Genomic DNA, 327995 nt, shown 5'->3' with positions numbered 1-327995 from the left:
ATGGACGATCTTGTCCACGCCCACGCCGCGCTTGCGCATTTCCATCAGGGCACATGCGCCGATATCGTTATCGGGCAGACGGGTCACGAAATCCACCGGTACCCCATAGTTGGCCAGGGACACGGCGACATTGGACTCCCCGCCGCCGTAGACCACATCGAACGAACTCGCCTGGGAGAATCTCAGGAATCCCGGAGGGGACAAACGGAGCATGATCTCTCCGAAGGTTACTACTTTTTTCATCTTAACTCTTACTATTATAATTATTGTTCTCTATAAGCTCGGTTGCTCGGTTTTAAATACCTAATGCCTGTCCACCTCCAATTTGGATGGTTTCTGCCGTAATGAACGCAGCGTCTTTACTTGCCAAGAAAGAAATCACGCCAGCAACATCTTCCGGTTGGCCCAATCGTCCTAGCATAATATTATTTGCCCAAGAAGCAAAAACTTCTGGTTTCGTTGCTTTGATTTGTGCGTGGAACGGGGTATCAATTGTACCTGGAGATACTGCATTAGCCCTAATACCATATTCTGCCAAGTCTTTCGCCAAAGCTCGTGTTATTGCATGAACACCAGCTTTAGAGGTACCGTAGATTCCCGCTCCGGGCCCACCAGCAGTCCATCCCGCATTAGAAGTATAGTTGATGATAGAAGGGTGCTCTCCTTTTTTAAGATAAGGGATAGCGGCCCTTGAAGCGAAAAAAACGGAATCAAGGTTTAATGCCATTACAAACCTATAGAAATCAGTTGTCATTTCTTCAAATCTAGAACGACCACCAAGCCCACCGGCATTGTTAACCAGTACATCTATTTTACCGTATTTAGTACCTATGGCCTTAATGTTTGAAGTTACTGCATCATCGCTGGTAACATCAAAACCCAAATATTCGGCAGTAATTCCTTCCGCAGTAAGTTCTTCAACTCTCTTAGCACCTTTGTCGTCTTCAATACCATTTAGAACTACGGTATAACCATCTTGCCCTAATCTCTTTGCTACTGCAAATCCAATACCACCAGTTGCTCCGGTAACTACTGCTACTTTTCCTTTATTACTCATGTTATATTAATTTTAATCTATTTTATTTTTATCAAATCTTGCCTTTAAGAGGCTCTATTTTACCACATAGTATCCAAATACTTGCCAAGGCGATCACTGCCATGGTTGCACCTATGACAAATGCCGGTGTATAATTGCCTCCCGAGGTAAGCCAAGGAACTAAATAAATTAATCCCGCAGCGGTCAACTTAGCTGCCATTCCTGCGATACCGGATAATGTTCCAACAGTTTTTCCTCCGAAAAAGTCGCTAGGTAAGGTTTGTACATTTCCAATAGAAGTTTGAAAACCGAATAAAATGACCGCCATAATAATTACTGCTGTCGTCGGCCCTCCCGGATTTGCCATTGCCAATAGACTAGGCAACATAATTAGGCATCCAATAGTGATAATAATCTTTCTTGTTCTATCTACGGTCCAACCGGCTTGCAAACGATTCTGCGCAAACAGTCCACCAAACCAGGCTCCTAACATAGCCCCTACATAAGGTACCCATCCATAAATGCCTATGGTCTTAACATCCATACCATAAACTTCATTGAGGTAAATAGGAATCCATACTACAAACAACCACCAAATAGGGTCAATGGCCGCGGAGGCAATGATAACGCCCCAGCTCTGTTTGTGAGCTAACAGCTTTCCCGTATCCGGGTTATACCCTTCATCATGAGTACCATTTTTATCGGTATCTTGATTTTGCTGACCACTCAAGATGTACTTACGTTCATCTTCTGATAGCCACGGATGTTTTTTTGGTGGAGATTTAACTAGAATCATCCAAGGAATTAGCCATAGTAAACCTATTAGCCCCACCAGCACAAAAATCATTTGCCAGCTAAAATAGATGGTCAGAAAGGCAATCACCGGAATTGCAACTATTCCGCCAATAGCGGCACCTGAGTTAAAAAGACCTTGTGCAAAAGCGCGCTCTTTGGTTGGAAACCACTCTGCATTTGCCTTAGCTGCTCCTGGCCAGTTACCCGCCTCCGCTATTCCTAAGATTGAACGAAATAAACCAAAACTTAAGACTCCTTTGGCCAACGCATGAAGGGCAGTTGCAATGGACCAAACAAAAATGGATATGGCAAAACCGATACGAGTGCCCAACCAATCAAGAATCTTTCCAAAAATAGCTTGGCCAAAGGCATAGGAGAACATGAAAATCACCGAGATCGTTGCAAAAATTCCTTTGCGTTCATCGGTGGTACTATCGGGAAATAAATCTGCTGCAATATCTGGCCAAAGCACACCAATGGACTGACGATCAATATAGTTTATAACTGTGGCGAGGGCAATCAATGCAATAACCCACCAGCGTAATCCTTTGATTTTCATACTATTATTATTTGGTTTTTCAATGTTTATTGTCTGAATTTGACAACAGTGAGTACCCAAGCGATGTGCCTGTTTAAATACTTATGATTTAGCTAAAAATTTCTGAAAGTAATTTAAACGATTGTTCAATTACTACGGAATTCGTATAGTTAAGCTCTAAGTATCACTTCCCTTCAATCAATTTTATTAGAGAGACAAAAGCGTGCAATTTTATCTTTCTTATATTTCTTCACCTATATGTTGTAACAGTATTGATAAAGTGCTTTAAAATGTATCTTCATTTTCTCTTTGGCCAGCTGTGGGTCTTGATTCTTGATAGCCTCAAAAATATCTTGGTGCTCTTGAATTCCCTTAAAGGCCATTCCCTTGTCACAGACGTGATATTCTTCGAATTTGGTGATAATCTCTGGTGTTATGATCAACATGAAGGTATTCATTGTGCTATTGCCACTTGCCTTTGCAATGGCCAAATGAAAGAGTAAATCTTCCTGCACGGCGTCCATCCCATTCTCAACTTTTACGCTATAGGCATCCAAAGCCTCTTTCATATTGGTTAGGTCTTGTTCGGTTCTCCTGGTCGCAGCTAATCTTACCGTTTTTAACTCCAATAAGATTCTTGTTTCAACCAATGATTTAAAATCAGGATCCTCCAATCGAAGAATGTCCTCTATCATGCCGTTCATGGCTACTTGACCAATATCCGCAATGAAAGTTCCACTCTGTGGTTTTGACTTTAATAATCCATAAAACTCAAGTTTCTGAATCGCTTCCCTCACATTGGTTCTGCTTACTTCAAACTTTTCAGATAACATTCTTTCCGAAGGAAGCTTATCTCCTGGCTCAAGGTTTTTATAATTAATTAAATCCCGAATTTTTGAAATGATGCCATTTTGAATTTCTTGATTTTCGTTTTTAGTAAGAATTTCTAATTTCATATCTGTCGCTAATAAGAATTGGTTAACCAGATTGGTTTGTTAAATTTATGAAAATAACTTCAACCAAAAAACACCTTTCCAACGTAGTTAAGCGCAAATAGAACGCTATTCAACCAATAGTTGGTGTTTGAGTAGTTTCACTGGCCTCGTGAAAGGCCAGTGAAACAAAGTTGAACTAACTCAAACAATCATAGAGTACACCAAGGGAAAACTAACAACCTTCGATTCACTCCAAATTTTTAATGCGTAACTTCTAGATTATAGTATTTAACAATTGCTGACGAACCCACATCCGTGGTTTGTAAATAGTTTCCAGCTTTAAAATAATTCTCAAAAGCACCCCATTTCTGAATGTGAATATCATCATATACGACGGACTCCTCTTCATTAAGAATTACCTCAAGTCTCCGATCTGATGCTATTATCTCAAGTGTGAATTTATCCGAATCCACTCTTTGGGAAAAGGTATGCCCTTCATCATTGTCCCAAGCATCAGCAGATAAAATACTGTCTCCTGATGTGCTCGAATCCTTTAACTCTTTGGTCAGCACCCTAATATTTCCTTTTTGCCAATAGATTTTCAGAATAGGAGGGGCGTTGTTGTCATTTTCTCCGATACGATCTCTTTGTTCATTGGTCAGCCTGCCATGAATTTGCATTACAATGGTACGGTGGAATTCGTTATTCGAATCTTTTGAAATAAAAGGGACGGACAAGGTACCTTTCATTCTGCCCCCTTCGGAGAATGTCCAATTTGTCGAATTGCTTCCCGCCACCATCTGTTCTCTAAGCTCTGTTCTTGAATAGGATGAATTTGCTGTTGAAGCATCTGGATAGGTGTAAAAAACCAAAGAACCATCTTCCGTATCCTCGTACATAAACTCTTTCAACATTTCATTATTTGTATAATCCAAAATTTCAGGCGGCTCAACTTCAATTGTTTTACCGTTCTCCGCAATTGGTAAAGTAACTTTCCAGTGACTTAAATCAATAGTAGGAACTATAGAATGGTCGGTGTCTTCGTCATTTTCCTGATCAACTTGGGTCGAATCGGTATCATCTGCCAAAACCTCATCTTGAGGTGCTGACTGTTCATCGTCTACTATTGGAGCATCATCATTCTGGCATGCTAACATCAACACAACCAGTAAAAGGCAGTATAGATTTCCATTCCATTTATTTATGTTGAATTTCATAAGTCTAATGCTTAACTTCAAGCTCATAAAAATTTACTTTAGCAAATGCTCCTTCGTCTCTTGTTTGAAAGTAATTACCGGCCTTAAAGTAGTTTTCAAAAATCCCCCATCTTTTTAGACTTTGATTTTCAAATACTTTGAACTCGCTTTTATTGAGGGAGACGACTATCTTACCATTAGAAACTTTCACTTCAATGGCAAATTTTCTGAATCCTACTTCATCTTCAAAGTTAAATCCTTCATCATCTGTCCAAGCTTCTTTATGCAATATTCCAGTTGCATCTACTCCGGCAAATTTAAGTTTCTTAGTCTTGACTCTAATTTTACCGTTCTGCCAATAAATCTTCAATACAGGAGGCGCGTTATTATCTTTCTGTCCGATTAAATCCCGTTGTTCATCTGTTAATCTCCCATGGATTTGGAGGATAATAACTTTGTGGTATTTACCATTTTTATCTCTCGATACCTCATTCATTGCAAGCTTTGCCTTCAATGTCCCTCCTTGTTTAAAGGTCCAATTTACCTTGTCATTACCCGGGACCATTTGCTCTCTAAGCTCTGACCTGGAATATTTGGTATTTGCGGTAGTCGCTGAGGATGGATAAGCATAAAATACGAGCGCCCCTTTTGTGGAATCGTTATACATATAAGGTTTTAGAATCTCATTTGTAGCGTACTCCAGAATTTCAGGGGGTTCAACATTAATGGCCCCTCCTTTTCCTTCACCTTCAGGTATGGTAACCTTCCAATTACTCAAATCGATTTCAGGAAGTTTTGCCTTCTTTTTTCCTTTTTTACGCTTTTCAACCTTAGCTTCCGAAACCGTAACGCTACTATCGGTATTTTGGGCAGTAGCGCTGACAGATAGAACCATCAATACCATACATGTCAAGAATTCTTTTCGGAGGTTTTTCATAAAAATTGAAACTATTGGGCAATCACCTTTACATTATCTATATAGGCATCTTTTGGGCTAACAGCATAGAACATTACTCCCACTTCACCACTACTATTAGCGGTAAAAGGAATTTGCACCAGTGTTCCAAAATCATTGTCCGTATCTGAGAATTTGCCTTCGGCGACAAAGCCTTCATCAAACCCTAAATTATTACCGAGATTATCAACTGCATCTGCTCCATCATCATAATGCTGATCTAAAATTAAGCCTACTACTCTTCGACCTCCAATAGGGTCTGTTCCACTATCATCTTTTATGGCATATTGATATTCTAGGACATAATTCGCACCGGGAGTTAAAACAAGTTCTTGATACGCATATCTAGAACTCGATGTTCTAAATTCACCACCAGATTGACTTGCAGACCATTTAGCACCTCTTGTTTTACCTCCAGTATCATTGCCATCAATATCGAAATCGGAACCATCGGAACTTGAACCAAAAGGGTTGGTTTCCCCGTCTGTAAATGTTCCCCATTTCCAGAAGTCTTGACCATCTTCAAAGTCACCATTTATAATGGTGGACCCGGTCATTCTGGGCATATAGATATTATCAACATAAATGGTTGCATGATCTTTTGCAGTGCCACTAGTAGCCGTTTCAAATACAATTTCAGTAAACTGGGTAACCGGTGATGAGAAATCTGTAGCTAAATTGAAATCAAAACCAGTCCACTCACCGTCCGTTAGATCTAAATCATCGATGACATGGCTAACGTCATTGGTAGAATCAACTAAGGTTATTTTCAATTTATCAATTCCCTCGGGAAAATTAGAGTAAACGTCAAAATGAATTTCAGAAGAACCTACTCCTGTGGCAAATGCATCTGCTATAATAACTTCATCGCTTAATGATACCACCCCCGAATCACTGTGAAGTCGAGAAAATTCAAGTATTTCGTCTCCAGAATCGGTTACTATGACTGCGCCTCCAGAGCCAGCAGATCCTACAGGAAAACTAGAACTGGTAAAGATATTGAACAAGTTATACCTCTTTCCTTCAGGTGTTGAAGGTGCGATACTAATAGGTTGTATCGTATGATTCACCGTAATATCCTCTGTTTTGGTTACGCCGCCAGCAGTTACGGTTATCGTATAATCTTCGGAAGCATTTGTATTTGGATAGTCATAAGAAGCTGTTTCACCTTGTGCAGCGGTAACCGGACCGCCATCTCCAAAATCTACCACATAAGAATCGACCCCTACGGTAATTGGTGTTACGGTAACCACGGTGCCATCGCCGCTTATAGCTGTTGAAAAACTAGAGAACACTGCAGCTGTCTGACCTTTAAATGAATCATCTGGAGCAATACGGACAAATTCATCATCATCACATGAAATTACGAGGCCTATTAATAGCAAGGCACTCGTGGCTTTTTTTATTAAATTCATAATTATATTTTGTTTGTTTGTTTGTTTCTCTATTCAAAGTAAAGTGAACAATAAAATTTCAACGTACTTTATCAGAGGCCTATTAGTATAGAAATTATCAACTCGGTACTACTTAATCAATTCTATCTATACTAATCTTAGAATACCTACATTCAGTACCATCGTACTCTATATTGAATCTCATATTCTCCGTAGTATCACCTGTTGCGAATCTCACTGAATATTCTACGTATGCTGTAGATTGACTGGTCAACGGAACATCTTCATTTAAGAAGTCATCCCCGGTATCCGCGTCTTCAATTAACAGTTGTCCTGCTGAATTGCCTGTAGTTTTACTAACATACCAGAACTTTATCTCATATTGGGCACCAGCAACCACACGGATAGTCTGATCAAGAAATTGCGAAGAACTACTTATTTTAGCCGCGCCATTTCCTTCTGGTGGTGTTGGAGAACTGCTTCCGGAAAAAGTGCTTGTGCCTCTACCACCGCCCCAAGGCGTTCTTGGGTCACATAAAAAGTCCGGACATTCAAAAGCCGCAACTAATTCATCAACAACAATAACATCTAAAGTGATAGTAGATGTCTCTCCATTTGCATCTGAAGCAGTTAGGGTAACGGCATACGTGCCTTCTCCGGCAAATGTATGCTGAGGATCTCGATCTGTTGAGGTAGCTCCACCCCCAAAGTCCCAAGAATATGAATTGGCTTCGGTAGAAAGATCAGTGAAATATATTACTGTAAAATCATCTTGATCTGCAGTATAGTCAAAATTTGCTTCTGGGAATACAGTATCTTCTTTAGAACCTGTATCTGGCAAATCATCTCTAAAAACATCGGTACCGACACAGCTTACAGCAAAAATGGCTGTGAAGAGCAACAAGGTCGTTTTACGGAAAAATTTTACTTTAGTTTTCATAGTTTGAATTTTCGAATATTAGTATCCAGGATTTTGTGTTAGTAGGCCTCCACTGAGGTTAATTTCACTTGCCGGTATGGGCAATAATAATTTTCTCGCGTCAAAGACGTACTCCATTTCGATAGCATGAGCACCTAAAACAGACTCTGCGACGCCAAATCTCAGTAAATCGAACCAGCGTTGATTTTCAAAAGCCAATTCGACTCTTCTTTCTAATAAAAGATCATCTTGTGTTATGGAAGAAACAGTGGCCGTTATGCCAGCTCTATCCCTTACCGCTTGAAAAGAAGCTAATGCTGCAGCATCATTTGTAGAGGCTCCCCCAGCCATAATTGCCTCAACATGCAGTAACAATACATCAGCATAGCGCAAAGCGATGTAGTCGTTACCGGCATCACGCCCGGCGCCATAGCTTGGGGGCGTCGTGGTAATATCGGATCCTTCCGGTAAAAATTTGATCACCTCATTGGAAAGTCCAAAAGTAGTATAGGAGAGATCTGTTCTATCTCCACCGGCCAAGGCAAAATCAGCGATAAGGTTGTCATTGACAATATTCTGTCCATCTTCCGCACCAATACGGGTAGAAGAAGTAAATTCAGCAGAAAAACCTTGACTTTCCAGCTGATTACCTGAAATGTATTGAATTGCAAATATCACTTCACTATTTGCCGAAGCATCGACTTCATCTGTATCGAAACCTGAATAAAATACATCATAAAAATCAGCCTCTAGAGAATAATTCCCACTATTTATTATGTCTTCACACAATTGTCGTGCGCCAGTGTAGTTGGGGCTATCCTGAGTTAGATACACCTTGGCCAAAATACCTTGGGCCGCTGCTTTGGATGCTCTTACCACGTTTGAATTATCCAAAATGCTGATAGCCTCTTGTAAATCTGCAATAATTTGAGCATAAATCTCTGCTTCGGGAGTACGGGTAAAAGGTGTTTCCGTGTCATCTGGAGCAACTATTTCGGTCACCAAGGGCACATCACTGTATAAGCGAACAAGTTTAAAGTAAGCATAGGCCCTTAAAAATTTGGCTTCTGCAGTATACCTTGATTGATTAGCCTCATCTGCAATGTCAATGAAGTTCAAGATATTGTTCGCTCTGAAAATCACTTCGTACATAGATGCATAGTAATCCTCGGACTCTACATTGTTTGCATTCACGAGGTACCTGTGAAAATCGGCTTTTGAGCCTTCTGTTGTCGCATTTCTTGTATTATCGGTTCTATGCTCTGTCAAGAGGTGCTCAAATTGTACACCTCTATTTGTTGTGGCCTCATTTGAATTTGTAGCATCATTAACCCCTTGAAGCGCATCGTAAATTCCCATGATTCCAGAAAATACGTCCGCATCCGTTTGAAAGAATGAATCTACGGTCACCACAGAGTCTGGTACCGGATTTAAAAACTCTTCCGTATCACAGGAGAGGAAAAGAGATCCTGCAGCGAAAATTAGATATTTTATATGTTTCATAATTTTTTTCTTTACTAAGATTAAAAGTCAATGTTCATACCAATGGTAAACGTCTTAAATATTGGCGTACCTGCTCTTTGTGAGCCAAATGCCCTTACATTACCGTTATCGTCGTGCTCTGGGTTGAAACCGTGATAATCATCAGCGGTTACATATACCAGATTCTGGGCAGTGGCATACAGTCTTAATCCATCTAAACCTATACGAGAAGTCAGATCATTTGAAAAATTATATCCAAGATTTACATTACGCAAGGAAAAATAATCGGAACTGGCAATTACTTCGCTCGTTACAACCTTTCTTTGAATAAAAGAGACATCGGGCACGAGACCGGCAGCTACAGCTTCTTCGGCACCTGTACTTCTTGTAGTATTGCCGAACCAGTTATAGAAGTACTCATCGCCAATATTGTTTACTTGGCCACCAAGACTTCCTTGCACCATGAAGGAAAGATCAAAGTCCCCTAGTTTGAATTCATTTGTAAAGCTATATATCAAATCCGGATAAGGATCTCCCAAAATGGTTTTGTCCTCGTCGGTAATTAAACCGTCACCATTTAAATCCTTTACAATAGTCGCTCTAGATTGCCCGTTTATTCTATTCCATGGGCTATCGACATATGTTGTTCTAAAAGAAGTTTCATCAAAAAGCTCCTCATCAACAACAAAACCCCAGTAAGACGAAATAGGCTCACCTATGCGATTAATCCACTGAGAATTTCTGCCGTAAGTATCAGATATTAAGGCATTATTGGAATCCCCAAAACTCAATAATTCATTTTGGTTGGTAGAGGCTATTAATGTGGAGTTCCAACTAAAATTTTCATTACTAATGTTTTTAGTTCTAAGTTCAAATTCGAAACCTCTGTTCTGTACCTCTCCTAGGTTTACAATACCTTGATTAAACCCAGTCAGGTAGGATACAGGGTTGTTTAAAAGTAATTCATCACTATTTCTCTGATAATAATCAATGGAACCGGATATTCTATTGCCTGCAAAGCCATAGTCTAAACCTATAGTCAATTCTTTGGAAGCCTCCCATTGCAAACCAGGATTAGCAATATTTAGAGGAGCAGCACCTTGCGTGATGCCATAGTTCGTATTTTGACTTAACGCGAGGTATGGCCATGCATTTGTTAGCGCATTTCCTACATTGAAGTTTTCTGAACCCGTAAGACCATAACTGGCCCTAAACTTTAGATTGCTTATTATATCACTATTGCTTAAGAAATTTTCTTTGGCAACATTCCAACCCACCGATACAGCAGGGAAGTTACCCCATTTGGAGTCAACACCAAATACAGAGCTACCATCTCGTCTGAAAGAGGCATTGAACAAGTATTTCCCTAAATAGGCATAATTAACTCTGGCGAAATAACCTATTTTGCTGCGGTTTGTGTTAAATTCAGTTACAATAGTGTTTTCAGGATCAGCCCCATTCATGTTTTTAAGGCGGTCATCGGTGAACCCACTACCAATTATTGTACTGAACTCAGCTCTTCTTTTTTGAATGGTCAAACCAGCCAAAACATTTAGGTCATGGTCTCCAAAAGTCTTCGTATAATTAAGAGTGTTATCGTTAATTAATCTTGTGCGAAATCTATTGTTCAATGTGTACTGAGACCTACTAGCGCCGGAAGCATGGTAATTGGTGCCGTCCCACCTTGTTTGTTTTCTCTGGTCTATAGTTACACCCAAAGATGCTTTTGCCGTAAGGCCATCGGCAATTTCATAACTCAAATAGGTTGAACCGTATAATTTGGTATTAAAATCGTAGTGTTCTCTCTCAACATATTGTTGGTACGGATTTGAATCACCGGACGTACGAGGTCTCGAATCACTACCGTCTCCATCCAAATCCAATTCGACTAAATGGTTTTCCCAGAAATAATCCCCAACACCGACATCTGGATATACATCACGATTAATAAACTGCAGCGATTCTTCGGTATGATAAATTGGCAACCAAGGTGATTGACGAATTGGGTTATGAATTGAAGTTGGTAAACGTCGCTGTTTGGTGTAAGAGGGAGTAGCACTAAGGCCAAACTTCAATTTTTTACCAATTTTCGAATTAACCTTTAAATTAGCGGTATATAATTTATAATCATCTGTTATTACCACTCCTTGATCGTGAAGGTATCTTAGAGATGTACTGAACTTCGTATCTTCAGTACCCCCTCTAGCAGAAAGTGAATGACTTGTTACGTTACCTCCATCAAAGAAAACATCTTGCCAATCTCTATTTACTCCTGTTGTCCCTACTAAAAGTTTAATGTACTGCGATTCTTCAGATAGTGTGCCAGCAACTGATTGCTCCAATGCAAACCACTCATCGATATCTTTTTTGTAATCATCGCTACCATGTGCCTGCTTGTATCCGGTGTAGGTCTGGTAACTGAATTTTGTTTTTCCCGCCTTACCACTTTTAGTCGTTATCAAAATAACCCCATTTGCACCTTCACTACCATAAATTGCGGCCGAAGCAGCATCCTTCAAAACTTCAAAAGATTCTACATCGTTCATGTCAAGGTTTCCAAGAAAATCTGAGCTTACCACAATTCCGTCAACCACTAACGCAGGTCCTGAGTCCGCTGCTATGGAGCCAACACCTCTAATTGTGATTGTAGGTGCACCACCCGCTTCAGCATTTGTTGCTTGTATATTAACACCGGAAACCTGACCAATAAGAGCATCATCAACCCTCGATACGGCAATTTGATCTAAAGTCTCATTGGTTACTTTTGATATGGAACCGGTTATTGTAGATTTTTTCTGAGTGCCGTAACCGACCACCACGACTTCATCAAGTTGACTAGCATCTTCTGCTAGGATAACATTTATAGTTCCTTGACCGTTTACCGCAATTTCCTGTGTGGAATAGCCGATGTAGCTAAATACCAAAGTAGCGGAGCTGTCAACGTTGTCTATAGTGAAATTTCCATCGAAATCGGTTTGTGTGCCATTTGTGGTTCCCTTAACCACAACACTTGCTCCAGGCAATGGGCCACTAGAATCAGTGACCGTACCTGATACTGTCTGAGCCGATACCGCGGAGAAACAAATGAATGCTCCGAACAACAACAGCCTTTTTAGTAACGTAATCTTCATAAAATTTAGTTTAAGTTAAAATGTTAGTCAATTTTGAGTTTTGACACTTAATAGGTCTACACCTGTTAAATGAAATTTACCGAAGACACGCATTCTAAAAAATCAAATGTTTATTGTAATTTTGTAGAATATGATATCATTGGTATCATGTAAGTATTACTTCCCTTCAAAATGAAGTAATTTGAATTAAAAGGATGGGCGTGCACCCGTCCTTTTTTCATTTCTTAGATTTATTTTCCCATTTCGTAAGTTATAGCTCGTTAGTAGTTAGGCTTTTAGATGCTTTTTAATTGGTTTTCCATACTGGTTAACCAATTTGGTTTACCAAATATATGTTATTACTTTGTTAAATAAAAATTAAATCCAAATTTTATGATTTGATTTTTTGTGACCTTAACAACTGAGCGGTCACCGGATTGCGAAATCCACAATACGTTTGGTATTTGGCTACGAAAATGCCAGCCCCCCGTTGATATCCACATTCGCTCCTGTCATGAAAGATGTTTCCGAGGAAGCCAAGCATGCCACGGTGTTCGCGATTTCTTGTGCAGAACCTTGTCTGCGAAGGGGTGTCATACCTTCCACCTTTTTACGCACCTCATCTTTGGTAAAGTCATCATGAAATTTAGTTGCGATCATACCTGGGCATAAGGAATTTACCCGAATGCCTTTCGGCCCTACTTCTTTTGCTAAACCTCTTGTAAAGGTCATAACAGCACCCTTCGATGTGGCATAAGCCAAAGATCCACCGCCGCCACCATCCCTTCCCGCTTGGGAGGCAATGTTTACTATTGAGCCGCCAGAATCCATATATGGCAATGCTGCTTTTGAAACTAAAAATGTAGAGTTGAGGTTTAAAAACATAACTTTATTGAAAAAGGCCTCGTCCATTTCGGCTATGGTTTTTCTAGCTACCAAACCTCCTGCATTGTTGACTACTATATCAATGTTGCCTCCGAAAGCGCCAATTGTTTCTCTTACCAAATTGGCGACATCTCCCTTTTGGGTCATATCGCCTTTGACGATAATAGCAGTTCCTCCCAAAGCTTCAATCTCCTTAAGTGTTTCTTTTGCGTTGTCTTCGTTATTAAAATAATTGGCGACAACTTTTACCCCTTCCTTTGCCAATCTTAGCGATATGGCTTTTCCTATATCCCTGGTACCGCCGGTTACAATTGCAATCTTTCCCTTTAAATCCATAATTGTCTGTTTTATTCTTTTAAATCTCCCCGATAGGGACTAACTTTTTATATTATGACTATTTATCTCCAAAATAGGATACCTCACCACCACTTAGGAAGTCTTCCCGTACAGGGCTAAATGTGTCAATTAGCATCCCTTCTTCTAAACAAACGGCACTATGTAACAAATTAGGTTCTATGTAAACTCCGTCTCCGGCTTCTACGATTTTCTTTTCTCCATTAATTTCAAATTCAAATTTACCTGAAACACAATAGGTAGCTTGGGTATGAAAATGTTGATGTGGTGAACCCAGTGCTCCTTTTTCAAATTTCACTTTTACCATCATGATTTGGTTGTCGTAACCCAAAAACTTTCTTGATACTCCTCCTCCAAGTTCTTCCCATTCCATTTTTTTTGCGATGATGTATTTCTCACTAAATCGTTTCATAATCTTAATTTTCTTATCAAATAATATGGACCTGACTGCTGGTAATCATGCCAATTTGCGTTTAATTTGTATGTGCTTGTTTCAATTTAATCTGTATTGTTATTCGAATATTTCTGGTCGCCGGGGCTTACTAGTTTTCCATATTGCCCAACGCACTATTGTGAATGGTAACATTGACTCACCGACGACCAGCTGCATGTTAATGGTATTATTATCTTTAAAAATATTTTATTTCAACTTCATAAAGTGAACTGTAGATTAAGAACTTGTCATGAGTTAATTTGTGTTCGGAATTGTGCCCGGACCTACTGTAGCTTCCCTAAACCATACTTCGGTATAGCAACCATTTTCATACTGCTTTGCGATATCACCGCCATAGGTTTCCGCACCTGCGCCCCAAACCATACTTGTTTCTGGACTTTTGCCATTGGTTTGGTTATAGGCCCCTTGTTTAAAATAATTCAGCTCTCCGCTGTAGGCGGTAGCTCGTTCGGTTCCATCTTGCCCTATAGGCACGAATAGTTTTCTGGTTTGAGCCGGTAGGTCCGATTTTTTTACATATTCAGATGAGATGAGACTTTTGGTAAATGTTTTTGTTTCATGGCCATCACTTTTAAAGGTGAGGTACATGATGCCTTGATAAACATTAATTTCATAACTGAATTCTTCCCCTAATTCTATACCATCTACAGGTTCAGTAGGGGGCTCATTCTTGTTTTTCCCAATAACAGACATATCATAACCCCATACTGCCGTGGAATAATCCCATCGCCCGGAATTATCATCACCTGCCGTATTGATCTCATAATTCCAGAATACAGACCCCTTGGTATGGCCTGGGAATTTTTTGTAAAATATTTTTATAGGTTCATTTTCATGACCCTCCCCACTATGAATTTGCCCAATTACGGTTGCATAAGATGCTGCAACTCTTGCATCACCGGAAGTTGAAACTTGCATGACCTTACAGGTGCCAGTTAGTTTACCACCCTGTTCAGGAGTCCATTCCCTTTTTTCGTGCAACTCTGTTCTGGTATTGCTGGAATTTTTTGAAGTGACACCGGAATTTGGGGTTTTGTAAACTACCCAACGCCTTGTGCCATCGATGACCGTGTAGAAGAAATCTTTATGTTCGAACTTCGTGATGTCCCCTACATTGGTTCCATCGCCCAGCAGTATTTTAAATTTATCCATAAAGGGAATTACCTCATTCGGATACACTGTTTTTGTACTTAGGCCGTCATTGGCCTCAAAATATCGGGCATTTGATATGGCATCATCGCTGATCGTAATATTTGCCGATTTAAACCAAACTTCAGCGTAATTGCCATATGCATATTGTTTTTGAAGGTCCCCGCCATGTGTTTCCGCACCAGAACACCAAATTTTGTTCACTTTAGGGTCTTTTCCATTCGTCTGGTTGTAGGTTCCCAATTTAAAAAAGAGGCCTTCACCAGAATACGCATTTTTACGCTCTAGACCATCTTGACCTATGGGCACGAATAAATCTTTGACTTGTTCCGGTATATTCGAGCGTACCGTGTATTCCGATGAAATAAGGCTTTTTGTAAATGTTTTGGTTTTGTGCCCTTCGCTAGTGAATGTTAGATGCATGATTCCATCCTTAACATCCACTTCATAACTGAACTCCTCGCCTAAGGCAATACCATCTTCCGGTTCTGGTGGGTAGGTGTCTTTATCGGTTCCCACAACAGAAAAGTCATAGCCCCAAATGGGATAGGAATAATCCCATCTACGCGAATTGTCATCACCGGCTGTATTGATTTCATAATGCCAAAAGACCGAACCTTTGGTATGACCTGGAAATTTTTTGTAAAATATTTTTAGCGGTTCGTTCTCATGGCCGTCCGCACTATGAATTTGACCGACAACTACAGAGTAGGTAGCTGCAACACGAGCATCTCCGGTAGTTGAGACGTTCATAACCTTTAGTGTAGCGTTCATTTTGGCTTCCGTCATCGGGGTCCATTTTTTTAATTGGGCCAATTCGCTTCTTGTATTGTTCGAAGTACCATGGGTATTGCCTGCATTAGGGGACTTAAATACCACCCAATCGCCATTGTCGTCACGCTCCGTATAAAAGAAATCTTTGTTATCGTAGTCCGTTGCTTGGCCTACATTGGAACCATCACCTAAGATCAGGTTCCAATGTTGGAAAAAGGGTATAATATCGTTTGCAGTAGTCTCTGAAGTTAAATTCGTATTCTCCTTTGCGAGGTCTTGCTTTTTATTGGTATTCCCGCAACCATGTAGCAGTAAAACGACAGTAGCCATTAACGGATAATGGGCCAAAGTTGATTTTATTATTTTAAAGTTCATCTTATTTTTTTGTGCGGTGTTACAATTAAAGCAATAACAGTAATCGGATAGGCTCGTTCAAATCTCACTTGATTCTTACTGTTTGAAATAGAATCTAATTGTATTCAAAATACAGTCCTATCAAAAGAGCATACTTAAGAGTTCATAATTGGTTAACCAGTTTGGTTGACCAAAAATAAGAATATTTGTAAGACTAACAAATATTTAACATAAAATCGGTCGGTTAAGTAAATCCTACTATAACGGGTATTTTCCCAATGACGTTTTAACCTGGCCTACGAATGCTTGTTGAAATCAAACTTCGGTCTTGTTTCCGTGCCACCTCATATTGCAATACCAATGCATCTATGAAACTACATGAGGTAGCATGTTAAAAGGGGGCTTGGCATTGTGTTTTTCTGTTATGGTGCAAATGATTAGTACATCAGCTTCAACGGAAGGTTTTCTTCAACAACCAACTTCCCCGAGCGACTTATTTCGTTATCCGAATAGGTGTTATTTTTTGCACCCCACAAACGAGCAACTAGTTTCACTTGATTATCTGTAAAGCTATTTCCAGAAAGGTCTACATTAATGATGCCGTAGGTGTTGATCAAAATTCCGTTTTCCTCTTTAGCACCACATGCTGCAAAACTACTATTGGTGACTATGAGGTTGCCTCCAACGGTAGACTCATCATACCCGCCCCTGTAGTAATCGATAACGTTTTTATCGATACCTTCAAAAGTGCAATTATCAATAAAAACATTTTCGGCATTGTAATCACCGCGGTCATCGTCTTCTGCGGACAGCTCCAAACCGTTTGCACAGTTTCTAATAGAGGAGGAAGTGAATTTAATGTACTCTGAAAAAGAATACTTGTACCCTTTTAGCACATAATCGAAATCCGATAGTTCGCATTCGGCAACGCTCAAATTGTACAAGCTGGACATATTGCTATGCAAACTTGCGAATGCGTAGTTATCTCTATTTCCCCTTAGGATTACCGATTCTAAAAAAAGCTTTCCCTTGGGATTCATTTCAAACGTAGGGGTTGCTGCCAGACCATCATACTGAATTGTCACCTTATTGCGGGTGTCAGCTGACTTTATGGTTAGCTTTTTATCAATTTTTAATGAGGATTTCAACTCATATCGGTTAGCAGTCAAAATTATCGTGTCGCCACTTTTTGCTTCTTGAACTGCCGTGTTCAATTCGACTACGGAACCTGCGGTATAGGTTTTAGCGATTGTATCTTTGACCGAGTTTCGCATATACCAACCCGGGCCGTATTGTGACAAGTCCATCAGATTTGGTTTCTCGACGGGTGCACTGGATATGGCCCCGACCTTATTATTGTTTGTACGGGAATTACGGAACACGTCTTCCTTAATTTGGTCAAATTCAAAACCATTATAAAGTTCTAGGTCAGGTAGGTCATTTGAGGGAATTACAATGTTTTCCTCCAGTTCGGAAAGAGAAAAGTCTTCTTGATGAAACCCTGAATCATGATCGAATGCTGTGCCTTGATTATTTATCAAATTACTCTTGAAATTGATTCCATCTAATGAATCGTGAGCCACTACGGGTTGCTTATCGCTGGTGGTATTGTAAATGAGATTGTTTGCCACAATAGTGCGAATAGGTCTTTCAGATCTGATTTCCGAAGCTGGCAGTACATCTTTTTGTTCGACATTTGAACCCACTCCAAATTGTAGAGGCGACGTACAATTGATCCAGGAGTTGTGGGCTACTACCACATCGGTAACCTGTATGTATCGATTGAGGGGTGATTTTGGAATACCGTTCATAACGGCAAGTGGACTTCGGAAAACCTTTCCTTTGAGGTTGTAAAAATAATTGTTGGTTACCCAATGCCCAGTACCTATCAATCGTACACCCCCAATTTGTTCAGAACTCGTATCCCCAATAAAATAATTACCATCAACGATGCAATAGTTTCCGTGTCTTGTTACTAATGAACCTTGGCTTTTGTAGAAGACATTATTTCGAAATTCATTGAAATTGGTTTTACTAGAAATAACTTCTACTTCGCCATTACATCGATCAAAAAAATTATTTGCGACTAGCGTATAACTTGGTGCCATTGACGTAAAACTATTTCCAAGCTGTATGGTCTCTGCACTAGGACCCCCTTTGGGAGGTCGTGGCCCGAAATAGTTATTCGTGATTTTATGGTAATTCTTTATACTTCTATTTCCTGCAAGGTCAACCCTGATGGTAGGACCTCGATTTGATTTTCCTGCCAGATAGCAATAATCGAGTTGGTTGTAGCGTCCCTTGAAAAGCACCCACAGGTCTTGCTTATTCCTTTGGGATTTATTAAAATCCAGAATTGCGCAGTTCGTGACCTTAGAATGATTGGCGAGCGTATCCTGGTCGATGGCATATTCAATTACCGCTCCTGAAGGAGATGAGCCCTCTAAAAAAAACAAACCATCTACTACTAAATATTCGCCTCCGAGTTTTAAATCGGATTTTCCTTTGATCAATACCTCACCAGCAGTTTCTGCTTTAAGTGTTATGGGCCGCTTCTCCGAGCCGTAGCCTACAAATCGGATTTCGACATCGGTCCATTCTCCATTGGCCATGATGATTTCGTCTCCAGGAGTTGCTTTTGCTATCGCGGCATTCAATGCGCCGATATCTTTTACATAGATGCCTCTTTTAGGAGTATTTGCTCCACAGGAAAGCAGCAACAGCGTCACAATTATGGGTAATAAACCTTTTATTTTCATTTTTTGGAAGATATAGATGAATGAAATTACTAGACCAGGTGTCACCCGTATTTACGGGCCAAGTATTTTAGGATGGTATCCACAATTTCTTGTTCAGAATAGGTCATATCTATGGTCAAAGCTCGTTTTGGAGGTTCGAGGATGTCGAAGTCCGATCTCAATAATGACATAGGCCGGCCGGGAAGCTCAATTTTTTTGATACGCTGGGCGACATTTTCAAAGGAGTCGTTCATAAATACCCAATCCAATGGATGACTGCTAGTGGTTGTCAGTCTTTTGCGATGTTCTTTTTTCAATATCGAACAAGAAAGAACACAACCTCGCTGGCTTGATTGAGTCAAAATCAACTCCTCAATGGAGGTCAGCCATTTGTCCATGTTTATTTTTTGCGGTAGCGTGTCTTTGGTCCGGTCTTTAGAATTATTGAATTTGTCCATATCAAAGAATGGAACTTGTAATCTTTTGGCCAGTTGCTGACCTACAGCCCCCTTACCGGTACCGCAAACTCCAACCAGAATAACGATGGGATTATCATTTTCCATATTTTTAAATTGGTTTACCAGTTTGGTTTACCAAAAATACATATATTTGTGAAACCCACAACTTTTTAACAGTATTTCGGCAATTGAACCACAAATCTCTATCTGACTATGAAAGAACCTAAAAAAGTGATTACAAGGAGAAGCTTTACCAAAATATCGGCTGCAGCTATCGGAAGTATGCCATTGATGGGATTTAGTAGCTCTCTTTTCAATGGGCTTACAAAACCAAAAGATAGCCTTAGCATCAGTTTGTTTTCGAAACACTTGCAATTTCTTGATTATAACGAAATGGCGGCCGCAGCTGCGGAAATAGGGTTCGACGGATTGGATTTGACGGTCAGACCCAAAGGACATGTTTTACCGGAAAGAGTAGCTGATGATTTACCGAGGGCGGTTGCCGCAATGAAGAAGTACGGATTGAATGCCGGAATGATGACCACCAATGTGTGGGATGTGAGCAACCCTGAACAGAAAAAGGTTTTGGAAACTGCTGGTGGTTTAGGTTTTACTCATTACAGAACAGGATGGCTTACCTACCCTGAAGATAGAACGATAACCAAAAGTCAGGCTATTTTCGGACAACAGGCTCTAGAATTGGAAGTGCTCAATAAAGATCTAGGATTGATAGGTTGCTATCAGAACCATGCCGGTAACCATGTCGGTGCGCCTATTTGGGATTTACCTCCCATACTATCCGCCACTGAAAACGAGTACATGGGTTGTCAATATGATATCAGGCATGCCGTGGTAGAAGGCGGTAATAGCTGGGAGTTAGGTCTGAGGCAAATACGGCCTTTTATCAAATCAATAGTCATTAAGGACTTTAAATGGGGAAAAGTCAATGGAAAATGGAAACCCATAAATACCCCATTGGGAGAGGGAATGGTCGATTTTAAGCGCTACTTTGTTTTGCTTAAGAAATACAAGATCGACGTACCCATCTCCTTGCACTTGGAATATGATTTGGGTGGGGCGGAGCATGGGGCAACAAAAATCGCTATCGATAAAAAGGAAGTTTTCAAACAGATGAAAAAAGACCTCGTGTTCCTAAAAACTACTTGGCAAGAAGTCGGGTAAAAAATAAATAAGTCCACTTTCAATACAATGAGCGAAACACATACTACAAAAGAAAAGCTTAGAACGGTAAGCACTGCGACCATTGCCACGGCCCTGTTCAAAAGAGGCCTTAAAAATCAGTTCCTTCAAGGGGTAAGTCCGCTGAGAAAAGAAAAACCGACCATGGTAGGTGAGGCCTATACACTACGCTATATACCTGCTCGAGAAGATTTGAATTCAATCGAAGTGTTCAAAGACCCTAAGCACTTGCAACGGGTCGCTGTAGAAGAATGCCCCAAGGGTGCAGTTTTGGTAATCGATAGTAGAAAAGATGCGCGAGCCGCTTCAGCGGGCTCGATATTAGCTACAAGACTTATGGTACGGGGAGTCGCTGGTATGGTGACCGATGGAGGTTTTCGCGATTCGGCCGAGATAGCCGAATTGGAATTGCCTGCCTATCATCATAGACCTTCGGCTCCGACCAATTTGACCTTGCATCAGGCCATTGCCATCAATGAGCCCATAGGTTGCGGTGATGTCGCTGTGTTTCCTGGAGATATGCTGGTCGGTGATGACGACGGAGTTATCGTCATTCCAAGCGATATTGTCGATGCCATCGCCAATGAATGTATACAAATGACCTTATATGAAGCGTTCGTTACGGAAAATGTTCAACAAGGAAAAGGTATAATCGGGCTATACCCACTTACAGATTCAAAAGTAAAGGCCGAATTCGAATCTTGGCGAGCTAACTTAAAGACCTAGAACCTTTATAAGTATCCAGAAAAGGACTAATTTGTAGCGTTTAAAGCAATATACTACGCTATGAACAATTCGGCTTTTCGCCCTTTTTCGACTTGTTTGCCATCATCGATACTACAACAGGTCAGAATTCTTTTAATGTATGCCCTTCTCATCTTGTCACTTTCCAATTGCAATCAATCGAAAAAGAACGATAAGGAAGGAGAGGTTGTTGTACCGGACGATTATGATACTGCCGAGCTTACTATTCAACGCGGCATGGCACTTTTTAATCAGCATTGTGCCAGTTGTCATAACTTCAATGAAGCCGCCATCGGCCCAAATTTGGCCGGTGTCACGACTAATGTTTCCAAAGATTGGTTGATTCAGTTTATACGGAATCCTCAGGAACGTATCGAAAGTGGGGATGACAGAGCTAATGAACTGTATGCCAAATACAAGACCTATATGCCTTCTTTTGAGGTGCTCAAAAACAATGAATTGGAAGATATATTGGGTTTTGTTCACAAGTTTTCGGAGGCAGAGCGGAAAAGTAGGAAAAAAAGGCCGGGTGGAATCATCGATCCGATTCCGGAGAAGATACCTGAGCCCGAGTTGGCCTTGGTCATTGAAGAGTTTTGCACGGTTCCCCCGAGTTCCGATACGACGCCTAAGGCGCGAATCAATAAACTTGTCGCGCGTGCAGGGCAGCAGGGCGAACGTCTTTTTATTGCCGATTTGCGAGGTACCTTATATGAACTTGTTAATGGGCAGGCGACGGTGTTTTTTGATATCGATAAAGCTCTTACCGATTTTATCAACCATCCGGGATGGGGTACCGGATTGGGGAGTTTTGATTTTCATCCCGAATTTGAAAAAAATGGACTGTTTTATACGACCCATACCGAACCTTCACGAACGGTCATTGCGGACTTCCCGATTCCTGATAGCATTCCCACGAAACTCCAATGGGTCTTGACGGAATGGGAGATGAAGAACCCCGTCACGTCTAAATTCACGGGTAAAAAAAGGGAAGTGCTTCGAGCCGATATGGTGAGTGGAGCCCATGGTTTTCAAGAGCTCACATTTAATCCTTTGGCCCAAAAAGGAGATGCCGATTATGGGCTACTGTATCTCGGTGTTGGTGATGGAGCAGCTGCTCTGGCCGGATATCCATTTCTCTGCGATAACGCAGGGGTTATTTGGGGAAGTGTCGTCAGAATAGATCCTTTAGGCCGTAACAGCGCAAATGGAAAATACGGCATTCCTCAAGATAATCCCTTTGTTGATGATCCGGATAAGCTAGATGAAATTTGGAGCTATGGATTTCGAAATCCCCACCGTATTTCTTGGGATACAAACGGCTCTAAAAAGGTATTTGTCACGAATATAGGGCAACACAGTGTGGAAGAGGTCAATCTTTTAAAAAAGGGAGCGAACTACGGGTGGCCCTTTCGAGAAGGCACCTTTTTGTTCGATACCGAGGCAAACACGGAAATCGTTTATCCATTACCGGAAGAAGAGGACGATTTTGAGTATCCTGTTATTCAGTTTGATCATGATGAGGGCAATGCGGTGTCCGGCGGATTCGTCTATGCCGGCAACCTCACAATGCTTAAGAATAAGTATGTTTTTGGGGATATTCCGGGAGGGACCTTGTTTTATGCGGACGTTTCGGAAGTTGTGGAAGGCGCGCAGGCTCGCATATATAAACTGGGCCTCGAACTCGATGGAAAATCGACAACTCTAAATGCGCTTTCATCAGGCCAACGGGTTGATTTAAGGTTGGGTATAGATACTTCGGGTGAACTGTTCTTGTTTACGAAAAGCAACGGCGCTGTTTACAAAGTGGTGGGTTGCAAACCTGTGGGTTCCGCGCTTTAAGAATTATCAACGCTGATGGTATAGATCGAACCGTAGCGTTTTTCTATCTTTGCCAGATGGTCAAAGAGGAGGTGATGTCATTGGTTGATAAAGGGGAAATGCTTCCCCTAATGGAAGAGTTTTATACCATTCAGGGCGAAGGTTTTCATAAGGGTACAGCTGCCTATTTCATTCGTGTTGGGGGTTGCGATGTAGGTTGCCATTGGTGTGATGTCAAAGAAAGTTGGAATGCCGAGATACATCCCCCGACCAGTATAACGCATATTGTTGAAAACGCCTCAAAGTATTCTGATACGATTGTGGTCACAGGAGGGGAGCCTTTAACATGGAATATGTATCCCTTGACCCGCGCATTGAAATCCAAAAATTTACAAACCCATATCGAGACTTCGGGAGCTTATGAATTGACCGGAGATTGGGACTGGATCTGCCTTTCCCCGAAAAAGAATAAACTTCCTTTTGGTAAGATATACGAGGAGGCCCATGAACTTAAGGTTATTGTCTATAATAAGCACGATATTGTTTTTGCCGAAGAGCAGGCCGCAAAGATCAATTCGAATTGTATATTGTATCTACAGCCTGAATGGAGCGTTCGTGAAAAAGTGACCCCTTTAATTGTGGATTATGTCATGCAAAACCCCAAGTGGAAGGTTTCTTTACAGACACATAAGTATTTGAATATTCCTTGATTTAGCGCCCTCCATTAGCTTGAAGGTCTAGAATACATTCTGGATCCAAATTAGGAGCTGCTGCTAATCCCTTTGAAGCTCTTGATTCCAATAGATGTAGTACACTAAAGCCGCTAAGGTCACAAGCCGATTTTAGACCTGTGCCATCTGTTGCGGCCAGAACGGGAGACTTGCTTGAGCTTCCGAATTGAAGTTCGGCTCTCATGAGACAACCGTTAACGTTACAGTGATTGACCGCTTCGGTATCCTCGTGGTCATTAACAGATGGTGAACCTATATTAACCAATCCGAAAAGGTGACCGAATTCATGATTTACGGTAGCCCCTTCCACATCCGAATTGGTGATTAATGGACTCAAACCCGCCAATCGACGCACAGTTACCTCATGAATGACCATTGAGGTGTTGCGATAGACGGCTCCCAAGGTCACTAGTCCTTCCTCTTCATCGTCGTTGTCATCAGGTGCGTCTGCGAAATATATATAAATACCTAGGGTTTCACCTTCGTTATACACAGTTCGATTATCGGATTCAAGTTTTGCGATTTCTTGAAGCGATAGCACCTCCTTATCGGGTGATTCAAGTTCGGTATAGATGAGTTCGATATCTTGCTTAAAAGTGTGCTGCCGAATAAAATCAACAAAATCGTTCATCGCGGCTACAGTAGGTCGAAAACCGGTCACATAGGCGATTTCGATTTTGAGTTTGGTGAACTTATCGTTTGACAATAGGTCATTCGCGGAATCGCCAGTACCCTGTAAATTAGCGGTTTTATCTATTGGGGTGGGTTCTGGTTCGGGCGTGGTCGATGAATTCTTTGAACATGAGAGGATCAAAAAAAAACAGCTCAATCCGAAAAGTATACTTGTCTTTATCATAGGGAATACATAAAGGGCTTATCAAGATAACGCAAAAAACAGGCCAACTCGTGTTATTTTAATGTAATTCTTGCTAAATAGTCGTAATGATCCCCTTCACTTACAAGCTCACAGCTAAAGTTATTGGCATTGGCGACCGTCTGTAGGGTATTGAAATCAAGATAAAGCCACTCAAAGGGGGTGCTCTGTTTTCCTTTATACTCCATTTGAAACTGCACTTCGCCGTAATATGCTTCTTGGGCGGGAATCCAGTGCCCGCCATCTTCATCTGAATGGAATAGGTATATGATATCCGAGGAATCTACAAGAATTTGTGCATTGGGGTGCAGCAAACTGCTAAGATGGTGCAATAACAACTCTAGTTTTTCGATGGTTCCGGCAATACCCAATCCGTTCATTAGCAGTAATAGGGTATCAAAACGGTGACCAGTAAAATTCATGATGTCCGTTCGCACACAGTTTACGATTCCACGTGTTTTGCAAGTCTCAATAGCCCCTTTGGAGTAATCTAAAGCGGTGACGGATACCCCTTTCTTTTGAAGGTATAGGCTGTGACTGCCCGCCCCACATCCGATATCAAGAACAGTTCCATGGCATAGTTTCAAGGCTTTCTTTTCGAGTTTTGGCATCTCGTTGAACGGGCGGAATAAGTAAGGTAGTGGTAAGTCATCTTGAACTACTTCCAATTGCGGATGTATACTGAGGTAGGTCATAATATCCTCCGTATAATGGCCAGTTTGATAATCGATCATTGCTTCCCCTAAGATATCCATTGCCTTTTCATTTGTTCGTTGGATGCAAAAGTGGCATTTTTGGGCGTATCAAAGAAATGACATGTACAAAAGTTGAAGAAGGCACATCATGGAAGAAATCCTTAAAAATCTGCCCAAAAAGGCCCAGGAACAACATCAGACCAACAAGAAGTTTTTTGTCAAGCTGAAAAAACGGCCTCCGAAAAACTTGGACTATATCATGCAAGAATTACATGAAGCCGAGTTTGAAAATACCGACTGCCTACAATGTGCCAATTGTTGTAAGACTACGGGACCCTTATTCACCAACGCTGATATCGAACGCATTGCAAAACACTTTCGGCTGAAACCACAACAATTCATCAATCAATACTTACGTCTCGATGAAGACCATGATTATGTGCTTCAAAAAGTACCCTGTGCCTTTCTGGGAGCCGATAATTACTGTAGTATTTATGAGGTGCGACCAAAAGCATGTAGAGCGTTTCCACATACTGACCGAAAAAAGTTTCATCAGATTTCGGCATTGACTTTAAAAAATGTGGCTATTTGCCCGGCTGCCTTTTCCATCGTTGAAGAAATGAAGAAAAGACTGAAGAAGGAGTTTAATTTTTAATTAGCAGTTGGCAATGAACCATAAGCTGTTATCAATTTACAATGAATAACAGGGGGCGGTGGTGTAGGTTGGACCAGAAGCCATAAACGCGAAGCCTGAAGCAAAAACCCGAACCCCCTATTTTTCCGAATTCATTATCTTTAAGTCATGGAAACCATTATCACTTATTTTGAGACCATACCCTCGCTCCATCGTTCCCTGATTTTAGTGGGTGGTATTACTTTTTTCTGGTTGCTTGAAGGTGCCGTACCCCTTTTTAGGTTCAACTATCGAAAATGGAAGCATGCTTTACCCAATTTCTTTTTTACCCTAACGACGATTATCGTCAACTTTGCCTTGGCCTTTTTATTGCTGAAAACTGCGGACTGGACCGCGGCCAATGATTTTGGAATCATTAATTGGTTGCCAACCATGCCACTTTGGGCCTATGTCATCTTAGGGGTACTGCTCATGGATTTCGTAGGTGCCTATTTGGCACACTATGTGGAGCACAAGGTCAAACCGCTATGGATGATTCATCTTGTGCATCATACGGATCACAATGTAGATACCACAACGGCCAACAGACATCATCCATTGGAAAGCGTCATTCGTTTCTCCTTCACCTTGTTCGGGGTGTTATTGATAGGAACGCCTATCGGAATCGTAATGCTGTATCAGTCGCTCTCCCTAGTGGCAACACAGTTCAGTCATGCCAACATCAAATTGCCCAAAAAGGTTGACGAAGCAATAAGCTATGTATTGGTATCCCCCGATATGCATAAAGTACACCATCATTATATGCTACCCTATACTGATAGTAACTACGGCAATATCTTTTCGATTTGGGATCGGTTGTTTGGCACCTATATGAAGTTCGATCGAGAATCGATCGTATATGGGGTGGATACTTTTCCAGATGAGGTGGAAAATGCTAGTATCAAAGGACTTTTAAAGCAGCCATTCCACAAGTATAGAAAGCCAACTACCGTTGTCCATACTAAGTAATTGACTATTCTGAATATAGCAGGTATTTGGTCCTGATTTTTTTGAATTTCTCCAAATCCTCTTGCCACGTTTCCTTGATTTCTTCTTCTGTCATTCCCGATTCGATTTGCTGCTGTAGTGTTTCGGTACCGGCATGATTCGTAAATCCGTTGGTAAGGAAGACCTTGCTCTTATCCGTGGCATTGCGATAGGCGTCGAGAAGCCATTGTAATGAAACCGCTTTCATGCGGGGTATGTCCGTTAAATCCTTTCCATAACAGCGCAACCCTTTTTCCTTAGGGTTTTTAGATCCGAAATTCGGTTGAGGAGTATAGTTAAAACTGTATTGCGTACTATCTAAAAAAGAAGCGCCGTAGCGTTGAAACTGAAATTCCGTACCCCGACCGGCATTGATATTCGTACCCTCGAAAAGACCGAGACTAGGATAAAGGTGTATCGCCACGTCGGAAGGCAGGTTGGGTGACGGTCGTATGGGTAGACTATATTCCGTTTGGTGGGTCCAGTTGTTAAGCTTAATCACCGTTAAGGCGGCTTTTTTGCCTCCCTCAAGCCACCCTTCCGCATTGATCATTGTGGCATATTCCCCTATGGTCATTCCGTAGACCAACGGTATTTCGGTCATTCCTAAAAATCCGGTATGGGCCGCTTCCATCGTAGGGCCGTCGACATAGTGGGCGTTAGGGTTAGGGCGATCTAAAACAAGAATCGGAAGATCATTTTCGGCACAGGCTTCCATGACTAGTTGAAGGGTGGCGATATAGGTGTAAAAACGTACGCCAACATCTTGTATATCGAAAAGAAGGATATCCAAATCTTGCAATTGTTCCGCGCTGGGTTTTCTGGTTTTGCCGTGTAATGAAATCAGCGATAGGCCAGTTCGGGTATCCACATCGTCTTTCACTTTTTCACCGGCATCGGCCTTTCCCCTGAAGCCGTGTTCTGGAGCGAATACCTTCTTGATGTCAATGTTCAGTGAAAGGAGAGAATCCACTAAATGTGTGAATCCATCTTTTTTGAAAATAACACTGGTTTGATTGGCGACGACCCCTACCCGTTTATTTTTCAACTCAGGGAGGTAACGCTCCATTCGGTTCGCTGAGACAATAACCGGCTTGGGTTGAAACGTTTCTTCGGAAACCTGGGCATTTACTTCTTGGGTCTTCTCCGTTTTGGCCTCGCTTCCGCAAGAGGTCAACGTCAAAAACCAAATGAAAACTGTACTTTTGAAACTAGATAAAAAGGGCATCGATTGAATTTTGAATATTTTATAGCTAAGCGACTCGTTCAAGGTGCGGAACATAAAATTAGCATTTCCGCTCCGATAATAAAAATTGCGATTGCCGCGATAGCTTTGGGTATTATCATGATGTTGATCGCCATAGCAACAGCAGCGGGGTTGCAAAATAAGATTCGGGAAAAAATAACCGCTTTCAACGGCCATATTCAAATCTACAATTATGATAACAATAATTCGGAGGTCTCTGTGGTTCCGGTTTCTACGGAACAGGAGTTCTATCCGAATTTCGATATTGTCGAGGGTATTGCACATGTTCAGGCGGTAGCCATGAAGGCGGGTGTAATTAGAACCGAAGAGACTTTTGAAGGTGTCATTACCAAGGGGGTAGGAACCGATTATAATTGGGAGGTTTTTCAAGAGTACCTTGAGGATGGTAAACTACCTGACTATACCGGAAACCTCAATGATGAGGTTTTGATGTCGCGTCGTATGGCCAGTCGATTGCGGCTTGACGTTGGAAGCTCCTTCTCTACCATCTTCTTAAAGGAGGAGAATCCGGATCAGATTCCAAACCAGCGGAAGTTTACGGTTGTTGGAATTTATGATAGCGGCTATGAAGATTTTGACGAGCTCTATTTGTTCGTCGATATCAGACATATTCAGCGAATGAATAAATGGGAAGCGAATGAAGTAGGCAATTTTGAAGTGTTCCTAAACGATTTTGATGAAATCGATCAGAAAAGCAATGCTATTTATGGCAAGACCCTATCAACTCTTGATACACAGAATATCAAGGGGAAATATGGGAAAATCTTTGAATGGATAAGTCTTTTTGATTTCAATGTAGCTGGTATCATCGGTATCATGGTCATTGTAGGGGGGATCAATATGATTACCGCTCTTTTGGTGTTGATTTTAGAACGTACTCAAATGATAGGGGTGCTAAAGGCTTTAGGTGCAGCTGATTGGAGTATTCGAAAGGTCTTTCTGTATAACGCTGCCTACCTTATCTGTATCGGACTGTTTTGGGGCAATATCATCGGATTGGGTATCATTTGGTTTCAACATCGATTCCGTTTTTTTAAGTTTCCGAATTCCGAAGAATATTACATTGATTATATACCGGTGCAAATTAGCGGACTTTCCATTATAGCGGTCAATATCGGAGTACTTCTCTTATGTTTGCTCATGTTGTTGCTTCCTTCTTATATCATTACTAAAATTACGCCGGTAAAAGCGATTAAATTTGAGTAGCACATCGCTACCGATGTGCTTACCTTTGTATTCTTATGGATTACGCTGAAAATATTCTGGAAACTATCGGGAATACCCCTTTAGTGAAGTTGAACAAACTTACTGCCGAACTACCCTGTATAGTGCTGGCCAAATACGAAACTTTTAACCCCGGTAATTCGGTCAAAGACCGAATGGCCATTCAAATGATCGAGGATGCGGAAGCGGCGGGGGTCCTCAAACCTGGCGGGACCATTATAGAAGGAACTTCCGGAAATACCGGAATGGGGCTGGCTTTGGGTGCGGTGGTCAAAGGGTATAAGATGATCTGTGTGATCAGCGACAAGCAGTCAAAGGAAAAGGTGGATATTCTAAAGGCGGTAGGAAGTGAAGTATATGTTTGTCCGACCGATGTAGCTCCTGATGACCCGCGAAGCTATTATTCTACGGCGAGGAGGTTATCGAAGGAAATTCCGAATTCATGGTATGTGAATCAATACGATAATCCATCGAATTGCAAGGCCCATTTTAAGAGTACCGGACCAGAAATATGGGAGCAGACCGAAGGGAAGGTCACCCACTTTGTGGTCGGTGTAGGTACTGGAGGAACGATTTCCGGTGTAGGTTCTTACTTGAAAATGAAAAACCCGAATGTCAAAATTTGGGGTATCGATACCTATGGGTCAGTATTCAAAAAGTACCACGAAACCGGGATTTTTGATGAAAATGAGATCTATCCGTATATCACCGAAGGGATAGGCGAAGATATTCTACCTAAAAATGTCAATTTTGATATTATTGACGGCTTTACCAAGGTAACGGATAAGGATGCCGCCATATATACCCAACGTTTGGCAAAAGAAGAAGGTATGTTCTTAGGAAATTCTGCCGGGGCGGCCATCAAGGGGTTACTCCAATTAAAAGAGCATTTTACTGAAGATGATGTGGTTGTGGTATTATTTCATGATCATGGAAGTCGTTATGTGGGGAAAATGTTCAATGACGATTGGATGCGTGACCGTGGTTTTTTGGAACATGAGGTGACCAAGGCGATCGACCTGATCCGAAATCATATCGATGAGCCCTTAGTAGCAATCAAGAAAGAAGAGCTTGTTATGCACGCGATCGATCGGATGAAGCAAAACAATATATCGCAAATGCCAGTGGAAGATGTCGATGGCTTTGTCGGTTCCGTTGATGACACGGCCTTGTTTCGCGCCATTATGGAAGATGCTTCAGTGACATCGCGGCCAATAAAGGAATTTATGCAAAAACCGTTTCCTGTAGTGGATAAGAACACTTCCATTGACAAGGTGGCCAGCTTGATTGAAAAGGATGTTCAGGCCGTGTTATTGGATCTGGGAGATGGAAAGCACCATATCATCACAAAATATGATATCATCAATGGCATACGTTAGCGGATAACACCCTTTTTCCGATAGTTTCTTATCTTAGAATAAAATTGTATTGTTTTGAAAAAGAAAGTCTTTCCCTTTAGCGGGCGAACGGTAGTCAGCATAGTACTGTTTTTGGGCCTGCTCGTCTCTTGTAGTAGTGACGATTCTCCGGTTGATGTGCCTGACGGTGAAGGTCAACCCAATGCTCCCGAAGAAATAGTTGAAGACCCATTGCCCCTCGTTTCGGTGAATACCAATGGTAAGGAAATCGTCGATGAGCCAAAAATAAGCGCTGACTTTACGATTACGGATGGTGATCAAACCCTGTATTCGGGCAAAATGGGAATTGAGATCAGAGGGTCTTCGTCTCAGGCCTTTCCTAAGAAATCATACGGATTCGAAACCTGGGACGCCGAAGATAATGATATGGACGCGACACTTCTCGGAATGCCCGAGGAAGAAGATTGGATTCTATATGCCCCTTATAGTGATAAATCGTTGGTCCGAAATGTATTGATCTATGATCTGGCACGTGACATGGGTCAGTACGCGAGCCGAACACAGTTCGTTGAGGTTAATCTTAACGGCCAGTATAACGGGGTTTATGTTTTTATGGAGAAATTAAAGCGCGATAAAGGCAGGATCGATATCAGTAAACTGAACGAAGATGAAAATGAGGGAGAGGATTTAACGGGAGGATACATCATCAAAATAGATAAAAGTGACAAGGAGGGTTATACCGATTTCAATTCCTTTAACTCCGATTATGCGGCCGATGGAGCAAACTCAGGGAGTCCGATTCGTTTTTTGTACGACTACCCCAAGGCCGATGACATTACCGATGCACAGAGATCTTACATCACCACCTATATCGCTGGGTTTGAAGATGCATTAGCCGCTGATACTTTTATGGACCCCGATTCGGGCTATGCATCCTACATTGATGTGAATAGTTTTATCGATTTTTTTATACTCAATGAAATTTCCAATAATGTAGATGGCTACCGCATCAGTACCTTTATGCACAAAGACAAGAACGAGAAGCTGAAAATGGGACCTATTTGGGATTTCAATCTCGCCTGGGGAAATGCCGATTATTGCAGTGGTGGCGAAACCGATGTCTGGGCTTACGAGTTTAATGAAAGGTGTCCGGGTGATTTTTGGTTCGTACCCTTTTGGTGGGATAGACTTTTGCAGGACCCGGCCTTTGTGGACCGTTTAAAAAATCGATGGACGGAATTGCGCGGAAATCTGCTGTCAGATACGGCTATTTCAGGCAAGGTAGATGGGTATCTGAGCATTCTGAACGAGGGCGCCGCAGTGGGGCCGAATTTTGACAAATGGCCCGTTTTAGGTACGTATGTCTGGCCGAATAATTTTGTTGGAAGTAGTTACGATGAGGAAATCGGATACTTGAAGCAATGGATTTCCGATCGCACGACTTGGCTTGATGACGCGATTATGGCCCTCTAAAATTCAAATACTTGATCAATTATGAAATCCAATCACCTCATACTATTCTTTATTTTAGGATGTTTTTGTTGTACGATTCAAGCGCAAAAATTATCAGGGGTCGAGAAAAAAATCGTTAAATCGATTGAAAGGAACAATACGGAAGCGCGGATGTTCTTAGAGAAAGTGGTCAATATCAATAGTGGCACACTCAACAAGAAAGGAGTGAAAGAAGTCGGAATGGTGTTCAAGGACGCCTTTGATGCCCTCGATTTTCAGACCAGCTGGATCGACATGCCCGACCAGATGAACCGAGCTGGTCATTTCTTTGCCGAGACTACAGGTGAAAAGGGGAAGAAGTTATTACTTATCGGGCACTTGGATACCGTTTTTGAAGAAGATAGTCCTTTTCAGGCCTTTACAATGGTCAATGACAGTACGGCCCATGCTCCCGGTGGCAATGATATGAAGGGGGGTGATGTCATCGTGTTATATGCCCTGAAGGCGCTTCACGAAAATGGTCTTCTAGGGGATGCGCAGATTATCGTTGCCTTTACCGGAGATGAAGAAAGTACGGGAAAACCTTTGGATGTCAGTCGCAAAGATTTGATCGAAGCGGCCAAGCGAAGTGAGATTGCATTGGGTTTTGAAACCTCTACAGGTTTTAATTATGCTACTGTCGCGCGCCGAGGAGCCTCAGGTTGGGAACTAGAAGTAGAAGGAAAAAGAGCGCATTCTTCAGGTGTTTTTAGCGAACGGACGGGGGCTGGGGCTATTTTTGAAATGTCACGCATCCTGAATGGCTTTTATGAAGAGGTGAAGGGAGAGCAATTCTTGACCTTCAACCCCGGTGTACTCTTAGGGGGGACGTTTCTTGATTATGATCCTAAAACCGGAAAAGGAAGTGCTTTTGGGAAGAGTAATGTAGTAGCGCAGACGGCCCTTGTCAAAGGCGGGCTACGCTTTATTTCAGAAGAACAAAAAGAAGTTGCACGAAACAAGATGCGAAGCATCGTCGAGAACAACTTGCCCCATACTTCTGCGAAGATCAACTTTACAGATAGCTATCCCGCGATGGGCCCAAAACCTGAGAATCTAGAATTATTGAAGCAATTGAATCAGGTAAGTCTGGCTTTGGACCAAGGCGAGGTTTTGGCCTATGATCCCGGCAAAAGGGGAGCTGCCGACACTTCTTTTGTTGCAGAATATGTGGCTTGTTTAGATGGTTTGGGCACTATGGGTTCTGGCGCGCATACTCCGAACGAAACGGTCAACCTAAATACTATTGAAGCGCTTACCAAACGGGCGGCTATCTTGATTTATCGGTTAATCAACCCATAAGGGTATTGAATAGGGATATGAAACCTCCCATATTTTTAATGTATGATTGAATTACACTTTGAACAACAATCCGTGAAAATCGATGCGGGCGAATTAGTAGGCTATCAGGTAAACGGTCATGAATACATCCATCAAAAGGGCAAGCCCGGATGGCGAAATTCGGATACGGAGATGTTTCCGATTATCGGCCCTACCGCTGAAGCTGGCTTTCAGGTGCAAACCCCTAGGGATGTTGCCGTTCAAGACCAACATGGTCTGTTACGTGAACTTGACTATGAACTGGTATACCACGTTGAACATATTACGGTCTTTAAAAAAAACTATAAGGCGAATACGCCCGTTCCAAATTCAAAATATCCAGAAAAATCGAATAAAAGTCAGTTGTTCTGGACCTATGATTTCGAATTTGAAAAGAAGTTCGTCTTAGGTGAAAACGGACTCGAAATCCGATTTACGGTCAGGGGAGCACGAGATACGCCATTCATGCTAGGATACCATCCGGCGTTTAACTTGGTCACCGCCAACCCGATCATCATCGCGGAGGAAAATGCGATTACCTTGCCCCAGGTCTTGGCAGTCGGCAATAGGGCTTTTAAAGTAATCGGATATGAAGAAGTTATTCTAAAGGATAAAAACGAACTACGCATTACAACGCAAGGTTTCGGGAATTTTATGTTGTGGACCGAAGTACCCAATATGGTCTGTATTGAACCCATTACCTTTTATCCGTATGATGTGGCCCAAAAGAACCTACATGATGGTTTTCAATTCTTGGAGACCGGAGAGAAAGAATTCAAGGTTACCCTAACAGTAGTTGATTGAGTTGCTTATGAAGGAAAAATTGCAACAACAATATGGTTTTCTTTTCGAGAAAGACCTTTTGGATGCTATTGAAAGAACGGCGATCTATAAAGAGATACCGAAAGGAAAGATCATTATAGATATCGGGCAGTCTATTACGCATATGCCCCTATTGCTCTCCGGAGCGATCAAGATACTGAGAGAGGACTCTGATGGTGATGAGTTGCTCCTATACTTTTTGGAAAAGGGTGACACCTGCGCGATGACGTTTTCATGTTGCCTCGGAACCTCTAAAAGCGAAATTAGGGCGGTCGCGGAAAGCGATACGGAGCTTTTAATGATTCCCGTTGCCCAGATGGATGTCTGGATGGGCCGTCACAAATCGTGGCAAAAATTCATTTTGGAAAGTTACCACACCAGAATGATGGAGCTACTGGAAACGGTAGATACGCTTGCCTTTATGAAAATGGACGAGCGACTTTTAAAACACCTTCAAGACAAAGCAAAAGTAACACATGATGCTATCATTCAGACCACCCATCATGAAGTGGCACTAGATCTTCATACCTCTCGGGTAGTAGTTTCAAGAGTACTAAAACGTCTGGAGAAAGATGGTAAAATCAAGTTGCACCGTAACCGAATCCAAGTATTGGATGTATAATTGCCCCGTTCAATACTGCGGAATAACTAGCATTGTCCTTTAAAAATCCTTATAATTTTACACTGAATATGAAAGCTGCTTTCACCTCTTTTTTTACGTTCTTAATGGTATCTATTCAAGCACAAACGACAATGAATGAAGACTTGCCCTATTCCATAATACCCAAAGCTCCTACGACATATACGGCCGGTTCCGTAGTCGCAAGAATGATCGATGGACTCGGTTTTCGATACTATTGGGCTACCGATGGCCTGACCGAAACCGATTTGCAGTATGACCCAGGAAACGAGGGCCGAAGCATCCGCCAGACGATGACACATCTTTATGGGCTTTCTGAGATGATCGTAAACTCGGCACGAAAACGACCTACAGATCGTACGGTAGAACTACCCGAACTGACCTCTGAAGAATTACGTAAGGCCACCTTGGCGAATTTAGCGGAGGCGAGTGCAATTTTTTTGAAGGCTGAAGATTTGAAAGAACACCCGATCATTTTTAAACGAGGGGATCGAGAGAGTGAATTTCCATTCTGGAACAATATCAATGGCCCTATAGCGGATGCGATATGGCATGCGGGTCAAATTGTCGTGCTTCGTCGTTCCGCGGGTAACCCGATAAATTCCAAGGTGAATGTGTTTTTGGGAAAATTGAATGATTGAAAAACCTGATAAATCTCATAAAATTCCTAGCTTGTAATTTCTAGATTTGGTACACTGTAGGTTTCGGCACATGAAAAAAAGGCATTTACTGGAAGTACTGTCACTAATCGCGCCCATTTTTCTAGGTAGTTGTAAGGACACTTCTTATGAGAAAATATCCATGACCGAAACACCGCGTGTGTCAACGGGTATAACTGCTCTTCCGAAAACGGTCAAAGCGCCACTTGACAATGCGTCTTCCAAAGAAAAAGAAGCGCTCGGAAGAGTACTATTTTTCGACCCGATATTATCTGGAGGAAAAGATGTGGCTTGCGCCACCTGTCACCATCCTCAAAATGGATACGCCGAATTTAGAGATCTATCCATCGGTCCGAACGCTAGGGGTTTGGGAAGTAAACGCAAATTCAACCGAGAGAACGATATTCCCTTCGTAAAGCGAAACTCGCAGACCATTATCAATTCAGCGTTCAATGGTATCGACACCTATAAAAGATATGACCCGGAGAAGGCCCCTATGTTTTGGGATGACCGTGTCAAGAGTTTGGAGAATCAGGCTTTGGAGCCTATTAAGGCCTTTGAGGAAATGCGTGGCCATGGTTTTACGGAGACCGAAATTCTAGAGGTGGTTGTTGGGCGGTTACGGCGGATTCCTGAATATCGAACACTGTTTGAAGCGGCTTTTCAAGAAGAAAATCCTATCACCATAGAAAATCTGGGGAAAGCCATTGCCAGTTTTGAGCGTACACTAGTCACCAATAACTCTCGTTTTGATCGCTATATGCGGGGCGAGTCCGATGCGATTTTACTATCTGAAAAAGAGGGTTTTGAGCTGTTCAAATCGGTGGGTTGTGTCAATTGTCACAATGGTCCGATGTTCTCTGACTACCAACCCCATGTGCTTGGGGTGCCGCAAAATGGAAAACTTCCGACGCCCGACACCGGCATTCAGGATAGTTTTCAATTTCGGACGCCCACACTCCGAAATTTGAGGTTTACCGCGCCCTATATGCACAATGGAAGTTTACCAACATTACGACAGGTATTGGAATTTTATGAAGACATTGCAAATGGAAAAGAACGAAACCCGTTGGTGCCGAAAGAACAGTACGACCCTTTTGTGCGGGAGTTAAACTTGAGCGTTAAGGAAATGTCGCTTATTATCTCTTTCCTGAATACCTTGAATGATGATGACTTTTCTAAGGTCTTGCCGGAAGCTGTGCCCAGTGGACTAGCTGTTGGTGGGAATATTCACTGAGAAAATTCGATTTTTACCGTGTTCTATCTCTTTTTATGTTTTCGAGCAGGGGGAAAGACTCCGTCTTGAGGCGAGGTCAAGGTAACACGAGTTACATCCATTTCCCTATTTAAACGTAAATTTGGTCAATGCAAAATTTTTTACCATTTCTGCAATGGTTGTCCGACTATAAAAAGGCCGATTTTTCAAGAGACCTGTTAGCCGGTCTTACGGCGGGGGTTATTTTGATTCCTCAAGCTATGGCCTATGCCATGATTGCTGGTTTGCCACCGGTCTATGGGTTATATGCCGCTATTTTCCCTGTTTTGGTTTATGCGTTTTTGGGAACTTCAAAGAATTTGGGGATTGGTCCTGTAGCGATGGATTCGCTTTTGGTGGCCGCAGGTTTGGGTACGCTGGTCATTTCTACAGTCGAGAATTACATTGTTCTGGCAATTTTACTGGCTTTTTTGGTTGGAGCGATGCAATTTATTCTAGGCCTTTTCCGAATGGGATTTTTGGTGAACTTTTTATCAAAACCTGTTATCAGTGGGTTTACCTCTGCTGCTGCACTGATTATTATTTTTAGCCAGATGAAGCACCTTTTTGGAGTGGATATCGCCAGAAGCAATATATTTCATGAAATGGTCTTGAACGCCATCGCCAAAATTTCGGAGATCAATATGTACGATTTTGGTATCGGTATACTGGGGATCCTTAGTATTGTGCTATTAAAAAAATGGAATAAAAAAATTCCAGCCATACTCGTTGTAGTGGTACTTGGCATAGTCGCCGTCCGTGTTTTTGGTCTGGAGCGATTTGGAGTGAACATAGTGGGGGAGATTCCAAGTGGCCTGCCATCTTTTGGGATACCTGAGTTTAGAGTAGACTATCTGGTAGATTTATTGCCCATAGCCTTTACCTTGGCTTTGGTAGGATATCTTGAAATTATTTCAATCGGTAAGTCGTTGGAAGAAAAAGAGGAAAAAGCGACCATTGATCCCAATCAAGAATTGATTGCCATTGGCTCAGCGAATATGATCGGGTCGTTGTTTCGATCTTATCCCGTTTCCGCTAGCTTCTCACGTTCGGCAATTCTATCCGAGACCGGGGTTAGAACCAATATGGCAGGATTGTTTTCCGTGTTGCTGGTATTACTGACCCTACTTTTCTTCACTCCGGTATTTTATTATTTACCCAATTCAGTTCTGGCCAGTGTCATTATGGTATCGGTATTCGGATTGATCGATATGGGCTATCCAAAAAAACTATGGCAGAATAACAAGGACGAGCTTGTCGTACTGCTTCTAACCTTTTTTATCACCTTATTCATCGGTATCCCACAGGGAATCTTGACCGGCGTATTGTTTTCGTTATTACTAATGGTATATCGTACGAGCAATCCGCACTTTGCCATCTTGGGAAATATTAAGAATTCCGACTATTACCGAAACGTGAACCGGTTCAACAACGATACGCTGGAACGTAGTGACCTGCTCATCGTTCGTTTTGATGCACAGCTCTATTTCGGTAACTCATCCTATTTTAAAAAACGCCTGTATCGGGAAATCCAGCGGAAAGGAACCGAACTGCGGGGTATTATTTTGAATGCCGAAGCGATTAATTACATCGATTCAAGTGCAGCGGTCATGCTGGCAAAAGTAATCCGTGAAGTACAGGGTAAGGGGCTTGAGTTTTACATTGCAGGGGCAATAGGCCCGACACGTGATATCATTTTTAATAGCGAAATCATAACCGAACTGAGGCGAGAACACCTTTTTATAAAGACCAGTGAGGCCGTGGCTTATTTTGATAACCCTAGTTCGGTATCAGTGGTAGGCTCGAAGGTGGCCTATCAAAACAGGAACGGATTGTAACAAAGGTTACTTCATGAAGTTTTAATTTGACCTATTTTTGAATAATATAAGTAGCGTAAAGATGAATATAGAACAGATTTATACAGGATGTTTGGCCCAAGGGGCATATTACATAGAAAGTAAAGGAGAGGTGGCGATTATCGACCCCCTTCGTGAGGTACAACCTTATATAGACAGGGCAAAGAATGATAATGCCCATATCAAATACATTTTTGAAACGCATTTTCATGCTGATTTTGTAAGTGGCCACGTCACCTTATCAAAACAGACCGATGCTCCGATCGTATATGGGCCAAATGCGAACCCTTCGTTTGAAGCTATCATTGCCTCCGATGGACAGGAATTTCAGGTGGGCGAGTTGACCTTGAAAGTATTGCACACCCCAGGGCATACTATGGAGAGCACGACATATCTGTTACGAGATGCCTCTGGAAAAGACCATGCGATTTTCTCTGGAGACACCCTTTTTCTCGGAGATGTAGGCCGGCCTGATTTAGCACAGAAAGCCGCCGATTTGACGATGGAAGATCTCGCTGGTATTTTATATGACAGTCTGCGCAAGAAGATAATGCCTTTAAGTGACGACGTAATCGTATACCCGGCCCACGGTGCAGGTTCGGCATGTGGAAAGAACATGATGAAGGAAACCGTTGACACTTTGGGCAATCAGAAAAAGATGAACTATGCGCTCCGCGCTGATATGACCAAAGACGAATTTATTAAAGAAGTGACCGACGGATTGTTACCGCCGCCTAAGTACTTTCCCCTGAACGTGAAAATGAATAAAGAGGGTTATGATGATATCGAAGAAGTCATAGGTCGGGGTACTAGGGCCTTAGCTCCTGAAGAATTTGAGATTGCGGCGAATGAAACCGGAGCTTTGGTTCTTGACGTGCGGCATCAAAACGAGTTCATTCAAGGACATATTCCAAGGTCCATTTTCATTGGGTTGAATGGTGATTTTGCCCCTTGGGTAGGTACGCTGGTCGCTGATACCAAACAACCTATTTTATTGGTGGTGCCCGAAGGTCTTGAAGAAGAGACCATTACACGACTTTCACGAGTCGGTTTTGACGGTTCGATCGGATATTTGGCAGGTGGTTTTGAAGCTTGGAAAAAGGCGGATAAAGAATATGATACGATAACCTCGTTACCTGCAGAACGCGTTAAAGAAGATATTAACACGAAAAAGGTTCCGGTTTTTGATGTGCGCAAAGTTGGTGAATATCAATCCGAACACATCATTGATGCGCATCATACACCCTTAAGTATGTTAAACGACCATTTGGCGGAATTTCCGAAAGAAGCACCTTTTTATATACACTGTGCAGGTGGATATCGTTCGGTAATCGCCGCTTCTATTTTAAAAAGTCGAGGCTTCCATAACCTGATCGATCTTGCTGGGGGTTATGCCGCTTTGAAAAAGGCAGGGGCCGAAGTGACCGATTACGTTTGTCCTTCGACCCTATAGTATTTGAGGGCGACTTTAGATCGGTAAAAAATGGCAATAAAGCTGAAGAAGTATGTGAAACTGATTCTCGTGTGCCTCATTTGTCTGGGAATTGTTTCTAGTATCGTATTAGGAATTGAATTGATAAACCAATAAATAGAACTCATGAAGAAAAATATGGGAAAAACCGATAAGGCCGTACGTATCGTGGTGGCCTTGATAGCAGCGCTATTAGTATATTTTCAAATAGTTACGGGCACTTTGGCCTATGTTTTGATTGCCGTCGCAGCAATTTTTGTGTTGACCAGTTTGGTCAGTTTCTGTCCACTTTACCGTTTGTTCGGACTACAGACCTGTGCTACGGGTCAAAAATCATAGCTACAACCAAAGATGAATTGGCCTATTTGATTTATTCTCCCTAACAGCTTTTGGCCTGGCGCCTGGCATTTTTAGGGAAGTTGGCCAATATGGGTGCTATTTCATTATTCAACTACTTGTTTTTTAGGTGACTAATTGGCTTTTTTTGGTCAAAAAGTCGTTTGCGTGCCGTATTTTTATGAATATGTTAGAATAGTAGAAGATTTTCTAACTTTTTGACAAAATGTTAAATATTTCTTAATTATTTTTAAGAATAGTATCAAATTTTAACTATCTTTAATAAGAATCACTTTACTGGAATGATTAAAAATTTTATTGAACGTGTAGGAGCGATGAATTGTGTAATGCTTCTAGTAGTTTTTTCGATAATTGTTTTTTCTGAATACCTATATCTGAGTGGTAGACAATTAGACGCCATTTTTGTAGCATTTTGGGCTCCGACCATTTTGGGTTTCATGAATTACCTTAAATACAAAAAGTAATGGATTTCATTCTAGGCTATTCCATCTTTGTCGGCATTGTTTTTATGATGTGGTTACTTTTTGTAATCCGGATGTATAAAAAGCTAAACGACTGAGGCCGTTACAGAGTGGTCTCGGTAAAAGCCATCTTTGATTTCTCTGGATTCTTTATCAGATATGATTGGACGATACGTTGGGTTTCCAAAGTGTTTTTTTGTCGAACCAAGAAAGCGTCAAAGTCCTCAAAGGAAGAAACGGAATGTTCTTTCTCTATAAAACCGTATCCCGCGTATTTACCGTTTTCAATATAGACAAATGCCTGCTCTGAATTGTATCTTCCTTTCTCTTGAAAGACAAAGCTTTCATCAGCCGTCTCCATATGTGCAATTGCCGCTGTCACTTTACGGTTGTAGGTTTCGGTAGACTCGTTCCCACGGCAAACTCCGCCACAAGTAGTGATACTGTAATGTGAACAATGGGCTACACCTTCTTGCAAATGACAGTACTTCGGGCATAGCGAAAAAGTGTTGCATAGCCCTTCTAAATACGATCGACAATCCGAGGGCCTATAAAGCGTAAGTATAGGGCGTGGTACGAGCTTCAGCTTATTATAGGCAAGATGAACTATACCATTGCGATCTTGATATGAGAATATGGCATAAGGCTGTATCGTTCTTTTTTGGGCCCTATTATACTCCGGATAGTGCTTCTTGATAGCGTCCGATTCCATAAGAAGTGCCAGAAGGTCGCTACCCGATAGCTCAAAATCGATATCCGCTGTTTCGTGGCACATGGTGATTTCTTTGCTTGACTTGTCATAAAAATGGCTCAAGACCCTTTTCTTGATGTTAATGGCTTTGCCAACATAGATAATCTTCCCACTTGTATTCTTGAAATAATATACTCCAGGTTTGTTTGGCAATTTTTCGTAGACTTCCTTATGGAGGGCCGGGGGTAAGGTGGCCTCCTGTGATCTAGCGTTTAAAAACTTCTTGAATACTTCAGCAGCTCCATCAACGCGAAGCAATCGTTGAAAAAGTAAGGTAGTGGCGTGGGCATCCCCTCGAGCGCGATGTCGATCCGTGAGCGGTATCTGCAAGGAAGAACATAATTTGCCTAGACTGTAGGAGTGGTATCCGGGAATTAATTTTCTAGATAATCGAACGGTACACAGCTTTTTACGGATGAATTCTTTGTTCAAAGCTTTGAATTCCTCCTTAATGACATTGTAGTCAAAATTGACAGAATGCGCTACAAAAATACAATCGTTGGTAAAATTCAAGATGGTATCCGAAATTTCAGCTATAGTAGGGGCATTACGTACCATATCATTATCGATGCCGGTGAGGCCGGTAATAAAATATGGAATCTCACATTCCGGATTGACCAATGAGGTGTATTCATCCACTATCTGATAACCGTCATATTTGAAAATGGCGATTTCAGTAATTCTGTTACCCTTAATACCGTTACCGGTGGTCTCTATATCAACAATACAATACAAATGGTGGTTTTCAAGTGATGCTAAAGTTACATAAAAAGTGGTTTTTACAGTGTCTGTTAGATTGTGGATTTATTTTCGCATGATGTAAAAGATTCAGTATTTTTAGGGAAAACCGATATAAATGTTGTCCAAGCTGACCTTATGGAGATTAACTGTCTTCCTTTCCTTTTTTCTTTATGTGGCGTGCGGCGAAAAACCGTCGGTGGAAGAGCCTAGTGAAAAGCGACCGAATATCATTTACATACTAGCTGATGACTTGGGCTACGGAGATATTGGGGCGTTTAATCCCGATGGAAAAATCAAAACTCCATTTATTGATCAAATGGCCAAGGACGGACTACTATTTACGGATGCCCACAGTCCTTCCGCCGTATGCACTCCCACGCGATACGGAATACTCACTGGTCGTTATAGTTGGCGAAGCCCATTAAAACAAGGCGTGCTAACCGGAAAGTCAAAGGCGCTGATTCCAGAAACAAGAACCACCGTTGCTTCACTGATGAAAAATGCAGGATACCAAACGGCCTTTATTGGAAAATGGCACTTGGGTTGGGATTGGGCCCAAAAAGACAGTACATTAAATGCGGGCGAAGGTTGGAATCCGTCGGACTTTGACAATCTGGATTTTACCAAAGCGGTGACGAACACCCCCAACGATTTAGGATTTGATTATGCCTATGGCCACTCAGGTTCTTTGGATATGGCCCCTTATGCCTATGTTGAAAATGGAACGATTACTGCCAATGTTGACCATGTTACTGAAGATAAAGGTAAATATACTTGGTGGCGCAAAGGTCCCACAGCGGCGGATTTTAAGCATGATGAGGTTACACCTAACTTTTTTAATAAAGCAACGGAGTACATCAAGGAAAATGGAAAAGGAGAAAAGCCGTTTTTTATGTATTTGGCTTTACCGTCGCCTCATACCCCAATATTGCCGACCGAAGAATGGTTGGGAAAGAGCGGATTGAATCCCTACTCCGATTTTGTAATGATGATCGACGCGTATGTGGGAAGACTTGTTCAAGAAATTGACAATCAGGGACTAACCGATAATACTCTTATAATTTTTACCAGTGACAATGGTTGTTCACCCCAAGCCGATTTTGACGTTTTAGGTGAGAAAGGACATCATCCTAGCGGCATTTTTAGAGGACACAAAGCTGACATTTATGAGGGAGGTCATAGAGTACCGTTTATTATGAAATGGCCCGCTCGAATTCAGAAAAACTCCATATCGAAGACATTAGTTTGCCAAACCGACCTTATGGCCACTTTAGCAGACCTTGTAGCAGTCAAACTCCGCGCAAACGAAGGAGAGGATAGCTTTTCAATGCTGCCTATCATGCAAAATACCGATGAAAAATTTGGTAGAGCGGCCGTTGTACATCATTCCATAAATGGAAGTTTTGCCATTAGGAAAGACAACTATAAATTGATTTTTTGCCCGGGTTCCGGGGGGTGGAGTGCCCCTAAGCCCGATAGTGATGAGCTGTCAGGTCTTCCCAAATTCCAATTATACGATTTGGAGAAAGACCCAGCGGAAGAAGAGAATCTATATGCCACGCAACCAGAAACGGTAGATGAATTGGCAGCGCTGATGGTTACTTATATTGAAAAGGGAAGAAGTACGCAAGGCCCAAAACAATCAAACGCCTCTCTTAGCTTGAATGGCGGGAAGTGGCACCAGATAGATGCCATTATGGCTCATTAAAAGTAGGTTTAGCTTATGAGAAGGTACGCGTTATTGTTGATTTTCATGATGTTGGTAATGAATTCGTGTCAACCCGATGAATTGCCGAAACGTCCTCCTAATATTGTCTTGTTTCTAGTAGATGACATGGGTTGGCAAGATACCTCTGTTCCTTTTTGGACTTCTGGCACGCCTTTTAACGACCGCTATCACACACCGAATATGGAACGTTTGGCAAAAGAAGGAATGAAATTCACACAGGCCTACGCCACCCCGGTATGCTCGCCAACAAGAATCAGCTTGATGACCGGTATGAACGCCGCAAGACATCGGGTCACGAATTGGACGCTTGAGAAGGATTCGATGAAGCAAATGGAAAAAGACCACCCTATCCTTGAATTTCCTATGTGGAATGTTAATGGCATGAGTCCTTTCGGCGGTGACACGCTCGCCGTTCATGCGATGCCCTTGCCCCAGGCCCTTCATGATGCCGGGTATTTCACCATCCATTCGGGAAAAGCACATCTCGGGGCAATTGGAACGCCAGGCGAAAATCCACTGAATTTGGGTTTTGATATCAATATTGCTGGTCATGCGGCCGGTGCTCCAGAAAGTTTTTTGGGAACGCAAAACTTTGGAAATGGAAAGGAAGGAAAAGAAATTTGGGCCGTTCCCGGTTTGGAAGAATACCATGGAAAGGATATTTTTTTAACGGAAGCCATTACACAAGAAGCTTTGAAAGCCGTTGATTCGGCCGTAACAGCTCAGCAACCATTTTTTCTTTACATGTCGCATTATGCCGTTCATACGCCTATCATGGAAGATCAACGCTTCGTTGAAAAATACCTCGAAAAAGGATTAGATTCGATCGAGTCGCGGTACGCTAGTATGGTTGAAGGAATGGATAAGAGCCTAGGTGATATTATGGATTACCTAGAACGGAATAACAGCGAAGAAAACACGGTCATTCTGTTCATGTCTGATAACGGAGGCCTTAGTGCGCATGCGAGGGGAGGTGAGCCTCATACACATAATGCGCCTCTTTCCAGTGGAAAGGGGTCTATGCATGAGGGTGGGATCCGAGAACCGATGCTGGTCAAATGGCCCAATGAAGTAGAAGCTGAAACGGTTTCTGACTATCAACTCATCATTGAAGATTTTTATCCTTCCATTCTAGAGATTGCCGGAATCGACAGTTTGCAGACCCTACAGAAGATAGATGGTGAAAGTTTTGTGTCGATATTAAAAGGGGAAAAGGAATACAACGGAATTCGTCCGCTATTTTGGCATTACCCCAACGAATGGGGCCCATCTGGACCAGGAATCGGTGCGGCCAGTGCTGTACGCAAAGGGAATTTTAAACTAATATACTACCATGCGGATAGGAGTATGGAGCTTTTCAACATTCAAGAAGACATCGGTGAAACCGAAAATCTAATAGAAAGCAACCCTGAAATGGCAAGGGAAATGGCCGCTATTTTAAGTGATTATTTGATGGATGTCAAAGCGCAAATGCCTAAGGACAAGAGTACCGGGAAAAAAATACCCTATCCCATCGAAGTACTTGGTGGGTTTTGAAAAGAGTTAGCCTGATTTTACTTTAGAAATTACTTGAAAAATTCATATTCACAGCATGTTCTCTAGCGCTATTTCACTTATTCCAGAGCGTGAATAGAACGTTGAAAATGTATCCGGACTTCCTTAACGGCCTAGAAGAAATACCAATAGTCAAGTTGAACCGCATTCTGTCGTTCGTCGATTACCCCTTTTAAATAGGGCAATGTGCAAGTCGTCGATTAAGATTGCCGAATAACGAGATATATTTTTCGATTCCCCAAAGCCCCATAGTTTTACCAATACAAACCATTAACGAACAATAATCTTTCGCCAGAAACTTTTTGGTATAGATACAGGAGCGTCCTGTTGGCCATCACCTTAATCGTGTACCACTCGTTTTGACAAGAAAGATTAGGTCTCGATACTATTTCAGGCTGAAGTCGGCATGTGAAGATAGCGCTTAAGACCAATACCAAAATAACCAAGTAATGACCATTTTAAGGGAGTTGATCGCTGACATACATTTGCTGGGGCTTTTTGCCTTAGTGGCCGCCTTTATCATATCCACCAGATTTTATTTGTATCCCAATATCATTAGCATTTCAAAGATCAAAGGGTTAATGGATGCACCGGGAGAGCGTAAAATGCATAGTACCCAGACACCAACTTTGGGTGGCTTGGGGGTTTTTATCGCTTTTTCTTTGACCATCATCATCTTTGGAGCGATGGCAAACCTTGTTCAGGCCGACCTGATTAAATTGCTGTCACTCTTCGGTTCTTTGATTATTTTGGTCTTTTTAGGAATCAAAGACGACCTCATTTCGGTTTCGCCCAAGGGTAAGTTTTTAGGGCAGTTAGTTGCTGTCATGAATGTGGTAGTTCTGACCGACATCCGAATAGAGAACTTCGAGGGATTGCTGGGCCTCGGTGAGTTGCCCTATCTTGTTTCGGTGGTGTATTCCGTATTTGTTTTTGTTTTGGTTATCAATGCGCTTAATCTGATCGACGGCATTGACGGTTTGGCCGCATCTATCGCCATTCTTTCAAGTACATCCTTCGGTGTATTATTTCTTATAAACGAGAATTATTTGATGAGCTTGGTGTCTGCCATCTTGGTTGGGGCGCTGATAGGCTTCCTACGATATAACCTGTCTAGCAATAAGAAAATCTTCATGGGTGATTGCGGTTCAATGCTCACCGGTTTCTTATTGGCCTATCAAGGCATCGGTTTCTTGACCGTCAATGAAATTGCCCAACCACTTAATAAAGTACCCAATGCCCCGGTTTTACTCCTAGCCATACTTTCATACCCATTATTCGATCTTTTAAGGGTTTTCGCCATTCGAATAAAACAGAAAAGAAGTCCGTTCAGTGCTGATTCAAACCATATCCACCATCGGTTACTCCGCTTAGGTTTAGATCATAAGAAAGCTACCTTGGTGCTGTGTCTATGTAATGCTGCTGTGATAATTTTTGCCATACTATCAATCAGTTTGAATATCCATCTTGCCTTATTGGCTACCGTTGTGATGGGGGCGACACTCTATCTTTTACCGTTTTTAAAGGTTTTTGAACTGGCTGGCGTAGAGAAATTGGCCGAAAAAGTGGAAGTAGTGGTTGAAGACTCAGTCACAAAGGATACGTTCGAGTTCAACATGAAACCATTGAACTATTTACAAGAAGGAATAAAAGTGGACAAAAAAGGAGCCGCTGAAAAGGAAAATGTTACTTCAACGACTGGCGATACGATTCAAGACCAAAGAAGGGAAGAGATCCGCAAGAAAAGGATCTCGAATAAAAGATCGGCAGCATTCAGAAAGCTTGCACAAAAAAGGTAGTCTGATACTAGGGCACTTCCACAAGAAATCAAATAACATAAGTGAATGTCATAGCACTCAGGCAAACAGGCCACTTATCCAATTCGGCTATACTTTTTTAATGAAATTGATTTCGGTCCCACAACACATTTGGCTTTAGCCAACAATATAAACAGGTAGTTTAAGTTTTAATTCATTAGTTGTGTCCATCGAAGAGCAAAATCAAAAAAGCAGTAGCTACCGTCAGATAATGAAGGCTACTTCGATATTCGGCGGGGTTCAGGTCTTCAATATCATCATCTCTATCTTAAGATCAAAGATCATGGCCTTACTATTAGGCCCTGCTGGCATAGGTGTTTTGGGTCTGTTCAATTCTACTATCTTATTGATAAGCTCCTTGACCAATTTTGGATTAGGGATAAGTGGGGTTAAGGATATCGCAACCGCCAAAGAGAGCAAAAATCAGCAACGCATCGCGAAAGTAAGTACTGTGGTGAGGCGATTAGTCTGGATTACCGGAGTCTTTGGGGCCGTTGTTACTTTGGCTCTTTCATCTTGGCTTAGTGAGATCGCTTTCGGCAATTCAGACTATACACTGGCTTTTATCTGGTTGTCATCGACCGTGCTTTTGAAGCAGCTTGCGAGCGGTCAGTTTGTTATTTTGCAAGGCCTTCGCAGACTTAAAGACTTAGCCAAGGCCAATATGATAGGTTCGGCCTTGGGTCTGGTGGTTTCGGTTCCATTGTATTATTACTTGAGACTTGATGGTATAGTACCCGGTCTCATCGTTACCGCAGTCTTTACCTATGCGGTTTCCCTGTATTTTGGCAAAAAAGTCAGAACCGAAAAGGTGAAGGTGACCCCTAGGGAAGTAAAAATTGAAGGTAAAGGAATGATGATGATGGGTTTGATGTTGAGTTTAAGTGGTATTATGGTGCTTGGGGAATCCTATGCGATTCGAATATTTATCAATTCAATTGGCGGGGTCGAACAAGTAGGACTATACAATGCAGGTATTGCCCTGATATCAACCTATGTAGGACTTCTTTTTACGGCAATGGAAACCGATTATTATCCACGACTTTCCGCTGTGGCCGAGAATAATAAGAAATCCAATGAGTTGGTCAATCAACAGACCGAGATTGCTCTTTTGATTTTAGCGCCGGTATTGGTGGCTTTTTTGATTTTTATCGATTGGGTAATCATCATACTCTATTCAAGTGAATTCGTAGCAGTGAATGTAATGATTTATTGGGCATTTTTAGGAATGTTCTTTAAGGTGCCCGCGTGGGTCGTCGGGTTTATTTTTATTGCCAAAGGGAAGAGTAAACTTTTCTTTTGGAGTGAACTCGTATCTAATCTTTATCTATTAGGATTGAACTTATTGGGCTACTATTATTGGGGTTTGACCGGCTTGGGGTTCTCCTTCTTAATTGCTTATATGGTGTATTTGATACAGGTGTACTGGATTGCCAGCGTCAAGTACGACTTTAGATTTCATCGTGAGTTTGTAAAGATATTTGCGCTACAATTCGCGCTTGCCTTGGTCTGTTTTGCCCTAATTAAATTTATCACGATACCCTGGATGTACATTATTGGGGTTCTGATCATACTTATTTCGGTTTGGTATTCGTTTAAAGAGCTAGATAAACGCTTGGGGTTGAAAGAAATATTGAAAAACCTCAAAAAGTAAAAACGCAGTACCCGAATCGGGTAGACAATTATAAGATGAAAGAGATTAAACTGGTCTTCATATATAGTATTCTTTTCCTCTTGATCTACTTAGGTCCGGTTCAAATAGGGCCGATTACATTTTCGCAGGTTTGGAAAATACCGTTGTTCGTTTTCTTAGTCTGGCAAGTCATCATTATCAGAAACAGAAAAAAACCTGGATTCATCAAATGGTCATACGCTAGGGCCGTAAAGAATCTGGTTACAGGGGGCTTTTCAGTGAGTTATTTTGCAGGGATAATCGATTTTATTCGATATATGATGTTTCCGCTAATGTATGAGTTTGCCTCCCTAAAGATCCGAAGTTTGAAAGCTCTTGATAAGATGCTTCTAGGGTTTGCGCAGTTCATTATAATTTCCGGTATTCCCTTTACTTTGAATCTCCTAAAAAGTAAGGCCCATGATACGGTACTTTATCAAGATTTCGATAGTTACGCCGGAATGTTCCAGAATTCGCACGGTGCGGCCATCACGACGACGACCGCCGTTTTGATTTTGTTGGCCTATCTCAAAATGAAAGTAGAAGTGATACGCTTTCCGAAGTTAAATTACGCCCTGTTACTGTTCGGAATTTATCTGATCTATCTCACTTTCATTAGAACCGGGTATGCCATGTTCTGTATTGGAGCCCTGTTTCTTTTCATGCCGAAGAAATTTTCGGTAAAACAAATAATCACGGCGAGTTTGGCCTTGTCGGTCTTGGTTTTTGGTTTTTTCTATTTGTTGGAAACCAACGAAGCCTTTTATAATCGGATTTTTGACATTCGCAACGGTAAACAGACCGCCGCTGGTTCTGGAAGGTTTCTATTTTGGAAAGCCGCATTCGACCTATGGTTCAATGGAAACATTTTTGAACTGTTCTTTGGTTTCGGTTTTGACGGTCTTGTCGATCATATTTATAAAGCGGTCGGATTACGAGTATATGCCCATAATGAGTTTTTTACACAATTGGGTCAGAACGGACTTCTCGGTGTCATATTCTTTATTGGGTATCTGGTGTCCTTATTTAAGTTTATCTGGGAACGACGCAAGCGCCCATCGTACAGACTGGGAATGGCCATCTTCTTTTTGTATGTTTCCTTGATGATGACCCAGGGGGGGATGTGGTTCGAACTTGATGTTTTCATGGTCCTGGTATTTGTGAAACTCGAATTTGAAAACAAAATGTATAAAAAAGCTAGAGAGCAATGGTACTATGCGCATTCGGAGGTGCAAACCACTGAAAACAAAAGTTGAAATTACAGTAAGATCAATTGCTCGCAAATTAGAACACCCATTAAACCATATTGATATAAAAAAGATAGAATTTAGAGTACACGATTATCTGCTATAATGACACGAAAAATCATCACTACCGTACCTAAGTTATCAACCGCAGGAGGTGTAAGCGCCTTTTGGAACGCGTTGCTTCCAAAGCTTACCCAATATGAGGATATTACAATCAACACGCTAGAGGTAGGAGGGCATGGAAAGAACATTCTAGGGCCGGTGTCGGACCAAATGAAATTCAAAAAAACTATTGATTCGACAACTGATTTGGTGGTTTTAAACCCTTCCCTTGGTGCGAGAAGTTTTTTTCGAGACGGTCTTTTTGCCCGACGATTGGCCAAAAAGAACGTGGATTTCGTTGTTTTCTTCCACGGGTGGGATTTGGCATTTGAAGAAAAAGTGTCCAAAAAATACGTGAAGTTCTTTCAAAACTCATTTGGCAAGGCCAAACGAATATTTGTACTGTCGCAGGAGTTCAAAAGTAGTGTGGAAGAGTGGGGTTTCGAAGGGGAGGTCTTTGTAGAAACGACGACCGTAGATAGCACGCTGCTCAATGATTTCTCTATTGAAGAAAAGCTGACGGCCTCAACGGAAACGGCCCATATTAATGTCTTATTTTTATCGCGATTGCTTCGGGAAAAGGGAATATATGAGGTTATAGACGCCTTTAAAAATCTACAAACTCGCTTTTCAAACCTCAGATTGATCATTGCCGGAGATGGAGTAGAGTTCAAGACTGTAAGCCATTATATAAGATCACTATCGGGCATTGAAATGAAAGGTCATGTTGAAGGAGAGTGTAAAGTGGACCTATTTAAAGAATGTCATATTTATTGTATGCCCAGTTATAGTGAAGGCCTACCGACTTCCGTTCTGGAGGCTATGGCATTTGCCTTGCCAGTCGTAACAACCCCTGTTGGGGGATTGAAGTATTTTTTTGAAGATAAAAAGATGGGGTATTTTGTTGACTTGGAGAAACGGGAAGATCTAGAGCAAAAACTTGAAAAATTGATCGTCGATGGCAAACTAAGAGCTCAAATCGGAAAGTACAATCATGATGTTGCCGCTGAAAGACTTGTCAGTACAGTCGTTGCAAAAAGACTGCACAATCACTTCTTGCACTGCATGAGCGCCCCCTTAAATTCATAGTGGTCCAGAACATATGGAAGATAAAAGTATATACCGATTAATAGAAACCTTCTGTTTGAGCGATAGTCTTGAGTGTTATGATCCCTATGACGTGTGGATGACCGATTTTGGTATTCGTGTAAAGCAACTATATAATACTAATGCCCTACTTGGCCTTATACCTGCGGCAGTAGTGACCATTTGGGATCAATTTTTTAACAATACCCTTAGAATAGGGTATAAGAAACAAGAATACCCTACAGCTCGGGCTACGGCTGCATTGGCATTACTCAACTTATATGAAAAGAACCAAAAGGAAGAGTACTTGGTCTTTGCCCGAAAACATATCAATTGGTTGCTTGATCATAGTTGTAAGGGATACTCAGGCCTGTGTTGGGGATTAGGGTTTAAATGGGCTGCCGGTGATGGATTGGACTATGATGAAAACACGCCTTTCAGTACCCATACCCCCTACGTATTGGAAGCTCTTCACAAGTATGTTGAAGTTACGGGCGATGTAACATATATATCTCAGATCAAGAGCGTTTTCGAATTTTATGAAAATGATATACAAACGATGTACGAAGATGACGAATCACTAGCTACCTCCTACGGACCTGAAAAGGACCGACTGGTGACCAACGCGGTTTCCTATACGCTCTATGCCTATACTATTTTTTTACACTATTTTCCTGAAAAGGAGGCTGAGCTAAGCCATAAAATCCGGAAGCTTTTTACGTTCATTCGAAATAAGCAACGTTCAGACGGCTCTTGGTTGTATGAACCCGAAAACCCGGATTCCTTCATTGATTGCTTTCACTCATGCTTCATTTTAAAGAACCTATACAAGGCCAATCGTGCAGTTGCATTGTCGGGTTGTTCAGATCTTGTGAACCTGGGTTATCAGTATATAAAGGCGAATTTCTACACCTCAAATCACCAACTTTTCAAGCGATTTACTTTGAGTAATAAACCTTCGATTATCAAATTCGACCTTTACGACAATGCCGAGATGCTCCATTTGGCGATACTTCTTGACGATGCGACAATGGTATCCAACCTACATTCAACTATCGGTAGAAAATTCGTCGTAAAAAATGGGGTATACTCTGCTATCGATATCCTCAATTCAAGAGGAAATAAAAACACATTACGCTGGGCGGTCATGCCGTACCTCCATGCGCTCTCGGCAATGAACACGTATTGAATTTATGTTGTTAACTGCTGTTAGTATGCATTCTATCGATGAACTACATAGGTCATTCCGCCTTGTTATTTGTCGCAGAAAAGTGAAGTGTGTCTAGAAAATGGATTCTCACTTATATCGTGCTGTACCTAACCGATAGATACTGTGTTTGGTCGTTATTATTCGGTTTGGATTACCGCAAATATCTACTTTTGACTACTGTTCTGGTCAGTGTATCAACTGAAAGAACCTAAATGAACAATCAATTTGTATGTGTGGTATACTCGGATCGATTAATCGGCACTTTGACGAGAAGGCGCTTGACCTAATGAAGCATCGTGGCCCTGATGATTTCGGTATAGACGCATTTGAGCTCAATGGGCATCACATATATTTGGGACAAAGAAGACTTTCAATTATCGATTTGTCCGAAGCAGGGCATCAACCAATGGTTTCAGACTGTAAAAAGTTTGCGATCGTATTCAATGGTGAGATTTATAACCATTTGGAATTACGAAAAAAACTTCCTGAAAAGATGGCTTTCAGAGGACATTCCGATACCGAAACCATTCTTGAATATTTAATTCACTTTGGTACTAAAGGTATAAAGGATCTCAACGGGATTTTCGGCTTAGCCTTTCTGAATATAGAACAAAAGCGGTTGACCTTGGCGAGAGACCCGTTTGGTGTCAAACCTTTGTACTATGCCACTGCTGGACGAGAGTTGATTTTCGCCTCGGAGATTCGGCCCATAAAATCAATACTGAAACCGACGCAATTGAATGAGGATGCTTTGGCAAGTTTACTAAGGCTGCGTTACAATGCTTCCCCGAATACCCTATTTGAGGGTATACATAAACTCGCTCCCGGTCATATTTATGTGGTAGACCTACAGGGAGATTCCCTAGAATCAAAAACCGAATATTTTGCTGGGCAACTACCAACTGTAATGGAAGGCCCAAAGGATACCATTGTTCAGACCTACGGAGTAGAACTTGAGAAGGCCGTACAACGACAACTTCTATCGGATGTAGAAGTAGGTATATTGCTTAGTGGAGGTATTGATTCCGCTGTAATCGCCGCATTGGCAAAAAAGCACTACAAAGGTAAATTGAAAGCGTTTACCATTGGTTTTGAGGGAGATTTTGAAGAAGATGAAATAGCGGATGCAGAAGAGACCGCCCAACTTTTGGGATTAGACCATTACATAAAAAAAATATCGTTTACAGATTTCTTGGATCTCATAAAAGAGTGCTCTCGAATAGTTGAAGAACCTCTGGCCACCACCTCAATGATTCCGATGTATTATTTGGCACAGTTGGCATCAGAAAAAGTGAAGGTAGTATTGACCGGTCAAGGAGCTGATGAACCCTTGGGGGGCTATACTAGGTATCGATCGGAAGTCATTCGAAAAAAAATTCCCGCAGCATTACGGGTAGCCGCCAAACCGATTGCCCAGCTCATGGGAAGTAAGAATGAGCAACTATTAAGAGGGGCGAACGCTATTGGTATATCGGATGAAATGGAGCGATTTCTATCTATTTATGAAATATTCTCCGTAGAAGAAGTAGGCAAGCTTATTTCAACGAGGGATACCTTGAGTGTTCAAGAGGTTGCTAATTTTTACAAATTATTAGGTTGTAATTCTCGAGGACACGCTGCGGAAAAAATGATGGCAATCGATACCCGGATGAACCTGTCAGACGATCTTTTAAATTATACCGATAAAATAACGATGAATTTCTCCTTGGAATGCCGGGTTCCCATGTTGGATCTTGAGTTGGTGCGTTTCATGGAAGCCCTTCCCTTAGATTTGAAATTAAATAGTAAGGGGGGAAAGATCATACATAAAGCTTATGCCCAAACCCTCTTGCCAGAGCGCATCATCAACCGTCGTAAAAAGGGATTTCAATCACCCACGAATCGATGGTTTAGAGAGGAAATGGATGTGGTGGAACAAATATTGTTGACCGGAGATTCTGAATTTTCAAAAGTATTTGATCAAGGATATATTTCCGAAATTTTAGCACAGCACAGGGCCGGGTATAACAAAGAGAAACAGATTTTTCTCTTGCTCAGTATCTACTACTGGTTTGAATCAAACAAAATCGAAGCATAATGGTTTCAGAATTGTTCAATGGCGTCAAAACCTATGTGCCGAAAACCCGTCAAGAGTTGATGGAATATGTTTTTCAACACAAGAGTATTTTGATAGCCGTAAATGGGGAAAAAATTTACCACGCTACTGATGTAACCCGCAGTATCATCAACAGAAATGTGGGCTATCCCGATGGGATGGGGGCAGTCTGGGCCCTTCAAAAAAGAGGACATGCAGAGGTCGACCGTATTCCGGGTTGCGAGTTGTGGCTCGACATTATTGAACAATACCAAACTAAAAAGTCGTTCTATTTGGTTGGCGGTACCGATGAGGTTATCGAAAAAACGATTGCTAATCTAAAATCGGACTATTCCGGAATCAATATTTTGGGCTATCGAAATGGTTATTTGAACAATGAGGCTGAACGTACTGCGCTATTGGCCGATATTACGGAAAAGAAACCAGATGTGGTTTTTGTTGCTATGGGGTCGCCCCAACAAGAACTGCTTATGGAGGAAATGTACCAGAAACACCCTGCCGTTTATCAAGGCTTGGGAGGAAGTTTCGACGTGTATACCGGACTTGTCCAAAGAGCGCCGCAATGGTGGATAGATCATAAACTAGAAGGTGTATACCGCACCATGATGGAACCCCGAAAACGTATTATGCGCGACATTCGACTTATTCCATATTTTGTAAAACTGATATTCAATAAGTTATGATGCAACTTTCTACTTGTGAAGACTTTGATGCATGGAATAAATTTTTGGAAGGGGAAAGGAATGATCAAATGATCACGCTAGCCCATAATCCTTCCCTTGGTGCTATTCTTTCGAAAACCTTTGGTTACCAAAGTGAGAATAAATTTATTCGCAAAGGTCAAGGCATTATCGGAGTGGTACCTATGGTACATTTTCGCGGAAAGATAATATCAATGCCACATTTTTCATATGGTGGCCCGATTATCGCATCTGACGAAAAGGTGAAAGTCGACTTAAATACACTTTTCGAAGGCAAAGATTTCGAAGTAAGGGGTTTTGAGAAACTATCTGATCATGTCTACGATAAAAAAGTCAGTTGTGTGCTCAACGTACATGAATCGGATGAGGTACAGATGATGGCAATGAAGTCCAAGCTTCGTCAAAAGATCAGAAAGGCAAGGAAATTAGGATATGTTTGTAAACTGGGTGGAATAGAACTTTTGGATGAGTTTTACGACCTCTATACCCGAAAAATGTTGAGATTTGGATCACCTCCATTGGGCAAGGTGTTCTTTAAGAACCTATTGACCGATTACCGATTTGGAGACGTTCAAGTTGCGGTATTATATGACGGCGAAAAAGTTATTGCCTCGGGTATGGCGTTGTCATATCTCGGTTTTAATGAGGTTTGTTGGTCTTCGACCGACAATGAATATGATCGGTTTAATATACACGCTCTGATATGTTGGGAAATGTTACGGTCTTCAGTGGAGAAAAAGCATACCTACTTCTCCTTTGGTAGATCGACTATCGACAGCAATAATCATAGATTTAAAAAGCAATGGAACCCTTTGGAGTTACCTGTTTTCTATAATTACTCCGAGCCTGTTGGCAAATCGATAAAGGAGTTGACTTTTTTGACTAAAATATGGAAACAACAACCCTTGAAGACTTCGGTTTTTTTCGGTCACAAAATTTCCAAATACGTATATTAAAACCACTTTTGGAGTATTTCGAGTATGAACATATTGACATTTGACATAGAAGAGTGGTTTCATATTCTTGACAACGCGTCGACGAAGACCGAGAGAGAATGGTCGAATTTTGAACCTAGGATCCATCGAAATATGGAGACCATTTATGGTATTCTAGAGGAGACCAAAGTAGATGCGACTTTTTTCGTAGTAGGGTGGATGGCAGAGCGTTTTCCGGAGGTCATTCGTGAAATTGCAGATCGTGGCTATGAGATAGGCAGTCATACCCATTTACATCAGTTGGTATATGAACAAGATAGACCCACTTTTTATAAGGATGTAGAAAAATCAATCAAGACCATTGAAGATTGTACAGGTAAAAAAGTAACCTCTTTCAGAGCTCCGGGCTTTTCTATTATGGAAAGGAATAAATGGGCATTTGAAGTATTATACGAATTAGGAATCAGGGTCGACTCTTCGGTTTTTCCGACAAGCCGGGCCCATGGAGGGCTTCCAGCTTATGAAACTGCCACTCCCTCTCTCTTGGAGTATAATGGAGCCGTTTTGAAAGAATTCCCAATAAATACAAGGTCTGTACTGGGTAAGTCCGTGATTTTTTCGGGTGGAGGTTATTTTAGATTACTTCCGTACACGTTCATTAAAAATTCCACGAAGAAATCGGACTATGTTATGACCTATTTTCATCCCAGGGATTTTGATTATGAACAGCCAGTGATCGAGGGACTTTCCACATCGAGAAGATTCAAATCGTATGTCGGTTTGAAAGCTTGCGAATCGAAACTTAGGAAGTGGATAAACGACTTCGATTTCATTGACTTAAATCAAGCTATTGCCCAAGTCGATTGGGAAACTACCATGAGGGTAGATTTAAACTAAATCATAAAATCCAAAAAGAAGTTGTATCATTGATACAATGCAATAAAATAGAATTTCCAACCAATGAAAAAAATTACTTTAATAGCCGGGGCGCGCCCTAACTTCATGAAGATAGCTCCGATCATTCATGCCATTGAAGAGGCGAAACAAGAAGGAAAAGATATTTCGTATCGATTGGTACATACCGGCCAACATTACGATAAGAAAATGTCAGGTAGCTTTTTCGAGCAATTGGAAATTCCAGAGCCGGATGTCAATTTAGAAGCTGGAGGTGGGTCTCAGGCCGAGCAGACAGCGGCTATCATGACGAGCTTCGAAAAAGAGTTACAGAATAATCCCGCAGACCTTGTGCTTGTTGTGGGCGATGTGACTTCAACCATGTCATGTGCCATAGTTGCACAAAAGCTTCATACCAAAGTGGCCCACGTAGAAGGAGGTATTCGCTCGAATGACTGGACTATGCCCGAAGAAATCAATCGACTCGTAACCGATTCCATTACCAATTACTTCTTTACGACTTCTGAGATAGCAAACGAAAATTTGAGACGCAGTGGGGTACCTGAGAAAAGCATATTCTATGTAGGTAATACCATGATCGATACCTTGCTCAAACAAAGACCACGTTTTCGAGCACCGTCGGCATGGAAAGATTTGAACTTGAAAGAGAAAAATTATATTGTCATGACATTGCATCGGCCGGCCAACGTGGATGAAGAGAGTCAGTTAAAGGCGCTCTTAGATGAGATCGTTTTGCATTCAGGGGATCTACCTTTGGTTTTTCCTGTCCATCCCCGTACCGCCAAAGTCTTGAAAGCACTAAATATCGAACACCCGCGTTTACATATGATAGAACCTTTGGGATATTTAGAGTTCAATTACCTTGTAGCAAATTCAAAGGCGGTAATAACCGATTCAGGAGGAATTACCGAAGAGACCACTGTTATGGGAATTCCGTGTATGACACTTCGCGACAATACGGAACGACCGGAGACCATTACCGAGGGTACCAATGAACTCTTGGGTACTGATCCAAAATCGATAAAACCTGCAATGGCAAAACTGTTCTCTGGAAATTGGAAAACGGGAGGAATACCACATCTTTGGGATGGTAAAACAGCTACACGCATTATCGATAAAATATTAACATTCAACGATTTATAAGCTTTAAGGGGGTATTAATACATAACTTTGACGGTCCTATACAGTTCAATTCGAATTTCAAGAGATCGGATATGATGTATTCGGATATACTAGGAGACTGAGCACCACGTTATAAAGTGAATCATCTAGTGAAACAAGAGGATCGCCGTGAAATAGTAGGTGGTTCGCCGTATTCAATATCGAATGAGAGAAAAACCCCATATAGCAGACTTTAAGGAGAATGATAAGCCCATTACCATCACGGATTTACTTTCCAAATACTTTGCGTATTGGCCATGGTTCGTAATCAGCTGTATCGTATTTGTTGCATTAGGGTATTTTTATACGACCTATGCTACAAAAACCTTTACTACCGTAGCCAAGGTCAAGATTTTAGATGATACGCAGCGATCGAATATTATTCCTAATGAAATCGTGGTGGCGAACCAGGCCATGCGGCTCAGTCTTGAAAACCACGTAGAAGTACTGAAATCATATCGATTATTGGATAACGTCGTACGGGAATTGAATTTGGACGTCGAGTACCATGAGTTTGAGAACTATTCGTACCGACGTATATTCAAGCCTCCTTTTGTGGTGAGCAAGGCGATTTCAGAAGATGCTCTAAGAAAGCCCTTGAAGTTTGAACTTTACTTGAGTTCGTCAAGCTTCATCATTACCGATGCGAAGGGAAAGCGGCATATTCTTCCGTATGACAAGGGAGATTCGTCTTCTAGCGATGACTTACCGTTTACCATCAATCTTACAGAAATCGCAAATATCAAAGACTATAAAGACAATAAGTACAAAATAGTCTTAAATCAAGCCAAACAGACGACCATTGCACTATCGAACGACTTAAAAATAAGCGCATCACAACAGTTGAGCGAGGTGTTGACACTGACCCTCCTTGGGGAAAGTAGAGAACTCTCCGAAGCCATATTGAATTCCATAGTGACCAATTTTGATCAAGATGGAGTTACCGATCGTCAATTAGTTGCCAAACGGACCTTAGAGGTTATCGATAAAAGATTTATTAATTTATCGGAAGAGCTGGATTCCATTGAAGCCGGAAAGCAAGACTTTAAGAAGGCTGAGAACCTCTCTTTCATTCAAGAGGATGCAAACGTCAGCCTGCGAAGAAAGTCGGTAGCTAATGCAAGACTGGCTCAATTAAAAACGCAAATATCGCTATCAAAGCTGTTGAAAAGGACCGTATCGGAGGAGATTGCCTACAACTTACTGCCCGGAAATATCGGATTGGATAATAAAGGGTTGAACGAACTGGTCACCAAGTATAACGAAATGGCAAGAGAACGACAGAAACTTGTCGTTACCGTTGGAGCGAATCACCCGAGGTTAAAGGCGCTGTCCGAACAGTTAGAACTTGGCAAGCTAAATATCTTAAATTCGGTCAATGTTTACGAATCACAATTAGACGTTTCGTTGAGGCAATTGAATCGAGAGCAGGAAAATGCCGGCTTCTCGTTTTCGAGACTTCCTGAGAAAGAACGTATGCTTCGGTCGATCGAACGCCAACAGAGTATCAAGGAGAATCTCTATCTCTTACTTTTACGAAAAAGAGAAGAAGCCGCCATCGAGTATGCCGCTACCTCTCCGACAGTTAAGGTAATCGACTACGGGGTGACCAATACCAAACCCATGTGGCCTAAGGCCACGATTGTCTATCCATTGTCCTTGTTTTTGGGACTTTTAATGCCGTTTCTAGTGGTTTTTTTACGGGCTACCCTTGATACGAAAGTACACGGTAGACACGACATTGAAAAGAATAATCCGGAAATACCGGTACTCATAGAGATCCCATATTTCAGTAAGGAACGAAGTTTCGCAAATGTAAATGACCGTTCTACCCTCGCGGAGTCTTTTCGCATATTGAGTACCAATACCGATTACCTGCTTTCTTCCGAAGATGTAGATGACGGCAAGGTGATTTTTGTCACATCTTGTGTAAAGGCTGAAGGAAAGACCTTATTGGCCATGAACTTGTCTTTGGCCTATGCCAGTATGGGAAAACGGGTACTGCTCATTGGGGCGGATCTGAGAAATCCCCAACTGCATACCTATTTTGGTCTAGATAAGAATATTCCAGGTTTGTCCGATTACCTTATCAACCCCAGATTGGGTTTTGAAGATTGTATTAACGAAGGATTCGATGACAATACTAATCACAAAGTATATCTAAGTGGAGGTATTCCAAAAAACGCACCCATACTTTTATCGGGTAAGCGATTCGGTGATTTCATGGCAAAAGCCAGAAAAGAGTTTGATTATGTAATTGTAGATACGGCTCCTACCATGTTGGTTACCGATACGCTGTTGATTTCAAAATATTCCGATATTACGCTCTTTGCCGTACGATCTGGGTTTACGGACAAAAAGTTATTGCAATTTTCGAAGGAGTTGAACCGAACCAAAAAGTTACGTAATATGGCCTATGTTCTCAATGCAGTAGGTCAGGTGAAGGGTACCGAGTTCAATTATGGCTATACCTATGGATATGACAGCAGTACACCAGTCAAGCAACCGTGGTATAAGAAAAAAGTCAAAAAGAATAATGGGCCTCTGAAAAAATCCGCTTAAAAGGGGAGTAATGACTATCCTATTTTGACGGCATGGCAAGTGCATCGAAAATCATCCGAAATTCATGATGATGTATACGCGTGCGCTTCGAATTTCCTGATATATTTATGAAACCTTAATGAGGTAGTGCTGCTGGATCGCTCGCCTTTTTTGTCAAAACAAGATCATTTCGCCTTGAATAGTAGAATAGGAATTTTAATCGATGATTTTCATGACCTTAGCAATTGGCAATGGCGTATAATCGAGGCGGTTTTAGATGAGCCCACCCTTGAATTCACCCTCATACTTCAGGAAAATAAAACCCAAAATCAAGTAAGACACAGCCCGATCAGGGATTTTTTCACAAGATTTAGCCCAAATCGGACGTTGTTCAAAATTCAAAAATATATTGAACAGCGGGTATTCTTCAAGGCTGTTTTTAGTGTCGACACGATCGAATTACGCACTCGTTTGGCATCGGTCCCGACAATTGAGATCGAAGGGCAAGACAGTTCGAAATACGATGAAATCACAAAGACGATTATTGAACGACTACAACAAAGCAATCTAGATCTTATCATCAGTTTGGATTCGCTTTGCGTACCTGTTCGCCTTGCCGAAGGGGCTAAAAATGGTATTTGGTCCTTTTGCTTTGGAAGTCCAGTTGGAGCGCACTATAGTCCCATTGGTTTTAATGAAGTAGTACAAAAAGAATCATCAATTGAATGTAGGTTGATCTCCTATTCTCCAAATGGCCAAATGCAATTGATAGACCATGCCTTTTTCAATCGAGGATGGTCTATGGTAGAAACCGCTACCATGGCGAGCGAAGGAGGGGTTTCCATACTTCTGAAGAACTTTAAAAAACTTCGGCAAGGGTATAACTACCCTAGTTGCCCCCACGGGCAGGTCAAATATAAATACCCGTCACTGTTTCAAGTGATGAGGTATATCACCACATTCTATATCTCCCTATGGGACAAATTAGAGCGGCGTATGGCCTATCGACTTTGGGGGCAACGCCATGAATGTTGGTCGGTCTTCATAGGTAAGGGTAATTTTCTTGAAGGTACTCCTCATGGTCTCAAGCCTTTGAAAATGGCAAAAGACGAATTTTGGGCCGATCCCTTTTTATTTAATTATGGGGGTGAGGACTACGTGTTCTTTGAAAACTACTCTTATAAAACAAACCGAGGTAAGATTTCTTGTGGAAAGGTAGATGGGCATCAATTGTTGGATATCGTCGATGTGCTTGATTTGGAATACCATCTTTCCTTTCCGTTTATTTTTGAAGAAGATGGTGTCATTTATCTTATGCCGGAAACTTCCGAGAATAAAAGGTTGGAGATATACAGGGCCCTTGACTTTCCGACCAAATGGGAGCTTGCTACCACAGCCTTCGAGGGTGAACAGGTAGCCGATGCGTTTTTCTTTGATGATACCCAAAATCAAAAATGGTTGTTTATCAATAAGCAAATGGCGGAGACTTCACCGTTGAACAGCGAGCTGTTCATTTATAAAGTAGATTCCGTAGCACTGAATACCATACTGCCACATGCGCAAAACCCCGTGATCATAGATGCTCGCGTCGCACGTAACGGAGGAGCGATATTCGAATATGAAAATGAGTACTATCGACCTTCACAAAGAAATACCGAAGGTGTCTACGGCCGCGCTTTGAATATCAACAGAATCAAGAAGTTGACCCTAGAAACCTATGAAGAGGAAAATGTTCGGATTGTCGAGCCCGATTTCGACAAAAACCTGATGGCAACACACCATCTACATCAAACTGATAAATTGTTCGTCTTTGACGCCGCATATAAGGCCAAATAGGAGACCGCATAGCCATTTATTCAGGTAAACCATTCCAGATTTCGATATCATCGACCCATTGATGCATAGGGTGCGAATTTCCGTAAACTTGAGTCAAGATGATAAAATCTAGATTGTCGGAGTTTGTGGTGGTAGCACCCGAGTGCTCTGCAATCAGTTCACCATTCACCTTCATCGAAGCGTACCCATCAGAGCTGTCACTCCATTTGATGTAGTACGCTACTTGAAACCATTCGTTCGTGGGTACCGGAATATCATAATTCTCTATCTGCCATATTGGAGTGGTAGGACTCGTATCACCTTGAAAAACCCAATGTTTAATACCTTGGGCATTGGTTTCCATAAAGGCGATCATTCGAAAGCCATTCATGGAAGTACCGTAATTATCGGTTTTGTACTCCCATATCGCGCGCCATTTATCGGGTCCGACCAGTGCCGAATCATCGGTCTTCATCCGATAACTGATATAGAGCTCTTCTGGGTTTTCGGCAATGTTGTTGATTTGATAGGGGGTTTGGGTTGCTAGAACGTCGTAGTTGACGCGCTGAAATAGGGCTTTTGTTTCTTGACCATCGTGTCCGATGACCGTATCGATGCTATTGTCGATGGCAGAGCCTCCATCGTCGTCTATTTTATGAATGCCGCTGAAATTCGAACCGAGTATGCGTATGGGCCAAGAGTATCCGGTGGTTAGGTCTTTACCTCTGATAATCTCGTAATCGGGCCAGAAGTCGCTTTCAAACCCTTCCTGCGGCTCACTGAGGTAGGTATCGCTTTCAAAACCCGAACTGAATAAAAGGACCCCCGGAATGGTCTCCGCTGCTGCGGAAATTGGTTCTGTTTGCAGCGGATTATCCGATTTGCCACATGCACCAAATACAATAAGAAAAAGTAGGGGTAGTATGTTTTTCATTCTCTTGATATTCAAATCAAATTATAGATCGGAATCCAAAAAGTGTAAAAGTTCACTATTGATTTAGACGACCCGATGACGAATACCTATCATCAGTTCCGATTTAAAAAAAATTATTGGATGTTCATCTATACGTGCACATCATATTCGTTAATCGGCTGGGTACCTTTTCAATGAGGGAATAAAAGTAAGCAAATTTGTGAGCTTATTTGAACTAGGTCTACGAGAGTTTGGTAGAATTCCTAGATTATGTGCATGTCCTTCTTGACGGCAATAGACCGAAGGATTTGGAAATCATAACCTATTCCTAGAACGGAAATCAAAAGCGAAGGTCATACCATGGATCGGTTTTAAGGGCTACTGTCGTTGCGGTAGGCCGTCCCAAATTTCAATATCGTCTACCCATTGGTGCATTGGATGCGAATTTCCGTATACTTGGGTCAACATGATAAAATTCATATCATCTGAATTGGCCGTTGTGGGTCCGTGATGCTCCCCGATAAGTTGCCCATTTACTTTCATAGAGGCATAGCCATCCGCTCCATTGCTCCATTTGATGTAGTATTCCACTTTGAACCATTCGTTTAAAATAAGCGGCACGGAGGTATTTTTAGCTTGCCATACCGGAGTTTGCGGACTCGTATCTCCCTGAAACAACCAATAGGGTTTACCTTCATAATCAGTGGCCATAAAGGCGATCATTCTGAACCCATCTTTGTTTGACGCATAATTATCGGTTTTATATTCCCATATCGCACGCCATTTATCAATGCCTTTTACCCCCGTATCATCCGTTTTCATCCAATAGCTCATATAGAGCTCTTTTGGGTTCTCTTTGATATTATTGATTTGATATGGGGTTTGAGTGACTTGAACATCGTACTTGACCTGTTGGAACAAAGCGGATGTACGACCGCCTTTTGGTCCACCGGTTTCTTCTATTCTATTCGCAATGGCATTTCCACCACCATCATTGACACGATGTATTCCACTGAAATCAGATCCGAGAATTCGCATGGGCCAGGAGTGTCCGGTGACTTGGTCGGTACCGGAAAGGTATTGGTACCCATCTTTAGGAGCGCTCAAACGAACTCCTTCAAAACCGGAACTAAACAAAAGGTTCGCGGAGGCATTATCCGTATCGTTTGAATTTGAGTCGTCGTCTTCGCCTGGTTCGGTATCTGTCGTATCTTCTTCTTCTTCTTCGGAAGTGCTCTCTTCCTCCGAGCTCATATCTATGACCAATTCTACCGTGCCGATTTCAGTACTGCTGGTTTCATCTTCATGGTTCACTTCGGTAGTATAGGTAAACGTGTCGGTGGTTTCGGAATCTTCTGTGTTCAAGGCATCATTATCCATCTCGGTTGCAGAAGCATTTTGAGGGGTGTAAATAATAGTTTGTTGATCATCCCCAAGTTCAACAGACCCATAAATGGGATCTGAAATTGCGGTAATATGAACGTTATCGTCAGGGTCAAAACTATCATTTGACAAAACGTCCAAGATAACCTTAGCATTATTTTGGATGACAAAACGGTCGTCCACGACAGTTGTCTCAATGACCGAATCATCCGAAAGAGCAAGTTCGGTCAACAGATCGCTGTCATTAGTGCATGATACACTAAGACATATATGGAATAGCAGAATGAGTACCATAATGAAATCGTAGCAACGTGTTTTCATTCGAAGATTAAGTTTAAAATTCAGATGTGCAAGCTTGGGGCTTGTAAAATAATCTTGGCCACCGTTTAATCGATGAAAAGACTTATTTTTAGGGTGAAGAACTGCATAGAGCCTTCATCTGATGTACGTCTTCGGTGTCTGTGGAAGACGGTGAGGATTCGATTTTTCGATGTATTACATCTTTTTTTAACAAACAGGCTATTTGGTTCTCCGTCGGTTGTCTTTCGGATTTCGCTTCAAAAAACGATATGATATGTTTCTACGTCTCTTTGCGCTTAGCTCTCTTATTTTGGGATTTTCTTGTTCCGAGATTCCCCCATCACCGATAGGCCCTATACCTTCAGAACGTCATCTTGCCTGGCATGAACTGCAGTACTATGCATTTGTTCATTTTAATATGAACACTTTTACCGATATGGAGTGGGGCACAGGCGGTGAGTTGCCCAATCAATTTGCCCCATCTGAATTAGATATACGGCAATGGGCCAGAGTAGCCAAAGAAGCGGGCATGAAAGGTATCATCATTACGGCCAAACACCATGATGGTTTTTGCCTATGGCCGACCAGTACTACGGAGCATTCGGTAAAGAACTCCCCTTGGAAGGAAGGTAAAGGCGACCTAATCAAGGAGTTGTCGGAGGCATGCGCCGAGTACGACCTTAAGTTCGGAATCTACCTGTCTCCATGGGACCGTAATCACGAGGCTTACGGAAAGCCTGAATACGTGGCGGATTTTCATCAACAACTACGGGAGTTGCTCACGAATTATGGGGAAGTTTTTGAAGTATGGTTTGATGGGGCAAATGGCGGTTCTGGGTATTACGGAGGGGCAAATGAAACCCGAAAAATCGATAATAGAACCTACTATGAATGGGAAAAGACCACCGAAATCGTTCGTGAATTACAACCCAATGCGGTAATTTTTAGTGATGGGGGTCCCGATATACGTTGGGTAGGTACAGAAGAAGGATGGGCGAATGAGACCAATTGGAGCGTCATGAGAAGAGACGAGATTTACCCAGGTTGGCCAAGATATGTAGAATTGCGTTCCGGTCATGAAGATGGCACCCATTGGCTTCCCGCTGAAGTGAATACATCCATTCGGCCCGGTTGGTATTACCACCCCCGGGAAGACCATCAGGTCAAATCATTGCCACGATTGGTACGGACATATTACGAATCCATCGGACGTAATGGTAACTTTTTGTTGAACCTTCCGGTAGATACGCGAGGCCTGGTTCATGAAAACGACGTGGCAAAGTTAATGGCCCTGAAGAAGCAGTTAGATGCCGATTTCAAGGTAGAATTAGCGCAAAGCACCAAGCTGACCGCCTCTAATATCAGAGGTGGTGATATGACATATGCCCCCACCAAAGTCAACGATGGGGACAATAGTACCTATTGGGCAACCGATGATGGAGTGACCAAAGCGAGTCTGACCTTGGAATTCGAGAGGCCGACGGAGGTGAACCGAATACTGTTACAGGAGTATATCCCGCTGGGACAACGTGTGAAGAAATTCAGTATCGAAGCTGAAATCGATGGGGAATGGACTACCCTTGACGAGCAGACCACTATAGGATACAAGAGAATTTTACAGTTCAATACGGTTAGAACAACTCAAATGAAAGTGAATTTTCTGGAAGCGAAAGGCCCTATTACTATTTCAACCATAGCATTGTATCGGGCACCTAGTTTTTTAGTAGCTCCACAACTGAAACGAAATAAGGCCGGAATAGTGACACTCTCTGTACCCGACCCTGAGGTTGAGATGTACTACACCTTGGATGGAAACGAACCGTCAAGCCAAACGTTGAGGTTCACTGCTCCGATACCTGTAGAATCCCCAGTAACCTTAAAGGCCATCGGATATGATTCTCAAAGCGGGAAATCAAGCGAAATCGAAATCTATGAGTTAGATCTACCAAAGAAGGAATGGAAGGTGATATCGAGTAGTTCTGGAGATCTCACGACGGCCGAGTTTCTTATTGATGAAGACCCTGATACGTTTTGGGCGACCGACGAAAAAGTAGATGCCCCACAGGAAATCGTGATCGATCTTGGAAATCAAGAGGAGTTACGCGGTTTTACCTACTGGCCCATTCAAGAGCGCTATCCTTTTGGGATCATCACCAGCTATGCGTTCTCGGTAAGCAACGATGCCCGCAGCTGGACTACCGTGGCAAACGGTGAGTTTGCGAATATTGTCAATAGCCGATTAATGCAGAAGGTGACATTCTCCCAAACAAGCGGTAGATATATCAAACTAAAGGCCCTAACTGTTGACGGAACGGGTTTTCAAGCCTCTTTTGCCGAGGTGGGCGTGATTACTAGATGAAACGAACTGCAAATGGCTGTTTCTCAAAATCCGCTGTTGTAGGCGATTATTTTGGTAATGAAATAGATGGATATGGATAGTACAAAACAGCTGATTGCCGCTAAGGTATCGTCTTTATTCAATTCTCTTTTAAACTTAAGTAGTACTGTTTTCATGACGTTATTTTAGACTACAAAATTCAGTGTAACCGTGTTCAATACCCAAATTATTTGATAAAGCGTAGCAAAGAGCGATGAATTGTGAACAGGGTAAGTTTGGACGAAAAAAGCCGTTTTTGGTCGAAATTAGCATAGCGTATGGTAGTGATATTCCTTTTAGGTTCAAATAATCCATTTTAGAAAAGACGCACTAAACATTTAGCTTTTTTCATGGTTTTATTTTTTATTCTTTCAAATTATTAATAATTTTCCGACATCTCCCCGAAGATACGTATCAAATTCGCCTATTATCATGGGTCGCGTTTCTTCCCCCTCCGACCGGTAAAATGGCATTTGATTAGCACGGTAACATTTGTTGAACCCAATTAAATCAAGTTCATCATGTCAAGGCCTATGATCGATTTACATTGTCACTACCCTTTGAAAACCTTTTCTGGACTACAGAAATGGCAAAACTAATGCTGGACTTGCGCCAGAGCAGGTTTCGGATATGATTTTTCCGATAACATAGTCCATTTTTAAGGAGTTGTTATACCAATGCCTATTTAATTGTGATGCAATTGTATACTGAATAAATGATTGAATACCCAATAAACAACCGTTACTATGTACACCAAAAATACCATAAGTACGTCTCATGTTAGCCCGGCACACCTGTATGCCCTTTTTGGATTAACCATAGTCATGTGGATTACCGCCGATTATTTTCGGATACCCGGTATACTTACCCACCCCCAATTCACCGAAGCTATCAGTCCAGAATATCTCAAAGAGCTTATGGCAAAGGAGCCCAGGATCTATATATCGTACCATCTGTTTTTTGTGATTGATTTGATTTGGGCACCCCTATTGCTTTGGGCACTTTGCAAGTATATGCTAGGAAAACTATGGGAAAAAAACCGCAATCCGAACCGCGGCCTATTTCGCACGCTTTTTCGAATATTCTTGACAATGGCCCTGGTAGCATATGGGCTTGATGTTGCCGAAAACACGTATTACTTATGTTACCGAAAATATAATGAAGATTTGGTACTGGCGAAGAATATAGCGTATGGTATGGTTTTGCTTAGTGTCATTCTCACCTATCTTCATTACACCTTTAGAAAGTACATCAAGACTATAGTGACCTTTATAACCGCTTCAACCTATAGCCTGATCATATTGGTCGTCTTGGGTTCTTTCCTACCTCGTGCGCCGCAAGTCAATTCAATTGTGGTAAATCTATATGAGAGACCGGTGGAATTGGCGATTCTTTTTCTGGTGGCTCCCACTTTTGCGGTGGTTTTGGCGCACTATCCAAGCTATTTCAATATCGATGAAAAAAAACGCAGTTGGTTCATGGGCGATTGGCGTTTGGGTCTTGTAGGTATCGTTTTCTACAAATACAAAAAAGCCTATAACAACGATGATAGCGGAAAGCGAGAAGATCAAGTCAATTTTCTCTATCGCATATTGGGAATTCTTTTCTATGTCGCCTTGTTCTATATTTTGGGATATACTTCGGAGGTGAATTTCGGGTGGCAGTTTCAGGTTTCCAAAATTGCGATTATAATGATGGTGGCAGGTATTGTTCTTCTTTATGTGCTAAAACGACGAAAAGATGCATGGTTTGACAAAGTAGCTCCATATTTGGAAAAGAGATTTCCCGGCTTCTATGATGGGGACAATCCTTCGGACCCAAAAAACCTAACTGCCGATGCAACGAACGAGTGTAAGGCGACCAATGAAAAGATAAAACCCCACATCTTGGCGGATCTTTTTAGTATTCGCCAATCGGTAATCACCTTTTCAGTGATTTTTGGCTTAACGGTTATTGTACATTTCAGCCTCATACTCTATTTGTGGTTTTGTGAGGATTGCCGCTATACCGAACTTACCGCCCACTGGAGCATGGCCTGTATTCTACTACAGATGATTTCATATATCTATTTCCGAACCTTCAGATCGACTTTGCGCTTCGTATTCTATAAAAATACCAAGGCAATCAACAATGCCTTCTATATTTTAAGGGAGATCGAAACGGCCAAGACCGAAACCGGGGTCATAAACAAGGAGGTCAGTTTAAGTGTTTCCTGTAAAAAAGAACACATTAAAGCGTTCTTTGAAGATATTGATTTTAAGCCTGTTAAACCTAAAAAAGGCTTTAAGAGATACCTTGTTGCAATTCAGATAGGGTATTACAATTTTTTAAAATACTTTTCTTTTGGCGCCTTGAGTAACAACGTGACCTTTCTTCAATCGATGACCGTTGTAGGCTTTCTGAACGTCCTCATTTACATCGGCATCAATATTTTTAGTGAGTGGGCTACAAGAATTAACTCTATTTTGATTATTCTCTCTGCACTTTTCTTTTTCTATGGCACCTTGGTAGTGCTCACAAAGAACTTCATCTATTATAAGTATTCGGAGGAAAGCGAGGCTTGGGACAAACGAAGCCGGTACAATTTCTACTTGGTGCTTGGCTTACTGATGTTAGTGGTTTTGAACAGGCTTAAGGCAGAAATGCCCAATAACTTGTTCACCTTGCCCTTGGTGGAGCGAAATATCGCTAATGAAGAATCCCTGGAGAATTACGTGAAAGGGTTATCCAAAGATCAAGTACGCTATTATATTGCATGTTATGGCGGGGGAATGAAGTCAAATGCTTGGACGATGACCGTACTTAAGGCACTTTACGACCAAGACCGTGATTTTTTTAAAAAGACCGTCGGCATATCCGGTGCTTCAGGGGGTACCGTTGGCTTGGCGAATATTGCGGCCATAATAAACGCCAATAGTGATAATGACCAAGCATGGGATAGCATTATTGAAAAAATTTCCACCGAAAACATGCTGTCGCTAGATCTTACCCATACGTTGGGTAGGGATCTCTTTAATCATCTATTGGTTCCCCGTTGTACACTTACCGGTAAGGATCGTTCCTCAAAAGCGATGGCACTATATGCAAAAATGACCAATAATGCCGATGAAGTGTGCAAACCAACTCCATATCGAGCGTTTTGGAAAAAGCTGTATCATAATCAAGGAAAGCAATTCCCTATTTTGATTTCCAACTCTACCAATACCATGGGAAATGCGGGAATGGCCGTAAGCGTACATGTGTCCGATACCATAGCCGAAAAAATCCTGTACCACGATTCAGATAACGTTTTGGAAGTACGGAAAACGGAATATGACTTAGAGGGAAGAAAAGAAAAAACCAAGGCCTTGACCTTGAGTTTTTTTGACGCCGTATCGACCTCAAATCGTTTTCCTTTGATAAGTCCGGCGGCGAAAATCGAGACCAAAGGCCATTTCAATGACGGTGGTATTTATGACAACTCAGGATTATTATCTATATGGAAGTTGTATCTGGCCATTGATTATTTAGAAAGACGCGATAGCACAAAAAACAAAGGTCAAAAGAATGTCTTTATCAGTATTGTCAACGATAAGGACCAATATATAAAGAAGCGCGTGGCACGCTCAAAACTGAATATCAACTCCAGCAAAGTCAATGAAAGTACCGAATTAAGTGCTATCCTTAATGCCGTGGCCGCAACGGAAATGGTACCGATCTATGTAAAATCAGAATTGGGGTTATTGGATGTTTTTGGGCCCAATGTTGTTTTCTATAGTATTTACCTTCCACATACTTTTTCAGTAGCGGATGTAAAGCGAATGTATGGGGAAGAGCTTGATTTGAACAAAGGGAAAAACTTGAATGATACACATAGGGAGTTATATAGAATCGTCGAACGGAACAACTCCGACATTAAGGATTCGTTGAACCAGAAGTGTCTCTTGTTCGGGAAACCGGTAATCGAGCCGCCCATGAGCAGGGTCATGGCAGAACCGGCTTATGAATTCATGAAAGTCATGTTGGATCACCAGATGACAAAGGATGTCATGCTGAAAATAAAAGATAGTAACAAAGAATAGTTTAGACGATAGATATGTGGAATGTAATACTTATTGTACAAGAGGCAACGAATTCAGAGAGTTTTCTAGATCGGGTGATCGCTGCTTTGATCATTCTTTTAATACTCAGTCTGATCAATGAGAAAGTGGTTGATCTCATTCGGAGATATAGCGAGATACCCTCTTCAATAAATAGATTTAACTGGCTAAAGCATATTAATAAAACACATACAAGTGACCCTGAGATCGACAAAAAAAAGAGTAGGGAGATCAGCCTATTGGCGGTACTCATAGGCATTGTGATAGCCCTTCTTTCAAAAGCCAGTCTGTTTGATCTACTTAAAGACGGGGCAAAGGACAACCTTTTCTGGAGTAGTGATGAAACGGTGCACGGGCCACTAGCTTGGTTTATAGTTGGAATCGTGCTCACTGGGTTTTTCTAAGTTTCGGCTCTAGGTTTTTTCACGATTTACTTGATGTGCTGTATCAAACTAAAGAATATAAAAGAAAACTGAAAGGAAAACGCCTGTATGAAGGTCATGATATCGATGAGGTTCAAGACTATATAGATACCACCGATGTAAAGCTGGCAAAAAAGGCTTTGGCGCGGCATGGTAAAGAGATCAAAAGAAAATATGATGATATCATTCTCTCTATGGAATTGGGAAACACGGTAAACGACCAAATTGGAATTATCGTTACCGTAAGAAAATTGCCTCCCGCTGATTTCCCTAAAGATGTACCGGTTTCCATGCCAAATGGCAGAGTAATTAAAGTAGCCGTCGAAACCATTATAAAAAAAACAGGTAGTATTCATTATGGTTTGCATTTTCGTCTGCAAAACCCCGGAGAAAAAGGATATACTGGAGCATTAGGTGGAATCTTGGTGTCAAGCGATGAAAAGGACAAGAAGTATCTTTTGACCTGTTCTCATGTTGCTTTGGGAGGTCGAGGTGATGATTTAGGGGGATATTTCGATACCGATCTGACTCATATAGAAACGGATATTTTGGATAATGAGACACAGACGGGAAAAGGGACGTTGGTTTACGCAAAAGTAGACCCGACCAATGATACCGCCCTTGTAGCGCTTACGGATTTGGATACATCCGAATGGAATAACGAATTACCAACTGGCGGACACTATGAGGAATCCATTCCCGTCAGCATGCTAACGTTTAATGAGCGGATCAGGTTCTATAGTTCTAAAAGGAATATGACAGTAGAAGGTGTCGTTAATCGCCTTAGGGTGTCCGAAAAAGTCAGTTTAGAATACAACGACCTCAGTATCAATGATTTTGAAGGGGTAATCGCCGTAGGCAATAATGACGGTGGTTTTTGGAGCCCTATCAGTCAAAAGGGAGATTCAGGTGCCGTACTCTACGATGAAGACAATGCACCTTTTGGAATGATAATAGGAGGAGATGACGAATTCACCTATGCGCTGCCATTGACCGATATTTTAAATTCTACCAGGATGAAAGTTTTTGTTGACCAACCGTTTATCGTATGAAAATATCCTTAAAATTTATACCGATTCTAGTCGTATTCTCAATAAGTTCATCGGGAGTGGGGCAAAATATTGAAAAGCACCCGCTCTCTGATGCGATCAACTATGTAAGAGCCCTAAACCCCAATAAAGAAGAATATCCAAAGGCCTATTTTATTCTCAAGAAATATGACAGTGATGAAAGTGTGACCTTTTTAAATGAAAATAGAATAAGTGGTCCTTCGAATACTATTATTCCCGTTTTGGGGCTATTGGATAGCATCCCTGATTTTGATAAGAGGATTGAGGAATATAAATTGACTGAATCACCAGGTACGGTTCAAGGTGCAGGAGCGGCCCCCTCGATTGCCGCACCTTTAATCGATGCGCTTTCAACAGTTGTTGCCAAACGTTTTAAAGAGGAGCTTACTTTGGCCTTCTTAGAAGATTTTAAGGACAAACTGAAGAAACAAAAATACCTAGCTCAAATATTTCCCAATGCCTACAATGTGCTGTTGAATGAGAATATTTTCAATACTAGCCTATGGTTGACCACGTTTCGAGGCGCCATGGACGAAGATCTTAAAATCCTACCCGAAAATGTACCCGTAGTTCTTGAAGCTATCAAAAACTCTGTGAACCTTAAGGGAGATACGAAGAAATTACTTTCCCATGCATTGTCTCTTTATAGGCCCGCGCTCCAGTTTATAAACCATCCTGAAAAATCATATGCGAATATTCAAGAGTTGACCGATGCGATAGTCCCTTTGATCGAAGGTAATCTTGGCGAAGAGAATAGCGTGAAAGGCATTCTGCTTTTTTCTCGATTATTCCTTAAGGAATTAGGAGACAAGCAATATAGTAATTGGTCCAGTAAACAAGCTATTTCACAACTATTGAGAAACCCGCAAATGATGCAGGCGTACATTGGGTTTACTCTAGAGAAGTACAAAGACAAATTATCGACCACATCTTTTAATGAAACCCAAAATGTGTATGATGCCATCAATACAGGGGGATTAATATCTAAGATCACAACCTATTTGACCAGTGCCGTTCAGAAAGTAAATGGGTTTATTGTAGAAGTCGAGACCTTGAACCAACGCAGGAGATCTGAAAAAATCGGTTTTTCAGATTACCTAGATCTTACCGATAAAGGTTTCGGAATCATTGAATTTTTGGCTAACGATGATTGGATCAACTCGTTTTTTCAAAACAAGGAGAGCAATAGTCTTTTGAATTCCGTATCTCAAATCAGTCAAATCATCTCTTTGGGCAACTCGATAAAAACCGCGGTCGATGCCAAGGAATATTCCAAAATTTTAGTGAGTCTTTTTGGATTTATCAAAACCTTTATCCCTCAAGAGGCACTAGATGCGAGTAAGACTTTTCCGGTCATTGTAAATTACGCCAATTTGGCTATCGGTTTGTCCGGAGCCAAGACCTCAGAAGAAATGGTTGCGGTAATCGAGACCGCCGCACTTCCGTTACAGAGTTACCGCCTAAAAAGGTATAGTCGATTTAGTATCTCGTTGAACGCCTATGCAGGTGCTTTTTTCGGCTATGAACGCCTTCAAAGTGCCAATGTTGCAAATAAGACATCAGCATTAATCGGTTTTACTGCACCAATTGGGGTCGGTTTCAATTGGGCATTGGGTACACCAGATGAGCAGACCGGACAAGTTCCGTTTAAAAGTACCGAACGGACCGATAAAAAGGGGACCTCCATACGTGAAGATCGTTATTTAGGTAAGCATTCCCTATCTGTTTTCGCCTCTTTAATCGATGTAGGCGCTTTGGCGGTATATCGGTTGAGTGATGATCAAACACCCGTTGGGGATATACAGTTTCAAAACATATTCGCACCCGGCGCCCAAGTGATTTTTGGTTGGGGAAAGACACCGATATCCATAGGCTTAGGTGTTCAATATGGGCCCAGCCTCAGAAAGGTAAATGCTGTAGACGGGTTTGTGTCACCTACTATTGAATCAAGAGGTTGGCGATATGGTGCTTCCTTGATAGTCGATATTCCGCTGCTACAACTCTATAGAAAATAAGATCAGTGGTAAAGATGTGATGCAGCACTAAGTTGGAATATAGTCTGGGTATTTGGCATATTGCCATGCCGGATAACCGTTTATCAGGGTTGCTAGGCGATCAATTCGAATACCGTTTTTCCGTTCTTTCGCTTGGCCCGTAATTTGGTGCGTCTATTTTCTGCCTCACTTACATAAGAAACGTGAACCCAATCTGGGTTGTCATTGTTACCATATTCCCAAATGATTTGGTCAAAGTCAACATGGTCAACGATCCATCGGAACATTTCGGCATTGGTCATTCCCCCATAAGCATCATCCAGATCAATGGCCTGCCCCAAGATGTGCTGGGAGTTCCTGCTTCCCTTGACGATTGCATTGAGTTTCCGGCTTCTGAAAAATGAATTGACCCGAATAGGCCTATTCCCATTGGCGGTGCGAAGCGGTTCAAAAATTTGTTCTGCCACTATAGTCATATTCTCTACCACTGCGGGATTGGGCGTATTCCGAATACCATGACGTTTCGCTGTAGCACTTCTAGTAGCCTCTCGATAGCTGATATGGGCGGATATGTTCATCGCTTTAAAATTTAAGATTAAACGTATTTGATTTTTGTACTATGGGGGAAAGTCTGGTGCTTGGTGATACCAAGGCTATGTAAAGTACTATAAATATTACAGAACACACAATAAAAGTTTCCATTATTGTAAGTTGGATTACCATCTATACATTTATACCGATGTATGAAGGGTATAAGGGTTATTTTTAAGTAAAATGCCCACCCAAATGAACTTTGAAGAAACGATTTCTTATTTAAGGAATCATGCTGTTTGTGGTAATCGCTTGATCTCCAAGATTTCAAATCTGTTGAGGGAGTGTGAGTGTTTCGAAAATATGATGGTAGGCATTTATCTCATTGATAAAAATCAATTCCTTTTTTATAACGCCAAACTCGAAAAACTTTTCGGTAACAACTATAGAAAATTGTTTGAAGAGGGATGGGACTTTTGGTTTTCACTAATCGATTCAAATGAAAGTTTTGGGATTCGAAACCGCTTGACTCGCTTTTTGAAAACAACCGATTTAATTTCCCCTCTTGTACTCAGATATCATATCACGGACTTCAACTATAGACGACTTGCCTTGCGCCACGAAATCTGTTTGTATGAGGTCAACCAACAGACCATAGCGTTCAATTATTTTTTCGATGTGACGGATAAGGAGGTAATGACCAACCATCTCAAAGTTGTATCCGACAGGGGCACGGCGCCAAAATCTGAAAGTAATCGCTCAAATGTTTCCCGTAGAGAAGAGGAGGTATTACGTTTAATAGCTAACGGCTTCTCCTCCAAGCAAATAGCGGATATGCTTTATATCAGTAATCATACAGCGATTTCCCATCGTAAAAACCTCATCGAAAAATTCGGGGTGAAGAATACGGCCCAACTTATCAAAACCGCCTCCCAAATTATGGAACTTTAACCCCTTAATGAGGGTTTGATAGACGCCTTTTTAACGAAATCCCCATTTTTAGGGATTGTATTCCAAGCGGATTCTTTGAACCTTGTAGCAATTAAATGAAGACTTTCCCCGTCTCATAGGCTAAATCGATTTTCCCCTTGAAAATTCCCCTTCCAATAGACCATTACGGTATGGCCTATTTTCTTTGTAATACCAAATAGCTCAAGCTCAGGTGTCGGACAACAGGTCTAACTATTGAGTTTATGATTCGAACTATTTTACAATTGTTACTGAACGAGCTTTCGACCTGTATTTTGGAAGCCAATTCCGATATTGAGGAACCACCCGTGGTTCTGGGCAATATCGGATTATCCAGCGCATTGGGTGGAGCGGAATCGTATATGCAAGACAAGATTGTTTTGAGCTTGGTAAATCTTATGGAAGAAGTGACCCTAAAGAACGCTTCTCCGTATCGGAACAACAGTGCGCAGCCTGTTGTTCAAAACCCACCCACCTTCTTAAACCTTTTCTTGCTTTTCACCGCAAATTTTACAAGTCCCCAAGGAGCAAGCAGTAGTAGTCAGGTGCCTTATAACAATGGCCTTACGCTCTTGTCTTCCGTTATCGAGTTCTTTCAAAGCCAACGCATATTCACAGTGCAGAATTCCCCAGCTATCGATATGGTTCAAAACCCGGCATTGCAAGAATTAAAAATCGCCATGGAACTGTTTCCGTTGACCTTTGAGCAAGTAAATCACCTTTGGGGGTCATTGGGCGGAAAACAGATGCCCTTTGTATTGTATAAGGCTAGGGTATTGCCATTGAAGAAGGAGCGTGTCGTGCGAAGGGGCGCTTTGATTCACGATGTTCAGGCCGAAGTAAATCACATTATAAAAGACAAGGTATGAGCGATCTGTTTCAATATCGCCCACTGTTCAATGTAGAGATCTTAATCGACTACTATCTTTCCGAAGAAGTAGGTCTCTTTCAGAATACAAGCGATAACCCGATGGAAGATGTGCTCGCTCAACAAATGAACCGATATCGAATCGATCGTGATTTTCGAATAGTACCGACCGCCGATACGCTGTCCGTTTTACGTGATTACCGATTGCAATTCAAGCGGAACAATAGCGGTTTTTTTGTCTCGGGCCAGGCCACTTCCATAGGAGGTGGTTCATTTACTCCGTTCACAGCGATGAATGAGGCCTTTAGTCTACGATTTGCAGTCTATCTTGAAAACCCGTACTTCTATAATTTCACCAATCTCCGTTTAGAAAGTGATCTTGACGATAAGGATAGGTTTGTATATTATTTTTCAAACCGTGCCAATAATGTTGACGGAGGAGTACGGTATTTGACCCTTCCTATTCGAGATTTTGATTCCACCTATGCCTATGAGGCCAGTGAATTGTTTATAGATACCTCGGATCCGCTCAATCCGGCGATGTTCGAGGCCATAGAGAACAATGGTCCGGGTGTTTTTAACAATGCGAATTGGAGACAGATATTTACCGGGGTGAATCCGCTATCGCAGTTTGTAACGAATGACGATCGTATTGTATTACGCCCGTTTAGTTTTAAACACGATGTCGAAAGTGTTGGAGCGGAGTTTCTGCAATTCCAAATAAACGACATACAGGGTACTTTGGTAAAGACCCTAAACTACCGCACTCCTGAAGCTGGGATTCCCTTGCGGTTTTGTGAACTCGATTTAATCGATTTAGCCCCGGGATATTACCAAATGGTGGTGCAAGATGCCTTGGCGAACCCATTGCCTGAACTGTCCCTTACTTTCTTTATTGATAATGTGTTGTCACAAGAGCGGCCCTTTGCCATTATAGAATGTTTTCATGAACCCGAGGGTAGTTTGGGCGCTTATCGTTGGTTGGATCAGAATAATCAAAACGGCCTTTTGTTTCCCGAATATACCTTGCGATGGAAAAACAGATCCACTTGGTGGCGATACTATCACGAAGAATCACCTAACCTCGTTTCTCCGGTACTTCAAAACCTAGATCCAATTCCGAACACCCCTAACAACCGGATTTTGATTTCCACCACACCGTTGGCTTTAACCCAGGTCGGAAGGGAAATACCAGTGACCTATGGCAATGGCGATTTGGGGCTGTTCCCAAATCCGGATATCCAAATGATTTATCCAGAAAATGGAAGAATATTTTCAGAACTCGATATGGGTGGCGGTTTCGGTCCCCCAGTTTAATAAAGTAAACATGTTTAATCAAAAATTTTTTAGTTATGGAGTACAAAACACCAGGAGTATATGTAGAGGAAATATCCGTCTTTCCTCCTTCGGTCGCCGCTGTCGATACGGCTGTTCCGGCCTTTATCGGCTACGTTAGTAAGGCGGAAAAACGAGGGGAGAGTTTGTTTGTACCCGCCAGTGGTCCTACCCCCGCTATCATAAAACCTACCAAAGTAACTTCGCTTCCTGAGTTTGAAGCCTATTTCGGAAAAGGACCCCAGCGTACGCATGCTGTAGTGTTGGATAGTACCGATGAAATTGTCTCCACCACATCGAGTACCTCATACCAATTGTATGATAATATCAAAATGTTCTATTTAAATGGTGGTGGCAAATGTTACATTGTACCAGTAGGGTTTTTCGGTGAATCCGGAATTCCGGTTCAAGCGGATATCGAAGCGGGGCTCACCGTACTGAGAAAGGTTGATGAACCTACACTTATTGTAATTCCCGATGCCGTTTCCTTGGCGGGCACAGGTCAGTTTGAGGTTTATGTACAGGCCATGCAACAATGCGCGGACCTGAAAGATCGCTTCACCATTTGTGACCTTCAAAATGTAAATGGTTTATCGCATGATCAGGTCGTCGAGAACTTTCGAAACAATATAGGGATCAATAATCTGAAATATGGAGCCTCATATACACCCTGGCTAAAATCTACGCTGCCGCGAGATCTGCATTATAGGGATATCGGTTTCGAGCGTGAGGGAACAGGAACCCCGATCAATCTATTCGACATGACCACTGACGTGGATATACGCATGCTGATAAGTGACCTTGAATCTGCGATAACCCAGGTAGACTTTATTGAAAGTACCCTTGTTGGTACTCCTGATATAAACACGCAGTTGACCAACTTCGTGGATGATATTAATACTGCTATGGACGCTTATGATCCAGTAGCGGGAACGAACTCAGGTGATATTGCCACGGCTGAAGTGCGTGACCTCTATAATGCCATAAGAGACTTAATGTTCGCTATCATTGATTTCAGGGACAATCAGCTGCCAGCGGTGATTGTACCGCCGGTAGTAGCTGATCCTTTAGCCAATGAAACCTATGACTTTATCTTGGCGACGGATATCAACAATGCAATAGTGGCCAGGGATATTGCAAATTCTTTTGCCACCTTGTTACACCATAGTAATGCACATGATCTTGGAGCAGCCACTGACATTTTCACTGCTGGCGGAAGTAATCTGGCTGACGTAGCTGCTGCTCTGGGATTAGGAGTGGGTGACACTGATGTTGACGTCACAAACCTATACCCCGTTGCAACTACACCTGCAGAAGCAGTTGAGGTCGCAACATTGGCCAGAAACGCCGCACTCTCGGTCATTCCTAATTTTGTGGGCCTTGTCAGCAGTATTTTGGATTCCGCACGGTCTTATGAAAGTACTTTTGAAAGTACGCTCGAAGAAGTATTCGGCTTCTATAAGAACAGCATCATTAGAATCACCGAAGATCTATCATTGCTTCCGCCCAGTGCTACCATCGCCGGTATTTATGCCTCCGTCGATGCCAGTAGGGGTGTACATAAAGCCCCTGCCAATGTCAGTATTACCGGAGCGAACGGGCTGGCATTTACCATAGACAATCAAGAGCAAGAAGGGCTCAATGTAGATGCCAACGCCGGAAAATCGATCAATGCAATACGTTCCTTCACCGGAAAGGGAATTTTGGTTTGGGGGGCGAGAACCCTGGCGGGTAATGATAATGAGTGGCGTTACATCAACGTAAAGCGCTTTTACAACTTCGCTGAAGAATCGATAAAGAAAGCCGTGGAGCAGTTTGTGTTCGAATCGAACGATGCCAATACATGGACTAAAATAAAAGCATTGATCTCCAATTTCCTGACCGTGCAATGGCGTTCCGGTGCCCTAGCAGGCGCAAAACCGGCACACGCCTTTTTCGTAAAAGTAGGTCTAGGTGAAACAATGACCGCCCTGGATATTTTGGAAGGAAGGATGATTGTGGAAATCGGTTTGGCAGTAGTACGTCCGGCCGAGTTTATAATTCTGAGGTTCTCACATAAGATGCAAGAATCTTAAATAGCAAAATTTAATTCTAAAAACTAAAGCAGAAAATCATGGCAGATTATCCATTACCAAAGTTTCATTTTCAAGTAGAGTGGGGTGAAGGTGGCAACACTGACGAACCCGATTTAAGATTTACCGAAGTTTCGGGCCTCGATGTAGAAACGGAAATGATCGAGTATCGTGACGGCAATAGTCCGGAATACACTAAGGTCAAAATGCCCGGAATGGTGAAGTTCTCCAATGTGGTCCTGAAAAGAGGTATGTTTCAAGGGCTGGGTTCCTATGGCGCCTGGTATGATACCATCGTATTGAACAAAGTACAGCGACGTACCGTCACCATTAAACTGTTGAACGAAGAACACCAACCTGTGGTCACTTGGCAATTGAACAATGCCTGGCCGGTAAAAATACAGTCGACGGACCTGAAAGGTGATGGCAATGAAGTGGCTATAGAGACCATGGAGTTGGCGCATGAAGGTTTGATAACAACATTTGTATAAGAATGGATGTCTTTTACCCTCCCGTAGGTTTTCATTTTAAGGTCGAGTTCCAAGATTTGGACAAGGAGGCTGCCGATGTGCGCTTTCAATCGGTGACCGGTTTGGCCATCGATATGCAAACGCAATCGGTAAAGGAAGGGGGAGAACACCGGTTTGAACACGTGTTACCGATTCGAACCAAATATTCCAACTTGGTATTGAAACGTGGCCTGACCCAAAGTTCCAAGTTGATCGAATGGTGTTCAGAAGCCTTTCAGACCCTGTTGATTTATCCGAAAGATGTGTTGGTCTATTTACTGAATGAGAATCAAGAACCACTAATGACCTGGAATATCTCACAGGCATGGCCGAAAAAATGGTCCGTCTCCGATTTTAATGCGGAGAAAGGAGGGCTTGTGATCGAAACACTTGAGTTACAGTACCAATATTTTACAGTAGAGCAGTAATGGCATTACAAATCAAGGAAGTGCATATCAAGGTTACCGTAAATGCGGATGAAGGGCAACCCGGCGCTCAAGAAGCTACCGGAACCACTACGTCACAAGAAGGTTCCGGTTCGCAGGATCAGTCTATGATCATCGCGGAGTGCGTAGATCAGGTAATGCAAATATTAAGGGAAAAAATGGAACCGTGATGGAGGGTATGTTACAGAAATTACAGATTACGGCTTACAAAGAGGCCACCTTCGATGCATCGGAAAAAATAACCGACGGGGAGTTTACGGTGAAAATAAATCCGGAGACCTATGCGCTCGATTACAAGATAAAATACAGCGATGATCAGGCCTCGGGTACAAGTGGTGACCTGCCGAAATTTGATAAGACCGAACCGCTGACCCTGGGCTTCAAGTTTATTTTCGATAGTTCGGGGGCCCTCCCCAATACCACGGACGAAGAACGTGAAAATGGCATAACGGGGGAGTTGGCCCAGTTTAAGAAAGTGGTATTCGATTATGTCGGTGAAAAACATGCTCCGCCCTTCTTAGAGTTGACCTGGGGCACCTTGCTCTTCAGATGTGTCCTTACAGGGATGAAGATCAATTATAAGCTGTTTCGTCCAGATGGCACTCCGGTACGCGCAGAGGTTGATGCCAAGTTTAAGGAACTGGTCGAACCCGGTGAGCGAGTGGCGCAAGAAAACGACCAATCCCCCGATTTGACCCACGTGAGATACGTCGCGCAGGGAGATACCTTACCCCTGTATTGTAAGGATATATACGGAGACCCAAAGTATTATATAGAAGTCGCCAGAGTGAATAAATTAACCTCTTTCCGTAATCTTAAGGTAGGACAGCGAATAGTTTTTCCACCGTTAGCCAAAACTTGATATGTCGAACGATCGCCTCATACCCGCCAATGGCACACCAAGTGTAGTTACCACCCTGATCAGGGTGAATGGCACCGAAATACCTCGTACATATGGGGTATTGACCTTGGTCGTGTCAAAAGAGGTCAACCGCATACCAAATGCCAAGATAATACTGAAAGACGGCGAACCTTCGCAGGAAGATTTTCCCTTGAGCAATGATGAACTGTTCACCTTGGGTAATGAGATAGAAGTATTGGTCGGTTACGAAGCAAAGGAAGATGTTCTTTTTAAAGGTATTATTGTTAAACAGCGAATAAAAATAACCGCCAATGGCAGTTCACTGTTGCAATTGGATTGTAGGGATGAGTTGTTCAAAACCACGCTGACACCGCGCAACAGATATTTTTCAGAAGTCAAGGATTCAGAGGCCTTTGAAGAAATTATAGGCGAGTACGGTCTGGATCTAAGCGTTGATCAGACCGAAACAGCGCACCAAGAATTGGTGCAGTATGAGCAGACCGACTGGCAATTCATTGTTTCACGAGCGGAACTTAGCGGCTTGTTATGCCTCGTCGATGACGGAAGCCTTTCCATAAAAAAACCCGATTTCGACCAAGAACCTGTGTTTCCTTTGATTTATGGTGCTTCCATTTTAGAATTCGATGGTGAAATCGATGCGCGCCAACAGTATGCGAATGTAGTAGCCAGCAGTTGGGATTTCTCAGGGCAAGAAGTTTTGGAAGCGGAAGCCTTAGAACCAAAATTAAAGGAGGCAGGCAATCTGAAGGCAACCGATTTGGCCAGGGTTGGTGGTGAATTGCCGCTTGTACTTCGCCATAGTGGACAGGTGGCTCAAGATGAACTTCAAAATTGGGCCGATGCACAACTGCTGAAGATGCGAATGAAAAAATTACAGGGAAGGGTGAAGTTTCATGGGTCGCCCGACGTAAAGCTCGGTGCACTGGTAACCTTGCAAGGACTGGGAGACCGTTTTAATGGACCCGTCTTTGTTTCCGGAGTACGACACGAGGTGCAGGGAGGCACCTGGCAGACGGATGTGCAATTTGGATTGGCCGACGACTGGTTTAAGAATTCCCTTGGCGATACCTCAAAAAAAACGAAACTATTTCAAAACACTACCGGCTTGCAGATCGGAGTGGTAACCCAACTTCAAGACGACCCCGATTCCGAGAACAGGATTTTAGTGAAGTCACCGATCATTGACAATGCATCGGATGGCGTTTGGGCAAGGGTATCCACCCTTGATGCGGGAGAAAATCGCGGTACCTTCTTCATGCCTGAGATCGGTGATGAGGTCGTGATGGGGTTTGTCAATGGAGACCAAAGAGATCCGGTGGTTTTGGGGATGCTCCATAGTAGTACAAAAACTGCTCCCTTGGAGAGCTCGGACGATAATTTTGAAAAAGGCTATATCTCAAAAAGTGGTATAAAGTTGCTATTTGATGACGACAAGAAAAGCTTGAATATAGAAACCCCGGCCGGGAAGAAAATTGTATTGGATGAGGATGGGGGCTTTCTTGGACTTGAGGATGAGAACAACAACAAGATTATAATGGACAGCAACGGTATCGTCATTGAAAGTGGCGGAAAGTTGGAACTTAAGTCCACCCAAGACCTCAAATTGGAGGGAGGAATCAATTTAGAGCTAAAGGCAGGCGCAAGTTTTAAGGCAGAAGGCACGGCAGGTGCCGAATTGAGCACCAGTGCCGTTGCCGTACTGAAAGGATCATTAGTGCAAATAAATTAAGGAGTATGGGACAACCCGCAGCAAGAATCAATGACATGCATGTATGTCCGTTATCAAACGGCGCCGTACCACATGTGGGCGGCCCGATTTTACCGGCCGGAGAACCTACTGTGTTGATAGGAGGAATGCCCGCAGCGCGAGTGGGCGATATGGCCACCTGTACCGGCCCGCCGGATACCATAATCTTGGGTTCGGCAACCGTACTTATCGGGGGTATGCCCGCAGCACGACTAGGGGATTCAACGGCACATGGCGGAACGATTATTCTAGGGGAATTCACCGTATTAATAGGATAGGTATGGATAAAATTGATGATACATCGTATTTAGGAAGGGGTTGGAGTTTTCCACCGTCATTTAAGAGAAATCCGGAACATCTGGATATGGTCGTTAATGAAAAGGATATTGAGCAAAGCCTTGAAATTTTACTGTCCACCAGGCCAGGGGAAAGGGTAATGCAACCACGTTTTGGGTGCAATCTGGATGTCATGCTTTTTGAACCCATAACCACTACCTTGATTACTTACGTTACGGATTTGGTACAGAAATCCATTTTGTTTTATGAGGCGCGTATCGATGTGAACCATGTTACGATACAAACGGAAAATATACTCGAAGGACTGCTATTGATCGAGGTAGATTATACAATAAGGAGCACAAATTCAAGGTTCAATTTTGTCTATCCCTTCTACTTGGACGAAGCAAGTAATCCAAAAGAAAACTTATGAGTTGCGGAACCAAAATCATAAGGGACGGTACCAATCAAGCCGATCGGCTTTTGAAGGCCCTTGCGCCTGACTTTTTTCGATTAGATGAAAGGGATGAGACGTATATGCTTAAATACGTTTATCAGCTAGCGGAACAAATCGGATTTTCAAATGAAAATACGAATCAAATAGACGGTAATTGGCAGAATTTTTTTCCTCGGCCTGACGATACAGATTCTTTTATCAAAAACTTTGATGTAAGACAGGATAATCCCGTTTCACTTGCACTATTTACGATTTTTCTGAGGCTGTTTAAGTTTTATCAAAACGATATCAATTCCCTGACTGGAAAACAAATTTCCCATTATTATAGGGATATCTTGTCTTTTTTTCCAAGGGAAATGGAACCTGACCAGGTGCATTTAATATTCGAATTGAGCAGGAACGTAGATAATTTCCGAATTGCGAAAGGAACTTTACTCAATGCCGGAAAGGATGAGAATAATAATCCCATATATTTTAGTACTGTTCAAGAAATTGTTCTGAACTCAATTAAGATTAAGGAATTAAAGAGCATTTTTGTAGATCAGAATGATCGTTTTAGAATTTATGCCGCGCCGGTTGCCAATTCTCTCGATGGTTTGGGAACGCCTCTTTTAACGGAAAACCGAAAATGGCATCCTTTCGGAAAAGGCCAAAAAGGAATTCCCACTGAACTGAGGACCATGATTGAACCTGAGGTTGGTTTTGTCTTTAGTTCACCAATTTTATTGATGAGGGAAGGTACGAGAAATGTAACTTTAAGATTTCGGCTGAACTCAAATTCCGACAACCCATTAGATCAGACCTTAACCGATGTCTTTGAAGTATATTTCACTTCATCGCAAACATGGCACGGACCTTATTTGGCCACGGCCAATATCCTTACAGGTCAAAATCCGGATACTTCAACCTTTCAAGAATTGCTTTTGGAGTTACGGTTGGAACAGGACATGCCTCCAGTTGAGAGGCCAGGAGACGATTTTGATGGCGCCTTTCCGAAAACTCCTTTTCCACTTATCAAAGTGCTCTTCAATCCAAACACAAACCAATACGGTTATGGTAGCCTGTCTTCGGTGCAACCGGAAGAGCTTAGTATAAATGTAAGTGTAGAAGGCCTACGTGATGTTGTTATTCAGAGTGATCAATCCGTCCTTAACCCCGACAAACCCTTTCAACCTTTTGGGTCACAACCGAATATCGGATCCAACTTTTACATTGGTAGTACTGAGGTTTTTGGCAAGACGGTTAATCAACTGGATATAGCCATTCAATGGCATGATTTACCCGTAAAAGATCTAGGAAGACACTACTTCGCTTATGTGCCTGAGGCTGCGGAAGCATATGCTACTGCAATTACAAACGGAGACCCGGAAACCGCGGCAGTCGACCAAGCTTTATCCGCATTGGCAACAGTATTGAATGGCCAAGGTTTTGGAGCGCAACTCAATAATGCGTTTCAAGCGAATATTGCCCTTCTTGAGACTCGGGTATGGGTTCCTAAACTGAGTAATCAATTATTGTTCAGGCCCGATGCGGAGGAAGTAACGACGCTGAACATGAATACATTGAACAACAGCCGAATAACAAGTGATCAAGAAGAGAATCAGTTATCGGTTCATACCGCCAGTGGTTTCATGAGAATGACCCTGTCTTTACCCAATTCCTTTTTTCGGGCTTTTGGTCATACGGATTATATATCGCTTTTGACAAGGGTTGCACTATTAAGAGCGACCGATCCCACTTCTGAGATTCCTTTTCCCAACGTACCCTATACCCCAACTATCGCTTCTTTATCGTTGAACTATGAATCGGCAGAAGTCGTCAACATGGAAACCGTGAATGGTGTGGAACAACTTTTTCATATTGAACCGTTTGGATACCGGGAAGTAGTATTTGGTGCTAACAACTACCTCTTTCCCCAATTTACCGAAGAGGCCTATTTCTATCTTGGGCTCGATCAGGTCAATGGCCCTCAAAATGTATCCATATTTCTCCAAATTGCTGAAAGTAGTGGGGATTTGACTGTTGAATTGACCACCGATGACATAAAGTGGGAATATCTGGTAGAAGACGATTGGATTCAGTTGAATAGTTCACAGATACTTTCTGATTCCACGCAAGGTTTTCAGACCTCGGGTATAATCGTTCTCTCCCTGCCTCAAAATATAAAGAACAAGGGAACCATTTTGCCCAAGGACCTTGACTGGGTCAGGGCATCCGTATCGGAAAAGGTACAGGGGGTCAATCAGGTTATAGATATAAGGACCCAAGCGGTCAAGGCCGAACGTCAAATAAACCCCATCCCGTCGCTCATCGATGATCAAACTATTAACAATCTAATCTTAAAGGAGAATACTATAACAAGTTTAAAAAATCCGGTCTCGGCAATCAAGAAGGTGGTTCAACCATATACTTCTTTTGGTGGAAAAACAAAGGAAGATACACTGTTTTTCAATAAGCGGATCAGTGAGCGGCTACGGCACAAAAAAAGAGCGATTTCAGTATGGGATTATGAACATATGGTTTTGGAGAAATTCCCGGGTGTATTTAAGTGTAAATGCCTACAACATGCGGATAAGTCAAATGATTTTGCACCCGGAAATGTAGTAATTCTTGTTATTTCGAACTTGCTGAACAAGAACTCAATAGACCCCTTACGGCCACTTACCAGTTCGATAGACCTTCTTCGGATTAAAGAATTTCTACAGAGACATACCTCACCCTATGTAAGTCTGCATGTGCAAAACCCAAACTATGAGGAGATTAAGGTGGAGTGCAAAGTGGGGTTTTTAGAAGGTCTTGACAAAGGGTTTTATACCAAATTATTGAATGATGAGATTATTGCTTTTTTATCTCCGTGGGCATTTGAAGATGGAAAGGATATAGTCATTGGGGGTAGGATACATAGGGCCGAAATACTGGCATTTATCGAAAACCTTCCCTATGTAGATTTCATAACCGATTTCAACCTATATCATATTTTTTCGGGTACATCTTGTGGTGGAGTAGGAGATATGATAATTAACCATGACTTCGAAGTGGCAGCACCCCCGGAAATAGGATTAGGCCTAATGACTATCGGTGATGATTTTATAGTCGGTGAGCCAATAGAAATTGCTTTTGCATCTACCCCGAGGTCCGTTTTGGTATCGGCAAGATTCCATGAAATTACTCCATTAGAATCAGGAGAATACCAATGCCAGGCCCAAGAATTCGTAGGAATAGGGTTTATGGCCGTTGGTATCGATTTTGAAGTAATGGAAGTTTAAATCAAGTATTAATTAATTTATAAAAAAAATATTATGAATGGAGATCACAACCCAGTAAGTCGAGAGCTTCTTCAGGGCAGCTTTCAGAACGGCGACCGACCGAATTCAGATGATTTTGCTAGAGTATTTGCCTCATTCCTAAACCTTACGGACGAGGATATTCACATAGATGGCACTCCTGGTGATGCCAATATAGGCATAGGTCAGGAAAATCCCGAACAACGTTTGGACATTAACGGAGCAGTGCGAATTGGATTTTCCGATGAAGACGTTTCCGGTTCTATTCGCTGGAGTCAAACCGATGGAAGATTTGAGTTTAACGACGGTGGGGGCTGGCAAGCCTTGAATCTGAGCGGTGGTGGAGGAGGAAGCACCCCTTGGACCGGTGGTCCCGATATCACGTACGACGGAGGAAATGTCGGTATCGGAACAGTTCCCGTAACCTCTCTTCATATAGATGGAGGTACCAATGTAAATTTTAATGATACCAGTTCTGGCTTTGTAATTATTGGGGACCCTACTGCGAATCATCTCGCAATGGATGCGAACGAAATCATGGCACGGGATGCGAACACCTTAAACGTCGATATTTTAAGACTGCAAAATCAAGGGGGCAGCGTACGTATTGGCCAAAGTGCCGGAGCAAATGATGTTGACCTGCGTGTTTTTGGTGATGCCCTAAAATCTGGCAGCCTTACATGGGGACCGGTTTCAGATAGAAGATTAAAGAAGAATATCAAGCCTTTTAACGAAGGTCTGGAAACCATATTGAAAATAAACCCGGTTAAATTTAAGTATAACGGAAAGGCCGGAATGCCTACAAAAAAAGAGTATATAGGATTGATTGCCCAAGATCTAGGTGAAGTGTGCCCAGATTTGATCTTGCCATTTTTGGCAAAAGGTAAAGAGAAAGATACCGAGGAGACCGAGTTTTTCACGTACAACGCAGACGGTATCATATTCTTGATGTTAAATGCCATAAAGGAACTCGCTGCAAAGGTGGATACGTTGGAAAGTGAGCTTACAAGCTTGAAGGACAAACAATAGGATTTTTCATAGATCTTCTATAAAAAGTAAAAATGGCAGAACTGGAAATAAAAAATCAGACCATTCCTAAAGAGATTGACCGATCCCATAGCTTGAATTTCAGGCTCTTAAAGGAAGAGGGGATTCGTTTGATCGAAAGGCATACCGGCCAGATATGGACTGATTTTAATACCCATGATCCGGGAATTACAATTTTGGAAGCACTTTGTTTTGCTCTTACCGACCTTGGGTTACGTGCCAATCTCGATATAATGGATTTACTGGCACAATCGGACAATTCACAGTTCCCAATTGCCGGTATGTTTCCCATTAAGGATATTTTGCCGATCGCACCTCTCACGATAAAAGACTATAGGAAATTACTAATCGATACACCAGGTATATGCAATGCGTGGCTTGAAAAAGTGAGTCCCGATGAACCTTTATTCTATGTTGATGCTCAACTGGACGAATTGACATATACCATTAATGGTGAATCGGTAAAACTTCAAGGCTTTTATGAAGCCCTTTTGGAATTTGATAGAATGGATGTGATCGGTGAACCGAATTCTAATATTTATCATATTGTCTTACCCGAAATAAATGGCTCTGTCTATAGCATGGATGTGGCCTTGCCCTATTGGGATCAGATGACCAGTGCAGGACTGAACGATTTGGAAATCAATAGTATCTCCTTACAGCCCGTTCCCGGGGGCGGTGGGGAAGTAGTTTCTTCGGAAGGGGAAAATTACTATCAGGCGACTATAGAATTAGAATATACAGGGGGTATGGGTACCGACATTTTAGTAACCGATTTGCTGTTATTGAATGAGTTGATACCAGCGGACGAGCCACAGCTTTTAAATGAGATCGAAAACATACTAGTTGATACTTCCGAAGAATCTATGTTACGGATTTTCGTGATGAGGAGTAATGCCGCAAAAGAGTTGGTCGGTATAGGTAATCGACAGCTTCGCCTACATCGTAACGTTGGGGAAGATTTTCTTCGGGTGCGAACAGCAAGAATTCAGGAAATTGCCCTTAGGGCCAATATAGAAATCCAGTCGTCCAATGATATTGAACAACTTTGGGTAGATATTTTCTGGGCTGTTTCCCAGTTTCTTTCAGCATGTGTTCCCAGATTTACTTTTGATGAATTGGTTGAGCAAGGGCAAAGTGTAGATTCCATTTTTGAAGGCCCTCTTTTGGAAAACGGCTTTATAAGAGAACTTGATTTGGATAGTCGCTACAAATTGGATGTACATGACCGGAATATTATACTCTATACTTCTGATTTGATCGGTATAATTATGGGTATAACCGGCAATGATGACCTAAAACAAATCATAGCCGTCCGTAATCTTAGCCTGAGCAATTACATCAACAATTTGCTCATTAATTCGAATGTGCGAAATTGTATGAAGCTCACATTGAGCGGTTTATACAAGCCACGCCTAAGTAGATACAAATCGGACATTCGCCTTGTAAAAGATGGTATGGCCCTCAATTTGGACGAGGGGCGAATAGATGTACTTCTAGAGCAAAAAATCTTGGCGACCAGAGCACAGAATAAAACCACTGATGTTCCGGATTTGTCTCAAGGCGTAGCTTTGGACCTAGGCGATTACTATTCTTTTCAACATGATTTTCCACAAATTTATGGCCTTGGTAAAGGAGATCTACCAGTAAAGGCCTCTACATCCAGAAAAGCAAAAGCCAATCAACTAAGGGCCTATTTGTCTTTTTTTGATCAGATTATGGCTGATGGTCTATCACAACTTTCAAATCAAACCGAGGTGTTTTCAATCGATTCGGATATTGAGAAAAGTTATTTTTCACAGCCGATTTTCAATATTCCGGAAATAGATGCGGTCATTAATGATCGCACCGATTATCTCGATGCCTTACATATCAACTCTGAGGACAAACCTACGTTTTACGATCGCCGTAATCGAGTTTTGGATCACATCCTCGCCCGTTTTGGTGAGACTTTCCATTCCTATGAAAGTTGGTTTCTAAACTATGCCAGCGGTGACCCTGATGCCCCTTTGGAAACTATTCAAACAAAGGCACAATTCTTACAGTTGTATCCCGAATTGGGTAAAAACAGGGCAAAAGGCTTCAATTACCGACCTTTTGGAAGTGCCATGGACGTATGGGATACGGATAATGTTTCTGGATTACAAAAACGAATCGCAAAATTGGCAGGGATGAAATCCCGTAAACGGCGCCATCTTTTTCCGGAACCGGAACCCGGTAACTATATCTCGGTTATTCTGGATCCTGGCGGGGATTTCTTGGAACTGCGCAATGATACTGCGGGTAGCGGTGACCTTCTCTTACGTAGCATTGCGGACCCAGCCCCTTTAACATTGTTCGAAACCCTTGTTCAGGCTGGTCAATTCAAAAAAAACTATGATCGTCGACAGGATCCCGTGAGCGGACAATTTATAGGTTTACTATTGAATGACCTTGGCTTCGAGATAGCCCGTACCCCTGACTATTTGGATGAACAAGCACTTAAGGACCATATAAATGGAACCATATCTTTTTTGCACCAGACATACAGTGGAGAAGGATTCTATATGCTGGAGCACCTTTTGTTGCGTCCGCGGATACAAGGGGGCAACCCGGCAACTTCGGATGCGCTGCTTCCCTTGTTTTTGGATGAAGAAAAACCTGTGATCGACCCTTATTCATTTAGGTTGACCTTTATGTTTCCCTCTGGTTACGCAAGGGACTTTTCAAGTGACCCGATTGGTGATTTAGTTGATGATTTACCACATCGTTTTCGTGACCTTGAATTTAGAACTTGGATGGAAAAGGTCATATATAAGGAAGTACCGGCGCATATGATGGTCAATATTTTTTGGCTAGACCGCGATAGTGCCAATCCGATAACGACCACCGCACCGTCCATTAACAATTTTTCCAGGGTTTATGAGGAATGGTTGGATGGTATGGCGAACGACACCCTTACACTATCCACTCAGCAAGCTTTTATTGAAATAGTAAGCGCAATAATAAACAGAGTATAGCAGTGATGAATGAACAGATACATATTATTGGCCAGCAGCATATTCATATAAAAGTGAATGGGTGGCACAACATTGACGCTATTACGGATAGTGTTCTAGAGGATATTTCTTTTTCATTCAATACACTGGCGGATGACTTTTTTGACTATTTACCTTATACCGATATTGATCTTAAAATCGATGACCTCATCTTGGATTTGGGAGAGGTATCGGAAGAGGAGTTGGGAGGGCAATTTCGGGAAAAAGTCTTGAGCTCTTTGAAAACAAACTTGGAAGAACAGATCGAAACTGGAGGCCTAAAGTCCGAGATTTCCATACGTAAAGAGAACGCCGATGAAACGCTTGTTCAAACTTGGAATTACTTCATCAGACATGGGTATTTTCCTTGGTGGTCGGCTATTCGGGCTGTTGACGATTTGGAGGATTCCATTCTTTCGGTTCTCCCATCTGGGAGAGTGAATATCGAGTCGTTTTCACGGACACTTAAACAGGATATTGGTTTTTATCATCGGTTTCGGCACCAATTCTCAGCTGAATTTGTTTCCCATGTGCTGGAAACCACACCGAAGCCGGACAAGACCATAAAAGCATTGATGCGTAACATGCAACTTTTGGAAACCGATTCGGCACTTGCAACAGGCCTTTTACCTGATGTTCGCAAAGCCGAGCTTCATAAATTACAATTTGCGGTTTTTTCTTCATCACATATCGAATCCGCTTTTGCCAAAGAAAGAAAAATTTGGAAGAAGTTTTTCATTTCCCTTTTTAAGGAGATGTCAAAAATAGGGTCCAGTGACTTTAAAACCTGGCTGTTCAATGAACCAAAGATTTGGGAACCAATAGTTCGATTGGATCCAGAAATGGCTAACCATCTTAAAAAAGTGAAAAAGGATATCGCAATACAAGGTAATGTTCATAAATACCGTGATGACACCAAAGTAATAGGGACCGAAACTGCAAAAACAGGCGAAGGTCACAGAAGAACAGAAAATGCGAAAAGGGAACCGGAAGAAGCGAATAAAAGAGAAATTCACGATTTCGAAAAAAAGAAGTTTTTCAGGACCGACGGAAATGAAAAGATAATGAGAAGCGATGTGCCCAAATCCGTAAATGGAAATCCAATCTCAACGAAAAGCGCATATGATGGGACAACTGGATCTATAGGTCTTTCCAAATATGATTTTTCAAAGTTCGATAGAGAAGCAGAGCAGGAGATTTTTGTGTCAAATGCAGGCCTGGCGATTCTACACCCCTACCTTTCTCCACTTTTCATCGCATTGAATTTTATTCAAAAAGGAAAGTTTGTAGAAAGGCGATTGGCCAATAGTGCTATCAATTTATTGGGATATATCGCTACTGGAGAAATACAACCTCCGGAAGAAGAGTTGATTTTGGCTAAGGTGCTTTGCGGAATGCCAACGGATAGCCCCATAGAACGTAGACTTGTTCTCAAGAAGAAAGAAAGAGCGGAAGCGGATAAAATGCTGCGAACGGTGATTTCGTATTGGTCGGCCCTTGGTAATACTTCCATAGAAACATTTCAAGATTCCTTTTTGAAAAGAGAAGGTAAACTCAGTCTCCGTAATAATCGCTGGGATTTGTTGGTCGAACAGAAGACCATAGATGTCTTAATGAATAAAATACCTTGGGGAATAAGCCCTATTAAACTGCCTTGGATGAATAAATTATTATTTGTGACCTGGGTATAGTGAATTATAACTAATGAACAGAAAACATAATCATTATGAAAACTAAAAAAAACCTTATCGATTTCCAATCAGGGATAGCTGCGGCTCAAGCGGTAAAAATTTTATCCCTATTCCTCTTTTTATTCCTTCTTACTAAAGGAAATGCCCAAGAGATACTGCTGAATGGGGTGCAGACTCCTACCTGTGTAGGTAGCCCGCCCCCAAGCCCTGCCTGTAATTTGATCAATCTGTACGAGGATGATTTTCCCACGTTTGATATCACCTCTTTAACGGCTACCGGAGGAGCAACACCCTATGCCCCATGGGACGTAATCGGATTACCAGATGGTCTTAACTTTGACTCGTCGGGCCCCAACAACGAAAATCTTAGAATTTTTGGTGCACCGGAAGAATTAGGGTCTTTTGTTATTACCGTCACCTTAACGGATAATAGCAGTAATACGGATGTTAAAAATTTTAATCTACAAGTTTTGTCAGGTCGAAGGCCCGTTTCCATAGTTATGGTCTTGGATCGTTCTGGGAGTATGGCTTGGGAAGTGGGGTCGAACACTTCAGGAACACCAAGTCGATGGGATGATTTGGTAACTGGAGGAGGATTATTTGGTACTGCTTTTCAGGCAAATGGCACTTCAGGAGATCAATTAGGTGTGGTTTATTTTGAGTCTGAACCCCCTGAAACGGAAATTGCCTCTGGTGCGAATTTCCCTGATGGATTTTATAATCAACCATTTAGTGGCATAGATATGGAGCTAATGGGGGAGACCCCCGAAGGCTGGACATCCATGGGGGAAGGTTTGTTTTTGGCAAGGGGCATGCTAGAAGACACATCCATTGTACCACCAGGAAATAGAAAAGTGATCCTGCTTTTTACTGATGGGGAACAGAATAGGGGGAGGTTGGTGCAATCTGACGGAAGAACCATAACAGATGGGATAGATTCAGACAATATTAACCCTACCGGAGAAATAGAGATTTACCCTGTGGCCATTTTTGGACCTGGAGGGTACTTAAGTATTCTTCAAGACATAGCGGAGTTCAATAACGATGATAACTTAGCTCTCTTTATTAACAATGACTGTGATCCAGCTGATCCGGATGGCTGCAACCCTATGTTAACTTTTGAGGATGTCGGCGTATCTTTTATGACTGTCTTAACTACAATTCTCCAACACAGTAGTCCACAACTTATAGAATTAAGAGCAGGTAATTTGGATAGAGAGGGTCGTGCAGAAGAAACTTTTACGGTAAATGACAGCATTTCACAACTACAATTCTACACCATTTCAAGAGATACTTTGAATATAGGGCTTGAAATAGAAAAAGACGGGATTTCTATTTCGTCAGGCGCACAATCCAATGGAAGCGGATATAGCTTCTATACTTTTGATTTCCCGGAAGACCTTCCGATAGGGTCTTCAGGCGGGGAATGGCGCGTACAAATCTTCGGTACCAGTAATGGCTCATACAAGATTGGGGCAGTAGCCGATGATCATAATTTGAATTTAAACTATGATCTGGATAGTATGTTCAAGGTAGGAGATCCATTAACCACAACTGTTAGCCTGGACTATCGGGGGACACCCATTTCAGATGCCGGTACGGTGCTTTGGACGGTATTGAAAGCGGGCGAGGATATCGGTGACTTATTGGCTCGTACAGGGAGCAAAGTTGATATTTCAGATGATCAGGATGCGGGTTCCGTGGGGTTGCAAAAGTACTTTGATTTGCTTGAAAATAATCCTGAATTTGCAGAAGCGCTTCAAGCGAATGAACAGGTCATCCCCTTGACCAATAATGGAGATGGCACCTATAGTGGTAATTTTACGAACACCGACGTAACCGGTATCTATCAATCCATCTATTTTATAAAGGGAGATCATCCGAATATCGGAACATACATTCGCACGAATTTTAGAAGTACCGTTTTTAGCTTTGATACCATTGATAATGAGATTTCGGTACTATCCTCCCAAGTCATTGATGGGGGAATTACACTCAATTACCGCCCGGCATTTGATGTGGGCGGGAAAGTAGTCTATATAGGCCCTGCTTTTCGTAATCTAATCAAGGTAAGGGGTGATGGAATTTCGGTGCAAGAAGTTGTGGATAATGGGGATGGCAGCTATGCCATAAGGCTCTCTGGAAATCCTGATGCAGAAATAGCTATTTCAATCCTCGACGAAGAAGTATACGCCGGAAAAGCCTCTGATTTTGGTAAAGGTGGTGGAATTCTTGACGATTTTGAGGATTGGCTTCAAAATACGTTTGGCATCTCCCTGTGGGTATTCCTTATCATTTTACTACTGATTCTCGTCATCATTTGGATAATCAAGAAAGTTATAAAATGAGCTAAGAAGTAATTTAACATCCAATAAAAAAGCGGATCCTAACAGATGGTGACCACTGCAACATCCCATGACTCTTCCGATTCTTCTGTGGCTACGTTACACCGTAGAAACACGAAAGAGTCGCGGGGTGTAACTACGCTTGAAGCAACCGACCATACCAAGACGGCGGGAAAAGCGACCTTTGGGCATGCCTCCTTCTTTCAACCTAAATTACAGGTAAATACCATTGGCGACCCTTTTGAAGTAGAAGCGGATCGGGTGTCGGAGGAGGTAACCCAATCGATTTATTCGGCGGATTCCGAATTTCAACCCCCCAATACCCCTCCCGCCTCGGGTGATGGGGGAACCAACATACAACGCCTTGCCTTTTTTCAACGTAAACCCGCTTTTGAGAGTCCTACTGAACTCGATCAGAATACGGCCAGCAATCCCGAGATACAGCGTTCGGCAACCTCGCAGTCCATAACCCCTGTTACGGCTCCACCACCAGTACATCAACAGGATGAGGAGGTAATGGAGGGCGAGTCGGATACCCTGCAAAGGAAAACCAGTTTCAATGATGTCATGACCGGACAAGAGATCAATTCGGACTTTGAATCCAAACTACATCAGAGTAAGGGTGGAGGATCAAAACTTTCTGACAAGACCAGGTCACAAATGGAATCGGCATTTGGTGCCGATTTCGGCAAAGTACGTATCCATACCAATTCCGATGCCGTCGGAATGAACAATCAGGTGCAGGCACATGCCTTTACCCATGGGAGTGATATCTATTTCAACGAGGGCGCCTATCAGCCAGAGAAGAAAGAGGGAACCAAACTTCTGGCCCATGAATTGACCCACGTAGTACAGCAAGGGGGCGCTGCAAAAACCGCGGTACAGCGAAGTGCCGTTGCGACGGTTTCACAAGCCGCTCCCGCCATGGTACAACGGGGCATTATTTCAAGGGCCCGAAACTGGGCGGCGGATAAGGCCAATCATATCCCCGGTTTTTCCATGTTGACCGTTATAATCGGATTCAACCCGATCAATGGGCAAGATGTACCGCGTAATGCCGCCAACATCTTTCGGGGAATCATGGGGTTTCTTCCTGGTGGCGATTTGATCTGGAGAGCTTTGAACAACCATGGTATTTTTGACCAGGTAGGCAATTGGATCGTACAGCAGCTCGAAACCCTTGGGGATATAGGGGGTGCCCTAAAAGATGCGTTCTGGGAATTTGTGGATTCATTGAGTCTAAGCGACTTCGCACCGTGGAATATTGGTGGGCTTTGGCCTCGTGCCAAGGGTATTTTTATGCGGCCTATCAATATGATCAAGGCCTTTGTTCGTGGACTGGTCAACGATATCATACAATTTATTAAGGATGCGATTCTACGGCCCCTTGCCGACCTCGCTTCCCAAACCCGCGCTTGGGACTTGTTGATTGCCGTTATCGGTACAAATCCGATTACCGGTGAGGACGTGCCGAGAACCGCCGATACCCTGATCGGCGGTTTTATGAAGCTTATTGGTCAGGAGGAAATCTGGGAGAATATCAAACGTGGCAATGCCATTGCCAGGGCCTGGGCCTGGTTTCAAGGCGCCATGTCTGCGGTAATAGCCTTGGTTACGAGTATTCCCACCCGCTTTATGAATGCCCTGAAGTCGTTGACCATTACCGATATTGTTTTGGTCCCTAGGGCGTTTGCCAAACTAGTAGGTGTTTTTGCCGGATTTGCAGTTGACTTTGTTTCCTGGGCGGGCAATGCGATGTGGGAACTGTTGAAGATTATTTTCTCCGTAGTCGCTCCCGGAGCCATGCCCTTTCTTGAACGGGCCGGAGGTGCGATCAAATCCATTTTCGAGAATCCCATGGGCTTTCTTGGCAATTTGGTCCAGGCGGGAAAAATGGGATTCCAGATGTTCAAGGATAATATCGGGAGTATTTTAAGGGAAGTGCTTATCGACTGGTTGACCGGTACCCTGGCAGGTGCTGGGGTCTATATTCCCACAGGCTTCGATTTTGTGGAGATTTTAAAATTCGTACTGTCCGTACTTGGTTTAACTTGGGAAAACATGCGGGCCAAGCTAGTGGAACATTTGGGCGAAGGGCCAGTTGTAGTCTTAGAGGAAGGTTTTGAACTGATACAATTATTGGTAACCGAGGGTCCGGCTGCCGCTTGGGAAAAGATTATGGAGCATATCTCTACACTCAAGGATACGGTGATCGGCGAGATCATTACCTGGGTGAGCCAAACCGTCGTGACCAAGGCCGTCGCCAAATTGGTCAGTATGTTCATTCCCGGTGCCGGATTTATACAGGCCATTTTAGCCATTTGGGGAGCGATTAAGGTGTTCATTCAGCGTATTCAAAAAATCATTCAGGTAGGGGTCGCCTTTATGAACTCTATTGCCGATATCGTAGCTGGTAATTTGATGCCGGCCGCTATGAAAGTGGTCAATACTATGAAGGGTATTTTGGTACTGGCCGTTAGTTTTTTGGCCGAGTTCATCGGGCTGGGCAAAATTGGAGAGGCCCTGCAAAATATTCTTCAAAAAATAAGAGAGCCCATTGACAAAGCCTTGGATAAGATGATTTTATGGGTGAAGAGCAAGGCGCAGCGTTTCTTAAAAGGGAAGGATGACGAAAAGCATGGTCAAATCATTAATCAAGCCATTGAAGATATGAAAGCAGGTGACTCTGGCGAGAAAACTTATGAACAGGTTCGAGCAGAGAAAATAGCTGAAGCGAGAGTCATAGAGCAAAAGTATCAACCAGAACTAAAAGACAACATTAAAATTTCCATAATATTTGACCCGCCTCAACAAGATAAAGAAGATAACGATCTCGATTTTACAGTCACCATTGCACCTAACACAAGTAGTGATAATGATGCCATTGAAGTTAATCAAAATAGTTCTGAAATCCCTCCTGAGCTTGTACCCGGACTCAGATTGATGCGAAGCGGCGGAGCTAATTTACTCACTGTAAGAGCAATAAATATTGAGGCTAAAACTATTGAAATAGTTAATTCAAGTACCCCAACTACTTCTAGAAGAACTAATCTGGATACATTCGTTGAAAGATTTAAGAATGGTGAATATGAAATTGTTCAAGGCTTTGTTCAGGCTGATGTTCCCTATGTCGAATTAAGTTTTTATGCAGGTGGCGACGCTCTGAAAACATTACAAGACAAAAATATTGATCAGGGTGAGGCAAGAACTGAGTACGAAAGACAATTAAGTCTCGCCGAAACTGAATTAAGAGCAATGAATGTTGGTAAATGGCATACAAACCGAAGTAATTTTAGAAATTTAGGAAGGCCATCAGGTGAAAGCACTATTAGGCGAAGATATCGAGATCGATTTGCCCAGAATTTAGCTGACTTATACAAAATTAAAATGGCGCAACAAGGGACTCCAATATCAGATGCTCAAGCGATGGCTGATGCTCGACAAAGAATGACGGGAATGGCCGCTTTACATCTTGATCAGGTACTAGGGGGAGATCCAGATAGAATTTTGGGAATGGGAATAGACACAATTAATACATCTATTGGGAGTACAGCTTCAAACGAGGTGAATAAAGTAGATATAGAATATGATCCCTTTGTAACAAAATTAAATGTTACAGAGAAAGATACACTATTAATGAATGTTTCACTAGTTTATAAAGGACCTAAGCCATGACGAAGAAAGACGGTTTTATAGCATATTCAAAAAATGCTAAAAAAATTAATTACTTGAATAAATCCAATTTCGATCCAAATCAATATGCTAATGGTGTTGATGCTTTTTTAATTAAAATTTGGACAGGGGAAGGACTTAATGGGTATGAAAATGGATTTTTTTGGTTAACCGATCCAAGCAAAATTTTGATTTACCAATCTCGTTTGAAGCCATTTTTGGGGGAGAACATGGTTGTTGGTAGGACGGCTTTTGGAGACTTATTCGTAGTATCTAAAAAGAACAAAATTTCAGTATTTAATGTTAGGATAAATGATATAATTCTATACGAAGAAGATTTGACGTTTTTCTTCAATGTGTTATTGTTGAATGAAGATTTCCTAAACAAAATGCTTGATAAAGTGTTATTCGATGAAGGTGTGGCAAAACTCGGAGAAATTGACTCTGACGAATGTCTTGGTTTCTTTCCTCCAATTTTACTTGGTGGAGATTTTATAAGTGAAAGTCTCCAAAAAGTAAAACTTTTAGAACATTTAAAACTCTTGCAACAACTGTAATATTAATTTTCTTAATTCTAAATCATTATGAAAAAAACACGCTCACGTAGAGCCAGTAAGAGAAGAAAGGAAGAGAACGAATCCTTCTTTTCACAAAAGGAAAATAAGGCCAAGGAAACTTCGGGGAACGACAGTTTCTTTCAGGCCAAATTAGAAATAGGAGACCCGAGTAGTCCCTTTGAACAAGAGGCCGATGCCATGGCCGATCATGTATTGCAACAAGATAAAGAAGCCACTTCAGAACAAGCTTTTGGCAAACAATCGGTACAACGGATGGGAGAAGAGGAAGAGCCCGCGGCCAAACGTATTCAGCGTCAGGCCGAGGAAGAAGAACCGGCTGCCAAGCGAATCCAACGTCAGGCTGAGGAAGAGGAACCCGCTGCCAAGCGAATTCAACGTCAGGCAGAGGAGGAAGAACCGGCTGCAAAACGAATCCAACGCCAGGCCGAAGAGGAAGAACCTGCCGCCAAACGTATCCAACGTCAAGCGGAGGAGGAAGAACCTGCCGCAAAACGAATCCAACGCCAGGCCGAAGAGGAAGAACCTGCCGCCAAACGTATCCAACGTCAAGCGGAGGAGGAAGAACCGGCTACAAAACGAATCCAACGCCAGGCCGAAGAGGAAGAACCTGCCGCTAAATCCATCCAAAGAAAAAGCAATAAAAAAGGCGATGGTATGCGTACGGAAACTACGATGGAATCCGTAGAGGCAATGATTCAGGAAACCAAGGGGCAGGGGGTTCCCCTACCGGAAGAAGTGAAAAACGAGTTGGAATCCAAAATGCAGGCCGACTTTTCGAATGTTCGTATTCATACCGACGCTAAGGCCATAGAGCTCTCGGCCTTATTAAGCGCTCATGCATTCACCCATGGATATGATATTTACTTCAATAGCGGCAAATACGACCCGTATTCCTCAGAAGGGAAACACTTACTGGTGCACGAACTAACACACGTAGTACAACAAAAAGGATAAGATTATGATAGTAGCGGAACGCACTTCCTTAGAAGCTGGTTTATCAGGCTTAAAAACCTTGTTCCTCGAGCGATTAAAATCATTTGAGACCCATTCGGAATTTGAGATCGGCGATATGCAGTATACCCAATGGTCTGCTACTATCCTTCCACATCTGCCGGTTCGAAAAATCAGTATGAGCGAATTGGTGGTCATCACATTGGCCTTAGTGCCGCAAATTAGGCCTCACTTTTTCGACCAACTCATTCAAAACGTATATCCCAATGGAGGAAGTTTTCCACATTTGGGTGGGATTCGTGGAAAAGGGCATCGCGGATTCCTCCCTTCTGGAGAAACGGCTCTTTTTCTATTGGCCGGAGAAAACCTTGAGCTTCGATTTGCTGTGCAAGCCCTATTTTCACCGGACCATTGGTTTGCCAAAAAACAAGTAATCCGCTTGGCGGCGCCCGAAAAGAACGAACCTGAAATGAGCGGACAGCTCATAATAGATCGGGAATTCGTGGAAAAAATAACCCTTGGAAAAATAACGCGCCCTGCCTTTAGCACCGAATTTCCCGCAGCACGATTGACAACGGAACAAACATGGGCCGATTTGGTGCTCCCCAATTCGACTGAACAACAGATCCAAGACATCCTCACTTGGTTGAAATACAAAGAAACCCTTTTCGATGAATTGGACATGGGACGAAAGTTAAAACCCGGATATCGTGCCTTGTTCCATGGCCCCCCTGGAACCGGAAAAACCTTGACCGCCAACCTCTTGGGAAAATACACTCAAAGGGACGTATACCGCGTAGACCTTTCCTCGGTCGTTTCCAAATACATTGGGGAAACCGAGAAAAATTTGGCCCATTTGTTCAACAGGGCAGAGAATAAGGACTGGATTCTCTTTTTTGACGAGGCAGACGCCCTCTTCGGACGCCGCACCCAAGTTCAGAATTCACATGACCGCTATGCGAATCAAGAAGTGGCATATTTGTTACAACGGGTGGAGACCTATGAAGGGTTGATCGTTCTTGCCTCTAACTTTAAGAGTAATATCGATGAGGCTTTCGTGCGACGCTTTCAATCAATCATTCATTTTCCAATGCCGAGAATGCAAGAACGTTTGTCATTGTGGGAAAAAGCATTTCCGGAAAAGATAGCACTACATAAAGATTTGGATTTACGGCAATTGGCGCAGAAGTTTGAACTGACAGGGGCCGATATCATGAATGTGGTGCAGTATGTCTGCCTCAATGTATTGGCGAAAAAGAGCCTATTGATTACCTATGAGGATATCGTAGAGGGTATCAAACGCGAATTTATGAAGTCTGGTAAGTTGACATAGATATCAAGGATCCAAAATGGAGTGCTCAAAGGTCTACCCTTCAGCGCGCAATCTGCCCGAACCCAGCGAATCGTTTACTTTGTTCGAGTTATTTCGGTCAAAGGTGTAAACTTCATCCGTTAAACCTCGTTTAGTACGGTCTGCACTTAAAACCCTTCCTTCTACTTGAAACCTACAATCGAAAAGAAACCCCAAGTGTCAAGTACGCCACACCATATCCCGCTTCCGCGAAGGCCGCAAAACTATCCGAAAAGAACCATCTGCCACCAACAAAACCTGTGGCACTTGGTCGGCTACCAAAATCGCCACTGGTACCGCTAAACGACAAGATGTTATAGGATAGCATCACACCTCCATAGACGTCCAATTTTTCAACATTCAGCCCATTGAAATGATAGGCCCCTCGAACACCGACAATGGTATAGGTCCAGCGATCGCTACCGCCGAAAAAATCATACTCATAACTCTTATAACCTAGAAAGCCGCCCAAGCTGATAACCCCAGGACCCGGTATTTCCCAAATGCCACGTTCAAAACTAGCGCTGAGACCTAGACTTTGGGATGTGGTAGCATAACTGCCAAAAGTACCACCGAGACCGATTCCGGCATTAATGACATTGGTTCCTTTGACAAATTCTTGTGCAGAGACCGTTGTTGAAAAAAGTACTAGAAATGTGAGATATAAGATATTTTTTTTCATGACTGCGTTTAGATTAATGCTGCTTTAAATTTTTTGAATTACATTTTGGCCATAGGGTACCCAAAAGACCCTATGATTTTAGGTTACTTTGTTTTTTTAACCGTTCCCGTAGCACCTAGGTCGCCCTTTTCGTTTGAAGCGTTAGGGAAGTAATAGTTGTATTTCATTTCATCGGCTGAAATTTCCAATAATTCTATAAAGCCTTGATCGGCACAGACGGTGTTAAAGGTTATGGTCTCTCTAAAGAGTAAAGATGCATCGGTTTCTTCAAGGAGTGTTAAGAACCCTCCACATTCCAGGGAAGGATATTCAATCAATTGTTCGGCCTCGGTCAGGGTTATTTTAATAGTCCATGAAAAACCGGGTTGAGTTCCTGTACCCTCCCAAATACCTAGTTTTGAAGTAAGTTCGGAAGTAGTGACCGATGGGTCTTCAGTATTGTCTGAACTGCAGGCCATGAAGAGTAGGGCAATGACTCCGATAAGTTGTATACTGATGAGACGGTGCATATCTTTTTTCTATTGATCGGTTTAGTCGTCTACGCAGAGCAGTCTTAAGGCGGCTATACTGGCACGGCTCTCCTCATCAAGAAATCGATTGCAATTCCTTTCGATTGTATTCAATTCCATATTGATTTCAGCACAGCTCAAATCATCGTCATTGGTGTTCAATCGACTTAGGGTATTCAAGCAGTTGGCACTGTCAAAGGCAGCTATGGGGTTGTCGGCTTTTGAGCATGCTTGAAAGCAAAGAAAAATACCAAAAACAAAGTACACGATACATTTCATTTACGGAAGTCGTTGCGATTTTTAACAAAGCTAAAGGAGTTCGGCCTTTTCGAATTACGGGAAACCATAAGTCGATATCGAATAGGGTGGAATTTTGGTAAGTGACTAAAAATAAAATAAAGACAAGGGTCCTGTGCTCGGATGACAGGCGGGCTAGATTGGTATTAGCAAACGATCAAAGAAAATCGAACTTCCAAAGCCCATTTTGGTTGATGAGCTTCCCTTTCCAATTGCCTCCATCCCGCTGCAGAAAATCAAATAATGAACTGGTAGTTGTACCACTATTGTTTGACTCAAAGTCGAGGTAATAGGAGCGCCCTTTTTCCGTAAGGCCGATTCTGACTATGGCGCTGGAAGCGCTTGATGATACCACTTCTACCTGGGTACTAAACCCATAGGCATAGTTTTTATGGTCACCTTTGGCGATATGGTCATACAATTTTTTGCTGCTGGTATTTTTGATGGTCATCAATGATTTATTGTTCAGGCCATTCAGGAACAAACGCGCCGTGGATTTAATTTTTTCCAGGTTTTCGTCGGCAGCAAGGGACTTACTGGATGCCAGATCGGAAAGATTGTTAGTGGATTTTGGAATTGTACAATTGGGGGGTACGGAAGAATAAAACGATTTTGAGCTTGAGATGACCCGATAGACATACGACCGTACCTCAATGGCACCTGCTCCTGAAATGCGATTTCCGAGCATATAACGGTGCGCCGTTTTCTTGTCGAGATTTGACGTGCCATGCGTGATACACAACAAAATCCGGCTCGGCAAAGCCGTCTGCGGTAAATGGGATAGCGAGGTTTCAAGGGTCAGCGTTGTTTTCGATCCAATGGTCGAGCGTTCAGGAAAAATAACCGATTTGGTTTGAGTACCATAATCCAATACGGCAGTGGCTTTTAGGTATTTTGCTTCCGCCAATGTTGGATTACTAAGCTGCAGTACCGCTTTTTTACTTTCCTGCAACCAAATAAATCCCTTCTCCTCTAATTGCATTTCAGCATAATCGCTCTTTATGGTCGTGTTTGTTTTCGGTTTTTTAGTTTCCGATGTTTGAGTATCCTCATTGTCGAGCTTGTCTATAAGTTTGGTTTCGACATTGGACATTTTGGATTGGCGTTCCGATGGAACGACTTCCTTTGTATTCGTTTCCTCAGGAGTAGTGGCAACGGTATCTCCGCCTCTTGAATTCTCTAAAGTAGTGGTGGTTGCAGCATCGTCAGAACCGTTACTTTCATCGTTGTTGAACAGTACATCGATCAATTTAAAAAGCACCAGGGCAATAATCAAAACCTTGGAAATGGTGGTCAGCCAAAACTTTATCTGTCGCTCTTTTTTTAAGTCCATGGTGTGGTCGGTTGCTCAAAACTACAAAATATCATCAATAACATTTTCATCCACTAGGCCTTCGTAGTCATCCAAAAAGTCTTCGACCAAACTTTCTTTGTCTAAAGAATCGTAATTGATGGAAACAAAGAAAAGTCCTAAAGCGCCCAAGGTATTGTACATGAATTGTGCCTGCTTTAGTTTGCGTTGTAGCGCTTCGATTTGAAGTTCTAGATGGGTGATCAAATCGGTTTTGGCCTCAAGTTGATCGTTTATTTTTTTAAAGCGCTCCACAATTTGTCCTTCCATATCCGCCAAAAAGAGATCCATTTTTTGTTCCGCTTCGCCTTTCAAATCTTCAAGTGTCTCTTCAACAGTTTCTTGTTGTTGGCGTAAGTGGATTATTTTTTCTGGCCCGGAGGGAAAGATAGTTTCGATGACCTTTACTGTTGGCTTGAACTTTTCATAGTGCGCTTTGATGTCCGTTTCGTGGGTTTTGGAAATGTTGAGAAATCTTTCGTCGGTATCGTCAAAGTAATAGGCGGTCAAGGTATTGAGGGTTTTAAGGGAGGGTTTATAGACTTTTTTTTCCACGGTAACCTTGGCCAGTTCCTCTCGAAGTTCAAAGGCCCTTTTGATGGTACGAGCATCGATATCTTTTTTGGCGCCCACACCTTCATCGGCGATTTTCACATAGTCCAATTCCGCTTCCTCGGCCGTAATCAAGTCGATGATATATACGAAAGCGGCAAGGTATTCCTTGGTGAGTTTAGTTATTGGCATGGCCTCAAATGTACTAAAACGGTTGAATTTTCAAAGTGAAAAATAGCAGACTCCTTTTTTCAATTAAGGAAAAACGTGATATAGAGTTGTTTTTGAGCCCATGAAAACAAAGGTTGAGCCTAATGAAAATAGTATATGAAAAAGTGCCATGGCCACTTTCAGTAAAGGTGGCTTTTCTTTTTCAGCATCTTTCGTACTTGTAAGAATGAATAAGACCTTACCTGTTTTCAAAATCGGTGAGGTCTTCAATGGTATTGCCTTTCCTTGTCAAGCCATCAAAATTTTAACGCACTGCAACATAGTTGTGACTCCCCTTAAAATCAATACAAGAGAAAAGTCATCTTTAGAATAGCAACAGAAACCAGAAGCACAACCCCGTCAACTTTTTCCCGGAAAAACCGGTCATGACCGTCATGACGGTCATGACCTGCCTTTGTGCAAAGCCAATCGTTTCTTTGACCTGTACTTCTTTAAAAACCGGTTAACATCAAGGATGTACGCTCGAGAGGCCTCTCATTTTAATTGAATTAGTAACCTTAAAAATTCTAAAAAATGAGAACGATTGCAAAAATGTTTATTATGGTCTGTATCTTAGGTTTAACAACAGTATCCTGCTCTAAAGAAGATCTTTCGGAAGAGCACCCGCTTGAAGTGGTGTCTTCCGAAGGGGACGATGGTGAAGTAGAGGACAAGCCATCAAATTAGATTGAATATAAGGGACCGTTGTTTAAGGCAGCGGTCTTTTTTAGATATATTTGTTTAAAACTTACCTGTGCGCAAGCTTTTTCTACTTCTGATTTTGTTGGGATCCTGTGACCAAGAACTTGACAACGAGAAAACCAAACTTACTGAGGATTTTACCAAATTATACCAAAAGGGCTTGGATGATAGAGTCTCTCCCTTAGAAAGAAAATCATATCTCAATAAGGCTTTGAAACTTCTGGATCGTAATGATTCCTTAAGAGCAAATCTATTGTATTCTAAGTGTAATCTTCATTTAGCTCTGGAAGAGTACGATAGTCTCTTTACAAATGGGAAAAGGCTGGTCAGACTTGCAAAGAAGAGCAAACAAAACGGCGTTCAAGGAAAGTATTATCATTTAATGGCCTATTATTATAGAACCGTAAGGGGCAATCTGGACAGCTCTTTTATATATCATAAAAGGGCCAAAAATCTTTTCTCTATTCTAAACGATAGCCTACAAATAGGAAGACGGTTGTTGAGTATGGGTATCATCCAAAAAAACCAAAATGACTTTTTTGGGGCAAAAGAAACCTTAACTGAAGCCCTTTCATATCTCGAGGGTGGCAATGATGAGCGGTTTTTGGCATCGGTGTATAATGAACTGGCAACCAACTATAGAAAATTACTGAACTATGAAGATGCAGTCACATATTACCAATCCGCGATTGAGACGTCCCCATCTGCCGAAGATGTTTTAATTTATTTCAACAACAAAGGTGTGGTGCATACAGAGATGGGGGAGTTTCCCAAAGCGATTTCTTTTTTTGAATTCGTATTAGACAAGCCATTATCGTCTAAAAATCAAAAGCAATATGCGCGAATCCTTCATAACCTGACCTATGCCAAATGGAAAAACGGAGAACACAATGTAGCGAACGATTTTTTTAGGGCCTTGGAAATCCGTAGGAAAGAAAACGATCGACGTGGTCAGATATCCAGTTATACGGATCTTGGGGAATATTACTCAAAAACCAATCCCAAAATCGCAAACTTATATTTAGATTCGGTTATCCAACTTTCGAAAAAATTGAAAACACCACGTGCCGAAACCGATGCCCTAAAACTGTTAATGCAGCTAGAACCCAAAAATACGGTTTTTAAAGATCGCTACATATTTCTAAAGGACAGTCTGTACCAACAAGAACTCAAGGTCAAAACGCAATTTGCCAAGATGCGCTATGACGACCAACAAGAGAAAGAGCAGATTCTAAGGCTCGAAGCCGAGACCTTACAGAAACAGACCGAGCTTGCTGAAGCGAAGACGCAACAAGTGTTATACCTTTCCCTGAGCGGTTTGTTGGTGATAGCCGGTACTTCGTTGTACTATGTATTGCGACAGCGCCATCGTAAAGAGAAGTTACGCGAGGTCTATCGCACCGAGAAAATGATCAGCCAACGCTTACACGATGAATTATCCAACGATATTTTCGGTTTGATGGCTAATGTAGAACAGCGTCCCGATAAAAATACCCCTTATCTTTTAGATGGTCTCGAAAAAATATACCGGCATACCCGAACTATTTCCCATGACACACGGGAGATTGCCCTAGGGGATGCCTTCCCCGCCGAGCTCAAAGACGAACTCGGCAGCTTTTACAATACGGAAACGGCCGTTATCGTTAAGGGCTTGGAAGACATTTCTTGGGAAAAGTTATCCGATGAAAAGTGTATCGCGGTGCATCGAGGTCTAAAAGAATTACTGGTGAACATGAGAAAGCACAGTCAGGCCAGTCTAGTCGCTATCCGTTTCGAAGAGCGGAAAAAGGTACTCGACATTACCTACTCGGATAATGGTATAGGCATGGACCCTGAACCAAAATTCGGAGTCGGTCTTAAAAATACGGTTTCCCGTATTCGAGGTGTTCAAGGTAAAATTAACTTTGATTCAGACATGGGCAAGGGTACCCAAATAATCATTGAAATTCCCTTTTAATTCGGCTGAGATGTTTGAAAAAGTACTTTTGGTAGAAGATATCGATAGCATTGGTCATGGTGTATCAATGATGTTGCAAAAGGCTACCGATATCAAGGAACTGGTATTTTCAAAATACTGTGATGATGCCTATCTCAAGTTATTGCGGGCCGAGCAAGAACAGGCTCCTTTTGATCTGTTGATAACCGATCTCTCATTTAAGAAAGACCACCGTGAAAGCCGAATCACATCAGGCAAACAATTGATCCAAAAATTACGGGATCAAGAAAAGCATTTGCCGATTATTGTTTATTCCGTTGAAGAACGCCCTCCGGTCGTAAAGAAGTTGGTCGAACGGTATCGGGTTTCCGGCTATGTATTAAAGGGACGAAACGGGATCAAGGATATGATTTCCGCAGTAGAAACGGTCAAGGATGGTAAAATCTTTATCTCCCCTGAATTGTCCGGTATTTTGAGAAGAAAAGAGGTCTTTGTGCTGGAGGATTTCGATACATTACTACTGAGTCGCTTGTCGGAAGGGCTTACCCAAGAAGAAATTGCACTACAACTCAAGGTCGAAGGGATTTCACCCAATAGTCTCAGCTCCATTGAAAAAAGGCTGAATCGCCTGAAAGAAGAATTAAAGGCGAAGACCACAATTCAATTGATCTCCAATGCCAAAGATTTGGGATTGATCTGAATTTGGTTTCGGGTAGTTCATCGTTTTTTAAATGCTGTTTATCCAATTGTAAAGTGAAATGACCACTTATTACGGGTTCCCGTAATGACCCTATATCCTTTGAATTTAGGTTTGTTGCCATGCACGTTAATCTGACCGACGAAGTGATTTAGTTGCAATGCCCGCCATTCTTTTGGGTACCACTATAAGGGTTTTCCCAAAGCCCCCACATCTCCGATTGGTTTAGCCTGTATGATTACGAGTTATAACCAAATTAAAACCACTAAAATGAAAACGATCACGAACACTTTGATCAGTTGCCTCATTGCCTTTTTATTGGGCAGTTTGGCGTTGATCGCTCAAGAAGAAGTATGGAAAGAGGCCACCATTGTCAAATTTGCCCCCCCTTTTGACGAAATCACTATCAATCTAGACGATGAGGAGTTTGTTTTTCCTATCACCCAGCAAACCAAATTTGTACTGGGGAAAAAGAAATCTATCTCAAAAAATAAAATTTTTGTCGGTAGTACGGTCGATGCTTCTATTGTAATCGAGAATAGAAAACGAATCTTGACCAAGATACAGGTTGGTGATGAAGAGTATGGCAAGGTCAAGCGGTTTGTTGGTGTTTTTGAGTCCTTTTCCGGTGATTCAGCGTTTATTGATGGAAGGAAAGTCATGTTGACCAATGACACGACCATCAAGTGTGAAGGCGGTAATGATTGCGCTTGTAGTAAGGGAAGGAGCTTTCTCGGATTCGATGAACTGGAATTGGGTAGCTTCTTGACCGTTTATGGCGAGCAGGATGAGAAAGGTGTTTTTCAGGCAGAAAAAATAGAAGTGTGTAAGAACACCTATGGTAAGGCAGATCAAGAATTCCTCTCGGATTTAACCAAGAATTTCGATGCCTCGAAATTGAATGAAATTACGAGCATACCAAAAGGAGTGTTTAAGTCTGCCAATGGTCTTCACAATGGCGCCATAAAGTTGGGTAATATAGAATTCAAACTTCTAGATGATATTAAGGCACAAGGCTATATTAATATGATCGGTAATAGGCTTTTACCCGAGTACACCCGAAATGAGGACTTTTCAAAGGAGCATGAAGTATACTTTCGCTTTTATGTCATCGAAAATGATGTGCCGAATGCGATGGCCTTGGCCAACGGAATGATATTTATCAATACTGGCTTGCTTAAAATTGCCGAGAACGAGGCGCAGATTGCAGCCGTTCTTGGTCATGAAATCGCACATGTGACCTATGAACACGGTATAAAAAAATATAAGACCACCCGCTTTACCAATAGTAATATTGGAAAAAAAACGAGCAAATGGTTGAAGAAAGCCTTTCAAAAGAAAAGCGGTCTTGAAGAAGGCACGCTGGTCGGTGATGCATTGGGGACGGCACTGGAACATACCACACCGGAAAATATTATGAGCTTGTTTAATAAGAAAAATGAGACCCAATCGGATCGAGCTGGACTGTACTATGCTTACGAAGCAGGTTACGATCCGCGGGAAGCTGCACGATTTTGGGAAGTTATGATGGCGAACACGGGGGATCAAAAGTTCATGAACAGCATTTTCAAAACTACAGCGAATATGGTCAATAATATTGAAAGTGATTTAGATGACGTGGATTACGCTTCATTGGGTGAGGATGTGGTAGATGTTTTGGTAGGCAGCCTTTTGGAGACTGTCTATACATCACATCCACTAGTGGTCAAAAGGGTAGGGAACATCAACCAACTGTTGACCTCAATTTACGCGGATACTGATTTTTCTGAACTGGAAGTCGGTAAAAAAGCATTTGACACCTACTTGGGGAAACTTAAAAACTAAGTGATGAAGAAGATATTTCCGTTGGTTTTTATAGGCCTATTTCTTTATTTCCCCGCAAGGGATAGAAGAAATATGGATGTCTCAGGGTATTCCGAAGAGATTGCTGTCAACACTCACTTGTACCGCAACGTGCCGGATATGTATGAGAGAAGGAAAAGAAGTCTTTTTTTATCCGATTCGGTTACCAATAACGCATCGACCATCTTCCTTTTGGATCGATCGGGCAGTATGAGTTCTAAAGGTATGAGCGGCAAATCGAAATGGCAGGAAGCTAAAGAAGCCGCCCTAAAGGCAACGGCCTCGATTCTAAAAAGCCAAAATAAGAGGCAACAAGTAGCATTCTTGACGTTTGCAGGCGGCTGTTCCCCAGATCCGACGGCTACACAACCCTTGAATTTCAGTACAAATTATGAAGAGGTTGAAAAACACATCGCCGGGGTCGGTCGGCCAGGGGGAGGTACCCCTTTGACCGAAGCAGTGACTTCGGTAAAGAAAAGACTACAAGATTATAGTGCGAATTATGGAGATGGTGAGGCCTCCAAACTCATAGTGTTGAGCGATGGGGCTGCTACCTGCACCAAAATCAGACCAGAAACCGTGTATGGTACCGGTACCACCATGACTACGATTTCCGGTCAAAGAGGTACAAATACCGGCGTTTCAAATCGAAATGCCGGAACAAACGCGACACCCTCAGCGACACAACAAGGTATACCAGTGAATAACAATAGTGCGGGTGGAGTAAACAACATTCCGATCAAGTATTTTACCATCGGTTTTGATATCAAACCCGGGTCCGCTGCAGAAAGAGACCTCCAGTTTTTGGCGGAACAGACGGGTGGTAAATATATGAATACCCAGAACGAAGTTGAGTTGACAAGGGCTTTTACCAAGTTTTTCAAGGTATACTACCCCAAACCAAAAACCAGTATCGAAGGGTTGGCCTTTGCAAAAGAGCATGTTTTTCTGAGTGGGGTGGAAGCTATTCGCAGTGAAGAGTTTCGAAGGGCCAAAGAACTTTTTGAGGATTTTGTTCTCCAAGCCCCCTCGGATTACAATGCCATCTTCAATCTGGCCCTCATGTACGAGGCCAATGATTTTCATCTACAAGCCATCGAGAAATTTGAGGAATACCTCAGTTTGCATCCACAGGCAGAGGATAAGGATTGGGTGTTGGATCAAATCGTGTTACTGCAAAATGACATGCTCCAGTTTTTCGAGTATACTAGGGAAATATTGATTGATGATCTGGAATATCTGGATGCCCATTTCAAAAAAATACAGCATGGTGAAGGGCTTACATTGGCAAATGAATTCAAAGGCTTTATACAAGAAAAAGAGGTGTACTATGACGAGCTGCCCGAGAAACTAGGGGTGGAGAGCAAAATGAAGCAACGTATCTATGGAGATATCAAAAAAGGACTGGCAGAGTGTGCCAAGTACATCCGAAAAGATCCGAACAATTGGGATACCAATGCTACCTCTCCACTATCACTGGTACATTTCAATCTTGAAAAGTTGATTGACACTTTTTGAAGAAACCCTAGCCTCGATTTTTCGAGGCTCTTTCGAATCAACTTACCCCGGACGACTGGGCAACACGGGCTTTGAACTACTCTGTGCCCAAAGTTCAGAAGTTATGCCCCTGGGTTGCTGTTCATCCGTTTTTCCGGTCCTTTTGACGAAAAGAGTCCTCTAAAATCCCTGTGCTACGGGTTGCCGTAACCACATTTTGGGATGGTGCTTTAGGTTTGTTGAAGAACCAAAACCAAGATGAAAATGGACAACATAAAAAAACTAAAGTATGTGTTTTACGGAATAGTATTCCTTTGTCTAAGCTGCTCCAAGGATGAGCCTCTGGTGTTAGGATCCCCGATGTCGATTTCCGCGACTTCAGATTCTGCACTTAAGGTGCGCTTGAGCTGGGATACGGTTCCCAATGCTTTGGGATATAGGGTTTTTAGAGCGGATGCCTCTACTTTTGGGGAAGAAATGAACTTCGTGGAAATAGGGACCACCGAAATACCTGAATTCACCGATTTGGGGGTGGTGTCGAATTCGTCTTATTATTATCGCGTAGAGGCATTCAACGGTAATGTACTCAGCGAGCAATCCGATATGGTTATGGGAAACACCAAGTTCATTACGTTGGATGAATCCTTCGATGTTCTTGCCGAATATACCGATGGTCAGCGCTATAATGCTGAATCCGCCAGTGATGTACCTGAGACTATTATTGAAATTATTAGGGAAAATAGTGAAATCGGCACTGATTTGATTTTCCTAATTGACAATACAAGTAGTATGGCCGACGATATCAGGCAAGTGAAAAACTCCATTAATTCAATTATTTCCGAACTGCCTGAAGGTACCAGATTGGGCATTGCTACTTACAATGATGCCAACACGACTTCAGAATGGTATCAATGGGTAAACCTTGATTCAAATTATGACAATGCCATAACTTTCTTGAACTCAATACGAGTATTTGGAGGAGGGGATATTCCAGAATCCGTGTATGACGGAATTCAGTTCACCTTAAGTCAGATGGACTGGTCCTCTTCATCTAAAAGAATGATGGTCGTTATTGGGGATGCACCGCCATTGGAGGGTTCACGATCCGCATTCTCCTTAAAGGAAGTGATTGATAGTACTAAAGAATTTGGTGTAGCCGTAAATCTGTTCCCTATTTTGATAAGAGATTGATTTTTGATGTCATTCGCAAGGTGGATTGGGGACCTCTAGCACCGGAATAGAATTAAGCAAACAATTGTCATTTCCAGTACCATAACAGCACAAACGAACTATGAGAACATTAACCGAAGACCTAAGAGAAATTGATTGGGGTAAGACGCTTTTGCGTGTGCTAGAATTGCTGATAGTCATGCCATTTACTTTACCGCTCAAAATTTATATGAACGCTATAATGAACCTTTCCCACGCAAAAGAGGAACAAGGGGAAGTCAATCAGCTTTCCAAAGAGTTTCCACTCTACGTTTGGCTGATTAGCGTTTTTGATGCCATACTATTTTTGTCCTACCCAATTGGGACTGTTCTGGCGATACGCGGGTGGGCCAGTTATTTTGGGGGATTCGGTCTTTTTGCCGCAATTCTAGGGTTAACCTACTTCTTTCCACTATACATTACACTGATCAAGGAGTTCGCCCAGATCTCTTTGAAGCTCTTACTTTATTTGAAAATCATAGCATCGAAGGAGTAAGTGCATAAACTTCTAGACCTATCTGTTCATCCGATTTTCCGTTCTATTGGTCGAATAACTACGACGATTTTTTATCAATTACGGGTACCCGTAATGTGTTTACACTGCTTGGGTCTACGTTTGTTACCACAAGACCAATACGGATTTCGTTACGGTTTTCACACTCCAGCTTGCGAAGTATAGGGAGTTAAAAACTGTAAACTAAATCAACCAAAACCAAACGGATGCCATACCACAGAGACTCCTATTTCAATCCAAGTGACCCCTATAAAAAGGCATGGTCGCTCACCCCTCAAGGCAGGGTACTGAAGCTTTCTGGTCATAAGACCGCTTCGATGTATGCCTCCTTGTCATCAGCGATTCCTATTTTCTACATCTTAATGTTGTCCGCCATAGCCTTTGATGTCTACCTAGGGTTTTCTATTCTAGCAAAGTCCGGCGTAAATCTTGGGCTCATTACAGGTTCGGTAATTTTGGACCTATTATTGGCGATTACCCCCTTTTTGTTAGGAACTTATATTTTAAGCTTTAACCACACTAATTTGGAAAATGAACTGTTCAAGACAAAGTTAGAGTGTATGACAAAAAAGCGGGATGAAAGTGATGATGATTTTCATACACGCATTACCCAGATCAAAGCGGGCAGACTTCGTGAATTGAATGGTAGCAAAACCATGGGTGCTATAGTACGGTACCTCACCATAGGGCTGATTTTTGCAATTGCAGGTTGGAAAATTTATACCTATTACAGCGTACTACCGCCAGGTTTCAATTTGTTCAGTGTGGCCAATGGCAAAATTGTATTGATTTTTTCCTTTTTATGTGCTGTTTGTCACATCATCGGTTCTGAAAAAGCCTTTGCCCATCTGTCTTTTTGGATGATCAAGGGAAAGGAATTTCGAAACCATAATGAACTGCACCATGGCAAGGAACCCTCCTCGCAAAGTATTCCTATAGATTATGAAGGTGATTACAAGCCCGCCAAATTCATGAATACGGAACTCAAGGTCGACGAAGAAGGAAAGGCATTAATCGAATACATACATCTCATTTGGGATGATGAAATCAAGTTTTTAATTGAAAAGCAAGGCAGCGAAAGCGCAAAAAGAGGTGTTGCTATAACCTGCAAGAACAATCAAATCATATAAGTTATGAAGAACCTTATTGCCAAAGTCTCACTTTTGATTTTCACATTCGGTATAGTAGGTTGCGAAGCACCTCGTGAAAATCTTGCACTGACCTTGGTCTTGGATAATGCTATTGGGGACGACAAATATCCCCAATATGTCAAAGACATAGCCATGCCTTTTCATAAGACGGAATGTGAAATGGACTTCCTATTGAAACCGATCAGCTTTGTGCGTGCCGATATCAAAAGAACCGAAGTGGAATCAAACGCCTGGCACTTTGAGAATATTGGGGACAATACCGTGGAATTCAGCTCTGGGTGGCTTCAACAGTATTTTACCGATAGTTTGACTACCCCCTATTTGAAACAGCCGAAAGGAGGAAAAGAGTTAAAACTGGCGAGCTACTTGACAAAAACGGATAACATAGTTGTGCTGTATTCCGAGGAATCCGAACTGGATGAATATGAAGGTGTTCCGGTATTGCATACTTCCAAAGAGGTGCACAGCAAAATAGCGGAGACGGCTTGTGACAATCCATCGAAAAAAGTGGTGGTCATTATTAACCCTAGGGAACTCGAAGAAATGAGACTCGAATCACCTCCTCTGCCAATCGGGGATCCCCTACTAACAGAAAATCCATGTGGTATGGAAACGCTCGTTGACGCCTTTGAGCTGAAATCCAGAATACAGGCGATTATTGACGTGAACCAGACCGATGAGCAACGGTTGTACAAGGCGGAAGCAGTATATCGCGATTTTTTTGATGACAAGGCCTATGTCGCTAGTTACAAAAGTAAGGGAGATTCCAATCCTGATGTATACGATCCTGGAGAAGCTATTCATTACTTCACTAGTAAGCTCGCGGTTTTAGAGTCTATTCATGATGTGGCGATTTTCAGACTGGAAACCTCCAAGAAAAGCGGCAAGATATCGGGAATGCACATCGCCGAGTGTCATGATGCTAAAGAGCTATTATGAAGTATGCTTTGTTTTTTGTGGTTTTTGTTTCCTTTCAAGTCCAAGGGCAAAAGTTCAATACATTGTCCGAAGGGGATAAGCAGCAATTCCAAAAGGAAGTTCAAGATGAGATACAAACCTTTGACTCCAAATTGCAGAAAATTGCAAATGCCTCGAGTAGGAGGGTCCAAAAGGCATTAATAAAGAGTCTGTTGCGAAAGTTTACAACAGAGGCTACCATTCAAACTGCTAGTGTGAAATCGGGTATTTCCACTTATAAAATCAAGGATTACCTCTACGATAAAGTTCCAGGATACCAAAAAAGGTATAGTGTGGTTGATGTAGAATTTGTTTCCCTGCAAATCGAGGATTTCAAACCCCACCCTAGCAAGCCAAATTGGTATATCGCCAAGTACAACTTTGTACAACGTTTTTGCGGGGTCGCCAAAGGTGCCCAGCGCACTACCGATGAGGGACTTATGAATTACTCATATTGCGATTTGACGGAAAAAGAGGGCTCGTTTGTTCTTAAGAAGGCACACACGGTTCTAGGCGCAAAATGGAAACTATACTTTGATAGTATTGCCGTAGAAGCTATAGAGATTATTGAAGCAAAAGAGAATGATGAGTAGGTTTCTGTTGCTTTTTATTGCTATATGCTCTGCTGGGACAACCTGGGCTAACTCGGATATCGACAAGATCAAAGAGGTATGTAATCTCTATATTACCTCAATAACGGATTACTCCAAAAATATTGATGTCAACAATTCGTACGAAAACTTATTATATGGTGTATTTGACTATGATTCGGACGTATATATACACCAAAACGATTTATTTGATACGAGTTATGCCAATAAGAACGACATCGATAACTATCTGGCTTATATTGATATTGAATATCAGAATAGTATCGATATCGAGTTTGAAGAAACCGAGGTCTTGGACTGCACCTCAAATTTAAATGGAAGGTATTATGTTTTTGCCATAGTGCTTAAAACACTGAAGTATAAAGACAAAACAAGGGAGCAAGAGTTGATATTCGGGCTTTACAAAGAAGGTGACGGGTATATTGTGGAGTACGCTTTGTTCAATACCGCACACAACAATACCGAATTGATGGTGCAATGTAGTGTGAATAGTATTGAAGAGGATAGATTGAAATTGGAGCGAGAACATTTGAAGTCCGCAAATGCCGCTTTTGCCGACCAAAACTACTTTAATGCCAAGCGTCTTTATGAGATGGTATTGTCTTTCAATCCATCAAATACTTATGCCATTGACGGGGTTCGCAATTGCAATCTATTGTTGACTAAGGAAAGGACCAAGATAGAAATCGCGAATTTGATTCAACATGAAAAATTTAGGGAGGCCGAACAACGGTTGGCCATTTTTGAGCGGGAGTTTCCCAGCACTGAAACCGCTTGGGTTTTAGCACAAAAAAATGCTTCTAAGAATGGAATCGCGTTAAAGAACTATCAGGCCAATCTAAAAATCGCAAATGCGAAATACGATGCCGGCCTCTTCGAAGATGCAATAAACTACTATAAAAGTGCGAGATCGTATAGCGTGGCGGACATAGCCTATATCGATGGACAAATCGAACGTTGTGAAACAGGTTCTCCGCAGGAGGTCATGGCCCGTATAAAAAAAGCCTACAATGAGGCAAAGTATTCGAAAAGCAAATGGCTGAATACGTATAGGACTTATATCAAATACCAAAACTCAGGTGTATTGAACGGGGAGAACTATTACTTCATGTGTTTGATGATGGAAAATAATTATTCCCAAATCGGCAAGAAAATGGGGTATTCACGCCGACAAACACGTCAGCTAGCGGTAAAATACTTTTATAAGGCCAAAGAGCTGGGGCGCGATGTTTCCTTTTTGGAGACCCAGGTCTTTACCAAACGAAGAACTAAGAAAAAAAAGTAATGAAAAAGGTAATTCTTTTTATCGTCTATGGTGTGTTGTCAGCTAATTTGTCCCTGGCACAAGATGTGGCCATTAATCCAGAATTTTTCACCACTAAGAATATGAGAATCGGCCTAAGTCTCGGGGCAGAATCCGCTATTGGCTTTGAGAGTAATGATACCCGGAAACTACTTTGGGTTTCACAACAGGGCACTACTCCGAAAGATTATTTCACTTATGACAAGCCAGCAGTCAATACTAGTTTTAATCTGGGTATTGATGTGTATTCACCGAATTCAGCACTGGGCTTCTTTGCCGAATTCAACTATAATACTTTGAAATACCAGATTACTCCTGATGATGGGGCCGTGATTGATTCCATTTCATCGGTTAACTTTGAAATTCCGGTATATCTGAAATTTCGATTGGGCAAGGTAAACCGTAGTGGACATACCTGGCTGGCCCTGGGTGGAGGCTATTCCATAGTTTCGAAGGCACGTCAAAATACGACTCGAAATAACACGCGTATAGGAGAGCAATCACAGAAATCGTTTTTGAGCAATATCGGATATACATCGGCCATTTTGGGTCGTGAAGTGATTATTGCCGGCGAGGGTAGTAATGGTGAGGAAATTTATGATCGAGATACGTTCAGAGCACTGATATACCTAAAAGTCAACTACGACCTCTCTAGTCGTATCAACGGTGATTTTGATTTCAATACAGGAAGTGTGCTGGGAAGTATTTCCAATCTCGATGTTCGTCTTTTACGGGTGAGCATTGGTATTAAACTCCTGTTCAGGGTATCCACCCTAGGGAAATTGGCGGGAAGCGCATTGCTGCTCAAATGAAGCTTTTTTTGATATGGTTAGATTGTTCGGTCATCATAGGATATCCGCTCTCGAATACCACCGGTGGCTCTATGAATAATGACATCGGCCTTGTATTTGCGAGCCAAGCTCTTGGCCTTCCGTATCGCCGTGCTCTGTTTTCGGTGCTTGCTCGTAACGCGTTTATTCCCTTCGCGACGTACTGCCCATCCGTCTTCATAAGGTACTACATGTTGATGCCAGGTACGGCCTCGTTTACTTTGTTGTAAGCTATTAAACAAGACCTCCAGAAGGTCTATGAGGGTGCGTAACCAGGATTTGCCTTTAGCCATATATCGGGTTTGTTCGTTTCTAAGATAGTAAAAACCTTCTACGCTTGTTATAACAAGCCCATACGACCATTTATACTCCTCACTCGTCAGTACCATGATGCTTTTCAAGGAATCTGCCGCAAGCTTCTCGCAATGACGAACACATAGTGACAATCCATCAACCCGACCAACTTATTTGCACATTTAAAAACGCAAACTATACAGTATTTACGGTTGTTTACACAAAAAGGAGGAAAAGTCATACAACTACGTAGTACATTTAATCGTATTAGGCGGGTGACCGTTTTGAATACAAAAATGCGGTATTTATAAGAAGATCTCCCGAACTGTACAATAGGTTCTGCTAATTGTTTGGACCATTTCACCTTTCCCCCTAAGTAGTACATTTTTAGGTAGCAATGCTATAAGCGGACTGCCTTTTCGGTACCAAACCTATCATAAATTTTTTAGTATGAAAATTATCGGTAAAGTGTTTTTCAGAGTTTCCGCTATTTTTTTGGTCTGTGCTCTCCTTCAGTCCTGTTATTCCGTTGTGCTTACCAGTACACATGGTAATTATATGCCTGAGGAAAATGAAAGAGACGACTTTTTTAAAGATAAAATGGTGATTGAATATGATACCGTGGTACCGGCCGGTGTTACCACAAATTATTCGCTGATCAAGACCCAACGAGATCGCTGTACATCTGGCAAGTTACATTCGGTACAATTTAAAAATAGCTTTGGAGGCTCCCTGCTTTATTTGGTCACATTTGGCGCAAAGCGCAAAGTGTCCATAAAGTATGTCTGTATGCAACCCTAAACTTCATTATTATGGCAGAGACGATTACCCACCTCATGGAACAATGGAACACCATTCACAAGAATGGTCCCTGGCAGCTAAAACATAGATATATTACGCATAACGGTTCTAGTTTAGATTTGTCCTCTACAATTGCACAGTACAATGACACCGGAGAGGAAATTAGGGGGTTGATCCAGGAAGCCGCTGATAATGGGGAAGGATTCAGGGCCTACGGGTCGCGATGGTCCATGTCAAACGTGGCCTACAACAAGGATCGGATGCATTACAATAGGTATATGACCATCAACATTCCAATTTCGGATGATGATGTGCATAATACATCGCCCTACGCCAGAGAGAATTTGTTTTTTTTTCAATGTGGGGCTACCATAAAACGTATCTCCCAGGTTCTTGAAGCTCATAAGAAGTCTTTAAAGACCTGTGGGGCCAGCAATGGACAGACCATAGCCGGATGTATTTCTACGGGGGTACACGGTTCTGCGATTGACGTGGGCTCTGTGCAAGACTATGTGGTAGGACTCAACCTTATTGTTGGGCCAAGGCCAGAAGATAATATCTACTTAGAACGACATACGAAGCCTGGACTTTCAGATGAATTCGCAAGCAAAATAAAGGCCAGGGTCATCCGCAATGATGGATTGTTCAATGCGGCCCTGGTGAGCATGGGTTCGTTTGGGTTTATTCATGGCGTAACCATAGAAGCCGAAGACCGCTATCTTTTAAAGCGTTATGTAAGGAAAATTGATAAGAATATCGCACTAGAGTTAGCGGAAACAATGGACTTTAAGAATTCCTTGTTTAGCATTGCGGAAGAAAGAGATGCCAATGGTAATGGGTTGCGTCCATATCACTATAAGGTCTTCTTTAATCCCTATAGTGATGAATCTGAGTATGTGGTGGAATTTATGTTTAAAAAGCCTTACCAAACCCCGTATCCGGATCCCTTTACCGTAATTGAAAACTCCATTTATACGGATCTTATTAATGTGCTTATTAAAATAAGCCAGAAATGGCCTAAGACTATTCCCTTCTTTATTAAGCGACTGGAAAAAAATATTTTGCCCTTGACTAAAGAAGAGGCATCCGTAGGTACTTTATATGAAACGTTTTGGGATGCACAGTATAAAGGACCCGCTTTCGCCTGTTCCGTGGGAATAGATCACAGAGATTCTGTGAAAGCGTTGAATGCAATTACAAAAATGACCCGGGATGAAGGCCCTATTCCTGGAATATTTGCTATGCGTTTTATAAAACAAAGTATGGCGACACTATCTTTTGCGCGCTTCCCAATTACCTGTATGTTGGAAATAGATGGTATACAATGGAAGAAGACCAAGAAGCTTATGAGTCTCAAGGAATATGGGCGGCGAATGATTCAGGTATTACAGCAAAATAATATTCCTTTTACGTTGCATTGGGGTAAAAATTCCGATTGGGCATTTGCAGGGTTAGTACAGCATATGTATGGAGATGATTCGGAAACCTGGAAGTCTTACCGAAGCGCATTGCTCACATCGGAAATGGCCGAGGTATTTTCCAATGATTTTCTAGCTACTACGGGGTTGCATGAAACCGTTGTGGCCCCTGATGCGGACCTGGTGGCTTCCCTGGTATGAATTGTACTTATGAGTCCGATATTGAAAGAAGCGTAGTGCTGAAACAATTCCGTGAAAATACTGCCATTTAATTTTGGTACGAAGGGAAACATAAAAAACTGTGAAAAACTTCTAAATAAAAACAGATGAAACGAGCATTAAAAAGTTTTAAAAATTACTTCAGCAAAGGAAATTCTTAGTGCGTGAGCTTAGCTTTTACATACGTTCTCAATTTATTAAATGACTTTTCATCAAACAATTAAAAAGATCTAAACGTATGAAAATTTATCACTTTAAAAACGAACAATCGGTCTCAATCGGTACTGGAGCTCCAAACCAGATCGACTCCAGTATACATGTCGAGGGTACGGGTGGCAATATCACGGATGTTAATGTAAAGCTTGATATTGATCATACGTATACCCGTGATTTAATAATTCGGCTAAAAAGTCCTGATGGTACAATAGTGATGTTGGTAAATAGGCTTGGAGGCAGTGGAGATGATTTTAGCGAAACCACCTTTGATGATAATGCAAGTGCGGGTATAGACAGCGGCAGTCCTCCTTTTCAGGGTGTATTTAGACCCATGGAACCTCTGGGCCAGTTCAACGGTGCAAATGCAAATGGAGTTTGGAGTTTGGAAGTTGCTGATCTTGCGATTCGCGACGGGGGATCATTGAATGAATGCGAACTGGAAATCATAACGGATGAACCAGACCAGAATACGGGTCCATTTGTTTTTCATAATCGTACCCTAACACCCATCCCTGCAACCGGGGTTAATACTATTGAATCTCAAATCAATGTGCAAGGCCTTTCTGATGTTAGCGTAGAAATGGTATGTATCACTATAGATTTGGATCACACTTTTACCGGCGACCTTAAAATCACCGTTGTTAGCCCGGTTAACGAGGAGGTTCTATTGGTGGAACGCGAAGGAGGGGGAGGGGATAATTTCCGCGATACTACGTTTGATGACACGGCTACCGACTCGATTACGGCTGCATCTGCACCTTATACTGGAACTTTTCGGCCAGAAGGCCAACTGGCAGATTTTCAAGGGATATCTCCAACCGGTACCTGGAAATTAATAATCGAAGATCTGGCAAATCTGGATGGCGGTGTTTTAAAATCGTGGACGCTCGCCTTAAAAAGCGATAGCACCCCGCAACCAACAAGACCCTTCAAGGTAGAAGTAAACTTTTTGGGCGGCCTTACAGATAGCCAAAAAGCAATTTTCCAAGTTGCTGCGGACCGGTGGTCCGAGATCATAGTTGGAGATCTTCCTTCCATCGATACGGATATTGGTGTGGTAGATGATGTGGTCATCGATGCCGAAGGCAAAGTAATCGATGGCCCTAGTGGAATTTTAGGACGAGCAGGCCCTACCAGTGTTAGGCCGGGAAGTCTGCTGCCGGCCAGGGGAATTATGGAGTTTGATTCAGCGGACTTGCAGCGAATGGAGGACGATGGAGAGCTCATTGACGTAATCATACACGAAATGGGCCATGTTTTGGGAATTGGAACCTTATGGTCAGACTTAGGATTAGTTCGCGGATCGGGTACCGACAACCCTGAATTCACAGGTGCCAATGCAATGCGGGAATATGCCACATTGAAGAATTTTGTGAACCCTATATTCGTTCCGATTGCGAATACCGGAGGGGCTGGCACTAGGGAAGGACATTGGAGAGAATCGGTTTTTGATTCGGAACTTATGACCGGTTTTGACGATCCGGGTCGAAACGCATTAAGCCGACTTACAGTTGCCTCCCTTCAAGATTTGGGGTATCAGGTGAATTACCACAAGGCCGATCCTTATATGCTACCATTTGCCTTGCTTTCTATGGGAGCAATAACAGCTAAAAAAGAGCACCAATGTCATGTTGATATTCCTGATTTTGAAATATTACCGGAGGAAAATTTGATTAAGTAGTATGGTTTCTGAATAGCTGATTTTGTCCTGTTTCACTTGTTCAACCTCAGCTCGGGTCAAAATTGATACCTGGCATGATACATAGAAAAAAGACCACCCAATGGCTGGCTTTTTTTGTGGAGCCGGAGGGATTCACTTCGTTCTTCCTTCCTAACCAGTAGTGCACATAAAAATACCCATTGCCTAGGCAATGGGCATCTTGATTTTGGTAAAATACTCAAGCGAGCTTGGTATTCACCAAAACCCAATCTGCTGCATATTTTTGAGTGTCGTGGAGCCGGAGGGACTAGAACCTAACTTTTAAAACCTTAATAAATAAGGGTCTTTTGGCTATATTAAACTTCATGCTCACCGAATAGGTGACTTAAAAACGAATTTGTTAAATATTGATATGCAGCTAGTCAATTACAAACGGCTTATCCTCCCTTTTTCTGAATAATTCCCATGATAGATTTCAACAGTTCGTTAACATCTATATTCTTATAGTTATCTGAATTTTGAGGGATGATAATTTTATCAAAGAAAGATTGGTACACTAGCTTTTTAGTTTCAACATCATCTATGTTTTTTAATGCAACAAAACTCTTTCTCACGAGAAGGCCGTCAGAGTCAGTAGCGATCATTTCTTTATAATTCAGCTTGTACTGTCCTATACAGAACCGAATTATAGCAAGAAAGAAGGAAACTACAATAACTCCAATAGCTAACCTTTTTAAGAATTCCTGCAGATAGTTGTCTTTGTTTAAAGTTTCAACCTTGTTTCCAACCAGATTTAAAGAAGAAGCTGTGTCGGAATACAACTTTTGTATTCTCTCATCTCCATTAACAATGAAGTCCTTTTCGTCCTCGAGTTTATCCTGATATTCTTTTAGGTATTTTAATATTTCATTTTTATCTTTTTCTAGTTCATTGCTTGTACCAGATTCCAAAACAATAGTATTGATAGAGTCTCTAATTTCATCTGTTCTATTAGTAAGAAAATTAATATCATTTTCTTGCTCGATTAAATTGGCCACACCAGGAGGATTAATTTTGAATGAACTACTATATTTTTCTCCAAAATTATCTTCTAATTTTTTTCTGAAGCTCAAAATTTTAGTATTTACAGATTCAGTATCACCTATAATTTTTTCAGCTAAAATTCTCTGTCTTTGTATCAAATTAGTTCTTTGATTTTCAGAGATGAGAACCAGATTTTTATCAAGGTTTTTGAGTGATTTGTTAAATCCAACAGAATCTGATTCAATAAGTGAATAACCAAAAAACAATACTACCAAAGAAAATATTATCGTCAAAGAAGTAGCAGCAGCTAAAAAATATTGCGTAGTTTTTTTTAGGCTCTCTTTTTTTCTTTCGAGACTTACAAGAATAAATTTCATATAATCTAAACCTTCTTTGCCCAAATTACCATCAGGTAAATGCTCTACAACCGCTTGTTTAAAATCTAAAGATTTGAACAAATCACCCACAATGGTTTTTATTTGATCTTTTTGTAGTTTAAAGAGCCTTTCCCCGTTTATTTGTACCAAGTCTTCTTTAATATTGTAATTGGTATTAGTTTCTGATTTATTATTTAAATATCTCTTAATGTAGAATGACCTAAAAAACACTAGTAGAATCATCATATAAACAACACAACCCAAAATAACAAGAAAAGTATTTTCAGATTGAACGTTATCTATTTCTATTAACCAGAAGTAGAATGATATTCCTGATAATATTATCCAAATGCAAAAAACTAGTTCGGAAATAGGTTTTTTCATTAGTGTTTTTTTATTATGTTTCCATTTGATTAAAACGCAGGGCAACAATTCATTCTATCGAATTGCATTTGAAAACTAGAATTCCTTTAAAAGAGCATAATCTACTGGTTTATTCCTTTTCCAAACGGCATTTATCATTTGTCCATAATCGCCCATTCTATTCCATACCTGACAACCGAATGACCATCCATGGATAAATTCTTTTGTAACGGTACTAAAGGGATTATAGTCAACGCCATGAATATTCAGACCTATACTGTCTTTATATAAAGTACCTTGTTCATTTACATTTTGATTCTCGTCACTATCCCTAAAAAAGAACACTGGTTTTCTTTGCTTTAATGCCCGCATCTTTTTACCAGATTTTCCAGATATATGCATACCTCTTGTGTATGTATTGGGGCACCATTGATTTGTTTTCCAAACAGCAGCACCGGGGAGGTTATGATTTTTGAATAAAAACAAGGCGTCTTTGCCAGCATTGGTAGTTCCGGTGCTCACTTGTTTAAATTTAGGGCCATCGAAAACATAGAATTTGTCATCAAAAATGTTAAAGGCATCTTCTATGGATTGTACTCCAATAATTAAATATTTTCCAATATTTGGAATTTCACCCCCTATTAATTCTACTTGTTCTAGTAGTTGACTGTCAGTATATGCTTTAACGTTAGTCATTGGTACTAATTTCCATAGTTAAAAGTTGGATCTAGTTTGTGCTCCTTCATTCCAATTCTAAAAATTGAATATGTCACATTTTTAAAAGGGTCTTCATAATTTCCTGTTACTAAGTCAGCATTGGATACATTAGAAGGTACTAACTTCCCGTAGGCAGGGTAATAAAATGCATTTGAATTGATGAAGGTGTTAAAGTCTTTTCCTCTTGCTAGAACACAAAACCCTGGGCTTAAAGACCCCATTTTAATTCTTTCATTTCCTCCAGTATAATCCGATTTTGCTTTTTCAGATAAGGCAAGTCTCAAAGGTCTGCTTTTGAAAAGTATTTCTGGATCGGACTTATCAAGTTTATTTAGCAACTCATCCAAAAGGTTTATGGCGTTATTAGTAATAGCCGGGAAACCAATAGTGGAAGTTAGAGTCTTGCCGGTATCAGATTGAAGAAATTTGAATATTCGCTGCCACCATTTTGGCTCTCGATGTTTTACAACCTCAAAAGTCATTTTTGCCAGACCACCAGGTATTTCAATTGGCCTGTTTCCAAAAGCTTGTTTGAAATCAGCTTTTAGATCCTTTGGGTCAGCCGGCTTATTTTGTGCTTTATTATATAAATCAAGTCCAGCAGCGATACTCCAGAATGCGGTATCAAAATACTTATCTGTGGAACTTTCATCTTTGCCTATGTTTATTCTCATAGTAGCCCTAGTATTTTTGTCTACATTAACATCATTTCCGATATGGAAAGATTGCATTTCTAAATTCACTAGAACATCAGGTTGATTAGTACTTCCATCTATTGTGGATATAACCTCAGACGATTCTAAAATGGCGGGGCCATCTTTTTTGTTAGAAAGTTGAAAGGTTATAAATTGATTTCTTAGGTCATTTGCTGAAATATTATTTCCCTTATCTTTAGTGTAATTCACAACTCCTCTTTTTTGAGGTAAGCCAAAAGTTGCAAAGGAGGGATCTTGTACCAGAGATTGAAGTTGATCTAAATCTTCTAACAGTAGTTCTGATGTGATTACATCTTTTTCATTAAATTCAAATAGTTTCATTCTAGTTCTATTTTGTTTGATGTTTTTGATGTTGATTAATTATTCAAAGTAGCTCCGTAATACTTTTTTGGACATTCTTAATTTGGGATTCACCAGTAATATTTATAAACTCTTGAAATAATTTTATATCTCCGCTATCGGGTATTATAGAATACTCAAAAAGATATATCCCAACAGGAATGTCCTTTACAGCCCAAGTGTTTCCATTTTGATTTAGTGTTTTTGCCAAGACTCGATTTGAATCTATAGTTAGCTGGGCTTTAATCGAGGATTTATCTGGAATATTTTTGAGCTCTAAATTTAGGTGAACAGGGTTAAAGTTGATTTTTCTATCGTCATTAACTTCTTTAAATTTTGAAATCTCTTGTCCAATAGTCTCCAGACGTGAATCAGCTTTTTTGGAAAATTCAGCTAGTTGGTCAGTGAAAAGATTCTTCCAATTGTTTGTTTCATCATTTACAATATCCTTTAAGGCTATATCAAATTTTTCCAGTAGCTCATATGCCGTAACCCTAGTTTCTTCGGGTTGACCATCGCCTTCCAATCTCGGAAGTATTACTAACCATTTATTATGGAATTCTGATGTGACTCTATCCATTTGCAGATAGGCCAAGGTGTATCTTATCCAGCCATTGGAGTGTCCAAATAGCCTGTCCCCCAATAGAATAATTGTTGTAATTATTAGTGCAATGTAACCTGAAGCGTAAAACGAGCTAAGTCCGCTCGTAGATAAAGAACTACTAATCAAGCCCGGAATTAGTGGGAGAATTAGGCTTAAGGAAAATGTTAGTAAGGCAATGTTAAGTAACCATGTCGAGAAACTTCTTCTCTTTCCTTTTTTATCCTCATACCATTGGAGTTGTTCTTTTTGATATGTTAGTATATAACTCAAATAAGATTTGAGATTTTCATCACCTATTTTTTCAAGATGCCAGTTTCGATTTTGATAAGAAGTCATATGGAAGTCTTAAAGTTTAATGAAACCCATAGACAAGAGAAAAAGTATGAAAAATTTGGTGGCCGTTTACTGCTCGAAAAATACAAAATACGAGGATTAATATAATTGTAATCGATTAAAAGTCAATTTTTTAGATTAAAAGAAAAACGCGAACAAGAACCTTAGTTTTTATGAGGTTTTCATTTGTGATTAGACATAGGAAAACCTCAATTTTTTTAAGGTTTTTCCATGTCGATGAATTGAAAAGATTTTACTATTTTGCCTGATATCTTTCCCCAAAACTTTACTTAGTTGTTTAAAATACCAGCCAAAATGCTTAAAAGAGTGATTTTAGAGAGTCTAAACTTCATTAAGCAATAACTGATAACTAATTATTATCATTGATTTTTCACTGTACTGTTTTTGCCTTTTTATATTCTCTTAAAAATTTAACGATTTATGTATTCTTTTGTGGAAAATGTATTAGATAACTTCCTTGTTCAAGGACTCATTGTATTTGCAGTTACAGCCATAATCACCTTTTTTTCTAGAAAATATAAAAACGCATAAATCTTCCTAAATATGCTTCACTCAAAAATTACAAATCCTTACTTGGTGAGCTGGTGAGCAGTATGCCTTTTCTATATAAGGGTGCTGATTTCGAAGTTTTAGAGGATTATGTTGAAGTGGAGATAGGATCTTTAAATCTATCGACCCTAAACCTAGAGAATTCAGAAATAGTAAAAAATATAAATAACCAAGAACGTTTAATTTCTAATCAAAAAATTCTTTTTCTAGGAGCTGCTGGATTTGGCAAAACAACACTTCAAAGGTATGCTATTTTATCAATTCTTAATGAAAAGACTAAATCTAGATTCTTAAACAAAAGTGAAAATGTAATTCCAATATTCGTACAGTTAAAACTATTAAAGAATATAAGTCCTTCACCAATTTTGGAATATACGTTGAATTCAATAAGTTTCATTAAGAGTAGAAAACACTTTACCAATCTATTGATAGATTCAAAACTAATGTTTTTCCTAGATGGCTACGATGAGATATATTTTGGCGAGGGACGAAATTTTATTAGGGAAGAACTGGAAGCTATAATGTTTCCAATGGAAGAGAATTGGAAGAAGAACATTAATAAAGAAGATATTGAATTATACGAACTCTTTAACCAATGTAGAGTATGGCTTTCCTCAAGAAAGGATTTTTTCTATCATTACCCTTTACTTAGTTTGGGTAGTGGAGAGTTTTTAGCGCCACCTGCCAACTTTAGGGCAGTCCAACTAATGGGAGTAGGCAGTAATAGAAATATGCTTGTTTCTAAAATTTTCAAAAGATATACAAGTCAAAAGAAGTTCGAAGGAATTAAAGACAAACTTAATGATGAATATTTTATCGAATCTATAAATCAATCAAACGACCAAGAATTCAGAGATATGTCGAAGAATCCTCTTTTCCTGACAGTTATGTGCTATTTGTATATTGACAAAGTCAAGGATTCTGATAAGCACAATATCGATTGGATTGACAACATAGAAAATCTTATCTCTGATTGTATTGAATTACTTCTCAAGGATTTAGATCATATTAAGGCTCAAAATTCAAATCTTTCTGACGCCCAGATTGAGGCTATAACTAAAAGAAGGAATGATTATTACGACGAGAAAGTAGAGTTCTTGAAATATTTTGCAGCAAAAACTTTTGAATTAGAGCCTCCCGTTTTTAACGACCAATATTTAAATCGAGAAATAGTACATTTTGTCAATAATTATAAGGACATAGATGTTGAGCTGAGAAAAACAATAATAAGGGAGCTAAAGGAGTCCAAAAAGGATGACCCAAACTTTGCAATGCAGTTGATTAATTGTAATGTATTCACAGTTATTCAAAAAGACCGAAAGGGAACGCTATATGATTTTCCTCATAGAAGGTTTAGAGAAGTGTTAGCAGCAAAATATTATTACAATCCTGAAGAGTATTCAAATTTCCTAAAAGAATTAGGCAACAGAGGTTACCTAGAGTTTATGAATTATTTTGTAACCACTTCCAGATTTAAAGATTCTTCTTTTCAAAATGAAGTGCTAATGCACGTTTTAAGAAAATCGAAACAGAGCCAAAATTTTAAACAATCTTTGACATCAAGTTTTTATTTTACAAAATATCTTCCTGAAAACTATAGCTACAACAAAATAGTTGAAGAGTTCATTGAGAATCAAATTGAACGCAATACAAGTTCATTTAAACTTTCATATTATTTATTAACTAAAGCTCATTTCAGTGATTCTTTTGTAAGGTATTTAAAGACTAGCCTAGAAGATAAATTCCATAGTAGAGAAGGAGGCAAATTCGAATTAATATGCGAAGTCCTTTTTTTTGTATCTAAGTTAGATCTTCAAGACTTTTTAATAGGTAATGGTACAAATTATGAACCTGTCACTGGATTGAGTCTGATTAAACATCTTTTTCTGTTGAGTGATTTTGAAGAATCGAAGGCATGCCTAAACTCATTAATCAAAATTAGGGAGTATAGGTATGATTTATGGTTTTCGATAAGCAATATGGAGTTTGATGATAGCTTAGTCAAGTTAATTTCCAATTTAGATTGGAGAGATCAAAACTTCAAAGTGGAGTTATTATTTTTTGTAAAAAAATATAGTCCTGATAAATTCAGCGAATTTTTTAATAGTACCAGTCTTTTCTCGAACAAAGATGTTTTTACGCTATTAATTAAATCTAAAAGAGATAGGGAGCGATATCTTAAATCATTTGAAAAAACAAAAAAACAATTTTACTTTTCTCAGGATTCAATTAATGACATTTGGGCAAATCTAAAATCTCAGATTCTTCATTTTGAGACAATTTCCGATTATAAGGCTCTTAACGAGATAGATAGCAAGCTACTTTTAAGAGACATAGAGAACTGGTTGAATAAATTCAAACGCGATACTTTGATTGAAAATATTGCTGACATAATTAGGGAGTATGTTTTTATTTCCAAGAAATACGTTTTTGAACCAGACGGGGACTTAACGGACTATAGTTCAATTGAAAAACAAAATAAATCAAAAATTAAAGCGAATCTGGGAACCCAAGCTGGAAACAAAAACTTCATGAGTTATTTAATTAGTCTAATTGAACAGAAAAACTCGATTAAAAGGAATTTGTTTTTTGAGACAAATACAATTATTAATGATATAAAATACCGAAAGCCCAATTATCCAGAGTACTTCAAATAGATGTATAAAGACCAGAACCTAAATTTTTCATAGCTTAGTTTATTTAGGTTTCCGGGTCTTAGTATTATTGTGCTCACCGAATAAGTCGCTTTTGTTTGTAGATTGTATTACCGGTAATGAAAGGTATTACTCTGAACCTTCAGAGATATTTTGAATACGTTGTTGAATGATTTCCATTCGTTCATCTGCTTGATCGTAATACAAACTTCCACGAATGGCTGTAAGGATTGTTCTATCCTTTGCGAGTGCTTTTAGTTTTTTAATCAAATATAGCTTTACTTCATTTTCAGAAGCTAGAATTTGCACATCAATATCTGTCGTGTAATTGAACAAGTAGGTCATATCTTCCAAATCATGACTGGCATAAAAATCATTAATACCTCTATCAAAAAATGCCTCCATTTTTGTGGCCAAAAAGTAGGGTAGTGGCAACACTTTTATGGTTAATTCATCTATTGTTTTGGTAATAGCCTTTTCAAAACCTTTGGCAAACCATGGATTAGAAGGTGCCCAACCCACGCTTTGAGTTGACATTATATCCACTTTTAAATCTTTGTATCGAAATCGACAATTTACAGTATCTTCTGCGTTTTGGGTAAATCCTTTTTGAATCAGTTGTTCTCGTAATTCTTCTAATTCGGCAAAGCTGGCTACCTGAAAAGTGAGGTCAAGATCTTTGGTAGGTCTAATATCTTCCGCTGCGGAGTCATCAATATAAAGGCTCACCATGGCCCCGCCAACATAAACCACTTTATCATTTAGGTCCCCTAAGGCCTTAGCCACTTTTTTTGTGGCCGCTCTATTGATTAAAGTGTTTAGCATATGTGCTGCTCTAACAGTTCTATTGCTAAGTTTTTTTCTCGTGCCTTGCCTACCCGAACAGCATCCATTAAGGCCAATAATTCATGCAGATGAGTGTCTAAGGCAGCAGCTTTGGGTACTGTTGGGTACAAAGGTGCAATGCTTTGACCTCGAGATTTACCTTTGGCATAGGGCCAGACATACTTTTCCTCACTTACAATTTCCATATCCAATGGTGGTGCGCTATGTGCAGTCACTGTTCCTCTTACAATGGCACCTGGATGTTGGGGGAATACCACCGCCAAACCATATTTAATAAAATCAAAAAACAATTTTCGGTTTACTTCTTTGCCCTTGTTTATCAGAAGTCCTGAGTATGATGACCTCGATATTGAACTACTGATCTCTGACTGGCTCATGTAAAGCATTTGGGACAACGCCATTTGAGTGTAGTCCGAATCGTTTATGGTAATTAGTTTCGCCAAGACCACTATATCTTGAGGTTTCATCTGCTGTAAACTGCTTTTAGCCATAATTATTTTATATCGCGATATGCAATAATAAGACATAAATAATTGAAAAACAATATAATGTAAAAAAATATCGCATATCTCGATATGCAATATTTTAAAATTTTCTGATGTATTTTGCACTAATTGAAACATTCATTTGGTGTAAAGCCCATTAAATGAAAGAAGCCGCACACAACCCAAGTTTCCTTTAAATTGGGTTAACTACTATTATTGGACAAAAAAGACCATTAATTAGCCATTTTAATAGGAGTTTATATCAATTGGATTCAATCTATATTTCTCAAAATATCTTTTGTTATGAATTTTTAGGATACATAAAATCTGTCATGCCCTATTGGGCTTTGATAGGTACAGAAAGCACATCGTGTTTACATTTTAAAACGAGCTTTTGCGAGTGAGAAATGTAAGGCAAGAGGGTTACACGCTAAAGCAATGTTGCAATTTTTAGTTAGTGAATTTTATAAAATGCTCAAGCGAGCTTGGAGCGTTTTGACGCATTGGCCTTCGAATCACGGAGGCGCAACCAAAAAAAGCTACCTCAAGGTAGCTTTTGGAAGTGGAGTCGGAGGGATTAACTTCGTTTTCCCCTCCTAATCGGTTCTGCAAATAAAAACACCCATTGCTTAGGCAATGGGCATCTTGATTTTGGTAAAATACTCAAGCGAGTTTGGCATTTTACCAAAACCCAATCTGCTGCGTATTATTGAGTGTTGTGGAGCCGGAGGGATTCGAACCCTCGTCCAAACAAGCAATTACAATACTTTCTACATGCTTAGTTACCGTTTGGTTTTCGATGTATGCCTGACCGGAAACCGCCTAACATACACTTAGCTTCTTTAAGTTTTAGTGCCGATACCAAAGCGAATATCGACCTTGTGTTGACTTTTATGGTGCTCCTAAATGAATCGCCGTCAACAAGGGCTATTCAGGAACATCTCGCTTCTCCGCCTTGCGGAGACGAGGCTAAATCTTACTGTAATTCAGATTAAGCGGCAAGAGCGTAGTTATTATCGCCAATTAAAAGTGTGGAAAATGAGATTAACGAGCTGTTCACCAGCGCTCGACATGCTTATATTGCCATTGGTCTCGCTGTCAAAACCAGTCGGCCCCTTCAATGAGATAGGTAGGCGTAGCATACCGTTATCGAATTGAACCCTGAGCGTAGCCGAAGGGACTACTATCAGAGCTATTCTTCTCTCAATGATTTTTTTCAAAGAACTTTAGGGCGTTCGAGCGGGCTATTCGCTCATACGCCTCCCCATTTCCGCCGAAGCTACAATGGGTGCGGGGTAACCGCTGCTATCCCTAACGCAAACCCTAAATGCTATAGGGTCAGCCGACAAAGATACCCCAAAAAGTATTCCAAAAAAAGTTTTGCCATCGCCTTGTCATCTGTTACATTTGAAACGGAAAGAGCGGTTGTAGTGTGATTTTTGACAAGACTCAAGGAGTTTGATGTTCGGTTCATAATGTGAGATATGAAGTGCTTGATGTCTGAAGTCAGATGCTTGAAGTGAAATCCTTCGTTAGTATTCGATTTGGAAGCTGAGGGCGGCCGAAGGGCCATGATACCTGATGTTCGAAGTAGGTTGCATGTTACGTGATATCCAAGGTCTTTACAGATATGAAGTGGCGAATCTTCCATTAGTAAATTCGATGGGGAACCTGATCGTAGCCGAAGGGTTTAAAATACTTGAATCCGAACTCAAGGTTGGAAGAAACCAGAAAGCTCGGCAGACCTGAAACTTTAAACCAGAAACCAAAACCAACAGCCAACTAAAGTGTAAAGAATGAAATTCGGAATCATCAGAGAACGTAAAAACCCACCAGACCGGCGGGTAGTATTGTCCCCGGAAGCCTGTCAAAAAGCCCTTGAAAACTACCCAAAGGCCGAGATTATCGTAGAACCTTCCCCGATTCGGGTTTTTAAGAATACAGAGTATAAAGCTGTAGCGCTAGAGGTGGCCTCCAAAATGGAGGAGTGTGATGTGCTTTTGGGAGTGAAAGAAGTGCCTATAGATGCCCTGATTCCCAACAAAAAGTATTTTTTCTTTTCCCATACGATCAAAAAACAACCTTATAATCGAAAGCTGCTTCAAGCGATTCTCGACCAGAACATCGAGTTGTATGATCATGAGGTAATCACCAATCAGAAAGAACAGCGTGTCGTTGCCTTCGGAAGATACGCCGGTATTGTCGGTGCCTATAACGGATTTCGGGCCTACGGACTCAAATATGATCTTTTCAAATTACCGAAAGCGGAAACCTTGGCCGATCAGCAGGAATTAATTTCGGAACTGAACAAAATCAAACTGCCGAATATCAAGATTATGCTTACCGGCCGTGGACGTGTTGGTAACGGCGCTCGTGAAATGCTCGATGCCATGAACCTACGGAAAGTGAATGTTGGGGACTATCTGGAGGAGGAATTCGACGAACCGGTATACTGCCAAATCGATGCTTCGGAATACAACAAACGCAAAGACGGAGTACGGGGAAACAAAGCGGATTTTTTTGCCAATCCCCATGAATACAAAACGAATTTTACGAGGTTCACCAAAGTGACCGATTTTTACATTGCCGGACATTTTTATGGAGATGGTGCCCCTTATTTATACACTCGTGAAGATGTAAAGCATCCCGATTTCAAGATTAAGGTAGTGGCCGATGTGAGTTGTGACATTGACGGTCCCATCGCTACGACCATCCGACCTTCAACAATTGCCAAGCCCATTTACGGATATGATCCAAAAACGGAAAAAGAAACGAACTTCAAGAATAAATCGGCCGTTGCCGTTATGGCGGTCGACAATCTTCCATGTGAACTGCCACGCGATGCCAGTGTTGGCTTTGGGGCCGCCTTTCTGAAACATGTGATTCCCGCTTTTTTCAATGGGGATGAAGACGGCGTTCTCGAACGGGCCCGGATGACCAAAAATGGAAAACTCACCAAACGCTACGCCTATTTGCAAGATTATGTGGATGGCAAGGAGTAGGGTTGCTAGACGCTAGATAGTCGTGTTTGATAGTGGTTATTGAGATAAGGGGATATCACTAAATTCCCATAACTCATAACTCATAATACCAAATGCCTGAAGGTAGTATTTGATATTGGGAGTTGAGATAAGATGATATCACTATCTTCCCATAACTCATAACTCATAACTCATAACTCATATCTCCTGTCTCATGTCTCTGATCTGGAGTCCATACCCAGCCCCAAAGACAAAGACTTTTCCAAAATAATGACCACAGCAATACCCAAGATGTAGGCGACCAAATCCTGTACGCTAAACGAATTGCCGAAAATCAAGTTGGCCCAGCGGTACTGCTTTATTCCGAGGTGCTGTAGAAAATCCGTGAGTTGTAGAAACTCAATGGCGAAGGCGATACACAAGGTGACCATGGCTATCGAAATCGATTTTCCCGCTACAAAACCTTTAAAGAAACAATAGAGAAGGATGACTACCAGAAAATCACCAAAGGTGTGTCTGATAAAACCTGACTTGAAGAAGGTGGCAATAGCAACTTCGATCAGAAAGAGTAGCACGGCTAGAATAAGATAGTTTGTGTTGAGGGTAAATTTCATTTTTTTTGAATTAGAGGCTAGAGGCTAGAGGCTAGAGGCTAGAGGCTAGAGGCTAGAGGCTAGAGGCTAGAGGCTAGAGGCTAGAGGCTAGAGGCTAGAGGCTAGAGGCTATTTTTTTTCACCAGTACGGATTGTAATACCGAAAACAAAATCCACAGAAAGCCACCGAAGGCAAAGCTGAATGCCCATACATTCGGTTCTCTTAAACTATGAACGATTTGATAAAAAAGGGTAAGGGGCTTCGTTGTGATATCCCAAGAATTGAAACGCAAGAACCGCCCTAGGTAGATGCCATAACCACTTAGCAAACAGACTTTGAACAAGGTGTATTTCGCAACTCGGTTTCCGTAACGTTGGCTAATTAAGGTATACATATCCAACATGGATAATAATCCCAATAACAATCCATTGAAAGCGAAGACGAACACCAGAAACAGGTCGACCCAAACCAGACTGGAGCGATCATTGTGTAAATGCACCAAATCGGTGATGATATACGGACTGTTGGGCAAGAACAGAAGCCAAGCGGCGAATCCCAAGAAACCAATACTTCGAATGGAGCGCATGGTGTCGCTCATTTTAAAGAGCTGCGTTATCGCAAATGGAATTCCCGCCAAAAATAGGTTCCAGACCAAAAAGAGATAAAATCGGCTATCCGTTAAGTGTACCCTGAAGAACAAGAGCAACAAGGCAAAACCTATGGAAAGACATAGATTGAAATATAGAATACCGTATTCGGAAAGTTTTATAGTATGGATTTTCATGGTATTAAGGATTTAAAAAGTAGAGATATACTAAAGCGATCGGAAAGTTCATCAACACGATGATCAAGGTCATCACATGCTCATGAATATCCCTGAAATTGGTAAGTGCCGTGACAAATAGGATGAATAACAACACGATTGTCACTGGAACATAAAGCACCAGAAACACGATTCCTAGGGTTCGTATAAGGTCATTTTCGGCCATTAAAGCGATGAGCATGAGCAGTGTGCCCAAAAAGAAACTGAAACAGGCGATGCGAACCGAAATGCGGTTCCATCGGTGTTTAAAAAGAACCATCATTTGATTTTGTTTTTGTGATTTGATACAACGTATATTCCTGCCAGGTTTTTTGAGACTGTTTTTCTACGAACGCCTTGTATTTATCATTGATGCTATCCGCCGTATTCGTCTCAAGCCTATTTTTCTTGGTATAGGAATAGAGTTGTTCGCTATTGCTTTCCCCAAGGCCAATAAGATAATTGATATCCGGCTTTTCAATGGTGTTCAGATTGTACCCTGTAATGGCCCTATCCCAAGGAATGCTAGCGCTTAAAAACAAAAAGGCAAAGATGGTAGCCATATTGGTACGCAGTAAATAGATGAAATTTTTAACCTCCGTCACCTTGATATAAGCCGTAATCAATCCGGTTAAAGTCAGTGCCAGGTAAACAAATACACCAATACGCTTGTAGGTAAGCCCTAGTGCTTCTACATAGGTGTAGTTCTTGTAGGCGGTAAATACGACCAGAATGACATTTAATGCGATCCATACGTAAGTGAATATCTTGATGCGGTGGTTTCCTCGAAAGAAGTTAAGGTTGCCCCGAAAGAAGTACAGAATGAGCACGATAGCGCATACGACGGAAAACATCAGGGCATAGACCCCTTGGTGCACGGCTTGGGAATACTCCGCATTCGAGATCGTCGTTTGATCCAAAAGATAGATCACATCCGTTACTAGGAAAAGGAGAAGCAGAAGGTTCAGGGCCAGAAATACCATGCTTCCTAACGTATGCTCACTTTCCAATTGTTTCTTTTCCCCGATGAGGGTCAGCTCAGCAGGTTTTTCCAATTCGTTCTTTTGAGCCAAGTCGAAATCCACCAATTCCTGCGCATTGAAAGGGCGTAGGAGGTGTAGAAAAATGAGGTATCCCAAGAACGTGAAGAATAACCAGGGAATACTGATGAAATCAAGATCGATTTGAGCAATGAGGTTTCCAAAAACAGGGTTGGCATTCTTGTACAGCATCCCAAAAAGGAAGAGCAAAGCCGTTGCGACGATTCCACCCTTAAGGCGGTTTCCTAGTTTGGGAGAAATTTTCCCCGACTCCTTTTTTTCCGGTTTATCTTGGTTTTGAACATAGTTGGCTACTGATGCGGCCGTCATGTTAATGCATCCTACAAACCAGCTGAGATACACGGAGCTTTTTTGGGAAATCGATTTGCCGACAAAGACCATAAAAGCCATAAAATGAACAAAAATGGTAAAGCCGGTGGGATTGAGAAATACGAAAATGGCGGTTGTGACATATACAAATGAGTACCGCCACGAAATGAAGCGGTTTTTCCCGATGGTGGACACCAGTGCGACCACTACAATGGAAATCAAAAAAAGGTTCAGGCCAAAACTTTTACTGTAGAACAATAGGCTAAAGGCCAAGGCCGATACAATGGATTTTATATGAATATTCATAGGTTATGGTTTTTAAAAGTGGACAATAGGGCTTTATGGATATAGGCCAAGGACTGCTTGATGCGTACGGCGAGCAATACCAAAACAAAGCCAACGCTCAAGAATAATTCTGAATACAGGGTTCGATTTTTTAAGTGTTTTAGTCTCATTTTTATAGGAGTTCTAGGTATAGACAAACAATGGGAATGTTGAGAAGTATGACAAAAAGGGCCTTCAAGTGTTCGACATAGTCTTTATAGTGGATCAGGCCGTTGACAAGCACCACAAATAAGGTTATCGTGTTCACAAAGGCCGCTAGAAGTGTATAGCAGTAGCCGATGCCTACAAAACCGGTATCTCCACTGGCTTTAAATAACAGGAGGCATAAAGTACCCAGTACAAAGCTTCCAATGGCTATGAGAACAGCGAGGTAGTTGATGCGGTATGCAAAGCTATTTTTCATGATCGAAGGGCTTATTGAATTAAAAAAGTGTCTTTGATTCGGGCTATGGGCTGGTTCAAGAGTTTGAAAAAATCAATTTGGTGAAAGGGCAATGAAGTTTTACCACGACGGTATTTTACAAAGAACATCGGCAACTTATCAGGATAGAGCAAAGCCCCTAGAAAGATGACCGAAAAGAGATACATACTTCGCTTTCCGTTGCCCAGGAGGTAGAACTGCATGCTGATTTCTTCTGGTACCGTAATGCCCGTGCCGGTGAGCACGTGAAAGACATCGTGATTCTCCAATTTTTCTTGAAGGGTAAAATTGTGATGGAGTAAAAAACGACCCATTTGATAGCCCAAGGTGGGATTTGGATATTGGAGCAAGTCCTCGATCTCCAATGCCCAAGGCTCGTTCTTTTTGAGTGCCTGGTAGGGCATTAGACTCCATTCATAAAGTTTTTCTAAAAAAATAGCTCTCATTATAGTATTTAAAAGTACTTTGAATTTCAAAGTAAAATGATAAAAAAAATATTACTTGCCTATTAATTTTTCAAGGGCATCGATATGCTTCTTGAATTCGGCCTTGCCCAGTTTAGTGGCAGCATATCGGGTATTGGGTTTGCGACCGATAAATTGTTTTTCCACTTGAATATAGGCTGCCTTTTCCAGTGCCTTGGCATGACTGGCCAAATTTCCATCCGTAGCGCCTAAAAGTTCCTTTAGCATCTTGAAATCGGCATGGTCGTTCACCATTAGAACGGACATGATGCCCAGCCGTATGCGGTGGTCGAATGCTTTGTTGATGTTATCGATTAAACTCATTTTTTCCTAACTCCTAACTCCTAACTCCTAACTCTTAACGCTAACTCGTTTTCGACTGCGCTCGAACTGACAGTAGTTCATTTTCTTCGAATTGATACCCTTGACTCTGCGCTAACCGATAGTTTTTGGTTTCACTTGAACAAACGTTTCGGTACAACCATTTTACGAATGGGTTTCACAGGTTGCGATTGCGATCGTATTTAAAATACATCATCGATCCATATAGTATATGGAAGATACCAAAGCCCAAGGCCCAAAAATACAAACCGTATCCGATAAATTGGGTACTGATTAGACCGATAAGCAAGAAAGCCAATCCCATGTAGCGTACATCGCCCATAGTATATTTACTGGCATTGATACAAGCGAGTCCGTAAAATATTAAGGTCGCAGGGGCTACCAGTCCGGGAAGACCATATTGAATCAACACCAAACAAAATATGCCGCCTGAAATCAAAGGGATAAAAAAGTTGACGACCAACCGCTTGCTAGTAGCATCCCATATTTTCTCTCCGCTCCTCTTTGATTTTCGCAGGGTCATTAGAAACCCGGTAACCGCTGCCAGAATAACTACGGCCCCTGCAATCAGACTAAGGTCACGGATCACATCGGTGCCCCAGAGGGAAGAACTTCTTCCCGAGAGCCCTTCGTAGTTGGCGCTTGACATCATTTTTAAGCGCGTATAGGCCAATGCCGCTCCAATGAGCGCATATATTCCTGCCAATACGCCTGAAAGCCCACTCAATGAAATGAAGCGGGAAGAACGGTTCATGATATTCTTGATTTCCGTGATGTCCTCTAGATATTTATTCGGTTCCATTTTAAAAGTACTTTGAAATACAAAGTTAAATAAATATTTTAATCTAGCCTGTTGAAACGGAAAAAAAATTCAATAGTTACTCTTCAACGGAGATTTGCCACGAGATAACGGGAGAAGTCTTAGGTGCCGTAAATGCTCCAATAGCTTCGAGCTTCAAGTCAATGGTTTTCTTTTCCTCCAGTGTCTTGATACGAAGGGTATAGGTGCCCAAAGCATGAATTTCAAAAACCGGTGAACTGCTGTAGAAACTATATTCCATCTGGTTTTCAAAGAGTAGGGCACTACTCGAGATATTTTGCAATTGTACTTCCAATATTTGTGTATCGGCAATGTATTTCGCCGAGATCACCTCTATACTGGCCTTTACCAAGGGATTGAGGAATTCGGCTTTTCCAACCAACAACGAATTATAGACGGCTACGGTTCGCCCAGCGAATAAGGCTTCCTTCATACTTTCCAAATTCCTTTCCTTGGCAAAAACCAAGGTGATTGGCCGGTCATGCCCTTTTTCGGTATAATCCCAATCAATGAGTCCGTGAATATCACTGGTACCCATAATGGTCAAATTTTGATCTAAGGCCAATGCAAGCGACTCTTCGGAGTAATCGACCGAGTTGATGACCTCTATGCCATGCAGTTCCCCTTTTTTAATCCGTTCTTTTTGAAAATCACTTAAAATCGGATTTCCTTTCGGATTTTGAGCGTACCATGCGGGGTGGTTCCAGAAAACGAACGCATGCTGTTTCTTGGCTTCGGAGAAAGACTTTTCGGCCTTTTCGGTCAATAATGGATTGGCATCTTTGATAAAAACAGCATTATTATGTCCCATGGGAGCCGAACGGGTGATTTCCGATCCATGTACGATCAACAGATCGTGTTCCTTGGCTTCGGCCATAGCCAAATTGTACGATCGATTGCGATCCGGATGGGGAATATCATCTAGATGTGGTTGATACTCCAAATGCTCCGTAAGCGAAATTGCATCGAGATTCTCGCGAAGTGCTTCTTGCACCCGTATGGTAGGCCAAACGTTACCATCGGAAAAAACGGTATGGATATGCAAATCGGCTTTCAAGGATACATACCCGTCAATATTCGGATAGGTCAATGCATGTTCACTAATATGCGAATGTTGGGCAAAGCTCTGGCAACCTAGCAAAAGGGCAAACGCTAGTACAAAATTTTTCATTTCGGGTCGGTTTATGAAGTGTGATTGAAAAGTAGGTATAAAGTATGAAAATTGAATTTGATTTTGATCAAGAAATGGTAAATTGTTGATAGTGTTCCGTTAACGGTTAGCATTTAACAGTTGGCAGTTGGCAGTTGGCAATGAACAATAGGTTATCGGTTTGTGCAGTGCACAATTCCAAAATTTTAAATGATAATATAAATTGAACCCAGCCGAAGCGTACATCTTAAAACAATCGGAACCCTTTCGAAGCATACTGCTGCACCTCCAGGCGGTAATCGAGCATACAGTGGCCGACGTGGATTTAAAGTATAAGTATCGGATTCCCTTTTTTTATACCGAAGGAAGGCCATTTTGCTATATGAACCAAAGTAAGGATTACGTGGACCTTTGTTTTTGGAATGCGGCCCATCTAACGGTGCATAGAGAACTTATGGTGAAAGACGGTAGAAAGGTTATGCGGTCCTTGCGCTATAAGAGTTTAGAAGAAATCAACGATATGGTACTGGTCGAAGTACTTCAAGACGCCTACGCCGTGCGACATAAAAAGTTCTATAAATAAGTCGAATTGTGTGCCGCAGGTTTGGTTTTTTAGCTAGAGGCTAGAGGCTAGAGGCTAGAGGCTAGAGGCTAGAGGCTAGAGGCTAGAGGCTAGAGGCTAGAGGCTAGAGGCTAGAGGCTACAAACTATTCAATCCACCCCTTGTCTTTGTACATCCGAATGTATTGGTTGCTCAACGAATCCGAATCCTTGTATTTCAAACGCATCGCTTTTAGTTTTTCGGTCATTTCCTGTACCGTTTTAGCATACGAGGGATGGTCGTAAACGTTGTTGATTTCTTGAGGGTCTTTCTTTAGGTCATACAACTCCCACGCATTGATATCATAATAAAAATGGATGAGCTTGAATTCTTTGGTGGCGATACCATAATGCCGTTTAACCGTATGTTCCGCTGGGTATTCATAATAGTGATAGTACACCGCATCACGCGTCCATTTCTCTTTTTCTCCTTTCAGTAAGGGCAAGAGACTTTCACCCTGCATATCTTCAGGAGAGGTTACCCCTGCGGCCTCTAAAAAGGTCTGTGCGAAATCGAGATTCTGAACCAACTCATCTTCTGTTGTGTTCGGGGTAATGACATTGGGCCATTTAATGAGTAGGGGAGTCTTGAAGGACTCCTGATACATAAAACGCTTATCGAACCATCCGTGCTCTCCGAGGTAAAAGCCTTGGTCCGAAGTATAGATCACCATGGTATTTTCGCTGAGTGCTTTTTCGTCAAGATAGTCGAGCAATCGACCTACATTTTCGTCTACGGCCGCAATCGTACCCAAATAATCCTGCAGGTACCGCTGGTATTTCCATACCGTCAATAAGGAGTCGTTCATGGTTTTGAACTCTTTCTTAAAGGTATTGGCTATAGGACCGTAAATGGCGTCCCATTCCGCTTTTTGCTGTTCGTTCAACTGGTTGACCCCTCCAGCTCCAAGACGTTCTTCAATTCCTAGTTCATCTAAGATTTCCTTCGGAATTTTAAGATCGTATTGAAGCAACATATCTTTTCCGATGCCCATTTCAGCGGTTCGAGAAGCCTCACTTCGGGTCAGGTAATCATCGAATAGGGTTTCGGGTAGGGGATAGGTCCTTTGAGTGAATTTTTGATAGTGTCGTTTGGCCGGTAACCAAGAACGATGCGGGGCCTTATGCAGGTACATCAAGAGAAATGGTTTGGCCGTATCCCTTCGTTTTTCCATCCAATCCAAGGTTAGATCGGTAATGATATCGGTAACGTATCCCGTAATGGTGGTATCGCCCTTTTGAGTAAGGAACTTCGGATTATAGTAATCTCCTTGCCCCGGAAGAATCTTGAATTCGTCAAAACCTTTTGGGTTGTTTCCGAAGTGTAGTTTTCCGAACATGGCCGTCTGGTAGCCCGCTTTTTGCAATAGACGTGGAAAGGTAATATTAGTCGTGTCAAAAGGGGATAGGTTGTCTATTTTTCCATTGATATGTGAATGCCTGCCAGTAAGGATAACGGCCCGGGAAGGCGCACAAATGGAATTGGTGACCGAGGCATTCGTAAACCGCATGCCTTTTTTCGCAATGCGATCAATGTTCGGGGTATGTATCAAGCGATCATCATAAGCACTTATGGCTTGATACGCATGGTCGTCCGACATGATAAACACAATGTTAGGCCTCTTTTTCGTGGACTGTTCTGCAGCGTTATCTGCGCATGAAAAAAAGAAGAACCCCAAACACAGGGCAAAGTAAAAAAGTACGGGTTTCATAGGAAGACAACTTAACTGAAACCCGAAAATACAAAGATTTATGTGTTACCTATAACTTCTTTAAAACAACTAGGGAATTGTTTTGAACATCGGTCACATGTTTGAATACATCTTTCAGACCTTGATAATCTTCGGCCTTGATATGACTGCTGTTCAGGTCGAGGTCAAACGTAAGGGCGACTTGATTTGAACTTTCTTTATGGTAGAATTTAAAAACGACCATTTTATCACCTAACTGCACGGATTGAACTTCTGGGAGTTCTTGTACCTCATATCCTTCGGGAATAGTAATGTTAATGGAGTACCTGTATTTTCTAGGGTATCCAAAATCAACAGGATAATGACGTTCGTCCAGCAAGAAGGGGTTTTGTTCAAAAAAACGGACTAAAAAGGGATTCAAATAGATGGTTTCCCCGTTACCTATGTTTTCCAGCTCAAATCCGAATCGTTCGGAGACCTTCGTTTCATGATTGGAGTCTTTTCTAAGGTCATAAGATGTTACCACAAAGTCTCCATCATTGGCATCCTCTATAGTATCTAGGTATTCATCCTCACTGTATTGATCAATGATCTCCCTTGTATTTACCGCATTGTAGCCCAGATTGATTCGGTCAAAAATGCCAATACCCTTATTTTTTTCAAGATCGAGTTTTAGATGCGTGCGTATCTGAAGTCTATTATTGAGTACCGGTACGATGTTTTGCCAATAGCTTTCGTTCTTAAAATCCATTACGCGACCATAATGGTTGAGTGCCCTAAAAGGCAGCATGCCGAAAGCCACATATTTGTCGGTAGCATCAAGTAGATATGTCTTACCGGCGATTTCAATTTTGGCGATGCTATAGTTGAAATCACTCATTACGGGATGCACTTTCTTTGGAAGGCCTCTTCTTCGTGTGGAAAGGAGCATAAGGTTGGCCTTAATTCCCGCTGCATTTAGTAGATTGATCAGGGAACTATTTATTTCAGTGACGTTACCACTCTTTTTTGCAAAGGCCTCCTTGACCCTGGCTTTTCCGTAGATTCCCATCTCTTCATTCCAAGTAAAATACGTTTGAACGAATTTGAAAATATTCTTGGCGCGAGTCAGCTCATCCCCTTCGACCAATAATTGTTCGGGTACGTTTTTTTCAAAGAACCCTTTTTTGGTCAACTGACGCCCAATATCCTTGTCACCGCGGAATTCTCTATCCACATCTTTCCACGATTTGGTGAATTTTTGTGAGGTTCCTTTAAAGCTTTTGTATTCGGAAAGTTCAAAATCGATGCTTGCCCGGTAATTCGACGCTCCGAGCATATAGTCTTCATCAACTTTAAATGCTGGAATGTCTTTCATAACATACTTCAGCACTTCGCAATCCGCATCCTTGGCAATACCTTCAATATGAAAACAGTTCTTTTTAACCTTCGCTTCGTTTACGTCCAATTCGAAGGGTCCTGTCAATGACCTATTGTATACCCAGTTACCTGGTATTTTAGCATTGAATTCGCTATACAACACGGGTATGGAGGTTTGAAAACCCCAACCGGTAAAGTTGAAGTCAAATGGGGTTTCAATAGTGTAGGTGTATTCCAAAACACTACCAGGTTCAAGCTTAGGGAATGTAAACTTCTTTTGATCCCAGTGCTCAGATAGGGTAGTCGTGAACACCTCGGTCGGCAGAACGCGAAATTGACCATCCTTGCTATGGGTCATCGCACTGAGCTTAGCTAGTTTTTCAGAGGCATTCGTATTGTGATAGAGTAGTATTTCTACCGTGCCCCAATCAAAAGCCTTCTCATTGAATATCTTGATCTTTCCGTGATATTCCTTTATTAATCTGATTTTTCGATTGACCACTTTAAAATAATTGTCACCTCGTTCATACAAAACCACAGCATTTGCGGTTGTATCGTTGGGGTAGCTCTCAATGGTCTGTTCGAAAGGGGTCAGCTGTCCAAAGTTGTCAGGTAGTTGTGAAAAACTGACTATAGGTGAAAGAAGAACTGCAAATAGCAGTAGCTGTTTTAGTCGCATGGTCGGTGTATAATCGAATCTTCTTAAATAACCCGCGTAAGAGGGATTTATTGTAACGAATTCACCGTTTTTTGAAGGGTGACTAAATTAGTCAGTAGTCGTTCAAGATGGTCTAAATGCAACATATTGGCACCATCACTTTTAGCAATACTTGGATCGAAATGGGTTTCCATAAAAATACCATCGACCCCGGTGGCGATTCCTGCGCGGGCTATGGTTTCTATCATATCGGGTCGTCCACCGGTCACTCCTGATGATTGATTGGGTTGTTGTAATGAATGTGTGACATCCAAGACCACGGGTGCATAGTTCTTCATCGTAGGCACTCCCCTAAAATCAACGACCATATCTTGATACCCGAACATGGTACCGCGGTCTGTAATCCAAACCTGGTCGTTGCCTGAATCGGTGACCTTTTTTACTGCATGTTTCATACTTTCAGGGCTCATGAACTGTCCTTTCTTTAGGTTGACCACTTTGCCGGTTTCTGCAGCAGCGACCACCAAATCTGTCTGGCGTACCAAAAAAGCCGGAATTTGGAGTACATCTACGTATTCGGCGGCCATAGCGGCATCTGATTCTTGATGAATATCGGTGATGGTCGGTACGTTAAACGTCTCCGATACCTTACGTAAAATTTTTAACGCCTTCTCGTCTCCAATACCGGTAAATGAGTCTACCCGACTGCGGTTCGCCTTTTTGAAACTTCCCTTGAAAACATAGGGTATTTTCAGTGTATCGGTAATCGTAACAATGCGCTCCGCAATACGGAGGGCCATTTCTTGCCCTTCAATGGCACAGGGTCCTGATAACAAGAAGAAGTTGTTTGAATCGGTATGTTTTAACTGAGGAATCCGCTCAAGGGTCATATCTTAAAGTTTGCACAAAGATAGTGTTTCCATCGCGTTTCCTTTTTAGCTTTATTCCCGATTCAACTTGTAATAGATGCGTAAAGACCGAATACTTTGGTGCTGTTTTCTCGTAGTTATGACCCTAACTACAGGGAAGGGGCAAACGGAAAATAATGCCGGAAACTTTTTCGGAATCATCAATCTGGAGCGCCATCAGGTTACCTTCAATATGTTGAGTCCTGGATTGAATTATGAGATTGGAATAACCAAAAACGTCAGCGCGTCCGGAGGACTGGGTCTTGGCTATGCCACCTACGAAGAAGGATACGCGGTAGGTTTGACCTTGCACACTAGACTGCGCTACTACCATAACTTTAATAGAAGATTACGTAAGAACAGAAATGTATCCGGTAATTCGGGAAATTATTTTGCCGCGGCTAGAAGTATATTTTTCTCCCAGGTGAGATTGGCTACCAATATCGATGGCCCGGATGATTTCAACCTTGGTTTTTACGGCAGTACTTACGGAGTTCAACGTACGTATGAGAATGGATTTAATTTTAACGCAGAACTAGGTGTTGGTTACTACCTTGGGGACGGCGTTCCGAACGGATATGGACCGCTGTTCAATTTTACTTTTGGCTGGGTGGCGACGAAAAGGAAATCAAGAACGCCAACCTTCGATTAGACGATTAAAGCATGAGCTTTTTGATTGCATCTAAATACCCACGACTGACCCGTACGATATCACTGTTTTCCATGGTCACATCATAACTCTTCCCATACTTATGAAGCTCCTTTACCTTTTCTAAATTGATAATAGAAGAGCGGTGCACGCGTAAGAAGGTCTTGGGGTTCAACTTTTCTTCGAGTCCGGAAATACCATAATTACTAACAAAGGTGGTGGCTGAAGTATGTAGTTTTGAATAATCTCCATAAGCTTCGATCCAAATGATGTCGGTTACTGCGATTGTAATCAACTTTTTGTTCTGTTGCACCAATACGCGTTCGGGGTAATCTTCCCGTTCCATGATGACACTTTCGGCCAAGGCACCCACATCCTTAGATCCGCTTTCCAAACGCTCAATGGCCTTTTTAAAGCGATCTCTCGTGTAAGGCTTCAAGAGATAGTCTACGGCATGTACTTCAAAAGCTTGAATCGCATATTGATCATAGGCCGTCGAAAAGATAATCTGTGGAATTTCCTCTAAATACCCCAAGACCTCAAACCCGGTTTTTCCGGGCATTTGAATGTCTAGAAAGACTAAGTCGGGTTTGAAACGATTGATTTCAGTAATGGCATCCACCCCATTATTGACTTCGGCCAGTAAGACCAAATCGGGAAAGTCACTTAGATATTCTTTGATCAGAATCCGACCTGCTTCCTCATCATCGGCGATCAACACTTTTTTCATATCGCGAATTTTATGGTCAAGCCTTTTGGGTAATTATCGGTCAACTCCATTTGACTTTGATACATTTTTTGCAATCGAAGTTTGGTATTGGTCAGACCCACCCCCTTGCCGAATACATTTTCCTTGTTTTGAATACCTACTCCCGTATCCGATATCTCAAACTTTAACTTGCCTTCTTCCTTAAAGATGTATATCGAGACCGTCCCTCCCTCGATCAAACTCGATAGTCCGTGTTTTACAGAGTTCTCCACCATTGGTTGCAATAGCATCGGAGGTATTTTTTCGTGCATGAGATCTTTTGAGACCTTAATGTCGACAAGCAGGCGATCTTTAAAGCGTTCCTTCTCCAAATCAAGGTACTTCTTTACAAAGTCCAATTCCTCTTTCAAGGTGACGGTGTCTGTTTTTGAGGCGCGGAGTTGATAGCGAAACAGGTCGGCGAGTTGGGCAATCATATGACGAGTTCTTTCATTTTCTGGGGGAATGGAGGCATTGATCGTATTGAAAACGTTATACAAAAAATGCGGATTCAATTGGGCCTTGATGGCCGACAGTTCACTTTTAAGGGCGGCCTGTCGTAATTCTCCCTCTACGATCAGTTTTCGCTGGTTCTCTTTGTAGTACTCATGGGCGTGTAATATGCCAAATTGAATAAGGTAGAACAGGGCGGGAATATAGGCATCCCAAATTTGCGCTGCGCCTTCCAAGTGCCCAAACCCCAAAGCATCGGAAACGGCATAATAGACCCGCTGGGTGCCAAAAACGAATATGGGCCAGGTCGCTACATGCGTCAGTAAGCGAATGTAGAGCCTTTTACGGCGAAAAGTTCGGAACACCAGGTACCATATGGGCACGGTGAACACGAAAAAGATAAAATACTGCAACCCGCAGATATCAATGAATCGGATTAGACTAAAGAATTTTTTGTCCGGATGCAGATCGCTTCCCCAATTGATCGATAGGGTCACGTAATATAGACATGCGAAAAAAAAGTACAGTGCTATGAAGGCCAACACTTCCCATTTCCTTAAACCCCAAAACAATCGCTTTTCCATGATAACCAGTTTGGGAACAAGATAAAAAAGATAAAGATACCCAGCCTTGGGTTTTCAGACGAGTTGACCTATACGCCGTTGAATGGGCCGGCCCGTTTATCAGTGGATAGGGCCATCCAACGGGTTTTGATTTTTAATAACAGGCAATTGCATCACTTTTGACCCATCATTAAAAACCACATTGTTATGAAACAGTTATATCTATTTCTCTTTAGCATTCTCAGTATCTCGATAAATGCACAAGCCCTTAAAGGAAAAGTGATTGCCGAAACAGACGAACCGGTTCCCTACGCAGCGGTCACTTTAAAGCGGCAAAACGATTCCACTTTGGTAAAGGCGGTCATTACCAATGATTTTGGTCTTTTTGAAATGGCGAACATCCCTAAAGGGGTTTATCAGCTGAGCATTTCGAACATTGGATTTGCCGATTATCAAAAGCAAGTAGAATTCATGGGGATTGATTTGGATTTGGGATCGATCGTATTACTTGAGGCAACCGAGAATTTGGAGGAGGTCACCGTTACCGCACAGAAACCCTTAGTACAGGTAATGGCGGATAAAACCGTGTTCAATGTGGAGAATACCATTAACGCCACCGGCACGAGTGCCTTTGAATTATTGCGAAAAGCGCCTGGGGTCATTGTCAACAATACGGGTGTGATCATTGTTGAGGGCAAGACCGGGGTACAGATTTTTATTGACGGAAAGCTCTCGGTATTACAAGGAGAGGATTTAACCAACTATTTGGAAAGTCTTCAAGCTACGGATATCGAAGCGGTAGAGATCATTACCCAGCCCTCTTCGAAATATGATGCGGCCGGTAATGCGGGTATCATCAATTTAAGATTGAAAAAGGATAAAAGCCTGGGCACTAATGGTTCGTTGACTGCCGGAGCGACAGTGGGCGATTTTGTACGCTACAACACCAGTACCAATTTCAATGTTCGGGGAAAGAAAGGAAACCTGTACGGTACCTATAGCAACCGTTTTGGAAAGAGTACCGGTTTTCTAAACCTATTACGGACACAGTCCGGTACCTTTTTTGGAGCCCAAACAAACAGCGTATTCGATCGAAACAGCAATAACATCAAGTTGGGCTATGATCTGTATGCTACGCCTAAAAGTACGGTAGGGGCCATTTTTAATGGTAACTTCAATAACAGTTTTACCGAAAACGATTCACGTACACCGATCAGACCGGTGAATAGTATCGTCAATGACAGTATATTGGTGACAGACAGCCGAAATGCCAATACCTCTTATAACTTAAATGCCAATTTGAACTATCGCTATGCCGATACATTGGGCACAAGTGTGAACATCGATGTTGACTATGGAAGATATAATAGCGACCGTTCTGCAAGACAGCCAAACGTGTACTTCAATGGTGACCAAACCGAAATACTGCGACAAAATAGTACCAGCCAAAATACACCCATAAATATTGCTATTGCGACCTTTAAAACGGATTATGAGCAGAACGCCTTCAAAGGGAAGCTGGGCTTAGGGGTTAAATTCTCGTATGTGAATACGGAGAACACCTTTGACTTCTTTAACCGGGTAAACGGAATGGACGTTTTCAACAACGCGCAGAGCAACCAGTTCGATTATACGGAGCGAATCAATGCGGCCTATGTCAACTATAACTACAAATGGACCAAATGGAACTTACAACTTGGATTGCGGGTCGAGAATACCATTTCGGACGGAAACTTACTGAGTATGCAAGAGAATGAAGAAGCTAGGGTAGAGCGCGACTATACCGATTTTTTCCCGTCAGGTGGGTTGACCTACCAAATGAATCGTAAAAATCAGTTTGCCCTTACCTATAGCAAACGTATTCAACGCCCAAATTACCAATCATTGAACCCTTTTGAATATGTGATTAATGAGCTTTCGTTCCGCAAAGGAAATCCCTTTTTGCAACCCCAATATACCGATAACCTCAAATTATCCCATACATTCAACTACCGGCTGACGACCTCTTTGAGTTATACCTATGTGTCGGACTTCTTTGCCCAAGTAACGGTGGCCGAGGATGGAGGACGTAACTTTATCACCCAGCGAAACGTGGCCGACAATGAAGTCATCAATTTTGGAATCTCCTATCCTAAGAAAATCAAGGAGTGGTGGAACCTATATTTCAGCTTGAACGCCTATATCAGCAGTTACAAGGCCAACAGCCCGGAATTCTTGGCCGTCAAACAAGAGACCCTAAGTCTTTATGCCCAAAATACATTTACCCTTCCCAAAGGATACACCATGGAAGTTTCGGGTTGGTATAATTCACCTACTGTTTGGGGGGGTACCTATCAAACCAAAGCTTTGGGCTCTTTGAATATCGCTTTTCAAAAAAAATTCTTTGATGACAAATTGAATGCGCGCTTGGCCTTTAATGATGTGCTATACACGATTCCATGGAAAGGTACTACGCAATTCGGCGATTTGTTCATTGATGGTAGTGGCGGTAGTGATAGCCGACAAGTAGCCTTTAGTTTGACCTATGATTTTGGGCGCAGTGAGATCAAGAAGGCCCGCAAGCGCAAAACCGGTCTAGAAGACGAGAATAAACGAATCGACAACTAACGTCAAGCTATTTTGACCCCAAGATGCACTTTGTTGCTGTAAGTTACGTTAGCTAAGGGAGACTAAGGTCGCATCTATTTGTAAAAGAGAATTGATCCCAAATCAACCTACGATGCAAAAGTCATTATGTATACTACTCCTTTTCAGTAGTTTTTATATGAATGCCCAATTCGGTAAAAACTGTGAATTGCGACAATTCAAAGTAAACCTTCTTAATCCCGGTTTGGAATATGAGATGGCCCTGGGCACGAATACTACCTTCGATATCAAAGCTGGCTTGCAGGTAGCGTTGGATCCCTTGGTTTCCGATATCTATGAAGAGGTGGGGTTTTTCCCGGCTGTTGCCGGCCAATATCGGTACTACTATAATTTTGAAAAACGGCAACGCAAACGCAGACAGATTTATGGTAATTCGGCCAATTACGTAGCTCCTACGGTTGCGGCTTTCTTTCCCGATAGTCGTACCATTGAAAATGAAGTGGTTAAAGGAGCTTTTGGCTATGCCGGCCTGGTAACCGGGCTACAGCGTAGCTATAATTCAGGTATCAACTTCTCCATTGATGTTGGAGCAGCCTATTATGCAGGACAATTCAACGGTCGGATCTTGCCGGTAGCCAATTTAAGTATTGGCTGGATTATCAGTGAGAAGCGTTGGTGTGTAGGTAAATAAGGTGTTCCATCCGTTCATACTCCTTTGAAGGCGATAGTATTTGGCTTGATGTTTGATGCTCGAAGTAAAAAATACCAACCTGATGATCAAGTACATTTCCATCCTCTTTTTCACTTCTGTTTTATTCATTCAAGCACAATCCAATCTCAATGTGGAAAAAACGCAACTGCAATTTGGCCTGCCGCTCCCAAGCATTTTGTACGAGGTAGGGACTTCAAAAAATATGACCTTAAGCCTTGAGGCTATTGCCGGTTTTGAACTCAGGGGATGTACAGACTGCGAGACCAATTTCGGTATTTACCCGATTTTACGTGGGCAATATCGCTACTATTACAATATGGGTCGGCGGTTGCGCAAAAAGAAAAATATCTCCGGAAACTCGGGTAATTATGTAGCCGCCTTGATAGGGTATCAGCATGGCAGTCCCTTGATTGGAGACCTCAATACCACGAACACTTTAGGCGTTGGACCGGTATACGGGCTCCAACGAACATATCGAAAGGGATTCTTCTATCGATTGGAAGGAGGGGTTGCTTACTTTCAAGATGATTTCGAAGAAGGGATAGGTCTGGTGTTGGCCGCGAGGATTGGTTGGGTAATCGGCAAAAAGTAACAAAAATAACCTCCTCAAAATCAATAAAGTAAAATTAATTCTGCTTATGCTATACATGGCATAATTAGCCGTATCTTTGCACGCTCAAAATAAGAGGTATGTCTACAACAAAAAATATTGCCATTATAGCGCACGTTGACCATGGGAAAACCACCTTGGTCGACAAGATCATGTATCACTGTCAACTATTTCGTGACAATGAGAATACCGGTGATTTGATTTTAGATAACAATGACCTGGAACGTGAACGTGGTATCACCATTACTTCTAAGAATGTCTCTGTAGTCTACAAAGACACCAAGATCAACATCATCGATACTCCCGGTCACGCCGATTTCGGTGGGGAAGTAGAGCGTGTTCTCAACATGGCGGACGGTGTACTTTTGTTGGTAGATGCCTTTGAAGGTCCCATGCCACAAACCAGGTTCGTTTTGCAAAAAGCCATTGAACTCGGTTTAAAACCCTGTGTGGTCATAAATAAAGTAGACAAGGAAAATTGTACTCCGGACGAAGTTCATGAGAAGGTTTTTGATTTAATGTTCGAATTGGATGCGGAAGAGTGGCAATTGGATTTCCCTACGGTTTACGGGTCAGCAAAGCACAATTGGATGAGTGATGATTGGCAAGAACCTACCGATTCTATCGAACCACTTTTAGATATGGTCATTGAACACGTACCTAGTTTCGAACCGCAGGAGGGTACTACCCAAATGTTGATTACTTCCTTAGACTATTCCTCCTTTACCGGGCGAATAGCCATTGGTAGACTGCAAAGAGGGATCTTAAAGGAAGGCCAGCAGGTATCCCTAGTCAAACGCGACGGAAGTATTGTGAAATCAAAGGTTAAGGAACTCTTTACTTTTGAAGGCCTGGGAAGAAAGAAAGTACAAGAAGTCGAAGCTGGTGACATATGTGCATTGATCGGTTTGGAAGGTTTTGACATCGGCGATACCATTGCTGATTTGGAGAACCCTGAAGGGCTTAAGACCATAGCCATTGACGAGCCTACGATGAGTATGTTGTTTACCATTAATGACAGTCCGTTTTTCGGTCAAGATGGTAAATTCGTTACTTCAAGGCATATTAAGGAACGTTTGGAGCGAGAACTCGAAAAAAACTTGGCCTTACGTGTTCAGGAAACTGATAGTGCCGATAAGTTTTTGGTTTTTGGCCGAGGGGTATTGCACCTTTCGGTATTGATCGAGACCATGCGTCGTGAAGGATATGAATTGCAAATAGGACAACCTCAGGTCATCATCAAGGAAATAGATGGTGTCAAATGTGAGCCAGTAGAGTCACTGACCATTGATTTGCCTGAAGAAGTTTCGGGTAGGGCTGTAGAAATGGTATCGATACGAAAGGGAGAGATGACCAGTATGGAAGCTAAAGGCGAACGTATGGTCTGTGAGTTTTTGATTCCATCTCGTGGTATCATCGGTCTTCGTAATCAATTGTTGACAGCTACGGCAGGTGAGGCGATCATGGCACACCGTTTCTTGGAATATCAGCCTATGAAAGGAGAGATACCCCAGCGACAAAACGGTTCTTTGGTATCAATGGAAAAGGGGAAGGCCATTCCTTACTCAATCGATAAGTTACAAGATAGAGGTAAGTTTTTTGTAGATCCGGGAGAGGATATCTATGAAGGTCAGGTCATCGGCGAAAATTCAAGAGGCGATGATATGACCATCAATATTACAAAGACAAAAAAGTTGTCGAATGTACGTTCTTCTGGAGCTGATGATAAAGCTAAAATAGTTCCGGCCATCAAGTTTTCGTTGGAAGAGGCCTTGGAATATATTCAAAAAGACGAATATGTTGAAGTGACCCCAAAACACTTGAGACTGCGGAAGATTTACTTGACTGAAGTCGATCGTAAGCGAAACAAAATTGCCTAGATACGAACTAAGGTGTACAAATACAATAAACCCTCAAGTGAAAGCTTGAGGGTTTATTTTTTACTTCTTGTCACACTTGTTATCTTTTTATGGTCTAATTTATAAAGACCATGAAAGAATCGTTGGAAATATTAGTAGAACAAGCTAAAAATGGAGACCCAAAGTCTTTGACGCAGCTTATTGTTGAAATCAAAGACCTGGTTTACAATCTGTCGCTTAGAATGCTACTTTACCCACTAGATGCAGAAGATGCTACCCAAGAGATATTGGTAAAAATCGTGACCCACCTGGGTACTTTTAAAGGTGATAGTCAATTTCGAACATGGGTCTATCGCGTCGCCACTAATTACCTACTTACCGAGAAGGGTAAAAAAAGTAAAGAATTCAGTATGAGTTTCGATGCCTATGGAGTGCTCATAGATACGGGTCAGTCGACTACAATTGAATATACGAAGAACAAGGGAGAACAAGTATTACTCGAAGAAGAGGTAAAGGTCAGTTGTACCCACGGAATGCTGTTATGTCTGAACGAGACAAATCGAATGGTTTACATTTTGAGTGTCATTCTTGACTTCAATAGTACGGAAGGGGCACAGATATTAGGGATTCGCCCAGAGAATTATAGAAAACAGCTTTCGCGCTCCAAGACCAAACTCCGAAACTTCTTGGCCGCCAAATGCGGATTGGCGAACTCCAAAAACCCATGTCGATGTGCAAAAAAAATTGACTTTTTAATTGACCAAAAGAACATTGACCCCAGAGCCTTACGCTTTGCAAAACAGAAGGAACGAAGTATCGCGCTTATAGAAACCATTACAAAGCTTGAGAAATCGGCCGCTATTTTTCGGTCTACTCCTCAATATGCCGCTCCAGAAGGGGTTGTACAAAAGATGAAGGAAACGATTAATTGCTTATAAGATGAAACCACGAAAATTTGATCGCAACACTTTTGTTGTTATTACCTTGATTGCAACAGTTTGGGTGCAAATTTCAGAGACCTTACGGTATCTGTTAGTAGTAGTACCTATTATGAAATCAAATGCAGCCCCTATTCCGGAAACTACGACGGTCATTTTGGTGATATGGTTTTGTTGGGGACTACTACTAACGGCCCTAACCGTTTTTTTGTTTTGGATGTTTGCTCAGATTTTTGGTCATACCACCGGAACGATTTTTCGTTCGGCGACCGTGTCATGGGGCTTCTTTTTTGTGCTCTATTGGGTAGGTACTGCGAATATGGGCTTGGCCGACTGGAGCATACTATGGGTTGTACTTCCGTTAAGCTGGTTTGAATTATTCATTACAACCTATATAGCTTCGAAATTGTACCAAAAGCCCATACTCCACCAAACCTTATGAAAGCACCTAAAATAATCCAGATACCGGAAAAAATGGAAAAATACTACGGCAGTGGCAATATGTTGCATCCAGAGCTGTCGATGGTAGAAGAGTTGGTAGATTTGATTCCCAGAGGTAGTGTTGCGACACTCGATACCCTGACTAAGGAATTGGCCAATAGGTATGGAACAAATGTCACTTGTCCTATGCGAACGGTGAATCACTTAAAAAGATTATCGAAAGCGGATACCCTTGTTCCTTTTTGGAGGGTACTCAAAACCGATAGTACGATGCTAAAGTTGGAACGATACGAACATTGGGCTACCGTTTTGGAAAAGGAAGGGTTAAGATGGGAAATCACCAGGGCAAATCAGATAAAAATCTTAATCGCCGAAAATCAATTATTCCGATTTGAAGGAGCGTCTTAATCCCTTGGGGCCTGATGTAATGCTGCCGCCGCCGCACCCACGATACCCGCTTGATTTCTAAGTTCGGCAGGAATCACAGGCGTTTCAATGGTAATACAGTCTTTGTATTCATCAAAATCCTTAGAAGCCCCACCCCCTAAAATAATAAGGTCTGGCGCGATAATGAGTTCAACATACCTCAAAAATTTATCAAAACGTTTTCCCCACTGCTTATAGGTAAGGCCATCTCTGGTTTTTGCCGAATCAGCGGCCCATAGCTCTATTTTTTTGTACTTCTTATAGGGAATTTGCCCTAGTTCGAAATTCGGAATCAGTTCACCGTCAAAAAAGGCCCCACTACCTAGGCCAGTGCCAATAGTGATCATTACGACCAGTCCTTGTTTGCCTTTGCCGATACCATAATTCATGGTGGCATAGCCAGCCGCATCGGCATCGTTGACAACTGTGACAGGTAAACCGGTCGCCTCGCTAAAGAGCTCCTTGACATTGACCCCTAGCCATTTTTTGTGCAGGTTGCCTGGTGATTTGCAGATCCCGTGCTTGATTACGGTCGGAAACCCGACACCGACAGGACCTTTATGATCAAAATGTGCTACGATCTGGGCGACCACCTTCGCCATATCTTTGGGTTTTCTTCCTTCAGGTGTTGGAATGCGATGACGTTTGGTCAACATCTCGCCTGTGATTGAATTTACTAAGGCTCCCTTCATTCCCGAGCCTCCAATATCTATTCCTAGTACGTCCATGGTTGGTTAATAGCTTTGCGCGCAAAAGTAACAAAAACTTTTGGCAGTGCTTTCATGCGTTTTTTAACGCACATCGTATAAGCCGGTATTGCCTTTTTTTAATATTGGAAGTAAGCGTTCGAGTACTTCGGGACTTTCCATAGCCCTATTTTTAGTTTCGTAGGGATCACTTCGGTAGTCATATAGTTCAATTGTCGGCTCTTCTTCCCTGAAGTACTGCGTTAGTCGGTATCGATCGGTCCGCATGCTAATACCCTGTTTAAAATAGCTGTACGCGACTTCTTCGGACTGGTATTCGTTGGATTCCATGGACCCGACCAACGATTGTCCATCAATAGCATGGCCTATTTCGATATCGCATAATTCCATCAAGGTCGGATAAATATCTACTGTTTCTGCCACGGCCGTAACCTTTTTGCCCTGATGTCTTTCAAAAGGGGACTTAATGATCAAGGTGCTTTTAAGCGCACTTTCAAATAAGGTGTGCTTGCCCCAAACCCGCTGATCACCTAAATGCCAACCATGGTCTCCCCAAATAACGATAATCGTATTTTCCGCGAGCCCTAAAGTGTTCAGTTCTTCCTGAATTCTACCGATTTGGGCGTCAATATAACTTATGGAGGCGAAGTATGCATGTTTTAGTTTTCTGGCATAGCCCTCGGAGACCGGTTCCTGCAACCCTGCTTTTTCCTCACCAAGGGCATATTGGTTGAACTCCCCACTTTCATGTAAACTCTTGGCATTTATAGCTTCAGGAAGTTCTGGGTTGGCCGAAAGTAGGATACTGTCTCGGTCATAGAGGTCCCAATATTTTTTTGGGGCATTGAAGGGGAGGTGGGGTTTGAAAAAACCGACTCCTATGAAAAAGGGTTTATGCTGTTGTTGGAGCTCCCGTAACTTTAAAAGCGCCAATTCGGTGGTCAATCCGTCGGGATATCCTTCGTCTTCCACGCTTCCTTTCTCGTATGGCTTTACTTGTTTTTTCAGGCTTTGCCTATTTTCACCATTGGCATAAGCAAAGAAGGCATTCCAGCCCGTTTTCCATTTTCCGGGATCAAAGACCAGCTCACTCCAACTATGGGGCAGTTCCCTTCGCTCTGAAGGCTCCTCTTCATACCCGTATACGAATCCGTCTGCGGAATGACTGATTTTTCCAATACCAACAGTGTGATATCCTGCTTGTTTGAAACGGTGTATAAAAGTTTCGGGAGTTGTACCTTCTGACTTGTCGGATAGCTCTTTTTCAATGGCTTGATTGCTCAGATGTAACGGTTTCCAAGGCCGATAACCGGTAAGTAGTGCATGTCGTGATGCGCCACAAGTAGGTACTTGCACGTAGTGATGGGTAAATAAGTTTCCTTCTGAGGCAATGGCATCCATATATGGTGATTTTACCGCACTGCCATAGGCGCCCAATTCATTTCTTAAATCATCAACGGCAATGAATACTACGTTGGGCGGTTGTTTCGATTGCTGACCCATCCCAATAGTAGGATGAAGTAAAATAAGAAAAAAACAGAGGAGGACAAACAGAGTATTGGACATATCACGGGTAGAGTCTATTCGACTTTCAAGATACTCAAAAGTGAGTGATATCCGTATGCCGTGAATGGGATGATTCGGCGAACAATAGCAGGAATTAGTTATGGGCCTTCAGTTGTGCCACGGTTTTTACCGCCAAGAACGCGGGCATGACTACTTTGAGCTCTGATTGGTTGATCACAGTGACGACGGTCGTTTTGAGCTTCTCAAGATAGAGTAAATAACAGGTATATCCGGGATCAAAACCGCTATGTCCTACTATTTTTCCCGTTTTCTTTGATTTCCCGAAAAGCATTGCACCCAGACCGTAACCTTTTTTGAAATCCAACATTTTTTCTAAGGTGGTGGTCGATTTAAATAAAGACCCGCTGAATACGGCATCACCGAAAACCAATAAGTCGTGAACTGAAGTGAGTATGCCACCTGCCGGATTATTTTGGTTGAAGTGTAAGGTGAATGCCGTGAGGTCCCAATCTGTATAATACCCTTTCAGCATGCTGGGCAACACGTTCTTGGAAGACCGTAACGCGGTGTTCGACAAGTGCAAGGGCTGAATGATTCGTTTATCTAAAATGGTGGCAATGTCCTCTCCGGTTACTTTTTGCGCAATAAGCCCTAAAAGAATATAATTCGTATTCGAATAGTGGTACGTACCTAATTTAGTGCTCGCCGACCCGACCTTGAGCGCAATGGCTATACGGTCTTGTAAAGTATATTGGCGATTGGGTTCATTCTGATAGGCATGTAGATGAACCTTGCCGTTATCTAGGTAATCTTCAATTCCGCTCGTATGCTGTAAGAGATGACGAATGGTCAGTTGCTTTTCATAACTTTTGCCTTTGAACAAAGTGAGTTGTTTCAGTATGGACTCGTCAAGGTAGTTGAATACCTTGTCCTCAAGCGATAAAAGACCTTCTTCCTCAAGTTGTAGCATGCAGACCGCGACAAAGGTTTTGGTGATGCTGGCGGCAATAAAGCGTTCATTTCCTTGAAGAGAGATCTCCTTTTTTATGCTTTTATAGCCACTGCTGTATGTCCAAGGTAAAGAATCTTTTCTATAGATGGCCAATATCGCACCGCTAGCCTCGGGATTTATCTTTACATACTCATCGGTCAACAAGATGAGTTCACTTTCTATTGCTTCGGATAGTTGCCCTCGTAATGGCGACATAGCTGTCAAAAGAAGCAGTAGTATGACTATTGGGTTTGAATTTTTCATGAGTATCCCGTTTGAGATGACTCAATAGAGATTAGAAGGAAGTTCTTTTGTTACACTATATTTTGTAAAAAGGGAATTGCTTGCACTTTTCTAACCTATGAAAGCAAAAAAGGGGTCAGACGGCGCGTTGGACAACCTCAAAAACTTTATTCCCATCGCATTTCAAGGTCTTCGAAGGGTATTTCAAAATAAGCGCATAATCATGTGTGGCCATTAGAATGGTACGTCCTGACTTATTGATGTCCTGTAGTACTTTCATCACCTCTACCGACGTCTGTGGGTCTAGATTTCCGGTGGGCTCATCTGCGAGTATGAGTTCGGGGTCGTTCAAAAGGGCTCGGGCGATGGCAATGCGCTGCTGTTCGCCACCGGAAAGTTCATGGGGAAATTTAAAGCCCTTGGTCTTCATACCGACTTTATCCAAAACATCGGCAATTTGCTCGTCCATCTTTGACTGCTCTTTCCACCCGGTAGCCTTAAGCACAAATTGAAGATTTTTTTGAATAGTTCGGTCGGGAAGCAGTTTGAAATCTTGAAATACGATACCGAGCTTTCTTCTCAAATAGGGAATATCTTTTTCTTTAAGGGTCTTCAAGTCGAAATCGACAATCGTTCCCTCCCCTTGTTTGAGGGGTAAATCGCCATAAAGGGTTTTCATGAAACTACTTTTGCCGCTTCCGGTCTTTCCGATCAGATAAACGAATTCGCCTTCCTTTACTTCAAGGCAGACATCGTTTAAAACCAGATTTTCCTTTTGGAAAATGGATACATCCTTTAATTCCAAGACAGTTGCAGACATTGAATTTCGGTTAAATGAGTACGATTGGGGTATAGGCATGATCGTTTTGAAATCAGCATTCAAGCCTTTTAAACCCAAACCCACTTTAAAGCTTCTTGTTAATATAAAAGTAATAAGTTCAATTCGATAACAAATGACCGTTTGTCGAATTCTTTTTCTTTTGTAGATGGAATTAGGAAGACGAATCGAAAACCGAAGAATCGATGACCATCAAGGGCACATCAAAAAGGTTGGGAATAGAGGTCGGATTCACCTACAACTCGTTACATAGGAAGGCCCTTAAGCTTGAACTTTCCATTTCCAAATACTTAGGCACAGAATTTGCCGTTATAGCTACTAGAAAATAGTTTGAACACTATGAACAGAAAAACCTTCTTATTTCCCCTTTTCTTAGGGATGGTCTTCTTCGTTACCGCGCAAGAGACCGAAATATATACTCATGAACAAAAAGCCTATCAAGATGCCTTGGCCTTGTACAACAATGAGCAGTATCAAGCGGCACAGACCATATTTGCGAGGGTTAAGAATCAAACCGATAATTTAGAGACTAAGGCGAACAGTGCCTATTATGAGGCCAATGCCGCTGTACGGTTGAATCAAGCAGGCGCAGACAACCTCATGGAAGACTTTGTCGAAAAATACCCGACATCGACCAAACGGAATTCCGCTTTTGCCGATGTCGCGGAGTATTATTTTGATACCGGAAAGTATCCATATGCGCTCAAGTGGTATAATAAAGTGGATCAAAGTGCCTTATCCCGCAAGGAAATGGACAAGTTCAACTTCAATTATGGGTACTCCCTTTTTTCATCAAAGAAGACCAAACAGGCCGAGCAGTATCTGAACAAGGTCACCAATTCTCCTGTATACGGTTCGCAGGCCAAATATTATCTAGGATACATCTCGTATCAAGAAGACGATTACGAGGCAGCGAACGAACGCTTTGACGAAATCACCGATCCTGAGATCCTTGAAGAGAAGATGAGCTACTATCAGGCCGATATGAACTTCAAATTGGGGAATTTCGAAGAAGCCATAGCCCTGGCCAAGAAGCAAATGGCCAAAGGAGATCGAAAGGAAAAGTCAGAACTCAGTAAGATTATCGGAGAAAGTTATTTTCAGTTGAATCAGTATGCCAATGCCATTCCCTTTCTTGAAGAGTACAAAGGAAAACGGGGCAGATGGAATAATACCGATCACTATCTGTTGGGGTATTGCTACTACAAGCAGGGAGATTTTGCCAACGCCATTCAACAGTTCAACAAGATTATTGGCGGAACCAATAGCGTTTCCCAAAATGCCTACTATCATTTGGCGGAATGTTATTTGAAGCTTGATAAAAAATCGGAGGCCTTGAACGCCTTTAGAAATGCATCTCAAATGGACTTTTCCCCTGAAATACAAAAAGATGCCTATCTGAACTACGCGCGCCTGAGCTATGAAGTCGGAAATGCGTATGAGCCAGTGCCTCAGGTCATTTCTACCTATCTCGAGAAGTATCCGAACGACTCACATTCCCAAGAGATGAAAGAACTTTTGGTCGATTCGTATATCACTTCGAAAAATTTCAAAGGGGCTATGGAGCTGTTGGAAAATAATCGGGGTTTTGCGAGTAAGGCTACTTATCAGAAAGTTGCCTTTTATCGAGGAGTAGAGTTATTTATGGAGACCGATTACGGTGGGGCGGCCGAAAATTTCGGAAAATCACTAGGAAGTGCCGAAGATGCCTTGTTTAAGGCAAGGGCCAATTATTGGAGGGGCGAATCCCTATATCTCTTGAATCGCTTTGATCAGGCCTTGACCGATTATGTATCCTTCAAACAAACCCCGATTGCTTCCACTACCGATGAGTTTAAGGATATTGATTACAATTTGGCCTACACCTACTTTAAATTGCGTGACTATGGAAACGCCATCACCAATTTCAAGAACTATATCGACTCTGGAGCTGCGGATAACGAAAAGCTAAACGATGGGTATCTGCGGTTAGGCGATAGCTATTTCGTGACCAGCAAATATTGGCCCGCAATTGAAACCTACAACAAAGCGCTACGAGGGCGAGAGAAAGATTATGCAGCTTTTCAGAAAGCGTTGAGCTATGGTTTCGTGGATCGCAGAAACAGTAAAATAGAAGAACTGGAAGGCTTTATTAACAAGTACCCTAATTCTTCCTTGAAAGACGATGCGCTTTTTGAATTGGGCAATACCTATATCAGTTCAGGTCAAGAGCAAATGGGATTGCAAGCCTATGATAAATTAATTCAAGGGTATCGTGCAAGTTCCTTAGTGCCTCAGGCCATCATGCGTCAGGGGTTGGTGCACTACAATGCCAGTCGAAATGAACAAGCGTTGGCCAAATTTAAAACGGTGGTTCGCGACTATCCGAAAACACAGGAGGCCATTCAAGCAGTGGCAACGGCAAAACTGGTCTACGTAGACTTGGGTCGTGTAAACGAGTATGCCGACTGGGTACGTGATCTCGATTTTGTTGAGGTTACCGATTCTGAACTGGACAATGCTACTTTTGAATCTGCCGATAAACAAAACCTAGAAGGTAAGACCGATGCGGCCATTAGGGGCTACACGAACTATATCAAGGAATTCCCCAACGGATTGCACGCGGTCAAGGCCAATTTTAATTTGGCACAATTGTATTTCGCTAAAGGACAAAAAGATAAGGCGTTACCATACTACTCGTTTGTGGCGGATAGAGGCGCCAGCGAATTTGCGGAACAGGCCCTGACCCGCGTCTGCGAAGTATATATCGGACAGAAAGATTATGCATCGGCATTGCCCTATTTAGAGCGGTTGGAAGCACAGGCGGATATTCAACAAAATAGAACCTTCGCGCAATCGAATCTAATGAAGGGCTATTACGAACAAAAGAATTACGAGCGTACTATTTCCTATGCCGAAAAGGTATTGGCAACGGCCGCCATTGACAATCGAATCAAATCCGATGCTCAAATAATGATTGCACGTTCCGCCATCGCCACTGGTGATGAAGCACGGGCAAAGGCCGGGTATGCCGCCGTGTTGAAAATTGCGAGTGGAGCCACCGCAGCGGAAGCTTTGTACTATGACGCGTATTTTAAGAATCAGGGAGGCGATTATGAGAATTCCAATACGTCCGTGCAAAAATTGGCAAAGGACTATTCAAGTTACAAAGAGTGGGGTGGAAAAGGATTGATTATAATGGCCAAAAATTATGATCAGTTGGGTGATGCCTATCAAGCGACCTATATTCTAGAAAGTGTGACCACTAATTTCAGTCAATACCCTGATATCGTTGCCGAAGCCAGAGGAGAACTTTCCATCATCAAGGCCAAAGAGGCCAAAAGCAATTCATCGATCACTACTGACGGTAATTAAAATAGCAAAAGAACACAACATGAGAAACGCTATCAAACTATCGGTCTTTTTATTCTTTGCTATGGTCCAGTTCACCATAGCCCAAGAAGAGGAGGAAGATCTGGGTACGGAAACCGTAACCGTAACCAAGGCTTACACCCCGACAATTTCGGATGCATTTAAGATCAAATCGGTCCCCAATTTGAATGATTCCATCGTACTCCAAAAAAAGGATATTGAGTACAATATTTTTTCGGTTCCGGTAGCATCTACATTTACTCCTGCCAAGGCCAAGGCCTCTGCAGTGAAACGTATGCCGCCACCAGTATTGTTCAATTCATATGCCTCGGCGGGAGGTGGAAATCCGGCGAACATCATGGCAAAATTCTATACGAGCCACACCATAGATCGAGAGTCAGGCTATACCATCGGATTGGACCATAATTCGTCTAGGGGAGATTTTGATAACCTTCCACTGAACAATATATTTTCGGATACCCGACTGGACGCGGCCTTCAAAAAAAGGGATAGGGACTACGATTGGGGAATCGATCTTGGGGTTCAGCATCAATTATATAATTGGTACGGAACAGAGGAGGGCTTCTTTTCACAACCCCCCTTTACCAATATTCTGCTTGATGTTGATGCCCGACAAAACTATTTTATGGCCGAAGGTGGAGCACATGTAAATTTTGAAGATAGTTACTTCAAAGGGGCTAAATTACAGTACCGTCGCTTTTGGGATGCCGTAAAATCAGGTGAAAACCGGGTGATTTTTGAACCTTCCTTTGATTTTCCTGTAGGAGAGGAGAATTTCGGAATTCGTTTGAAGGCCGATTATGTGAACGGAAGCTTTGCCAATGCCGATTTGAATAATACGGAAAATACGGCCGGCATTGACTATGGTCACTTGCAGGTGGGTGTGAATCCGAGTCTGACGCTATTGCGCGATGATCTTTCACTAAACCTTGGTATTAATCTGGTATACGGTCTCGATACACAACGCAGTGACAGCAACTTTTATATTTATCCGGCGGTTACCGCATCTTACCGCTTGGTAGATGAACTGGCGATAGCATATGGAGGTATCGAAGGAGAATTAGTACAGAATTCGTATTATGGTTTTGTGGCCCAAAATCCGTTTGTGTCCCCTACCTTGACCATTCAACCTACGGACAACCAATATGATTCCTATATTGGTCTACGAGGCCAGTTATTACCGAATTTAAGTTATAACATCAAGGGCTCCTATACGGCTGAAAACAGAAAACCGCTGTTTAATTTAAATCCGCAACACAGTACTCGATTTGATGAGAAAGGCTATACCTTCGGAAACTCCTTCGAACTGTTCTATGATGATTTGAAAACCTTGGGTATTTTCGCGGAGCTGAATATCGATGTCAACCGGAACTTCACCTTGGGTATCAATGGTAATTATTACAATTACAATACTGAAACGGGCAACCCGGCCTGGAACTTACCGGAAGTAGAGGGATCCTTGTTTCTCGATTATCAGATTGGCGAAAAATGGTTTATGGGTGCTAACCTCTTTTTCGTAGGGGAACGAAAGGATTTTTCCCAAATCGCCCAAGCCAATACACAACCTTTTGATTTTCCTACAACAATCATCACTTTAGATAGTTTCTTTGACGCCAATGCGCACATCGGTCATCGATTAAGCGACCAACTCTCGATTTTTGTAAGAGCTTCCAATATCGCCAATAACAATTACCAAAGATGGGCGAATTTTCCAGTGCAAGGGCTTCAAGTTTTGGGCGGTGCCACCTTTAAATTCGATTTGTAAGAGGTACGTTGTCAAACGGCTATCAATAAGTATCGAATTTTTACGTTTGATAAGAAGTTGAAAGCAAAGTCTTTATGGTAAGGACCTTCTTAGTGATCAGTATTTTTTTGAGCATTTTTATTGGCTTCGTGGGTTGCTCTGAGGGCAGCGAACCGGTAATTAGACCGGAAATCCCCAAAGCGCAAGAGGGGTGTGCCACCGATAATCTTTTGGAAAATTTTTCCGATCCCAATGGCAATGATATCTTCATCTATGAAGACGGGCAGGTATTTCTGAATTCGAATGGCAATTGTCAGTTTGAACTTCAATATTTTGAACCCGATTTTGAAGAGCGAAATTACACCATCACTTCCTCGGGCATCTTCCTAAAGGATGAAAGGGATATGGTGCCCATAAAGAATTCGTATAGCGAAAATTTTGAAGCTCCACGGTTTGTAGAACTCTTTATTTCCGATATCGATGATCCGAATCTATTCTGGACGAATTTTACACTACAGAGTCCGAAGGCTAAAACGGTGAGTGAATATGTAGCCTTAAGCCAGTGTATCTTGGATGATAGCTGTGATTTTCTGGACAACACCATTACATTGGTCCAAGATCCTGAAAACACTTCAAATCAAGTTATTGAATTTAGTAGTATCGCACCAAGTGCCGATATGGTTACCTCAAAATGTAGTCTTACTTCGGTTTTGGGCTATTTCAAAAAAGATATGGATCTGTGGTACGAGGCCAGGTACTTCATCAAGAGTGGCATGCCGTACAGTATCGTCGATTTCGAAAATGTGTATTTTGAGGGATCTCCAGGCCCAAGAGTGGTCATCCGAGATAACAAGTTGGAAGTGGAGAACAAATTCGGTGCAAAGTTGCGTTTTACCTCTGCCACTATGATCGAAGTTCCTCAAAACCAGTGGTTCAAGGTAAAGGTGCATTTGAAGTTCAGCAATACGGACAACGGGTTAATCGAGCTTTGGCAAGACGGGGTGCAACTGATGTCCATGGCAGGAATCAACCTGCCAACGGCCAATGCGATTCAAAACATACTGGAAGTAGGTATTTCCGCTTCGCAGGAGCCAACGGTACTGTTGATGGATGATATGCGTATTTCAAATACCCCATTTTGATTCAAATCACTCGTAGTATCGATTTTTAATGTAGTTGAGTCTTAAAGAGCACTTGTTGTAAAAATCTGATAGTCATCACTTTGAATTCTATTTTAATCTGCCGTTCATCGAATAAATCCAATTTTTTAGGCAAGCTTTCGTTATCATTTCAAATAAAGTAGCTTTTTTCTTACTTGTTATGAAACGATTAGACCTTTTTAAAACCGATTCGGTGCTGCTACCGCTCCTTTTGGCACTGTTGTGGTCTTTTTCTTTGAACGCGCAGAATTTGGTCAAAAACCCCAGTTTCGAAGATTTTTTGATTTGCCCTTCAGAATTTGGATGTTTGGAACGTGCGGTCGTTTCATGGCATCAGCCCACTAATGGCAGTACCGATTATTTTAATTCTTGTAGTCCTTCAATGTCGAGTGAGACAAATTTTATTGGGGCTCAGGCTCCTTTTGATGGGCATGGGTATGCTGGAATGTATGCTTATGGGCCTAAGGACTATCGCGAATACTTGACAGCTGAGTTAAAAGAATCCTTAATACCAGGGCAGAAGTATGTTTTTTCCTTTCAAGTAAGTTTGGCCGATGAATCGCAATACGGAGTCAATGAATTTGGAATATTATTTACGGACAAACCCCCCAGTTTTCAAACGAAACGCAATATTCCGTTGAACCTCATGACCCGTAAGAAATCGTATAACTATAGCCTTATTAGGAATCATGAGTTTTTTGCGAATAAAAAGGAATGGACGGAGGTAACCGGAGTTTATATTGCGGACGGAACCGAGCGATTTCTGACCATTGGTAACTTCAACGGGAACAGTAAAACACGTTTGCTGAATACCGGGAAGAATCTTAGGAAAGTAGCCTACTATTACGTAGATATGTTTTTCGTCGGTCCTTTGAAGGCCAGCTATGTACTCGATGAAGTGTATGTTTTTGAGAATTTGACGTTCGATACTGACAGCTATAGTATTGCTGACGAGGGGGAGGCCCAGTTGAACGATCTTGTTGAGTACTTGAAAGCCCATCGGGGTTTCACCGTCTCTGTGTACGGCCATACCGATGATATGGGTACGAAGGAATATAATAAGGCACTTTCGCAAAAGCGAGCTAAGACCGTTGCGGACTTTCTTATTGAAAAAGGGGTGCGGTCGAATCGAATTATTTGGCGGGGTTATGGTGACGCAAGTCCTGTGGTAAAGAACGAAACGGAAGCAAACAGAGAAAAAAACCGGAGGGTAGAATTTGTACTGTCCAGAAAGAAAAAGGAATATTATGCCTCGGGTACTTTTGATGAAGACCAATAACAGCACAGCCTTAGAACCGTACATTTTATCGAACGAGAGTGGATTACCGCTTTTAGTTTTCTTTAAATCCCTATTTTAGAGGGTATTAAATTACCTTCAATGGTCTCTATTGCTGAAAAAAAACATACCGCACTATTTTTATGTTTCAGCTGCGTGACAGCTCTCTTTTGTCAAAATCTGATAAGGAATCCAAGTTTTGAGGAATTTTCGAACTGTCCCCAGACCTTGGGGAATTTCAACGCTGATGTAGACTACTGGTCCACACCTACAAGCGGCTCCACCGATTATTTTCATGGCTGCAGTGAGGCCATGGGTACTCCCGAAAATTTCAATGGCACTCAGCCCGCCGATTTTGGTGAGGGGTATGCGGGGCTGTACTTTTATGCACCCAATGATTATCGTGAGTACCTTCAAGCCGAATTAGTGCGGCCTTTGGTAAAAGGTAGAAAATACCATGTCTCTTTTTATGTGAGTTTGGCCGAACGCTCAGATTTTGCTGTAAAGGAGTTCGGAATTCTATTCTCAAAGGATAAAATAGAAATTCCTTTAAAAAAGGAACTGTCTAAAAAACAGTTGTACCGAAATACTACGAACAAGTACACCTTCATGGAAGTGGGGTATTCCAATTTTTATTCCGATACCAAAGATTGGATTCAAGTTTATACCCAATTTACGGCAAAGGGCGATGAACATTTTATGACCTTGGGCAATTTTAAACCCAATGCCCGAACCCGTCTTTTCAAAACCAAAAAGAATGCTAAGCAAGGGGCGTATTATTATATCGATATGGTGCTAGTGGAGGCTTTGGATGAAAACAATTCGGATTCAAGCGCTATAGCCTCCCAAAAGGGGGATAAAACTTCTTTTGAACTTGACACCCCACACGTGTTCAAAAATCTCTATTTTGAGTTTGATCGATTCGATGTAGGTGATCTTGCGCTACAGGAAATGTCCACCCTGTACAAGTACCTCAATAGTGATAAAGGGCTCGGAGTCATGGTCAATGGGCATACTGATAGTATTGGATCCGATTCCTATAACCTATCATTGTCCGACAAGAGGGCCGAAGCGGTAGCAAAGCATTTGATCAAGTTGGGTTTGGACAAAAGTCGTGTCTCATGGAAAGGACATGGCGGAACCAAACCAGTGGCCACTAATGCCAATGAAAAGGGAAGGCGCGAAAATCGCAGGGTCGAATTCACGATTTCAAGAAGAGATCACTAAGTAGGGTGAAAGAACGGTAAAATCGGTAATTTTACGGCTTACTCAAGTTGAATGCCCAAAAACTTTACGTTCATCGATCCTACCAGGAGCCCAATTTTTTACGGTTACGTGATTCTTTTTTTCGGTACGGTCGGTATCTACTGTAGTATTCCTGGGCAGACCATTGGAGTATCGGTGTTTACCGATCCCGTCAAAGATGCGCTGGGCCTTTCGAGAAATCAATTCAGTAATGCCTATATGATCGGTACCATTGCTAGCTCTTTGGTCATTGGCCGTGCGGGTATTTGGTTCGATAGGTATGGGGCACGATTGGTAGCCTTCTACGCCGCCTTGGTTTTGGCAATGGCCCTGTTTTTATGTTCCTGGTCGGTACAAATGAGCACTTTTGTCAAAGAGTCACTGGATAGTGATACCTGGCTCGTACCTTTTCTATTAATGACCTTTTTGTTTTTTTTATTGCGCTTTGCGGGGCAAGGGGTGTTGACTATGGCCTCTCGAAATGTGATTATGATGTGGTTCGATAAAAACCGTGGAAAGGTGAATATGTTCAGTAGTGTAGCACTCTCTTTTGGATTTTCTTCTTCGCCACTATGGATTGATTATCTTATCGATACAAGTGGATGGCAAGGGGCCTGGCACTATTTGGGTTTTGGGCTGCTAGCCGCTAGTGTATTGATCTGGATATTCTATAAAAACAAACCCGAAGAATTCGGACTTCTACCTGATGGCGTAAGGATATCCTCCGAATCGGAGACGACCCCTGTGCGGGCGCACCAACAATTTACATTGAAGGAGGCCACGGCTACACGCGCATTTTGGATGTATGCGCTTATGCTTTCCTTCAATAGCTTTTTTATCACCGGGTTGACCTTTCACATCGTTTCCATCTTTGCTAGCGAAGGTTTTCCGAAAGAAGATGCGATTTCTATTTTTTTACCGGCTTCGGTGGTTGCCGTTTCCATTTCAACGGTGGCGAACTATTTAAGTGATTATCTGCGATTGCGACTGTATTTGTATCTGATGATTTCAGGAGGAATCGTGGCTTCCATAGGGTTTTTATATTTGCCTACGGCCGCAGGTATTCCACTCTTGGTAGTCGGTTTCGGCATGATGAGTGGCTTCTTTGCCGTATTGAATACCATTGTTTGGCCTCGCTTTTATGGGCGTGATCATTTGGGTGCGATTACTGGCAAGGTGATGTCCTTTTTGATATTGGCCAGTGCCCTGGCTCCCAGCATTTTTAGCCTATGTTTTTCTACTTTTGGTTCGTACCAACTATTGGGTTGGTTGGGCTTGGCTTTTTTGGTGTTTTTGGTTTTTGGGAGCTTGAAGGCCAAGAATCCGCAGTAGTCCCTACTATTCCCTTAGTTTGTCCAACAAGTTTTCCGCCTCGATATTATTAGGATCTAGTTTTAGGGCCCTTTCGAGATATGTAATTGCCTTGTTTTTTTCTTTCTCATAAAAGTAGCTTCTGCCAAGCAGGAAATTCAAATACGAGGACTCCACTTTTTTGGCGATCAGTTCTTTGGCTAGAGTTATCGCCTCCGGTTCTTTTCCGAGATTGCTTAACATACCGATGGCGCTTTCCCAGTCCGTCAGGCCAAATGAATCTGGTAGAATAACCGATTTCAAGTCCGGATGATGGCGTAGCATATAAAACGCCGGAAGATTAACAGACCAATTGGGGTTCTCGTTCAATCCCTTTTTGATCCAATCGACTGCGACATCCTCATGGCCCATTAGAATATTTGCTCCGGCAATTCTTGCATACATTCCGGTCCAACCTTCGAGCATCGTCTCCGCCTCCGTTAATTTTTGTGTCGCTCTTTCTACGTTCCCGTTCCTTTTGGCATAAAGCGCTTGATTGAGCCGAATTCGACCATAGTGGTATGCTAGTAAGGTTTTCAGTTCTTCAATCGGCTTTTTGGAATGATCGACACGCAAATCGATTTGATTGAACCATTCGCTATGGGTTCCTTTGACAACTAGCGCAGCCGATTGTTTTCCTGAAATCTGTCCGCCCGCCTTCTGCCCAGCAATTAGACTTTCTAAGAGGCGTTCCGCCAGTGCTCCGCTAGAGCTTTCAAAGCTTTTCGACATCTCGGAAAGCACATCATCAGCAAGCTGATTGCCCATGACCACATAGCTGTCTCCTAAAATTTGCGAGGCCTTCCCTTTCCAATAGTGCAACGATTGTCCTGTAAATGCAAACACCTTTCCATTAGCATCGATCCCTGACACTTGTCGATAGTGCGACACGTCATCCGTAGCTTTTACTTCGCCGATGGCTTGTTCAATGGATTTCCCATTTTTGAGTTTTTCCAAACCTTCCTTCGCATATCGGGGTTCGGTTTCGGCGATGACCGAAAAAGCGCCGAGCCCGGGTTCAATATATATGGTCGAATTCCCAACATAAATATTGTCCGTTGCGACGGCAATTCCCCATTCCTGGGCATCTTCATCAAATGCCAGAATTGAAAATGTGGAATTGATGTCCTTCTCGGTTAGTAAACTCGGTAGATTTTGTGCGTAACTCAGTATCGAGGTACTCAGCGAAAAAAGAGATAATAAGAATTGAAGCTTTTTCATACGATTGTTCTTTTGAAGATGATTGTTTGTGAAGGGGTACCTTAAGCGATTCTGCGCGCTAGTCCTCGGCCCTAAATTCCAAAATATCGGCAGGCTGACATTCCAAAGCCGTACATATCGCCTCTAACGTACTAAAACGAATGGCCTTGGCTTTTCCCTTTTTCAAGATGGACAGATTTGACATGGTGATGCCCACTTTTTCGGAGAGTTCCGTCAAAGACATTTTTCTACGGGCAAGCATCACATCAAGATTTACAATAATGGGCATGTGTTGCTTTTAAATAGTTAAATCGTTTTCCTCTTTTAACTGAGCCCCCAGTCGGAAAGCTTCCGCAATGATAAGAAGAAAAAGAAAGATGAAAATATATTTCCAATTGTCAAATGTGTAAGAGGTAAAATCGTAGAATTCAATTCCGGCAAGTTCTATTTTTTCCCTGAGGTAGAAAGAGGAAGCGATAATGGTGAGTTTGTCCCGCAGAAGTGAAACAATGAGTAATAGAGCGATATATCGTAATCGAATGGCATTTTTAACTACCAAAAAGTTACCCTCTTGTGCATTCTTCAGCATTTTGAGAATTAAATACGTAATTAGAAAAAGGCAAGCATAATAAACGATACCTCCAAATGAATAGATATAGAATATTTTTAGGGGGAGTCCGAATGCTTGGAAAGTGCCAGTGGCAGATGGTATATCGAACATATATTCGTAGTCTGTGTGAGGCAAAGTTAGAACGCCCTGATTAGTGGGTTTAAATACTATCGGTAAATAAACCCCTTTTCTTTCACCAAACAAGAGTGCCGGCCCCAAATGGAAAATCAAAAACTGAACAAAGAAAAAGACATTACACGCGAAAAAGGCAATAAGTGAGTAGCGTAGGAATAAGACAAGAGCTTTAGCCGAGCTTGAAGTTCGATTTTTCATATTCTAGATTAATAAGATATTGTAAAGAAACAATAATTTATTGATAAACAACAAAAATATATTGTTAAACATTGAAATATGAAATTTAATAAAATTAAAATGGAGAGACCTGTATAAAGAGTCATAATAGTAGAAAACCCGCTACCTTTACAAAAACAGGAATGAATGGACTTAAATTTAGCAGTACTTATTGATGGCGATAATATTCCCTCGGCCTACGTCAAGGAAATGATGGAGGAAATTGCCAAATACGGTAACCCAACTATAAAACGTATTTATGGGGATTGGACCAACCCGCGTTTAAGCAAATGGAAAAATATTCTTTTGGAGAATGCTATTACGCCGATTCAACAATACGGTTATACACAGGGTAAAAATGCGACAGATTCTGCAATGATTATCGACGCCATGGATATTCTGTATTCGGGCAAAGTGAACGGTTTTTGTATTGTCAGTAGTGACAGCGATTTTACCCGATTAGCGACCCGACTTCGCGAAGCAGGTATGCAAGTCTTCGGAATCGGTGAAAAGAAAACACCCAATCCATTTATAGTTGCTTGCGATAAGTTCATTTACATCGAGATCCTAAAAAACCAAACTGAAGATGATGCCAACGACGTGGATCAGAAGAAAACAAAAAGAAAGAGTGCCGTTGATGCGATTACCCCAAAGGACCTTCGCCTGATTTCAAGTACTATTGATGATGTGGCCGATGATGATGGGTGGGCATTTTTGGGTGATGTGGGCAGTTTGTTACAGAAGAAACAACCCAACTTCGATTCCCGTAATTATGGATTTCAAAAACTGACACCACTTTTTCAATCTATCAATGCCGTTGATGTGGAACGTAGGGAAGATTCAAAAGGACGTAAAAAGTTGATTTACGTAAAGATGAAAGAACGAAAACACTCTCGAACAAAGAAATAGAATTGAATATGTGGATTTATCATCGCAATACAAGACCCAATGGAGGGCACACGATTTTTTTATTGGTTTTGTTCCTCCTATTTTCCTGTAATGAAAAGAATAAAACCCCTGAAAATGAATTGGCTCCTATAGACACCGTTTTCGAGGCCTATTACGAGTTCAAAAAAGGTGCTAATCCTATTGAGGCGACAAAAGCTGGATTCCATACCTACAATGACACTATTGCGAATTATATCTCTGATGCGTATCAAGAGACGCTGAAGGAAAAGTATAGTAGCTTCTTGACCATGCTCGATCAGTATGACGAGTCCATGGTGAGCAAAGAGCAATGGTTAAGTCTCCGGGTGATGCGGTGGGATTGCGCTATTAAACTCGAAGGTCTTGAGAATGATCTGGTGACCATGGCCTCCCCGGTATACGATCTGCCCAGTTTTGAATTGATGCCGCTATTGCAAATACAGTCTTTGCACCTTTATGTTGCCCAATTGGGCAGTGGAGCCAGTGTTCAGCCTTTCAAGACGGCCCAAGATTATGACAATTGGTTGGAGCGTTTAGAAGACTACCTCGTTTTTTTGGATACATGTATCGAAAAAATGGAGGAAGGTATGGGTCAGGGTGTCGTACTTCCTAAAAAAATAGTAGTGAAGATCATCCCGCAATTACAGGAGTTCATCAATTCAGGTGTAGGGGATCATTTGTTTACCGAACCGCTACGAAACTTTTCAGAAGCGGTAAACAGGGCTGATAGAGAACGGATCACAAAAGCGTACGAAGCTTTTGTCAGAGATCGATTGATTCCGAAGTATGCCTTGCTCGATACCTTTCTTAAGGAGAGTTATCTGCCGGTCTGCAGAGAAACTTCAGGACTCTCAGACGTACCGAATGGAAAGAAAACCTACGACTACCTCATAAAACTGCACACTACGACCCTAATGACGGCTGATGAGATTCACGAGCTCGGAAAAACGGAAGTACAGCGTATTTTGGGGGAAATGGAGAAAGTGAAACGTGAGATCGGTTTTGAGGGAGACCTAAAAGCCTTTTTTAATCACGTCAGACAGCGCAAAGATCAAATGCCTTTTTCAAAGCCGGAAGAAGTAATCGCTAATTTCAATGCCATTCAAAATCGCATGGAACCCAAGTTGAATACGTTATTCGATCTGAAACCCAAAGCAGGTTTTAAGGTTCAGCGAACGGAGGCATTCAGAGAGGCTTCGGCAAGCGCCGAATACGTTCCAGGTTCAAAAGATGCGACGCGACCTGGTACTTTTTATATTCCTATTCCAGATGTGGAGCATTACAACAAGTTCGCTGACGAAGCCTTGTTTTTGCACGAAGCCATTCCCGGTCATCATTTTCAGTTGTCCTTGCAACAGGAGAATCAAGATCTTCCTGAATTTTTGCATCCCGAAAGTATGGGTGTCTTTGTGGAAGGTTGGGCCCTATATGCCGAATCTTTAGGGAAGGAATTGGGTTTGTATGAAGACCCCTTTCAATATTTTGGAATGTTGAGTATGGAAATGCACCGCGCTATTCGTTTGGTTGTCGATACTGGCATTCATGCAAAAGGCTGGACACGTGAGGAAGCGATTCAATATTCTTTAGAGAATGAGGCGGAGTCCGAAGACGGTATTATCGCTGAAATCGAAAGATATATGGCCACACCGGGCCAGGCACTATCGTATAAGATCGGACAGCTCAAAATCAGCGAACTGCGCACTAAGGCGGAAAGAGAATTGGGAGATGCTTTTGATATCAAGGAATTCCATAATCAAGTTTTGAACTCCGGTAGTTTGGCACTGATCTTGCTTGAAGAGAAAATAGAGGGTTGGATCGCTTCCCAGAAAAATTAGCTTTTAAGGGTGTTTGAGCGATTTTGATGAATAATTTTTACATTTACTAAGATTAAATACTAACACATTAAACAAACGAACATGAAAAATTCTACGAAAAAATTAGCTGGGTTTTTGCTGATGATCGGTGCACTTCTGGTTGCACCACAAGAAATATGGGCAAGTTCCTCTAGTGATGATATTGTCATTAGTACCAAAGACCATCTTGTAGGTGGCTGGGAGTATACCGCAGCGGGTGCGCCTGAAGGATATGACAGTGGACTACTAATGATCGTAAAGAGCGGTGACCTTTACAAGGTTCAAGTTCAATTAGCTGCCGGCGCATTGAACGGTACTGATATTGTGGTTAAAGGAAACGATATAACCTTTAAATTGAACGTCGAAGGAGAAAGTGTTTCCGTTTCCTTATCTGCGAAGGGAAGTCAGATTTCCGGCACGAGCACTTCAGCTTCCGGAACCTATACCATCAAAGGAGTGAAAAGTATTTCACCACAGTAAGGCTTTTTAAAACCGAACATATTGTAGACTACGGACACCTTTGTCCGTAGTTTTTTATTTTGAATAAGTACGAGGTTTGAGCTTGTTTCATTCGATTTCCAATCGAATATTATGGTATAGTTCTACAATATTTCTTTACTTTTAGTCGACAATAACCAACCAGCCATGAAAAAATTACTATTGCTTATAGCTTTAGTACTAACAAGTTGCGAGTACTTTAAGGAAAAAGTCGATCTGGTCATTATCAATGCGAACATATACACTGTAGATAACGATTTTTCCAAGGCCGAGGCCTTTGCGGTTCATGACGGTAAATTTATCGCCATCGGCACCACGGAGGAAATTCGAAGTGTTTATACGTCAAATCAACTGGTCGACGCCGATGGTAAAACAATCACTCCTGGCCTAATCGATGCACATTGCCACTTTTACGGATTGGGACTTAAACAACAGGAAGTAGACCTGGTGGGCACAAAAAGCTTCGATGAGGTGTTGCTACGTATAGGTGAGTACCAAAAAGAAAATTCGCAGGACTTTATCCTTGGTGATGGTTGGGATCAAAATGACTGGGAAATCAAGGAATTTCCGGTCAAAACAAGGCTTGATTCCATGTTTCCGGATATTCCAGTAGTGTTGGAGCGCATTGATGGCCATGCCTATTTGGTAAATCAGAAGGCGTTGGACCTGGCAGGAATCGATTGGAGTACCAAGGTAGAAGGGGGTGAAATCGTAAAAAAATGGACCGGTGGCTACTCTGGTATTACCGGCGTGTTGATTGACAGTCCTATGTCATTGATAGATTCCATTATACCGACCCCGAGCAGAAGTGATCGAATACAGGCGCTAAAGGCAGCAGAACGACAATGTCTGAACATGGGGCTGACCACAGTCAATGATGCCGGACTCGATAAATCGACCATTGACTTGATCGATAGCTTACAGCAGAATGACGAGCTGGCGATAAGAGTCTATGCCATGGTCAGTAATACTCCTGAAAATTTAACCCATTATCTTGACAAAGGACCTTTGAAGACAGACCGATTGCATGTGCGTTCCATAAAAGTGTACGCTGACGGATCACTCGGTTCAAGAGGAGCGGTATTGAAAACGGAATACACCGATCAGCCGGGTCACTTAGGCGCTATGATCACTCCTGCAGCTGAGATTGAAACCTTGGCGAAACGTATTGCGGCCACTAGCTATCAAATGAATACACATGCCATAGGTGATTCCGCAAATGCCGCGGTACTACGTGCATACGGAAAGGTGTTGAAAGGAAAGGAAGATAGAAGATGGAAAATTGAACATGCCCAGGTACTTGACGTCGCGGACTTCGATTATTTTGAACAGGGAATCATTCCCTCGGTCCAACCGACCCATGCCACCAGCGATATGTACTGGGTCGAAGATAGGCTCGGGGTCGAACGGGTAAAAGGAGCTTATGCGTATAAAAAGTTATTGGAGAAAGCAGGGATAGTGGCGCTAGGTACCGATTTTCCAGTGGAAGGTGTGAGTCCTTTCCACACATTTTATGCGGCTGTTGCAAGAAGGGACTTGGCGGGGTTTCCAAAAGAAGGATATCAAATGAACAATGCGCTTTCGAGAGAGGAGGCACTCAGGGGAATGACTATCTGGGCGGCCTATTCCAACTTCGAGGAAAATGAAAAGGGAAGTATTGAAAAGGGAAAACTGGCTGATTTCGTAATCTACGATAAGGATATCATGCAGATACCTTTAGGCGAAATTCCTTCGACGACTGCGGAGCTAACCTATATTGATGGTATTCCTAGATAGGCGATGAGCGCTTCGGTAATTAAAGCTGTTGAAATGGTACGGAAATCAGTAAAAGTGACCGTTTTCCCCATAAGGTCTCGTGGTTCTTTATCCCAATGAGGAACTGCGGAAACACAAAAAAACCGAAGCTTTTGGCTTCGGTTCTTTATAGCTATATCGAATGATTACATCATAACCGGAACCGAAACACGAGTAGATCCCCAGCCCATAATCATGTGCGCACCACCTTCTACTTCTTTGAAGGTAACAGAGAATTCCTCAAGAGACTTTCCATCCGATGAGGCCGAAGCCTTTACACGAGCAGCATCAGCACCTTCATCATAAGAATAAGCACCCCATTGGTTCAAATTCTTATTCAAGATGATGGTCCATTCCCCTTCACCCGGAATGGTGAATAGTGAATAAGTGCCTGCGGCAACCGCAGTGCCTCCAAAGGTAACATCCTTATAAAAGGTAATTTCGGGAGCTTCGTTTGCCCCGGTTCTCCATACTTTTCCAGCTGGAGCCAAATCGGAGATTGAGCGCCCTTTTAATTGTGGTCGGCTGTACGTGACACGAACCGTTTTTTCCGATACTTTGTAACTTGAAGGAAAAGCAGCGGCATCCATTGGACTTTTATCCAATCCTGCGAAATCTTGTGCACTGGCTTCTACAGAGAAAACCAAAGCAATTGCCACAAGGGCAATGGTAAATACATTTTTCATAATATCTTGAGTTTTTAAAGGCTAAAACTAATGTGAATTCTAGCCATTCTTTCCTAAAGAGTCGTTAAATTTCGCCCTACTTACAGTATGACTATTCCAATGAGTTGAAATTACCATACTAACGATGATCACTCCACTATTTATTAAAAATTGTTTTGATTCATAACCAATATAGCTGTTTATGTTTTATAATTGAAACTTTAAATTCATCTTTGTAATCTTAATTCATATAAGTATTTGGTATGTGTGGAATTGTATGCGCGTTTGACGTCAAGGAAAGTACCGAGGTCCTACGCCCCCAGTTATTGGAAATGTCAAAAAAGGTGCGCCATAGAGGTCCTGACTGGAGTGGCATCTATTCGGATGATAAGGCCATATTGGCCCACGAACGCTTGGCGATAGTGGATCCGGCATCTGGAAAGCAACCCCTATTAAGTCCTGATGGTCAGTTGATTTTGGCGGCCAACGGTGAGATTTATAATCATAGAGAACTGAGGAAACAGTTTGAAAGTACCTATGACTTTCAAACCGAATCGGATTGTGAAGTGATTTTAGCACTGTATCAAGAGAAAGGGGAATCGTTTATCGATGAGATGAACGGCATCTTCGGCTTTGCGATCTATGATGCTGTGAAGGATGAGTATTTCATCGCTCGAGATCATATGGGAATCATTCCCTTGTACATGGGATGGGATCAAAACGGAACCTTTTACGTGGCTTCCGAGCTGAAGGCGCTTGAAGGTACCTGCAGCAAAATTGAATTGTTTCCACCGGGGCACTACCTGCATAGTCGTGATGGCGAGCTGAAAAAGTGGTATTCCAGAGATTGGATGGATTATGAGGCCGTTAAGGAGAATGAGACCAGTATACAAAAAATTAAAGAGGCTTTGGAGGCAGCTGTGCACCGGCAATTAATGTCAGATGTGCCTTATGGCGTATTGCTCTCTGGTGGATTGGATTCTTCGGTCACTTCGGCCATCGCAAAAAAATATGCGCAAAAACGAATTGAGTCTGACGATGTAGCTGACGCCTGGTGGCCTCAATTGCACTCTTTTTCAGTAGGTCTTGAGGGTTCTCCAGATCTGGCCGCCGCCCAAAAAGTAGCGGATCATATCGGAACCGTACATCATGAGATCAAGTTTACGATTCAAGAAGGTTTAGATGCAATCAAAGATGTGGTCTTTAACCTAGAAACCTATGACATTACTACCATTCGAGCTTCGACCCCGATGTATCTCATGGCCAGGGTAATTAAGTCAATGGGAATTAAAATGGTGCTTTCTGGCGAAGGTGCCGATGAGTTGTTCGGAGGATATTTATACTTTCATAAGGCCCCGAGCCCAAAAGAATTTCATGAAGAAACGGTCCGTAAATTGGATAAACTTCATATGTACGATTGCTTGAGAGCGAATAAATCCCTTGCCGCATGGGGCATCGAAGGTAGAGTGCCTTTTTTGGATAAAGAGTTTATGGATGTTGCTATGTCTATCAACCCTAAAGATAAAATGATCAATGGGGAGCGAATGGAAAAATGGGTAGTTCGCAAGGCCTTTGAGGATATGTTGCCTGAAAGCGTGGCTTGGAGGCAAAAAGAGCAATTTTCAGATGGCGTGGGCTACAGCTGGATAGATACGCTTAAAGAGTTGGTAGATAGTGAAGTTTCTGATGAACAGTTGGCAAATGCACGATTCCGCTTTCCGATTCAGACCCCTACCACCAAAGAAGAGTTTTATTATCGTTCTATTTTTGAAGGTCATTTTCCTTCAGATGCTGCGGCGCTTTGTGTTCCGCAAGAACCCTCGGTGGCCTGTAGTACCAAAATTGCCTTGGAATGGGATGAGGCTTTTAAAAATATGAATGATCCATCGGGTAGGGCGGTAGCTAATGTTCACGAAGATGCGTATTAAAAGATATTCGGAAATCCGATAACGGTAATAATTACTGTTTTTGTTCAGTTTTTATTTTAATTAGTCAATCAGTCCCGTCGTAAGGCGGGACTTTTTGTATTGTCACATTTTCAATATAACCGGTAAGGATAGTTCTAATGTACTTTTGAGATTCAATTCCTATTCCGGACTGAAGCTATTAGTTTGATTTTTTTAGTGGAATTGTATAGCCTACGGAAAGTTTGAACGTGCGATTGTTGATGGCACCCGCACCAAAAGCATCACTTTTTGCAATGTTCGAAAACCCATGGTCATACCCTAGGTTGAGACGTATGCCATTTTGAAATTGATATCCGATACCTAGACTTCCGGCAAAATCAAGTGTTTTGTAACTATCGGTAACCCGTATCGATTGATCCGCCGAACCTGTACCGGAACTTTTTTGCTGTGCGCTCAATAGTAGTGAAGGCTGTACCCCTCCGTAAGCACTGAAGCCACTATTTCCCAGCCGATACCGCGCTAAAATGGGAAGGTCAATATAATTCAAACGGGTCTTGTCTTCAAAACTATAGTTCTCCCCTTCGAATTCGCCTCCATCGTCAAACGAGGTTTTGTTTCCTTTGGCGGCATAGCGCAGGCCGCCTTCAAGGAGGAGCTGATTCGTAAGAGGGGCGAGCGCATCCACCCCCAATTGAAGACCTATCAATGAACTTCCATCATTAGAACCTCCGTAGTCCCCTTCTTCGCTGAATTTTGAGCTATCGATGCCTACTACAGGGCTTAGGACTATATCTCGGCATGAAAGAACACAGCTGTTCATACTAAAACATAAAAATATCAATACGGTAAAGCGCAATACTCTTTTCATAATATATAGGTATTTGATGGTTACAAAGTGGTTTTTGAATAGGCTATGTTTTCTGGATAATTTCGATCATAATCATCCTCCATATCTTTTTCTTCGGGATCACAGGCGGACAGAAAGAATAAGGACAATACGAAAACTATGGTCCAATAGGAACATTTGCTTCTTGCTTTCATAGTAGATGGAATTTTAGTTAAGGATATCTTTTTGGTTCTCCGAACTAAAGTAGAAGCGCGCTTGATGTCTGTTGTCCAGATTCTTGTTTTTGTCAATATTTAGCACTAGTCTCCCTGTAAATGGCTTGAACCCATCAGTAGAAAGCTATTCGATAAAAGAGTGATAAACGCTAGGCTGATCGAAGATGTTCCTTTTTGAATTCCAGAGGGGTTTTGCCAGTAACCTTTTTAAATACGTTGAAAAAGGCTGATTTGGAGTTAAATCCGGCTTCTAGGCCTATGGCGACAATAGTGTATTTTGAAAACTCGGGGTTTCGTAAATAATTTTGGGCCTCGTTGATTCGAAATGAGTTCAGGTATTCGGTAAAGCTGGCCTGAAGCTCTGCATTGAGCACGCGCGAAAGATAACTTGTGCTTAAGTTCAGTTTTTGGGCTACGGACTCTAGAGTCAAGCTTGAATCAAGATAGATCTTATCTTCATGAAGAAGTTTTTCTAGTGCTATGATATGCTCATTTCTAGTCGATTTCGAAGGTTTTGATTTTTTGTTCTTAACCGTATGAGCCCTGATTTTTTTCCGTTCTTCTAGAATTCCGAATTGATAAATACCAATATGGCCCAACCAGTAGATTAAAACCGAAAGCCCTAGCCAAAGCAAATAGAATGATGTGAAGACCTCAGGGATAAAGATATTCTTGTAGACGAGAAACCCCCACAAAAAAGTCAAGATAAAAAGTAAGGTCAAGGTGATTTTAAGCCAATTCAAGCGTTTTCTAACCGTTGCAAGTCCAAAACTCTGCTGTTGCTTTTCATAGCGAATAATCGTAATGAGAAGTATTGATAGAATAATGAAGGTGTACGTGACCGAAAGTATTTCGTGTAAGTTCAGGATAAAGCCGAAAAAGGTATCGAATTCAGGTTGGGTCTCCCCGATCAATTTGCCAATTCTAAAAACAAAGGTCAGTACCAGGAAGATGGCGAACGGTAGGAAGAGTAGTTTCTCGCCGAGAGCCACCTTTTTTTGAGGATACAAAAAAGTTCGTACATATAAATACAGCAGCGGGGGAATGATAGAAGCTAGGGGTAGATAGAGATAAATGTAGAGCTGATTCACACTTATAATACCCGCATCTGACAAAAAATAATTGAGGTTGCTGAGGGAAAGACAAAAAATGAGACCAATTAAAAAGTAATTGCTTTTGCTCCTATATTTCTTGGAAAAAAGTACAGCGATCACGAAAACGAAGCCCTGAACGATTCCTGCAAGAAAAAGACTGTTGTAAATATTTAGATCCATTGAATTTCCAGCTAGTTGATTCTTCTGAAAAAAATGGGGGAAAGATGAGGTTAATTTAACAATAAAATAATTGAAATCCCCTATTACGGGGTTCTAAATGAGTTGGGGTGGCATACTTGGTTTTTCGATACGGACCCATCTCTTTTTCCGAGCTTGGAGCGATAATATTTTCCACAATAATTGTTAATAACTTAGGTGTTTAGAAAACCGCATAAGGCTATATTCCATAGGGTATTCCGTATATTTGTAAGATTGCAAAATTTGAAGTAAACACAACCTGTTAATTTATGAGCGACGAAGCAAAAAACGAAGAGGAAAAAAACAAAAAGGCAGCTGATGCCGCGGCGAGTGAAAGCACTCCAAAAAAGGATTATTCCGCGGATAGTATACAGGCTCTTGAGGGAATGGAGCATGTTCGCATGCGCCCTTCAATGTATATCGGCGACGTAGGTGTTAGAGGTTTACACCATTTAGTGTACGAAGTGGTAGACAATTCCATCGATGAGGCGATGGGCGGCCATTGCGATACTATAAGCGTGGTCATTAATGAAGATAATTCGATTACTACAAAAGATAATGGAAGGGGTATTCCTGTCGGACTTCATAAGAAGGAAGGAGTATCGGCCTTGGAGGTAGTAATGACCAAGATCGGAGCAGGAGGTAAATTCGATAAAGATTCATATAAAGTATCCGGGGGGCTTCACGGTGTTGGGGTCTCTTGTGTGAATGCCTTATCAAGCCACCTGAAAGCTACCGTGCACCGAGAGGGCAAGGTATGGGAGCAGGAATACGAAAGAGGAAAGACCCTCTACCCGGTGAAGAGCGTGGGGGAAACCGATTATAGAGGCACCATAGTGACTTTTCATCCGGATCCTACCATATTTACCCAAACCATCGAGTACAGTTATGAGACCTTGTCAAATCGAATGAGAGAGCTGTCTTTTCTCAATAAAGGCGTGACGATATCCATTATGGACAAGCGTCAAAAGGATAAGGATAGCGAATCCGGTTATGTTGGGGAGACGTTCTACTCCGATGAGGGACTGAAAGAATTTGTGAAGTTCTTGGACGGTACTCGTGAAAATCTGATTCAGAACGTGATTTCGATGGAAGGGGAGAAGAACAATATCCCCGTTGAAGTTGCCATGACCTATAATACGTCATATACCGAGAATTTACATTCTTACGTCAACAATATCAATACCCATGAAGGGGGTACGCATTTATCCGGATTCCGAAGGGGTTTGACCAGTACCTTAAAAAAGTATGCCGATTCATCAGGGATGCTGGATAAATTGAAATTTGAAATTCAGGGCGATGATTTTCGTGAAGGATTGACGGCGATTGTCTCCGTAAAGGTGGCGGAACCGCAGTTTGAGGGGCAGACCAAGACCAAGCTCGGTAACCGTGAAGTTTCTTCAGCAGTCAGCCAATCGGTATCGGAAATGTTGACCAATTATTTGGAAGAACATCCCGATGATGCCAAGATAATTGTCCAAAAAGTGATTTTAGCGGCTCAAGCGAGACATGCGGCAACAAAGGCACGTGAAATGGTGCAGCGAAAAACGGTCATGAGTATTGGCGGATTGCCCGGAAAACTGTCCGATTGCTCTGAACAAGACCCCACCGTGTGTGAAGTGTTTTTGGTTGAGGGTGATTCCGCGGGCGGAACCGCAAAACAAGGGCGAGATCGTAATTTTCAAGCGATTTTACCCCTACGAGGTAAAATATTGAATGTAGAAAAAGCGATGCCACATCGGGTTTTCGACAATGAGGAAATCAAGAACATCTATACGGCATTGGGTGTGACTATCGGTACAGAAGAGGATAGTAAAGCATTGAACATTGAAAAACTGCGTTACCATAAAGTTGTAATCATGTGTGATGCCGATGTAGATGGTAGTCATATCGAAACCCTGATCCTGACCTTCTTCTTCCGCTACATGCGTGAGTTGATCGAACACGGGCATGTCTATATTGCAACACCACCTTTGTATTTAGTCAAAAAAGGACAAAAGAAGCGATACGCCTGGAATGATGAAGAACGTGACGCCATTGCCGAGACTTATAGCGGAGGGGTTAGTATTCAACGCTATAAAGGTCTAGGTGAGATGAATGCCGAGCAGTTATGGGATACCACCATGAATCCTGATTTCAGAACCTTGCGCCAAATTACTATTGAAAACGCTACGGAAGCCGATCGCATATTCTCCATGTTGATGGGTGATGAAGTACCTCCACGTAGAGAATTCATCGAGAAGAATGCTGTGTATGCCAACATTGATGCATAAGAATTAACACTTTCACAACAAAAATTCGTCCACCAATTGGTGGACGTTTTTATTTGTAGTCATTATTAATTTAACCTAAAATAAATGACAAAAATAAACCTATGTACCCTACTGTTCTTTTCGGTGGTAATTTGTTTTGCTCAAGAAGATTTGAAAGAACGTGAAAAACAAGCAGCGTTTGATCCGGCGTACAGCACGTACTCCAGAAAGAAACCAGCATATGTGACCCTAAAAAATGGTGAGAAAGTTGAGGCCGATATCAAGGATGTAGACCGTAAAAAGGGCCAAATCAATGAAATCAAGTTCATAAAGTCCGATGGGTCGAAACTTCGTGTGAGTGCCGATGAAATTGTAGACTTATATATGGCACCGTCTGGTTTCGAGAAGATGCAACAGCAAAGTAATTTTATAAACGATGCGACCAAATGGGGCAATATCGATGCTTCAAAGTATTTGAATAAAGGGTATACCATGTATACAAATCAAATGGTCTCCCTGAAGAATAAAAAGAAGGAAGCTGAATATTTGATGCAGGTCATAAACCCAAAGTTCGGACAGTAGATTGAAGTATACTCCGACCCTTGGGCTAAAGAGACGATGTCTTTCAACCCCGGCGGATTAAAAGTTGCTGGTGGTATCAAAAAATCATATTACATCAAAAAAGGAGATGAAAAAGTGCTTTGGTTGACCAAGCAGGATTTTGATAAGCATTTTAATGATCTGTTTATGGACAATGATAAGTTCAAGGCCAAGTATGCCCATCATAAGTTCAAATGGAGTCTTTTGGGAGTTTATATCTTAGACTATACCGAATTTACAATGGAAGAAGAAACGGCGACACCTACGAAATAGACTGAGAATACCGTGCAATAAAAAACCTGTTTGATATAATTCAAACAGGTTTCTTTGTATTTGAGAGTGAGATTTTCTATTCCTTGGTGGCAATGGTTTGACCGGAAGTATCTTCTAAAATGATACCATCGTCGGATTCCTTCATTTTTACCATGTCATTGGTTTTGTTTTCAAGACCAGGATACGTGATAATGTACATTTCACCGTCCTTTTTCCAGCTGAAATCCGTGAGGACTTCAATTTCATTGTTTCTATAGGTGTGAAATCGTCCGAGGTAGGCATCGTTGAAGATCCACTCCTTTTTGATCGTACTTCGTGCACTCTGGCTAGTAGTCATTTCGATATTGGACCAAATACCAATAACAGGGTCATTGTTTTCAGGAATTCTTGAACAATTGCTTGCTAGTATAATGGCGACAATCGCCAAAAATGAAAGCAGTTTTTTCATTTTGTAGGTTTTACTGATTCAGGGGCTTTAATCTTACTTAGAACGTGTTGGGGTCACTTCGTATTGCTAAAATTCGACGTATCGCACTTTATTCGGATTTTCTTCGTTGAAGTGCTATTTTTTTTAACAACATCTGCATTTCATCGAGTTTTTGATTGGCTTAAATGCTAATATAATGTGCATTTCATCGACTGATTTCTTTTGGGAATTCGTAATTTCGCAGAATTGTAATAACAACGTAAAACAAAGATTATATGAAAGTTACCGTAGTAGGCGCAGGTGCTGTTGGTGCTAGTTGTGCAGAGTATATCGCCATTAAGAATTTTGCATCTGAAGTAGTATTATTGGATATTAAGGAAGGCTACGCGGAAGGCAAGGCGATGGATTTAATGCAAACCGCTTCCTTAAATGGTTTTGATACAAAGATTACGGGTTCTACCAGCGACTATTCCAAAACGGCAAATAGCGATATAGCCGTAATTACTTCAGGTATTCCTAGAAAACCGGGTATGACCAGGGAAGAGCTTATCGGTATTAATGCCGGAATTGTAAAAACGGTATCGAAAAGTCTATTGGAACATTCCCCCAACACCATACTTATTGTGGTCAGTAACCCAATGGATACGATGACTTATCTCGTTCATAAAACGACAGATCTTCCAAAGAACAAAATTATCGGTATGGGCGGGGCATTGGATAGCGCCCGTTTCAAGTACCGTTTGGCGGAAGCGATGGAAGCTCCGATTTCCGATATCGACGGTATGGTTATAGGCGGACATAGTGATAAAGGAATGGTTCCATTGACCTCACATGCGACTAGAAATAGTATTCGCGTTTCCGAATTTTTGTCAGCAGATCGTCTTCAACAGGTCGCTGATGATACTAAAGTAGGAGGAGCCACCTTGACAAAATTATTGGGTACCAGTGCTTGGTATGCCCCTGGAGCGGCCGTTTCAGGTCTAGTGCAGGCCATTGCGTGCGACCAAAAGAAAATGTTTCCATGTTCTACCTATCTTGAAGGCGAATATGGGTTGAATGATATCTGTATCGGAGTACCCGTAATTCTCGGTAAAAACGGTATCGAGCGTATTGTCGATGTGCCCTTAAGTGATGCAGAAAAGGCCAAAATGCAGGAAAGCGCTGAAGGAGTTACCAAGACCAATGGTCTTTTGGAGTTATAGACAATTTTACAAGAATAAATCAAGGAAGTGCCTTTGTAGTTGAATTACAAAGGCATTTTCATATATCAGGATGTCTTTCGGAAGTGCATATAGTAGGAAAGATATTATGTAATACTATGTTTATTTCTATCTTTGCCGCATGAAATCCAAATGGTACATCAGTACTTTAATTATTCTTTTGGCCTTAATAGGGCTAAACCAAGAACAAACTAAAGTAGCCAATCAGCAAATTGTATTACAATTTACCGATGCTGAGACGACTTCACTCACTGCTTGTGACGATGCGTTGGCAACCATTACAAAAAAGTTACACGACTTAGGTGTTACAGGTATTGAGATAATAGAAAGTGATGATGTAAAGCTCACCATACGCTATTATAGTGATATCGATGCACTTACTGTTGGTGAACTTCTTTCTCAAGATAGCAAGCTTTCTTTGACTTATAGTAATATTGGTGAATTGCCTTTCGATTTTCCTAAGGAGGAACTTCCGGAGTCTTTTAGCTTGGTGATATCAGATCTCCAGCAAAAAACCGGTGACGGGCTGGGTTTGAATGGAAAATTTGCTTCCCAATCGAGACCTGATTATCAAGGATTTTCCAATCCTTCAGTTTTGCTTTTCAATGATGCTTTGGTCTTGGGGCAAGCACTACTTACAAAGGTTGCCTATAATGCGCATCAAGTCATTGCAATTGCAATAGACAATACTTCACATATTATTCCGGAAGTAAGGGCTGGACCTTACGCTTGCTAGTTGAGCAAAAACTGCCTAGGGGCATCTTTTTGTCAATGAATACATTCTTACGATTATTTCCGTAATAAAACAACTAAGGAATTTAAGCACTTTTTCAAAAGTAATATTCTTTAGGCTATAACAAATTGGCCGTACTATAGTTAACAATAGTTATTGAAGCTATTTTGGTCGCACAACATTAGAATTTTTTAAACTTAAATAAATAATACCATGCAAAATAAAGGACTAATAAAGCTCTTTGCTTTCTTGTTCGGGTTAGTGAGTATCTATCAACTGTCGTATACGTTCATTACCAATAAGGTTGAAGATGATGCCAAGGCGTATGCTATCAGTGAAATTCCGGATTCGGAACCTGATGCAATTTCAAAGCAAGAGGCTTTGACCGCGAGTTATTTGGATTCCGTAGGGTCAAATACAATATTTGGATTTACGACCTATGACAACGCAAAGAAAAAGGAGTTAAACAAAGGTCTTGACTTAAAAGGAGGTATTAACGTCACACTTCAGATCTCCATTAAGGACATCCTAAAAGGGTTGGCCAACAATACCAAAAACCCGGTCTTCAACAAGGCTTTGGCCGATGCGGATGCGGAATCCAAAAATAGTGATGATACTTATTTGGACTTATTTTTCGATGCCTTTGATAAGATTAAAGGCGATACGAAATTGGCGTCTCCCGAGATTTTTGCCAACAAAGGTCTTAGTGATGCAGTCAATTTTCAGATGAGTGATGATGAGGTCAAACCGATCATCCGAACGAAAATCGACGAATCCATTGTCTCAGCTTTTGAGGTACTCCGCGAACGTATTGACGGCTTCGGGGTTACTCAACCTAATATTCAGCGTATTGGTACCTCAGGTCGTATTTTGGTAGAACTTCCGGGTGCACGCGATATTGCCAGGGCGCAGGAGTTACTTTCAAGTACTGCGCAATTGGAGTTTTGGGAAACTTATGAGCCCAATAACACAAGTTTTAGCACCTTTTTGATTCAAGCGAATGAAAAGCTAAAAACCTTGATCGACACTCCTGTACAGGAGGAGACCAAACCCGAAAGCGAATTAGACTCTCTATTGTCGGATGTAAGTTCAGATTCTTTGGAGATCGCCAATCAGGTCAATCCCTTGTATGATTTATTGCTTCCGCCGACACCTGGCAGAAATGCGATGTTCTCAGCTGCTGCAAAGGATACCGCTAAGGTAGGTGAGTACTTGAGAATGCCAGAGATACAACGATTGTTGCCTGCCGACATCCAATTTACCAAGTTTGTATGGGGAAGGCCGGAGACAGAGGATGCTGAAGTTATTGACTTGTTCGCTTTGCAATCAAACCGAGATGGCATTCCTAGAATGAGTGGCGATGTAGTGAGTGACGCGCGAGATACTTTTGACCAATTTAGCAAGCCCGCCGTGACGATGAACATGAACTCGAAAGGAGCCAAGGAATGGCAGAAATTGACTAGCGATGCCAATTTACATAACACCGGTATTGCCGTTGTTTTGGACAACAAGGTATACACGGCACCCGGTTGTTCGGTGCCAGGTGGTATCAGTGGCGGAAATACCGAAATAACCGGTTCTTTTTCCATCACCCAAACGAAGGATATTGCCAATGTATTGCGCGCAGGTAAATTACCGGCATCGGCGGAGATCATTCAATCTGAAATCGTGGGTCCTTCTCTTGGACAGGAGGCTATCGATAGCGGGCTGATGTCTTTCTTGATCGCCATGGCAATCGTATTGGTCTGGATGGTTTTCTATTACGGAAAGGCAGGTCTTTTTGCCGATATCGCTCTTCTTTTGAACATTCTATTGATTTTTGGAGTACTTACTAGCTTAGAAGCGGTATTGACCTTACCAGGAATTGCCGGTATCGTTTTAACCATCGGTATGTCGGTGGATGCCAACGTACTGATATTTGAACGTATTAAGGAAGAACTTGCTAAAGGTAAAGGTAAGGGTCAGGCGGTCGCCGATGGTTTTAGCAATGCACTATCATCGATTTTGGATGCCAACGTTACCACCGGACTTACAGCATTGATTCTTTTTCTTTTCGGATCAGGCCCAATCAAAGGATTCGCAACTACCTTATTGATAGGTATTTTGACCTCGTTGTTCACTGCTATTTTTGTAACACGTTTGCTAGTTGATTGGTATTTGAGTGGTAAGGGAAGAACACTTGATTTCTCTACTGCAATTACTAAGAACCTATTCAAGAATATGAATATCAAATTCTTGGCCAAGCGCAAGATCGCGTACATCGTGTCTTTGGTTTTAGTCGGTGTTGGAGTGTTTTCATTGTTCACAACGGGACTGCAGCAAGGGGTTGATTTCATTGGTGGACGCTCGTATCAGGTTCGTTTCGAAAAGCAGGTGAATCCGTCTGAAATAGCTTCGGAGTTGAACGATGTCTTTGGTAATGGTACCAATGTCAAACGTTTTGGTGAGGCAAATCAAATTAAGATCACCACACCTTATAAAGTGGATGTCGAAGGTATAGAAGTAGACAATGAGATAACCGATAAGTTGTATACGTCATTGCAGAAATATTTACCTGACGGAACAAGTAAGGCTGATTTCGTAGTAGGGAGCGGGGAAGATTCCATAGGTATTTTACAATCCGTAAAGGTCGGTCCGACCATTGCCGATGATATTAAGAAGAATGCTTTTTTAGCGATTTTAGGTTCTCTGGCCGTAGTTTTCCTTTATATTTTACTACGTTTTAGAAAATGGCAGTTCTCCCTTGGTGCTGTCGCGGCGGTTTTTCATGACGTTATGATCGTCTTGGGAATCTTCTCCCTTTTCGGAACCATCATGCCCTTTAACATGGAAATCGACCAAGCGTTTATTGCGGCGATATTGACCGTAATCGGTTACTCCCTGAATGATACGGTGGTCGTATTTGACCGCATACGTGAGATTATCGGGGAAAAGGGCTGGGGCAACGGCGAAAATGTTGATCTGGCACTGAACAGTACCTTAAGTAGAACCTTGAATACCTCTTTGACGACTTTAGTCGTGTTATTGGCGATTTTCATATTTGGTGGTGAGTCTTTACGAGGATTCATGTTTGCCATGATTGTCGGTATTATCGTAGGTACCTACTCTTCTTTGTTCATTGCTACTCCTGTGATGTTCGATTCGCTGAGCAAGAAAATCAAGACCGGAGGTAAAGAAGAATAGTTTTAGATTTTATAGCATATCATAAAAAAGAGCCGCTTTTAGCGGTTCTTTTTTATTTGATCAACCCTTTAGAACCCTTTTCATGTAGTTGAAGTTCGAAGACTTGATCGGGATCGAGACCTGGTTCTTTTCGATGCGAAACGAATATCGTTGCGATTGCGCTCTCGCGAGCCATCTTGTTTACAAGGGCGACCAACAAAGCGGCCGAGGTATCATCCAACCCTGCCGTAGGCTCGTCTAAAATCAAGAGCATGGGATGTTTGATCATAGCGCGGACGGTCATTACCAATCTTTTCTGGCCCATACTTAAATCGTGGAAGTGTCTGTCTCTACTTGGCCACATTCCGATTAATTCAAGCCATTCCTTAGCCAAACGCTGTTGTGCTTCACTTGGTTTTATATACAGGCCAATAGAGTCGTTCAGACCTGAGATGATCATATTTTCTACGGAATGGTATCCAGTGAACTTGTCGGTCATTGCCGGAGTGAAATACCCGATTTTTCGTTTAATATCCCAAATAGATTCCCCGCTTCCTTTCTTCCGGCCGAACAAATAGAGTTCCTGACCATAACCTTTCGGATTTTCACCTGTTATCATGGAGAGCAAAGTTGTTTTTCCGCTTCCATTTTTTCCAATAAGCTGCCAGAACGCTCCCTTTTTTATAGTCCAACAAATGTCTTGTAAGATAGGTTTGTTCCCAAATCTGACATTTATATTTTGCAATGTGATCAATTCGTTAGTGGTATACTTCCATTTCTGGGGTGGCTCTGGAATTTTTCCCGAGAAGGGTTCCGCCATGAGTTGTGGTCCTATGGAGTTCAAATCATTTTGAACCTTTAATTCGAGTTTGTCAAGGATTGCGTAGTTCATTATAAACGGGAGCAAATCGACCCTTCTGCTAATCAAGAGTACGAAAACCGTACGAATCGATTCCGCGGCCAAGGTAAGTGTCAGTTTTTCTTGTGAATCGATGTCCAAATTATCAAAAGGATTGTCTAGGATCATAAATTCCGGCTGCTTTGCCAATAGGTAGTGAAGGAGTGCCTTTTTCTGTTCCCCACTTGACATAGAACGCAGCGACTGTTCATGGTCTTTGGTAATGATCTTGTTTCCATGCCGATCTTCTTCATCTATGAACCGTTCGATGGCGATTTTAGAGAATAGCGAACCGTTCCGATCCTTAAAGGCGTTCAATGCCTTTGGAGGTTGCCCGTTCAATACCGCACGAATAAACGCGCTCTTGTGAGATTCGTTGTTGATAAAGACGGCCCAATGTTCGAACTTCATATGTGTATTCTAAAAATATAAACGGGGTTGCCGTGATAATCCGTAGTAGTGTCATACCTCATTCCATTTTTCAGGGCGACCTTTTGGGAGGGAATATTGTCTTTATGAATAATGGAGATCAACGAATGGGATAGCTTTTTCGACAACGCATATTCTTTACAGGCGGATGCCGCTTCTATCGCATAACCCTGTTTCCAGAATTTTGGCAAAAGTGAATATGCAATCTCAAGTTCTTTTCTAGCATCGACCTCTTGTACTAGAAGCCCGCTTTGACCGACAAACTCACCTGTTGTCTTTGAAATCAATGCCATTTTTCCTCCTAAGTTATTGGAATACCTATAAAAGGTGCGTTCCAAGTCTTGTTCGCAGGCCGTTGTGGGATCGGTAGGAAGTCCGTCCCAAAATTCGGAAGTTCTAGGGTCCTCATGAAATGGGAGCCAGAACTTTGCATCGGAAGGGTTGACTTTTCGAAAGCACAAACGATCCGATTCAAAACCGTCGAGAAGATAGTTGTTCATTGATAGGTGTTATTGAGCATCCATTGATGCGTTCGCTCCCAAAATACTTCTTTATAAGCAGATTTAAAAAAACCAAAGTGTTTAGCGCTGCGCTCTTGCGGGGTCTTATCGTGGTGAACCCTGGTCACCTTTGAATTTGTATAGACCCTTGCCAACCAATCGACCGTATTTTGCGGGGCAAAAGGATCTTCGTGGAAACTTAAGGACAATATTGGAATTTTGAATGCGTCGAAAAAATAATCCGTTTTGTTTTCAAAATGCATCATGTATGCCTCTTTTCTTCCCCAAGAAGCCCATTCATAGACCATTCTCTTTGGTAGGTTTTCAAATAGCCCCAGTTTTTTGGCCGGAAAATAACCAAAAAGTGGTGTCAATCCTGGAATCAAGAAATACCAGAATAACCACATTTTATAGCGGTGAATTCCCCTGAATTCTTTCCAATATCCGCTTTGGCAGGCCACTAGAACCGCTTTATCGATTAACCGATAATTGGTATTAAAACCGAGAAGTTGGCCTCCAATGCTGTGTGCAATCAAGGTAATCGTATGATGCTCATATTCATACTTTGCATAATCGATGACAGTCGCCTGATCTATGCTTCCCCAGCTCTTCAAATCGCCTTCAAAGGTTGTCAGGGACTTCGTGCTCACCAAGGATTCCCCGATACCGCTATAATCGAATGTATAAACTATAAAACCTTGCGATGCGAAGTATTGGGCGAATTTGGAATAGTATTGCTGCAACACTCCTGTTGCCGAAGAAACAACAATGGTTCGTTCTTTATGTTTGGGCGATGAATATTTTGTGACACCTAGAGGAGTGCCGTGTGCTGTTGGTATGGCAATTCTTTCGATTTGAACAGTCAAAATCAGTTTTTCATGAATTGTATTTTATCACCGACCTCAAGGGTCCACTTTTGAACAAGACCTGCATTGACTTCCAGCACGTAGGTCACCGGAACTTTAGAAGAAAGCCCTGATTCATCCAATGGGCGGGCATTTTCTTGAAAACTGACAATGGTCGAATCTGCTTTGATGAAAATAAGATCTAAGGGTATTTCCGTATTCTTCATATAAAACGAATGCATGCGTTCATCTGGAAAAATAAAGAGCATTCCTTGATGGGCCTCCATATGGTCGCGGTACATCAAACCGGTCTGAGTTTCATAATCGGTTTCCGCGATTTCGATGTCGAAGATCGTGATCACCGTATCGACTTTCTGCCTTTTAATCACCAGTTCCCCTTCCTTACGAAATACGATGGGTTCCGTTTTTACGGTTCTTTCGGGATTCTCTTTACACGAAAAACATCCTAAAAAAACGACACTAAAAAATAAAACAAACGATTTTCTAAACATTATCTTTTCTTACACCTAACTCCCCGACGCTTTCATGGGTCGGAACATAAAATACAAGCCGATTATAATAAAAGGAATACTGAGCATTTGACCTATAGCCAAAGTGAAGGACTCATCCAATTCATTTTGGCGTTCCTTGACGAACTCGACGAAAAAACGGATACCCCAGAGCAACACTAAAAAGGTGCCAAAAAGGAAGCCTGGCTTGTTTTTTTTGTCGGTCTTCCAGTAGAAATAGTATAAAATCAGGAAAACGAAAATGTAGGCTACCCCTTCATACAATTGCGCGGGATGCTTATACGGTACATCTTTAATATATTCAGAAAACTCAGGTTTGCTGACCAACGCAGCGTAGGCATCGTTTACGGTTTTTTCCTTGGTGATTGACATGGCTTGACCTTTTCCGATACTATCCCTCACAAAGCGTGTTGCGAAAATAAACGACTCATCTACTTTTCTGCCAACGATTTCGGAATTGAAAAAATTACCCAAACGCACACAAAATGCACCAATGGCGACAGGAATCACGATCCGATCTAAAATCCATAATACTTTGAATTCTGGATATTTCCTCACATATAAAAACATACCTATGATAATACCAATAGCGGCCCCATGGCTTGCCAGCCCAGTAAATCCGGTAAATTCATACCCATTGATAAATCCTAAAAGGCTGCCATTAGCACTTTCCCGAATGGGTAATAATATTTCTAATAAGTGGTCTGAATAATAGGCCCAATCGTAGAAGAATACATGACCTAAACGTGCCCCGAGCATAGTGGCCAGAACCGTATAGATAAAGAGGGAATCGAGCTGTTCGATACTCTTCTTTTCGTTGAAGAAAATCCGTTTCATCAAGAACCACCCAATGGCAAATGCCGCGATCCAGAGTAGGTTGTAATATTTGATTTGCAAGGGCCCAATGTTGAAAAGCGTTTCACTAGGGTTCCAGGTAATACCTAAAAAGTACATGTAGCTTTATTTTGAAGGGCTAAGATACTAAATGCCCACTTGCCCCCAAAGAACGAAATCAAATCATCTCTTAATGCAAACGGCCAAACCTTAAGTTATCGGGTCAATCAAACTTCGTGTATTGATTTCTGTTTTTTAAGGAATGGGATCATAACCTTTTCCACCCCAGGGGTGGCAACTGAAAATGCGCTTCACCGCGAGCCACCCTCCCTTCAAGAGTCCGTGTTTTTTCAAGGCCTCAAGTGTATATTGTGAACAGGTGGGCGTATAGCGACAGCTTGCCGGAGTATAAGGAGATATGGCAAGTTGGTAGAACCGTACCAGCCATACAAAAGGGGCTATGAGTATTTTCTTCATTTTACCTATTTAGAGTTTCGCTGGCCGGATGTAAAAAGAAAGGCATTCTCCTGTCTAGTATGATTTTGGCTGCCTTACATCAAGAACGGATAGTGAATATTCCGTGTCGTATGCTTGAGCGATGCTCATAATTCCACGCGCTGATTGTACCTATTGAATCAGCTGCTGGTTATTGATGGAAAAGTCAAGAAACACTAAAGGTCGTTCCCTCTTTACCGTCTTTTAACTGAATGCCCATTTCGGCCAGTTGGTCCCTAATTTTGTCGGAGGTCGCAAAATCTTTGTTATCACGTGCTTCCTTGCGCATTTGAATCAAAAGTTCAACGACGCCGGCAAGCTTATCGGTGCCTGCTTCGCTTTCACTCTTGTTTTCAAGACCCAATACATCAAAAACAAAGGAACTGATGGTAGCTTCCAAAAGCGCTTTGTCCGCTTCGGAAATACTTTCTCGCCCTTCTTTAATCGCATTGATATGCTTTACGGCCTCGAACAAGTGGGCGATCAAAATCGGCGAATTAAAATCATCGTTCATGGCGTCGTAGCATTTCTGTTTCCAGCTGGTCACATCGAAATCCGAGTTTTTTCCTGACTCAAGACTCTTGAGTATTTGTAGGGCGTCCATTAAGCGGTGAAACCCTTTTTCGGAGGCGAGTAGGGCATCGTTGCTCAAATCCAATATACTGGTATAGTGGGCCTGCATCATAAAGAATCGCACAACCGATGGAGAAAACGCCTTGCTAAGAATGGCATTGTCACCTGAAAAAATTTCCCCCGGCAAAAGGCTATTTCCCGTTGATTTCGCCATTTTTTTCCCATTAAGGGTCAACATATTGGCATGCATCCAATAGTTTACGGGAGAACGGCCGTTGCTCGCTTCAGCTTGGGCAATTTCACACTCATGGTGCGGGAATTTTAAATCCATTCCGCCGCCGTGGATGTCAAACGTGTCTCCCAAATATTTAGTGCTCATCGCGGTACATTCCAAATGCCAACCTGGAAAGCCATCACCCCAAGGAGAAGGCCAGCGCATAATATGTTGTGGTTCGGCTTTTTTCCAAAGTGCAAAATCTTGTGGACTCTTTTTTTCGTCCTGGGCGGTAAGCTCACGGGTATTGGCAATCATATCCTCTAGCTTTCTTCCGCTTAATTTTCCATAGGCGTGGTCCTCGTTAAATTTGGTGACATCAAAATATACAGATCCATTGATCTCATAGGCATACCCTTTCTCAAGAATATCCTTAATGATTTCAATTTGTTCGATGATATGACCAGTTGCGGTAGGCTCAATGCTCGGAGGTAAAAAATTGAATTTTTGAAGAATCGAATGAAAATCCACGGTGTATCGTTGTACGACTTCCATGGGCTCTAGTTTTTCCAAGCGCGCCTTTTTGGCGATCTTATCCTCTCCATCTTCGGCATCATCCACTAAATGCCCGGCATCGGTGATGTTTCGTACATAACGCACTTTGTAGCCCAAGTGTTTGAAATACCTGAATATCATGTCAAAAGACATAAAGGTGCGGCAATTACCAAGGTGTACATTACTGTATACCGTTGGACCACAGACATACATGCCGATATGGCCTTCATTTAAGGGGGTAAAAACCTCTTTTTTTCCACTCAGGGAATTATAGATTTTCAGCACTTGACTTTGGTACAATTGCATTACAAGAGAAAAGGTTAGAAATTGGTATCGAGATTAATGTAATCCAAAAACTCGCGACGTACGGCTTCATCTTTGAATTTGCCACCATATTCAGCGGTCACGGTGCTACTTTCGATATCCCTGATTCCTCTGGAGTTCACACATAAGTGTTTTGCATCGATTACACAGGCTACATCATCAGTGCCTAAAACCTGTTGTAATTCACGTACGACTTGTATGGTCAAGCGTTCTTGAACCTGCGGACGTTTGGCGTAATAGTCCACGATACGATTCATTTTTGAAAGTCCGACTACGGTACCGTTGGAAATATAGGCCACATGTGCCTTGCCCACGATGGGCAACAAGTGATGTTCGCAAGTGGAGTATAGCGTAATGTTCTTTTCAACAAGCATTTCGCCATACTTGTATTTATTCTTGAAAGTAGATGATTTGGGTTTTCGCTTGGGATGTAATCCACCGAAAACTTCGTTGACGAACATTTTGGCTACTCTGTTCGGCGTACCTTTTAAACTGTCATCTTCGAGGTCTAGACCTAGCGTGAGCATAATCTCCCTAACATTTTCCTTGATTCTCTCGATCTTTTCCTTGTCCTCAAGAATAAAGGCGTCTTCTCGTAATGGTGTATCTTCTGAAGTGGAAACATGGTCGTTCCCGATCTCATCAAAATGCTCTTCCAATGTACTATCGATTTTCATCTAAATCTAACTTTTACGAACTGTAAAGATATACATTATATGGCACTTTATACCCTATTTGGGCCATTACACAACATAAATTAGTGTTAACTGCAAAGGTGTTTTAATTTTAGGAATTACGACCTACTACCTACTTATGAAACGGTACTACTTCATTTTTGGAGTGTTTTTCTTCCTTGGAATACAACACAATCTGGCTCAGATTTCGCAAGATTGTATCGATGCCATTCCGATATGTAATAATACGCCGGTGAATGGCGGTACCAGTGGTTTTGGAATCGATGATTTCAATGGGGCCGACATGAGCGGCTGTCTTGAAAAGACGCTCGGTGGAGCCATCGAATCGAATGCGGCCTGGTATCGTTTTAGAACAGGGGCCACAGGTCAATTGGGATTCAATATTGGTTTCAATACTACGGAGGACTGGGATTTTGCCTTATACAAAACAGACGATTGTAGCGCCCTTGGTGACCCGATTCGCTGTAATTTTTATGACAATCAAGACGAAAACACCTTCATTGGAGTGGGGGAGGATCCGACCGGTGACACAGCCAATATACAGTATGAAGAATGGTTGGATGTCGCTCCAGGTGAAGACTACTACCTTTTAATCAATAATTTCAGTAATAGTAATTCGGGATTCTCCATTCAGTTTTCAGGAAATATATTCGTGACCAATCCATATGATGCCTTGGATTGCTCAATTATCAGTAATCTTTTGGGCCCTCCGATTTCGGCCTGTGAGTTCGATACAGTGACCCTGGATGCGACCACCGCTGATGCGGTGGAATACACGTGGTTTGCAAATCTAGGTAGTGGCTTTCAGGAAGTTTTAGGGGAAAAAGACCCGACCTACGAGGTGTCCGCTACTGGAAGTTATAGGGTAATCGTTTCTCGTCTAGCCGGTAATATTATTAGCGACGTGCAGGTGGCCTTCTCAACAATTCCCACAGCGCATCCGGTTGCTAACGCTGCCGCGTGTTCCGCAATGGCCACTTTTGATCTGTTTTCCAAAAACAACGAAGTACTTGGCGGACAAAACCCTAGTAATGCGGTAGTGAGTTATCACGGGTCTTTGGGTGATGCCATAGCGGGTTTGAATGCGCTTCCTCGAGAGCTATCTATAGGGGCAGGCTCGCAAACCGTTTATGTAAGGGTAACCTCCGCGGAAAACCCAAACTGTTTTGATGCGCCACAAGAGTTCGAACTGATTAATTTGGAAACTCCTGATTTGGACTTTCCCTTGGAAGCCTATTTATGTGATGACGGTTCGAGCATTACCATTGGTCCCGAGACTTTTGATACCAACTATAACTATCAATGGGACTCCGGTGAAACTACACCGAATATTACCGTTTCCGCGCTTGGAACACATACCTTGACAGTGACCAATAATCAAGCGGGGCTAAGTTGCTCCGATTTCAAAACCATAGCAGTAGTGGTTTCGAACTTGCCTGAAATAACGGATATTAAGGTAGATGATCTTCAGAATACCAATATGGTAACTATTGAAACCGACTTTCAGAATGGTTGGTTATATCAATTGGATGAAGAATCCCCTCAAACTTCTAATGTGTTTTCGGGAGTGCTACCTGGAGAACATAGGGTAAGTGTACTTGACCCTAGAGGTTGTGGGTCGGTTAGCGAGAACATAGTCGTTGTCGGTTTTCCTAGATTTTTTACTCCGAACGGTGACGGAATGAACGATGATTGGACCATTGACGGAGCTGAAAACCTGACCAACCCCATCTTAACCATTTATGACCGCTATGGAAAATTGATGAAGCAGTTGGATCCGACCAATTTTGGTTGGGATGGCCTTTTCAATGGGCAAGTAATGCCTTCAGCCGATTATTGGTTTACCTTGACCTACACTAATACCAATGGGCAAACTACTACTGCAAAATATATAAATAACCACTTTTCGTTGCGAAGATGATTCAGTTTCGGGGTGTATTTCATCGATAAACGGCAGAAATTACCGATAAACGCATACTAAATCGGTGGAGGTAGAGTTATAGTAAGTATTAAGAGTTTATCACAAGTCCCTTAATCTATGCGAACACTCTTTGTAACTACGTTTTTATTTCTTTTTACAACTGCCATACATGCGCAAACCGTTAATTCGGGTGATTGTCGAACCGCTATTCCGGTCTGTGCCGATGCGCCTATTATGATGACCGTTGACGGCAGGGGTGCCGTCGATGATTTTGACCCTGAGGTGATTCTTCAAACCGGTTGTCTTGAAAAAGGTAGTATTGCTTCGGCAAATATTGAAAACAATACCTCTTGGCTTGTTTTTCGGGCAGGAACTGGAGGACAGGTAGGTTTTGATATTGAAGCACTTCCCAGCGTTGGAAATACGATTACCGCGGAATGGGATTTTGCTGTTTATGGGCCTGATGTGGATTGTGCCGATATTAGCAATGGAACGGCGCAACCTATACGGTGTAATTACGAACCAGGCGACACGAACTTCACCGGCCTTGGAGTCAATCCCATAAATGGTCAGGCAGGTGCACCGCCACTCACTTCCAACCAGAATACTTACGATGAATATCTAGATGTTCTGCCTGGGGAAATATACTATATCCTAATCAACAACTACAACACTAATTTTGATAACCAATCGGAAGACTTTATGTTGACCTTTACCGGCAGTTCTGTGGAAGCGGATCAAGACTCAGCGCTCGATTGTACGCTGCGCGATGAGTTTCTAGGATTGGATATTACGGCCTGTGAAGGTGATCCGGACATTCTTTTGAGCGCGTTGCGTTCTCCTGCCGGACCTGACGTTGCGAGTATTGTATGGTCGGTAGACTACGATGATGATGGTACTATTGATGATACTAATTTGCCTGGTATCGGTGTCAATGGCGGAGAGCTTATTGTTTCAAGTCCCAATACCGGAAGATATTTTGCCGACATTACAACCATGTCGGGTACCCCACCAATGGTATCTGATGTGGGAGGTGTGTTTATCGAGTTCTTCGGGCCACCCGAGTTTGCTGGGGTCGAAATACTTGATACGAACCTATCCATTGATCCCGATATCAATAATGTGGAAATTCTGGTCAATGGCAATAGCGAATATGAGTACGCCCTAAATGGAGGCGAGTTTCAAGATGAAGCGGTTTTCACCGATATTCCACCCGGAATGAACACGGTCATTATCAATGACAAAAATGGGTGTGGTACCACGGAGGAAGATTTCTTAATGGTCGCTTATCCAAAGTTCTTCACTCCGAATGGAGATGGCATCAACGAGACCTGGAATATTAGGGGAATTGAAACGCTGGGTAGTCCGATCGTTTTTATCTTTGACCGTTATGGTAAACTTTTAAAACAGTTGGATGCCAATTCCGCTTGGGACGGTACTTTTAACGGAAGACGCATGCCCTCTTCTGATTATTGGTTTCGCTTCGAGTATGATGAATCGGTAGATAACCTTGTCGTCGCAAAAACAAGAAAGACCCACTTCACTCTAAAAAGATAGTTTAGGCTTACATCAACAAAGCATTCCTTTCTTGCCGGGGGAAGGGCGTTGAAAAAGAATGCTTTGCTATTGTAAATTATAAGTACTACCTAGAAATTCAAGGTATAGCTAAGTGTAGCGTTTGTGTTGATAGCATTTATCGTAGCCGGCGTATCCAGACCAGTATCGAATAGTCGCTCCATAAGATCCCGTTCCGTTCTGCTTAGGGATAGGTCCAGTCTACTTCCTCCGAAGTCATAACCAATACCCGCGGAAAGACCGTATAGATCGCCAACAATATCCGTATTCGCGTAAGGACTTTGTTCAAAACGGTATCCACCACGAAGACTAAAACGTTTTATTCGGTATTCGCCGCCTACCCTAATCGTCGATACCGCACCAAGTTCATTCGAAACAGTTTCGTTCACCGCAGCAAAGTTAGCATCTCCGGTAGGACCAAGTTCGGCTTGGGACATATCTTGATACCCATAGTCAACACTAATAAGTCCGCTTTTTCCAAAAATAAACGCAGCGCTTCCCGTAAGCTTCGAGGGGGTCTTAAGCGTGTATCTAGGGAATAAATTGACCACGTTCAAATCGATGAAATTGATATCCGAATCGGCCAAATCAGAATTAATACGTTGCGATAGGTCATCGGTGAATCGATACCATGTTGGTGATTGATAGCTTCCTCCTATTCGGACCACATCGTTAAGTTTTGCGATAGCTCCGACGCTAAAGGAGAAGCCCGAACCCTCTGTTCGCAGTAAATTGTCAAATGTCGTGCGTTGAATTTCCGATCCGGTATCGTAACCTGTTTCCGTAAATTCATCGTAGCGATCGTATAAGACCGTGTGAAAGTTCAAGGAAGCTCCGATATTCAGTTTTTCTTCATATTGAGAGGCGAAGTTTACGGTGAACTTACTATTGTAGCCCGTAGTGTTTCGCACTAAGCTTTGATTGACAGTGGAATAATCCGCGGTTCTAATATAGCTCGTGTTGGCATCTTCCATAGTGTCTGGATCGATGAGACCCCCATAATAGCCTAAAAAAGCCTGTTGATCCCCAAATCCCTGTTGTGCACCTATATCAAGATAAGCATCTTCGATAAATTCATTTTCCTGTAGCAAAAGCGAACCAAAAGGTACGCCGTTGGCAAAGTTCAAGAAGTAATTGTCGATACCCTGATTACTCGTACCATTTATAAGGACTTGAGAGTCAAAATTTTGGATGATATCATAGTTTCCGGCTATGGCCACTTTGTTCCATCCCGATTCAGGATTAGCGCTCTTAAAGACCAAAACGCCCCCTACCTGATTAATATCAATGTTGGTATCCGAGGTACTTCGGGTTGTGCCGAAATAGGTGGCTGAGTTGTCCGTGTTATAGGTCGTGCCCGAAAAAGTAAAGAGACTATTGTTGAAAACGGCTGACCCCGCCGGATTAATGTTCAATGCGGACAAATCTCCACCAAGGGCTCCAAATGCACCTCCCATGGCCTGAAAACGAGCTGTTCCTTGTAAATTTTCAGTGCTGTAGCGCAGCACATCAGAGGTGTTCTGGGCTGTTACGAAAGTACATGCCAAGAGCACTATGAAAGTATAATACCTTTTCATTCTTACAATTTTTTTAAATCTTTAATGAAATTTACGTGGCTTATTGACGCCCTCTACTACCGCCTGATCGTCCTCCCGAAGATCGCCCTCCTGATGACCTTCCTCCTCCGGAAGACCTTCCGCTGGAATACGAGCGAGATGAGCCGCCTGAACTTCGGTAACTGCCGGAACTTCTAGTCGAACCACCCGATGAACGATAGCTGCCGCTACTTCTACTTGAGCCGCTAGATCGGTATGTGCCCCTACTTGAAGAACCGCGATATGATTGCGTGCGTGAACCACTACCATAAGATCTGCTTTGTGTTCCACTTCCTCGGTATGCGGATGCTCTCGAGGCACCGCTGCGTGTTCCGCTATACCTTGATGACGAGCCGCTTCGAGGAGTGGTTCCTCTATACGTAGAACTCCTTCTAGATGAGCTATTGTATCTTGGAACTGCCCTTGTGCTCCTGCTCGTTCTATAGGCTCGATTCTGATCGACACCAACCGTTCTGCGTGATGCAGTGCCGCTTCTATAGTTACGTGAACTTCTTGAGTTTCGAGAAGCTATACTGCGATTCGCACTAGATCGTGCGGATGAGTTTCTGTATCGAGATGACGTGCCTCGCGTATTGAGGTTAGATCGACCTCGCAGCGCCACGCTACCATTATTTCTTGCTAAGGCGTTGTTGTTATAATATCCTCTTCGACCTGCGTTACGGGCAAAATTTCTATTACCATAGTAGGCGCCGTATCCGTACGGAGGACACCAGGCATTACCCCAGCCGAAGCCACCGCCCCAGCCCCAGTTATTCCAGCCCCAGCCGCCGCCCCAACCCCAGTTGTTCCAGCGATTCCATCGGTTCCAGCCCCAGCCGCCTCCCCAGCCCCAGTTATTCCAGCCGCCGCCCCAGCCCCAGTTGTTCCAGCCGAAGCCTCCACCCCAGCCCCAGTTGTTCCAACCGTTGTCATAGATGTTGATACTCACGTTGCTAGGATTGTCGCCCCAGCCGCCATTACCTACATAATCGTTGCCGTTATCGTAGTAATCGGTTAACTGGTCTTGGGTTAGAATGGAGTCGTTTTCAATGTTGCTTGTATATGAATCGACATCGGTGAAAATCTCACTGTCCAGAATTTGCTCGACTTCATCTGCTTTTTGTCCAAAATATGTGGAATAGGCATTGTCACTTTGTTTTGGTCTCTTTTCTACTGTTCTTTGCGTGTTTCTGTCTACGGAAACACGGGTATCACTACCATAAATGCCGTCATTATCATAATACGATGCTTGCTGATATGAGCCACAGGAAACAGCTAAAAAGCCCACCACGGAAAACAAGACCGCAGTACGCATTTTTTGGAGGTGTAGGGATTGTATCATCGTTGTAATTTAAATTGTTGAACGTTATAAAAATAGTTAGTTTTACCGAACTATTTCGATAACAGTAGCACAAGTTCTGTGCCAAACTACTAATAATGGGTAAAAATTTAACGAAGCGAAGTGAAGACTATTCCAAATGGTACAACGAGCTTGTAATAAAGGCTGATTTGGCCGAAAATTCAGGGGTTCGCGGTTGTATGGTAATCAAACCATATGGGTTTGCCATCTGGGAAAAAATGCAGGCCGCGCTTGATAAAATGTTCAAGGAAACCGGTCATGAGAATGCCTATTTTCCTTTGTTCATTCCGAAATCGTATTTAAGTAAGGAGGCAAGCCATGTCGAAGGTTTTGCCAAAGAATGCGCAGTGGTAACCCACTACAGGCTTAAGAACGATGAAGATGGAAAAGGAATCATCGTAGATCCTGATGCGAAGTTGGAAGAGGAGCTGATCGTAAGGCCTACTTCAGAGACTATTATTTGGGACACCTATCGCCGTTGGATCCAATCGTATCGTGATCTTCCCCTATTGATCAATCAATGGGCCAATGTAGTGCGATGGGAGATGCGTACCCGTCTTTTTCTGCGTACGGCCGAGTTTCTCTGGCAAGAGGGGCATACAGCCCATGCCACCGAGCAAGAGGCTATTGACGAAGCAAGGCAAATGATGGACGTTTATGCAGCGTTCGCCGAGGGCCATATGGCAGTTCCCGTCATTCGCGGAACCAAAACCGAGAGCGAGCGGTTCGCGGGAGCCTTGGATACCTATTGTATCGAGGCTTTGATGCAAGATGGCAAAGCGCTACAAGCAGGTACATCACACTTTTTAGGACAGAATTTCGCTAAGGCCTTTGATGTGAAGTTTGCCAATAAAGAAGGGAAAAAGGATTATGTATGGGCCACTTCTTGGGGGGTTTCTACACGCTTAATGGGTGCGTTGGTTATGACCCATAGCGATGATAACGGCCTAGTGCTTCCGCCAAAATTGGCACCGATTCAGGTGGTTATCGTACCTATCTATAAAGGGTTGGAACAATTGGATACGATTTCGGAGCGGGTACGACCTTTGGTAAAGGAATTGAGGGCCAAAGGGATTTCGGTAAAATACGATGATCGGGATACCCAAAAACCAGGTTACAAATTCAATGAATACGAATTGAAAGGGGTTCCGGTACGTTTGGCCATTGGGCAGCGCGATATGCAAAATGGTACCTATGAGGTGGCGCGAAGAGATACCTTGGAAAAGGAAACGGTTGCCATGGACGAGGTAATAGCTAAAATCGAGTTTTTACTGGAGGATATTCAAAGAAATATCTACCAAAAGGCGGTCGATTACAGAACGGAGCATATTACGGAAGTCGACTCGTATGAGGAATTCAAAACCGTTTTGGAAGAAAAAGGCGGATTCATCTCGGCCCATTGGGATGGTACCATAGCAACCGAAGACCGTGTAAAAGAAGAAACCAAGGCCACCATTCGTTGTATTCCGATCGATGTTGAACATGTTGCCGGTAGGTGTATGGTCACAGGTGAACCGTCACCATATCGTGTACTATTTGCAAAGGCTTATTAAAAAATAATATCAGGGAGTTGTGGTAGTTAAAAATAATTGTATTTTTGCACCCGCCTTTATAGCATTTTTATAACGTTTCTAGAAAGGCATTTACATATTGGCCCGTTCGTCTAGGGGTTAGGACGCCAGGTTTTCATCCTGGTAACAGGGGTTCGATTCCCCTACGGGCTACAGCGATATTCAAGATTATGAATCCATAATTCTGAATTGGTTCGATGGCCCGTTCGTCTAGGGGTTAGGACGCCAGGTTTTCATCCTGGTAACAGGGGTTCGATTCCCCTACGGGCTACAAATGAAGTATTGAGATAGTAGACCAAAAGGCCAACTATCTAACAACGTAAGAAAATTAAAAAAAGAACATGGCAAATCATAAGTCAGCATTAAAGCGAATCAGAAGAAACGAGGCGGTACGTTTACGAAATCGATATCAGCACAAGACCACACGTAATGCAATCAAAAAATTACGTGGTGAAGAGAAGAAGAAAGATGCTGAAGCGTTGTTACCTAGTGTTGTCAGTATGATCGATCGTTTGGCCAAGAGAAATATCATCCATGCGAACAAAGCTGCTAATTTGAAAAGCAAGCTGGCCAAGCATGTGGCATCCTTGTAAAAACTAACTAACTCAAATAATTGTCAAAGCCCTCTTGAAATGGAGGGCTTTTTTAGTTTCTTGTTTCATCTTCAAGAGGTTTCATCCTATTCATTTTTAGAAAACCGATGATGAAGCAGATATACATGGCCGCTATTAAAAAGTAGTGAAATTGCCGAAAACTCAATTTTTCATATAGGGGATAATCAAAGCGACCTGCAATCAAAATCATTGGGAAGAATAAGTTGAAAATAAGAAGTCCGGCGCAAATCCACAGCAGAATTTCTCGTTTCTTGATAATATTTTGCCTGACTTCCTTTAGATATAGGACTATGGAAATAATCAAAATTATCGAACCCAATGTCGAAGCAAAAATCTGTGGAAAAATAAATACATTTTCGAAAAAGGGGTTGATCATTGCAGCAACCAAATAACAGACAGCTCCATACTTGATAAACGAACGACTTTTTTCTCTCCGTAAAAGTTTCCAAAAAAGGCAATAGAAATATAGAAAGAAGACCACATCATAAATGTTGAATATGATATAGTTTGCGAAATCATATTTTTCCAAATAGACAATTTGGAAATATTCATGATCTCGAATTAAATAGCCCAATATTTCGGACAGCATTGTATAAGCTAGAATAATCGGGAAATACTTCAAAACACTATCGAAGTATCTCGGATATCTATATATTGAGATAGCTAAGGTTATTCCATATAACGGGATAAAGTAGTTTTCCTTTAAGAATTCAATCACGAGTTTTGAACTGGTTTAATTTTGAGGGTATGGGGGAGGAGCTCCGGTACCTTTGTTAAGAGCATAGCTCTTATTGGCAAAGAAAATCGGAACAGGTGGTGCTTCAGAAGATGTTATTGTAGGTAAAAATGACGCCAAGGATTTTTCATCCCCGTTATTTAGATTGTTAACAAGCTGTGTTTTACTTTTCGTAAGGGAGTCGTTCAATAAAATCATTTTTAGACTACCGTCATTGCCTTCTTCACCATAATAGGGATAATCCCTTTTGTCTTTTTTAATTGTGGGCGTTATAAAAACCGAGTTTTGCCTGGACCTTGCGGCCGTGTCTTTTGGAAAAATATCCTTTTCAGGATAATTGGACAAATAGAAGCGCAACGTGGAAATTTTTACACCGGCTCTTTCCGCCTCTTTCTCTATGTAGGCAATGTATTTTTTAATCGTATCGTATTCATAGGATACATATCGGGTCACATCAAATGGTTTTTTTCTGTTCTGTTCCAATTGTTGTATACTGGTATTTTCATCGGTAGATTCTTGCTTAAACTTGCTATCTTCATCCCGTTCAAAACCATCGATTCCATCTTCATATCTTTGTATTAAGGGTACTCTTCGCTTTCCGTATGTATCATACATCAGTTTGGCTTTTTCGACAGTTACAATTTGAGAAGGAGGTGAGATTTTGGTTTTATCTTCCTCTTCCGATTTTGTTTTATTGCAGCTAATGAAGGTAAACAACAGTACCGCCGTCATAAAGGCCATACCAAAAAACGTGTTCTTTGCGTTTTTCATGATCTTATAGTTTTAATGGTTATTGTTTATTCCAAAAACAGAGGGGGGAGGTGTTCTTGCACCATAAAGATATCTGAAAATATCAGGAACCGAAAAATCTAATCGATTAATTTCCGGAGGGTGCGGTAAAGGGTAAAAAAAATCCCAAAGACCTTAGTCCTTGGGATTTGTACTTTTTCTGGTCGGAAGACGCCCGGCCGGTGTTCTTACTGGTTCATCGTCATCAAGAACTCTTCATTGTTCTTGGTTTGCTTAAATCGTTGTTCAATGAATTCCATTGCCTCCACAGGGTTCATGTCCGCAAGGTATTTTCGCATGATCCACATGCGTTGTATGGTGTTTTCTTCTAACAACAAATCGTCTCTTCTTGTACTTGAAGAAGTCAAATCTATTGCTGGGAATATTCTTCTGTTCGCAATCTTACGATCGAGTTGTAGCTCCATATTACCGGTACCCTTGAACTCCTCGAAAATCACCTCATCCATTTTTGATCCGGTATCGGTCAGGGCTGTTGCAATAATGGATAAAGATCCACCACCTTCTATATTTCTGGCGGCACCGAAGAAACGTTTGGGCTTGTGCAAGGCATTGGCATCAACCCCACCACTCAATACTTTACCAGAGGCAGGTTGTACCGTATTATAGGCACGGGCCAGACGTGTAATAGAATCCAATAGGATCACTACATCGTGACCACATTCAACGAGTCTTTTCGCTTTTTCAAGTACAATGTTGGCCACTCTCACGTGTTCGGTAGCTTCTTTGTCAAAGGTAGAGGCAACTACTTCTCCTTGAACATTACGTTGCATATCGGTAACCTCTTCAGGGCGTTCATCGATTAACAGAATGATTTGGTATACCTCTGGGTGATTAGCGGCAATGCCATTGGCAATGTCTTTCAATAACATGGTCTTACCCGTTTTCGGTTGTGAAACGATCATACCACGCTGCCCTTTTCCGATGGGTGAGAACAAATCGATAATACGGGTAGAGATTGACGCTTGGCGCTCGGCCAATCGAAACCGTTCATCGGGGAACAATGGGGTCAAATGCTCAAAGGAAACCCGATCACGGACGATTTGTGGATCGATTCCATTGATTTTGTTCACCTTGATCAACGGAAAATACTTCTCACCTTCTTTTGGCGGACGCACATTGCCCAACACCGTATCTCCGGTCTTCAAACCGAAAAGGCGAATCTGTGACTGTGAAACATAAATGTCGTCAGGTGAGGATAGGTAATTGTAGTCCGATGACCTCAAAAAGCCATACCCATCTTGCATGATGTCTAAAACCCCTTCGCTTTCAATGATACTATCGAATTCGAATTCAGGTTCCTTATATCTATTTTTCAGGTCCTTGTCAAAATTGCTTTTATCGTAGGAACCTTTTTGATGTTGCTTCTTGTTCTGGTTATTTTGGTTTTTATGCTGGGAATTATTTTTCTGATGGTCTCTTTTGCCTTGGTTTTGGGGCCTTGGTCGCGGTCTGGGCCGTTTCTCCTCGGCGGTCTCACTTTTAGGAGTGGCCTTTTCGGAAACTTCTTTACCCTCTTCAGGCTTGTTTTCTTTTTGTACAACTTCCTTTTGCGCCACTTCCTTCTTCGGGCTCGCTTTAGGTGCTTTTTCTAAGGGTTCTGAAGTGCTTTCAATGATGGCGGCCTTCGGGTTAGAAGCTTGTACATCAAGGATTTGGTATACTAAATCCAGTTTTTTTTGGGTCTTGTATTTAGGGACGTTCAATCCTTTTGCAATTTCCTGAAGCTCAGGCAGCTTTTTTGATTTTAAATCTGAAATTTCAAACATTAAAAATGGTATAAGTTAGAGGTGTCTTTCGAATTGATAAGAGATGTATTGTTATTCGGGTATTACTTGGGAAAGATGTCCCTACTGGTAAGAGATATAACTAATAACGAAACAATATTACAAATTATTTTCAATAATGGCATTATATTTTTTAAAAAGACCCGTATTTTTGCCTTTCCAATGCTTTAGAAGCGTCATGATTCAAAGAATTCAATCCGTATACTTGCTTTTGGTAGCCCTTTTCACTGGTGTAGGCCCTTTTATGGCGTACTTGTGGCTTGACACGCAGGGAGGAGAATTTTATGCGCAAAACGAGCTTTGGATTTCTATCGCCTTTTATGCTGCAGCAGTGTTGGCCCTCGTGACTATTTTTTTATTCAAAAACAGACAGAATCAATTTGTGATGAACAGGTTGAACATGATATTACAACTTTTTTTACTAGGATTTTTCGTTTACCGATCGCTAAACTTATCCGGAGAAACCTTGGTTTCCGAGAAGGGTATTGGGATGCTCATTCCTGTATTTTCTATCGTTTTTTTGGTCCTTGCCAATAGGGCCATTAAAAAGGATGAGGATCTCGTAAAATCTGTGGATCGTTTGCGTTGAACCTAACATCTTAGTAGTATTAGTGCGTGAAACCCGGGGTTGTTCCCGGGTTTTTTTGTTATAAGAATAGTAGTACCTTATTCAAAGTTTTTCAAATGAATAGACTTATTCTTTAATTTCGATAAGAATCTTCCTTTTCGATTTTTTTGGTCGGTAATCGGCTGCCTAAAATCACTAATTGTGCTAGTCCGATTACCCAATAAAGGGGAAATCTAAAATACGTATAAAGCATCTCAAAGTTATCTACTAAGAATCTACCTTCCATATAGTTTTGTACTTCTATATACATGGAGACAAGAGGTAGTATTCCACCGAAAATAGAAAAGATGACAAAGCAACCACCACAATTAAGAATAGGTATTTTGGACTTTCTTAAAACGATGTTCAGAATGATGATGATGCCAAATAAGAGATAGTCAAACAAGCCAAGTCATAGGTTCGGTTCATTGCCTGTAATTGTAGCTATACTTATCAATTGGTTGTGGTCGGTATTTGACCTTCTAGAAGCTTTGGCAACCAATATTCTTCTGCTCTTTCATAATAGGGTTGATGGGAATCGTTTATGTTTTGATGCATGGAATTTGGAAGTACGATGATTTCTTTCTGTGTAAGCAATTGGTTCATACCTGCATAGATGCCTTCGGGTGGGCAGGTTTCGTCCAAAAGTCCAATTCCGACCAGAACAGGGCATTTGATTTGAGGAATAAAATTCGCAACATCATAGTAGCGACTGGTTTCCCTTACCTTGATGGAATCTTTATGTTCAATCTTTTTATACCACTGCGGCCAGCCACCCTGCCTACCAACTACAGGGCCATGCATGTCAAACCCGGCCGGGACAAGCGCTAACGATGCGGAAATTTTTGGATGTAAACCTGCAGTCATCAACGATTGAAGACCTCCTTGGCTGGCCCCCATAACAACTAGTGTTTCCCCGTCCCAATCTGATCTTTCGGTGAGGTATTGAGCCGCACGGAAGCAAGAGAGGTACATTCGAAGAAAATAGCTATTGTATTTACTTTCATTGCAGATAGACGGATAGTTTTTTAAGGCCCCGTTCATCTGTTCTTCATAAAAAGACTCCGCTTCATCTATTGGTAGGTCATGAGGGTTGATATTCAATGCCAACCAGCCATCTTCAGCTTTGTCAATGACCCAATTTTTTTGGAGAGGATAGACACCTGCCCACTGCAAAATTAGAAGTGCCGGTAATTTTTTTTCTTTTGATGGTCGTGCAAGTTGTCCCCTTATCTTCGTTCCATTGATGTTGTCCATGGTAATTTTAAAATAGTCAACACCGAATGACTCACTACCTTCTTTACTGAGTTTCGTGTTTTTTGGAATTTTTTTGAGTAAATCGATCTGGCTCTCCCAAAAGGAATCGAAATCATTGGGTTTGTTTGCCGAGAGAACGATTTTTTCTGGAGAAGCTATAGCGCCTGCGCTAAGCCTGACCGGTTCATTATTTTCATCCTTCCATCTAAAGTGAAGTAAAACCGCCCCCGGCTCTGTAAACCTGTGACTTATAGTGGCTTTCTTGTCTTTTGGCTTCAATATGCCCTTTTCCAATAAGGTCAATCCCCCTTTTTTGATCGTATAAGTTAAGGAATCTACACGCATGTGTTCAGGAAATTTCAATGTCCAAACGGCGGTTTCACCAGTTTCATAGACACCTCCTATTTTATTGGGGACAACCGTTACCTTTGCTTTCTTGCACCCATTATTAAGCAGTAAAAATGCACAACAAAGAAGTGCGAATAAGAAATGAATTTGGCGTTTCATGAAACTCAATGCGCGTAGTATATACTCAAAGATATCAAATTAACGTTTGCCCAATTCAACAATTTCCAAGTTCTTAATATCAGTACCATCAATTACAAAACGTAACATCGTGCGAACTTGATGAAACCCATGCTTGCCACAGGCACCCGGATTCATATGTAACACTCCAAGTTTTTTATCCCACATCACTTTTAAGATATGAGAATGCCCGCAGATAAATAGTTTGGGTGGGTTTCTTCTGATTTCATCCCTTGTACGTACATTGTACTTTGGAGGATATCCACCGATATGGGTCATCCAAACATCGACGCCTTCACAAAAGAATCGATCGTTTTCAGGAAATTCCTTTTGAATAACATGATCATCTATATTCCCAAAAACCGCTCGTGTCGGTTTAAGTGTAGACAGCGCATCTGTAATAGCTAAAGTTCCGATATCCCCCGCATGCCAAATTTCATCGGCTTGTCGGGCGTATTTCAAAATACCCTCATCCATATAAGAATGGGTGTCACTCAGTAGTAAAATTTTCTTCATTCAAAAAGGTGTGCTACAATGTTCAAAATTCATTGGAAACAAGTTTGGAATAATACAAAGCGAAACACAGCGGCATTGCGTTTCTAGCTTCGTGCATCTAACCAACTTCAGTATCTTTGAAAAATCACAAAACTAAGACATCCGTTTGAGATATTTTGTTCAGTTTTCCTATAATGGAAAAGCCTATCACGGTTGGCAAGGTCAACCCAATGCGATAACCGTGCAACAAGTATTGCAAGAATCACTTTCTACCCTAATAAAGAAAGAGGTAGCTCTTGTTGGTGCTGGTAGAACCGATGCAGGTGTGCATGCCAAACAAATGTTCGCGCACTTTGATGTGGAGTCTTCCTTTGATGAAGAAGATGTCGTTTACCGAATGAATGCCTTTCTTCCTGATGACATTGCGGTTCAAAAACTGTTCAGCGTACCTGATGGCGCCCATGCACGTTTTGATGCACTTGAACGCACCTATGAATATCTTGTGGTACAGGAGAAAAACCCTTTTTATACAGATTCTGCCCATTATGTCAAGATGCCTTTGGCTATCGAGAAAATGAACGAAGCTGCAGCTTTATTACTGCAATATGAAGATTTTGAATGTTTTTCAAAGTCGAATACCGATGTGCGAACCTTTTTATGTGACATCAAAAAGGCGCAATGGACTAAGAACGAAGAGGTCTTGGTGTTTACCATTCGAGCCAATCGTTTTTTGCGGAATATGGTACGGGCCATCGTTGGTACCCTGCTGGATGTCGGACTTGGCAAACGTACGTTACAGGATGTTAAAGCTGTCATAAATAGTAAAGATCGAAGTAAAGCCGGGGCTTCTGTACCCGCAAAAGGATTATATTTGACCAAGATTAACTACCCCAATACGATAATTCCCCAAGATGGATAAGGATACAGGAAAAGCTTTTGATACGCGGCTATTCAAGCGGTTATTGGCCCATACAAGACCTTATAGATTGACGTTCTATGGGGTCGCTTTGGCGGCAGTTTTGATTTCTGGATTTGCCGTATTGACCCCTGTCATCCTTCAGAGAATTATAGATAATGCCATCATTGACGCCAATGCCGAACAACTGATGTATTTGACCATGGCGATGTTGGCAGCCCTAATGGGGCAGGTCATCAGCCAATTGCTTTTCAACTACTATGCAAATTGGTTGGGAGAATCGGTAATCAAAGATGTTCGGATCAATCTTTTTCGTCGCATGCTAGGTTTTCGAATGAAGTATTTTGACGAATCTTCATTAGGGGTCTTGGTCACAAGGGCGGTTGCCGATATGCAGCGAATTGGTGAGATTTTCAGTCAAGGTTTTTTTGTTATCGTGGCCGATCTATTGAAAATGTTGGCGGCGGCCATTGTAATGCTCATGATGAACTGGAAGTTGGCCTTACTTGTTTTCGCATTGCTTCCGATTATACTTTATGCGACACGCCTTTTTCAGAAAGCAATGAAGGTGGCTTTTATTGAGGTACGCGCGCAGGTGTCCAATTTGAATTCATTTGTTCAAGAGCGTATTTCCGGAATGAAGATCGTTCAACTCTTTACCCGTGAAAAAATCGAGAGTGACAAGTTTCGTGATATTAATGAAAAGCACCAGAATGCATGGCTGAAGACAGTTTGGTACAACTCTATTTTTTTTCCGATCGCCGAGATCGTTTCCTCAGTGGCCATTGGGTTGGTGGTTTGGTATGGCGGACTGCAAAATGTAACGGGAATCACTACGGAACTCGCGGGAACCATCTTTGCCTTCATTCTATTTATCGAGATACTATTTCGACCCTTGAGGCAGATTGCTGATAAGTTCAATACCTTGCAGATGGGGATGGTCGCGGCAAATCGGGTGTTCAAAATATTGGATACCGAAAGCAATATTTCCGATATCGGTATGGTAACCATGAACCATGCCCGAGGTGATATCAAGTTTGACGATGTCCGCTTCGGATATCTGGAAGATGAAGAGGTCCTTCACGGTATTTCATTTGAGGTGAAAGCCGGCGAAACAATCGCCATTGTAGGCTCTACTGGTGCTGGTAAGTCGACAATCATCAATTTGTTGAACCGATTCTACGAAATAAATTCCGGTACAATTCGCATTGATGACGTGAATATCAAGGATTTCAAGTTGGCTTCCTTACGTCAACAGATCGCAGTAGTGCTACAAGATGTTTTTCTTTTTGCCGATACGATTGCAAACAATATTTCTTTAAAAGATGATGCGGTCACGTCTGAGATGATAGAAGAGGCCGCCAAACGAATAGGTGTAGATGAATTCATTTCAAGCCTACCGGGAGGTTACGAATACAATGTCAAGGAAAGGGGAACCATGCTCTCGAGTGGGCAACGTCAATTGATCGCCTTTTTAAGAGCTTATGTAAGCAATCCTAGTATTTTGATATTGGATGAGGCCACCTCTTCTGTGGATACCTACTCGGAACAACTGATCCAAAGGGCCACAGAAAAGATTACCGAAGGAAGAACTTCCATTATTATTGCCCACCGTTTGGCCACGATAAAAAAAGCGGATACCATCTTAGTGATGGATGCGGGTCAAATCGTGGAAAGTGGTACGCATCAAGAATTGCTGAAAAAGGGAGGGTACTACAGTGATTTGTACGAGGCACAGTTTCTTGCTGAGGAAGTCGCTTGATCTAGCTATCCCAAATGGGGCCTTAAGAGGGTAACAATACGGGCGTCACAGCGCAATTCCGGTCGATTGACGCTACCGTTCTGCGTTTGATTAAATCAAATCTTCCTTGATAATGGTTGAAAGCTCTATAAGGTCATCATAATCAACAAATTCCCCATTTTTGATGTAGGCAATGTTTCCCGTTTCTTCGCTGACGATGAGTGCTAGGGCATCTGTTTTTTCAGTAATACCTACGGCTGCTCTATGTCGCAGACCATAGTGTAAAGGAATGCCCCGTTCATTGGAGACCGGAAGGATAACCCGTGTAGCCACGATATAGTTGTTTACGATGATAGCTGCCCCATCGTGCAAGGGGCTGTTCTTATAAAAAATACTCTCGATAATGGGCTGTGAAATCTCGATGTACATTTTGTCGCCCGAAGATTTTACGAAGTCTAGCGAGTTGTTGCGTTGAATGACCATCAAAGCCCCCGTTTTTGACGATGCCATAGTCTTACAAGCACTCAAAATAGCATCGACATCGATACTTGTGCTGAGACCTTCCTGTTTCAAGAACTTAAAGTGTTTTAAGAAATTACGCTTGTTGGCAAAGTTGGTCGAGCCGATCATAAGCAGAAACTTTCGTATTTCCTGTTGAAAAACGATAATCAATGCAATCAACCCCACTTGCATAAAGGCACCGACCATACTACTGATCATTTCCATTCCTAAGAGTTCCGTAAGTTTCCAGAATCCCCAGACGATAACGATACCAATAAAAATATTGATGGCGACTGAACCTCGGACCAACTTGTAAATGTAGTAGAGAAGAATGGCGACCAAGATGATATCTAAGATATCGGTAATCTTAAAGTCAAGAAAATTCAGGGAATCCAAGTTTGTCTAGTTTTTGTAAAATTAACGAAAATAGGTAGACAAAAATTGTCCCTATTTCAGCTGCGCCGAAAGTTCAACACATTCCATGGCTTCCTTGACATCATGAACACGTAAAATCGAAGCACCTTTATCGAGCGCTATCATATGTAGGGCTGTGGTGCCGTTCAAAGCGTTTTCCGAAGTGGTTTCCAAAACTTTGTAAATCATCGACTTTCTACTTAGACCGGCAAGTAAGGGTGCCTTCAACTGTTGAAATAGGTCGAGCTTTTTGAGTAAATCGTAATTTTGGGCTACCGTTTTTGCAAAGCCGAATCCCGGGTCGATAATTAGGTCGTAAATTCCAAGTGCCCTAGCTGCGGACATGCGCTCCGAAAAGTACTGCAATACCTCTAGAACGACATCTTGGTAATCGGTCAGCTGGTGCATGTTCTGTGGCGTACCTCGCATATGCATCATAATATAAGGCACCCTGATCTTGGCAATGGTCGGTAGCATTTGATGATCTAGCTTGCCCGCTGAGATATCATTGATCAGGGCCGCTCCAGCTTCTATGGCTTGTTGGGCGACTTGACTTCGAAAGGTGTCAATAGACAAGAGGATACCCGGAAATTCGTTCAGCAACATCCTAATCACGGGTAGTATGCGTTGAAGCTCTTCATCCACTGATACATGATCGGCTCCTGGTCGTGAGCTGTAGGCGCCAACATCTATAAAAGTGGCGCCTGCCGCCAACATTTTTTCGACTTGCGCCAAAATGGATTTTTCATCTTTGTAGTTACCGCCATCATAAAACGAATCTGGTGTAATGTTGAGAATACCCATCACTTTGGGAGTCGATAAATCAATAAGGTTTCCTTTGCAGTTGATGGTCATGAACAGCGAAACTAGACATGGGATGATTTGAAAAACCGACTTTAAAGCACGACCTTTGAAATTCCCAAGGTTTTAAGCGAAATTTACGCAAATTAGTACGATATACATGCAGAACACATCAGAACAATATGATGCCGTAATCAAAGGCTGTCGAGATTTGTTTCAGAAAAAGATGAAGGACTACGGTAGCGCATGGCGAATTCTACGACTTCCCTCCCTAACAGATCAAATTTATATCAAAGCGCAGCGCATTAGAAGCCTTCAAGAAAACGAGGTAAGGAAAGTAGCAGAGGGAGAACGTTCCGAGTTTATCGGAATTATCAACTATTCGTTAATGGCCCTCATTCAACTTGAACTGGGCGTTGCTGACGAACCCGACTTGTCAGAAGCAAGGGCACTTACCCTGTTCGATAAACATATTGGCAAGACCAAATCCCTTATGGAGAACAAAAATCATGATTACGGAGAGGCTTGGCGCGATATGAGAGTGAGTTCGTTGACCGATTTGATCCTTCAGAAGTTACTTCGAGTAAAACAGATTGAAGACAATAAAGGCAAGACTTTGGTCAGTGAAGGTATAGATGCGAATTATCAAGATATGGTGAACTATGCTGTTTTTGCAATGATTCATCTAGAGCAAAATCAGTTGTGACGTATGAAATATTTAGTAGGCTTCTCCAGAGTTTTTGTAGGCATATTGTTTATTATCAGTGGTTTTATCAAACTCAATGACCCAGTAGGCTTCTCGTTTAAATTAGAGGAATATTTTAGTCAAGGGGTTCTAGATCTGCCTTTTTTTGAACCACACGCCCTTACCATTTCCATTGTCGTAGTCATCTTTGAAGTGTTGGTGGGTGTGATGCTATTGGTAGGTTTTCGCGTTAAATTTACGGTATGGAGCCTATTACTGATGATCATAGGTTTTACTTTTCTCACATTTTATTCGGCATATTTCAATAAGGTCACTGATTGTGGCTGTTTTGGTGACGCCATAAAGCTCACCCCTTGGGAATCATTTACCAAAGACGTGATTTTGTTGGTGCTTATCCTGATCTTATTCGTAGGCCACCGTTTTATTGCCCCATGGTTCAGTCTAAAAGTTCGCCGTATCATGATGGTGGTCGCCTTGCTTTTTTGCGGATTCTATGTCGTTCATGTACTTCGTCACTTGCCTGTAATCGATTTTAGACCGTATAAGATCGGAGCGAATATCGAAGATGGAATGAACGTACCGGATGATGCACCGAAAGCTATTATAGAATACGCCTGGAAATTCAAAACAGCCGATGGTGAAAAAATAGTGGTGACCAATGGGGACTACCCTCAGGTCGATGGGGAGTTCATTGGTGCGGAAACCACGGAAATCCAGAAGGGATATGAACCCCCCGTTCATGATTTTACCATTGAGCAGAACGGGGAAGATTTTGCCCTGACTTTGTTGAACGAACCGAAATTGGTCATGGTCATCGCTTATGATTTGCGCAAAACAAACCGCGAGGCGTATATAGCTGTAAAGAAAGTGACGGAGCGTGCCCTTAAAAAAGGATACAGGGTTATTGGCATGTCTGCCTCCAATGAGCAGCAGACCGCTGAATTGGTAAAACAACATGGTCTGGGTTTTGATTTTTATTTTACTGATGAGACCACGCTCAAGACGATCGTACGCTCCAACCCAGGCGTTTTGGTCTTGGAGAAGGGCACGATTATGGAAAAGGTCCATTTTAACGACATCGACAACTTAGAATTGAAGTAAACACTAAACAAACGATACAGAAATGAGAAGCAAAATAGTAGCAGGAAACTGGAAAATGAACAAAAATCTAATGGAGACGGAGGCCTTGTTGTCAGAACTGTCCGCAAAACTGCCAGACACGGATGCCGAGGTCATGGTCGCTCCCACATTTGTGAATCTGGGCGTCGCGGTGCGCCACTTGGAATCATCCGTTATTGAAGTTATTGCCCAAAATATGCATTTTGCCCCAAGTGGTGCATTTACTGGTGAAATTTCAGGAGATATGCTCATGAGTATCGGTGTCGATACGGTAATTGTCGGGCACTCCGAAAGACGCGCTTATTTCGGTGAGACCGATGAGATATTATCAAAGAAAGTGGCGGCGGCTTTAGAAAAGAACATGCGAGTACTCTTCTGTTTCGGAGAGGAATTGGAGGAGCGTAAATCCGGAAATCATTTCAAGGTTGTAGAAGAACAACTTAAAAAAGCGCTATTCACGCTAGATTCAAAATCTTGGAACCAAATCGTATTGGCCTATGAGCCTGTATGGGCTATTGGAACGGGTGAGACAGCGAGTCCTGAACAGGCACAAGAAATGCATGCCTTCATAAGAAATACGATTACCCAAGCCTACGATAGTGGTATTGCGAACAAGGTTTCGATTTTATACGGAGGTAGTGTCAAGCCGAATAACGCAAAGGAAATTTTTTCCAAACCTGACGTTGATGGGGGGCTTATTGGCGGTGCTGCATTGGTAGCCGATGATTTTGCCGCGATTATAAAGGCCATTTAAGACCCTTGATCATAGAGCTTTGGTATGAACGACCCTTCGGTACTCTAAGGACAGAAGGGTGGTGAACAAGATTTATTTTTTCAATACGACGGGTGCTAAAACCTTAGAATGACCAATACCGTTTACATAGAGTACGCTTTTGAGGTACAACCTTTGCAACCCGCCTCGGATATACTGATGGCCGAACTGGGCGCCATCGGATTTGAAAGTTTCGTAGAGGAACCACAAGGAATCTTGGCCTATATACAACAAAAAGACTGGTCGGAGCAAATGCTAAAAGAAGTGGAGATTCTTAGGAATACCAATTTTAGCATCACTTTTCAATACAAAGAAATCGAACAAGAAAACTGGAATGCCAATTGGGAATCGAATTTCAATCCCATTCAAGTTGGTGATACCTGTGTTGTTCGTGCGCCATTTCACGAAAAACCTAGCGTACCATTCGATATTGTTATTGAACCCAAAATGAGCTTCGGTACCGGACACCATGAAACGACTTACATGATGTTGGAACATATCTTGGAACTTGATTGTGAAGGTAAATCCGTACTGGATATGGGCTGCGGAACGGGAGTTCTGGCTATTTTAAGCGCCATGAAAGGGGCAACCAATGTTGATGCAATTGATATCGATCCTTGGTGTTTCGAGAACTCCTCAGAAAATGTGGCACGAAACAACTGTAACCAGATTCAAGTGAAACAAGGTGATGCCGACCTTTTAGGTAACAATAAGTACGATGTCATTATCGCAAATATCAATAGAAATATCCTTCTCGCTGATATTCCCAGCTACGCAAATTGCCTACGCCCAAAGGGCCTTCTTCTGTTGAGTGGTTTCTACAAAGAAGATATTGCTATCGTTTCTGAAAAGTGTGGTAGTGCAGCGTTAAAGTTTGAAAAAAACTTTGAAAAGAATAATTGGGTTGCCGTAAAATATGTACTTTAGAAACATTGAAGTCCTTTTAAACCATTAGTATCATGAGTGTCAAGGAAAAAATTTCAGAAGAATTATTGCTTGAAGAAGAGACGGTGAATCAGAATGAAATCGTACTTTTTAATGATGAGGTCAATACCTTTGAACATGTTATTGAAACATTGATCGATGTCTGCGAACATACCGCCGAACAAGCGGAACAATGCTCTTTGATCGTACATCACAATGGAAAGTGTACCGTAAAAACTGGGGAGTACAGTGATCTTGAACCGCGTTGTACCCGATTGCTACAAGCTGGATTAAGTGCTGAGATCGTCTAATCCAAAAAGGGATACGGGAATTCGCCAAAGAGTGGGTGCATATGGCTGTGAGCCATTCAGTTTTATCTTGATTTGCTTTCTGGCAACCTTCACTTTAACCTGTCAGGAGCTTCCGCCCGTTCAAAATTATACTCCGATAGATTACAATGCCCAAAACCAGAATTGGGGTATTGGCCAATCCGAAGAAAAGAATATCTATGTCGCCAATAATACCGGCCTTCTCGAATATAATGGGGCTGTGTGGCGATTATATCAATCACCGAATGGTTCTACGATCCGTTCGGTCAAGGCTATAGGTAATACCATATATACCGGCTGCTATATGGAGTTCGGCTTTTGGGAAAAGCAGGCCGAAGGAGATTTGGCATACCAATCTATAAGTAGTAGTTTAGAGCTACCTCTATTGGAAGACGAGGAAATCTGGAATATTCTGGAGCTAGACAATTGGGTGCTATTTCAAAGTCTTGAAAGAATATATATCTATAATGCTTCCGACAAGTCTGTAGAGGTCGTAGAATCGAAGTCCACCAAAGCGCATATGTTCAATTTTGAAGGAACTCTTTTCTTCCATAGTGTGGATAAGGGCCTTTTTAAAATTGAAAGCGGTAAGCCGGTTTTGGTTAACGATGACGCTTTAATACGTGGTACTGTGGTCACGGGAATCTTTTCTATGGATGATAGGCCGTTGTTAGTTACCGAGAAAGGAAATTTTTATTTTTTTGATAGCGGTATTCTTGAAAAATGGACAAGTCCTTTTGAAGACAACATTCCTTCCCTAAATATTTATAGCAGTCTACAACTGGAAGATGGTACTGTTGTTCTAGGTACAATCTCAAATGGGATTTTCCAAATCGACAAGGAGGGGAACATCCTCTTGAATATCAACCAAAAAAAGGGATTGAACAATAATACGGTACTTTCTTTATTCGAGGACGTCGACCATAATTTATGGTTGGCCCTTGACAATGGAGTTAGTGTAGTTAACCTCAATTCGCCATTTAATGAATACATTGATAAAAACGGAAAACTGGGGGTAGTTTATGCTTCCATGCTCTACCAAGATTACCTATACCTAGGAACGAATCAAGGTCTTTTTAGCAAACATATCGAGAACCATGAGGACTTCAATATTATTCAAGGAACCGAAGGTCAAGTCTGGGTTTTGAAGGTGGAGGGGGATGCGTTGTTCTGTGGACATAACAATGGTACTTATCTTATAGAAAATCAAGAGGCCAAGCTTGTTTCCAATTTTCCTGGAACTTGGGATATCAAGCCCATTCCGGGGAAAGAAAACCTCATGCTTCAAGGAAATTTCAATGGGTTAAGTGTTCTGGAAGAAACCGGAGAAGGTTGGAAGTTGAGAAATACCATAGAAGGTTTTGACATATCTAGCCGTTTTTTTGAGTTTATTACAGAAGGCCAAGTGGCCGTGAATCGTGAGTTCAAAGGCGTTTATAAGCTCAATTTTGACGAAGGGTATAGAAAGGTGATCAAGGTAGTGAATGAAGCTTCAAAAGGTACTGGAGCTAGTCTGGTCAAGTTCTCGGATAACCTGCTTTATACCTGTGACCAAGGTGTTTTTAAGTACCATAATTTGGAAGACCAGTTCAAATTGGATACACTATTGACGAATATGTTTTATGTAGATAACAACGATGTGCCTGTGGGTATTTTCGTTTCCGATATTGAAAACAGTCAACTTTGGTATTTCACCAACAGCAATATTGTTCAAGTCAGGCCGGGCAGGTTCAGTACTACTGCCGAAGTCAATAAAATTGCCATTCCTTCCGATCTGAGGAAAAATTTGGGGGTATTGGGATTTGAAAGTCTGACACCACTTAAAAATGAGAAATATTTAATAGGAATCTCGAATGGGTATCTTACATTGAATTTGAACAAGGTTGCCTCAAAAGAGTACGTCGTACGAATTAATTCAATAGCAAGAAAATCCACAACATCGGCTTTAGAGAACGTAGTACTGGTAGAAGGGAGCGCGGACTTCAATTCGTCTCAGAACAACCTGTCTTTCTCCTATTCCATTCCCGAATACGATAAATACACAGAAGTAAGGTATCAGTATCAGCTTCAGGGAAAATATGATAGCTGGAGTGACTGGACAAAAGACCCTAGTGTGTCTTTTGAGAATTTACCCTTCGGTAATTATACCTTCAAAGTCAGGGCAAAAGCAGGAAACGAAGTTTCCAGTAATGTTGCATCATATACGTTCAGAATCAAAAGACCCTGGTATTTATCGAACTTGGCCATCGCTCTCTATGTATGTGGTGCCACTTTATTGGCCATTTTTGTGCATAAATTATACAAGGGATATTATCAAAAACAACAAGAACAACTCTTGAAAGAGAGTAAAAAGAGATTGAAGCGCAAAAGGCTTAAGGCGCAAAAAAAAATAGTTCAGCTCAAGAACGAAAGACTGCAAGAAGAGGTTAAGAACAAGAATAGAGAGTTGGCCATATCAACAATGAGCATTATCAAAAAGAACGAGTTTCTCAATGCAATAAAGGACCAACTGAAACAAAATGTAAAAAATCCAGGAATAAGCTCCGTAATTCGAACAATAGATCGGAACATCAATAATTCAGATGACTGGAAATTCTTTGAGGACGCATTTAATAATGCGGATAAAGATTTTCTTAAAAAAGTTAAAGGCGTACATCCTGAATTGACCTCCAATGATTTACGACTATGTGCTTATCTAAGACTGAATCTATCTTCAAAAGAAATAGCTCCATTACTCAATATATCTGTTCGTAGTGTGGAGGTAAAGCGCTATCGTTTGAGAAAAAAAATGAATTTGTCGCATGAAAGTGGACTAACTGACTATATTATGGAGATTTAAATCCTCAACATCATACGTTTTTACCCCAACATTACCTATACAAGTGGCTATTTTGTTTAATTTTTCCTGCTAACTTCTCTTTTTTGCATATTCATCAAAAAACACCATTTTAATTGGGATATTCACTTATTTGAGCTACTTTTTTTGAATTGTATGTTTTTTGTATGGGTTAAATTTTCGAATTCCCCAACACAACATTATATCTTGTGGCTGTTTCTTAAGACTTCGGTCGTGTTGGCCGCAAGTATTTGAATTCGAAACAAGCAGTACAATACAAAATGTTTTCACTAACCCAAAAAAAATGTAATATGAAGTATTTTAAGTACATCGTTGCGGCCTTGATTATGATATCGGTCGCGTGCGAGGAAGATGACACTATAGCGGCGGTTGCACTTTCCAATTTGGTGGTCGACCCGGAGGTAAGTAGCGAGATTCCAGGTCAGGTAATCTTTAATACTTCTGCCTCAGGAGCAAAGTTGTTTAAGTATGACTTCGGCGATGGAACAACAGGAGAATCGCTTACCGGATATACCGTTAAAACCTATACGGAGCCTGGCCAAAACGATTACACGGTAACCATTACGGTCACAGGTAATGATGGTACTACCCTAACGGAGACTGTTCAGGTTTCGGTAGATATACCAGTAATGAACTCCACCTTGGTTACTACGTTGACCAATGGAAGTTCAAAAACCTGGTTCATTGCCGCAGCTCAGCCTGGTCATTTAGGTTTGGGCCCAGCAAGAGAAGGAATAGATGGTGATTGGTGGTACCCAAAATGGTATTCTGCCCAGGCTTTTGAAAAGTGTGGTGAAGCCATATCGGATTGTTTTTGTGATGATGAGCTTACTTTTACCGTTGATACTAGCGGTGAGGTTACCTATGTACTTGACAATAAGGGGCAAACCTTTTTCAATGTAGGGCACAAAGCTTTAGTTGGAGGAGCAGAGACAGAAGATGCCTGTTATGATTTCGATACTTCAGGTTCAAAAATAGTAACGATTTCTGATGTCAGTGGCAACGTTCCTGATGGAGAAACTACTGGAATGCAAATGGAGTTTTCCGATGGTGGGTTTATGAGTTACTATGTAGGTTCCTCGAGCTATGAAATTTTAGCGTTGACGGAAGACTTACTTTATGTAAGAACCTATGATACCGAGAATCCAGATTTAGCCTGGTACTTAAGATTTACTGCTGATGTTGCTACTGATGGCGGTGAAGAAAGTCTGGAAACAATTTACACGAACCTGGTTTGGGCCGACGAATTTGATGTTGACGGCGCTCCTAACCCGGCGAATTGGACCTATGACTTAGGTGCAGGCGGTTGGGGCAATGGCGAAGCTCAAACCTATACTGATGATCCTGAAAATGTGGTTGTCGCAGATGGTGTTTTGAAAATTACGGCCAAAGCTGCAGATGCTGGAACGGTAACTGGCGCAACGCACTACTATGATGATGTGACATTGGTTGCAACGGGCGGTGCTACATCTTCTTTAGAGGATTTTGAAGGTGCCGCACCCACATTTACTACATTTGGTGGAGTATCTACCGCCGTAATTGACAACCCAGACCCCAGTGGAGATAATGTTTCAACGAAGGTTGCAGAATCCGTTAAACCAGTAGGCGCTGAAACTTGGGGAGGTTCGTACTTTGATACGTCCGCTCCATTGGATTTAAGTACCTATACGAACATCAGTGTGAAAACGTGGTCACCCATGGTTGGGGATACGATCAAGTTAAAAATAGAGAATAAGGCCAATGCGAATGAGTTTTATGAAGTAGATCTGCTTTCAACTGTTGCAAACGAATGGGAAACATTGACTTTTGATGTCAGCGGAGCACCTAATTTCACATACGATCGGGTGGTATTGTTCTTTGACTTTGGAGAAAGCCCTGTGGGTAATGCCGCTTATACTTCAGCGCGTATAAAATCGGAAAACCTGTACGAGTTTACCTATGGCCGAGTGGAGGTAAGGGCTAAACTTCCTTCCGCTGGAGGAACTTGGCCGGCGTTGTGGGCACTTGGAGCTAATTTTGATACCGTAGGATGGCCAACATGTGGTGAAATAGATATCATGGAGCATGTGGGTAATAATGCGAATGAAACTTCTAGTGCATTGCATTACCCCGGAAATTTTGGAGGTACAGCAGTAACTGCGGCAACAGAGGTAGCTACGGCTACTTCGGAATTCCATAATTATACGGTGGAATGGACACCGGATTATATCAAGTTCGTTGTAGACGATGAACTGGTGCATCTTAGCTTTGTAAATACAACGGATACCCCTTTCAATAGTGATTTCTTTTTTATCATGAATATTGCAATGGGAGGAACTTTAGGTGGAGCGATTGATCCGGCATTTACACAAGACACAATGGAGATCGATTATATCAGAGTCTACCAATAATCAATGACTTTTGAACAACTAAGGCCGGTATATTTACGATAGTACCGGCCTTTCTTTTCAAAAGCCTTCAACCTTAAAAAGCACATAAGTTTCGTATACTAACATCAAAAGGTGACGTATTGAAAGAGAGAGCTATTCAAATGAACAAATCGTACACGATCCTAATCAGCCTCATAGTGGCCCTTGGAGGGTTTCTATTAGGCTTTGATAGTGCGGTGATTTCCGGTGCGATCAAGGGCATTACGGTCTATTTTGATATGACCGATGCCATGCTCGGATTTTCAGTAGGCTGTGTGGTTTTTGGTGCCATGGCGGGTAATTTGGTTGCGGGACCTTTGGCGGACCGCTTTGGACGCAAGAAGGTATTACTTATTGTAGCGGCCCTTTTTACCATTTCGGCCACCTGGTCGGCATTTGCGACCAGTTATAACGAATTCATTATTGCCCGAATTATTGGAGGTATCGGAATTGGTGGAGCCATATTAATAGCACCGATTTACATTGCCGAAATAGCTCCAGCTAAATTGAGGGGAAGTTTGGTTTCCTTTAACCAGTTGAATATTGTAATCGGTATTTCAGTAGCCTATTTTTCAAACTATTTTCTCGTGAATATGGAAGGGGAAAGTTGGCGTTGGATGTTGGGGGTGGAAGCGATTCCGGCCTTGATTTATTTTTTGGCTCTTTTTACAGTACCTCGAAGCCCGAGGTGGTTGATTCAAAAATTAAATAAGGTTGAATTGGCCCAAAGGATTTTGACGAAAATAGGAGGTGAAAAGTATGCTGAGGTGACGGTAGCCGAAATTAAAAGGGGAGTTGATAAGAAAGAAAGTATTGGAAAATTCTCCGATATATTCAAAAAAAAGTATTCCATAATCATGGTCATTGCCCTGGGTATAGCTTTCTTTCAGCAAATTACCGGTATCAATGCTGTTTTTTATTATGCGCCGACCATTTTTGAACAGGCCGGTGGTAGTACCGATTCTTCTTTTCTACAAGCCATTGTAGTTGGGTTGACCAATTTGGTATTTACGCTAGTGGCCATTTGGCTTATTGATAAACTAGGTAGAAAGCCTTTACTGCTTATCGGCTCGAGCTGTATGACCATAGCTTTGCTAATGGCGGCTTTTGCGTTTCACAAGGCAACGTATGACTTTAGTGAGGTGACCCTCATGAAAGTCAGTAATAAAGAAATACAATCCGAACTGACCCAATTAAGCGGGGAATCATTTGATAGCCAAGAAGCACTTTTTAGGGCTGTGGAAACCAAATTGGATGCGGACTTGTTATTGGAATTTAAGCGCAATGAAATCACAAATTTCATTCAGATTAACGCAAGTTTGGTGTTAATAGCTATCTTATTGTATGTAGCTGCTTTCGCCATTTCACTGGGTCCTGTTATGTGGACACTTATATCGGAGATTTTCCCGACCAAAATCAAGGGTATAGCGATATCGGTAGTTGGGTTTTTTAACTCATTGGTAAGTTTTTCCGTGACTCAGGTCTTTCCATGGGAACTGTCAAATCTCGGCCCGACAATGACCTTTGGTATTTATGCCGTACTATCATTTTTGGCCATTCTATTTGTGTACAGATTTGTAATTGAAACCAAGGGGAAATCTCTTGAAGAGGTGGAAGAACTATTGGTAAAAAAATAAGGTCGAATAAACATTATAAAAAGAAAGTGAATGGAGTACATCCAAATTGAAAATGAAGGGTATTACAAAATAGGGAACAGTGATTCGCTACGTCCTTTTTTCATGAGTATCGTGAGTGATTCCAATCATTGGATGTTCATTTCCAGTAATGGAGGACTAAGTGCTGGGAGAAAAGATAGAGATCATGCCTTATTTCCCTATTACACGGATGATAAGATTACCGAATCGTATGACACTACTGGAAGTAAATCCATCTTTCAAGTGGAAAAACAAACCGGGGAAAAAGTGGTGTGGGAGCCTTTCTCAAATAGGTATACAGGGGCATTCAAAACTACTAGAAATCTGTACAAAAACGAATTTGGAAACAAAATCATTTTTGAAGAAATCAATCACGACCTTGATTTAACCTATCAGTATCAATGGAATTCGAGCAATAAATTTGGCTTTGTTAGAAAAAGCAAACTCCGTAATCATTCGGATGATAACATTCAGTTGACGATTCTGGATGGAATTCAAAATGTGATGCCCTATGGAGTGCCGGCGAGCACGCAACAAGGGAGCAGTAATCTTGTGGATGCTTATAAAAGAAGCGAACTCATCAAAGATTCGGGGCTTGGAGTTTTCGCATTAAGCGCTATTATCGTTGACAGGGCCGAACCTAGTGAAGCTTTAAAAGCAAATGTCGTTTGGTCTATGGGGCTGTTGAATACAAAGACCCTATTGTCGTCCTTGCAGTTGGATGACTTCCGTGATGGAAAGGCAGTAGTTGAAGAAAGCGATGTCAAGGCCGAAAGAGGGGCCTTTTTCTCGGTGGCTGATATACAGCTCAAACCGCAACAAGAAAAACAATGGGCTATTGTGGCTGATGTAAACAAAAGTTCGGCGAAAGTCCTAAACCTCTCTGAAAAGATCAAATCGAACGATCATATTTGGGCAGCTGTCTTCGATGATGTGGCGTTAGGCACCCAAAATCTAATACGATTGACCAATTCTGCCGATGGCAAACAAATCACCACGGATAGGAAAAGCAACATACGACACTATTCGAACGTCCTTTTCAATATCATGAGAGGAGGTGTTTTTGACAACAACTACCTCGTTGAGAAAGATGATTTCAAGACATACCTTGCCAAGGCCAATCAAGAGGTATTCCAAAATAATGCGCATTTAGTAAATGATTTGGCCGATACGTTCACACTTCAAGAATTGAAGAACAGCACTGCTCAAAGTAACGATAAGGATTTTGGCAGGCTCTGTCTGGAATATCTGCCGTTGAAGTTCAGCAGAAGGCACGGTGACCCTAGTCGCCCCTGGAACCGTTTCTCTATCAATACCACTACCGAGGATGGTCAAAAAATACTGGACTATGAAGGAAACTGGCGTGATATCTTTCAAAACTGGGAGGCCTTGGCCCACTCATACCCGAGATTCATTACGGGCATGATCCATAAGTTTTTGAATGCGACTACTTTTGATGGCTATAACCCGTATCGAGTAACCAAGGGCGGCTTCGATTGGGAAACCATTGAACCGGATGACCCTTGGTCGTATATAGGATATTGGGGAGATCATCAGATCATATATCTACTGAGGTTCCTTGAATTTAGCGAATCGCATTATCCTGGTAATTTAGGAAAGTATTTCGATGATGAAATATTCGTGTATGCCAATGTGCCCTATAAGATTAAAGAATATGAGGCGGTTTTAAGGAATCCGAAAGACACCATTGTCTTCGATAAGGAATTAGATGCAAGAATTCATCATGAGCGTACGCTGCTTGGGGCAGACGCGGCCTTATTACAAGATGCGAACGGGCATATTCATAAAGTAAACATGCTAGAGAAATTATTGGCTACAGTTCTGGCCAAGGTCTCCAATTTTATTCCAGAGGGTGGTATCTGGATGAATACACAACGTCCAGAATGGAACGATGCCAATAACGCCTTGGTGGGTAATGGCGTTTCAATGGTCACGCTGAACTATTTGAGAAGATTTCTAAAATTCCTTGAGAAAATGATGGTGCAGATTCCTGTGCAGGAGTATTTCATATCTAAAGAGTTGGTACGATTTTTCAATGCCGTCAGAACAACACTTGTCGAAAATGAGTCCATTCTTTCCGGTACCGTGACGAATAAAGATAGAAGAGTGGTAATGGATGGTTTAGGGATTGCAGGTAGTACCTATAGAACCAACATCTACGAAAATGGGTTTACCAATGAAACGAAAGTGCTTACCAAGAGTGATATACAACAGTTTGTGGCAGTAACCTTAAACTATTTGGATCACAGTATTGCGGCAAACAAACGTTCTGATAACCTCTATCATGCTTACAACTTAATGTCCGTTGAAGATGATGGAGGCGTATCGATTTCCTACCTTTCCGAAATGCTTGAAGGTCAAGTTGCTGTTTTGAGTTCTGGCTACGTTTCGGCCAAAGCATCTTTAGCTCTTTTGGATGGCATGAAAAATAGTGCTTTGTTTAGATCAGATCAGTACAGTTACCTACTGTATCCAAATAAAGACCTGGCCAAGTTCGTGGACAGAAACAATATTCCCTTGGAAAAGGTCCATCAATCTGCCTTGATAAAGCAATTACTAAAAGATGGAAACACCAAAATTGTAGAAGTCGATATTCATGGTGGGTATCATTTTAATGGGTCTTTCAACAATGTTGATAGCCTAAAAGGGGCATTAATCGATTTGCCTCAGGAACGCTATGGGCATTTGATCCAGAAAGACAAGGCTCTGTTGCTCAAGGTTTTTGAGGATATTTTTGATCATAAATCCTTTACAGGTAGGTCCGGTACCTTCTTCGGATATGAGGGCCTAGGTTCCATTTATTGGCATATGGTTTCTAAATTGCTTTTAGCCGTCCAAGAGACCTGCTTTCGTGCCATTGCGGAAAAAGAAGATGAGGAAACTATCGGTAGGTTGTTGGAACATTATTATGAAATCAATGAGGGCATCGGTGTGCATAAACCGCCAGAGTTGTACGGAGCTTTTTCAACAGATCCCTATTCACACACTCCATCCGGTAAAGGAGCACAGCAACCGGGTATGACCGGTCAAGTGAAAGAGGACATTTTAAGCAGGTTTGGAGAATTAGGTCTTTATGTGGAAGGTGGAAAGTTGACATTCAGACCACAGTTGTTGCGACAGGCCGAATTTCTTAATGAACCACGAGAGTTTTCCTATATTGAGCTTAATGGAGGGACCGAAAAATTGCTATTGGAAACGAACACACTCGGGTTCACCTATTGTCAGGTACCGATAATTTATTCGTTGTCTGAAGAAGCGAATGAATTAAAAATTCTATTTAGAGCAGGTCATACCCTTGAAATAGAAGGGCTGACCCTAGACCGGGAAACGAGTAATAAGATATTTGAACGTACTGGGGAAATTGACCGAATTATGGTTTCCCTAGTGAAATGATATGTGCACGAACCAATTATAAACCAAGAGAATGAAAAACGCTAATATGGTCACTACAACAAAAGTTCCAATGGGACAAAAAATTGCCTTTGGCATTGGAATGTTTGCCAACCAAATGTTCCCGGCCATACTTGGTATTTTCATGGTCGTTTTGGTACAAGACCTGGGGTTTCCCGGGTGGATGTGGGGAGTGCTATTTTTTTTACCACGAATATTTGATTGCTTCACAGACCCCGTAATGGGATTTATTTCAGACAATACGAAGTCGAAATGGGGTAGACGAAGACAGTATGTTTTCATTGGCGCACTTCTTATGGGAATTTCGTTTGTTATTATGTGGCAATTATATCGTGAAAACGGTTTAGACTATAATTTTACCTACTTTTTGCTGTGGTCATTTGTGTTCTATCTAGGGATTACCATTTTTGGCGTTCCTTATGTGGCTATGGGTTATGAAATGAGCAACGACTTTCACGAACGTACCGATATTATGGCCATTGCCCAATGGATTGGGCAATGGGCATGGGTAATCGCACCATGGTTTTGGGTTATTATGTACGATAACGGCTGGTTTGAATCAGCTGAAGTTGCGACAAGGGAGCTTTCCATTTGGGTAGGTCTGGGTTGTATGTTATTTGCGATGGTTCCTGCTATTTTCATAAAAAGCAAGTCAACGGTCAACGCCGATTATTCACCGTTGACCATGAAGAATATCGGCGGCAGTTTAAAGGAAATCGGCCAAGGGTTCAAAGAGGCGTTCCGGTCGAAACCTTTTCGACAATTATGCATTGCCACATTTTTGATTTATAATACATTTTATACCATAGCCAGTTTTTCGTTTTTTATTGTAGTGTACTATCTTTTTGGAGGCGATGCAGGAGCTGCTGGACTCTGGCCTACACTTTTTGGTAGCGTTGGGGCTTTGGCTACTACTTTTATAGTAATCCCGATAATTACCGGTATGTCAAAAAGAATGGGCAAAAAGAAGGCTTTTATCATATCTCAAGCCATTTCTATTGTCGGCTATATTATGCTTTGGTTTTTATTCATTCCTGGAAAGCCGTATATGTTTTTGTTCGCATTACCCTTCTTTTCTTTTGGTATCGGCAGCCTTTTTACCTTAATGATGTCTATGACGGCCGATGTAATCGACTTGGACGAACTTAATACAGGACAACGTAGAGAAGGGGTATTTGGAGCCATATATTGGTGGATGGTAAAATTTGGTTTTGCCATAGCAGGCGGATTGACCGGTGTCATTATGTCGATTGTTGGATTTAATCCCGATTTAGCGACACAACCGGAGGGAGCGGTTTTAGGGCTTAGGGTTTTTTACTCCGGGTTTCCGATTATCGGTACATTGATAGCCATTTATGTTATGCGAAACTATGATGTCACCGAGGAAAAAGCGAACGAAGTCAGTATGGAATTGGAAAAAAGAAAACTAGCCAACAGTTGATCATGTAGCGAATGGTCTTCGGTTTTGATCTGAGCTACTACAGCGATCACGATCAATGCGGAAGCCTATTTCTTACCAGCCCGTAGACGAAGGTTCCTAACATCGCCGCAGCGATTACGATAAGCATGCTAAAAACTCCCGTTCCTAAAAGGATATACATAGGGCCTGGGCAAGCACCGGCTAAGGCCCAACCGAACCCAAAGATGGTACCCCCTAAAATATAACGCGTAAAACTCTTCTCTTTGGGGGGCAACACAATAGGAGTTCCTGCAATACTATTGACCTTGAATTTTTTGAACATCCAGAGAAAGAGAATCCCCAGGAAAACAGCGGAGCCGATAATACCGTACATATGAAAGGACTGGAATTTGAACATTTCAAAAATGCGATACCATGAAACGGCCTCTGATTTGACCAGTACTATTCCAAAGAAAATGCCGACAAGTAAAAACTTTAGAAATTTCATGCGCTAAAGATTAAGGGTAAAACAAAATGAGTCATGATCAAACCGCCAATAAAGAAACCGATGACTGCAATGAGGGAGGGCAACTGTAAATTGCTAAGTCCGGTAATCGCATGGCCGGAAGTACACCCACCAGCGTAACGCGTACCGAACCCGACCAAGAAGCCGGCAATGACCAGAATCGAAAGTCCCTTTAAAGAAAAGACACTCTTCCATTCGTAGATTTCATTGGGCAATAAAGTTTTACCGACATTCTCAAAACCGAGGGTATTCAGGTCGGCAACCGTTTCGGGATTCAGGGCCAATACAGAACCATCCGATAAGAATTGAACCGCTATGAACCCACCGATTATAGCACCTAAAACTACGGTCAAATTCCATTTTTGAGCCTTCCAATCAAACCGAAAAAAAGAGGCAAACTTTCCTGCACCCCCTATACTGCATAAGGTCCGCAGGTTTGAAGACATACCAAAGGTTTTGCCGAAAAAGACCAGCAATGCCATGGTCAAGGCGATTAATGGTCCTGATACATACCAAGGCCATGGCTGTTGAATGATTTCCATTAGCTTTTGTTTTTGGCGAAAATACGTTGTTGAAGATCAAAAGAATGTGACCAAAGTTGCACAATCATTGTTTCACGTAGACAACACTTTGAATTCCTGGCAGATCTTCCCCAAGCGTTCTGGTAAGCTCCTCACCCACCAAAGAGTAGGGGGTTGTGGTGACATCGGCAAACAAGGTGACCAGGCCATTTTGAATATTCCAGTTGCTGTCGCTGTTTCTAGCTTCGCCGCAATCTATAAAAAATTGACCACCAGTTATGGAAGTTACCTCGATACCGGTGAGATTTAAACTATAAGTGCCATTTGACCGTAGGTTTAGTGCTCCTGAAATACAACTTAACTCATCGAGAAGATTGGTCGATGCCGTACCATCGCCATCAATATCTTGTGCTGGGTTTACGTTCAATTCAGTCAAGATATAGGTGCCTGACGCCATTGCTATCTCATTTTCGGTTACTGGGCCATCATCATCAGAACAAGAAAGCAGGGCCAGCGTACCAAAGACCAATAAGACAGCTGTTTTTGGGAAAAGTCTGATTTTCATTTTCATTAGAGCTATTTTTCCCTAAGATAATTGAAGTTTTTCAATGAGGCATAAATAGTGTTCAAATTATTTTTTGGTCATAGTTCAAGATTGAAATAAGACCTTGCATTGTGATAGCAAACATCTTGAATTAATTTCCCGATCCACTTGATATCGGTAGGCAACTCTCCGTTTTCGATTTCCTTGCCGAAAATATTGCAAAGAATTCTGCGGAAATATTCATGTCTAGGGAAGGAAAGCACACTTCTTGAGTCGGTCAACATCCCAACAAAGCAACTGAGTAATCCGATATTTGACAAGGCATTGATTTGATTGGTCATACCTTCTTTCTGATCTAAAAACCACCACCCGGAGCCGAATTGTATTTTTCCCTTGATCGAACCGTCGTTAAAGTTTCCTACCATACTTGCCATGACCTCATTGTCCCTTGGATTGAGATTGTAGATAATGGTTTTACATAGGGCGTTTTCGCTGTCGAGCCTATTCAAGAATTTGGATAGCCGTTCAGCCTGTAACCAATCGCCAATGGAATCCCAGCCCGTATTCGGACCGAGCGTTTCGTACATACGCGTATTGTTGTTTCGTAACGCTCCTAGATGAAATTGCTGTACCCAATCATATTCATGATACTTTTTTGATAAAAATAACAGAAGGGCGCACTTATATTGGCGAACCTCTTTTTGGGTAATGGTTCGACCTTCGATTTTCTTTTTGAAAATCGATTTAATTTCGGACTCTGTGGACGATTCCGAATATAAGTGCGGAAGACCATGATCGGAAATTCTGCAACCCCTTTCATGAAAGTATGTGATTCTGTTGGCCAAAGCATCACAAAGCTGGTCATAGGTGCTGATGTCCGCTCCGGTGACCTTCGATAATTGTTGTAAGTATGAATTAAATTGGGTACTGTCGATATGTATGGCATTGTCAGGCCTAAAGGCAGTGCTCACCTTTGTCTTGAAATTAGCGGTTGCGATTTTTCCATGATCCTCCAGTGTGTCGGTGGGATCCTCGGTAGTGCACAAATACGCCACGTTCATGTGGGTCAGCAGACTTCTATAACTATACTCAGGAGATTGTAGTTTTTGCCCAACTTCATCATAAATAGCAAGGGCATTGTCTGGTCGCAACACATCGGTGATTTGAAAATAACGTTGAAGTTCCAAATGGGTCCAGTGGTATAAGGGGTTGCGCATCGTGAAGGGTACGGCATACGCCCATTTGAGAAATTTCTCTTTATCCGATGCGCTACCGGTGATAAACTTTTCATCAATCCCTAGGGTTCTTAAAGCCCTCCATTTATAATGATCGCCATGTATCCAAGCCTGGGTAAGGTTTTGAAAAATGACATCATTGGCTATTTGGGAAGGAGACAGGTGATTGTGATAGTCAATGATAGGCATGGAATGTGCGTAGTCATGATACAGTTCCTTCGAATAGCGATTTTCCAATAAAAAGTCAGGGCCAATATAATGGGACATAAGTCTCTAGTAACTCTTTTTTAGTATAAAATATTTAAAGATGTCGGTCGAAATACCTAGCATAAAATTACCTAGGAACAAAATTTGCTAGGCCGCACTCAAGAGCGTTTCATGGGGCTATCGTCGCATTTGAGATCCCCAACAACATATTGTAACCCATCAAGAAAAAATTGAAGTAATTCTGGATTGTCCATGCTGTGGGCGTTATGTGATGGCGAGCTGTAAAAAACACGTCCTTTACCATGTTTTTTAATCCATGATACATAAACGACTTTTTCCTTTACTTCTTTTTTCAATCCCTCTAACTGGGCTACTTCCATGAAGAGCAAGGGCCTGAAATTATAGTCGAAATACGCATTTTTGAAAAAATAGGGTTCGTCAACATGAACCAGTCCTTTTCCCTTAAAAGCCCGTACCATAGGATGGTTTTTATCCACTTCCTTGACATGAATTTCCTGTTGCTTGGGATGATAATCAAAACTCCCTCCCGTCAGCTTGCTAAAGGCCATGGAATTGTTCTGAACGGTAATGGCGCCATGCAATATCATCAAGCCTCCTCCTTTGGCCACATAGGCCATCATATTGGCTTCATATACAGATGCCTTGTTCTTGATTTCGGCATCGGACAGTGAGGTGTTTTGTCGCAGTAAATCGGAAAAAAGATCACGATCAGGACCACTGGGATTGCAATTATTGAAAACGACCGCATCGTATTTTTTCAAATTCTTTTTTTCGAACTGTTCGATGTCATATTTGATATGTACTTCGAAGGCATTGGTTTTTTTGCCCAAGATTTTTAGCATTTCGGCATTATGTGGAATGGTCCAGTGGTCAAAACCCGTTGCCTTTGAGAAAACTAAAATCTTCTTTTTAGTGACATTCGGTACCGTAAGTTGGGTAGGGGCAAGGTTTTCAATTTTGGATTTCCATTCCTCCGTTATTTTGATTGCCTCTAGGCTTTGAGCGGATAGTTGAATACTACTGCAGGCGAGGAATAGTAATGTAATGAAGGTGTAAATTGGTTTCATGTATAGGGTTTAAATGGATTATGATGTAGATTCTCGCACAATCAGTTCGTGGCGCAAGACAATTGAATTTGTGGATTGTAAGTTGATGTTGCCATTCAGGTGGGCGATAATACTTTCTCCAGCAAGTACCCCCATTTTAAAGCCGGGATAATCGATAGTGGTCAAATTCGGACTGATGATTTCGGAAACTGGGTCGTTGTTGAACCCGATTACTTTGAGGTCTTCGGGAATTGCGAATCCCGACTTTTTCAACTCCTTGATAAGATTGGCGGCAAAATTGTCGCTAGAAACGAAAATACCGTCTATTTTTTTCTTTGATTTTTTAATATAGTCAAGGGCGTCGTCGACTTTTTTTGGATCTAAATCCGTTTCTAAAAGGTTGTCCATTGTAAATTTAATGCCATTACCCCCTAAAGCTGCCTTATACCCTTTAAAACGATTTTTATAGACCTTTCGGTTCAGATTTCCGCTTATGTGCAAGATATTTTGACAACCTTGTTCGATTAGATGTTCCGTCGCTTCGTAACCTGCAGCTCTATTGTCAATAACGATTGTTGGGCAATTGGGCAAATCAAACACCCGATCAAAAAATAGCAGTGGAATTTTTCTACTAGTGTATTTTTTGAAGTGTTCATAGTCGGCGGTTTCATAGGCTAGAGAGACCAATAGGGCATCGACTCCACTATTCAATAAGGTTTTTGCGTTGATTTTTTCCTTTTTTTCCGATTCTAAAGACTGACTGATAATCAAATTATAGCCTACTTTATTGGCTACTTGTTCGATTCCGGCGAGAACCGTAGACATAAAATAAGAGTTTAGTCTGGGCACGATTACGCCAATGGTATTCGATTTTTGCCTTCTCAGGTTTGCAGCAAATTTGTTGGTACGATACCCATGTTTATTAGCCGCGGAAAGTATTCTTTTTTTGGTGTCCTCGCTGATGGAAGGATGGTCGTTTAAACTTCTACTTACCGTAGCAGGGGATACCTTTAATAGTTCAGCAAGATCATAGATGGTTACTTTTTTCGTCATTCGCTAGCAATAGTTGTGGAGCAACAAACTTACGCAACAAAATTATATAATTGCGTGAAAATTCTAAATACTTGTTAAAAAAATAGCCATAAACGTAAGTATTGAAGGCTATTTTTAATAATACTAATGCAATAAATGCAATATTTTGATTAAATAATAATGCAATCGATTGCGTAAATGAATTTGATTCTATAGATTTGCTGAGCTTGAACCTTGTTCCCTAAATAAGAACACTATTTAATAACTCACCTAACTTAAAACCACATGTATGAAAAAATCAATCAATCAAACGAAACCTGCTAGGGGAAAAATAGCGATGGCGCTGTTCATGCTACTGTTTTCTTTTTACAGTTATGCGCAGACCGGGTTTACGATAACAGGAACCATTACCGATGAGGCGGGTATACCTTTGCCGGGCGCTTCAGTAGTGGAAAAAGGAACTACAAATGGGGCTTCTACCGATTTTGATGGTAATTATACCCTTGAAGTGGCGAATCAGAACGCCATAGTGCTCATATCTTATATTGGGTATGGCCAGCAAGAGATACCCGTCAATGGGCAAGCGCAGGTCAATGCCAGCTTGGAGCCCAGTGCTTCTACACTTGATGAGGTCGTATTAGTGGGATATGGATCATCAAAAAAGAAAGATTTGACCGGCGCTATTACGCAACTTGATGCAACAAAGGTGTCGAACCAATCTACCAATTCCGTAACAGATGTACTCCGTAGTAATGTGGCGGGCCTATCGGTGGGATTCTCCAATTCCCCAAGCGGTGTTAGTAATATCCAAATCCGGGGTAATAATAGTTTGGCGGCCGATTCTTCTCCGTTAATTGTGGTAGATGGTTTTATCTTTAATGGTAGTTTAGCGGATATCGCACCTCAAGATATTGCCAAGCTCGATGTTTTGAAAGATGCGAGTTCCGCTGCGGTATATGGAGCACGGGGAGCGAATGGCGTAATTATAGTCACTACCAAAAGAGGAACTTCCGACAAACCGACCATTACCATCAATTCCAGTGTTGGTGTGGCCGTCGATGGCTCTCAAGAAAGACCTTATTCGGCAGATGAGTTTGCGGCTTGGAGGGTCGATGTCTTTAAAAGTAGCCGTGGAAATCAGGCCAGGGAAAACCCTGGCATTTTCGATAACCCCAATAACCTACCAAACGGCCTCTCCCTTGATGATTGGCTGGCGTACGACGGGGGACAAGGAGATCCGCAAAGGGTCTGGCTAAACCGTATTGGTCTGCAAGATGTGGAAATCGGTAATTTTTTAGAAGGTAAGAGCATCGATTGGTATGATAGAATCAACCAAACAGGCTTTAGAAATGAATTCAATACAAGTATTTCTGGCAGAAATGGCGGGTTGAACTATTATTGGTCGATTGGCCGAACCGATAATGAGGGTATTACGGTCGGAGAGCAATTTGAAGCGGTTCGCTCGCGACTGAACCTCGATGCAAAGATTACCGATTGGCTTACGGTAGGTATGAATACCCAATTCGCAAATACCAACATCGACCCCACTGACGGAGATCGTAATCAATCGATACCCGCCGATCGTTTGCAAATTGAGCGCTCATCACCATTTGGTTCAGAATTCGATGATGAAGGGAATATACGGTTGAGTCCCCAAGATGATAATGGTGCCGGGGCGGTCAATGCGTTCTTGAGGAGAACTTTTTCCGAGAGGGTAACACAGAACAATGCATTTAACTCGCGTATCTATGCAAAAATAAAATTGCCCTTGGGGTTTTCATATGAATTAGGGTATGTAAACCGACTCGAGTTTCAAGAGTATTATGATATTTCCTTTGCGGCCAACCCGAACAACCAAGTAGGTTCTGCCGAAAGAGAAGCTCGAAAATTGTATGAATGGCAGCTGGATAACATTTTAAGATGGAACAAGACCATAGGCAAGCATGCCTTTGATTTTACTTTTTTAATCTATGCTGAAAAATTCAATAGTTATAGAACCAATGCGAAGGCCAATACTTTTGCTCCCAGTGACGCATTAGGTTTCAGTAGTTTGGAAAGGGGTACGGTTCAGACGGTAGAGAGCGAGGATATAACCAGTACAGGTGATGCCTACATGACGCGTTTGGGCTATAATTACGATTCAAAATATATATTTAACGCCACATTGCGTCGTGATGGATTCTCGGCTTTTGGTGCGAACAATAAAAGAGCGTACTTTCCTTCTGCTTCTGCAGCGTGGGTGATTTCGGAAGAGAATTTCTTCAAGTCCGAAAAAATCAACTTTTTGAAATTACGCTTAAGTTACGGTGAAAATGGTAACCGGAACATCGGTCGGTTTGCTTCTTTGTCAAGATTGGGTGCAGGTAACTTCTTGAATACCGATGCCAATGGACAAGTCATACAGGTTTCCACCTTCAACAACGAGTCATTGGAAAACAACGACTTGAGATGGGAACGAACGAGGGCGTTTAACGCAGGTCTTGATTTTAGCTTTCTCGATGGTAAGATCGAGGGGTCCTTCGAATACTACAATAGTTTAACTGATGATTTACTGGTAGAGCGATTACTGCCTAATGTAACCGGTTTTGAAAACGTATTTACCAATCTTGGAGAGGTGCAGAATAATGGTTTCGAATTTCAAGTAGCTACCCAAAACTATAATCGCGATAATTTTCAATGGAATACCAACTTCAATTTTTCGTTGAATCGAAATAAAATCAATAGCCTCTATGGGGATCTCGATGAAAATGGGAATGAACTCGATGATTTGACCGAACAGCTCTTTATCGGGGAGGCCACAGATGTAATCTGGGGCCGTGAAGCGGTAGGGATATGGCAGGTAGGGCAGGAGGCAGAGGCCGCTGCCTTTGGACAGGAACCCGGCGATTTCATCGTACGAGATGTGAACAATGATGGTGTTTTGGATATTGAAGACAATGTTTTCCAAGGCTATCGTACACCCCGCTTTAGATGGGGTATGTCAAACAGTTTTACCTTTTTTAAGAACATTGACTTCTCTTTCGAAATGTATTCGAATTGGGGACAAAAGCGCCGTTTTAATGAAGCTAAAAACAAAAATGGTTTTATCGATAGAACCAACTCGATCAAAACACCCTACTGGACTCCAGAGAATCCCATAAACAATTATTCAAGATTGTTCTCGGCAGATGGTCCGTCAACTTTTGATGTCTATCGTGATGCATCATTTATTCGTTTGAGTAATGTCACATTGGCCTATCGGTTTCCGACGGAATGGTTGGAAAAAATATCGATACGAAACGCCAGGCTGTATGTCAATGCACGTAATCTAGCGGTTTGGACCAAAGAATGGGATTTCTTTGATCCCGAGCCCTTAAATATTGAAGGTAGATCAAGAGGTGATGATCGCGAATTTGATATTGATATAACTCAACCTACGGTGCGTTTCTTTACGGTCGGATTAGATATAACTCTTTAAAAAAAATAGCAATGAAAAATTATATATACAAACAACAGAAAATAATATTTGGTTTGGTATGTGTTTTAGGGCTACTATTCACTTCCTGTGAAGAAGAGTTCTTAGATACGGAACCGCAATCCTTTTTTACACCGGGCAATGCACTGGACAATCCTGAAGGATTCAACAGCTTGCTCTCAAGCGCATTGGTTAATATTAGGGCAGAATATTATGGGGATGGTGCTCCAATGATTACCGAAAACATTTTTTCGGAGGTAGCTATCGAGGGAACCACGGATAAATCTGGACCTGCTCAGGATTTAAATGCTCAAATACTGCCGGATGCCAATCTCAATAGTTCCAATTTCAATAGAATTGGCTGGTTTTGGGAAAATTTTTATGAAAACATCAAATTTGCGAACACTGTCATAAATAGAATTGACGATGCTGAGTTCGATAGTGATACACAAAAGGCGGATATTTTAGGTCGCGCAATGTTTCATCGGGCCTATGCCTATTATCGCCTGACCCATCAATTTGGTGATGTGCCTTTGGTCTTGGAAGAAGTAAGTTCGCCTAAACTTGATTTTGCCTCCACGGAACGTGATGTCATCTTGAATTTTATCAAAGATGAGTTGGATTCGGCCGTGACCATGGTCAATGAAACTTCCAACGGTGGTGAAGTTAATCGCGGCGTAGTGCTGCATTTGTTGACCAAAGTAAATCTGGCGTTGGCCGATTTTCCAGCGGCGATTGCAAGTGCCAATCAACTGATCGATGGTAGTGGGTATGCACTTATGACCGGCAGATTTGGAAGTTCTGCTGGTGATGCGACCAAAGATGTCACCTGGGATTTACACCAAGTGGAAAATAAGAGCTTGCCTGCCAACACCGAGACTATTTTGGCAGGTGTGGACCGACTTGAGTTTCGCGATGTAGGTGCAGCTGGTAATGGTACCAGTATTATGCGACAGGCAACACCCTTATGGTGGCGCTTTATCAACACCCCCGATGGTCAAAATGGCATGTCGGATGACCCCGCCATTGAAATCCCTCAAGTTCTGGAAATAGGAAGAGGAATTGGTCGAAATAGGGGCACGGCCTATAGTACCAAAGAGATTTGGGAAAATTCAAATAATGATGAACGTCATAAGTTAGGGAACTGGATTGATATGGAAGATTTGGTATACAATGCACCAAGTTTACAAGAAGCGGGTAATTCTTTTTATAACCAGAACTTACAGCTCTATTTGCCAGATGGCACCCCTTTGTGTAGTGATACGATTCGTAACTGGTATGGTTTTCCGCGCTATAAACTATTTGTAGCCGACCCTACAGCGGTCAAACCTTCGGGTGGTCATGGAGATTGGTATATTTACCGTTTGGCAGAGACCTATTTGCTCAGGGCCGAAGCACATTTTTGGAATGGGGATAATGCATCCGCGGCCGTGGATATCAATGCGATTCGTACAAGGGCCCAGGCAGATCCCATTACCCCTGCCGAAGTTAATATGGACTATATATTGGATGAGCGCGCCAGGGAATTGTACTACGAAGAAAATAGAAATACTGAACTGACCCGAATCGCTTATATTTTTGCCAAAACAGGTAGGTCTGCCTACAACGGAAAGACCTATTCCCTTGGCAACTTTTCTACCGAGAATTTTTGGTACGATCGGATCATCGAGGTGACGGATTTTTACAATAAGCCTGATGTGATTACGGTGTTCGGGGTACGTTTTACCATGAGTCCGTTTCACGTACTATGGCCCGTTCCAGCACCAGCGATTAACGCAAATACTCAAGGTAGGATCAATCAAAATGAAGGATATCCGGGAGCCGAGGACAACGTGGCGCCACTAACCGCGATACCCGTACCAGAATCGTAAAAAAAAAAGTTGAGTTAGTTTTTTTAAGTTGAATTCCGTTGTCCAAACCTGATTTATGAGAAGTGTATTTCTTTTATGCCTGTTGCTGTTAATCGCGTCATGTGAACAAAAAGAAAAACATTTGATCAAGATACAGGAGGGCAGCGGAATTTTAATTAGTAGCCCTGTTTTCATTGATGTTTCCCAACTGGAAATGGAAACATTTAAGCTGACGAACAAAGGCGAACCTATCGCTTTTGAATACGATTCGATCACGCGTCAAATTTGGTTCGTGCACCAAGTGGACCGATCCTTGGAATACACGCTTGAAGAAGCGGATAATACCTTGAAAGATAGCCCGCGTTTGACAGCGAGAAAAAATGATGGCAACATTGAACTTGCAATAGACAATAACGCGGTGGCCCAGTACAGGTATGGTATGAACTATCCTGACATAGAGGCAATATTCGAGAAAGAAGGAGTGCCTATTCCTGAAAGAGAAGTACCTCTAGATTCGATTTTCAGAAAGTCCGGCTATCTCCATCCGATAATGACTCCAAAGGGTGATACCCTTACTAGAATAAATCCAATAGACCATCTACACCATTACGGCCTTTGGGGGCCATGGACCCATACGCGGATCGATACGACACGTGTCGATTTCTGGAACCTAGGTGAGGGTATGGGAACCGTACTCTTCAAGGAGTTTCAGACTACAACTTCTGGAAATGCGTTTACAGGCTTTGTTGCCTCACAAGAGCATTTGGATTACAAAACCAAGAAAGAACCACAAGTGGCGCTAAATGAAGATTTGGAAGTGCGCTTATGGAACCTAGGTGATTCCAAGCGTTACATGTTGGATTATAAGAGTAGTTTCTCTTCTCCACTACAGCATGGAATTTTGTTTGAAGCGTACCGATATGGTGGCGGAATAGGGCTGCGCTTTGACGAACGTTGGAAAGCGGATAATTGCTCCGTTTTGACATCAGAAGGTCATGACCGATTATCAGCTGATGGAACAAAAGCACGCTGGTGTATCGTAAGTGGGGAATCTTCCGATGGCCTAAGTACTAGCGGAATTTTGTTTATGAGCCATCCCGAAAATAGAATGCATCCTGAACCGATGCGGATTTGGCCTATAGATGCAAACGGGGGTAGGGGAGACATGTTTTTTGAATTCTGTCCCATACGATATGACGAGTGGAAAATAGAACCGAATATGCAGTACGGCTTGAACTACAGAATGGTTATTTTCGACGGAGAACTAAGTGCGCAAGAGGCCGAAGCGTATTGGCAATCTTTTGCATCCCAAAAAGGAATAATAATAAATTCAGATTAAAACGACTGACTCTACTTGATTTTTTATATTTTACCGTCCGTTAACGTAAACGGAGAAAAATTGAAGGAGAGCCGCCATTGATTTTCAAACAGTATAAAACCAAAATTTATGAAACGAAGGAATTTTATCAATAAAACGGCTTTGGGCACGGCAGCGGCCGTCGGATTTCCAAGTATAGTACCAGCTAGTGTACTGGGCAAAGATGCCCCAAGTAATAAGATCAACATCGGCCAAATCGGTTGTGGGCGTATTGCCGTATCACATGATATGCATGATACCCTGAAGTTCGATCAGGCCAGAATAATGGCCGTCTGTGATGTAGATTCCATACGGGTTGATAAGGCGAAGGCCTTTGTTGATAAGGCCTATCAAGAAAAGACGGGCAAGAAAAAGTATATGGATACCAAGACCTATGGTGATTATCGCGAAATGCTTTTGAATAAAGATATTGATGCGGTAATGATCAGTACGCCTGACCATTGGCATTCACAACCTGCTATGGAAGCTGCTTTGGCTGGTAAGGACATCTATCTTCAAAAACCTACTTCGTTGACCGTTAAAGAAGGACAGCAGTTACAAGCAGCAGTTCAAAAAAAGAACGTGATTTTGCAGGTAGGTACCCAACAACGGGCCATGCCTCAATTTCGGGTAGCGGCAGAGTTGGTTAGAAATGGAAGAATCGGAAAGGTACACACCGTCAAAATAGGGTTGCCAGGTGACCCGGGAGGTCCGGCCGTCACTGAAATGCCTGTTCCCAAAAACTTGAATTATGAAATGTGGTTGGGGTCGACCCCTGAATTGCCCTATAATGAAATAGGGGTGCACCCGCAAAACGATTATAGTCGTCCGGGTTGGTTGCGCCACCGAAATTATGGTGCGGGTATGATAACAGGGTGGGGCCAGCACCATTATGATTCAGCGGCTTGGGGAATGAATACCGAATTGACGGGTCCGATTTCAGTCGAAGCCTTGTCCGAGTTTCCCAAATCAGGATTTTGGAACGTTCACGGTGATTTCTTAGTGAAACACGAGTATGAAAATGGAATGACTGTATATACCAGTGGTGGGTATACGAACGGAATTAAATATATCGGTGATGACGGATGGATATTCGTTTCACGCGGTGCCTATCAAGCTTCCGCTTCCGATCCCGTAGATAAAGAGAAGAGTGCCAAGGCACTAAATGCCTCGGATCCGAACATACTTTCTTCCGTTATTGGAGCAAATGAAATCCATCTCGAAAAAATCGAGGATCAACATGGAAACTGGTTAGATTGTATCAAATCACGAGAACAACCGATTTCCCCTATTGAAAAAGGACATAAAGCCTGCGCCATCTGTTTGATCAGTGATATTGCGATGCAATTTGATAGAAAACTCGATTGGAATCCTGAAACCGAAACCTTTGTCAATGATGACGAGGCTAATGCGCTGTTAAACCGGGCGCAACGTAAGCCTTATGGTACCGACTATGTGAAAATGTAATGCCAATACCAAATACGGGTTATAGTTGGTTTAGGCCAGTTCTTTATTTAAATTCAATGAAATACACCTTAGTAATTTTACTTGTTGCTCTCGGCTTTTCCTGTGGGGAAAAAAAGTCCGAAAAGCAGAATACGATGATGCCAACCATGGATAATGTAAAACTGATGACTTTGGATCCAGGGCATTTTCATGCGGCCCTTGTGCACAAGACGATGTATCCACAGGTCGATTCTACCATTTTTGTGTTCGCTCCTGATGGTCCTGAGGTTCAAGATTTCCTCATCAAAATCGACCAGTACAATTCGAGAGTTGAATCCCCGACGGACTGGCAGGTAAACCCCGAACTTGGTGATGACTACCTGCAGCAAATGCTTTCGAAGCAGCCAGGAAATGTGATGATCGTGGCCGGCAAGAATTCCAAGAAAATAGACTATATCCTCGAAGCAGTTAAAGCAGGTTTGAATGTATACGCTGATAAGCCATTGGTAATCAATCCGGAAGGTTTTGAAAAATTGCAGGAAGCTTTTCGCGTGGCCGATGAGAAAAATGTGCTGATATATGATATCATGACCGAACGCTTTGAATCGACCACCATGATGCAAAAGCAGTTCTCCATGCTCCCTGAGGTTTTTGGTGAGTTGGTTGATGGCACTCCCGACAATCCTGCAATAAGCAAGGAAAGTGTACATCACTTCTTTAAATATGTTTCTGGAAACCCGCTGGTAAGACCCCCTTGGTTTTTTGACGTAAACGAAGAAGGTGAGGGCATTGTAGATGTCACTACCCATTTGGTCGATTTGGTGCAATGGGAAGCTTTTCCAGAGCAGGTCATTGATTCATCGGAGGTGCGAATGGTGAAGGCGAAACGTTGGCCGACCGTCTTGACGAAAGAAGAGTTCTCCAAGGTGACCAAACTTGGCGATTATCCCGAGTATTTGATAAAAGATGTGGTCGACGATCAACTACATACCTATTCCAATGGTGAAATGATCTATTCCATAAAAGGGAAGTACGCAAAGGTCTCCGTCATATGGAATTATCAAGCGCCAGAGGGTACGGGCGATACGCATTATAGTATTATGCGGGGTACAAAGTGTGACTTAATTATCAAGCAAGGGAAAGAAGAGGCGTATAAGCCGGTGCTTTACATTCAGCCCACCCGGAAAGAACCGTTTGAAGCGTCTTTGAACAAAGCTGTGGCGGGTGAAATTCAAACGTTGTTTCCTGGCACTACTGCCGAAAAAATGTCGAGTGGTATTTGGAAAATCAATATTCCTGATACCTTTAAGATCGGGCACGAAGCGCATTTTGCCCAAGTCACTAAAAATTACTTGAGATATTTAAAAGAAGGGAAGCTTCCCGATTGGGAAGTACCGAATATGATGACCAAATATTATACTACCACAGCGGCCTATAAAATGGCAAAAAAAAAGTAAATGAGTGAACTACTATCTTTAAAGGATAATTATTATGCCCTTTCGGGCGGAACCGGTACCTTGGGAGGTTCCATAGCGGAATACCTAGTGAAAAATGATGCGAAAGTAATCTTGTTAGGCAGGTCCGTTGATAAGTTAAAGGCCAAGCAGAAAGAACTGAATAGGATAGCCCCCGATAGTGCCTATTTTTTTGTGGTGGATGTCATGGACGAGGCCGCGTTGATAAAGGTAAGGGAAGCCATACAAAACGATTTCGGTCGTTTGGACGGACTCGTCAACCTAGCGGGAGGTAACATTCCTGGAGCGACACTGAAACCGGACCAAACCATTCATGACATTGCGGTAGAAGATACCAGAAAGGTAGTAGATATCAACCTTTTTGGAACAGTGGTACCTACCATTGTTTTGAGTGAGTTGATGGTGAGGCAGGGTCATGGAACTATAGTCAATATATCTTCTATGGCGGCGAAGCAGACCATTTCCAGGGTTTTGGGGTATTCTATGGCCAAGGCCGGAGTAGATATATTTACCAAATGGATGGCCAATGAACTCGCTTCGAAACATGGAGATAAAATTCGAGTGAATGCCGTGGCCCCGGGATTTTTCATCGGGAATCAAAACCGGCGTCTGCTAACCAACGAAGATGGTTCTTTTACGGAAAGGGGAAAGAGTATTATTGTGAATACCCCCATGGGGCGTTTTGGAAATGCTTCCGAATTGAACGGAACGGTGCATTATCTCTTAAGCGACGCTTCGAGTTTTGTTACGGGTAGTATTTTTGATGTAGACGGTGGGTTTAGTTCATTTTCAGGAGTTTAGTATGGAGTATTTAAAAAAAACATTTCGATGGTTCGGTCCCTCTTTCGGGGTGACCCTTGATGATATTAAACAGATTGGGGTCGAGGGTATTGTAGCGGCCTGCCAAGAAGTTCCGTTAGGGGAAGTGTGGCCCGTAGCGACCATAGCGGCCTTAAAAAAGGAAATCGAATCTCACGGATTGGAGTGGTCGGTGGTAGAAAGTGTGAATATCCACACTTCCATAAAGTATGGGCATCCCGATAGGGATGGCTACATCGCCAATTATATTCAGACCCTGAAGAATCTCGCCGAAAATGACATACATACCGTATGCTACAATTTTATGCAACTCATTGATTGGACACGGACCGATTTGGACTATATGCTTCCTACCGGAGGTTCAGCATTGCGCTATAGTCCCATTGCCGCTGCCGCATTCGATTTGTTTATCCTTAAGCGCGAAAATGCGAAAGAAACCTATGAGGAAAGCATTTACCTTGAGGCGGAAAATTATTTCGAAAACCTATCCGCAGCGGAACGGAAAAAGCTGGAGCAATCGATTTTGGCCGGAATGCCGGGTTCACGAAAACTAATTGCCTTAGAGCAGTTTAAGAAGAACCATGAAACCGTTCTGCAGATCAGTAAGGAAAAACTTCAGGAAAACCTGTCCTATTTTTTGAATGCGATTATTCCCGAAGCGGAAAAGATAGGTGTGAAAATGGCGATTCATCCTGATGACCCACCTTTTTCCGTCTTTGGTGTACCAAGAATCGTATCGAACTACGATGATTTGAAGTTTTTATTGAACTGTTGCCCTTCGCCAAGCAATGGCTTGACCTTCTGTTCAGGTTCTTTAGGAGCATCCGAGGAGAACGATCTGGTGAAGATCATTTCGGATTTCGGAAATCGAATTCATTTTATTCACTTGAGAAATGTGGCCAGAAGTCCGGATGGAAGTTTTTATGAAGCGGAACATTTAAATGGCTCCGTTCCTATAGACCAAGTGATGAAAGCTATTGTGTTGGAGCAAAAGCGACGTCATGAGAAGGGTAGCGAAGAGGTTATGATTCCCATGCGTCCCGACCACGGTCATGTATTGTTGGACGACAAAAAAAGGCAAGCCGATTTTTATTCCGGGTATTCCTTGATAGGCCGGGCGATGGGCTTGGCACAGTTGTCGGGATTGGAAAGAGGAATTCGTGAAAGCTTGATATAACAGATGATACTATTGAAAAATTCCAAAAAACGAATCGCGGTATGCACGCTTGTTTTCCTGTGTTTGCTATTGACTTCTTGCTCAGGGGTGAGTGACGGTAAAGTGCTCTATTTTGCACATTCTCTGCCCACTTCACATCCCGTTCATAAGGGGATACTCGAAATGCAAAAGATCTTGAATGAAAAATCTGATGGCAAATTACGCATCAAGGTTTTCCCCGATGGGCAACTGGGATCTGAACGGGAAGTATTGGAACTTTTACAAATCGGTAGTATCGCTATTACAAAAGTAAGCGCCTCGGCTTTGTCCAATTTCGCTCCCGAATATCAGGTGACCGTAGTACCGTACCTTTTTCGTGATGATGCCCATTTATGGCGCAATCTGGAAGGAGAAGTGGGTGAACAACTTCTGGCCAGCGGCAGTGAGTACCTCCTTCGGGGGCTCTGTTTTTACGATGCGGGAGCCCGTAGTTTTTATACCAAAGAGAAACCCATCAATTCTCCTGAAGATCTAACGGGCTTGAAACTTCGTGTGCAGAACGATAAAATGTCGGTAGCCATGGCGAATACCTTGGGAGCCGCGGCTACACCCATGGCTTTTAGTGAATTATATACCGCCTTGCAGCAGAATGTTGTGGATGGTGCAGAGAATAACATCCCATCTTTTGTAACTTCCAATCACTTTGAAGTTTGCAAGTATTATACTTTCGATGAACATACCATGATTCCCGATGTGGTCATTATCGGTACGAAATTTTGGGATAAGCTATCCGATCAAGAGAAAGAATGGCTTCGGGCTTCGGCCAAGGAAAGTGTAGTGAAGCAAAAACAATTTTGGAAAGAGACCATAGTAGAACAAATGAAAATGTTGAAGGAAAATGGGGTGCAGTTTACCTATCCGGATAAAGCGCCTTTTCAGGAAAAATCACTGCCGGTCATGGAGAACTTGATGAAAGACCCAAAAATGAAGACCATTATCGACAAAATCAATTCAAACTAATGGAAAAAACCTATCGCTTTCTCAATACCGCCATAGAATGGCTTTTAGTGACTATATTTTCACTCTTGGTATTGGATGTGGTCTGGCAGGTGATTTCTCGCTATGTAGTGGGTAAATCGAGCTCGTTTACCGAAGAGTTTGCACGCTTTGCACTGATATGGTTGACCGTTTTAGGAGCGGCTTATATCAATGGACAAAAAGAAGGCCATCTATCGATGGACTTTCTATTATCCAAACTTCCTGAAACAAAAAGACACGGGCGTCAAAAAGTGATTCAAGTAATTATGGCCATTTTTGCGCTGATTATTATGGTCATTGGCGGAGGCAATTTGGTATATACAACCCTTAGTCTTGGGCAAATATCATCTGCTCTCAATGTACCATTGGGTTACGTTTACGCGATAGTACCCCTATCAGGAATGGTTATCATATTTTTTGCGATTTACAATATTAAAAAATTAAACTTTCAATAGATGAGTATTGAAATTATCAGTGTTATTGTGCTCTTTATAAGCTTTTTTGCGCTTCTGGCGTATGGAGTGCCGGTAGCCTATTCCATCGGAATGTCTACTATGTTGACCTTGTTGTTGAACATTGCTTTCTTGCCCTCGGTAACCACGGCCTGTCAACGGATGACCACGGGAATCGATAATTTTGCCTTATTGGCCATCCCCTTTTTTATACTCGCAGGTGAGTTGATGAATCGAGGGGGAATCGCCCAACGTCTCATCGATTTCGCGAAATCGTTGATCGGGAGTTTGCCAGGTGGTCTTGCCTTTGTCAATGTGATTTCGGCCATGTTATTCGGGGCTATTTCCGGTTCGGCTGTCGCTGCGGCCTCTGCTATTGGAAGTACATTGACGGACCAAATGGAGAATGAGGGCTATCCAAGGGAATTCAGCGCTGCGGTGAATATCAGTTCTTCGACCACCGGACTATTGATTCCACCGAGTAATGTGCTGATTATTTTCGCTCTCGCCAGTGGAGGTACCGCCTCTGTGGCAGCTCTTTTTATTGCGGGTTATGTACCGGGAATTTTGGTAGGCCTAGCGATTATGTTCATGATTTTCCTTTATGCGAAAAGGAGGGGTTTACCGCGTGCGAAACGAGTGGGTTTCAAACAACTGTTCATTGATTTCAAAAATGCCTTTCTTAGTCTTACGCTGCTAATTATTGTCGTGGGTGGAATCGTTGCCGGAATTTTCACCGCAACCGAGGCAGCAGCCATCGCGGTTGTTTATGCGGCCTTACTTGGCTTTATAAACAAAGAATTGAAATTCAGCGATTTTAGACCTGTATTATTGAAAAGTGCCAAGACTACTGCAATTGTGATGTTCTTGGTGGCGACCTCTATGGTTATGTCATGGTTGTTTTCTTTCGAGGGAATTCCCCAAATGTTGACCGATGGCCTGTTGAATTCATTTAGCAATCCTATTGTCATTTTCCTACTGATCAATATCATCTTGCTTGTCGTAGGTACCTTTATGGATATGACCCCTGCGGTACTCATTTTCACTCCCATATTTCTACCGGTCGCGGTTGCATTGGGTATGCATCCCGTGCAATTTGGTATGGTCATCGTCTTGAATCTCTGTATCGGTATTTGTACGCCACCGGTGGGTACCTTGTTATTTGTAGGAAGTGGTGTGGCCAAGGTTCCTGTCACCAAGGTCATCAGACCTTTATTGACCATGTTGGGAGCGATGACCGCAGTACTCTTTTTGATCACCTATCTTCCTGAGATTTCCTTATGGCTTCCTAGGGTGTTCGGGTTAATCGATTAGTAAACTGCTTGGGAGCCTGATGATTTTCCTAATTGGAGAAAAATAAAGATTACGATTGTGACCGATGAACTGTAGTGTTTGATTCCGCTACGTTACTTGATTTTCCAAAGGGCATTCCGGAAAAAGAACTATCTTTAAAAGCTATCCCTTTATTCTTTTTTCATGCAGACGCCTACGGCCACTGACTATCTGGAACACTTGAAAAACAAGATCATATCCTATACGGAAATCGATGAAGCGGTACTCAATGACCAGGTTCGATATTACAAGCGACTCGAGTTGAAGAAAGGGGAGAACCTCGTTTCTCCCGGGCAGTTGGTGAATCATTTTTACTATGTCGCCAAGGGCTGCATCTACTATTACAAACTAGAGGACGGAGAACAAAAAGTACTTGAATTCTATACCGATGACGTCTTCTTTACCGATTTACCGGCTTATGTCAGAGGAACGTCTTCAAACTACTACCTCAAGGCCTCGGAAGATACCATTGTATACGCCGTCAAAAAATCGGATGCCGAGAATTCGTTTGACCAATCCCATCAATTGGAACGTTTTGGTCGACTCTCGATGCAGGAAGCCTTTATGAAGATCTTCACACGGGTAGAGCGTTTAAGCAGCCGAACAAATGAAGAGCGTTATCTAAGGCTCTTGGAAAAACGTCCTGATCTATTTCAGCGAGTGCCCCAATACCTAATCGCTTCCTACCTCGGAGTCACCCCTGTGGGTTTGTCAAAGATTCGGAAACGGGTGGGGAAGGGCTAGGTGATTTTTTTTAACTGTCGATTGCTCCAATAAATAAAAACTCCGGCCGTCAAGAACATCAACGTACCGTAAACAGCTGCTGATATCGCATAGGTCGAATTGTTCAAGAGTAGTGTGGCGATGCTAATGGCCAATGTTCCATTTTGTATACCTCCTTCAATAGTGATTGAAATACGTTGTTTCAAGGGAAGTTGAAATAGATACCCGATCAAATATCCGGTGGCCATGGTCAAGATATTCAATGTCAGGGATACCAGACCAGCAGCCTCCAAATTTGCAATAAGCGTCGCACGCTCTTTATAAATTATCGCGATCAGTACTAAAACAAAAAAGATTCCCGATGCTTTTTTGACTGGTCCTTCCGCTTTTTTGGCGAATCTTGGTTTTTTATATTTCAAAAACATGCCTAGGGCGATGGGTAGTATCACAATACAGCATACTTGTGCAATGGTTTGAAAAACGTTGAGTTGTATTGAAGTACCTTCTCCTAAAACAAACTGCAGGCCCAAATTGACAATAAACGGAATGCTGATTAGGGTAATCAAACTACTGATAGCCGTTAAAGAAACCGAGAGTGCCGTATCACCATTGGCCAAGTGGGTAATCAAATTCGAAGTAGGCCCTCCTGGGCATGCAGCTAAAATCACGATTCCGATGGCAATTTCAGGGGGTAAGGTAAACACGGTAATCAATGCAAAACCGATCAAAGGCAAAAGCACTAGCTGATATAGTAATCCTAAAAGTATGGCTTTGGGACGCACGAAAACTTGAATAAAATCCTTTGTGGAAAGGGAGAGTCCCATCCCGAACATAATGACAATGAGCGATAGTGCTAAAATGAGGTTAGAGAGGTTATCCATAGTATGTACTGGTTGGTGGTCGGTGTTCCTAAAGATAGTCTTTCTATAGGGGGAATGTCAAGATAAACTCATTTTTGAAAGGAGTTTTGAGATATTGGGCTAGGCGGTAGTGTTTTGAATATACTCCTTTTGAGTGCGCAATGAAATTAAGGGTTGGTCGACCATAAAGCGGCACTTTTGAGCAGGGCTCTTCTGGGCAGCTTTAATCCTGCGAGAATCAGTTCCGCAAAATCTTCGGGTTGTAGAACTGTAGCCTGGGAGTTTTTATCCGCAATGCCCAGGTCAATGGTCATATCGGTTTCTATGGTACTCGGCGTCAAGGTATTCACTCGTATGTTGTCTTTACGAACCTCTTTCATTAAGGACTCGGACATTCCAATAACACCGAATTTCGATGCGCAATATGCCGATATGTTGGCGTTACCATTTAAGCCTGCCGTCGAGGAGATATTAATGATATCACCTTCTTTTTTTAGAAGTAGATGCGGTAATACTTCTTTGGTAACATAATACATGCCCATCAGGTTGGTTTGAATGATTGCACTCCATGTATCGACCTCCATTTCGCGAAGGGAACCAACAGCGGCAATACCCGCATTGTTGACCAAAATATCCACATCGCCTAGCTTTTCGGCAACAAGTTCGATATGTCTTTTGACTTCCTCGTAGTTGCCCACATCGAACGCGGCATAAAATGCGTTGACCCCGAATTTCTCCAACTCTGCAACGGTTTCTTTTAGCGCATTTTCATTTCTGCCGGTTATGGCAACATCGATTCCTTCTTTTGCAAAGGCTAGGGCGGTTGCTTTTCCCAACCCTCTACTGCCTCCAGTAATGATGGCTTTTTTGTTTCTAAGCGTATTCATTTCGTGATTTTTCTGAACTGCCATGCAACCGAAGCTGCTCGGTGTGCTATCGGTGGTTCGTTTCTTGAATTAGTTTTCTTGGGTCCAATAATCCATTACAAAGACTCCATCTAGCAGAGGTCCCACCTTTTCTACCAAGGCCAAGTGCGCTTTATGAAAAAGATAGATTTCCCTACCGTGTGCATCATTAAAGGTCAAGGTAAAGGTATGTGTGAATCCATTGCTATGTCCTTCCGTACTATCATTTAGTCCCCATTCAAGGTCGACAATTTGAGGAATCTTATTTTTAAGATGTGCAAAAGCGTTTTCAGCTTCGACAATTTGTTCGGGGGTGGTGTCCGATTTATATTTCAAGTTTACCACATGTCTTAAAAGCTTTCCCTTTTGGCTGATTTTTGGGGAAACTTTGTACGTTACGAGTTGTTTCATATCAAATCTGTTGGAGCCAGCGATAAGAAAATTGTCTTCCTCGATTTTATGCGATCTCAATCCATAGTAGATAGAAAAACCGGTTTCTAAATAATCGATGGGACTAAGGATACCGTCCTTATTCAGTTTACACAATTGAATACTGGCATCGTCTCGAGTTCCAACGGCCAGTATTGCTGCCTCGTCGGTGGCTGAAACAATCTCTATCCTTGTTTGGCCCGATAGTTTTGTGCTGGCATCATCTTTCAGTACAAAGTGGGGAACCAAAGCCCCTTGATCCGTTACTTTAAAGACGCTTACCCCATCCCCGTGGTATACGAAGTCCGTATTTTTTATAAAACCATTGCTCTCATAGTATTTATGGTGCCGATGGCCAACAATGACATAATGTTGTGTTCCTAAAGTAACTCCTGTAACGGGATACGCTCCGGTCAAATATCGATCTGTGGTCGTATCACCTATGTTATTGATATTTTTGAATTTCCCGTTTTGGTACACCCTAAAACTGCTCACCCCATTGTCTTGAAAGCCCCCTGTATACAAAAAGGTCTTGCCCTTGATTTTATGGGTGAACATGCCTATGATACCATCGGTAAATATGTTGTTGTCATCTTTCAAGGATTGCACATGGGTAAGCTTGCCATCATTATGAATTTTAAAGCAGCTTAATCCCGGGGTTTCTTCTAGGCCACCTATAAAGAGGTAAGCCGCTTTTTTCATATGTACGACTTGTAAGGTGATCGCTGTTCCGAGATGGGTTTCTTCGCTGTCTTCCACTAGAAAAACACGTTGTAGCGCTCCATTTTCCAAAATTTTGAACGTTTCAATGGCATTACCGTGTTTGTTTGCTATGAACAGAAAATCGGTACCGTTAATTCTGTCGGCCACCATACCTCGTGCAGGTCCCTTTTGTTTGTAAAGTTCATGATTGCTTATGGGGGTAAGTTTCCCCTTGGCGTCTAGGCGATATACATCCACATTGCCGAAACCTCCGGCATACACATAATGAACGCCGTCTTTTTCATAGGTAGTAACGGTCACCGTATTGTTAGCGGAGATGGCCTTAAAGTCCTTTCTGTACAACATCAGGTCGTCCGAGACTTGTCCCCAGCAGATTTTCATTATAAGAAGGAATCCTATTAGTACATAACCTTTGGGTATAGTCATAATTGCCGTTTGGGTTGATTTCATATATTATTCTATTATCGATTGGGCCCCGGTTTTGGCGATAGCCCGATCTTGCGTTATGGTTCCGCCACTTACGCCGATGGCTCCTATAATTCTGCCGTCTTTATTTTTTATTGGGAGACCGCCAGGGAAGGTTATTAATCCTTCATTCGAATGTTCAATATTGTAAATGATACCTCCTGGCTGGGTCAATTTTCCCAGTTCGCCCGTATCAATATCGAAATATCGTGCTGTTTTGGCTTTTTTAATGGCCACGTCGATACTTCCTAAAAAGGACTCATCCATGCGAAGGAATGCCTTGAGGTTGGCTCCAGCATCCACTACGGCAATGTTCACCAATATATTGGAAGCCTCGGCTTTTTCTTTTGCCGCCAAGATGATTTTTAAAGCCTCTTCATGTGAAACATCATGAGTGATTTGTGCCTTGGCACTACTGCAGGGTACTATCAATGCTAAAATAAGGACGAACACAGGTGTTCGTATCGATTGGGAAAGTTTCATGATTTCGTGTGTATTGTTATCCCACAAAAATTGAAAACTACGTCGAGGAAAAAGTTGAACAAGTTCAACAAACACGAATTAGTTGGTTTTTTTCTTGATTTTACTCAAAAATTCATGGGTTATTCCTAGATAACTGGCAATTTGTTTGTCCGTAAGTTTAGTTGCAATGTTCGGGTACGTACTTGTAAAATGCCGATAGCGTTCCGTAGCGGTTTGGGAATGATTTCGTATAAGACGACGTTGCCAGGCTACAATAGCCTTTTGCGACATGACTCGAAACAACTTCTCCACTGCAGGAACCGATTCGTAAAGCGCGAGTTTATCAATCTTGCGAATTAGAAGCACCTTGCTGTCTTCCAAAGCCTGCATATTTAAATCGGATGGTTTGCGATTCATAAAGCTGTCTATGTCCATAAGCCACCAATCTTTAGTTGCGAAATACAATGTGTTTTCGTTTCCTTTTTTATCTAAAGTGAAGATTCTAAAACAACCTTCCACGACAAACCCCTCAAATGTACAGACTTCACCTTGTTCTAAAAGAAATGTCTTTTTTGGTATGGATTTGAGTTGAAAGTGCTTACAGAACTCTTCTAGTTCCCATTTGGAGAGTTGGGCGTTTTTACTGATATGTTCTACTAGTATATCGTGCGACATTTTCGATAGTGTTCTTGACTAGTAACGCTATGTTACATTTAAACAGTAGGTACTGCACTCTTTGGAGTGAACCACGGGATAGTTCAATTTTTGCAGGTTTAGCATTCAGTGACCTATATGTTGGAGCATAGAAAGGGCTATTCATGTATCGGATCGCGTCACTTTTTTCAGATCGATTCCACATACTTTTTATAGTTATCGAGTATGGCCTGCCACCCTTCACGTTGCCGTTCGTTCGTATTGACCTCTTCGAGATCAAACGTCTTGCGAATCACGACCTCTTGATTCTGTTCTATAAATTCAATATCGACCCTTCTTTTACAGGGGATATGATATGAAATATGCTTTTTAGCAACAATCCGATCATAGGTTCCAATAAAATCAAACCCTACTTTCTTTTGACGTAGTTCCATACGCCAACGAAATGCACCACCTGGTTTCAAATCATTGGTTGCGGCCGGACAACACCATTCGTCGCTGGCGAAATTCCAGTTCATAATATGTTCGGGTTTTGTCCAGAATTCCCATGCGCTATCCAAATCGGATTGCACTACGGTCTGCACTGTAATACGTTGAGTGTTGGTTCTCATGTGTTTGGGTTAATAAGATTCAACAGTTGTACGTGTTCTTTTGATGGGCAAAATCGCTTTTGGCTACTGGAGTTTTCAATGCCTCCCTGATTTCGTTCAACAGCGACCCGCATCAATCGAATGATATGTTCTTAACAGTATTTAGGTCATGTTATTATGTCTATGTTGGTTTTCTTTATACGCAAAGTGGAATGCTATTTTTTCTGCGATTCCAGACGTGTATGTCATTTCAATTATCAGTTCATCTTCTCCAAAAGGGGGTGCTGTAGGTCGGCCTTTAGGAGCCGAGGTAATCCAAAATGATAACGTTGGTATGTGCCGAACTATTGGACGGTCAGCTTGATATAGTACTGTAGTTATTGGATTTGATGGAACTTCTGAGTGTCTGTCTGGCTTCACCTTGGGTTTGATATTGCTTTCTTGCAGCGATCTTTTTCTCTCCATAAAGCTACGGATTTTTCCTAAGCCTGGAAACTACATCGATCGCTGATGTGCTATTGGGTTATCAACTGAGGGGTTACTGACCGAAACGTTCTTCCCAGCGCTTTTTGTTTTTCTTGAAGTAGTGACTTCCGATGGCTCCAACTGCTCCGGAAGATATACCGATCAGCGCGTAGAATACCCCAAGATTGGTATCGATGTGCCATATATCCGGAAGTCGTGTGAAAACCTCCGCCGCAAAGGCACAATAGAGTCCGATAACTGACCAATACATATAGGATAAATGAACGATGATAGGTTTTTTGTGCGTTTTCAAATACATGGGGAGCATACCTAAGATTAAAGTCACTGTACTGATAATGGCAAAAAAATGAAGTATTCCAAAAGCATTGTGAAGGCGATAGATCATAAATGCGGTGATGCACACCATGAGCATGGAAATGGCGTAGATTCTTCCAACTCTTTTGTGTGTAGCAGTTCCTTTTGTTTTGGTCAAAACAATCGTGCCCGTAATAAGGGCAATCAGAGACATGACCGTATGAAACCAACCGACGAAATCGTAGGGCATCTTTTCAAATTTTGATAAAGATGAACTATAAATGAAGTGCTTTCCATTTTTTGCGACTGAACTGTGGAAAATTTAGGATGAGTGGTTGGGACATGTACGCTTGTTCCTTTTTATGGTTTGAAAGCGGTTTTGATTGTTGTGGAAGTGTATGAAGTAGTGCCCAACTCAAGACTTTCGAGAGAAGGTCGAAACGGGGCAAGACAACTACATCATTTGGTACATCCAAACGGATTTTAACAGACTAAGCTTGAATCAGGAATATTGAAAATTCTAATACCCTTAACTCGCTACATCTGTTTATTGAAAACCGGTTAATCTAAAATTAAAGTGCCAAGGATGATACCCCCAAGTGTCCCAATCATCCAGATGTGTTTCTTCACGTATGGTTGAAGTTCCACTTAGGCCCTGTTCGTCACATAACCCCGAATGCAGTTCCGTATTACCATGTGTTCCGGTATGTATACCCAGTGTTTCGCCATCTACGAGGTACCAGGTAAAGTGATATAAGGTATCTTTCTTTAGTATAAGATTCAGGTCGGTGAGATCAAATGTCTGCCAGAACAATTGCATAGGATTGTTAAAGGTCTTGTCTTTATAGGCAAGAACGTTTCCTTCTCCGTCCCGTAGTTGGAGGCGTACGGTAGAATCACCGAAATATGTATTGACATTTCCCTCATCGTCTACGAACCGAAAATAATTGCTGAATCGTATGCTATACGATGTGATGAACATATCTTGTTCAGGGGTTAATGATTGGCCTGTTCCTACATTTCTTGGGGCATGAAAAAACTCTGGGGAGATTTTATTGCCCCTATCATCCCCACCAAACCACTTTGAGGCATTTTGCAGGTCACAATTATAGTTTATGGTTTCTTCCATGAATTCAAAACCTACAGTATAGGTTTTTTCTTCATTGTTTTCCGAAGTAATTACAAAAGTTACCGGTTGCGAGTAATCCATAATACCGGAGGGATCGGGCATGATGGTCGCATATTCAGGAATCTCATACGCAACTGACAGTTGTGTAAGGTCTGTGTCTTGGGGAACACGCTGAGATATCATACCCTTTTCCCTATCGATGTCCGCAGGTAGGTTTAGGGTATCAAAAAGAAGGATGAATGCACTAAAATCATTTTCTTGAGATAGAATTTTTGACAAGATCACCCGATAATTCTTTGTTGTTCCATTTTCTGCGGTGACAACAAAGTCAACAGGTAGTGAATAATCACTGATGGTACTCGGATCTGGAGCAATGCTGGCAAAAGCTGAAATCTCGATTTCGGCTGTAACTTCGGTCAGACTCCAATTTTTAGGAAGTTCTTTGGTAGCCTCACCACTTACTTGGTCAATATCGGCGTTGACTTCATCAACGCTATTCTTATTGTTTTTTAGACGGATACCGGTTATGGCATTTTCCGGACTCTCCTCACGTGATAGGGTAAGGGTGTAGACACTTTCAGCTCCGTTTTCCGCAGTAACGGTAAATTCAATCGGGTCTGTAATCAAGGTAATATCCTTAGGGTTTGGATCTATCGTGGCGCCTTGGGAAATTAAAACCTCCATCACAAGATTGTTGGCGGTGGTCACGTTGTATGGCGTAATAATATCAATCGTTTTGCCGTCTATGGTAACCGCATATTCTAGGTTGCCACTGGATACCGTGAAAGAAGTAATCGTATTACCACCTGAAAGTTCGGTTTCCGTACCTTCTTCATCAGTACAGGAAAAAAGGGAAATAAGCACAAAAAATAAGGTGAAATGAATTTTTTTCATAATTCTGAGGGATATCAAATAGTAATCTAGATTACTCAGTTGCTGAGCGAAATTAGATAATATGGGAGCCAAAGACGACTTTTTTCTTTCTTTTGTAGCTTGTATTCGTTGAAAGGTCCTACAGTAATATTCTAACGGGTAAATACAAGTCAATGCTGCTTTCCGCCAGTGAGTGGTTCAACTATTCTTTGGGTTCTCCTACTATGGATATCTATAACGAATCACGTTTATTGGCGGATTCTAACGTACTACAATTTCGATTAAACGGGTATTGCCAGAATATGGTAATTCATTCATTTTTTCTTCATTTTCTTTTTCGATACTTGGCTTTTAAACAGTACAGATGGTCAATCTCGATGCTACTTCTATATCAAGAGACAGGGTTGTTCTTGAATGAATGAAAACTAATTGTTTTCTAGACCTTTTGCCGTTCGATCTTCCTTAGCTGGAGGTGCGGTAGCCTTAGGACTATCATTGAGCAACTTCAATACTTCCGCTACAACTTTCTCCATTTGGGGGTCACGTCCTTGCAGCAATACGTTCGGATCGTCCCAGACGGGGATATCAGGTCTAACGCCAACACCTTCATCGAACCAGGTACCGTTATTAAAATAAAGTCGTGCTCCCGGAACAGTAATTCCTCCGCCATCAATGAGTCGATGGCCTGTGGCGGGACCGACTAAAATACCAATAGTGCGCTCACCAACAATCGGTCCGGCGTCCAGTTCCCTAAATGCCCAGGGTAATCCATCTCCTCCAGATCCTGCCCAACCATTAATCAGCATACCCATTGGACCAGTATTGGCCTTTACCGGATACGCGTGTGATTTTCCATGGCGCCAGTATAGGTTGTAAATGACAGGGCGTGTCATCAGTTCTAAAAAGCGGTCAGCGAGTTGTCCACCCCCATTGAAACGTTCATCAATAATGAACCCTTCCTTGTCTAGCTGGCCGTAGTACATTTTAACCAAGTCAAGTTGCCCCCTATTTGCCGTATTGGTCATATACACATAGCCCAATTTACCTCCGGAAAGTTGTTCCACCCTTAATCGATTCTTCTCGATCCAATCCAAGTAGCGAATATTTCCTTCCTCTGCTCCTGTAAGGCAGGTGACCACTACATCTTTTGCATCGCCCATATTACCGTTTTTGCTGACCTTCAGTACAACTGTTTTACCATCAAGACCTTCAAAGGCAGCATACGGCTCTTTGTTTGGGGAAAGGGAAATTCCATTGACGGAATGTATATAATCCCCCTCGGACACTTTTACTCCGGGACGATCGAAGGGCGACCTGTGTTCGGCATCCCAATCGGCCGGCTTTACAATTCGTTTGACCCTATACCCCTTGTTGTCCTTGGCCCAGTCAATCCCTAGATAACCGGTACTCACATTTTCCACTTTTTCATTGTCCCCACCAAATGTATAGGTATGGCCAGCACTTAGCTCGGCGGCAAGATTCGACTGTATGAACGTTACATCCCAACGGGATCGGGCATCATCGATCAACTTACCGTATTGTGTACGAAGCGAGTCCCATTCCACTTGTTGCATGCCCTCGTCATAAAAGAAATCGCGGTGTCTTCTCCAAGTGTCCTGAAAGATCTGGCGCCATTCTTCCCTAGGGTTCAGCTCCATAATCAACCCATCTGTAGGGATGGCATCCTTGATTTTCTGATCTGGCTCGGGTTGAATAATACCAAATTGTGGCCCACTCCTCACTAGCAGCGATTTCCCATCGGCTGTCTTGACGCCCCCATTTATTTTGGCCATGATGGATTTTTCTTCCCGTTCCTTCAGGTCATAGAAAAATAATTCCGGTTCACCACCACTTGATCCCGAATTGGGCAAGCGACGGTAGACTAACTTACCCTCAAAGGCCATAAGGTCGGTCAAGTTGCCAGGCTTTGCTGGTAGAATAACCAACCTACTTTCCATATCATTCCAATCCACTTTTATCGGTTCCGGGGCTTTCTTTTTCGAATCGTCTTTTTTCTTCTTTTTTTGTTTACCACCTTCTTCTTTTGGCTGCTCTTCCTTTTCCGCTGTGCTTAACTCGTCATTTTTTGCTTGTAGAAGGTATGGTGATTCTTGACTCAAACTGATAGCGGCCAGTTGTGTGGCATTCGGATAGATCCAGGTACCATCTTGAAGGCCACTGTATACCGCGCTAAAATTCCTATCCGTAAGAAAAAACAAGTATGTACCATCTACCCCAAAAACCGGGTTGGTATCATTGTAAAATCCACTGGTAACCTGTCTAGATTGTTTACTGCCAAGGCTGTAGATAAAAATGGCTTCGTTACTATTGTCCATACCGATAGAATAGGTGAGGAACTTCGAATCGTGTGACCAATGAATGGGATAGCCCGAACGGCCGCCGTGACCATAATTCCATTGATAATTGCCAACTACTTCAACTGCTCCTGTTGCCACATCCAAAATGCTGATATCATTTTTCTCATCAATGAATGCCAACTTTTTGCTATCTGGTGACCAATGAAGGGTATAGCCATATCCTTTATTTCTGGAAGTGATTTTTTTGGTCTTCTGTTCTTTTCGCATCGATTGTAGATAAATCTCATACTCACCTGATTTATCACTCCAATATGCTACATAATCTCCATTGGGCGACCATGTGGGACTATGGTCGAACGCTCCTGAAGAGTTGGTGATGTTTTGAACAAATCCTTCTTTTACAGGGGCATTGAACAATTCGCCCCGTGCCTCGAATACAATTCTACTTGCCCCAGGAGAAGCTGTCATTCCCCTTATTTGCTTGTTTACCTCGAGTCTTTTGGGCATTTCGAGAGTCAAATCACTTATTACGGTTACGGCAACCTCTTTTGATTCCTCGGTAGCGAGATCCATGAGATGGAGCGCGCCGCCTACTTCGAAGACCAGATCCTTTGGACCAGCCGATAGATACGTAATGTCAAAGTCTTTGAATTGGGTAATCTGATTCAGTGCTTCCGATTCAAGATCGTAACTCCATACGTTCAACCGCAGGTCATCTGCGCGGTCGGATAAGAAATAAATTTTATCACCTCCCCATGCGGGCTTCCCATCATTCGCTTCACTATTGGTGATGTTCTTAGCGGTATTGTTTTCCAGATCAAATAAGATGACCTCCGAAGTTAGTCCGCCTCGATATCTTTTAAAGGGATAGGTCTCCGTTATTTTGGTAATATAGGCCAGTTGCTTTCCATCAGGCGAATACGTGGCGATCTCGCCATAGGGGATGGGCAACTTTTCTGGCATTCCGCCTGTTTTGGGAATGAGAAAAAGTTGGTTTACGCGTCCGGATGGAATACCTGTCTCTCTTCTTGAAGCGAATAGGATTTTATCACCTGCAGGATGCCATTCTACCATGCGATCGGAATGGGACCCATAGGTCAATCTATGAGGAACACCACCTGTAACGGGCATAACATATACATCGGGATTGCCTCGGTACCTGGCTGTAAACGCAATCTCCTTACCATCTGGAGAGAATTTTGGATAGGATTCCTCCCCGGGGGAATTGGTCAGTTGTGTGGCGGTACCCCCATTTTTGTCGACCACCCAGATATCGCCGCCGTAAACGAAGCAAATTTGTGTTTCCGATACATCGACGTAACGCATTAGTTTTGCATTGATTTGACCGAACGAACTTGAACTGAATGCAATAAGAAGTACGGAGATAAGGAATTTCATAATTTGAATTTTGGTTGACGGATAAAACTAGTGATAGACTCGCCTTTGATATCGTTATGAAGATTTCTAACGGAAATTGTCTCCATGAAATCAGGCCTCTTTTAATTAATGTGGGTGAAGTTAGCTAAAAATAGGTCTGCATCTGCGCTCTGATGAAAATATAGCAGCAACTTCGACATAGGTCAAGAATCGAATCTAGGTTTGTGCTCCGAAGTGATTACCATCCCCATTTTATTAAACCAGTTTAATGGAATTCGACAGAATTTCGGTTAACTTCAAGCATCTAAAATAAGCACGCTATGGCACAGCACTATATCGACCTTGATACCCTTAAATTTCTCTTGTTCAGTGTAAACGACCTAGAGGGTGTGCTAGGGCACGAACGTTATACCGAGTATGATAAAGAGTCGATTGAAATGATGCTTGAGGCTGTCAAGGACTTTTCCGACAAGGAACTCTACCCGTACTTCAAGGAAATGGACGAGCACCCCGCTCATTTTAAAGATGGGGAAATCGTCGTGCATCCACAGGTCACCAAATACATGAAGGCAGGGGGCGAGATGGGCTTTCTATCCGGACCGTTTTCCTATGAGGACGGAGGGCTGCAAATGCCCTCAATGGCGGTGAATGCTTCGGCCTTTATTCAAGAGGCGGCCAACAATCACCTGCCGGGCTATATCGGTCTTACAGTAGGTGCGGCAGAGTTGATCGTTCATTTTGCGAACAAAACCTTGAATGAAACCTATGTGCCCAAAATGTTGGAAGGCACCTGGGGCGGTACCATGTGCCTGACCGAACCACAGGCGGGCAGCTCGTTATCCGATATCGTGACCTCGGCCACACCCGATGGGGAAACCTATAAAATACACGGACAGAAAATATTCATCTCTGCTGGGGATTACCAGGGCGCCGAGAATATCGTGCATCTGGTCTTAGCTCGAATTAAAGGGGCCCCAGCCGGTACCAAAGGCATTTCGCTTTTCGTAGTGCCAAAGTATAGCCCTGCTGAAGATGGGAGCTTAACACCCAATGATGTCACTACCGTAGCGGATTTTGAAAAAATGGGACAAAAGGGCTATTGCACCACCCATCTTTTTTTTGGTGACAAAGACGCCTGTACGGGATGGCTCGTCGGTGAGCCCAATCAGGGCCTGAAATACATGTTCTTGATGATGAATGGCGCTCGAATTGCCGTAGGTCGCGGCGCAGCGGCGATTGCAACGGCGGCCTATCATGCTTCATTGAACTACGCAAAAGAACGTCCCCAAGGCCGACAATTGACCAGCACCGGAAAAAAGAATGTAGCACAAGAACAGACCTTGATCATCAATCACCCTGATGTGCGCCGTATGTTGTTATTACAGAAATCGGTTTGCGAAGGTGCCTTGAGTTTGATCTTTAAAGCCTCGCGCTACAATGACCTGTCACAAGCCCATCCAGATGAGGGGGAGCGTACCAAATACAAACTGCTTTTGGAAATCTTGACCCCTGTGACCAAGACCTACCCCTCTGAAATGGGTATTACTTCGGTCAATAATGGGGTGCAGGTGTTGGGTGGTTATGGCTTTTGTTCGGACTATATTTTGCAACAGTACCTCCGCGATATTCGTATCTCTGCCATATATGAAGGAACGACAGGTATTCAGTCCCAAGACCTTTTGGGGAGAAAGGTCACCATGGAAAACGGAAAAGCGTTACAGTTGCTATCCAAGGAAATCCAGGGTACCATACAGGCGGCAATGGCACATGAGTCCCTAAAACCATATGCGCAGAAACTCGGGACGAAACTGGAGTTGACACAAGGCGTACTACAATCGTTGATGGGCTACGCTATGAAAGGGGACTATCAACGCTTTTTGGCAGATGCAACCCCCTTTATGGAATTTTTCAGTACGATTGTCATCAGCTGGCTCTGGTTGGAAATCGGAATCGTTGCACAAAATGCGCTACTGACCGGAGACAAGACTTTTGACAAGGATTTCTATGAAAGTAAAATTCATACAATGCAGTTCTACTTCAAATATGAATTGCCAAAAACCACAGGATTGGCAGAAGTTCTTATGGATAACCAAGCATTGACCTTGAATACGTATGAAAAGATCTTTAAATGAGAGGCAGTGAGGCATTGTCGATTAAGAGTTAGCAGTTAGCAATAGGCAGTGGACAATGAGCAGTTAACAGTTGGCAGTAAAAAGTATATATTTTTAGCGTATAGCGTGAGGCGTGAGACGAAAAGCAAATGATGTATAGCGCAAGTCAAGAAGTTTGGAATTTGGAATTTTATTTTTGGAATTTATACCAGTGGACAATGAGCAGTTAACAGTTGGCAAAAAGTATATATCTTAAACGTATAGCGTATAGCGTATAGCGAGGTGCGAGACGAAAAGCGAATGAAATGCAGCGTAAGTCATGAAGTTTGAGATTTGGAATTTGGAATTTGGAATTTGATTTTTGGAATTTGTACCAGTGAACCTAAAGCCTGTAATATACGGCGTACGGCATGAAGTTTAAAGGAAGGGATTCAGAGCAATAAATAGAAAGAGTGTACCTATGATAAAACAAAAATTCGACCTGACCGGAAAAGTTGCCATAGTGACTGGGTCAAGTAAGGGTATCGGGAAATCGATTGCCCGCGGTTTGGCGGAGAACGGCGCTAAAGTGGTCGTCAGTTCTAGAAAGCAAGAGGCCGTAGATGCAGTGGCGGAAGAATTTAAGGAAGCTGGTTTGGAAGCCTTAGGAATCGCCTGCCATATCGGAGATGACGATCAACGCAAGACATTGGTGACAAAAACTTCGGAAGCTTTTGGGCGCATCGATATTTTGGTGAATAACGCTGCCATCAACCCCTTTTATGGTCCTCTTGAAGCAACAGGTGAGGAGGTATTCGATAAGATTATGGCAATCAATGTAAAAGCACCATGGTTACTTTCCAATCTAGTGCAGCCTTATATGAAAGCACAGGGCGGAGGTAGTATTATCAATATATCGTCGGTAGAAGGTGTTCACCCCGGTTTTCGATTGGGACTGTACAGTATGACGAAATCCGCGATGATTATGTTGACCAAGAACCAGGCAAAAGAATGGGGCAGGTATGGGATTCGAGCCAATGCCGTTTGTCCGGGACTCATCAAAACGAAATTCAGCGAAAGTTTGTGGTCCAACGAGAAGCTGGTTGCGGGTTATGAGCAAATGGTACCATTAAGCCGAATGGCCCACCCCGATGAAATGGCGGGAGTGGTCATGCTTTTGGCCTCCGATGCCGGATCATACATGACAGGAGGCGTATATGCCGCGGACGGCGGATATTTGATTTCGGGATAGACTGGGTATTGAGCAATACGGAAGACGTAAAAAGCAAAATAATGAGGAGCCACACAGAAAATAATAAGAAGAAAGAAGTTTGAAGTATATAGTTTATTTAACACCCAACCATCAATAAGTAATCCATGAATTTCCAATACAGCGAAAAATCCCTGTTCTATCAAGAAAAACTCAAGAAGTTTATCACGGAACACGTTGCGCCAGTCGAAAAGGAAGTGGAAGCATTCCACGGCAATCATGATAACGCCTGGAAAAGATGGCCTGGTCTAGAAACCCTAAAAAAAGAGGCAAAGGAAGCCGGACTTTGGAATTTGTTTCTTCCCAAAAGCTACGGTGATTTGAGTCCGGGTTTGACGAATTTGGAATATGCGCCCCTCGCTGAAATTATGGGCCGGATATTGTGGTCCTCCGAGATTTTTAATTGTAGCGCACCTGATACGGGCAATATGGAAGTGTTGGCTAAATACGGCACTCCAAAGCAGCAAGAAAAATGGGGCAAGCCCTTAATGAACGGAACCATTCGTTCCGCCTTTTTAATGACGGAACCTGAAGTTGCTTCTTCCGATGCGACGAATATTGAAACTTCTATCAAGGCCGACGGCGATGCCTATGTCATTAATGGAAGAAAATGGTGGTCTTCTGGGGCGATGGACCCGAATTGCAAGATAGCCATTGTGATGGGCAAAACGGATTTCGACGCCCCACGACACCTACAACAAAGTATGATTTTGGTACCTATGGATACGCCGGGTCTTGAAATCGTAAGGCCCTTGACCGTTTTCGGATATACCGACTCCCCAGAGGGACATGCGGAAATAAAACTGGACAATGTACGCGTACCTAAAGAGAACCTTTTGGTCGGTGAAGGACAAGGCTTCGCTATTGCCCAAGGGCGCTTAGGTCCGGGTAGAATTCATCATTGCATGCGGCTGATCGGTATGGCCCAACGGTCGTTGGAAATTATGGCCGAACGTACCACAGGTCGTAAACCTTTTGGTAGAACATTGGATACCTACAGTAGTGTACGTCAGGCCATTGCCAGTTCGGCCTGTGACATTGAACAAACACGCTTGTTGGTCCTGTCCGCAGCGGATAAAATGGATCGATTGGGAAACAAAGAAGCAAAGGATTTAATTGCCATGATCAAGATTGTGACTCCTAAGATGACCTTGCGGGTAGTGGACAAAGCCATTCAAATATTGGGCGGTCTAGGAGTTTGTGGCGATACCCCTTTGGCGCATTTCTTTGCGGCTGGTAGAATGCTTCGATTGGCAGATGGCCCCGATGAGGTTCATATGAGTCAGTTAGGAAAGAATGTGATTAAGAGATATAGCGGAAAGAGTTAATGTTCGATTAACAGTTGACAATGAGCAGTTAACCGCAACTATAATTAGTAGTAAGCGCAAAACGTAAAACGTAAAACGTAAAGCGCACAGCGAAGAGCGAAAAAAAATTGCCCCTTGCACAGGGTGAAGAACAAAAACATGAACACAAAACCAGTACGTGAAGGTGAGGAATTGAATGCCGTACAACTCAAGAAGTTCCTTCTTGCGCATCATTTGATTTCAGATACGACTAGTGAGTTAGAAGTCGATCAGTTCTCTAACGGATTTTCTAATCTTACCTATCTCTTAAAAATCGAGGATAAAGAATATGTGTTGCGTCGTCCGCCTCGGGCTGCTCCAAAAAGGGGACATGATATGGGCAGGGAATACACGGTAATCTCAAACCTGAACAAGGTATTCGATAAAACGCCAAAGGCACATGCCTATACCGAGGATAAATCCATTATCGGAGCCCCATTTTATATTATGAGTAAGGTGGAAGGTGAAATTCTCACTGCGAAGGAAGCCCGAAAACGCCAGGTAACACCTGCGGAGTTCAACACGATTTCCAATACCTGGTTAGAGACTTTTGTGGCCTTTCACAATAGTGATTACAAAGCAGCCGGATTAGAGAATCTTGGTCGTCCTGAGGGTTATGTCGAGCGGCAAGTGACCAATTGGGGTGAACAGTATTTGGCGGCGGCCACGGATGAGGTGCCCGCGGCGGAAAAGGTGATGGTCTGGATGCAAGAAAATCAGCCTAAAACATATGACCAGACCCTCATCCATAATGATTTTAAGTACGATAACGTAGTCTTCACATCCGGCTCATGGAAAGAAATTACGGCCATCCTAGATTGGGAAATGTGCACCTTGGGTGACCCTCTGATGGATTTGGGAACTTCCTTAGGGTATTGGACTACCGTCACTGATCCTGCTATCATGAAACAAGGGTTGCAGTCCCCAACGGTTATGGAAGGGAATCCCTCACGGACCGAAATCGTGCAGCAATATGCCATCAAGAGTGGTCGAAATATTGATCATCTGGTATTCTATTATGCATACGGTCTCTTTAAAATAGCAGTTATCGCACAGCAAATCTATTTCCGATACAAGAATGGCCATACCAGTGACCCAAAGTTCGCGCATTTGAATAAAGCGGCAGAGTTGTGTTGCAATACCGCCTGGCAGGCGATTCAAAAAAAACAGATCGATAATTTGTTTTGAAAGCAATGAACAATCGGTAGTTGGCAGTGATCGATTAAGGACGAGCACTGAACGAAGATAGAACCAATAAGCGCAGCGACATAATTGTTGGGAACAACCGAATGAAAGAATAAAATAAAATGCCATGAATCTAAAGACCAAAGTAGTTGTTATAACGGGTGCAGGAAGCGGCATTGGAGCTTCCACTGCCAAACTCTTCGGGCATCACGGGGCGATTGTAATCGTCTCCGATATGAATTTGGATAGTGCCCAAGAGGTAGCGGGTGAAATAAAAAATCTCGGAGGTAATGCTACAGCCATCAAAACGGATGTAACGAATTTTGAAGAGGTCGAGGCCTTGATCGCCATGACGGTTAAAGAACACCATCAGATAGATGTCATGGTCAATAATGCAGGTATAGGAGGAGCGCATCAAAGGAAAACGGCCGAACACACTCATGATGATTGGCATAAAGTTATCGCAGTAAATCAAACAGGTGTTTTTTATTGCATGCAGGTTGCTTTGAGGCAAATGACGAAACAAGGGTACGGAGCTATGGTGAATGTAGCTTCACTAGCGGGCTTAAAAGCCTCTGGCAATAACCTCTCCTATAGTGCGAGCAAATTTGCGGTAGTGGGTATGACGAAATCCGCAGCTTTGGAATATGCGCATAAGAATATTCGAATCAATGCTGTTTGTCCTGGCTATACTCATTCTGCCTTGCTCGATCAGTTACTTTCCACTAGGGAGGATATGGGCGATATCTTGAAACGGTATATTCCCATGAGACGTTTTGGCGAAGCGGACGAAATCGCCGAAGGAATTTGTTGGCTCGCTTCCGACAATTCTAAATTTATGACCGGACAAACAATTACCTTAGACGGGGGCACCTCTTTATAGCTAGAATATGAATACATTGGAAGTATTATATAAAACCGATTATGCCATTGTTCAAATGAACCGTGGGAAGGTGAACGCCATCAATTTTGAAATGGTACAGGACCTCAGGGATATTTTTTATGAACTGGGAAAGAACGACACCGTTAAAGGTGTGATCTTGACAGGGAAGCCGCATTACTTTTCCGCGGGGCTTGATTTAATTGAACTCTACGGTTACGACAAACCTCAAATTCAGGACTTCTTTGTTTCCTTTGGGGCCTTGTACCTTGAACTCGTGCAATTTAAAAAGCCCTTTATTTCCGCCATAACCGGGCATTCTCCGGCGGGGGGTTGCGTATTGGCAGTGACGAGCGATAATCGGTATATGGCTGAAGGAGATACCTATGTCATCGGTTTGAATGAAGTGGCCGTCAACATTCAGATCAGTCAAAACTTAACGGAGGTTTATGCCTATTGGATGGGTGACGGCTTGGCCCATAGATACATCCTATCAGGAAAACTACTTTCTGGCAAAGAAGCTCTTGCCGCCGGTCTGGTAGATGAGCTAGTTCCTTTGGAAAATGTAGTGCTTCGGGCTGAAACACAAATGCACCATTATATGCAAGCCGATCAGGAAATCCTAAGGAATACCAAGGCCAAATTACGAAAACACCTCTGGGACAAATTGGATTTGAAGGCTGAAAATTCACTAAGGGAAGCCTCTGAACTCTGGTGGAAACCTGAGACAAGGGCAAAAATGAAAGCCTATGTGGAAAGTTTTTCGAGCAAGAAGAACCAATGAACAGTGAACAATGAGCAATGAACAATGAGCATTGAACAATTAACAGTTGGCAGTATACCGTTTGAAAATAAAGGTTATGAGCAGTGAATACAGAAAGCAGTGTGTAGCACATCGTATAAAACGTACAGCGTATAACGTAAAGTGCGCAGTAAAAAACACAAATAGAGAATCAGGTAACTACCGATAAAATGTAAAACCGATGAACAAACAATTACTATTCGTAAAAAGGCCTAAAGGAGAAGCGGATGCGTCTACCTGGTCACTCGTAACCAACCCCGTTCCTGAAATCGAGGAGGGTCAAATCTTGGTCAAACAACACTATGTGTCTTTGGATCCAGCGATGCGAGGGTGGATGAACGAAGGAAAATCCTATATCGCCCCCATGGAAATCGGTTCGGTAATGCGAGCGGGTTCCGTAGGTCAGGTTGTGGTGTCGAAAAACCCCAAATTCGAAGTCGGGCAATTTGTTGCCGGAACTGGTGGAGTACAACAATATGCCGTAACCGATGGAAAGGGATTTTATCAGGTCGACCCTCAATTGGCCCCATTGCCCATGTACATCGGCACATTGGGAATGCCAGGGATGACCGCCTATTTCGGTATCACGGAAGTCGCTAAGCTAAAAGAAGGGGAAACCGTTCTGGTTTCCGGAGCGGCCGGGGCAGTTGGAAGTATTGTGGGGCAGATCGCAAAAATCAAAGGATGCCAGGTGATTGGCATTGCAGGTGGCCCCAAGAAATGCAAATATGTTGTGGAGCAATTGGGTTTTGATGCCTGTATCGATTATAAGAACGAAAATGTTGCCACTCGATTTAAAGAAGAATGTCCCAAAGGAGTCGATATTTATTTCGATAATGTCGGTGGGGAGATTTTGGATATTGCTTTGACACGATTACGTCGACATGCCCGAATTGTGATTTGTGGAGCCATTTCTCAGTACAATAACAAGACCAATATCAAAGGCCCGAGTAACTATCTCTCGTTGTTAGTCAATCGGGCCAGTATGACCGGTATGGTCGTTTTTGATTATGCGGACCGATACAAAGAAGGGGCTCAAATATTAGGTGGATGGCTTGCGCAAGGAAAACTCAAAAGTCGAGAGGATGTTTACAAGGGTATCGAAAAATTCCCAGAGACATTCAATCGACTTTTTACTGGTGATAAAATGGGTAAACTTGTATTGAAAGTGATAGATAATTAGGGAGATAGAAACGAATAGGACTTTGATTTTGAGAAGTGAGGACAGGGCAACTTGAATAAAAATCGTCAAAAATAACATCATTTTAAAAATGTCAATCTATCAAAGAATAGGGCAAATAGGGTCGAAATTTATCGGAAGGCCAACACTTTTTAAATACGGATTCAATCTTTCCCCTATGTATCGCAGAAGTACAGGGAGAATTATAGACGTTTCAGAAGATTTGCTACAGGTGCGGATCAAACTTCCACTGAGTTATAAAAATAGAAACTATGTGAATTCGATTTTTGGAGGAAGTATGTTCGCATCGGTTGATCCCATACCCATGGTACAGTTGATACAACTTTTAGGTTCGAATTATGTGGTTTGGGATAAATCAGCGGAAATATTCTTTAAGCGTCCTGCGAAAGAACACCTGTTTGCAGAGTTTAAGTATACCGAAAATGAAGTAGCCGCTATCAAACAAAAAGTGGAGGATCATAACGAAACCGAGATATTAAAAACCACACAACTGATGAATAAGGACGGGTCCGTGGTTTTTTGCGAAGTAAAGAAACGAATTTATATAGCGGATAAGATTTATTTTAAAAATAAACGAAAGACCAAAAAATGAAAGCCATTCGATGTAACACATACGGTCCGCCATCTTCCTTGGTGCTGGAAGAAGTAGCGAGTCTAAATCCGAGAGCGACGGAAGTATTGGTATCCGTGAAGGCTTGCGGATTGAATTTCCCTGATACGCTAATTATTCAGGGGTTGTACCAGTTCAAACCCGAACTGCCTTTTACGCCGGGAAGCGATCTCGCTGGTATTGTAAAAGAAGTAGGGGAAGACGTGACGCATGTACAAGTTGGTCAAGAAGTATTTGGTTTTGTACCTCACGGGGCATTGGCCGAAGAAGTACTGGTTCCTGCAAATGCCTGTTTTCCAAAGCCTACTCAAATGGATTTCCCTATTGCAGCCTCGTTTATGATGGCTTACGGTACCTCTTACTACGCTTTGAAGAACAGAGCAAAGTTGGGGGAAGGAGAAACACTTTTGGTATTGGGTGCATCTGGGGGAGTAGGGCTCGCGGCTGTTGAATTGGGCAAGCTAATGGGAGCCAATGTGATTGCAGCCGCCTCCACCGATGAAAAATTGGCGTTATGCCGGGCGTACGGAGCGGACAGCACGATTAATTATACAGAACAAGATCTCAAAACAACCCTTAAGGAAATGACCAATGGCAAAGGTGTGGATGTGGTCTACGACCCCGTTGGGGGAACCTACTCGGAAGCAGCACTACGTGGCACCGCATGGGACGGTCGCTTTTTGGTGGTTGGTTTCGCCGCAGGCACTATTCCGAAAATACCGTTGAACCTACCGCTGTTAAAAGGAGTTTCCGTTGTTGGGGTTTTCTGGGGAGGGTATGCCATGAAGTATCCCAAAGCGAACATGCAAAACACTATGACCTTGATGCAGTGGCATGCAGAAGGAAAGTTGAACCCCCATATCCATGCTATCTATGATTTGGCGGACACCTCGAAAGCCTTGGAAGAAATGATGAATAGAAAAGTAAAAGGGAAATTGATTGTTAGGGTATAGTACATTAGGAGTTAGGAGTTAGGAGTTAGGAGTTAGGAGTTAGGAGTTAGGAGTTGGATGGCGATTTAGTTGATTTAGGAGCCAAGAGTCAAGAGTCAAAAAATCAGAAAGAAAATAAGATGAGATTAAAAGACAAAATAGCAATAGTAACAGGCGGAGCTAGAGGAATAGGGCAAGCCATCTCCGAATTATTTTCAAAAGAAGGGGCTACCGTGATTATAATCGATCTATTGACGCAAGGGCAACAGGTAGTGGAAGCTATCGTTGGCCAGGGGGGTAAAGCGGAATTTCATGCCGTATCGGTGACCGATAAATCGGCCATTGAAGCAGTGTTCGCCAATGTAAACGAGCGCTATGGCCGTATTGATATCCTAATTAATAATGCTGGCATCACGCGAGATCGCACACTCGAAAAGATGAGCGAAGAAGAATGGAATGCCGTTATCGATGTGAACCTCAAAGGAGTCTTCTTGTGTACCCAAGCCGTGGCACCCTATATGAAGGCCAACAAATATGGTCGTATTGTCAGTGCAGCCTCCAATGTAGGCCTGCGAGGAAATTTTGGGCAAACCAATTATGCTGCGACCAAAGCAGGCGTGATTGCGATGTCCAAGACATGGACGGTCGAGTTGGGTAAACATGGTATTACCGCTAACGCTATTGCCCCTGGGTTTACCATGACCGATATGGTAGACCAAATTCCGGAAGAACATTTTGCGGCGATACAGGCGAGTATTCCCTTAAAAACCGTTGCACAACCTATCGATATCGCATATGGCTATTTGTATTTGGCTTCGGACGAAGCGCGTTTCGTATCCGGAATATGTTTAACGATTGACGGTGGAACATCAAGATAAATCTATGGCAAAGCTAGAATTAAAAGACTTGAGGGCGTTTCGTGAGTTGGAGGGCAAGCAACTTCCAATAGGCGATTGGATAATGGTCACCCAAGAAATGATCAATGATTTCGCCAAAGCTACCTACGATTTTCAATGGATTCATGTTGACATTGCAAAGGCAACGAAGTATTCTCCTTTTAAAAAGCCCGTGGCGCATGGATTTATGTCGGTGTCCCTGCTTTCGAAAATGCTCGGAGAATTGATTCGGGTAAAATCCGTTCAGATGGGCGTAAATTATGGTTTGAACAAAGTGCGTTTTCCTGCTCCGGTTTTGGTTGAAAGTCGCCTACGTCTGGTAGCCGGCATTTCAACCATCGAGAACTATGGTGATACAGGGCTGAAAATTACATGGGCCTGTACCGTGGAGATTGAAGGCACTGAAAAACCGGCTTGTGTGGCGGAGTTTATCAGCTTAATGTTCGAGTAAACAGACTGGAACCAAGTTTCCGAATGGAAACCTAGGTATTTTTCGTAAATTATTACGATTAAATACCAAACCAATGACCAGACTCTTCGACTTACTCTATCATCAACTTGAAAACAAACCCTTAGAAAAATCCTTGAACGGTAAAGATTTAGAGGGCAATTGGATCAGTTACAGTTCCCAAGCTGTTGCCGATGCGTCGGAACGGGCGGCCTGTGGCCTTTTAAAACTAGGTTTACAACCTGGTGATAAGGTGGCCATGGTCGTTTACAAAAATCGCCCCGAGTGGGTCATCATGGATTTCGCCATGCAAATGACGGGCATCATCAGTATCCCCCTCTATCCAACGATAAGTGTACGCGAGTACGTGTATATTCTCAATGAGGCGGAAGTGAAAAGCGCTTTTTGTGGGGGAGGCGACCTTTTTGACAAACTGTCTACGGCAAAAGAGAGCGTCGAGACCTTAGGGCATATCCATACTTTCGACGAAAAGGAAGAAGCGCCTTTTTGGAAGTCTATTTTTACTGAAGAGGGCAGGGACACCTTGGAAGCTGTAAAGGCAAAGATCAAGGGTGATGACTTGGCTACGATTATTTATACTTCAGGCACCACCGGTAACCCGAAGGGTGTGATGTTACAACACAAGAATTTAATGCATGTGGTGGTGGAGACCTCCCACTTACTGAAGATAAACGCAGGGGAAAGTGCGCTGAGTTTCTTACCGTTATGCCACATTTACGAACGTGCGGTTTCTATGGCGTACTACTATCTGGGCGTATCGACGCATTATGCCGGTACCGACAATTTAAGTGGCCCTGAAGGGGACTTGGCTGCAGTAAAGCCAGTTCTTTTTACTACGGTGCCTAGACTATTGGAAAAGATCTATGAGGCGATTTATAACAAGGGATTGACCTTGGAAGGAATCAAGCGCAAACTCTTTTTCTGGGCCTTGGAGCTGGCGGACACTTACGAAATCGATAAAAAGTATTCCCTTAGCGAACGTATTCAGTGGAAAATAGCGGACAAACTGATTTTTAGCAAATGGCGTTTGGCCCTCGGGGGTAATGTGCGGATGATCGTTACCGGGGCAGCCCCGTGCCCTGTTAAAATTTTACGGGTTTTCTGTGCGGCAGGAATCAACATTAAAGAAGCTTACGGTCTAACGGAAACTTCCCCGACCTTGACCGGAAATACCATGGAGCCCAACGGGACGATGCTGGGCACGGTCGGTTATGCTATTAAGGATGTCGAATTGTATATTGATGGCACGAACGGGGATTATAAAGAAGGGGAGGGAGAGATTTTGGCCCGAGGCCCCAATGTGATGCTGGGTTACTATAAAAAACCCGAAATCAATGCGCAGGTCTTCAAGGAAATCGATGGTAAGAAATGGTTTTGTACGGGAGATGTAGGCAAATTGATACAAGGAAAAGGCGGTCGAGAGTTTTTAAAGATCACGGATCGGAAAAAAGAATTGTTGAAGACCTCAGGAGGTAAATATGTGGCTCCGGCACCCATTGAGAATAGGATGAAGGAAGATTTTCTGATCGAACAGATCATGGTGGTTGGCGACAAGCAAAAATTCGTTTCAGCACTCATCGTTCCCTCCGAAACCGCATTACAGAGCTATTGTGACCATAAAAACATTCCTTGGACAACCTTTGAGGAGATGATTACGCATAAAAAAGTGCTCAAACGCTTCCGGAAAATTATCGATTCCTACAATCCAGAGTTCAGTCATATCGAACAGATAAAGAAGTTTGTGCTGACTCCCAACCCGTGGTTGCCCATTCATGAAGATGGCTCGGATGCCGAACTGACGCCTACCTTAAAGTTGAAGCGCAGGGTAATCCGCGAGAAATTCAAAAAGGAAATAGACCGTATTTATGCAGAGTAATCAAAAAGGGAGTAGGGGATATCATGAAGTAGGGCCAGTTGTTCGGTATGACTTAACGCGTTTTACCAACCCATGCCCTAAAGAGACCAAGATACCAACACCGCCGCATGTTAAGAGGGTTTAGACTCCAATCAACTGATGCTTCCTAATAAAAGTATCGAAGCTACTTAGAATTATTGGCTTATTTTTTTCCTAAAAGGGCTTATCGTAGATTTTTCCGTCCATGATTGAACTTAGCACCAAAGAAGTGGTAAGTTCCCCATAGACCGCAAGTCTTATGTTCAGATCTTCCAGATGTTTGGGGTCGCGAACGAACCCCCTGAGCAGCATGCAATCCCTACCTGTAAGCTTATGACACTCACTTATTTCCGGAACAGTTTGGATGAACTCCTGAAAGCGCTGTGTTTGTCCAAAACGTATTTTGATAGTAATGTAAACCCCAAGGGAATACCCAAGTTTATCTAGGTTGATTTTGGTGTGATACGATTCTATGATTCCTGCATCCTCCATTTTCTGTATGCGTTCCGATACGGTTGGTGATGCCAATCCAACTTCCTTGGCCAAATCCTTTAGGGCTACCCGTGCATTTTTCTGTAGCATTTCCAAAATCTTCCAGTTGATTTCGTCAATTTTCATAAATAAGATGAATTTAAATATTTAGATTATAAAAATAGGCTATTTTTTGTTTTATCCTAATTTTAAAATTTAAATTACGTGATATGTGTTTTAATTTTGCTTTAAAACTAATATAATGACAACGAAAGATTTGCGCCCATCGGAGTTCGCCCCTTATTATTTGAGATATATCGAAAAGCTACCGGATGAGATTCATCTTAGGGATAGTTTTAAGTTGGGCAAGGAAGCCGTAGTCTCTTTTTTCAACGGTATTCCACATGACAAACACGACTACGCTTATGACCTTGGGAAATGGACGTGCAAGGAGGTACTTCAACATTTGGTGGATACCGAACGCATTTTCCAATACCGTCTTTTTCGTATCGCTAGGAATGATAAAACGGCATTGGCAGGTTTTGACCAAAGCATTTATATGGAACCCTCCATGGCAAAGTCAAAATCGATGGATGACCTACTTGCCGAATTTACCGCTGTTCGCAATAGCTCGATTATCTTACTCAACAGTTTAGGGGATGATGAGCTTGAACATATCGGGATAGCAGATGGTAGTAAGATGTCCGCAAGGGCTGCTGCATTTACTATAGCAGGTCACGATATATGGCATATGGAAATAGTGATGAAAAAGTACTTGTCATGTTAGCGATCAGGCCCAACTGCGAACAATGTGGTACATCATTGCCGAATACAAGTACTGAAGCAATGATCTGCTCTTTTGAATGTACCTACTGCAAAGACTGTGTGACCTTGTTTGAAGATGTATGCCCGAGCTGTGGAGGAAATTTTCACCCTCGACCTATTCGGCCGGGCGTTATGGTAGTCAAGTATCCAGTTTCGCAAAAACGGGTGTATCAACCGAAAGACACTACCGTGATTCAGAAGATGAAAGACGAGTATGCAAACCTAAAACCTGAAATACGATGAGCGCTGTTTTTGAACAATATCAACCGCGGTCCATCATGTTCAAGGAAACCCTGTATTGCAATGGATGGAATATTAAAGTGTATACCATAACAAATCAAGAAGTATTTGCTTCAGATCATATTCTTCAAAATATCAAACGTCATGTACCGGTTTGGGTCGGTCAAATAGAAAACGCCAAACTTCCTACCTATAAGCAAGCTTTCTTAATAGTTCATGAAGCAAGGGAAGGGGTTTGGATTCTGTTAAACTGGTGGACCGGTGGAGAAATGATCGAGACCAAGGTGCTGTTCTCTAATTATGAAACGCCCAAGCGAATTACGGATTCACCGTATAACACAAATTCATTGCTCTGCGTTTGGGAATTGGAGGTTTTTGCACACGAACGGGCCTCTTGGATCAATCATATCTTATCTAAAGCCAATGATCCTGATTATTTGGCGTACACTAAAGATACACTATGGAAAAAAGTATGACGAAAGAACGGTTGCTCAATTTTGCAAAGGCCTGGTCGGAAAAGAGTATTGAGCAAATAATGGATTTTTTTACTGAAGACTGTGTCTATTGTCCTTCTATTGTTGATGAAAAGAAGAAATTTCAAGGAAAAGCCGAAGTACAACGCGCAATTGAACGAATGATCGCAATGGACAATACCATCGCTTCGAAAGTATCTCAGATTCATATCCATGGTGAATTCGGATTCTGGGAATGGGAGTATACGACAACCGATTTACAGCAAATACGTGGATGCGACTACTTTGAATTTAGTAAGGAGTTCATCCATGTGAAAAATGCCTACAGAAAACTGGGAGCAAATCGAACTAAGAATGATGGCTAAAAGACCTGGTTAGATTGAACTAAAATCAATGTAAATAAATTAAAATCAATTAGTTATGCAAAAAACACTATTTTTTGCCCTGACATTCTCATGCCTATTTTTAGAGAGCGGACTTGCTCAGGATAGCATTCCGAAACGCATTTATACGACCTCTTATTTGGGTGATGCTATTCCTCCCAAAATAGATGGTCGTATTGATGATCCTAGTTGGGATTTAGTGGATTGGAGCGGCAACTATGTGGAATGGAGTCCTGATGAAAATACTGAACCCTCGTATCCGACGAAACTCAAGATTTTATATGACGATAAGAGCTTGTTCGTTGCCTTTAGATGTTATGACAACGAACCGGAAAAGATAGTGAGTCGGCTTTCTAGACGAGACGGTTTTGATGGCGACTGGGTAGAACTTAATGTGGGCAGCCTTGGTGATTTGCGTACTGCGTATTCTTTTACGATTTCCGTATCAGGAGTTCAGGGGGAGGAGTACATCACCAATGATGGACAAAGTTGGGATAATACATGGAATCCGATATGGTATGCCAAAACCAACATCGATGAGGAAGGCTGGACAGCTGAAATTCGAATACCCCTCAGTCAAATACGTTTTGGGAAGGCGGAGGAACAGCTATGGGGAATTCAATCGACACGACGGTTTTTCAGAAAGGAAGAGCGTTCCGTTTGGCAAAGGTCTCCCTTGAATGCTCCAGGATGGGTAAGTAGTTTTGGAGAGTTGCATGGATTGAAAAATTTGAAGCCACAACGTCAATTGGAAATACAGCCTTATGCTGTAATCTCACAAAATGAATTGGGTATGGAAAGTAGTAATCCTTTGATCAAGAATAGTACGACCAAACTTAATGCCGGTCTTGATGGTAAATTGGGAGTCACTAACGACTTAACACTCGATTTTTCGATAAATCCTGATTTCGGGCAGGTAGAGGCCGATCCATCTGCCATCGCCTTGGATGGTTTTCAAATTTTCTTTCAAGAAAGAAGACCTTTTTTTATTGAAAACAAGAATATTTTCGACTTTGCCTTTTCAAGTTCTGTAAACGCCGGGCGCACCTTTGGTTTTGATAACTTGTTCTACTCAAGACGTATCGGAAGGGCTCCGCAAGGGTTTCCGAGTTTAACAGAGAACGAGTTTAGTGATCAACCCAATATTTCAACGATTCTGGGTGCGGCGAAATTCAGTGGAAAGACAAGGGATGGATGGTCGATAGGAGTTCTTGAGGCAGCTACTTCTGAAGAGACGGCTACAATTTCCGATGGTACTACGGAAAGAAAGGAGGCCGTTGAGCCGCTTACGAACTACTTGGTGACCCGAGTACAGAAAGACTTCAATAATAACAACACCTTTATCGGCGGAATTTTTACAGCAACCAATCGAAGTTTGACCGATAATCTCGATTTTCTTCATAAATCGGCGTACACAGGAGGTCTTGATATAACCCATAACTGGAAAAACCGAAGCTATTATTTTAAAGGTAATCTCATCTTTAGCAAGGTCATGGGTTCCCAAAATGCTATAACCCAGACCCAACAGTCCATCACCCATCTATTCCAAAGGGAAGATGCGGATCACATTACTGTAGATGCCGACGCGACAGCGCTGACCGGCACCGGGGGTAATCTGCAGATAGGTAAAGGAGCCGGAAACTGGCGCTTTCAAAGTGGTGTAACCTGGCGTTCCCCTGAACTAGAGCTGAACGACATAGGTTTTCAGTTAAGAGCGGATGACCTACGGTACTATGGATGGTTGGGATATCGAACCACGAAGCCTCTTCGATCGATGCGGAGCTGGCTTGTGAATTACAGTCAATTTGCGGCCTTCGACTTTGGGGGAAATTTCAACGAACTCTTATTGAATGTGAATACTTGGCTAAACCTCAAGGATAACACCTGGATCAATCTATTCGCTGATTACAAGCCCATAAATTTTAATAATTTTTTATTGCGCGGTGGCCCTAGGTTTCGGCAACCAGAGGAGTTTACTTTTGGGGGAACACTAACCTCGGACAGTCGTAAAAAATTACGGTTTAGTCTAACCTTGTCCAATCAATTTGCAGTCGAGAATGTATTGGATCGTTTGACTTTCAGTGGTTCTATTACCTATCAGCCCATTAATTCGGTAACAGTGTCCTTGGCACCGTCATATACCAAGACCAATGATAGCCTGCAGTACGTTACAAGGGCCTTTTTCAATGAAGAATCAAGATATGTGTTAGGCGCTATCGAACAACAGACCCTCAGTATTCCGTTACGCATAGACTACATTTTAACGCCAACCTTAAGTATACAGTATTGGGGACAACCTTTTATTTCTAAAGGAGTATTCGACGGATTCGGTATTGTGAACGATCCATTGGCATCGGATTTTGATAGGCGTTTGACCTCATTGTCAGATGACCGACTTTCAATGACGGACCTAGGTTTTCAAGTTGACGAAAATATGGACGGTACCGTAGATTATTCCTTTGCTTACCCTGATTTTTCTTTTGTACAATGGCGTTCGAATATGGTTTTACGCTGGGAGTATGTACCCGGTTCGGAACTCTATTTGGTATGGAGCCAGAATGCCTCGAATTTTGGAGGCTTAGATCAAGGGCTAACACAAGGGTTGCAAGCCAATATCAAGGATATTACGAATATATTCTTGGTCAAGTTGACGTATAGATTTTTAAAATAGAACGATGAAAATTCAGGGAAACATACGATTTGCAAGACCCGAAGATGTACCGGGGATCATCAAGTTATGCCACTTGCATGCGACCTACGAGAAAGCGGCTTATACATTTAATGGGCAGGCTACGAGGCTAGTTCAGGATTTATTTTCCGAACCTCCCAAGGTATATTGTCTTGTAGTGGAGCATGACGGACAGCTCATAGGGTATGCCACCTATATGAAACAGTATGCCACCTGGGATGCCGGTGAGTACATCTACTTGGATTGCCTTTTCATAAGGGAATTTGCTCGGGGACTAGGCCTCGGCGAAAAACTATTACGAAGAATACAAGGGGAAGGCCAAGCGTTGGGCTGTGATTTGATGCAGTGGCAAACTCCTGATTTTAATACCAGGGCCATGAAATTCTATCGACGAATCGGGGCTAAGTCAAAAGCCAAGGAAAGATTTTTTTTAAACTTTCATGAAGAAGGGTAGTATTTGAAAAAAAGACGACCTAACGATGCACAATGAATGTTCTGTTTGGAATATCGATAGTTATGATTTTGTTTTTGAACAACCCACTACCCACGAGTGCATTGTATATTAAACCCTCCCTAAAAATAACTGCGACATCAGTCAATCTAACCATTCCTTCACCTTCGCCTATGGCAATGGAATTCACGGTGTGGGTAACATCCTCTCGTTTTTCCCTAGACAATTGCGTTTCATAGATCTGGGGCCTTCCTTCGGTCGGATTCAGGTTCAGGTCGTTGAGGTAACCTGTATGTACTATATACGCATCGTAACCACTTCCAGTGTCGAATTCCGCCAAGACCTCCGTGCTATCATTTATTGTAATTGGTATAAAAATGTCCAACATAACATTGGTATGTTGATAAAGTTCCAACGGTAATGCAGTGTTGTTTTTTGCCAAGACCAATGATTGCTCATTGTCGATAAAAGCGATACTTCGATTTTTAAAATCAATCGAAAAAGGCTTGTCTTCAAAGAATTTTAGCGAAAGTAGACCATCAATGCCCATGGCATCCAAGGGTGGATAGACGCCAACCACGGGTCTGAATTGCTGAATAGCCCCGACTGCCAATGCGGGAATTTCGTATACTTCCCCATCCAAGCGATCCCCATCATGTCGAAACCCGGTAAAATAGCCCTTCTTTTTGGCTTGGGAAGATACCTTGTTGAACAGTTTTCCAGATAAGACGGTTACCCCGGCTCCGGTATCCAAAACAAAATTTCCAGTAATGCTATCGGTCAGTTGTACCTGTATGATGATGTGCCCCTCCTCCATGATATGAATGGGGTACTCTTGTGCATTGGAAATTGAGGGTAAGGATGCCAACAATAGGATCAGTGTTATAATTCGCTGCATGAGTCGTTGTATTTTAGAGCCATCCTGTTTTATGGGATGACCGATTTTGGAGGGTGAATTTTGGTATAAATCCGTTGCCATACCAGTTCAACAAGTCCTGAAATTCATTTTGGGACTTCAAAAGAGTGGGAATACCTCTAAAAGTGTTGCGCGATCCCTTTAAATACCAAGATATTAATACTTTTAACCTATAAACCAGTACGTCGAGCTATCGAAAATCTACGCCTTGGCATTCAGTTCTTATTGGGTTTGCAACTCCTCGTTGTGGCCATACTTCATTTTGTATACAGATCGAAGGTGGCCAATACGATTCTTGCATTTTTATGCCTGATTCTTGGTTTATGGTTTTTTAAAAAGGTGTTTTATGGATATTGGCAAGACCATTTTCTTTTATTCGTATTGATAGGGCCGGGGAAACCCATATTGGTAGGTCCTTTAGTATTGTTTTACTACAGGTCTTTCCGAGAGAAATTAGAGCTTAAGACCATCTTTAAGTTTACACTGGTACCTGCAGTATACTATATTACCCTTTTGACGGTTCGCTTTTTTTTGATTGAGAAGATTCCGGGTACAAATTACGCGGTGACCCATTTGTTTTCGGGCAGTGTTTTTGTCATTTTTCTATCGTATTTCTTTTTGACCTGGCAGGAATTAGTCAAGGAAACACAAAAAAGAGTACTCCCGAAGGCCTATAAAAAAGTGATGATTTTGTTTTACTCACTTTATTTTTTCCTATTGCAAATACCCCTCTGGGATATCATCCGAAACTTAATGGCGCAATTCGAGCTTTCAAATACTTCCGTTCTTGTTCTTATGGCTTCTAAGATTTCAACTGGGATATATGGTTACCTATACCTTTTGGCATATTTCCTTCTTGTTTATGGGCTAAGCGAATTGACCTTCTTTAAACGTCTGTTTCTTCCCAGGGATGTCGCTCTACATGTAAACACGGTCAAAAACAAGAACAAACTGGATAGCTTAATGGAACGTTATTTTGAGCGGGAAAAAATCTATACGAAAACCGATTTGAGTATTGGTTCCTGTGCAGCCACATTTCAGGTACCTATTCGTGAACTCATCGATTATTTTAAAATAACGGAGAAAGGGCTCTTTAAAGATTATGTCAATAGGTTAAGGGTCAACGAGTTTAAGTCTCTTCTTAAAAACAAACAATTTGCCCACTATGATTTGGTCGGTCTTGCGAAGGAATGTGGATTTAAATCGAGGTCGACCTTCTTTAGGGTATTTAAGGACATAGAAGGGGTTACGCCAAATGAGTATAAACGACGTGCTAATGGTAGATAGGAGCATTGTACAGCCCCATAGTACATTTCATGAATCCTGATTATGGGATTACCAGTAATACATGCTATTTTGGAAACTCCCATACCGCTATCATCTTTTAGAAGTATTTATCGTACGGAACTATTCTCAAGGCAATTTAGGAATGACGTTGACCTCTTTTCAATTCATGTTCTTTTTTAAAAGAGGCAATAAAATCTGAATGCGAACAACAGGACCATGAAAATGTTCATTATTCACATGCTCGTTGCCGATATCAAATTCAAAATCCCCGTGAAATAAAGAATCCAATCGCTCTAAGATATTACCAATTCCATTCCCTAAGATGGGTGATTCGGATGGTAAGGCTATTCCATTGTTGATGATCGTTATTTCGAGATACTCATTGTTTTCCTGTATAGATAACACGGCCCTAATCTTTTGATGTTGTTCTGAAAAACCATGTTTTATCGTATTTTCCAAAAAAGGTTGGAAAAGAAGAGGGGGTACTAGACAGCCGTTTAATTCTTGCGGAATTGATTTGATCAGCTCCCATTTATCATCATATCTCAATTTCTCCATTTTAGCATAAGTATCTAAAAGAAGAAGCTCATCTTTCAACGCTACTAATTTCGAATCCTTCAAATGCAATGTTTTTCTCAGTAGCTGGCTTAGGTCGGCTATGGCATTCTGTGCTTTGATTGTGTTCTGATCAACCAGTGATGAAATGTCATTGAGGGAATTGAAAAGGAAATGCGGATTTAACTGCGCCTGTAACGCTCGAATTTTGGCGTCAAGAAGCTCTGCTTTCAACGTTGACGTTCTTAAATCATCGGTCTTTTTGCGCTGAAAATAGTTATAGGCGTAAACGATAGCTATCATGGAAAAGTACATAAAGAAATTAAAACTCAACCCGCCTAAGCCCCGTATGTAAACACTTTCGGCAGTCAAGGTTGTCGGGCTTGAAAGCAATTCAATATCAACCAAAATCCCGATAAAAGCAGTGTAAAAAGAAAGTAGGGCTGCAAGTGCCAAATGAATGGGAATAATCCCTAAACGAAATGTTCCTTTCTTAAATGAATTTCGTGTTAACCATAGCGAAACTGCAATATAGGTCAACTTGCAAACAAATAGGATCAGGTATTGGAGGACAAGGTGGCCTAATATAACGGTGGATTCATCATTCTGATTATAAATGAGGATAGTCCCTATAAAATCGATGATATAGGCGACCAAATAATACACCAAAAGCACCCTGAACAACTTAGGGTCAAGAAATTGATATGGTTTTTCCTTCATGTTATTTTCCAAGGGTCAATTGCTTTTTGAAGGTGGTTTTATAACTTTTGGAGACATTGAATTTCTGACCATCCACCATGACCACGCAGTAGTCTCCATATCCTTCGCTAATTACTTCCGCTATACATTTAATCTGAACAATGGTTGAACGGTTTAGTCTGATAAAGCTATCGGGGTCGATTCGTTCCATCAATGCGGTCATGGAGGTTCGATAGATGTATTTTTTACCATCAGCCATGAATAACTCGGCATAATAGGCCGAAGATGTGATATACTTAATGTCTTCGGTGTAAGCGAAAACATATTTTCTACCGACTTTGAGCACAATTTTCTCTAGAAAGGGCTTTGCTTTTTTTTTTAGGTCTTGCAGCTGGTCGAATAGTTGATTGAATCGTGTATATATGGCATCGTACGAATCACTTTTTTGTGCGGTCTCTATTTTTTTTATGGCCCTATCGAGCGCATCCAATACTCTCTTTTCTTTATAGGGTTTTAAGACATAGTCTATCGCCTGATTCTCGAAGGCCGCAATGGCATAGTCATCATAGGCAGTGACAAATATGGTGAGGGGTATTATAGATGGCTCTATCCTTTGGAGTACTTCAAATCCTGAAAAGTCGGTCATCTTAATATCCAAAAAAACGATTTCAGGCCGTTCGGCCTGAATCATGGAAACGGCCTGGCTGCCCGAACTTGCCTCAAAGAGTTCAATCCCCTCGTTATCCGCAAAGATCTTGCGAATTCTTTTTCGAGCTAGCATTTCATCATCGACTATTAGAACTTTCATTTGATGTCTCTTGATACGGTGAGCCTCTTTTGAAATTCGGCGAAATTAAGTGCTACCCTAGCAGACCATCCAAAAAAAGGGTTTGGATAATACTCAAAGGGGTCGGCGATATAATTTAAAGCAATATATTTAATAATCTACACAGCAATCCTGTCGTTCTTATCTTAAAATAGGTCATTCATATCATAATCACTCCGTATTACCTCCAATTCCATACATTGAAGGAAATTGTGCGTGAATGAGATACGGTTACTTGATTGCGTTGACTGCAATCGCCATTTGTTGCTATGGGCTAGATACGGATGCCCTGTATAAATCAAATCTGGAGGCCGATGTCAACCAAGATGACATCAAGCTTGGTACCCTTGACCAAAAAACCATGAAATCGCGGGCGTCACAGACGACTTCCAGACCTACCGTGGCCCTATTGGGCACCTTTCATTTTGGGGAAACCACCGATTATTCCTCGATGGACATGGACAACTTTCATTCTGATAAAAGACAGCAGGAAATAGAAGAATTAGTGCTGGCTTTGAAGACCTATGCACCCACGGCCATATTGTTAGAATGTACGCTTAAGGACCAAGACTATTTTCAGCACGCCTACGCTAACTATATGGAAAACAGGGCACCGCTAAAAATGGATGAGAGGGAACAAATAGGGTTCCGCTTGGCCTCAGAACTGGGTCATGACTCCATTTTCTGTATTGATTACAAACTAGCTGTGCCACTAGATTCATTGTCTGCCTTTGCCGAGCACAACATGAAACAGGAGTTCTCGACTTTTCTCGCCAGTATTGAACACAATGATGAAAGTGATTCTAAAGTGCTCGCTGATAAATCGTTAAAGCACTATTACGCATTCAAGAACAATGATATGGAAGACTTGAAAAATAAGCGACAGTACATACAGGAAACGGCAAAGTTCGTGTCAGACGATACCTATATCGGAGTCAAGTTTGTTTCGGTATGGTGGGAACGAAATTTTCATATCATGGCTAACATAGACCGGCATATCGACGAAGGAGAACGTATATTAGTAGTAATAGGCGGTGCCCATCGAGCCGTGCTCAAAGACTTTTATCAGGATCGAAATGATGTTGACTATGTCGAAATAGGACAGTTTCTGAAATAGGAAGAACAAAGTATTTAAATAAACTGAAAATGAATCACTCACTTAAACTAGTATACTTAATTATTCTTTTGGTCTTTGGTTGCAATAACGACACACTGAGGCCTCAGGATGCTGTTGAAGTCAATAATGGTCAGGTTGGGGGAGAAGAAGTGGACCCCAATACGAGTACATCGGATTATGATATTCTTTTTGTAGGCAATAGTCTTACCTACTACAATGACTTGCCGAATTTGGTGAAAACCGAGGCAGCCGAAAGAGGCATCTCTTTAGGTTTCCAAATGATCGCAAAAGGCAATTATGCCATTGTCGACCATTGGTCGGACGGCGAAGTACAAAAACAGGTAGAAACGGGAAATTACGACTTTGTGATCATTCAGCAAGGTCCTTCATCGCAAAGTGACGGTTATGAGATGTTGGTTAACGATGGACGTAAGTATGCGGAGTTATGTGCCGTCAATGGTAGTAGATTGGCCTATTTCATGGTGTGGCCTTCGAGACGTTATTACCATACATTTGATGGTGTAATTCGAAACTACTCCGCCGGTGCAAGGGCCAATAATGCCATTTTATGTCCCGTTGGTCGCGTTTGGAAAAGCCATTTTGATAGCACCGGTGATTTTTCATATTACGGCCCAGACGAGTTTCATCCGTCATTACAAGGAAGTCAAGTTGCTGCGGAAGTTATCGTGAATAGCCTCTTTAATTAGAGTGGAAAAGAACTTTGCTCGCAATCATGGATGAAACAACCTTGTGGGGCAGTTTGAAAAAAGAATAGGGCAAGTTCAAAACACTTTTGAAGTCAATTCATATTTGAATAGATTGTAGGCTCTCTTCTAAAGAACGTCACTCTCATTTGTAACTCTCACCCTTAGTTTAGCAGGGATGATAAACCCCAATAAGACTCTTTGAATCCTGAAGTGAATGTGGTTTTTGGGCAAGTCTTGGATAAAATGAACAAAAGAGTAATAGAAACACTACTATTCCTTCGTTTACTCGTGACATTGACAGAATCTGAACTTGTGATTTATTTACTGGATATTTGAAAGGTTATGATATTTTTACAATACCCACTAAATAGGGACACTAAACCAATTCGTACTATGAAAATAAGTGTAATCAGGCTTGATAGTATTCAAAAAACATTTTAGTCAGCCGCCTTTTCCAGAATTTTATAATATGGGTTGCCAAATTCCTCTACCCAAAAACCTGTTTTCCTGAGTTTATCGTGAAACGTCAATTAAAATAATATTTTCATTTTACCTCTCGGTTGTTTCCCCGTTCATTTTACCTAGCGTTCCCTCGTCTTTTGCCGTTCCTGTTGAAGATTCTTCGGCTCTTGCGGCCTTGTTAGTATTCATTTCCTTAAGTTTTCCTTGGTCACCTGATTCATGACCTTTCTTTAACTCTCTTTCCTTATTCTTCATCATCTGTTTTTTAAGTTACTGTGGTTACAAAAATCCGATAATAGGGATGGTAGAGTTAACGGTATCACGATAAATTTTGACCCATATCTCAAAGGCTTTCGCAGAGTGGACTTTGGAATGGACTAATAAAAAAGGCTTTTGAGTTAAGCCTACAGCGATATCGTAGGTATTTTAGGGAAAACTAAATTATATGAAAATGAAATATGCATCCCTTGCTTTAGTAATCGCAATATTTTTGACCTCTTGCGCTCACCGATTGGTGGGTACCTGGACGGTTCAAAAATATGAAAGGGTTACGCCGGGTGAACAAGGAACAACCTTGAGCAATATCGGTACCATGACTTTTAAAAAGAATAATACGGGTGAGAAAAAATTAGATTATACTGTATTGGGCATAGAACAATCCGACGCTGCTCCTTTTACGTGGTCAAGCACCGAAAATTATATCACTATTGAAGGCGACGATAGTGAAATTAACAAGACTTGGATTTATCTGGAAAATAGCTCTAAGTTTCAGAAGTGGAAGTCTACAGATGGAGAAAATAATGTTCAGACCTTAGAGCTAGTAAAAGAATAGTTTGAATGCAAAGACCCCTTGAATACATATACTAGGGGGCTAATTTATTGTGATGAAGATTTAGAATACGGGGTTAGACCTTCCTTTTAATTGTTTTTCGATTTTCTTCTTTTACCAGTTTTGCATTTTCCTCGCCTTACTTCATTTTCTGGTGATTTATCATACAATTATCAGAAGAAGGGAATGGAAATTAGCTCTTTAACTAAGAATCTTGACCTTTTCCACCGCTAGTATTACAGTCAAACATTACCGTATTTGAGTTAAGGATACATATGAGTTTTATTGAACTTTGTGTTAACAAATAGTGAGAGTCACTATCATAAAATTAAAAACAAACAATATGAGTACTACAGGAAATACAGTTTTAGGAATTTTGGCAGGCTCTGCTATAGGAGCGGCATTGGGTGTTTTATTCGCACCGGATAAGGGTGAGAATACACGAAAAAGAATTGCCGATCAGGCCTTGGCAACTAAAGAGAATTTAACGGATAGCGCAATCGACCTAAAAGATCGTATCGCAACAAAAATAGCTTCAGAATCCGATACCTTAGAAAGTAGAATGGAAGGTTTAGTATCAGATGTTAGTTATAAAACAGAAGATGTTATCTCCACATTGGAGAATAAACTAGCACAGTTGAAAGCCAAAAACAAAAAGCTTCAAAAGACATCATAATGGGTGTATTCGATTCCTTAAATCAAACTTCTCACAAAGCTGTAGAGATTGGCGAGCAGTATATTCAAAAATCGCAAGAATACTATAAACTAAAAGTATTTCAGCAACTCACTACAATCATTGGTATGTTCTGTAAGATTGCGATTGTTGGGAGCCTAGCTCTAATAGGGCTTACCCTCGTCCTAGTCGCTGGAATTCTTGCGCTGGGCAATTTTTTGGGTAATATGGTCCATGCTTGTTTAATAGTTGCAGCGGTGATTTTTCTTGTGAGCACTTTGGTTTATAAATTAAGGACTAAAATAGATACCCTAATCATTAAAAAAACGGCTAAACAATATTTCGATTAAATGAAATCTTATACCACAATAGAGGATATTAATAAAGATCTGAAGCGACTCAATTTAGAACGTCAGATTGCCTGGGAGGAGATGAAAGGAATTAAACACGAAATCGAGGAAGATTTACGGCCTTACAACTGGATGAACACTGCTCTAACTGCGGGGAAAAAATACGGGATTCTTTATTTAATTCGGAAACTGTTCAGAAAATAAGTTGGTTGATTTGGTTGATGATTGAAAAATGATGCATTCGATGGGAATGCATCATTTTTTTAGGGGTACATTTACTTTATGGTTTGTAGCGAATTATTTTGAAACTCACTTGGGCTAATCCCGTATTTATTTTTGAAAATTTTAGAAAAATAACTCCTGCTGCTAAAACCTATGGTATATACAATTTGCGAAATATTCATATCGGTAGTGCGAATATAGTCACGTGCTGCCTCTAGGCGTACATGTCTAATGTATTCGGTTACTGTTCTGGTATACAATAGCTTAAACCCTTCTTGAAGCTTTGCCTGAGAAAGACCGGACTGCAGGGCCAGCATATCTAACGAATACTCTTTTGATGGGTCTTTTACGATTTTTTTTGCTAGCCCACGTACGATTTTCAATTCAGACCGAAGTAGACTAGTGGAAGGCATTTTATTATTTACAGCCTTATCATGCTGTAGAATATGCATTGATAAAATTTCATAAACCAGCCCTTCGATTTTCATCATGCGAATCATTCCTTTGGTTCTTACTTTTCGCAGCGCCCCTATTTTATCAGCCAGTTTGAGATTATACGCACCAAAATATGCAAAGGCATTGTCATGATCCGTGTCGAGAAAGACCTCATAAAGCTTTCGGTTTAATTCATCAACGTTGTTTAATCTCTTTTTTAAGAATTGCTTTCGGGTAATTTGAATAACGTTAATGGCCAACTTGATATTCTTTGGGAAATAGCCATAGTTATACCCTCCATCTCTACTTGTAATTATCACCGATTGGAATTGCTCTAGCGTTTTGATTTGTTTTTCTGATTGATACCCAAACCGATGCCCACAGTTTCCTTCTAAGCAATAGGCAAAATGTATGGGATTGTATTCCGATGCATCCATGACAAGACAAATCTCATCAAAAAAAGTAATATCATATTCCAAGAGGCTAACCCCCCAATCGAAGGTGATAAAGCGAATGTTTCCTTTGGCAAGATGACTGTTGACATCCAAAGTATATTCTCCCCAGCGCTCTTGTATCTTACCTCCGATTACGCGTTGAATTTGTCGAACGGTTCCTTCAGTACTTTGAGCATCTACTATGATTTCGGTCATGCTGAAACAAGATAAAATATAAACATTGTAGTCAGCAAAATAGTTTTTTTAGTGATAGCTTTTACATAGAACTAAGGTAAATGGCCTGAAAACCTATAATCAAGCTATTTTTATTTCTATTTGAGCACAAAAAGACCTCCGTACAGAGGCTTTTTATCATCAACTAAATCGAAATGTATTAGTTGACTACATCTAACTCATCTAACCTAGGGGTACTTGAAATGATTTAGAGGCCTTAGATAGTCTTTCGATAATTCTAGTTGTTCCTAAGGTTTAGGTAATCAATCTTTCCTTAGCCTAGTTCTGCAGCACAGTATCATTTACCCTTTTGGTATTCAAGTCGAGTTGGCTGTTAAACTCAATCGTCCTGATAGGGAAAGGTATGTTTATGTCCTTGCGATTAAAGGCCTTTTTGATGGCTATCATCCCCGCACTCTTAGCATCAAGTCGATTTTTCGCGTCCGTAGCATCAACCCAATAACGACATACAAAGTTGATAGCGCTATCTCCGAAACTAGTGTAATAAACTTCGATTTCCGTACCGTTGTTTTGATGGTATATGCTGCCTATGGCTTCTTTTACAATTTTTTCAACTTCTTCCAAATCAGACTCGTAACCAACTCCACATTCAATAGCTACTCTCATTTTGTTGGTAAGAGAGTAATTTTTTAATGGGTTTTCAATAATTGTTTTGTTGGGGATGATGACCAAGCTATTATCGAATTCCTTTAAAACAAGACTGTTTAGATTAATGTCTACTACTTCGCCCGCGTAACCCGTTGTTTCTATCCAGTTACCCAATCGTATTTTCTTTCGAAATGAAAGTATGATACCAGATAAAAGATTTGAAAGTGTACCTTGTAAAGCAAGACCTATAACCAAACCTGAAATTCCGGCTCCAGCTAAGAGGGTGTTTAAAGTTTTGCTCAAATCCAACGCACCAAGTGCAAGAAATAGTCCTACTAAAACCACGGCAATTGCGGATATTCGCCCTATTAACTGTGATATACTTTGTTGTGGAATTCTTTTTGAAGCTAAGACGACTACCCATTTACTAATGAAACGAGCTGCGTAGTATGTAACGACCATAACTATTATGGCCACTAATAGGTTCGGCAAATTTTCAATTAGACTGGTCACCCAGCCTTGTAGTTTTTCATATATATCGGCAAAAGATTTTTGTATTTCTTGATTCATTTTTGAATTAATTAATTAGTAATGACGCCTGTTTTGGTTTACAGTATGTTTATGATGCCTTTTCCATATCGCTGACCTTTAGCTGGTCACTTGTATCTTGATTGAAAGCATCAAGCATCCAACTAGCTTTTTCTAATTCCCCAATATAAGCTCCTAGCATGTCCACCGTACCTTCATCACCTGCCTGATCAGCTTTATCAAGTGTTGTTTTCAATTGCATCAGAAGTTTTTGATGGTCTGATAGAATGTCACTCACCATTTCGGTATCTGCTTTAAATGGGGATGCTTCTTTAATCGAAGACATTTCGAGGTATTTCTTAAAATTACTTACTGGATGATATCTTAAGGTTAGAATTCGCTCAGCAACTTCATCAATCTTTATTCTTGCATCATTGTAGAGCTCCTCGAACTTATTATGTAGATCGAAGAAATTTTTTCCCATGACATTCCAATGATAGCTTCTCAGTTTTTGATAATAAACACTATAATCTGCCAGTAGTAAGTTCAACTCGGAAACTACGGGTACTAACTTTTTGTCGTTGATATTCAAGTAATTCATCTTCTTATTTTTTTAATTCATGTGGAACGTGACTTTCACATTCTCTCTTCCTAACACTGCAAAGTTATAGTCAAGTAGGAAAGTACTTTTGCTCATATGCAATTGATATTGACACATATACATTGTATTAGGATTTTCCATTTTGTGCCAGCTTAGAAATTGTTCAAGTCTCTTGAACAGATTAAGAATAAATTGTATACAGCACATTTCTAAATGCTATGGCCACTAATTTTGACGCCGTACGTTATCTATTAATCCTGACAGATAAGTGGAATAGTGTAAATAAAGTCTAGTTTGGTTGGTTAAATGGTTCCTGTGTCCTCTTTGCACGGGAACCATTTTTATTTTAGACGATTCATGCAAGGTGTTAGTATTAGCCCAATCCCGTCAAAATTGTGTGCTATAGGATATGAGTCAATAATTTAAGCATTCGAACAAAACCGTTCCCCTAACCACCGATAACTTTGCTCTCAACAAAACAAGAATTATGTTTACTGAAATTGAGGTTATTGCATTTAGCGTTTTGGCTTTCGGTCTTGGAATTGCTCTTACCATTGTAGCATCTTTTGTAAATCAAAGAGGGGTAGACGAGTTTAACGCGCCACAGAGGCAAATCACCGATTTAGACAAGCGCGCTTCACCTTTTATTAAAATCCATAATTCGGTATTGGAAGATGATAGCGTACCTGTGGAAGGTGTTTCTGTGAGTGGATTGAAAGACAAAATTGAAAGTTTCAAGAACAGAAATAGATTTTACCAAAGTTAATTCTTGCTTTTGGGATGTAAAACAGTAAGCATCCATAAAACAAATTACTGTTCATTTAAAATTTTTAGACATGAGTACATATTCAGAAGCAGTAGGAGAAAAATTGAATGGCCTTTTAGAGAAAACGTATGATGCGGAAAAGGGCTTCAAAAAAGCAGCGGCAAATACCGAACACACCTATTTGAAATCATATTTTGAAAAAAAAGCGCAACAGCGATATGATTTCGGACATGAATTGAAAAACGAAATCAAGTCTTTTGGTCAAGAAGTGGATAAGGGAGACAGTCTTACAAGTAAGGTACATCGCACTTGGATGGATGTCAAAGCGCTATTCTCTTCAGATAACGATGAGGCGATGTTGGAGGAAGCAATTAGAGGTGAAAAAGCATCACTAGATGAATATAATGATGTATTGAAAGAACATACATTACCACCAAGCACCGCTATGATTCTGAAAAATCAAAAGAGCAGTATCCAAAGTGCCCTATCAACAGTAAAGCGCCTAGAAGATATTCACTGATTCGAAAGAATTGGGAAGAACAAAAAGGGAAGCTATGGCTTCCCTTTTTTTATGCTTTCTCTTTTACAACGGTTGAAACTAAATTTTGTTTGTACTGTTTAGGATTACAGCGGTATTTCGCCTTAAATATTTTACAGAAATAGCTTCGACTCGTAAACCCTATGGAATACACAACTTCTGAAACATTCATTTCGGAAGTTCGCAAAAGCTCTTCGGCCATTTTCAATCGAGTTTCACGAATAAACTCACCGACGGTCATGTTATTTAAAAAGCGAAAACCTTGTTGAAGTTTTGAAGCTGAAAGTCCTGATTTGGTACATAAGGTTGCTATTGAGTGTTGTAACTCTGGGGATTCTCTAATGAAATCGCTGATCTCACTAATCTCTTTGAGTTCTTTCTTCAACAGTGTTGAAGCTGAAGTTTTGCCGAATTCCATTTCAAACTTGAATTGCCTAATCTGCTTGGCGAGAATTAAATGACAAATACCTTCGAACTGCATTAGGGTAGATAGATCATCTACATATTTCGCCTTTTCAAGCATTTTAATCAGTTCCCCTATTTCAAGATTGATTTTACCCAAATGAAAGTAGCCCTGATTCGCCTTAAAAGAGTCTAATAAAGAGATGGTCTTCGCATCAAACCCCTCATAATCACTTTTAATTTTTTTCATGTATTTCTCTGTATCGATACGAATAAGGTTTAAAATAAGCCGTTCATCTTTTCGAATCAAGAGTCTACTTTGTAAATCTGAATCATTGCTAACCACAGCGGTTTGTAATTCTTCCAATTTGGTAATTATCGCATCTTCCTTGAACTGGTGTAAACAATTTCCCTGCAAACAATACAGGAAATAAGCCATGCTTTGTTTTTCATCATTCAAATGAATCGTTTTGTTCTCTCTTATTAGTATATCGAATTCCATCGCAATAAGACCATCATCGAAACAGATACATTGCACCTTACCTTCACCAATAGAATGATGGATTTTTAAGACCTGTACTCCGTTTTCGTTAAGAACTTCCCCTTTTAGAAAACGTTGAAGTTCTTTCAGTTCTCGCATCGCTATTTTTTTTCTCGTCAGCATACTCCTTTTTTAATGAAAGCCTTTATTTTGAACTCAATCATCGACCATCAAAATTACTTGGATCTATCCCTAAAGCTTACCGATTTAAAAGAAAGGTTTAACGTTATCGGGTCATTTACAGGCTATTGCAAGAAAAGGCTAAGCAATTAATTTGTAATGAGTTACATTTTATTTCAAATGAAACAATGCTTTGAATGCCCTTTTTGTTACTTGCGGTATATTTCCATTACTATATGTACTATAAACTTTCAAATACCTCAGATAGGGAAAGATTGGAACGTTCGTTCGGAGCATTCTTCAAACACCCGAAACTGTATCGGCCAGAAGTGGTAATAAACGGACATAATGAGTCCAATCTTCCCATTATCACTTCTAACGAGCCAAGTAGTATAAATTTGGGTATTTGGGGTATTTTACCAGAATTTTATAAAGATGATTGGGCAAAATTCCAAAGTCTGACCAATACCCTTACTATTGATGAAAGGCATATTCAAGGTGATTTATGGTACAAAGAGTCCTTGGAGAAAAGAAGATGTCTGATCTTGGTCACTGGGTACTTTACTACTTTTTTGAAAGATGGAGTTACCTATCCCTATCATATCGGGCTGAAATCTGGTGGCCCGTTTTGTTTAGCAGGAATATATAATGTTCTAGAAGATGGCTTTATCACATTTTCGTTAGTAGTAGGTAGGTCTAGTCGCTATATCCGAAAATTTCAAAACCTGGTTGATTGTATGCCAATAGCCATTACAGAAAACCTGATAGACTTTTGGCTCGACCAAACCGTGTCTCTAGAAGAAATACAGTATTTTTTATCCAAACCTAGTGAACAGAAGCTTCACGCCGACCCAATAGCCAAAGAAATTTTTGGTCAAAATATTTCCTATGATAGTATGCTAGAACGCTACGAATATGAAGACTTGCCAACTGATGAATGAACGATCAACTTTTCTTGGCAAGTTGCTTCCTGTAATCCGTTGGAAGGATACCATATGCCTCGAAAAAAATCTTTGAAAAATAACTTCTACTCTTTATCCCTATGGCATAAACAATCTCCGAAACCGATAAATCCGTATTCTTCAAGTAGTCACGGGAAATCTCTAACTTCAATTGCCTTACATATTCATTAACCGATTTAGAATAAAGTACGTTAAAGCCCAACTGTAATTTTTTAGGGCTAAGGCCTGCGCTATCGGCTAAACTACGGACAGAAATAGGGTCAGATATGTTATCAACTATATATTCTGATAATTGATGTATTTTCTTAATATCACTTTTTGATAAGGATTCTGGCAAGGCCAAGTCATTTTCGAAGTTATGATGCTCCATTAATTGCATGGCCAAAATAAGATATAATCGACCTTCAAGAGATAATGTTCTTATAACTCCACTATCATAAACAGAGTTCAATGCCTTGACCTGATCTGCGATTTTTAAGCTGTAATTACCTTTATGTTTAAAGGGTGTTTGAGCTTGTTCATCATTAAAGATGGACAACATAAGGTCATTCAAATGAGTGATATTATTGTTTTTCTTTTTTAAATATTCCTTTTTCAGAATACGAATAAAGTTGACCTTTATTTCCTCATGCGGAGGAAACACAAACGTCTTTTTTGAATAGCGTTTTGGAGCAATAATGATATTCTGATACTGTTCTAAGTCGATAAACTCTTCCGTATTATCTTCACTATACTGAAAAGAACCTTTAGAAATAAAGATAAACTCTATAGGGGAAACACTGGATGTCTTAAATATAATCTTGACATCTTCATAAAATTCTACATCGCAGTCTAAGAGTGAAACGCCCCAATCGAAAGAAATACTTCTTACAACTCCCTTACCAATGGAATTGTCAAAAGTAAGGGTCCGTTCACCCCAACTTTCGTTTAAAGTACCTTCTAAACAAAGATGAAGTTGTTCTAGAATTATTTCGTCTTTTATACTGGTAATTTGAATTTCTCTCATGGGGGGCAACCTCCTTACTACAATATGGTTTTTGTAGTGCAAAGTTGACCCTATCGTTATTTTAAGATTAACAGTATTGAAACTTAAAATAACACAAATGGGTGCATTATCAGATGAAATATTTTGTTAACGAAAGTTCACTATGTATGAATTAAGCGGTTTTTACTTCTCCCGATTTATCTCGTACCTGTTGTACATATTGCTTAGGTGACATAGCATAGCGCTGCTTAAATAGCTTTGAAAAGTAACTTCTAGAGTTAATTCCGATTTTATAAGTGATTTCGGTTATATTCAAATCCGTCGTTTCCATTAACTTTTTTGCTAGTTCAATTCTAGAATTTCTGATATATTGGTTTACCGAACTGTCATACAGGTGTTTAAATCCGTTTTGCAGTGTTTTTTGATTCAGCCCTACTCTTCGAGCTAATGCAATGATATTATCCATATTTTCTAGCTCGGTTTCAATAATGGTGGCGGCCTCACGAATTTTACTTATAGTAGCTTGCCTTAAAATTTTTCTTTTATCGGGATCGGTGAGGTCATCCACATATTGGCGTAAGTGATGCGCCAAGATTTCATAGCTTTTTCCTTCTAGAAAGACGGATCGGGTAAAACCGGTAAGCTCACATTCAATAGATTCTTCAATGCATTGGGCAATATCTAATGTATAATGCCCATTATAATAAAAGAGATTTACACCGTTAACATCTCTGAAAAGGGCCTCTAGGTCATTGTTCATTTCGGAGAGGAAGCCCTCGATCTTTTCCTCGAATAATTTCCTATTGATTTCTAGGCTAAAGATGCAAATCGGTTCATTGGCCGGTAGTATCAACACATTCTCATGCTTATGATTACCTGATAATATAGCACTTTCCAATTGTTTTATCTCATTGATTTCGTTCTTCCCCCTGAATTCATGTCTGATTGTAGATTCCCTGTTAAATATAATCTTCAAAGGTTGAACTGAAGATTCGTTCATCTCTAGGCGAACTTCTTTATTCAACCTGAAATCCATTTCAATGGTACCCATACCGCTATCAAAAGAAACAGCTTTTATATAGCCCGTACCAAGAGTTTCAGGAATGTCAAGACATACTTCGTTGTTATCGGACTCATACGATATCCCTAAATCTTTGGCAATGTCTCGAACTACATCTTGAACATCTAGATCTTTAACCTCAATCTTGGTTTTCATAAAACAGTAATTAAGTAACTAAAGGTAATCTATTTTGAACATGATACCAGCAAGTAAGAAACATGTTTTCCAAGTTAAGTTCAATAAAAAATATCGAATATAGAGTGTTGGTTTTCAATTAATTGAATCGTATTATCATTTGAGTTAAGAATTCAATTGATACCGTTAAACAGAACTATACCGTATCACGATTTTTGTACTGTACAAGAGAGCTTATAGAAAATAAGTTGTTGAATATTAACCTTAAAAACCATATCACATGTTACGTTGGACAATTACTTTTATCATTTTAGCACTGATCGCGGGAGTTTTCGGATTCGGAGGAATTGCAGCTGGTGCTGCTAGTATCGCAAAAATCTTATTCTTCATTTTTATTGTACTTTTTATCATATCCTTGATTACCGGAAGAAAAAGAATATAAGGCCAAATCTTAGAAAGAAAATTAAGTATTAACACTAAAATAAATCAAAATGAAAAAATCACTATACATGTTCCTATTCGCAATTGTTATGATCATAGCAGCTTCCAGTTGCCGGGAAAAGACCACCGGAGAGAAAATTGAAGACGGAATTGAAGAGGTCGGGGAAGGTATTGAAGAAGGAGCAGAGGAAATTAAAGATGAAATTGACGATGCTACCGACGACAATTAGTCTTATCGTATTGAATATGAAAAAACGGGCAGGCATTTAACTATGGTTGCCTTTTTTGTTAAACTAAAATAAAATAATGGCCAGAAAATTAATTAGAAGAAAGAGAATTAAGAAGACGGTAAAAATTGGCGGAGTTATGTTCATTGTGAGTATTCTATTTTTGATATACGTTGCGTATAGCGTTTTTCTATAATCTCTTTCCAGATATTGCCCTTTACTTACTTCAAAGCTCAACCAGGGTGAATGTAATCCATATTGGTTATCTTTCTTACGTATGAAAATGGTTCTTTTAGCATTTTATCTATTCATTACAATTTGGTCTTTAATTAGTATAATTTTTCATGGTTCCAGACCAACCAAATCAATCAGTTGGGTACTCGCAGTTCTTGCCTTACCCTTGGCAGGGCCTCTATTATATTATCTTTTTGGAGTAAACAGACGAAAATTCAAACTTTTCAAATTAAAGCAAACAGAGAGACGCAAGCTTTACGATTCCCGTATTCAAGAATTGAATGATTACGAACAGTTCATTGAAGATTTTGACTCCCAAAAAAATGCCAGACTTTCCCAATTAGTCAAAAGCAATAGTTTAACGTCGGCCTACTCGGGAAATCAGGTCACCCTTTTAAATAGCGGCGACGAAACTTTTGAGGCTATTTTTGAATCTATAGGAAATGCTAAAAAATTTATTCACCTGCAGTACTTTATTATTGAAGAAGGTGCAATTGTGGATAGATTATTTGCACTTTTAAAGGAAAAAATACAAGAAGGCTTAGAAGTTCGAATGATTTACGATTCCTTAGGTAGCTTTTCTTTCCGGGGAAAGGCAATTGAACGTTTTCGGCATATTGGCGTTAAAGCGCATTCGATAATGCCGCTACGATTTGGCAATCTTTTATTTACCCTAAACTATAGGAATCACAGGAAAATTATCATCGTTGATGGCAATATTGGATTCACCGGGGGCGTAAACATTTCAGATAGATACATCAAACCGGAGGACCATCTCGGAATCTGGAATGATTTTCACTTGAAAATAGAAGGTCCGGTGGTCAATAGTCTTCATCGTATTTTTATCAAAGACTATCATTTCTCTGGGGACGAAAAACTACTACTGCAAAAAAAATACCTTCCAGATATATCAAGTAGAGGTGATTCAGTAGTGCAAATGGTAATAAGTGGGCCAGATTCGAAACATCCTGCGATTATGCAACAGTATGTAACAATGATTAATTTGGCCGAGAAGAGCATATACATTGCGAATCCTTATTTCATCCCAGGTATTCCCGTTCTTGAGGCCTTAAAAATGGCTGCTATGAGTGGTGTTGAAGTAAATTTACTTGTTCCTAAAAAATCGGACTCATTAATTGCAAGACTTAGTATGTTTTCAAATTTTGAAAACTTGTTGGCCACGGGCGTAAATATTTATTTGCGATCTGATTTTTCGCATAGTAAGGTCATTGTAATTGATCAAGAAATAGCTTCAGTAGGATCAGGAAACTTTGACTATCGTAGCTTCGAACATAATTTTGAAGCTAACGCATTACTTTATGACAGAATCTTGGCGAGTAGGATCACTGACGAATTCATCCTGAATTGCTCCGATGCAATTTGTCTAGATTATGAAAGTTTTAAACGTCGTTCATCATGGAGAAAGTTTTGTGAAGGGCTTGCCAAGTTCTTCAGTCCCTTACTATAAAAGCAAAGCCTATTGATAATTGAAAAATCAATTACACGGCTATAGAACACAAGACAGGTATTAGAGGGTCTACCCCTGACGGGGCTACTGAACACGACGGTCTTGATTTTTCAATTTTTTTACCAATCCTGAAATACCAGAGACAGACCCTGTTCTGATGTCGAACTTTGGATGAGCGATGAGGGTCATATGGGTCTTGTCTTATACAGCAATCACAAAAAATATACCCATGAAAAATGGTTGGTATCGGTATGTGCAATTAAAAAATGCAACTACATAATAATAAGGTAGTTGCATTTTTTTATGTGACCTCGACAGGATTCAAACCTGTAACCTTCTGAGCCGTAATCAGATGCGCTATTCAGTTGCGCCACGAGGCCGATAATTCCCTGTAAACGGGCTGCAAATATATTTCTTTTTACTTTTAGCACAAAATAACTGCGAACAAAAGAAATGGATTTCAAGAGCTATATACGTGATGTAAAAGACTTTCCTAAGGAAGGTATCATTTTTAAGGATATTACACCGCTTTTAAAAGATAAGGGCACTCTTCAAAGAGCGACGCAAGCACTATTGCATTTAGTTGGTAATCAACAAATTGATAAAGTGGTCGGTATGGAGAGTAGGGGATTCTTTTTCGCACCCTTATTGGCCTCCCATTTAGAGGCTGGTTTTGTTCCTGTACGCAAGTCTGGGAAACTCCCTTATCAAACCATGTCCGAGACCTACGCATTGGAATATGGAGAGGATCGACTTGAGATTCATGTAGATGCTATAGCAGAAGGAGAACGGGTCTTAATACATGATGATGTATTGGCTACCGGCGGAACGGCCGAGGCAGTCTGTAAACTAGTGGAACGTTTGGGCGGACAGATTGTACAATGTAATTTTTTAATCGAACTTGATTTTTTGAACGGAGCGGAAAAATTGAAGAAGTACAACCTACACTCCTTGATGCATTATTGATCCAGGGCATTGGTCGTCACATAATACCGCCAACCCACAATAGCCAATTGCAATTTGGACGCTTTCGAGAGATCCAGCCTTTTTTTGGAGTAGGAGGGAAGCACCACCTTATTCATCTTGGCCAAGAACGTGAAGAACGATTTTCTGAAGGACATCTTCAAATATAAAAATAAAAACCCAGCTTCTTAAGCTGGGTTTTGAGTAGCGGTTTACTCCTTGTTGCTATTGGTCATTTTTTTCGCAATGTCAGCGCCAATAAGCGACGTAAGCAAATTATCGCCCGAGGCTTTACTACTGCCACCTCCTTCAATATAAAACTCGGGTAGATTAAGGTCTTTAAGCTCTCGTGCCACACCCACAGCCGTTTTATAATCCCATTCAGCACGTTCCTGGGGCGTGAGTCCGGCGTTAACCAGTTTCGCGTTCTGATAAGCTTCGGCCTCGGCCGCCACTTTTTTACTTTGTGCCTTAAATTTTTCAACCTCAAATTGCTTCTTTTCTTTAATGAGATTGAATTCAGCAACTTTAGCTTCGGTTTCAGCCGCGATGGTCTTTTGGATCTGCTCTTTTTCCAAGCGAGCACGTTCAGTCGCTTTTTCGGCTTCACCATGGGCCTTCTCTTTTTGGGCACGATAGAACTCCCGTTCGGCCTGTTGTTTTTCAAGCTGTGTTTGGGCTACCTCTTCCTTTTGCAATTGCAAGCGATTGTCAAAAGTTTCTTCCCAATCAATTTCGGTGACTACAGCTTGCACTACGGTGAGGCCGTAGGCTTTCAATGAATTCCCCTCCTCACGAAGTGGACTTCCATCTACCATCTTAACACGAAATCGCTTTTGCTTACTTTCATTGTTCACTACCGTGCGTATCGTGGCACTATCACCGATAATATCTCGTTGCTCATTCATAACATATTCTTCTAGAACATACATGCCATTTTCCAATTGATCTCTAAAATAACGATCGAAATCAGAGGCCTGACCCGAAATGTAATCTTGGGCGTCCATCAGTTTACAGGTATTTTTTATGGATTGATCAATATTTGGAATGATCCGGGAACGAATCATGTTTTCTTCTGTTTTATTGCGATCGGCGACGGACAGAAATTGATGCTCGTCTTCGGTATTGATACTGATTACCACAGAAGTGGCTATTCTTGCTTTTACGGCATCGCTAAACGCCCAATACTTGGCCGCGTCGACATTCGCGTATTCACTTTGCTCCCCTAAATCGCCTTCAGAATTAGGAATAACGTATTTAATGGGTAATTCAAATTGTAGAGGAATGAGTCTTCCCCACATTTTGGTGTTGATACCTTGCCTAAAAACAGCTTTTTGACCACCCCAAGGATATTGAACCGCATATGCGGTACCGGGCTCGGCATAAAAGAAGGCTCCTGAGATGATGCTCAACAAGACCCCTATGCCCAAAAGTTGTAAACTTTGTTTTACAGAGAATTTGGAAAGAAGGGCATTGGTCTTAAAAAATGGTTTGAGTAGTAGCGCGACTGCCCCTAAAAGGGCTATCGCAATTCCAATATATAGTATCATAATGCTAGAGTTTAAGGTTAAAAAAGAAGGGTGTTCAATTGAGTAATTGTAAAGACCGCCCTAAGGCGGTCTTTTTATATAGGCCTATATGATTCTACTTAAGCTATTATCGTGATCAAGGATAACATCAAGAACAATAAAATTTTAGCTAGTGCAATCATATGTAATGGGTTTTTAGGGGTTAATAATTGTTTTGTGATAATCGATTATCCAAATAAGATATATATAAAAAATGTTCACCTGCAAGGATTTAGATCAAAATCGATACAACTGAATACACAATTGAAATCAAAATAACGATATAAGTGTTAATGTTTTAGATGAGTTCTTGTGACATGTTTTAAAATGTAATAATAATAGGTGATTAATGTTATGAAATGTAGTATTTGTAGAGGCTTTTTTGAGGTTTCTTTTACAGACAAGGGATTTTTTAGTCTAAAATTTGATGATTTTGAGCATTTCGTTTCCCACCACAAAAAAACCGACTTTAAAAAAGTCGGTTTCTGCAGCTTGATTGAAGCAATAAAAAGGGGTCTTTTAATTCTTTTTGGTCGTGATTTCGACTACGCCGTTTTTACCTTTTTCGCCAAAACGCTCTAGTGCTTTTTCTCCCTTGGAAACATCGATGGACTCGATTTCACTCGGATCGAGTTGCTTCACTTTCTTTGAAGTGCTCTCTTTTCCGTCAATAACATAAACCGGTTCTTCGTCTCCATCAGTGTCAATAAAGAAAAAGCCATTTCCTTCATCTTCGACTACCTTAATATCATGGTCATCATCAGAATCAGTATGGATAAATACCTTCGAAGACCCTTTCCCCATGTGTACATCCATTTTTTCAAACTCTTCCTCAGAGATTTCCTCCCCATCTACGATAATGAGTTTCTTCCCGTTTTTCTTTGTAATTCGAACATCCCTATGCCGCTCATCACCAGAGTTGATCCATACTTGTCCGTCATCAGAGTCAATATGCACCGAATTGGAGTGATAGGAACCTTTTGTTCCAATGGAAACCAAGTTTTGATCTTGGTCAATATAGATGACAAGGGGCGAAATGGCCTGATCATCGTTAGATGAGTTATAAGCGTTGTTAAACGTTGAACCATTAGCTCCCTTTCCGGAAATTCGAATCGAAATGTCAACAATCTCCTTGGCCTCATTATGATTGACCGTATAGGTAAAATCAATACCATCTTTCTGAAGGTCTTTTTTCATTTTTGTCAACTCCTTTTCCGTGGTATTTTTGTTAATGAGCAGTTCAATCGATTTTCCGGCGACCAATTCGCCAGCTGAATCATATAGTTGATATTCGGTCTTGGCATTGAAACTGAAAAAGAAGAGCGCAAGAAACGGAAGTACAACTAGGGTCTTAAATGCGTTTATTTTTCGTGATGGGATTTGATTGATCATGACGATTCGTTTTTTGATTAATGAATTAAAAAAAGGATTTATTATAGATAGGTTACGCGTATCTACCGACTGTCTTAGCAAGAGGTATTGATACTGTTTTCTGTTTTTTTGTACAACGGAGTTTTGAGTGTCCGCTAAAAACTCCAGATTTTGCATAATGGCTCTTTTGTATAGCCAAGCGATAGGATTGAACCACTGTGTTAAAAGAACGATTTCCATCAAGAGAATATCAAAGGAGTGCCTTTGACGGGTATGAACCTGTTCATGAGCCAGAATGAGTTCTAGATCTTCAGCACTGTGGTTATTGGGATTGTAGATGATGAAATTGAAAAATGAAAAGGGTTTGATATTTTCCGTACTCCTAATATGCACATAGCCATCTGTGGTCGTTCTAATTCCAGTTTTGAGATACCCGAACACGGTATATAGTTCAATGACAAGTTTAACAGCAAAGAAAAGCGTTACCAAAATATAGATATTGAACAGGATGAAGGTCCAAGAAAAAGAAGGTGCATTGAATGGTTGCCCCTCTTTCGAGTTTTCAATACTCATTGCCCCGATATCAGCGGGTAAATAAACGGTTTCGGTATAGTAGGTCAATGGAAGAAAAAGAGCTACAATAACTCCAAATAGCAGAAACCACCTATTGAAGGCGAACAAGGTCTCTTTTCTCAAAAAAAGTTGGTAGCAACTGAGAAAAAGAAACAGCACACATGCAGATTTAAGTAGATAGATAACCACGGTTTCCATTTTAATCCTTGTTTTCGATCAGGTTGATGATTTCCTTGAGCTCTTTTACCGAAATCTTTTCCTCCTTGGCGAAGGCCGACACTACGTTTTTGTATGAATTGCCAAAGTAGTCCACAATGCTGGTGTTGATATATTTTTTTCGGTACTCTTCCTTTGTAATTACGGGATAGTATCGATGTGTATTTCCAAAGGCTTCGTGTCTCACGAAGTTTTTATCCTCCAAATTTCGCACGATAGTCGATAAGGTATTGTAATGGGGCTTTTGACCCTCTAACTCGGCCCGTATTTCTTTGACAAAGGCTTTTTCAAGTCGCCAAAGAATTTTCATGATTTCTTCTTCCTTATTGGTTAATTTTTGCATCGTACTGTTTTTGGTTTCCAAACATATTACTATTTTTATAGTTAAACAACTAATTTTGTAGTTATTTAACTATATGTTTAGTAAAACTTAGTTTTTTGTTCATCTGATCCACCCTATTTATTTCAAAATCTTCCGCTATATTTGTTAAAATACGTGGAATGCAGAATCTTCTTTTTATAATTTCTGGGCTAGTGCTTCTTATAGCCGGGGGAAATTGGTTATTGAAATCCGCTGTTGCCTTATCATTGAAATTAAATATTCCTAAAATCGTAATCGGCATGACCGTTGTCTCCTTCGCGACTTCGGCTCCCGAGCTCATTGTTAGTATTAATTCGGCCATTGAGGGATATCCAGATCTGGCCTTGGGCAATGTCGTAGGATCTAATATCGCCAATTTGGGTCTTGTCCTTGGGATCACCGTACTTCTAGGTAGTATTGACGTCAATAGAAGTTTTTATAAGACCGATTGGCCCGTGATGATGCTCGCTTCGGTCTTGTTCTGTGGGTTTATCTATTTTGATGGTGAGCTACAACAGTATGAGGGAATCATTATGGTGGTGCTTCTTTTTCTTTTTCTTGTGTATTTACTTCGATTTCAAAAGACCGCTGTGGTAGATGAATTGCCCGAAGATGATGTGGAGTTACCGCTATACAAGACCGTATTGTTCTTAGGGCTGGGCGGAGTAGCTTTGTGGGGCGGCTCTGAACTGCTGATCAATGGTGCGGTCGGAATGGCAATGAAGTATGGTATAAGCGAGCGGGTCATTGCAATTACAGTAGTGTCTATTGGCACCAGTATTCCTGAATTGGCAGCCTCCATTATAGCAGTGATCAAAAAGGAAAAAGCGATTTCATTGGGCAATCTTATGGGGTCGAATATCTTTAACTTGTTGGCTGTGTTGGGGATTACTTCTATAATCACTCCGGTGAAGGTGGTTGATGAAGGTTTATTGAGTAATGATATCTTCTGGATGCTAGGAATATCGTTTCTGGTCTTACCCTTGGTTTTTATTCCAAAAGGACTACGTCTTGGGTGGCGGGATGGTATGATTCTTGTGGGTGTTTATGTCGTATTTATTTTTTTTACGATACGCTAAACAACAACAGAAAACCCATGGGATAAAAACTACACAACGCTTATTTTTTTCATTCCTTTTTTTGTCACACCTCTTCGTTGTTGCGCAACGTGATGAGTTCATACGTGGTCAATTGTTAGATGCTAAAACTCTGGAACCTATAGTGTTTGCCAGTATTCGAATCAAAGACCGTGCGCTAGGGGTCATTTCAAATTTGGATGGAAGTTTCAGAATTCCGATGAAGTATCAAGAGTATGGTGATATCATAGAAATATCATCTATGGGATATCGTACCAAGGAGTTATTGATCCATGACTTTTCAAGATTTGTCACTAATACGGTTAGACTTCAACCGGCTGTTTTCGAGTTGTCAGAGGCAACTGTTAGTGCCAAGCGGAAAAGAAAACGAATGAAGCCAAGAGAGATTGTACAGAAAGCCATTGATGCCCTTTTGGAAAACTATCCAACCGAACCCTACGTTCAAGTTGGATATTATCGGGATTATCAACTGGACAATGATGAATATGTAAACTTGAACGAGGCGATAATGGCCGTTCATGATCAGGGCTTTGATGCTATCGATTCGGCGACGACAAGGGCAGCTATATATGATTACAAGGCGAATCTGGATTTTCGTCGTGATACACTGGCTAGAAAGCCATACAACTATAGCTTTAAGGGAGATACGAAAATTATCGAGAAGGGATACCTAAGTGCTTATGGAGGAAATGAATTCACTATTCTAAGCGTTCATAACGCTATTCGTAATCACAGGATCAATTCCTATTCCTTTGTACATCGTTTCGATACCGATCTGTTAAAGGAACATTCGTTTTCACGAGACGATGATTCTTCAATAGGGGAGGAATCGCTGTATACCATAAAGTTCATACGCAAATTGCCGGTTCATACTGCCTATGGTAGGCTCTATATTTCTAAATCCGATTATTCCATTTTTAAGATGGACTACGCCGTCTATGACGAAACCAAGAACAATAAGTCAGGGGTGCCCGATAAGAATGGAACCTACAAGCAACCTGTTTTTGAAGTAACGACGTCGTACAGAAGGTATAAGGATAAGATGTATCTTAACTATATTTCTTTCAATAACGTATTCAAAATTTGGGAGCCTCCAAAACTGACGCTCGATCGAGTGGACATCCGTTTTGATAACGCCATCCACCCAAGATTGAGCCTCACTCTCAAGAAGAGATGGATCGTTTTGACGTTTAGTGAGTTTTTGAATGCCGATACCGCCAAAAACACGAATCAGTTCAATGTTCATTTCAAAGGAAAAAAAATTGCACTCGAGGGACTCCTCGTAGCTGACAATCAGGTGGTCTTATATCCGAAAGTAAATACCAATAGACAAATTGAGATACTTGATGAGCTTGAATTTATTGCAAAGAATGAAGGTATAAATGAAGAAATACTCAAAGTAAAGACCAAAGGTCTAAAAGATCTTAACGGTAATGCGATAGGGAGGTGGACAACCAAGGACTATCATCAGTTTCGCGAGTTTTTTGTGCAAGAGGTCAAAGCGGACGATCGGGTACCAGAACAACGCTTATTCATGAACAATCGAAAACCGATTTTTGATGAGCAGCCCATTGTGAAGCCGGATAATTTTGGAGATTATTGGATGAATACACCCTTAAAGACCATAAACAATTAGAACAATGTCCTTTCAAATCCGTCTCCTTTTACTGTTATTTCTATTAGGAGAAGCACTCTCTTTTGGGCAGGGAGATGATTTTGTTCGAGGTATGCTGCTCGATAGTAAAAGTGGGGCTCCGGTGGTTTTCGCCACTATACGCTTGAAGGAAAAGGCAGTAGGTGTGATATCGAATCAAGATGGAAGTTTTCGGCTGCCCAGAAGATTTATGAATTTGGGCGAGACACTTACAATTTCATGCCTAGGCTACGAAAATAGACATATCATGCTCTCTGAACTACCTTTGGATACTGCAGTGACCATCAAATTGGACTCCCGACCGATTGAGCTCGAAGAAGCAATCTTAACTGGTAAGCGTCGAAGGTTGACCCCGCGTCAAATCATTAAAAAGGCTATAGATAGAATCGATCAAAACTATCTTGTTTCGCCGTTCTCATATGTTGGTTACTACAGAGATTACCAATTGAAGGATAATGAATATGTTAATCTGAATGAGGCGCTCTTACAGATTAACGATATGGGCTTTCAGCAAAACGATTTGGATCATACAAAAATCCGGTTGTACGATTACCGGGCCAATTCGGATTTTCAAAGGGATTCTCTAGCTAACAGTCCGTATGATTATGTAACAAAAGGTAAAATAATAAAAAACGCTTACCTCCCTGGTTTTGGAGGCAATGAACTGAATATTTTACGTATTCACGACGCCATTCGAAACTATAATATTAAAACCTATTCGTACATTAACCGGTTGAACAGGGACCTAATCCGCAACCATAGTTTATCGCGAAAGGGGGATAGGATAATCGACAATGAGCGTATATATGTCATTGGTCTTGAAAAAAGTAGGCCCGAGCTGGACCCGGATATATCGCCTGGGGAAGAAGTACATGCCGATTTTAGGTCTCAAGGTACAATCTATATTTCCCAATCATCGTACGCTATTCACAAACTTGTCTATAAGATGTTCGATACGAATATCCAAGAAAGGTCCAAACAAGACATTGCCAAAGGCAAAGACAAGTTGATCTTTGAAGTTACCGTAGAATATATGAAAAAAGAGGGAAAAATGTATCCGAACTATATCTCCTTCCACAATGTTTTCAAACTACAAAAATCACTTTTTAAGATTCTCGATATACGGATGAATAAGGATGAAAAATGTTTCGTAGTCAAGTTCAATAAGGCTCCGATCCTAATGATTGACGAGAATCGAAAGAACTTTATGGTCAAGTATAGGAAAAAGAGGATTAGATTAATAGAAACTAGAGCGGTCTTCGATGAATTTCATTTGTATCCTGAACCGGAAAAGTTTGATTGCGTTTTTAAAGAGAGCACGGCCGAATCTAGGGGAGCGGGGTATTTTTCGCCGGAAAATTTCGAATTCAACTTTATTGGCGTTCAAGACGCTCAAGGCAATGCATTGAACGATTTTGAATATGAAGAGTTCGATCAATACAGGGAATTTTTTACCCAGCAAATACAATTATCTTTAGTAGAGGATATACCAGAGAAAGTTTTGATGCAAAAAAACCGTCCTATTTTTGATAATCAACCCCTTACAAGACCCGATAATTTTGATGAGTATTGGATGAATACGCCCTTAAAAAAAAACCAGTGATATGAATACTAAAGCCTTCTTTCCCATAATTTTTCTTGTACTTATCTCCATTTCGTCGGTCGCTTTTGGGCAACAGCAAGACTATATGGTCGGGAAACTGTTTGATTCGGAAACCAATGAGCCGGTAGTATTTGCCAACATCCGTATAAAAGATCGGGCGGTGGGTATTATCACCAATGTAGATGGTAGCTTTAGAATTCCTTTAAAGTATAAGGAGTACGGTGATATTATCGAAATCTCATCCATGGGCTACGAAACCAAAGAGTTACCCATCAATGACTTTAGCCAAGATGAATTAAATATAGTAACGATAAGTCCTGCAGCGATCAGTTTACAAGAAGCCGTGGTCAAGGCGAAAGGAAAACGCCGTCTGAGTGCCAAGCAAATTGTACAAAGGGCCATTGACGCCATTCCCCGAAACTTCCCCACGACCTCATTTTCCACTATAGGCTACTACCGCGACTATCAGAAAGGTAAAGGGCAGTATATTAATTTGAATGAGGCGATTCTCGAAGTATTCGATCAAGGATTTGATCAACTTGATGATGCCACTTCCGATACCCGTTTGTTTTATTTTCAGATGAACGGTGATTTTGAACAAGATTCCATAGCCCGCGCATCCTATAATTATGAGTCATTTTCTAAAACAGCGGAAAAAGCCATCTTGGATGTCTCCGGTGGAAACGAATTCCGAATTTTAAGAATTCATGATGCCATAAGAAACTACAATGTGTTTTCATACGATTTCATCGGTACGCTCAAAACAGATCTGATTGACAATCATTCCTTCACTAGGAAGAATGACACTCGAATCAACGATGAAGACTTGTACCGTATTGGCCTTAGGGCGAGTTATCCGAACTTTCGGGCCAACGGCACACTGTATGTTTCTAAATTGGATTTCGCCATTTATAAGTTGGAATATACGATGTATGACGAAAACCAACGGAATGCCACTGGCGAAAAGAACGAGCACGGGCATAGGCAAAAGGCGATTTTTGATATCACCACTGACTACCAAAAAATAAACGATAAAATGTACTTGAACTATATTTCACTGAATAATAACTTTATCTTGAACATTCCTCCGGTTTTTAAGACGATAGATATGACCGTTGATCTTTATAGAAAGTGTTTCGTAGTCGAATTCAATGACATACCTGAAGAAGAGTCGGCAAAAAAAGTGTTGAACTATGCGGTCGTATTCAGAGACCAGCCGGTAAAGCTAAAAATGATTACAACGAATGAAAAGAGGGTTTACTTGTTTCCCGATTCAAATGATGAAGCCACAATCCCGATGTTTAATGAATTGAGTCAGCTCGATACGACCAAGGTAGGTGTAAGGGATTTTCTTGATTTTAGGGTAGGTAATGTCAAAGACGAGCACGGCAATTTGGTCAACCGGACAATACGGCGAGAGTACCAACAGTTCAGGGAATTTTTTTCACAACGGATCAAGCCCGATTCGAGAGCTCCGTTCGATACTAATTTTATGGATAAGCGAAAACCCGTTTTTGAAAGTCAGCATGTGACCAAACCTAAAGACTATGGTGACTATTGGATGAATACCCCCTTGTTGGAAAATCTTAACTAAATGAAAATGCACAGGTTCAAAACGTATCTTTTATTGGGCGTGCTATTGGTCTCGGCAGCTACCATGGCCCAGCAACAGGAATTTATTTTCGGTCAATTGGTGGATGCGACCCAAAATGACCCCATTCCGTTTGCCACGATACGTATAAAGGGCAAGGCCCTCGGTGTGATTTCGAATATGAACGGAACCTTCAAAATACCATTGCGATATAAAGAACAGGGCGAGGTTCTTGAAATATCCTGCCTGGGCTACGAGACCAGAGAGTTGTACATTGACGAATTGGATACTTTCAAGAGCTCAGGCATCAAATTAACACCCAGTGCTTTTGAGCTTGCGGAAGCAATAGTTTCCGCGCGGGAAAAGAAGGTCAATGTCAAAGAAATTGTTCGAACCGCCGTGAACAACATACCTATGAACTACCCGGAAAACGAATTTAACCTCGTAGGTTATTATCGTGATTATCAAGTTAAGAATAATGCCTATGTTAATCTGAACGAGGCGATTATCAAGGTGAGGGATGAGGGGTTCGACAGCGAAAATAGCTTTTACAACCAATATCAACTATTGTCCTACACGAGCAACAAAGATTTCGAAATCGACCGTTTTGCCGCACAACCCTATGATTACAAAGGGCACAACAAGATTGTGCCGAACGCAAAAATGAAAAATGATGGGGGTAATGAATTTATTTTATTGGGCATGCACGACCCCATTCGAAACTATAAGGAACCCTCATTTTCCTTTATCAATGACTTAAGGAATGATTTCGTCAATACCCATTCCTTTAAGATGCTCGGGAAATCGAAGCATAAGAACGAATCGGTGTATCAGATTGAGATCGCTTATAGCAACGACCATTATAGAGCCCAAGGTTTGATTTTCATCAATACCACGGATTTTTCAATACATAAATTAGACTATGAGTTGCATAAGCTGGATAATGAAACCGATGAAGAAAAGGAAAATACAGACTTACGTGTCATAGTGAATGCGTCAGAGCGCTTTTCCGATGGTTTTAGAAAAATGGACAGTGAACTCCTGTATCGCATTCAAACTGAATATACGCGGGGACCGGAACGGAAGATGTATTTGAACTACATTTCTTTTTATAACAAGATATTGGTTCAAAGACCTCCCAGGTTCGAATCGAAGTTCGTTATCTACCTTGATGATTTTTCGTTTCGAATTCGATTGAATAAAATGCCCGCGAAATTGAATAGGGTCAAAAAGAAGGACTTTAAGGTTCGTTACAAGAAAGAATTGATTCCCATTGAAGAGTTCTATTTTCTTGAAGACGAACTCACTTTTGTTGTTTGTCCAGATTTGGATGATCTACAGACAGGGAAACTATTTGAAAACTTCAACTACGAAGTAGCTGATGTGACCCATGCATACGAACTTGTAGATGACGAAGGCAATAAGCTCAATGAAAGAAAATGGGAGTATCTTCATCAATATCGCGAATTTTTCACCCAAGATACCGAACCTAACGCAGTTTGGATCAATAAGAGAGATCAGATGATTCGCTTACTGCCATTGGACAGTCCCGAGCAACCGATTTCCAACGAAGCTGTTGACGAATATTGGAAGAATACCCCACTTCAAGGAAAAATGAATTAAGTATATGGCCCTATGAAAATAAAGTGTCTGTGTATTGTTTTTTTGATGACATCCATGTTTTCCTTTGGGCAGGCAAAAGACTATATGTTCGGTCAGCTGGTTGACTCCGTGCAAAACGAACCCATACCTTTTGCTACCATTAAAATCAAGAATAGGTCCTTGGGCGTTATCTCGAATATTGACGGTACTTTTAAGATACCCTTGCGCTACAAGGCATTGGGTGAAGTAGTAGAAATTTCGTGCCTTGGTTACCTTAGTAAAGAAATTCCAATGGCGGATCTATTCGAAGGCCGAAGTAATATCATCATTCTTGAACCTGGTAATCTAGAGCTTAACGAAGCGATTGTATCGGCGAATATCAAAAAGCTCAGTGCCCAACAGATTGTCAAGATAGCGGTAAACAGCATTCCACAAAACTTTCCTAAAGATGCGTTCAGCTTGGTGGGCTATTATCGCGATTATCAGGTCAAAAATAAAGCGTATACCAACCTTAACGAGGCCATTGTCAAGGTATTGGACGTTGGTTTTGAACGCAACAACAACTTCAATAATCAATATCAACTGATTTCCTATACCAAGAATAGTGATTTTCAGGTAGATACCTTTGCCGAACAACCGTATGACTACAAGCGCTATAACAAGGTGATCCCCGGTGCGAAAATGAATAACGATGGCGGCAATGAACTGCTTACCTTAAGTATTCATGATGCCATTCGTAATTATGGCGTAGAATCTTTTTCATTTGTTGATGATCTGTCCTCCGATTTTATCGAAAAGCATCGTTTTCGACTCCGTGGAAAATCGAATTACGAGAAAGAATCCATTTATGTAATTGATATGGTCTTCAAAAATGACAACTATCGGGCCAGAGGAAAGATTTTCGTAAACACCGATGATTTTGCCATCCATAAACTGGATTATGCGGTCTATAAACGTAAGAAACCGGGTGTTTTTAGTAGCGCAGAAAACCCCAATGAGCGTTTTACCGATGGTTTTAAGAAGACCAATGGCGAAATGCTTTATCATATTCAAACAGAATATACGAGGGGTGGCAATGGAAAAATGTTTTTGAATTACATTTCGTTTTATAACAAGATCTTAGTGCAAAGACCTGCGGAATTTAAATCCCGATTTGCAATTAACCTTGAGGATAATTCATTCCGCATTCGGCTGAATAAGATACCGGCCAATCTCGACAGAATCAAGAGCGGAAATTTCAAGATCAGCTATAAGAATGTCAGTGTACCCATAAAAGATGTCTGGTTTCGGGAAGATGAACGGGTTTTTGTAGTATGTCCACATACATCTTATGAAGCTACCCGAGAACTTTTGAAGGATCTATTTCTGGAACGGAAGAATCTAGAGGTTTCCGAAGTCAAGTACGCCTATAGTGCCATTAAAGACGATGCAGGAAATGAATTGGATAAAAGAAAATGGGAATATATGCATCAATACCGCGAATTCTTTACTCAAGAGACCCGTTTTATGCAAGATGAAATCGGCGACACAAGTGATTTGATGAACAAGGATCAACCTTTGGATAGTCCACTGCAACCTATAACCGATAAAGACATGAAAAGCGAGTATTGGAAGAATACGCCGCTGCCAGGGTTGCAAAATTAAAAACCTCCTTAAAACATTGCTGTTCCAAGGAGGTTTTCGTACAACAATTAGTAGCTGTTAGACTCCCGCTGACTTGACGGTCTTTACAATTCTACCAGCAATTTTATAAGGATCACCGTTTGAGGCAGGTCTGCGATCTTCCAACCAACCTTTCCAACCACTTTCAACAGTTGCGATAGGAATACGAATAGAAGCGCCACGGTCAGAAATACCAAAGCTGAATTCGTCGATGGATTGTGTTTCATGCTCACCGGTCAAACGTTGGTCGTTGAACTCACCGTAAACGGCAATATGCTCTTTCACAACTGGACGGAAGGCCTCGCATATTTTTTCGTAAGTCGCTTGATCACCACATGTTCTCAAAGTAGTATTTGAGAAGTTGGCGTGCATACCTGAACCGTTCCAGTCCATGTCTTTACCTAATGGTTTTGGATGATACTCGATATAGTACCCATATTTTTCAGTCAATCGATCTAATAAATATCGAGCGACCCAAATTTCATCACCAGCTTTTTTTGCGCCTTTGGCGAACAATTGAAATTCCCATTGCCCAGAAGCAACTTCTTGATTGATTCCTTCAAAATTGATTCCCGCCTCGATACATAAATCGGCATGTTCTTCGACCAAATCGCGACCGTGGGTGTTTTTTCCACCGACTGAACAGTAATACATTCCTTGGGGCGCAGGATAACCACCTACCGGGAAACCTAAGGGTAACTGGGTTTTGGTATCCATAATGAAATACTCCTGTTCAAATCCGAACCAAAAATCATTATCATCATCATCAATGGTCGAACGCCCGTTTGATACATGCGGGGTACCATCTGCATTTAAAACTTCGGTCATCACCAAGAACCCGTCTTTTCGAGCAGGATCTGGAAAAATAGCCACAGGTTTCAACAAGCAATCGGAAGAACCACCTTCGGCCTGTCTCGTTGAACTGCCATCAAATGACCACATCGGACAATCTTCTAGTTTTCCGCCAAAGTCATTTACTACTTTGGTCTTACTTCTCATGTTTTGTGTTGGGAAATAACCATCCAACCAGATGTACTCTAATTTTGTTTTACTCATAATATCGGTCGTTAATTTCTCGAATTTTAAAAGACAGACAAAAATATGTTTTTTGATCAATTATCATAATTTAGAAGGGGGTATTTTTATTAAAAGTTATTATTTTTTAGTATACCCCTATTTTTTGAGGGGATATTTATGAAATATCTATTTTTTGATAGTAATTTTGACAAATCAATAATCCTGATTTAGCGTTTGTATTATGTCTGAAAGAAGATTTGCCGCCATTGCCGAAAGTCAAAAAAGAAATCGATTGGAAATTAAAGAAAAAGGAAGGCGTTCCGAGCTTTTCGCTATGAACGTTTTCAATACAAAACGCATGCTCCAATACCTGACGAAAGATGCCCTACAAAGTGTTGAGAGTGCTATTTTTTCGGGATCTAAAATCGATACCAAAATAGCGGATCAGGTTGCCGAAGCGATGAAAGCATGGGCCATTACGATGGGGGCCACGCATTACACGCATTGGTTTCAGCCATTAACGGGCTCCACTGCCGAAAAGCATGACGCTTTTTTCGATTTATTGCCCGATGGCCGGGCTCTCGAAAAATTTGGGGGTAGGCAATTGGTGCAACAAGAGCCCGACGCCTCAAGTTTTCCAAGTGGGGGAATCCGAAATACTTTTGAAGCAAGAGGCTATACCGCCTGGGACCCTACTTCTCCCGCCTTTATTTACGGAACCACCTTATGTATTCCCACGATTTTTGTCTCATATACAGGTGAGGCCTTAGATAATAAGGCGCCGCTATTGAGGGCACTACATGCTGTTGACGAGGCTGCCACGGCCGTGGCGAAGTATTTTGATAAAAACGTATCGAAGGTAAATGCCACCCTGGGGTGGGAGCAAGAGTATTTTCTCATCGATAAGGCATTGGCCGAATCGAGGCCCGATATCTTGTTGACGGGCCGCACTCTTGTGGGGCATTCGGCAGCCAAGGGACAACAACTTGATGATCATTATTTTGGTGTGATACCCACTCGAGTACTGGGTTTTATGAGCGATTTGGAACAAGAGTGCACCAAACTCGGTATTCCGGTAAAGACACGTCACAATGAGGTGGCCCCAAATCAGTTTGAATTGGCCCCGGTTTTTGAAGAGGCAAACCTTGCGGTAGATCATAATCTGCTCTTGATGGATGTCATGGATAAAATTGCTGATAAACATGGATTCAAAGTACTTTTTCATGAAAAACCTTTTGCTGGGATCAACGGATCGGGCAAACACAATAATTGGTCTTTGGCTACGGATACGGGAATTAACTTATTGAGTCCTGGTTCGACCCCAATGAAAAATCTACAGTTTCTGACCTTTTTTGTGAATACGATCAAGGCGGTCGATACCTATGAAGAATTGCTTAGATCATCCATTGCGTCGGCAGGTAATGACTACCGACTGGGTGCTAACGAGGCTCCGCCTGCGATTCTTTCGATTTTTATCGGAGCCCAATTGAGTCGAGTGCTTGACGAACTCGAAGGGGTTTCTATGGGTAAACTGTCCCCGGAGGAGAAAACCGAATTGAAGTTGAACGTTGTCGGTAAAATTCCGGAGATTTTGTTGGATAATACCGATCGCAATCGAACATCTCCTTTTGCCTTTACAGGTAATAAATTTGAAATGAGAGGTGTGGGTTCACAAACCAACTGTGCCAAACCCATGACGATTCTGAACACTATCGTTGCCAAACAGTTACAAGAATTCAAAAAGGAGGTAGATGCTTTAATCGACACCAAGAATTTGAAGAAAGACGAGGCGGTCTTTAATGTCCTTCGCGAATATATAAAAACATCCAAGCGCATTCGTTTTGACGGTGATGGTTACAGTTTGGAATGGGAAAAGGAGGCGAAGAAAAGAAAGCTAAGCAACAACAGAACTACTCCTGAAGCACTTCAAGTGTTGACCGAGGCAAAGAGCTTAGCATTGTTCAAATCAATGCATGTGATGAGCGAGGTAGAGGTCAAGGCTCGTCAAGAGATCGAACTTGATGCCTATATAATGCATTTACAAATCGAGGGTCGGGTTCTAAATGAATTGGTATACAATTTTGTGATTCCAGCGGTAATCAACTATCAGAATAAGATCATACAAAATGTGATGGGGCATAAAGAACTCTATGGAGCAGGTCATATAAAGATGACAGGCGGACAATTAGATATCATACAAAAGATTTCCGAACATATGAAAACCCTAAAGGAAAAGACCGATACGATGATCGATGCGCGTAAAAGCGCAAATAAATTAGACGATAGCCTTAAAAAAGCGACCGTATATTCCGAGCGGGTCAAATCACATTTTGATGAAATTCGATATCATTGCGATAAATTGGAACAGTTGATTGATGATAAGGACTGGCCTTTGATCAAATACAGAGAGCTTTTGTTCATCAAATAGGGATACTTCTTCAACCCATTGGGTTTTTCAGTCCTTTAACAAGAATAGGTCAATCAGCAAAGAAATTTGCATTTCATCGGATCTTTTGATTAACGGTCTGGTAATCACGTATTTTTCCCGCGTATCTATCGATTTGTAAAAGACGAAGATTTCAGAAACCGAACATGTAAACCCTTACGGTTCGGAGCTTCGGGATTTTCAAGTTCATTTGCGAATTTGCTAAGATAATTTCCAAAATTCATCCCCCGTAATGATTTTAAGAAGATAACCCCACATTATCTTACTTAAGGATTTATAATACTAATGTTTATACTTTTTTATAAAGTGGTCTAAAAATTTGACCTGCTTTAATGACAAGTATAAGGTGGTACCTAGTAGTGTATTTTAACCTTTAAACATTATATATTATGATCAAACAAGTGATTTTAGGCACCATGCTCCTTTCAATGGGCAGCTATGTGCACGCACAAAGTTCAAGTACTGTGAATCAGAACGGGAACAATAATTCAGGTGCGGTTGCACAAGAAGGTGCGGATCAAAGATCGGTAATTCGGGTCTTTGGTAACACGAACAAGACTAATGTAACCCAAAAGGGGAGCGATCAGAATGCAGTAATCCAGGTTGCCGGCAATGGTTCTTCAGACGGTAATAAGGTCAATGTATCCCAAGAGTCGGGCGAGAATAATAATGCCACGGTCTACGTAGCAGGAGACGGAAATACCGTTAGAATGACACAAGATGGTGAAAACAATAATAATCTTCATGCCGGTGCTGAGTTTTCGGCTGCACCTCGTGGCGTTGATATTTACGGCAATAACAATACTGCAAAAACGGAACAAACCGGTGACAATAATGAGGGTTTCATCAAAATTGGTGACAATGGAGGAACCGGTGAGGCCAATGGCAACTACGCTGAAATTCGCCAACATGCGCCGGGCGGTAACGATAATTTTGCCACGATTACGGTAACAGGCAATAATAACTACGCGGAAGTAGATCAAGATGGCGATAACGATTTTACACAGATCAACCAGTCTGGAGACGGAAACAGAGCTGTTACCGAGCAATGGAACGGAACCGGAACGGGCGAAATATTTATTGACCAGATGGGGAACAATAACAGCGCGAACAGTTTTCAAGATGGAATCAACTCGTTGAGCGATATCGATCAGTCAGGTAACGGCAATTCGGCAAAAACTAGCCAAACCGGATTCAATGCCGATAGTGATATCGATCAGAGCGGTAATGGAAATATGGCCAATGTCGTGCAGGGTGGTGTGAATTCGGAAAGTGATATCATGCAGGGGGGCAACAATAACAATGCTGTGGTAGATCAAGCCGGTTTGAACAACTATAGTGAAATCACCCAGGCCCTTGGCGGTAATGGTAATAAGGCCAAAGTAACGCAAACTGCCGGTATTTCAGATGAAAGTTTCATCAATCAAACCGGAAGTAACAATACGGCGAATGTCACCCAAGAGGGTACAGCATTTTTCTTTATCGCCGGTAATTTGAGTGATATCGATCAGTCCGGTGATGGTAACAAAGCCGTTGTAGATCAAACGAATTTGAATGGAAGTTCAATCAATCAAGGTGGAAACAATAATACCGCCAAGGTCACCCAAGTAGGTGGAAACCTTAGTTCGATAGACCAATCGGCAAACGGCAATAAGGCCACTGTTGATCAAACAGGAACGAACCTAAGCGCTATAACACAGAGTGGAAACGGAAATACGGCTAAAGCGACACAAAGTGGAGGTGGTATAATATCCCTTAATGTGAGTGATATCGACCAATCAGGAAATAATAATAACGCTGTATTAAGCCAAAATGGGTTATTGAACGTTAGTACAATTTCCCAAGGCGGTAACAGTGGTATCGCCAGAGTTACCCAAGACGGCACCGGAAACCTGAGTGATATCAGCCAATCTGGTGGAGCTGGCAATAAGGCTATCGTTACTCAAACAGGGGCTTTGAATACCAGTGGAGTAATGCAGGTAGGGTCGAATAATATGATCAAAGTGACACAATCGAACTAAATACGTTACCAGTTTAAGTTTTGATGGGATGGTAATTGATTTGCCATCCCATTATTCGATTTTTATAGTGAATGGGTCTATAAAACCTTGATAAATAACCGATAAGCGAAAAACTAATACATTGAACTGTTTTTTTTTTAGACCCAATGATTGTTTACGAAATTTAGGTTCTAAATAAGAGGTAGTAGATCTACAACTAAAATTATGGCAAAAAAAAGTGTTTTATGGATCTTGTTCCTATTGTTGGCCTTAGATCAATGCTACGGTCAAGACAAAAGTAGCGGGGAACATACCTCGACTCTCGTAGAACAGTTAGGTACCGAGAACCTTCAAACCGTTTCCCAAACACAAATATTACTCCCGGAAGTGGAATCTAACTCGGTATACATTCAACAAATAGGCTCAAATAACTCTTCCTTGGTGAACATTAGGGCGACCAATAGTCAATTTGATTTGATACAAAACGGAAATGCGAACAGCGTAAGGATAAAAGCGATAGGCGAAACACTAAAGCATACGTTGACGCAAAATGGTAATAATAATCTTTTACTAGAGTATGGAAATACGCCCAACCTTGATTTGGAACGAAATATCATCCAAAACGGAAGCAATCAGGGCGTATTCATATATGGTAGTAATGCACTTACCGATAAAATATTTTTGAATTTACAGGGCAGTTCAAAGACGATTACGATTCGCAATTTCAACTAATCCCAAAGCCCAATGAACTATTCCTTCGTCATCTTATTGTGTCTTATAGTCCTGCCGTTTTCGGTGAACTCGCAGATTTATAACAAAGAGGTCTCAGCAGCTATTGATTTTCAGGTAGAAGATAATAGTATCATTAAGATAACGGGATCCGGACACAACAAAACACAGATTGACAAAAGCCTGCGCTTTTCGTTGTCGGTCATCAAGGCCGGAAGTAACAAAAGTACCAATAAACAAGAGGGCCGTTTTGTTTTAGGACCCGGTGAAAAGCAAAATCTATCGCATACGAGTATAAATGTCAATGAAAGTGATAGAACCATTATACTTTTACTCATCTATGAAGAAAGTAAGATCATTGGAAAAGACCGAAAGGTGTTGAACGGTATTGAAGGAGAAGCCGATGAGGTGCGAAATTTAATAAAACCATTGGAGAGTATTGATGTAAAGAATACAAATGAAGATGGATTTATTTTAAGGGGAATGGTAATCGAGGATACCAAGACCAAAGCCGGCAATGACTTTTATGATATGTTCTATTCCTCGTATCTAAGCAATAATATCAATGGTGAAAAAATCGTAAAAATTGAAGAACGATTGGCCATAGGTAATACGACCCAAATCAATATTTTGATCGGCGATGAAACAGTAGTGCAATTCTTTGTAAATCCAAGAACACAATACTTAAGGCAAATGGCCGATCAATCGATATATAGGGTAAATGCCCACTTCCAGAGGCTAAAGGATACCAAAGATCAAATTACAAGATATTAATACCTGGCTATGAAAAGATATTTAATCGTTTTTGCAATTCTGTGTTCAAGCTATGGCTTTGGGCAGCAGTTGGTATATACCCCTGTCAATCCGGCTTTTGGTGGGAATACATTTAACTATCAGTGGCTGTTGAGTTCCGCCCAGGCGCAAAACTCTTTTACGGATCCGAATAGTTCAGATGAAGACCAAACTGAACTTGAACGCTTTCAAGAGAACCTGAACAACCAACTATTGAGCAGTCTTTCACGAAATGTCTTTAGTTCTCAACTTGGTGATGAACTCAAGGAAGGTTCGTTCAATGTGGGCGATTTGGCCCTAGAAATATTTGAGACAGGTGAAGGCCTGGTCATCAATATTTTGGATACAGCTACAGGAGAACAGACGCAGATAATCGTTCCAAACTAATCATACCTACATTTATGATGTCCCAACACATTTTTAGGATTGTTTTGCCTTCG

The 327995-nt window shown here is 41.7% G+C and carries 281 protein-coding genes, 3 tRNA genes, 1 other RNA gene and 1 pseudogene (1 of these 286 only partly in view); 174 read left to right on the top strand and 112 right to left on the bottom strand.

Annotation, left to right across the window (positions count from 1 at the left end):
- The 15 genes from ACKWCA_RS17450 to ACKWCA_RS17380 all read right to left on the bottom strand — a co-directional run.
- A partial coding sequence (locus ACKWCA_RS17450; RefSeq protein ID WP_413979497.1) for a PfkB family carbohydrate kinase occupies positions 1 to 243 on the bottom strand: 243 nt, incomplete at its 3' end.
- Between the two features lie 52 nt (positions 244 to 295).
- Positions 296 to 1057 carry an SDR family NAD(P)-dependent oxidoreductase gene (locus ACKWCA_RS17445; RefSeq protein ID WP_413979496.1) on the bottom strand — a complete coding sequence of 254 codons (762 nt, stop codon included), beginning with the start codon at positions 1055 to 1057 and terminating at the stop codon, positions 296 to 298.
- Positions 1058 to 1088: 31 nt separating this feature from the next.
- Positions 1089 to 2390 (bottom strand): MFS transporter, encoded by a 1302-nt coding sequence (locus ACKWCA_RS17440; protein ID WP_413979495.1) that lies wholly within the window; start codon positions 2388 to 2390, stop codon positions 1089 to 1091.
- A 233-nt stretch (positions 2391 to 2623) separates the two neighbouring features.
- On the bottom strand, positions 2624 to 3325 hold the full coding sequence (locus ACKWCA_RS17435) for a FadR/GntR family transcriptional regulator (protein WP_413979494.1): 702 nt from the start codon (positions 3323 to 3325) through the stop codon (positions 2624 to 2626).
- Between the two features lie 239 nt (positions 3326 to 3564).
- Positions 3565 to 4521: a polysaccharide lyase family 7 protein gene (locus tag ACKWCA_RS17430; RefSeq protein ID WP_413979493.1), complete on the bottom strand. Its 957-nt coding sequence runs from the start codon at positions 4519 to 4521 to the stop codon at positions 3565 to 3567.
- 4 nt (positions 4522 to 4525) lie between these two features.
- Entirely contained in the window at positions 4526 to 5437 is a 912-nt protein-coding gene (locus ACKWCA_RS17425; protein ID WP_413979492.1) for a polysaccharide lyase family 7 protein, read from the bottom strand.
- A gap of 11 nt (positions 5438 to 5448) precedes the next feature.
- Positions 5449 to 6870, bottom strand: coding sequence for a hypothetical protein (locus ACKWCA_RS17420; RefSeq protein WP_413979491.1), 1422 nt, complete (start codon positions 6868 to 6870; stop codon positions 5449 to 5451).
- Positions 6871 to 6982: 112 nt separating this feature from the next.
- Positions 6983 to 7789 (bottom strand): PKD domain-containing protein, encoded by an 807-nt coding sequence (locus ACKWCA_RS17415; protein ID WP_413979490.1) that lies wholly within the window; start codon positions 7787 to 7789, stop codon positions 6983 to 6985.
- A gap of 18 nt (positions 7790 to 7807) precedes the next feature.
- Positions 7808 to 9271, bottom strand: coding sequence for a RagB/SusD family nutrient uptake outer membrane protein (locus ACKWCA_RS17410; protein WP_413979489.1), 1464 nt, complete (start codon positions 9269 to 9271; stop codon positions 7808 to 7810).
- A 20-nt stretch (positions 9272 to 9291) separates the two neighbouring features.
- Entirely contained in the window at positions 9292 to 12381 is a 3090-nt protein-coding gene (locus ACKWCA_RS17405; RefSeq protein WP_413979488.1) for a SusC/RagA family TonB-linked outer membrane protein, read from the bottom strand.
- Positions 12382 to 12828: 447 nt separating this feature from the next.
- Positions 12829 to 13581: an SDR family NAD(P)-dependent oxidoreductase gene (locus tag ACKWCA_RS17400; protein WP_413979487.1), complete on the bottom strand. Its 753-nt coding sequence runs from the start codon at positions 13579 to 13581 to the stop codon at positions 12829 to 12831.
- A 58-nt stretch (positions 13582 to 13639) separates the two neighbouring features.
- Positions 13640 to 14011 carry a cupin domain-containing protein gene (locus tag ACKWCA_RS17395; protein ID WP_413979486.1) on the bottom strand — a complete coding sequence of 124 codons (372 nt, stop codon included), beginning with the start codon at positions 14009 to 14011 and terminating at the stop codon, positions 13640 to 13642.
- A gap of 276 nt (positions 14012 to 14287) precedes the next feature.
- Positions 14288 to 16351 carry a polysaccharide lyase family 7 protein gene (locus tag ACKWCA_RS17390; protein ID WP_413979485.1) on the bottom strand — a complete coding sequence of 688 codons (2064 nt, stop codon included), beginning with the start codon at positions 16349 to 16351 and terminating at the stop codon, positions 14288 to 14290.
- 416 nt (positions 16352 to 16767) lie between these two features.
- Positions 16768 to 19089, bottom strand: coding sequence for a chondroitinase-B domain-containing protein (locus ACKWCA_RS17385; protein ID WP_413979484.1), 2322 nt, complete (start codon positions 19087 to 19089; stop codon positions 16768 to 16770).
- A gap of 41 nt (positions 19090 to 19130) precedes the next feature.
- Complete coding sequence (locus tag ACKWCA_RS17380) at positions 19131 to 19631, bottom strand: shikimate kinase (protein WP_413979483.1); 501 nt, start codon at positions 19629 to 19631, stop codon at positions 19131 to 19133.
- A gap of 108 nt (positions 19632 to 19739) precedes the next feature.
- Here ACKWCA_RS17380 and ACKWCA_RS17375 point away from each other — a divergent pair, with 108 nt between their 5' ends.
- Genes ACKWCA_RS17375 through ACKWCA_RS17360 form a run of 4 tightly spaced genes read left to right on the top strand, consistent with a single transcriptional unit; the run spans position 19740 to position 24001 of the window.
- The gene (locus ACKWCA_RS17375; protein ID WP_413979482.1) at positions 19740 to 20708 is read left to right on the top strand and encodes a sugar phosphate isomerase/epimerase family protein; all 969 of its coding nucleotides are present in this window, start codon (positions 19740 to 19742) and stop codon (positions 20706 to 20708) included.
- A gap of 27 nt (positions 20709 to 20735) precedes the next feature.
- Positions 20736 to 21452, top strand: coding sequence for a ribonuclease activity regulator RraA (locus ACKWCA_RS17370; RefSeq protein WP_413979481.1), 717 nt, complete (start codon positions 20736 to 20738; stop codon positions 21450 to 21452).
- Between the two features lie 60 nt (positions 21453 to 21512).
- Positions 21513 to 23312 (top strand): PQQ-dependent sugar dehydrogenase, encoded by a 1800-nt coding sequence (locus tag ACKWCA_RS17365; protein ID WP_413979480.1) that lies wholly within the window; start codon positions 21513 to 21515, stop codon positions 23310 to 23312.
- Between the two features lie 56 nt (positions 23313 to 23368).
- Positions 23369 to 24001 carry a 7-carboxy-7-deazaguanine synthase QueE gene (locus ACKWCA_RS17360; RefSeq protein WP_413979479.1) on the top strand — a complete coding sequence of 211 codons (633 nt, stop codon included), beginning with the start codon at positions 23369 to 23371 and terminating at the stop codon, positions 23999 to 24001.
- Between the two features lies 1 nt (position 24002).
- Here ACKWCA_RS17360 and ACKWCA_RS17355 read toward each other — a convergent pair whose 3' ends face one another.
- Positions 24003 to 24878 (bottom strand): hypothetical protein, encoded by an 876-nt coding sequence (locus ACKWCA_RS17355; protein WP_413979478.1) that lies wholly within the window; start codon positions 24876 to 24878, stop codon positions 24003 to 24005.
- Between the two features lie 53 nt (positions 24879 to 24931).
- Complete coding sequence (locus ACKWCA_RS17350) at positions 24932 to 25651, bottom strand: class I SAM-dependent methyltransferase (RefSeq protein ID WP_413979477.1); 720 nt, start codon at positions 25649 to 25651, stop codon at positions 24932 to 24934.
- An 88-nt stretch (positions 25652 to 25739) separates the two neighbouring features.
- Between ACKWCA_RS17350 and ACKWCA_RS17345 the strand changes: the two genes are divergently transcribed.
- Both ACKWCA_RS17345 and ACKWCA_RS17340 read left to right on the top strand, forming a co-directional pair.
- Positions 25740 to 26246 carry a YkgJ family cysteine cluster protein gene (locus tag ACKWCA_RS17345; protein WP_413979476.1) on the top strand — a complete coding sequence of 169 codons (507 nt, stop codon included), beginning with the start codon at positions 25740 to 25742 and terminating at the stop codon, positions 26244 to 26246.
- A 147-nt stretch (positions 26247 to 26393) separates the two neighbouring features.
- Positions 26394 to 27233: a sterol desaturase family protein gene (locus ACKWCA_RS17340; RefSeq protein WP_413979475.1), complete on the top strand. Its 840-nt coding sequence runs from the start codon at positions 26394 to 26396 to the stop codon at positions 27231 to 27233.
- Positions 27234 to 27237: 4 nt separating this feature from the next.
- Here ACKWCA_RS17340 and ACKWCA_RS17335 read toward each other — a convergent pair whose 3' ends face one another.
- Positions 27238 to 28479, bottom strand: a complete 1242-nt coding sequence (locus ACKWCA_RS17335; RefSeq protein WP_413979474.1) for an exo-beta-N-acetylmuramidase NamZ family protein — start codon at positions 28477 to 28479, stop codon at positions 27238 to 27240.
- Between the two features lie 3 nt (positions 28480 to 28482).
- Between ACKWCA_RS17335 and ACKWCA_RS17330 the strand changes: the two genes are divergently transcribed.
- The 11 genes from ACKWCA_RS17330 (at position 28483) to ACKWCA_RS17280 (ending at position 40953) form a co-directional block, all read left to right on the top strand.
- Positions 28483 to 29724 carry an ABC transporter permease gene (locus ACKWCA_RS17330; RefSeq protein ID WP_413979473.1) on the top strand — a complete coding sequence of 414 codons (1242 nt, stop codon included), beginning with the start codon at positions 28483 to 28485 and terminating at the stop codon, positions 29722 to 29724.
- Positions 29725 to 29759: 35 nt separating this feature from the next.
- Positions 29760 to 31121, top strand: a complete 1362-nt coding sequence (locus ACKWCA_RS17325) for a pyridoxal-phosphate dependent enzyme (RefSeq protein WP_413979472.1) — start codon at positions 29760 to 29762, stop codon at positions 31119 to 31121.
- 54 nt (positions 31122 to 31175) lie between these two features.
- Positions 31176 to 32573 carry a CotH kinase family protein gene (locus ACKWCA_RS17320; RefSeq protein ID WP_413979471.1) on the top strand — a complete coding sequence of 466 codons (1398 nt, stop codon included), beginning with the start codon at positions 31176 to 31178 and terminating at the stop codon, positions 32571 to 32573.
- Between the two features lie 21 nt (positions 32574 to 32594).
- The gene (locus tag ACKWCA_RS17315) at positions 32595 to 33893 is read left to right on the top strand and encodes a M20/M25/M40 family metallo-hydrolase (RefSeq protein ID WP_413979470.1); all 1299 of its coding nucleotides are present in this window, start codon (positions 32595 to 32597) and stop codon (positions 33891 to 33893) included.
- A 42-nt stretch (positions 33894 to 33935) separates the two neighbouring features.
- Positions 33936 to 34715, top strand: coding sequence for an aldose epimerase family protein (locus ACKWCA_RS17310; RefSeq protein WP_413979469.1), 780 nt, complete (start codon positions 33936 to 33938; stop codon positions 34713 to 34715).
- A gap of 7 nt (positions 34716 to 34722) precedes the next feature.
- Positions 34723 to 35355, top strand: coding sequence for a Crp/Fnr family transcriptional regulator (locus ACKWCA_RS17305; RefSeq protein ID WP_413979468.1), 633 nt, complete (start codon positions 34723 to 34725; stop codon positions 35353 to 35355).
- A gap of 68 nt (positions 35356 to 35423) precedes the next feature.
- Positions 35424 to 36014 (top strand): DinB family protein, encoded by a 591-nt coding sequence (locus ACKWCA_RS17300; protein WP_413979467.1) that lies wholly within the window; start codon positions 35424 to 35426, stop codon positions 36012 to 36014.
- 70 nt (positions 36015 to 36084) lie between these two features.
- Positions 36085 to 37269, top strand: a complete 1185-nt coding sequence (locus ACKWCA_RS17295; protein ID WP_413979466.1) for a cytochrome-c peroxidase — start codon at positions 36085 to 36087, stop codon at positions 37267 to 37269.
- A gap of 128 nt (positions 37270 to 37397) precedes the next feature.
- Positions 37398 to 39125 carry a SulP family inorganic anion transporter gene (locus ACKWCA_RS17290; RefSeq protein ID WP_413979465.1) on the top strand — a complete coding sequence of 576 codons (1728 nt, stop codon included), beginning with the start codon at positions 37398 to 37400 and terminating at the stop codon, positions 39123 to 39125.
- A 61-nt stretch (positions 39126 to 39186) separates the two neighbouring features.
- Positions 39187 to 40596, top strand: a complete 1410-nt coding sequence (locus tag ACKWCA_RS17285; RefSeq protein ID WP_413979464.1) for an MBL fold metallo-hydrolase — start codon at positions 39187 to 39189, stop codon at positions 40594 to 40596.
- A 144-nt stretch (positions 40597 to 40740) separates the two neighbouring features.
- The gene (locus ACKWCA_RS17280) at positions 40741 to 40953 is read left to right on the top strand and encodes a YgaP family membrane protein (protein WP_413979463.1); all 213 of its coding nucleotides are present in this window, start codon (positions 40741 to 40743) and stop codon (positions 40951 to 40953) included.
- Between the two features lie 582 nt (positions 40954 to 41535).
- Here the strand turns inward: ACKWCA_RS17280 and ACKWCA_RS17275 are convergent.
- Positions 41536 to 42918, bottom strand: coding sequence for an exonuclease domain-containing protein (locus ACKWCA_RS17275; RefSeq protein WP_413979462.1), 1383 nt, complete (start codon positions 42916 to 42918; stop codon positions 41536 to 41538).
- Positions 42919 to 43039: 121 nt separating this feature from the next.
- On the opposite strand from ACKWCA_RS17275, the gene ACKWCA_RS17270 reads away from it, so the two are divergent.
- The 14 genes from ACKWCA_RS17270 (at position 43040) to ACKWCA_RS17205 (ending at position 63525) form a co-directional block, all read left to right on the top strand.
- Positions 43040 to 44632, top strand: coding sequence for a sulfatase family protein (locus tag ACKWCA_RS17270; RefSeq protein WP_413979461.1), 1593 nt, complete (start codon positions 43040 to 43042; stop codon positions 44630 to 44632).
- Between the two features lie 15 nt (positions 44633 to 44647).
- Positions 44648 to 46189, top strand: coding sequence for a sulfatase (locus ACKWCA_RS17265; protein WP_413979460.1), 1542 nt, complete (start codon positions 44648 to 44650; stop codon positions 46187 to 46189).
- A 467-nt stretch (positions 46190 to 46656) separates the two neighbouring features.
- Positions 46657 to 48006 (top strand): MraY family glycosyltransferase, encoded by a 1350-nt coding sequence (locus tag ACKWCA_RS17260; RefSeq protein ID WP_413979459.1) that lies wholly within the window; start codon positions 46657 to 46659, stop codon positions 48004 to 48006.
- Positions 48007 to 48187: 181 nt separating this feature from the next.
- Positions 48188 to 49678: an O-antigen translocase gene (locus ACKWCA_RS17255; RefSeq protein WP_413979458.1), complete on the top strand. Its 1491-nt coding sequence runs from the start codon at positions 48188 to 48190 to the stop codon at positions 49676 to 49678.
- 35 nt (positions 49679 to 49713) lie between these two features.
- Positions 49714 to 50952 (top strand): O-antigen ligase family protein, encoded by a 1239-nt coding sequence (locus ACKWCA_RS17250; protein WP_413979457.1) that lies wholly within the window; start codon positions 49714 to 49716, stop codon positions 50950 to 50952.
- Between the two features lie 96 nt (positions 50953 to 51048).
- Positions 51049 to 52134 carry a glycosyltransferase family 4 protein gene (locus ACKWCA_RS17245; protein WP_413979456.1) on the top strand — a complete coding sequence of 362 codons (1086 nt, stop codon included), beginning with the start codon at positions 51049 to 51051 and terminating at the stop codon, positions 52132 to 52134.
- Between the two features lie 13 nt (positions 52135 to 52147).
- Positions 52148 to 53320, top strand: a complete 1173-nt coding sequence (locus ACKWCA_RS17240) for a hypothetical protein (RefSeq protein WP_413979455.1) — start codon at positions 52148 to 52150, stop codon at positions 53318 to 53320.
- Between the two features lie 250 nt (positions 53321 to 53570).
- Positions 53571 to 55418, top strand: a complete 1848-nt coding sequence (asnB, locus tag ACKWCA_RS17235; protein WP_413979454.1) for an asparagine synthase (glutamine-hydrolyzing) — start codon at positions 53571 to 53573, stop codon at positions 55416 to 55418.
- The gene (locus ACKWCA_RS17230; RefSeq protein ID WP_413979453.1) at positions 55418 to 56119 is read left to right on the top strand and encodes a WecB/TagA/CpsF family glycosyltransferase; all 702 of its coding nucleotides are present in this window, start codon (positions 55418 to 55420) and stop codon (positions 56117 to 56119) included. Before asnB (ACKWCA_RS17235) ends, ACKWCA_RS17230 begins: the two co-directional genes overlap by 1 nt.
- Positions 56116 to 57093, top strand: coding sequence for a GNAT family N-acetyltransferase (locus ACKWCA_RS17225; protein WP_413979452.1), 978 nt, complete (start codon positions 56116 to 56118; stop codon positions 57091 to 57093). The genes ACKWCA_RS17230 and ACKWCA_RS17225 overlap by 4 nt, the downstream gene beginning before the upstream one ends.
- Positions 57094 to 57117: 24 nt before the next feature.
- Entirely contained in the window at positions 57118 to 57969 is an 852-nt protein-coding gene (locus ACKWCA_RS17220) for a polysaccharide deacetylase family protein (RefSeq protein ID WP_413979451.1), read from the top strand.
- A gap of 63 nt (positions 57970 to 58032) precedes the next feature.
- Positions 58033 to 59130: a non-hydrolyzing UDP-N-acetylglucosamine 2-epimerase gene (gene wecB / locus ACKWCA_RS17215; protein ID WP_413979450.1), complete on the top strand. Its 1098-nt coding sequence runs from the start codon at positions 58033 to 58035 to the stop codon at positions 59128 to 59130.
- 183 nt (positions 59131 to 59313) lie between these two features.
- A complete protein-coding gene (locus tag ACKWCA_RS17210; RefSeq protein ID WP_413979449.1) occupies positions 59314 to 61710 on the top strand; it encodes a GumC family protein in 2397 nt (798 codons plus the stop codon).
- A 174-nt stretch (positions 61711 to 61884) separates the two neighbouring features.
- Complete coding sequence (locus tag ACKWCA_RS17205; RefSeq protein ID WP_413979448.1) at positions 61885 to 63525, top strand: glucosamine inositolphosphorylceramide transferase family protein; 1641 nt, start codon at positions 61885 to 61887, stop codon at positions 63523 to 63525.
- A 16-nt stretch (positions 63526 to 63541) separates the two neighbouring features.
- Here ACKWCA_RS17205 and ACKWCA_RS17200 read toward each other — a convergent pair whose 3' ends face one another.
- On the bottom strand, positions 63542 to 64438 hold the full coding sequence (locus ACKWCA_RS17200) for a hypothetical protein (RefSeq protein WP_413979447.1): 897 nt from the start codon (positions 64436 to 64438) through the stop codon (positions 63542 to 63544).
- Positions 64439 to 64795: 357 nt separating this feature from the next.
- Positions 64796 to 66121: a hypothetical protein gene (locus tag ACKWCA_RS17195; protein ID WP_413979446.1), complete on the bottom strand. Its 1326-nt coding sequence runs from the start codon at positions 66119 to 66121 to the stop codon at positions 64796 to 64798.
- Positions 66122 to 66374: 253 nt separating this feature from the next.
- Between ACKWCA_RS17195 and ACKWCA_RS17190 the strand changes: the two genes are divergently transcribed.
- Complete coding sequence (locus ACKWCA_RS17190; protein ID WP_413979445.1) at positions 66375 to 68459, top strand: alpha-L-fucosidase; 2085 nt, start codon at positions 66375 to 66377, stop codon at positions 68457 to 68459.
- A 23-nt stretch (positions 68460 to 68482) separates the two neighbouring features.
- Here ACKWCA_RS17190 and ACKWCA_RS17185 read toward each other — a convergent pair whose 3' ends face one another.
- On the bottom strand, positions 68483 to 68614 hold the full coding sequence (locus ACKWCA_RS17185; protein ID WP_413979444.1) for a hypothetical protein: 132 nt from the start codon (positions 68612 to 68614) through the stop codon (positions 68483 to 68485).
- A 609-nt stretch (positions 68615 to 69223) separates the two neighbouring features.
- Here ACKWCA_RS17185 and ACKWCA_RS17180 point away from each other — a divergent pair.
- From ACKWCA_RS17180 to ACKWCA_RS17165, 4 genes are read left to right on the top strand one after another with little or no spacing between them, the layout of a single operon-like run.
- A complete protein-coding gene (locus tag ACKWCA_RS17180; protein WP_413979443.1) occupies positions 69224 to 72538 on the top strand; it encodes a hypothetical protein in 3315 nt (1104 codons plus the stop codon).
- A 14-nt stretch (positions 72539 to 72552) separates the two neighbouring features.
- Entirely contained in the window at positions 72553 to 72960 is a 408-nt protein-coding gene (locus ACKWCA_RS17175) for a hypothetical protein (protein WP_413979442.1), read from the top strand.
- A gap of 35 nt (positions 72961 to 72995) precedes the next feature.
- Positions 72996 to 74030, top strand: coding sequence for a hypothetical protein (locus tag ACKWCA_RS17170; protein WP_413979441.1), 1035 nt, complete (start codon positions 72996 to 72998; stop codon positions 74028 to 74030).
- Positions 74027 to 76063 carry a hypothetical protein gene (locus ACKWCA_RS17165; protein ID WP_413979440.1) on the top strand — a complete coding sequence of 679 codons (2037 nt, stop codon included), beginning with the start codon at positions 74027 to 74029 and terminating at the stop codon, positions 76061 to 76063. Before ACKWCA_RS17170 ends, ACKWCA_RS17165 begins: the two co-directional genes overlap by 4 nt.
- Before the next feature lie 92 nt (positions 76064 to 76155).
- Here the strand turns inward: ACKWCA_RS17165 and ACKWCA_RS17160 are convergent, their stop codons facing one another.
- Positions 76156 to 76620 carry a D-Ala-D-Ala carboxypeptidase family metallohydrolase gene (locus tag ACKWCA_RS17160; RefSeq protein ID WP_413979439.1) on the bottom strand — a complete coding sequence of 155 codons (465 nt, stop codon included), beginning with the start codon at positions 76618 to 76620 and terminating at the stop codon, positions 76156 to 76158.
- Between the two features lie 208 nt (positions 76621 to 76828).
- On the opposite strand from ACKWCA_RS17160, the gene ACKWCA_RS17155 reads away from it, so the two are divergent.
- The 20 genes from ACKWCA_RS17155 to ACKWCA_RS17060 all read left to right on the top strand — a co-directional run bounded on the left by ACKWCA_RS17155 (position 76829) and on the right by ACKWCA_RS17060 (position 104053).
- Positions 76829 to 77524 carry a response regulator transcription factor gene (locus ACKWCA_RS17155; RefSeq protein WP_413979438.1) on the top strand — a complete coding sequence of 232 codons (696 nt, stop codon included), beginning with the start codon at positions 76829 to 76831 and terminating at the stop codon, positions 77522 to 77524.
- A gap of 242 nt (positions 77525 to 77766) precedes the next feature.
- On the top strand, positions 77767 to 78411 hold the full coding sequence (locus tag ACKWCA_RS17150; protein WP_413979437.1) for a Pvc16 family protein: 645 nt from the start codon (positions 77767 to 77769) through the stop codon (positions 78409 to 78411).
- Positions 78408 to 79727: a hypothetical protein gene (locus ACKWCA_RS17145; RefSeq protein ID WP_413979436.1), complete on the top strand. Its 1320-nt coding sequence runs from the start codon at positions 78408 to 78410 to the stop codon at positions 79725 to 79727. Before ACKWCA_RS17150 ends, ACKWCA_RS17145 begins: the two co-directional genes overlap by 4 nt.
- A 35-nt stretch (positions 79728 to 79762) precedes the next feature.
- Positions 79763 to 81820 carry a phage tail sheath family protein gene (locus ACKWCA_RS17140; RefSeq protein WP_413979435.1) on the top strand — a complete coding sequence of 686 codons (2058 nt, stop codon included), beginning with the start codon at positions 79763 to 79765 and terminating at the stop codon, positions 81818 to 81820.
- Between the two features lie 38 nt (positions 81821 to 81858).
- Complete coding sequence (locus ACKWCA_RS17135) at positions 81859 to 82308, top strand: phage tail protein (protein WP_413979434.1); 450 nt, start codon at positions 81859 to 81861, stop codon at positions 82306 to 82308.
- Between the two features lie 2 nt (positions 82309 to 82310).
- Entirely contained in the window at positions 82311 to 82754 is a 444-nt protein-coding gene (locus ACKWCA_RS17130) for a phage tail protein (protein ID WP_413979433.1), read from the top strand.
- Positions 82754 to 82942 carry a DUF5908 family protein gene (locus ACKWCA_RS17125; protein ID WP_413979432.1) on the top strand — a complete coding sequence of 63 codons (189 nt, stop codon included), beginning with the start codon at positions 82754 to 82756 and terminating at the stop codon, positions 82940 to 82942. Before ACKWCA_RS17130 ends, ACKWCA_RS17125 begins: the two co-directional genes overlap by 1 nt.
- Complete coding sequence (locus tag ACKWCA_RS17120) at positions 82942 to 83634, top strand: CIS tube protein (RefSeq protein WP_413979431.1); 693 nt, start codon at positions 82942 to 82944, stop codon at positions 83632 to 83634. Before ACKWCA_RS17125 ends, ACKWCA_RS17120 begins: the two co-directional genes overlap by 1 nt.
- A 1-nt stretch (position 83635) precedes the next feature.
- A complete protein-coding gene (gene vgrG, locus ACKWCA_RS17115) occupies positions 83636 to 85384 on the top strand; it encodes a type VI secretion system tip protein VgrG (protein ID WP_413979430.1) in 1749 nt (582 codons plus the stop codon).
- A 5-nt stretch (positions 85385 to 85389) separates the two neighbouring features.
- The gene (locus tag ACKWCA_RS17110) at positions 85390 to 85680 is read left to right on the top strand and encodes a PAAR domain-containing protein (protein WP_413979429.1); all 291 of its coding nucleotides are present in this window, start codon (positions 85390 to 85392) and stop codon (positions 85678 to 85680) included.
- 2 nt (positions 85681 to 85682) lie between these two features.
- On the top strand, positions 85683 to 86111 hold the full coding sequence (locus tag ACKWCA_RS17105) for a GPW/gp25 family protein (RefSeq protein ID WP_413979428.1): 429 nt from the start codon (positions 85683 to 85685) through the stop codon (positions 86109 to 86111).
- Complete coding sequence (locus tag ACKWCA_RS17100; RefSeq protein ID WP_413979427.1) at positions 86108 to 89401, top strand: baseplate J/gp47 family protein; 3294 nt, start codon at positions 86108 to 86110, stop codon at positions 89399 to 89401. Before ACKWCA_RS17105 ends, ACKWCA_RS17100 begins: the two co-directional genes overlap by 4 nt.
- A 33-nt stretch (positions 89402 to 89434) precedes the next feature.
- Complete coding sequence (locus tag ACKWCA_RS17095; protein WP_413979426.1) at positions 89435 to 90448, top strand: tail fiber domain-containing protein; 1014 nt, start codon at positions 89435 to 89437, stop codon at positions 90446 to 90448.
- A gap of 32 nt (positions 90449 to 90480) precedes the next feature.
- On the top strand, positions 90481 to 93465 hold the full coding sequence (locus ACKWCA_RS17090; RefSeq protein ID WP_413979425.1) for a hypothetical protein: 2985 nt from the start codon (positions 90481 to 90483) through the stop codon (positions 93463 to 93465).
- 5 nt (positions 93466 to 93470) lie between these two features.
- Entirely contained in the window at positions 93471 to 95174 is a 1704-nt protein-coding gene (locus tag ACKWCA_RS17085) for a contractile injection system tape measure protein (protein WP_413979424.1), read from the top strand.
- Between the two features lie 35 nt (positions 95175 to 95209).
- On the top strand, positions 95210 to 97522 hold the full coding sequence (locus ACKWCA_RS17080) for a VWA domain-containing protein (protein WP_413979423.1): 2313 nt from the start codon (positions 95210 to 95212) through the stop codon (positions 97520 to 97522).
- A 45-nt stretch (positions 97523 to 97567) separates the two neighbouring features.
- Positions 97568 to 101194: an eCIS core domain-containing protein gene (locus ACKWCA_RS17075; protein ID WP_413979422.1), complete on the top strand. Its 3627-nt coding sequence runs from the start codon at positions 97568 to 97570 to the stop codon at positions 101192 to 101194.
- A complete protein-coding gene (locus tag ACKWCA_RS17070; protein ID WP_413979421.1) occupies positions 101191 to 101748 on the top strand; it encodes a T6SS immunity protein Tdi1 domain-containing protein in 558 nt (185 codons plus the stop codon). The genes ACKWCA_RS17075 and ACKWCA_RS17070 overlap by 4 nt, the downstream gene beginning before the upstream one ends.
- A gap of 27 nt (positions 101749 to 101775) precedes the next feature.
- Positions 101776 to 102723, top strand: a complete 948-nt coding sequence (locus ACKWCA_RS17065) for an eCIS core domain-containing protein (protein ID WP_413979420.1) — start codon at positions 101776 to 101778, stop codon at positions 102721 to 102723.
- Between the two features lie 4 nt (positions 102724 to 102727).
- Positions 102728 to 104053, top strand: a complete 1326-nt coding sequence (locus ACKWCA_RS17060) for an ATP-binding protein (RefSeq protein ID WP_413979419.1) — start codon at positions 102728 to 102730, stop codon at positions 104051 to 104053.
- Between the two features lie 172 nt (positions 104054 to 104225).
- Here the strand turns inward: ACKWCA_RS17060 and ACKWCA_RS17055 are convergent, their stop codons facing one another.
- From ACKWCA_RS17055 to ACKWCA_RS17035, 5 genes are all read right to left on the bottom strand, one after another.
- Positions 104226 to 104753 carry a hypothetical protein gene (locus tag ACKWCA_RS17055; protein WP_413979418.1) on the bottom strand — a complete coding sequence of 176 codons (528 nt, stop codon included), beginning with the start codon at positions 104751 to 104753 and terminating at the stop codon, positions 104226 to 104228.
- An 83-nt stretch (positions 104754 to 104836) separates the two neighbouring features.
- Positions 104837 to 105262: a hypothetical protein gene (locus ACKWCA_RS17050; protein ID WP_413979417.1), complete on the bottom strand. Its 426-nt coding sequence runs from the start codon at positions 105260 to 105262 to the stop codon at positions 104837 to 104839.
- A gap of 21 nt (positions 105263 to 105283) precedes the next feature.
- Positions 105284 to 105541: a hypothetical protein gene (locus ACKWCA_RS17045; RefSeq protein ID WP_413979416.1), complete on the bottom strand. Its 258-nt coding sequence runs from the start codon at positions 105539 to 105541 to the stop codon at positions 105284 to 105286.
- A gap of 175 nt (positions 105542 to 105716) precedes the next feature.
- Entirely contained in the window at positions 105717 to 106892 is a 1176-nt protein-coding gene (locus ACKWCA_RS17040) for a hypothetical protein (RefSeq protein WP_413979415.1), read from the bottom strand.
- Positions 106893 to 106913: 21 nt separating this feature from the next.
- On the bottom strand, positions 106914 to 107654 hold the full coding sequence (locus ACKWCA_RS17035; protein ID WP_413979414.1) for a coiled-coil domain-containing protein: 741 nt from the start codon (positions 107652 to 107654) through the stop codon (positions 106914 to 106916).
- A 579-nt stretch (positions 107655 to 108233) separates the two neighbouring features.
- On the opposite strand from ACKWCA_RS17035, the gene ACKWCA_RS17030 reads away from it, so the two are divergent.
- From ACKWCA_RS17030 to ACKWCA_RS16975, 12 genes are all read left to right on the top strand, one after another.
- Positions 108234 to 108359: a hypothetical protein gene (locus ACKWCA_RS17030; protein ID WP_413979413.1), complete on the top strand. Its 126-nt coding sequence runs from the start codon at positions 108234 to 108236 to the stop codon at positions 108357 to 108359.
- Between the two features lie 67 nt (positions 108360 to 108426).
- Positions 108427 to 110331 carry an ATP-binding protein gene (locus ACKWCA_RS17025; RefSeq protein WP_413979412.1) on the top strand — a complete coding sequence of 635 codons (1905 nt, stop codon included), beginning with the start codon at positions 108427 to 108429 and terminating at the stop codon, positions 110329 to 110331.
- Positions 110332 to 110341: 10 nt separating this feature from the next.
- Positions 110342 to 111010, top strand: coding sequence for a response regulator transcription factor (locus tag ACKWCA_RS17020; RefSeq protein WP_413979411.1), 669 nt, complete (start codon positions 110342 to 110344; stop codon positions 111008 to 111010).
- A gap of 267 nt (positions 111011 to 111277) precedes the next feature.
- Positions 111278 to 112831: a M48 family metalloprotease gene (locus ACKWCA_RS17015; protein ID WP_413979410.1), complete on the top strand. Its 1554-nt coding sequence runs from the start codon at positions 111278 to 111280 to the stop codon at positions 112829 to 112831.
- Between the two features lie 3 nt (positions 112832 to 112834).
- Positions 112835 to 114367, top strand: coding sequence for a VWA domain-containing protein (locus ACKWCA_RS17010; RefSeq protein WP_413979409.1), 1533 nt, complete (start codon positions 112835 to 112837; stop codon positions 114365 to 114367).
- 243 nt (positions 114368 to 114610) lie between these two features.
- Complete coding sequence (locus ACKWCA_RS17005) at positions 114611 to 115537, top strand: vWA domain-containing protein (RefSeq protein ID WP_413979408.1); 927 nt, start codon at positions 114611 to 114613, stop codon at positions 115535 to 115537.
- Between the two features lie 100 nt (positions 115538 to 115637).
- A complete protein-coding gene (locus ACKWCA_RS17000) occupies positions 115638 to 116051 on the top strand; it encodes a hypothetical protein (RefSeq protein WP_413979407.1) in 414 nt (137 codons plus the stop codon).
- A gap of 224 nt (positions 116052 to 116275) precedes the next feature.
- The gene (locus ACKWCA_RS16995; RefSeq protein WP_413979406.1) at positions 116276 to 117199 is read left to right on the top strand and encodes a hypothetical protein; all 924 of its coding nucleotides are present in this window, start codon (positions 116276 to 116278) and stop codon (positions 117197 to 117199) included.
- A gap of 3 nt (positions 117200 to 117202) precedes the next feature.
- Entirely contained in the window at positions 117203 to 118159 is a 957-nt protein-coding gene (locus ACKWCA_RS16990) for a hypothetical protein (RefSeq protein ID WP_413979405.1), read from the top strand.
- Positions 118156 to 118770 carry a hypothetical protein gene (locus ACKWCA_RS16985; protein WP_413979404.1) on the top strand — a complete coding sequence of 205 codons (615 nt, stop codon included), beginning with the start codon at positions 118156 to 118158 and terminating at the stop codon, positions 118768 to 118770. Before ACKWCA_RS16990 ends, ACKWCA_RS16985 begins: the two co-directional genes overlap by 4 nt.
- Positions 118760 to 120073, top strand: coding sequence for a hypothetical protein (locus tag ACKWCA_RS16980; protein ID WP_413979403.1), 1314 nt, complete (start codon positions 118760 to 118762; stop codon positions 120071 to 120073). Before ACKWCA_RS16985 ends, ACKWCA_RS16980 begins: the two co-directional genes overlap by 11 nt.
- A complete protein-coding gene (locus ACKWCA_RS16975) occupies positions 120073 to 120903 on the top strand; it encodes a hypothetical protein (protein ID WP_413979402.1) in 831 nt (276 codons plus the stop codon). Before ACKWCA_RS16980 ends, ACKWCA_RS16975 begins: the two co-directional genes overlap by 1 nt.
- Before the next feature lie 17 nt (positions 120904 to 120920).
- Here ACKWCA_RS16975 and ACKWCA_RS16970 read toward each other — a convergent pair whose 3' ends face one another.
- Entirely contained in the window at positions 120921 to 121214 is a 294-nt protein-coding gene (locus ACKWCA_RS16970) for a DUF2188 domain-containing protein (RefSeq protein WP_413979401.1), read from the bottom strand.
- 451 nt (positions 121215 to 121665) lie between these two features.
- Here ACKWCA_RS16970 and ACKWCA_RS16965 point away from each other — a divergent pair, with 451 nt between their 5' ends.
- The 4 genes and pseudogenes from ACKWCA_RS16965 (at position 121666) to ACKWCA_RS16950 (ending at position 125550) form a co-directional block, all read left to right on the top strand.
- Complete coding sequence (locus ACKWCA_RS16965; protein WP_413979400.1) at positions 121666 to 122016, top strand: hypothetical protein; 351 nt, start codon at positions 121666 to 121668, stop codon at positions 122014 to 122016.
- 11 nt (positions 122017 to 122027) lie between these two features.
- Entirely contained in the window at positions 122028 to 123635 is a 1608-nt protein-coding gene (locus tag ACKWCA_RS16960) for an FAD-linked oxidase (RefSeq protein ID WP_413979399.1), read from the top strand.
- Positions 123636 to 123891: 256 nt separating this feature from the next.
- Positions 123892 to 124251, top strand: a pseudogene (locus ACKWCA_RS16955) (proprotein convertase P-domain-containing protein); the annotation flags it as partial.
- Between the two features lie 198 nt (positions 124252 to 124449).
- On the top strand, positions 124450 to 125550 hold the full coding sequence (locus tag ACKWCA_RS16950; protein ID WP_413979508.1) for a proprotein convertase P-domain-containing protein: 1101 nt from the start codon (positions 124450 to 124452) through the stop codon (positions 125548 to 125550).
- A gap of 416 nt (positions 125551 to 125966) precedes the next feature.
- Here the strand turns inward: ACKWCA_RS16950 and ACKWCA_RS16945 are convergent, their stop codons facing one another.
- From ACKWCA_RS16945 to ACKWCA_RS16930, 4 genes are all read right to left on the bottom strand, one after another.
- Positions 125967 to 127313 (bottom strand): hypothetical protein, encoded by a 1347-nt coding sequence (locus ACKWCA_RS16945; protein WP_413979398.1) that lies wholly within the window; start codon positions 127311 to 127313, stop codon positions 125967 to 125969.
- 75 nt (positions 127314 to 127388) lie between these two features.
- Complete coding sequence (locus ACKWCA_RS16940) at positions 127389 to 127988, bottom strand: hypothetical protein (RefSeq protein WP_413979397.1); 600 nt, start codon at positions 127986 to 127988, stop codon at positions 127389 to 127391.
- Positions 127989 to 127993: 5 nt separating this feature from the next.
- Complete coding sequence (locus tag ACKWCA_RS16935) at positions 127994 to 129046, bottom strand: hypothetical protein (RefSeq protein ID WP_413979396.1); 1053 nt, start codon at positions 129044 to 129046, stop codon at positions 127994 to 127996.
- Between the two features lie 43 nt (positions 129047 to 129089).
- Positions 129090 to 130004, bottom strand: coding sequence for an SLATT domain-containing protein (locus ACKWCA_RS16930; RefSeq protein WP_413979395.1), 915 nt, complete (start codon positions 130002 to 130004; stop codon positions 129090 to 129092).
- A gap of 602 nt (positions 130005 to 130606) precedes the next feature.
- Here ACKWCA_RS16930 and ACKWCA_RS16925 point away from each other — a divergent pair.
- Positions 130607 to 133228, top strand: a complete 2622-nt coding sequence (locus tag ACKWCA_RS16925) for an NACHT domain-containing protein (RefSeq protein WP_413979394.1) — start codon at positions 130607 to 130609, stop codon at positions 133226 to 133228.
- A 126-nt stretch (positions 133229 to 133354) separates the two neighbouring features.
- Here the strand turns inward: ACKWCA_RS16925 and ACKWCA_RS16920 are convergent, their stop codons facing one another.
- From ACKWCA_RS16920 to ssrA, 3 genes are all read right to left on the bottom strand, one after another.
- A complete protein-coding gene (locus tag ACKWCA_RS16920) occupies positions 133355 to 134050 on the bottom strand; it encodes a nucleotidyl transferase AbiEii/AbiGii toxin family protein (protein ID WP_413979393.1) in 696 nt (231 codons plus the stop codon).
- Entirely contained in the window at positions 134044 to 134562 is a 519-nt protein-coding gene (locus ACKWCA_RS16915) for a hypothetical protein (RefSeq protein WP_413979392.1), read from the bottom strand. The genes ACKWCA_RS16920 and ACKWCA_RS16915 overlap by 7 nt, the downstream gene beginning before the upstream one ends.
- A gap of 710 nt (positions 134563 to 135272) precedes the next feature.
- Positions 135273 to 135672, bottom strand: a transfer-messenger RNA (tmRNA) gene (gene ssrA / locus ACKWCA_RS16910).
- Positions 135673 to 136352: 680 nt separating this feature from the next.
- On the opposite strand from ssrA, the gene ACKWCA_RS16905 reads away from it, so the two are divergent.
- A complete protein-coding gene (locus ACKWCA_RS16905; protein WP_413979391.1) occupies positions 136353 to 137558 on the top strand; it encodes an NAD(P)-dependent oxidoreductase in 1206 nt (401 codons plus the stop codon).
- 191 nt (positions 137559 to 137749) lie between these two features.
- Here ACKWCA_RS16905 and ACKWCA_RS16900 read toward each other — a convergent pair whose 3' ends face one another.
- From ACKWCA_RS16900 to ACKWCA_RS16855, 10 genes are all read right to left on the bottom strand, one after another.
- Positions 137750 to 138151, bottom strand: coding sequence for a ribosomal maturation YjgA family protein (locus ACKWCA_RS16900; RefSeq protein WP_413979390.1), 402 nt, complete (start codon positions 138149 to 138151; stop codon positions 137750 to 137752).
- A gap of 101 nt (positions 138152 to 138252) precedes the next feature.
- Positions 138253 to 138915: a DUF1361 domain-containing protein gene (locus tag ACKWCA_RS16895; protein WP_413979389.1), complete on the bottom strand. Its 663-nt coding sequence runs from the start codon at positions 138913 to 138915 to the stop codon at positions 138253 to 138255.
- Positions 138916 to 138919: 4 nt separating this feature from the next.
- Positions 138920 to 139216, bottom strand: a complete 297-nt coding sequence (locus ACKWCA_RS16890) for a hypothetical protein (RefSeq protein ID WP_413979388.1) — start codon at positions 139214 to 139216, stop codon at positions 138920 to 138922.
- Complete coding sequence (locus ACKWCA_RS16885) at positions 139200 to 140609, bottom strand: DUF4153 domain-containing protein (RefSeq protein ID WP_413979387.1); 1410 nt, start codon at positions 140607 to 140609, stop codon at positions 139200 to 139202. The genes ACKWCA_RS16890 and ACKWCA_RS16885 overlap by 17 nt, the downstream gene beginning before the upstream one ends.
- Positions 140606 to 140758, bottom strand: coding sequence for a hypothetical protein (locus ACKWCA_RS16880; RefSeq protein WP_413979386.1), 153 nt, complete (start codon positions 140756 to 140758; stop codon positions 140606 to 140608). Before ACKWCA_RS16880 ends, ACKWCA_RS16885 begins: the two co-directional genes overlap by 4 nt.
- 2 nt (positions 140759 to 140760) lie before the next feature.
- Positions 140761 to 141051, bottom strand: a complete 291-nt coding sequence (locus ACKWCA_RS16875; protein ID WP_413979385.1) for a hypothetical protein — start codon at positions 141049 to 141051, stop codon at positions 140761 to 140763.
- Between the two features lie 11 nt (positions 141052 to 141062).
- The gene (locus ACKWCA_RS16870; RefSeq protein WP_413979384.1) at positions 141063 to 141515 is read right to left on the bottom strand and encodes a Coq4 family protein; all 453 of its coding nucleotides are present in this window, start codon (positions 141513 to 141515) and stop codon (positions 141063 to 141065) included.
- A gap of 51 nt (positions 141516 to 141566) precedes the next feature.
- A complete protein-coding gene (locus ACKWCA_RS16865; RefSeq protein ID WP_413979383.1) occupies positions 141567 to 141857 on the bottom strand; it encodes a winged helix-turn-helix domain-containing protein in 291 nt (96 codons plus the stop codon).
- 175 nt (positions 141858 to 142032) lie between these two features.
- Positions 142033 to 142677 (bottom strand): hypothetical protein, encoded by a 645-nt coding sequence (locus ACKWCA_RS16860; protein ID WP_413979382.1) that lies wholly within the window; start codon positions 142675 to 142677, stop codon positions 142033 to 142035.
- Positions 142678 to 142753: 76 nt separating this feature from the next.
- On the bottom strand, positions 142754 to 143866 hold the full coding sequence (locus tag ACKWCA_RS16855; protein ID WP_413979381.1) for an Sb-PDE family phosphodiesterase: 1113 nt from the start codon (positions 143864 to 143866) through the stop codon (positions 142754 to 142756).
- Positions 143867 to 144068: 202 nt separating this feature from the next.
- Here ACKWCA_RS16855 and ACKWCA_RS16850 point away from each other — a divergent pair, with 202 nt between their 5' ends.
- Positions 144069 to 144428, top strand: a complete 360-nt coding sequence (locus tag ACKWCA_RS16850; protein ID WP_413979380.1) for a DUF1801 domain-containing protein — start codon at positions 144069 to 144071, stop codon at positions 144426 to 144428.
- A 124-nt stretch (positions 144429 to 144552) separates the two neighbouring features.
- On the opposite strand, the gene ACKWCA_RS16845 is transcribed toward ACKWCA_RS16850, so the two are convergent.
- The 3 genes from ACKWCA_RS16845 to kdsA are packed head-to-tail and all read right to left on the bottom strand — an operon-like array spanning position 144553 to position 149043.
- Positions 144553 to 146157, bottom strand: coding sequence for a sulfatase family protein (locus tag ACKWCA_RS16845; protein ID WP_413979379.1), 1605 nt, complete (start codon positions 146155 to 146157; stop codon positions 144553 to 144555).
- A 49-nt stretch (positions 146158 to 146206) separates the two neighbouring features.
- A complete protein-coding gene (locus ACKWCA_RS16840) occupies positions 146207 to 148174 on the bottom strand; it encodes a DUF3857 domain-containing protein (protein WP_413979378.1) in 1968 nt (655 codons plus the stop codon).
- Between the two features lie 47 nt (positions 148175 to 148221).
- Positions 148222 to 149043 (bottom strand): 3-deoxy-8-phosphooctulonate synthase, encoded by an 822-nt coding sequence (kdsA, locus tag ACKWCA_RS16835; RefSeq protein ID WP_413979377.1) that lies wholly within the window; start codon positions 149041 to 149043, stop codon positions 148222 to 148224.
- A 76-nt stretch (positions 149044 to 149119) separates the two neighbouring features.
- On the opposite strand from kdsA, the gene ACKWCA_RS16830 reads away from it, so the two are divergent.
- Complete coding sequence (locus tag ACKWCA_RS16830) at positions 149120 to 149713, top strand: hypothetical protein (protein ID WP_413979376.1); 594 nt, start codon at positions 149120 to 149122, stop codon at positions 149711 to 149713.
- Between the two features lie 4 nt (positions 149714 to 149717).
- Here ACKWCA_RS16830 and ACKWCA_RS16825 read toward each other — a convergent pair whose 3' ends face one another.
- Positions 149718 to 150440 (bottom strand): LytR/AlgR family response regulator transcription factor, encoded by a 723-nt coding sequence (locus tag ACKWCA_RS16825; protein WP_413979375.1) that lies wholly within the window; start codon positions 150438 to 150440, stop codon positions 149718 to 149720.
- Positions 150437 to 151495 (bottom strand): sensor histidine kinase, encoded by a 1059-nt coding sequence (locus ACKWCA_RS16820; protein WP_413979374.1) that lies wholly within the window; start codon positions 151493 to 151495, stop codon positions 150437 to 150439. The genes ACKWCA_RS16825 and ACKWCA_RS16820 overlap by 4 nt, the downstream gene beginning before the upstream one ends.
- A 186-nt stretch (positions 151496 to 151681) precedes the next feature.
- Here ACKWCA_RS16820 and ACKWCA_RS16815 point away from each other — a divergent pair, with 186 nt between their 5' ends.
- The 7 genes from ACKWCA_RS16815 to ACKWCA_RS16785 all read left to right on the top strand — a co-directional run bounded on the left by ACKWCA_RS16815 (position 151682) and on the right by ACKWCA_RS16785 (position 159028).
- Entirely contained in the window at positions 151682 to 154081 is a 2400-nt protein-coding gene (locus ACKWCA_RS16815) for a TonB-dependent receptor domain-containing protein (RefSeq protein ID WP_413979373.1), read from the top strand.
- Between the two features lie 112 nt (positions 154082 to 154193).
- Complete coding sequence (locus ACKWCA_RS16810; protein ID WP_413979372.1) at positions 154194 to 154751, top strand: hypothetical protein; 558 nt, start codon at positions 154194 to 154196, stop codon at positions 154749 to 154751.
- A gap of 82 nt (positions 154752 to 154833) precedes the next feature.
- Positions 154834 to 155364, top strand: a complete 531-nt coding sequence (locus ACKWCA_RS16805; protein WP_413979371.1) for a hypothetical protein — start codon at positions 154834 to 154836, stop codon at positions 155362 to 155364.
- Between the two features lie 98 nt (positions 155365 to 155462).
- Entirely contained in the window at positions 155463 to 157262 is a 1800-nt protein-coding gene (gene typA, locus ACKWCA_RS16800) for a translational GTPase TypA (RefSeq protein WP_413979370.1), read from the top strand.
- A gap of 110 nt (positions 157263 to 157372) precedes the next feature.
- Positions 157373 to 158179, top strand: coding sequence for an RNA polymerase sigma factor (locus ACKWCA_RS16795; RefSeq protein ID WP_413979369.1), 807 nt, complete (start codon positions 157373 to 157375; stop codon positions 158177 to 158179).
- A 1-nt stretch (position 158180) separates the two neighbouring features.
- Positions 158181 to 158621 (top strand): hypothetical protein, encoded by a 441-nt coding sequence (locus ACKWCA_RS16790; RefSeq protein ID WP_413979368.1) that lies wholly within the window; start codon positions 158181 to 158183, stop codon positions 158619 to 158621.
- The gene (locus tag ACKWCA_RS16785) at positions 158618 to 159028 is read left to right on the top strand and encodes a hypothetical protein (protein ID WP_413979367.1); all 411 of its coding nucleotides are present in this window, start codon (positions 158618 to 158620) and stop codon (positions 159026 to 159028) included. Before ACKWCA_RS16790 ends, ACKWCA_RS16785 begins: the two co-directional genes overlap by 4 nt.
- Here ACKWCA_RS16785 and ppgK read toward each other — a convergent pair.
- From ppgK to ACKWCA_RS16765, 4 genes are all read right to left on the bottom strand, one after another.
- Complete coding sequence (gene ppgK, locus ACKWCA_RS16780) at positions 159025 to 159774, bottom strand: polyphosphate--glucose phosphotransferase (RefSeq protein WP_413979366.1); 750 nt, start codon at positions 159772 to 159774, stop codon at positions 159025 to 159027. The genes ACKWCA_RS16785 and ppgK overlap by 4 nt on opposite strands.
- 63 nt (positions 159775 to 159837) lie before the next feature.
- Positions 159838 to 161256: a sulfatase gene (locus ACKWCA_RS16775; RefSeq protein ID WP_413979365.1), complete on the bottom strand. Its 1419-nt coding sequence runs from the start codon at positions 161254 to 161256 to the stop codon at positions 159838 to 159840.
- 157 nt (positions 161257 to 161413) lie between these two features.
- Complete coding sequence (locus ACKWCA_RS16770; RefSeq protein ID WP_413979364.1) at positions 161414 to 162535, bottom strand: serine hydrolase domain-containing protein; 1122 nt, start codon at positions 162533 to 162535, stop codon at positions 161414 to 161416.
- 115 nt (positions 162536 to 162650) lie between these two features.
- A complete protein-coding gene (locus ACKWCA_RS16765; protein ID WP_413979363.1) occupies positions 162651 to 163334 on the bottom strand; it encodes a cell division ATP-binding protein FtsE in 684 nt (227 codons plus the stop codon).
- A 357-nt stretch (positions 163335 to 163691) separates the two neighbouring features.
- Here ACKWCA_RS16765 and ACKWCA_RS16760 point away from each other — a divergent pair, with 357 nt between their 5' ends.
- The 6 genes from ACKWCA_RS16760 (at position 163692) to ACKWCA_RS16735 (ending at position 173481) form a co-directional block, all read left to right on the top strand.
- The gene (locus ACKWCA_RS16760; RefSeq protein WP_413979362.1) at positions 163692 to 166706 is read left to right on the top strand and encodes a tetratricopeptide repeat protein; all 3015 of its coding nucleotides are present in this window, start codon (positions 163692 to 163694) and stop codon (positions 166704 to 166706) included.
- A gap of 19 nt (positions 166707 to 166725) precedes the next feature.
- Positions 166726 to 168489, top strand: coding sequence for a TonB-dependent receptor (locus tag ACKWCA_RS16755; protein ID WP_413979361.1), 1764 nt, complete (start codon positions 166726 to 166728; stop codon positions 168487 to 168489).
- 74 nt (positions 168490 to 168563) lie between these two features.
- Positions 168564 to 169610: a heparin lyase I family protein gene (locus ACKWCA_RS16750; protein ID WP_413979360.1), complete on the top strand. Its 1047-nt coding sequence runs from the start codon at positions 168564 to 168566 to the stop codon at positions 169608 to 169610.
- Positions 169611 to 169788: 178 nt separating this feature from the next.
- The gene (locus tag ACKWCA_RS16745; protein ID WP_413979359.1) at positions 169789 to 170907 is read left to right on the top strand and encodes an OmpA family protein; all 1119 of its coding nucleotides are present in this window, start codon (positions 169789 to 169791) and stop codon (positions 170905 to 170907) included.
- Between the two features lie 99 nt (positions 170908 to 171006).
- On the top strand, positions 171007 to 172131 hold the full coding sequence (locus tag ACKWCA_RS16740) for an OmpA family protein (protein WP_413979358.1): 1125 nt from the start codon (positions 171007 to 171009) through the stop codon (positions 172129 to 172131).
- 51 nt (positions 172132 to 172182) lie between these two features.
- Positions 172183 to 173481 (top strand): MFS transporter, encoded by a 1299-nt coding sequence (locus ACKWCA_RS16735; RefSeq protein ID WP_413979357.1) that lies wholly within the window; start codon positions 172183 to 172185, stop codon positions 173479 to 173481.
- Positions 173482 to 173487: 6 nt separating this feature from the next.
- Here ACKWCA_RS16735 and ACKWCA_RS16730 read toward each other — a convergent pair whose 3' ends face one another.
- The 3 genes from ACKWCA_RS16730 to ACKWCA_RS16720 are packed head-to-tail and all read right to left on the bottom strand — an operon-like array spanning position 173488 to position 175420.
- Positions 173488 to 174720 carry a DUF1028 domain-containing protein gene (locus ACKWCA_RS16730; protein WP_413979356.1) on the bottom strand — a complete coding sequence of 411 codons (1233 nt, stop codon included), beginning with the start codon at positions 174718 to 174720 and terminating at the stop codon, positions 173488 to 173490.
- A 58-nt stretch (positions 174721 to 174778) separates the two neighbouring features.
- On the bottom strand, positions 174779 to 174988 hold the full coding sequence (locus ACKWCA_RS16725) for a helix-turn-helix domain-containing protein (RefSeq protein ID WP_413979355.1): 210 nt from the start codon (positions 174986 to 174988) through the stop codon (positions 174779 to 174781).
- A gap of 9 nt (positions 174989 to 174997) precedes the next feature.
- On the bottom strand, positions 174998 to 175420 hold the full coding sequence (locus ACKWCA_RS16720; protein WP_413979354.1) for a DUF2975 domain-containing protein: 423 nt from the start codon (positions 175418 to 175420) through the stop codon (positions 174998 to 175000).
- A 387-nt stretch (positions 175421 to 175807) separates the two neighbouring features.
- On the opposite strand from ACKWCA_RS16720, the gene ACKWCA_RS16715 reads away from it, so the two are divergent.
- From ACKWCA_RS16715 to ACKWCA_RS16700, 4 genes are all read left to right on the top strand, one after another.
- Positions 175808 to 176569, top strand: a complete 762-nt coding sequence (locus ACKWCA_RS16715) for an NYN domain-containing protein (RefSeq protein WP_413979353.1) — start codon at positions 175808 to 175810, stop codon at positions 176567 to 176569.
- A gap of 8 nt (positions 176570 to 176577) precedes the next feature.
- On the top strand, positions 176578 to 178422 hold the full coding sequence (locus ACKWCA_RS16710; RefSeq protein ID WP_413979352.1) for a DUF885 domain-containing protein: 1845 nt from the start codon (positions 176578 to 176580) through the stop codon (positions 178420 to 178422).
- 81 nt (positions 178423 to 178503) lie between these two features.
- Entirely contained in the window at positions 178504 to 178920 is a 417-nt protein-coding gene (locus tag ACKWCA_RS16705) for a hypothetical protein (protein ID WP_413979351.1), read from the top strand.
- Between the two features lie 165 nt (positions 178921 to 179085).
- Positions 179086 to 180714 (top strand): amidohydrolase, encoded by a 1629-nt coding sequence (locus ACKWCA_RS16700; protein ID WP_413979350.1) that lies wholly within the window; start codon positions 179086 to 179088, stop codon positions 180712 to 180714.
- Between the two features lie 164 nt (positions 180715 to 180878).
- Here the strand turns inward: ACKWCA_RS16700 and ACKWCA_RS16695 are convergent, their stop codons facing one another.
- Positions 180879 to 181418, bottom strand: a complete 540-nt coding sequence (locus tag ACKWCA_RS16695) for a DUF2911 domain-containing protein (protein WP_413979349.1) — start codon at positions 181416 to 181418, stop codon at positions 180879 to 180881.
- 242 nt (positions 181419 to 181660) lie between these two features.
- Here ACKWCA_RS16695 and asnB (ACKWCA_RS16690) point away from each other — a divergent pair, with 242 nt between their 5' ends.
- On the top strand, positions 181661 to 183325 hold the full coding sequence (gene asnB / locus ACKWCA_RS16690; RefSeq protein WP_413979348.1) for an asparagine synthase B: 1665 nt from the start codon (positions 181661 to 181663) through the stop codon (positions 183323 to 183325).
- 178 nt (positions 183326 to 183503) lie between these two features.
- Here asnB (ACKWCA_RS16690) and ACKWCA_RS16685 read toward each other — a convergent pair whose 3' ends face one another.
- From ACKWCA_RS16685 to ACKWCA_RS16675, 3 genes are all read right to left on the bottom strand, one after another.
- Complete coding sequence (locus ACKWCA_RS16685) at positions 183504 to 184172, bottom strand: porin family protein (RefSeq protein ID WP_413979347.1); 669 nt, start codon at positions 184170 to 184172, stop codon at positions 183504 to 183506.
- A 20-nt stretch (positions 184173 to 184192) separates the two neighbouring features.
- The gene (locus ACKWCA_RS16680) at positions 184193 to 184345 is read right to left on the bottom strand and encodes a hypothetical protein (RefSeq protein WP_413979346.1); all 153 of its coding nucleotides are present in this window, start codon (positions 184343 to 184345) and stop codon (positions 184193 to 184195) included.
- Positions 184346 to 184515: 170 nt separating this feature from the next.
- Positions 184516 to 185640 (bottom strand): helix-turn-helix domain-containing protein, encoded by a 1125-nt coding sequence (locus ACKWCA_RS16675; RefSeq protein WP_413979345.1) that lies wholly within the window; start codon positions 185638 to 185640, stop codon positions 184516 to 184518.
- A 287-nt stretch (positions 185641 to 185927) separates the two neighbouring features.
- Between ACKWCA_RS16675 and gyrB the strand changes: the two genes are divergently transcribed.
- The 3 genes from gyrB to ACKWCA_RS16660 all read left to right on the top strand — a co-directional run bounded on the left by gyrB (position 185928) and on the right by ACKWCA_RS16660 (position 188783).
- Positions 185928 to 187931, top strand: a complete 2004-nt coding sequence (gene gyrB / locus ACKWCA_RS16670; protein WP_413979344.1) for a DNA topoisomerase (ATP-hydrolyzing) subunit B — start codon at positions 185928 to 185930, stop codon at positions 187929 to 187931.
- Between the two features lie 84 nt (positions 187932 to 188015).
- The gene (locus ACKWCA_RS16665; RefSeq protein WP_413979343.1) at positions 188016 to 188492 is read left to right on the top strand and encodes a hypothetical protein; all 477 of its coding nucleotides are present in this window, start codon (positions 188016 to 188018) and stop codon (positions 188490 to 188492) included.
- A 36-nt stretch (positions 188493 to 188528) separates the two neighbouring features.
- On the top strand, positions 188529 to 188783 hold the full coding sequence (locus tag ACKWCA_RS16660; RefSeq protein ID WP_413979342.1) for a hypothetical protein: 255 nt from the start codon (positions 188529 to 188531) through the stop codon (positions 188781 to 188783).
- 76 nt (positions 188784 to 188859) lie between these two features.
- On the opposite strand, the gene ACKWCA_RS16655 is transcribed toward ACKWCA_RS16660, so the two are convergent.
- Positions 188860 to 189231, bottom strand: a complete 372-nt coding sequence (locus tag ACKWCA_RS16655) for a hypothetical protein (protein ID WP_413979341.1) — start codon at positions 189229 to 189231, stop codon at positions 188860 to 188862.
- Between the two features lie 254 nt (positions 189232 to 189485).
- Here ACKWCA_RS16655 and mdh point away from each other — a divergent pair, with 254 nt between their 5' ends.
- From mdh to secDF, 3 genes are all read left to right on the top strand, one after another.
- Entirely contained in the window at positions 189486 to 190412 is a 927-nt protein-coding gene (gene mdh / locus ACKWCA_RS16650) for a malate dehydrogenase (RefSeq protein WP_413979340.1), read from the top strand.
- A 139-nt stretch (positions 190413 to 190551) separates the two neighbouring features.
- On the top strand, positions 190552 to 191166 hold the full coding sequence (locus ACKWCA_RS16645; RefSeq protein WP_413979339.1) for a hypothetical protein: 615 nt from the start codon (positions 190552 to 190554) through the stop codon (positions 191164 to 191166).
- Between the two features lie 210 nt (positions 191167 to 191376).
- Positions 191377 to 194346, top strand: a complete 2970-nt coding sequence (gene secDF / locus ACKWCA_RS16640; protein ID WP_413979338.1) for a protein translocase subunit SecDF — start codon at positions 191377 to 191379, stop codon at positions 194344 to 194346.
- 52 nt (positions 194347 to 194398) lie between these two features.
- Here secDF and ACKWCA_RS16635 read toward each other — a convergent pair whose 3' ends face one another.
- The 8 genes from ACKWCA_RS16635 to folE all read right to left on the bottom strand — a co-directional run bounded on the left by ACKWCA_RS16635 (position 194399) and on the right by folE (position 201199).
- Positions 194399 to 195634 (bottom strand): ATP-binding cassette domain-containing protein, encoded by a 1236-nt coding sequence (locus tag ACKWCA_RS16635; protein WP_413979337.1) that lies wholly within the window; start codon positions 195632 to 195634, stop codon positions 194399 to 194401.
- A complete protein-coding gene (locus tag ACKWCA_RS16630) occupies positions 195631 to 196152 on the bottom strand; it encodes a GNAT family N-acetyltransferase (RefSeq protein WP_413979336.1) in 522 nt (173 codons plus the stop codon). The genes ACKWCA_RS16635 and ACKWCA_RS16630 overlap by 4 nt, the downstream gene beginning before the upstream one ends.
- Entirely contained in the window at positions 196149 to 197018 is an 870-nt protein-coding gene (locus tag ACKWCA_RS16625; RefSeq protein WP_413979335.1) for an alpha/beta hydrolase family protein, read from the bottom strand. The genes ACKWCA_RS16630 and ACKWCA_RS16625 overlap by 4 nt, the downstream gene beginning before the upstream one ends.
- Positions 197019 to 197020: 2 nt before the next feature.
- Complete coding sequence (locus ACKWCA_RS16620; RefSeq protein ID WP_413979334.1) at positions 197021 to 197509, bottom strand: DUF192 domain-containing protein; 489 nt, start codon at positions 197507 to 197509, stop codon at positions 197021 to 197023.
- A 15-nt stretch (positions 197510 to 197524) separates the two neighbouring features.
- On the bottom strand, positions 197525 to 198481 hold the full coding sequence (gene lgt, locus ACKWCA_RS16615) for a prolipoprotein diacylglyceryl transferase (RefSeq protein WP_413979333.1): 957 nt from the start codon (positions 198479 to 198481) through the stop codon (positions 197525 to 197527).
- Positions 198482 to 198616: 135 nt separating this feature from the next.
- Positions 198617 to 198838, bottom strand: coding sequence for a membrane protein insertion efficiency factor YidD (yidD, locus tag ACKWCA_RS16610; RefSeq protein WP_413979332.1), 222 nt, complete (start codon positions 198836 to 198838; stop codon positions 198617 to 198619).
- Between the two features lie 184 nt (positions 198839 to 199022).
- Entirely contained in the window at positions 199023 to 200504 is a 1482-nt protein-coding gene (gene cysS, locus ACKWCA_RS16605) for a cysteine--tRNA ligase (RefSeq protein ID WP_413979331.1), read from the bottom strand.
- Between the two features lie 14 nt (positions 200505 to 200518).
- The gene (folE, locus tag ACKWCA_RS16600) at positions 200519 to 201199 is read right to left on the bottom strand and encodes a GTP cyclohydrolase I FolE (protein WP_413979330.1); all 681 of its coding nucleotides are present in this window, start codon (positions 201197 to 201199) and stop codon (positions 200519 to 200521) included.
- A 136-nt stretch (positions 201200 to 201335) separates the two neighbouring features.
- Here folE and ACKWCA_RS16595 point away from each other — a divergent pair, with 136 nt between their 5' ends.
- A complete protein-coding gene (locus ACKWCA_RS16595; RefSeq protein ID WP_413979329.1) occupies positions 201336 to 203138 on the top strand; it encodes a T9SS type B sorting domain-containing protein in 1803 nt (600 codons plus the stop codon).
- Positions 203139 to 203255: 117 nt separating this feature from the next.
- A complete protein-coding gene (locus ACKWCA_RS16590) occupies positions 203256 to 204695 on the top strand; it encodes a T9SS type B sorting domain-containing protein (RefSeq protein ID WP_413979328.1) in 1440 nt (479 codons plus the stop codon).
- Positions 204696 to 204784: 89 nt separating this feature from the next.
- Here ACKWCA_RS16590 and ACKWCA_RS16585 read toward each other — a convergent pair whose 3' ends face one another.
- Positions 204785 to 206290: an OmpP1/FadL family transporter gene (locus tag ACKWCA_RS16585; RefSeq protein WP_413979327.1), complete on the bottom strand. Its 1506-nt coding sequence runs from the start codon at positions 206288 to 206290 to the stop codon at positions 204785 to 204787.
- Between the two features lie 40 nt (positions 206291 to 206330).
- Positions 206331 to 207650 carry a hypothetical protein gene (locus tag ACKWCA_RS16580; protein ID WP_413979326.1) on the bottom strand — a complete coding sequence of 440 codons (1320 nt, stop codon included), beginning with the start codon at positions 207648 to 207650 and terminating at the stop codon, positions 206331 to 206333.
- A 95-nt stretch (positions 207651 to 207745) separates the two neighbouring features.
- Here ACKWCA_RS16580 and proS point away from each other — a divergent pair, with 95 nt between their 5' ends.
- The 4 genes from proS (at position 207746) to rpsT (ending at position 209832) form a co-directional block, all read left to right on the top strand.
- Positions 207746 to 209221, top strand: a complete 1476-nt coding sequence (gene proS / locus ACKWCA_RS16575; protein WP_413979325.1) for a proline--tRNA ligase — start codon at positions 207746 to 207748, stop codon at positions 209219 to 209221.
- A gap of 99 nt (positions 209222 to 209320) precedes the next feature.
- Positions 209321 to 209392, top strand: a tRNA-Glu gene (locus ACKWCA_RS16570).
- A gap of 46 nt (positions 209393 to 209438) precedes the next feature.
- Positions 209439 to 209510: transfer RNA gene (locus ACKWCA_RS16565), tRNA-Glu, on the top strand.
- A 70-nt stretch (positions 209511 to 209580) separates the two neighbouring features.
- Entirely contained in the window at positions 209581 to 209832 is a 252-nt protein-coding gene (rpsT, locus tag ACKWCA_RS16560; RefSeq protein ID WP_413979324.1) for a 30S ribosomal protein S20, read from the top strand.
- 52 nt (positions 209833 to 209884) lie between these two features.
- Here rpsT and ACKWCA_RS16555 read toward each other — a convergent pair whose 3' ends face one another.
- The 3 genes from ACKWCA_RS16555 to rho all read right to left on the bottom strand — a co-directional run bounded on the left by ACKWCA_RS16555 (position 209885) and on the right by rho (position 213165).
- Positions 209885 to 210442: a hypothetical protein gene (locus ACKWCA_RS16555; RefSeq protein ID WP_413979323.1), complete on the bottom strand. Its 558-nt coding sequence runs from the start codon at positions 210440 to 210442 to the stop codon at positions 209885 to 209887.
- A 144-nt stretch (positions 210443 to 210586) separates the two neighbouring features.
- Positions 210587 to 211360 carry a hypothetical protein gene (locus ACKWCA_RS16550; RefSeq protein WP_413979322.1) on the bottom strand — a complete coding sequence of 258 codons (774 nt, stop codon included), beginning with the start codon at positions 211358 to 211360 and terminating at the stop codon, positions 210587 to 210589.
- 206 nt (positions 211361 to 211566) lie between these two features.
- Positions 211567 to 213165 (bottom strand): transcription termination factor Rho, encoded by a 1599-nt coding sequence (gene rho / locus ACKWCA_RS16545; RefSeq protein ID WP_413979321.1) that lies wholly within the window; start codon positions 213163 to 213165, stop codon positions 211567 to 211569.
- Between the two features lie 196 nt (positions 213166 to 213361).
- On the opposite strand from rho, the gene ACKWCA_RS16540 reads away from it, so the two are divergent.
- Complete coding sequence (locus tag ACKWCA_RS16540) at positions 213362 to 213772, top strand: DUF4293 domain-containing protein (protein WP_413979320.1); 411 nt, start codon at positions 213362 to 213364, stop codon at positions 213770 to 213772.
- Positions 213773 to 214243: 471 nt separating this feature from the next.
- On the opposite strand, the gene ACKWCA_RS16535 is transcribed toward ACKWCA_RS16540, so the two are convergent.
- Positions 214244 to 215554, bottom strand: a complete 1311-nt coding sequence (locus ACKWCA_RS16535; RefSeq protein WP_413979319.1) for an acetylxylan esterase — start codon at positions 215552 to 215554, stop codon at positions 214244 to 214246.
- Positions 215555 to 215593: 39 nt separating this feature from the next.
- A complete protein-coding gene (locus ACKWCA_RS16530; protein ID WP_413979318.1) occupies positions 215594 to 216088 on the bottom strand; it encodes a metallophosphoesterase family protein in 495 nt (164 codons plus the stop codon).
- A gap of 145 nt (positions 216089 to 216233) precedes the next feature.
- Here ACKWCA_RS16530 and truA point away from each other — a divergent pair, with 145 nt between their 5' ends.
- Positions 216234 to 216986 (top strand): tRNA pseudouridine(38-40) synthase TruA, encoded by a 753-nt coding sequence (gene truA / locus ACKWCA_RS16525; RefSeq protein WP_413979317.1) that lies wholly within the window; start codon positions 216234 to 216236, stop codon positions 216984 to 216986.
- A complete protein-coding gene (locus ACKWCA_RS16520) occupies positions 216979 to 218745 on the top strand; it encodes an ABC transporter ATP-binding protein (protein ID WP_413979316.1) in 1767 nt (588 codons plus the stop codon). The genes truA and ACKWCA_RS16520 overlap by 8 nt, the downstream gene beginning before the upstream one ends.
- Positions 218746 to 218835: 90 nt before the next feature.
- Here ACKWCA_RS16520 and ACKWCA_RS16515 read toward each other — a convergent pair whose 3' ends face one another.
- The gene (locus ACKWCA_RS16515) at positions 218836 to 219621 is read right to left on the bottom strand and encodes a diadenylate cyclase (RefSeq protein WP_413979315.1); all 786 of its coding nucleotides are present in this window, start codon (positions 219619 to 219621) and stop codon (positions 218836 to 218838) included.
- A gap of 51 nt (positions 219622 to 219672) precedes the next feature.
- On the bottom strand, positions 219673 to 220494 hold the full coding sequence (gene folP / locus ACKWCA_RS16510) for a dihydropteroate synthase (RefSeq protein ID WP_413979314.1): 822 nt from the start codon (positions 220492 to 220494) through the stop codon (positions 219673 to 219675).
- Positions 220495 to 220600: 106 nt separating this feature from the next.
- Between folP and ACKWCA_RS16505 the strand changes: the two genes are divergently transcribed.
- The 10 genes from ACKWCA_RS16505 (at position 220601) to ACKWCA_RS16460 (ending at position 236083) form a co-directional block, all read left to right on the top strand.
- Positions 220601 to 221146, top strand: coding sequence for a DUF1599 domain-containing protein (locus ACKWCA_RS16505; RefSeq protein ID WP_413979313.1), 546 nt, complete (start codon positions 220601 to 220603; stop codon positions 221144 to 221146).
- A 3-nt stretch (positions 221147 to 221149) separates the two neighbouring features.
- A complete protein-coding gene (locus ACKWCA_RS16500; RefSeq protein ID WP_413979312.1) occupies positions 221150 to 222247 on the top strand; it encodes a BT_3928 family protein in 1098 nt (365 codons plus the stop codon).
- Between the two features lie 22 nt (positions 222248 to 222269).
- Entirely contained in the window at positions 222270 to 223019 is a 750-nt protein-coding gene (gene tpiA / locus ACKWCA_RS16495; protein ID WP_413979311.1) for a triose-phosphate isomerase, read from the top strand.
- A gap of 108 nt (positions 223020 to 223127) precedes the next feature.
- A complete protein-coding gene (gene prmA, locus ACKWCA_RS16490; RefSeq protein WP_413979310.1) occupies positions 223128 to 223964 on the top strand; it encodes a 50S ribosomal protein L11 methyltransferase in 837 nt (278 codons plus the stop codon).
- Positions 223965 to 223996: 32 nt separating this feature from the next.
- Positions 223997 to 224272: an ATP-dependent Clp protease adaptor ClpS gene (locus ACKWCA_RS16485; RefSeq protein WP_413979309.1), complete on the top strand. Its 276-nt coding sequence runs from the start codon at positions 223997 to 223999 to the stop codon at positions 224270 to 224272.
- A complete protein-coding gene (locus ACKWCA_RS16480; RefSeq protein WP_413979308.1) occupies positions 224256 to 227129 on the top strand; it encodes a helix-turn-helix and ligand-binding sensor domain-containing protein in 2874 nt (957 codons plus the stop codon). Before ACKWCA_RS16485 ends, ACKWCA_RS16480 begins: the two co-directional genes overlap by 17 nt.
- Before the next feature lie 308 nt (positions 227130 to 227437).
- Positions 227438 to 229537: a family 16 glycosylhydrolase gene (locus ACKWCA_RS16475; protein ID WP_413979307.1), complete on the top strand. Its 2100-nt coding sequence runs from the start codon at positions 227438 to 227440 to the stop codon at positions 229535 to 229537.
- Positions 229538 to 229656: 119 nt separating this feature from the next.
- Positions 229657 to 231192, top strand: a complete 1536-nt coding sequence (locus ACKWCA_RS16470; RefSeq protein WP_413979306.1) for a sugar porter family MFS transporter — start codon at positions 229657 to 229659, stop codon at positions 231190 to 231192.
- Between the two features lie 30 nt (positions 231193 to 231222).
- A complete protein-coding gene (locus ACKWCA_RS16465) occupies positions 231223 to 234624 on the top strand; it encodes a hypothetical protein (RefSeq protein WP_413979305.1) in 3402 nt (1133 codons plus the stop codon).
- Positions 234625 to 234655: 31 nt separating this feature from the next.
- On the top strand, positions 234656 to 236083 hold the full coding sequence (locus ACKWCA_RS16460) for an MFS transporter (RefSeq protein WP_413979304.1): 1428 nt from the start codon (positions 234656 to 234658) through the stop codon (positions 236081 to 236083).
- A 52-nt stretch (positions 236084 to 236135) separates the two neighbouring features.
- Here ACKWCA_RS16460 and ACKWCA_RS16455 read toward each other — a convergent pair whose 3' ends face one another.
- The 6 genes from ACKWCA_RS16455 to ACKWCA_RS16430 all read right to left on the bottom strand — a co-directional run bounded on the left by ACKWCA_RS16455 (position 236136) and on the right by ACKWCA_RS16430 (position 241194).
- On the bottom strand, positions 236136 to 236549 hold the full coding sequence (locus ACKWCA_RS16455; protein ID WP_413979303.1) for a DUF6691 family protein: 414 nt from the start codon (positions 236547 to 236549) through the stop codon (positions 236136 to 236138).
- Positions 236546 to 237109, bottom strand: a complete 564-nt coding sequence (locus ACKWCA_RS16450) for a YeeE/YedE family protein (protein WP_413979302.1) — start codon at positions 237107 to 237109, stop codon at positions 236546 to 236548. The genes ACKWCA_RS16455 and ACKWCA_RS16450 overlap by 4 nt, the downstream gene beginning before the upstream one ends.
- A 64-nt stretch (positions 237110 to 237173) precedes the next feature.
- Positions 237174 to 237653 carry a hypothetical protein gene (locus ACKWCA_RS16445; RefSeq protein ID WP_413979301.1) on the bottom strand — a complete coding sequence of 160 codons (480 nt, stop codon included), beginning with the start codon at positions 237651 to 237653 and terminating at the stop codon, positions 237174 to 237176.
- Between the two features lie 77 nt (positions 237654 to 237730).
- Positions 237731 to 239134 (bottom strand): glucuronate isomerase, encoded by a 1404-nt coding sequence (gene uxaC / locus ACKWCA_RS16440; RefSeq protein WP_413979300.1) that lies wholly within the window; start codon positions 239132 to 239134, stop codon positions 237731 to 237733.
- A gap of 98 nt (positions 239135 to 239232) precedes the next feature.
- Complete coding sequence (locus ACKWCA_RS16435) at positions 239233 to 240162, bottom strand: ThuA domain-containing protein (protein ID WP_413979299.1); 930 nt, start codon at positions 240160 to 240162, stop codon at positions 239233 to 239235.
- Positions 240163 to 240180: 18 nt separating this feature from the next.
- Positions 240181 to 241194, bottom strand: coding sequence for a LacI family DNA-binding transcriptional regulator (locus tag ACKWCA_RS16430; protein WP_413979298.1), 1014 nt, complete (start codon positions 241192 to 241194; stop codon positions 240181 to 240183).
- A 268-nt stretch (positions 241195 to 241462) separates the two neighbouring features.
- Here ACKWCA_RS16430 and ACKWCA_RS16425 point away from each other — a divergent pair, with 268 nt between their 5' ends.
- The 11 genes from ACKWCA_RS16425 to ACKWCA_RS16375 all read left to right on the top strand — a co-directional run bounded on the left by ACKWCA_RS16425 (position 241463) and on the right by ACKWCA_RS16375 (position 256296).
- Positions 241463 to 244630, top strand: a complete 3168-nt coding sequence (locus tag ACKWCA_RS16425) for a SusC/RagA family TonB-linked outer membrane protein (protein WP_413979297.1) — start codon at positions 241463 to 241465, stop codon at positions 244628 to 244630.
- Between the two features lie 11 nt (positions 244631 to 244641).
- Positions 244642 to 246498 (top strand): RagB/SusD family nutrient uptake outer membrane protein, encoded by a 1857-nt coding sequence (locus ACKWCA_RS16420; protein WP_413979296.1) that lies wholly within the window; start codon positions 244642 to 244644, stop codon positions 246496 to 246498.
- Between the two features lie 55 nt (positions 246499 to 246553).
- Positions 246554 to 247816 (top strand): DUF6807 domain-containing protein, encoded by a 1263-nt coding sequence (locus ACKWCA_RS16415; RefSeq protein WP_413979295.1) that lies wholly within the window; start codon positions 246554 to 246556, stop codon positions 247814 to 247816.
- Positions 247817 to 247924: 108 nt separating this feature from the next.
- Positions 247925 to 249301 carry a Gfo/Idh/MocA family protein gene (locus ACKWCA_RS16410; protein WP_413979294.1) on the top strand — a complete coding sequence of 459 codons (1377 nt, stop codon included), beginning with the start codon at positions 247925 to 247927 and terminating at the stop codon, positions 249299 to 249301.
- Between the two features lie 56 nt (positions 249302 to 249357).
- The gene (locus ACKWCA_RS16405) at positions 249358 to 250737 is read left to right on the top strand and encodes a putative oxidoreductase C-terminal domain-containing protein (protein ID WP_413979293.1); all 1380 of its coding nucleotides are present in this window, start codon (positions 249358 to 249360) and stop codon (positions 250735 to 250737) included.
- Positions 250738 to 251556 (top strand): SDR family oxidoreductase, encoded by an 819-nt coding sequence (locus tag ACKWCA_RS16400; protein ID WP_413979292.1) that lies wholly within the window; start codon positions 250738 to 250740, stop codon positions 251554 to 251556. It begins immediately after the preceding gene.
- 1 nt (position 251557) lies between these two features.
- Positions 251558 to 252751, top strand: coding sequence for a mannonate dehydratase (uxuA, locus tag ACKWCA_RS16395; protein WP_413979291.1), 1194 nt, complete (start codon positions 251558 to 251560; stop codon positions 252749 to 252751).
- A 3-nt stretch (positions 252752 to 252754) separates the two neighbouring features.
- Positions 252755 to 253750 (top strand): TRAP transporter substrate-binding protein, encoded by a 996-nt coding sequence (locus ACKWCA_RS16390; protein ID WP_413979290.1) that lies wholly within the window; start codon positions 252755 to 252757, stop codon positions 253748 to 253750.
- Entirely contained in the window at positions 253750 to 254223 is a 474-nt protein-coding gene (locus tag ACKWCA_RS16385) for a TRAP transporter small permease (protein WP_413979289.1), read from the top strand. The genes ACKWCA_RS16390 and ACKWCA_RS16385 overlap by 1 nt, the downstream gene beginning before the upstream one ends.
- On the top strand, positions 254224 to 255534 hold the full coding sequence (locus tag ACKWCA_RS16380; protein WP_413979288.1) for a TRAP transporter large permease: 1311 nt from the start codon (positions 254224 to 254226) through the stop codon (positions 255532 to 255534).
- 162 nt (positions 255535 to 255696) lie between these two features.
- A complete protein-coding gene (locus ACKWCA_RS16375; RefSeq protein WP_413979287.1) occupies positions 255697 to 256296 on the top strand; it encodes a Crp/Fnr family transcriptional regulator in 600 nt (199 codons plus the stop codon).
- On the opposite strand, the gene ACKWCA_RS16370 is transcribed toward ACKWCA_RS16375, so the two are convergent.
- From ACKWCA_RS16370 to ACKWCA_RS16330, 9 genes are all read right to left on the bottom strand, one after another.
- Positions 256293 to 257156, bottom strand: a complete 864-nt coding sequence (locus ACKWCA_RS16370; RefSeq protein ID WP_413979286.1) for a bile acid:sodium symporter family protein — start codon at positions 257154 to 257156, stop codon at positions 256293 to 256295. The genes ACKWCA_RS16375 and ACKWCA_RS16370 overlap by 4 nt on opposite strands.
- Positions 257157 to 257302: 146 nt before the next feature.
- Positions 257303 to 258022, bottom strand: coding sequence for a 3-ketoacyl-ACP reductase (locus ACKWCA_RS16365; protein WP_413979285.1), 720 nt, complete (start codon positions 258020 to 258022; stop codon positions 257303 to 257305).
- A 69-nt stretch (positions 258023 to 258091) separates the two neighbouring features.
- Positions 258092 to 259618 (bottom strand): Dabb family protein, encoded by a 1527-nt coding sequence (locus ACKWCA_RS16360; RefSeq protein ID WP_413979284.1) that lies wholly within the window; start codon positions 259616 to 259618, stop codon positions 258092 to 258094.
- A gap of 27 nt (positions 259619 to 259645) precedes the next feature.
- The gene (locus ACKWCA_RS16355) at positions 259646 to 260140 is read right to left on the bottom strand and encodes a GlcG/HbpS family heme-binding protein (protein ID WP_413979283.1); all 495 of its coding nucleotides are present in this window, start codon (positions 260138 to 260140) and stop codon (positions 259646 to 259648) included.
- A 78-nt stretch (positions 260141 to 260218) separates the two neighbouring features.
- Positions 260219 to 260794: a Crp/Fnr family transcriptional regulator gene (locus ACKWCA_RS16350; RefSeq protein ID WP_413979282.1), complete on the bottom strand. Its 576-nt coding sequence runs from the start codon at positions 260792 to 260794 to the stop codon at positions 260219 to 260221.
- A 167-nt stretch (positions 260795 to 260961) separates the two neighbouring features.
- Complete coding sequence (locus tag ACKWCA_RS16345) at positions 260962 to 261384, bottom strand: SRPBCC domain-containing protein (RefSeq protein WP_413979281.1); 423 nt, start codon at positions 261382 to 261384, stop codon at positions 260962 to 260964.
- A 517-nt stretch (positions 261385 to 261901) separates the two neighbouring features.
- A complete protein-coding gene (locus ACKWCA_RS16340; protein ID WP_413979280.1) occupies positions 261902 to 262393 on the bottom strand; it encodes a DUF2306 domain-containing protein in 492 nt (163 codons plus the stop codon).
- A gap of 297 nt (positions 262394 to 262690) precedes the next feature.
- Positions 262691 to 264166 carry a DUF5018 domain-containing protein gene (locus ACKWCA_RS16335; RefSeq protein ID WP_413979279.1) on the bottom strand — a complete coding sequence of 492 codons (1476 nt, stop codon included), beginning with the start codon at positions 264164 to 264166 and terminating at the stop codon, positions 262691 to 262693.
- Positions 264167 to 264570: 404 nt separating this feature from the next.
- Positions 264571 to 267861: a S41 family peptidase gene (locus tag ACKWCA_RS16330; RefSeq protein WP_413979278.1), complete on the bottom strand. Its 3291-nt coding sequence runs from the start codon at positions 267859 to 267861 to the stop codon at positions 264571 to 264573.
- Positions 267862 to 268160: 299 nt separating this feature from the next.
- On the opposite strand from ACKWCA_RS16330, the gene ACKWCA_RS16325 reads away from it, so the two are divergent.
- The 12 genes from ACKWCA_RS16325 to ACKWCA_RS16270 all read left to right on the top strand — a co-directional run bounded on the left by ACKWCA_RS16325 (position 268161) and on the right by ACKWCA_RS16270 (position 281397).
- On the top strand, positions 268161 to 269972 hold the full coding sequence (locus ACKWCA_RS16325; RefSeq protein WP_413979277.1) for an acyl-CoA dehydrogenase: 1812 nt from the start codon (positions 268161 to 268163) through the stop codon (positions 269970 to 269972).
- Between the two features lie 439 nt (positions 269973 to 270411).
- Positions 270412 to 271182, top strand: coding sequence for a glucose 1-dehydrogenase (locus ACKWCA_RS16320; RefSeq protein WP_413979276.1), 771 nt, complete (start codon positions 270412 to 270414; stop codon positions 271180 to 271182).
- Between the two features lie 125 nt (positions 271183 to 271307).
- A complete protein-coding gene (locus ACKWCA_RS16315) occupies positions 271308 to 272528 on the top strand; it encodes an acyl-CoA dehydrogenase family protein (RefSeq protein ID WP_413979275.1) in 1221 nt (406 codons plus the stop codon).
- Positions 272529 to 272666: 138 nt separating this feature from the next.
- Positions 272667 to 273734, top strand: a complete 1068-nt coding sequence (locus ACKWCA_RS16310) for a phosphotransferase family protein (protein WP_413979274.1) — start codon at positions 272667 to 272669, stop codon at positions 273732 to 273734.
- Between the two features lie 124 nt (positions 273735 to 273858).
- On the top strand, positions 273859 to 274614 hold the full coding sequence (locus tag ACKWCA_RS16305) for an SDR family NAD(P)-dependent oxidoreductase (RefSeq protein WP_413979273.1): 756 nt from the start codon (positions 273859 to 273861) through the stop codon (positions 274612 to 274614).
- 7 nt (positions 274615 to 274621) lie between these two features.
- Complete coding sequence (locus tag ACKWCA_RS16300; protein ID WP_413979272.1) at positions 274622 to 275395, top strand: enoyl-CoA hydratase/isomerase family protein; 774 nt, start codon at positions 274622 to 274624, stop codon at positions 275393 to 275395.
- A gap of 199 nt (positions 275396 to 275594) precedes the next feature.
- On the top strand, positions 275595 to 276596 hold the full coding sequence (locus ACKWCA_RS16295) for an NADP-dependent oxidoreductase (protein WP_413979271.1): 1002 nt from the start codon (positions 275595 to 275597) through the stop codon (positions 276594 to 276596).
- Between the two features lie 88 nt (positions 276597 to 276684).
- On the top strand, positions 276685 to 277206 hold the full coding sequence (locus tag ACKWCA_RS16290; RefSeq protein WP_413979270.1) for a PaaI family thioesterase: 522 nt from the start codon (positions 276685 to 276687) through the stop codon (positions 277204 to 277206).
- A complete protein-coding gene (locus tag ACKWCA_RS16285; protein ID WP_413979269.1) occupies positions 277203 to 278177 on the top strand; it encodes an NADPH:quinone oxidoreductase family protein in 975 nt (324 codons plus the stop codon). Before ACKWCA_RS16290 ends, ACKWCA_RS16285 begins: the two co-directional genes overlap by 4 nt.
- A 119-nt stretch (positions 278178 to 278296) precedes the next feature.
- A complete protein-coding gene (locus tag ACKWCA_RS16280; protein WP_413979268.1) occupies positions 278297 to 279034 on the top strand; it encodes an SDR family NAD(P)-dependent oxidoreductase in 738 nt (245 codons plus the stop codon).
- 4 nt (positions 279035 to 279038) lie between these two features.
- The gene (locus ACKWCA_RS16275) at positions 279039 to 279503 is read left to right on the top strand and encodes a MaoC family dehydratase (protein WP_413979267.1); all 465 of its coding nucleotides are present in this window, start codon (positions 279039 to 279041) and stop codon (positions 279501 to 279503) included.
- Positions 279504 to 279576: 73 nt separating this feature from the next.
- Positions 279577 to 281397 carry an AMP-dependent synthetase/ligase gene (locus tag ACKWCA_RS16270; RefSeq protein ID WP_413979266.1) on the top strand — a complete coding sequence of 607 codons (1821 nt, stop codon included), beginning with the start codon at positions 279577 to 279579 and terminating at the stop codon, positions 281395 to 281397.
- A 192-nt stretch (positions 281398 to 281589) separates the two neighbouring features.
- On the opposite strand, the gene ACKWCA_RS16265 is transcribed toward ACKWCA_RS16270, so the two are convergent.
- Positions 281590 to 282033, bottom strand: a complete 444-nt coding sequence (locus ACKWCA_RS16265) for an Lrp/AsnC family transcriptional regulator (RefSeq protein WP_413979265.1) — start codon at positions 282031 to 282033, stop codon at positions 281590 to 281592.
- A gap of 115 nt (positions 282034 to 282148) precedes the next feature.
- On the opposite strand from ACKWCA_RS16265, the gene ACKWCA_RS16260 reads away from it, so the two are divergent.
- From ACKWCA_RS16260 to ACKWCA_RS16235, 6 genes are read left to right on the top strand one after another with little or no spacing between them, the layout of a single operon-like run.
- Positions 282149 to 282673, top strand: coding sequence for a DinB family protein (locus ACKWCA_RS16260; RefSeq protein WP_413979264.1), 525 nt, complete (start codon positions 282149 to 282151; stop codon positions 282671 to 282673).
- A complete protein-coding gene (locus tag ACKWCA_RS16255; RefSeq protein ID WP_413979263.1) occupies positions 282667 to 282954 on the top strand; it encodes a DUF1272 domain-containing protein in 288 nt (95 codons plus the stop codon). The genes ACKWCA_RS16260 and ACKWCA_RS16255 overlap by 7 nt, the downstream gene beginning before the upstream one ends.
- A complete protein-coding gene (locus ACKWCA_RS16250) occupies positions 282951 to 283427 on the top strand; it encodes a hypothetical protein (protein ID WP_413979262.1) in 477 nt (158 codons plus the stop codon). The genes ACKWCA_RS16255 and ACKWCA_RS16250 overlap by 4 nt, the downstream gene beginning before the upstream one ends.
- A complete protein-coding gene (locus ACKWCA_RS16245; RefSeq protein ID WP_413979261.1) occupies positions 283412 to 283789 on the top strand; it encodes a nuclear transport factor 2 family protein in 378 nt (125 codons plus the stop codon). Before ACKWCA_RS16250 ends, ACKWCA_RS16245 begins: the two co-directional genes overlap by 16 nt.
- Positions 283790 to 283844: 55 nt before the next feature.
- Positions 283845 to 286478: a DUF5916 domain-containing protein gene (locus ACKWCA_RS16240; protein ID WP_413979260.1), complete on the top strand. Its 2634-nt coding sequence runs from the start codon at positions 283845 to 283847 to the stop codon at positions 286476 to 286478.
- A gap of 4 nt (positions 286479 to 286482) precedes the next feature.
- Positions 286483 to 286950: a GNAT family N-acetyltransferase gene (locus ACKWCA_RS16235; RefSeq protein WP_413979259.1), complete on the top strand. Its 468-nt coding sequence runs from the start codon at positions 286483 to 286485 to the stop codon at positions 286948 to 286950.
- 19 nt (positions 286951 to 286969) lie between these two features.
- Here ACKWCA_RS16235 and ACKWCA_RS16230 read toward each other — a convergent pair whose 3' ends face one another.
- Positions 286970 to 287845: an aspartyl protease family protein gene (locus tag ACKWCA_RS16230; protein WP_413979258.1), complete on the bottom strand. Its 876-nt coding sequence runs from the start codon at positions 287843 to 287845 to the stop codon at positions 286970 to 286972.
- Between the two features lie 264 nt (positions 287846 to 288109).
- Here ACKWCA_RS16230 and ACKWCA_RS16225 point away from each other — a divergent pair, with 264 nt between their 5' ends.
- Entirely contained in the window at positions 288110 to 289150 is a 1041-nt protein-coding gene (locus ACKWCA_RS16225) for a helix-turn-helix domain-containing protein (RefSeq protein WP_413979257.1), read from the top strand.
- A 159-nt stretch (positions 289151 to 289309) separates the two neighbouring features.
- Here the strand turns inward: ACKWCA_RS16225 and ACKWCA_RS16220 are convergent, their stop codons facing one another.
- Together ACKWCA_RS16220 and ACKWCA_RS16215 are read right to left on the bottom strand one after the other, a co-directional pair.
- Positions 289310 to 290425, bottom strand: coding sequence for a sensor histidine kinase (locus ACKWCA_RS16220; protein ID WP_413979256.1), 1116 nt, complete (start codon positions 290423 to 290425; stop codon positions 289310 to 289312).
- A gap of 1 nt (position 290426) precedes the next feature.
- Positions 290427 to 291212, bottom strand: coding sequence for a LytR/AlgR family response regulator transcription factor (locus ACKWCA_RS16215; protein ID WP_413979255.1), 786 nt, complete (start codon positions 291210 to 291212; stop codon positions 290427 to 290429).
- A 238-nt stretch (positions 291213 to 291450) separates the two neighbouring features.
- Here ACKWCA_RS16215 and ACKWCA_RS16210 point away from each other — a divergent pair, with 238 nt between their 5' ends.
- Both ACKWCA_RS16210 and ACKWCA_RS16205 read left to right on the top strand, forming a co-directional pair.
- Positions 291451 to 292347, top strand: coding sequence for a DUF5694 domain-containing protein (locus ACKWCA_RS16210; RefSeq protein WP_413979254.1), 897 nt, complete (start codon positions 291451 to 291453; stop codon positions 292345 to 292347).
- 29 nt (positions 292348 to 292376) lie between these two features.
- Positions 292377 to 293054, top strand: coding sequence for an SGNH/GDSL hydrolase family protein (locus ACKWCA_RS16205; protein WP_413979253.1), 678 nt, complete (start codon positions 292377 to 292379; stop codon positions 293052 to 293054).
- A 549-nt stretch (positions 293055 to 293603) separates the two neighbouring features.
- On the opposite strand, the gene ACKWCA_RS16200 is transcribed toward ACKWCA_RS16205, so the two are convergent.
- A complete protein-coding gene (locus tag ACKWCA_RS16200) occupies positions 293604 to 293774 on the bottom strand; it encodes a hypothetical protein (protein WP_413979252.1) in 171 nt (56 codons plus the stop codon).
- 193 nt (positions 293775 to 293967) lie between these two features.
- Between ACKWCA_RS16200 and ACKWCA_RS16195 the strand changes: the two genes are divergently transcribed.
- The 4 genes from ACKWCA_RS16195 (at position 293968) to ACKWCA_RS16180 (ending at position 295572) form a co-directional block, all read left to right on the top strand.
- Positions 293968 to 294348 carry a lipocalin-like domain-containing protein gene (locus ACKWCA_RS16195; RefSeq protein WP_413979251.1) on the top strand — a complete coding sequence of 127 codons (381 nt, stop codon included), beginning with the start codon at positions 293968 to 293970 and terminating at the stop codon, positions 294346 to 294348.
- Positions 294349 to 294688: 340 nt separating this feature from the next.
- A complete protein-coding gene (locus ACKWCA_RS16190) occupies positions 294689 to 295021 on the top strand; it encodes a YtxH domain-containing protein (RefSeq protein ID WP_413979250.1) in 333 nt (110 codons plus the stop codon).
- Positions 295021 to 295368 carry a hypothetical protein gene (locus ACKWCA_RS16185; protein ID WP_413979249.1) on the top strand — a complete coding sequence of 116 codons (348 nt, stop codon included), beginning with the start codon at positions 295021 to 295023 and terminating at the stop codon, positions 295366 to 295368. The genes ACKWCA_RS16190 and ACKWCA_RS16185 overlap by 1 nt, the downstream gene beginning before the upstream one ends.
- On the top strand, positions 295369 to 295572 hold the full coding sequence (locus ACKWCA_RS16180; protein WP_413979248.1) for a hypothetical protein: 204 nt from the start codon (positions 295369 to 295371) through the stop codon (positions 295570 to 295572). It begins immediately after the preceding gene.
- A gap of 71 nt (positions 295573 to 295643) precedes the next feature.
- Here the strand turns inward: ACKWCA_RS16180 and ACKWCA_RS16175 are convergent, their stop codons facing one another.
- From ACKWCA_RS16175 to ACKWCA_RS16165, 3 genes are all read right to left on the bottom strand, one after another.
- Positions 295644 to 296675 (bottom strand): helix-turn-helix transcriptional regulator, encoded by a 1032-nt coding sequence (locus ACKWCA_RS16175; protein ID WP_413979247.1) that lies wholly within the window; start codon positions 296673 to 296675, stop codon positions 295644 to 295646.
- A 297-nt stretch (positions 296676 to 296972) separates the two neighbouring features.
- Positions 296973 to 297872, bottom strand: coding sequence for a mechanosensitive ion channel family protein (locus ACKWCA_RS16170; RefSeq protein WP_413979246.1), 900 nt, complete (start codon positions 297870 to 297872; stop codon positions 296973 to 296975).
- Between the two features lie 49 nt (positions 297873 to 297921).
- Positions 297922 to 298431 carry a Dps family protein gene (locus ACKWCA_RS16165; protein WP_413979245.1) on the bottom strand — a complete coding sequence of 170 codons (510 nt, stop codon included), beginning with the start codon at positions 298429 to 298431 and terminating at the stop codon, positions 297922 to 297924.
- A 487-nt stretch (positions 298432 to 298918) separates the two neighbouring features.
- On the opposite strand from ACKWCA_RS16165, the gene ACKWCA_RS16160 reads away from it, so the two are divergent.
- Positions 298919 to 299197, top strand: coding sequence for a hypothetical protein (locus ACKWCA_RS16160; RefSeq protein WP_413979244.1), 279 nt, complete (start codon positions 298919 to 298921; stop codon positions 299195 to 299197).
- Positions 299198 to 299267: 70 nt separating this feature from the next.
- Entirely contained in the window at positions 299268 to 299717 is a 450-nt protein-coding gene (locus ACKWCA_RS16155) for a ferritin-like domain-containing protein (protein WP_413979243.1), read from the top strand.
- Between the two features lie 49 nt (positions 299718 to 299766).
- On the opposite strand, the gene ACKWCA_RS16150 is transcribed toward ACKWCA_RS16155, so the two are convergent.
- Entirely contained in the window at positions 299767 to 300801 is a 1035-nt protein-coding gene (locus tag ACKWCA_RS16150; protein ID WP_413979242.1) for a helix-turn-helix transcriptional regulator, read from the bottom strand.
- A 194-nt stretch (positions 300802 to 300995) separates the two neighbouring features.
- On the opposite strand from ACKWCA_RS16150, the gene ACKWCA_RS16145 reads away from it, so the two are divergent.
- Entirely contained in the window at positions 300996 to 301739 is a 744-nt protein-coding gene (locus tag ACKWCA_RS16145; RefSeq protein ID WP_413979241.1) for an SOS response-associated peptidase family protein, read from the top strand.
- Positions 301740 to 301743: 4 nt separating this feature from the next.
- On the opposite strand, the gene ACKWCA_RS16140 is transcribed toward ACKWCA_RS16145, so the two are convergent.
- Together ACKWCA_RS16140 and ACKWCA_RS16135 are read right to left on the bottom strand one after the other, a co-directional pair.
- Complete coding sequence (locus ACKWCA_RS16140; RefSeq protein WP_413979240.1) at positions 301744 to 302766, bottom strand: helix-turn-helix domain-containing protein; 1023 nt, start codon at positions 302764 to 302766, stop codon at positions 301744 to 301746.
- Positions 302767 to 302917: 151 nt separating this feature from the next.
- On the bottom strand, positions 302918 to 303961 hold the full coding sequence (locus ACKWCA_RS16135) for a helix-turn-helix domain-containing protein (protein WP_413979239.1): 1044 nt from the start codon (positions 303959 to 303961) through the stop codon (positions 302918 to 302920).
- A 259-nt stretch (positions 303962 to 304220) separates the two neighbouring features.
- Here ACKWCA_RS16135 and ACKWCA_RS16130 point away from each other — a divergent pair, with 259 nt between their 5' ends.
- The 3 genes from ACKWCA_RS16130 to cls all read left to right on the top strand — a co-directional run bounded on the left by ACKWCA_RS16130 (position 304221) and on the right by cls (position 306310).
- Complete coding sequence (locus ACKWCA_RS16130) at positions 304221 to 304382, top strand: DUF1328 family protein (RefSeq protein WP_413979238.1); 162 nt, start codon at positions 304221 to 304223, stop codon at positions 304380 to 304382.
- A gap of 49 nt (positions 304383 to 304431) precedes the next feature.
- Positions 304432 to 304611, top strand: a complete 180-nt coding sequence (locus tag ACKWCA_RS16125) for a hypothetical protein (protein ID WP_413979237.1) — start codon at positions 304432 to 304434, stop codon at positions 304609 to 304611.
- A gap of 274 nt (positions 304612 to 304885) precedes the next feature.
- Positions 304886 to 306310 (top strand): cardiolipin synthase, encoded by a 1425-nt coding sequence (cls, locus tag ACKWCA_RS16120; RefSeq protein ID WP_413979236.1) that lies wholly within the window; start codon positions 304886 to 304888, stop codon positions 306308 to 306310.
- Between the two features lie 306 nt (positions 306311 to 306616).
- Here cls and ACKWCA_RS16115 read toward each other — a convergent pair.
- Positions 306617 to 306690 (bottom strand) — tRNA-Arg (locus ACKWCA_RS16115).
- A 73-nt stretch (positions 306691 to 306763) separates the two neighbouring features.
- Between ACKWCA_RS16115 and ACKWCA_RS16110 the strand changes: the two genes are divergently transcribed.
- Positions 306764 to 307276 carry an adenine phosphoribosyltransferase gene (locus tag ACKWCA_RS16110; protein ID WP_413979235.1) on the top strand — a complete coding sequence of 171 codons (513 nt, stop codon included), beginning with the start codon at positions 306764 to 306766 and terminating at the stop codon, positions 307274 to 307276.
- Here ACKWCA_RS16110 and ACKWCA_RS16105 read toward each other — a convergent pair.
- From ACKWCA_RS16105 to ACKWCA_RS16090, 4 genes are all read right to left on the bottom strand, one after another.
- Entirely contained in the window at positions 307270 to 307431 is a 162-nt protein-coding gene (locus ACKWCA_RS16105; protein WP_413979234.1) for an SsrA-binding protein, read from the bottom strand. The two genes, ACKWCA_RS16110 and ACKWCA_RS16105, sit on opposite strands and share 7 nt — an antisense overlap.
- A 54-nt stretch (positions 307432 to 307485) precedes the next feature.
- Entirely contained in the window at positions 307486 to 308823 is a 1338-nt protein-coding gene (locus tag ACKWCA_RS16100) for an SPFH domain-containing protein (RefSeq protein WP_413979233.1), read from the bottom strand.
- Positions 308824 to 309360: 537 nt separating this feature from the next.
- Positions 309361 to 310983, bottom strand: coding sequence for a M56 family metallopeptidase (locus ACKWCA_RS16095; protein WP_413979232.1), 1623 nt, complete (start codon positions 310981 to 310983; stop codon positions 309361 to 309363).
- A gap of 1 nt (position 310984) precedes the next feature.
- Positions 310985 to 311344 (bottom strand): BlaI/MecI/CopY family transcriptional regulator, encoded by a 360-nt coding sequence (locus tag ACKWCA_RS16090; RefSeq protein WP_413979231.1) that lies wholly within the window; start codon positions 311342 to 311344, stop codon positions 310985 to 310987.
- A gap of 158 nt (positions 311345 to 311502) precedes the next feature.
- Between ACKWCA_RS16090 and ACKWCA_RS16085 the strand changes: the two genes are divergently transcribed.
- From ACKWCA_RS16085 to ACKWCA_RS16060, 6 genes are all read left to right on the top strand, one after another.
- Positions 311503 to 312441 carry a calcium/sodium antiporter gene (locus ACKWCA_RS16085; RefSeq protein WP_413979230.1) on the top strand — a complete coding sequence of 313 codons (939 nt, stop codon included), beginning with the start codon at positions 311503 to 311505 and terminating at the stop codon, positions 312439 to 312441.
- A gap of 61 nt (positions 312442 to 312502) precedes the next feature.
- Positions 312503 to 314095: a carboxypeptidase-like regulatory domain-containing protein gene (locus tag ACKWCA_RS16080; protein ID WP_413979229.1), complete on the top strand. Its 1593-nt coding sequence runs from the start codon at positions 312503 to 312505 to the stop codon at positions 314093 to 314095.
- Between the two features lie 4 nt (positions 314096 to 314099).
- Complete coding sequence (locus tag ACKWCA_RS16075; RefSeq protein WP_413979228.1) at positions 314100 to 315716, top strand: carboxypeptidase-like regulatory domain-containing protein; 1617 nt, start codon at positions 314100 to 314102, stop codon at positions 315714 to 315716.
- Position 315717: 1 nt separating this feature from the next.
- A complete protein-coding gene (locus tag ACKWCA_RS16070; RefSeq protein ID WP_413979227.1) occupies positions 315718 to 317310 on the top strand; it encodes a carboxypeptidase-like regulatory domain-containing protein in 1593 nt (530 codons plus the stop codon).
- A gap of 6 nt (positions 317311 to 317316) precedes the next feature.
- Positions 317317 to 318930: a carboxypeptidase-like regulatory domain-containing protein gene (locus tag ACKWCA_RS16065; protein ID WP_413979226.1), complete on the top strand. Its 1614-nt coding sequence runs from the start codon at positions 317317 to 317319 to the stop codon at positions 318928 to 318930.
- A 12-nt stretch (positions 318931 to 318942) separates the two neighbouring features.
- Positions 318943 to 320553 (top strand): carboxypeptidase-like regulatory domain-containing protein, encoded by a 1611-nt coding sequence (locus tag ACKWCA_RS16060; RefSeq protein WP_413979225.1) that lies wholly within the window; start codon positions 318943 to 318945, stop codon positions 320551 to 320553.
- Between the two features lie 57 nt (positions 320554 to 320610).
- Here ACKWCA_RS16060 and ACKWCA_RS16055 read toward each other — a convergent pair whose 3' ends face one another.
- Complete coding sequence (locus ACKWCA_RS16055; protein WP_413979224.1) at positions 320611 to 321627, bottom strand: glutamine synthetase beta-grasp domain-containing protein; 1017 nt, start codon at positions 321625 to 321627, stop codon at positions 320611 to 320613.
- Between the two features lie 202 nt (positions 321628 to 321829).
- On the opposite strand from ACKWCA_RS16055, the gene ACKWCA_RS16050 reads away from it, so the two are divergent.
- From ACKWCA_RS16050 to ACKWCA_RS16025, 6 genes are all read left to right on the top strand, one after another.
- Positions 321830 to 324016: a glutamine synthetase III family protein gene (locus tag ACKWCA_RS16050; RefSeq protein ID WP_413979223.1), complete on the top strand. Its 2187-nt coding sequence runs from the start codon at positions 321830 to 321832 to the stop codon at positions 324014 to 324016.
- 407 nt (positions 324017 to 324423) lie between these two features.
- Positions 324424 to 326055: a beta strand repeat-containing protein gene (locus ACKWCA_RS16045; protein ID WP_413979222.1), complete on the top strand. Its 1632-nt coding sequence runs from the start codon at positions 324424 to 324426 to the stop codon at positions 326053 to 326055.
- Between the two features lie 204 nt (positions 326056 to 326259).
- Entirely contained in the window at positions 326260 to 326766 is a 507-nt protein-coding gene (locus ACKWCA_RS16040; RefSeq protein WP_413979221.1) for a hypothetical protein, read from the top strand.
- A 12-nt stretch (positions 326767 to 326778) separates the two neighbouring features.
- On the top strand, positions 326779 to 327537 hold the full coding sequence (locus ACKWCA_RS16035; RefSeq protein WP_413979220.1) for a CsgE family curli-type amyloid fiber assembly protein: 759 nt from the start codon (positions 326779 to 326781) through the stop codon (positions 327535 to 327537).
- Between the two features lie 9 nt (positions 327538 to 327546).
- Positions 327547 to 327942: a curli production assembly/transport component CsgF gene (locus ACKWCA_RS16030; RefSeq protein ID WP_413979219.1), complete on the top strand. Its 396-nt coding sequence runs from the start codon at positions 327547 to 327549 to the stop codon at positions 327940 to 327942.
- A 14-nt stretch (positions 327943 to 327956) separates the two neighbouring features.
- Positions 327957 to 327995, top strand: the start of a protein-coding gene (locus ACKWCA_RS16025; protein WP_413979218.1) for a CsgG/HfaB family protein. Its footprint extends 1365 nt past the window's final position; the window shows 39 of its 1404 coding nt (coding positions 1–39); its start codon is at positions 327957 to 327959; the stop codon falls past the right edge of the window.

The sequence above is a fragment of the Maribacter corallii genome, assembly GCF_047345415.1.
GTDB lineage: Bacteria > Bacteroidota > Bacteroidia > Flavobacteriales > Flavobacteriaceae > Maribacter_C.
This window is presented reverse-complemented; position numbering and strand designations above follow the sequence as displayed.

Excerpts from the sequence above, each read along its gene's own strand:
- ACKWCA_RS17445 (WP_413979496.1), bottom strand. The coding sequence starts at position 1,057 with ATGAGTAATAAAGGAAAAGTAGCAGTAGTTACCGGAGCAACTGGTGGT.
- ACKWCA_RS17440 (WP_413979495.1), bottom strand. The coding sequence starts at position 2,390 with ATGAAAATCAAAGGATTACGCTGGTGGGTTATTGCATTGATTGCCCTC.
- ACKWCA_RS17435 (WP_413979494.1), bottom strand. The coding sequence starts at position 3,325 with ATGAAATTAGAAATTCTTACTAAAAACGAAAATCAAGAAATTCAAAAT.
- ACKWCA_RS17430 (WP_413979493.1), bottom strand. The coding sequence starts at position 4,521 with ATGAAATTCAACATAAATAAATGGAATGGAAATCTATACTGCCTTTTA.
- ACKWCA_RS17425 (WP_413979492.1), bottom strand. The coding sequence starts at position 5,437 with ATGAAAAACCTCCGAAAAGAATTCTTGACATGTATGGTATTGATGGTT.
- ACKWCA_RS17420 (WP_413979491.1), bottom strand. The coding sequence starts at position 6,870 with ATGAATTTAATAAAAAAAGCCACGAGTGCCTTGCTATTAATAGGCCTC.
- ACKWCA_RS17415 (WP_413979490.1), bottom strand. The coding sequence starts at position 7,789 with ATGAAAACTAAAGTAAAATTTTTCCGTAAAACGACCTTGTTGCTCTTC.
- ACKWCA_RS17410 (WP_413979489.1), bottom strand. The coding sequence starts at position 9,271 with ATGAAACATATAAAATATCTAATTTTCGCTGCAGGATCTCTTTTCCTC.
- ACKWCA_RS17405 (WP_413979488.1), bottom strand. The coding sequence starts at position 12,381 with ATGAAGATTACGTTACTAAAAAGGCTGTTGTTGTTCGGAGCATTCATT.
- ACKWCA_RS17400 (WP_413979487.1), bottom strand. The coding sequence starts at position 13,581 with ATGGATTTAAAGGGAAAGATTGCAATTGTAACCGGCGGTACCAGGGAT.
- ACKWCA_RS17395 (WP_413979486.1), bottom strand. The coding sequence starts at position 14,011 with ATGAAACGATTTAGTGAGAAATACATCATCGCAAAAAAAATGGAATGG.
- ACKWCA_RS17390 (WP_413979485.1), bottom strand. The coding sequence starts at position 16,351 with ATGAACTTTAAAATAATAAAATCAACTTTGGCCCATTATCCGTTAATG.
- ACKWCA_RS17385 (WP_413979484.1), bottom strand. The coding sequence starts at position 19,089 with ATGAAAATAAAAGGTTTATTACCCATAATTGTGACGCTGTTGCTGCTT.
- ACKWCA_RS17380 (WP_413979483.1), bottom strand. The coding sequence starts at position 19,631 with ATGGAAAATGATAATCCCATCGTTATTCTGGTTGGAGTTTGCGGTACC.
- ACKWCA_RS17375 (WP_413979482.1), top strand. The coding sequence starts at position 19,740 with ATGAAAGAACCTAAAAAAGTGATTACAAGGAGAAGCTTTACCAAAATA.
- ACKWCA_RS17370 (WP_413979481.1), top strand. The coding sequence starts at position 20,736 with ATGAGCGAAACACATACTACAAAAGAAAAGCTTAGAACGGTAAGCACT.
- ACKWCA_RS17365 (WP_413979480.1), top strand. The coding sequence starts at position 21,513 with ATGAACAATTCGGCTTTTCGCCCTTTTTCGACTTGTTTGCCATCATCG.
- ACKWCA_RS17360 (WP_413979479.1), top strand. The coding sequence starts at position 23,369 with ATGGTCAAAGAGGAGGTGATGTCATTGGTTGATAAAGGGGAAATGCTT.
- ACKWCA_RS17355 (WP_413979478.1), bottom strand. The coding sequence starts at position 24,878 with ATGATAAAGACAAGTATACTTTTCGGATTGAGCTGTTTTTTTTTGATC.
- ACKWCA_RS17350 (WP_413979477.1), bottom strand. The coding sequence starts at position 25,651 with ATGGATATCTTAGGGGAAGCAATGATCGATTATCAAACTGGCCATTAT.
- ACKWCA_RS17345 (WP_413979476.1), top strand. The coding sequence starts at position 25,740 with ATGGAAGAAATCCTTAAAAATCTGCCCAAAAAGGCCCAGGAACAACAT.
- ACKWCA_RS17340 (WP_413979475.1), top strand. The coding sequence starts at position 26,394 with ATGGAAACCATTATCACTTATTTTGAGACCATACCCTCGCTCCATCGT.
- ACKWCA_RS17335 (WP_413979474.1), bottom strand. The coding sequence starts at position 28,479 with ATGCCCTTTTTATCTAGTTTCAAAAGTACAGTTTTCATTTGGTTTTTG.
- ACKWCA_RS17325 (WP_413979472.1), top strand. The coding sequence starts at position 29,760 with ATGGATTACGCTGAAAATATTCTGGAAACTATCGGGAATACCCCTTTA.
- ACKWCA_RS17315 (WP_413979470.1), top strand. The coding sequence starts at position 32,595 with ATGAAATCCAATCACCTCATACTATTCTTTATTTTAGGATGTTTTTGT.
- ACKWCA_RS17310 (WP_413979469.1), top strand. The coding sequence starts at position 33,936 with ATGATTGAATTACACTTTGAACAACAATCCGTGAAAATCGATGCGGGC.
- ACKWCA_RS17305 (WP_413979468.1), top strand. The coding sequence starts at position 34,723 with ATGAAGGAAAAATTGCAACAACAATATGGTTTTCTTTTCGAGAAAGAC.
- ACKWCA_RS17300 (WP_413979467.1), top strand. The coding sequence starts at position 35,424 with ATGAAAGCTGCTTTCACCTCTTTTTTTACGTTCTTAATGGTATCTATT.
- ACKWCA_RS17295 (WP_413979466.1), top strand. The coding sequence starts at position 36,085 with ATGAAAAAAAGGCATTTACTGGAAGTACTGTCACTAATCGCGCCCATT.
- ACKWCA_RS17290 (WP_413979465.1), top strand. The coding sequence starts at position 37,398 with ATGCAAAATTTTTTACCATTTCTGCAATGGTTGTCCGACTATAAAAAG.
- ACKWCA_RS17285 (WP_413979464.1), top strand. The coding sequence starts at position 39,187 with ATGAATATAGAACAGATTTATACAGGATGTTTGGCCCAAGGGGCATAT.
- ACKWCA_RS17280 (WP_413979463.1), top strand. The coding sequence starts at position 40,741 with ATGAAGAAAAATATGGGAAAAACCGATAAGGCCGTACGTATCGTGGTG.
- ACKWCA_RS17270 (WP_413979461.1), top strand. The coding sequence starts at position 43,040 with ATGTTGTCCAAGCTGACCTTATGGAGATTAACTGTCTTCCTTTCCTTT.
- ACKWCA_RS17265 (WP_413979460.1), top strand. The coding sequence starts at position 44,648 with ATGAGAAGGTACGCGTTATTGTTGATTTTCATGATGTTGGTAATGAAT.
- ACKWCA_RS17260 (WP_413979459.1), top strand. The coding sequence starts at position 46,657 with ATGACCATTTTAAGGGAGTTGATCGCTGACATACATTTGCTGGGGCTT.
- ACKWCA_RS17250 (WP_413979457.1), top strand. The coding sequence starts at position 49,714 with ATGAAAGAGATTAAACTGGTCTTCATATATAGTATTCTTTTCCTCTTG.
- ACKWCA_RS17245 (WP_413979456.1), top strand. The coding sequence starts at position 51,049 with ATGACACGAAAAATCATCACTACCGTACCTAAGTTATCAACCGCAGGA.
- ACKWCA_RS17240 (WP_413979455.1), top strand. The coding sequence starts at position 52,148 with ATGGAAGATAAAAGTATATACCGATTAATAGAAACCTTCTGTTTGAGC.
- asnB (WP_413979454.1), top strand. The coding sequence starts at position 53,571 with ATGTGTGGTATACTCGGATCGATTAATCGGCACTTTGACGAGAAGGCG.
- ACKWCA_RS17230 (WP_413979453.1), top strand. The coding sequence starts at position 55,418 with ATGGTTTCAGAATTGTTCAATGGCGTCAAAACCTATGTGCCGAAAACC.
- ACKWCA_RS17225 (WP_413979452.1), top strand. The coding sequence starts at position 56,116 with ATGATGCAACTTTCTACTTGTGAAGACTTTGATGCATGGAATAAATTT.
- ACKWCA_RS17220 (WP_413979451.1), top strand. The coding sequence starts at position 57,118 with ATGAACATATTGACATTTGACATAGAAGAGTGGTTTCATATTCTTGAC.
- wecB (WP_413979450.1), top strand. The coding sequence starts at position 58,033 with ATGAAAAAAATTACTTTAATAGCCGGGGCGCGCCCTAACTTCATGAAG.
- ACKWCA_RS17210 (WP_413979449.1), top strand. The coding sequence starts at position 59,314 with ATGAGAGAAAAACCCCATATAGCAGACTTTAAGGAGAATGATAAGCCC.
- ACKWCA_RS17200 (WP_413979447.1), bottom strand. The coding sequence starts at position 64,438 with ATGAAAAACATACTACCCCTACTTTTTCTTATTGTATTTGGTGCATGT.
- ACKWCA_RS17195 (WP_413979446.1), bottom strand. The coding sequence starts at position 66,121 with ATGAAAACACGTTGCTACGATTTCATTATGGTACTCATTCTGCTATTC.
- ACKWCA_RS17190 (WP_413979445.1), top strand. The coding sequence starts at position 66,375 with ATGTTTCTACGTCTCTTTGCGCTTAGCTCTCTTATTTTGGGATTTTCT.
- ACKWCA_RS17185 (WP_413979444.1), bottom strand. The coding sequence starts at position 68,614 with ATGAAAACAGTACTACTTAAGTTTAAAAGAGAATTGAATAAAGACGAT.
- ACKWCA_RS17180 (WP_413979443.1), top strand. The coding sequence starts at position 69,224 with ATGTACACCAAAAATACCATAAGTACGTCTCATGTTAGCCCGGCACAC.
- ACKWCA_RS17175 (WP_413979442.1), top strand. The coding sequence starts at position 72,553 with ATGTGGAATGTAATACTTATTGTACAAGAGGCAACGAATTCAGAGAGT.
- ACKWCA_RS17165 (WP_413979440.1), top strand. The coding sequence starts at position 74,027 with ATGAAAATATCCTTAAAATTTATACCGATTCTAGTCGTATTCTCAATA.
- ACKWCA_RS17160 (WP_413979439.1), bottom strand. The coding sequence starts at position 76,620 with ATGAACATATCCGCCCATATCAGCTATCGAGAGGCTACTAGAAGTGCT.
- ACKWCA_RS17155 (WP_413979438.1), top strand. The coding sequence starts at position 76,829 with ATGAACTTTGAAGAAACGATTTCTTATTTAAGGAATCATGCTGTTTGT.
- ACKWCA_RS17150 (WP_413979437.1), top strand. The coding sequence starts at position 77,767 with ATGATTCGAACTATTTTACAATTGTTACTGAACGAGCTTTCGACCTGT.
- ACKWCA_RS17145 (WP_413979436.1), top strand. The coding sequence starts at position 78,408 with ATGAGCGATCTGTTTCAATATCGCCCACTGTTCAATGTAGAGATCTTA.
- ACKWCA_RS17140 (WP_413979435.1), top strand. The coding sequence starts at position 79,763 with ATGGAGTACAAAACACCAGGAGTATATGTAGAGGAAATATCCGTCTTT.
- ACKWCA_RS17135 (WP_413979434.1), top strand. The coding sequence starts at position 81,859 with ATGGCAGATTATCCATTACCAAAGTTTCATTTTCAAGTAGAGTGGGGT.
- ACKWCA_RS17130 (WP_413979433.1), top strand. The coding sequence starts at position 82,311 with ATGGATGTCTTTTACCCTCCCGTAGGTTTTCATTTTAAGGTCGAGTTC.
- ACKWCA_RS17125 (WP_413979432.1), top strand. The coding sequence starts at position 82,754 with ATGGCATTACAAATCAAGGAAGTGCATATCAAGGTTACCGTAAATGCG.
- ACKWCA_RS17120 (WP_413979431.1), top strand. The coding sequence starts at position 82,942 with ATGGAGGGTATGTTACAGAAATTACAGATTACGGCTTACAAAGAGGCC.
- vgrG (WP_413979430.1), top strand. The coding sequence starts at position 83,636 with ATGTCGAACGATCGCCTCATACCCGCCAATGGCACACCAAGTGTAGTT.
- ACKWCA_RS17110 (WP_413979429.1), top strand. The coding sequence starts at position 85,390 with ATGGGACAACCCGCAGCAAGAATCAATGACATGCATGTATGTCCGTTA.
- ACKWCA_RS17105 (WP_413979428.1), top strand. The coding sequence starts at position 85,683 with ATGGATAAAATTGATGATACATCGTATTTAGGAAGGGGTTGGAGTTTT.
- ACKWCA_RS17100 (WP_413979427.1), top strand. The coding sequence starts at position 86,108 with ATGAGTTGCGGAACCAAAATCATAAGGGACGGTACCAATCAAGCCGAT.
- ACKWCA_RS17095 (WP_413979426.1), top strand. The coding sequence starts at position 89,435 with ATGAATGGAGATCACAACCCAGTAAGTCGAGAGCTTCTTCAGGGCAGC.
- ACKWCA_RS17090 (WP_413979425.1), top strand. The coding sequence starts at position 90,481 with ATGGCAGAACTGGAAATAAAAAATCAGACCATTCCTAAAGAGATTGAC.
- ACKWCA_RS17085 (WP_413979424.1), top strand. The coding sequence starts at position 93,471 with ATGAATGAACAGATACATATTATTGGCCAGCAGCATATTCATATAAAA.
- ACKWCA_RS17080 (WP_413979423.1), top strand. The coding sequence starts at position 95,210 with ATGAAAACTAAAAAAAACCTTATCGATTTCCAATCAGGGATAGCTGCG.
- ACKWCA_RS17075 (WP_413979422.1), top strand. The coding sequence starts at position 97,568 with ATGGTGACCACTGCAACATCCCATGACTCTTCCGATTCTTCTGTGGCT.
- ACKWCA_RS17070 (WP_413979421.1), top strand. The coding sequence starts at position 101,191 with ATGACGAAGAAAGACGGTTTTATAGCATATTCAAAAAATGCTAAAAAA.
- ACKWCA_RS17065 (WP_413979420.1), top strand. The coding sequence starts at position 101,776 with ATGAAAAAAACACGCTCACGTAGAGCCAGTAAGAGAAGAAAGGAAGAG.
- ACKWCA_RS17060 (WP_413979419.1), top strand. The coding sequence starts at position 102,728 with ATGATAGTAGCGGAACGCACTTCCTTAGAAGCTGGTTTATCAGGCTTA.
- ACKWCA_RS17055 (WP_413979418.1), bottom strand. The coding sequence starts at position 104,753 with ATGAAAAAAAATATCTTATATCTCACATTTCTAGTACTTTTTTCAACA.
- ACKWCA_RS17050 (WP_413979417.1), bottom strand. The coding sequence starts at position 105,262 with ATGCACCGTCTCATCAGTATACAACTTATCGGAGTCATTGCCCTACTC.
- ACKWCA_RS17045 (WP_413979416.1), bottom strand. The coding sequence starts at position 105,541 with ATGAAATGTATCGTGTACTTTGTTTTTGGTATTTTTCTTTGCTTTCAA.
- ACKWCA_RS17040 (WP_413979415.1), bottom strand. The coding sequence starts at position 106,892 with ATGGACTTAAAAAAAGAGCGACAGATAAAGTTTTGGCTGACCACCATT.
- ACKWCA_RS17035 (WP_413979414.1), bottom strand. The coding sequence starts at position 107,654 with ATGCCAATAACTAAACTCACCAAGGAATACCTTGCCGCTTTCGTATAT.
- ACKWCA_RS17030 (WP_413979413.1), top strand. The coding sequence starts at position 108,234 with ATGGTCTGTATCTTAGGTTTAACAACAGTATCCTGCTCTAAAGAAGAT.
- ACKWCA_RS17020 (WP_413979411.1), top strand. The coding sequence starts at position 110,342 with ATGTTTGAAAAAGTACTTTTGGTAGAAGATATCGATAGCATTGGTCAT.
- ACKWCA_RS17015 (WP_413979410.1), top strand. The coding sequence starts at position 111,278 with ATGAAAACGATCACGAACACTTTGATCAGTTGCCTCATTGCCTTTTTA.
- ACKWCA_RS17010 (WP_413979409.1), top strand. The coding sequence starts at position 112,835 with ATGAAGAAGATATTTCCGTTGGTTTTTATAGGCCTATTTCTTTATTTC.
- ACKWCA_RS17005 (WP_413979408.1), top strand. The coding sequence starts at position 114,611 with ATGGACAACATAAAAAAACTAAAGTATGTGTTTTACGGAATAGTATTC.
- ACKWCA_RS17000 (WP_413979407.1), top strand. The coding sequence starts at position 115,638 with ATGAGAACATTAACCGAAGACCTAAGAGAAATTGATTGGGGTAAGACG.
- ACKWCA_RS16995 (WP_413979406.1), top strand. The coding sequence starts at position 116,276 with ATGCCATACCACAGAGACTCCTATTTCAATCCAAGTGACCCCTATAAA.
- ACKWCA_RS16990 (WP_413979405.1), top strand. The coding sequence starts at position 117,203 with ATGAAGAACCTTATTGCCAAAGTCTCACTTTTGATTTTCACATTCGGT.
- ACKWCA_RS16985 (WP_413979404.1), top strand. The coding sequence starts at position 118,156 with ATGAAGTATGCTTTGTTTTTTGTGGTTTTTGTTTCCTTTCAAGTCCAA.
- ACKWCA_RS16980 (WP_413979403.1), top strand. The coding sequence starts at position 118,760 with ATGATGAGTAGGTTTCTGTTGCTTTTTATTGCTATATGCTCTGCTGGG.
- ACKWCA_RS16975 (WP_413979402.1), top strand. The coding sequence starts at position 120,073 with ATGAAAAAGGTAATTCTTTTTATCGTCTATGGTGTGTTGTCAGCTAAT.
- ACKWCA_RS16970 (WP_413979401.1), bottom strand. The coding sequence starts at position 121,214 with ATGGCTAAAGGCAAATCCTGGTTACGCACCCTCATAGACCTTCTGGAG.
- ACKWCA_RS16965 (WP_413979400.1), top strand. The coding sequence starts at position 121,666 with ATGAAAATTATCGGTAAAGTGTTTTTCAGAGTTTCCGCTATTTTTTTG.
- ACKWCA_RS16960 (WP_413979399.1), top strand. The coding sequence starts at position 122,028 with ATGGCAGAGACGATTACCCACCTCATGGAACAATGGAACACCATTCAC.
- ACKWCA_RS16950 (WP_413979508.1), top strand. The coding sequence starts at position 124,450 with ATGGTATGTATCACTATAGATTTGGATCACACTTTTACCGGCGACCTT.
- ACKWCA_RS16945 (WP_413979398.1), bottom strand. The coding sequence starts at position 127,313 with ATGAAAAAACCTATTTCCGAACTAGTTTTTTGCATTTGGATAATATTA.
- ACKWCA_RS16940 (WP_413979397.1), bottom strand. The coding sequence starts at position 127,988 with ATGACTAACGTTAAAGCATATACTGACAGTCAACTACTAGAACAAGTA.
- ACKWCA_RS16935 (WP_413979396.1), bottom strand. The coding sequence starts at position 129,046 with ATGAAACTATTTGAATTTAATGAAAAAGATGTAATCACATCAGAACTA.
- ACKWCA_RS16930 (WP_413979395.1), bottom strand. The coding sequence starts at position 130,004 with ATGACTTCTTATCAAAATCGAAACTGGCATCTTGAAAAAATAGGTGAT.
- ACKWCA_RS16920 (WP_413979393.1), bottom strand. The coding sequence starts at position 134,050 with ATGCTAAACACTTTAATCAATAGAGCGGCCACAAAAAAAGTGGCTAAG.
- ACKWCA_RS16915 (WP_413979392.1), bottom strand. The coding sequence starts at position 134,562 with ATGGCTAAAAGCAGTTTACAGCAGATGAAACCTCAAGATATAGTGGTC.
- ACKWCA_RS16905 (WP_413979391.1), top strand. The coding sequence starts at position 136,353 with ATGAAATTCGGAATCATCAGAGAACGTAAAAACCCACCAGACCGGCGG.
- ACKWCA_RS16900 (WP_413979390.1), bottom strand. The coding sequence starts at position 138,151 with ATGAAATTTACCCTCAACACAAACTATCTTATTCTAGCCGTGCTACTC.
- ACKWCA_RS16895 (WP_413979389.1), bottom strand. The coding sequence starts at position 138,915 with ATGAAAATCCATACTATAAAACTTTCCGAATACGGTATTCTATATTTC.
- ACKWCA_RS16890 (WP_413979388.1), bottom strand. The coding sequence starts at position 139,216 with ATGATGGTTCTTTTTAAACACCGATGGAACCGCATTTCGGTTCGCATC.
- ACKWCA_RS16885 (WP_413979387.1), bottom strand. The coding sequence starts at position 140,609 with ATGAATATTCATATAAAATCCATTGTATCGGCCTTGGCCTTTAGCCTA.
- ACKWCA_RS16880 (WP_413979386.1), bottom strand. The coding sequence starts at position 140,758 with ATGAGACTAAAACACTTAAAAAATCGAACCCTGTATTCAGAATTATTC.
- ACKWCA_RS16875 (WP_413979385.1), bottom strand. The coding sequence starts at position 141,051 with ATGAAAAATAGCTTTGCATACCGCATCAACTACCTCGCTGTTCTCATA.
- ACKWCA_RS16870 (WP_413979384.1), bottom strand. The coding sequence starts at position 141,515 with ATGAGAGCTATTTTTTTAGAAAAACTTTATGAATGGAGTCTAATGCCC.
- ACKWCA_RS16865 (WP_413979383.1), bottom strand. The coding sequence starts at position 141,857 with ATGAGTTTAATCGATAACATCAACAAAGCATTCGACCACCGCATACGG.
- ACKWCA_RS16860 (WP_413979382.1), bottom strand. The coding sequence starts at position 142,677 with ATGGAACCGAATAAATATCTAGAGGACATCACGGAAATCAAGAATATC.
- ACKWCA_RS16855 (WP_413979381.1), bottom strand. The coding sequence starts at position 143,866 with ATGAAAAATTTTGTACTAGCGTTTGCCCTTTTGCTAGGTTGCCAGAGC.
- ACKWCA_RS16845 (WP_413979379.1), bottom strand. The coding sequence starts at position 146,157 with ATGAAACCCGTACTTTTTTACTTTGCCCTGTGTTTGGGGTTCTTCTTT.
- ACKWCA_RS16840 (WP_413979378.1), bottom strand. The coding sequence starts at position 148,174 with ATGCGACTAAAACAGCTACTGCTATTTGCAGTTCTTCTTTCACCTATA.
- kdsA (WP_413979377.1), bottom strand. The coding sequence starts at position 149,043 with ATGACCCTTGAGCGGATTCCTCAGTTAAAACATACCGATTCAAACAAC.
- ACKWCA_RS16830 (WP_413979376.1), top strand. The coding sequence starts at position 149,120 with ATGCGTAAAGACCGAATACTTTGGTGCTGTTTTCTCGTAGTTATGACC.
- ACKWCA_RS16825 (WP_413979375.1), bottom strand. The coding sequence starts at position 150,440 with ATGAAAAAAGTGTTGATCGCCGATGATGAGGAAGCAGGTCGGATTCTG.
- ACKWCA_RS16820 (WP_413979374.1), bottom strand. The coding sequence starts at position 151,495 with ATGGAAAAGCGATTGTTTTGGGGTTTAAGGAAATGGGAAGTGTTGGCC.
- ACKWCA_RS16815 (WP_413979373.1), top strand. The coding sequence starts at position 151,682 with ATGAAACAGTTATATCTATTTCTCTTTAGCATTCTCAGTATCTCGATA.
- ACKWCA_RS16810 (WP_413979372.1), top strand. The coding sequence starts at position 154,194 with ATGCAAAAGTCATTATGTATACTACTCCTTTTCAGTAGTTTTTATATG.
- ACKWCA_RS16805 (WP_413979371.1), top strand. The coding sequence starts at position 154,834 with ATGATCAAGTACATTTCCATCCTCTTTTTCACTTCTGTTTTATTCATT.
- typA (WP_413979370.1), top strand. The coding sequence starts at position 155,463 with ATGTCTACAACAAAAAATATTGCCATTATAGCGCACGTTGACCATGGG.
- ACKWCA_RS16795 (WP_413979369.1), top strand. The coding sequence starts at position 157,373 with ATGAAAGAATCGTTGGAAATATTAGTAGAACAAGCTAAAAATGGAGAC.
- ACKWCA_RS16790 (WP_413979368.1), top strand. The coding sequence starts at position 158,181 with ATGAAACCACGAAAATTTGATCGCAACACTTTTGTTGTTATTACCTTG.
- ACKWCA_RS16785 (WP_413979367.1), top strand. The coding sequence starts at position 158,618 with ATGAAAGCACCTAAAATAATCCAGATACCGGAAAAAATGGAAAAATAC.
- ppgK (WP_413979366.1), bottom strand. The coding sequence starts at position 159,774 with ATGGACGTACTAGGAATAGATATTGGAGGCTCGGGAATGAAGGGAGCC.
- ACKWCA_RS16775 (WP_413979365.1), bottom strand. The coding sequence starts at position 161,256 with ATGGGTCAGCAATCGAAACAACCGCCCAACGTAGTATTCATTGCCGTT.
- ACKWCA_RS16770 (WP_413979364.1), bottom strand. The coding sequence starts at position 162,535 with ATGAAAAATTCAAACCCAATAGTCATACTACTGCTTCTTTTGACAGCT.
- ACKWCA_RS16765 (WP_413979363.1), bottom strand. The coding sequence starts at position 163,334 with ATGTCTGCAACTGTCTTGGAATTAAAGGATGTATCCATTTTCCAAAAG.
- ACKWCA_RS16760 (WP_413979362.1), top strand. The coding sequence starts at position 163,692 with ATGAACAGAAAAACCTTCTTATTTCCCCTTTTCTTAGGGATGGTCTTC.
- ACKWCA_RS16755 (WP_413979361.1), top strand. The coding sequence starts at position 166,726 with ATGAGAAACGCTATCAAACTATCGGTCTTTTTATTCTTTGCTATGGTC.
- ACKWCA_RS16750 (WP_413979360.1), top strand. The coding sequence starts at position 168,564 with ATGGTAAGGACCTTCTTAGTGATCAGTATTTTTTTGAGCATTTTTATT.
- ACKWCA_RS16745 (WP_413979359.1), top strand. The coding sequence starts at position 169,789 with ATGAAACGATTAGACCTTTTTAAAACCGATTCGGTGCTGCTACCGCTC.
- ACKWCA_RS16740 (WP_413979358.1), top strand. The coding sequence starts at position 171,007 with ATGGTCTCTATTGCTGAAAAAAAACATACCGCACTATTTTTATGTTTC.
- ACKWCA_RS16735 (WP_413979357.1), top strand. The coding sequence starts at position 172,183 with ATGCCCAAAAACTTTACGTTCATCGATCCTACCAGGAGCCCAATTTTT.
- ACKWCA_RS16730 (WP_413979356.1), bottom strand. The coding sequence starts at position 174,720 with ATGAAAAAGCTTCAATTCTTATTATCTCTTTTTTCGCTGAGTACCTCG.
- ACKWCA_RS16725 (WP_413979355.1), bottom strand. The coding sequence starts at position 174,988 with ATGCCCATTATTGTAAATCTTGATGTGATGCTTGCCCGTAGAAAAATG.
- ACKWCA_RS16720 (WP_413979354.1), bottom strand. The coding sequence starts at position 175,420 with ATGTTCGATATACCATCTGCCACTGGCACTTTCCAAGCATTCGGACTC.
- ACKWCA_RS16715 (WP_413979353.1), top strand. The coding sequence starts at position 175,808 with ATGGACTTAAATTTAGCAGTACTTATTGATGGCGATAATATTCCCTCG.
- ACKWCA_RS16710 (WP_413979352.1), top strand. The coding sequence starts at position 176,578 with ATGTGGATTTATCATCGCAATACAAGACCCAATGGAGGGCACACGATT.
- ACKWCA_RS16705 (WP_413979351.1), top strand. The coding sequence starts at position 178,504 with ATGAAAAATTCTACGAAAAAATTAGCTGGGTTTTTGCTGATGATCGGT.
- ACKWCA_RS16700 (WP_413979350.1), top strand. The coding sequence starts at position 179,086 with ATGAAAAAATTACTATTGCTTATAGCTTTAGTACTAACAAGTTGCGAG.
- ACKWCA_RS16695 (WP_413979349.1), bottom strand. The coding sequence starts at position 181,418 with ATGAAAAATGTATTTACCATTGCCCTTGTGGCAATTGCTTTGGTTTTC.
- asnB (WP_413979348.1), top strand. The coding sequence starts at position 181,661 with ATGTGTGGAATTGTATGCGCGTTTGACGTCAAGGAAAGTACCGAGGTC.
- ACKWCA_RS16685 (WP_413979347.1), bottom strand. The coding sequence starts at position 184,172 with ATGAAAAGAGTATTGCGCTTTACCGTATTGATATTTTTATGTTTTAGT.
- ACKWCA_RS16680 (WP_413979346.1), bottom strand. The coding sequence starts at position 184,345 with ATGAAAGCAAGAAGCAAATGTTCCTATTGGACCATAGTTTTCGTATTG.
- ACKWCA_RS16675 (WP_413979345.1), bottom strand. The coding sequence starts at position 185,640 with ATGGATCTAAATATTTACAACAGTCTTTTTCTTGCAGGAATCGTTCAG.
- gyrB (WP_413979344.1), top strand. The coding sequence starts at position 185,928 with ATGAGCGACGAAGCAAAAAACGAAGAGGAAAAAAACAAAAAGGCAGCT.
- ACKWCA_RS16665 (WP_413979343.1), top strand. The coding sequence starts at position 188,016 with ATGACAAAAATAAACCTATGTACCCTACTGTTCTTTTCGGTGGTAATT.
- ACKWCA_RS16660 (WP_413979342.1), top strand. The coding sequence starts at position 188,529 with ATGTCTTTCAACCCCGGCGGATTAAAAGTTGCTGGTGGTATCAAAAAA.
- ACKWCA_RS16655 (WP_413979341.1), bottom strand. The coding sequence starts at position 189,231 with ATGAAAAAACTGCTTTCATTTTTGGCGATTGTCGCCATTATACTAGCA.
- mdh (WP_413979340.1), top strand. The coding sequence starts at position 189,486 with ATGAAAGTTACCGTAGTAGGCGCAGGTGCTGTTGGTGCTAGTTGTGCA.
- ACKWCA_RS16645 (WP_413979339.1), top strand. The coding sequence starts at position 190,552 with ATGAAATCCAAATGGTACATCAGTACTTTAATTATTCTTTTGGCCTTA.
- secDF (WP_413979338.1), top strand. The coding sequence starts at position 191,377 with ATGCAAAATAAAGGACTAATAAAGCTCTTTGCTTTCTTGTTCGGGTTA.
- ACKWCA_RS16635 (WP_413979337.1), bottom strand. The coding sequence starts at position 195,634 with ATGAAGTTCGAACATTGGGCCGTCTTTATCAACAACGAATCTCACAAG.
- ACKWCA_RS16630 (WP_413979336.1), bottom strand. The coding sequence starts at position 196,152 with ATGAACAACTATCTTCTCGACGGTTTTGAATCGGATCGTTTGTGCTTT.
- ACKWCA_RS16620 (WP_413979334.1), bottom strand. The coding sequence starts at position 197,509 with ATGTTTAGAAAATCGTTTGTTTTATTTTTTAGTGTCGTTTTTTTAGGA.
- lgt (WP_413979333.1), bottom strand. The coding sequence starts at position 198,481 with ATGTACTTTTTAGGTATTACCTGGAACCCTAGTGAAACGCTTTTCAAC.
- yidD (WP_413979332.1), bottom strand. The coding sequence starts at position 198,838 with ATGAAGAAAATACTCATAGCCCCTTTTGTATGGCTGGTACGGTTCTAC.
- cysS (WP_413979331.1), bottom strand. The coding sequence starts at position 200,504 with ATGCAATTGTACCAAAGTCAAGTGCTGAAAATCTATAATTCCCTGAGT.
- folE (WP_413979330.1), bottom strand. The coding sequence starts at position 201,199 with ATGAAAATCGATAGTACATTGGAAGAGCATTTTGATGAGATCGGGAAC.
- ACKWCA_RS16595 (WP_413979329.1), top strand. The coding sequence starts at position 201,336 with ATGAAACGGTACTACTTCATTTTTGGAGTGTTTTTCTTCCTTGGAATA.
- ACKWCA_RS16590 (WP_413979328.1), top strand. The coding sequence starts at position 203,256 with ATGCGAACACTCTTTGTAACTACGTTTTTATTTCTTTTTACAACTGCC.
- ACKWCA_RS16585 (WP_413979327.1), bottom strand. The coding sequence starts at position 206,290 with ATGAAAAGGTATTATACTTTCATAGTGCTCTTGGCATGTACTTTCGTA.
- ACKWCA_RS16580 (WP_413979326.1), bottom strand. The coding sequence starts at position 207,650 with ATGATACAATCCCTACACCTCCAAAAAATGCGTACTGCGGTCTTGTTT.
- proS (WP_413979325.1), top strand. The coding sequence starts at position 207,746 with ATGGGTAAAAATTTAACGAAGCGAAGTGAAGACTATTCCAAATGGTAC.
- rpsT (WP_413979324.1), top strand. The coding sequence starts at position 209,581 with ATGGCAAATCATAAGTCAGCATTAAAGCGAATCAGAAGAAACGAGGCG.
- ACKWCA_RS16555 (WP_413979323.1), bottom strand. The coding sequence starts at position 210,442 with ATGCTGTCCGAAATATTGGGCTATTTAATTCGAGATCATGAATATTTC.
- ACKWCA_RS16550 (WP_413979322.1), bottom strand. The coding sequence starts at position 211,360 with ATGAAAAACGCAAAGAACACGTTTTTTGGTATGGCCTTTATGACGGCG.
- rho (WP_413979321.1), bottom strand. The coding sequence starts at position 213,165 with ATGTTTGAAATTTCAGATTTAAAATCAAAAAAGCTGCCTGAGCTTCAG.
- ACKWCA_RS16540 (WP_413979320.1), top strand. The coding sequence starts at position 213,362 with ATGATTCAAAGAATTCAATCCGTATACTTGCTTTTGGTAGCCCTTTTC.
- ACKWCA_RS16535 (WP_413979319.1), bottom strand. The coding sequence starts at position 215,554 with ATGAAACGCCAAATTCATTTCTTATTCGCACTTCTTTGTTGTGCATTT.
- ACKWCA_RS16530 (WP_413979318.1), bottom strand. The coding sequence starts at position 216,088 with ATGAAGAAAATTTTACTACTGAGTGACACCCATTCTTATATGGATGAG.
- ACKWCA_RS16520 (WP_413979316.1), top strand. The coding sequence starts at position 216,979 with ATGGATAAGGATACAGGAAAAGCTTTTGATACGCGGCTATTCAAGCGG.
- folP (WP_413979314.1), bottom strand. The coding sequence starts at position 220,494 with ATGACCATCAACTGCAAAGGAAACCTTATTGATTTATCGACTCCCAAA.
- ACKWCA_RS16505 (WP_413979313.1), top strand. The coding sequence starts at position 220,601 with ATGCAGAACACATCAGAACAATATGATGCCGTAATCAAAGGCTGTCGA.
- ACKWCA_RS16500 (WP_413979312.1), top strand. The coding sequence starts at position 221,150 with ATGAAATATTTAGTAGGCTTCTCCAGAGTTTTTGTAGGCATATTGTTT.
- tpiA (WP_413979311.1), top strand. The coding sequence starts at position 222,270 with ATGAGAAGCAAAATAGTAGCAGGAAACTGGAAAATGAACAAAAATCTA.
- prmA (WP_413979310.1), top strand. The coding sequence starts at position 223,128 with ATGACCAATACCGTTTACATAGAGTACGCTTTTGAGGTACAACCTTTG.
- ACKWCA_RS16485 (WP_413979309.1), top strand. The coding sequence starts at position 223,997 with ATGAGTGTCAAGGAAAAAATTTCAGAAGAATTATTGCTTGAAGAAGAG.
- ACKWCA_RS16475 (WP_413979307.1), top strand. The coding sequence starts at position 227,438 with ATGAAGTATTTTAAGTACATCGTTGCGGCCTTGATTATGATATCGGTC.
- ACKWCA_RS16465 (WP_413979305.1), top strand. The coding sequence starts at position 231,223 with ATGGAGTACATCCAAATTGAAAATGAAGGGTATTACAAAATAGGGAAC.
- ACKWCA_RS16460 (WP_413979304.1), top strand. The coding sequence starts at position 234,656 with ATGAAAAACGCTAATATGGTCACTACAACAAAAGTTCCAATGGGACAA.
- ACKWCA_RS16455 (WP_413979303.1), bottom strand. The coding sequence starts at position 236,549 with ATGAAATTTCTAAAGTTTTTACTTGTCGGCATTTTCTTTGGAATAGTA.
- ACKWCA_RS16450 (WP_413979302.1), bottom strand. The coding sequence starts at position 237,109 with ATGGAAATCATTCAACAGCCATGGCCTTGGTATGTATCAGGACCATTA.
- ACKWCA_RS16445 (WP_413979301.1), bottom strand. The coding sequence starts at position 237,653 with ATGAAAATCAGACTTTTCCCAAAAACAGCTGTCTTATTGGTCTTTGGT.
- uxaC (WP_413979300.1), bottom strand. The coding sequence starts at position 239,134 with ATGTCCCATTATATTGGCCCTGACTTTTTATTGGAAAATCGCTATTCG.
- ACKWCA_RS16435 (WP_413979299.1), bottom strand. The coding sequence starts at position 240,162 with ATGAAACCAATTTACACCTTCATTACATTACTATTCCTCGCCTGCAGT.
- ACKWCA_RS16430 (WP_413979298.1), bottom strand. The coding sequence starts at position 241,194 with ATGACGAAAAAAGTAACCATCTATGATCTTGCTGAACTATTAAAGGTA.
- ACKWCA_RS16425 (WP_413979297.1), top strand. The coding sequence starts at position 241,463 with ATGAAAAAATCAATCAATCAAACGAAACCTGCTAGGGGAAAAATAGCG.
- ACKWCA_RS16420 (WP_413979296.1), top strand. The coding sequence starts at position 244,642 with ATGAAAAATTATATATACAAACAACAGAAAATAATATTTGGTTTGGTA.
- ACKWCA_RS16415 (WP_413979295.1), top strand. The coding sequence starts at position 246,554 with ATGAGAAGTGTATTTCTTTTATGCCTGTTGCTGTTAATCGCGTCATGT.
- ACKWCA_RS16410 (WP_413979294.1), top strand. The coding sequence starts at position 247,925 with ATGAAACGAAGGAATTTTATCAATAAAACGGCTTTGGGCACGGCAGCG.
- ACKWCA_RS16405 (WP_413979293.1), top strand. The coding sequence starts at position 249,358 with ATGAAATACACCTTAGTAATTTTACTTGTTGCTCTCGGCTTTTCCTGT.
- ACKWCA_RS16400 (WP_413979292.1), top strand. The coding sequence starts at position 250,738 with ATGAGTGAACTACTATCTTTAAAGGATAATTATTATGCCCTTTCGGGC.
- uxuA (WP_413979291.1), top strand. The coding sequence starts at position 251,558 with ATGGAGTATTTAAAAAAAACATTTCGATGGTTCGGTCCCTCTTTCGGG.
- ACKWCA_RS16390 (WP_413979290.1), top strand. The coding sequence starts at position 252,755 with ATGATACTATTGAAAAATTCCAAAAAACGAATCGCGGTATGCACGCTT.
- ACKWCA_RS16385 (WP_413979289.1), top strand. The coding sequence starts at position 253,750 with ATGGAAAAAACCTATCGCTTTCTCAATACCGCCATAGAATGGCTTTTA.
- ACKWCA_RS16380 (WP_413979288.1), top strand. The coding sequence starts at position 254,224 with ATGAGTATTGAAATTATCAGTGTTATTGTGCTCTTTATAAGCTTTTTT.
- ACKWCA_RS16375 (WP_413979287.1), top strand. The coding sequence starts at position 255,697 with ATGCAGACGCCTACGGCCACTGACTATCTGGAACACTTGAAAAACAAG.
- ACKWCA_RS16370 (WP_413979286.1), bottom strand. The coding sequence starts at position 257,156 with ATGGATAACCTCTCTAACCTCATTTTAGCACTATCGCTCATTGTCATT.
- ACKWCA_RS16365 (WP_413979285.1), bottom strand. The coding sequence starts at position 258,022 with ATGAATACGCTTAGAAACAAAAAAGCCATCATTACTGGAGGCAGTAGA.
- ACKWCA_RS16360 (WP_413979284.1), bottom strand. The coding sequence starts at position 259,618 with ATGACTATACCCAAAGGTTATGTACTAATAGGATTCCTTCTTATAATG.
- ACKWCA_RS16355 (WP_413979283.1), bottom strand. The coding sequence starts at position 260,140 with ATGAAACTTTCCCAATCGATACGAACACCTGTGTTCGTCCTTATTTTA.
- ACKWCA_RS16350 (WP_413979282.1), bottom strand. The coding sequence starts at position 260,794 with ATGTCGCACGATATACTAGTAGAACATATCAGTAAAAACGCCCAACTC.
- ACKWCA_RS16345 (WP_413979281.1), bottom strand. The coding sequence starts at position 261,384 with ATGAGAACCAACACTCAACGTATTACAGTGCAGACCGTAGTGCAATCC.
- ACKWCA_RS16340 (WP_413979280.1), bottom strand. The coding sequence starts at position 262,393 with ATGCCCTACGATTTCGTCGGTTGGTTTCATACGGTCATGTCTCTGATT.
- ACKWCA_RS16335 (WP_413979279.1), bottom strand. The coding sequence starts at position 264,166 with ATGAAAAAAATTCATTTCACCTTATTTTTTGTGCTTATTTCCCTTTTT.
- ACKWCA_RS16330 (WP_413979278.1), bottom strand. The coding sequence starts at position 267,861 with ATGAAATTCCTTATCTCCGTACTTCTTATTGCATTCAGTTCAAGTTCG.
- ACKWCA_RS16325 (WP_413979277.1), top strand. The coding sequence starts at position 268,161 with ATGGCACAGCACTATATCGACCTTGATACCCTTAAATTTCTCTTGTTC.
- ACKWCA_RS16320 (WP_413979276.1), top strand. The coding sequence starts at position 270,412 with ATGATAAAACAAAAATTCGACCTGACCGGAAAAGTTGCCATAGTGACT.
- ACKWCA_RS16315 (WP_413979275.1), top strand. The coding sequence starts at position 271,308 with ATGAATTTCCAATACAGCGAAAAATCCCTGTTCTATCAAGAAAAACTC.
- ACKWCA_RS16310 (WP_413979274.1), top strand. The coding sequence starts at position 272,667 with ATGAACACAAAACCAGTACGTGAAGGTGAGGAATTGAATGCCGTACAA.
- ACKWCA_RS16305 (WP_413979273.1), top strand. The coding sequence starts at position 273,859 with ATGAATCTAAAGACCAAAGTAGTTGTTATAACGGGTGCAGGAAGCGGC.
- ACKWCA_RS16300 (WP_413979272.1), top strand. The coding sequence starts at position 274,622 with ATGAATACATTGGAAGTATTATATAAAACCGATTATGCCATTGTTCAA.
- ACKWCA_RS16295 (WP_413979271.1), top strand. The coding sequence starts at position 275,595 with ATGAACAAACAATTACTATTCGTAAAAAGGCCTAAAGGAGAAGCGGAT.
- ACKWCA_RS16290 (WP_413979270.1), top strand. The coding sequence starts at position 276,685 with ATGTCAATCTATCAAAGAATAGGGCAAATAGGGTCGAAATTTATCGGA.
- ACKWCA_RS16285 (WP_413979269.1), top strand. The coding sequence starts at position 277,203 with ATGAAAGCCATTCGATGTAACACATACGGTCCGCCATCTTCCTTGGTG.
- ACKWCA_RS16280 (WP_413979268.1), top strand. The coding sequence starts at position 278,297 with ATGAGATTAAAAGACAAAATAGCAATAGTAACAGGCGGAGCTAGAGGA.
- ACKWCA_RS16275 (WP_413979267.1), top strand. The coding sequence starts at position 279,039 with ATGGCAAAGCTAGAATTAAAAGACTTGAGGGCGTTTCGTGAGTTGGAG.
- ACKWCA_RS16270 (WP_413979266.1), top strand. The coding sequence starts at position 279,577 with ATGACCAGACTCTTCGACTTACTCTATCATCAACTTGAAAACAAACCC.
- ACKWCA_RS16265 (WP_413979265.1), bottom strand. The coding sequence starts at position 282,033 with ATGAAAATTGACGAAATCAACTGGAAGATTTTGGAAATGCTACAGAAA.
- ACKWCA_RS16260 (WP_413979264.1), top strand. The coding sequence starts at position 282,149 with ATGACAACGAAAGATTTGCGCCCATCGGAGTTCGCCCCTTATTATTTG.
- ACKWCA_RS16255 (WP_413979263.1), top strand. The coding sequence starts at position 282,667 with ATGTTAGCGATCAGGCCCAACTGCGAACAATGTGGTACATCATTGCCG.
- ACKWCA_RS16250 (WP_413979262.1), top strand. The coding sequence starts at position 282,951 with ATGAGCGCTGTTTTTGAACAATATCAACCGCGGTCCATCATGTTCAAG.
- ACKWCA_RS16245 (WP_413979261.1), top strand. The coding sequence starts at position 283,412 with ATGGAAAAAAGTATGACGAAAGAACGGTTGCTCAATTTTGCAAAGGCC.
- ACKWCA_RS16240 (WP_413979260.1), top strand. The coding sequence starts at position 283,845 with ATGCAAAAAACACTATTTTTTGCCCTGACATTCTCATGCCTATTTTTA.
- ACKWCA_RS16235 (WP_413979259.1), top strand. The coding sequence starts at position 286,483 with ATGAAAATTCAGGGAAACATACGATTTGCAAGACCCGAAGATGTACCG.
- ACKWCA_RS16230 (WP_413979258.1), bottom strand. The coding sequence starts at position 287,845 with ATGCAGCGAATTATAACACTGATCCTATTGTTGGCATCCTTACCCTCA.
- ACKWCA_RS16220 (WP_413979256.1), bottom strand. The coding sequence starts at position 290,425 with ATGAAGGAAAAACCATATCAATTTCTTGACCCTAAGTTGTTCAGGGTG.
- ACKWCA_RS16215 (WP_413979255.1), bottom strand. The coding sequence starts at position 291,212 with ATGAAAGTTCTAATAGTCGATGATGAAATGCTAGCTCGAAAAAGAATT.
- ACKWCA_RS16210 (WP_413979254.1), top strand. The coding sequence starts at position 291,451 with ATGAGATACGGTTACTTGATTGCGTTGACTGCAATCGCCATTTGTTGC.
- ACKWCA_RS16205 (WP_413979253.1), top strand. The coding sequence starts at position 292,377 with ATGAATCACTCACTTAAACTAGTATACTTAATTATTCTTTTGGTCTTT.
- ACKWCA_RS16200 (WP_413979252.1), bottom strand. The coding sequence starts at position 293,774 with ATGATGAAGAATAAGGAAAGAGAGTTAAAGAAAGGTCATGAATCAGGT.
- ACKWCA_RS16195 (WP_413979251.1), top strand. The coding sequence starts at position 293,968 with ATGAAATATGCATCCCTTGCTTTAGTAATCGCAATATTTTTGACCTCT.
- ACKWCA_RS16190 (WP_413979250.1), top strand. The coding sequence starts at position 294,689 with ATGAGTACTACAGGAAATACAGTTTTAGGAATTTTGGCAGGCTCTGCT.
- ACKWCA_RS16185 (WP_413979249.1), top strand. The coding sequence starts at position 295,021 with ATGGGTGTATTCGATTCCTTAAATCAAACTTCTCACAAAGCTGTAGAG.
- ACKWCA_RS16180 (WP_413979248.1), top strand. The coding sequence starts at position 295,369 with ATGAAATCTTATACCACAATAGAGGATATTAATAAAGATCTGAAGCGA.
- ACKWCA_RS16175 (WP_413979247.1), bottom strand. The coding sequence starts at position 296,675 with ATGACCGAAATCATAGTAGATGCTCAAAGTACTGAAGGAACCGTTCGA.
- ACKWCA_RS16170 (WP_413979246.1), bottom strand. The coding sequence starts at position 297,872 with ATGAATCAAGAAATACAAAAATCTTTTGCCGATATATATGAAAAACTA.
- ACKWCA_RS16165 (WP_413979245.1), bottom strand. The coding sequence starts at position 298,431 with ATGAATTACTTGAATATCAACGACAAAAAGTTAGTACCCGTAGTTTCC.
- ACKWCA_RS16160 (WP_413979244.1), top strand. The coding sequence starts at position 298,919 with ATGTTTACTGAAATTGAGGTTATTGCATTTAGCGTTTTGGCTTTCGGT.
- ACKWCA_RS16155 (WP_413979243.1), top strand. The coding sequence starts at position 299,268 with ATGAGTACATATTCAGAAGCAGTAGGAGAAAAATTGAATGGCCTTTTA.
- ACKWCA_RS16150 (WP_413979242.1), bottom strand. The coding sequence starts at position 300,801 with ATGCTGACGAGAAAAAAAATAGCGATGCGAGAACTGAAAGAACTTCAA.
- ACKWCA_RS16145 (WP_413979241.1), top strand. The coding sequence starts at position 300,996 with ATGCCCTTTTTGTTACTTGCGGTATATTTCCATTACTATATGTACTAT.
- ACKWCA_RS16140 (WP_413979240.1), bottom strand. The coding sequence starts at position 302,766 with ATGAGAGAAATTCAAATTACCAGTATAAAAGACGAAATAATTCTAGAA.
- ACKWCA_RS16135 (WP_413979239.1), bottom strand. The coding sequence starts at position 303,961 with ATGAAAACCAAGATTGAGGTTAAAGATCTAGATGTTCAAGATGTAGTT.
- ACKWCA_RS16130 (WP_413979238.1), top strand. The coding sequence starts at position 304,221 with ATGTTACGTTGGACAATTACTTTTATCATTTTAGCACTGATCGCGGGA.
- ACKWCA_RS16125 (WP_413979237.1), top strand. The coding sequence starts at position 304,432 with ATGAAAAAATCACTATACATGTTCCTATTCGCAATTGTTATGATCATA.
- cls (WP_413979236.1), top strand. The coding sequence starts at position 304,886 with ATGAAAATGGTTCTTTTAGCATTTTATCTATTCATTACAATTTGGTCT.
- ACKWCA_RS16110 (WP_413979235.1), top strand. The coding sequence starts at position 306,764 with ATGGATTTCAAGAGCTATATACGTGATGTAAAAGACTTTCCTAAGGAA.
- ACKWCA_RS16105 (WP_413979234.1), bottom strand. The coding sequence starts at position 307,431 with ATGTCCTTCAGAAAATCGTTCTTCACGTTCTTGGCCAAGATGAATAAG.
- ACKWCA_RS16100 (WP_413979233.1), bottom strand. The coding sequence starts at position 308,823 with ATGATACTATATATTGGAATTGCGATAGCCCTTTTAGGGGCAGTCGCG.
- ACKWCA_RS16095 (WP_413979232.1), bottom strand. The coding sequence starts at position 310,983 with ATGGAAACCGTGGTTATCTATCTACTTAAATCTGCATGTGTGCTGTTT.
- ACKWCA_RS16090 (WP_413979231.1), bottom strand. The coding sequence starts at position 311,344 with ATGCAAAAATTAACCAATAAGGAAGAAGAAATCATGAAAATTCTTTGG.
- ACKWCA_RS16085 (WP_413979230.1), top strand. The coding sequence starts at position 311,503 with ATGCAGAATCTTCTTTTTATAATTTCTGGGCTAGTGCTTCTTATAGCC.
- ACKWCA_RS16075 (WP_413979228.1), top strand. The coding sequence starts at position 314,100 with ATGTCCTTTCAAATCCGTCTCCTTTTACTGTTATTTCTATTAGGAGAA.
- ACKWCA_RS16070 (WP_413979227.1), top strand. The coding sequence starts at position 315,718 with ATGAATACTAAAGCCTTCTTTCCCATAATTTTTCTTGTACTTATCTCC.
- ACKWCA_RS16065 (WP_413979226.1), top strand. The coding sequence starts at position 317,317 with ATGCACAGGTTCAAAACGTATCTTTTATTGGGCGTGCTATTGGTCTCG.
- ACKWCA_RS16060 (WP_413979225.1), top strand. The coding sequence starts at position 318,943 with ATGAAAATAAAGTGTCTGTGTATTGTTTTTTTGATGACATCCATGTTT.
- ACKWCA_RS16055 (WP_413979224.1), bottom strand. The coding sequence starts at position 321,627 with ATGAGTAAAACAAAATTAGAGTACATCTGGTTGGATGGTTATTTCCCA.
- ACKWCA_RS16050 (WP_413979223.1), top strand. The coding sequence starts at position 321,830 with ATGTCTGAAAGAAGATTTGCCGCCATTGCCGAAAGTCAAAAAAGAAAT.
- ACKWCA_RS16045 (WP_413979222.1), top strand. The coding sequence starts at position 324,424 with ATGATCAAACAAGTGATTTTAGGCACCATGCTCCTTTCAATGGGCAGC.
- ACKWCA_RS16040 (WP_413979221.1), top strand. The coding sequence starts at position 326,260 with ATGGCAAAAAAAAGTGTTTTATGGATCTTGTTCCTATTGTTGGCCTTA.
- ACKWCA_RS16035 (WP_413979220.1), top strand. The coding sequence starts at position 326,779 with ATGAACTATTCCTTCGTCATCTTATTGTGTCTTATAGTCCTGCCGTTT.
- ACKWCA_RS16030 (WP_413979219.1), top strand. The coding sequence starts at position 327,547 with ATGAAAAGATATTTAATCGTTTTTGCAATTCTGTGTTCAAGCTATGGC.